At 71.9% G+C, this 460,005-nt stretch carries 367 protein-coding genes and 3 pseudogenes (1 of these 370 cut by a window edge); 152 read left to right on the forward strand and 218 right to left on the reverse strand.

Annotated elements, in window-relative coordinates; translation table 11 throughout:
- Positions 1-113 precede the first annotated feature (113 nt).
- Both ACIBF7_RS20275 and ACIBF7_RS20280 read right to left on the reverse strand, forming a co-directional pair.
- Complete coding sequence (locus tag ACIBF7_RS20275) at positions 114-5,312, reverse strand: ThuA domain-containing protein (protein WP_345482826.1); 5,199 nt, start codon at positions 5,310-5,312, stop codon at positions 114-116.
- Positions 5,313-5,524: 212 nt separating this feature from the next.
- On the reverse strand, positions 5,525-6,802 hold the full coding sequence (locus tag ACIBF7_RS20280; protein WP_271280270.1) for an ROK family transcriptional regulator: 1,278 nt from the start codon (positions 6,800-6,802) through the stop codon (positions 5,525-5,527).
- Positions 6,803-7,291: 489 nt separating this feature from the next.
- Here ACIBF7_RS20280 and ACIBF7_RS20285 point away from each other — a divergent pair, with 489 nt between their 5' ends.
- Complete coding sequence (locus ACIBF7_RS20285) at positions 7,292-7,711, forward strand: ROK family protein (protein ID WP_397197816.1); 420 nt, start codon at positions 7,292-7,294, stop codon at positions 7,709-7,711.
- 729 nt (positions 7,712-8,440) lie between these two features.
- Positions 8,441-9,448, forward strand: a complete 1,008-nt coding sequence (locus tag ACIBF7_RS20290) for a sugar phosphate isomerase/epimerase family protein (protein WP_397197817.1) — start codon at positions 8,441-8,443, stop codon at positions 9,446-9,448.
- Positions 9,449-9,758: 310 nt separating this feature from the next.
- Here ACIBF7_RS20290 and ACIBF7_RS20295 read toward each other — a convergent pair whose 3' ends face one another.
- From ACIBF7_RS20295 to ACIBF7_RS20330, 8 genes are all read right to left on the reverse strand, one after another.
- Positions 9,759-10,994, reverse strand: a complete 1,236-nt coding sequence (locus ACIBF7_RS20295; RefSeq protein WP_397197818.1) for an iron-containing alcohol dehydrogenase — start codon at positions 10,992-10,994, stop codon at positions 9,759-9,761.
- A gap of 1 nt (position 10,995) precedes the next feature.
- Positions 10,996-11,160: a hypothetical protein gene (locus ACIBF7_RS20300; RefSeq protein WP_397197819.1), complete on the reverse strand. Its 165-nt coding sequence runs from the start codon at positions 11,158-11,160 to the stop codon at positions 10,996-10,998.
- Positions 11,157-12,617: an NAD-dependent succinate-semialdehyde dehydrogenase gene (locus ACIBF7_RS20305; protein ID WP_397197820.1), complete on the reverse strand. Its 1,461-nt coding sequence runs from the start codon at positions 12,615-12,617 to the stop codon at positions 11,157-11,159. The genes ACIBF7_RS20300 and ACIBF7_RS20305 overlap by 4 nt, the downstream gene beginning before the upstream one ends.
- Positions 12,618-12,658: 41 nt before the next feature.
- Complete coding sequence (locus ACIBF7_RS20310) at positions 12,659-13,735, reverse strand: ABC transporter ATP-binding protein (protein ID WP_397197821.1); 1,077 nt, start codon at positions 13,733-13,735, stop codon at positions 12,659-12,661.
- Positions 13,735-14,802 (reverse strand): ABC transporter ATP-binding protein, encoded by a 1,068-nt coding sequence (locus ACIBF7_RS20315; RefSeq protein ID WP_148032967.1) that lies wholly within the window; start codon positions 14,800-14,802, stop codon positions 13,735-13,737. The genes ACIBF7_RS20310 and ACIBF7_RS20315 overlap by 1 nt, the downstream gene beginning before the upstream one ends.
- A complete protein-coding gene (locus ACIBF7_RS20320) occupies positions 14,802-15,713 on the reverse strand; it encodes a carbohydrate ABC transporter permease (protein WP_397197822.1) in 912 nt (303 codons plus the stop codon). Before ACIBF7_RS20320 ends, ACIBF7_RS20315 begins: the two co-directional genes overlap by 1 nt.
- Positions 15,713-16,558: a carbohydrate ABC transporter permease gene (locus tag ACIBF7_RS20325; RefSeq protein WP_271279975.1), complete on the reverse strand. Its 846-nt coding sequence runs from the start codon at positions 16,556-16,558 to the stop codon at positions 15,713-15,715. Before ACIBF7_RS20325 ends, ACIBF7_RS20320 begins: the two co-directional genes overlap by 1 nt.
- A 101-nt stretch (positions 16,559-16,659) precedes the next feature.
- Positions 16,660-18,078 carry an extracellular solute-binding protein gene (locus ACIBF7_RS20330; RefSeq protein ID WP_397197823.1) on the reverse strand — a complete coding sequence of 473 codons (1,419 nt, stop codon included), beginning with the start codon at positions 18,076-18,078 and terminating at the stop codon, positions 16,660-16,662.
- Between the two features lie 392 nt (positions 18,079-18,470).
- Here ACIBF7_RS20330 and ACIBF7_RS20335 point away from each other — a divergent pair, with 392 nt between their 5' ends.
- From ACIBF7_RS20335 to ACIBF7_RS20345, 3 genes are all read left to right on the forward strand, one after another.
- Complete coding sequence (locus ACIBF7_RS20335; protein WP_397197824.1) at positions 18,471-19,214, forward strand: GntR family transcriptional regulator; 744 nt, start codon at positions 18,471-18,473, stop codon at positions 19,212-19,214.
- Between the two features lie 83 nt (positions 19,215-19,297).
- A complete protein-coding gene (locus ACIBF7_RS20340; RefSeq protein ID WP_148032972.1) occupies positions 19,298-19,867 on the forward strand; it encodes a DJ-1/PfpI family protein in 570 nt (189 codons plus the stop codon).
- A 19-nt stretch (positions 19,868-19,886) separates the two neighbouring features.
- Positions 19,887-20,708: an alpha/beta fold hydrolase gene (locus ACIBF7_RS20345; protein ID WP_397197825.1), complete on the forward strand. Its 822-nt coding sequence runs from the start codon at positions 19,887-19,889 to the stop codon at positions 20,706-20,708.
- A 339-nt stretch (positions 20,709-21,047) separates the two neighbouring features.
- Here the strand turns inward: ACIBF7_RS20345 and ACIBF7_RS20350 are convergent, their stop codons facing one another.
- Complete coding sequence (locus ACIBF7_RS20350; protein ID WP_397197826.1) at positions 21,048-21,800, reverse strand: hypothetical protein; 753 nt, start codon at positions 21,798-21,800, stop codon at positions 21,048-21,050.
- Positions 21,801-22,657: 857 nt separating this feature from the next.
- Between ACIBF7_RS20350 and ACIBF7_RS20355 the strand changes: the two genes are divergently transcribed.
- The 3 genes from ACIBF7_RS20355 (at position 22,658) to ACIBF7_RS20365 (ending at position 28,310) form a co-directional block, all read left to right on the forward strand.
- Positions 22,658-24,070 (forward strand): RICIN domain-containing protein, encoded by a 1,413-nt coding sequence (locus tag ACIBF7_RS20355; RefSeq protein ID WP_397197827.1) that lies wholly within the window; start codon positions 22,658-22,660, stop codon positions 24,068-24,070.
- Positions 24,071-24,337: 267 nt separating this feature from the next.
- Positions 24,338-24,772 (forward strand): hypothetical protein, encoded by a 435-nt coding sequence (locus ACIBF7_RS20360; RefSeq protein WP_397197828.1) that lies wholly within the window; start codon positions 24,338-24,340, stop codon positions 24,770-24,772.
- 316 nt (positions 24,773-25,088) lie between these two features.
- On the forward strand, positions 25,089-28,310 hold the full coding sequence (locus ACIBF7_RS20365; RefSeq protein WP_397197829.1) for a glycosyl hydrolase family 95 catalytic domain-containing protein: 3,222 nt from the start codon (positions 25,089-25,091) through the stop codon (positions 28,308-28,310).
- A gap of 125 nt (positions 28,311-28,435) precedes the next feature.
- On the opposite strand, the gene ACIBF7_RS20370 is transcribed toward ACIBF7_RS20365, so the two are convergent.
- From ACIBF7_RS20370 to ACIBF7_RS20405, 8 genes are all read right to left on the reverse strand, one after another.
- Positions 28,436-28,798 carry a TetR family transcriptional regulator C-terminal domain-containing protein gene (locus ACIBF7_RS20370; protein WP_397198258.1) on the reverse strand — a complete coding sequence of 121 codons (363 nt, stop codon included), beginning with the start codon at positions 28,796-28,798 and terminating at the stop codon, positions 28,436-28,438.
- Between the two features lie 193 nt (positions 28,799-28,991).
- A complete protein-coding gene (locus ACIBF7_RS20375) occupies positions 28,992-29,186 on the reverse strand; it encodes a hypothetical protein (RefSeq protein WP_397197830.1) in 195 nt (64 codons plus the stop codon).
- An 82-nt stretch (positions 29,187-29,268) separates the two neighbouring features.
- Positions 29,269-31,551: a phosphodiester glycosidase family protein gene (locus ACIBF7_RS20380; RefSeq protein WP_397197831.1), complete on the reverse strand. Its 2,283-nt coding sequence runs from the start codon at positions 31,549-31,551 to the stop codon at positions 29,269-29,271.
- An 11-nt stretch (positions 31,552-31,562) separates the two neighbouring features.
- Entirely contained in the window at positions 31,563-32,369 is an 807-nt protein-coding gene (locus tag ACIBF7_RS20385) for a phosphatase (protein ID WP_271276863.1), read from the reverse strand.
- 4 nt (positions 32,370-32,373) lie between these two features.
- The gene (locus ACIBF7_RS20390; protein ID WP_271276864.1) at positions 32,374-33,495 is read right to left on the reverse strand and encodes an ABC transporter ATP-binding protein; all 1,122 of its coding nucleotides are present in this window, start codon (positions 33,493-33,495) and stop codon (positions 32,374-32,376) included.
- 20 nt (positions 33,496-33,515) lie between these two features.
- A complete protein-coding gene (locus ACIBF7_RS20395; RefSeq protein ID WP_271276865.1) occupies positions 33,516-35,219 on the reverse strand; it encodes an iron ABC transporter permease in 1,704 nt (567 codons plus the stop codon).
- Positions 35,219-36,253 (reverse strand): ABC transporter substrate-binding protein, encoded by a 1,035-nt coding sequence (locus tag ACIBF7_RS20400; protein WP_271276866.1) that lies wholly within the window; start codon positions 36,251-36,253, stop codon positions 35,219-35,221. The genes ACIBF7_RS20395 and ACIBF7_RS20400 overlap by 1 nt, the downstream gene beginning before the upstream one ends.
- Positions 36,254-36,370: 117 nt before the next feature.
- Positions 36,371-37,156: a GntR family transcriptional regulator gene (locus tag ACIBF7_RS20405; RefSeq protein WP_271276867.1), complete on the reverse strand. Its 786-nt coding sequence runs from the start codon at positions 37,154-37,156 to the stop codon at positions 36,371-36,373.
- Between the two features lie 308 nt (positions 37,157-37,464).
- Between ACIBF7_RS20405 and ACIBF7_RS20410 the strand changes: the two genes are divergently transcribed.
- Positions 37,465-38,646 carry an SGNH/GDSL hydrolase family protein gene (locus ACIBF7_RS20410; RefSeq protein ID WP_219550459.1) on the forward strand — a complete coding sequence of 394 codons (1,182 nt, stop codon included), beginning with the start codon at positions 37,465-37,467 and terminating at the stop codon, positions 38,644-38,646.
- A gap of 846 nt (positions 38,647-39,492) precedes the next feature.
- The gene (locus ACIBF7_RS20415) at positions 39,493-40,002 is read left to right on the forward strand and encodes a DUF1062 domain-containing protein (protein WP_261808704.1); all 510 of its coding nucleotides are present in this window, start codon (positions 39,493-39,495) and stop codon (positions 40,000-40,002) included.
- A 64-nt stretch (positions 40,003-40,066) separates the two neighbouring features.
- Here ACIBF7_RS20415 and ACIBF7_RS20420 read toward each other — a convergent pair whose 3' ends face one another.
- A complete protein-coding gene (locus ACIBF7_RS20420; protein WP_397197832.1) occupies positions 40,067-41,314 on the reverse strand; it encodes an MFS transporter in 1,248 nt (415 codons plus the stop codon).
- 61 nt (positions 41,315-41,375) lie between these two features.
- Here ACIBF7_RS20420 and ACIBF7_RS20425 point away from each other — a divergent pair, with 61 nt between their 5' ends.
- On the forward strand, positions 41,376-41,852 hold the full coding sequence (locus ACIBF7_RS20425; RefSeq protein ID WP_261808705.1) for a helix-turn-helix domain-containing protein: 477 nt from the start codon (positions 41,376-41,378) through the stop codon (positions 41,850-41,852).
- 80 nt (positions 41,853-41,932) lie between these two features.
- Here ACIBF7_RS20425 and ACIBF7_RS20430 read toward each other — a convergent pair whose 3' ends face one another.
- From ACIBF7_RS20430 to ACIBF7_RS20440, 3 genes are all read right to left on the reverse strand, one after another.
- Positions 41,933-42,853, reverse strand: coding sequence for an alpha/beta hydrolase (locus ACIBF7_RS20430; protein WP_397197833.1), 921 nt, complete (start codon positions 42,851-42,853; stop codon positions 41,933-41,935).
- Positions 42,850-43,548, reverse strand: a complete 699-nt coding sequence (locus ACIBF7_RS20435) for a TetR/AcrR family transcriptional regulator (RefSeq protein WP_219550467.1) — start codon at positions 43,546-43,548, stop codon at positions 42,850-42,852. Before ACIBF7_RS20435 ends, ACIBF7_RS20430 begins: the two co-directional genes overlap by 4 nt.
- A gap of 70 nt (positions 43,549-43,618) precedes the next feature.
- Positions 43,619-46,807 carry a BTAD domain-containing putative transcriptional regulator gene (locus ACIBF7_RS20440; protein ID WP_397197834.1) on the reverse strand — a complete coding sequence of 1,063 codons (3,189 nt, stop codon included), beginning with the start codon at positions 46,805-46,807 and terminating at the stop codon, positions 43,619-43,621.
- A gap of 142 nt (positions 46,808-46,949) precedes the next feature.
- On the opposite strand from ACIBF7_RS20440, the gene ACIBF7_RS20445 reads away from it, so the two are divergent.
- Genes ACIBF7_RS20445 through ACIBF7_RS20455 form a run of 3 tightly spaced genes read left to right on the forward strand, consistent with a single transcriptional unit; the run spans position 46,950 to position 49,954 of the window.
- A complete protein-coding gene (locus tag ACIBF7_RS20445; protein ID WP_271276872.1) occupies positions 46,950-47,543 on the forward strand; it encodes an NADPH-dependent FMN reductase in 594 nt (197 codons plus the stop codon).
- 36 nt (positions 47,544-47,579) lie between these two features.
- Positions 47,580-49,058: an MFS transporter gene (locus tag ACIBF7_RS20450; protein ID WP_397197835.1), complete on the forward strand. Its 1,479-nt coding sequence runs from the start codon at positions 47,580-47,582 to the stop codon at positions 49,056-49,058.
- Complete coding sequence (locus ACIBF7_RS20455) at positions 49,055-49,954, forward strand: NAD(P)-dependent oxidoreductase (protein ID WP_397197836.1); 900 nt, start codon at positions 49,055-49,057, stop codon at positions 49,952-49,954. Before ACIBF7_RS20450 ends, ACIBF7_RS20455 begins: the two co-directional genes overlap by 4 nt.
- A gap of 418 nt (positions 49,955-50,372) precedes the next feature.
- On the opposite strand, the gene ACIBF7_RS20460 is transcribed toward ACIBF7_RS20455, so the two are convergent.
- Positions 50,373-50,831 carry a MarR family winged helix-turn-helix transcriptional regulator gene (locus ACIBF7_RS20460; protein ID WP_261808707.1) on the reverse strand — a complete coding sequence of 153 codons (459 nt, stop codon included), beginning with the start codon at positions 50,829-50,831 and terminating at the stop codon, positions 50,373-50,375.
- A gap of 247 nt (positions 50,832-51,078) precedes the next feature.
- Here ACIBF7_RS20460 and ACIBF7_RS20465 point away from each other — a divergent pair, with 247 nt between their 5' ends.
- Positions 51,079-52,932 (forward strand): PHB depolymerase family esterase, encoded by a 1,854-nt coding sequence (locus ACIBF7_RS20465; RefSeq protein ID WP_397197837.1) that lies wholly within the window; start codon positions 51,079-51,081, stop codon positions 52,930-52,932.
- A gap of 120 nt (positions 52,933-53,052) precedes the next feature.
- On the opposite strand, the gene ACIBF7_RS20470 is transcribed toward ACIBF7_RS20465, so the two are convergent.
- A complete protein-coding gene (locus ACIBF7_RS20470) occupies positions 53,053-53,739 on the reverse strand; it encodes a CBM35 domain-containing protein (RefSeq protein WP_271276876.1) in 687 nt (228 codons plus the stop codon).
- 243 nt (positions 53,740-53,982) lie between these two features.
- Between ACIBF7_RS20470 and ACIBF7_RS20475 the strand changes: the two genes are divergently transcribed.
- Both ACIBF7_RS20475 and ACIBF7_RS20480 read left to right on the forward strand, forming a co-directional pair.
- Positions 53,983-54,432 carry a hypothetical protein gene (locus ACIBF7_RS20475; RefSeq protein ID WP_271276877.1) on the forward strand — a complete coding sequence of 150 codons (450 nt, stop codon included), beginning with the start codon at positions 53,983-53,985 and terminating at the stop codon, positions 54,430-54,432.
- A 5-nt stretch (positions 54,433-54,437) separates the two neighbouring features.
- Entirely contained in the window at positions 54,438-57,809 is a 3,372-nt protein-coding gene (locus ACIBF7_RS20480; protein WP_397197838.1) for a hypothetical protein, read from the forward strand.
- A gap of 155 nt (positions 57,810-57,964) precedes the next feature.
- On the opposite strand, the gene ACIBF7_RS20485 is transcribed toward ACIBF7_RS20480, so the two are convergent.
- From ACIBF7_RS20485 to ACIBF7_RS20500, 4 genes are all read right to left on the reverse strand, one after another.
- Positions 57,965-58,402 (reverse strand): hypothetical protein, encoded by a 438-nt coding sequence (locus ACIBF7_RS20485; RefSeq protein WP_271276879.1) that lies wholly within the window; start codon positions 58,400-58,402, stop codon positions 57,965-57,967.
- An 8-nt stretch (positions 58,403-58,410) separates the two neighbouring features.
- Positions 58,411-59,523 (reverse strand): C1 family peptidase, encoded by a 1,113-nt coding sequence (locus ACIBF7_RS20490; protein WP_271276880.1) that lies wholly within the window; start codon positions 59,521-59,523, stop codon positions 58,411-58,413.
- 89 nt (positions 59,524-59,612) lie between these two features.
- Positions 59,613-60,956, reverse strand: a complete 1,344-nt coding sequence (locus tag ACIBF7_RS20495) for an MFS transporter (protein ID WP_271276881.1) — start codon at positions 60,954-60,956, stop codon at positions 59,613-59,615.
- A gap of 333 nt (positions 60,957-61,289) precedes the next feature.
- Positions 61,290-61,592, reverse strand: a complete 303-nt coding sequence (locus ACIBF7_RS20500) for a hypothetical protein (RefSeq protein ID WP_148032998.1) — start codon at positions 61,590-61,592, stop codon at positions 61,290-61,292.
- 169 nt (positions 61,593-61,761) lie between these two features.
- Here ACIBF7_RS20500 and ACIBF7_RS20505 point away from each other — a divergent pair, with 169 nt between their 5' ends.
- Positions 61,762-64,578 carry a BTAD domain-containing putative transcriptional regulator gene (locus ACIBF7_RS20505; RefSeq protein WP_397197839.1) on the forward strand — a complete coding sequence of 939 codons (2,817 nt, stop codon included), beginning with the start codon at positions 61,762-61,764 and terminating at the stop codon, positions 64,576-64,578.
- A 42-nt stretch (positions 64,579-64,620) separates the two neighbouring features.
- On the opposite strand, the gene ACIBF7_RS20510 is transcribed toward ACIBF7_RS20505, so the two are convergent.
- From ACIBF7_RS20510 to ACIBF7_RS20535, 6 genes are all read right to left on the reverse strand, one after another.
- Entirely contained in the window at positions 64,621-65,652 is a 1,032-nt protein-coding gene (locus ACIBF7_RS20510) for a LacI family DNA-binding transcriptional regulator (RefSeq protein ID WP_148033000.1), read from the reverse strand.
- Between the two features lie 2 nt (positions 65,653-65,654).
- Complete coding sequence (locus ACIBF7_RS20515; RefSeq protein ID WP_397197840.1) at positions 65,655-67,214, reverse strand: glycoside hydrolase family 13 protein; 1,560 nt, start codon at positions 67,212-67,214, stop codon at positions 65,655-65,657.
- A gap of 49 nt (positions 67,215-67,263) precedes the next feature.
- Positions 67,264-68,127: a sugar ABC transporter permease gene (locus ACIBF7_RS20520; protein WP_271276884.1), complete on the reverse strand. Its 864-nt coding sequence runs from the start codon at positions 68,125-68,127 to the stop codon at positions 67,264-67,266.
- A complete protein-coding gene (locus tag ACIBF7_RS20525; protein ID WP_271276885.1) occupies positions 68,124-69,125 on the reverse strand; it encodes a carbohydrate ABC transporter permease in 1,002 nt (333 codons plus the stop codon). Before ACIBF7_RS20525 ends, ACIBF7_RS20520 begins: the two co-directional genes overlap by 4 nt.
- Before the next feature lie 2 nt (positions 69,126-69,127).
- Positions 69,128-70,420 carry an extracellular solute-binding protein gene (locus ACIBF7_RS20530; RefSeq protein WP_271276886.1) on the reverse strand — a complete coding sequence of 431 codons (1,293 nt, stop codon included), beginning with the start codon at positions 70,418-70,420 and terminating at the stop codon, positions 69,128-69,130.
- Between the two features lie 237 nt (positions 70,421-70,657).
- Complete coding sequence (locus ACIBF7_RS20535; protein ID WP_148033004.1) at positions 70,658-71,686, reverse strand: LacI family DNA-binding transcriptional regulator; 1,029 nt, start codon at positions 71,684-71,686, stop codon at positions 70,658-70,660.
- A gap of 343 nt (positions 71,687-72,029) precedes the next feature.
- Between ACIBF7_RS20535 and ACIBF7_RS20540 the strand changes: the two genes are divergently transcribed.
- On the forward strand, positions 72,030-73,721 hold the full coding sequence (locus ACIBF7_RS20540; protein ID WP_364235032.1) for a carbohydrate binding domain-containing protein: 1,692 nt from the start codon (positions 72,030-72,032) through the stop codon (positions 73,719-73,721).
- Positions 73,722-73,830: 109 nt separating this feature from the next.
- Here the strand turns inward: ACIBF7_RS20540 and ACIBF7_RS20545 are convergent, their stop codons facing one another.
- Both ACIBF7_RS20545 and ACIBF7_RS20550 read right to left on the reverse strand, forming a co-directional pair.
- On the reverse strand, positions 73,831-74,136 hold the full coding sequence (locus ACIBF7_RS20545) for a hypothetical protein (RefSeq protein ID WP_397197841.1): 306 nt from the start codon (positions 74,134-74,136) through the stop codon (positions 73,831-73,833).
- 374 nt (positions 74,137-74,510) lie between these two features.
- Positions 74,511-74,861: a helix-turn-helix transcriptional regulator gene (locus ACIBF7_RS20550; RefSeq protein WP_148033006.1), complete on the reverse strand. Its 351-nt coding sequence runs from the start codon at positions 74,859-74,861 to the stop codon at positions 74,511-74,513.
- Between the two features lie 374 nt (positions 74,862-75,235).
- Here ACIBF7_RS20550 and ACIBF7_RS20555 point away from each other — a divergent pair, with 374 nt between their 5' ends.
- The gene (locus ACIBF7_RS20555) at positions 75,236-76,051 is read left to right on the forward strand and encodes a type II CAAX prenyl endopeptidase Rce1 family protein (protein ID WP_261808711.1); all 816 of its coding nucleotides are present in this window, start codon (positions 75,236-75,238) and stop codon (positions 76,049-76,051) included.
- Positions 76,052-76,054: 3 nt separating this feature from the next.
- Here ACIBF7_RS20555 and ACIBF7_RS20560 read toward each other — a convergent pair whose 3' ends face one another.
- Entirely contained in the window at positions 76,055-76,450 is a 396-nt protein-coding gene (locus ACIBF7_RS20560) for a MerR family transcriptional regulator (protein WP_148033007.1), read from the reverse strand.
- A 48-nt stretch (positions 76,451-76,498) separates the two neighbouring features.
- On the opposite strand from ACIBF7_RS20560, the gene ACIBF7_RS20565 reads away from it, so the two are divergent.
- Positions 76,499-77,545, forward strand: a complete 1,047-nt coding sequence (locus ACIBF7_RS20565) for an aldo/keto reductase (RefSeq protein ID WP_364235025.1) — start codon at positions 76,499-76,501, stop codon at positions 77,543-77,545.
- Positions 77,546-77,595: 50 nt separating this feature from the next.
- Here the strand turns inward: ACIBF7_RS20565 and ACIBF7_RS20570 are convergent, their stop codons facing one another.
- Together ACIBF7_RS20570 and ACIBF7_RS20575 are read right to left on the reverse strand one after the other, a co-directional pair.
- Entirely contained in the window at positions 77,596-78,348 is a 753-nt protein-coding gene (locus ACIBF7_RS20570; RefSeq protein ID WP_148033009.1) for an SDR family oxidoreductase, read from the reverse strand.
- A 14-nt stretch (positions 78,349-78,362) separates the two neighbouring features.
- Positions 78,363-78,857, reverse strand: coding sequence for a carboxymuconolactone decarboxylase family protein (locus ACIBF7_RS20575; RefSeq protein WP_397197842.1), 495 nt, complete (start codon positions 78,855-78,857; stop codon positions 78,363-78,365).
- A gap of 175 nt (positions 78,858-79,032) precedes the next feature.
- Here ACIBF7_RS20575 and ACIBF7_RS20580 point away from each other — a divergent pair, with 175 nt between their 5' ends.
- Positions 79,033-79,968, forward strand: coding sequence for an RNA polymerase sigma-70 factor (locus tag ACIBF7_RS20580; RefSeq protein ID WP_148033011.1), 936 nt, complete (start codon positions 79,033-79,035; stop codon positions 79,966-79,968).
- Between the two features lie 14 nt (positions 79,969-79,982).
- On the opposite strand, the gene ACIBF7_RS20585 is transcribed toward ACIBF7_RS20580, so the two are convergent.
- From ACIBF7_RS20585 to ACIBF7_RS20610, 6 genes are read right to left on the reverse strand one after another with little or no spacing between them, the layout of a single operon-like run.
- Positions 79,983-81,137: a C45 family autoproteolytic acyltransferase/hydolase gene (locus tag ACIBF7_RS20585; RefSeq protein WP_397197843.1), complete on the reverse strand. Its 1,155-nt coding sequence runs from the start codon at positions 81,135-81,137 to the stop codon at positions 79,983-79,985.
- Positions 81,138-81,186: 49 nt separating this feature from the next.
- Positions 81,187-82,797, reverse strand: a complete 1,611-nt coding sequence (locus tag ACIBF7_RS20590; RefSeq protein WP_397197844.1) for an amidohydrolase — start codon at positions 82,795-82,797, stop codon at positions 81,187-81,189.
- The gene (locus ACIBF7_RS20595; RefSeq protein WP_397197845.1) at positions 82,773-83,627 is read right to left on the reverse strand and encodes a polysaccharide deacetylase family protein; all 855 of its coding nucleotides are present in this window, start codon (positions 83,625-83,627) and stop codon (positions 82,773-82,775) included. Before ACIBF7_RS20595 ends, ACIBF7_RS20590 begins: the two co-directional genes overlap by 25 nt.
- Complete coding sequence (locus ACIBF7_RS20600; protein ID WP_397197846.1) at positions 83,624-84,850, reverse strand: M20 family metallopeptidase; 1,227 nt, start codon at positions 84,848-84,850, stop codon at positions 83,624-83,626. The genes ACIBF7_RS20595 and ACIBF7_RS20600 overlap by 4 nt, the downstream gene beginning before the upstream one ends.
- Positions 84,847-86,280, reverse strand: coding sequence for a 4-hydroxyphenylacetate 3-hydroxylase N-terminal domain-containing protein (locus ACIBF7_RS20605; RefSeq protein WP_187281279.1), 1,434 nt, complete (start codon positions 86,278-86,280; stop codon positions 84,847-84,849). Before ACIBF7_RS20605 ends, ACIBF7_RS20600 begins: the two co-directional genes overlap by 4 nt.
- A 5-nt stretch (positions 86,281-86,285) precedes the next feature.
- On the reverse strand, positions 86,286-86,873 hold the full coding sequence (locus ACIBF7_RS20610) for a flavin reductase family protein (RefSeq protein WP_148033017.1): 588 nt from the start codon (positions 86,871-86,873) through the stop codon (positions 86,286-86,288).
- A gap of 100 nt (positions 86,874-86,973) precedes the next feature.
- On the opposite strand from ACIBF7_RS20610, the gene speB reads away from it, so the two are divergent.
- Positions 86,974-87,945: an agmatinase gene (gene speB / locus ACIBF7_RS20615; RefSeq protein ID WP_397197847.1), complete on the forward strand. Its 972-nt coding sequence runs from the start codon at positions 86,974-86,976 to the stop codon at positions 87,943-87,945.
- Here the strand turns inward: speB and ACIBF7_RS20620 are convergent.
- From ACIBF7_RS20620 to ACIBF7_RS20650, 7 genes are all read right to left on the reverse strand, one after another.
- Positions 87,920-89,548 (reverse strand): amidohydrolase, encoded by a 1,629-nt coding sequence (locus ACIBF7_RS20620; protein WP_397197848.1) that lies wholly within the window; start codon positions 89,546-89,548, stop codon positions 87,920-87,922. The genes speB and ACIBF7_RS20620 overlap by 26 nt on opposite strands.
- The gene (locus ACIBF7_RS20625) at positions 89,524-90,627 is read right to left on the reverse strand and encodes an ABC transporter ATP-binding protein (protein ID WP_148033020.1); all 1,104 of its coding nucleotides are present in this window, start codon (positions 90,625-90,627) and stop codon (positions 89,524-89,526) included. The genes ACIBF7_RS20620 and ACIBF7_RS20625 overlap by 25 nt, the downstream gene beginning before the upstream one ends.
- The gene (locus ACIBF7_RS20630; RefSeq protein ID WP_187281280.1) at positions 90,624-91,436 is read right to left on the reverse strand and encodes an ABC transporter permease; all 813 of its coding nucleotides are present in this window, start codon (positions 91,434-91,436) and stop codon (positions 90,624-90,626) included. Before ACIBF7_RS20630 ends, ACIBF7_RS20625 begins: the two co-directional genes overlap by 4 nt.
- Entirely contained in the window at positions 91,433-92,296 is an 864-nt protein-coding gene (locus ACIBF7_RS20635; RefSeq protein WP_148033021.1) for an ABC transporter permease, read from the reverse strand. Before ACIBF7_RS20635 ends, ACIBF7_RS20630 begins: the two co-directional genes overlap by 4 nt.
- A 118-nt stretch (positions 92,297-92,414) precedes the next feature.
- A complete protein-coding gene (locus ACIBF7_RS20640; protein ID WP_271280344.1) occupies positions 92,415-93,473 on the reverse strand; it encodes an extracellular solute-binding protein in 1,059 nt (352 codons plus the stop codon).
- Positions 93,474-93,559: 86 nt separating this feature from the next.
- Positions 93,560-94,531, reverse strand: a complete 972-nt coding sequence (locus tag ACIBF7_RS20645) for an L-2-amino-thiazoline-4-carboxylic acid hydrolase (protein ID WP_271280345.1) — start codon at positions 94,529-94,531, stop codon at positions 93,560-93,562.
- A 250-nt stretch (positions 94,532-94,781) separates the two neighbouring features.
- A complete protein-coding gene (locus ACIBF7_RS20650) occupies positions 94,782-96,299 on the reverse strand; it encodes a PucR family transcriptional regulator ligand-binding domain-containing protein (RefSeq protein ID WP_345482833.1) in 1,518 nt (505 codons plus the stop codon).
- 91 nt (positions 96,300-96,390) lie between these two features.
- Here ACIBF7_RS20650 and ACIBF7_RS20655 point away from each other — a divergent pair, with 91 nt between their 5' ends.
- Both ACIBF7_RS20655 and ACIBF7_RS20660 read left to right on the forward strand, forming a co-directional pair.
- Positions 96,391-98,016 carry an amidohydrolase gene (locus ACIBF7_RS20655; RefSeq protein WP_271280306.1) on the forward strand — a complete coding sequence of 542 codons (1,626 nt, stop codon included), beginning with the start codon at positions 96,391-96,393 and terminating at the stop codon, positions 98,014-98,016.
- Between the two features lie 44 nt (positions 98,017-98,060).
- Positions 98,061-99,086, forward strand: a complete 1,026-nt coding sequence (locus ACIBF7_RS20660) for a RidA family protein (RefSeq protein WP_397197849.1) — start codon at positions 98,061-98,063, stop codon at positions 99,084-99,086.
- Positions 99,087-99,100: 14 nt separating this feature from the next.
- Here the strand turns inward: ACIBF7_RS20660 and ACIBF7_RS20665 are convergent, their stop codons facing one another.
- Complete coding sequence (locus ACIBF7_RS20665; protein ID WP_187281282.1) at positions 99,101-99,673, reverse strand: helix-turn-helix domain-containing protein; 573 nt, start codon at positions 99,671-99,673, stop codon at positions 99,101-99,103.
- A 437-nt stretch (positions 99,674-100,110) separates the two neighbouring features.
- Here ACIBF7_RS20665 and ACIBF7_RS20670 point away from each other — a divergent pair, with 437 nt between their 5' ends.
- Both ACIBF7_RS20670 and ACIBF7_RS20675 read left to right on the forward strand, forming a co-directional pair.
- Positions 100,111-101,064 carry a TerC family protein gene (locus ACIBF7_RS20670; RefSeq protein WP_271280308.1) on the forward strand — a complete coding sequence of 318 codons (954 nt, stop codon included), beginning with the start codon at positions 100,111-100,113 and terminating at the stop codon, positions 101,062-101,064.
- Positions 101,065-101,140: 76 nt separating this feature from the next.
- Positions 101,141-101,515: a helix-turn-helix transcriptional regulator gene (locus tag ACIBF7_RS20675; protein WP_397197850.1), complete on the forward strand. Its 375-nt coding sequence runs from the start codon at positions 101,141-101,143 to the stop codon at positions 101,513-101,515.
- 55 nt (positions 101,516-101,570) lie between these two features.
- On the opposite strand, the gene ACIBF7_RS20680 is transcribed toward ACIBF7_RS20675, so the two are convergent.
- The 3 genes from ACIBF7_RS20680 to ACIBF7_RS20690 all read right to left on the reverse strand — a co-directional run bounded on the left by ACIBF7_RS20680 (position 101,571) and on the right by ACIBF7_RS20690 (position 104,457).
- Positions 101,571-101,924 carry a hypothetical protein gene (locus tag ACIBF7_RS20680; RefSeq protein WP_397197851.1) on the reverse strand — a complete coding sequence of 118 codons (354 nt, stop codon included), beginning with the start codon at positions 101,922-101,924 and terminating at the stop codon, positions 101,571-101,573.
- A gap of 119 nt (positions 101,925-102,043) precedes the next feature.
- Entirely contained in the window at positions 102,044-103,363 is a 1,320-nt protein-coding gene (locus tag ACIBF7_RS20685; RefSeq protein WP_397197852.1) for a DUF1254 domain-containing protein, read from the reverse strand.
- On the reverse strand, positions 103,360-104,457 hold the full coding sequence (locus tag ACIBF7_RS20690; protein ID WP_397197853.1) for a DUF1214 domain-containing protein: 1,098 nt from the start codon (positions 104,455-104,457) through the stop codon (positions 103,360-103,362). The genes ACIBF7_RS20685 and ACIBF7_RS20690 overlap by 4 nt, the downstream gene beginning before the upstream one ends.
- A 45-nt stretch (positions 104,458-104,502) precedes the next feature.
- Here ACIBF7_RS20690 and ACIBF7_RS20695 point away from each other — a divergent pair, with 45 nt between their 5' ends.
- The 4 genes from ACIBF7_RS20695 (at position 104,503) to ACIBF7_RS20710 (ending at position 109,167) form a co-directional block, all read left to right on the forward strand.
- Positions 104,503-105,156, forward strand: coding sequence for a TetR/AcrR family transcriptional regulator (locus ACIBF7_RS20695; protein WP_148033033.1), 654 nt, complete (start codon positions 104,503-104,505; stop codon positions 105,154-105,156).
- Positions 105,157-105,313: 157 nt separating this feature from the next.
- Positions 105,314-105,994: an esterase/lipase family protein gene (locus ACIBF7_RS20700; RefSeq protein ID WP_397197854.1), complete on the forward strand. Its 681-nt coding sequence runs from the start codon at positions 105,314-105,316 to the stop codon at positions 105,992-105,994.
- Positions 105,995-106,008: 14 nt separating this feature from the next.
- The gene (locus ACIBF7_RS20705) at positions 106,009-107,385 is read left to right on the forward strand and encodes an MFS transporter (protein ID WP_397197856.1); all 1,377 of its coding nucleotides are present in this window, start codon (positions 106,009-106,011) and stop codon (positions 107,383-107,385) included.
- 186 nt (positions 107,386-107,571) lie between these two features.
- Entirely contained in the window at positions 107,572-109,167 is a 1,596-nt protein-coding gene (locus ACIBF7_RS20710) for an ATP-binding protein (RefSeq protein WP_397197857.1), read from the forward strand.
- Between the two features lie 373 nt (positions 109,168-109,540).
- Here the strand turns inward: ACIBF7_RS20710 and ACIBF7_RS20715 are convergent, their stop codons facing one another.
- The 5 genes from ACIBF7_RS20715 to ACIBF7_RS20735 form a co-directional block, all read right to left on the reverse strand.
- Positions 109,541-110,098, reverse strand: coding sequence for a TetR/AcrR family transcriptional regulator (locus tag ACIBF7_RS20715; protein ID WP_397197858.1), 558 nt, complete (start codon positions 110,096-110,098; stop codon positions 109,541-109,543).
- Complete coding sequence (locus ACIBF7_RS20720) at positions 110,095-110,880, reverse strand: ABC transporter permease (protein ID WP_397197859.1); 786 nt, start codon at positions 110,878-110,880, stop codon at positions 110,095-110,097. Before ACIBF7_RS20720 ends, ACIBF7_RS20715 begins: the two co-directional genes overlap by 4 nt.
- A 27-nt stretch (positions 110,881-110,907) precedes the next feature.
- Positions 110,908-111,813 carry an ATP-binding cassette domain-containing protein gene (locus ACIBF7_RS20725; protein WP_397197860.1) on the reverse strand — a complete coding sequence of 302 codons (906 nt, stop codon included), beginning with the start codon at positions 111,811-111,813 and terminating at the stop codon, positions 110,908-110,910.
- A 118-nt stretch (positions 111,814-111,931) separates the two neighbouring features.
- Positions 111,932-112,669 carry a VOC family protein gene (locus ACIBF7_RS20730; protein WP_397197861.1) on the reverse strand — a complete coding sequence of 246 codons (738 nt, stop codon included), beginning with the start codon at positions 112,667-112,669 and terminating at the stop codon, positions 111,932-111,934.
- A 56-nt stretch (positions 112,670-112,725) separates the two neighbouring features.
- Positions 112,726-113,613 (reverse strand): alpha/beta fold hydrolase, encoded by an 888-nt coding sequence (locus ACIBF7_RS20735; RefSeq protein WP_397197862.1) that lies wholly within the window; start codon positions 113,611-113,613, stop codon positions 112,726-112,728.
- Between the two features lie 84 nt (positions 113,614-113,697).
- Here ACIBF7_RS20735 and ACIBF7_RS20740 point away from each other — a divergent pair, with 84 nt between their 5' ends.
- Positions 113,698-114,264 (forward strand): CGNR zinc finger domain-containing protein, encoded by a 567-nt coding sequence (locus tag ACIBF7_RS20740; protein ID WP_397197863.1) that lies wholly within the window; start codon positions 113,698-113,700, stop codon positions 114,262-114,264.
- A gap of 56 nt (positions 114,265-114,320) precedes the next feature.
- Here ACIBF7_RS20740 and ACIBF7_RS20745 read toward each other — a convergent pair whose 3' ends face one another.
- Positions 114,321-115,217 carry a hypothetical protein gene (locus ACIBF7_RS20745; RefSeq protein ID WP_271279581.1) on the reverse strand — a complete coding sequence of 299 codons (897 nt, stop codon included), beginning with the start codon at positions 115,215-115,217 and terminating at the stop codon, positions 114,321-114,323.
- 115 nt (positions 115,218-115,332) lie between these two features.
- A complete protein-coding gene (locus ACIBF7_RS20750) occupies positions 115,333-116,394 on the reverse strand; it encodes an ABC transporter substrate-binding protein (RefSeq protein WP_397197864.1) in 1,062 nt (353 codons plus the stop codon).
- 356 nt (positions 116,395-116,750) lie between these two features.
- Here ACIBF7_RS20750 and ACIBF7_RS20755 point away from each other — a divergent pair, with 356 nt between their 5' ends.
- The 7 genes from ACIBF7_RS20755 (at position 116,751) to ACIBF7_RS20785 (ending at position 127,280) form a co-directional block, all read left to right on the forward strand.
- A complete protein-coding gene (locus ACIBF7_RS20755; protein WP_397197865.1) occupies positions 116,751-118,658 on the forward strand; it encodes a hypothetical protein in 1,908 nt (635 codons plus the stop codon).
- Positions 118,651-120,594 carry a TOMM precursor leader peptide-binding protein gene (locus ACIBF7_RS20760; protein ID WP_397197866.1) on the forward strand — a complete coding sequence of 648 codons (1,944 nt, stop codon included), beginning with the start codon at positions 118,651-118,653 and terminating at the stop codon, positions 120,592-120,594. Before ACIBF7_RS20755 ends, ACIBF7_RS20760 begins: the two co-directional genes overlap by 8 nt.
- A 44-nt stretch (positions 120,595-120,638) precedes the next feature.
- On the forward strand, positions 120,639-122,252 hold the full coding sequence (locus tag ACIBF7_RS20765; RefSeq protein ID WP_397197867.1) for a SagB family peptide dehydrogenase: 1,614 nt from the start codon (positions 120,639-120,641) through the stop codon (positions 122,250-122,252).
- Between the two features lie 22 nt (positions 122,253-122,274).
- A complete protein-coding gene (locus ACIBF7_RS20770; RefSeq protein WP_148033045.1) occupies positions 122,275-122,454 on the forward strand; it encodes a hypothetical protein in 180 nt (59 codons plus the stop codon).
- Between the two features lie 128 nt (positions 122,455-122,582).
- Positions 122,583-125,165 carry a lantibiotic dehydratase gene (locus tag ACIBF7_RS20775; protein ID WP_397198259.1) on the forward strand — a complete coding sequence of 861 codons (2,583 nt, stop codon included), beginning with the start codon at positions 122,583-122,585 and terminating at the stop codon, positions 125,163-125,165.
- Positions 125,162-126,136 carry a thiopeptide-type bacteriocin biosynthesis protein gene (locus ACIBF7_RS20780; RefSeq protein ID WP_397197868.1) on the forward strand — a complete coding sequence of 325 codons (975 nt, stop codon included), beginning with the start codon at positions 125,162-125,164 and terminating at the stop codon, positions 126,134-126,136. The genes ACIBF7_RS20775 and ACIBF7_RS20780 overlap by 4 nt, the downstream gene beginning before the upstream one ends.
- Positions 126,137-126,140: 4 nt before the next feature.
- Positions 126,141-127,280, forward strand: coding sequence for a thiopeptide maturation pyridine synthase (locus ACIBF7_RS20785; RefSeq protein ID WP_397197869.1), 1,140 nt, complete (start codon positions 126,141-126,143; stop codon positions 127,278-127,280).
- 145 nt (positions 127,281-127,425) lie between these two features.
- Here ACIBF7_RS20785 and ACIBF7_RS20790 read toward each other — a convergent pair whose 3' ends face one another.
- The 5 genes from ACIBF7_RS20790 to ACIBF7_RS20810 form a co-directional block, all read right to left on the reverse strand.
- A complete protein-coding gene (locus ACIBF7_RS20790; protein WP_397197870.1) occupies positions 127,426-131,199 on the reverse strand; it encodes a type I polyketide synthase in 3,774 nt (1,257 codons plus the stop codon).
- 39 nt (positions 131,200-131,238) lie between these two features.
- Positions 131,239-132,282 (reverse strand): ketoacyl-ACP synthase III family protein, encoded by a 1,044-nt coding sequence (locus ACIBF7_RS20795; protein ID WP_219546225.1) that lies wholly within the window; start codon positions 132,280-132,282, stop codon positions 131,239-131,241.
- Positions 132,283-132,301: 19 nt separating this feature from the next.
- Positions 132,302-132,553 carry an acyl carrier protein gene (locus ACIBF7_RS20800; protein WP_148033051.1) on the reverse strand — a complete coding sequence of 84 codons (252 nt, stop codon included), beginning with the start codon at positions 132,551-132,553 and terminating at the stop codon, positions 132,302-132,304.
- Entirely contained in the window at positions 132,550-133,560 is a 1,011-nt protein-coding gene (locus ACIBF7_RS20805; RefSeq protein ID WP_261808714.1) for a ketoacyl-ACP synthase III family protein, read from the reverse strand. The genes ACIBF7_RS20800 and ACIBF7_RS20805 overlap by 4 nt, the downstream gene beginning before the upstream one ends.
- A gap of 385 nt (positions 133,561-133,945) precedes the next feature.
- Positions 133,946-135,268: a cellulose binding domain-containing protein gene (locus ACIBF7_RS20810; protein ID WP_187281285.1), complete on the reverse strand. Its 1,323-nt coding sequence runs from the start codon at positions 135,266-135,268 to the stop codon at positions 133,946-133,948.
- 462 nt (positions 135,269-135,730) lie between these two features.
- On the opposite strand from ACIBF7_RS20810, the gene ACIBF7_RS20815 reads away from it, so the two are divergent.
- Complete coding sequence (locus ACIBF7_RS20815; protein WP_397197871.1) at positions 135,731-135,949, forward strand: hypothetical protein; 219 nt, start codon at positions 135,731-135,733, stop codon at positions 135,947-135,949.
- An 87-nt stretch (positions 135,950-136,036) separates the two neighbouring features.
- On the opposite strand, the gene ACIBF7_RS20820 is transcribed toward ACIBF7_RS20815, so the two are convergent.
- From ACIBF7_RS20820 to ACIBF7_RS20845, 6 genes are read right to left on the reverse strand one after another with little or no spacing between them, the layout of a single operon-like run.
- Positions 136,037-137,257: a cytochrome P450 gene (locus ACIBF7_RS20820; protein WP_397197872.1), complete on the reverse strand. Its 1,221-nt coding sequence runs from the start codon at positions 137,255-137,257 to the stop codon at positions 136,037-136,039.
- Positions 137,161-138,486 (reverse strand): cytochrome P450, encoded by a 1,326-nt coding sequence (locus tag ACIBF7_RS20825; protein WP_187281286.1) that lies wholly within the window; start codon positions 138,484-138,486, stop codon positions 137,161-137,163. Before ACIBF7_RS20825 ends, ACIBF7_RS20820 begins: the two co-directional genes overlap by 97 nt.
- Positions 138,483-139,061, reverse strand: a complete 579-nt coding sequence (locus tag ACIBF7_RS20830; protein ID WP_148033055.1) for an ATP/GTP-binding protein — start codon at positions 139,059-139,061, stop codon at positions 138,483-138,485. Before ACIBF7_RS20830 ends, ACIBF7_RS20825 begins: the two co-directional genes overlap by 4 nt.
- Positions 139,042-139,392, reverse strand: a complete 351-nt coding sequence (locus ACIBF7_RS20835; protein ID WP_148033056.1) for a DUF742 domain-containing protein — start codon at positions 139,390-139,392, stop codon at positions 139,042-139,044. The genes ACIBF7_RS20830 and ACIBF7_RS20835 overlap by 20 nt, the downstream gene beginning before the upstream one ends.
- On the reverse strand, positions 139,389-139,796 hold the full coding sequence (locus ACIBF7_RS20840) for a roadblock/LC7 domain-containing protein (protein ID WP_219546228.1): 408 nt from the start codon (positions 139,794-139,796) through the stop codon (positions 139,389-139,391). Before ACIBF7_RS20840 ends, ACIBF7_RS20835 begins: the two co-directional genes overlap by 4 nt.
- A 55-nt stretch (positions 139,797-139,851) precedes the next feature.
- Positions 139,852-141,348: a hypothetical protein gene (locus tag ACIBF7_RS20845; protein WP_397197873.1), complete on the reverse strand. Its 1,497-nt coding sequence runs from the start codon at positions 141,346-141,348 to the stop codon at positions 139,852-139,854.
- 969 nt (positions 141,349-142,317) lie between these two features.
- Here ACIBF7_RS20845 and ACIBF7_RS20850 point away from each other — a divergent pair.
- Positions 142,318-142,734 (forward strand): hypothetical protein, encoded by a 417-nt coding sequence (locus tag ACIBF7_RS20850; RefSeq protein ID WP_271277329.1) that lies wholly within the window; start codon positions 142,318-142,320, stop codon positions 142,732-142,734.
- A gap of 165 nt (positions 142,735-142,899) precedes the next feature.
- Here the strand turns inward: ACIBF7_RS20850 and ACIBF7_RS20855 are convergent, their stop codons facing one another.
- The 3 genes from ACIBF7_RS20855 to ACIBF7_RS20865 all read right to left on the reverse strand — a co-directional run bounded on the left by ACIBF7_RS20855 (position 142,900) and on the right by ACIBF7_RS20865 (position 145,664).
- Positions 142,900-143,271, reverse strand: coding sequence for a helix-turn-helix domain-containing protein (locus ACIBF7_RS20855; protein ID WP_148033060.1), 372 nt, complete (start codon positions 143,269-143,271; stop codon positions 142,900-142,902).
- A gap of 592 nt (positions 143,272-143,863) precedes the next feature.
- The gene (locus tag ACIBF7_RS20860) at positions 143,864-145,105 is read right to left on the reverse strand and encodes an NAD(P)-binding domain-containing protein (RefSeq protein WP_148033061.1); all 1,242 of its coding nucleotides are present in this window, start codon (positions 145,103-145,105) and stop codon (positions 143,864-143,866) included.
- Between the two features lie 10 nt (positions 145,106-145,115).
- A complete protein-coding gene (locus ACIBF7_RS20865) occupies positions 145,116-145,664 on the reverse strand; it encodes an OsmC family protein (RefSeq protein WP_148033062.1) in 549 nt (182 codons plus the stop codon).
- Positions 145,665-145,744: 80 nt separating this feature from the next.
- On the opposite strand from ACIBF7_RS20865, the gene ACIBF7_RS20870 reads away from it, so the two are divergent.
- The 5 genes from ACIBF7_RS20870 to ACIBF7_RS20890 all read left to right on the forward strand — a co-directional run bounded on the left by ACIBF7_RS20870 (position 145,745) and on the right by ACIBF7_RS20890 (position 153,213).
- Positions 145,745-146,965, forward strand: coding sequence for a homoserine O-acetyltransferase (locus ACIBF7_RS20870; protein WP_397197874.1), 1,221 nt, complete (start codon positions 145,745-145,747; stop codon positions 146,963-146,965).
- Between the two features lie 19 nt (positions 146,966-146,984).
- Positions 146,985-148,322 (forward strand): O-acetylhomoserine aminocarboxypropyltransferase/cysteine synthase family protein, encoded by a 1,338-nt coding sequence (locus tag ACIBF7_RS20875; protein ID WP_148033064.1) that lies wholly within the window; start codon positions 146,985-146,987, stop codon positions 148,320-148,322.
- Positions 148,319-148,801 (forward strand): CoA-binding protein, encoded by a 483-nt coding sequence (locus ACIBF7_RS20880; RefSeq protein WP_397197875.1) that lies wholly within the window; start codon positions 148,319-148,321, stop codon positions 148,799-148,801. Before ACIBF7_RS20875 ends, ACIBF7_RS20880 begins: the two co-directional genes overlap by 4 nt.
- A gap of 303 nt (positions 148,802-149,104) precedes the next feature.
- The gene (locus ACIBF7_RS20885; RefSeq protein ID WP_397197876.1) at positions 149,105-150,490 is read left to right on the forward strand and encodes a glycoside hydrolase family 43 protein; all 1,386 of its coding nucleotides are present in this window, start codon (positions 149,105-149,107) and stop codon (positions 150,488-150,490) included.
- Positions 150,487-153,213, forward strand: coding sequence for a beta-L-arabinofuranosidase domain-containing protein (locus ACIBF7_RS20890; protein WP_397197877.1), 2,727 nt, complete (start codon positions 150,487-150,489; stop codon positions 153,211-153,213). The genes ACIBF7_RS20885 and ACIBF7_RS20890 overlap by 4 nt, the downstream gene beginning before the upstream one ends.
- Positions 153,214-153,216: 3 nt before the next feature.
- Here the strand turns inward: ACIBF7_RS20890 and ACIBF7_RS20895 are convergent, their stop codons facing one another.
- Both ACIBF7_RS20895 and ACIBF7_RS20900 read right to left on the reverse strand, forming a co-directional pair.
- Positions 153,217-153,495, reverse strand: a complete 279-nt coding sequence (locus ACIBF7_RS20895) for a hypothetical protein (protein WP_271277324.1) — start codon at positions 153,493-153,495, stop codon at positions 153,217-153,219.
- A gap of 20 nt (positions 153,496-153,515) precedes the next feature.
- Entirely contained in the window at positions 153,516-154,109 is a 594-nt protein-coding gene (locus ACIBF7_RS20900) for an SPFH domain-containing protein (protein ID WP_271277323.1), read from the reverse strand.
- Positions 154,110-154,431: 322 nt separating this feature from the next.
- On the opposite strand from ACIBF7_RS20900, the gene ACIBF7_RS20905 reads away from it, so the two are divergent.
- The gene (locus ACIBF7_RS20905; protein ID WP_271277322.1) at positions 154,432-155,505 is read left to right on the forward strand and encodes a glycosyltransferase family 2 protein; all 1,074 of its coding nucleotides are present in this window, start codon (positions 154,432-154,434) and stop codon (positions 155,503-155,505) included.
- Here the strand turns inward: ACIBF7_RS20905 and ACIBF7_RS20910 are convergent.
- Positions 155,469-155,591 (reverse strand): annotated as a pseudogene (locus tag ACIBF7_RS20910) (hypothetical protein); the annotation flags it as partial. The gene ACIBF7_RS20905 and the pseudogene ACIBF7_RS20910 overlap by 37 nt on opposite strands.
- An 85-nt stretch (positions 155,592-155,676) precedes the next feature.
- Between ACIBF7_RS20910 and ACIBF7_RS20915 the strand changes: the two are divergent.
- Positions 155,677-156,723 (forward strand): iron-containing redox enzyme family protein, encoded by a 1,047-nt coding sequence (locus ACIBF7_RS20915; RefSeq protein ID WP_271277321.1) that lies wholly within the window; start codon positions 155,677-155,679, stop codon positions 156,721-156,723.
- 105 nt (positions 156,724-156,828) lie between these two features.
- Positions 156,829-157,737, forward strand: a complete 909-nt coding sequence (locus ACIBF7_RS20920; protein ID WP_271277320.1) for a family 16 glycosylhydrolase — start codon at positions 156,829-156,831, stop codon at positions 157,735-157,737.
- 53 nt (positions 157,738-157,790) lie between these two features.
- On the opposite strand, the gene ACIBF7_RS20925 is transcribed toward ACIBF7_RS20920, so the two are convergent.
- Genes ACIBF7_RS20925 through ACIBF7_RS20935 form a run of 3 tightly spaced genes read right to left on the reverse strand, consistent with a single transcriptional unit; the run spans position 157,791 to position 164,484 of the window.
- On the reverse strand, positions 157,791-160,286 hold the full coding sequence (locus ACIBF7_RS20925) for an NACHT domain-containing protein (RefSeq protein WP_397197878.1): 2,496 nt from the start codon (positions 160,284-160,286) through the stop codon (positions 157,791-157,793).
- Positions 160,283-160,936 (reverse strand): hypothetical protein, encoded by a 654-nt coding sequence (locus tag ACIBF7_RS20930; protein ID WP_148033072.1) that lies wholly within the window; start codon positions 160,934-160,936, stop codon positions 160,283-160,285. The genes ACIBF7_RS20925 and ACIBF7_RS20930 overlap by 4 nt, the downstream gene beginning before the upstream one ends.
- Positions 160,937-160,971: 35 nt before the next feature.
- Entirely contained in the window at positions 160,972-164,484 is a 3,513-nt protein-coding gene (locus ACIBF7_RS20935; RefSeq protein WP_397198260.1) for a hypothetical protein, read from the reverse strand.
- 181 nt (positions 164,485-164,665) lie between these two features.
- Here ACIBF7_RS20935 and ACIBF7_RS20940 point away from each other — a divergent pair, with 181 nt between their 5' ends.
- The 10 genes from ACIBF7_RS20940 (at position 164,666) to ACIBF7_RS20985 (ending at position 176,075) form a co-directional block, all read left to right on the forward strand.
- Positions 164,666-165,898, forward strand: a complete 1,233-nt coding sequence (locus ACIBF7_RS20940; protein WP_397197879.1) for an NB-ARC domain-containing protein — start codon at positions 164,666-164,668, stop codon at positions 165,896-165,898.
- A gap of 144 nt (positions 165,899-166,042) precedes the next feature.
- Positions 166,043-166,930, forward strand: coding sequence for a cupin domain-containing protein (locus tag ACIBF7_RS20945; RefSeq protein ID WP_397197880.1), 888 nt, complete (start codon positions 166,043-166,045; stop codon positions 166,928-166,930).
- Positions 166,930-168,168 carry an amidohydrolase family protein gene (locus ACIBF7_RS20950; RefSeq protein ID WP_397197881.1) on the forward strand — a complete coding sequence of 413 codons (1,239 nt, stop codon included), beginning with the start codon at positions 166,930-166,932 and terminating at the stop codon, positions 168,166-168,168. The genes ACIBF7_RS20945 and ACIBF7_RS20950 overlap by 1 nt, the downstream gene beginning before the upstream one ends.
- The gene (locus tag ACIBF7_RS20955; RefSeq protein WP_364234931.1) at positions 168,165-169,286 is read left to right on the forward strand and encodes an L-2-amino-thiazoline-4-carboxylic acid hydrolase; all 1,122 of its coding nucleotides are present in this window, start codon (positions 168,165-168,167) and stop codon (positions 169,284-169,286) included. Before ACIBF7_RS20950 ends, ACIBF7_RS20955 begins: the two co-directional genes overlap by 4 nt.
- 46 nt (positions 169,287-169,332) lie before the next feature.
- Positions 169,333-170,619: a PucR family transcriptional regulator gene (locus ACIBF7_RS20960; protein WP_397197882.1), complete on the forward strand. Its 1,287-nt coding sequence runs from the start codon at positions 169,333-169,335 to the stop codon at positions 170,617-170,619.
- 224 nt (positions 170,620-170,843) lie between these two features.
- Positions 170,844-171,749, forward strand: coding sequence for a transporter substrate-binding domain-containing protein (locus ACIBF7_RS20965; protein WP_397197883.1), 906 nt, complete (start codon positions 170,844-170,846; stop codon positions 171,747-171,749).
- Positions 171,736-172,704 (forward strand): amino acid ABC transporter permease, encoded by a 969-nt coding sequence (locus ACIBF7_RS20970; protein ID WP_219546250.1) that lies wholly within the window; start codon positions 171,736-171,738, stop codon positions 172,702-172,704. The genes ACIBF7_RS20965 and ACIBF7_RS20970 overlap by 14 nt, the downstream gene beginning before the upstream one ends.
- The gene (locus ACIBF7_RS20975; RefSeq protein WP_219546251.1) at positions 172,701-173,465 is read left to right on the forward strand and encodes an amino acid ABC transporter ATP-binding protein; all 765 of its coding nucleotides are present in this window, start codon (positions 172,701-172,703) and stop codon (positions 173,463-173,465) included. Before ACIBF7_RS20970 ends, ACIBF7_RS20975 begins: the two co-directional genes overlap by 4 nt.
- Before the next feature lie 24 nt (positions 173,466-173,489).
- Complete coding sequence (locus tag ACIBF7_RS20980; RefSeq protein ID WP_397197884.1) at positions 173,490-174,533, forward strand: agmatinase family protein; 1,044 nt, start codon at positions 173,490-173,492, stop codon at positions 174,531-174,533.
- Positions 174,534-174,650: 117 nt separating this feature from the next.
- Positions 174,651-176,075, forward strand: a complete 1,425-nt coding sequence (locus ACIBF7_RS20985) for a S28 family serine protease (protein WP_271277315.1) — start codon at positions 174,651-174,653, stop codon at positions 176,073-176,075.
- A gap of 41 nt (positions 176,076-176,116) precedes the next feature.
- Here ACIBF7_RS20985 and ACIBF7_RS20990 read toward each other — a convergent pair whose 3' ends face one another.
- Both ACIBF7_RS20990 and ACIBF7_RS20995 read right to left on the reverse strand, forming a co-directional pair.
- On the reverse strand, positions 176,117-178,750 hold the full coding sequence (locus ACIBF7_RS20990; protein WP_345482840.1) for an FtsX-like permease family protein: 2,634 nt from the start codon (positions 178,748-178,750) through the stop codon (positions 176,117-176,119).
- On the reverse strand, positions 178,747-181,758 hold the full coding sequence (locus tag ACIBF7_RS20995; RefSeq protein WP_397197886.1) for an ABC transporter permease: 3,012 nt from the start codon (positions 181,756-181,758) through the stop codon (positions 178,747-178,749). The genes ACIBF7_RS20990 and ACIBF7_RS20995 overlap by 4 nt, the downstream gene beginning before the upstream one ends.
- Before the next feature lie 218 nt (positions 181,759-181,976).
- Here ACIBF7_RS20995 and ACIBF7_RS21000 point away from each other — a divergent pair, with 218 nt between their 5' ends.
- Complete coding sequence (locus ACIBF7_RS21000; RefSeq protein ID WP_271276375.1) at positions 181,977-182,588, forward strand: helix-turn-helix domain-containing protein; 612 nt, start codon at positions 181,977-181,979, stop codon at positions 182,586-182,588.
- A gap of 4 nt (positions 182,589-182,592) precedes the next feature.
- Here ACIBF7_RS21000 and ACIBF7_RS21005 read toward each other — a convergent pair whose 3' ends face one another.
- Positions 182,593-183,405, reverse strand: coding sequence for a tryptophan 2,3-dioxygenase family protein (locus tag ACIBF7_RS21005; protein WP_364234917.1), 813 nt, complete (start codon positions 183,403-183,405; stop codon positions 182,593-182,595).
- Between the two features lie 156 nt (positions 183,406-183,561).
- Between ACIBF7_RS21005 and ACIBF7_RS21010 the strand changes: the two genes are divergently transcribed.
- Positions 183,562-183,990: an Lrp/AsnC family transcriptional regulator gene (locus ACIBF7_RS21010; RefSeq protein ID WP_219546296.1), complete on the forward strand. Its 429-nt coding sequence runs from the start codon at positions 183,562-183,564 to the stop codon at positions 183,988-183,990.
- Here the strand turns inward: ACIBF7_RS21010 and ACIBF7_RS21015 are convergent.
- The 19 genes from ACIBF7_RS21015 to ACIBF7_RS21105 all read right to left on the reverse strand — a co-directional run bounded on the left by ACIBF7_RS21015 (position 183,974) and on the right by ACIBF7_RS21105 (position 206,425).
- Positions 183,974-185,098 carry an alpha/beta hydrolase gene (locus ACIBF7_RS21015; RefSeq protein WP_364234914.1) on the reverse strand — a complete coding sequence of 375 codons (1,125 nt, stop codon included), beginning with the start codon at positions 185,096-185,098 and terminating at the stop codon, positions 183,974-183,976. The genes ACIBF7_RS21010 and ACIBF7_RS21015 overlap by 17 nt on opposite strands.
- Before the next feature lie 121 nt (positions 185,099-185,219).
- Complete coding sequence (locus tag ACIBF7_RS21020) at positions 185,220-186,233, reverse strand: LLM class flavin-dependent oxidoreductase (protein ID WP_397197887.1); 1,014 nt, start codon at positions 186,231-186,233, stop codon at positions 185,220-185,222.
- Positions 186,230-186,556: a TIGR04076 family protein gene (locus ACIBF7_RS21025; protein ID WP_148033081.1), complete on the reverse strand. Its 327-nt coding sequence runs from the start codon at positions 186,554-186,556 to the stop codon at positions 186,230-186,232. Before ACIBF7_RS21025 ends, ACIBF7_RS21020 begins: the two co-directional genes overlap by 4 nt.
- Entirely contained in the window at positions 186,553-186,948 is a 396-nt protein-coding gene (locus ACIBF7_RS21030) for a nuclear transport factor 2 family protein (RefSeq protein ID WP_219546257.1), read from the reverse strand. Before ACIBF7_RS21030 ends, ACIBF7_RS21025 begins: the two co-directional genes overlap by 4 nt.
- Positions 186,945-188,192: an amidohydrolase family protein gene (locus ACIBF7_RS21035; RefSeq protein WP_271276379.1), complete on the reverse strand. Its 1,248-nt coding sequence runs from the start codon at positions 188,190-188,192 to the stop codon at positions 186,945-186,947. The genes ACIBF7_RS21030 and ACIBF7_RS21035 overlap by 4 nt, the downstream gene beginning before the upstream one ends.
- Positions 188,189-190,453, reverse strand: coding sequence for a hydantoinase B/oxoprolinase family protein (locus ACIBF7_RS21040; RefSeq protein WP_397197888.1), 2,265 nt, complete (start codon positions 190,451-190,453; stop codon positions 188,189-188,191). Before ACIBF7_RS21040 ends, ACIBF7_RS21035 begins: the two co-directional genes overlap by 4 nt.
- On the reverse strand, positions 190,446-192,143 hold the full coding sequence (locus ACIBF7_RS21045; protein ID WP_364234907.1) for a hydantoinase B/oxoprolinase family protein: 1,698 nt from the start codon (positions 192,141-192,143) through the stop codon (positions 190,446-190,448). Before ACIBF7_RS21045 ends, ACIBF7_RS21040 begins: the two co-directional genes overlap by 8 nt.
- A complete protein-coding gene (locus ACIBF7_RS21050; protein WP_397197889.1) occupies positions 192,140-194,191 on the reverse strand; it encodes a hydantoinase/oxoprolinase family protein in 2,052 nt (683 codons plus the stop codon). Before ACIBF7_RS21050 ends, ACIBF7_RS21045 begins: the two co-directional genes overlap by 4 nt.
- 8 nt (positions 194,192-194,199) lie before the next feature.
- Positions 194,200-196,128: an ABC transporter ATP-binding protein gene (locus tag ACIBF7_RS21055; protein ID WP_271276383.1), complete on the reverse strand. Its 1,929-nt coding sequence runs from the start codon at positions 196,126-196,128 to the stop codon at positions 194,200-194,202.
- The gene (locus tag ACIBF7_RS21060) at positions 196,125-196,991 is read right to left on the reverse strand and encodes an ABC transporter permease (protein ID WP_219546262.1); all 867 of its coding nucleotides are present in this window, start codon (positions 196,989-196,991) and stop codon (positions 196,125-196,127) included. Before ACIBF7_RS21060 ends, ACIBF7_RS21055 begins: the two co-directional genes overlap by 4 nt.
- Positions 196,991-198,001 (reverse strand): ABC transporter permease, encoded by a 1,011-nt coding sequence (locus ACIBF7_RS21065; RefSeq protein ID WP_364234897.1) that lies wholly within the window; start codon positions 197,999-198,001, stop codon positions 196,991-196,993. The genes ACIBF7_RS21060 and ACIBF7_RS21065 overlap by 1 nt, the downstream gene beginning before the upstream one ends.
- A gap of 2 nt (positions 198,002-198,003) precedes the next feature.
- Complete coding sequence (locus tag ACIBF7_RS21070) at positions 198,004-199,665, reverse strand: ABC transporter substrate-binding protein (RefSeq protein WP_397197890.1); 1,662 nt, start codon at positions 199,663-199,665, stop codon at positions 198,004-198,006.
- Positions 199,666-199,810: 145 nt separating this feature from the next.
- The gene (locus tag ACIBF7_RS21075; RefSeq protein ID WP_271276385.1) at positions 199,811-200,362 is read right to left on the reverse strand and encodes a gluconokinase; all 552 of its coding nucleotides are present in this window, start codon (positions 200,360-200,362) and stop codon (positions 199,811-199,813) included.
- Positions 200,352-201,581 carry a D-mannonate dehydratase ManD gene (gene manD / locus ACIBF7_RS21080; protein WP_271276386.1) on the reverse strand — a complete coding sequence of 410 codons (1,230 nt, stop codon included), beginning with the start codon at positions 201,579-201,581 and terminating at the stop codon, positions 200,352-200,354. Before manD ends, ACIBF7_RS21075 begins: the two co-directional genes overlap by 11 nt.
- 24 nt (positions 201,582-201,605) lie before the next feature.
- Positions 201,606-202,229, reverse strand: a complete 624-nt coding sequence (locus tag ACIBF7_RS21085) for a bifunctional 4-hydroxy-2-oxoglutarate aldolase/2-dehydro-3-deoxy-phosphogluconate aldolase (RefSeq protein ID WP_219546267.1) — start codon at positions 202,227-202,229, stop codon at positions 201,606-201,608.
- A 2-nt stretch (positions 202,230-202,231) separates the two neighbouring features.
- The gene (dgoD, locus tag ACIBF7_RS21090) at positions 202,232-203,380 is read right to left on the reverse strand and encodes a galactonate dehydratase (RefSeq protein ID WP_271276387.1); all 1,149 of its coding nucleotides are present in this window, start codon (positions 203,378-203,380) and stop codon (positions 202,232-202,234) included.
- Between the two features lie 4 nt (positions 203,381-203,384).
- Positions 203,385-204,200 carry a carbohydrate ABC transporter permease gene (locus tag ACIBF7_RS21095; RefSeq protein WP_148033094.1) on the reverse strand — a complete coding sequence of 272 codons (816 nt, stop codon included), beginning with the start codon at positions 204,198-204,200 and terminating at the stop codon, positions 203,385-203,387.
- Positions 204,197-205,129 (reverse strand): carbohydrate ABC transporter permease, encoded by a 933-nt coding sequence (locus tag ACIBF7_RS21100; RefSeq protein ID WP_219546269.1) that lies wholly within the window; start codon positions 205,127-205,129, stop codon positions 204,197-204,199. Before ACIBF7_RS21100 ends, ACIBF7_RS21095 begins: the two co-directional genes overlap by 4 nt.
- A 57-nt stretch (positions 205,130-205,186) precedes the next feature.
- On the reverse strand, positions 205,187-206,425 hold the full coding sequence (locus ACIBF7_RS21105) for an ABC transporter substrate-binding protein (protein ID WP_397197892.1): 1,239 nt from the start codon (positions 206,423-206,425) through the stop codon (positions 205,187-205,189).
- 184 nt (positions 206,426-206,609) lie between these two features.
- On the opposite strand from ACIBF7_RS21105, the gene ACIBF7_RS21110 reads away from it, so the two are divergent.
- Complete coding sequence (locus tag ACIBF7_RS21110) at positions 206,610-207,371, forward strand: FadR/GntR family transcriptional regulator (RefSeq protein ID WP_222709044.1); 762 nt, start codon at positions 206,610-206,612, stop codon at positions 207,369-207,371.
- Positions 207,372-207,426: 55 nt separating this feature from the next.
- On the forward strand, positions 207,427-208,047 hold the full coding sequence (locus ACIBF7_RS21115; protein ID WP_148033098.1) for an L-threonylcarbamoyladenylate synthase: 621 nt from the start codon (positions 207,427-207,429) through the stop codon (positions 208,045-208,047).
- A gap of 5 nt (positions 208,048-208,052) precedes the next feature.
- Here the strand turns inward: ACIBF7_RS21115 and ACIBF7_RS21120 are convergent, their stop codons facing one another.
- A complete protein-coding gene (locus ACIBF7_RS21120) occupies positions 208,053-208,514 on the reverse strand; it encodes an anthrone oxygenase family protein (protein WP_397197893.1) in 462 nt (153 codons plus the stop codon).
- An 80-nt stretch (positions 208,515-208,594) separates the two neighbouring features.
- On the opposite strand from ACIBF7_RS21120, the gene ACIBF7_RS21125 reads away from it, so the two are divergent.
- On the forward strand, positions 208,595-209,254 hold the full coding sequence (locus ACIBF7_RS21125) for a TetR/AcrR family transcriptional regulator (protein WP_397197894.1): 660 nt from the start codon (positions 208,595-208,597) through the stop codon (positions 209,252-209,254).
- A 226-nt stretch (positions 209,255-209,480) separates the two neighbouring features.
- On the forward strand, positions 209,481-210,932 hold the full coding sequence (locus ACIBF7_RS21130) for an MDR family MFS transporter (protein ID WP_364234871.1): 1,452 nt from the start codon (positions 209,481-209,483) through the stop codon (positions 210,930-210,932).
- Positions 210,933-210,962: 30 nt separating this feature from the next.
- Here ACIBF7_RS21130 and ACIBF7_RS21135 read toward each other — a convergent pair whose 3' ends face one another.
- Positions 210,963-211,778, reverse strand: coding sequence for a ChbG/HpnK family deacetylase (locus ACIBF7_RS21135; protein ID WP_364234868.1), 816 nt, complete (start codon positions 211,776-211,778; stop codon positions 210,963-210,965).
- 11 nt (positions 211,779-211,789) lie between these two features.
- The gene (locus ACIBF7_RS21140; RefSeq protein ID WP_364234866.1) at positions 211,790-213,544 is read right to left on the reverse strand and encodes an MFS transporter; all 1,755 of its coding nucleotides are present in this window, start codon (positions 213,542-213,544) and stop codon (positions 211,790-211,792) included.
- A gap of 271 nt (positions 213,545-213,815) precedes the next feature.
- Between ACIBF7_RS21140 and ACIBF7_RS21145 the strand changes: the two genes are divergently transcribed.
- Positions 213,816-215,009 carry an MFS transporter gene (locus ACIBF7_RS21145; protein WP_397197895.1) on the forward strand — a complete coding sequence of 398 codons (1,194 nt, stop codon included), beginning with the start codon at positions 213,816-213,818 and terminating at the stop codon, positions 215,007-215,009.
- Here the strand turns inward: ACIBF7_RS21145 and ACIBF7_RS21150 are convergent.
- The 3 genes from ACIBF7_RS21150 to ACIBF7_RS21160 form a co-directional block, all read right to left on the reverse strand.
- Complete coding sequence (locus tag ACIBF7_RS21150) at positions 214,997-217,222, reverse strand: cellulose binding domain-containing protein (protein ID WP_271276394.1); 2,226 nt, start codon at positions 217,220-217,222, stop codon at positions 214,997-214,999. The two genes, ACIBF7_RS21145 and ACIBF7_RS21150, sit on opposite strands and share 13 nt — an antisense overlap.
- A 172-nt stretch (positions 217,223-217,394) precedes the next feature.
- Positions 217,395-218,438: a LacI family DNA-binding transcriptional regulator gene (locus ACIBF7_RS21155; protein ID WP_148033105.1), complete on the reverse strand. Its 1,044-nt coding sequence runs from the start codon at positions 218,436-218,438 to the stop codon at positions 217,395-217,397.
- A gap of 24 nt (positions 218,439-218,462) precedes the next feature.
- Positions 218,463-219,758, reverse strand: coding sequence for an aspartate aminotransferase family protein (locus tag ACIBF7_RS21160; RefSeq protein WP_271276395.1), 1,296 nt, complete (start codon positions 219,756-219,758; stop codon positions 218,463-218,465).
- 177 nt (positions 219,759-219,935) lie between these two features.
- Between ACIBF7_RS21160 and ACIBF7_RS21165 the strand changes: the two genes are divergently transcribed.
- Complete coding sequence (locus tag ACIBF7_RS21165; RefSeq protein ID WP_271276396.1) at positions 219,936-221,636, forward strand: DUF4132 domain-containing protein; 1,701 nt, start codon at positions 219,936-219,938, stop codon at positions 221,634-221,636.
- Positions 221,637-221,643: 7 nt separating this feature from the next.
- Here the strand turns inward: ACIBF7_RS21165 and ACIBF7_RS21170 are convergent, their stop codons facing one another.
- From ACIBF7_RS21170 to ACIBF7_RS21235, 14 genes are all read right to left on the reverse strand, one after another.
- The gene (locus ACIBF7_RS21170) at positions 221,644-223,260 is read right to left on the reverse strand and encodes a dipeptide ABC transporter ATP-binding protein (protein WP_397197896.1); all 1,617 of its coding nucleotides are present in this window, start codon (positions 223,258-223,260) and stop codon (positions 221,644-221,646) included.
- A complete protein-coding gene (locus ACIBF7_RS21175) occupies positions 223,257-224,066 on the reverse strand; it encodes an ABC transporter permease (protein WP_397197897.1) in 810 nt (269 codons plus the stop codon). Before ACIBF7_RS21175 ends, ACIBF7_RS21170 begins: the two co-directional genes overlap by 4 nt.
- A gap of 321 nt (positions 224,067-224,387) precedes the next feature.
- The gene (locus tag ACIBF7_RS21180) at positions 224,388-225,293 is read right to left on the reverse strand and encodes an ABC transporter permease (RefSeq protein ID WP_397197898.1); all 906 of its coding nucleotides are present in this window, start codon (positions 225,291-225,293) and stop codon (positions 224,388-224,390) included.
- Complete coding sequence (locus ACIBF7_RS21185) at positions 225,290-226,885, reverse strand: ABC transporter substrate-binding protein (RefSeq protein ID WP_397197899.1); 1,596 nt, start codon at positions 226,883-226,885, stop codon at positions 225,290-225,292. Before ACIBF7_RS21185 ends, ACIBF7_RS21180 begins: the two co-directional genes overlap by 4 nt.
- Positions 226,882-227,973 (reverse strand): LLM class flavin-dependent oxidoreductase, encoded by a 1,092-nt coding sequence (locus tag ACIBF7_RS21190; protein ID WP_397197900.1) that lies wholly within the window; start codon positions 227,971-227,973, stop codon positions 226,882-226,884. Before ACIBF7_RS21190 ends, ACIBF7_RS21185 begins: the two co-directional genes overlap by 4 nt.
- Positions 227,970-229,004, reverse strand: coding sequence for an LLM class flavin-dependent oxidoreductase (locus ACIBF7_RS21195; protein WP_219546282.1), 1,035 nt, complete (start codon positions 229,002-229,004; stop codon positions 227,970-227,972). Before ACIBF7_RS21195 ends, ACIBF7_RS21190 begins: the two co-directional genes overlap by 4 nt.
- Positions 229,001-230,152, reverse strand: coding sequence for an LLM class flavin-dependent oxidoreductase (locus tag ACIBF7_RS21200; RefSeq protein ID WP_397197901.1), 1,152 nt, complete (start codon positions 230,150-230,152; stop codon positions 229,001-229,003). The genes ACIBF7_RS21195 and ACIBF7_RS21200 overlap by 4 nt, the downstream gene beginning before the upstream one ends.
- Entirely contained in the window at positions 230,149-231,468 is a 1,320-nt protein-coding gene (locus tag ACIBF7_RS21205; RefSeq protein WP_271276403.1) for an NtaA/DmoA family FMN-dependent monooxygenase, read from the reverse strand. Before ACIBF7_RS21205 ends, ACIBF7_RS21200 begins: the two co-directional genes overlap by 4 nt.
- Positions 231,465-232,376: a glutathione S-transferase C-terminal domain-containing protein gene (locus ACIBF7_RS21210; protein WP_397197902.1), complete on the reverse strand. Its 912-nt coding sequence runs from the start codon at positions 232,374-232,376 to the stop codon at positions 231,465-231,467. The genes ACIBF7_RS21205 and ACIBF7_RS21210 overlap by 4 nt, the downstream gene beginning before the upstream one ends.
- Positions 232,377-232,389: 13 nt before the next feature.
- A complete protein-coding gene (locus ACIBF7_RS21215) occupies positions 232,390-232,908 on the reverse strand; it encodes a flavin reductase family protein (protein WP_261808721.1) in 519 nt (172 codons plus the stop codon).
- 317 nt (positions 232,909-233,225) lie between these two features.
- On the reverse strand, positions 233,226-233,702 hold the full coding sequence (locus tag ACIBF7_RS21220) for a (2Fe-2S)-binding protein (RefSeq protein ID WP_148033116.1): 477 nt from the start codon (positions 233,700-233,702) through the stop codon (positions 233,226-233,228).
- A gap of 15 nt (positions 233,703-233,717) precedes the next feature.
- The gene (locus ACIBF7_RS21225) at positions 233,718-236,030 is read right to left on the reverse strand and encodes a molybdopterin cofactor-binding domain-containing protein (protein WP_397197903.1); all 2,313 of its coding nucleotides are present in this window, start codon (positions 236,028-236,030) and stop codon (positions 233,718-233,720) included.
- Complete coding sequence (locus ACIBF7_RS21230; RefSeq protein WP_271276407.1) at positions 236,030-237,250, reverse strand: oxygenase MpaB family protein; 1,221 nt, start codon at positions 237,248-237,250, stop codon at positions 236,030-236,032. Before ACIBF7_RS21230 ends, ACIBF7_RS21225 begins: the two co-directional genes overlap by 1 nt.
- A 40-nt stretch (positions 237,251-237,290) precedes the next feature.
- Positions 237,291-238,505, reverse strand: coding sequence for an oxygenase MpaB family protein (locus tag ACIBF7_RS21235; protein ID WP_397197904.1), 1,215 nt, complete (start codon positions 238,503-238,505; stop codon positions 237,291-237,293).
- Positions 238,506-238,696: 191 nt separating this feature from the next.
- On the opposite strand from ACIBF7_RS21235, the gene ACIBF7_RS21240 reads away from it, so the two are divergent.
- Positions 238,697-239,338 (forward strand): TetR/AcrR family transcriptional regulator, encoded by a 642-nt coding sequence (locus tag ACIBF7_RS21240; protein WP_397198261.1) that lies wholly within the window; start codon positions 238,697-238,699, stop codon positions 239,336-239,338.
- 37 nt (positions 239,339-239,375) lie between these two features.
- Here ACIBF7_RS21240 and ACIBF7_RS21245 read toward each other — a convergent pair whose 3' ends face one another.
- Genes ACIBF7_RS21245 through ACIBF7_RS21265 form a run of 5 tightly spaced genes read right to left on the reverse strand, consistent with a single transcriptional unit; the run spans position 239,376 to position 244,877 of the window.
- A complete protein-coding gene (locus ACIBF7_RS21245) occupies positions 239,376-240,425 on the reverse strand; it encodes an LLM class flavin-dependent oxidoreductase (protein WP_397197905.1) in 1,050 nt (349 codons plus the stop codon).
- The gene (locus tag ACIBF7_RS21250) at positions 240,422-241,897 is read right to left on the reverse strand and encodes an APC family permease (RefSeq protein ID WP_397197906.1); all 1,476 of its coding nucleotides are present in this window, start codon (positions 241,895-241,897) and stop codon (positions 240,422-240,424) included. The genes ACIBF7_RS21245 and ACIBF7_RS21250 overlap by 4 nt, the downstream gene beginning before the upstream one ends.
- Positions 241,881-242,135, reverse strand: coding sequence for a hypothetical protein (locus ACIBF7_RS21255; protein ID WP_148033122.1), 255 nt, complete (start codon positions 242,133-242,135; stop codon positions 241,881-241,883). The genes ACIBF7_RS21250 and ACIBF7_RS21255 overlap by 17 nt, the downstream gene beginning before the upstream one ends.
- The gene (locus ACIBF7_RS21260; protein WP_397197907.1) at positions 242,132-243,631 is read right to left on the reverse strand and encodes an FAD-binding oxidoreductase; all 1,500 of its coding nucleotides are present in this window, start codon (positions 243,629-243,631) and stop codon (positions 242,132-242,134) included. The genes ACIBF7_RS21255 and ACIBF7_RS21260 overlap by 4 nt, the downstream gene beginning before the upstream one ends.
- A gap of 40 nt (positions 243,632-243,671) precedes the next feature.
- Positions 243,672-244,877: a (Fe-S)-binding protein gene (locus ACIBF7_RS21265; RefSeq protein WP_397197908.1), complete on the reverse strand. Its 1,206-nt coding sequence runs from the start codon at positions 244,875-244,877 to the stop codon at positions 243,672-243,674.
- Positions 244,878-244,946: 69 nt separating this feature from the next.
- Between ACIBF7_RS21265 and ACIBF7_RS21270 the strand changes: the two genes are divergently transcribed.
- Together ACIBF7_RS21270 and ACIBF7_RS21275 are read left to right on the forward strand one after the other, a co-directional pair.
- Positions 244,947-245,687, forward strand: coding sequence for a FadR/GntR family transcriptional regulator (locus tag ACIBF7_RS21270; RefSeq protein WP_261808722.1), 741 nt, complete (start codon positions 244,947-244,949; stop codon positions 245,685-245,687).
- 10 nt (positions 245,688-245,697) lie between these two features.
- The gene (locus ACIBF7_RS21275) at positions 245,698-246,405 is read left to right on the forward strand and encodes a hypothetical protein (protein ID WP_397197909.1); all 708 of its coding nucleotides are present in this window, start codon (positions 245,698-245,700) and stop codon (positions 246,403-246,405) included.
- A gap of 77 nt (positions 246,406-246,482) precedes the next feature.
- Here the strand turns inward: ACIBF7_RS21275 and ACIBF7_RS21280 are convergent, their stop codons facing one another.
- Positions 246,483-252,713 carry an RHS repeat domain-containing protein gene (locus ACIBF7_RS21280; RefSeq protein ID WP_397197910.1) on the reverse strand — a complete coding sequence of 2,077 codons (6,231 nt, stop codon included), beginning with the start codon at positions 252,711-252,713 and terminating at the stop codon, positions 246,483-246,485.
- 35 nt (positions 252,714-252,748) lie between these two features.
- The gene (locus ACIBF7_RS21285) at positions 252,749-256,009 is read right to left on the reverse strand and encodes a LamG-like jellyroll fold domain-containing protein (protein ID WP_397197911.1); all 3,261 of its coding nucleotides are present in this window, start codon (positions 256,007-256,009) and stop codon (positions 252,749-252,751) included.
- Positions 256,010-256,489: 480 nt separating this feature from the next.
- Between ACIBF7_RS21285 and ACIBF7_RS21290 the strand changes: the two genes are divergently transcribed.
- Positions 256,490-257,731 (forward strand): pectate lyase, encoded by a 1,242-nt coding sequence (locus ACIBF7_RS21290; protein WP_261808723.1) that lies wholly within the window; start codon positions 256,490-256,492, stop codon positions 257,729-257,731.
- 173 nt (positions 257,732-257,904) lie between these two features.
- On the opposite strand, the gene ACIBF7_RS21295 is transcribed toward ACIBF7_RS21290, so the two are convergent.
- The 9 genes from ACIBF7_RS21295 to ACIBF7_RS21335 all read right to left on the reverse strand — a co-directional run bounded on the left by ACIBF7_RS21295 (position 257,905) and on the right by ACIBF7_RS21335 (position 269,922).
- Complete coding sequence (locus tag ACIBF7_RS21295; RefSeq protein ID WP_397197912.1) at positions 257,905-258,915, reverse strand: methyltransferase; 1,011 nt, start codon at positions 258,913-258,915, stop codon at positions 257,905-257,907.
- A 142-nt stretch (positions 258,916-259,057) separates the two neighbouring features.
- Positions 259,058-260,347 (reverse strand): MFS transporter, encoded by a 1,290-nt coding sequence (locus ACIBF7_RS21300; RefSeq protein ID WP_397197913.1) that lies wholly within the window; start codon positions 260,345-260,347, stop codon positions 259,058-259,060.
- Positions 260,344-264,888, reverse strand: a complete 4,545-nt coding sequence (locus ACIBF7_RS21305) for an amino acid adenylation domain-containing protein (RefSeq protein ID WP_364228805.1) — start codon at positions 264,886-264,888, stop codon at positions 260,344-260,346. The genes ACIBF7_RS21300 and ACIBF7_RS21305 overlap by 4 nt, the downstream gene beginning before the upstream one ends.
- A complete protein-coding gene (locus tag ACIBF7_RS21310; protein ID WP_219545323.1) occupies positions 264,885-265,535 on the reverse strand; it encodes a DUF6875 domain-containing protein in 651 nt (216 codons plus the stop codon). Before ACIBF7_RS21310 ends, ACIBF7_RS21305 begins: the two co-directional genes overlap by 4 nt.
- Positions 265,532-266,833 carry an FAD-dependent oxidoreductase gene (locus ACIBF7_RS21315; RefSeq protein ID WP_397197914.1) on the reverse strand — a complete coding sequence of 434 codons (1,302 nt, stop codon included), beginning with the start codon at positions 266,831-266,833 and terminating at the stop codon, positions 265,532-265,534. The genes ACIBF7_RS21310 and ACIBF7_RS21315 overlap by 4 nt, the downstream gene beginning before the upstream one ends.
- Positions 266,834-266,839: 6 nt before the next feature.
- A complete protein-coding gene (locus ACIBF7_RS21320; RefSeq protein ID WP_148033132.1) occupies positions 266,840-267,019 on the reverse strand; it encodes an MbtH family NRPS accessory protein in 180 nt (59 codons plus the stop codon).
- Positions 267,016-268,437 (reverse strand): amino acid adenylation domain-containing protein, encoded by a 1,422-nt coding sequence (locus ACIBF7_RS21325; protein WP_397197915.1) that lies wholly within the window; start codon positions 268,435-268,437, stop codon positions 267,016-267,018. The genes ACIBF7_RS21320 and ACIBF7_RS21325 overlap by 4 nt, the downstream gene beginning before the upstream one ends.
- 46 nt (positions 268,438-268,483) lie before the next feature.
- Positions 268,484-269,659 carry a glycosyltransferase gene (locus ACIBF7_RS21330; protein WP_397197916.1) on the reverse strand — a complete coding sequence of 392 codons (1,176 nt, stop codon included), beginning with the start codon at positions 269,657-269,659 and terminating at the stop codon, positions 268,484-268,486.
- Positions 269,656-269,922, reverse strand: a complete 267-nt coding sequence (locus ACIBF7_RS21335) for a phosphopantetheine-binding protein (protein ID WP_148033135.1) — start codon at positions 269,920-269,922, stop codon at positions 269,656-269,658. The genes ACIBF7_RS21330 and ACIBF7_RS21335 overlap by 4 nt, the downstream gene beginning before the upstream one ends.
- A 357-nt stretch (positions 269,923-270,279) precedes the next feature.
- Here ACIBF7_RS21335 and ACIBF7_RS21340 point away from each other — a divergent pair, with 357 nt between their 5' ends.
- Complete coding sequence (locus ACIBF7_RS21340; protein ID WP_397197917.1) at positions 270,280-271,221, forward strand: methionyl-tRNA formyltransferase; 942 nt, start codon at positions 270,280-270,282, stop codon at positions 271,219-271,221.
- On the opposite strand, the gene panD is transcribed toward ACIBF7_RS21340, so the two are convergent.
- The gene (panD, locus tag ACIBF7_RS21345; RefSeq protein ID WP_397197918.1) at positions 271,208-271,615 is read right to left on the reverse strand and encodes an aspartate 1-decarboxylase; all 408 of its coding nucleotides are present in this window, start codon (positions 271,613-271,615) and stop codon (positions 271,208-271,210) included. The genes ACIBF7_RS21340 and panD overlap by 14 nt on opposite strands.
- A 75-nt stretch (positions 271,616-271,690) precedes the next feature.
- Between panD and ACIBF7_RS21350 the strand changes: the two genes are divergently transcribed.
- Positions 271,691-272,686: an ABC transporter substrate-binding protein gene (locus ACIBF7_RS21350; protein WP_397197919.1), complete on the forward strand. Its 996-nt coding sequence runs from the start codon at positions 271,691-271,693 to the stop codon at positions 272,684-272,686.
- Here the strand turns inward: ACIBF7_RS21350 and ACIBF7_RS21355 are convergent.
- From ACIBF7_RS21355 to ACIBF7_RS21395, 9 genes are all read right to left on the reverse strand, one after another.
- Entirely contained in the window at positions 272,679-295,352 is a 22,674-nt protein-coding gene (locus ACIBF7_RS21355; RefSeq protein WP_397197920.1) for a non-ribosomal peptide synthase/polyketide synthase, read from the reverse strand. The two genes, ACIBF7_RS21350 and ACIBF7_RS21355, sit on opposite strands and share 8 nt — an antisense overlap.
- A 7-nt stretch (positions 295,353-295,359) precedes the next feature.
- On the reverse strand, positions 295,360-297,141 hold the full coding sequence (locus ACIBF7_RS21360) for an ABC transporter ATP-binding protein (protein ID WP_397197921.1): 1,782 nt from the start codon (positions 297,139-297,141) through the stop codon (positions 295,360-295,362).
- The gene (locus tag ACIBF7_RS21365) at positions 297,138-298,823 is read right to left on the reverse strand and encodes an ABC transporter ATP-binding protein (RefSeq protein WP_397197922.1); all 1,686 of its coding nucleotides are present in this window, start codon (positions 298,821-298,823) and stop codon (positions 297,138-297,140) included. Before ACIBF7_RS21365 ends, ACIBF7_RS21360 begins: the two co-directional genes overlap by 4 nt.
- 8 nt (positions 298,824-298,831) lie before the next feature.
- Positions 298,832-299,059: an MbtH family protein gene (locus tag ACIBF7_RS21370; RefSeq protein WP_148033141.1), complete on the reverse strand. Its 228-nt coding sequence runs from the start codon at positions 299,057-299,059 to the stop codon at positions 298,832-298,834.
- A complete protein-coding gene (locus ACIBF7_RS21375) occupies positions 299,034-299,852 on the reverse strand; it encodes an ABC transporter ATP-binding protein (protein WP_148033142.1) in 819 nt (272 codons plus the stop codon). The genes ACIBF7_RS21370 and ACIBF7_RS21375 overlap by 26 nt, the downstream gene beginning before the upstream one ends.
- Positions 299,849-300,904: a FecCD family ABC transporter permease gene (locus ACIBF7_RS21380; protein ID WP_397197923.1), complete on the reverse strand. Its 1,056-nt coding sequence runs from the start codon at positions 300,902-300,904 to the stop codon at positions 299,849-299,851. Before ACIBF7_RS21380 ends, ACIBF7_RS21375 begins: the two co-directional genes overlap by 4 nt.
- A complete protein-coding gene (locus ACIBF7_RS21385) occupies positions 300,901-301,956 on the reverse strand; it encodes a FecCD family ABC transporter permease (protein ID WP_397197924.1) in 1,056 nt (351 codons plus the stop codon). The genes ACIBF7_RS21380 and ACIBF7_RS21385 overlap by 4 nt, the downstream gene beginning before the upstream one ends.
- The gene (locus tag ACIBF7_RS21390) at positions 301,956-303,290 is read right to left on the reverse strand and encodes a lysine N(6)-hydroxylase/L-ornithine N(5)-oxygenase family protein (RefSeq protein WP_397197925.1); all 1,335 of its coding nucleotides are present in this window, start codon (positions 303,288-303,290) and stop codon (positions 301,956-301,958) included. The genes ACIBF7_RS21385 and ACIBF7_RS21390 overlap by 1 nt, the downstream gene beginning before the upstream one ends.
- A 78-nt stretch (positions 303,291-303,368) precedes the next feature.
- Positions 303,369-304,907: a hypothetical protein gene (locus ACIBF7_RS21395; RefSeq protein WP_397197927.1), complete on the reverse strand. Its 1,539-nt coding sequence runs from the start codon at positions 304,905-304,907 to the stop codon at positions 303,369-303,371.
- A 362-nt stretch (positions 304,908-305,269) separates the two neighbouring features.
- Here ACIBF7_RS21395 and ACIBF7_RS21400 point away from each other — a divergent pair, with 362 nt between their 5' ends.
- The 7 genes from ACIBF7_RS21400 to ACIBF7_RS21430 all read left to right on the forward strand — a co-directional run bounded on the left by ACIBF7_RS21400 (position 305,270) and on the right by ACIBF7_RS21430 (position 311,798).
- Positions 305,270-306,847, forward strand: a complete 1,578-nt coding sequence (locus ACIBF7_RS21400; RefSeq protein WP_397197928.1) for a gamma-glutamyltransferase — start codon at positions 305,270-305,272, stop codon at positions 306,845-306,847.
- A complete protein-coding gene (locus ACIBF7_RS21405; RefSeq protein WP_397197929.1) occupies positions 306,840-307,592 on the forward strand; it encodes a Rid family hydrolase in 753 nt (250 codons plus the stop codon). The genes ACIBF7_RS21400 and ACIBF7_RS21405 overlap by 8 nt, the downstream gene beginning before the upstream one ends.
- Positions 307,589-309,046 (forward strand): aldehyde dehydrogenase family protein, encoded by a 1,458-nt coding sequence (locus ACIBF7_RS21410; protein WP_397197930.1) that lies wholly within the window; start codon positions 307,589-307,591, stop codon positions 309,044-309,046. Before ACIBF7_RS21405 ends, ACIBF7_RS21410 begins: the two co-directional genes overlap by 4 nt.
- Positions 309,047-309,163: 117 nt before the next feature.
- A complete protein-coding gene (locus tag ACIBF7_RS21415; RefSeq protein ID WP_397197931.1) occupies positions 309,164-309,880 on the forward strand; it encodes a TenA family transcriptional regulator in 717 nt (238 codons plus the stop codon).
- Positions 309,877-310,221 (forward strand): Rieske (2Fe-2S) protein, encoded by a 345-nt coding sequence (locus ACIBF7_RS21420; protein WP_148033149.1) that lies wholly within the window; start codon positions 309,877-309,879, stop codon positions 310,219-310,221. Before ACIBF7_RS21415 ends, ACIBF7_RS21420 begins: the two co-directional genes overlap by 4 nt.
- The gene (locus ACIBF7_RS21425) at positions 310,218-311,426 is read left to right on the forward strand and encodes an NAD(P)/FAD-dependent oxidoreductase (RefSeq protein ID WP_271274983.1); all 1,209 of its coding nucleotides are present in this window, start codon (positions 310,218-310,220) and stop codon (positions 311,424-311,426) included. The genes ACIBF7_RS21420 and ACIBF7_RS21425 overlap by 4 nt, the downstream gene beginning before the upstream one ends.
- Positions 311,427-311,435: 9 nt before the next feature.
- Positions 311,436-311,798 (forward strand): Rieske 2Fe-2S domain-containing protein, encoded by a 363-nt coding sequence (locus tag ACIBF7_RS21430; RefSeq protein WP_219545305.1) that lies wholly within the window; start codon positions 311,436-311,438, stop codon positions 311,796-311,798.
- Between the two features lie 4 nt (positions 311,799-311,802).
- On the opposite strand, the gene ACIBF7_RS21435 is transcribed toward ACIBF7_RS21430, so the two are convergent.
- The gene (locus ACIBF7_RS21435) at positions 311,803-313,593 is read right to left on the reverse strand and encodes a helix-turn-helix domain-containing protein (protein WP_148033152.1); all 1,791 of its coding nucleotides are present in this window, start codon (positions 313,591-313,593) and stop codon (positions 311,803-311,805) included.
- A gap of 256 nt (positions 313,594-313,849) precedes the next feature.
- Here ACIBF7_RS21435 and ACIBF7_RS21440 point away from each other — a divergent pair, with 256 nt between their 5' ends.
- The gene (locus ACIBF7_RS21440; RefSeq protein WP_271274984.1) at positions 313,850-314,329 is read left to right on the forward strand and encodes a heme-binding protein; all 480 of its coding nucleotides are present in this window, start codon (positions 313,850-313,852) and stop codon (positions 314,327-314,329) included.
- A 90-nt stretch (positions 314,330-314,419) separates the two neighbouring features.
- Here ACIBF7_RS21440 and ACIBF7_RS21445 read toward each other — a convergent pair whose 3' ends face one another.
- Positions 314,420-315,046 carry a LamG domain-containing protein gene (locus ACIBF7_RS21445; protein ID WP_397198262.1) on the reverse strand — a complete coding sequence of 209 codons (627 nt, stop codon included), beginning with the start codon at positions 315,044-315,046 and terminating at the stop codon, positions 314,420-314,422.
- 105 nt (positions 315,047-315,151) lie between these two features.
- Positions 315,152-315,265, reverse strand: a pseudogene (locus ACIBF7_RS21450) (hypothetical protein); the annotation flags it as partial.
- Positions 315,266-315,375: 110 nt separating this feature from the next.
- Between ACIBF7_RS21450 and ACIBF7_RS21455 the strand changes: the two are divergent.
- The gene (locus ACIBF7_RS21455; protein ID WP_397197932.1) at positions 315,376-315,507 is read left to right on the forward strand and encodes a hypothetical protein; all 132 of its coding nucleotides are present in this window, start codon (positions 315,376-315,378) and stop codon (positions 315,505-315,507) included.
- A gap of 16 nt (positions 315,508-315,523) precedes the next feature.
- On the opposite strand, the gene ACIBF7_RS21460 is transcribed toward ACIBF7_RS21455, so the two are convergent.
- Positions 315,524-316,384 (reverse strand): hypothetical protein, encoded by an 861-nt coding sequence (locus ACIBF7_RS21460; RefSeq protein ID WP_397197933.1) that lies wholly within the window; start codon positions 316,382-316,384, stop codon positions 315,524-315,526.
- 281 nt (positions 316,385-316,665) lie between these two features.
- On the opposite strand from ACIBF7_RS21460, the gene ACIBF7_RS21465 reads away from it, so the two are divergent.
- The 8 genes from ACIBF7_RS21465 (at position 316,666) to ACIBF7_RS21500 (ending at position 325,593) form a co-directional block, all read left to right on the forward strand.
- Entirely contained in the window at positions 316,666-317,031 is a 366-nt protein-coding gene (locus ACIBF7_RS21465; protein WP_148034793.1) for a MerR family transcriptional regulator, read from the forward strand.
- A gap of 46 nt (positions 317,032-317,077) precedes the next feature.
- Positions 317,078-318,091: an NADPH:quinone oxidoreductase family protein gene (locus tag ACIBF7_RS21470; protein ID WP_271274987.1), complete on the forward strand. Its 1,014-nt coding sequence runs from the start codon at positions 317,078-317,080 to the stop codon at positions 318,089-318,091.
- A gap of 308 nt (positions 318,092-318,399) precedes the next feature.
- Positions 318,400-319,356, forward strand: coding sequence for a hypothetical protein (locus tag ACIBF7_RS21475; RefSeq protein WP_397197934.1), 957 nt, complete (start codon positions 318,400-318,402; stop codon positions 319,354-319,356).
- Between the two features lie 104 nt (positions 319,357-319,460).
- Positions 319,461-321,230, forward strand: a complete 1,770-nt coding sequence (locus tag ACIBF7_RS21480) for a serine protease (protein ID WP_397197935.1) — start codon at positions 319,461-319,463, stop codon at positions 321,228-321,230.
- Between the two features lie 165 nt (positions 321,231-321,395).
- Positions 321,396-322,010 carry a hypothetical protein gene (locus tag ACIBF7_RS21485; RefSeq protein WP_397197936.1) on the forward strand — a complete coding sequence of 205 codons (615 nt, stop codon included), beginning with the start codon at positions 321,396-321,398 and terminating at the stop codon, positions 322,008-322,010.
- 49 nt (positions 322,011-322,059) lie between these two features.
- A complete protein-coding gene (locus ACIBF7_RS21490) occupies positions 322,060-323,349 on the forward strand; it encodes an acyltransferase (RefSeq protein ID WP_397197937.1) in 1,290 nt (429 codons plus the stop codon).
- Positions 323,350-323,443: 94 nt separating this feature from the next.
- Positions 323,444-324,031, forward strand: a complete 588-nt coding sequence (locus tag ACIBF7_RS21495) for a hypothetical protein (protein WP_397197938.1) — start codon at positions 323,444-323,446, stop codon at positions 324,029-324,031.
- A gap of 122 nt (positions 324,032-324,153) precedes the next feature.
- Positions 324,154-325,593, forward strand: a complete 1,440-nt coding sequence (locus tag ACIBF7_RS21500; protein ID WP_364228765.1) for a flavin monoamine oxidase family protein — start codon at positions 324,154-324,156, stop codon at positions 325,591-325,593.
- Between the two features lie 44 nt (positions 325,594-325,637).
- Here ACIBF7_RS21500 and ACIBF7_RS21505 read toward each other — a convergent pair whose 3' ends face one another.
- The 4 genes from ACIBF7_RS21505 to ACIBF7_RS21520 form a co-directional block, all read right to left on the reverse strand.
- A complete protein-coding gene (locus tag ACIBF7_RS21505) occupies positions 325,638-325,880 on the reverse strand; it encodes a hypothetical protein (protein WP_364228763.1) in 243 nt (80 codons plus the stop codon).
- 61 nt (positions 325,881-325,941) lie between these two features.
- A complete protein-coding gene (locus ACIBF7_RS21510) occupies positions 325,942-327,975 on the reverse strand; it encodes a hypothetical protein (protein WP_397197939.1) in 2,034 nt (677 codons plus the stop codon).
- Between the two features lie 146 nt (positions 327,976-328,121).
- Positions 328,122-329,705, reverse strand: coding sequence for a peroxidase family protein (locus ACIBF7_RS21515; RefSeq protein WP_364228759.1), 1,584 nt, complete (start codon positions 329,703-329,705; stop codon positions 328,122-328,124).
- 2 nt (positions 329,706-329,707) lie between these two features.
- A complete protein-coding gene (locus tag ACIBF7_RS21520; RefSeq protein WP_397197940.1) occupies positions 329,708-330,979 on the reverse strand; it encodes a cytochrome P450 in 1,272 nt (423 codons plus the stop codon).
- A gap of 208 nt (positions 330,980-331,187) precedes the next feature.
- On the opposite strand from ACIBF7_RS21520, the gene ACIBF7_RS21525 reads away from it, so the two are divergent.
- Positions 331,188-332,126 carry an acyl-CoA desaturase gene (locus ACIBF7_RS21525; protein ID WP_397197941.1) on the forward strand — a complete coding sequence of 313 codons (939 nt, stop codon included), beginning with the start codon at positions 331,188-331,190 and terminating at the stop codon, positions 332,124-332,126.
- Between the two features lie 7 nt (positions 332,127-332,133).
- On the opposite strand, the gene ACIBF7_RS21530 is transcribed toward ACIBF7_RS21525, so the two are convergent.
- The 4 genes and pseudogenes from ACIBF7_RS21530 to ACIBF7_RS21545 all read right to left on the reverse strand — a co-directional run bounded on the left by ACIBF7_RS21530 (position 332,134) and on the right by ACIBF7_RS21545 (position 334,797).
- On the reverse strand, positions 332,134-332,343 hold the full coding sequence (locus tag ACIBF7_RS21530) for a hypothetical protein (RefSeq protein ID WP_271275002.1): 210 nt from the start codon (positions 332,341-332,343) through the stop codon (positions 332,134-332,136).
- A 76-nt stretch (positions 332,344-332,419) separates the two neighbouring features.
- Positions 332,420-333,199, reverse strand: a pseudogene (locus ACIBF7_RS21535) (MFS transporter); the annotation flags it as partial.
- A gap of 87 nt (positions 333,200-333,286) precedes the next feature.
- Positions 333,287-334,189 carry a polysaccharide deacetylase gene (locus ACIBF7_RS21540; RefSeq protein ID WP_271275005.1) on the reverse strand — a complete coding sequence of 301 codons (903 nt, stop codon included), beginning with the start codon at positions 334,187-334,189 and terminating at the stop codon, positions 333,287-333,289.
- Between the two features lie 98 nt (positions 334,190-334,287).
- On the reverse strand, positions 334,288-334,797 hold the full coding sequence (locus ACIBF7_RS21545) for a hypothetical protein (RefSeq protein ID WP_364228754.1): 510 nt from the start codon (positions 334,795-334,797) through the stop codon (positions 334,288-334,290).
- Between the two features lie 199 nt (positions 334,798-334,996).
- Here ACIBF7_RS21545 and ACIBF7_RS21550 point away from each other — a divergent pair, with 199 nt between their 5' ends.
- Together ACIBF7_RS21550 and ACIBF7_RS21555 are read left to right on the forward strand one after the other, a co-directional pair.
- Positions 334,997-337,150, forward strand: coding sequence for a glycoside hydrolase domain-containing protein (locus tag ACIBF7_RS21550; protein ID WP_397197942.1), 2,154 nt, complete (start codon positions 334,997-334,999; stop codon positions 337,148-337,150).
- Positions 337,151-337,161: 11 nt separating this feature from the next.
- Positions 337,162-337,791, forward strand: a complete 630-nt coding sequence (locus tag ACIBF7_RS21555; RefSeq protein WP_271275008.1) for a hypothetical protein — start codon at positions 337,162-337,164, stop codon at positions 337,789-337,791.
- Here ACIBF7_RS21555 and ACIBF7_RS21560 read toward each other — a convergent pair whose 3' ends face one another.
- From ACIBF7_RS21560 to ACIBF7_RS21570, 3 genes are all read right to left on the reverse strand, one after another.
- A complete protein-coding gene (locus ACIBF7_RS21560) occupies positions 337,792-338,637 on the reverse strand; it encodes a winged helix-turn-helix domain-containing protein (RefSeq protein WP_397197943.1) in 846 nt (281 codons plus the stop codon).
- A 400-nt stretch (positions 338,638-339,037) separates the two neighbouring features.
- Positions 339,038-339,493 carry a hypothetical protein gene (locus ACIBF7_RS21565; RefSeq protein WP_364228749.1) on the reverse strand — a complete coding sequence of 152 codons (456 nt, stop codon included), beginning with the start codon at positions 339,491-339,493 and terminating at the stop codon, positions 339,038-339,040.
- Positions 339,494-339,648: 155 nt separating this feature from the next.
- Positions 339,649-340,614, reverse strand: a complete 966-nt coding sequence (locus ACIBF7_RS21570) for an endonuclease/exonuclease/phosphatase family protein (RefSeq protein ID WP_397197944.1) — start codon at positions 340,612-340,614, stop codon at positions 339,649-339,651.
- Positions 340,615-340,878: 264 nt separating this feature from the next.
- On the opposite strand from ACIBF7_RS21570, the gene ACIBF7_RS21575 reads away from it, so the two are divergent.
- From ACIBF7_RS21575 to ACIBF7_RS21585, 3 genes are all read left to right on the forward strand, one after another.
- Positions 340,879-341,808, forward strand: a complete 930-nt coding sequence (locus ACIBF7_RS21575; RefSeq protein ID WP_364228745.1) for a winged helix-turn-helix domain-containing protein — start codon at positions 340,879-340,881, stop codon at positions 341,806-341,808.
- 91 nt (positions 341,809-341,899) lie between these two features.
- Positions 341,900-343,102: a CynX/NimT family MFS transporter gene (locus ACIBF7_RS21580; protein ID WP_397197945.1), complete on the forward strand. Its 1,203-nt coding sequence runs from the start codon at positions 341,900-341,902 to the stop codon at positions 343,100-343,102.
- Positions 343,099-343,536, forward strand: coding sequence for an NUDIX hydrolase (locus tag ACIBF7_RS21585; RefSeq protein ID WP_364228741.1), 438 nt, complete (start codon positions 343,099-343,101; stop codon positions 343,534-343,536). The genes ACIBF7_RS21580 and ACIBF7_RS21585 overlap by 4 nt, the downstream gene beginning before the upstream one ends.
- Before the next feature lie 8 nt (positions 343,537-343,544).
- Here the strand turns inward: ACIBF7_RS21585 and ACIBF7_RS21590 are convergent, their stop codons facing one another.
- From ACIBF7_RS21590 to ACIBF7_RS21600, 3 genes are all read right to left on the reverse strand, one after another.
- Positions 343,545-344,030 (reverse strand): hypothetical protein, encoded by a 486-nt coding sequence (locus ACIBF7_RS21590; protein WP_364228739.1) that lies wholly within the window; start codon positions 344,028-344,030, stop codon positions 343,545-343,547.
- Between the two features lie 211 nt (positions 344,031-344,241).
- Positions 344,242-344,451, reverse strand: a complete 210-nt coding sequence (locus tag ACIBF7_RS21595; RefSeq protein WP_364228737.1) for a DUF397 domain-containing protein — start codon at positions 344,449-344,451, stop codon at positions 344,242-344,244.
- Positions 344,439-345,254: a helix-turn-helix transcriptional regulator gene (locus ACIBF7_RS21600; protein WP_364228735.1), complete on the reverse strand. Its 816-nt coding sequence runs from the start codon at positions 345,252-345,254 to the stop codon at positions 344,439-344,441. Before ACIBF7_RS21600 ends, ACIBF7_RS21595 begins: the two co-directional genes overlap by 13 nt.
- 210 nt (positions 345,255-345,464) lie before the next feature.
- Between ACIBF7_RS21600 and ACIBF7_RS21605 the strand changes: the two genes are divergently transcribed.
- Together ACIBF7_RS21605 and ACIBF7_RS21610 are read left to right on the forward strand one after the other, a co-directional pair.
- Entirely contained in the window at positions 345,465-345,911 is a 447-nt protein-coding gene (locus ACIBF7_RS21605) for an ATP-binding protein (protein WP_364228733.1), read from the forward strand.
- Positions 345,908-346,258, forward strand: a complete 351-nt coding sequence (locus tag ACIBF7_RS21610) for a hypothetical protein (RefSeq protein ID WP_364228731.1) — start codon at positions 345,908-345,910, stop codon at positions 346,256-346,258. Before ACIBF7_RS21605 ends, ACIBF7_RS21610 begins: the two co-directional genes overlap by 4 nt.
- Here the strand turns inward: ACIBF7_RS21610 and ACIBF7_RS21615 are convergent.
- The 5 genes from ACIBF7_RS21615 to ACIBF7_RS21635 all read right to left on the reverse strand — a co-directional run bounded on the left by ACIBF7_RS21615 (position 346,232) and on the right by ACIBF7_RS21635 (position 350,798).
- Positions 346,232-347,206 carry a hypothetical protein gene (locus ACIBF7_RS21615; protein ID WP_364228729.1) on the reverse strand — a complete coding sequence of 325 codons (975 nt, stop codon included), beginning with the start codon at positions 347,204-347,206 and terminating at the stop codon, positions 346,232-346,234. The genes ACIBF7_RS21610 and ACIBF7_RS21615 overlap by 27 nt on opposite strands.
- 192 nt (positions 347,207-347,398) lie before the next feature.
- Positions 347,399-349,057, reverse strand: a complete 1,659-nt coding sequence (locus tag ACIBF7_RS21620) for a YDG/SRA domain-containing protein (protein WP_397197946.1) — start codon at positions 349,055-349,057, stop codon at positions 347,399-347,401.
- Positions 349,054-349,404, reverse strand: a complete 351-nt coding sequence (locus ACIBF7_RS21625) for a hypothetical protein (RefSeq protein ID WP_219545269.1) — start codon at positions 349,402-349,404, stop codon at positions 349,054-349,056. The genes ACIBF7_RS21620 and ACIBF7_RS21625 overlap by 4 nt, the downstream gene beginning before the upstream one ends.
- Positions 349,405-349,671: 267 nt before the next feature.
- Positions 349,672-350,244, reverse strand: a complete 573-nt coding sequence (locus tag ACIBF7_RS21630) for a hypothetical protein (protein WP_397197947.1) — start codon at positions 350,242-350,244, stop codon at positions 349,672-349,674.
- Positions 350,245-350,345: 101 nt separating this feature from the next.
- Positions 350,346-350,798, reverse strand: a complete 453-nt coding sequence (locus ACIBF7_RS21635; RefSeq protein ID WP_364228725.1) for a hypothetical protein — start codon at positions 350,796-350,798, stop codon at positions 350,346-350,348.
- Between the two features lie 223 nt (positions 350,799-351,021).
- Here ACIBF7_RS21635 and ACIBF7_RS21640 point away from each other — a divergent pair, with 223 nt between their 5' ends.
- From ACIBF7_RS21640 to ACIBF7_RS21655, 4 genes are all read left to right on the forward strand, one after another.
- Complete coding sequence (locus ACIBF7_RS21640; RefSeq protein ID WP_364228723.1) at positions 351,022-351,456, forward strand: hypothetical protein; 435 nt, start codon at positions 351,022-351,024, stop codon at positions 351,454-351,456.
- A gap of 109 nt (positions 351,457-351,565) precedes the next feature.
- Entirely contained in the window at positions 351,566-352,384 is an 819-nt protein-coding gene (locus tag ACIBF7_RS21645) for an ABC transporter ATP-binding protein (RefSeq protein ID WP_397197948.1), read from the forward strand.
- An 11-nt stretch (positions 352,385-352,395) separates the two neighbouring features.
- Positions 352,396-353,373, forward strand: a complete 978-nt coding sequence (locus tag ACIBF7_RS21650) for an ABC transporter substrate-binding protein (RefSeq protein WP_397197949.1) — start codon at positions 352,396-352,398, stop codon at positions 353,371-353,373.
- A complete protein-coding gene (locus tag ACIBF7_RS21655; protein ID WP_397197950.1) occupies positions 353,370-355,448 on the forward strand; it encodes an iron ABC transporter permease in 2,079 nt (692 codons plus the stop codon). The genes ACIBF7_RS21650 and ACIBF7_RS21655 overlap by 4 nt, the downstream gene beginning before the upstream one ends.
- On the opposite strand, the gene ACIBF7_RS21660 is transcribed toward ACIBF7_RS21655, so the two are convergent.
- Complete coding sequence (locus ACIBF7_RS21660) at positions 355,415-356,104, reverse strand: TetR/AcrR family transcriptional regulator (RefSeq protein ID WP_397197951.1); 690 nt, start codon at positions 356,102-356,104, stop codon at positions 355,415-355,417. The two genes, ACIBF7_RS21655 and ACIBF7_RS21660, sit on opposite strands and share 34 nt — an antisense overlap.
- An 89-nt stretch (positions 356,105-356,193) precedes the next feature.
- Here ACIBF7_RS21660 and ACIBF7_RS21665 point away from each other — a divergent pair, with 89 nt between their 5' ends.
- From ACIBF7_RS21665 to ACIBF7_RS21685, 5 genes are all read left to right on the forward strand, one after another.
- Complete coding sequence (locus tag ACIBF7_RS21665) at positions 356,194-357,486, forward strand: NAD(P)/FAD-dependent oxidoreductase (protein WP_397197952.1); 1,293 nt, start codon at positions 356,194-356,196, stop codon at positions 357,484-357,486.
- A 45-nt stretch (positions 357,487-357,531) separates the two neighbouring features.
- Positions 357,532-358,737 (forward strand): cytochrome P450, encoded by a 1,206-nt coding sequence (locus ACIBF7_RS21670; RefSeq protein ID WP_397197953.1) that lies wholly within the window; start codon positions 357,532-357,534, stop codon positions 358,735-358,737.
- 24 nt (positions 358,738-358,761) lie between these two features.
- Positions 358,762-358,959 (forward strand): ferredoxin, encoded by a 198-nt coding sequence (locus tag ACIBF7_RS21675; protein ID WP_271275032.1) that lies wholly within the window; start codon positions 358,762-358,764, stop codon positions 358,957-358,959.
- Positions 358,960-359,124: 165 nt separating this feature from the next.
- On the forward strand, positions 359,125-360,321 hold the full coding sequence (locus ACIBF7_RS21680) for a cytochrome P450 (RefSeq protein ID WP_397197954.1): 1,197 nt from the start codon (positions 359,125-359,127) through the stop codon (positions 360,319-360,321).
- 64 nt (positions 360,322-360,385) lie between these two features.
- Positions 360,386-361,570, forward strand: a complete 1,185-nt coding sequence (locus tag ACIBF7_RS21685; protein WP_397197955.1) for an ATP-binding protein — start codon at positions 360,386-360,388, stop codon at positions 361,568-361,570.
- 154 nt (positions 361,571-361,724) lie between these two features.
- Here ACIBF7_RS21685 and ACIBF7_RS21690 read toward each other — a convergent pair whose 3' ends face one another.
- The 6 genes from ACIBF7_RS21690 to ACIBF7_RS21715 form a co-directional block, all read right to left on the reverse strand.
- Positions 361,725-364,334 carry a hypothetical protein gene (locus ACIBF7_RS21690; RefSeq protein WP_397197956.1) on the reverse strand — a complete coding sequence of 870 codons (2,610 nt, stop codon included), beginning with the start codon at positions 364,332-364,334 and terminating at the stop codon, positions 361,725-361,727.
- Positions 364,335-364,398: 64 nt separating this feature from the next.
- On the reverse strand, positions 364,399-365,106 hold the full coding sequence (locus ACIBF7_RS21695) for a thermonuclease family protein (protein ID WP_397197957.1): 708 nt from the start codon (positions 365,104-365,106) through the stop codon (positions 364,399-364,401).
- Between the two features lie 112 nt (positions 365,107-365,218).
- Positions 365,219-366,826, reverse strand: coding sequence for a serine/threonine-protein kinase (locus ACIBF7_RS21700; RefSeq protein WP_397197958.1), 1,608 nt, complete (start codon positions 366,824-366,826; stop codon positions 365,219-365,221).
- Positions 366,827-366,905: 79 nt separating this feature from the next.
- A complete protein-coding gene (locus ACIBF7_RS21705) occupies positions 366,906-367,565 on the reverse strand; it encodes a GntR family transcriptional regulator (RefSeq protein ID WP_219545256.1) in 660 nt (219 codons plus the stop codon).
- A 28-nt stretch (positions 367,566-367,593) separates the two neighbouring features.
- Positions 367,594-368,781: a CaiB/BaiF CoA transferase family protein gene (locus ACIBF7_RS21710; RefSeq protein WP_397197959.1), complete on the reverse strand. Its 1,188-nt coding sequence runs from the start codon at positions 368,779-368,781 to the stop codon at positions 367,594-367,596.
- Positions 368,778-370,211, reverse strand: coding sequence for an aldehyde dehydrogenase family protein (locus ACIBF7_RS21715; protein WP_364228700.1), 1,434 nt, complete (start codon positions 370,209-370,211; stop codon positions 368,778-368,780). Before ACIBF7_RS21715 ends, ACIBF7_RS21710 begins: the two co-directional genes overlap by 4 nt.
- A gap of 68 nt (positions 370,212-370,279) precedes the next feature.
- Between ACIBF7_RS21715 and ACIBF7_RS21720 the strand changes: the two genes are divergently transcribed.
- Complete coding sequence (locus ACIBF7_RS21720; protein ID WP_397197960.1) at positions 370,280-371,443, forward strand: acyl-CoA dehydrogenase family protein; 1,164 nt, start codon at positions 370,280-370,282, stop codon at positions 371,441-371,443.
- Positions 371,444-371,449: 6 nt separating this feature from the next.
- On the opposite strand, the gene ACIBF7_RS21725 is transcribed toward ACIBF7_RS21720, so the two are convergent.
- Complete coding sequence (locus ACIBF7_RS21725) at positions 371,450-372,517, reverse strand: C45 family autoproteolytic acyltransferase/hydolase (RefSeq protein ID WP_397197961.1); 1,068 nt, start codon at positions 372,515-372,517, stop codon at positions 371,450-371,452.
- A 127-nt stretch (positions 372,518-372,644) separates the two neighbouring features.
- Between ACIBF7_RS21725 and ACIBF7_RS21730 the strand changes: the two genes are divergently transcribed.
- Positions 372,645-373,493, forward strand: a complete 849-nt coding sequence (locus tag ACIBF7_RS21730) for an aldo/keto reductase (protein ID WP_148033199.1) — start codon at positions 372,645-372,647, stop codon at positions 373,491-373,493.
- Positions 373,494-373,548: 55 nt separating this feature from the next.
- Entirely contained in the window at positions 373,549-374,889 is a 1,341-nt protein-coding gene (locus ACIBF7_RS21735; RefSeq protein ID WP_397197962.1) for a pentapeptide repeat-containing protein, read from the forward strand.
- Between the two features lie 52 nt (positions 374,890-374,941).
- Here ACIBF7_RS21735 and ACIBF7_RS21740 read toward each other — a convergent pair whose 3' ends face one another.
- Together ACIBF7_RS21740 and ACIBF7_RS21745 are read right to left on the reverse strand one after the other, a co-directional pair.
- On the reverse strand, positions 374,942-376,606 hold the full coding sequence (locus ACIBF7_RS21740; protein ID WP_397197963.1) for a tetratricopeptide repeat protein: 1,665 nt from the start codon (positions 376,604-376,606) through the stop codon (positions 374,942-374,944).
- A gap of 114 nt (positions 376,607-376,720) precedes the next feature.
- Complete coding sequence (locus tag ACIBF7_RS21745) at positions 376,721-376,909, reverse strand: hypothetical protein (protein WP_148033202.1); 189 nt, start codon at positions 376,907-376,909, stop codon at positions 376,721-376,723.
- A gap of 135 nt (positions 376,910-377,044) precedes the next feature.
- On the opposite strand from ACIBF7_RS21745, the gene fxsT reads away from it, so the two are divergent.
- On the forward strand, positions 377,045-379,549 hold the full coding sequence (gene fxsT / locus ACIBF7_RS21750; RefSeq protein WP_148033203.1) for an FxSxx-COOH system tetratricopeptide repeat protein: 2,505 nt from the start codon (positions 377,045-377,047) through the stop codon (positions 379,547-379,549).
- Between the two features lie 9 nt (positions 379,550-379,558).
- Here the strand turns inward: fxsT and ACIBF7_RS21755 are convergent, their stop codons facing one another.
- Both ACIBF7_RS21755 and ACIBF7_RS21760 read right to left on the reverse strand, forming a co-directional pair.
- Positions 379,559-380,827: an aKG-HExxH-type peptide beta-hydroxylase gene (locus ACIBF7_RS21755; RefSeq protein ID WP_397197964.1), complete on the reverse strand. Its 1,269-nt coding sequence runs from the start codon at positions 380,825-380,827 to the stop codon at positions 379,559-379,561.
- A gap of 180 nt (positions 380,828-381,007) precedes the next feature.
- Positions 381,008-382,144, reverse strand: coding sequence for an SGNH/GDSL hydrolase family protein (locus ACIBF7_RS21760; RefSeq protein WP_397197965.1), 1,137 nt, complete (start codon positions 382,142-382,144; stop codon positions 381,008-381,010).
- 150 nt (positions 382,145-382,294) lie between these two features.
- Here ACIBF7_RS21760 and ACIBF7_RS21765 point away from each other — a divergent pair, with 150 nt between their 5' ends.
- Positions 382,295-383,923, forward strand: coding sequence for an FAD-dependent oxidoreductase (locus ACIBF7_RS21765; RefSeq protein ID WP_397197966.1), 1,629 nt, complete (start codon positions 382,295-382,297; stop codon positions 383,921-383,923).
- A gap of 3 nt (positions 383,924-383,926) precedes the next feature.
- Here ACIBF7_RS21765 and ACIBF7_RS21770 read toward each other — a convergent pair whose 3' ends face one another.
- The gene (locus ACIBF7_RS21770) at positions 383,927-384,484 is read right to left on the reverse strand and encodes a TetR/AcrR family transcriptional regulator (protein ID WP_397197967.1); all 558 of its coding nucleotides are present in this window, start codon (positions 384,482-384,484) and stop codon (positions 383,927-383,929) included.
- Positions 384,485-384,549: 65 nt separating this feature from the next.
- Here ACIBF7_RS21770 and ACIBF7_RS21775 point away from each other — a divergent pair, with 65 nt between their 5' ends.
- Complete coding sequence (locus ACIBF7_RS21775) at positions 384,550-385,659, forward strand: SDR family NAD(P)-dependent oxidoreductase (protein ID WP_397197968.1); 1,110 nt, start codon at positions 384,550-384,552, stop codon at positions 385,657-385,659.
- On the opposite strand, the gene ACIBF7_RS21780 is transcribed toward ACIBF7_RS21775, so the two are convergent.
- The gene (locus ACIBF7_RS21780) at positions 385,660-386,652 is read right to left on the reverse strand and encodes a LacI family DNA-binding transcriptional regulator (protein WP_397197969.1); all 993 of its coding nucleotides are present in this window, start codon (positions 386,650-386,652) and stop codon (positions 385,660-385,662) included.
- Positions 386,653-386,863: 211 nt separating this feature from the next.
- On the opposite strand from ACIBF7_RS21780, the gene ACIBF7_RS21785 reads away from it, so the two are divergent.
- From ACIBF7_RS21785 to ACIBF7_RS21795, 3 genes are all read left to right on the forward strand, one after another.
- A complete protein-coding gene (locus ACIBF7_RS21785; protein ID WP_364228677.1) occupies positions 386,864-387,037 on the forward strand; it encodes a hypothetical protein in 174 nt (57 codons plus the stop codon).
- A gap of 70 nt (positions 387,038-387,107) precedes the next feature.
- Positions 387,108-388,154, forward strand: coding sequence for an NAD(P)-dependent alcohol dehydrogenase (locus ACIBF7_RS21790; RefSeq protein WP_364228675.1), 1,047 nt, complete (start codon positions 387,108-387,110; stop codon positions 388,152-388,154).
- Positions 388,155-388,257: 103 nt separating this feature from the next.
- Positions 388,258-389,424 (forward strand): cytochrome P450, encoded by a 1,167-nt coding sequence (locus ACIBF7_RS21795; protein WP_271277006.1) that lies wholly within the window; start codon positions 388,258-388,260, stop codon positions 389,422-389,424.
- On the opposite strand, the gene ACIBF7_RS21800 is transcribed toward ACIBF7_RS21795, so the two are convergent.
- Positions 389,411-391,873: a glycosyl hydrolase family 95 catalytic domain-containing protein gene (locus ACIBF7_RS21800; protein WP_397197970.1), complete on the reverse strand. Its 2,463-nt coding sequence runs from the start codon at positions 391,871-391,873 to the stop codon at positions 389,411-389,413. The two genes, ACIBF7_RS21795 and ACIBF7_RS21800, sit on opposite strands and share 14 nt — an antisense overlap.
- Before the next feature lie 52 nt (positions 391,874-391,925).
- Here ACIBF7_RS21800 and ACIBF7_RS21805 point away from each other — a divergent pair, with 52 nt between their 5' ends.
- Complete coding sequence (locus ACIBF7_RS21805) at positions 391,926-392,333, forward strand: PPOX class F420-dependent oxidoreductase (protein WP_397197972.1); 408 nt, start codon at positions 391,926-391,928, stop codon at positions 392,331-392,333.
- Positions 392,334-392,345: 12 nt separating this feature from the next.
- Here the strand turns inward: ACIBF7_RS21805 and ACIBF7_RS21810 are convergent, their stop codons facing one another.
- The 7 genes from ACIBF7_RS21810 to ACIBF7_RS21840 all read right to left on the reverse strand — a co-directional run bounded on the left by ACIBF7_RS21810 (position 392,346) and on the right by ACIBF7_RS21840 (position 398,670).
- A complete protein-coding gene (locus tag ACIBF7_RS21810; protein WP_397197973.1) occupies positions 392,346-393,725 on the reverse strand; it encodes a N,N-dimethylformamidase beta subunit family domain-containing protein in 1,380 nt (459 codons plus the stop codon).
- A 54-nt stretch (positions 393,726-393,779) separates the two neighbouring features.
- Positions 393,780-394,424, reverse strand: a complete 645-nt coding sequence (locus ACIBF7_RS21815) for a response regulator transcription factor (protein ID WP_148033211.1) — start codon at positions 394,422-394,424, stop codon at positions 393,780-393,782.
- Between the two features lie 4 nt (positions 394,425-394,428).
- Entirely contained in the window at positions 394,429-395,643 is a 1,215-nt protein-coding gene (locus tag ACIBF7_RS21820; protein WP_364228668.1) for a sensor histidine kinase, read from the reverse strand.
- The gene (locus ACIBF7_RS21825) at positions 395,637-396,362 is read right to left on the reverse strand and encodes an ABC transporter permease (protein WP_271276990.1); all 726 of its coding nucleotides are present in this window, start codon (positions 396,360-396,362) and stop codon (positions 395,637-395,639) included. Before ACIBF7_RS21825 ends, ACIBF7_RS21820 begins: the two co-directional genes overlap by 7 nt.
- The gene (locus ACIBF7_RS21830) at positions 396,359-397,078 is read right to left on the reverse strand and encodes an ABC transporter ATP-binding protein (protein ID WP_397197974.1); all 720 of its coding nucleotides are present in this window, start codon (positions 397,076-397,078) and stop codon (positions 396,359-396,361) included. The genes ACIBF7_RS21825 and ACIBF7_RS21830 overlap by 4 nt, the downstream gene beginning before the upstream one ends.
- A gap of 387 nt (positions 397,079-397,465) precedes the next feature.
- Positions 397,466-398,146: a response regulator transcription factor gene (locus ACIBF7_RS21835; RefSeq protein ID WP_222709051.1), complete on the reverse strand. Its 681-nt coding sequence runs from the start codon at positions 398,144-398,146 to the stop codon at positions 397,466-397,468.
- A complete protein-coding gene (locus ACIBF7_RS21840; protein WP_148033215.1) occupies positions 398,143-398,670 on the reverse strand; it encodes a sensor histidine kinase in 528 nt (175 codons plus the stop codon). Before ACIBF7_RS21840 ends, ACIBF7_RS21835 begins: the two co-directional genes overlap by 4 nt.
- Here ACIBF7_RS21840 and ACIBF7_RS21845 point away from each other — a divergent pair.
- On the forward strand, positions 398,648-398,848 hold the full coding sequence (locus tag ACIBF7_RS21845) for a hypothetical protein (RefSeq protein WP_148033216.1): 201 nt from the start codon (positions 398,648-398,650) through the stop codon (positions 398,846-398,848). The two genes, ACIBF7_RS21840 and ACIBF7_RS21845, sit on opposite strands and share 23 nt — an antisense overlap.
- A gap of 50 nt (positions 398,849-398,898) precedes the next feature.
- Here ACIBF7_RS21845 and ACIBF7_RS21850 read toward each other — a convergent pair whose 3' ends face one another.
- The 3 genes from ACIBF7_RS21850 to ACIBF7_RS21860 form a co-directional block, all read right to left on the reverse strand.
- The gene (locus ACIBF7_RS21850) at positions 398,899-399,468 is read right to left on the reverse strand and encodes a hypothetical protein (RefSeq protein ID WP_148033217.1); all 570 of its coding nucleotides are present in this window, start codon (positions 399,466-399,468) and stop codon (positions 398,899-398,901) included.
- 240 nt (positions 399,469-399,708) lie between these two features.
- Positions 399,709-400,227: a pyridoxamine 5'-phosphate oxidase family protein gene (locus ACIBF7_RS21855; RefSeq protein WP_148033218.1), complete on the reverse strand. Its 519-nt coding sequence runs from the start codon at positions 400,225-400,227 to the stop codon at positions 399,709-399,711.
- 37 nt (positions 400,228-400,264) lie between these two features.
- Entirely contained in the window at positions 400,265-400,918 is a 654-nt protein-coding gene (locus ACIBF7_RS21860; protein WP_148033219.1) for a DUF899 domain-containing protein, read from the reverse strand.
- A 95-nt stretch (positions 400,919-401,013) separates the two neighbouring features.
- Between ACIBF7_RS21860 and ACIBF7_RS21865 the strand changes: the two genes are divergently transcribed.
- Complete coding sequence (locus ACIBF7_RS21865) at positions 401,014-401,478, forward strand: helix-turn-helix domain-containing protein (protein WP_148033220.1); 465 nt, start codon at positions 401,014-401,016, stop codon at positions 401,476-401,478.
- A gap of 241 nt (positions 401,479-401,719) precedes the next feature.
- On the opposite strand, the gene ACIBF7_RS21870 is transcribed toward ACIBF7_RS21865, so the two are convergent.
- Positions 401,720-402,229: a hypothetical protein gene (locus ACIBF7_RS21870; protein WP_397197975.1), complete on the reverse strand. Its 510-nt coding sequence runs from the start codon at positions 402,227-402,229 to the stop codon at positions 401,720-401,722.
- A gap of 567 nt (positions 402,230-402,796) precedes the next feature.
- On the opposite strand from ACIBF7_RS21870, the gene ACIBF7_RS21875 reads away from it, so the two are divergent.
- From ACIBF7_RS21875 to ACIBF7_RS21895, 5 genes are read left to right on the forward strand one after another with little or no spacing between them, the layout of a single operon-like run.
- Complete coding sequence (locus tag ACIBF7_RS21875) at positions 402,797-404,041, forward strand: ABC transporter substrate-binding protein (protein WP_397197976.1); 1,245 nt, start codon at positions 402,797-402,799, stop codon at positions 404,039-404,041.
- The gene (locus ACIBF7_RS21880) at positions 404,038-404,790 is read left to right on the forward strand and encodes an ABC transporter ATP-binding protein (protein WP_397197977.1); all 753 of its coding nucleotides are present in this window, start codon (positions 404,038-404,040) and stop codon (positions 404,788-404,790) included. The genes ACIBF7_RS21875 and ACIBF7_RS21880 overlap by 4 nt, the downstream gene beginning before the upstream one ends.
- Positions 404,787-407,513, forward strand: a complete 2,727-nt coding sequence (locus tag ACIBF7_RS21885; protein ID WP_397197978.1) for an ATP-binding cassette domain-containing protein — start codon at positions 404,787-404,789, stop codon at positions 407,511-407,513. The genes ACIBF7_RS21880 and ACIBF7_RS21885 overlap by 4 nt, the downstream gene beginning before the upstream one ends.
- Positions 407,510-408,652: a serine hydrolase domain-containing protein gene (locus ACIBF7_RS21890; RefSeq protein ID WP_397197979.1), complete on the forward strand. Its 1,143-nt coding sequence runs from the start codon at positions 407,510-407,512 to the stop codon at positions 408,650-408,652. Before ACIBF7_RS21885 ends, ACIBF7_RS21890 begins: the two co-directional genes overlap by 4 nt.
- 12 nt (positions 408,653-408,664) lie before the next feature.
- Positions 408,665-409,696, forward strand: a complete 1,032-nt coding sequence (locus ACIBF7_RS21895) for an aldo/keto reductase (RefSeq protein ID WP_397198263.1) — start codon at positions 408,665-408,667, stop codon at positions 409,694-409,696.
- Between the two features lie 253 nt (positions 409,697-409,949).
- Here ACIBF7_RS21895 and ACIBF7_RS21900 read toward each other — a convergent pair whose 3' ends face one another.
- Entirely contained in the window at positions 409,950-411,167 is a 1,218-nt protein-coding gene (locus ACIBF7_RS21900; protein WP_397197980.1) for an MFS transporter, read from the reverse strand.
- 60 nt (positions 411,168-411,227) lie between these two features.
- On the opposite strand from ACIBF7_RS21900, the gene ACIBF7_RS21905 reads away from it, so the two are divergent.
- From ACIBF7_RS21905 to ACIBF7_RS21920, 4 genes are all read left to right on the forward strand, one after another.
- Positions 411,228-412,271, forward strand: coding sequence for a DUF5937 family protein (locus ACIBF7_RS21905; RefSeq protein ID WP_364228653.1), 1,044 nt, complete (start codon positions 411,228-411,230; stop codon positions 412,269-412,271).
- Between the two features lie 325 nt (positions 412,272-412,596).
- Positions 412,597-412,956, forward strand: a complete 360-nt coding sequence (locus ACIBF7_RS21910; RefSeq protein ID WP_397198264.1) for a nuclear transport factor 2 family protein — start codon at positions 412,597-412,599, stop codon at positions 412,954-412,956.
- A 196-nt stretch (positions 412,957-413,152) separates the two neighbouring features.
- Complete coding sequence (locus ACIBF7_RS21915; RefSeq protein WP_222709052.1) at positions 413,153-413,524, forward strand: hypothetical protein; 372 nt, start codon at positions 413,153-413,155, stop codon at positions 413,522-413,524.
- Positions 413,525-413,908: 384 nt separating this feature from the next.
- Positions 413,909-414,871 carry a TIGR01777 family oxidoreductase gene (locus ACIBF7_RS21920; protein WP_397197981.1) on the forward strand — a complete coding sequence of 321 codons (963 nt, stop codon included), beginning with the start codon at positions 413,909-413,911 and terminating at the stop codon, positions 414,869-414,871.
- 147 nt (positions 414,872-415,018) lie between these two features.
- Here the strand turns inward: ACIBF7_RS21920 and ACIBF7_RS21925 are convergent, their stop codons facing one another.
- Complete coding sequence (locus tag ACIBF7_RS21925) at positions 415,019-415,582, reverse strand: TetR/AcrR family transcriptional regulator (RefSeq protein ID WP_148033229.1); 564 nt, start codon at positions 415,580-415,582, stop codon at positions 415,019-415,021.
- 86 nt (positions 415,583-415,668) lie between these two features.
- Here ACIBF7_RS21925 and ACIBF7_RS21930 point away from each other — a divergent pair, with 86 nt between their 5' ends.
- The 5 genes from ACIBF7_RS21930 (at position 415,669) to ACIBF7_RS21950 (ending at position 419,762) form a co-directional block, all read left to right on the forward strand.
- The gene (locus tag ACIBF7_RS21930; RefSeq protein WP_397197982.1) at positions 415,669-416,610 is read left to right on the forward strand and encodes a TIGR03620 family F420-dependent LLM class oxidoreductase; all 942 of its coding nucleotides are present in this window, start codon (positions 415,669-415,671) and stop codon (positions 416,608-416,610) included.
- Positions 416,611-416,736: 126 nt separating this feature from the next.
- Positions 416,737-417,321, forward strand: a complete 585-nt coding sequence (locus ACIBF7_RS21935) for a DinB family protein (protein WP_397197983.1) — start codon at positions 416,737-416,739, stop codon at positions 417,319-417,321.
- A gap of 356 nt (positions 417,322-417,677) precedes the next feature.
- On the forward strand, positions 417,678-418,295 hold the full coding sequence (locus ACIBF7_RS21940) for a TetR family transcriptional regulator (RefSeq protein WP_397197984.1): 618 nt from the start codon (positions 417,678-417,680) through the stop codon (positions 418,293-418,295).
- Positions 418,292-418,492, forward strand: a complete 201-nt coding sequence (locus ACIBF7_RS21945) for a ferredoxin (RefSeq protein WP_148033233.1) — start codon at positions 418,292-418,294, stop codon at positions 418,490-418,492. Before ACIBF7_RS21940 ends, ACIBF7_RS21945 begins: the two co-directional genes overlap by 4 nt.
- Position 418,493: 1 nt before the next feature.
- A complete protein-coding gene (locus ACIBF7_RS21950; protein ID WP_219551206.1) occupies positions 418,494-419,762 on the forward strand; it encodes a cytochrome P450 in 1,269 nt (422 codons plus the stop codon).
- Positions 419,763-419,800: 38 nt separating this feature from the next.
- Here the strand turns inward: ACIBF7_RS21950 and ACIBF7_RS21955 are convergent, their stop codons facing one another.
- Positions 419,801-420,178 carry a peptidase inhibitor family I36 protein gene (locus tag ACIBF7_RS21955; protein WP_397197985.1) on the reverse strand — a complete coding sequence of 126 codons (378 nt, stop codon included), beginning with the start codon at positions 420,176-420,178 and terminating at the stop codon, positions 419,801-419,803.
- Positions 420,179-420,252: 74 nt separating this feature from the next.
- Entirely contained in the window at positions 420,253-420,738 is a 486-nt protein-coding gene (locus tag ACIBF7_RS21960) for a hypothetical protein (RefSeq protein WP_397197986.1), read from the reverse strand.
- A 567-nt stretch (positions 420,739-421,305) separates the two neighbouring features.
- On the opposite strand from ACIBF7_RS21960, the gene ACIBF7_RS21965 reads away from it, so the two are divergent.
- Positions 421,306-422,427, forward strand: a complete 1,122-nt coding sequence (locus ACIBF7_RS21965; RefSeq protein ID WP_219551200.1) for a cobalamin-independent methionine synthase II family protein — start codon at positions 421,306-421,308, stop codon at positions 422,425-422,427.
- Here ACIBF7_RS21965 and ACIBF7_RS21970 read toward each other — a convergent pair.
- Entirely contained in the window at positions 422,424-423,803 is a 1,380-nt protein-coding gene (locus ACIBF7_RS21970) for a pyridoxal phosphate-dependent decarboxylase family protein (protein WP_397197987.1), read from the reverse strand. The two genes, ACIBF7_RS21965 and ACIBF7_RS21970, sit on opposite strands and share 4 nt — an antisense overlap.
- A 112-nt stretch (positions 423,804-423,915) precedes the next feature.
- On the opposite strand from ACIBF7_RS21970, the gene ACIBF7_RS21975 reads away from it, so the two are divergent.
- The 3 genes from ACIBF7_RS21975 (at position 423,916) to ACIBF7_RS21985 (ending at position 426,407) form a co-directional block, all read left to right on the forward strand.
- Entirely contained in the window at positions 423,916-424,797 is an 882-nt protein-coding gene (locus ACIBF7_RS21975; protein ID WP_397197988.1) for a class I SAM-dependent methyltransferase, read from the forward strand.
- 54 nt (positions 424,798-424,851) lie between these two features.
- The gene (locus ACIBF7_RS21980) at positions 424,852-425,481 is read left to right on the forward strand and encodes a helix-turn-helix domain-containing protein (RefSeq protein ID WP_397197989.1); all 630 of its coding nucleotides are present in this window, start codon (positions 424,852-424,854) and stop codon (positions 425,479-425,481) included.
- Positions 425,482-425,552: 71 nt separating this feature from the next.
- Complete coding sequence (locus tag ACIBF7_RS21985; protein ID WP_397197990.1) at positions 425,553-426,407, forward strand: alpha/beta fold hydrolase; 855 nt, start codon at positions 425,553-425,555, stop codon at positions 426,405-426,407.
- A 164-nt stretch (positions 426,408-426,571) separates the two neighbouring features.
- Here ACIBF7_RS21985 and ACIBF7_RS21990 read toward each other — a convergent pair whose 3' ends face one another.
- Both ACIBF7_RS21990 and ACIBF7_RS21995 read right to left on the reverse strand, forming a co-directional pair.
- A complete protein-coding gene (locus ACIBF7_RS21990) occupies positions 426,572-427,855 on the reverse strand; it encodes a PHB depolymerase family esterase (protein ID WP_397197991.1) in 1,284 nt (427 codons plus the stop codon).
- Positions 427,856-427,991: 136 nt separating this feature from the next.
- Positions 427,992-429,467 carry a PucR family transcriptional regulator gene (locus ACIBF7_RS21995; protein ID WP_397197992.1) on the reverse strand — a complete coding sequence of 492 codons (1,476 nt, stop codon included), beginning with the start codon at positions 429,465-429,467 and terminating at the stop codon, positions 427,992-427,994.
- A gap of 125 nt (positions 429,468-429,592) precedes the next feature.
- Between ACIBF7_RS21995 and ACIBF7_RS22000 the strand changes: the two genes are divergently transcribed.
- Both ACIBF7_RS22000 and ACIBF7_RS22005 read left to right on the forward strand, forming a co-directional pair.
- Positions 429,593-430,867, forward strand: coding sequence for an MFS transporter (locus tag ACIBF7_RS22000; protein WP_261808734.1), 1,275 nt, complete (start codon positions 429,593-429,595; stop codon positions 430,865-430,867).
- Between the two features lie 18 nt (positions 430,868-430,885).
- Positions 430,886-432,514, forward strand: coding sequence for an amidohydrolase (locus ACIBF7_RS22005; RefSeq protein WP_148033242.1), 1,629 nt, complete (start codon positions 430,886-430,888; stop codon positions 432,512-432,514).
- Here the strand turns inward: ACIBF7_RS22005 and ACIBF7_RS22010 are convergent.
- Genes ACIBF7_RS22010 through ACIBF7_RS22020 form a run of 3 tightly spaced genes read right to left on the reverse strand, consistent with a single transcriptional unit; the run spans position 432,481 to position 435,412 of the window.
- Positions 432,481-433,170 (reverse strand): response regulator, encoded by a 690-nt coding sequence (locus ACIBF7_RS22010; RefSeq protein ID WP_148033243.1) that lies wholly within the window; start codon positions 433,168-433,170, stop codon positions 432,481-432,483. The two genes, ACIBF7_RS22005 and ACIBF7_RS22010, sit on opposite strands and share 34 nt — an antisense overlap.
- Positions 433,140-434,261 carry a hypothetical protein gene (locus ACIBF7_RS22015; protein WP_148033244.1) on the reverse strand — a complete coding sequence of 374 codons (1,122 nt, stop codon included), beginning with the start codon at positions 434,259-434,261 and terminating at the stop codon, positions 433,140-433,142. The genes ACIBF7_RS22010 and ACIBF7_RS22015 overlap by 31 nt, the downstream gene beginning before the upstream one ends.
- A complete protein-coding gene (locus ACIBF7_RS22020) occupies positions 434,258-435,412 on the reverse strand; it encodes a sensor histidine kinase (protein WP_187281296.1) in 1,155 nt (384 codons plus the stop codon). Before ACIBF7_RS22020 ends, ACIBF7_RS22015 begins: the two co-directional genes overlap by 4 nt.
- 237 nt (positions 435,413-435,649) lie before the next feature.
- Here ACIBF7_RS22020 and ACIBF7_RS22025 point away from each other — a divergent pair, with 237 nt between their 5' ends.
- Positions 435,650-436,360 carry a SpoIIE family protein phosphatase gene (locus tag ACIBF7_RS22025; protein WP_219551180.1) on the forward strand — a complete coding sequence of 237 codons (711 nt, stop codon included), beginning with the start codon at positions 435,650-435,652 and terminating at the stop codon, positions 436,358-436,360.
- Here the strand turns inward: ACIBF7_RS22025 and ACIBF7_RS22030 are convergent.
- Positions 436,350-436,763 (reverse strand): hypothetical protein, encoded by a 414-nt coding sequence (locus ACIBF7_RS22030; protein WP_397197993.1) that lies wholly within the window; start codon positions 436,761-436,763, stop codon positions 436,350-436,352. The two genes, ACIBF7_RS22025 and ACIBF7_RS22030, sit on opposite strands and share 11 nt — an antisense overlap.
- 48 nt (positions 436,764-436,811) lie before the next feature.
- On the reverse strand, positions 436,812-439,265 hold the full coding sequence (locus tag ACIBF7_RS22035) for an NPCBM/NEW2 domain-containing protein (RefSeq protein WP_148033246.1): 2,454 nt from the start codon (positions 439,263-439,265) through the stop codon (positions 436,812-436,814).
- A 202-nt stretch (positions 439,266-439,467) separates the two neighbouring features.
- Between ACIBF7_RS22035 and ACIBF7_RS22040 the strand changes: the two genes are divergently transcribed.
- From ACIBF7_RS22040 to ACIBF7_RS22060, 5 genes are all read left to right on the forward strand, one after another.
- Positions 439,468-440,781 carry an amidase gene (locus tag ACIBF7_RS22040; RefSeq protein ID WP_271279742.1) on the forward strand — a complete coding sequence of 438 codons (1,314 nt, stop codon included), beginning with the start codon at positions 439,468-439,470 and terminating at the stop codon, positions 440,779-440,781.
- Between the two features lie 107 nt (positions 440,782-440,888).
- Complete coding sequence (locus ACIBF7_RS22045) at positions 440,889-442,016, forward strand: serine hydrolase domain-containing protein (protein ID WP_397197994.1); 1,128 nt, start codon at positions 440,889-440,891, stop codon at positions 442,014-442,016.
- 26 nt (positions 442,017-442,042) lie between these two features.
- Entirely contained in the window at positions 442,043-442,375 is a 333-nt protein-coding gene (locus ACIBF7_RS22050; protein ID WP_148033249.1) for an SdpI family protein, read from the forward strand.
- Positions 442,376-442,491: 116 nt separating this feature from the next.
- On the forward strand, positions 442,492-444,405 hold the full coding sequence (locus ACIBF7_RS22055) for a protein kinase (RefSeq protein ID WP_397197996.1): 1,914 nt from the start codon (positions 442,492-442,494) through the stop codon (positions 444,403-444,405).
- Positions 444,384-446,291 (forward strand): protein kinase, encoded by a 1,908-nt coding sequence (locus ACIBF7_RS22060; protein WP_397197997.1) that lies wholly within the window; start codon positions 444,384-444,386, stop codon positions 446,289-446,291. The genes ACIBF7_RS22055 and ACIBF7_RS22060 overlap by 22 nt, the downstream gene beginning before the upstream one ends.
- On the opposite strand, the gene ACIBF7_RS22065 is transcribed toward ACIBF7_RS22060, so the two are convergent.
- The 3 genes from ACIBF7_RS22065 to ACIBF7_RS22075 are packed head-to-tail and all read right to left on the reverse strand — an operon-like array spanning position 446,278 to position 449,569.
- Positions 446,278-447,852, reverse strand: coding sequence for an FAD-dependent monooxygenase (locus ACIBF7_RS22065; RefSeq protein ID WP_397197998.1), 1,575 nt, complete (start codon positions 447,850-447,852; stop codon positions 446,278-446,280). The two genes, ACIBF7_RS22060 and ACIBF7_RS22065, sit on opposite strands and share 14 nt — an antisense overlap.
- Positions 447,849-448,697 (reverse strand): fumarylacetoacetate hydrolase family protein, encoded by an 849-nt coding sequence (locus tag ACIBF7_RS22070; RefSeq protein WP_397197999.1) that lies wholly within the window; start codon positions 448,695-448,697, stop codon positions 447,849-447,851. Before ACIBF7_RS22070 ends, ACIBF7_RS22065 begins: the two co-directional genes overlap by 4 nt.
- On the reverse strand, positions 448,694-449,569 hold the full coding sequence (locus ACIBF7_RS22075; protein ID WP_397198000.1) for a dioxygenase: 876 nt from the start codon (positions 449,567-449,569) through the stop codon (positions 448,694-448,696). The genes ACIBF7_RS22070 and ACIBF7_RS22075 overlap by 4 nt, the downstream gene beginning before the upstream one ends.
- A 104-nt stretch (positions 449,570-449,673) precedes the next feature.
- On the opposite strand from ACIBF7_RS22075, the gene ACIBF7_RS22080 reads away from it, so the two are divergent.
- The 7 genes from ACIBF7_RS22080 (at position 449,674) to ACIBF7_RS22110 (ending at position 458,702) form a co-directional block, all read left to right on the forward strand.
- Positions 449,674-450,453, forward strand: coding sequence for an IclR family transcriptional regulator (locus ACIBF7_RS22080; RefSeq protein ID WP_397198001.1), 780 nt, complete (start codon positions 449,674-449,676; stop codon positions 450,451-450,453).
- Positions 450,454-450,525: 72 nt separating this feature from the next.
- Positions 450,526-451,074 (forward strand): TetR/AcrR family transcriptional regulator, encoded by a 549-nt coding sequence (locus tag ACIBF7_RS22085; protein ID WP_271278686.1) that lies wholly within the window; start codon positions 450,526-450,528, stop codon positions 451,072-451,074.
- A gap of 165 nt (positions 451,075-451,239) precedes the next feature.
- Positions 451,240-452,418, forward strand: coding sequence for a glycosyltransferase family 4 protein (locus ACIBF7_RS22090; RefSeq protein WP_219552385.1), 1,179 nt, complete (start codon positions 451,240-451,242; stop codon positions 452,416-452,418).
- 314 nt (positions 452,419-452,732) lie between these two features.
- Positions 452,733-454,751: an elongation factor G gene (gene fusA / locus ACIBF7_RS22095; protein WP_397198002.1), complete on the forward strand. Its 2,019-nt coding sequence runs from the start codon at positions 452,733-452,735 to the stop codon at positions 454,749-454,751.
- A gap of 146 nt (positions 454,752-454,897) precedes the next feature.
- Positions 454,898-455,506, forward strand: coding sequence for a dihydrofolate reductase family protein (locus tag ACIBF7_RS22100; RefSeq protein ID WP_397198003.1), 609 nt, complete (start codon positions 454,898-454,900; stop codon positions 455,504-455,506).
- Positions 455,507-455,595: 89 nt separating this feature from the next.
- Entirely contained in the window at positions 455,596-457,005 is a 1,410-nt protein-coding gene (locus ACIBF7_RS22105) for a serine hydrolase domain-containing protein (RefSeq protein ID WP_397198004.1), read from the forward strand.
- 80 nt (positions 457,006-457,085) lie between these two features.
- Positions 457,086-458,702, forward strand: coding sequence for a membrane dipeptidase (locus ACIBF7_RS22110; RefSeq protein ID WP_271278691.1), 1,617 nt, complete (start codon positions 457,086-457,088; stop codon positions 458,700-458,702).
- 77 nt (positions 458,703-458,779) lie between these two features.
- Here ACIBF7_RS22110 and ACIBF7_RS22115 read toward each other — a convergent pair whose 3' ends face one another.
- Both ACIBF7_RS22115 and folP read right to left on the reverse strand, forming a co-directional pair.
- Positions 458,780-459,598, reverse strand: a complete 819-nt coding sequence (locus tag ACIBF7_RS22115; RefSeq protein ID WP_397198005.1) for a hypothetical protein — start codon at positions 459,596-459,598, stop codon at positions 458,780-458,782.
- Positions 459,595-460,005, reverse strand: partial view of a dihydropteroate synthase gene (folP, locus tag ACIBF7_RS22120; RefSeq protein ID WP_397198006.1) — the 3' end only. It continues 450 nt past the right edge of the window; only the last 411 of its 861 coding nucleotides appear in the window; its start codon lies off the right edge, out of view; it ends in the stop codon at positions 459,595-459,597. The genes ACIBF7_RS22115 and folP overlap by 4 nt, the downstream gene beginning before the upstream one ends.

A 460,005-nucleotide genomic window follows, 5' to 3' on the forward strand; every position in this document is an offset into this window, starting at 1 on the left:
GTCGTGGCCCCCCGGGGGGGGGGGGGGGGCGGGCGGCCCCTCGGGCCGGCCGGCCCCGGTTCTGCTGGGGGCGGTGACCACGGTCGCGCGGACAGTGGTCACCGCCGGTGCGGTCAGCGGCAGCTGAGCGCCGGGTAGTCGGCGTCGTACGACGAGGTGACCTGCTCGCCGCCGATCGTCGCGACTCCCTTCACGGTCACCGTGCCGGCGTCGATCTGCCCGGCCCGGCTGTTGAAGGACTGGTACGCCTGCTTGCCCGGGGTCACGTCGGCCACGGTCTTCGAGCCGAACGGGGTGGTCAGCGTCACCGTCACCGGCACGTCGGAGCCGTTGACGGCCGTGACCGCCACGTACGCCGAGGTGCCGATGCAGCGGGACGAGGCGGAGACCGTCAGGTCGACCTGCGGCGTGGACGCCGAGATCGTCAGTGTCAGCGTCTTGGCCTCCTCGACGTTGCCCGCCTTGTCGGCCGAGCGGTAGCGCAGCTCGTGCTGCCCGTCGCCGGTCACGGTGACCGGTCCGGTGTAGGCGGTCCAGTCGCCGTCGTCGAGCTGGTACTCGGTCCTGTCGACCCCGCTGCCGCCGTCCTCGTCGGTGGCCTGCAGCGTGACCGACACCGGGCCGGTGAACGTGCCGCCCGCCGGCTCCTCCGGATCGGTCGTCGCCGTCGTCACCGGCGCGGTCTTGTCCTCGGCCGCCGCCTTGGTGAGGCGGAAGTAGTCGAACGTGACCTTCTTCGACGCCGACTGGTTGGTGCCGATCGTGTACACGCCGACCTTGGCGCCGGTGGCCACCGCGCTGTTCTGCACCGCGGCGGACAGTTCGGTCCAGGTCTCGCCGTCGGCGGAGTAGGACCCGGAGTAGGTGTCGCCCTCCTTCTTGAGCCGCAGCCACCAGATGCCGGTGGTGAGGTTGTTCACCTGTGGCTGCGGGCTCTGCACGGTGCCGCCGACCTCGCTGCGCAGCTCGATGCTCCGCGCCACTGTCGACCCGGCCGCGTTGGTGGTGAGGAAGTCGAGCTTCACGTAGTCGTCGTCGCCGGTGTACACCATGAGGCCGCCCTGCTGGTACTGCTCGTTGAGTGCCGAGGCGTCCACCTTGGTCTCCAGCGTCCAGTCGCCGCTCGGGGCCGGCTGCAGGATGAGGTTCTCCGGGCCGGTGTTGTCGGTCCCGTAGATGTCACCTGTCGTGGTGTCGAGCTCCAGCTTGCCGTCGCTCACGCGCATCGCCGTGGCGTCGGGGCGCACGATCGCGGTCCAGCGGCAGGCGTCGAGCGCGGTGCCGTCGAACTCGTCGTTCGGGTCCGGCCCGGTCGCACTGTCGTCCGGCGTGATGTGGAACCAGTCGAAGGACGCGTCCACCACCGGGTGGTTGGCCCCCGCCAGCGAGATCAGGCCGATCTTCGGGTCGGTGATCCCGGCGAGCGGCTTGGTCTGCGGCATCGCGGTGAACGTGGTGCCGTCGGCGGAGTAGTGGGCGGTGATGTTCGTTCCGTCGCTGATGAACCGCACGTACACCGTGTCGGGGTAGGCGTCCCCGAGAGTGGCCGTATTGCTCTGCGACACCTCGTTGGGGCTGCCGTTCTCCTCCCGGATGAACTGGAAGATGCGGTCGGCGTGGTTCGGACCCGAGGTGGAGCGCGCCTGCAGCACCATCTTGGCGTAGTTGTCGTCGTCGCCGTAGATGATCAGACCCGCCTGCTGGTACGCGTCCCGCGCGTCCAGCGTGAGCTTGGCGGTGGCGGTCCAGGCGCCCGACGGCGCCGGCTGCACCACGATGTTCGGCGTGTTGCCACCCGTGCTGTAGATGTCGGTGGTCGAGGTCGGGATCACCAGTTTGCCGTCGGCGACCCTGAGGTCCTGGTTCTCCCTGATGACCGACCAGCGGTCCCGGTCGAGCTGGTCGCCCAGGAAGTCGTCGGAACGTCCGGTGAAGCACACCGCGGCCGGCGCGTCCACCTTGACCTGGACCTGCGCGGTGGCCGACGCGCCCTTGTCATCGGACACGGTCACCACGGCCGTGTAGGTGCCCGGCGCGGTGTAGGTGTGGCTCGCCTCGGCCGTGGTGGGCTCCGGCGCGCCGTTCACGCCGAAGTTCCACTTGTAGGCGATCGGGTCGCCTTCCGGGTCGGTGGCCGTCGCCTCGAAGTCGACCGTCAGCGGGGCGACGCCCGTCGCCGGTGTCGCCGTCGCGGTCACGACCGGACGCTGGTTGTCCGTGGCGCCCTTGCCGACGAAGTCCACCCAGTTGAAGTTCGCCAGGTAGGCGTCGTTCGCCGCGCTCGCCGGCTTACGCACGACGAAGTACAGCGGTCCGCTCTCCGCCGGCGCGCCGGTCACGTCGAGCGTGACGTCGGTGAACGTCTGCCAGCCGCCGGTGGGCGTCACCTCGGCCGAGCCGACCAGCGTGCCGGTCTCGGGGTCACCCGCCCTGACCTGGACGGTGCCGCCGGCGCCGCCCGAGGAGGCGCGTAACCGGAGCGCGGTGACGTTCGACAGGTTCACCGGGTCGAACGACCACCAGTCGCCGTCCTGGACGAACCCGATGTGCTGATTGCCGCCCTGCGGGTCGCTCGTGGTCTCGGCCTGGACACCCGCGGTGTCGGTGCCCACGCCGTCGGCCACCCGGCCGGTCTGCGTGAAGTGCTCGGCCTGCTTGCGCTTGGGCTGCAGGAGCGTCTCGCCCCGCCCGGTCAGGGGCTTGGCGCCGTTGGCCCCCTCGTCGGTGTAGCTGGCCTCGATCACGTAGAAGAGGTTGTCGTACTCGCCGTGGCCGGCCTGCTGGGTCTGCAGGGTGCCCTCACAGCCCGTGTGCTGGTCGAGCGGGTGGCCGTGGCTCTCGTGACCGAGGATCGCCTGGATCTGCACCTTGTCGCAGTCGATCGTGCCGTCCTCGGGGTCGGTGGCGGTCACCTTGAACTTCACCTGGTCACCGAACTCGAAGAAGGCGCCGTTCGGCGGGAGGTCCACCGTGACGGTGGGACGGGTGTTGCCCGCGCTGATCGCGACACTGGCGGTGGCGGTCTTGCCGCCGGGGGTCGTGACGGTCAGGACCACGTTGTAGTCGCCGCCCTCCTCGTAGGTGTAGGAGGGGTTGGGGTCAGTGGAGTCGGTGTCGCCGTCGCCGTCGAGGTCCCACGCGAACGTGAGCGGCTCGTCGTCCGGGTCCCGGCTGCCCTCGCTGGAGAACGTGACGGCCAGCGGCAGCGGCCCGTCCGTCTTGTCCGCCGTGGCACGGGCGATCGGCGGGCGGGTGCCCTTGATGTAATCGATCCGGTAGATGCCGGAGTCGGCGTTGTCGCCGCCGAAGCCGGAGCCCCACTCGATCATGTACAGCGCGCCGTCGGGGCCGAACTTCATGTCCATCGGCTTCTTGAACGACAGGGAGCCGAGGATGCGGTTCATCTCCACGAGCTCGGTGCCGCTCTCGTCGAGCTGGAACGACCACACCTGGTCGTTGTTCCACTCGCCGAACACGGCCTTGCCGTCCCAGTACGCCGGCCACTTCACGTCCGACTGCAGGTCCGGGTCGGCGCGGTAGACCGGGCCGCCCATCGGCGCGCCGCCCCTCAGCTCCGGGAAGTTCTGCGGGTCGGCCGCGTAGTGGTACCAGATCGTCGCGGGCACCATCGTGGGCAGGTCGGTGAGGCCGTCGTTGTTCGGGGAGTCGTTGACCGGCGCGGCGCAGTTGAACGGCGCCCCCGACTGCTGGGTGGCGAAGTCGTAGTCGATGTACGGGGTGTTGTCGCCGACGCAGTAGGGCCAGCCGTAGTTGCCCGGCTCGGAGACGATGTTCCACTCGACCGTGTTCTGCGGGCCCCGGGTGGCGCTCGCCGAACCGGCGTCGGGGCCGTACTCGCCGAGCATGATGTGGCCCGTCTTCGGGTCCAGGCCGATGCGGAACGGATTGCGGAAGCCCATGCCGTAGATCTCCGGCTTGGTGTTCTCCGTGCCCGGCGGGAAGAGGTTGCCGGACGGGATGGTGTAGGTGCCGTCGGGCTCGGGGTGGATCCGCAGCAGCTTGCCGCTGAGGCTGTTGGTGTTGCCCGAGGTGCGCTGGGCGTCCCAGCTTGCGCGGCCGGACCGCTCGTCGATCGGCGTGTAGCCGTCGGAGGCGAACGGGTTGGTGTTGTCGCCCGTGCCCAGCCACAGATCGCCGGTCCGGGGGTCCATGACCATGCCGCCGCCGTGGTGGCAGCACTCGGCCCGCTGGACCGGGACGTCGAGGATCCGCGTCTCGCTCTCCAGGTCCAGGGTGTCGCCGGTGACGGTGAACCTGCTCAGCCTGTCGACGTTCGTCCCGGTGGGCGAGTAGAACAGGTACATCCAGTGGTTGGTGTCGAAGTCGGGGTCGAGCGTGAGCCCGAGCAGGCCGCTCTCGTTGGCGGTGAAGACGTCCAGCCGCGCCGCCGTCACCGTGCCGCCGGACGGCTTGATGATCTTGACATCGCCGAGCCGGTCGATGTAGAAGACCCGGCCGTCCTCGGCGACGTCCACCATCATCGGGTTCGAGGTGTTGTCGTCGAGCGTGACCTTCTCGAAGCTGCTGCTCTGCGAGGCCGAGCAGTCGGCCCTGACCGCGCCGGCGGCGGTCTGGATGCCGCCGAGGAGCAGCTTCAGGAAGTTGGGCTCGCTGTAGTTCTCCTTGAGGTGGCCGAGCCCGGTGTACCAGGAACGGCCGCCGTCGTAGTCGTGGCACCAGGTGTTCGGGTGATCGGCGCCCATCGTGGCGCCGGTGTAGGACTTCTCGTCCATCGACGTCAGCACGTGCACCGTGCCGCGCGGGTTGGCCTGGTAGTCGTACCACTCGTCGGTACGGGTCCAGGTCGCCGGCAGGTCCTTCGTGGACGGGTGCGCCGGATCCTCGACCTTGACCGTGGCCTGCTGGATCGCCGGGTGCGACTTGAAGTACGCCCCGACCAGCTTGCCGTACCAGGCCCAGTCGTAGCCGCTGTCGGCGGCGGCGTGGACGCCGACGAAGCCACCGCCGTTCTGGATGTAGCGCTGGAAGGCGTCCTTCTGGTCCTGCGTGCCCAGCGGGTCACCGGTCGTGGACATGAAGACCACGGCCTGGTACTGGGCCAGGTTCTGGTCCGTGAACAGCGCGCTGTCCTCGGTGGTGTCGACCGCGAAGTTGTTCTCCTCGCCGAGTTTCTGCACGGCCGCGATGCCCTCGGGGATCGAGTCGTGCCGGAAGCCTGTCGTCTTCGAGAAGACGAGCACCTTGAACGCGGGCTCGGCCGCCGTGGCGGCCTCGGCGCTCACGGGCGCCGCGAGGAGGGTGACGAAGGGGGCGACGAGGGCCAAGGCCATCGTCGTCACGGTCCGGCGCCTCGGGCGTCGTCCGCGTGCTGGCAGGACCGCGTTGAGCAGCCTGGCCCACGTTCGATGACGTGGTGACATGGAAAACCCTTCCTGACCGGGGGGACGTCAGGCAAAGGCGCGCGCCGCCGCGCTGTTGCCACTTGGTGGGTAGCGGATGGTGCGGGGTGCTGGAGGGTGCCGTCTCCAGGCATGTGGGGCCGTCAGTGAGGTACCGGCCGGGGCGATGAATCCATGATCGTCGTCGGGTCGTCGATGATGTCGCTGACCACCATGCTGGCGGCGCCGCGAGAGGCGGCGCCGAAGCCGAGAGTGGAGGCGACGAACCGGCACTGGGCGGCGGGAGCGGCCACCACGAGCCGTTGCAGCTGATCCTGCGCATGCGGCAGCAGCCACTGCGCCAGCGAGGCGAAGTAGCCGCCGATGACGATCACGCGCGGGTTGAACAGGTTGGCCAGGATCGAGCCGCCGAGCCCGAGCCACTCGCCGACCTGCGCCACCGCCGTCGTCATTCGCCGGTCGCCGGAGGCCAGGCCCCTGGCGAGGTCGGCCACCCGTTCGCCGGGGTCGGGCATCGGCATGCCGGGCAGCCCGTAGGCCTGCTCGGGCATGGCCGCGCGGACGAGCGCGGCCAGGCCGACCTTGGTCTCCCAGCACCCGATGCGGCCGCAGCCGCACTGGGCGCCGTTCGGGTCCACCTGCAGATGCCCGACCTCGCCGGAGAATCCGTCCGCGCCGCGCAGGAGCTCGCCGCCCAGGATGATGCCGCCGCCGACCCCGACCTCTCCGGTGAGATACACCAGGTACGGAGTGCCGGCGGCGACGCCGGAGGTGTATTCGGCCAGCGCGGCGAGGTTCGCGTCGTTGTCCACCCGCACGGGCACGCGCAGCGGGCTCAGCAGGGAGCTCAGCTGGTCGGCCAGCGGCAGGTCGTGCCAGTAGAGGTTCGGCGCGAGCGTCACGACGCCGCGTACCACGTCCACGAGCCCGGGGACCGCCACCACGATGCCGGCGGGCGACGCTCCGGCCCGCCGCATGGCCTCCACGGCCTCCTTGGCCACGAGCCCGAGCCGGCGCACGGCGCTGTCCGGGCCGCTGCCCATGGCGTCGTGGACGACCCGGCGCTCGACCAGGATCCGGCCGCTGAGGTCGGTGCCGTGGACCGCGATGTAGTCGACGTTGATCTCCATGCCGAGGGCGCCGACGTGCGCGCCGTGCAGCGCGACCGCCCGTCTGGGGCGGCCGACCGCGCCGACGTGCTCGACGCCGACCTCGCGTACCAGACGCCGTTCGAGGAGCTCGGCCATGAGGTTGGACACGGTGGCCCGGTGCAGCCCGGTCGCCTCGGCGATGTGGGCGCGGGACAGGGACTTGTGGTCGCGCAGCTCGCGCAGCACCAGGGAGAGGTTGGCCCGGCGCAGCGCGGCGAGACCCGCCGGCGGAGCGCCGCCCGGAGCACGGTTGGGCGGCTTGTACGTCATGGGTACCACCCGCCCCTTTGTTTATCTTTGACATCAATTAATTGCAGTTGTAACACGCGGATGCAGGAATGTGCACCCCTCACATCCGTAACGAGTTGGCATCGCCGAAATCCCCGCATTTCAGCGACCACTCCGGTGCCAGTTATCGGAACGTTACACACATTGCAACCGGTTTCCCTCTTGTGTCATCAGAGGTCGGCCCCTTTAATTCGGCTAGCCATCCGCACTGATCGAGGAGGAGCGTGGACCACAACCTGGGCGATCGCCACGCGACCGACTCGGCGAGTCGCGACGGACCCGCGGGAGCCCCCGCGGACCAGGCCACCATGCGCCCCACCCCCGCCCTCGCGCCGCGTCATGTGAGCGCGAACAACCCGTGCTCCCTGCCGGCCGTCACCGTCGCGACCAGGCTGAACAAGGCCACCGTCACCAGCCCCGTCAACGAGACGGGGCCCTCAGCGCGCGGGCTCCGTCGGCCTCCCGGGTGTCGTGCTCGCCCTAGGCGGCTCCCTGGGCGTGGAGGTCAACGTCGACCACATCGCCGAGTACACCTCGGGCGTCGCGACGGGCATCCCCGACCTTGCCTGCCTCACCGCCGAGGTGGGCGTCGGTGGCGTCGTCATCTCCGGCGGCCGGCTCCTGGGCGGAGCGGACGGGTTCGCGGGGATCGGCCATGCCATGATCGATCCGTCCGGCGAACGGTGCCGCTGCGGCCGCCTCTGCTGCCGGGAGACCGAGGTCGGGCCGGCCGCGCTGGTGGGCACGGCCACCCCGGACCGCCCGTACGGCACCGGCCCGCAGGTCGTCCGCGACACGGAGGAGCGCCTGGCCGAGATCGAGCAGCGCCGAGCCGACGGAGATCCGCACGCCCTGACCCGCCCCCGTCCTCCGCACCTTCCGCCCGCCTGATCGCTGTTCCGCACCTTCCGCGTGCCGCGGCCACGGCGCATGCCGTCCGGCGGACGGACGCCGCCGTGTCCCTGCCCACCGTGCCTTTCCCATGCCTTTCCCATGCCTTTCCCATGCCTTTCCCGTGCCCTTCCGCCCCAGAACGTCCCGCCCGCCTGATCGGCCGCCAGAGCCGCAGCGGCACCGTCGACGCCGACCTCGGTGCCATCGCGGCGGTGCCAACCGGTGCCGTCAGGCGGGCGGGGCACGGCCCCACCGAACCGAGGAGGCCCTGTGCCGCGGTCAGCATCCGGCTCCTCGTCCCTGCTCGTGATGCGGGGAATCGTCAAGCAGTTCCCCGGCGTGCTCGACGCCTCCCCCGTACGGCCGGCCCCGCCGGCCGCGGCGATGCGTCACGGCATCGCCACCCGCCCTGGGCAGCCTGACCTCCGGCTTCGAGGCCGTGCACGACCTGTGGCCACGACCACCCCCTCGGCAGCGCCGAGCAAGGGTTCAGGCGGGTGCAGGTCACCGAGCCGGACCACCCGTACTCGGGCGCCCGGTGGCCGTCCGGCCACGGACTCGGGTACGAGCACGCCTTCGTCCACGAGACGAAGGACTTCCTGGAGACGATCGCCGCCGGCGCCGGCCCCTCCCCGTCCTTAGAGGACGGCCTGCGGGTGCGGCGCGTGCCGGCGGCCGTCGAGCAGAGTGCGGCTGAGGCAGCCGCTTCACGATGGTGGAGGATTCATGACGAGACCGATCACGTTGTTCACCGGGCAGTGGGCGGACCTGCCGTTCGAGGAGGTCTGCCGACTGGCTTCCGAATGGGGCTACGACGGCCTGGAGATCGCCTGCTGGGGCGACCACTTCGAGGTCGACAAGGCCGTCGCGGACGACTCCTACGTCGAACGCAGGAAGGAGACCCTGGCCAAGTACAACCTCGGCGTGTGGACGATCTCCAACCACCTCGTCGGCCAGGCCGTCTGCGACCACCCCATCGACGAGCGCCACAAGGGCATCCTGCCCGCCCGCATCTGGGGCGACGGCGAGCCGGAAGGCGTGCGGCAGCGCGCCGCCGAGGAGATGAAGAACACCGCCAGGGCCGCCCGCGCGCTCGGCGTCGACACCGTCGTCGGCTTCACCGGCTCGTCGATCTGGCACACGCTGGCGATGTTCCCACCGGTGCCCCCGTCCATGATCGAGGCGGGGTACGCCGACTTCGCCGACCGCTGGAACCCGATCCTCGACGTCTTCGACGAGGTCGGCGTGCGCTTCGCCCACGAGGTGCACCCCAGCGAGATCGCCTACGACTACCACACGACGGTGCGCACGCTGGAGGCCATCGGGCACCGGCCGGCCTTCGGCCTGAACTGGGACCCCTCACACATGGTGTGGCAGGACCTGGACCCGGCGAACTTCATCCTCGACTTCGCCGACCGCGTCTACCACGTGGACTGCAAGGACGCCCGCGTCGCCACCCGCGACGGACGGCGCGGCCGCCTGTCCTCCCACCTGGCCTGGGCCGACCCCAGGCGCGGCTGGGACTTCGTGTCCACCGGCCGGGGCGACGTGCCGTGGGAGGCGTGCTTCCGGGCGCTCAACCACATCGGCTATGACGGCCCGATCTCCATCGAGTGGGAGGACGCGGGCATGGACCGGCTGCACGGCGCGCCGGAATCCCTCGCCTACATCCGCTCGCTCAACGCCATCACCCCGCCGGCCGCCGCCTTCGACGCCGCCTTCTCCTCCGAGTGACGCCGTTACGCCGGGGCGACGGCCGCAGGTGGCCGCCGCCCCGGCGGAGATCCGCACGCTCTCCGTTCCCGTGCAGACGCTGCTCGACGCGCGAGTGGATGGCCGCAAGACCGGAATCTCCGCCGCCTTCGACCTCTGCGGCCGATTTTCGGGCATCCATACGTCATGAGCGAAATAGCACGGTGGCCATTATGGCTTTTGCGCCTTGGCCGGCCGGGTGGGCATGCGGCCGCGCGCCATGCCTGAGAATAGAGGGCTCCCGTTAAGGCATCGCTGACAATTCTCGATACTTCACATTAAAGGCCTGTCACTATTTATCCTCCGTAGTCAGGACGTGTCGGTTTCGGTCCCCGAGCCAGGCCGCTTCGAGGATCGCGGTCAGGCTGGCGGTGTCGGTCGGGCCTGGATGGTTCTGGATCAAGCGGGTGACACCACTGGCCATCTCCGCGAAGCGCGGGAGGTCAGCGCGTGCCACGCCGATGTCCGCCAAGGTGGCGGGGATGCCGATGTCGGCAAGGAGCCCGTCGAGCCAGGTGAGGAACGCATCTGCGGCCTCGGCGTCCGAGGCGTCGGTCACATCGAGCCCGCACACCTCGGCGAGGATGGCCAACCGGTCGCCGACGGCGTCCCTGGCCGCGTCCAGCGCGTAGGGCAGCAGCAGCCCGACGCCCAGGCCGTGCGGTGTGTGGGTGGCGGCGCCGATGGGGTACTGGAGGGCGTGCGGAGCCGCGTTGCCCGCGTGGGAGAACGCGAGCCCGGCCAGCATGGACCCGTAGGACATGTCCGCGCGCGCTTCCTTGTCGCCTCCGTCCCTGACGACATGGGGCAGGCTGCGGGCGATCCGCTCCGCGGCCAGGAGCGCGTAGTGATCGGTGATCGAGTTGCGGCCGAGGAAGACCTGCTCCACCGGGTCGCGTGGTCCGTGGGCCCGGGGCCGCGCGGTGTAGCTCTCCACCGCGTGGCAGAACGCGTCGATGCCGGAGTGGGCAGTGACGGTCGCCGGGCAGGTGTAGGTGAGCTCGGGGTCGACGATGGCGAAGTCGGGCACGATGTGGACGCTGGAGACCCCCACCTTCAGCTCGCGGTCAGGGTCGGTCAGCACCGAGACGGGCGTGAGCTCGGAGCCGGTGCCTGACGTCGTCGGGACCGCGACGAGAGGAATCGTCGGCCCGGGCACCTTCGACTCGCCGTAGAAGTCGCGCGGCGTCCCACCATGGCACCGGATGACGCCGACGATTTTGGCGAGGTCGATCACCGTGCCACCGCCGATGGCGAGGATGGCGTCGGCGTCCACCTCTGCGGCGACCGAGACGGCCAGGGCGACATCGGCGAGTGGCACGTCCGGACTCGCGTCGGCGAACACCTCGACGGCTTCGACCTTCTCCCGCACGGCGGCCACGATCTCGGCCACGCCCGGCTGCCCCAGAAGAACCCGGTCGGTCACGATGAGGACGCGCGAGCCACACTCGGCCACCACTCGCGGGATGTTCTGCGCGACCCCTTCGCCCACGATCAGCTGGCGTGGTGCGCGGACGGTCTCAAGCATGTCAGTGCCTCTCTGGAACGTCGGCGGTGATGTGCTGGACGGACGTCCAGATCACCTGCGAGACCGGGACGGCGATCGCCCCGTCCACCGCCGCGGCCGCGTCCGTGGCGCGCGCACCGGCGGAGCCGACGGCGTCCCCGGGCACCTGGAGCAGCGGGCCGGTCACGGTAGGTCGATCGCCGCGTAGGTGATGTCGAGGTATTCATGGATGCCCTCGTGCGACCCCTCCTTGCCGATCCCGGACTGCTTCACGCCTCCGAACGGAGCTGACGGGTCCGAGATCAGACCACGGTTGATACCGACCATCCCCGTCTCCAGCCCCTCGGTGAACCGGAGCGCCCGCTGGAGGTCGCGGGTGAAGACGTATCCGACGAGGCCGTGCTCGGTGTCGTTGGCCTTCGCCATCACCTCGTCGTCGGAGGTGAACGAGATGATCGGCGCCACTGGGCCGAAGATCTCCGTCGCCAGCATCCGCGCGTCCTCGGGCACGTCGACGAGGACCGTGGGCGGGTAGAAGTGGCCCGGCCCGTCCGGACGCTCGCCGCCCACCAAGACACGGGCGCCGCGATCGACCGCGTCGGCGACGAGCTTGTCGATCTTGGTGACCGACGCCTCGTCGATCAACGCCCCGACGTCCACGCCGTCGTCGAGACCGTGGCCCATCGAGAGCGCGCCCATCCGCTCGGCGAAGCGCGCCGCGAACTCCTCGCGTACGGGCTCCTCGACGTAGATGCGGTTGGCCGCGATGCACGATTCCCCGATGTTGCGCATCTTGGCCACCATGGCACCGTCGAGCGCGACGTCCAGGTCCGCGTCGGCACACACGATCAAGGCCGCGTTGCCGCCCAGCTCCATGGAGGTGCGCAGCACGTTGCCCGCCGCCTGCCGGAGGAGCACGCGCCCGACCTCGGTCGACCCGGTGAACGAGAGCTTGCGGGTCCGGCTGTCGGCCAGCAGTGCTGAGACCACCTCGCCGGCGCGCTTGGTCGTCACGACGTTGACGACGCCCGGGGGAACTCCGGCCTCCTCCATGATGCGGGCCAGGAACAGCATGGTGAGTGGCGTCTGGGCCGCCGGCTTGGTGATCGTCGTGCAGCCCGCAGCCAGCGCAGGAGCGATCTTGCGGGCGCCCATGGCCAACGGAAAGTTCCAGGGCGTCACGAAGACGCACGGTCCGACCGGCTTCGGCACGGTGAGGATGCGATATCCACCAGCGGGAGCGGTGTTGTAGCGCCCCTCGACGCGCACCGCCTCCTCGGCGAACCAACGGAAGAACTCGGCGCCGTAGGCCACCTCTCCCCGGGCCTCGGCGAGCGGCTTGCCCATCTCGAGCGTTATCAGCCGGGCGACCTCCTCGGATCGCTCGGTCAGTGCCCGGTACGTCGCGGTCAACAATTCTGACCGTTTTCGCGGCGGGGTCGCCGCCCACTCCGTCATCGCCTCGGCGGCCGCGTCCAGAGCGACGAGCCCGTCGGCGACGTCGGCGTCCGCCACCTCGGCGATGGTCTTGCCTGTGGCCGGATCCTCGACGACGAAGGTGGCTCCGCCGGCGGCGTCGCGCCAGGCGTCGCCGATCCGGAGCCGCCGGTGCTCGGGGGCCAGGACGTTCATCGGGTCACTCATTGCGTCGCCTCCTGTGATGTTCCTGGTGCTGTCCGGCGTGACTACCGCCCGGCTTCGGACAGCGCCAGCCCGGTGCCCGCGTCGAACAGGTGCGCGCGGTCCAGGTCGACCGTGACAAGCAGCCGCTCGCCCGGCGTACCGGTGACGGTGGCTCGTGCCTTGACCTTGAGGATCTCCGTCCCCACTCGGACGTCGACCACCGTCCGGTCACCGAGCGGCTCAAGGCCGTAGAGCTCACCTGACAACGACGCGTCCCCACGCTGCTCGACGGACAGGTCCTCCGCGCGCAGGCCCAGCAGCAGCGGACGACCGTCCTCAGCCGTGGTCCAGCGGGGCCGCGGCAGCGTCCAGCCTTCCGCCCCGACCAGACGATCTCCCTCGGCGTGGCAGGGGAGCAGGCTGATCGGCGGGCTCCCCACGAATCCCGCGACCCACTGATTGGCCGGACGCTCGTACACCTCGGCCGGCGTTCCGACCTGTTGCACCTTCCCCTCCTTGAGGACCGCGACCTGGTCGGCCATGGACAGGGCCTCGACCTGGTCGTTGGTCACGTAGACGAAGGTCGCTCCGAGGCTCCGGTGGATGCGGGCGAGCTCGGTGCGCATCTCGACGCGGAGCTTGAGATCGAGGTTCGTCAGCGGCTCGTCCATGAGAAACGCGCGTGGGCGGCGTACCAGCGCCCGGGCCAGGGCGACGCGCTGCATCTCGCCGCCCGACAACTGCGCCGGACGGCGCTGCAGCAGACGTTCGATGTGCAGCAGGCCCGAGATCCGCTCGACGGCGGTGGCGATCTCACTCGCCGAACAGCGGCGTGCCCGCAGCGGCGAAGCGATGTTCTCGTACGCCGTGTGTCGCGGGTAGAGGGCGTAGTTCTGGAAGACCATGGCCAGGTCGCGTGCGGCCGGGGTGTCACCGGTCGCGTCCCTCCCGTCCAGATGCACCGACCCGGCGTCCAGCTTCTCCAGGCCGGCGATCGCTCGCAGGGTCGTCGTCTTGCCTGCCCCGGAGGGGCCGAGCACGACGAAGAACGATCCGTCCGGCACGTCCAGCGTCACCCCGTCCAGGGCCTGGACCTTGCCGAAGGACTTGCGCAGCCCGTGCACTGCCACGGTTCCCATCAGGCCACCAGCTCTTCCGTGCTCACGTCGTAGACCGCCGGGGTCCCGCCGATGTGCCGCAGCCCGACCGGCGCGTCAGCGGCGAAACGGACAGTCGGTGGCATCCGAACCCGTACGTCGTGCCGGCCGCCGTGGTCGACCACGTAGATGATTTCGTCGCCGAGCCACTCCGCCGACACCAAGCGGGCCGGGACCGAACGTTCCGCCCCTGGTTCTGTGACTTCCAGCGCCTCCGGCCGGACGCCCGCGACCAGGCGACGGTCGCGCGGCAGGCCTGGCGGTGGCGTGAAGACCAGTCCGTCCTTGCTGCGCAGCTTCCCGTCGGCCACCTCCACCTCGATCAGGTTCATCGGCGGGGAACCGATGAACGCGGCGCAGAAGAGACTCGCCGGACGGTCGTAGACCTCCAGCGGCGTGCCGATCTGCTCGACGCGGCCCTTGTTGAGAATGGCGATTCTGTGACCGAGCGACATGGCCTCGACCTGGTCGTGGGTGACGTAGACCATCGTCGTCCCCAGCTCCCCCTGCAGGTGCTTGATCTCCGTGCGCATGTCCGCCCTCAGCTCCGCGTCCAGATTGGTGAGAGGTTCGTCCATGAGGAATGCGCGCGGCCGTCGCACCAGGGCGCGGGCAAGCGCGACGCGCTGCTGCTCCCCACCGGACAGCCGGCGCGGCCGCCGGTCCAGGAGCGGGCCGAGCCGCATCAGCCGGGCGGCCTCGTCGACCCGCTCGCGTACCTCCGCCTTGGGCAGTCCCTCGGCCCGCAGGGGGAACGCCAGGTTGTCGCGGGTTCTCAGATGCGGGTAGAGAGCGTAGAACTGGAACACCATGGCGATGTCGCGCTCGGCGGGCGGCAGGTCGTTGACCAGCGTGTCGCCGATGCGGATGTCGCCCGTCGTCTGCCTCTCCAGGCCGGCTATGGCCCGCAGCGTGGTCGTCTTGCCGCAACCCGAAGGACCGAGCATCACGAACAGCTCGCCGTCGCGGATGGACAGGTCCACGTGATCGACCGCGACCGTCCCGTCCGGGTAGCGCTTGTGCAGGGCTGTCACCTCGATGCCCGCCATCAGCGTCGCACCGCCCCGAGCGTCACACCGGCGACGAGGTGCTTGCGCACCAGGTAGGCGAAGACGAGCACCGGCAGGGCGAACACCACGGAGGCGGCGGCCACCAGACCCCAGTCCACGGTGGTGCCACCGATGAGGCCGGCGATGGCGGGTGGGGCCGTCCGCACGCTGTCGCTGGAGGTGAGGAAGATGGCGAACACGAACTCGTTCCACGAGAAGATGAGGGCGAAGACCGCCGTCGCGGCGATGCCGGGCAGGAGCAGGGGAAGGGTGAATCGCCAGAACGCCTGCAATCGGGTGTAGCCGTCGAGCATGGCGGCATCCTCGTACTCCGCGGGCACCTCGTCGACGAACCCCTTCATCATCCAGATCGTGAACGGGACGTTGAACGCGGCGTAGATGAGGATCAGGCCGAGCTTGGTGTCGATGAGCCCGACTTGGCGGTACATGAGGAAGATCGGGATCACGACCACCACGGGCGGCATGAAGCGGGTGGACAGGATGAAGAACAGCTGGTCCTTCTTGGCCTTCACGGCGAAGCGTGAGTAGGCCCAGGCCGCCGGGACCCCCAGCACGGTGGCCAGCGCCGTGGAGGCCCCGGCGACCACGACGGAGTTGAGGAACGCGACGGACAAGGTCGAGCGACCGCCGCCGGAGGCGACGAACACGTCCTTGAAATGGTCCAGGGTGACCTGGAAGCCGAAGAACTTGGCCGGGATGGCGTAGACGTCCCGGTTCTCCTTGATGGACGTCTCGATCATCCACAGCACCGGGAAGAGCATCACGACGGCCAGCACGGCCAGCAGCGCGACCTCCAGCACGGAGCGGCCCCGGCCGCCGAAGCGGCGCGCGAGGGGCGTGCGATCCCGGGCAGGACGCGTGGACACGGCCTCGTCGACGGAGACTGCCATCAGTCCTCCTTGAGCTTGTTCAAGTAGCGCAGGTAGAGCTGCGTGAGGACGATGACGACGAGGACCATCAGGATCCCGTACGCCGAGGCGGTTCCGGTGTTGAAGCCCAGGAACGCGACCTTGTAGACGTGGAACGACAACGTCTCGGTGGAGACCCCCGGACCTCCGCTGGTGAGGATGTAGACGAGGTCGAACAGCCGGAAGGCCTCGATGGCCCTGAACAGCACGGCGATGAGGAGCAGCGGCCACACCAGCGGAAGAGTGATGGTGCGGAACCGGAACCACTCGGACGCCCGATCGATCGAGGCGGCCTCGTACAAGTACTTGGGAACCGCGGTGAGGCCCGCGAGCGCGATGAGCATGATGAACGGCGTCCACTGCCAGGTGTCGACCAGGATCAGGGAGATCAGTGCCGTTCGCTGCCCGGTGAGCCACTCCACCTGCCCCAGGCCGAGCGAGCCGAGCATGCTGTTGATCACGCCGAACTGGGCGTCGAGCATGAATCGCCAGAACAGCCCGACCACGACCGGCGACAGCATCATCGGAACCAGGAACAGCGTGGTCAGCAGTCCCCGCCCGTGCGTGCGCCGTGAGATCAGGTAGGCGATGGCGAAACCGAGCACGGTCTGCAGGGTGACCGCGCCGACCACGTAGATCAACGTCGTCAAGGCCCTCAGGTGGACCTGCTCCGAAGCCAGGATGGCGGTGTAGTTGCCGAACCCGACGAAATCGGCCGGCCCCCCGCGGGTGGCCGAGTAGTCGGTGAAAGACAGGTACAACGCCCACAGCAACGGGAACACCGACATGGCGAGCAACAGCAGCAGCGCGGGCGAGGTGAAAGCCACAGCGAGCCCGCGGTCGCTCAGGCGGCGGGACCGGCCCGGTGCAGGCGGCGTCGCGGACGCCACCTGCCCGGGCTGGTCGCTCGTCAGGGGGGCGGAGTCACTCACAGTCCGCCGCCGCCCTTGCTGTCACTGGAGTCGAGCACGCTCTGCTGCTCCTTGGCGATGTCGTCGAGCGCCTCCTTCGGCGTCTTCGCACCGTTGAGAGCCGCGTTCACGTTGGTGTTCTCGATGTCGACGAGGCGCGCGTACTCGGGCACATTCCACATGTCCCGCATCCGCGGCACCGAGTCGGTGTACACCTGGTTGAACGGCGCGGCGTTGAGGAACTCGGGCGACTCCAGGGCGTCCGTACGCGACGGCACGCCACCGGCCGCGGCCCACTTCTTCTGGATGTCAGCCTGCTCGAACCACTTCATGAAGTTCAGGGCCTCCGCCTGGTTCGCCTCAGGGGAATAGGCCGACACGTGCATCCCCATGCCGCCGAGAGGCACCAGGTTCGTCTTCTGGCTCGGCAGGGCGGCGAAACCCAGCTTGCCGAGAATCTCCTCCCGCGTGGTGCCGAGCGTCGACTGCTTCGGGTCGAGCAGGCCGCCGCTCGCGGCGATCCAGTTGAACGCGATGCATGCCTTGCCCTGGGCGACCGCCGCGTTCACCTCGTCGATGAACCAGTTGCCGGAGCCCTTGGCGGTCAGCGGCTTCATCTTGTTGACCAGGACGTCCATCGCCTCATGGCCCGCGGCGTCGTTGAGGACTCCGTCGATCTTGCGCGTCTTGGGGTTCCAGAGGTTGCCGCCGTAGACGCCGTTGACCGTGTTGTAGGTGACGGCCGCGGCGTCGGAGCCGTTGGCCTGGTGGAAAGCCAGCCCGCTGACGCCGGGGTTGTCCGCCTGGCACTTCTCGGCGACTGAGATCATCTCGTCCCAGGTCTGCGGTGGCTTGTCGCCGATCAGGTCCTTACGGTAGATCATCGTCCAGGTGTCGCCGAGCAGCGGCAGTCCGTACAGGCTGGCGTTCTCGTCGCGCTTCCCGGTCTCCGCCTGGGGGAACTGGCCGTAGGCCGCCAGGAGGTACGGGTTGTAGGCCTCGACGTCGATGTTCTGCCGGACGAAGTCGGTGAGGTCCAGGATGTTGCCGTTCGTCACGGCCTCACCGATGTGTTGCGAGTCCAGGATCGGGATGTCGAAGTCGGTCTTGTGCGCGGCGAACTGGGTGAACATCGCGTCGTGCCAGTTCGCGTTCGGCACGGTCTTGACCTTGACGGTCACGTTCGGCCGCTCCTTGGCGTACTCCGCGTTCGCGAAGTCTTCCAGCGCGTGGGCGGGGGGCCAGTCGAACCAGATGAAGCTGAGGGTCAGCGGATCCTTGGTGAGCTCCGGGATGGTCGCCGGCGCCTTGGGGGCGCTGTCGTTCTGGCCGCCGCCGCAAGCCGCCACGGTCGTGGCCAGTAATATGGCCGCCGTCGCAAGCCCCACCTTCCGGCCGGGAACGGACAGTCGTCCTCTTCGCTTGGGATACCGCATCTTCTTGCCTGCTTTCTGGGCGGGGACTTCGGGAGCCTTGCTGCGTGCTTCGCCGACCGGTTGCTGGGTTGTCCAGGCGTGTCGCCGGCTGTCGCAGGGGCTGACCCGCAGGCCGGCGTCACGCGTACGGCGCGACGTGATGGGACTTTGAGCAGGCGAGAAGTCCTTCGGCCCTTGTGCGGCCCGGCGGCGAACCGAGCAGGACGTCGAGCATGCTCATGGAAGCTCCAACTGATCGAAGCGGAGCGATGGCGGACGGTTCCCCGATGAGTGACGGATGGCTGACATCCGTCACCTTTCCTATACGATCCGGTGGGGAGCGTCAACATCCCGCAGTATGGCGACCGATGTCAACATGGTCCCGAAGACGCAAGAAAGGACCTCACGTCACGATGGACGACGAAGCGGTGATCGCTGGGCGCCATGAGGCCATGCCGGGCGGAACGCCGCCGGGAAGATCTCGCGGCCGGCTTGCCGACGAGGTGTACGACGCGCTGCTCGGACAGATGATGTCGCTACGGATAGAGCCAGACTCCCGCGTCACGATCGACGTCCTGGCACGGGAGCTGGGGGTCTCACAGACGCCGATCCGAGACGCTCTGAACCGCATGGAGGCCGAGGGCCTGGTCGTGCGTGTGCCTCATGCCGGCTATCGCATTCCTCCCCAGATCACCCGTCACCGGTTCGAGGACATGCTGGAGGTCCGCCTGCTCCTCGAGCCGGCAGCGGCGCGCAGATCCGCCGAACGCGCATCCCCGCAGCAGGTGGCCGACATGCGACGCATGCTTGAGGACATGGCGGAGCTGGAGGGGGGCAAGGGTGCCATGGCCTACGGCGCCTTCGGGCTGCGCGACGCCGCTCTTCACGATCTCGTCGCCGCGAGCGCGGAGAACCAGGTCATCCGCGAAACGCTCGCTCGCCTGCACACACACGTGCACCTGTTCCGGCTTCACCGCGACGCCCAGGTCACTCACTTGGCCATGGCCGAGCATGAAGAAGTCGTGGCCGCGATCGCCGCGCGTGACCCCGACGCCGCCGCCTACGCCATGCGTCGGCACATCCTGCGGTCCGGCGAGCGGTTCCAGCGACTGTTCGACGAGGCGGAGGCCGCGGAAGGAATGGCGGAAGAGGCTTGACGGGCGGGCTGCGCCGGGGAATGCTAACTCAAATCCGATCGGATCGGATCCACCTCACCCGCCCAGGATGCGAGGAGAAGCAGGTGCCCAGAGCGCTGCTGCTGACCGGCGACGCCGCCGAGGAGCTCGACACCATGTATCCCTACTATCGTGTGCAGGAGGGCGGCTGGGACGTTGATGTCTCGTCACGGACGATGCGTGACGTTCAGCTGGTCATCCACGAGTTCGACCCCAACTCCGACGCCTACGTGGAGAAGAACGGCCGGAAGTTGCCGGTCGACGTGCCCTGGGCCGAGGTCGACGTCGAGCGCTATGACGCCCTCATCATCCCTGGGGGGCGCGCCCCCGAGTGGATCCGGGTCGACGCCGACGTCAGGCGCATCACCGAGCACTTCTTCGCGCGCAACCTCCCGATCGCGCTGGTGTGCCACGGCGCGCAGGTGCCGGCTGTGTACGGGCTGCTGAAGGGTCGCAAGACGGCGTGCTTCCCTCCCATCACCGGTGACATGGAGAACGCGGGCGCGACGGTCATCGACGCTCCCGACGTCGTGGACGGCAACCTCGTCTCCTGCCGGGGGTGGCCCGACATGCCGCAATTCGGCAGGGCGATGATGGAGGTCTTCTCGAAGTCCCTCAACTCCGCATCGGCATGAGCGCGCCTGGCCTGTCCCGGTGACGGCCCCGCGGACCGTCACCGTCGACGGCTCCCCCATCCACGTCCTGGAGAGCGGCACCGGGCCCGAGGTGCTGATGCTGCACGGCTCCGGACCCGGTACGACCGGATCCGGAGCCTGGGCGTCAACGGCACAGGCGCTGGGCACGTCCTGGCGACTGGTGGCTCCTGACCAGGCAGGGTTCGGCCGCACACCGATCCCGGCGGGCTCCAGGGGCGGGCTCCGGCTGTGGACGGAGCAGGCCGCGGGCCTGATGGATGCTCTCGGTGTCGAGCACTACGCCGTGGTGGGCCACTCCATGGGCGGTGCCGTGGCGCTGTCGTTGGCGGCCGCGCGTCCCCGGCAGGTCACCCATGTCGTGGCGGTCTCGACGATGGGCGCCCCCGGTGCGCCGCTGTCCGCCGAGCTCGACGCGATCTGGGCCGCCCCCGCCGGCCCGCTCGGGGCACGGGACATGTTGAGTCGCCTCGTCCTCGACCAAGCGCTCGTGACCGAGGCGGCCGTCGCTGCCCGCGCGGCCGCGATGCGAGCGGGGGCGGCCGCATTCGCGTCGTTGTTCCCTCCCCCCAGGGCACGCTGGGCCGACGACCTCGCCCTCTCGGAGCGAACGCTGGCAGGGATCCGCGCGCCCGTGCTGCTCGTCCACGGCGCCGAGGACCGAGTCACCCCACTCGGGACGGCAGCCCTGCCCCTGCTCGAACACCTGGCCGATGTCCGTCTGCACGTGTTCGGCAAATGCGGGCACGTGCCGGCGCTCGAACACCCGCACGGCTTCAGGCAACTCCTGTCGTGCTTCCTCGGCCGGGAACAAGGTCCCTGATCGCTGCGACAGGTCAGCAGCCCGTACTCAGGTGCCGTTGTCGCTGTCGAGCACCTCCGTCACGCGTGCGCGAACGCCGGCCGGCAACGGTCCGCCCCGCAAGGGGTAGAGCACATCGCCTGCCCGCCACCGCCGCATCCGAAGCCGTGGCGAAGGTCCCGCGGATGACCCGTCCCGGCGTCACGATCAATGCCCTTCGCCGGGTGAAGGCATCAGCATTCGGTACTGCCGGACACGCAAAACGCGCCCAGACGGCACAAACAACACTCAACGGCACTGTGTGACTTCAAAAGATCTTGCTTCTCATCCGATAGTCGGAATTTCGATCCTGCCGCACACTTATCCACGCTTGGCCTCCCGGACAGGGCTCATACGGGCGAAGGCGTCCGGCGTGACGATGGGGATGCCGTAGGCGCGTGCCTTGCGTGCTTTGCCGGACATCGAGTCGGGATCGGCGGCGACCAGCAACCGGACGCGTTTGGTGATGTTGCCGTGCGGGACGTAACCGGCCTGCCGCGCCCGCTCCTCCCAGGTCTCACGACCGCCTTCCATCTCGCCGGTGAACACGACGAGATCGCCGGGCTGGAGACGGAAACCGCCAGAAGCGGAAGGATGCCGGGGCGCGTCACCGGACGCCAGCGCGGCTTCCACCGCCGTCAGTCCGAGACCGAGCAGGGCGGCGACCAGGTCGAGTTCCCGGCGTTCCGAAGGTGTGACGATGCCGTCGGCCTTGGCCGCGTGAGCCAGCGCGCTCAGATACTCATGGTGCAAGCGGACGGCATCGGCCCGGCTGAGATCCAGCTGGGCGGCCAGGGCGATCAACGCGTCGGCTTCGGCAGCCGAGATGTAATGGTCGAGAAGCACCTGGTCGAGCAGGGCGAAGTAGGGGTCCGCGCGGACCGTGCCGGAGGCGCGCGGCAGCCTTTCCAGCAGCCGGGCGAGAAAATGAGTGTCGCGCTCGCCGGACACACCCCGCCGCACGGGGCCGGTGTCGGTACGCGGGACGGCCGGCCAGGTCAGCGCGGAGGCGGAGCCGAGGACATGAGCCCAGGGCGAGCCCGGGTGCGCGAGCCTGAGGTAGTGGCGCGTCACTGAGCGCGAGCTACACCCATCTTCGGTTACTGAGAACGACTCACTATGAGTGGTCATTCGGGGCGCAGCAGTTCAGGTTCCGCCGGCGTCAGCGGCGACTCGGGTGGTGGTCTTGCGGAAGCCGAGGGCCCTTGCAATGACCGGTGCGAAGGTTAGGCGGACGAGTTGGCGCAGTGCTGCTCGGAAGCGCTTCATGGCTACCCCCAAGGTCAGCAGTGCGATCGCTCTCGGATGGTGAGGAATCGGGACTGGACACGAGGAAAGATCCGATCAAAGGACTCGCCTCTTTTCGGCGTTGCAACCGCTGCACAGTCGAAAGCCTACGACACCGTCTTCCGTAATCCGATGACTTTCCCCTTTGTCTCACATCTTGAGAAAGTGGATCTTGTTCTGGATTCTGCCCGAAGCGGTCTTCTTCCAGATCGGAACCGGTTTGACGTTCCACTGTCGTCGTGAAGCGCATTGCCATAGATCGGATGTATGACCCCAGGCCCGACCGCTCACTGCGATGAAAGTTTCATGTGATATGGCGGCGAGTTGACGCAGTCATCCCAGGTCTAGGGCCCTGACGCTCATCAACAGTCTTGAGGTTCAGGGAGGGTTTCGTTGACCCCCGAGTCAAGGCCGTGTTTCGCTCCGGCGCAACACACAGGTGGATCAATCCAGCGCGTGTCACACCAGCGGCTCCGGCGGGACCACTCGCCAGGGTGGGCCCCGTCTGCACGAGGCTCCCTTGCACCCTCAGGAAGGAGAACGTCATGCTTGATCGCCTGCCGTCATCGGACGGCGCGCATACATGGCTCCCCGCCTCTGGCGAAGGAAGGCGAATTCCGGCACGATTTATCGCGGTCACCGCCGTGGCGTCAGCGGCGTTCATCGGCTTGACGGCCTTGCCGTCCCAGGCCGCCACACCAGTCGCCAACGGCGTGTACACCCTCGCGTCGGGCTCCAGCGGCAAGTGCGTGACGGTCAGCGGCGCCGGTACGGCCAACGCGACCGTGCTGACGCAGCTAGCCTGCGACGGCGCCGCCGATGAGCAGCAGTTCCGAGTGGTCTCCCAGAACGGGGCCTACGGCCTGGTCAACGTCAACAGCGGCAAGTGCGTCGACGTACCGAACTACTCCTCCGACAGCGGCGTCCAACTGTGGCAGTGGACCTGCGGAGCCAGCAGCAACCAGACCTGGACACTGACCGCCTCCAGCGTCGCCGACCGTTACCTGCTCAAGAGCAACTTCAACGGCTTGTGCGTCAGCAACAAGGACGGCTCCACCGCAGGCGGCAACCCCATCGTCCAGGAGCCCTGCTCCGATGTCGCCCGCATGCAGTGGCGCTTCAACACCACCACCGGCACCCCCACCCCGACCGTGCCCTACTCCAGCACCCCCGACGGCTTCGCCGGCACCGGGGGCATGGGTGACAGCACCACCACCGGCGGCGCCGGCGGCCAGACCGTCACCGTCACCACCCTGGCCGACCTGATCAAGTACGCCGGCTCGTCCAGCCCCTACATCATCAAGGTCGGCGCGCCGATCACGGTCACGCCGTACGGCACCGAGATCAAGGTCGCCTCGAACAAGACGATCGTCGGCGTCGGCAGGAACGGCCAGATCGTCAACGGCGGGTTCAACCTCAACAGCGTCCACAACGTGATCATCCGTAACCTGCAGATCCGCGACACCCGGATGACCGACGACGACCCCGACGACAAGCTCTACGACTACGACGGCATCCAGATGGACAATTCCCACCACATCTGGATTGACCACAACTACATCGCCCGCATGAACGACGGCCTGATCGACAGCCGCAGGGACACCACCTACCTGACCGTCTCCTGGAACGTCATCGCCGAGGGCAACAAGGCGTTCGGCATCGGCTGGACGCCCAACGTCACCTCACGCATCACGATCCACCACAACTGGATCCGCGACACCAAGGTGCGCAACCCCAGCACCGACAACGTCGCCTACGCCCACCTCTACAACAACTACATGCAGAACGTCACCGGCTACGGCAACTACTCACGCGGCGGCACCAAGATGGTGATCGAGAACACCTACTACGATCGCGTCAAAGACCCCTACTACCGCGACGACACCGCCCAGCTGAAGCAGACCGGCAGCATCTGCGTCAGCTGCACCGGCCAGCGGGAGACCGGCGGCTCGGCCTTCACCCCGACGAGCTTCTACTCCTACCGTCTCGACGCGGCCTCCGACGTGCCGAGCCTGCTGCGCACCTACGCCGGTCCCCAGGCGTCGATCGGGCTCTGAACTCCCGCTGGCGAGCGGCGGCGCGGGCTCACCGAATCATGTGACCCGACGTGTTCGATGGCAGCGGATCGACGTCGACGGGCCGCGACACTAGGCCGTCCGAGATCCGGAATGCCCCGGCACATGCCGTGCCGGGGCATTCGTCATCAGGTTGAGCGAGGACGTCCGGCCCCGGCTCTGCCGTAACCCCTCACCGGAGAATCCTCGCGAGTGCTTCCTCCCCCTCGATTCCCCCGTGCCCGCGCCGCTGCGGTGCCCGAAGGATTCGTGCAGGACTACGACGGCACCCTGCGCATCACCCCCGGCCGGCCCGGCGGCTGGGACGCCGACGGATCCGTCTCCATCGAGCACAAGGGCAAGGCGCACGTCCAGGTCCGCAACGCCACCCTGACCACCGTCGCGGTCGAGGCCGGCGCCACCGGCACCGTCACCGTCCGCATCCCCTGGCCCGGCCAGAATGTACCGTCGTCAACGGCGTCGGCACCGTCGTGCCGGCTGAAGAGATGGGCGCCTGCGGGCCGGGCCGAGCTCGTCGCCGTAGAGCTGGCGGGTGAAGGCGTCGGCCAGGCCCTCGGAGACGTGATCGCCAACCGTGACGGTCATCGGGTCCCGCCCAGCCGGTGCAGGGCACCGACGGCGTCGTGTTCGCCCGCCGGTTCGCCGCCGACCACCGGCAGGACTGGGCGCTGTATTCGGTCGTGACCGCCATCGTCGTCCTGGTCGTCCTCGGCACTTCCTGCTCTTCGCCAACTTCGGCGACGCGCCAGGCGGCATCGGGGAGACGTTGGACCAGATGCTACCGCGTCAGCATCCGTGATACATCGGATGTTAGCCCTTGCCAGTCGGGTGTTTCGCTGATATTTCCTAGGATCACGTTCCCCTGTGATCGGAGGAATCCGTGCCTCATCCCCCACGACGACTACGGTTCGGCCCGGCATTGGCGGCCGCGTTGACGCTCGCCGGCGCTCTCTCCGTACCCACAGCGGCAGGCGCCGCAGTTGCTCAGACACCCGATGACTTGACCCTCTGGTACGACAAGCCCGCCACCGACTGGGAGACCCAGGCGCTGCCCATCGGCAACGGGCCCCTGGGCGCCAAGGTGTTCGGCGGCGTCGCGACCGAGCAACTCCAGTTCAACGAGAAGACCCTGTGGACCGGCGGCCCTGGCGTCTCCGGCTACGATTTCGGCAACTGGAGAACACCGCGGCCGGGCGCCATCGCCGAGGTCCAGCAGCAGATCGACCGTGACGGCAAGATGGCGCCCAGCGCCGTGGCTGCCAAGCTGGGCCAGTCCAAAACCGGCTTCGGCGCGTACCAGACGTTCGGCGACCTGTTCCTCGACTTCGCCGGCGCCCCTGCGAACCCCGCCGAGTACCGCCGCGAGCTGAGCCTGCGCGAGGCCGTGGCCCGCGTCGGATACACCGCCGGCGGCGTGCGCCACGAGCGCGAGTACTTCGCCAGCAACCCCGGCAACGTCATCGTCGGCCGGATCTCGGCCGACCAAGGCGGCAAGGTGTCCTTCACCTTGCGGCACACCTCGCCGCGCAACGACAAGACCGTCGCGGCCTCCGGCGGCAGGCTCACCGTCCGGGGCCGGCTCGCCGACAACAAGATGACATTCGAGGCCCAGGTCCAGGTGATCGCGCAGGGCGGCACCCGTACCGACGCCGGGGACAAGATCACCGTCACCGGTGCCGACAGCGCCGTCTTCGTGCTGTCGGCCGGAACCGACTACGCCGGCACCTACCCGGCCTACCGGGGCGATGACCCGCACACCAAGGTCACCGCCGCGGTGGACGCCGCCGCCGCCAAGAGCTACGACCAGCTCAAGGCCGCGCACGTCGCCGACTACCGCAAGCTGTTCGACCGGGTGAAACTGGACCTCGGCGGCTCGACCCCGGCGATCCCCACCGACCGGCTGCGCAGGAACTACACCGGCGGCGCCTCGGCCGACGACCGGGCGTTGGAGGCGCTGTTCTTCGCCTACGGCCGCTACCTGCTGATCTCCTCCTCCCGGGAGAACGACGTGCTTCCGGCCAACCTGCAGGGCGTGTGGAACAACTCCACCAGCCCGCCCTGGTCGGCCGACTACCACGTCAACATCAACCTCCAGATGAACTACTGGCCCGCTGAGCAGACCAACCTGCACGAGACGACCAAGCCGTACGACCGCTACATCTCAGCCATGGTGGCGCCCGGCAGGGTGACCGCGCGGGACATGTACGGCGCGCGCGGCTGGGTGGTCAACAACGAGACCAACCCGTTCGGTTTCACCGGCGTGCACACCTACGCCAGTTCCTTCTGGTTCCCCGAGGCCGCGGCCTGGACCACCCAGCACCTGTACGACAGCTACCGCTTCACCGGCGACACGGCGTACCTGCGCGACACCGCCTACCCCGTGATCAAGGGGGCCGCCGAGTTCTGGCTCGACTTCCTGCACACCGATCCCCGTGACGGCAAGCTCGTGGTCTCCCCTAGTTACTCGCCCGAGCACGGTGACTTCTCGGCCGGCGCGTCGATGTCGCAGCAGATCGTCCGGGAAGTGTTCACCAACGCCCTCGCCGCGGCCAGGAAGCTGGGCGTGGACGAGGACTTCCAGGCAGAGGTGAGCGGCGCGCTGGCCAAGCTGGACCCCGGGCTGCGCGTCGGGTCCTGGGGGCAGCTTCAGGAGTGGAAGAGCGACTGGGACTCCGCGACCGACACCCACCGGCATGTCTCTCACCTGTACGCCCTGCACCCCGGCAACCAGATCACCCTCGGCAGCCCCGAGGCCGAGGCGGCGAAGGTCTCGCTGACCGCGCGCGGCGACGGCGGGACCGGCTGGTCCAAGGCGTGGAAGATCAACTTCTGGGCCCGGCTGCTGGACGGCGACCACGCCCACAAGATGCTCAGCGAGCAGTTGAAGGCGTCCACGCTGGACAACCTGTGGGACACTCACCCGCCGTTCCAGATCGACGGCAACTTCGGCGCCACCTCCGGCATGGCCGAGATGCTGGTGCAGAGCCAGCACGACGTGGTGCACGTGCTGCCCGCCCTGCCCTCGGCCTGGAAGAACGGTTCAGTGAGCGGCCTGCGCGCCCGCGGCGACATCACCGTGGACGCCGCCTGGAAGGACGGCGCGCCCGACACCGTCACCCTGCATCCCGGCAGGTCCGGCCCGATCAAGGTCAAGTCGCCGTTCATCTCCGGGCGATACCGCGTCTACGACGAGCGGGGCCACGAGATCGGCGCCCACCGCGACGGCGACACCCTGAGCTGGAACGCCGGCGCGGGCAGGACATACACGATCCAGAACGAAGCCGCCGTCGTCCTGCGCGCGCCCGGCACCGCCACGCCGGGCACGCCGTTCGAGGCGAAGGTCACGGTCACCGCGACCCGCCGCCGTGCGGTGCCGGCCGCCGACGTGACGCTCACCGTCCCGCGGGGCTGGACCGTCGTACCGGCCACCCGCCACCTGCCCGGTGCGGCGCCGGGAAAGACCCGCACCGCGACCTTTACCCTCACCCCGGGACCGGCCGACGGCGCCCGGCAGGCCGTGCTGGCCGCCACTGTCACCGGCGACTCCTGGTCGGGCGCGGCCAGTGCCGTGCTCGCCCTGGACCCCTGCGCCCCGGCCCCGGCCGGCTCGGTCCTGGTCGCCTGGGATCCGAAGGAGGGCGGCACGGTCAACGATTCCTCCGGCAACAGCCGTCACGCCGTCGTCACCGGCGGCGCCCCGGCCTACGACACGACCGCGCCCAGCGGCAGCGGACTGGTGCTGGACGGCAACACGTACCTGACGACCGGCGCGACCTCGCTCGGGCTGGTCCGGGAGGCGACGTTCGCGGCGGAGGTCAAGATCGGCGGCAGCGGCTACCGCCGGCTGTTCGACTCCCAGCCATCCGGCGACCCCGGCACCGACGGCGTCCTCATCGATGTCACCCCAGGCAACACGCTGCGCTTCATCGGCGCGGGCGCGAACGTCGGCCTGAACACGACCCTGCCTCACGGCCGCTGGATCGACCTGGTGGTCACCCTGGAGTCCACCGGCGCGATCACCGTGTACGTGGACGGCGAGCGCAAGGCGACCGGCCAGGCCACCTCCGACGGCATCACCGGCTGCACCGCCCGCCCGCTCCGCTTCGGCGCCGACCAGGGCGGCGGGCAGCGGCTGACCGGCGGCGTCGACCGGGCCACCGTACTTGCCCGCGCGCTGACTCCCGAGGAGGTGAAGACCTGGCGGGACCTGCCCGCCACGTAGGTCCGCACTATCGGAGGCGCTGCCAAGGGGCAGCGCCTCCGACGCTGTGGTTACACGCTTGCTGACGTTGGGGCGAGTCCAGTAAACGGTGTAACTCGATCTTGACGCGGGATGAGCAGCGCCAGTCAGGTCGCAGGTCCCGCGAGCATTTTGATCGTGAAGTCGATAGCCATGGCCAGCCGTTGGGCATCGTGTCCGGCGCGTTCGCGCACGCGTAGTCCAAGCACCGTCGTGAACAGCGACTCCACTGCGGCCTCGACGTCCAATGTGGTAGGCAGGTCGCCGTCGCGGATGCCGCGGCGTAGAAGCGACGCGAGGGTCTTCCGGGTGCCTTCGAACGCAGCCTCGGTCCTTTGCTGGACTGCGGGGTCGGTGGCGCCGAGCTCGGTGGCCGTGTTGACCACGAAGCAGCCACGACCGGCCTCATGGTTGACCATCCAGACTAGCCACTCCCGCAGGATCTGGAGGCTGGAGCCGGGGACGCTCAGTTGCTCTTCGGCTTGCGCGAGCGACCGAGGCTGCGTACTCCCGTCTGATTGGTCTGGTCCGAGTCAGATCGTCTTTCGGCTGCCGACACGCGTCACTCCTTGACATCGCCCGAGCTTCCCATTGAAGGGATGGAAGATTGCCAACGATCGGGTTGATCAGCCAGCATTGATCTTGTCGTCCTGATCGCGAGCGTCAAACCATCCCATTCGCGATGAACCGCTCGGCGCTGTCCCGACACGGTCCAGGCGGACCTCGCAGGATGTGGTAGGCCAGGACGCGGTCGCGGAAGTCGTCGAAGCGGGCGTCGTCCCGCCATACGGGCAGCAGGAATAGGCCGGCCAGCGGGACGATCGCCGCTGCGGACAAGCAGCCCCACACGATGCGCACCGGAATCTCCTCGGGGACTGTCTATCGCACCGATGGCAGGGCCGTCACCGGGCGCGGCACCAGAGGTGCCGCGCCCAGCCGGTCAGCCGGCGGCTACGGCGGTCAGTTCGTCCAGGACCAGGGTGCCGGTGTAGCGGGCGTCAGGGTTGATCTCGTTGAAGAAGATGCGGCGCAGGCTCACCGGGTACGCCATGGTGTCCGGCAGGTCGTACGTGATCTGCTGCCACCCGGGTTCGGTGATGAAGGCGGGTTCGATCGTGTGCAGGGTGCCGTTGCGGTCGACGACCTCCAGGCGGGTCCGCTGGTCGTGGCCTTCGGACTTCACCCACAGCTTGAACGCCGTCGGCCGGCCGGCCACCGGGAGGAGGTTGGCGGACGGCCAGATGCCGACGCCGCGCGTCGCGGTGCTCTGGGTGAAGTCGTAGTCCAGCTTCAGCCCGTTCCCGACGTGGCCGTCAGGGGTGGAGGAGGCGGTGCCGGTGGCGCGCAGGCTCCAGAAGTCCCAGTTCGAGGTGTCGTCGAAGGTGTCCACGACGTCCTGGGACGTCCCGACGCCGACGACCAGCTCGGTCCGCACGCCGCCGGCGGACACCGTGACGACGTGCTCGCCCTCGGCGGCCCGCGCGGTGACGGTGAACGCGCCGGTGCCGGCCGCGGTCACGTCCAGCGCCGCCTTGTCGTAGGTGAGGTGGACGTCGGCGGGGTCGATGGGGGCCGCGTACCCGGCGGAGTCCGAGCCGTTGACCTCGAAGGTTCCCTGGGCGCCCTTGTCCAGCAGGTTGATGCGGCGGGTGTCGGTCTCCAGGCGGGCCAACCGGCCCAGCACGGTGAGGTCGATGTCTCCGGCGGCCTTGCCGTGCTCGGCCGTCACGGTCGTCTCACCGGACGACAGCGCGCGGAAGACGCCGTCGCGGTCGACCCGCCCGATCCGGCTGTTCTTGACCCGCCACTGCGGCTTGATCTTGCGCGGCACGCCGGCGGGACCGTACGTCTCGTCGTACGCGGCGGCCGTCAGCCGGCGGGTCAGTCCGGGGAAGACCCGCTCGGTACGCCACGACGCGGCGGCCTCAGGCCCGGGGAACCGGTCGCGTTCCGTCGCCGTGCTCACCCAGAAGCCCTTGGCCTTGCCGCTGCCCTTGGGCAGGAACATGGCCAGCCCGGTCGGCACGGGACGGGTGCCCGCCGCGTCGGACGGCCGGTTGACGAGGTCGGCCTGCTTCTGACCGGGTTCGCGCACGACGAGCGTCGTCGAGCCGCCGCCGTCGAGGTTGAGCGCGCTGTGGGCGCCCAGATCGACCATCATCTCGGCCAGCTCGTTCAGCCCGATGCCGCGGGAGAACTCGGGCTGCCGGCCGTCCACTGCGACCAGCCACATCTTGGTCCCGTCGGCGGAGAATCCGACGGCGGTCCTGGGCTCCGGCGTGTTGTTCTCGGGCGGAAGTTCGAGCGGCTTGCCGTCCGCGACGATGAGCTGACGTCCGCTCACGGCCGCCTTGACCTTCATGTCGCCGGGAGCCCGTAGGGCATAGTCCACGGAGACCGGGTCGCCGACCCGCAGCGAGGACAGCGCGTCGGCACCGGCCTCGCGTCCCACCAGCACGAACGCGCCTTCGGCGATCGCGCCCTCGCGGGGAACGTCCACCACCTCGGCCACGACGCCGTCGCGCACGACCACCTCGATGGTCCGCGCGACGCCCCTGACCGGATGGCAGCGGCAGTACGTGCCCCAGACCGGGGTGAACATCCCGATCTGGTCCTTGAGCAGCTCGGCCTTGTTGAGCGCGTCCAGCGGGACGGTCCTGCCGGGCAGCTTGACGGTGCCCTCGAAGACGATCTCGCCGATGGCGCCGACCTGGTCCTCGGAGAACATCACCGCGGTCTGGTTCGTCTGGGTCGCCTTGGTGTTGGGCAGCGGCGACTGCAGCAGCTCGCCGTCCTGGACGGCCACGCCCCAAGGCGCGCCGGAGGCGGCGATGTCGAAGTAGTCGGCGTTCGTCGCCGCGATGGCGCCCGCTTCGCGCGCCATGTCGAGCAGCGGCCGCCGCGCGGCGACCTGGCCGGGGAACAGCCGCCCGATCTGCACGCCGGCCTTGAGGTCGACGGACATCTGGTACGTCTGCAGCCAGCCGGGCTCCCCGGTGGCGCCGTCGGGCCCGTACAGCTCGACCGTGCTCAGCTCGACACCGGGAGCGACCGGCCGGGTCTCGCGGTAGGTCTCGGTGCGGCCGTCGAGGACGCCCACGACGGCGGGCGCGGCGGCGGGCGCCGGCGTCCCCGCGTACGCCGGCCCGGTCAGGACCAGGGCGAGAGCCGCCGATAACAGGGCAGAGGGGACTTTCCATCGCATCAAACCGTGACGGGACATGACCATCCTCCTCAAACAGCGATACCGGTCGCGCGCCGGAGCATGTACGCGGTCACCGGCGCGAACTCGGCGGGCGTGAAGTTGTCCTCGATCGGCAGGACGTGCTCGTGCCGTCCCCTGGCGCGCGCCAGGAACAGGGCGATGTCGTTGGCGTCGGCGATCGACAGCGTGTGCAGGCCGGCCGCGATCGCCGCGCCCGCCATGCCGTGGTCGGCGATGACGAGATCGATCCGCACGCCGCCGGCGGCCACCGCGGCGATCATGGCCTCCATGTGGTCGGGCCGGTGGGTGTGCAGGATCGCCTCGTCGTGGAAGGCGCACGCGACCCCGCCGAAGAAGCGGATCCCCGTCTCGCCGGCGGCGTGGGCCCCGACGGCACGTTCGAGCCGGTGGTCGTCGAGGACGCGGACGATCTGGTTGCCCGCGTTCCGTAGCGCGCGCGCCAGGTCGGCGTAGTGGTCGAGCAGCCCGGTCGGGTGCCCGGTCGCCAGCAGCACCGTGCCGCCGCCGTCCCGCAGGAAGGGGGCGAGGGCGTCGGCGTGCGCCCTGATGCCGGCCAGCGTGTGCTCGGGCGCGATGTACCCGAGCTCGGGGTCGCCGTCCGTGATGCGGTCGCCGATGCCGGCCTCGACGACGGTCACGACCTCGTCGATGGACGCGGTACGCCAGTCCTCCAGGCCGAAGGTGTTGTCAGGGTCTCCTTCGAGCATCTTGTGCGCGTACGCCAGTGACTGCCGGCGGACGGTCCTGATGCCACCGGACAGGCTCCGCTCGACGAGCAGGTCGCGCAGGTCCGCCGCTTCGTGTGCGATGCCCATGCGGTCAGCTCGCCGCGACCGCTACGACGGGCCGGGCGGCGGCTGCCGGTGGGCGCCACGCGCCCTCGACCCTGGGGAACGCCCGCGCCGCTCCCTCGCCGATGCTCAGCCGGACGTTCGCCCCCGGCGACCAGCCGCTCTGGGCGGAGTGCACGATCACCACCGAGCCGCCGGCCTCGACGTAGGTGCGGACGACCGGGCCGAGGAACTGCACGTCGCGGACGACGCCGCGCAGCACCCCCGCACCGGGGGCGTCCTCCTCACTGAGCGACACGTCCTCAGGGCGTACGGACACATCGACGGGCGAGCCGGGCGAGACGGAGGACGACGTGCTCGCGGGCGTCGCGCGGAGCACCGCTCCGGCGACGTTCACCTCCCACGACTCGTCCGACCCGCCGGCGTACTCCCCCGCCAGCCAGTTCGTGATGCCGACGAAGTCGGCGACGTACCCGTTGGACGGGGCCAGGTAGATCTCGTGCCCGCTGCCGAGCTGTTCGAGCGAGCCGTCCTTCATGACGGCGATCCGGTCGCCCAGGGCCAGCGCCTCCTCCTGGTCGTGGGTGACGTAGACGATCGTCGTCCCGGTGTCGCGCTGGATCTCGCGCAGTTGGGTGCGCAGCTGGATGCGGGTCTTCGCGTCGAGGTTGGACAGCGGCTCGTCCATGAGCAGCACCGACGGCCGGATCGCCAGCGACCGGGCGACGGCGACGCGCTGCTGCTGCCCGCCCGAGAGCTCGTTCGGCCGCCGGCCGCCGAGTCCCGTGAGGCCGACCAGGTCGAGCGCCTCCTCGGTACGCCGGGCCCGCTCGTCCTTGGCCAGTTTCTGCGCCTTCAGCCCGAACTCGATGTTCTCCGCGACGGTGAGGTGCGGGAAGATCGCGTAGTCCTGGAACACCATGGACGTCGGCCGCGCGTCGGGGCCGTACCCTGACACGTCCACGCCGTCGATGAGCACGCTCCCGCTGTCCGGCTGGATGAACCCGGCGATCATCCGCAACGTGGTGCTCTTGCCGCACCCGCTGGAGCCGAGGAGGCAGAGGAACTCGCCGCGGCCGACGACGAGGTCGAGGTCGCGTACGGCCGGCACCCCGTCGAACGACTTGCACAACGACTTCAGTTCGATCATGGAATCTCCATCAGCAGGTGTCACAGGTCGTAGAGCCGCAGCCGGGAGCCGAGGGCGAGCTTCGCGACGGCGAGCCCGGCGAAGCTGACCACCATCAGGCCGGCCGCGACGCCGGTCGCGGCGCCCCACTGACCGAACTCGGCGAGGTTGACGATGGTGGGCGCGCCCAGGCCGATGCCCGGCGAGGTCAGGAAGATCACGGCACTCAGCGTGTTGATCGCGTGGAGGAACCCGAACACGAGCGACGTGGTGAACGCGCCGCCCAGCAGGGGGAACATGATCTGGACGATGACCCGGGCGCGCGAGGCGCCGAGGTCGGCGGCTGCCTCGTCGATCGACGGGCTGATCTGGTTGATGGTGGTCACCGCGGTGCGGTAGCCGACCGGGATGGCCCGCACGACCATGACCAGCACCAGGATGAGCGCGGTGCCGGTCAGGGCGATCGGCGGCTCGTTGAACGTGAGCAGCCACGAGATGCCGATCATCGTCCCGGGGATCGCCGACGGCAGCACCGCGAGCCCGTCCAGCACGCCCCGGCCGAAGACCCGCGTGCGGTGCACGACGTACGCGGCGACCAGCGTGCTGATCGTCGTGATGATCGCCGCCGTGGCGGAGAACAGCGCGGAGTTGCGGATGTCGTCACCGCGCAGGAGTGCCGTCTGCCAGTGGTCCAGTGTGAAGCTCCAGTCCGCGCCCCACGCCCGGGTGAACGAGCCGACCAGGATGCTCCCGTAGATGAGGATCATCAGGACGCTGACCAGGCCGAGGACGGTGAGGAGCCCGCGCCGCACCGCCGCGGGCAGCGGCGCGGGCGGCAGGCTCCCCGTCTTCCCCGACACGGTGATGGCGGAGCGCCGCGCGAGGACGCGGCGCTGGATCAGGAAGAGGATCAGCGTCGGTACGAACAGCAGCACGCACAGCACCGCCGCCATCCCGAAGTCCTGCCGGCCCACCGCCTGCACGTACGCCTCGACCGAGAGCACCTGGTACCCGGCACCGATGAGGACGGGGTTGCCGAAGTCGGTGATGACGAACATGCCGACGAGCAGCAGCGCGTTCAGGATCGTGGGGAACGCCAGCGGCAGCGTGACCCGGCGGAAGGTCTGGAACCACGTCCAGCCGAGATCCCGGCTGGCCCACTCCAGGGTGGAGCCGATGTTCTTCAGCGTCGGCAGCAGGGTCAGCGTGGCCATGGGGAAGAAGGCGAGCGTCTGGACGAGCCAGAGCCCGCCGAGGCCGAGGAGGCTGATGTCCAGGCCGAGCAGCTCGTGCGTGACCAGACCGCGCCGCCCGAACAGCAGCAGCACCGCCAGGCCGACGACGAACGGCGGCGAGATCAGCGGGAGCAGGGCCATCACCCGCAGCACGGCCCGGCCCCTGATGTCGGGCCGGCTGAGGGCGTAGGCGAACAGGAAGCCGACCACGGTGGCGCTCAGCGTCGAGGCCACGCCGATGACGACGGTGTTCTTCGCGGCCGTCGCCACACGCGGCTCGGCGAGCCTGCTCCAGGCCTCGCCGTCGGGCTCGAACAGCATGGCGACCGTCGGCACGAGGACGAGCAGGAGGAGCAGGCCGGCGACGTAGGCGACGAGCGTGCCCACCGTGATCCGATCGGCCAGCAGGCGTCTGCGGCTGCGCCGCTGCCAGTCCGGCCGGGACCCGGGGGCCCGCTCGGTCCGCTCTTCCGGTACGACGGTCTGCTGGGTCGTCGAGGGCACGGGCATCAGACCCCGTACCGCTTGGCGAACTCCTTGGACACCGCGTCGCGCATCTCGCCCGCGCGCACCGGGTCGTAGTCCACCAGGTCGAGCTCGGCGAGACCCTGCGCGCCGTCGGGCAGGTCCACGTCGCTGCGCACGGGGTAGGAGTGGACGAGGTCGACGATCATCTGGGACGCCTTCTCACCCTGGAGCCACTGGACGAACTTCTCGCCGCCCTGAGGGTTCGGCGACCCCTGGACGAGCGCGTTGCCGGAGATGACGACGCCGGTCGGCTTGGGGTAGACGAGCTCGATGGGGAACCCGGCCCCGCGCACGTTGAGCAGGTCATGAGCGAAGGAGACGCCTGCGGCATACTCGCCGGTGGCGACCAGCTGCGACGGCGCTCCCCCGCTGTCGGTGTACTGGCCGATCAGCTTGTGGAACTCGTCGAGGAACTTCCACGCACTCGCCTCGTCGCCGTTGCGGAAGATCTGCGTCGCCACGAACGTGTACCCGGTGCCGGACAGCGTCGGGTTCGGCATGACGAGCTGGCCCTTCAGGTCGGGGCGCAGCAGCTCGTCCCACGTCGTCGGGAGCGGGGCGCCGCCGGTCTCCTCCTTCCACCGGTCGGCGTTGACGCCGACGGTCATCAGGATGAGCTCGTTGGCGTGCCAGTAGCCCTCGGGGTCGACGAACCGCTTGTCGATGCCCTCGACCGTGGGCTTGAACGACCGGATCAGCTTCTCCTCGGCGAGCGGTCCGGCGTCCCCGCTGGCCAGGCCGATCACGTCGGCCGCGGGGCGGCCGGCCTCGGCCTTCAGCCGCGCCAGGAGCTCGCCGGCGCTCTGCCGCAGCACCTCGACCTCGATGCCCGACTCGGCCTTGAACGCCTCGGCCAGCCGCCGGGCGGGTTCCTCGGGCATCGGCGTGTACCAGGTCACCGTGCCGCCGGACGCGGATGCGGCGTCGTCGCCGCCGTCGGATCCGCAGGCCGACCCGAGCATGAGGAGTGCGAGAGAGAGCGCGCCTGCGGCGACTCGTAACAGGGACTTGTGCATGTGTGACCGCCTTCGGATCGATGCGCCCGCAGGAAGGGACGCAAGGTCACGATGCACAAAATGGTGTTATCGGTGACGCGAGATGTCAATATCTCTTGTAGACCAATTGACGGGTCGTCATTCCAAAGACGTCGCCTTGTGGGTCACTCCGCGAGGGTGTCCGAGGTCCTCCTCCAGGGTCGACGTGAGGTCCAGCTCCGATGTGATCATGTAGCGGTCGCCGCGGAACAACGTCTGGGTGAACTCGATCGGAACGCCGTCGGACGTGCGGGTCGCGGTCCTGAAGAGGAACGCGGGAGAGTACGGCGGCGCGTCCAGCACGGCCGACTCCTCCTGGCTGAGCACCGTCGGCTCGATGGTCTGCGTGCCCGCCGCCACCTTCAGGCCGTAGCGGTCGGAGAGCAACTCGTAGAGGGACTTCTCCTCCAGCTCCTCGGCGGGCAGGCCGGGCACCAGCGCGTCGGGGAGCGTCGTGGTGGCGAGCGCGATCGGGTCGCCGTCGGCCAGCCGCAGCCGGCGAATCGTCACGATCATGTCGGACGGCGCGATCTGCAGCCGCCAGCTCATGCGGACGCCGGCGTCGGAGCGCTCCACGCCGACGACGCGGGTGGAGGGCGTGATGCCGCGCCGGCGCAGCCCCATCGAGAACGACGACGCCGTCGGCGACTGGGTGATCGTGGGCCGCGCGACGTAGGTGCCGCTGCCCTGCTTGCGGATGAGATGACCGTCCCTGACCAGGTCGTCGACGGCGCGCCGCACCGTGAGCCGGGAGACGCCGCAGTCCTCTTCGAGCACTCGCTCGGGCGGGATCGGATCTCCCACGTTGAGGTCTTCGAGCAGGCTCATGATCCGCTCGCGGACCATGTTGTGCTTGCGCCCGCGACGAGCGTCCGCGTCGCTCACGTCCACCCCCTCCAACCCCTTCAAGGCGACACCCGCACTTCTCCCGCATGTTACGCCACAGCCATGGATTGGTATTGACGACTTGTATACCAACTCTTACAGTCACCGAAGAATCATGACCTTCCGGTGAACCAGGGCGGGGCGCGACGACGCCACCGCCACTCCTCCGTCCCACGGCTGGCCGCGACCGTCAGGCCGGGTCCGATCATCGTCGCATCAGGGCCGACGCATGACCACCCTGCCCAGACCCGCGCCTTCCCCCGACCGGCCTCAACCCTGAACAGCATCGTTCCGACAAGGGAGCACCGATGGGCAACCACATGGTCAATCGACGTCATCTCTTCGGGCTCGCGGGCGCCGGCGGCGCCGCCCTCGCGGTCCCCGGCCTGTTAGCGACGCCGGCGCACGCCGCCGCCCCGCAGCCGCCCGCCGCGTGGCCCACCGAGTTCGTCGAGGTGACGCCCAGCGTCGAGGGCGACATCGCCTGGTACGACGTCTCGCACTGGGGCGTCGAGGGCAAGGGCTGGTCCGACACGGCGGCCTACTACGACCGGCTCCCGGCCAAGGCCGAAGGCGTCGTGACCCCCGAGGTCTGGGTGCGCAGCCGCAACTCCTCGGGGCTTCTGACCCGGTTCGTCACCGACTCGACCATCTTCCGGGCCCGCTACCGGCTCAGCCTTGCCACCGTCGCGATGTACCACATGCCGGCCATCGGCCACAGCGGCGTGGACCTGTACGCGCGCACCCCCGCAGGACAAGACGCCTGGCTCGCCAACACGCACCCGGCGGCGCAGAACGTCGACCAGCAGATGGGCATCGCGGTCGACCCAGGAGAGCGCCTCTACACCGCCTACCTGCCGCTGTACAACAGCCCGCAGCGGCTGGAGATCGGCGTCCAGGCCGGCGCCAAGTTCCTCGGGGCCGCACCGCGCACCACCCCGCCCGCCGTCTTCTACGGCAGCTCGATCATGCAGGGCGGCGTGGCGTCCAGGCCCGGCATGTCCATCACCGCGCTTCTGGGCCGCCGCTTCGACGTCCCCACCGTCAACCTGGGCTTCTCCGGCAACGCGCGGATGGAGCCCGAGATCGCCGAGCTGCTCACCGAGCTCGACGCGTCCGTCTACGTGGTCGACAGCTCCCCCAACATGAACCCGCAGCAGATCGCGGAACGCGCCGAGCCCTTCGTCCGCATCCTGCGCGCGGCCCGCCCTGACACGCCCATCGTGCTCGTCGAGGACCGCCGGTACGGGGACGGCCAGTTCGTCGAGTTCCGCCGCACCCGCAACGCCCAGAACGCGGCCGCCCTGCGCACGGCCTACACGAACCTGCGCCGCTCCGGCGTCAGAGGTCTCTCCTACCTCTCGGCCGACAAGCTCCCCGGACCTGAGGAGCTGGTGGACGGCTCGCACCCGAGCGACCTCGGCATGGCGACGTACGCCGACGCGTACGAGAAGGTCCTGCGCCCGATCCTGAAGAGACGAGGCCACTGACCGCCGCTCTGCACTGCCCCGGGGCTCGCGGCACGTCCCGGGGCACGGCCCGGATTGGAGCACATGATGGACGTGATCATCACAGGCGGCGGGCCCACCGGCCTGATGCATCGCTCGGACGGCCTGGACCAGTACCAGGTGTAGAGGTTCTCCGCCGACGTGTACTCCTCGTCCAGCATTCACGTCGTCGAAAAGCTCTGGGCCAGTGCGTGGTGCCTGCACCGGCCAGCCGATCCCGCGGCCGAGGACTGGGTCGCCACCCACGCCTTGGCCCTCCTGGTCGCAGGCGGGAACGCCGAGGGCAATACCCGCTGCGGCGATGAGAGTGGGGCGATGGTGCGGACGAGCCGCGAACAGGGGAACCGACCCGCATGCGGCACCGTCTCGTAACGCATCGCGGGGTTCGGTCAAGTACAAGGTGTAAGCACCCTTGGACGAAGGGAACCCAGCTCTTGCGGCTCGACCAGGAGGGACCGGCGGACCCATTAGCTCGGACGCAGGGTTTCGAAGCCTTCTACCTGCGACACTGCCAGCGAGCACCGCCGGAAAACCGTTTGATCTTGCCTTCGCGTTTCCGTACGTTTCTTACGGCCCGTTGTCGTGAGGACAGAGGACGCACCGCGTGACCCCGCCTGCTCTTTAACCTGACACTTTTCTTCGCTCACCTTCAAGCCGACCCTCCCGTCGGCTCTGCCGGGCTGCCCGTGCGCGCCCGGTCATACGGCGTTCGAGGCCGCGCGCAATCGGCCTTGTGTCAGGTCTAGAGAGATCATGTCTTCACAACCTCATACTGTGCTGCCCTGGATCGTTCGTCGGGTCAGGCTGCCTCTGCTGTCCTTGCGGTGCGTGGACTGCCGGTCGGAGTCGGCCACCACCGGCGAGGGCAGGTTCCGTGTCAACGCCAACCGCAAACTGCTGGACGTGTGGCTGCTGGTCCGCTGCGTGTCCTGCGACCGGACGAGCAAGCTCACCGTGCACGAGCGAATGCCGGTCAGGTCCTTCGATCCGGTCGAGCTCGAGGGCTACTACGCCAACGACCCGAAGCTGGTGGCGGCCAGGCTGCTGGATCCGCTGCTGGCCCGCCGCAACCGCTTCACCCTGGATTGGACAGGGGCCTGGCGGCTGGACACCCCGTCGGCGTGGCTCGACGGGCCGTGGCCGTTCCAAGCGCAGGTCGTGTTCGAGGACCCGGTGCCAGTGCGCCCGGACAACCTCATCGCGCAGGGGCTCGGCCTCAGCAGGAACGAGGTGCTGCGCAGGGTCAAGTGCGACCTTCCGCTGCGCCGTCCAACGACTGCCGGATTCACCTTCACCGTGATGGCCTGGGACTACCGGGAAGGCAGCCGCGGCGCGTGACCGGACCTTCCGGCTCGTCCCCGCCCGCCGCTCATCGGATAAGTCCGTCGCGTACGGCTTGCGTTCACTCACCCGGTATCTCAGCACGGCCACGCCCACCAGGTGGGCATGCCGATACGGACGCACTTGGTCGTTGCGTCCGAGGTGGGGTGGTGAAACGTCGGGTCGAGGTGGCGACGAGGAGTCCGAGTGCGGCGTAGGCTGCGCCGAGCAGGCTGGCGGCCGGCCATCCCATGGCGCTGTAGGCCCAGGTGGTGGTGATCGCACCGAGCGCGGAGCCGAGGGAGTAGAAGGCCATGTAGGCGCCGATGACGCTGCTGCTCTGGTCGGGGCGGGCTGTGGTGAGCAGGTGCTGGCTGCTGACGTGAACGGCTTGCACGGCGAAGTCCAGGACGATGACGCCGACGATCAACAGCCACAGCGATGACCGAGCTTGAGCGATCAGCAGCCATGAGGCTGCGAGCAGGGCCAGCGACCAGCCGGTGACCGAGGGCGCCAGGCCCCGGTCGGCCCATCGGCCGGCCCGGGCCGCGCTCAGCGCCCCGGTGAGACCGGCGAGTCCGAACAATCCGATCTCGGTAGTGCCGAAGTGCCACGGCTCGTCGCCGAGCGGGAGCGCCAGTCCGCTCCACAGCGTGCCGAAGGAGGCGAACAGGAAGAACGCGACCAGTCCCCGGCTGAGGAAGAGCCGGTCGCCGACGACCAGACGACCCAGCGATGACAGCAGCTGCCCGTACCGGGCTCGGGGGCGGCGGATGTCGGCCTCAAGGGTGAATCGGGCGGCGAGCGCGAGCATCGCGCAAAGCCCGGCGATGACGAGGTAGACCGTGCGCCAGTCGGTCAGCTCGCCCAGTGTGCCCGCGACCACCCGTACTCCGAGTATCCCGATGACCACGCCCGAGGTGACCGCTCCGATGTTGCGGCCGCGCTCGCCGGCCGGTGAGACGGTGGCGACGTAGGCCACCGTGATCTGGACGACCACGGCGAACAGTCCGGCCAGGGCCAGGCCCGCGATCGCGATGCCACCGCTGGGCGCGGCGGAGGCCACCCCCGCACCTGCTGCTGTGAGCAGCAGGTGCACCGTGATGAGTCTGCGGCGGTCGAACAGGTCACCGAGCGGGACCAGCAGCACCAGCCCTGCGAGATAGCCGATCTGGCCGGCGGCGACCAGCCACCCCAGTGCTCCTTCCCCCAGCCCGAGGTCCTCGCCCGCGGCCTCGAGGACCGGCTGGATGCCGTAGATGGTCGACACCGCCGCCGCGCACACCAGCGCGAGCACGGTCCGCTGCCTTCCGGCCAATCCTGACGGCACGTCACCCTCCAATAGGTTTCGAAATGCAACCTATCCAAGGTAAGGGCATAATGGTTGCAGATTGAAACTCATCACGGAGGAGTCAGTGGACGTCACGCTCGCCGCAGGAGGCGCTTGGACCGACCCGGCCTGCCCGGTCGCGCGGACCGTCGACCTGATAGGCGACCGGTGGAGCCTGCTGATCATCCGCGACGCGATGGACGGGGCGACGACCTACACCGAGTTCCATCAGCGACTGGGGATCGCCCGCAACATCCTCGCCGACCGGCTCCGCAAACTCGTCGAGCACGGCATCCTCGACAAGAGCGCCGCCGCCTACGGCAGGCGGCACACATACCGGCTCACCGAAGCGGGGCAGGACCTCTTCACGGCCGTCGTCGCCCTGCGTCAATGGGGCGAGCGCCACGCCTTCGCCCCGGACGAGCCACACTCCGTTCTCGTCGACGACCGAGGGCGGGAGCTTCCCGAACTCCACCCGCTCGACCAAGACGGCGCGCCGCTCTCCGCCGAGGCGTCGCACGTCCGGAAAACCGCCTGAGCCCGGCCGCGCCAGAACCCGTCCCATCGGGCTCTGCAATCGACCGCGACCGAGGACACGGCCATCACCGACAGCGACGATCACTTGCCGGGAACGACTCGGTGGTTCCGCGCGTTCGGGCGCGTCGCAAGGGTGGTGATGAAGGTGGCGATCTCGACGGGGTTCTCTTCGGCCATGAAGTGACCGGATGCGGTCGGCTGGTAGGTCAGGTCCGGCGCCCAGGCCCGCCACAGCGATGCGGCGTCGAAGCCGAGCCGGGAGCCCCAGTCCTGAGAGATGACGCCGACCGGCATCGCGAGCTGCGCACCACGCTCACGGTCGGCTCGATCCATCTCGAGATCGATGCTCGCGGTGGCCCGGTAGTCGGCCACGATGGAGTCGACCGCGGCGACCGAGCTGTCGATGTAGTGGGCGCGCTCCTCATGGGTGAAAGTCGTGCCGCTGGGGTCCCAGGCGTCCAGGAAGGAGCCGAAGAACTCCGGAGCGACCGCGCGGATCATCTTCTCGGGAAGCCCGACAGGCTGAGCCATCAGGTACAGGTGCCAGGCGACCTTGGCGTCGACTCCCCGGAGAACGGCCCAGGTGTCGAGGGTGGGCAGGACGTCGAGGATTCCCAGGTAGTCCACGACGGCGGGGTGGTCCAAGCCTGCGCGGACGGCGACCAGCGCACCGCGGTCGTGCCCGACGAGCCCGAAGTGGTCCACGCCGAGGGCGGACGCGACCGTCACGATGTCCTGAGCCATCGTGCGCTTGGAGTACGTGGCGGGGTCACTCCCGTCCGGCTTGTCGCTGTCGCCGTATCCGCGCAGGTCAGGGACGATGACCCGGTGGTCGTCGGCGAGCCGCGCCGCGACGTGGCGCCACATGTAGTGGGTCTGCGGGAACCCGTGCAGGAGGACCACGGCCGGCCCGCTCCCGCCGACGGCGACGTTGAGGTTGACGCCGTCGGCGCCGGGGATGGTCCGGTAGTCGAAACCGCTGATCGTCAGTCGGGTGGTCATGCGTTCTCCTTCGCGTCAGGCGCGGCGGTCTCATGGGCGGTGAGGGCTGGGCGGCCGGAGAAGATCCCGGCGGGCAGGGGGGCACGCCCGGACGATGCCTTCAGGGCTGGGATGACGACGGTGTCGACGAGTGCGGACAGGTACTCCTCGTCGACCGCGAGGCCGTTGACCCGTCGCAGCAGGAGGGCGGCACCGACCACCTCCTCGAAGGCGAAAGGGTCCGCGCCGTCGGGCAGCTCGCCGCGTGCGATCGCGGTGTCGATGACCCGTCGCGGCAACCGAGCACCTGTTGGGCCGACGGCGTTCTCGATGGCCTCGCACAGGCCCGGGTCCTCCAGACCCGCCTGCAGAAGCAGCATCGCGGTCTGACTGTCCGCGGCGCGCATGGTCTGGTCCAGCCGCCGGCACAGGCTCAGCACGTCCCCGCGCAGGGTGCCCGTGTCGATCGGCTCACCGGCCTCGCGCTCCGCGGGCCCTGCCTTGACCGCGGCGATCACCATCTCCCGCTTGGACCCCCACCGTCGGTACAGGCTCGCCTTGGATGTCTGGCACCGCCGGGCGACCTCCTCGAAGGACACCCCCTGGTAACCGGACTCCCCCAGCACCTCCAGGACGACAGCGGTGATCCGCTGATCCAGAGCCGCGTCACGGGGACGGCCGCGCGCCGCCCCCTCACCATTATCTCGATACGTCACGTACCGTATCGTAATACATGTACGGCGGATGACTGCGCGTTCGGTGATACCGAAGGCACGGACAGGCTTGTCAGGCCGTGGCGTGACCTTCGGCGAAGGCCGTGGCGAAGGCGTCGTCGCCGAGTGCGGCTCGTGCCGTGGCCGTGATGCGGTCGACGTCCCCGTGCTCCTCGGGTGGCAGGGGTGCGCCCGCGGACCGGCGCAGGGCGGCGGCTTCGCCGAGGAGTCGTGCCGCTTCCGCATGGGCGCCCGTCAGGGCCGCCGTGCCGGCCAAGCCTTCCAGGGCGAGCGCGATCGCCCTGGGGTCGCCGGTGTCCTGTGCGACGGCGAGGGCCTCCCGGTGGAGTTCCTCCGCCGCGGCGGCGTCTCCTCTCTGCTCGGCGGTGAAGCCGAGCTCGGCCAGCCCGAGCGCGATGCCCGGCGCGTACCGCACCTCGCGTTCCCAGGCGAGGACGTCGCGCATGTGGGCCTCGGCGTCGTCGAGGCGGCCCGCTCGGCGGGCGGTGAGGGCCAGGCCGGTGCGGGCGAAGGTCTCGCCTGTGCGGTAACCGTGCTCGGCGGCGAGGGCCCTGGCTCGCTCGTGGCACCGGTCGGACGCGGCGTGGTCGCCGGCCAGCAGGGCGATCCGGCCGAGCCCGGACTGGAGCAGCGAGACCTGCAGCCACAGCCCGAGTTCCTCGGCCAGCCGGAGTCCGGTGCGGCCGAGATCGGCGGACCTGCGATGGTCGCCCTTGATCTCCGCGAGCCTGCCGAGCAGGTCGATGGCCCGTACCTGCCCCCACCGGTCCCCCAGCTCCTCGAATATCGCCAGGCTCTCGTTCCCGGCTCGTTCGAGCGTGCCGAGGTCGCTGCGGACGAGCGCGTGGTTGGCCACGGTGGCCAGGGCCGCGGCGGTGCCCCAGCGGTCGCCGAGCCGCTGGAGCACGGGGAGCGCCCGGTTGACCAGGTCCTGGCTGAGTGCCAGGTCGCCGGCTCCGAGCAGCACGTCGCTGAGGAACCACTCCGCTCTGGCGCGTTCGCCGGGGTCGGCGATGGTCTCCGCAGGCGTACGGAAGTCCGTCGTACGCTCGCCCAGCAGATCCAGCCCGGTCTGCCAGGCCTCGGCCCGTGCTCTCGTCGCGGCGGGGGCCGCCCCCCGGATGGCCAGCGCCATCGTGAACGCGCGCCGGCCCTCACCGATCCTCCCGCGCAGGAACCAGTACCAGGCCAGCGCGTTGACCAGGCGCAGTGCGAGGCCGGCGTCCTGCCGCCGGACGGCCTCCTCCAGCGCCGCGCGCAGGTTGCCGTGTTCCGCGTCCAGGCGCCGAAGCCAGCGCCGCTGGTCAGGGCCATGCAGCCGCGGCTCCGCGCGCTCGGCCAGTTCGGTGTGGAAGATCAGGTGCCGGAGGCGGATCCGTTCGGTCTCACCGGCCTCCTCCAGACGGTCCAGCGCGTAGGCCGCGACCGATTCCAGCAGCCGGTAGCGGCTGCTGCCCGCTCCACCGGCCCTGACCACCATCGAACGGTCGACGAGGCGGGCCAGCAGGTCGAGGACGTCCTCCGGCGCCACGTCGCCGCCGTCCGCGCAGATCACCTCGGCCGCCTCCAGCGCGCAGCCCTCCGTGTGTACGGCGAGGCGCCGCAGGACAAGGCGTTCCGGCTCGGACAGCAGCTCCCAGCTCCAGTCGATCATCGCGCGCAGGGTCCGCTGCCGCGCCGGGGCGCCGCGGTGCCCGGAGGAGAGCAGCCGGAACCGGTCGTCGAGCCGTTCGGCCAGGTCGTGGACGTCCAGTGCGCGCAGGCGGGTGGCCGCCAGCTCCAGGGCCAGCGGGACGCCGTCCAGCCGGCGGCAGATCGCCGCGACCACCCGGGCGTTGGTGTGGTCGATCACGAACCCGGGAACGGCGGCCGCCGCGCGCGCCTCGAACAACCGGACGGCGCTGAACCTGCGGAGGGTCGCCACCCCGGTCTCGGCCGGGGAGAGGGGCGCCTCCAGCGGCGGGACCGGCCAGACGGACTCCCCGGCGAGCCCCAGGGGCTCCTGACTGGTGGCGAGGATCCGCACCTCCGGCGCGGCCCGCAGCAGCCGCTCGCTCAACGCGGCGACCTCGTCGATCACGTGCTCGCAGTTGTCCAGGACGAGCAGCGTCCGGCGGGTACGCAGCGCGTCGGCGAGCCGTTCCGCCGGATCCGAGGGAGCGCCGGAACGCGGCATGCCGGGGGCGGTGTCGTCGCGGATGTCGAGCACGGCGATGACCTTCTCCACGAGCCGATCGGTCCTGGGCGCCCCGGCCGTCCTGTCGAGGCCGGCCAGCTCGACGAGCCACACGCCGTCAGGGTGATCCCCGGCGACGCCAGCGGCGGTCTCCAAAGCCATCCGCGTCTTGCCGACACCGCCCGGGCCGGTGAGCGTGACCAGCCTGGCCGACTTCAGCAGCGCCTGGACCTGGGCCAGCGCCTCCTCACGCCCGACCAGCTCGCTGATCTGCGCGGGCAGGTTCGTCCGCGGCGCCGCCTCTGGCGCGGTGGCCAGGGCAGGGTCCTGCTCGAGGATCCGGCGGTGAAGTCCGGCGATCTCCGGCCCTGGGTCCAGGCCCAGTTCCTCACGCAGCCGCGTCAGCAGGTCGGCGTAGGTCTCCAGGGCGTCGCTCTGCCGGCCGGTGCCGTACAGGGCGCGCATGTACGCGGCGCGGAGGCGTTCGCGCAGCGGATGGCGTTCGACCAGGTCGCCCAGTTCGCCCGCCAGGGCGCCCAGCTCACCGATCTCCAGGCGCGCCTCCGCCCGTTCCTCCAGGGCGGTGAGCCGCTGCTCTTCCAGGAGCGCCATCGGCAGCCGCGCGAACTCCTCGTCGGCGAAGTCGGCGTAGGCCGGCCCGCGCCACAGCTCCAGCGCCTCGGTCAGCAGGCCCGCCCGTGACCGCGGGCTGGGCGCCTCGCGCGCCCGCGCCAGCAGCCCGGTGAACCGCATCGCGTCGACGGCCTCCGCATCGATCCCAAGCCGGTACCCCACGGTCTCCTCGAAGGACACCAGGTTCCTGGCGCCCGGCTCGGCCTCGTCCAGGGCGCGGCGCAGCTGCGAGACCTTGACCTGGAGTGCCCCGGACGGATTGCGCGGCGGCGCGTCACCCCACAGGTCGTCGATCAGCCGGTCCACCGGCACCGGCCGCCCCTCATGCCCGAGGAGCACGGCCAGCAGCGCGCGGACCTTCGCCCCGCGCACCACCACCGGGGCGCCGTCCGCCGTCCATACCCCCAGCGGCCCGAGCACCCCGAATCGCATGTCGTCACACTATCTGGCGCTTTCCCCGGCCCCGCTTACCGCGGCCCGCCGCCGGCGAGAAGCGCGCGGTAAGAGCCGGAAAAGCGCCGGTCGCCATGCTCGTCCCACCGAGCCGCACAGGAAGTTTCGAAGGGAGAGAGCGATGACCGCGACCGCACCGCTGAACGTCGCCATCATCACCGGCAGCATCCGGGACCGCCGGTTCGGTCCCACGGTGGCCGAATGGTTCGCCGGGGAGGCCCGCCGGCACCCCGCCCTCCGTCTCGACATCATCGACCTCGCCGATGTCGCCCTGCCCGCCGTACTCGCCGCTGACGACACGGGGCCTTCCGAGGCGCCAGAACCGGTACGGAAGCTCGGAGCACGGCTGGACCGGGCCGACGCGTTCGTGATCGTCACGCCGGAGTACAACCGCAGCTTCCCCGCCTCGCTCAAGACGGCCATCGACTGGTACGTCGACGAATGGCAGGCCAAACCGGTCGGCTTCGTCTCCTACGGCGGAGCCTCCGGAGGTCTGCGCGCCGTCGAGCACCTCAGGCAGGTCTTCGCCGAGCTCCACGCCGTCACCGTCCGCAACACGGTGAGCTTCCACTCCTGCCGGGACAAGTTCGACGACCACGGCCGCCCGATCGACGAGGTCGGCTGCCGCGCGGCGGCGGAGAGCCTGATCGACCAGCTGACCTGGTGGGCCCGCACCCTTCGTGACGCCCGTGCGGAACGCCCCTACGTGGCGTGACAGAAGCCTTGCCCCGAACCTTCTGAGGAGATCGCGATGCCATCGCCACAAAGAATGACCACCAGCGCCAGGTCGCGCTGGATCCTCGCTCTGCTGGCCTTCTCCAGCCTGATCACGTCGCTCGACTTCACCATCGTGTACGTGGCGCTGCCCGACATCGCCCGCGAGGTCGGGCTGTCCGGTCACGCCGTCCAATGGGTGGTCAGCGCCTACGCCATCTTCTTCGGCGGCTTCCTGCTGCTGGGCGGCCGCTCGTCCGACCTGCTCGGCCGCCGCCGCATGTTCGTCCTGGGCATGCTCCTGTTCGGCGGTGCCTCGCTCCTGGGTGGCCTGGCGACCTCACCCGCGACACTGATCGCGGCGCGGGCGCTCCAGGGAATCGGCGGCGCCTTCCTGTTCCCGGCCACGCTCTCGCTGGTCACCACCAGGTTCACCGAAGGCCGCGAGCGCGTACGCGCCCTGGCCGTGTGGGCCATGGCAGGCGCTGGCGGGCTGAGCCTGGGCGCCCTGCTCGGCGGTGTGCTGACCCACGCGTTCGGCTGGGAGGCGGTGTTCCTGGTGAACGTGCCGCTGGTCGTGGCGGGCACCGTGGGCGCGTTCGCCCTGCTCGACGTGGACGGCCCGCGCCAACGGGGACGCGGCTTCGACATCCCGGGCGCCCTGACCGGAACGGCCGGGCTGACCCTGCTCGTCTTCGCCATCGCCCAGGGCCCGGAGATCGGCTGGAACACGACCTCCGTCCTCGCCTCCGCCGTCCTCGCCGTGGCGCTGCTGACCGCGTTCGTCGTCATCGAGGCCCGCACCAGGCACCCGCTGATGCCGCTGCGGCTGTTCGCCAACCCCAACGTCCGCGCCGGCCTGCTGGTGATCCTCACCTTCGGCATCACCATGCAGAACCTGGTCTACTTCCTCACCCTGTACGTCCAGGACGTGCTCGGCTACTCGGCACTGCAGGCAGGGCTGGTCTTCCTGGGCCTCTCCGTGGTGATCGGCATCGCCAACTTCGTCGCGGAACGACTGATCAACCGCATCGGCGCCCGAGCCACCTTGATCATCGCCCTGCTGCTCGGCTCCGCCGGCGGCGCGCTGATGGCCGCGGGCATGCGCGCCGACGGCTCGTACTGGACGATCCTCGCCGGCCTGATCGTGTACGGCATGGGCATGGGAACGATCTACCCGACCATGTTCGGCGTCTCGGGCACCGGCGTGGCCGACAACGACCAGGGCGCCGCAGGGGGCATGGCCAACACCGCCCTCCAGGTCGGCACCGGCGTGGGCCTGGCCATCCTGGTCAGCGTCTCCGCCTCCGGGCTCACCGGGCTGACCGGCGAGGCGCTGCGCGCCGCCACCTCCGACGGCCTGCGCGACGCGGTCTACCTCGCGGCCGCACTCACCCTCGCAGGCATCCTCGCCGCCCTGACCATCACCCGCCGCACCACCCCGGCCACCCCGTCACCGACCTTGGCCGAACCACCGAACGCACCCCACGCTTCGACACGAAGGGCGTCATCATGACGACGACCAGGAACCCGACCGCCGCGACCAGCCAGGTCACCGTACTGGGGCTCGGTGAGATGGGGTCGGCGATCGCCAGGACCTTCGTCGACCGCGGCCATCGCACGACGGTCTGGAACCGGACCGCGAGCAGGAGCACCCCGTTGGTGGAGAGCGGCGCCACGGCCGCCGCCACGGCCGCCGAGGCGGTGGCGGCGAGCCCGCTGGTCATCGTCTGCCTGCTCGACAACACGGCGGTCGAGGAGGTGCTGGCGTCCGTGGGGCCGGCGGTCGCGGGCAAGGTGCTGGTGAACGTGACCAGTGGCTCCGCAGGCCAGGCCCGGGCGAACGAGCGCTGGGCGCGTGAACACGGCGCCGAGTACATCGACGGCAAGATCATGGGGGATCCGCCCTACGTGGGAACCCCCAACGTCATGCTCCTCTTCAGCGGTTCCCGCCCCACCTTCGACGCTCACGAGCCGACGCTGCGGGAACTGGGCGGCATCGCCTACCACGGTGAGGACGCCGGCCTGGCAGCCGTGGAGTTCATGGCCCAGGTCGCGGTGGGCTACGAACTGCTCATCGGCTATCTGCACGTGCTCCGCCTGGTCCAGGCGGAAGGGGTCGACGTGGTGGAGTTCACCGAGCGCGTCGCCGGTTCTGTGGCCATGTACCCGTCGTTGCTGACCTCGATGGGCAAGGCCGTCAAGAGCGGCGAGTACGCACCGGATCTCGGTCCGCTCAACGTCCAGGCGGCGCTGATGGACGACCTGATCAACCACCGCGAATCCCTCGGCGTGGAAGCCGTCCGGATGAAGGAGGTCAAGGAACTGATGGACCGCAGGATCGCCGGCGGCCACGGCGACCAAGGCTTCTCCAGCCTGTTCGAGCTGCTGGGCCGGCCCAGCCGAGCCTAGACCGCGTACCCATCACACGTGGGCGTAGCTCTGGCGTGGCGGGTCTGTGGATCGCCAGACTCGCCGGGTTCGAGCTACGCCCAAGCACGATGCTGGACCCGGTTTGGTGGACACCTCCTCTGGGGATCCCTGGTTTCCGAATAAAGAAGTCTGCTGTGCGGAACAACCATCCACCAGAGTGTGACGGTCCGTCCGGGTGGGTGACGGCCGAGGTCACGGTCCAGACAGCGAGAAGGCCGGCCCCTGACCTGCTGCGATGTGGTGGGCGATACTGGCCCTCCCCTTTGGGGGACTGTGGAGAGACCGGCAGTCTCGGACACCCGCCGCGATGATCAGCGTGAAATGCTCACTGACCCGATCCGGCTTCAGCTCTGAGCCGTCTTCCCAGGTGAAGGCTTCTGCGAGCGAAGGACTGAGGTCAGGGTCGCGTGTCCGAGTGGAGGGCTCGGGCGCACAGGGTGAGCGTTTCCGCGAGTGTCGTGCGGTCCGGGTCGTCGATCTCGGCGAGCATGACGGCTTCGATGCTGTCGAGGGAGCGGTCGCATCGCCGGAGGGTGCTCAGGCCCTTCGGGGTGAGGCGGGTGCGCAGAGCGCGGCCGCCGTCGGGATGCGGGTCGCGGCGGATCAGGCCGCGTTGTTCGAGATCGCGGATGACCAGGTTCATCGCCTGCGGGGTGACGAAGGCGATGCGGGCCAGGTCGGCCGAGGACGGGGCGTCGCGCAGGCGCAGCTCGCTGAGCGCCATGTATCCGGTGGTCGTCATGCCGTGCCGGGCGAGCGCATCGTCCAGGCAGGCGCGGATGCGGCGTTCCAGCCGGAACACGAGGTAGCTCACACGGGGCGGCGGCGCGTCCGCGGGGACACCCGGATCGGTCACCAGGAGACGATATCGCGCCCCTGTCAGTACGGGCCCCGATGTAAGTTTCTCACCCCGTTATCAAGGTCCTTGATAGCAAGTTACTTGATAACCATGGGAAACGGCTCTGCGCCAGGTGAACCGGCGGGGACGCCCAGCGGGCGTGCATTGACGGTGGATCGTGGCCCTTCTATTTTCCAGCGAACCGACGTCATTACGCGGCGGACCGATCCGCGGCGCGCCGCGGACATGGAGAGGAGGAGCGCGAATGAGACGCTTGACCACGGTGCTGGCTGGTGCCTGCGCCACGGCGCTCTTTGCCGTCATGACCGTGGTACTCGGATCGCCGGCCGTCGCCGCCACCCTGGTGGAGGTGACCAGTTTCGGCAGCAACCCGGGCAACATGCGGATGCACGTCTATGTGCCGGACTCGCGCCCGGCCTCGCCGGCGATCGTGGTGGCGATGCACGGCTGCGGCGGGTCCGGTCCCGGCTTCTACCAGGGCAGTGAGTTCGCCTCGCTGGCGGATCGATACGGCTTCGTCGTCATCTACCCGACCGCCACCCAGTCGGCGGGGTTCGGCAACTGCTTCGACACCTGGTCGGACGCGGCCAAGCGGCGCGGCGGCGGCAGCGACCCGGTCTCGATCCTCTCGATGATCGACTATGTCGAGCGGACCCACCAGGGAGACCCTAACCGGGTCTACGCCACGGGAAGCTCGTCCGGCGGCATGATGACCCAGCACATGCTCGCCGTCTACCCGGACGTGTTCAAGGCAGGGGCCTCCTTCATGGGCGTGCCCTTCAACTGCTTCGCCGGCGCCTCCGACTACCCGCCGGGAAGCAGCAGGTGCACCGGCGGGAGCATGGACCGAACCCCCCAGCAGTGGGGTGACGCGGTCCGCCAGGCGTACCCGGGATATACCGGCCCCCGCCCGCGCATGCAGCTGTGGCACGGCACCAGCGACACCCTCGTGCCCTACTCGCTGCTGCGGGAGTCGATCGAGCAGTGGACCAACGTGTTCGGGCTGAGCCAGACCCCGACCAGCACCGACGCCCCTCAGGCAAACTGGAACCGCAGCCGGTACGCCGATCCGTCCGGCACCGTGCAGGTGGAGGCGTACAGCATCCAGGGCGCCGGGCACGCTCTACCGCAGAGCGGCATGGCCCGCTACGCCGTCGAGTTCTTCGGCTTGACCACCAGCCAGACCGACACCACGCCGCCGACCACGCCAGGCACCCCGGTCGCGTCCAACGTGACCGCCTCCAGCGCCACGCTGACCTGGACCGCGTCCACCGACCAGGGCGGCTCCGGCCTGGCCGGCTACAACGTCTACCGGGAGCAGGGCGCCACCGACCCGCAGCTCGGCCAGTCCGCCACCACGTCGATCACCCTGACCGGGCTGAGCGCCAGCACCCAGTACCAGGTGTACGTACGGGCGCGCGACGGCGCGGGCAACCTGTCGGGCAACTCCGCGACGGTCACCTTCACCACGGCCGCCACCGGAGGCGACACCACGCCGCCGACCGCCCCGGCCGGGCTCACCGCCTCGGGCACCACCACGACCGGCACCAGCCTGACCTGGACGGCCTCCACCGACGACACCGGTGTGACCGGCTATGAGATCCTGCGCGCTCCCGGCGCGTCGGGCGGCACGTTCGCCCAGGCCGGCACCTCGGCCACGACCTCGTTCACCGACACGGGCCTGACCGCGGGCACCACCTACCGCTACCAGGTCCGGGCGCGCGATGCCGCCGGCAACGTCTCACCGGTCTCCAACACCGTCCAGATCACCACGCAGGGAGGCACGACGGGTGCCTGCTCGGCCACCCCGACCGTGCAGTCCCAGTGGGGGAACGGGTATGTGATCCAGCCGCTGACCATCACCAACACCAGCACCTCGACGATCAACGGCTGGACGGTCACCTTCACCCTGCCGGCCGGGCACACCCTGACCGGCTCGTGGAACGGCACCGTCACCACCAGCGGCCAGACCGTCACGGTCAGAAGTGTCAGCCACAACGGCACGCTCGCGCCGGGAGCCGGCACCACCAGCTTCGGCTTCCAAGCGAGCAGGCCCAACGGCGACACCGCCCTGCCGTCCGGCTACACCTGCGCCTGACCGTCAGCGCGCTTCCCTGATCACGGCTCCGTCAGGTGGGACCGGGCCGTGATCAAGGGATCCGCGCCGGCGGCGGCGGAAGCACCGCACGACCTCTCAGAACGCGCCGAACCGGCCGCATCAGGAGATCTCGACGTAGTCCAGTTCGGCCGCGAACAGTCCGTCGTCGTGCTGGAATCGCAGCGTGTTCCATTTGTGGTCCAGCTTCAGCCTGACCGGCGCGTCCGACCAGGACGTCCAGGTGTCACTACCCGGATAATGCAGGACGACCTTGTACGAGCCATTCACCGTCAGATACTGACGCGCGTTGCCATCGGCGGCGCTGTACCGCACGTTCACCGTATAGGTGTCGGCCCTGGGCGCGTACACCTTGATTTCGACCCAGCTGTCCGGGTGGTTCAAATAGCCCATAGAAGCGTTGTTCGACGCGCCGTCGATATTGTAAAGGCGCCTGGCATTGTGGTAAGTGCCGTCCTCGGCCTCGTAACGGACCGGCCTCTCTGATACGACGGCCAGGACGATCAGGGTGGTCACCACGACGGCCGGCACGGCCGCGATCAGCAGGATCGTACGAGGTCGCGGGCCACGGGCGTGGGCGGGCTCCGGTGTCCCCGAGATGGACGCGTCGTCGTCGGCGGGCCGGCTTCGCAGTTGCGCGCGCAACCCCAGCATCGAGACGACCAGCCCGGCCGCGCCCGTGAACATCCCGATCACGCTGGCCCGTCGATTCAGCCCCTCCAGCACATCCCCTGGCAGACGGAGCGGGTCGACGAGGAACCAGACCAGAAGCGAGACCACCAGCACCACGATCGCGGTGTTCCGCACCGCCCGCCATACCCACGTACCTGGCGCTCGCTTCTGCCCTCTCGCCGCATTCGACATGGCTCCAGGGTGGCACCTTGATCGCCTCAGACGAAGGCCGGTACGGGAATTATGACGATCTCGGAATCTTCGTCGTTCGTGAGGCGTTTCCCGCCGTGCGCCGTCAGTATTGATCTGACTTTCGGTGGATTGGCGTGCAACGGATATGCGCGAGGAAGGGAGGAGCCGATGCTGACCGAATCCCTGGTGGCGTTGGCCGCCAGCGGTGGGGCGGCTCTGGTGGGAGCCATGGCCACCGATGCCTGGCAGGCGACCCGCAGCGGTGTGGCCCGGCTGTTCAGCCGCCAGGGGCCCGAGCGTCAGGCCGCCGTCGAAGCTCAGCTCGACGGCAACGTCGTCCTGGTGGAGCGGGCCGGCGATCCCGGCCAGGCGCGGCAGACGCTGGTGCCGGTCTGGGAGATGGCGCTGGCCCAGTTGCTGGAGGAGCACCCCGAGGTCGAGGCCGAGCTGCGAGAGCTCGTCGCGCGCGTACGTGAGGCTCTGCCCGACGCGCAGCGGGTGCAGCACCAGTACAACATCGCCCGCGACAACTCCCGGCAGTTCTCCGTGATAGACGGCGACATCAACTACTACGCCTCCCCCGCGCAGCCGGACCGCGGCGCCGACAGCCCCATGTGACCGGCATGGACGGCATGTTCGGCCAGCTGGGGCGTACCGTTCACCAGGAGGTACGGGTCGAGAGCGGCTTCGCCTACGGGGTGATCGGCGCGGATCTGCACGTCTTCGGCGACGGCAGACCTCTGTACCTGCTCAAGGAGACGAGCGGACGGGCGCAGCTGAGAGTCGCGCTGGACGCTCTCGGGCTCCCGGCCCAGCCGAGCCAGCTTCTCAACGCCCGCCACGCCGTGGTGGACTTCACCGGGCGCGACGGCGAAGTCGAGGAGCTGACCACGTGGCGCGACAGCGGTGACAGTCACGCGGTCCGCTGGCTGCACGCCCCCGGCGGCCAGGGCAAGACCCGCCTCGCCGCCCACCTCGCCGCGGCGGCGGTCGGCGACGGCTGGAAGGTGATCGTCGCCGAGCACGCGCCGGCTCAGGTGGTCGACGCCGAGGACCAGACCGGCCACGACCTGCGCCTCGGGACCGCCCGCGGGATCCTCATGCTGGTCGACTACGCCGACCGCTGGCCCCTGGCCCACCTGACGTGGCTGTTCAGCAACAAGATCCTCGACCAGGACGTACCGGTACGAGTGCTGCTCCTCGCCCGCAACGAGCACATCTGGCCCGCCCTGCGCCATGCCCTCACCCAGGCAGGCTGGCCACCCGGGGCCTGCGCCGCCCGGTCCTTGGGCCCCCTGCCGAGCACGAGGGACGCCCGCCGCGACATGTTCAGGGCCGCCCGCGACTGCTTCGCCCGCTGCTACGGGCTGACGCGGGCATCGGTGATCGGCGTGCCGGACTGGCTGGAACGTGAGGAGTTCGGCCTCACCCTGGCGGTGCACATGGCCGCGCTGGTCGCCGTCGACCGCCACGTCCGTGACACGCCCCGGCCCGCGCCCGGTGAGAGCATGCTGGCGCTGACCGCCTACCTGCTGGGGCGCGAGAGCCATCACTGGCACACGCTGCACGGCACCGCCGATCCCCTGACGGGCGCGCGCACCACGTTCGGCACCGACCCGATCCGGATGCGACGGGCCGTGTTCACCGCCGTGCTCACCGGTCCCCTGGGCTTCCGGGACGCCATGGCGGCGCTGGACGCCGTCGGCGTCGGCGGTGACACCGACCGGGTGCTCACCGACCACACCTTCTGCTACCCGCCCGCCGATCCCCGTACGGTGCTGGAGCCCCTCTACCCCGACCGGCTCGCCGAGGACTTCCTGGCCCTGTGCCTGCCCGGCCACGACCTGCCCGAGCACCAGCCGGAGGCGTGGGCGGCCACCGCCCCCGAGACGCTGCTCGCCTCACCGTCCGGCGACGGGACGCTGCCGCCGTACGCCGCGCGGACGATCACGTTCCTCACCGCAGCCTGCGAACGCTGGCCCCATCTGATCCCCACGCTGGAAACGCTGGAGCGTCTCCTCCCCGAGGACCCGGACGACGCGGCCGGTGACCTCGCCGTCGCGGCGGCCGACCTCACCGAGCGCCTCGCCGGGCACCGGCTGCCGACGCTCACCGATCCCGCCGCCCGCGCGGAGCTGTACGACGTCCTGGGCCGGTGGCTCTACCAGGCCCACCAGGAGGAGAAGGCGGCCGCCGCGCTGACCGAGGCCACCCGGCTGTACCGGCCGCTGGCCGCCGCCGATCCCCGGACGTTCGAGCCCAAGCTCGCCGCGGCGGCGTTCTACCTCGCCATGGACCTGGCGCTCGGGGGCGCCATACCTCAGCCGGACGACCTGGCGGCGGTGGCCTACTTCTCCGCCGGCGGTGACGCGCTGCGGCCCGCCCTGGCCCGCCCGGACGAGGCGCTGGCGGCGTTCCGCGAGGCCGTCGAGATCTTCCGCCGGCTCGCCCGCGACGATCCCGCCGAACACCAGGAACGCCTGGCCGCCGTGATCTGTGTGGCCGCGCTCTGCGGGCCGTACCTGGGAGCGCCGGAGGAGTCGCTGGCCCTCGCGCGCGAGGGCGTCGACCTCGTCCGCCGGCTGGCACGCGACCAGGAGAACCTGGGCAAGGACTACTCGGACGACGTCGCGGCGGCGCTGATGGCCCTCGCGGGCAACCTGGTGGCCTCGGAACCGGAGCAGGCCGCGGCGCTCGCCCACGAGGCCATGGAGATCCTGCGCCGGCTCGCCCGCGACAACCCCGCCGAGCCCGCCCACGAGGACAGCCTCTACGGGATGCTGGCCTTCCAGACCGCGGTGCTGCTGCGGCTGGGCCGCGCCGAACCGGCCGTCGCCGTGCTCGACGAGGCCGTACGGATCCGTCGCCGCCTCGACCGGCGGAAGGATTCGGACGGCCGCGACGCCTGGCAGGACACGTTCGCCGGGGCGCTCGGCCTGGTGTGGGTGCAAGGGACCGAGGACGACGTGGAGACCGGCCTGGAAACGGCCGCGCGGGTGCTCCGCCACGAGGCGCGGGCCAACCCCACCGCCGACGGGGTGGCGCTCTATCACACCTTCCTCTCGCTCGACCTCCTGCTGCGCCGGCTGGAACGATGGGACCTCGTCCTGGCCGGGCAGCGCGACGCCATCGACTTCCTCGGGCACTGGGACGACGCGACCGATCTGCTCGGCATGCTGGCCGCCCACGGCACCGTCCTCGCGATGCTGGGGCGATGGGACGAGACCCTGGACGTGATCGGCGCGATCGCCCGGGAACTCCTGCGGGAGGGCACCGCCGCCGAGCTGGAGTACGCCATTCACGGAGGGCTGACGGCGATGACCACGGGCAGCGTGGGCCGGTCGCCGGACGAGCAGCCCGCCGGCGCCTACGAGCGCGAGTCGCGGGACGAGAACGTCGCCATGCTGAACGAGATAGCGGCGGCCTACCGGCGGCGTTCCCACGGCGACACCCAGGAGCGTGACCAAGGCCTGGCCGTCACGCTCAAGACGCTGGCCGAAGCACTGTGGATCAAGGACGAACCGTGGGAGTCCCTGGCCGCCGGCGACGAGGCCGTCCAGATCCGCCGCCGGCTGGCCCGCGGCGGTTCCGCCGAGCACCGAGGTCACCTCGCGCTCGCGCTGAAACGCCACGCACACAGGCTGGGACGTGTCGGACGCCACGAAGAGGCGGCCGCCGCGGCGGGAGAGGCCGCCCACCTCTACGACCTCCTCGCCCGGGACGACCCCGGCGCGGACCGGCTCGCCCTCGCCGCGACCCTGCACCTCCTGGCGTCCAACCTGCAGTGGTCCAGCCCGGCCGAGGCTCTGGAACCTGCGCGACGGGCCACCGGGATCCTGGAGCGGCTCGCCCGCGACGAACCCGCCACGCACGAACCCAACCTCGTGATCATGCTGGACACGCTCGCCGAGATCCTCGACCGCCTGGGCCGCGGAGAAGAGGCACGGACCACGGTCAGCCAGGCGGCCGGAATACGCGCACGTACCCGGACCTGAGACACGCGTCGATGGGATTCAGGCGCGTCGGAGGCGTTCGAGGTGGGGCAGTTCCCCGGGGCGCACGTGGGCGGTGCCGCACCCTCCCAGGATTCCCACCCGAGCCGGTGCGGCACCGTGCCTGCCGAAAGTCCGCGCCGTTTCCGGAAACGCCGTCACCACAGGTAGATCTCGTGGACCAGGCCGTCCGGCTCCTCCCGATAGGTGATCGGGGACCCGGTCTGCCTGGCCTGCGTGGCGAGCGTCAGCAGCGCCGTGAACGCCCCGTCGCCGCCGTTGTAGATCTTCTTCCAGACGCCCTGCACCAGGATCCAGGCGTTGCGGGTCTGGGCGATCGACCAGGTGGCGGTGACGGTGGCGCCGGAGATCCACCCACCGGCTCCGCCGTCCTCCGAGACGATCTCCTCGGCCACTTCCGGGGAGACGGTCAGCGTCGGCCGCATCTCGCCGTCCGGTAGGTGCGCGAACCGGGCGACCATCTCGTCACCGGCCGGCTTGGCGGAGCCCTGGCCATCGGCGGCGACCGGCCACACGGACGGCGGGATCAGCACCGGCCGGGAAACGGTGATCTCGTCGTACTCCTTCGTCGTCATCTCTCCCCCTACCACGCGTAGATCTGGTGGACGGTTCCGCCGTCCTCGTACAGGCCGACGGGCGTGCCGAGCGCCTTGGAGGCCGCCAGTTCGAGCAGCATCGCCTCGCCGGTGGTCGCGTCGGCGCCGTCGAGCTTGAGCCAGCCGCGGACACTGCCGTAGGCCCACACGTTGCCGTCGGCCTCGTTGCTCCACAGGCCCAGGATCCGCTGGTCGGGCAGCCAGCCGCGCAGTGTCACCCCGGAGACGGAGCAGGTCTGGTAGGTCTCGACACGGCACTGACCGTAGGCGATCTTGAAGAAGCCCTGGTCGCCCCAGTGACGACCCCAGCTGTTCTTGGCGATCCAGCATCCGGCGGCATCGTCGTACCCGACCAGGCTGACGCAGTGACCGCCGGCGTACGCGCCGGTGACGTGCCGATAGACGCCGCCGCCGTAGCTGAAGAAGTCCTGGTAGACGTCCAGGCACGCGGAGACGGCGCCGTACGCGGCGATGTGCTCCTTCATGGCCGCGGCGTCGCCGCTGATGTCCTGGAACCGCGCGACCTTCGCCATGCGGTTGGGCCAGTCGGCGTTCAGCCGGGAGCAGTCCTGGTCCCCGGCCACGTAGGGGAAGCAGTCGTCGAACGCGACCCCCGCGTCGCGGCAGTAGGGCAGGGCCTGCGCCGGCCACCAGCCCGCCACGCAGCTCGCTCCATCCTGGCCGCCGTGGCAGTAGAACAGGTGGGCCTCGGAGAGGTCCACTGTGAGGCCCGCCGTCCGGTTGGTGAAGCGGACGACGTGCTCCATCGTCGAGATCACCGCGAAGGCGACGCACGACCCGCAGTCCCCCTGGTCCTTGACCCGTGTGGTGTAGTCGGCACCGCCGTGGTCGCGCAGGTCGAAGGCGGCCGGGGCCCCCACCGACTCCGCGCCGGCCGCGTGGGCCGCCGCGGTCCGCTCGTCGAGGTCGTCGTCGAGCTCGGCGACGCTCACGCCCGGCGTCGGCGGAACCCCGAGGCGCAGGACCCTGCTCTCTTCGGTGAGCCCCGTCATGGACGTGTACGCCATGCTCCATGGCTGCTCGGCCTGTTCCAGCTCCGTCTGGAGCCGGCCCAGGTCGAGCGGACTGTTCACTGGCATGTCCCCTCCTAGGTCGCGTGGCTCCAAGCGTCGCCGTGCCGGACCCCTGGCGCCCCGGGGGATGGCCTAGGGGCTTCCCCAGTCAGGGCTCACCTGAGAGAGATCCGCCAGGCGACGAACCCGGCCGCGGCGAGCCCGGCGAGGGCCAGAAGGCTACTGGTGAGGAACGGGTCGATGCCGTCCAAGGCGGGAGCGAACCCGATGCCGACGTACACGGTGACCCCGGTAGCACCGCCCAGCTGGTCGGCGGCTCGCTGGACGCCGGAGGCGATGCCGGCGTCGTCTTCGGTAACGCCGGTCACCGCCACGTACTGCAGTCCGACGATCCCGAACCCTATCCCGGCGGCGACGAGCATCATGGCCGGAATCATCGCCGGACCGGCGGCCCCGAGACGGGAGACCAGCGCGATGGCGGCCATCGCCAGCATGGTGCAGCCGATCCCGGCCAGGACGCAGACGCGGGCGCCCCACCGTCCGAACAGCCGGGGAATCAGCAGCGAGGCCGCGATCAGGGACACCGCCAGGGGCAGCATCGTCAGGCCGGCCTGGAGCGGGCCGGCGCCCAGCCGATCCTGCAGGTAGTAGGTGAACAGCAGGAACGAGGTGGACAGCGCCGCGCTCAGCAGAGCGGTGGCGAGGTTGGCGAGGAAGCGCGGCCGGTTGCGGAAGAACCGCGGCGGCACGAGCGGTCGCCGTGCGCGGCGCTCGACCCTGACGAACAGCGCCCCGGCCACCACCGCGCCGGCCAGCGCCACCGGCGGCAGCCACGGCAGCGTGCCGTCCGCCCCTCCTGCCTCGACGACCCCGAGGGTGAACAGCAGCGGAGCCGCGACCAGCAGGAGCGCACCGGGGAGGTCCAGCGGAGCGCGCTCGGCAGCCCGTCCGCCCGGCACGAGGAGGACGACCGTGGCGAGCACGACCAGGATGAAGGGTACGGACACCAGGAAGATCCACCGCCAGCCGAGCAGCTCGGTGATGATCCCGGAGGCCACGAACCCGACGACGAGGCCGCAGCTCGCCACGGCCGCCCACACGCTCAGCGCCCGCGACCTGCGCGGTCCCTCGGGGAACATGAGCACGATCACCGCCATGGATGCCGGAAGCGCGACCGCTTCACCGGCGCCCTGCAGCAGCCGGGCTGTCACCAGCAGGGCGAAGGACGGCGCGAGCCCGGCCAGCACGGACGCGGCGCCGAAGAGCGTCGTGCCGAGCAGGAGGATGCGGCGCCTGCCGAGCACGTCGCCCAGCCGGCCGCCGAGCATCAGCAGCCCGCCGCCGGTGATGGTGTAGCCGACCACGACCCAGGTCAGCGCGTGATCGTCGACGCTGAAGTCGGCGCCGATCGAGGGCAGCGCGACATTGACCACGGTCATGTCAAGCGCGATGAAGAACTGCAGCGTGGCCATGCCGCACAGCACCAGCCACGCACGCACCGGGGACGATCCGTCCCGGAGCGAAAGGAGAATGCCTGAAAGCATCGAGTGCTCCGTTGCCCAGAAGAGGTTCCGGGCAGCACGAACGTGCCGCTCCGGTTGGACCACGAAGCGACAGGACGTTCAGCGGATAGTGAGAAGAACGCCCCGCCGCTAGCGGAGCGTCCTTGTCACCGCGGCACAGACGGCCGCGCACGAAGCGCCAGACATGTCACCGATGCTAGCGGAGCCGACGGCAGATTGATCACTCTGCCGGACCTGGCAGCCGCCCCGGCACCGCACCCTGTGTCCCGTCGGTCCCACGATGCCTTGATCGGGGATGACGATCGGCCCTCAGCGGAAGCGCCAGTAGCCGCTCGCCGGCTCTTCGCTGGTCGTGCACTTGGCCACGGACCTCACGGTGTTGGGGCGCCTCCACTGTCCGTACCGGGTCGTGTAGTTGCTGGAGCCGATCCTGTAACACCTGACCACGGCCTGGAACTCCCCGTCCCCCTTGCCGCAGAACACTTCGTAGGTGAACGTCGTGTACGTGTCGGAACAGTTGGAGGGAGCCGCGTGTGCGGCCCCCGCCGACGCGACCACTGTGCCGGCCGCCAGCAATGCGCCGACCGCGGCCACCTGCAGCGTCTTCGTCACCTTTTTCATTGCACTCCTCACACCGTGACAGGACTCGGCTGGAACGCCGTTGATCTACGGCACAGCGTAGGCAGGAGGGGCTATCCATCCGCTTGTCGGCGGCTATTACCCGCTTGCGGCACCTCGGCAGTGTGCCTACGCTCGCCATCAGCGATCAGGGGGGCCGCAGGTGCTGTTCGGCATTCTTGGACCGGTTGAGATCATCACGGACAGCGGGCCGGTATCCGCCGCCCAGCCCAGGCACCGGGCTTTCCTGGCCTATCTGTTGCTGCACGCCAACCGGGTGGTGACGCCCGACCAGGTGATCGAGGCCATCTGGGGGGGCGCGGAGCCTGCGTCCGCGCGGACGCAGGTCCACGTGGCGATCTCGGGACTGCGCAAGGCGCTGCGTGAGCGCGGGCTGGACGACGTCGTCGTCACCTGCCCCGGCGGCTACCGCCTGGAGCTGGCGTACGGTGCGCTGGACGCCGACGTCTTCGCCGGCCGCGTCAAGGCGGGCCGCAGGCTGCTCGAACGCGGCGCGCACGAGGAGGCGGCCCGCGAACTGGACGCGGCAGCCGGGCTGTGGCGAGGGCAGGCGCTGGCGGACATCACCGCGGCGTACGCGGACGCGGCCCGCCACCGGCTGCATGAGCAGCGGCTGAGCGCTCTGGAGTCGCTCGCGGATGCCCGGCTGGCGCTCGGCGATCACGACGCGCTGATCCCCAAGCTGAGCGGCCTCGTCGAGGCACACCCGCTGCGCGAGCCGATGGTGTGCCGGCTGATGCTGGCGCAGTACCGTGCGGGCCTTCGCTCTCAGGCGCTGGAGACCGCCAGGCGGATGCGCGGTCTGCTCGCCGAGGAGGAAGGGCTCGACCCCGGAGAGGCGTTCGTCCGGCTTGAGCAGGCCATCCTCACCGCGGACCAATCCCTGAGCCTCGCTCCGGCGACCTGGGTGCGGCCCGCCCAGCTCCCCTATGACGTCCACCGCTTCACGGGAAGGGTCCGAGAGCTGGAGACGCTGACCGCGATGGCGTGCGCGGCCGACCCGCCTCCCGCGGTGCTGGTGGTCGGCACGGCCGGGGTGGGCAAGAGCGCGCTGGCTGTGCACTGGGCGCACGGACATCGCGACCGGTTTCCCGACGGGCAGCTCTACGTGAACCTGCGCGGCTTCGATCCCGGCCGTGATCCCTTGGAACCCCTTGAGGTGCTGCACAGGTTCCTGCGCTCTGTCGGAGTCGACGCGGTCCCCGACGAGGTGGACGAGGCGGCGGCGCTGCTGCGCTCGCGGCTCTCCCGGCAACGTGTGCTGATCCTGCTGGACAACGCGCGCGACGCCGAACAGATCCGGCCGTTGCTACCCGGTTCGGCGAGCTGCGTCGTCCTGGTGACCAGCCGTAACCAGTTGCGCGGCCTGATCGCCAACGAGGGGGCGCGGCTGCTGCGGCTCGATCCGCTCACCGCGATCGAGGCGGACGAGCTGCTGCGCGGGGCCATCACGAGCTCGACGGCCGATGACGCGCAGGCCATCCGCGAGCTGGCGCGGCGGTGCGCGTATCTGCCGCTGGCCCTGCGGCTGGCCGCGGCGCAGCTCATCTGCCGTCCTCATCTGACGATCGTGGAGTACACCAGGCGCCTCTCGACCGATGACGCGCTGGAGGTGCTCGACATCCAAGGTGGCCTGAAGGGGCCGGTCGACTCCGCGTTCGAGCTGTCCTACCGCGCGCTCGGGGACGTCGCGCGGCGGTTGTTCCGGCTGTTGAGCCTGGCTCCCGGCCAGGACTTCGCGCCGGAGGCGGCCGCGGCGCTGCTCGGCGTCGCCCTCGCCGGGGCACGGCGTCCCCTGGAGGAGCTGTCCACGGCGCACATGATCGATGAGCATCGGGCGGGCCGCTACACGATGCACGATCTGCTGCGCAGCTATGCCATCCGGATGCTGGCCAGTGACGAACCGGACGAAGGACGGACCGAGGCGGCCCTGCGGTTGGTCGACTTCTACGCCGACGCGGTCTTCGCCGCCTATCCCCTGTTGCAGCCGCGCCGGCCTCCGGGCGAGCGTCAGCTGACACACCCGCCGGTGGAGCGGCTGCGGTTCGCCGATCGGGCCGAGGCTCTGGCCTGGCACGACGCGGAGCGCGAGAGCTTCGTGGGTGTCGTCGAGCTCGCCGCCCGGCACGGCCGGCATCACCGCGCCTGGCGGCTCACCTCCGACCTGCTGGCGTACTTCATCATCCGGCGACGCTGGCGGGAGTGGTCGGCGGCACTGCGGATCGGCCACGCGTCCGCGACGCGGTGCGGCGACCTGGAGGGCATGACGTACATGAGCAACTCGTCGGGCATCGTCTGCAAGCAGACCGGGCGCTACGCCGAGGCCGTCGAGCACTACCTGCGGGCGATCGACCTGGCGACCGCGGCGGGCAGTGACCGCATGGTCGGCTCGGCCCACGCCAACCTCGGCGGGCTGTACATCACCCAGGGCCGTCCGGAGGAAGGGATGCGGCATCTGCGGATCGCGCTGGCCGTGCCCGAGTACGGACAGGTGCCGCAGTACGCCGCGGCGGGACACGTCAACCTGGGCTGTGCCCTCATCGAGCTGGGCAGCCTGCCGGAGGCGGACGAGGCGCTGCGGCGGGCGCTCGGATACGCGATCGCCTGCGATGACGTGCAACAGATCTGCTTCTCCCTGCACAACCTCACCGAGATCGCGTTACGCAGAGGAGACCGGGAGGCGGCCAGGCGGCACGCCGAGACCCAGTTGACCCACGCCGAGGAGCTCGGCGACCCGCTGCGCACGGCGGCGGCACTCGACCTGCTGGCCTCCACCGTGCTCCTGGAGGACCTGCCGGCCGCCCGGGCGCACTGGCGGGCGGCGCTGGCGATCTATCGCGACCTCGGCCATCGTCAGAGCGCGGTGCTCAGCGAGTGGCTGGCCACGATAGAAGAGGATCTGGACGATCTCGCCCGCGCCAACGAGGAGTACCGCCGTCGTTGCCGCAGGCTCGTCTGAGCCGCGGAACGCCGAGCCCGTGTCGGCCGCGCGGAGCCTCCGTCATCGGATGATCTTCGGGCCCGAGCCGGTGGAGGCGCGGACGATGAGTTCGGGCCGGAAGATCAGCTCCTGGTGGCGGGACGGCGCCCCGGCGACCAGCTCCAGGAGCGTGTCGACCGCGGCCGCGGCGATGACCTGTACCGGCTGGCGCACCGTGGTCAGGGGCGGGTCGGTGTAGGGGATGAGCACCGAGTCGTCGTATCCGACCACGGACACCGCGCCGGGGACGTCCAGCCCTCTGTCGCGGCACGCCCTGATGGCGCCGATCGCCATGAGGTCGCTCGCGCAGACGATCCCGGTGCAGCCGCGATCCAGGAGCTGGGCCGCCGCGGCCTGCCCGCCCTCCACGGAGAAGAGGGAGTGGGCGATCAGCGCGCCGGGGTCCTCGCCGGGGCACAGGTCGGCCATGGCCTGCCGGTAGCCGTCGATCTTCCTGATCACGGGGACGAACCTGGCCTGGCCCACGGCCAGCCCGATCCGCTCGTGTCCGAGGGCGTGCAGGTGCTGAACCGCGAGCCGGGCGGCGAGGCGGTCGTCGGTGGACAGGAACGGCGCTTCGACGTCCGCGGCGTACCCGTTCAGCAGGACCATCGGCACCTTCTGCGTCACCAGCCGGATGTAGCGGTCGGCCCGCGCGGTGGTGTCCGCGTGCAGCCCCGACACGAAGATCATGGCGCTGACGCCGCATTCGAGCAGCAGCTCGGTGAACTCGTCCTCGGGCGCGCCGCCGGGCAGCTGCGTGCACAGTACGGGCGTGTAGCCGTGCTGGGTGAGCGCCTTCTCGATCGCCTGGCCGAAGGCGGGGAAGATCGGGTTGTCCAGCTCGGGTGTCACCACGCCCACCAGGCCGCGGCTGCGTTGCCTGATGCGCGGTGGCCTCTCGTAACCGATGAGGTCGAGCGCGGTCAGCACGGAGTGCCGGGTCGGCTTCGAGACTCCCGGCCGGCCGTTCAGCACCCGGCTGACCGTCGCCTCGCTCACCCCCGCGAGCGCGGCGATGTCGGTCAGCCGGGGCATCCCGTTCGCGGGCATCCCTACCACAGGGGCCGCCCCCACCAGGCGGCCGAGTCGGGCGGGAGCGTACCGCCTGCCAGGGGCGCGCTGGCCAGCAGCAGGTCGCCCGAGACCGGCAGCTCCACCTCGTGGTCGTTGAGGTTGACCGCGCAGGTGAAGCCGTCGCCGCGGGTGAAGACGAGCGTCCCGTACGGCGAGTCGAGCCAGGTGAGCGCGCCGTCGCCGAGCTCGGGGCGTGCGCGGCGCAGCCGCAGCGCCTGCCGGTACAGCTCCAGCGTCGAGCCGGGGTCGTCCCGCTGCGCTTCCACGCTCAGCTCCGCCCACGTGCCGGGAATCGGGAGCCACGGGTCGTTCCAGCCGGTCTCGCGGGTCCAGGGAATGGGCACCCGGCAGCCGTCGCGGCCGCTGTCGGGGTCGCGCAGCCGCTGCGGGTCCCGCAGGACCTCTTCCGGCAGGTCGAGCACCTCGGGCAGGCCCAGCTCCTCGCCCTGGTAGACGTACGCGGAGCCGGGCAGGGCGAGCGTCAGCAGCGCGGCGGCGCGCGCCCTGGCCAGGCTGCCGTAGCGGGTGACGGGCCGCTTGACGTCATGGTTGGACAGCACCCAGGTGGACGGCGCGCCGACCGAGCCGGCCGTGGCCAGCGACTCGTCGATGACCTCGCGCAGCGCCCCGGCCTGCCACGGGGTGTTGAGGAAGTGGAAGTTGAACGCCTGGTGCAGCTCGTCCGACCGGACGTAGCGGGCCAGCCGTTCGGCCGTGGGCGCCCACGCCTCGGCCACGCCGATGCGCTCCCCCGGGTACGAGTCGAGGACGCGCCGCCACGACCGGTGGATCTCGTGCACGCCGTCCTGGTCGAAGTACGGCACCACGTCGGCGCCGATCATGCGGACCTGGCCGGTCCGGCCGACGTCGGGCAGCCCCGGCGCCTTGACCATGCCGTGCGCGACGTCCACCCGGAACCCGTCCACGCCCAGGTCGAGCCAGAAGCGCAGCACGCCGGCGAACTCCGCGTGCACCTCCGGGTGCTCCCAGTTCAGGTCGGGCTGCTCGGGGGCGAACAGGTGCAGATACCACTGACCGTCGGCCACCCTGGTCCAGGCGGGGCCGCCGAAGATGGATTCCCAGTCGTTCGGCGGCAGCTCGCCGTGTGCGCCGCGGCCGTCGCGGAAGATGTAGCGCTCCCGGTCCGGACCGCCCTTGAGGGCACGGGCGAACCAAGGGTGCCGGTCGGAGGTGTGGTTGGGCACCACGTCGACGATGACGCGCAGGCCGAGGGCATGCGCGTCGGCGATCATCGCCCGCGCGTCGGTGAGCGTGCCGAACAGCGGGTCCACGTCGCGGTAGTCGGCGACGTCGTAGCCGAAGTCGGCCATCGGCGAGGGGTAGAACGGCGTCAGCCAGACGGCGTCCACGCCCAGTTCCGCCAGGTAGGGCAGGCGCCGGCGCACGCCCGGCAGGTCGCCGACGCCGTCGGCGTTCCCGTCGGCGAAGCTGCGCACGTAGACCTGGTAGATCACCGCGTCCCGCCACCAGCGGGTGGCGGTCACCGGCTGCGCGGCGCCCTCGGCGAGTTCGGTCATCTGTTTCCCCGATCAGTCAGAGTCGGAAGGCCGGTGCGACGAGGCCGGCTCACGACTTCGTCGCGCCGCTGGTCAGCCCGGCGACCAGATGGCGCTGGACGACGAGGAAGACCGCCGCGGCGGGCACCGCGATCAGCACGGCGGAGGCGGTGAGCAGTCCCCAGTCGGACCAGTGCTGGCCGACGAACTGCTGCAGGCCCACGGCGAGCGTGCGCTTCTCCTCCTGGGACATGAACACGGTGGCGTACGCGACCTCGCCCCATGCGGTCATGAAGCAGTAGAACGCGGTGACGGCCAGGCTGGGCCGGGCCAGCGGCAGCACCACCCGCCAGAACGCGCCGAAGGGCGTGAGCCCGTCGATCAGCCCGGCCTGGTCGATCTCGCGCGGGATGGAGTCGAAGTAGCTCTTCATCATCCAGGCGCAGAACGGCACCGCGATCGTCATGTAGGCGATGATCAGCCCGGGGATCTGGTTCAGCAGTCCGAGCGCGGCCATCAGGTTGTACAGCGGGACGATGAGGATGGCGACGGGGAACATCTGGGTGATCAGCAGCATCCACATGATCCCGCGCCGGCCGGGGAAGGCATGGCGGCTGAGCGCGTACCCGGTGGTCGAGGCGAGGAAGACGCCGAGGACGGTGGTGAGGCCCGCCGCCAGCACCGAGTTGACCAGCCACGTCAGGAACTCGGTCTCGCCGAGCACCCGCGCGTAGTTGGTCAGCGACGGCTGGTTGAAGATCTCCAGCTCGGCGGACAGCCATCCGTCGCGGGGCTTCAGCGACGTCAGCACCAGCCAGACGACGGGGAACAGCGAGACGGCACAGGCCGCGACGAGGGTCACGTGCAGCAGCACCGACGCGGCCGGGCTGCGCCCGGCGGCGCCCGGCGCGACCGGGCGGGTGTTCGCGGTCACCAGACCTCCCCTTGTCTGCGCAGCGCGCGGCGGTAAACGGTGGCGAGTACGACGAGCAGGACCAGGATGATCACGCCCCAGGCCGCCGAGCCGGAGTAGTTGCGCACCCCGGTGAACGCCTCCCTGAAGGCGTAGGTGACGAGGATCTCCGTCTCGCTGCCGGGACCGCCCCGCGTTATCAGGAAGATCACGGGGAACATGTTGAACGTCCAGATGGTGCCCAGCAGCACGACCGTCGCCGAGACCGACCGGAGCATGGGCAGCGTGATGTGACGGAAGCGCTGGAAGGGTGTCGCGCCGTCGACCGCGGCGGCCTCGTACAGCTCGGACGGGATCGACTGCAGGCCGCCCAGCAAAGCCACCATCATGAACGGCACGCCGACCCAGACGTTGACCGCGATCACCGCGAGCTTGGCCGTGACCGGGTCGTCCAGCCAGCCGACCGCGCCGAGCCCGGCCGCCCTGAGCATCGCGTTGATCACGCCGAAGTCGCTGTTGAACAGGTAGCGCCAGATGAAGGCGGCCACGAACCCGGGGATCGCCCACGGCAGGATCAGCAGCACCCGGTAGAGCGAGCGGAACCGCAGCCGGCGGTGCAGCAGCATGGCCAGGCCCAGGCCGATGCCGTAGTGCAGGACGACGCAGGACACCGTCCAGATCGCCGTCCAGGTGAGCTTCTCCCAGAACAGGCCGCTGGAGAGGATGCCGACGTAGTTGTCCAGGCCGACGAACTCGTAGGTGGCCGGGATGACGTTGACGCCGATCGTCCGGCCGACGTTGGCCTCCGTGGCGTCCGTCAGGGACAGGTAGACGCCGCGCAGCAGCGGCCAGCCGATCAGCACGGTGACGACGATCATCACCGGGGCGACCATCGCCCAGGCGTACCAGTGCCGGGACAGGGCCCGCCGCAGCGGGCCTTGGTCGCGGCCGGCCCGGCGGCGGCCGCGGTCGGCGCTGTCCCTGGTCGTGCTCCTCGCACGTCCAGTCGAAACGGCCACGGTCAGCTCCAGGCCTTCATGATCGTCTGGAACTTCTCCTCGGCCTTGGTCAGCGTCTCCTCGGGCGTGGCGCCGCCGACCAGTTCCTGGTAGCTCTCCAGCAGCGGCTGGAAGAGCTGGCCGCCTTCGGGGATCCACGGGCGCGGCACCGCGGTCTCCATGATCGGCTTGAAGATCGACACGTCGGTGTTGGCCTTCACCCTCGGGTCCTCGAAGCTGGAGGTGCGGGCGGGCAGCAGGCCCAGTTCGGCGGAGACGGTGGCGAGCGAGGAGGACGAGCTCATGAAGCGCAGGAACTCGTACGACGCCTCGATGTTCTTGGATCCGGCGTAGATCGCGAGGTTCCAGCCGCCGGTGGGGGCGCCCGCCTTGGCGGAGCCTGCGGGCACCGGGGCGATGCCGAGGTTCTCCTTGTCCGCGAACTCCTTGCCCTGGTAGACCTCCGACAGCGACCAGGGGCCGTTGTAGATCATCGCGGTCTTGCCGTCCTTGAGCGCGGTCATCGCGTTGGCGTAGCTGTCCTGCAGCGCGGGCTTGGCCGCCGCACCCGAGGTGATGAGGTCCTGCAGGGTGGCCATGGCCTTGACGTTCTGCGGGGAGTTGACGACGACCTGCTTGTTCGGCACGTCGAGGAGGTCGCCGCCCTCGCCGTAGATGAAGGGCAGCAGGAAGTAACCGTCCACGTTGAGCGCCAGGCCGTTGGCGCCGGTCTTGGACTTGACGTCCTGGGCCGCCTGCTTGAGCTCGGGTACGGTCGCGGGCGGCTTGTCGTGGCCGGCCTCCTTCAGCAGCCGCTTGTTGTACAGCAGGGCGAGCGTGTCGGTCACCTGCGGGACCGCCCACGTCTTGCCGTTGTACTTGGTGCTGCTCAGCGGGCCGGGGAGGTAGTCGGCCTCGTCGTCGACGGCGCGGGTGCCGTCGAGCGGCTGGAGGTAGCCGAGTTCGGCGAACTGGGACGTCCAGGCGACCTCGGAGCGGATCACGTCGGGGGCGCCGGTGCCGGCCTGGGCCGCTGTCTGGAACTGGTTCTGCGCCTGGTCGGAGGGGACGTTGACGTACTTGATCTTGATTTTGGGGTACTTGGCCTCGAACTCCTTGATCAGCTTCTGGAATGTCGGGCCCTCGCTGTCCGGGCGGACGGTGTCCCACCACGTGATCTCGCCGCTGATCTGGCTCGGGTCGGCGGGGGCCGAGCCGGTCGGCGCGGCGGAGGATGTGCCGTCGCCGCCGCCGCACGCGCCGACCGCGAGCGCGAGCGCCGCGACCATCGTCACGGCCGAAAGGGCTTGCCGCATCTCTGTCTCCTCGTAGGAAGCCGAAGGGGGACACGCCGCGGGAGACCTCGCCCGCCGGGGTCCTCGGAAGTGAGGTGGACGTTACGCGCCTGCAAGCTTCATTGAAAGACTTTGCAAATAAGGATCACTTTTTCGTTATCTTTGCAAGGAGGCAGCCAGCCGTCACTCTGGGTGACGACACCTGGACAGCAGGTCTCCTGATCCGAGCACCTGCCGGAGGAGGGTCTGCCGCGGGAGTCAGGAGGTGGGGACGACGGGCGTGCGGATGGGGGCCGTCGAGCGGCGGACGACCAGCTCGGGGCGGTGCAGCAGCTCGCCGCGGGGCGCGGGCACGCCGCCGATCTCGTCGAGCAGGCTGCTCACCGCGTTCAGCGCCATCTCGCGCACCGGCTGCCGGATCGTCGTGAGCGGCGGGTCGAGGTAGGCCGTCATCGGCGTGTCGTCGAAGCCGACCACCGACACTTCCTCCGGCACGCTCAGGCCCAGGTTGCGGGCGCCCCTGATCGCGCCGATGGCCATGATGTCGCTGCCGCAGCAGATGGCCGTGCAGCCGCGCTCGAGCAGTTGCTGGGCCGCGGACTGGCCGCCCTCCACGGTGTAGAGCGTGTTGACGACCAGGTCGGAGACGTCGGTGACGCCGGCGTAGTTGGCCATGGCACGGCGGTAGCCCTCCGTCTTACGCATGGTGGGCACGAAACGCTCCTGGCCGATCGCCAGGCCGATGCGCCGGTGACCGAGGGAGACCAGGTGGGCGACGGCCATGTCGAGCGCGGCGACGTCGTCGTTGGAGATGAAGTGAGCCTGGATGTCGGGGCGGTAGCCGTTGATCAGCACCATGGGCAGGCCCAGCTCGGTCAGATGCACGTAACGCGCGGCGTTGGAGCGGGAGTCGGCGTGCAGCCCGTTGACGAAGATGATGCCCGCGACACCGCGCTCCAGCAGCAGAGCGGTGTAGTCGTCCTCGGTGACGCCGCCCGGCGTCTGCGTGCACAGCACGGCGGTGTAGCCGGACAGCACCAGGGCGCTCTCGATGACCTGCGCGAACGCCGGAAAGATCGGATTGCTGAGCTCGGGGAGGATCAGGCCGATCAGGCCGGTGTGGATCTGCCGGAGCTTGGCCGGGCGCTCGTAGCCGAGCACGTCGAGCGCGGTGAGGACGGCTTGCCTGGTGCCGGGCGCCACGCCCGGCTTGTCGTTGAGCACCCGGCTCACGGTGGCCTCACTCACGCCCGCTTGGGCGGCGATGTCGGCGAGGCGCATGGTCATGGCAGCCAATTTACCGTTCTCCGTCTCCTCCCAGGACCGGGGCTGCGGGAGCTTCGGCCAGCAATGTGTTGCAAGCTCTTGCAGACACTTCGCCGTAGTGGTGGGTCACTCTTGAAAAGTCTGCAAACTATTGCAAGGTCCTTGGCCGCCGAGTAACTTCCAGGCAACACCGAGGAAACCCGAACGCGGAGGTTCTGATGGTGCCTCTCCCCCATGGGCGTGCCAGAGCACCGCCGGGCCCACCGGTCCGCCACAAAGCAGCCCTCAAAGCAAGACGGGCCGGGTGTTGGCCCACCCAGCCCGTTGACGGGAACCCCATCCTCACGTTTCTGGAGATCCCCGCATGAAACTCTACAAAGCAATCGTCGCCACCGCATTAGCGGCGGCGAGCAGCATCGCCGTGCCCGTACTGGGCCAAGCCCCCGCCCATGCCGCCTCCGGCGTCGGCGTCATCGCCAACCTGTGGAGCTGGAACTGGAACTCGGTGGCCAGGGAGTGCACGGAGGTGCTGGGCCCGGCCGGGTACGGCGCGGTGCAGGTCTCACCGCCGCACGACTCGATGACCAAGGGCGGCACGGTCTGGTGGGACATCTACCAGCCCGCCCGCTACGAGCTGACCAGCAAGTTCGGTGACGAGGCCGCGTTCAGGCGCATGGTCGCCGCCTGCAACGGCGCCGGCGTGAAGGTCCAGGTGGACGCGGTCATCAACCACATGACCGGCCAGGGCGCCACCAGCTACGGCGGCTACGGCTTCAGCAAGTACAACTACCCGGGGCTCTACTCCTCCCAGGACTTCCACCAGCCCACCTGCCAGATCAACCAGGGCGACTACCGCAACGACGCCTGGCGCGTCCAGAACTGCGAGCTGGTGAGCCTGTCGGATCTGAACACCGGGTCCGAGTACGTCCGAGGCAAGATCGCGGACTACCTGAACAAGCTGACCTCGCTCGGCGTGTCCGGCTTCCGCATCGACGCCGCCAAGCACATCCACCCCGGTGACCTGTCCGCGATCAAGTCCAGGCTCGTCGGATCGCCCTACATCCACCAGGAGGTCATCCAAGGCGACCAGGAGGCCGTCCAGCCGAGCCACTACACCGGCGTCGGCGACGTCGACGAGTTCGTGTACGGCCGCAAGCTGCGGGAACAGTTCACCGGCCAGATCAAGAACCTGCGGACCTTCGGCGAGAGCTGGGGTCTGTCGGTGCCCGGAGACAAGGCCGTGGTGTTCGTCGACAACCACGACACCGAGCGGGGCGGCTCCACGCTCACCTACAAGAACGGCGACACGTACAAGCTGGCCAACCTCTTCATGCTGGCCTGGCCGTTCGGCACTCCCCAGGTGTACGCCTCGTACACCTGGAACAACAGCGAGGCCGGGCCGCCCTCGGCCAACGGCGGCCACGCCACCGACGTCAACTGCTCCAACGGCCAGTGGACCTGTTTCAACCGGCAGGTCGCCGGCATGGTGGGCTTCCACAACGCCGTCAAGGGCACCGGCGTCGCCAACTGGACCGACAACGGGAACAACCTGATCGCCTTCAGCCGCGGCGACAAGGGCTGGGTCGCCATCAACAACGAGGGCGGTTCCATCACCCGGACCTTCACCACCGGCCTGCCCGCCGGGACGTATCCGAACGTGGCGGGCGGCGGCACGGTGACGGTCGACTCCGGCGGCAGGGCGACGGTCACCGTGCCCGGCAAGAGCGCGGTCGCCGTCCACACCGGCTCGGCCCCTCAGCCGGGTGAAAAGGAAGCCACCGTCTACTACAAGACGAGCTGGTCCACGGCCAACATCCACTACAGCGTCAACGGCACCTGGACCACCGCCCCAGGCGTACCCATGGAAACAGCCTGCGCGGGCTGGAAGAAGAAGACCATCAACCTCGCCAACGCCACCACCCTCAAGGCCGCGTTCAACAACGGCGCCGGAACCTGGGACAACAACAACGGCAACGACTACACCCTCGCCACCGGCACCTCCACCGTCAAGGACGGCGTCGTGACCCCCAACGCCGCCGACCCCTGCGGAAGCTGATTCCCCCGCCTGTTCCGCGAAGGGTGTGGCGGGGGCTCCAGACGAGGCTGCCCCCGCCACACCAGGGTCTGACCCGGTCAGAAGGCCGACGCGCCGACCGGCCGTCAGGTCACTCGACCATGATCTGATGGAGGGCCTTGGCCGCCCAGTAGGTGACCTCGCCGAGGTCCGGCGGCGTGTCCTCGAACGTGAACGTGCCGTCCTTCTGTGTCGTCACGCCGGCGATCGGCTCTTTCGTCCCGTGGACCAGGCGCCGGGTCACCGCGAGCGGCTTGAGCCCGAGCGCCTTGCCGTCGGTACGGGTGAGCCGCCCCTCGACGGTGACCGGCGAGCAGGACGTCGAGCCGGAGCGGGCGCGAGCCGACGGCGGCTGAACCGGCGGCATCTGTTCGGCCGGAAGTGAGCGTACTGTCACCTTTCGGATGCATGAAGTGATGACCCCGTCTTGGGATTCCTGTGACGGGAGCATCACTTTCTGTGCACTCTGGCGGAATGCAACTACTGGTGTGGTTCGCCATCGTCATGGCCGTCGTCTACCTGGGGTCCTGCTACTTCCACCCCTATATGAAGTGTCCGCGCTGCAATCGCTCAAAAGAGTCGCATTCGACCACTTTCAAGGGGGCTTTCGGTAAATGCCGGGCGTGCGGCGGGGCCGGGCATTCGGTGAGGTTCGGGGCGAAAATCCTCGGCCGGAAGTGACTGTTCCGGAGTCCGGCCAACATCGTCTCCAATCCGCGGCGGTGGCGGGCCTCGCCTGCCACCGTTCCGCCGCGGAGTCCGGGATCGCGGCTACCGGGGAGGGTCGGGCGCCAGGCTCCCGTCGGGGGCGATGTGATCGAAGATCTGGCGGATCAGGGTGACCACATGGGGGTCCTCCACCGCGTACAGCGTCCGGCGGCCGTCCCGGCGTGCGGTGATGAGGCCGGCCAGGCGGAGCTTGGCCAGGTGCTGGGAGACCGTGGCGATGCCGATGCCCACGTGCGTGGCCAGCGTGCTGACGTCGTAGGAGCCGTGGGTGATCAGCCACATCAGGTGCAGCCGGACCGGGCTGGCCATCAGGGCGAACGTCTCGGCCGCCGCCCTCAGCTGCGCGGGGGTCGGGTGCTCGGCGCCGGGTGAACCCGGTGTGGAGGTCGGCATGGCCTCTCCATTGTCCCGCGCCGACGGCCTGCCTCCACGTTTCGATACTTGCGCGATTTCCGAAACGTATGGAAGAGTGAAGCCGCTCCGAAGGGGAGTAGCCCGCGACGCCCGCACGTCGACACGCTGAGAACCTCGCGTTCTCCGGCGGCGGGGACCGGTCACCGGCCGGTGGGCGAGACCTTCGGCCACGCAGTCATGCCTGGCCGAGTCTCCCCGTGGGTCCCGGCCGGGTCGTCCACCGCCCGGGAAGGACTCCTCCACTTGGCTCCCACCAAGCCGCCCCCGCCGTCGAACTGCGGCACGGACAGCACCATGAAGACCTCGACGTCGCGGCTGCCGGCCGACGCCCGCTCCCCCAAGGCGAGCAGTTGGTGACCGACCCGGCCCTCCCCCTGGCGCGGGCACGGGCCTTCGCCGACGACCCCCTGAGAAACGGAGACGTCTTCGTGCTGTCCGACCTTCTGTCCTACGGCGTACGGATCCTGCCCGGACTGCTGCTGATCGGCGCGTGCTTCGCGCTGGCGCGCGCCGAGCGGGACCCGCTCCTGCGCATCATGACCCTCGTCCTCGGCTTCGTGCTGATCAGGGATGCGATGACACCGCTCGGGTTCTGGCGGCTCGGCGTCGCGGGAGGGGCGCCCTGGCTGCGCTTCACCGACGAGGCGGGCATCCTGCTGCTGTTCGCCGTGGGTACGGTGGTGCTGACCGCCGCCGTGCTGACCCTGGATGGCGAGCTGCGCTCGCTGGTGCGGTGGGGCCGGTTCACCCCGGCCGCGCTCGCGCTGGGGATCGGCGGCGGCGTCCTGGCCGCCGCTCCGGTGCTGCTGCTGTCCTTGGCGACACCGCCGGCGGATCGGGGCGGCGCGGTCGCGGTCACGCTGCTGCCGGTGCTGCTGCTGTTCAGCCTGGCGGGCAACCTCGCCGAGGAGGTGCTGTTCCGCGGGTTCCTGCAGGGCCGGCTGGAGCAGCACACCGACGGCGTCCGGGCGGCGCTGCTGTCGGCCCTGCTGTTCGCCGCCTGCCACGTCTTCCTGGCCTCGACCGTAACCGACGTCGGCTGGCCGCTGCTGGCCTTCACCCTGTACGAGGGGCTGATCTGCGCCTTCCTGCGGCTGCGGTCAGGCGTGACCGCAGCCGCCCTCGCCCACGGAACCGGGATCTTCCTGCTGGCCGGCGCGCTGGTCTGAGCCTCAGGGCGCGCAGTCGGGGACGGTGTCCCGCAAGCCCAGCCGGCCCTCGTAGATGGCCACCTTGTGGGTTATCAGCTTGAGTGACTCGTCGAGTTCGTGGAGCTGGGCGAGCACCCGTTCCCGATGTCCGCGCAGCACCTCCAGCCGTTCCGCCTCGTTGCCCTGGCCCGCTCTGACGAGCTCGGTGTAGCGCCGGATGTCGGTCAGGGGCATGCCGGAGGCCCGCAGCCGGACGCACACGCCCAGCCAGTCGACGTCACCCTCGTCGTAGACCCGGTGGCCCGCGGTTCCCCGCCGTACCGGCTGGGCCAGCAGCCCCTCTCGCTCGTAGAACCGGAGGGTGTGCACGCTGAGCCCGGTGCGTTCGGCGACCTGGCCGATGCTCAAACCCGACATGCGGCCAGTTTGACCTAGAGTCGGCTCTAGCTTCTACGGTTCCGACGTATGAGATATCGCATCCTCGGCGGCACCGGCATAGAGGTCAGCACCCACTGCCTCGGCACCATGATGTTCGGCTCGGCCGGCAACCCCGACCACGATGACAGCATCCGCATCATCCACGCCGCCCTCGACCAGGGGATCAACTTTATCGACACCGCCGACATGTACTCGGCGGGCGAGTCCGAGGAGATCGTGGGCAAGGCGCTGCAGGGCCGGCGGGACGACGTGGTGCTGTCGACCAAGGTGCACTTCCCGATGGGGGAAGGGCCCAACCGGAGCGGCAACTCGCGGCGCTGGATCATGCGCGCGGTCGAGGCGAGTCTCAAGCGGCTGCGCACCGACTGGATCGACCTGTACCAGATCCACCGCCCCGACCACCGGACCGACATCGAGGAGACCCTCTCCGCGCTGACCGATCTCGTACGGCAGGGCAAGATCCGCGCCTTCGGCAGCTCGGCCTTCCCGGCGCACGAGACGGTCGAGGCCTACCATGTGGCCCGGCAGCGCGGCCTGTACCGGTTCCGCACCGAGCAGCCGCCGTACAACATCCTGGCCCGCGGCATCGAGGGCGACGTCCTGCCCACGGCGCAGCGGCTCGGTATGGGCGTGCTCACCTACAGCCCGCTGGGCTGGGGGTTCCTGACCGGCCGTTACCGCAAGGGACAGGTCGACCTGTCGCAGGGCCGCGCGGCGCGCGCGCCGGAACGGTTCGACCCGTCCATCCCGGTCAACGCGGCCAAGCTGGAGGTCGTCGAGGAGCTGGTGAAACTGGCGGACGAGCTCGGCCGCACCCTGCCGGAGCTGGCCGTCGCCTTCGTCGTGTCACACCCGGCGGTCACCTCGGTCATCCTCGGCCCGCGCACGATGGAGCAACTGGAGGGCTTGCTGAAGGGCGCCTCGCTGGTGCTCGACGACACCGTGCTCGACCGGATCGACGAGCTCGTGCCGCCCGGCACCGACGTCTACCCTCCTGTCGCTCTCTGGAGTCCCGCGCCCCTGACCGACCCCGCGCTGCGCCGCCGCCCGCCCGGCGACCGCTCCGCGAGCTGAGCCTCCGGTCCCGGGGGAAGCCGGGACCGGGTCACAAGGTCGAGGTCGGCTCAGGGCTGGATGTCGAGCCACTCCTGGAAGGTGGGCCCGGCCAGTTTGGCGTGCGGGCCGGGCAGGAAGGCGCCGTCGGCGGCGAGCCCGGCATCGGGCATGCCGGACCCGTCGACGCCGACGACCTGGACGCCCCGGCGGGCGCCGAGGAGCCGGGCCGCCTCCGCCATGGTCTCCTTGCGGGGTCCGGCGATCTCGGGGATCGGTGTTCCCGGGGCGTCGGGGGCGGTGGCCAGGTCGGCCAGTTCCTCGGCCACGGTGCGGCAGGCGACGAGCTGGGTGGGCAGGGCCGGGATGTGGGCGACGTCGCCCTCCTGCCAGTCCAGCAACTGGCCGATGAACTCGTGGAACTGCGCGGCCCGCAGGATGCGGACGGGGAGCGGGCCGGACAGCAGCAGTTCCTCGTGCGCCTTCTTGGCGGCGAGGAAACCGGCGGTGGCCTGGTCGGCGCCGATGATGGACGCCATGGCGATCCGGGCTACGGCGGCCTGCTGACCGTACTCGTGGAGATTACGGGCCGAGGTGCGGAAGAACTCCGTCGCCGCCTCCTGCTCGGAGGCGTGCCACGAGGCGACGTCGATGATGACGTCCACCCCGGTGAGCGCCTCGGCCAGGCCCTGACCGGTGATGACGTCCACGCCGGTGGCGCGGGACATCGGCACGACCTGGTGCCCCCGTTCCGTGAGGACGTCGACGACGTGGCGGCCCAGCCGCCCGGTCGCCCCTGCCACCGCGAACGTGGTGATGCTCATGCTGGGCGCCTCTCTTACTCGCTGTAGTTCTGGCCGGGGGGCATGCCGGGGATCGGCTTGGCGATGAGGGCGGCGGGGGTGAAGAAGCCGAGGTGGGCGATCGCCATGATGAGCGACCACATCGCCTTGTCGTCGTAGTGCGCCGACGCCCTGGCGTACAGCTCGTCGGGGACGCGCTCACCGGACGGGTTCGGGGTGAGGACCGCCTCCACGAGCTCCAGAGCGACCCGTTCGGCGTCGGTGAAGCAGGTGGCGTCGTGCCAGGTGGCCATGGCGGTGATGCGCTCCTCCGGTTCCCCGATCCTGCGCAGGTTGCCGGTCTCTCTGGTGGTGAAGTACGTGCTGCCGAGGATCTGCCCGGCGCGAAGGTGCAGCAGGTGGATGGTGGTCTGCGGGATCGCGCTGTTCCGGAGGGCCTTGTGCAGACCTTCGCCGACTTCCGCCAGCTCGGGGAGGAAGGGCAGAGGGCTGGGCATGCGCGACCGCCGGCCGGTCGTGGGCGTGGACATGGGGAAGACTTCCCTTCTCGTCGTGGTGCCGTACGGATCACGAGACGCCGGCGCCCTGATCCCCGTAACAGCGCGGCTCTGTGAGGTAGGACACCTGCCGTGGCTGTTACGCAGCGACGGGGAGCGACGTCTTGTGCGTGTGGCAGTGCTGAGAACGACCGGGCAGGAGCCGGACATGAGCGAGCGCGAAGGAAGGGCGGACCCGGCCGGGCCGCTCGATCGGGCCGGCCGCGTGGACTCCGCCACCGAGGCGTTCGTCGCCCATCGCAACCTGCTGTTCACCGTCGTCTACGAGATGCTCGGCTCGGCCGCGGACGCCGAGGACGTCCTGCAGGAGAGCTGGCTGCGATGGGTGGACGTCGATCTCGGCACCGTGCGGGAGCAGCGTGCCTACCTGGTGCGGATCGTCACCCGGCAGGCGCTGGACCGGCTGCGTGCGCTCGGTCGGCGCAAGGAGTCCTACGTCGGGCCGTGGCTGCCCGAGCCGTTGCTCACCTCGCCCGACGTGGCCGAGGACGTCGAGCTCGCCGAGAGCGTCTCGATGGCGATGCTGCTGGTGCTGGAGACGCTTCAGCCGACCGAGCGGGCGGTGTTCGTGCTGCGCGAGGTGTTCGAACTGGACTACGACGAGATCGCCGAAGCCGTCGGCAAGAGCCCGAACGCGGTCCGCCAGATCGCCTACCGGGCGCGGGCGCACGTCGCGGCCCGCCGGCCCCGCGGCATCGCCTCCCCGGCCGAGACCCGAGCCGCGCTCCAGGCCTTCAAGCGAGCGGTCGAGACCGGCGAGTTGCAGAGCCTGCTCGACGTCCTCGCGCCGGACGTCGTCGCCCTGAGCGACGGCGGCGGAGTCAGGCATGCCCTGCCGCGGCCGGTTGTGGGGATCGGCAACGTGGCTCGCCTGCTGGCCGCCGGCTGGTGGAAACGCGACGCGGAGAGGTCGGTCGAGCTGGTTCAGATCAATGGCGGGCCCGGGCTGCTCGTACGGGTCGACGGCGAGATCGACGGGGTGGTGGCAGTGCGCGTGGAGAACGGCTACGTCACCGGCGCCTACCACGTGCGTAATCCCGAGAAGCTGTCGCGTGTGGAGCGGGAGACCGCCGTGACCCGCTGAGCGACTCCATGGACCTATGGCGTGAGCAGCGGCGACGGCTTGTCGAGGAGGCCGTCGAAGGTGAGCGGGCGGTGCGGGTGCCGGCAGGGGTTGCCGTCGCTGAGCCAGACGGTCCGCTCGTCCAGGTCCATGATCACGGACGTGACGGTCGCCCACCGCTCGTCCGCGCCGGCTCGTACGTCCGGGTGGGAGCAGACGGAGTACGGATAGTCGGCGTGGTCGCTGAGGGCTTCGCGCAGCGAGCCGACGGTGGCCGGCCGGTCGGCCTCGGAGATGGCGGCCTGGACGCGCTGGAGACGGACCAGGCTGTCGGCCATCGCGTAGAGGGAGACGTCCGTCACCTCACGGAGCGGTGACAGGAAGTGGTTGGTGTGGACGAGGGCGCCGTCGGCCGGCAGCAGGGGATACACCTGACTGTGGTCGCCGGGGGCGGTCTCCAGGTTGATCGCGGTGCCGTCCCGGTGGGCCAGCAGGTAGTTGGCGGAGGAGGAACGCCAGTGGCGCTGGACCACGTTGGCCGCGTCGGTCAGCGTGTGGCAGTCGGCCAGCGCGCGCAGCACCACGTGGTACGGCAGGCCCGGCTCGCCGCGGTCGGCCGAGGTGACCAGCGCGTTGGTGGCGATGGCGAGCCCCGAGGAGTTCATGCTCGTCTTGGCCAGCAGCCCGGCCTCCACGACGGTGACGTAGTTGGGGGCGTCGTCCTGCTCCACCTCCAGGACGACCACCGTGTCGAAGCCGTGCACGAGCCAGTCCCAGTTCTGCCCGGCCAGGGTGTGGCGGCCGGCCGTACGGCTGGGCAGGAGCGCGAAGGAGCTGCACTCGCGGGCGTGCGCGGCCCGCAGCGACGCGGCCTGGCGGGCGGTGGCGGCCCACATCACCTCGGTGCGCGCGTTCATGGTGAGGACGTCGGCGAAGGAGAGCCGGGCGCCGTCGGCGATGCCGCGCATCTCCTCCGCGTACGCGGGGAACACCGCCGCGATCGCGGCCTCCAGCGGCGCGGCGGCCGCGACCGCCTGCTCCCAGCTCAGGCCCGCCGACCGCGCGAAGGCCGTCTCGTAGCCGGCTCTGCTGCGGTGGACGCGGTCGCGGGCGGCGTCTCCGTAGAGACGGCCGCGCTCGTACGGGCCGCCGCTCACCCGGATGCGGGGGTATCGCGGTGTTTCGGGCATTATGCGCTCCATGTCGGTGAGGTGGGTCAGGGCTTCGGGGGCGCGCCCGTCACCCGGCGCCCGTCACCCAGCGGCCGGCGATCATCGTGGCGTTCGGCGTGGTCGTCGCGAGCTCGGCCGGGCGCAGGTCGCTCAGGTCCGTGGTGAAGTGGACCAGGTCGGCGTACTTGCCGGGGGTGATCGAACCGATGACCCCGTCCAGGCCCAGGGCCTCGGCGGCGAGCAGCGTGTGCATCCGCAGCGCGTCGCCGAAGCCGAGCCGCTCGTCGGCGCCGATCACGGTGCCCGACTCCGTCTGCCGTCCCATGGCCGAGGCGATGGTCCGGATGGGCCGGTAGTTGGAGACGAAGGCGTCGCTGGACAGCACGGTCAGGATCTGCCGGTCCAGCTCGGAGCGCAGGGGCTGCAGCCGGTGCGTGCGGTCGCCGAGGGTGGCGAGCAGTTCGTCGCCGCTCTCAGTGAGGAAGTTCGGCTGGTTGACCGGGATGACGCCCAGGTCGGCGATGCGTCCCAGCTGTTCCGGGGTCGGCCCGCCGCAGTGCTCGACGCGGTGCCGCCCGGTGCCGCGGCCGGCCTCGATGGCCTGGAGGGCGTACTCGATGCCCAGGTCGCCCTGGGCGTGGATGCCGACCTGCCAGCCCCTGGCCATCGCGTCGGCCACCAGCTCGCGGAGTTGCCCGGGCTGCCAGAACAGCTGTCCCCGGGTCAGCGCGTCGTTCGAGTAGCCGCCGCTGAACAGGGCTGTGCCGCTGGTGAGCGCGCCGTCGGAGTAGAACTTCATGGCGCCGATGCGGAACCAGTCGTCGCCGATCCCGCTGGACAGCCCCGCCTCGCTCAGCGCCGGGAGGTTGCTCGACAACGGCATGGCCACGACGCGCACCCCGAGCCGGCCGGCGCGCCGCGCCCGCAGGTACGTGCTCATCTCGCGCCTGGTCACCTGCGGATCGCAGACGGTCGTGATGCCGGCCGCCTGGTAGGCGCGGACGCCCACTTCCAGCGCGTGGTCGAGGTCCTCGGGGGTGGCGTCGAAGTGGAAGTTGGGGCCGTGGCAGGCGATGTCGACGGCCCGGGGGAAGACGAGATCGAGGGCGGCGTCGACGCAGTAGCCGCGGGCGCGCCCCGTCTCGTCCCTGTCGAAGTAGCCTCCCGTGGGATCGGTCCCGGTCGCGCCGCCGGCCATCGCGAGGGCGACCGAGTTGACCACCGCGCTGTGCCCGGACTTGTGGAAGACGATCACGGGGTGGTTCGGGCTGACCGCGTCCAGGTCCGCGGCCGTGGGCAGGCGGCCCTCCGGATACTTGGCGACGTCCATGCCGGAGCCGCGCACCCACGTCCCGGCCGGCTGGGCGAGGGCCGCCTCCCCCACCGCGCGGGCCAGGTCCGCGATGGAACGGACCGCCGGGTAGCCGGCGTCCACCCCGGACATGGTCTCCCCGGTGGCGAGCAGGTGGTTGTGCGGGTCGACGAAGCCCGGGGTCAGGCAGCCGCCGCCCAGGTCGACGACCTCGTACGAGGCGCCGGGCAGCGCCGCGCGCACCGCCTCCAGCGTGCCGACCGCCGCGATGCGCGAGCCGCGGACGGCCACCGTGTCGGCGGTCCCTGCCGCCACCTCCGGCGACACCACCGAGGCGCCGGTCAGCAGCACCGTCTCGTCATCCATTTGGTCACCTCCTGGTCGAGCAGATGGGCGGCCAGTTCGCCCATCGTGGGGAGCCACACCTCGCCGAGCCCCTCCGCGGTCTCGATCAGCCGCGTCAGCAGCGCCACCCGGGACGGCCGGCCCACGAGCTGCGGGTGGAGCACCATGGTCGTCACGCCGCCGAGCGCGTGGATGGCCCGCAGCTCGTCGGTCCAGATGCGGGCGATCTGGTCGTTGGCGAGGAACTGCCGGTAGTTCGGCGGGCTGTTGGCGAACAGCAGGTGGGGGCCGTCGTCGAGAGCCCAGTGCGTCGGTATCTCGGCGACCGGGCCGTGCTCGCCGCGCACGACGTACGGGCGGACGGCGTCCATGAAGTTGGACGAGAACGTGCAGCCGATCTCGGCGAGGACGTCGCGGGTGTGCTCGGTGACGTCGTACAGCGGCGCCCGGTAGCCGCGCACGGGCGTGCCGCTCACCTGCTCCAGCGTGTCCTTCACGGTACGCAGCAGCGCCGCCTCGGCCGGGCGGGAGCGGTCCGGCAGCGGGTTGTGGTCGGTGCCGTGCATGGCGATCTCGTGCCCCTCGGCGACGATCTTCCCGATCGCCCCGGGCGCGTCCGCCGCGACGTCGGAGGGCACGAAGAACGTGGTGCGGATCCCGTGCTCGGCGAGCAGCCCGAGCACGAGGTCCAGCCCTTGGCCGAGGTCGTAGTCGCCCGAGGAGAGCACCGCCGGCCGGGCGGCGTTCCCCGGGTCCTTGGAGGTCCACATGGTGTGGGCGTCCAGGTCGAAGGTCAGGCACAGCGCGCTGCGCTGGCCGGGCGGGTACGCGGGCGAGCTCCGCTCGGTCATGACTCTCCAGAGAGGTACTGGCGTGCGGAATCGCACAGGATGTCCACGAGCGCTTCCAGCTCGGCGAGCCGGACGTGCTCGTCGTCGGTGCCCATCGTGGCCGGGTCGGGCCCGATCACGCAGGCGGGCACGCCCGCGTGGCGCCACAGCCGGGCGTCGGTGCAGCCGATCCCGGTGGAGGGGACGGGCCGGTGGCCGGTGCGCCGGGTGACGGCCTCGGTCACGGCGGTGACGATGTCCGCGTCCTCGCCGGTGGAGTTGGCCGGTCCGCGGCCGAGGACCTCGACCCGGGCGCCGGCCTCACGGGCCAGCTCCTCGACGCGGCCGAGCAGGTCCTGCGGGTCGACCGTCTCGGGCACGCGCAGGTCGACGCTGAGCCGGCAGTCGGCCGGGCGCATGTTGACCGCCAGGCCGCCGCGGACGGTGCCCAGGTTGAGCGAGACCTCCCGGACGATGCGGGCGGCGCCGTCGCCCAGCAGCCGGTCCATCGCCTCGTCGCGGGCGCCCGGCGGCGGGTGCGCGGCCGCGAGCCCGCGGTTGACCTCGGCGACGAGGCCGGCCACCCGCCGGGCGAATCCGGCAGCGCGCAGGATCGCGCCCTCCCCGGCACCTGGGTACGCGGCGTGCATGCTCTGGCCGGGCACGTGCACCATGAGCCAGAGGTAGCCGCGTTCGGCCACCCGCACCAGGCCGAGAGACGACGGCTCGGTGCTGACCAGCGCGTCGCCGAGCAGGTCGGGCCGGCGCCTGAGCAGGCCGCGCGCGCCCAGCGGGCCGAAGGTCTCCTCGTCGCACACCAGGACCAGGGAGAGCCGTCCCGGCAGGTCGCCGGCGCTCTCCCGCAGCCGGCGGGCGGCCACGAGGAACGCCGCGACCCCGCCTTTCATGTCGACCGCTCCCCTGCCGTGCACCCGGTCCGCGACCCGCCGGGGGCGGGACGGCGGGCCGGAGGCGGGGAACGTGTCGAGGTGCCCGTTCCACACCAGGTGCCGGCCGTCCGGGCCGGTGGTCCCGAGCACGTCCACGACGATGTTGCGACGGCGCGCGGCCGGCCGGTCCAGCCGGTGCGGCAGGCCGGCGCGGTCGCAGTACGCGGTCACGACCCCGGCGACGTCGCGCACGTCGCCGGGCGGGTTCGGGCTGGGCGCGGCCAGCAGGTCGAGGACGAGCGTGCCGAGCTCGTCCCTGAGGGCCGCGCCCGCCGCCGTCGGCGGTGCGGTCATCGGGCCGCGCTGATGTCGACGCCCAGGTGGTCGAGCACGAAGTCCCGCCACGGCCTGCGGTACGGGGAAGCGTAGATCCGGGCCCGCATGGCGGCCGGGGGCGTGGCGTTGACGTTCTCGAACAGGGCGACGCGCATGGCGTTCGCGCCGCAGGTCAGGTCCCAGACGAAGTTGAACACCCGGTTCTTGGCCTCGGCGCTGACGCCCGTGCCGGGGAGGAACTCCGTGAGCATCTCCCCCACCGAGCCGTCGGCGAACTGCCGCTCGGAGAAGCGGCTGATCAGGCCCTGGCCGGAGATCTCCCGCAGCAGCTGCAGCATCCGCGGGTAGTTCTCGACGGAGTGCAGGCGCCCCGCGGTGACGTACCGCTCGGCCGGGACCAGGACGCCGTTGGCGTAGGCGGCGGTGTCCTCGGCGGCGAGCACGTGGGCGCGCAGCCCGGTGGCGTAGGCGCTGATCTCGGAGACGGCGTCGCGCACCTGCGGGATGTTCTCCGTGCCCAGCACCTCGACGATCGCCTGGGCGGCGCCCGCGAGGATCTCGGACTTGTAGGACAGCCGGGCCAGGATGTGCCAGAGCGCGAGGGCGCCCAGCTCGTGGTACAGGCCCAGCATCTCCTCATTGCGGAAGGAGAACACGTGCTCACTGGGCACGAAGACCCGGTCGAAGACGAGCAGGGAGTCGGGCTCCTCGCCGCGCACGTCCAGCGGGTGCTCGTCGGTGGTGCCCGGCATGATCACCGGTTCCCTGGCCACCATCGTGAGGCCCGGCGCGTTGAGCGGCACGTAGCAGAACAGGTTCGCGTCGGGGTCGGCGCCCGGGGTCAGCAGCGTGACGACGGTGCCGACGTGGGAGTGGACGGCCCCGGAGGCGCACGGCTTGGCCCCGTACAGGACCAGCCCGTCCTTGCGCTCCTCGACGCAGCGGAGCCGGCCGGGTTTCTGCGCGGTCGGCACCGACCGGTCCGACTGGACGTCGGCCACGATGTCGGCGCTCATCGCGTTGTTGGCCCGGCCCCAGTCGATGAACGCGTCGATGTTGCGCGCCCACTCCTCGCTGCTGGGGGCGATGCGGTCGGCGACCGAGAGCAGGCCCAGCGCGTTGAACGAGCCGTAGTCCGGCGGCCGGCCGAACACCCCGAAGGTGTGGTAGGTGGACAGCCGGGCGAGCTCGCGCCGGGCGACCAGGTCGTCCTTGGTCCGGGGCACCTGCCAGGCGCGGCTGGCCGGCTTCCCGGTCTCCTCGTCCTGGTACGTGGCGATCTCGGCCGTCCCCGGCCGGTGCTGCATGTCGTAGAGGGCGGCGACGGTGTCCACGGCGTCCCTGAACTGCGGGTGCGTGGTGACGTCGGACACCCGTGAGCCGTCGGAGGCCAGCACGACGCGGCCGTCGCGCAGGCTCGCCCGGTACTCGTCACCGGTCTTGAGCATGGTCATCAACCTTCGATGGGGTCGTCGGGGAGACGGTAGAAGTCACGGTCGTAGTAGAGGAGCGGCGGGAGGGCGGCGTCGCCCTCGCGGACCCGCTCCACCCGGGCGAAGAGCACGTCGTGGTCGCCCACGGTCACGACCTGCGAGATGGCGCAGTCGAAGTGGGCGAGCGCGCCGTGCACCGACGGCGCCGGCGGGACGGCGGCGCCGTCGTGCGGATCCCAGCGCCGGTTCGGCGCCGGATGGGGGATGCCGGTCTCCCCCAGTCCCTCGGCCTCCGGGGAGAAGGACTCCAGGAACTTGGGGGCGCCGGGCGCGGCGGCCGCGCGGGCGACGTGGACCTGGCCGGCCGACAGCACCGAGACGCCCACGCGGCCGTGCAGCCGCGCGGCCCGCATGACCGCCGTGTGCGAGAACAGGCAGATCGACACGATCGGCGGGTCGAGGGTCACCGACGAGAAGCTCGACGCGGTGACGCCCCAAGGGCGGCCGGACACGAACGAGGTCACGACCACGACGGTGGCGGGAACCCGGCGCAGCACGCTGCGGACGGAGTCGCGGAGACCCGTTTCTGCAGTGTGACTGAAACTCATGCAGTGATACTACAGATCGCGTATCCTGAGCGCAATGTCCCCGGCCACCGCAGCGCGGCCGGGACCGGAAGCAGTGCTCTCCCTGAACGGAAAGAACGGAATGGAAACCAACCGCCCCGTCGGGCCGGTGTCCGGCACCGAGGTCCCGCGCTACGCCGGGCCCGCCACCTTCGCCCGCCTGCCCCGTACCGACCAGGTCGGCAAGGCCGACCTCGCCGTCATCGGCGCGCCGTTCGACAGCGGCGTCAGCTACCGTCCGGGGGCGCGGTTCGGCCCCTCCCACATCCGTCAGTCCTCCCGGCTGCTGCGGCCCTACAACCCCGCTTTGGACCGTTCCCCGTTCGGGGTCGTGCAGGTCGCCGACGCCGGTGACATGGTCATCAACCCGTTCGACATCACGGAGGCCGTCGGGCAGATCCAGGAGCAGGCCGGGGCGCTGACCGGCGCCGGCACGCGGCTGGTGACCCTCGGCGGTGACCACACGGTCGCGCTGCCGCTGCTGCGCGACCTGCACCGCCACCACGGCGAGCTGGCGGTGCTGCACTTCGACGCGCATCTGGACACCTGGGACACCTACTTCGGCGCGCCGGTCACCCACGGCACGCCGTTCCGGCGGGCGTCCGAGGAAGGGCTGCTGGACCCCGAGGGGTGCCTGCACGTCGGCATCCGGGGGTCCGTGTACGCCAAGGAGGACCTCACCGACGACGCCCGGCTCGGGTTCCAGCAGCTGACCAGCCGCCAGTTCGCCCACGAGCGGCTCGACACGCTGATCGAGGTCATGCTGCGGCGGCTCGGCGACCGTCCGGTCTACGTCTCGGTGGACATCGACGTGCTCGATCCGGCGCACGCGCCCGGGACCGGGACCCCGGAGGCCGGCGGCCTGTCCAGCCGGGAGCTGCTGGAGCTGCTGCGCGCCCTCGACGGGCGCAACGTGGTGGGCGCGGACGTCGTCGAGGTGGCGCCGGCCTACGACCACGCGGAGCTGACCGGTGTCGCGGCCAGCCATGTCACGTACGAGCTGCTGACCGTGATGGCCGGCGGCCACGTCAGCGACACCACTCCGGCCCGCTGACCTCGACGTCGTGGCCGGCGTACACGGGTGCGCCGGCCACGAACGTGGCCGCGACCGGCGCGCCGAGCTGGGCTTCGAGCCCTTCCTGCCGCCGGGGGTCGGCGTCGAGCACCGCGAAGTCCGCCGGGGCGCCCGGCCGCAGCGTGCCGGCCGGGCCGGACCCGGGGCGCACCGACGCCGACCCCCGCGTGTACAGGCGCAGCGCCTGTACCGGAGTGAGTCGCTCCTGTTCACCGAGCACCTCCCCCTCCCTGGACCGTCGCGTCACGCAGCTCCACATGCCCTGCCAGGGGTCGGGGCCCGCGCACGGGTAGTCCGACGAACCGCCCACCGGGACACCGGCGTCGACGAGCGTCCGGTGCCGGATGAGCCGTCCCATTCCGACTCGCCCGTAGGTGTCCGCGAGCCGCTCTCCGTGCTCATGGACGTACGAGCCGAACGGCACGACGCCCCAGCCCTGGCGCCTGATCACCGGCACCTGGTCGTCGCGGACGACGCTGCCGTGCTCGATCCGCCCGCGCAGCCCGGTCCGCTCCGACGCGCGCAGCAGCACGTCGATCGCCGCGTCGCCGTTGGCGTGCACGGCGAGGAGCAGGCCGAGGGAATCGGCCAGCCGCAGCTCCCGCGCGACGTCGTCGGCGGTGCGCAGCTGTTGCGGGTCACCGTCCGGCACGGGCTCGCTCAGCAGGCACGTCCCGCCGTTGAGCGCGCCGTCCACGAACGACTTCAGCCCGATCAGGCGCAGCCGGGGCCCGCCGCGCTCGGCCAGCCCGCGCGCCAGGTCCGGATCGCCGACGGGCGCCAGCGCCGAGTAGCGCGGCGAGGCGCCCTCGGCCTGGATCCGTTCGAGCAGGTCCCATCCGGTCTCGCCGCACAGCGCCTCGGTCAGCGCCGTGACGCCGCGGCTCACGTAGTCCCGCTGGATCCGCCGCAGCGCCGCGAGGCGGTCCTCGAAACCGGCCAGGGCGACCCGGCCGGGGTGGCGGGCGAGGGCCGGCTCCATGATGTCGAACATCGCCTGCTCGAAGACGCGGCCGGTGGCCAGACCGTCGGACCCGGTCTCCACCCAGCCGTTCGCCGGCACCGCCGCCTCGATCACCGCGCCGGTGTCGTCGGCGAAGCCCATGCGGGCCAGGCCGGCCGTGTTGGCGTAGCCCCAGTGGCCGTTGGCGTGCACCACGACCAGCGGGTCCGCCGGGCACAAGCGGTCGAGCAGGCGCCGGTCCACCGCGGCGCCGCCGCACCGCTCCTCCAGCCAGCCCACGAGTTTCACCCAGCCGTTGCTGCGGCCCGCCCGGCCCACCGCGGCGGCCACCCGGAGTGGATCGCGCTGGTCCCGCGGTGACAGGCTGACGTGGCACAGCTCGTCGGCGGCGATGGTGGGATGGCAGTGCGCGTCCTCCAGGCCGGGGATGACCCAGCGGCGGCCCAGGTCGACCACGTCGGCGTCCGGCCACGCGCCGGACAGCTCGCCGAACGGGCCGACCGCCGCGACCCTGCCGCCCGCCACGGCGAGCGCGTCCGCGGGGCGGCCCGCCCAGCCGGCCTCCGGCAGGACGGCGCGAGCCCGGAACAGGCTTACCCGCCCGTCGGTATCAGCCATGCGTTGCTCGCAGAGAACCGCAGGCCGACCGTGTCCCCCACCCCGGGGATCCCGGTCATCTCACCGCCGGTCCGCACGGTCACGTCGCGGCCGGTCTCCGTCGTGACGATCACCCGCTGCTCGGAGCCCAGGTAGACGACCTCGCGCACGGTGGCCCGGCAGGCCGCTTCCGCGTCGTCGGCGGGGAGGACCTTGACGTCCTCCGGCCGGAACATCACGCAGTGCTCGTCCCCGGACGGGGCTTGCTTGCCGCCCGGCCAGTCCGGCAGCGGGATCCGGCACTCCGGGGTCGCCAGGGCGGTGGCGCCGTCCTGCTCGACGAGCTTCCCCTTGATCAGGTTGCTGTCGCCTAGGAACTCCGCGACGAACCGCGTCGCGGGCCGGCGGTAGAGCTCGTCGGGCGTGCCGACCTGCTCGATCCGGCCCTGGTCGAAGACGACCACGCGGTCCGAGAGCGCCATCGCCTCCTCCTGGTCATGGGTGACGAACAGGAACGTGATCCCGACCTCGCGGTGGACGCGCTTGATCTCCAGCTGGAGCCGCTGGCGCAGCTTCTTGTCGAGGGCGCTCAGGGGCTCGTCCATCAGCAGGATCGGCGGGTCGAAGACGAGCGCCCTGGTCAGCGCGACGCGCTGCTGCTGGCCGCCGGACAGCTCCCGGGGACGGCGCTTCTCGAAGCCGGTGAGGTTCACCATCTCCAGGGCCGCGCGCACCCGCTCGCGGATCTGGTCCTTCGGGTATTTCCGTTCGACCAGCGGGAACGCGACGTTGTCCCAGACGGACATGTGCGGGAACAACGCGTAGTTCTGGAAGACCATGCCGAGGTTGCGCTGGTGCGGGGGCAGGTCGGCGATGTTCCGGCCGTGCAGGACGATCTCCCCCGCCGTCGGCGAGATGAAGCCGGCGATCATGTTCAGGGTCGTGGTCTTGCCCGAGCCGCTGGGACCGAGGAAGGTCACGAACTCGCCGCGGCGGATCTGGAGATCGACGCCGCTGACGGCCGCCGTGTCGGTGCCGGGGTACTGCTTGGAGACACCGCGCAGCTCCAGGGCCAGGTCGGTGTCCACTGCAACGGTCATCGCTTTGACCTTCCGTCGGAGCTGCTGGAGAAGAGGAACTTCGTCGAGACGAGGATGAGCACGGTGCTGACCAGGAGGATCAGGGTCGAGGCCGCGGCGATGGTCGGGTTGATGTCCCGCGTCACGCTGGAGTACATCTCGACCGGGAGCGTCCGCAGGCCGGGGCTGACGATGAAGAGCGAGACGACCACCTCGTCGAACGAGGTGACGAACGCGAACAGCCCGCCGGCCAGCATGCCCGGGGCGATCAGCGGCAGCGTCACGCGCAGGAACACCCGGTGCGGGCGGGCGCCCAGCACCTGGGCGGCGCGCTCCAGCTGGCCGTCCACCACCCGCAGCGCGCTGCCCACCGTGATCATCACGTACGGGACCGCGAGGACGCAGTGCGCGGCGACGAAGCCGGGCACCGTGCCGATCAGCCCCCAGCGCAGGAACATCGCGTAGACCCCGATGCCCAGCACCACGATCGGGACGACCAGCGGGGCGATCCCCACCATCTCCAGCAGTCCGCGGCCCCGGAACCGCCCGCGGACCACGGCGAACGCGCCGAGCGTCCCGATCACCACGGAGATGACCATCACCAGGACGGCGATCAGGAGGGACGACCGGAGCGCGTCGATCCAGACCGGGTTCTGGAAGAACTCCTGGTACCAGCGGAGCGAGTAGCCGGACGGCGGGAAGGTCAGCGTGCGCTCGGAGGCGAAGCTCATCGGGATGACGACGAGCGGCGGCGCCGTCATCCAGATGGCCACGATGGCGGCCATGAGGTAGAGCCAGCGCGGCCGGCTCCTGGTCTCCGTGCTGGTCATTTCTTGTCCACCGTTCCGCCGAAGGCCTGCTGGACGTTGACGACCCGGCTCATGAGGCCGACGAAGACGAGGGTCAGCACGGCGAGCACCACGGCCATGGCGCCGCCGCTGGCCCAGTCGAGCCGCTCGGTGACCTGCCGGACGATCAACTGGGACATCATCGAGTTCTGCGGCGAGCCGAGGATCACCGGCGTGATGTAGAAGCCGAGCGCGAGGATGAAGACGAGGACGCTGCCGGCGAACAGCCCCGGCAGGCTCTGCGGGAAGTACACCCGCCAGAAGGCCCGGAAGGGCGTCGCCCCCATCGACTGGGCGGCCAGCAGGTCGGAACGCTCGATCTTCTGGAGGTTGTTGTAGAGCGGCAGCACCATGAAGGGCAGCAGGATCTGCGCCATGCCGATGACCACGCCCGTGGTGTTGCGGATCAGGTCCACCTGCCCGAGCCCGATCGCGGCCAGGACCGCCTTGAACGGTCCGGTGTCCTGCAGGAGCACCAGCCACGCGTACGTACGCACCATGAGGCTGGTCCAGAACGGCAGCAGCACCAGCACGAGCAGCGCCCGGCGCAGCCGCGGGCCGGCCAGGGTCATGAGGTACGCGTACGGATACGCGAACAGGAGGCACGCCACGGTGCAGATGACCGCGACGAAGAACGTGCGGAACAGGATCGTGCGGTAGGCGGGCGTGCCGAGGAAGTCCCCGTAGCTCTGCAACGTCAGCGCGCCGTCCGCGTCGAGGAACGAGCGCCGGACCAGTTCGAGGACCGGGATGGCGAAGAATGCGACGAGCAGGACGAGCAGGGGGATCGCCAGGTGGATCCCCCGTAGTCGCCGGGCCGTCTGCTGGGCGAGCTTCAGCATGCCGTGGTTCCCGCTCCTGTCGTGCTTCGGTCGGCCATGGGACATCGGATGGGCCGATGACGCGGGTGCCGCCTCCGGACGGCGCCCGCGTGCATCGAGGTGGTGGTGGACGCTCCGGTCAGCCGGACGCCCACTTCGTCCAGTCGGCGCTCACCTTGTCGAAGTTGTCCGCCCACCACTGCTGGTCCATGTAGCGGCCCTGCTCACCCTGGCCGTTCTCGGTCGGGGAGAACTTCCGCGCGGTCTCGTCGAGCTCCGGCTTGGCGTCGGAGTTGACGACCCCGTAGGTGTACTTCTCGACGAACGCCTTCTGGCCGGCGGCCGACGTCATCTCGTTGATCAGGCTGACGCCCTGGTCGACGTTCTTCGAGCCCTTCACGATCGCGAGGGAGTCGACGAGCATCAGGTTGTCCTTCCACACCGGCTCGTACGTGGCGCCCGCGCGGACGGCGTCGAGCGCGCGGCCGCTCCAGGCGATCGACATCACGACCTCCTGGCTCTGCAACTGCTGCACCTGCTGCGCGCCGGTGTCGTAGAAGGCGATGTCGCCGCGGATCGCGTCGAGCTTCTTCATCGCCCTGGCCGTGTCGAGGGGGTACAGGCCGTCGAGGGCGACGCCGTCGGCGAGCAGCGCGGCTTCCAGCGCGCCGCCGGGGGCGTAGTTCCACACGCCGCGCTTGCCCGGATACTTCGCCGTGTCGAAGAAGTCCGCCCACGAGGTCGGCGGGTTGTCACCGAACTTCGCGGAGTCGTACACCAGGACGTAGGACAGGATGTCGAACGGGATGCCGCAGTCGGTGACCGCCTCGGCGGGCAGCTTGGACGTGTCGACCTTGTCCTTGATCTTCTCCAGCATGGTGCCGCACTGCGAGATCGCCCAGAAGGGCTCCAGCGTGATCACGTCCCACTGGGTGTTGCCGGAGTCCACCTGCGCCTTCAGTTTGGCGTAGTCCGTCGGACCGTCCGAGAGGGTGCGGACGCCGTTCTTCTCACCCCACGGCTTGACGATGAGGCTCTCCTGCGTCTCCTGGTAGCCACCGCCCCAGGACACGAAGGTGAGCTGCTTGTCGCCGCCACCTGCGCTTGAACCGTCTCCTCCGCCGCCGCACGCTGCCAGGAGCAGCGCCAGCACCGACGTGGCGGCTGCCACCGTGACGGGCCTTCTCGACCAACCCATGATTCTTCCTACTGTTCGTTTGGCGATGGAACGATCCAGGGGCGCGCGGTCACGCGTCCCTGGGACGTTGAGGGGTGGAACGCCGCTCAGGCGGGGACGGGTCCCGGGATGGAGAAACGGAACTCGCAGGTCGCGTCACCGCGCGACATCAACTCGCCCCACTTCACCTCGATGTCCTCGCGGTAGGCCTTGAACTGGGAGACGTGGAACTCGTAGTCGTAGATCTCCCCGTACCGGAGGCCGTCGAGGTCGTGCCAGGGCTGGACGAACGGGCAGAAGGTGCAGTCCTGCGACCATTCGACGGGGGTCAGGGTGCCCTCGTCGCGGTACTGCCAGACGTCCTCGTTGCCGCCGGAGTCGTACAGCTCCATCATGTTCACCAGGTCGAGGGTGAGACCCTTGCTCAGGTGGTCCAGGCGCATGGCGGCGCCGCGCTCGGCGCCGAAGGCGCGCACGGCCTCGCGGAACATCAGGTCACCGTCGGCGCCGAAGGCCTGCTCGGCCTCGCGGCCGAGGTACACGAGCAGCGCGCCGCGGTTCTCGGTGGTCGCCCTGAGCAGGGCGAGGCCATCCTCGCCGGTCAGCGGGACGCCGGGGAGCGTCCCCTCACCCGAGGGCGGCGCCTGTCCCGCCTCCAGGACGAGCGAGTCGCCCTGCCATCCGGCCTCGACGTCGTCCGGCAGGTCGGCGGCGCGCATGAGGGCCGACACCAGCGCCCGGTAGTGGATCAGCGCGAACGCCGGCACCCCGGAGGCCCGGTAGTGCAGGAGCTCCGGCGTGCCGTGCAGCTCCAGCCGGAGCCCTGCCTCGCCGACGCGCAGCTCACCCCACTTCTCGGCGTTGACGGACAGCAGTTCGGCCGTCCCCCAGGCCCGCACGATGCCCGGCAGGCCGTCGCCGCCGCGGCCGGCGGCGGCCTCCGCGCGCCAGTCGTAGTAGCCGCGCAGGGCGCGCTCGACGGTGGCGAGACCGGCCTCCTGCCGCGCCCTGGTGTACGCGAGCCCGGCGTGCCGGATGATCCGTGCCTCGTGCGTCATGGTCGTGACCAGGGGCGTCATCAGGTCACTTGATTCATGGGACATTTCGTACCTCCTGTCGGACACTGCTCCGGCAGACGTCGACGATCGGCGGATGGGGGGGCAGGGACCGCTCGGTGGCACTGGTTTGCCCTAGAGCGTGACTGCAAGAGGCTGCAGTGGTGCTGCAGAGTGGGTACAAACATAGGTAGCGATGTCGGAAAAGGTCAACCAAAACCTTGGCGAACGTCTGAGCCTTTTACCTGAGCGCAACAAAGCGCCCCTGACCCGCTCAGGCCGCGGGGTCCTCCGGCGACCGCCGGGATCTCAGGGCGAGATAGAAGTCGACCTTGTCCGCCATCCGGCGCAGGTCGCGCCCCGTGACCTGCTCGATCGTCACCAGGCGGTACCGCAACGTGTTGACGTGGATCCCGAGGGCCTCGGCGCTCGCCTGGTAGGCGCCGTTGCGGTCGAGGAACTCCCTGAGCGTCGCCACCAGCTGGGACCCGTGCCGGGAGTCGTACTCCACCAGCGGGCCCAGCACCAGGTCCTCGAACCCGCCGACGATCTCCTCGTCCAGCGCGAGCAGGACCTCGTGGGTGCCGAGGCGCTCGTACCTGGCGACCCGCTCGCGCCCGGCGCCGGTGGCGGCGAGCCGGGCGGCGCGCCGGGCCGCGGTCACGGCGCGCGGCAGGTCGGACTCCCCGTCGCGGGCCAGCGTCCAGCCGGCGTGGACCTCCCGGCCGAGCTGGCGTTCCACACATTTCAGCAGGCACGCCACGGTCTGGTCGCCGACCGCCGCGCCCGGCCGCAGGATCAGGACGCTTTCGCGTACGTCCGGGATGACCTCGACCTCGTCGGCCCCGCAGTCCCGCGCCGCCGGGGGCACGGCGTCGAGCAGGCTGTCCGCGACCGGTCCTGGGACGGCGGGGTAGGCGAGCACCGCCACGGCCGGAGCGGGACCCGCCAGCGGCGGGCCTGCCGGGCGGCCGCTCTCGGCCAGGGCGAGCTGCTCGCGCCGGCGTGACGCGGCGTGGCCGCGCCGCTCCCGCACCCGGACCAGCTCGCCGCGCAGGTAGGGCAGCGCGTTGTCCAGCACGCGGCGCTCGGCCGCCGTCATGGCGGCGACGGGCCGCGCGTAGCCGAGGAAGCACCGGGCCGGCGCGACCTCGTCCACCCGCATGACGGTGACCGCCGTCGAGTCGGCGAGCGTGGCCTGGACGGGGAAGGCGACGGCCTGGCTGCCTCGCTGGCAGGTCACCGCGGCGGCGCCGGGCGGCGCGGCCGGGCTCGCCCAGACCACCTCGGGGCCGTCCGCCACCCAGACGTCGCCCGCGAGCTGCGCCGCGAGGACGCGGACCAGCTCGGGCATGCCCCCGCCGGAGACCGCGGCGGCCAGCGCCTCGTGGTGCCGCACCAGCCGGCGCAGGTCGTGGCGCTCGGCGTTCGCGGCGGCGTGGAAGGCGCGCGCGACCTCGATGAACGGCACCTCGTGCGGCACCCGGACCAGCGGGAGGCCGATGGACCTGCACGCGTCCAGCACGTCGGCGGGGACGTCCGCGCCGGGGGCCTCGACGCCGTAGCCGAGGGCCGCGGCGCCCGAGCGGTGGAGCGCCCGGACGAAGCGCTCGGCGTCGCCCTCGGCCTGCCGCCACAGCCCGATCGTCAGGATCAGCTCGCCGCCGCCGAGGTAGCCGCTCGGGTCGGCCATGTCCGTGGAGTGCACCCAGCTCACGGGGACCGGCCGGCTGGGGCGCAGCACGAACCGCAGGCCGAGGTCCTCCGTGGTCACGAGTTCGTGCAGGTACACGCCGGTACTGTAGCAATCTCCAGGTTCCTGCCCCGGCGTCCGGAGGATCCGACGATTGCCGACCTGCGCGCCGGTTCGGGAAGACTGCAGCATGGCCGTCAACGACATGCCGGTGCGGCTGCTGCGCTGCGAACGGATCCGCACCATGGCTCCGACCGGCGCTCCCCAGGTGGTGGACGCGCTCGCGGTCGCCGGTGACCGCGTCGTCGCCGCCGGGCCCCTGGCTGGGCTGCGCGAGCGGTTCCCCGAGGCGCCGGAGACCGACCTGGGCGGCGGCTGCGCGCTGCCGGGGTTCGTCGACGCGCACCTGCACCTGACGATGGCGGCGCGCGACTCCGTCGGCGCCGACGTCTCCGCGGACGTGACCCCGTCCGCGGATCGGCTGGCGGAGCGCCTGCGGGCCGCCGCCGCGACACTGCCGGCGGGTGCGTGGCTGCGAGCCGGCCGGTACGACCACGTACGGACCACCGGCGGGCGGGTCGTCGACCGGCACGACCTGGACCGTTGGGTGCCCGACCGGCCGGTCCTCGTCACCCATGTGGGCGCCCACTGGGGCGTGGTCAACTCCGCGGCGCTGGCCGCCGCCGGGCTCACCGACGATTCCCCCGATCCGCGCGGCGGCTCGCTCGGCCGGGACGGGGCCGGCCGGTTGACCGGGGTGCTGTACGAGCAGGCGCTGTTCGACCTGGCCTACCCGTCCCTTGCTCGCCGCCCGCCCGTGATCCCGCCGCCGGGCGAGGACGAGCTGCTCGCCGGGCTGGACACCGCTTCGGCCAGGTTCCTGTCGGCGGGGATCACCTCGATCGGGGACGCCATGGTCGGCCCGGACGAGCTGCGGCTGCTGCAGACCGCCCGGGCCCGCGACCGGCTCCGGCAGCGGGTCACCGCCCTGGTGACGTACCCGCACGCGGACCACCTGATCGCCGCCGGGATCCAGGACGGGTTCGGGGACGACTGGCTGCGCCTGGGCGGCATCAAGGCGTTCGTCGACGGCGCGGTGGCCGGGCTCACCTGCTGGCTGTCGGAGCCGTTCCGCGGCACGGACGACCACGGCATGCCGGTGGTGACCCCGGAGGAGCTGACGGACCTCGCGGTGCGCGTGCACTCCGCCGGGCTGCGCCTGGCCGTGCACGCCAACGGCGACCGCGCCATCGCGCTCCTGCTGGACGCGGTCGAGCACGCCCGCGGGCGGCGGCCGGACATCACGACCCGCCATCGCATCGAGCACTGCTCCGTCCTCGACGAGGCGATCGTGGCGCGGATCGCGGCGCTGGACCTGATCCCTGTCCCGTTCGCCGGCTACGTCACCTTCCATGGCGACGCGCTCGTGGACGCCTACGGCGAGGAACGTCTCGGGCGGATGTTCGCCCACCGCCGCATGCTGGACGCCGGCATCACCGTCGCCGGGTCGTCCGACTACCCGTGCGGGCCGTACGAGCCGCTGTTCGGCGTGAAGAGCTGCGTCACCCGGCGCACCCGCGCGGGCCGCGTGCTCGGCGCTCACCAGCGCATCAGCACGGGCGAGGCGCTCGCCCTGTTCGGCACCGGCGCCGCGGCCGCCGCCGGGGAGGAGGGGCACAAGGGCCGGCTCGCCCCCGGTTACCTCGCCGACCTGGTCGTCCTGGCCGCGGACCCGTTCGAGGTCCCGCCCGACGAGCTGGACCAGATACCCGTCACGCAGACCTGGGTCGGAGGCGTCCCGGCGTGGACCTCCTGAACCTGCTGGAAACCCGTCCCACCTCACCGATGGCGAGTCCCGATATGCCTTCTCCCACTCCCGTCCTGCGCTTCCTCGACGCCGGTCCCGGCGGCACGGCCGCGGCGACCCTCGCCGGGCAGGGCGTCCGCCCTGAAGAACTGCTCGCCGTCGAGGTGTTCTACGACCACGCGCGGCTCAGCGCCGAGCAGGCACGGGAGTCGGTGCGGGAGCTGAACCCTGACGGCGACCTTCCGGTGTCGGCGATCCCGGCCTCCGTCGGGGTGCTCGGCGGGGACCTGACCCGGGTGCAGGCCACGGCCCTGCCCTCCGGCGTGGCCGCTGCCCGCGAGGCGGGCGGACGGTACGCGGCCGGCGGCCCGGCGGTCGCGACCCGGCTGATCACGGCGCCGGAGGCCGGGGACATCGTCGAGCAGTCCCACGCCATCCTGCGGACCATCCAGGACCTCCTCGCCGAGCAGGGCCTGGGCACCGACGACGTGGTGAAGTTCAACATCTTCTACCAGGGCGAGGGGACCCAGGAGGACTGGGCCGTCGCCGCGCGCGTCCGCGCCGGGTACTTCACCGAACCCGGGCCTGCGACGACGGGGATCCCGGTGCCCCGGTTCGACGAGCCCGGCGTGCTGATCGCCATGCAGGTGCTGGCGCTGCGGGGCGCCCGTCCGGCCCGCCGGCACTCCTGGCCGGAGGGTCACTGGGACTGGCCGTTCCATCTGCCGTACAAGCACGGGAACCGCTCGGGCGGCCTGGCCTTCGTCGGCGGGCAGGTGCCCCTCGACGAGCGGGCCCGCTCACTGGACGTCGGCGACTTCCCCGCGCAGGTGCGCCGGTCGCTCGACTACATCGCGCGGGTGCTGGACGAACTCGACGTGCCCCGGTCCGCGGTCCGGCGGCTCACCGCCTTCGTGGCCGCCGACGCCGGCAGCGGGCCGGGCAAGCTGGCCGCTCTCCAGGCCGAGGTCGGCGCATTCTTCGGCGACTCCTCCCCCGCTCTCGTGCCGGTGCCCCTCCCGGTGCTCGCCTACCCCGGCATGGACGTCGAGATCGAGGTGCAGGCCCTGGTCGGCTGAGACGGCGGCGCCGCTCAGAACGCCGGAGGGGTCATGGAGATGATCAGCCGCGTGTCGTCCTCCAGCCCCCGGAACTGGTGGGGCAGGCGGGCGACATAGGAGAGCGAGTCGCCCTCGCTCAGCGTCAGCTCCTCGGCGCCGACCTTGATGACGGCCGACCCGCGCCTGACGATCAGGCATTCCTCGCCCGCGTGGGACAGGGCGTGGTTGAACCTGCCCGTCTCCGCGCTCAGGTGCATCTCGATCATCTGCAGGTTGCGCAGCTGCCCTGACGAGAGCAGCTCGTAGGACACCCCGCCGCTGTCGGGCGGGCGGATGACGTTGCGGGAGCCCTCCCGGATCAGGGCCGGCCGGTCGGCCGGGGAACCGAACAGGTCGAACATCGCGATGTTGAGCACCTGGGTGATGCTGTGCAGCGTGGCCAGCGACGGGGTCACCTTCCCGCGCTCGACCTGGCTGAGCAGGCTCGGGCTGATCCCGCACTCCGCGGACACCACGTCCAGGGACAGGTTCCTGGACGCTCTGGCCTCGCGCAGGCGCCGGCCTATCTCCGCGACGTCCAGTGGCTCCGCAATCTCGTTTGACATCCGTATCTCCTCCAGACGGGCCGTCGGCGAAGGGGGCGGCCCGAGCGCGACAACCGCAAGGATACCGGTCCTTACAGTGCGACTGCAGGGTCTGCAGTACATCGGTCCTTCGCACCTGCCCGGCAAGAGCGACCCGGCAGCGCGCAACCCGTGATCACGAGAAGAGGATATTCGGCGGAAGGCTCGCCCGCGGCCATCTCGGCACCCGCCCGCCACCGGAGTACGGACTCCGCGAGACGGGCTTGACACACGTCTTTTGTGTCGTGAATACTAGTTCCTAAATCGAGGGGGAGTACCCGACGATCGACGCATCGCCGTCAGGACGGACCCGGTGGATCCGGGGCCCGGTGGTGCGGTCGCCCGCCGAGGCGACCTGGGGAGACCGTCGACCAGCCGACGCCGCCCGCGCGCGGGCGGCCGGGTCGAGGGGGTCCTCTATGTCCGTCGCCTGGTGGGCGTGGGTCGCGGTGATGCTGGTGGTCGCGGCGATGCTGGCCGTCGATCTGTTCCTGCACCGCGACAACCACGTCATCGGCTTTCGCGAGGCTGCCGTCTGGTCCGGCGTCTGGATCGCCGCCGGCGTGCTGTTCGGGGCGATCCTGTGGTGGTGGCAGGGCGGGGAGGTGGCGGGCACCTACTTCGCCGGCTACCTGATCGAGAAGGCGCTGTCGATCGACAACGTGTTCGTCTTCGCGCTGATCTTCACCGCCTTCGCGGTTCCCGCCACGCTCCAGCACAAGGTGCTGTTCTGGGGGGTCATCGGAGCGCTGGTCTTCCGGCTCGCGTTCATCTTCGTCGGCGTGGAACTGCTGGAGACGTTCTTCTGGACCGCGTACGTGTTCGGCGCGTTCCTCGTCTACACCGGCTACAAGATGGCCTTCCGGCACGGCGAGCAGACCCCGCCCGACCGCAACCCGGTGGTGCGTCTGGTGCGCCGGGTGATCCCCACCGACCCCCGCTACCACGGTGGCCGCTTCTTCGTCCGCACCGGTGGCCGGCGGGTGGCCACGCTGCTGCTCGTGGTGCTCATCGCCGTCGAGGCGACCGACCTGGTCTTCGCGATCGACTCCGTCGCCGCGATCCTGGCGATCACCACCAGCACCTTCATCGTCTGGACCGCCAACGCGTTCGCGATTCTCGGGCTGCGCAGCCTGTACTTCTGCCTGGCCGGGCTGCTCCGCCGGTTCGTCCACCTGCACTACGGCCTGGCCGTGCTGCTGGCCTTCGCCGGCGTCAAGCTGATCCTCTCGGAGACCCCGGTCGGCAAACTGCCGATCCCGCTGACGCTGGGCGTCATCGTCGTCGCCATCGCCGTCTCGATCGTCTGGAGCTTGATCGCCACCCGTGCCTCCGGCGCCGCCACCGACGGCCGGATGGCACGGGAGGGGTGACCCGCTCTCCCCGCCTGACTCGCGATTCATCACTTTCGATTCATGACAACGAAATCGTGCTCGTAAAATGGTGGACGTGCCGGACTGGACCTTCCTGACCAACCACGCCCACGTGCTGTTGTGCATCGCCCGCGACCCCGGCGTGCGCATCCGCGATGTGGCCGCCCGCGTCCAGATCACCGAGCGCGCCGCGCAACGCATCCTGGCCGACCTCACCGCCGCGGGATACCTCACCGCCAGCCGGGAAGGCCGCCGCAACCGCTACCGGCTCAACCCCACCCTGCCGCTGCGGCACCCTCTCGAACAGGACCATCAGATCGGCGAGATCCTCGCGGTGTTCCAACCTGCTCTCCCTTACACCGCCCCCTCCAGAAGCGAGGCGACGTCGGCCGGCGCCGGCCGAGAAGGCGTGACGGCAGCCGTTCCGGAAGAGCTCGCCCGAGGTGGCTGACCAGGTCGGCCAGGATGGCGACGCGGGGTTCCGCCTGCGGGGAGCAGCGGGAGGATCAGACGGCCCGCCACCCCGTGCACTGGTTGTTCGTCCCCGAAGGCCGCCAGCAGAACCTGACGTCGGTGGGGTTGGACCTCAGGGTGTGGGGGTAACACACACCGCTGTAAATGGGCGCGTCATATCGGATGAGGGTGCCGCCGCTGTACCGCACCGTGCCCCAGACGTCCGAATCGGGCCAGCTTCCGAGCACCCGGCAGACGTTCAGCCTCGTGTGGTTGGAGTTGATCTCCGCGAAGCCCCAGTCGTTCCCCACTCTGAACGAGTGCGCCTCCGCGGGCGCGGTCATGGCCAGGGCCGTCGCGGCCGCGGCGATGGCTACTTGCCCGACCCGCAGGATCTTCGTACGCATGGTTGTCCCCTTCTTCCGACTGCGCGGCTTCTGGTGGCCCGAGAACGGGCTCACTGAAGCCTCGCCTCCAGGAAGGGACAGGACGAGGGCAGCGACAGGACATTCCGCCAGGATCAGCGTCACGTACCGGGCGGGAGCACGGTCACGGGCGGGTACGCGTACGCGCCGTCGAGGACCGGCCGGCGGGGCAGGTAGAGACGCAGGATCAGGTTGAACCGACCGGCCGGGACCGGCAGCCAGTTGCTCTCGGAGCCCGCCGGCGGTTCGTGGCACAGGTGCAGGTCGAGTGAGCCGTCCGCGCCGGTGACGAGGCCCGGGTCGTCGCCGCTGATGGAGTAGCGGCCGGACTCGTTGGGGACGAGGAACATGTCCGGGCCGTACGCGGTCAGGGACCAGAAGGCGTCGACCGGGGGCAGGCCGCCCCCGGGGAAGCGGATGCGGTAGCGCTTGGAGCCGTCCAGGGGCAGGCCGTCCGCGCTGGTCGAGGTCCGCGGGTAGATCGCCTCCTCCGCCGGGACGGGGCCCCAGAAGTATCTGGCGACCGTCGCCCGTTCGCGGAGCCCGCCGCGGGTGTCCTGCGTGCCGAGGCCGAGGTTGGTGGTCCAGCCGTTGACGGTGCGGGGGGCGGTGGCGGGTGGCTCCAGCTCGCGCATGCCCGCCGCGACGGCTGCGGCGAGGACCGCTCTGCCAGACTCGTCCAGTTCGGCGCCGGGGCGCCGGCCGGCGGCGACGCCGAGGGCCGCCACGGCGTCGAGCGCCCGGCGCTGCTCGGCGGTGACGGGCGGGTTGGCCGGCAGCGCGGCGCAGAGCTCGTCGAAGAAGCCGATGCCGTCGCGTCCGGTGTCGTGCGCGCGGCCGGCGGGGGGCGGCAGCGTCGTGCCGCCGGCGGTTCCGGCGCGGGCGCGCAGCTCGATCCTGGCGGCGAGGGCGCCGGCCTCGGCGGCGTCGGCGGCGTCGAGGGCGCGGATCCGGCAGAGGAGGAAGGCGTGACCGGTGGGGCACGGTATCGGTTCGAGGCCGTCGGGGATCGGGCCGGAGTGGCCGGGGGGAAGGATGGCCCAGGAGCCGCCCCGGCCGCCGGTGGTCCGCGTCCCGAGCAGCCCGAAGCCGCCCATCCAGGCGTCGAGGAGCTGCACGCTGTGGTAGCGGTCGCGGATGTCGGGGAGGGTCAGCGTCAGAGGACCCGCCCGCAGGTCCAGGACGGCGAGCGCGTAGACGGTGTCCAGGTTCGGCGCGACGATGGCCCGGCTGCCGGGGCCCGACAGCCGCCGTGAGGCCCACATGGTGTTGACGCCCAGCCGCTGCGCCATGCCCTGCATGATGCGCGCGGTGGCCACCAGGGGGAAGCCCGCGAGGAAGGCGTTCTTGGCCGCCGTGACGCGGGGATCCGCGACCTCGGGGACCGGTGCCGCGTCGTCGTGCCAGACGGGTGAGCTCATGTCGGTCCTCCAGGGCCGGTGCGTCGTGTGGGGTGCGGGACCACCCGTGCTTCGGGGATCACCACGTCGTCGGTGAGCAGCCATCGGAACAGCACCCAGCCGCGCGGGTGTCCGGCGGTGTCGAGCCAGTTGGGCTCGCCCGGGTCGGCGTGGGCGACGACGACGCGCAGGGTCCCGTCGGGCGCGAGCGTGGCGCTGCGGGCGTTGAGCGCGGTGGAGCGGCTGCGATGGTCGAGCGACTGGCCCCACCGGTTGGCGAGATGGACGCCCCAGTAGCGGCATCGCGGCGGCCGGGCCTCGACGACCAGGGCCTGGTCCGGTTCGAGGGAGTACCAGCAGATGACATAGCCGGCGTCGGGTGTCCCGTACAGGCCGTGGCCCCGGTGTTCGACGAACCGGTTGGGCGTGGCCTCGGCCTGCTCGGCGCGCTGCCGTGCCACGCGCGTCGCGGCCGTGACGAACGCGGTGGCGGACCGGGTGGAGGCGACGAAGCGGGCGTCGTCGAACACCGGATCCGGCCCCGGATCGTCGAGCGCCTCGATCGTGAACCGCGCGGGCCTGTCGCGGGCGCGGTCGAGGAAGTACTGGCGGGCGATGACCGTGTGCGCTCCCGGCGCGAGCGGGATCCAGGTGCCCGGCCGCGCGTCAGGGGAGAGCGTGATCTCGAACGAGCCGTCGGGGCCGAAGGCGATCCGCTCGTCGTTGAGGTTGGTCACGCGGGTCGGCCGGCCGTCGCCGGCGTTCGCGCCGTAGACGCAGAAGGCGAGGTACGGCACGGTGCCGCGGTCTCCTCGGATGCGGTACGAGCGCCGGCTGGAGATGAGCGCAATGTCGTACTCGGTGTCGGGGTTGTCGAAGAACAGCTTGCGCACCGGAGTGACGCCCGGCAGGAACAGCGGGCGGCCGGAGTCGCGGGTGCCGGCCCGGTCGACCTGGTCGGCCAGGACGTGGAGCACATAGCGGAAGCCTTCCGCGACGTCGACGCCCGCGTCCGGCCCGGCCAGGCCGGCCACGGTCTCCCCCGCCTCGTCCAGCGCGCGCACGAACCGCCTCCAGGCCTCCAGGGCGTCCGCCATGCGTTCGATCTCCTCCATGAGTAATGGATCTCATTAATATCTGCCGGAGGATAGTATGGCGAAGTGTCCAGATCAAGTACCCGTGACGCCCTGCTCCGGCAGGGCGCGCTGCTGTTCGCCCGGCACGGGGTCGCCGACGTGACCACCCGTCAGCTGCACGAGGCCATCGGGGCGCGTAACGAGTCGGCGCTGCATTACCACTTCGGCGGCAAGGACGGCCTGGTGGAGGCCATCCTGCGCGGGCATCTGGAGGCCGTCGAGGCGCGCCGCGCGCCGCTGGTCGCCGCCGTCGCCGCCGACGACCTGACCGCGGACCCGCGGGCCCTGGTCCACGCGCTCGCCGCCCCCATGGACGAGGACCTCGGCACCGAGCTGGGCCGGGCCCACCTGCGCATCGTGGCCAGGCTGAGCTATCCCTCGCTCGCCTACCGGCGGCCGTTCCGGATCGTGGACGCGCCGGCGGGGCTCGCGGTCGTGCGATGGCTGCACGCGACGCTCGAACCGCTCCCCCGCCCCCTCCGGCTGGAGCGGCTCGCCATGCTGCGGTCCCAGCTCATCAGCCTGTTCGGCCTGCGCGCCCAGCTCCTCGACGAGTCGGCTCCCGGCGAGCCGCCGGTGACGGGGGAGCTGTTCTTCGGCAATCTGCTCGACATGCTCGTCGCCGGACTGACCGCCCCGGCCTCGACGGAGACGCTCGCGGCGATCCCCGCGGAATAGTTAAGGGTCACCATTAGACGGCCGGAGCATAGAGGGCGGACGGCGACCCGGTCAAGCATTCGGCGTCCGCCGGAGAAAGCAATTTAATTGTTGCCATTAACTTCCCTGTCGCGCACAATCAGGTGGCATTCGTCGGACTCCCCGAGGAGGTCGCCCCATGAACGCCATGGCTCGCGCCGGGACCGCCCTGACAGCGGCGCTGCTGACGTGTCTGGCCGCGCTGATCCCCGGCACCCCGCCCGCGCGGGCGGACACCGGGCCGATCCTGTTCGTGCACGGCTACGGCGGCGACGGCAGCCGCTGGAGCACGATGATCGACCGCTTCGAGGCGGACGGGTGGCCCGCCGACCGCCTGTTCACCGTCGACTACGACAGCACCAAGTCCAACGTCGACATCGCCGCCGACATCCGGGCCAGGGTCGACGCCATCCGATCTTCCACGGGCGCGGCGAAGGTGACGATCGTCGCGATGTCGATGGGCTCGCTGAACAGCCGCCACTACCTCAAGTTCCTCGGCGGCACGGCGGCCGTCAGGACCTGGGTCTCCCTGGCGGGCCCCAACCACGGCACGACCGCGACCCGCCTCTGCTCGGAGGAGCGGCTCACCTGCCAGGAGATGCGGATCGGCTCGCCGTTCCTGACCGAGCTCAACAGCGGTGACGAGACCCCGGGCGACGTCGCGTACGGCACGTTCTGGTCCGACTGCGACACGGTGGTCAACCCCGACTCCAGCGTGTCCCTCGCCGGGGCCGTCAACACGTACGCCGGATGCCTGTCGCACGCCGCGTTCCTGACCGACGCCTCCGTCTACGCGAAGGTGCGCGACTTTGTGTCCTGACCGGCCGGTGTGTCATGCGTGACGACGTCCGCCCCGTGCCGCGGCGCCGCTGGGGGGCGCCCCCTCCCGGCGGCATCCGCGCCGGTGACCCGGCCCCCTACGGCTGGGCGCCGCTCGTCATCCTGTTCCTGGTCGGCCTGGTGGACCGGGTCGAGGCCGGCCTGCTCAGCGGCCTCCTCCCGCTGATCCAGGCCGAGTGGGGCATCGGCGACACCGTCGCCGGCGCGATCCCGACCGGCTCGGCGATCGCGGCGGCGGCGGTCGCCATCCCCGCTGGATACCTCGCCGACCGTTTCAGCCGGACCCGCGTCATCACCGTCATGGTCTTCCTCTGGGCCGTGGCCACCACGGGCAGCGGCCTCGCCCCGGGATTCGCCGTCTTCTTCCTTACCCGCATGGCCCTGGCCGCGGCCGAGCACGTCGACAACCCGGCGACCGGCAGCCTGCTGGCCGACTACTACCCGCCGATCAGCCGGGCCAGGGCGTTCGGCTGGACGCGGATGTCGGCGCACCTGGGCGGGATCGGCACGGTGCTGGGCGCGGTGCTGGGGCAGGCGTTCGGCTGGCGGGCGGCGTTCCTGCTGATGGCGATCCCCGGCCTGCTGACCGCCCTGATCTGCCTGCGGCTCCGCGAGCCGGCCCGCGGCCTCCTCGACCAGGTCACCGCCGGGGCCGCCGCACCCCGCGCGGACGGCGCCGGGTCGCGCCGGGCGACGCCGCCGCGGCTCGGGCGGCAGGTGCGGGACGTGCTCGCCGTACGCACGCTGGTCATCGTCACCGTCGGCCTGGCCACGCTGGGCATGGGCGTCGCCGGGCTCTTCTACTGGATGCCCACGCTGATCGGCCGCACCTTCGCCCTGTCCCCCGGGCAGGCCGGAGCGCTGGGCGGCCTGGTCACCGTCTTCGGAGTGGTCACCGGCACCCTCGTCGGGGCGTGGCTGGGCCGCCGCGCGCACGTCACCCGCAAGGGCGGGCGGCTGCTCGTCGGCGGCTGCGGCGTCGTCGCCGGCGCGGTCGTCATGGCCGTCGCGCTGCTCGCCGCCCCCCGAGCCTTGGTCCCGTTCGCGCTGCTGACGGCCGCCGCGGTCATCCTGATGTCGATGGCCACCCCCAACCTGACCGCGTCACTCGCCGACGTGATCGGAGCCTCCTCCCGAGGCATCGCCTTCGCCCTCGCCCAGCTCGTCGCCGGGGCCGCCGTCGCCGTCGGACCGCTGATCGTGGGCATCCTCTCCGACCGGACCGGCTCCCTCACCAGCGCCCTGCTCGTCATGACCCTGCCCGTACTGGCCGGAGGGCTGCTCACCGTGACGGCGCGCGGCCCGTACGAGCGCGACGCCGCCCGCGTCCTGACCTCCGCCCACGACACGCCACCGACCAGCGGGGCCTGACGAGGAGCACGGACGCGGGCCGGCTGCCGTCGCGGCCCGCTCCGAACGATGGGGTGTCGATCCGGCGCCGGTTGGCGAGATCGTCTGATTCGTCTGCAAGGGGCGGCAGGCCCCCATGAACGAGTCGCCGGCGTCAGAGAGGGCTTGTCCCCGGTGCGACACCCAAGAAGGTGGCAGGCTGTGACCATGCGAACGCGCGGAGCGAAATACTTCAACACCACCGGCCCCTGCGACCCGCGGCTCCACTACATGCTGCCCCCCATACCCCGGCTTCCCGAAGCGCGGACGCTCATCGAGATGGACCGCTACTTCGTCCTGCACGCCCCCCGGCAGACCGGGAAAACCACCGTCCTGGACGCTCTGGCCTCCGGCCTGACCGCCGAAGGCGGCACCGCCGCCCTCATGTTCTCCTGCGAACGTGCCAAGGCGGCGGGCGACGACTACGGCGCCGCCGAGTCGCTTCTGCTGGATTCCCTCCGCGAGTCCGCCGAGCTGTCGGGCTGGCCGGAGAAGCTGCTACCGCCACCTTCCCGGCCGCGGGTCACGCCCGGTAGCCGGTTCGGTGCGGCGCTGCGGGAGTGGTGCCGACGCTGCCCGCGCCGGGTCGTGCTGTTCCTCGACGAGATCGACGCCTTGCAGGGCAACAGCCTGGTCAGCGTCCTCGGCCAGCTCCGCGACGGGCACAACAAGCGATCGAAGGGCTATCCGTTCCCCGCGTCGGTGGTGCTGTGCGGGTTGCGCGACCTGCGTGACTACAAGGTAGCCGCCGGCGGCGCCCCTGAGCGGTTCAATGCGGCCAGCCCGTTCAACATCCTCGCCGACTCACTGCGCCTGGGCGACTTCACCGCCGACGACATCGCCGAACTGTACGACCAACACACCCAGGCGACCGGCCAGGAGTTCACCAAGGACGCGGTGGACCGCGCCTTCGAGCTCACCCAGGGACAACCCTGGCTGGTCAACGCCCTCGCCTACGAGATCACCTTCCAGATGAGAGTGACCGGCACCATCACCTGCGAGCGAATCGAGGAGGCCAAGGAGCGGCTCATCCGCAAGCGCGCCACCCACCTGGACTCCTTGGCGGCTCGGCTGTACGAGCCCCGGGTCAAGCGGGTGATGGAGCCGATCGTGGCCGGCGGCCCCTACACCGACCGCGGCAACTCCGAGGACCTGTCCTACGCCCGCGATCTGGGCCTGATCACCCAGCAACCGCCGCCCCAGGTGGCCAACCCGATCTACCGGGAGGTCATCCTGCGCGTGCTGGGCGACCTCACGGAGCAGAACGTCCACGCCGATCCGCACAGCTTCGTGCTCCCCGACGGCCGGTTCGACCTGCCGCGCCTGCTGGAGGAGTTCGTCGTGTTCTGGCGCGAGCACGGCGAAGTCCTCATCCAGCAGGAGGGCTACCACGAGGCGGCGTGCCAGATCATCCTCATGGCCTTCCTGCACCGCCTCGTCAACGGCGGCGGCCACCTCGACCGCGAATACGCCGCCGGCCGCAAACGCATGGACGTCTACATCCGCTGGCCGTACACCGGCCCCGGCGGCGAACGGCTGACGCAGCGCGAGGCCATGGAACTGAAGGTGTGGCGACCCGGCGCGGACGACCCAGAGCCTGCGGGCCTGGCCCAGCTCGACCGCTACCTCGACCGCCTGACCCTCACCACCGGCGTCCTGGTCATCTTCGACCGCCGCCCCCAAGCCCCGCCCTGGAAGGAGCGCGGCAGCTTCCACCAGGCGACCACACCGTCCGGCCGCCAGGTCACTCTCCTGCGGGTGTGAGGGTGTCCCGGGGCGGTGAACGTCCTGTCATGCAGCCCCGACGGCGGCCGGGGAGGACTACGGCGAGTCCCCGACATGCTCGGGCGCGGTCACCATGGCCATGAACCAGTCGAGCGCCGCGACGACCACGTCGAACACGGCGACGTTCGCCAACTGGGTGTTCTTGATGGGGGGAGAACTGGTAGGTGTTGCCGATCAGACTGTCGGAATGTATTGGCGCTGATGAAGAGGGACCAGTAATCGTTGGTCGCCCTGAATGAGCTTGCGAAGGGTGGTTTCGTTCGCTTTCATGCCGTCCCGTTCATGGCGCGAGCAATCTGTATCGGCTGACGCCCTTCGCCGCCGCCTGTCGTGGCCACGCTCGCGAGACGGCTTACCGGACTCTGGCGCCGTTCAGGAACAGTTCGACGATGCGGGAGGCTCGGTCCGGGGTCTCCATGAGGTCGGTCGCCCGGGCGAGGTGCAAGAACGCGTTCATCAGGAACCCCGGATCGCCGGTCACCTCGCCCGCTGCGACGGCGCCGGCGAACAGGGCGACGACCGGGTCGAGGAGCCGGGCGACGTACAGGCTGGAGACGGCGGCCCTGGTCTCGTCGGACACGTGGTCCAGCGCCTCGTAGACGCGCTGCTCGAACGAGACGGAGTGCGCGTGGTCAGCCGAGGCCGCCACGAGGGCGGCGAGCTTGTCGCTCAGGGTGCCTTCGGTCGCGATCGCCGTGGTGATGCGCTCGTGCGCCTCCTCGATGAACCTCGTGGCGACCGCGACGTACACCTCTTCCTTGCCGTCCGGGAAGTGGTGGTAGATCGAGGGCCGGCGGATGGAGACCGCGCGGCCGACGTCGAGCAGCGACGCGCCGAGGTAACCGGAGGTCGCCAACTGCCTCGCGAAGGCGTCCATGATCTGCGTCCGGGTGTCGGAGGCAGGGCTCATCGGTTTCTCCGTGCGTGGTTGGAGGCGAGTGCGCAGGCGGCCGTCCCGGCGGCAACCAGCGTAGCGAGGACGGTGAGCGCGACAGGCAACGCCGTGAGCGCACTGCCGCTCTCCAGCTGGCGGGCCGTGTCGATCACATAACTCAGGGGGTTGACCGTCGCCACGGTTCGCATCCAGGGCGAGAGCTCGTCGACGGGGGCGAAGAACCCGGTGAAGAACGAGAGCCCGAACACCGCCAGCGGGACGAGGCCGGTGCCGGCGGAGGATCCGGTCCGGATGGCGACGGCGATGCTCAGCAGGGCGATCCCGAGACTGAGAGTGATCAGGACCAGGATCATGCCGCCGAGGCCGGCCCAGTCACCCGGCCGGAACCCGATGAGCGCCGCACCGGCGACAGTCACCGTCGCCTGAATGGCGACTCCCACGAGTGCGGCGACGACCATGCCGGAAAGGAACGGGCCGGTGCTGCCGTGAGCGAGACGCAGCCGGTCGAGGTACCCGCTGGTGATGTCGCTGAGAAGGAGCTTCCCTGCGGCACCCGCACTGGTCGCGGCTCCCGTGAGCAGGATCAGCGGGAGCAGGAACGCGATGAAGCTGCCGCCGGGAAGGTAGCCGCCGCCGACGGCGCCGAGTTGCCCGGCGTAGACGACGAGGAAGAAGAGCGATTGCGCGAGCGGTGCGATCAGCAGTGCCGGAGAACGCAGGATCATCCGGGTGGACCGGCCGATCGCCGCGAGAGTCACCGGCAGCGCACGGGAGACGGATACAGCGGTGGTCGCCATGGGGAGATCTTTCAGGTCGAGGTTCGGTCAGCGGGCGGCCAGAGCGACGAACACGTCGTCGAGCGAGGGCTCGGAAAGCCGGAGTTCTTCGATGGCCCAGCCGAACTCGCTCACGTTCTCGAGCGCGGCCTTCAGGGCGTCGGGCGCGTCGCTCAGCGCGAGGCGCACCACGCCGGCGTCCTCCGGGTCAGGCCGGAAGGGTGCGGTGGACGAGCGCACCAGCGAACGGGCGGCGTCCTCGCCGGCCAGCCCGAGGATGAGGGTGCGTTCTCCGACTCGCTGTTTGAGCGCGGCCGGGGTGTCGTGCGCCGCGACCTCGCCCTGGCGCAGCACCACGATGTCGGTGGCGAGCACGTCCGCTTCGTGGAGGTCCTGCGTCGAGACGATGAGGGTTCGCCCGTCGTCGTTCAGGCGCTTCAACTCATTCCAGAAGTCCAGCCTGCTCATGGGGTCAAGCCCGGTCGTCGGCTCGTCGAGGATCACGATCCGAGGTTGCGCGACGAGCGCCACAGCGAGATCGACCTTGCGGCGGGTGCCACCAGAGAGTTGGGCGGTCCTGGTCTTGCGGTGTTCGTCCAGGCCGAAGAGTTCGAGCAGTTCGTTCCGGCGGCGCACCCTGTCCGTCCGGCTCATACCGAGCGCGGCACCCTGGAAGTCGAGCACTTCGACAGGGGTGGCGAGCGGATCGAGCGCATTGGACTGCGGGGTGAGGCCGATGAGCCGGCGCGCCTCTCGCGCCTGGGTCACCGCGTCGAACCCCTCGATGCACACCTTCCCGGTGGTGGGGGTGCGCAGCGTCGCGAGGATTTCGAGCAGCGTGGACTTGCCGGCGCCGTTGTGTCCAAGCACGACCGTTCGGCTGCCGCGCTCGATGCTCATCGACACACCGGCGAGGGCGGCCCGGTCATCGTAGGTCTTGGTCAGATCGGTCACGTGGACGGCGCATGATGGAATCACCCTCCTAGCCTACCTACATGTAGGTAGGCTAGGCTCCAGGATCGTCCCGGTGCGCCGGGCCCAGCCGACAATGGCCGCGGACGCGCGTTCCGCGTCAGCCCCGGCCGAGGACGCAGAACTCGTTGCCCTCCGGGTCGGCCAGGACCTTCCACGGGACGTCGCCCTGGCCGACGTCGGCGGCGGTGGCGCCCAGGGTCTTGAGCCGGGCCACCTCCGCCTCCTGGTCTTCGACGGGGTGCGGCAGCAGGTCGAGGTGGATGCGGTTGCGCCCGGTCTTCGCGCCGGGCGTCCGGAGGAACTCCAGGTACGGGCCGACGCCCTTGGCGGAGCGCAGCCGGGCGTGGTCGTCGGTCACCTCGTGCAGGGTCCAGTCCAGCGCCTCGTCCCAGAAGCGAGCCATGGCGCGCGGGTCCTCGCAGTCCACCACCACCGCGGCGATCGGCCCGGTGTCCCGGTAGATCTCCCGGGGCTCCAGCACGCAGAACACATTGCCCTCCGGGTCGGCCAGGACTGTCCACGGGACGTCGCCCTGGCCCACGTCGGCGGGCGTCGCGCCGAGCTCCTGCAGGCGCGCGACCAGCTCGGCCTGGTGGGCGGCGGAGGTGGTGGCGAGGTCGAGGTGTACGCGGTACCTCACCGTCTCGGGGTCCGGGACGGTGACGAGGTCGACGTAGAAGGCGTCGGGGTCCGGCCAGGCGAAGCCCTCGGGTTCGAGGTTGGTCACGCCGGGCGCCTCGCTGGAGACGTTCCAGCCGAGCGCCTCGGCCCAGAACCGGCCGAGCGCCGCGTCGTCCCGGGCCTTGAAGTTCACCTGGATGAGTCGCAGCGCCATGCCGCCGATCATAGTGGGGCGTCGCGAGCCGGCCACTGGAAGCGTGGTGCCGGCGGTCAACGCGGCCCTCGGTCCCACACCCGCTCCAGGAAGCCGGCGACGAGCGGGGCGATCTCCGGCAGGCGGTCCTCAAGGGCGAAGTGGCCGGTGTCGAGGACGTGGAGTTCCGCGCCGGGCAGGTCGCGCAGGTAGGCGCGGGCGCCGGGCTCGGGGAAGAACGGGTCGTTCGCGCCCCAGGTGATGAGGGTGGGCGGGGTGTGCGTGCGCAGCCACTCCTGCCAGGCGGGGTACCGCTCGACGTTGGTGTGGTAGTCGAAGGCGAGCGCGACCTGGGCCTCCTTGCGGCCGGGCAGGTCGAGGAAGTGCTGGTCGAGGGTCCAGCCGTCGGGGGCGACGAGTTCGGGGTCGGCGACGCCGGTCTCGTACTGGCCGCGGGTGCCGGGCAGGGTGAGCAGGTCGCGGACGGTGTCCTCGGCGCCGGGCCGGTCAGGGCGCAGCGCGATGAAGTCGCGGGCTCCGGCGGACAGGCCCTCCTCGTAGACGTTGCCGTTCTGCACGACGAGGCCCGCGATCCACTCGGGGTGCCGCTCGGCGAGCCGGAAGCCGACGGGTGCGCCGAAGTCGAAGACGTACATCACGAAGCGGGTCAGGCCGAGCTTCCGGACGAAGCCCTCGGTGATGTCGGCGAGCCGGTCGAAGGAGTAGGTGAAGCCGGCCGGGGCCTCGGTGTGCCCGAAGCCGGGGTAGTCGGGGGCGATCAGCCGGTAACGGGCGCCCAGCACGTCGATGAGGCGGCGGAACTGGTGCGAGGCCGACGGGAAGCCGTGCAGGAGCAGCAGGACGGGCGCGTCGGCCCGCTCGGGCAGCGACTCGCGGTAGAAGACGCGGACGCCGTCGACGTCGAGGTGGCGGTGGACGGTGCGGGCGAGCGCGGGGAACGTCATGGCTAATGCCTTTCATCGCAGAAGACGCATTAGTTATAGCGATCAGCGATCTAACGTGTCAAAGCACGGAGATAGCATTAGGGCATGAGTGAGCTCGGCCCTCTGACCGGTGAACCCCTCGCCCTGGACCTGGTCAACACCCGCCCGGCCACCGGCGACCTGCTGACCACGCCCGGCGACCTGCGCGTCTGGCTGGGCCTGCAGGCGGACCGGTTCGCCGAGGCGCGGGAGCTCCTCGCCGCCGAGTTCACCGCCGCCGACCTGGCCGCCGTACGCGAACTCCGCGAGCACATCGCGCGCGCCCTGGAGCACGTGCGTGCCGGCCACCGGCCACCGGCCGCCGACCTCGAAGCCGCCAACCGGGCCCAGCGTGCCGCGCCCGCCATCAGCGAGCTGACCTGGAACGGCGAGACCGTCACGGCCACCCACCGCCGCACCGGCACCCCCGGCGCGCGCCTGACGACGTGGCTCGCCGAGGGCGCGGCCGGCCTGCTGGCGGACCCGGCGGTCGCCACGGTCCGCCAGTGCGACGCCGCCGACTGCGTCATGCTGTTCCTGCCCGCCCACCCGCGTCGCCGCTGGTGCTCGGCGGCCCGCTGCGGCAACCGCGTCCGCGTCGCCCGCCACTACCGGCGCCGCAAGCACACGTGAGCCTGCCGGCGGCCATGGGAGAACCTCGGGCCACCGGCAGGCTCGTCAGCTGTCGCTCAGCCGGGCGGTATCCGGCCGTCCTTGGCGACGGGGACGCCGAGCTGGACCGCGGCGGTGAGCGTCGCCTTCTCCTCGGGAAGGCGGGCGAGCACCGGGTTGAGGTGCCGCAGGGTCAGGTCGACGGGCGCCATGTCACGCGCCGTGATGTCGTACTTCTCCAGGTCGATCCATCTGACGAGATCCATGACCTCGGGCGGGATGTTGTCCCCGCCCTTGTACACCGGCACGCAGAGCTGGCGCGAGTAGCCCACCCGTACGTCGGCCGGCGGGATCTTGCCGACGAGCACGGGGTTGAGCTGCCGGAGCGCCAGCGGCCTGTTCATCGGGACGTTCGGGGTGGCGCCATAGCAGAGGAGGTCGATGTGCCTGACGACCCGGAGCACCTCCGCCGGTGGCAGCACGCCGTTCTTGGCGACCGGGACGCACAGCTGCTCCGGCCGGTTCAGCAGGACCTGCTTGCGGGGCAGGTCACTCAGGACACGGTTGAGATGGCTGAGCACGAGCGACTTGTCCATCGAGGACCCGGTGACCCGGTAACACGACAGGTCGACGTACCGGACGAAGTCGAGCACGCCGTCCGGCGGGATCACGTCGTTCTTGGCGACCGGGACGCAGAGCTGGTCGCGCGCGCCGAGGGAGACCTGCTCGATGGGCAGGCCGACGAGCACCGGGTTGATGTGCCGCAGCGCCAGCCCGACGGCCGGCGGCTGGTAGGGGCTGGTCTTGAAGCACTCGAGGTCGAGGTTCGAGACCAGCTGCGCGGGGGTGGGCAGCGCCAGGGCGCCGGCGGGCGGGGCGACGAGGAAGACCATCGCGATGAGTCCGACGGTCGCCGATAAGAGGCGCCGCACCGTGCCCGTGCGGCGCCGATCGCGGGTGGCCGATCCGTCCATGCTTCTCCTCGGGGTACGGGGACAGGCCTGACACCCTCGACTATCCGTTGGGCCCGGAGACTCGACAACCTCCATGACCGGTCTTTGCCAGCCGTGTTGCCACGCTCGGCGGTCTTCAGCCGGTGCGCAGGATCCGGAAGCGATCGGGTTCGGCGGGGTCTCGGTCGGCGACCTGGATCGGGGGCCAGGCCCACTGCCAGACGCTGATGCCCGGGGTGCGGGAGAACCGGATCTCCCCGCGGGTGCCTTCGACCGCGACGCTGGACCAGGATCCGCCCGTGCGCAGCACCTCGGCGAGGACGGTGACCGTGTCGTAGCCCTCGAAGGCGACGAAGGAGGGCGCCTCGGCCAGCCGTTCACGCAGGGCCGTCCCGACGCGCGCGCCGAGTGGGCCGAGGCGTTCGGGCAGGTAGCGCAGGAACGGGATCGCGGCGCCGTCGCCGCCCAGCGACGCGGCCCAGCCGGCGAACTCCGGCTGCCCGGCCGGAGCGCCGATCATGATCTCGGCGAGGCGCCGGTCGCGGCGGACGGCCTTGACGATCGACACCGCGGGCTCCGGGGAACCGGCGAGAAGAAGGAGGGCTGTCGCACCACTGCCGGCGAGTTCGTCGCACACGGCCGCGCGCGCGTCGAGCTCGACGACGGTGCCTCCGTGCTCGGCGAGGTGGTCCCGCAGGATGCGGGTCCCGGAGGCCCAGTAGACACTCGGCTCGGCCGCCACGGCGACGCGGCGGTGGCCCCCGCTGAGGAGGAAGTCCGCGTAGATGCGCCAGCCGCGGGACTGCGCCGGGGCCAGGCGCGCGACCCGGTCCGTCGGCTGCTCGGTGAGCGCGTCGAGAACCGCTGACGAGCAGAGGTACGGCACGCCGAGTGCGTCGGCCTGGGCGGCGGCGGCGCGGGCGACGACGCTGTGGTACTCCCCCGCCACGGCGGCCACGCCCAGGCGGGCCAGCTCTTCCACGGCCGCCTCCGCCCTGTGTGGATCAGCGGCGGTGTCTCGTACCAGCAGTTCGAGCGGCCTTCCCGCGATCCCGCCGGCGTCGTTGACCTCGCGGGCGGCCAGTTCGAGTCCGGCGAGCAGGTGCCGGCCCGCCTCGGTCCAGCCGGGCCGGGTCAGCGGGGCGAGCGCGCCGATCCGGACGGGTGATCCGTCAGTCCGCTCCGATGGCTCATGCATACGTCGGCATCTCCCGAGTCCGGTCGCGCTCTGCCCTGATCGCAGAGCGACGCGCCGAGAGTAACCGAGCCGGGAACGGCCGGCTCAGGCACCCCGGTATGACCTGTCCAGGGCGGACGACGCTGATCCGTCAAGGGACGGGATGCCTCGCGGAACGCGGTGCGCTCCATGCCGACGAAATGGCGAGAAACGCGGGCTCCCATCACTGAATGTGAGCATTCCGTTATGAATATGCGAGAATCCCGTGATTATAGCCACGATGGGCGCTGCATGATAGGGCCGATTTCGGGTTTACATATAGGACGTCAGTTCGTAGCATTTCGCTCATGGGAGCGCTCCCAAACACTGATGCGGCGATGAGACCACGACTACGCGACGACGTCCGGTTCGTCGAATGCCCCGACGGGGCCTACGTGCACAGTGACTACGGTGCGTGCACGCTACGCGGACGGCACGCGTACGCCTGGCTCGGCAGGCTGGCGCCCGCGCTGACCGGCCGGCACACCCTGGACGAGCTCACGTCGAACCTCTCCGCCGACAAGCAGGCCATGGTCGAGAGCCTCGTGGGCCGGCTCGCCGAACACCGGTTCGTGGTGGATGACCGGCAGGCGCGGCCACACGGACTGACCGACGCGGAGCTGCGGGCGTACGCGGAAGAGATCGCCTTCATCGGTTACGCCCTGGATTCGCCGGAGGCGCGATTCGAGCGGATCCGCAGCGCCCGCCTGGTGCTGGCCGGGGCGGGCCCGCTGCTGGAGGCGCTGGTGGAGGCGTGTGTCGGTTCAGGGTGGCGGTACGTCGCCGTGATCTGTCCCGACGCCACGGCGGCCGGCCGGGCAGCCGAGGCCGTCCGGCGCGATCCCCGCCAGGAGATCCGGACGCTCTCTCCCGCCGGCGACGCGCTCGTCCGGGCCGTCACCGGGGACGCCGACGTCGTGCTCCAGGTCAGCGCGGACCTCGACGACCTGGTGGCGACGGCCCGCCTGGCCGAGGCGGGCGACGTCGTGCTGGGCCAGGCTCTCGCCGGTCCTGCGGAGGTCTGGCTCAGCAGGGTGGGACGGCCCTCGGTGACCGCCGCGGAGTCCGGTTGGCACCGGCTGGCCGCGCTGCCCGCCGCGGCCCCGGCGTCGTCGAACGAGGACTGGCTGACAGGACCGGTGCCGAAGGTCGTCGCCGCCATGCTGGCGCTCGCCTGCTTCTCCCAGGTGACCGGGCTCGACACGGACCGGGAGCGCCTGCTCACCCGGGTCGACCTGCGCAATCTCGACACGCTCCCGCACCGGTTCCTGGCCCGTCCACGTGCGGGCACCCGTCCTGGCGGAGGCCCGGAGGCGATCGGGGACCGGGCCGCGGTGCTGGCGCGGGCCACGCCGATCGAGGCGGAGAGCCTGCTCGGCCGCACCCCCGAGCTGGTCGACTCGCGCCTGGGCCTCCTCGGCATGCTGGACGAGCAGGCGCTGGCCCAGTCCCCGCTGGCGGTGTGCGGGGCGACCGTCTCGGACCCGTTCGGGGCGCTGCCCGGCTGGGCGCCGCCTCCGCAGGTGTTCGGCTGGGGACCGGACCAGCGGACGGCCCGGCTCCGCTGCCTGCTCGCCGCACTCGCCACGTACGGTCTGCTCACCGTCGACCCGAGTGCCGACCCGGAAGCGACGATATGGGGCATGGAACTGCCGGAGGGCCGGCCTCTTCCCGTGCCCGTATCCGATCTCCGGCTCACCGGTTTCGGCACGCCGTGCCCTCCGGTGGGCACCGGTGCCGGGCTGAGCTGGCCGGAGGCGCTGGCCGCCGGTCTGCGAGCCCGGTGCGAGCACCTGCTGGCGGGCACTCTGGAGGCGGACGGGAGGGGCGCGCCGGTGGGTCCCACGGAAGATCCGGTCGCGGAGGCGTTGCTGCGCCAGCTCGTCCTGGCTGGTGAAACGCCGGAGGTGAGCGATCACACGGCCGTTCTCGGCGTGCCCGCGATCTCCCTCACCGTCCCCGGCCAGGACCCGATCGTGTCCGTCGCCGCCACCGCCCCGGCGGCGCTGCGCGACGGCCTGGAGCGGCTGCTGCTCCGCTGGCAGTCGCGGACCGCCGGGCAGCCCGCGTACGCCGAGGCCCGTCCCTTCTGGCCGCCGGACGGCGACCCCTCCGAGGCCGTACGGAGGATGGCCCGGGGGCTGCGCCGCCTGGGCAAGACGCCGGTGGCGGTGCCACTCGACGGCGACCCCGAGGCCGCCCGGCTGCTCCCCTTCGTCACCCACGTCGCGCTGCTCGATGACTGAGGCCGCCGTCACCGCGTACGCGGACCCGGTGACCGTTCTGGGTGAGGGCCGCCTGTACGCGGCCATCCGCACGGCCCTCGCCTCGGCCACCGGTCCCGTGATCGTGGTCGCGAGCGACGCCGACGACGCGCGGCCGTACCCGGGAGTGGCGCGACGCGCGGCCGAGAGCGGCGCGTCGTGGCTGCCGGTGCGCGTGGAGGCGGGCTGGGCGCTGGTGGGCCCGGCCGCGCGCCCGCCCCTGCCCGGCTGCCCGACCTGTGTGGAACGGAGACGCGCGGGCAACCGGCCGGACGCGGTGGCTCGCGACAGGCTGCGCGCCCGGTGGGGCGCGGACCTCGGCTCCCGGCCCAGCGCGCTGCTCACACCGCTCGTCACGCGCGCCGTCGCCGCGCTGGTCGCCGACGAGGTGCGCCGGCTGCGGCGTGACCCCGGTTCCGCGCGGACCGCCGGCGCGCTGCTGAAGGTCCGCCTGCCGAACGCCGAAGTACGCCACCACCCGTTCCTTCCCGACCCGTTCTGCCCCGACTGCGGCGTGCGGCCCGACGACGGACCGCACGCGGCTCGGTACGTCCCCCGTCCCGCGCCCAAGCCGGACCCCGCGACCTTCCGGGTCAGCGGCATCGGCCACCGGGCGGCGGAGTGGGAACAGCGGTTCGTCGACCCGGAGACCGGCATCGTGCAGGCTCTGGTCGCGCAGGAGCGCGGCGGCGGCCCGCTCGCGGTGGCGCGGCTCAGCCCGGCTCGCACCGAGCACGAGAGCCACCACGGCTACGGCCGCAGCGGCGACTTCGCGTCCGCGCGGGCCACCGCCGTCGCCGAGGCGCTGGAACGGATCGCCGGCATCGCCCCGCGCGGCCGGCGGACCGTCGTGCGCGCCGCCTACGACGACATCGCCGGCGACGCGCTCGACCCCCGCACGCTGGGCCTCTACCCGGACGACTGGTACGACCGGCCCGGCTTCCTGTTCACCCGCTTCCGTCCGGATCGGCCCACCTCGTGGGTGTGGGCGTACTCGTTCGCACGGGACGCGCCGGTGCTGGTGCCGGAGAGCTACGCCTTCTTCGGCCCCCGCCCGGCGGACGACCTCGGATTCGCCTACGAGTGCTCCAACGGCTGTGCCCTGGGCGGCCACCCGGCCGAGGCGATCCTGTACGGCCTGCTGGAGGTGGCCGAGCGGGACGCGGCCCTGGCCACCTGGTATGCCCGGATGCCCATTCCGCGGGTGGACCTCGGCTCGGCCTCCGACCGCCGCATCCCGATGCTCGCCCAGCGGGTACGCGACCGGCTCGGCTACGACGTGCACGCGTTCGCCGCGCTGATGGAGCAGCGGGTGCCGGTGTTCTGGGTGATGGCCGTCGACGCGCTGGACCGGCCGGACCGGCCGCGCGTGCTGTGCGGCTCCGCCTCCCACCTGGTGCCGCAGCGGGCGCTCCGCCGGGCGCTGGAGGACCTGGGCCCGATGCTGGCAGGCCACATCGACCGCTACGACCCGGCGTCGTCGGCCCGGCTGGCGGCCGACCCCGAGGAGGTGCGGCTGCTGGAGCACCATCCCCTGGCCTACGCCCACCCGGACGCGTTCGACCGGCTGGGCTTCCTGCCGCTGGACGGGCCCACGCTGACCGTCGCCGAGGTGACGGCCCGTGCGGGGTGGCCCGCGCACGACGACCTCCGCGCGGACGTGGCCGAGCTGGCGGCACGCTTCCTGGCCGGCGGCCTCGACGTGATCGCCGTCGACATCACCTCGCCCGAGGCGAAGGCGTGCGGCATGTCCGCCGCGAAGGTGATCGTGCCGGGTACGGCGCCCATGACGTTCGGTCACCGCTACCGGCGCGTCCACGGCCTGCCGCGGTTGCTGAGCCTGCCGCGGCTCCTCGGTCACCGGGACCGCGACCTGGGGTCCGAAGAGCTGAATCCCTATCCTCATCCGTTCCCCTGACCCCGGTCACCACCGGCACGACGAAGGAAGCGAGGCGAACCCGTATGCACCCGACCACGGCGGCGAGCGAGGCCGGCGCGGCCACCCGCCGCTACCTGGCCGCGATGCGGAACCGGGGCCAGCTGTCCATCGACTGGGGCGGCGCGCCGACCAGGCACAAGCGCTACCCGGACGCCGTACGGACGCGGCTCCCCTGGGAGTCCGGCGACGGCTCGGCCCTCGGCCGGATCGGCGAGCTGCTGCGGGACCTGCTCGGCATGACCAGGCTCGTCTGGTGCCATCAGCTCGACGACGGCGGCGAACCCGCGGGGCGGCCGCCCATGCTCCTCACCGGCCGGCCGGCGCCGTCGGGCGGAGGGTTGTACGCGATCGAGGCGTACGTGGCCGCGGGCGAGCCGCGCCCGCAGGGCCTGCCGGCCGCCCTGTACCACTACGACCCGGTGCACCACGTGCTGGAGCGCGTGCGCGGCGGCGACCACACCGGGGCACTGGCCGGCCTGCTCGCGGACGGTCCAGCGGCGGACGTGGCGATCGTCCTGTCCGCGGTGTTCTGGCGGTCGATGTTCAAGTACGGCGACTTCGGCTACCGCCTGATCTGCCAGGAGACCGGCGTGCTCGTCGCCCAGGCGCTGGCCGCCGGCGGGCGGCTGGGGCTGCCGTGCCGGGCCTGGCTGCGGTTCCCGGACGGTGAGGTGGACCGGCTCCTCGGGCTCGACGGCGCCCGGGAGGCCGCGCTGGCCGTGCTCACGCTGACCCTGCCACCCGGCGGTGCGGGGCGCCCGGACGCCTCCCCGTCCGCCCACGAGCTGATCGAGCGCCCGGTGGCCGGCGAGAGCACGCCGCTGCCCAAGCCCATGCCCGACGGCCTCGCCGCGGCCCTGCACCGAGCCTGCTCCGCCGCCTCCCCCACGGGCTCGCCGGAGCCGGCGGAGGCGCTGCGGCCACGGCCGCCGGCGCGGGCGGGCCGGGCCTTCCCGGCTCCTGAGCCCGCGACCGGGATCCGCGCCGGCCCGGGAGCGTCTCGCCGCACGTCCCCGCTGGCCGGCTACCGGCCGGTGGCCCTCAGGGGCGCGGCCCTCGGCGCCGTGCTGGCCGCGGCGGGCGAGGGCTACCCGGCCGACCTGCCGGGCGCCGAGACAGGGCCGGCCGCGACCGCGCTGTGCCTGCTGGCCTTGCGGGTGGAGGGCCTGCCGCGGGGCGCCTACTGGTACGACCCGGCCCGGCGGACGCTCCACGAGCTGGCCGGCGCCGAGCGGGTGGACGAGGTGGCCACGGGGCGGCTGCTGGCCAACACCCGGGTGGCGCTGCGCGGGGCCGCCGCCGCGCTGGTCCCCGCGGGCGACCCGGTCGCGGGCGCGCGCCTGTTCGGGGACCGCTGGTATCGCATGCAACAGATGGAGGCGGGCCTGGTCGTCCAGCGGGCCACGCTGGCCGCCACCGCGCTGGGCCTGGCCGCGCGCATCCACTCCGACGGCGCCAACGAGACCACCGACGAGGTGCTCGGCCTCGCCGGAACCCCCTTGCGGAGCCTGTCCTTCCTGCTGCTGGGCACTCCCCCGACCGGCGGGCCCCTGGTGGCCCGCCCCATGCCGGCCGTTGTGCACGAGGAGGTGATGCCCCGCTCCGACGAGAGCCTGACCCGTACAGATCACCTTTGATCGGAATCAGAAGGAGAAGCACATGTCCGCTGAGAACCTCAAGCTCGACCTGCGCGGCCTGGACGTCGACTCCATTGAGGTCGTGTCGGCCGACTCCCTCGTGGTGGAGGGCCACGGCGCCATCGAGACCGGCGCCTCCTCCGCCTTGGGCTACTGCTCGTCCTACCTGACGGCCACCAGCTGCTGGGCTCCGGAGGCGTGACGCCGGAGGCGTCGGCCCGCCGGTGACCCCCGGGTCACCGGTATGACGAGCAGGGCCGAGGGCGCCCGTGCCGTGGGCGCCCTCGGCCCCTGGCGAACCCTCACGAGGAGCGCGTTCGATTGACCGATGTGACGCACACCGTCCCCGTCACCGGGGACGGCGACCTGGCAAGGCTCGCTGATCCCGATTATGCCGTCTCGCCCGTCCTCGCTGTCCGCGTCGCGGCGCTGCCGGTGGCCGGGCTGGACCGGATGCGCTGCACCCGGACGTGGCGGCTGGTGGACGAGCTGGTGAACGTCTCCGCCTGGTTGCGGCGGGAGGGCGCGGACCTGTCCGATCCGCTGCACGACGTGATCGGCGGCACCGCGCCCGGTCCGGCCCGGTCCGGGCTGGTGGCGCTACGGCGCGCGGTGTTCTCCGGACGCCGCCTGAGCGGCGGGGCCGCGACCGCCGACGCGCTGGCGGCCCTCCCCGCCGACCTGACCGCCCGCGTCGGCGCGTGGACCGCCCTGCGGCGCCGCGCGGACGAGTTGCGCGCGGCGCTGCCCGCCGCCCTGGCAGAGGAGTCGCGGGAGAAGACGGCGCTGCTCCGCGAGGCGGTGTCCGACGCCGGTTTCCGGCACGGCCTGGCCCAGGGCAGCCCGGTGCTGGCCGGACGCCTCGACGCCTGGCTCGCCGGCCCCGCCGACCGCCGGCCGGAACGGCAGGAGCTGCTGCGGCTGGCCCGCTATCTCGCCCGGGCGACCGTCAAGACCAGCCCGTACGCCACGTTCACGCTCAGCGGCCTGGGCCGGTGGGAGGCGGACGGCCCCGCGCCGGCGACCGGCGGCGAACCCGCCTGGCACCTGGTGGTCGAGCTGGATCGGGCGGTCCTGCGCCCGCTGTGGGCGGCGCTCACCCGGCACCGGCGCGTACGGGAGCGCGCCCGGCTCCGCGTCAACCCGACCGCGGCCGACGACGGCGACCGGATCTGGTTCCTCGGAGCCGGTCACGGCGAGCCGCTGTCCGCGGTGCCGTCGAGCCCGGCGGTGCGGGAGGCCCTCGACTGGGTGCGCGGGCACCCTTGCCCCACCCTGGCCGCCGCCCCCGGGATCGAGCCGCTGGCCGACGCGGGGCTGCTGGAGTTCGTCGCGCCGTACGACGAGCAAGGCCACGACCCGGTGGGCCGGCTGGCGTCGTGGCTGGCGGAGGACGGCCCGGCGCCGTACACGCGAGCTGTCGGCCGGGTCGCGGCGGCCCTGCGCGACGGCGTCACCCGGCCCGGCGACGAGAAGGCGTCCGCGGTCGTACGGGAAGCGCTGCGGGAAGTGCTGCCGCCGGGGCCGTCGCTGCCGGACAAGAACCTGCTCTGGCACAGCGCCGTCATCCCCGGCGTCGCGGGACGGCTGAGCGCGCCGGCCTGGCGCGACGTGTGCGACGACCTCGACGCGCTGCGCGGGCTGCTCGGCCTGTTCGACCCCGACCTGCCCGTCAAGATCGCCGCCGCCGCGTACTTCCTGGACCGGCACGGCCCCGGCGGCCGGATCCCCGCACTGACGTTCTACCGCGAGATACACCAGGAGGCGCCGGGCGGGAGCGGAGCGCTGCTGCGCGGCATGCTGCGCGACCCGGTGGCGGGCACGCGGGAGGTGCCGGACGCCGAGCCGCCGCCCGGCTTGGTACAGCTCACCGGACTGCGGCGGAGCTTCTGGGAACAGACCGGCGCGCGGGAGCCGGGGCCGGTGGTCGACCTCACGGCCGCCCGCCTGGCCGAGATGGCCGGCGACTGGCCGAGTTTCGTCCGGCCCCCCGGGTCGATCTGCTGCTACCTGCAGGCCGTGCCGGGACCGGGCGCCCTGCGCGCGGTCGTCAACTCCATCTCCGCCGGGTACGGGCGCGGCCTGTCGCGGCTGCACCGGCTGGTCGTCCTCGCCGGCGGTGAGGCGCCGCCCGCCGGCGAACTCCGCGCCGCGCAGGGCGACGTCCTGGTGGCCGAGTGCCGCGGACTCGTCGGCGGCGGCCTCAACGCCCGTCCGGCCGCGGCCGACCTCGCCCTCGACCACCCGTTCACCGCCCCGGACGCGCACCTCCCGCGCGTCTCGCCGGCGGAGCTCACCGTCGGCTACGACCCCGGATGCGACAGGCTGACCCTGTTCGACGGCGCGGGCCGCGCGGTCCGGCCGGTCCACCTGGGCATGACCGCCCAGTACTGGCTGCCGCCGTGGTTGCAGTTCCTGGTGCGGACGTTCGGGGAGCCGTCCACGGCGATGGTGCCCGGCTGGGTGTTCCGCACCCGGAGCGAGGTGCCGGGCGAGGGCGAGGTGGAACGGTGGCCGCGGATGGACCTCGGGCGGGTGACGTTCGCCCGGGCGGTGTGGCGGCTCCGGGCAGGCGCCTTCCCGGTGCCGGCCAAGGGCGAGGGCGAGGCCTCGTACCTCCCCAGGCTCGCCGAGTGGCTGGCGCTGCACGAGGTGCCCCGCCGGTTCTTCGCCCGGGTGGTGGACCTGCGCGACGGCCTGCTGGTGGGGCTGCTGAGCAAGGACCGCAAGCCGATGTACGTGGACGTCACCGACATGCTGCTGCTGACCGGGTTCCTGCGCGCGCTGCGCGACCCCGGCGCGCTGCTGGTGATCGAGGAGGCCCTGCCCGACCCCTCCCAAGCGCCCCGCTACGGCCCCGGCCGCCGGGTCACCGAGTACGTCGTCCAGCTCTCCGCGCGGCCGGGCCGATGACGGACGCCGGCAGCCGCTGGATCGGCGCGCACCTGTTCCATTCCGGCGACCTCGACCCGCTGATCAACGACGTGGTGGACCCGGTGACGCGGGAACTGGCAGCGGACGGCACCGTGCGCCGCGCGTTCTTCCTGCGCTACTGGGAGGGCGGTCAGCACGTGCGGCTGCGGCTGGAGGTGCCGGACCCGGCGCGGGCGTCGCGCGTCCATGACCTGGTGCGCGAGCGGGCGGCGGCGCACTTCGCCGCCCACCCGTCGCCGCCGGTCGACGCGGCGGCCTACCGCGCGTTCGCGGCCGCCATGGCCGCGGGCGAGCGGCGCACGTCCTACGACGAGCGGCTGCGTCCCGCCGGCTCGGTGGCGTTCATCGGCTACCGGCCGGAATACGAGGCGTACGGGGACGCCGCCTGCGTCGCCGCCGCCGAACGGCACTTCGCGGAGTCGAGCCGGCTCGCCCTGGACGTGCTGCGCGCCGGTACGGAGATGGCCCGGCGCGCGGCGATCGGGCTGGCCGCGCTGACCGTCGCGGCCGCCGCGTGCGAGCCGGACCTGCCCGCCGCCGCCCACCGCCTCGCCACCGCCGCCCGCCAGGCGCGAGAGACGGGCGGGGAGTCCGTGGGCGAGGAGGATTGGCGGCGCCGCGAAGGCGCCCTCCTCGCCCAGACGCGCAGGCTGTGGGACGCGCCCGGCTCCGGTGGCGACCTGCTGGCCTCGTGGGCGGCGTCGCTGCGCGCGCTCCGCGACGACCTCGGCGCCCTGCACGCCGCCGGCCGGTGCGCGCCGCAGGACTCGGGCTCGCCGCACGCGCTGCTCGCCCTGGCCGCGCCGCCGGAACGGCGCACGGTGTCGCTGATCCTGATGCGCTGCGTCCACCTGTTCCACAACCGGCTGGGGCTGCGTGCCGGGACCGAGCGCCACGTGTCGTACCTGGCGGTCCGCGCCCTCGCCGGACTCGCCGACTCCCGGAGGTGACCCCTTGACCGCGTCCGACGCTCCCACCTGGCACTGCGTGCACGTCTACTACCACGCGGCGGACAAGGACGGCCTGCTGCTGGATGCCGTGCGGCCGCTGTTCGACGGGCTTCGCGGTCAGATCGAGGCGGCGTACGTGCTGCGCCACTGGCGGCAGGGCCCGCACCTGCGGATCAACGTCAAGGCGGCGCCGGCCGTCTGGGAGGGGGTCGTGCGCCCGCGGGTGGACGAGGTCATCGGAGCCTACCTGCGCGAACACCCCTCGACGGCCGCGCTCGACCCGGCCGCGAGCCTGGCCAGGCACCGCCTGCTCGCCATGCGGGAGCAGGAGCACGGGCCGCTCACGCCGTGGCCGCCGGACAACTCCATCCACGACGCGCCGTACGACTCCCGCCGGCACGTGCTCGGCAGCGACGAGGCGGTGGGCCTGCTCACCGCGTTCTACGCCGATGCCACCCCGCTGCTGTTCGGCATGCTGGAGCACGTGCGTGCCGGCCGTGACAGCAGGACCGGGCTCGCGCTGAGCCTCATGCTGACCGTCGCGCACACTTCGCAGCACATCACGCGGAGCTACCTGTCGTACCGGATGCACGCGGAGGGCTTCATCACGTGGGCGGCCGACCCCGAAGGCGTCCGCGCCGCTTTCGAGCAGGGCTTCCGGGAACGGCGGGCCGCGCTCACCGAGCGGGTGCGGGACGTCGTCGCCGCCCTGGACGACCCCGCCGCGCCGCCCGTGGCGTTCGTACGCGAGTGGGCGGCGCTGCTGGAGGACTACCGGCGACGGGCCGGAACGCTGCTGGACAGCGGCCGGCTGGTCCAGCCGACGTTCGAGCCGGGCGAGGCGCTCAGGGCGCGGCCCGGTGACCCGCCCGCTCCCCACTACGAGCCGAACGAGCTGCAACGCCTGATCTACGAGAACCCGGCCTACCACGCGGCGGTCTTCACCGACCCGCGCTTCCTGCGCTACCGGGTGCTGCTCAACTACACGTACCTGCACCTGACCCGGCTCGGGCTCACGCCGCTCGACCGGTTCAGGGCCTGCCACCTGCTGGCCGACGCGGTGGAGGACGTCTACGGCCTGTCGGGACTGGACGCCCTGCGCCGGTTCGCCGGGTCGGGTGAGCCCACGGAACCGTCACGCTGACGAGCACAGGCCGGCCGGGGGCGCCCGCCCGACGGCGCAGCCCGGCACCTCCTCGTCCGAGGTGCCGGGCTCGATGGACAGGGCCGGACTCAGAGCTTGACGAATCCCGACGGCTCGCCCTCCGGCGCACGGTGAGGCGGCGGTCTCACCCCCCGATCGCGGGCATGCTCTCGGGAGCGGTCTCCGCCGCCGGGACCGGAGTCGCGAGCAGCTCCACCAGGTGGTCCGCGATCGCGGAGATGGTGGGCTGCTGCCACAGCAGGGTCGCGGGGAGACGGCGGCCGAAGCGCTTCTCCAGGCGTCGCCTGACCATGACGGTCATCACCGAGTCCAGCCCCTGCTCGACGAGGGGACGCCGGATCGCCAGGTCCTCGGGGGCCGTTCTCATCACGGCCGCGATCTCCGCGCGGATCTCGGGCAGGACGCGCTCGCGCAGGTCCTCGGGCGCAAGGCCGGCGAACGACTCCGCCGGTCCCCGGAGATCCTCGTCGGCCGGGGCGGGCGCGTCGATCACCGGATAGCGGAGTCCCGTGAGGTGTCCCACCACCCGGCCGTCCACGTCGGCCAGGAGCGCCCGGACGGTGTCGTCGGCGGCCGGGTCCACGGCCGCGTGGACGATCACCGTCGAGGGCGGCGTGCCGGTCAGCACCACCTCGTCGATGTGCACGACCATGCGCAGCACCGGGTCGCCGGGGAACACGCAGGGCGCCACGGACATCACCGCGTCCAGCGCCGGCGCCCAGCTTCCCGGCTCCCCGGTGCGTACCGTGGCCCGCAGCACGCCGTCTCCGGCCAGCAGCGTCCCGATCGTCCAGCCGAAGCCCGTCGAGGGCACGCCGACGGCGGCCAGCCGCCGGTGCACGAACCCGGGGTCGATCGGGGTGAGAGCGCCGGCGTCCGGCAGCACGTCGGGTTTCACCTGGCCGGGGGCGGCGACGTCGGCGGTGACGTGCACCAGCCAGGCGGGTTCGGGCTCGCCCGGGCCCGCCGGCGTGCGGGCCGCGAGCCGTACCGCCGGGGGCTCGTGCACGACCTGGACCTGCCTGCGCTCCGCGGTCATCAGCGGATGCGTCATCTCCACGTCGGTGAGCGTGACGTCCTCGTCCTCGGCCGCGTGCAGGAACGTGTTGACCAGCACGGCGGCGGGCACGATCTCGACCCCGTTGAGCGCGTGGCTGCCCGGGTAGGGCCGGTTGGCGTCCTCCAGGCTGGTCCGCCACATCCGGGTCCGGCTGCCCGCGAGGCTGGTCGCGGCGCCGAGCAGGGTGTGGGAGCGCACGTCGTGCCCTCGGTTGCCGTCGTCGGCGTACGCCTCGCGCCAGTGGCGGCGGTGCTGCCAGGCGTACGGCGGCAGGTCGGCCAGGCCGCCGCTCGGCTGGATCCGGCTCCAGTCCACGTCGACGCCGTGACAGTGAGCCGTGCCCACCGCGACGAGGAAGGTCGCCGCCTCCGGCTGGTTGCGGCGCAGCGACGTGCCGACGAACACGTCCTCGAACCCGTTCTCCGAGAGCGTCTCGGTGACGGAGTGCGCGACCACGGGGTGGGGCGAGATCTCCAGGAACACGCGGTAGCCGTCCTGCGCCGCGGCCGTCGTCGCCGCGGCCAGCCGCACGGGGTCGCGGAGGTTCGCCGCCCAGTACGCGCCGTCCAGGATCGGCGTCGACCGGGGGTCCGCCAGCGCGGTCGTGTACATGGGGATGCGGGGCGCCCCGAACGAGAGATCGGCCGTGGCGGCGGCCAGTTCGACGGCCAGGGGCTCCATGTGCGGGCTGTGGAAGGCGACGTCCGACGCCACCCGCCGCACCACGATGCCCTCGGCCGGCCACTCGTTCACCACCTCCTCGACGGCGGCGACGTCGCCGGACAGCACGGTGGAGCCGGGCGCCGACGCGATCGCGGCCACCAGGTCGGTCCGGCCGGCCAGCCGATCGGCCGCCTCCTCGAAGGACAGGCCGACCATCACCATGGCGCCCTTGCCCTCGGCCCGGCGCAGCAGCCGGGAGCGGCGGCAGATCAGGCGGGCGCCGTCGGCGACGGACATCGCGCCGGCCGTCACCGCCGCCGCGATCTCGCCGACGGAGTGGCCGATGACGGCCTCCGGCGCGACCCCGTACGCGTTCCAGAGCCTGGCGAGGCCCAGCTGCATCACGAAGATCATGGTCTGGACGCGGTCGATGGTGTCGAGTTCGCCGTCGGCCAGGACCTGCCGGGGAGAGAAGCCGATCTCCTCGGCGAAGATCGGCTCCACCTCGTCGACCAGGGACGCGAACTCCGGCACGGCGAGCAGCTCCCGCCCCATCCCGCGCCACTGGCAGCCCTGCCCGGAGAAGACCCAGAGCGGCCCGGGGCCGAGCTCGGGCAGCACGTCCCCGGTGAGTACGGCCTCGGCCGGCACGTCCTCCGCGAGCCTGCGCAGACCGGCCGCCAGCTCGTCCGCGCCCGCCCCGACCACGACGGCGCGGCGGGCCAGATGGGTTCGCCGGAGCGCCAGCGTGTGGCCCGCCGACGCCAGGTCGAACCCGCTGTCCAGGTGATCGGCGAGCCTGCCCGCGTACTGCCGCAGCGCCTGCTCCGACGCGGCCGACAGGGGGAAGAGCCGCTCCCCCGTCACCTCGTCCCCGGGCGTCTCCTGGGCGGGAGGCGCCTGCTCCAGCACGATGTGCGCGACCGTGCCGCCGTAGCCGAAGCTGGAGACGCCCGCCCGGCGCGGGTGGTCGCGCTCCGGCCAGGCCGACCGCCCGGTCACCACGCGCAGGCCCGAGTCCTCCCACGGGATGGCCTCGTTCAGGGTGGTGAGCACGCTCGGGGGGATCTCGCCGCGGTCGAGGGCGAGGACCGCCTTGATGACGCCGGCGATGCCGGCGGCGCCTTCGAGGTGACCGATGTTGGACTTGACCGAGCCGATGAGGCACGGGTCGCCGGGGGGCCGCGGCGTGCCGTACACGGAGGAGAGCGCCCCCGCCTCCAGCGGGTCGCCGAGCCGGGTCCCGGTGCCGTGGGCCTCGATGTAGTCGACGGTGGACGGCGCGACGCCCGCCTGCCGGCAGGCCTTGACCATCACGTGTTCCTGGGCCTCCCCGCACGGCGCCATGATGCCGTTGGTGTGCCCGTCCTGGTTCACGGCGCTGCCGATGACGAGCGCGAGGATCCGGTCGCCGTCGCGCTGGGCGTCGGACAGCCGCTTGAGCACGACCACGCCGCAGCCCTCGCCGCGTCCGTAGCCGTCGGCCGACGCGTCGAACGACTTGGACCGCCCGTCGGGGGCCAGCGCTCCGGCGGTGCCGAGCGTGAGGGTCTGGCCCGGAGTGACCAGCAGGTTGACGCCGCCGGCGAGGGCGACGTCGCTCTCGCCGAGCCGCAGGCTCTGCGCGGCCAGGTGGAGCGCGACCAGCGACGCCGAGCAGGCGGTGTCGACCGCCATGCTGGGCCCGCGCAGGTCGAGCGAGTAGGAGATGCGGTTGGCGACGGCGCAGGTGGCGGCGCCGATGCCGGTCCACGCCTCGATCTGGGGCAGGTCCTCCAGCAGACGGCCGCCGTAGTCGGCGGTGCAGACGCCGACGAACACCCCGGCGTCGGTGCCGGCCAGCCGGTGCGGCGGCAGGCCGGCGTGCTCCAGGGCCTCCCACGCGGTCTCCATCAGGATCCGCTGCTGGGGGTCCATCAGCTCGGCCTCGCGGGGCGACAGGCCGAAGAACTCCGCGTCGAAGCCCTCGATGTCGCTCAGGAAACTGCCGTGGCGCACGGCGTCGCGCAGCGCGGCGGCGTCTTCCGGACTCCGGTTCTCATACCGGCGCCAGCGTTCGGCCGGCAGCGGCCCGGTCGTGTTCCGGCCGGAGCACAGCAGGTCCCAGAACTCGTCCGGTGAGCGGGCGTCGCCGGGAAGGCGGCAGCCGATCCCGACCACCGCCACTGGTTCCACCCGCGGACTGTCGACCATCTGCGTTGGTTTCCCTTCGGTTCATACCCATGGAGGAGTGTCGATGATCTTGATGACGGCGCCGGAGACGGTCACTCCAGGCCCGGTGCCGAGCATCAGCATGTGGTCGCCGGGGCGCAGCTGCCCGGTCGTCAGCAGGTGGTCGAGGGAGAGGATCTGGTCGCTGGCCCCGCAGTGGCCGATGGTGCGGCCGTAGTCCCAGGTCGAGCGGGACATCGGCAGGTCGAGCATGGCCATGCAGCGCTGTTCGACGATCTCTTCGGAGTAGTTCATGAACGCCACCCGGGCGAGATCGCGGGCCTCGATCCCGCTCTCGGCCAGCGCGCGCTCGACGATCTCCATCAACGCCCGCTGGATCTTGAACAGCGCCGAGGTGGCCTCGCCCTTGGGCATGACCTGGTGCCGGAACTGCTCATTCCTGGTCGCGAAGCTCATCCGGCGCCCGACCGTGACGCCCGGCGGGAACAGGGGTTCGCTGCCCCGGTGCAGTTCCTCGGCCTCGGCCACCGTCGTCGTGCAGACCGACGTCAGCCGCGCGAAGCCCGTCTCCTTGGTGAGCACGAGCGCGCTGGCCGCGTCGCCGCCGATGTAGCCGGGGCCCATCCGCCACCGGTCCATCAGCGGGGTGCCGTAGTTGTCGGCGGCGACCAGCAGGGCGGCCTGCCGCCCGGGGGCGGCGTCCAGGTGGCCGGCCGCGAGTTCCAGGGCGATGAACATCCCGTTGCAGCCCTGCCGGACCTCGGTGGCCAGGACGTCCCCGCCGACGAGGTGACGTTGCAGGTAGGAGTGCGGGGGCCAGCCGTCCGGCCCCTGGTGCCAGGTCGAGGCGTACAGGAGGAGGTCCAGATCGGCCTGCGCCCGCCCGCTGCGCTTGAGCGCGCTCCGCGCCGCGTGCAGGGCCATCTCCGGGGCCGGCACGTCACCGGCCACCGCCGCCCCGGCCAGGTTGTGCAGCTCGGCCTCCTCGGCTGGATACCAGCCCTTGGCGACGGCTTTCGCGACGCTGACGACGGTGCGGGGCACGAAGGCTCCCACTCCGCTGATGTACGTGTCCGCCAACTTCATGACTCTGCCCTCGTCCCGGCTAGACGGATTCGAGCTCTCGGACCATCGCCACGATGGTCACGACGTCCCGGAAGTTGTCGGGGTCGAGCTTCGCCGCGGGGATCGCGACGCCGAGGTCCCTGCGGAGGAAGTTCAGCAGCCGCGCCGTCCGCAGGGAGTCCAGGAGGCCCGACACGAGGAGCGGGGTCGTCTCGTCGACCTTGATGTCGTCGCCGTCCAGGACGAGGTTCTCCTGGACGAAGGCGACCAGTCTCTGCGTGAGCTCGGTCATGCGCGTGCCCCTTGCGTGACGGGAGAGGTGGACAGGACCCTGAACGCCGCCGCGGCGACGGACGTCCCGGAGCCGAACCCGACCATGAGCAGGTGGTCGCCGGCCACCAGCCCGCCGGTCGCGATCAGGTGCTCGAAGGCGATGAACTGGTCCACCGCGCCGCAGTGGCCCACGCGCCTGCCGTAGTCCCAGGTCGTCTGGTCCTCGTCGATGCCCAGCCAGGACATCTGCCCGTCCAGGTCCTCGCGGCGGCCGTGCGGGAAGGCGACCCGCGTGATGTCGGAGAGCCCGATCCCGGCCTCGTCCAGGGTCTGTTCGACCTGCTGCATCATCGTCTTCTGGATCGTCAGGTGGATCCCGGTCCCCTGCGCCTTGAGCAGCCGCTGGCGGAACTCCTCGTGGCGGTCACCGAAGCTCAGCCCCCTGCCGACGGTGGCGTCCGGGGGGAACAGGGGGTAGGCGCCGTCGTTGACCGCGTCGGCCTCGGGTATCACCGTCGCGTTCACCGACAGGAGCTCGGCCATGCCGTACTCCTTGCCGAGGACGAGCGCGGCCGCGGCGTCGCCGATCAGCGCCCCGGGCGTCATCCGCCAGCGGTCCACCAGCGGGGTGCCGTGGTTGTCCGAGGAGACGACCATGGCGGTCCGCCGGTCCTCGTCGGCCCGCAGGTAGCTCGCCGCCAGCTCCAGCGAGCTGATCATCCCCACGCAGCCGCTCCGGATCTCGAACGCCGGAACGTTCCCGCCGAGGAGGTGCTTCTGCAGGTAGTGCTGAGGTTGCCAGCCGTTCGGGCCCTGGTGCCAGACCGACGGGTAGAGCAGGAGGTCGAGCTCGCGCGGGGAGGACTCACCCCAGCGGTCGTACGCGTCCAGGACCGCGAGCCGCGCCATCTCGGGCGCGGGCATGTCGCCGGCCACCGCCGCGCCGATCTGCCGAAATCTCTCGGCCTCCTCCTCCGGATACCAGCCCTCGCGAACCGCCTGCTCGACGCTCACACTGTCAGGCACATAAACGCCGAGGCTCCTGACGAACATGTTGGATGTACGCACACGTCCCCTAACTCGTCGACGATCCCGGGCAACGGTCCTCGGGCAGCGTGAGGCGGCTTATCCGATTTATTTCGGGCCCGGGATATCAATCGGCTCCCGACCGGCGGGTGAATACAACGGAATGGTCCGGCGAGCCGTCAGCAAGGATAGGGGCCGATCATCGGATAAGGCAATATGCCCGCGAGCGGCCCGGCCGCGACATTCCGTGATCGGGTTCCGACGGAACGTGTCGCATTTCGGAAATGCTTCTTTCCGCTTCACGCCGCCATTTCCGCGAATGTGACGGCCGCGAATCCGGCGCCGGACCCGGCGCTATTCACGCTCGGGCCCGGCGCGCGTCGTCTCAGGCGGGCACCTTCGTGCAGACGATGTCGTTGAGTTTGAACTGGGCCGGAACGGGGTTCGTCCCGGTGGCGGTCGCCGAGAAGCCGAAGCTCTGGCTGGAGCCGGGGCCGATGTAGGAGTTGTGGCCGGCGTCGCGGGCGGTCACCTGGGCGCCGGTCTGGGTCACCGTGGCGTTCCAGGCGTTCGTGATCTGCTGGTTGCCCGACCAGGCCCACGTCACGGTCCAGTCGTCGACGGGGGTCGTGCCGGTGTTCCTGATGGTCACGGTGCCGTTGAAGGCGCCGTTCCAGGCGCCGGTGGCGTAGGCGACCTCACAGGAGGTGCCCAGCTTGAGCCCGCCGCGCAGGAAGGTCGCGAAGTTGGCCCAGGTGGGGTTCAGCGTGCCGGTGCCCACGGTCTCGGAGCAGTCGGTGGTGGTGTAGACGGTCTGGTTGCCGTACTGGGCGGGGTCCATGATCTGGGACATCATGTGGTCCGCGGCGGGCACCGAGACGAAGGTGGCGTCGCCGCACTGAGCCTTGATCCTGTTGTAGAGCAGGACGCTCTGCCCGTGCGGCACCAGGAAGTCGGCCTGGCCGTGCAGGAACATCAGCGGCGGGTCGTTGGCGTCGACGTAGGTCATCGGGTTGGCCTGGGCCACCTTGGCCGGGCAGGTCTGGATCGGGCAGCCGACCAGGAGGGATTCCGGGGAGGCCGGGGAGTCGTGGTCGAGCCCGCCGGTCGGCAGGTTCTGCGCGTTCATCTGCAGGAAGTCGGTCGGGCTGTAGAAGGCGAGTCCCACCTGCACGGCGCTGGAGACGCCGGTCGTGCCGACGGTGCCCTCCAGCGCCGCCACCCCGCCGGACAGGGTGGCCATCTCCGTCAGCCAGCCGCCCGAGGAGTCGCCCATGATCGCGAAGCGGTTCGGGTCGATCTGGTACGTCGCGGCGTTCGCACGCAGCCAGCGGATGGCCGCCTTGATGTCGTGCACCTGGGCCGGGAAGATCGCCTGTGCGCTGTTCCGGACGCTGACGCCGGCCACGGCGAAGCCCAGGGGGTTGAAGATCGCCGCGATCGCGTCCGTGCCGGCCTTGCCGTCGTCGCTCGTCCACGCCGAGCCGGTGTGCCAGATCAGCAGCGGCCGGGGCGTGATGCCGGTGGACGGCAGGTACAGGTCCAGCAGATGGCCCTTGCTGCCGGCCGGTTGTGCGGGCGCGTAGGCGATGTCGGTGACCACCTGCGCGGCGTGGGCCGGCGGCGCCGAGGCCACCGACACACCGACGGCGGCCAGCACGGTCATCGCCATGCCGACGATCATGGCCGTGCGGATTCGAGCTTGCATGGTGCGACTCCGGTTGGTCGGATGATCGCCGCTTCCCCGGTCCCCGGCCATAGCGCCTGCTAGAACCCTGCTAGAACAATGTCCTGCTCGAGTGTCGCGGCTCACATCGATATGGGCGGGGAGACGATATGACACGTAAGTGACGCTGGTCAAAGTTTTCCGCACTTCATCCAGACCGGACTGAAAAAGCGGCATAAATCGTACTTTGTGGATCACAGGGCTCGAAGGCCGACCAGATCATCCATGGCGTGCACAGGCGGTCGGATAAGCACCCACGGGGCCTTGACAAGCCACTCGGCAAGCGACACCGGCCTTACCGGCAGTAAACACCCGCGCAACCTCGGGTTAACGCCGTGAAAGTTTCATCCTCTTGCCCCGGCCGATTCGACGTGACAATCTTTCCAACGCCGGGTTGGTGATAATGTCCACCGTGATGATCACCCCCCAGTCGCAGGAGGACGAATGCGAAAGGCACGCGCTGTTCTCGTCTCGGCCGTCATGGTCCTCGGAGTGTCGCTGACGATCGGCGCCGCCCCGGCGCACGCCGAAAGGCTGGCCGGCGTCTTCAGGGACTACTCGGAGTGCCAGCGGATCGGCAGCCACGGCATAACCCAGGGCTGGTGGGACGACTATTCATGCGAGTGGGAAGGCCGTTACCGCTACTACTTCCTCTACGCGTGACACCGTGAGCCGCGCGCACCCCCGGGGCTGAGGGGCCGGACCGGGGGGCGCGTGTGTCTCACCGTTCTTCGTGCAGGCCGGTGCCGGTCAGCGGTGCAGCAGGAGCGGCAGGCGGGCCCAGCCGTGCGCGATGAAGGACGGCACGTGGGGCAGCTCGCTCTCGTCCACGGCCAGCCGGAGGTCCGGGAAGCGGGCGAACAACGCGGGCAGGGCGGTGAGCGCCTCCTGCCGGGCGAGCGGAGCCCCGATGCAGCGGTGCACGCCGATGCCGAAGGCCAGGTGCTCGTCGCGTTCCTTGGTCGGGTCGAACCGGTCGGCGTCCGGGCCGTGCTGGTCGGGGTCGTGCCCGGCCGCCAGGTAGCTGGTGATGATCGCGTCGCCCGCCTCGATCCGTACGCCGCCGATCTCGATCGGCTCGATGGCGAAGCGCAGCGGCAGGTTGGCGATCGACGGCGTCCAGCGCAGCGTCTCCTCGACCACCGCGTCCCAGGAGACCTCTCCCGACAGGACCCGCTGCAGGTGGTCCGGATGGGTGAGCAGGGCGTGCACCGCGTTGCCGATCAGGTTGACGGTGGTCTCGTGCCCGGCCGCGATGAGGAGCAGCAGGGTGTCGCGCAGCTCGTCGTCGGTGAGCGAGTCGCCGCTGTCGCGGACGTTGATCAGCTCGGTGGTCAGGTCGTCGCCCGGGTGCTCGCGCTTGTGGGCGACCAGGGCGGGCAGCGCGGTGCCGATCCGTACGGCCGTGGCAGCCGCCTGCTCCGGGGTGGCGGTGGTGTCCATGATGGCCTCCATCACCTGGGCCATCTCCTCCCGCATGCCCTCGGGGACGCCGAACAGCTCGCAGATCACCCGCATCGGCAGCGGGTGGGCGTAGGCGGCGCGGAGGTCGACGGCCTGGCCCCGGGGCTGCGCGGCCATGGCGTCCAGCAGTTCCGCGACGATGTCCTCGACGATCGGCTGCATGGCCTTGGTACGGCGCGCGGTGAAGCTCGGGGCGATCAGCTTGCGCAGCCGCCGGTGCTCCTCGCCGTAGGCGCTGAGCATGTTGGACACGCCGATCCAGGTCATGATCCAGGTCCAGCCCGGCTCGGCGAGCGCCTGGGGCAGCAGCCGCCAGTGCCGCTTGTCCTTGCTCACCAGCGGATCGAGGATGAGCTGCTTGAGCAGGTCGTGCCGGGTCACCGCCCAGGCCGGGATGCCTCCCGCGAGCTCTACGAGGACCAGGGGGCCGAGGTCGCGTAGTCGGCGGACCTCGCCGGGGAGGTCGGAGCCGAAGGGATCGAGGACGACGGGGGCCGCATTGCCCACGGGGATTCTCCTGGCTGGTCGGGACGGATCGGGGTGAAGCGCACCGGCAGGTGCGCCAGCGCGCGATGGAACGGGCCGGGCCGCCACGACAGCTCGTCGCGGGGCACGGTCAGTTCGAGGTCGCACAGGTGAGAGGTCAGGCGTTCGATCGCGGTCATCGCGATGAGCACGGCCGGGTCGCTGGCCGGGCAGCGGTGCGACCCGGCGCCGAAGCCCAGGTAGGCGCCGCCGTCGGAGCGCAGTTCCTCGGGGATGCCGGTGGGCTCGGTGTTGGCCGCGGCGTAGGAGACGAGGACCAGCTCGGCCGGCTGGATCCAGGTGCCGTGGAAGTGCACGGGCTGGAGCGTGAAGTACGGGCCGTAGTTCGCCATGGCGGGCTCGGCGCGCAGGGCTTCCATGAGGGCGTCGTACGTGCTGAGCGCGCCGTTGGTGAGCGAGCTGTAGTAGCGGTCGTCGCTGACCATCCGGGAGATCGTGTTGGAGATCAGGTTGGCCATGGGGTCGTAGGTGGCGGCCGTCACCAGCACGAGGGTCTCCGCCAGCTCGTCGGTCCGCAGCATGGCCGGATGGTCCATGAACCAGGAGGTCAGGTCGTCGCCCCGCTGGGCGTGCTTGGCCTGGATCAGCTCGCCGATGTAGCGGCTGAACGCCTCGCTGCCCCGCGCGCCCGTCTCGCCGTCGGCCTCCATCATGTCCGACAGGGCCTGGACCAGGCCTTCACTGTCGGAGTCGGGCCGCCCGAAGAGCAGGTTGAAGACGCGGGCCGGGATGAGCCGGGCGAAGTCGGCGACCAGGTCGGCCTCGCCCTTCGTGGCGAACCGGCCGATGAGCGAGTCCGACACCTCGGTCACCAGCTGGCGCAGCTTGTGCGGCTGGATCTGCTGGAAGCAGTCGGCGATCACCTTGCGGTATCGGGCGTGCTCGGCGCCGTCGGAGAACAGCGCGTTCGGCCGGTAGCCGAGCATCGCGATCACCCCGCCGGTCTCCGGGGTCTCGGGGAGCCGCGCCTGCCAGGCGCCGGAGTTCTTGCTCCAGAAGCCGCCGGCGTTGGTCAGCACGTCCAGGGCTGCCCGGTACCCGATCACCAGGTGGGCCTCGACGCCCGGGGCGATCTCCACGGGCGCGACCGCGCCGTGCCGCGCGCGCAGCTCCGCATAGACGGCCTGCGGGTCTCTGGCGTACTCGGGCCCGTACAGGCGCCCGGCGTCGGGCATGTAGCGCAGGGTCATGACAACACCAGCTCTCTGACGTGCTCCACCAGCGCGATCAGCGAGGCGCGGGCGGAGGCGGGGTCGCGGGCGTCGCACACCATCAGCGGCGTGCGCGGGTCCAGGTCGAGCGCCTGGCGCACGGACTCCAGCGGGTAGTCCGGCGAGTCGGGGAAGTGGTTGACGGCCACGGCGTAGCGGATGCCGGCGTTCTCCACCAGGTCGAGCACGGCGAAGCTCTCGTCGATGCGGCGGGTGTCGGCCAGCACCAGGACTCCCAGCGCGCCGCGTACCAGCTCGTCCCACAGGACCTGGAAGCGGGTCTGTCCCGGCGCCCCGAACAGGTAGAGCACGACGCCCGGCAGGGTGAGGCGGCCGAAGTCGATCGCGGTGGTCGTGGTCGTCTTCTCGTTCACGCCGGTGAGGTCGTCGACCAGCGTGCCCGCCTGGGTGAGCACCTCTTCGGTGTTGAGGGGCTTGATCTCCGAGAGCGCGCCCACGATGGTCGTCTTGCCCACCCCGAACGGCCCTGCGATGACCAGCTTGACCGGGATGTGCTCGGCGCTGACGCGACTGTCAGAGAGCGCGGAGGCCATTGAGTACCAACTCCAAGATCTCGATGTCGGGCAGGTCGGTGGCCGGCGGATCGCGGGTCAGCAGCGTTCCGCCGCCGACCAGCCCGGCGACCAGCAACCGCACCACGCAGTAGGGCAGGCCCAGGTGCGCGGCGCACTCGTACACCGACAACGGCCCGTCCCGCAGCAGGGCCAGCAGATGCGAACCCGGAGGGTCCAGCCCGTTGGTGGCGGCGTCGGGCGCGATGTAGACCAGGGTCGTCCGCTGGACGCTGATGTGCTCGGGCACGGTCAGTCTCGCGGCGGCCATGTAGTCCGGGACGACCCGCCGCCGTTGTCGTCCTGAGGTCATGTCCGCACGCCCTGCACCCTGGCCGCGCTGGCCTCGTCGAGAGCCTTGATCAGCTTCTGCACCTGCAGCTGCACCTCGTAGGCCAGCGCGCCGACGTTGACCGCGCCGGTGGCGGCGACGACGATGGCCGCGCGGTCGCCGGCCGGGGCGATGTAGTAGTAGCCGCTGTCGGCCGAGATGACGATGTCCACCACCCCGCCTTCGGAGCCGCCGCTGAGGCCGTCGCACAGGGCGCGGGCGGCCCCCAGCACGGAGCTCGTCATGGCGGCGGCGCGCTCGCCGGTCTCGGTCGTCACGTCGGCCGAACCGCCGAGGATCAGCCCGTCACGGCTCAGCACCACGCCTCGCGTGACCCCGGGCAGCGCCATCAGGGGCGACAGGACCCAGGACACGTCGAGGGACAACGCGCGTCCCTTGGTCGGAACACGGCCAGAAGCGCTGTGAGCGTCCATGGAACGGTCAATTCCCTTCGGTGATGTCGTGCTGCTGGGTCGGGAGCGCTTCGCGGCGGCCCGCTTCGGCTCCGATCTGGAAGTCCCCCCACCGCTTCTGGGCCGCCTCCGGGGTGGTGAGCACCTTGCCGTCGGAGCCCTGGGAACCGCCCGCGCCGGGCCGGGGGCCGGACGCGGGGCGCGGCGGCGACTGGCGGCGACGCTGCGGCAGCGGCGCCAGGTCCTCTCCCGTCTGTTGCCGCGTCTCCGCCGCGGGCTCGGTCCGCGCGAACGAGGCGACGGGCGCCGGCGCCACGGGCTCCGGCCGGGAGGCGGGGGCCGCGGCGCGGACCGGCTCGGGCGCCAGCACCGACGGCCGGCTGTCCTCCGGCATCTCCACCAGCAGGGCGGTGGGGATGTTCAGCACGGCCTGCACGCCGCCGAAGGCGCTCTTCTTGACCGTGACCTGCAGGCCGTAGTGCGCGACCTGGCGGCCGATGGCGGCCCAGCCGGTGTGGGGCGGGTTGCCCAGGTCGACCAGGCGGGCCGGCTGGGTGCCGCTCAGCAGGCGGGTGGCGCGGGCGTACTGCTCCTCGTTGAGTCCGACACCGGCGTCGTCGATGACGATGGCGGCGCCGTTGTTGGTCTCGTGCACGGCGATGGTCACCTTGAGCGTGCCGTAGGAGTGGTGGACCGCGTTGGCCAGCAGCTCGGCGGTGATGAACAGGATCGACTCCGCGGCGCGGGCGGCGACCCCGATCCGGCGGCGCAGGTGGTTGGCGGGGCCCTCGATGCGCTGCTCGAAGTTCTCCACCCGGGAGATGGCGCCCACCATCAGGTCCACCAGGTAGGTGTCGTCACGCGACAGGCCGGGCGTGGCGCCGCACGCGATGCCGGTCACCTGCACGCGGCGGATGATCAGTTCGTTGAACATGTCGAGTCCCAGCACCTCGCGCAGGAGCGCGGTGTGCTCGTCGCCGCTGTAGCGCTGTTGCACACCGGCGAGCAGGTCCTGGGCGCGCAGCGCCTGGGTCTGCACGCGGGACATCGCGCCCCTGATGACCGCCTGGGCCGCTTCGTCGATGCGCTCGCCCTCCTCTCTGACGCCGCGGGTGAACGCGTCGAGGAGGGCGCGGTGCTGCCTGTCGACGTCCGTGCCGGCGAGCGCCTGGTGCTGCACGCCGGGCACGATCACGTGCGGGGTGCGCAGGTGGGACAGCAGGGCGGGGACGCGCTTGGTGATCAGGTGCTCGGTCTCGGCGCGGACGAGCTCCTGCTGGGCGCGGGCCTCGCGCAGCAGCTCCGCGCTCTCCTGGGCCTGGCGCTCCGCGTGGGCCAGCCGCTGCTCGGTGGCGCTGGTCTCGCGCGTCCGGTGTTCGTGTTCCTGGCGGGCCTGGGCGAGCTGCCCGCGGGCCTGGGCGAGATCGCGGCGTACGCGCACATGGTGGAGGAGGACGCCCACGAGGGCCAGGGCGAGCACCAGGGCGATGATCGCTGCGGGAACGCTGAAGGAGTCTGGCGGCATGACAAGTCCTGGGGTCGAGGAGAGCCGGCGGAAAGATGTCGACCGCCGAAGAGTTTGCTAGCGGCGCGTGGGGTTCTCGCGCGGCGTCCGGCCTGGACCGCGTCGGCGTTGACCGAGCCCTTCCGCGACGTGGGCACGGCTGCGTGCCCGGTGCGGCTCTGCCTGAGGCAGGGCGGGGCCAAGCGACATGTGCATCCTCAGTCTCAGTCGAACGACGGCCAACAGGGAAACCAGTATTCCCGCTTGGTCACGATAGTCAACCGTGTGTAAGGTCTTCAGTGCATTCCGTCGCGCAAATTGTCCCGATTTGTTCCGAATTGCGGTGGCGTCGGGACTAATGGGCGCAGGGCAGGTCGCCGACCCCATGGAACCGGACCCCTCCCCCGTCCCCTCCGGCCGGCACCGCCTGACGCGGGCCGTCCGGGTGGTCCGCGGCAGCCGGCTTCACCCTCCAGGCCGGGGAGATCGCCTTCGTCGGCCTGTTCGCCGAGGAGATCGGGCCTTCAGGCGAGCAGCTCGACCGCGCCGAGGCGGGCTGAGCGGGGACTCGGCCGGTCGAGGCCCTCCGCCAGAGGGAACGCGATCCCCTTTTCTCACCCGTACGATCACCATAAATGGATAAAGAAGTCCCATGGGGAAGATGTTCCGCTTCGACCCGGGCAACGCCCATTTTGAACACCTTTGGAGAAATGCGGGCGAGAAGCGAAGGTTCTGAACAGAAGAACCGAATAGGGTGTTTTTAGGTACACGCCTGAGCTGCCCGAATCGCTGAATCACCGGGAGACGGCGTCCGGACGAATTCGGCGCACAGGCGGGGCCGCGCAAGCGGGCCACCTCGCAAGCTCTGCCGTGCGAAGGGAGCCGGCAATGACCAATCCACGCTACGCACGACCGCAGGAGACGTCCCGAGGTCAGGTGCCTCCACAAGCCCGTCAGGAAACGCCGCAACAGGCGCCTGCCCGGCCCACGATGGAGGCGCCCCAGCCGACCGGCTGGGTCGGCTGGGTGGCACTCGCCGGCATCGGGATGATGATCCTGGGATGCTTCCAGGCCTTCATGGGTCTGGTGGGGATCTTCAACACCGACTTCTACGTCGTCACCGCCAACAATCTGGCGATCCCCGTCAACTACACGGCCTGGGGATGGTTCCACCTGGCCATGGGTGTGATCGTCTTCCTCGCCGGCGCCGCGATCATGACGGGCAAGACCTGGGGGCGAGTGGTCGGCATCACCCTCGCCGCCCTCCAGGCGCTCGTCAACTTCGCCTGGCTGCCCGCGTACCCGGTCTGGTCGACGATCGTCATCGCCTTCGACGTCCTCGTCATCTACGCGCTGGCCGTCCACGGGAGGGAGATGAAGGCGTTCGACCGCGGCGCTGTCCCATAGGGCGCTGATCGAGGAATCGGCGCTGCTTCGGCGGCGCCGATTTCTCGCCGCCCGTCGTCGGGCAACGGTCCAGCGCGAGCCAGGATGCCACGTCGGTTCCCCTCGGGAGGGATGGCCTGGTCAGCGCGGTCGGAGACCAGGCCGCAGGGTGGCGAAGCCGCCGCGTCAGTCTCCGGTCTTGCGCTCGCGTTCGTACGCGGCGTTGATGCGCAGCGCCTCGGCGAGCTGGTCTTCCAGGACGATGATCCGGCAGGCGGCTTCCACGGGGGTGCCCTGGTCGACGAGTTCCCTGGCACGGGCCGCGAGGCGCAGCTGGTAGCGGGAGTAGCGGCGGTGGCCTCCGCTGGAGCGTCTCGGCTCGATCAGCTTGGCGGTGCCGAGGGCCCGCAGGAACGTGGGGGTGACACCGAGCATCTCGGCTGCCGCACCCATGCTGTAGGCGGGGTAGTCCTCATCCTCGAACCGGTCGTCGGCCTCGTGTGTGACGCTGCCCGCGGTGCCGCCCGGGCGGGCGCCGGGTGTGTGGGTTTGATCCATAGATGCCTTTCATCATGCGAACAAGGGCCCCGGCGCCTGTATGCGCCGGGGCCCGAAGAGGTTCAACACCATCTACCGGCCATTCGGCCGGCCTACTGTATTCCGCATCCGCCCTGACGTGCGGCGGTGATGCGGGGATCGCGAATGCGTGACCGTAGACCACCTTCCAATCTTGTGGAACTGCGGCACCCGTCCGGCGGGACTCAGCCGGCGACGGGCGATCCTTCGATGGCGTTCAACACTCCCTTCCTCAACTTGCCGGACTGACTGTCCACTTCCACTTCGGCAGCGCGTCCACGATCAGGACCCCTTACCACTGCGTTGGCCCATCACGTCCGACCTTCTGCCTTCACCTACTCAAACCTCGTCACGGGCAGTTCGTCGTGTTGCGGTAACTCTTCTGCTGCCCGGCGGATCCGTTCCTTTCGATGACAGGAACTCTAACGCGTACGCCCTCGGATGTCTACTACGGCGAACATAGATTTTCGGTTCCAGGCCTCCGCCCCGGCCGGATACCTGGAAAGGGCGTCGGACGCCGTGCGGGCTGATGCGACGGAGCCGGCGAGGCCGGGGTCCTCGCCGGAAGCGGGGCTCAGCTACGTACGGCCAGGTCCTGGGCGAGGTGGCCGATGACGTCGCGGGCGTCGTCCTCGATGCCGTTGATGAAGGTGGATCTGCGCCGCCGCAGCATGGGCAGGCCCAGCGCGTACAGTCCCGGGCTGTCGACCACGCCGCCGTCGTGGCGCAGCCGGCCCTTCTCGTCGACCACGGGCACGTCCAGCCAGCCGTAATCGGGCCGGAAACCCGTCGCCCACACGATCGTGCGGATCTCACCGCTGTTCAGATCGAGCTGCAGGCGCGCCGACTCGGGCACCCGGGTCGGCTCGAAGCTCTCGGGCGGGCCGACCTCGGCCTCGCGGCCGGACGTGCGCGCCCACGCGTCGAAGCCGTCGAGCAGGCGCCTCATCTTGAGGTCCGCGAGCGAGAACACGTTGCGCAGGCCGCCGGAGAACAGCGCGCGGCCGTCGCGCACGGCCGCCCAGCGGCCCACCAGCTCGACGCCCATCGCGGTGAGCGCGTTGAGGTCGAGCGTCGCGCGTTCGGGGGTGCCGACGAGCTGGGGCGAGGGCAGCCGCCTGGCCCGCGTGAGATCGTCGACCTCGTCGTAGCGCTGGTCCCACACGCCGGAGGCGTCCATCCACCACAGCACGTCGCGCCCGCGGTAGGTGCGGGGCAGCCGCACGTGCTCGCCCACCGAGAGGATCACCGGCCGGCCCGACCTGCGCAGCTCGGCGGCCAGTTGCACGCCGGTGGCCGACGCGCCCACGACGAGCACGCCGCCGTCGGGGAGCTGACCTGGTTCGCGGTAGCCGAACGGCGTCAGCTGCCGCACGGAGGACGGCACCGCCTCGCTGAACTTGGGCACCACCGGCTGGTTGCAGGCGCCGCTGGCGATGACGACCGCCCGGCAGCCGATCTCGCCGTGGTCCGTCGTCACGTCGTATCCGCCGTCGGTCCGCCGGACGGACGTGACGTTGGTGCTCGTTCGTACGGGAGCGCCCGAGAGCACGGCGAAACGCTCGATGAACTCGGTCACCTCCCCCATGGTCATGTAGCCGTCGGGGTCCGGGCCCTCGTAGCCGAGACCGGGCAGGCGGCTCTGCCAGTTGGGGGTGAGCAGGCGGAAGGAGTCCCAGCGCTCGCGCCGCCAGGAGTTCGCCACCTCGCCGCGCTCCAGCACGACATGATCGATCGAACGGTCGCCGAGGAAGCGGCTCGCCGCGAGGCCCGCGTGCCCCGCCCCGATGACGACCGTTGTGACACGCTCGCTGATGACTCGGCCCTCAGGCGACTTCGACGGTGACGTCTGTCGGGTTGGTGATGGCGTCGAACACGGCCGAGCGCTTCTGCGACTGGGCCACCAGCGCCTCGATGTCCTGCTTCGAGGCGTCCGCGTCGATGTTGAAGGTCACCTTGATGTCGGTGAAGCCGTTGCGGACGTCGGCGTCGGCGCCGAGGATCCCGCGGATGTCGTGCTTGCCTTCGAGCGTCGCCTCGACCGAGCGCAGCTGGATGCCGCGGTTCTGCGCGACGGACGCGACACCCGCCGTCAGGCAGCTGGCCAGGCCGACGAGGAGGTACTCGATCGGCGTGATGCCGTTGTCCTCGGCCGCGAAGACGTCAGGGTGGTCGGCGTCGAACACCGCTTCGTTCTTGTGGGTCTGCTCCTGCCCCAGACCGAAGAACTCCTTGACGGTGGTGGTGCTGTGGACGCCGTTCTGCCACTTGGAGGACGCCCGCCAGACGAACTGCGCGGCCTCCGGCGCGGTCTTCAGCACCTCGCGCGCGTCCAGCAGCGCCTGCACGTTCACTCCGTTGGCGACAGTCGTCATGTCCCGCACCCTTCGGCTACTTCCTGTACTTCCAGTAGGTATTTGACCATACACCCACGGTGGCGGCTACCATAGCTCCCATGTCACAGCCAGCCTCGACGCTCGCGGCCGGCATGGCCGGCACGGCCGGCACCGTGGAAACCCAGTATCTCGACCTGCCGCGGCCTGTCCCCCTCGACTGCGGCAGAGATCTGCACCCGGTGCGCGTAGCGTATGAGACCTACGGAGTCCTCTCGCCCCAGCGCGACAACGTCATCCTCGTGTGCCACGCGCTCAGCGGCGACGCCCACGCCGCCGGCCTGGCCAAGGTGCCGTCCGAGGAGAGCACCCGCGACGGGTTCGGGGCCGCCGACCGCGACGGCGCCGCCGGCAAGGGGCTCGGCTGGTGGGACGGGATGATCGGCCCCGGCAAGGCCTTCGACACCGACCGCTTCTTCGTCATCTGCACCAACCTGCTCGGCGGCTGCGGCGGCACGACGGGCCCGTCGTCCATCGACCCGGCGACGGGCAGGCCGTACGGGGCGGACTTCCCCGTGATCACGGTGGCGGACATGGTGCGGACCCAGCGCGCGTTCCTGGACGTCCTGGGCATCGAGCGGCTCGCGGCGGTGGCCGGGGGCTCGCTCGGCGGGATGCAGGCCATGGAGTGGGCGGTCATGTACCCCGACCAGGTCGACGCCGTCGTGGCGATCGCCAGCACGCACGCGCTCCACCCGCAGGGCATGGCCTGGAACGCGATCGCGCGTGACTCGATCATGCGTGACCCCGCCTGGCAGGGCGGCCACTACTACGGCACGGGCCGGGCGCCCGACGGCGGCATGGGCGTGGCCAGGATGGTCGGCCACATCACCTACCTGTCCGCGCCGGCGCTCGACGACAAGTTCGGCCGGCGGCTGCAGTTCGCCGACGACCTCCGCTACACGATCATCGAGCCGGAGTTCGAGGTGGAGAGCTACCTGCGCCACCAGGCCGGCTCGTTCGTCAAGCGCTTCGACGCCAACACCTACCTCTACATCTCGCGCGCGCTGACGTACTTCGACCTCGCGCGGCAGCACGGCGGCGGATCGCTGACGCGGGCGCTCGAAGGCGTCGCCGCGCGGACGCTGCTGATCGCCTTCAGCTCCGACTGGCTCTACCCGCCGCAGGCGTCGGAGGAGGTCGCGCGGGCGCTGCGCGACCTCGGCAAGCCGGTCGAGTTCGAGGTGATCGAGGCACCGTACGGCCACGACTGCTTCCTGCTCGAAGAAGCGCGCCAGACTCCCATGATCCGCCGGTTCCTGGCTCAGGGCGGGACCGGATGACGTCGAAGAAGAGGCCTTCGTGACCGACCAGTTTTCCCGTGCCGAACAAGCCCGCGAGTTCGGGTTCGAGACCCGGCAGCTGCACGCCGGGCAGCGGCCGGACCCGAACACCGGCGCCCGCGCGGTGCCGATCTTCCAGACGACCAGCTACGTCTTCGAAGATCCCGAGTCCGCGGCGGCGTACTTCAACCTGCAGGAGTACGGCAACACCTACTCGCGCATCATGAACCCCACCGTCGCGGTGTTCGAGGAGCGGGTGGCGAACCTGGAGGGCGGCTGCGGCGCGGTGGCGTTCGCCAGCGGGATCGCCGCGCAGGCGGCCGCGCTCTTCACGCTGCTGGAGCCGGGCGACCACGTCGTCTCGTCCTCGGCGCTGTACGGCGGGACGGTCAACCAGTTCAAGCACCTGCTGCGCAAGATGAACGTGGAGCTGACCTGGGTCGATCCGGACGATCCCGACGCGTGGCGCCAGGCGGTGCGCCCGAACACGAAGGCGTTCTTCGGCGAGACGATCGGCAACCCCGCCGGCAACGTGCTGGACATCGAGACCGTGGCGGCCATCGCGCACGAGCACGGGCTTCCGCTGATCGTGGACAACACGTTCGCGACGCCTTACCTGTGCCGCCCGATCCAGTGGGGCGCCGACATCGTGATCCACTCGGCGACCAAGTTCATCGGCGGCCACGGCACGAGCATCGGCGGCGTGGTCGTCGAGTCCGGCGCGTTCGACTGGTCCAACGGGCGGTTCCCGGTGGTGGCGGACCCGTCTCCGGCCTACCACGGCCTGCGTTTCCACGAGACGTTCGGCACGTACGGCTATCTGATGAAGCTGCGCGCGGAGACCCTGCGCGACCTCGGGGCGGCGCTCTCGCCGTTCAACGCCTTCCTGTTCCTGCAAGGGCTGGAGACCCTGTCGCTGCGGATGGACCGCCACGTCGAGAACGCGCGGGCGGTCGCGGCGTTCCTGGAGTCGCACGAGTTGGTCTCCAACGTGAGCTATGCCGGCCTGCCTGGCAGCAGATACCGGCCGCTGGTGGAGAAGTACCTCCCGCGCGGCGCCGGCGCGGTGTTCTCCTTCGACTGCGCGGGCGGCCGGGAGGGCGGGCAGAGCCTGATCGGCGGGCTGACGCTCTGGTCGCACCTGGCGAACGTCGGCGACGCGAAGAGCCTGGTCATCCACCCCGCGAGCACGACGCACCGCCAGCTCGGCGACGCCGAGCTGCGGGCGGCCGGCGTCGGGCCGGGCACGGTGCGGCTGTCGGTCGGCACCGAGTCCGTCGAGGACCTGATCTGGGATCTGGAGCAGGGGTTCGCCCGCGTCGCCAAGGCGATCGGGGAGAAGGAGGAGACGGCATGACCGAGCTCGGGCGTTACCAGGACCCGCTGACGATCCAGCGCGTGCTCCACGCCACCAGGTCGATCGCGATCGTGGGCCTGTCCGGCAACGAGCTGCGGGCCAGCTACTTCGTCGGCTACTACCTCAAGCGGCACGGCTACCAGGTGATCCCGGTGAACCCCCGGGAGAAGGAGATCCTCGGGGAGACCTGCTACCCGAGCCTGCGCGACGTTCCCGTCCCGGTCGACCTGGTGAACGTCTTCCGCGCGCCGGACGCGCTGCCCGCCATCGCCGAGGAGGCCGTGGCGATCGGCGCCGGCGCCCTGTGGTGCCAGTTCGGCGTGATCAACGAAGAGGGCGCGCGGATCGCCGAGGACGGCGGCGTGACCGTGATCATGGACCGCTGCATCAAGGTCGAGCACGCGCGCTACGTGGGCCGGATGCACTGGCTCGGCTTCAACACCCAGCGCATCACGTCCGTCCGCGCCGGGCTCCAGTAGTCACGCGCTCCGCCGGGTCGTCCCGTCGCCAACGCGACGGGCTCGGCGCGTCGGCCGCCGGTGAAAGTTTCACGTCGCGGGCGGTACGGCGCGGTCCGCTTCACCGGGAAACTCCAGATGCGGGCGCTTCGGGGGCAGGTCTGCACCGCCGGTACGGATCGCCCCCGTTGACGTGAGGGCGGGGTGTCGGATGTACTCCGCGACGACGCACCCACCGGAGCAGGCCATGTGGTTCGGCGGAAAGAAATGGTAGCGCTAACACGCGCTGTGGCCGCCCGCTCCGACCTAGCCAAGGAGCCCTGGATGTCCCTGAGCCGCAGGCAGTTCGGCAAGGCCGCCCTGGCGTCGGCCGCGCTGGCGGCCACCGGTGTGGCCGGTTTTCCCCGCGCGGCGCAGGCGGCCGGCACCGCCTACGTGTTCGCGTACTTCACCGAGTCCCCCAACCAGTCGGCCGCCGACTACGGCCTGCACCTCGCGGTCAGCCGGGACGGCCTGAACTGGGCGCCGCTCAACCAGAACAACCCCGTCGCGACTCCGACAGCCGGGCAGCAGGGCCTGCGCGACCCCCAGATTTACCGCAAGCTCGACGGCGCCTTCGTGGTGATCGCCACCGACCTGAAGGGCCTCGACTTCGGCACGACCAGCCAGTATCTGCACGTCTGGGACTCGGCCGACCTGACCGCCTTCACCGGCTACCGGCGGCTGCGCATGCACACCACCAGCGGCCACACCTGGGCGCCCACGGTCTTCCGCGACGCCTCGCGGGGCCAGTACGGCATCGTCTACTCGTTCAACACCGGCGGCCGGGACATCCTGGCGGTCAACTACACCAGCGACTTCCAGTCGGTCAGCGCCCAGCAGCCGTTCTTCAGCCCCGCCTTCAACGTGCTCGACGGGGACATCGTCGTCGACGGCGGCACGACGTACCTCTACTACAAGAACCTCAACGACGGGAACCTCTACGGCGCCCGCTCGGCCACGGGACAGCCGAACAGCTTCACCACGTACACCGGCGGCCTGCGGATGGGCAACGCGATCGAGGCGCCGCTGCTGCAGAAGACCGACGAAGGCGGCTGGCGGCTGTGGGGCGACTCCTTCAGCCCGGTCAACAACGACTACTACCTGTGGTCGTCGTCGAACATCGGCGCCGGCGCGTGGACGGCGGCCAGTCAGCGGGACTACACCCCGCCGCTGAACTCCAAGCACGGCTCGATCGCCTCGATCACCGACGCCGAGTACAACGCGATGGTCGCGCGGTGGGGGCTGCCGAACTGGGTGCGGCTGAAGTCGTACAACTTCCCCGACTATTTCGTCCGGCACGCCGACCGGGTGGGGCGCATCGACCCCTACCCGTTCGACCCGCACCAGGATCAGTTGTGGCGGATGGTGCCGGGGCTGGCCGATCCGGCCGGGGTCTCGTTCCAGTCGGTGAACGTGCCGGGCGACTACCTGCGGCACAGCAACTACGCGGTCCGGCTCGACCCCGACGACGGCTCGTCCGTGTTCCGCGCCGACGCCACCTTCCACCGCGTGGCCGGGCTGGCGGACGGCGGCTGGTCGTCGTTCCGGTCGCACAACTTCCCGACCCACCACCTGCGGCACCAGGGGTACGTGCTGCGCATCGACCCGGTCAGCTCCTCGTCGAGCGCCACCGACCGCCAGGACGCGACCTTCCGGGTGGTGTCATGAGCGAGATCAGCCGCCGCAGGCTCTTCCAGGCCACGGGTGCCGCCGTCGCGCTCTCGGCCGCCGGCCAGGTGGCCGGCGCCTCCCCCGCGTCCGCGGCCGCGCTGCCGTGGGCCAGATCCGACATCGGCGTCTCGGCCCACGCCTTCGACCTCGGCCAGGTCCGGCTGACCTCCGGGCGCTGGCTGGACAACCAGAACCGCACCCTGAACTACCTGCGCTTCGTCGACGTCGACCGGCTGCTGTACGTCTTCCGGGCCAACCACCGTCTGCCGACCGGCGGCGCCGCGGCCAACGGGGGCTGGGACGCGCCCGGTTTCCCGTTCCGGTCGCACATGCAGGGCCACTTCCTGACGGCGTGGGCGCAGGCCTACGCCGTGCTCGGCGACACCACCTGCCGGGACAAGGCCGTCCACATGGTCACCGAGCTGGCCCGGTGCCAGGCCAACAACGCCGCCGCCGGGTTCACGGCCGGTTATCTGTCGGGCTTCCCCGAGTCCGACATCACCGCTGTGGAGAACCGCACGCTGACCAACGGCAACGTCCCGTACTACTGCATTCACAAGACGCTGGCCGGGCTGCTGGACGTGTGGCGGCTGATCGGCGACACCCGGGCCAGGACCGTGCTGCTCGCCCTGGCGGGATGGGTGGACACCCGCACCTCGCGGCTCGGCGCGAGCCAGCTGCAGGCCATGCTCGGCACCGAGTTCGGCGGCATGAACGCGGTGCTGACCGACCTGTACCAGATGACCGGCGACTCCCGGTGGCTGACCACGGCCCAGCGGTTCGACCACGCGGCCGTGTTCAACCCGCTGGCCGCGGGCCAGGACCAGCTCAACGGGCTGCACGCCAACACGCAGGTGCCCAAGTGGATCGGGGCGGCTCGCGAGTACAAGGCGACCGGCACCACCCGCTACCGCGACATCGCCGCGAACGCCTGGTCGATCACCGTCGGCGCGCACACGTACGCGAACGGCTCCAACAGCCAGGCCGAGCACTTCCGCGCCCCGAACGCGATCGCCGCCCACCTGACCAGGGACACCGGCGAGGCGTGCAACACCTACAACATGCTGAAGCTGACCCGGGAGCTGTGGCTGCTGTCGCCGACCCGGGCCGACTACTTCGACTACTACGAGAACGCCCTGCTCAACCATCTGATCGGGCAGCAGAACCCGGCCGACGCGCGCGGGCACGTCACGTACTTCACCCCGCTGAACCCCGGCGGGCGCCGGGGCGTCGGCCCGGCCTGGGGCGGCGGCACCTGGAGCACGGACTACGACTCCTTCTGGTGCTGCCAGGGCACCGGCATCGAGACCAACACCAAGCTGATGGACTCGATCTACTTCTACGACGGCACCACGCTGTTCGTGAACCTGTTCGCGCCCTCCACTCTCGACTGGAGCCAGCGCGGCATCACGGTCACCCAGACGACCTCGTACCCGGTCGGCGACACCACGTCGCTGCGGGTCACCGGCGAGGTCGGCGGGACGTGGACGATGCGCGTCCGCATCCCGGCCTGGACCCAGGACGCGACCATCAGCGTCAACGGGGTGCGGCAGAACATCCCTGTCACCCCGGGCAGCTACGCCGGCCTCACCCGGTCGTGGGCGCCGGGCGACACCGTGACCGTGCGGCTGCCCATGCGGGTGGTCATGAAGGCCGCCAACGACAACCCCGGCCTGCAGGCCGTCACCTACGGCCCGGTCGTGCTGTCGGGCGACTACGGCAACACCGGCCTGTCGTCCGCCCCGGTCCTGGTCCCCTCGTCGATCACCCGTACGAGCACCTCGTCCCTGGCCTTCACGGCGACGGCCGGCGGGGCGACGGTGCGGCTGAGGCCGTTCCACGACGCGCACGGCCACAACTACGTCGTCTACTGGAACACCGGCGGTCAGGGCGGCACCGGCTCCGGCTTCCGGCTGCTCAACGCGGCCAGCGGGCTGGTCCTCGGCATCCAGGACATGTCCACCGCCGACGGCGCCCCGGCGCTCCAGTGGACCGACAACGGCACCGCCGACCACGACTGGGTCCCGATCGTCGACGGCGACGCCCTGCGGTTCCGCAACGCGCACAGCGGCAAGGTGCTCGGGGTCGAGAACATGTCGGCCGCCGACAACGCCCGGGTGGTCCAGTGGGACGACAACGGCACCGCCGACCACCGCTGGACGGTCACCGACACCGGCGACGGCTCGGTCAAGATCCGCAACGTCCACAGCGGCAAGCTGCTCGGCGTGCAGAACGGCTCGACGGCCAACGGCGCCCCGGTGGTCCAGGACTCCGACAACGGCGGCGCGGACAACCGGTGGCGGTTCGTGCCGAGCGGCGCCCGGCGCGTCCAGAACGTGGCCACCGGGATGGTGCTCGGCGTCACCGGCATGTCCACGGCCGACGGCGCGCTCGTCGTCCAGTGGGGCGACACCGGCACCGCCGACCACCTGTGGACGGCGGTCGTCGACACGGGCGGCTACCTGCGGCTGCGCAACGGCCACAGCCAGAAGGTGCTGGGCGTGGAGGACATGGGCACCGCCTCCGGGTCGCGCGTCCTGCAGTGGGCCGACAACGGCACGGCCGACCACCGCTGGCGGCTGCGCCCCGGGCCGGGGGCCGCCTTCCGCATCCAGTGCGCCAACGGCGGCCGGGTCCTCGGCCTCGCCGGGACGTCCCAGGGCGCGCAGGTCGTGCTCGCCGACGAGGGAGCGGGCAACACCCTCTGGAGGTTCCTCTGAGGGCTACGCGGCGGCGGCCAGGCGGCGTTCCACGGCGGCCAGGCGGCGTTCGACCTCGGTCAGCCGGTCTGCCGTGGGGCGGCCGCGCAGCAGGTCGGCGAGCTGGTCGGCCTCCTGCTGTTCGAGCTCCACGGTGTGCGCGGGCGTGTCGGGGTCCGCTTCGTCGTAGAGCAGGAGGGTGCGTCCGGCGGGAGTGACGATGACGGCGAGGTGGTCTCCCCGCCGGGTGTCGGTGTGATGGACGGTCCCGATGCCGGGGATGGTGTTGCTCGTGATCTTCATGGGTCTCCTTCCCTGTGACGTCATGCGGGCAGGCTCTCCTGCCGCCGGTCGCCCCTGCCCCACGCGATCAGATCGGCGCTGAGCGGGACCTGGATGTCGGTGATGTCGAGCAGCGTGACGCGGATGCCCCACTGCCGGGTCGTCTCGCTGACCTGGCCGGCCAGGTCGGCGCCCGCGCCGGCGACCAGGGCGGGGAGTTCGGCCAGGTCGCGCCGGGCGATCTCGCGCCGCAGCACGTTCTCGGCGACGATCGTGGTGGCCGTCAGCGGGCCTTCCACCGCCGTCGCGAAGCGGACCGGGTCCTCGACGGCCGCCATGACGCCGGCCCGCACCCGCACGCTCACGCCGTCGCGGGTGACGGCCTCCTTGCCGAACACGTCCAGCCCCGCCGTGCGCAGCGACACTCGTACGTCGCGCTCCAGGATCGGCCAGACGACCACGAGCCCCGGCCCTCGGACCCCCGTCACGCGGCCCAGCCTGCGCACCACCAGCCGCTCGTCCTCGCCGACGACGCGCACCACCCGGGCGATAAGCGCGGCGAGGAGCAGGAGGCCCAGCAGGAGCCACACGGCCGGCGCCTGCCACGTGACCGTCTGACCGTCCAGCGCGAACATGCCCTCATCCCCTGTCGACCTGGCTCGTCGTCGGCGCGAACCTCGTCACTTGGAGGAAATTCGAGCAATCGGGTCCGCTCACTTACCAGTTTGGCCCAGGAACAGGAATCCGGCTATCGGGGCCGGCACCCATTTCGCGGGGGAAAGACTATGTAGATTTCCGAATTCCACGGTGTAGCCGCACGTGGGGGCCGGGATTCAAGAGCCGGTCAACTGGTGAGCATTCTAACCTCGATTTATTCCCGGCACGCATCGGCCGTCGTTTCCTGAGGGCCTTCCCGGGTACGGTGCGACCGGCATGAGGGATGGAAGACGGCGCCTGATGGATTACGTGCTCCCGCTGCGCTGGGAGGACGACTCCGGCCTTGAGGAACTGACCGCCTACCTGCGCGCCCTGAGCCGCCGCCTACGGGTCGTCGTGGTCGACGGTTCTCCCGGGCCGCTGTTCGAGCGCCATGCCGCCGCCTGGCGCGGCCTCGTGACGCACGTCCGTCCGGACACCGATCTGCTCCGCGCCAACGGCAAGGTCGGCGGCGTGCTGACCGGCATGCGGCTGGCCCGCGCCGAGCACGTGATCATCGCCGACGACGACGTGCGCTACGACGAGTGGGCCCTGGCCAGGATGGATCGCCTGCTGGACGAGGCCGAGCTGGTCCGGCCGCAGAACTACTTCGCGCGACTGCCCTGGCACGCCCGCTGGGACACCGCCCGCACCCTGCTCAACCGCGGTCTGGGCGCCGACTATCCCGGCACGTTCGGGGTGCGCCGCTCGTTCTTCGCCCGGATGGGCGGCTACGACGGTGACGTGCTGTTCGAGAATCTCGAACTCATCCGTACCGTACGCGCGCACGGCGGCCGGGAGCTGCGCCCGCTTGATCTCTACGTCCGGCGCCTGCCGCCCGACGCCGCCCGCTTCTGGAGCCAGCGCGTCCGGCAGGCGTACGACGACCTGGCGCAGCCCGGCCGCATGGCGCTGTTCCTGTCCGTGCTGCCGGGGCTGGCCTTCTGCCTGCTGCGCCACCGGTATGTCCTGCCCGTGGCGGGCGCCGTACTGGCCGTGGGGGTGGCGGAGGCGGGGCGGCGCAGGGCGGGCGGGCGGCGCGTCTTCCCGGGCACGTCGGCGCTGTTCGCCCCGGTCTGGATCGTGGAGCGGGCGACGTGCGCCTGGCTCGCGGTCGGGGCCGCCGTGTGCGGCGGCGTGCCGTACGCCGGGCGCAGGCTCCGCCGGGCGGCCCATTCCGTACGGTGGCTGCGTCAGGCCGGGGCCTCGCGCTCGCTGGGCGCCCGGAAGCCGGCCACCTTGTGCGAGCCGTCGCAGAACGGCTTGACCGACGAGAAGCCGCACCGGCACAGCGCGACCGTCGCCCGCCCCGCCGGGATCGGCACGCCGTCCTGAGTCACCAGCTCGAACGGCCCCCGGATCAGCAGGGGCCCGTCCTCGCAAGGCGTCACCGTCACCACGTCATCTCCCTGATGCGACATCCCACCCCTCTTCCCGGCGGAACAGCGGGGACACCCGGGTTTCGCGCGTCGGTCCCCGGGCAGTTCCGGGCGAGAAGGGGGACTCGTGACAGCGGTTGATGCCAGGAGGGCCAGGAGGGAAGGTCGCGGCGCCACCGGGCGGGAGCCGGCCACGAGGCTGCCCGCTCCGCGCGGGCCGGTCACCGCGACGCTCTTCGACCGCCTGACCCGTCCGCCGGACGACAGCCCGATCCCGCTGGACGTCACCGGCGCCGAGCTGGGCGACGACGACTTCCAGCTCGCCCTGTTCGCCTGCTACGAGCTGCACTACCAGGGCTTCGACGACGTGGACGAGCGCTGGGAGTGGGCGCCGCCGCTGCTGGCCGCGCGCATGGAGCTGGAGCGGCGCTTCGAGGAGACGCTCGCGGCGGCCGTGCCCCGGCCGCCGCTCGACGGGCCGGTCGAGGTACGCCGGGCGCTCAGGGAGCTGACCGCCGACGACGACGGCCCCTCCCTGTCCGCCTTCCTGTCCCGCCGGGCCGGCCTGGAGCAGTTCCGCGAGTTCGTCATCCACCGGTCGATCTACCACCTCAAGGAGGCGGACCCGCACACCTGGGCGATCCCCCGCCTCCGTGGCCGGCCGAAGGCCGCGCTGGTGGAGATCCAGGCCGACGAGTACGGCGGCGGCCGGGCCGAGCGCATGCACTCCGAGCTGTTCCGCGCCACCATGCGCGGCCTCGGCCTGGACGACTCCTACGGCGCCTACCTCGGCCGCGTGCCGGGCATCACGCTGGCCATCTCCAACGCCATGTCCCTGTTCGGCCTGCACCGGCGGCTGCGCGGCGCCCTGATCGGGCATCTCGCCGCGCTGGAGATGACCTCCTCCCTGCCCAACCGCCGCTACGCCATCGGGCTGCGCAGGCTCGGCGGCGACGACACCGCCGCACTCTTCTACGACGAGCACGTGCAGGCCGACGCCGTGCACGAGCAGATCGCCTGCCACGACCTGTGCGAGAACTTCGCCGCCGAACACCCGTGGCTGGCCGGGGACGTCCTGTACGGGGCGGCGTGCGCGCTGCGGCTGGAACGCCTGTGGGCCGAGTACATCCTCGGCCGCTGGGACGCGGGGCTGACGTCGTTGCGGCATCCCTGACGGGGGCTCGCCGATCTTCGTCACGTGAGGCATACTGTTGCCGCCCTAACAGTGATCATTGACTCATGTGCGGGCATCCTGTGGCGGAACCGGCAAAGGAAACAGATGTCTGATCATGGCGTCGACCGGCGTAGATTTCTGACCGTCTCCGGCCTGGCCCTGGGGGTGGCGGCCTTGCCCACCGGCGCGACGGCCGCGACCCCGTCCCCTTCTCCCGCCCGTGCCGAGACGTGGGAGAACATCATCGAGAAGTCGTCCTTCGACAGCTGGACGGCCTTCGACCGGGAGTGGAACCGCCTCTATCCCTGGGGAGGCGACGACGACACCCACAACGGCGCCGCCCGGATGCACGCCGACCAAATCTCACTCTCCGGGGGCGTGCTGACCCTGAAGGCGACCCGGCTGGCCACGGCCGACGGGACCAGCCCGCACAAGCCGTACGCCCCGCTGTGGTACCGCTCCGGCGCCATCCACGCCAAGGAACAGATCATCGTCAACGACCAGTTCCCCGAGTACGACATCGAGGGCGAGTTCAGCGCCCAGACCGGGCCGGGCATCTGGCCGGCGTTCTGGACGACCGGGGAATGGCCGGCGTGGCCGCCGGAGACCGACATCCTGGAGTACGTGGGCGACTCCACCAACCTCTTCAACACCTGGAACAAGACCTCCAGCGGCGATGAGGGCGAGGAGGCCGGCGACGACTACTTCGTCACGCGGGAGCGGGTGCCCGTCGCGGACCCGGCCGCCTGGCACAAGTACCGGGTCTGGATGTACAAAGACGGCGACGACGTCGGGCTGGACTACTACCTCGACGGCTCCTGGGTGGCCACCCACAAGGGCGAGAACTGGGCCGGCGTCCCGCAGTACCTCATCATCAACCTGCAGATGGGCTCGTACGCGTCCGGCCTGGACGGGCCCGGCGACCCCGGCTGGAACCAGCAGCTGCCGGGCCCCACCGGCGACACCCACCTCCGTGCCCGCAACGTCTGGGTGGGCCGCACCCGCGCCTGGTGACAGGCCGCCGTTCCGGAACTCCCCGCGTGTCGGATCTTCGCCCCGTTCCGGCGTCATCTGTCGCCGGGAGTCAGGAAGTCCTGGAGCTCGCGGTGCCGGAACTGGTACGTGGCGCCGCTGACGCGCAGCAGGTTGGCCTCGCAGGCCCAGTCGAGAAAGGCCCACAGCCGCAGCGGCAGCAGGCCACGCGCGGCCGCGACGGCCAGGCCGATCATGGTGCGGGCCCAGGCGATCGCGCCGAAGGCCAGGCCGAAGGTCACGCCGCCGACGAGTGCGCACAGCAGCGACTCGGCGACGTCGTGGTTCATGAGGAACACCAGGAAGGCCGCGACGCCGCCGATGAGGCCGAAGGCCAGCCCGATGACCGCGTTGCGGTGCAGGGCCTCTCGCGGGTGGGCCAGCTCCGCGTCCTTGCTCCAGCCCCCGGTGGCGATCGTGAAGACGACCCCGAGCGCGAAGGCGAGGACGAAGGCGGCGGCCACCCCCGCGGCCAGCGGCAGCGGACCGGCGCCGGCCAGCCGCAGCGGCGGCAGGCCGGTGAGCGCGCCGCACAGCCCGAAGCCCAGCAGGGTGAGGGGTTCGGCGCGGATCGCCTCCGGCACGGTCATACGCTCGGCTCCCGGACGACCGGCCGCCGTCAGCCCGATCACGGCGCCCAGCACCAGTCCCCCCGTGCCCCCGGCGACGACCGCGAAGCCTGGACCGAAGGCCCTTCCCCCGGTCAGCGCGAGCCCGGTCAGCCCTCCGAGCACGCCGACGGGCACTCCCGCCAGTGCGCCCACCAGACCGCCGGTGACCCGGCGCCGTCGCGGCACCCCCGTCCGCCCACCGGCGGCGGCCGGCCACGGCGCCAGCGACAGCACGGTGGCGATGCCCACCCAGCCCGCCATCAGCGCCAGAGTGAGCGACTGATCCGGCAGCTCACCGGCCGCCGAGCCCGTCCAGAACGCCAGCATCGCGATCACCGCGAACACCACACACCCCAGACTGTGCAGCACCCGCACCCGCCGCCGCCCCCCGATCGGCCACAACAGATGAGGCACAAGATCGATCGCCGTCAACCCAGGCGACATCCGCCCCACCCCAGCAGCGCGACCCGCCTGCCCACGCGGGTGGAGGCCGAGGGGCCCGTCCGCCTCCGCACCGCGACCCGCTTGCTCGCGCAGGTGGGCGGCCAGGCGGACGAGCCATGCTCGGACCTGGTCAGGGCGGTAGGGGGTGCCGTGGGGGGTGCGGGGTGCCAGGTGGGTGGCCGCAGGCACGTACGCGTCCAGGAGCCTTCCGGCGATCAGTGCCGCTCCGGCGGCGGGGTCGGCGTCCGGGTCGGCGTGGAGCAGGTCGTCGGGGTCGCCGCCGGACTCCACGGCGGTCACGGTCAGCAGCAGCCGCCACGGCGTGGCGAGCGCGGCGTGCACGGCCTCGCCCGCCGGCCCCGACAGCGCCGCGTGGACGGCGTCGCGGTGCGGGGCGAAGGGGTGACCGTCCGGCCAGCGGGCGCGCAGGTAGGTGCCGATCTGCTCGGTGTTGAGGTGTCTCAGCCTGATCAGGGCGGCGTTGTCCAGCCCTGCCCCGGCCGCGCGCAGCTCGGCGTGGCGGTCGGCGCGGCAGGTCACGACGACCGCGCCCGGCCGCCGCCCGGAGAGGTCGCTGTAGCGGTTGAGCTCGGCGATCAGCCCGATCGCCCGGCGCGGCGGGCCCGACGACGGCTCCGGGTCCAGCTCGTCCAGCCCGTCCACCACCGGCAGCACCAGGCGGTCGCGCACCAGCCGGTGCGCGTCCCTGGCCGCGACCCCGAACTGCTGCGCGAGCTGCTCGGCCAGCCAGGATTCGAACGGCCTGCCCAGGGTCCACCGGGCCGCGTTCAGGCGCACCGGCACCGGCCGGTCCCGGCCGGGTCGTCCCCCCAGCAGGGGTTCCAGCAGTTGCAGCACCAGCTCGACGGCGAGCACCGTCTTGCCCGCCCCCGACTCCCCCACGACCAGCAGGCGCCGCGGGCGCAGGCCGCCGAAGAACCGGCCGATCGCGTGCAGGTCGTGCGCCGCCCCGCCGCCCGAGGCGTCGTCAGGGCCGAAGGGAAGCGGCGCGAGACTGTAGCCGCCGAGCAGCCCTTTGCGTGCCCGGTCCTCCTCCCGGAGCACGCGCCGGGCCAGCAGCCGGACGGCGGGATCGGGCAGGGGGACGTCGGCGGGGGGCGGCTCGGGTGCGGGGGCGGCCGGTTCGGCCAGGGCCGCCCTGGCCGCCCGCCAGCGTTCGAGCTCGGCGGGGATCAGCTCGGGCGGATGGTCGCAGTAGTGGAAGCAGGCGGTGACGAAGGCCCGGACGAAGTCCCACCGGGGCAGCCTGTCGGTCTGCCGCAGGACGTGCGAGGTCGTGCTCTTCGGCAGGGCGTCGACCTTGGTCCCGTCGGCGGTCGACGTCTGACCGCCGAGGACGCGCAGCCTGCTCAGGGACGGCTCGCCCGCCCACTGCCTGAGCAGGGCCAGCGAGCGTACGAAGTCCGCCGTGCCGGCGGTGCCGGGGCCCGGCGGGCGGGGACGCTCCGCGGTCATCCGTCCCCCGTCCGGACCAGCGACCACGCGAAGCTCGCGCGGCCGCGCCGCGGCCACCGGCCGGCCACGCACCGGCCCTCCAGCGTCTGGACGTGGCGGCACTCCATCAAGAAGTTGCGCGCCTCGTCGGCCTCGACGAGCTCGCGGCCGACGGCGATGGGCACGAACCCGTGGCGGGGGATGTAGACCCATCGGCCCCGGTCCCAGTCGTAGGGGTCGAACCAGCGGTGGCGCACCGTACCCGACACGCGCACCTCCGGCCCGTCCCTGGTCAGGACGAACGACCCGTGCGAGCGCAGCAGGCTCATCCTGCTGACGTAGAACAGCTCCGTGCCGATGAAGGCGTTGATCCGCGCGTCCCAGTGGTCGTGCGACCAGCTCGACCCGCCGTCGGGCAGCAGCCCCGCCTCCCGGGTGAGCTGCCGCTCGAACCGGCGCTGGTTCCTGCGCTCGGCCTTCTCGATCACCCGGAACGAGCGCAGCCACCGCGACGACATCGTCCTGGACGCGCCAGCGCCGTCCATGAAGTGCTCCAGGAAGTCGGACGCGATCGGGTGGACGTCGCGGCCGCCGTCGATGATCGAGCGGAACAGCGCCACCAGCTCGGGGACGGGCCGGTCCGTCCGCCGCCGCAGTCCTCGCAGGAACATGCGCGCTCTCCCCCCGAGAGGGCCCGGCTCCGGGGTCATGGACACGTCCGGCGGTACTCTTCCTCCTGCACGTGGTTCTCCCATTCCTCGCGGGTGAGGGCGCGGCCCGCGTTGGCGCACGCCGCGGCCACCAGGTCGGCGGGGGTGCGGACGTTCCAGAGCCGCGCGGCGCCGTCGCCGCCCACCGTGGCGACGGACGCCCCGTCAGGGCCGTAGGCGACGTCGGTCACGCCGCCGGTGTGGCCGGTCATCGGCGCTCCGAGCCTCCGGTGGATCCGCAGGTCCCAGAGCTGCACGCCGCCGCCCGCCGAGCCGGTGGCGAGGATCCGGCCGTCGGGGCTGAACGCGAGCGCGCCGGTCGCCCCGTCCTCGTTGATCAGGGCGATGCCCGCCGGGCGGCGGCGTCCGACGTCCCACAGCCGGACCGCGTCGTCGGCGGCCGTGTAGGCGAGCGTCCGGCCGTCGGGGCTGAACGCCAGGTCGTTGACCAGCCCGCCGGCGGCGGCGGGCGGCGAGCCGGGGATCTCGCGGCGGGTGGCCACGTCGAAGAGCCGCACCCGCTCGTCGAAGCCCGCGCTGGCCAGGGTCGCGCCGTCCGGGCTGATCGCCATCCCGGTGACGACGTCGGTGTGGCCGGGGACGCGCAGGCGCGGCCCGGTCTCCCCGCGGCGCGCGAGGTCCCAGAACGCGATGTCCTGGCCGACCTGGACGGCGGCGAACCTGCCGTCGGGGCTGAGCTCGGCCACGCCGTCGAGGGCCTGGTCGTGGGCGAGCTCGCGGCGGCCCGCGACGTCCCAGAGCCGCAGGCCGTCCACGCCGGAGGTCAGGAGCGTGCGGCCGTCGGGGGTGAACTCGATCGTGGCCACGGAACGGCGGGTGCCCGTCGGCCTCATCGGCGGGCCCGCGGGCCGCTGGGTGGCGGTGTCCCACAGCTGGATCGCGGGATCCTTCTCGCCGGCCGCCCCGGCGGCGAGCGTGCGGCCGTCGGGGCTCAGCGCGACGGCCGAGCGCGCGGGCACGTGGGTCCCGATCTGCTGGCGGATCCGCGGGTCCGCCAGGCGCACCACGCCGTCCTGGCCGGCCGCGGCGAGCAGCGTCCCGTCCGGGCTGAACGCCACGCATTCGAGGACGCCGACGTTGTCGGCGAGCGTGAGGAGCCGCCGGCGGGCCGCGGTGTCCCACAGGACGGTGCGGCCGCTGCCTCCCGCGGTGGCGATCCTGGTGCCGTCCGGGCTGAAGGCGATCGCGGTGAACCCGGCGAGGTGGTCCTTGAGCTCGCCCGTACGCTCGCGCGAGGCCAGGTCCCACAGGAGGGCGGTCCTTCCCTGGCTGACGGTGGCGAGGGTGGCGCCGTCCGGGCTGAGCGCGACGTCGAGGACGGTGTCGGCCTGCCGGGCGACGGGTTCGCCCCGCGGGCGGGAGGTGACGGGGTCCCAGAGCCGTACGGCCCTGCCTCTCGCGACCGCCATGACCGTGCCGTCCCGGCTGAAGGTCACCTCGCGGACGATGTTCGCCAGCTCCGGCCCGTGGTCGGGGCGGCCCATCGGAGGGCCGTGCGGGCGGTGCGTCGCGGCGTCCCACTGCCGGACGACGCCTCGGAAGTCGCCGGTCACGAGGGTCTTCCCGTCGGGACGGTACGCCAGCGCCGACACGACCGCTTCGTGCTCCAGCGGCCGGCCCAGCTCGCGGCGGGTGGCCACGTCGTAGAACCGGACGCGGCCCGCGCACGCGGTGGCCAGCGTGCGGCCGTCGGGGCTGAAGGCCAGGCGGACGTCCGAGCAGTCGTACTTCGGCCGGGTGATGGGCGCGCCGAGCTGCCGGCGCGACGCGGTGTCCCAGAGCCGCGCGGTGCCGTCGTCGCTCCCCGTCGCGATGGCGGAGCCGTCGGGGCTGAACGCCAGCGCCATGACGCCGCGCGCGTGCCCGGTGAGCGTCCCCCTGCCGGTGCGGGTCGCCGCGTACAGGACGCGGTTGCGCGCCTCGTCGGTCGGGGCGATGTCCCACGCGGCCACGGCCAGCAGTGAGGAGAGCGTGGCGTCTCCGGTGACCTCGCTCTGCGCGGCGAGCTGGCGAGAGATCGCCACCGCGCGCTGCCGTACGGCCTCGTCGGCCGCGGCGACGGCGGCGCCGGCCGCGCAGAGGGCGAGCACCGACAGCGCCGACAGACCGCCCATGACGAGACGGCGGCGGCGGGTCACGCGCCGCGCCTCCCGCACGGAGGCCGTGACGAAGCTCTCCGCGGTGGGTCCCGGCGGGGGGAAGCTGCCGGGGTCGCGGTCCCAGCGGGGCCGGCTGTCCTGCACGGCCAGCAGCCGGGGGCCCCGGTAGAGGAAGGCGGGGTCGCGGTGGTTCTCGGCCCACTGCCCGGCGGCGTCCAGGAGCCGGTCGTACACCTCCTGCGCGGCGAGGTCGGGTTCGAGCCACTGCCGCAGGGTGGGCCAGGCCGTGAGGAGCGCGTCGTGGGCGATCTCGACGGAGTCCTCGTGCAGGGTGAGCAGGCGGCGGCCGGCGAACGCGGACAGCAGCGCCGCGACCCGCTCCCCTGGGCGCGCGGACGCGGCGGCGTGCAGCTCGGCCAGCGTCGCCGCGCGCCGCGCCGGCCGGCCGCCGGGGGTGATCACCATCATCCGCCGGAAGATCCTGAGCGCGGCCTTGCGGTCCTCCGGTGGCAGCTCGCCGAGCGCCTCGTCGGCCGTACGCCGTACGGAGTCGCGGACCCGGCCGGACTCCTCGTAGCCGCGGACGGTCAGGGTGCGGCCCTCGCGTCGCTCCCAGGTGTTGCGCAGCGCCTGGGAGAGCAGGGGCAGGGCCGCGGCCCCGTAGCGATCGCCCGCTGACGGCCCGGCGCGCAGCTCGGCCAGGATGATCTCCACCAGGCCGGGTTCGAGCTCCAGGCCCGCCGCGGCGGCGGGGCCGGTGATGGCCAGCCGGAGGTCCGGCTCCGTCATCGGCTCGACGATCACCTGGCCGTCCTGGATGGCCTCGGCGAGGTGCGGGTAGGCGGCGCAGCGTTCCCAGTAGTCCGCGCGCACCCCGACGATCACCGCGGTGCCTCCGGGGCGGGCCGCCATGGCGTGCAGGGCGCCGACGAACGCCTGGCGCTCCCGCTCGTCGGTCACCAGGGTGAACAGCTCCTCGAACTGGTCGACCACCAGGACGAGCCGGCCGGGCGGCCGCGGGTCGTCACGCAGTGTCCGCTCGATCTCCTCCGGGTGCCCGCCGAACGCCCGCGCCCAGGCTTCGGCGAGCGCGCGGAACGGCCGCGCGGTCGGCGTGACGAGCAGGCGCGGCCAGTCGTGCGATCCGGCGAGCGCCGGCATCAGCCCCGCCCTCAGCAGCGACGACTTGCCCACGCCCGAGGCGCCGGAGACCAGCAGGACGGTGCCGTGGTCCGTCAGCCGCCTTCGCAGCCGGTCGAGGAGGTCGCGGGTCGCCCTCGTACGGCCGAAGAACAGCTCGGCCCTCCCGCTCTCGAAGGGCGCCAGACCCTGGTAGGGGCATAGATCGTGCGCATGGCCGTGATCCTCCCGCTCGCCCATGGCGCTCATTCTGGTCACTCGCCGCCGCTCCCATCAATCGCATTCGAACGGGGATCCGGGATGGCCCGGCCCGTCCGATTCCGTCCGATGTCGTCTCACCAGTGGCCTGAACAGCGTGGACGCGGTTTCGATGGTCCTCTCTGTCCGCACCGGCAGGGCTGACGAAATCGAACCGGGGGGTGTCGGAACCGTGGGGGATCCCTGTGCCGGGATGTCCTTGGGGGCGTTGCTGCGCGGGTGGCGGGAGCGCGCGCTGCTGACCCAGGAGCAACTCGCCGAACGGGCCTGTCTCAACGTCAGAACCGTGCGCCGCATGGAGAGCGGCGCCCTCCTGCGGCCGCGCGTCACGTCGATGCTGCTGCTGGCGGAGGCGCTGGAGCTGAACGGCGCGGACCGGGCGACGCTGAACGCCGCCGCCCACGGCCGGCCCGGCCCGGCGGTGGCGGGGCCGCCTCCGGTGACCGTGCCCCGGCAGCTGCCCGCCGACGTCGCCGCGCTGGCCGGCCGGGATCGGGAGCTGGCCGTCGTGGAGGGCCACCGCAGCGCGCACACGGTGCCGGTCGTCTGCGTCAACGGGATGGCGGGCATCGGCAAGACGGCGCTGGCCGTGCACGCCGCGCACCGGCTCGCGCCGCTGTACCCCGACGGCCAGCTCTTCGTGGACCTGCGCGGCCACGCCCCGAAGGCGCCCGTCGAGCCGGGCACGGCCCTCGCCCGCGTGCTCCGCACCCTCGGCGTCCCGGACGAGCACATCCCCTGGCACCCTGACGACCGCGCCGCGCTCTACCGCAGCGTGCTCGCCGGACGCAGGGTCCTGATCGTCCTGGACGACGCCGCCGACGAGCACCAGCTCCTCCCGCTGCTGCCCGCGGGGCCGGGATGCCTGGTGATCGTCACCAGCCGCCGCCGCCTGACCTGTCACGGCGACGCCCGCGGCCTGTCGCTGGACGTCCTGCCGGTCACCGCCGGGATCGCGCTGTTCACCCGGCTGGCCGGCCTGGACCGCCGCGCCCCGTCGGACGTCCTGGCGGAGGTCGTGCGGCGCTGCGGGCTGCTCCCCCTGGCCATCCGCATCGCCGCCGCCCGGCTCAGGGCGCGCCCCGCCTGGGGGGTGCGGCATCTGCTCGACCGGCTGGCCTGCGACCGGCTGGCCGAGCTGGCGGACGGCCCGCACAGCGTCGCCGCCGCCCTGGACCGGTCGTACGATCGGCTGCCGGACGAGCAGCGGCGGGTGTACCGGCTGCTGGGCTCGGGCGGCCGCGCGGGCTTCGGCGCCGACACGGCCGCCGCGCTGCTGGACACGAGCATGCCGCGGGCGCGGCGGCTGCTGGACCAGCTGATGGACGCCCACCTCCTCCAGGAGACGTCGCCCTGCTGGTACCGGATGCACGACCTGGTGCACGACCACGCCGCGGCGCTGTGAGCGGCCGTCGGCGCGCTCGACAGATGTTGTGCCCCGCGCCGGATGCACACGACGAATACCCGGTCCCCCCGCTCCCGCCCCCGGCCTAGCATCGTCGGCGAAAACGGGTCTTGTGCCCGATAACTGTCGCACTGGGAGCTTTTGTTGCCCGCTTCGATGCACTTCCCGCGGTCTGTCGCCTCGGTCTCCGGGGACAACCTCCACCAACTGCCCGAGTTCCGCGACACGCGGGTGCTCGGCCTGCTGCCCGACACCCTCGGGGCCGACGCGGACATCACCTTCGGCGAAGTCACGATCGCGCCCGGCCAGGTCGTGCCCACGCACAGCAACGGGCACGCCGAGGCGATCTTCATCGTCGAGGGGACGCTGCGGCTCTGGCGTCCGGGCGGCTCGGTGGAGCTGTCTGCTGCGGGCGCCGCCTATTTCCCGCCCGGGGAGGCGCACTCCATCGCCAACATCGGCAGTGAGCCCGCGCGGTTCCTGGTCGCCTACGCCACCGGCGGCCACGACAAGACCGTGACCTCGCGGCTGCTGCCCGACACGGCGCTGGAATCGGGCGTGAACCCGAACACCGCCCCGTCCACGGGCCTGTTCGACCGGTGGGCGGTCGCCGAGGACATGGTCTCGTGGGTCCCCGTCGAGCCGTCGAAGGGGATGCGGCTGCGCTGCCGCTACCTGCTCGAACCGGCGAACGGCACCAAGGAGTTCGTGATCGGCACGGCGGGCGTCGACCCGCACCTGCACTACACGATCCACCGGCACGCCCCGGCGGAGATCTACCACGTGCTCGAAGGCACCGCGACGATCTACGTGGGCGACGACGGCTACGAGGTGGCGCCGGGTGACACGGTGTACGTGCCGGCGTGGGCGCCGCACGGCATCGACACCGGCGACTCCGAGCTGCGCATGTACTGGTTCTACACGCTCGACGCGTGCGACGGCGCCTGGGCGTGGGAGCCGCTGGAGCCGGTCTACTCCACGCCGCCGCGCCGTCCGCTGGAGACGGGCCCGCGCCGGGGGTTCCACGTCTGATGGCCGGCATCCTCTTCGCCGGCGGCCGGGTCTTCGACGGCACGGGCGCGGCTCCCGAGCGGGCGGACGTGCTCGTCGAGGACGGCGTCATCGTCGCGGTCGGTACCGGCCTGGCCGCCCGCGACGACGTCCGGGTGGTCGACGCGACCGGGAAGATCGTCCTCCCCGGCCTGATCGACACGCACGTCCACCTGACGCTCTCCGACATCAACCTGGTGAACCGCGTCTCCGACCCGTTCTCGCTGCACTTCTTCAAGACGGTGGTCAACTGCCGCAAGACGCTCGAAACCGGCATCACGACCGTGCGGGACGCGGCGGGCGCCGACCTGGGACTGAAGCAGGCGCTGGCGCGCGGCCTGATCGAGGGCCCGCGCACCCTGATCGCGGTGAACATGATCAGCCAGACGGGCGGGCACAACGACGGCCACCTGAGCTGCGGCGTGAACCTGGCCCTCTTCCCCGAGCATCCGGGTGTGCCGTCGGGCATCGCCGACGGCCCTGACGAGATGCGCAAGACGGTGCGCACGATGCTGCGCGCCGGCGCGGACGTGATCAAGGTCGCCACCACGGGCGGCGTGCTGTCGCCCGCGGACGATCCGCGCCACGCCCACTTCCGCCCGGACGAGCTCGCCGTGCTGGTGGCCGAGGCGGACGCGGCGCACGTCCACGTGATGGCGCACGCCCAGGGCGTGGAAGGCATCAAGAACGCCGTAAAGGCCGGAGTCCGGTCCATCGAGCACGGCATCTTCCTCGACGACGAGGCCATCGAGCTGATGCTGGCGCGAGGCACCTGGCTGGTGCCCACCCTGATCGCGCCCATGTCGGTCATCGAGGCGGCCGAGCGCGGCGAACTGCACGAGCCCGCCGTGCTCGACAAGGCGCTGGAGGTAGCCTCCGTACACCGTGAGGCCGTCACCAGGGCCATCGGTGCGGGCGTCAACATCGCGCTCGGCACCGACACCGGAATCGGCCCGCACGGCGACAACCTGCGCGAGCTTCAGCTGCTCGCGGAGTGCGGCCTGCCCCCGTACGCGGTCTGGGCGGCGGCCACCTCGCGAGCCGCGGAGCTGCTCGGCCTCGCGGACCGGATCGGCCGCGTCGCGCCGGGACTGACGGCGGACCTGGTGCTGCTTGAGGGCGAACTGACCGATCTGTCGGACCTGCGGGGCCGGGTGGCCGAGACGTGGCAGTCCGGCCGACGCGTGTACGAGCGAGGAGAGGACGGCACACTCCGATGACCGCCGACGACATCACGGGGTCCGGCACGCACGACCAGGGAGCGTCGTCTCTGGCGTCGCTGCGGTCCTTCCAGGACTACCACTGGCTGATGCTGAAGGTGTTCCACGAGGCCGTGGAGAGCAGGCACGGGACGCGGGGCCTGGCGGCGATCGCCCGGGGAGTGCGTCAGGAGGGCGTCTACCGCGGCACGGCCATGCGCGACCAGCCCGCCTCGTTCGTCACCGGCCGCGACCCGGTCGCGCTGCTCGAACACTGGGACAGCGGCGAATGGGAGCTGGCCGCCGCCGAGGGCGAGCTCTCGGTCGCCACCGACGGGCCGGCCGTCGTGCTGACCCTGCCGGAGGCCCCCGGCCGCGCGTACCTGACCGAGCTGATCGGCGAGACCGCGGCGCTGTCCGCCCTGGGGCTCTACTGGCCCGAGCTGACGGCGGGCATCACGGCGGGCTACGGCGCCGGGGTGGTCCTGGAAGCCGACGACGCCGCCGCGCGGCCCTGGCGCCTGCGCGTCACGGGCGCCGGCCCGGTGCGGCGCGCGCCGCGCCTCGGCGCCCTGGCGGCGGACCCGGTCCGGCTGATCGAGGTGAACCGGCGCACCACCGGCCTGCTCGCCGCCATGCAGATGTACGTGTCGCGCGAGCTGGTGAGGGCCTACGACGCCTCCGGTGAGGAGACGATCCGGCAGGCGGCGTACCGTTTCGGCGCCGACAGGGGCGGCGTCATCCGGGACCGCATGCTCGCCCTCGGCAAGCCGCTGACCATGGCCAACTTCGGGAGCACCGACGGCCTGCAGGAGCGCGACCCGAGCGAGGCGGTCTTCGTCTTCAAGGAGCGCCAGCACATCAGCGACGGTGCCTACTACCTCGACTGCACCTACTGCCCCCTGGCGGAGGTCTGGTCGTCGGAGGGCGAGGAGGGGCTGCGGCTCGGCTACCTGTTCGACTCCTCCAACCACCGGGGGCTGTTCCAGGGGTACAACCCGGAGACCGAGGTGCGCTGGACGTCGGTCAAGTCGCGCGGTGACCAGGTCTGCAGGTTCCGCTTCACCGTTCCCGCCCTGCTCACCGAGGACGATCCCACACCGGAGGAGTTCGACCGGATGGACCATATATCGCTTTAACGGCTTTTTGTCCAAATCACGGGGTTATGCCCCTTACGATGACGGCATGATTGCCGAGTTGCAGCGCATCGCCGACCGGTTGGGGGCAGCCCTCGACCGGCCGGTGGCGATCGACGACATGCAACTCCGGCAGTACGTCTACACCTACCACCCCAGCGGCAACGACCCGGCCCGCGAACAGGCCATCCTGCGCCGTCACGCCGGCCCCGACATCCTGCGCTGGACCGCCGTGCACCGGGCCCAGGAACGCAGGGGCGCCTTCCTGCTGCCCGCCAACCCCGCCATCGGGATGACCTGCCCGCGCTGGGGCGCGGTCGCGCGGGCCGGCGGCAAGGCCGTGGCGTACATCTGGGTGCAGGTCGACGATCCCGAGCTGTCGGAGCAGCGGCGACGGCGGATCGAGGCCGCCGCCGAGAGCGTCGCCGAGGTGTTCCAGCGCCAGCGGCACATCGACGAGCTGCGCAGCCTCAGCGAGCGGGAGAGCCTGATCCGGTTGCTGTCCGACGACGCCGAGGCCCGGGTCCGCGCGGTCGAGCGCATCGCCGACGCGGACATCTTCCGGCACGAGTGGCCGGCCGCCGTGGCGGTGTTCCTGCCCGTCTCCGGCACCGGGGCGGGGCTGGGCGAGGCGGAGCGGTCGAGCCTGTCGGCGGCTCTCGAATCGGTGCGGATGGCCCTTCCCTCACGGCAGACCCTGAGCCTGGTACGCCAGAATCACGGTCTGCTGGTGATGGCCAGGCCGGACGACGGGGCGGTGCCGAGGCACACGCTGGACCAGAGGTTCGCCGAGACGGCCCGGGAGAAGATCGAGCTGGCCCTGCCGGCAGACGGTTCGTTCATCGTCTGGGCGGGCGTGGGCTGCGCCTACCCACAGCTCACGGAGCTGGTCTCCTCCTACCGGGAGGCGCTGCGCGGCGCCCAGGTGGCCGCCTCGCTGGGCAGCATGGCCAGGACCGTGCACCACACCGGTCTCGGGGTGTACTCGCGCATCGCGCAGCTCGTGAACGACCAGCCGGAGGAGGTCGTCCTCCATCCCGGGATCCGCCTGCTGATCGACCGGGAGAGCACGGGAGCCCCGCTGGCCGAGACGCTGGAGGTCTTCCTCGACAACGCGGGCGACGTGGCGCGCTCCGCCCAGCGGCTGCACCTGCACCGCGCCTCGCTCTACGGACGGCTGCGCCGCATCGAGGAGATCACCGGCCTGGACCTGGGGAACGGCAACGACCGCCTGGTCGCCCATCTGGAGCTGAAGCTGGCGCGGCTCATGCGGTTGCGCACGCCGTACGGCACGGACACGACCGGCACCGGCATCTCCGCGTTAGGCGACGCGTAGCCGAGCGGCCGGGTGAGCCCCGGCCCCGACACGGCCGGTCTCGTTGACAAATGTCGTTCCCCACGCTCCGACGTGCAACATCTGTCGGCAGTCAGCGGAATGTCACTCTGCGAGGATTCCGGCAATCCCACCCGTGCTTGGAGGTTCGATGACTGCTCCCAACCGGATCCCGCCCCGGCGGGTGCTCCGCGCTCCACTGACGTGTTCCAGGTAGGGGGCGGACGATGAACAGGACGATGAGGCTGCTCGGCCTCGCGCTGAGCGTGACGCTCGCGCTGACCGCGTGCGGGAGCGGCTCCGGCGACGCGGCCGACGGCGGCGAGACCACGACCAAGCCCGCCGGGACCTGGGCCAGCGCCGATCCCGCGCTGGCCGAGGAGCTCAAGGCGGCCGGGTTCACCGGCGAGATCAAGGGCGCGACCGACCTCACGATCGGCATGCCGTGGGCGGTGGAGGAGAACGGCAAGCCGACCGGGCTCGACATCGACCTGGCCGAGGCCCTGGGCGACGTGCTGGGCACCAGGATCGACCTGCAGAACACCAGCTTCGACAGCCTGATCCCGGGGTTGGCGGCGGGCCGCTACGACGTGACGATCTCCGCGATGCTGGACAACAAGAAGCGTCAGGAGCAGGTGGACTTCGTCGACTTCATCATCGACTCCTCCGGCTTCGTCGTCCCGGCCGACAGCGACATCGACGACCTGACGCTGGAGACCAGCTGCGGCCGGACCATCGGCGTGGTGCGGGGCAGCGCCGAGGAGATGTACCTGTCCGAGCAGAGCACCAAGTGCGAGCAGGAAGGCAAGCCCGCCGTCAAGCTGCAGGTGTTCCAGCAGCTCCAGCAGGGCATGCTGGCCGTCACCAGTGGCCGCATCGAGGCGCTGTGCGGCGACAGCCTGCAGAACTCCTACCTCCAGGCCCAGCCCGACTCCAAGATCAAGCCGGTCGGCGAGCCGATCAACGAGGCGCCGGTGGGCATGGCACTGCCGAAGGGCAGCAAGCTCGTGCCGGTCCTGCAGAAGGCCCTGCAGAAGCTCGTCGACGACGGCGCCTACGTCAAGATCCTGGAGAAGTACGGCGTCGCGGACGGCGCGCTGACCAAGATCACTGTGAACGATGCCCGCAGCTGACCGTACCGCCATCCTGGACGGCGGCGAGGGCGGAGACCCGCGGGGACACGGCGACGACGTGCGCGCCGTGCCCCTGCGGCATCCCGGCCGCTGGGTCGCCGCGGCCGTCGTGCTCGTGGTGGCGGTGGCGGTCGTCTCCTCCCTCGTCACCAACGAGCGGTTCCAGTGGGACGTCGTCGGGCAGTACTTCTTCTCCTCGGCGATCCTGTCCGGCCTGTGGACCACGCTCTGGCTGACCGCGGTGTCCATGTCGATCGCGGTGGTCCTCGGCATCGTCATCGCGCTGATGCGGCTGTCGCCCAACCCGGTGCTGAAGGCCGGCGCGAACTTCTACACGTGGTTCTTCCGCGGCACCCCGCTGCTCGTCCAGCTGATCTTCCTGTTCAACATCTCGGCGCTCTACCCCGTGCTGACCGTCGGCCTGCCGTTCGGCCCCCAGTTCTTCGAGATCCCGGCCAACGACATCCTCACCCCGGCGCTGGTGGCCATCATCGGGCTGTCGCTCAACGAGGCCGCGTACATGGCCGAGATCGTCCGCGGCGGCATCAACTCCGTCGACCACGGCCAGACCGAGGCCGCGCAGGCGCTCGGACTGCGCCGGTCGGTCATCATGCGGCGCGTCGTGCTGCCCCAGGCCATCCGCGTCATCCTGCCGCCCACCGGCAACGAGACGATCTCGATGCTGAAGTACACCTCGCTGATCAGCGTGATCGCGATGCCGGAGCTGCTCTACTCGGCGCAGGTCATCTACTCGCGGACGTACGAGACGATCCCGCTGCTGATGGTGGCCAGCCTCTGGTACCTCATCGTGACCAGCGTGCTCACGCTCGGCCAGACCTACCTGGAGCGCAGGACGTCGCGTGACCGGCGGACCCCCGAGACCTTCCTCGGCGGCGTGCTGCGCCGCCTCCGGCCGCACGACACGCGGGTAGCCGCGGGGAGGGCACACCCATGACGACACCCGCGGTCCGCATCCGCGGCGTCCGCAAGTCCTTCGGCAGGCTGGAGGTGCTGCGCGGCATCAACCTGGACGTGTACCCCGGCGAGGTCGTCTGCCTGATCGGGCCGTCCGGCTCGGGCAAGTCCACGCTGCTGCGCTGCGTCAACCACCTGGAGAAGGTGGACGGCGGCCGGATCGAGGTGGAGGGCGAGCTCGTCGGCTACCGCCGCAAGGGCGACAAGGTCTACGAGCTGAAGGACCGCGAGATCTGCCGCAAGCGTGAGCAGATCGGCATGGTCTTCCAGCAGTTCAACCTCTTCCCCCACATGACCGTCCTCGGCAACGTCGTCGAGGCGCCGGTACGGCTCGGCAAGGCCCGTCAGCGGGAGGCCGAGCAGGCCGGTCGCGAGCTGCTGGCCAAGGTCGGCCTCGCGGAGAAGGAGTCGGCGTACCCGAGGCAGCTCTCCGGAGGCCAGCAGCAGCGGGTGGCGATCGCCCGCGCGCTGGCCATGCGCCCGCGGCTGATGCTCTTCGACGAGCCGACGTCGGCGCTGGACCCGGAGCTGGTGGGCGACGTGCTGTCGGTGATGGGCGGGCTGGCCCGCGACGGCATGACCATGATCGTGGTCACCCACGAGATGGGGTTCGCCCGCGAGGTCGCCGACCGGGTGGTGTTCATGGACCAGGGGCGGCTCGTCGAACAGGGCCACCCTTCCGAGATCTTGGAACGCCCGAGCCACGAACGGACCCAGGCCTTCCTGCGCCGGGTCCTCTAGCTCGGATCGAGTGAGGAGACAGTGATGACCGCACGCGAGGCGTGGCTGCGCGCGCACGAGGTGACGCACCTCAAGGAGCCCGGCATCGTGCTCAACGGCAAGTTCGAGGACCGTTTCGAGCCCAGGGTGTGGAACTGGCTGCGCCCCTGGGACTTCGACTCGTCCTTCGACGTCGGCCTCGTGGGCGTGGGCCTGTCGACGACGTCGATCCTGCCGACGAGCTGTTTCGCCGCGCCTGACGCGCTGCGCCTGTCCACGCCGTCCTTCACCACCTACAGTCCCGACTTCGACGTGGATCTGGCCAGCATGACAGCCCGCGATCTGGGCGACATCGCCGTGCCGGTGCTGGACCAGTACGAAGGGCTGCAGCGGATCGAGGACACCATGTCCGCCCTCTGGCGGGCCAGCGGTGACTCGTTCCTGGTGCTGATCGGCGGGGACCACGCCATCACGGCGCCGGCCGCCCGCGCCTTCGCCCGCACGCACCCCGGGCAGAAGCTCGGCCTCATCCACTTCGACGCGCACAACGACGTACGGGTCATGGACCACGGCCCGACCAACGGCACGCCGATCCGCCAGCTCCTCGAATCCGGTCTCCCCTTCTCCGGGAAGAACCTGGTGCAGGTCGGCATCCACGGCTTCATGAACGCCAGCTACTACAAGCGGTGGGTGGAGGGGCACGGCGGCACCATCATCACCGGCCGCCAGGTCCGCCGGGCGGGCATCGACGCCGTGATCGAGCAGATGGTGCAGGTCGCCGGCGACGGCACCGACGCGATCTACGTCACCGTGGACGTCGACGTGCTGGAGCTCGGCTACGCGACCGGCACCGGCGCGGCCACCCCGGAGGGCCTGCACCCGGTCGACCTGTACGAGGCGCTGTACGCGCTGGGCCAGCACCCGAAGGTGGCCGCGATCGACTTCGTGGAGCACGATCCGGCGCGGGACGTGTCCACGATGACGGGCCGGACCATGACCGGCGGGCTGCTCAGCTTCCTCGCCGGCCTCTTCCTGCGCCGCAACGACGGCTGGCGCGGTTACGACCCGACCCCCATCACCGACGACTGACCGTATACGCCTCCGGCTCGGCCGGCCGCGTGGGGCCGCTGGGCCGGAGGGTCGCCTTGGAACCGGCAGATCGGTATAAGTGAGACGTCCTGCTCCTCGACGCAAACCAGGAGAAGCATGTCCCCGCGCCCCCGTCTGCTTTCGGCCGCACTCGCCCTCGCGTTAGTCACCACCGGCGCACTCGCCCAGCCGGCTTCGGCCGCCGCCGCGACCGCGAGCGCCGCTTCCGCCGCCACCGTCGCCGATCCCCTGCTGGACAAGCTCGCCGCGATCCCCGGCCTGACCGTCGTCTCCGAGTCCCGGCCGAGCGGTTTCCGCTTCTTCGTCCTCACCCTCACCCAGCCGGTGGACCACCGCCGTCCGGGCAAGGGCACGTACCAGCAGCGTCTCACCCTGCTGCACCGGTCCGACGACGCGCCCGTGGTGCTCTACACCGGCGGCTACGGCCTGGCCGTCAACCCGTCGGCCTCGCAGACCGAGCCGACCCGGCTGCTGGGCGCCAACCAGGTCTCGGTCGAGCACCGGTTCTTCCGCAGCTCCCGGCCGGACCCCGCCGACTGGGGCAAGCTCGACATCTGGCAGCAGGCGAGCGACGAGCACCGCATCGTCCAGGCGCTCAAGACCGTCTACGGCGGCAAGTGGATCCAGACCGGCGCCAGCAAGGGCGGCATGACCTCGGTCTACCACCGCCGCTTCTACCCGGACGACGTGGACGGCGTGGTCGCCTACGTGGCGCCGAACGACCGGGTCAACCCCGCCGACCGCGCCTATGACGAGTTCTTCGAGAACGTGGGCGACGCCGCCTGCCGCACCTCGCTGGAGAACGTGCAGAAGGAGGCGCTCAAGCGGCGCGCCAGGCTGGTGCCGAGGTTCGAGGCCGAGGCCGCGCGGAACGGCTACACCTTCACCCAGTCGCTCGGCAGCGCCGACCGGTCGTTCGAGATGACCGTGCTCGACGCGGTGTGGGCCTTCTGGCAGTACTCGAACGAGAGCGACTGCGCGGACGTGCCGCCCGGCACGGCGACCGACGACGAGATCTACGACTGGATCGACACCGTCGCCGGCTTCTCCTTCTACACCGACCAGGGCATCGGCTACTACGTCCCCTACTACTACCAGGCCGCCACCCAGCTCGGCTGGCCCACGCTCAAGTTCGGGCACCTGCGCGGCCTGACCCGTTACCCCGGGCTCTACCAGCCCAACTCGGTCATTCCCGCCGAGCTGCGGTCCCGCCACGACCCGCGCCCGATGCTGGACGTCGACCACTGGGTGCGCAAGCAGTCCAGCCGGATGATGTTCGTCTACGGGGAGAACGACCCGTGGAGCGCGGAGCGGTTCACGCCCAGCCGCCATGACTCGTACCTGTATGTCGCCCCCGGCGCCAACCACGGCGCGAACATCGCCCGCCTGCCCGACGCCGAGCGGCAGGCGGCCACGGACACGCTGCTCCGCTGGGCCGGGGTGACCGGCGCCCAGGCTGCCCAGCGCGGTGTGTCGTCCATCCCCGACGACGACATGCTCCCCGACCGCCGCACCTTCTGACCCGCCGCCGGGGCGAGGCCTGGCCGCGCCCCGGCCCGGGTTCAGGACCGGAGGACGGCGCCGAGGTCGCGGCGGCGGACGGCGGCGCCGTGCGCGTACGCGCCGAGCAGGGTGCAGACGGCCAGCCCGGCGGCCAGCGCCACGGGCGTGAGGAGTCCCGGCGCGTAGTCGCCGACGGGCAGGCCGCCGGCGTACGAGGACAGGTCCACGCCCGGCCCGAGCGCGACCGGCAGCCCCAGGCCGAGAGCGAGGCCCGCGGGCGCCGTGACGAGGACCAGGGGCAGCAGCTCCAGCACGGTCAGCCGCCGGGCCTGCCTCTCGGTCAGCCCGAGCGTGCGCAGCAGCGACATCGCCCTGGCCCGGTCGGGCGCCCCGGCGACCAGGGACAGGACGATCGCGGCCAGCGCGTACGCCCCCAGCGCCACCGTCACCACGAGCAGCGTCGAGCGGACCGTGCCGGTGAGGGGATCGGCCCGGATGGCGGCCAGCGCCTGTTCCTGGGTCTCCACGGTGGCCGAAGGGACGAGCCGCGCCAGCTCGGCGGGCGAGACGTCGCCCCTGATCAGCAGGGTGTTCGCGGCGGGCCACGGCAGCACCTCCCGCGGCACCAGCAGGAACGGCCCGCCGGGACGGAACCCCGGAAGGGAGTCGATCACGCCCTGGGTGGTCAGCTTCGCCGGGGACAGCCACATGATCTCGAAGGTGCCCCGCTCACCCAGGCCGGGTGAAAGCAGCGCGGACGTGCTCCCCTCCAGCGTGGGCAGGGTGATGGGCGCGTCGCCGATGACCCGCCGCCACTCCGGCAGGTCCACCGCGATGGCCACGGGCCGTTCCCCGGTGGGCCGGATCTGCGCCCGGCCCGTCAGCGCGAGCGCCACCTGCTCGACGCCGGGAGCCCGGCGTACCCGCTCGATAGCGGCGGGCGGGATGTCCTCGTCCGACGTCAGCTTGATCGGCGCGCCCACCCGCTGCCAGGACGCGACCCGCTGCGTGGTGGCGATCCCGTCCGAGATCACCGCCGCGAACACCGACACGCTCAGCGCGGGCAGCAGGACCAGCACCGGCAGCACGCCGGCGGACCGCGCCCTGGCCGCCAGGGTCAGCCCCAGGAACGGCACGGCCGCCCGTCCCCGCGCGGCCAGCCGGACGAGCAGCCGCAGCGGGTACGGGTAACAGCGCATGGTGATCAGCGCGGCGGCGAGCGTCAGCGCGACCGGGATCAGCAGCAGGAACGGATCGCGCTCCGCGGAGCCGGACAGCCCGCGGGCCCGCAGCAGGTAGGCCCCCGCCAGCGCGAGCACGACGACCAGGGCCTCCAGCGTCAGCCGCCGCGCGGACGGCCGGACGGCGGCCACGTCGTCGCGGCGCTCGGGCAGCGGCGTGCGGTGGGCCACCACCAGCCGCGCCCCGGCGAAGGCCACGGCGGTGACGACCACGACCGCCGGTCCGAGGTGGGCGACCGGCGGCGCGGGCCCCGGCACGAGGAAGGACAGCCCGTACCCGGCCAGGGCCGCCGGGCCCACCGCGAACGCGGCCATCGCGGACCCCGCCCCCGCCACCTGCCACAGCGACCCGCCGCGCGCCCGCACCAGGGCCAGCGCGGGCGCCATCCGGTCGGTCAGCAGCCGCACGCCCAGCGCGATCACGCCGAGCGCGACCGCGAGCAGCCCGCCGAGCACCAGGTACATGACGGTCCGCGCGGCGGACAGCCCGGCCTGGAACTCGTCGAGCACCTGGGGCAGCCCGGTGATCAGGCGGTAGCTGGTGGTGCCCGACCTCTCGACCGCCAGCCGCTGCCGGAACCCGGCGACCGCCGCGCCGGCCTCCGGCACGTCCAGCGCGCTCGCGGCCCGCCCGTCGACGGGGAGGACCCAGCGGTAGACGAGGTTGCGTGTCCTGCTGTTGAGCGCGGTGAGCCCTTCGTCGGAGATCAGCGCCGTGGTGTGGAACTCCTCCGGGCCTTCCAGCGGCACGACGTGGGTGACGTGCAGGATGTCGGGGTCGTGGTTCCAGGAGCGGTCGCCGGGGTCCTTCGCCCTGAAGACGCCGACGATCCGCACCGCGGCGTGGGCGTTTTCGCCGATCACTCTGGTCTGGCCGATCCGCAGGCCCATGACGCGGGCGGCCTCGTCCACGACGCCCACCTCGATCAGCGGGATGGTCACGCCCCCGTGGCCGGTCGTGGACGGCTCGCCGGGCTCGCGGCCCTGGATCCAGTCCACCCGCCGTCCGGCGTCGGACAGCCAGCCGAGGTTGACGAAGGTGCCGCGGGTCCCGGTGACGGGCGTGCGGACGGTCTTGGCGCTCACGTGGCCGTCCGGCCTGATCAGGGGGCGCAGCGCCGCCGGGAGGAGTCCGCGCCAGTGGCGGTCGCCGGCCTCGAACCGCGCGCGCTCGTGCAGGTCTCCGTCGAGGGTGACCGGCTGCCCGCTGACCGTCAGGTCGGTCTGGACGGCGTCGGCGGTGGCCAGCGACCGGCGCAGCGCCTCGTCGAACGACGCCTGCGTCAGCCTGGGCAGCCCGGCGACGAGCAGGCAGGCGACCGCCGTCAGCACGGCGAGCAGCGCCGTCGTGCCGGGGTGCGTCCGTACGCCGAGCACGGCGAGCCGCCCCGTCGCGCCGCCGTGCGTCCGGAAGCCGAGCACGGCGAGCCGCCCCTTCACGCGGGCCCTCATCGCTCCTCCAGCGTCTGCCCGCGCCGCAGATGCCGCGCCAGCCCGGCCACGATCAACAGCAGCACCCCCGCCACCAGCGCCAGCATCGCGGCCGTGGCCGCCCACGGGACCTGGAACAGCACGCCGGGCGTGACCGCCGACGCCTGCCCGGTCAGCACGATGTGCGGCACCACCAGGTTCCCGACGACCACGGCGAGCGCGGTGCCGGACACCAGCGACAGCCCGACGACGAACGCCTGCTCCGTCACCAGCATCCCGAAGATCTGCCGGGAGCCGGCGCCGAGCGCCCGCAGGACGGCGAACTCGGCCCTCCGCTCCCGGGCCGCGACCACGGCGTTCACCAGGAACCCGAGCAGCGCGAACCCCAGCGCGGCGCCGAACCCGAGGGCCAGTGCCCCGCGCAGCCCGCTGGCCAGCGGGTCGTCCCGCAGCTTCGCGGCCAGCTCCCCCCGGTCGACGACGGTCACGTCCCACTGGGGGTTCTCGCGCAGGATCGCGCGGGCCGGTGCTGTGTCGGAGGCGGCGAGCCACCATTCGGTCACGGGCCTGGGCGGCTGCGCCGCGGCCAGCTCCCGCGCCTGCAGCGTCTCCCAGTCGGCGAGCACGGCCTGCTGACCGGGGGCGCTCGTCGGCATGCTCTCCACGACGCCGGCCACCTCCACCCGCAGGACCCGGCCGGCGAAGGTGGCCGGCCCGGTCTGGCCGACGCCCAGGCCGAGCGAGGCGGCCAGGCCGGGGGTGAGCACCACGGGCAGCGGTCCCGGCTCCCGCGACGGGCCGAAGGCGACGGCGCCGGAGGGCACCGGCACGTCCCGTCCGTCCGCGCTCAGCCCGGTCAGCCGCAGAGCGGTCCGCCCGTCCGTGACGAGGCCGCGCATCGACAGCGGGTACGTGATCGCGCCGGAACGTCCGGCCAGCGGGGTCAGATCGAGCTCGACCCGGTTCCCGCCCGGCCGCAGCCCGCCGAGCGGCAGGTCGTGCCACGCGCCCAGCGCGTCGGACAGCACCAGCCGCGCCGGCACGGCGGCGCCCGCCTCGACCCGCACGGTGAGGGCGCGCGGCCGGCCGGGCAGGTCCAGCTTGCCGGCGCGGTCCCCGGGGAGTGCCCGGGACAGCTGCGCGACCGTACGCGCCGACAGGTCGGGACGCAGGCCGAACAGCTCACCGAGCCGGGCGGCGTCGAGCCCGAGCAGCAGCGCGCTCTCGCCGCCCACCTCGGCCTGCCCGCGGAAGGCCGGGGAGGCCGCGGTGACGCCGGGCAGCGTGGTGAAGGCGGTGCCCCGGCCGAGCGGTCCCAGCTCGGGCCCGGCGGCCGGTCCGGACAGGCGCAGGCCCGCCCCCGCCCGGTGGACCGCCTGGTCGAGCTGTGAGGTCTGCCAGGTGGAGGTGGTGGCCATGGACAGGATGCCGATGGCGATCGCCATCGTGAGCAGCAGCGCGGGTCCCGCGTACCTGAGCGGCCGCCTGCCGACCTGCCAGGCCCCCAGCGCGGGGGCGAGCGTGGGCCTGCGCGACATCAGCCGCCCGGCCAGCCGCGACACGCGCGGCACCAGCCGCAGCCCCAGCATGCCGCCCGCGAGCAGGGCCAGCGCCGGACCGGAGACGATCAGCGGGTCGACGCCGAGGCCGCCCGCCGCCGTCCCGGTGACCGGCGCGCCATAGTGCTGGAGCTGCCAGATCGCCAGCCCGGCCACGGCCAGCAGCGCCAGGTCCGCGCCCGCCCTCTCGATCAGCCCGCGCACGCCGCGGCCGCGCGCCGTCTGCTCCTCCACGTACGTGCGCCGCGCGCCGGCGAGGGCAGGCAGGGCCAGCAGCACGGCCGCGGCCAGGGCCACGCAGAACGCGACGAGGAACGCGCCCGGATCGGCCGCCGGCGTCAGGCGCACCCCCGAGGCCTCGATCCACGGCAGCCGGTGGACCAGCGCGAGCAGCGGCGGCCCGAGCCACGGCGCGGCGATCGCGCACGGGACCGCCACCAACAGCGCCTCGCCTCCCGCCAGCGCGGCCAGGCGCGCCGTGCCCGCGCCGCGCGAGCGCAGCAGCGCCGTCTCCATGCGGCGGTGGTCGGCGAGCAGCCGCCCGGTGAGCATCGTCGTGTACGCGGCCAGCACCAGCAGTTGCAGCACCGGGACCAGCATGGTGGAGCGGGTCACCAGGGACGCGGTGGCGAGCTGGGTGAGGATGCCGGGCAGCCGGCCGGCGGTCAGGCAGTTCACGCAGCCCGCCGCCGTCAGCCGCTCGCGCACCTGGCCGAGCGCCTCCGCCAGCGGGCGCAGGCGGTCGAGCGTGAGCGTGCCGAGGTCCGGCTCCGCGGTCCAGACGGCCCTGACGTTGGTGGCGAAGCGCGCGGTGAACGTCTCCCGCGCCACCATCAGCGGCCCGTAGGTGGTGTAGTCCCCGTGCTCCACACCCCTGCGCAGCAGTTCCTCGCCCGCCCAGCGCTCGTCGGCGGGGTCGTGGAGCTGGAAGACGCCGACGACGCGGACCGTGACGGGGCGGTGGTCGAGCCGCCCCTCCGTGACGAACTCCCGGCCGGCGCCGAACCCGGGGGCCGAGGCCGCGGGCAGCGGGATCGCCGCCTCGACGACCGGCCCGCCGGTGCGCGGCCACCTGCCGGAGACCAGCCTGGCGTGCCGGTCGAGCCCGTCGTGGCTGCCGAACCTGAGCAGCTCGGGCGCCTTCTCGCCGTCCTGTCCCGGCATGACGTACGAGTCGGAGCGGAGGCTGACGGTGAGGGCCGGGGGTGTGCCGTGGACTCCGGTGAGCACGTCGCGCACGGCCCGGTCGTACCTGGGGAGGGTCTCGGCGGTGACCAGCGAGCTGATCGTGGTGGTGGTCTCGCGGTACGAGGCCGTCTCCATCGCCCGGCGGACACCGGCGTCCCCGATGGAGGAGACGTACATCGTCAGCGCCACCAGCGTGGTGGTCGCCAGCAGGATCGACCCGAAGGCGGCCAGGAGGAGCAGCGGCTCGCTGAACGCCCTTCTGACGACCAGCGGCCCCCGCATCCTTCCCCCTTCACCCCGTTCAGTGAACCTTCGGGGCATGGTGGTGGCGAAGCAAGGGTGAACTCTCCAACGGTGACGCACCTGATACGCCGGTGTGATACCGAAACCGTGACACGACTCCGCATGACCATCGGGTTCGCCGGAAAAGGTTGGCCCAGGCGCCTTCCGTGAAATATGTTCATGCTGCTGAACAACCCCCTTTTACCTGGAGGTCACCGGTGACGTCGGGAGGCCGGTCCGCGGACGAGCCCCGTCAGGAGCTCGTGGGCGCGCGGATGCGCCAGTTCCGCAAGGAACGCGGGATGACACTGCGCGGCCTGTCGGCCGGTTCCGGCCTGTCGATCGGGTTCCTCTCCCAGGTGGAGCGCGGGATCTCCACCATCGGGCTGGTCGCGCTGAACAGCGTCGCGGCGGCGCTGGACCGGGGCGTCGCCGAGTTCTTCGACGACTCCCCCGGCCACCAGCCCGGACGGGACGCCGAGCGGCTGCCGGAGCATTTCACCCTCACCCGGGCCCAGACGGCGGCGACCGAGTACGTGTCGGGGGCCCAGACGTACCGGATGCTGTCCTCGCGCGGGCCCAGCCTGGTGCTGGAGCCGCTGCTGGTGCACATCGCGCCGGGCGGGCGGCGGGAGCCGGCGTACGGGCACTCCGGGGAGGAGTTCGCCTACGTGCTGAGCGGGGAGTTGCTGTACGAGGTGGACGGGGTGGAGCACCGGCTCCACCCCGGCGACAGCGTCCACCTGCGCTCGACGGTGCCGCACAGCATGTACAACGACACCGACGAGGTGACGACGGTGGTGTCCGTCGTGACGCCCAGGCTGTTCTAGACGCTCAGATCAGGGTCCTGGCCGACCACAGCTCCGGGAAGATCTCGCGGCGCAGCGACCGCTCCAGCCAGCTCGCGCCGCTCGACCCTCCGGTGCCCGTCTTCGCGCCCATCGCGCGGCGGACCACCATGAGGTGGAGGGTGCGCCACCGCATGAACCCCTCGGCGACGTCGGTCAGCGCCTCGGCGAGCTCCCAGAGGTGGTCGCCGGCGCCGCGCTCGGCGTACACACGGGCCCAGGCCTGCTCGACCAGGGGCTCGGGCTGGTACGGCTGAGCCGGGTCGCGCGCCAGGGTGGTGGCGGGGATCTCGTAGCCGAGCCGGGCCAGCACGGACAGGGCGACGTCGTACAGGCTGGGCGCGCGCAGCGCCGCCAGCAGCTCGCCGTGGGCCTCGGGATTGCCGCGGTGCACCCGCGCCAGGGACTCGGACTTGTCGCCGAGCAGGAACTCGACCTCGCGGTAGAGCGCCGACTGGAACCCGGAGCCCTCGCCGAGCGCCGGCCGGAAGGCGTTGAACTGGCGCGGCGTGAGGCGGTTCAGCGGGCGCCAGGCGGTGTTGACCACCTCCAGGTAGGCCGCCGCGCGGGCGATGGCGGCGGTCGCCGGGGGCAGGTCGGGGGTGCCGAGCAGGCGGGCGGCCAGACGCAGTTCGGTGCGCACCAGGCCGAAGTAGAGCTCCATCACCTGAGTGGTCACCAGGAAGGCGGGCTCCTCGGGCGCGTCGGTGCGCGCGCCCGGCAGCGCGCGCAGGGTGTCCGTGCCGACGTACTCGTCGTACGGCGTGGCTTGCGCGAAGCTCAGATTGGGGGTCACCATCGCTTCCTCCTCGTTCACCTCAATGTTCACCGAAGACGAACTGTGATGAAATGGCATGTCGAAGGCGTTGGGACGGGGAGACTTTCCGTTCTCAAAGCAGGACCGCGGGTTCGCCTTCACCGCTGCCGAGAGTGATGGGTGGGTGCCGTGGACGCGATGGACTGGGCGATCCTTACCGAGCTGCAGGCCGACGCCCGGCTCTCTTTCAGCGAGCTGTCCCGGCGGGTGCACCTGTCCTCCCCCGCCGTGGCCGAGCGGGTGCGGCGGCTGGAGGAGACCGGGGTGATCGAGGGCTACCACGCGCACGTCGACCTGGGGCGGGCCGGGCGTACGGTGCGGGCGCTCATCAGGATGTCCTGTTACGGGGCGCGCTGCGTGCTGCGCCACGAGGAGGCGCTGGAGCAGCCGGAGATCGTGCAGGTGTACCGGGTCACCGGTGACACGTGCTGCCTGCTGGTGGTCGCGCTGGCGTCGATGGCGGACTTCGAAGGGCTGATCGACCGGCTGGCTCAGTACGGGCGGCCGTCGAGCACGATGGTGCTGTCCAGCCCCGTGCGGTGGCGGCCGGTCACGGAGCTGCCCTGAGCCTCGCGGCGATCAGCTCGGCGGTGGCGTCCCAGATGGGGGCGGCCGGGTCGATCACGTCGAAGTGGTCGCCGGGGCGTTCCAGGTAGGTGACGTCGTCGTCCGTCCCCGCGGCGGCGTACCGGCGGTTGAAGTCCACCAGGTCCGGGTCGTCCTGGGCGCCCTGCACGACGAGCTGCGGGCCGCCCAGCGGGAGACGGGCCAGCGGGCTGGATCTGGCGTACTCCTCCGGGATCTCGGTGCTGCGGCCGCCCAGCGCCATGGCGGTCGCGCCGCCGCTGAGGTCGCGCAGGTCGCATTCCACCAGGTCAAGCAGCCCGGCGAGGGAGACGGCCAGCGCGGGGGCCGGGCGTCCCGACTGCCACAGGTCGGCGGCCAGGCGCAGCGCGAGCTGACCGCCGGCGGAGTGGCCGATCACGGCGACGCGGGCGGGGTCGAGGTCCGAACGGTCACCGAGCGGCCGGTCGGGGTCCGGCAGGGTGCTGAGCGCCGTGTAAGCGGCGGCGACGTCGGACACGGTCGCGGCCCAGCCGTGCCTGTCCGGGCGGCGGTACTCCACGTTCCACGCGGCGAATCCGCGGGCGGCCAGGTCGGCGGCGAGGGCGTCCATGAGGTCGGCGGCCCAGATGGACCGGTAGAAGCCGCCGTGCAGCAGCATCGCCACGGGGGCGGGCCGCGTCCCCGGCAGGTGGAGCTCGCCGTACTGGTCGGGGTGCGGGCCGTAGGGGACGCGGCGGGGCCGGGCCGCCGCGCGGTGCACGACGTGCCGGATGGCCCAGGTCAGGCCCTGTGCGCCGCGCCCGTACAGGTGGGTGGCGCCGCCGGCCGGGTGCGGGCCGGTCACCCCCAGGTCCAGCCAGACCAGCCGCGACGCGTACGGCCTGGGCGGATCCATCAGGCCGCGCACCTCAGGATCGGCGCCGGGCAGCGCGACCACCAGTCCGTCCGCTCCGGCGGCGTCCAGGGCGACCTGGAAGGACGGCGTGTCCGGCGGCGAGACCACCCGCCCGGCGACCCCGAGCGCCGCGAACTCGCGCCCGGCCAGCTCCCCGAGCAGCCCGAGATCCGCGACGAGCCCGGGGGCGGTGAGCACGGTAACAGTCGTCATGACGTCGCGGACCTCCCCATCGTGACAGCCGTCATCGCGCCGCCACGCCCGGCGTCGGCACGGCCTCGTGGTGGTCTGATCGTGTCGCCGCGCCCGGCGTCGGCACGACCCCGTGGTGGTCTCATCGCGTCGCGGGCCTCAGCATGGGGACGACCTCCGCCCCGATCAGGGAGACGCCCTGATCGTCGGTGAGGCCGTGCGGGGTGCCGAACTCGACGCGGTGGACGCCCGCGTCGATCAGGCGCTGTGCCTGGGCTGCCACCTGGTCGGGTGTGCCGGAGAACGCGAACAGGTCCAGCAGGTCGTCCGGGATGAGCCCGGCCGCCTCGTCGTGGCGTCCCGCCGCGGTCTCGGTCTTGACCCGTGCCAGCAGGTCGGCGGGGACGTTCGCGGTGGGGTCCAGGTCGGCCACGACGGCGAGGTACATCGCCACCTCACGCCGGGCTTTCGCGCGCGCGGCGGCGCCGTCGGCGGCCACGACGGTGACCGCGCCGAGCACGATGCCGACGTCGTCGGCGGACCGCCCGGCCTGTTCGGCCCCCGGACGCAACCGCTCCCTGATCACCGGCACCATCGCCGGGTTGGCGCTGCCGCCCACCTTGATCTCGTCGGCGAGACGTCCCGCGAGCGCCGCGCCGCGAGCGCCCCAGGCGCCGATCAGCAGCGGCGGGCGGGGACGCTGTACGGGGTAGCGCAGCGCGGTGCCGGGCGCCAGCGTGAACACCTCGCCGGAGAAGCCGGAGGTGTCGCCGCCGAGCAGCCGGTACACGACCTCGGCGCACTCGGCCAGCGCGGTCAGCGGGCGCGGCTGCGCCAGCCCCACCTCGCCCAGCCAGGTGCCGCGGGCCAGGCCCAGGTAGGCCCGCCCGCCGGAGGCCAGGTCGAGCGCGGCGAGCTGACCCGCGATCTCGTACGGGGCCATCGAGTAGGGGTTGAGGCAGGCCGTGCCCAGGCGCACCCGGGAGGTGGCGGCGGCCATCTCCAGCAGCGGGAAGATGGGCGGCTGGTACATCAGGTCGCCGAACACCGACACCACGTCGATGCCGTGCTCCTCGGCGATGCGGGCCAGCCGGGCGTAGTCGCCCGGGCGCTTGTCGCTCTGCAGGCCGATGCCGATCTCGTAGCCGCGGCTCATGTGAGGTCCGCCGAGTTCATCGGGCGGCGCCGGACGCGCTCCAGCCGCATGGTGAGCCGCTCCTCCGGGTCCGGGCAGCAGAACAGGGTGTCGCGTTCCAGCCAGTCCCCCGGGCCGAGGTCGCGCTGTTTGGCGGCCAGGAAGGGCAGGACGGCGGCCAGGGCCCAGACGCAGAAGTGGCGGCCGTCGGGGATCCGCAGGTGGGCGCTGTTCTCCAGCTCGAAGTAGTCGCCGACGGCCATGCCGCAGACCGAGCGGCCCTCGATCGTGTCGACGGTGACCCGCAGGTCGTAGAGCTCCATGTCGGTGTCGCCGGTGGTCATGCTCCCTCACTCAGCAGCTCGGCGTGATGGTGGGCGATCAGCCAGCGGCCGCGCGTGTGCCGGAGCACGTCGGTGACCCTGGTGTGCTGGGCGGGGGCGCCGTGCGGCTCGGCCACCAGGACGTACCGGGCCACGCCCACCTCTCCCCAGACGTCGATGCGCTTGTCGCGGGCGGTCAGCGTGTCCATGACCGGCCGGCGGCCGGCGCCGTCCCGGGCGTCGCGGTAGGCGTCCAGCTCGGCGCGGGTGCGCAGGGGGCCCGGCAGGTGGGTCTCCCAGGTGGTCACGTCGGGGTGCAGGTGGCCGTCGAAGCGGGCGCGGTCGCCGGCGACGAACGCGGCGTACATGTCGTCGATGGCGGCGGCGATGTCCGCCGCGGCGTCCAGGGTCACGGTGTCTTCCTTCCAGAGGTCGGGGGGCCGGTCCGCACGACGCGGCCGCCCTTCATCACCCAGTGGACGCCCCGGTACGCGGACGCCGCGGCCAGGGGGTTCTCGTCCATCGCGATCAGGTCGGCGTACCGGCCGGGTTCCACGGTGCCGATGTCGGCCTCGGCGCGGAGCCAGCGGGCGGGGCCCAGGGTGGCGGCGTGGAGCGCGCGGGCCGGGCCGATCACCTCGGCCATGTGCTCCAGCTCGCGCACGGTCGCGTTGGTGCCCTCGAACGACCAGAACGGCGGCATGTCGCTGCCTAGCAGCACCTCCACCCCGGCGGCCACCGCGGTGGCGAAGCTGTCCAGGTGGGCGGGGCCGGCGCCGAGCGAGCGGCACTGCATCCACTCCGGCACGCCCAGCTCGTCGAAGAACCCCTTGCACCGGGTGACCAGCAGGGTGGGCACCAGCGCGGTGCCGCGGGCGGCCATCCGGGCGGCCACCTCGGGGGTGAGCTGGTAGCCGTGCTCCACGCAGTCCAGGCCGAGCTCCACGGCCTGGGCGATCACGGCGGCGGGGCCGGCGTGCGCGGTGACCCTGCGGCCCCAGGCGTGCGCGGTCTCGATCACCGCCGCCATCTCGTCGGCGAACAGCTGGGGCGTGTCGATCGACTCGTGCTGTCCCGCGATGCCGCCGGAGATCATCACCTTGATGAGGTCGGCGCCTGCCTTGAGCTGGGCGCGGGTGCCGCGCCTGAAGCCGTCGACGCCGTCGCACTCCAGGGTGTCGGTGCCCTCGTGGCCGTGCCCGCCGGTGCAGACCAGGGCGCGCCCGGCGGTGAACATGCGGGGTCCGGGCACCCGGCCGGCCTCGATCGCGCGCCGGAGCGCGAAGTCGGCGTGGTCCTTCTCGGCCACGCACCGCACGGTGGTGACGCCGCAGTCGAGGGTGCGGCGGGCGCCGTCGGCCATGTAGAGGGCCAGCTCGTGCGGGTTCAGGTCCTTGACCTGGTCACCGCCGGCGCCGGGGAGGGACAGGGACAGGTGGGTGTGCATGTTGACCAGGCCGGGCGTGACGTACGCGCCGCCGAGGTCGACGCGGTCCACGTCCGTCCGGTCCGCCACCTCGGCCAGGATCTCCTGCCGGGTGCCCACGGCCGCGATGCGGTCGTCCCGTACGAGGATCCCGGCGTCCTCGACAGGGCTCGCCCCGTCGGCCACCCGGCCGTCGGCCACGGTGCAGCCGGTGATCACGACCGTGTTCATCGCATCTCCTTGAGCATGGAGCCCTCCGCCATCGGGGGTGGGGAAGGCTTGAGCATGGAGCCCTCTGCCGTCGGGCGTGGGGAGGGCTTGAGCATGGAGCCCCCTGCCGTCGGGCGTGGGGAGGGCTTGAGCATGGAGCCCTCAACCGTCGGGGGTGAGGAGGGCTTGAGCATGGAGCCCCCCGCCGTCGGGGGCGGGGAGGGCTTGAGCGTGGAGCCGCCCGCAGTCGGGGGTGGGGAGGGAACGGGGAGCGGCGCCGCTACGCCGTAGACGTCGCGGGCGGCTTCCGCTGAGACGTAGCCCTCGGCGACGTCTCGGTGGACCGCCTCGGGATCGCGATCGCGCGGGTCGCCGTGGCCGCCGCCGCCCGCTGTCAGCAGCGTCACGCGGTCTCCTGGCTGGACCGTGACCCGTTTGGTGCTGACCCGCGCCTCACGGTCGGTGCCGGGGAACACGATCACCTGGTTCGGGTCCGGCTCCAGCCCGCCCATCAGGGCCCATGGCCGCGACCGCGTCTTCTTGATCACCGACAGGAACTCGCCCGGCGTGGTGAAACGGATGTCGCGCCGCAGGCCCACGCCACCCCGGTGACGGCCCGCGCCGCCCGAGTCCGTACGCATCTCCAGGCGTTCGAAGAACATCCCGGTACGCGCCTCCAGCACCTCGACCGGCGTGTTGCGGGCCTGTGTCTGGGCCAGGTGGTTGGCGGGGCCGATGCCGTCGTGGTCCGGGGTGCCGCCCCAGCCGACGGCGTCGTTGTTGCTGACGGCGAACATCCGGCCGGTGTCGGGATGCGTACCGACCATCATGAAGCCGGGCACGTCACCCCCGGACGAGGCCGGCAACCGCTCCGGCATGCCCTGCGCCAGCGCCTTGTAGATCAGCTCCAGCGCGACCGTGCCCGTCCACTGGGTGAACGTGGCCGCGGGATAGGTGGCGTGGAACAGGGTGCCTGGCTCGGCACGTACCTCCAGCGGCGCGAAGTGGCCCGCGTTGGTCTCCTCCCACGGGGTGGTGATGGCCTTGAACGCGACCCGGCAGGTGGCGATGGTGGCGCCCAGGGGGAGGTTCACCGGCCCGGGCGTCATCGCGGCCGAGCCGTCGAAGTCGACGGTGAAGCGTCCGTCGGCGATCGTGACCGTGACCCGCATCTTGACCGGGTCCTCGGTGATGCCGTCGTCATCCAGCCAGTCCTCGGCCGTCCACGTGCCCTGAGGCAGCGCGGCGACGGCGTCGGCGGCCGAACGGGCAGCGGCCTCGACGGCCCTGTCCACGGCGGCGGTCACCAGGGGCGTGCCGTAGCGGGCGTGCACGTCGGCGAGGCGGCGTTCGCCGGTGCGCAGGGCGGCCACCTGGGCGTGCAGGTCACCGATGACCAGGTCCGGCATCCGCGAGTTGAACCGGATCAGCTCATGGATCTCCCGCACAAGCTCACCCCGGGAGAACACCTTCGTACCCGGAAAAATCAACCCTTCCTGATGCATGTCCGTCGAATCCAGGACATAGCCCGGGTCCTTGGCGCCCAGATCCATCCAGTGCGCCCGCACGCACACGAAGCCCAGCAGCCCGGGGTCCCCGTACACCGGGGCGAACAGGGTCGCGTCGTAGGAGTGGGCCGCGTTCCAGTACGGGTAGTTCAGCAGCACCACGTCACCGGGCAGCAGGTTCTCCCGCCCCACGTACTCCACGCCCTTGCGGATGGAGTAGTCGTTCGCGCCGAGGAACCGGCTCAGCCCGGTGGCCTCGGCGACCAGCCTCAGGTCCGGGTCGTAGACCGAGATCCCGTAGTCGCGCACCTCGTAGATGACGGGGTTGAACGAGGTCCGCTCCAGGGTGGCCCGCATCTCCTCGGCCACCGCGACCAGATGACAGCGCACGACCTCCGCCGTCGCCCCGTCCAGCGCGATGCCAGAAACCCCGGCACCAGACCGCGCAGGCCCGGACACCCCGCCGTCCGACCGCGCGGATCCGGGCGTCGCGGGGTCCGGCCATGCGTGGCCGGACGCCGCGAGATCCGGCCGCGCATGGCCGGGCGTCGTGAGGTCCGGCCGCGTGGGATCCGACACCCCGGCATCCGGCCGCGCAGGACCGAGCGTCGCGGGGTCCGGCCGCGCATGGCCGGGCGTCGTGAGGTCCGGCCGCGTGGGATCCGACACCCCGGCGTCCGGCCGCGCAGGACCGAGCGTCGCGGGGTCCGGCCGCGCGGGGCCAGGCGTCGCGGGATTCGGCCGTGCGGGGCTGGGCGTGGTGGGGTCAGCCATCGTCCACGCCGTAGATTTCGCGGGCGGCTTCCGCTGAGACGTAGCCCTCGGCGACGTCTCGGCGGACCGCCTCGGGATCGCGATCGCGGGGGTCGCCGTGGCCGCCGCCGCCCGCTGTCAGCAGCGTCACGCGGTCCCCCGGCTCGACCTTGACCCGTTTGGTGCTCACCCGGGCCTCACGATCCGTGCCGGGGAACACGATCACCTGGTTCGGGTCCGGCTCCAGCCCGCCCTCCAGCGCCCACGGACGCGAACGCGTCTTCTTGATCACCGACAGGAACTCGCCCGGCGTGGTGAAGCGGATCTCGCGCCGCAGGCCCACTCCGCCCCGGTGACGGCCCGCGCCGCCCGAGTCCGTACGCATCTCCAGGCGTTCGAAGAACATCCCGGTACGCGCCTCCAGCACCTCGATCGGGGTGCTCCGCCCGGCGCTGCCGGAGACGTGGGTCGCGGCGTTCATGCCGTCGTGGTCCGGCGTGGCGCCCCAGCCGACCAGGTCGTTGTTGCTGACGGCGAACATCTGACCCGTGTCGGGATGCGTACCGACCATCATGAAACCGGGCACGTCACCCCCGGACGACGCGGGCACCCGGTCCGGCATGCCCTGCGCCAGCGCCTTGAGGATGAGCTCCACCGCCACGATGCCGGTCCAGAGCGTGAACGTGGGCTGCGGGTAGACGGCGTGGAACAGCGTCCCCGGCTCGGCGCGGACCTCCAGGGGCACCGTCGTGCCGTGGTTGGACGGCTCGTCGGGCGAGGTCAGCGACTTGAGTATGACCTTGCAGAGCGCGACCGTGGCGCCGAACGGCATGTTGATCGGGCCCGGCGTGGCCGGGGCGGAGCCGTCGAAGTCGACCGTGAAGCGCCCGTCGGCGATCGTGACCGTGACCCGCATCTTGACCGGGTCCTCGGTGATGCCGTCGTCGTCGACCCAGTCCTCGGCCGTCCACGTGCCCTGGGGCAGCGCCGCGAGGGCGGCGCGGGTGCGGGCCTCGCCGTCCTCGACCATGCGCTGGACGGCCGCGTCCACGGTGGGGCGGCCGAACTTGTCCAGGATCTCCAGCAGGCGGCGCTCGCCGGTGCGCAGAGCGGCCACCTGGGCGTGCAGGTCGCCGATGACCAGATCCGGCATCCGCGAGTTGAACCGGATCAGCTCATGGATCTCCCGGACAGGCTCACCCCGGGAGAACACCTTCGTACCCGGAAAAATCAACCCTTCCTGGTGCATGTCCGTCGAATCCAGGACATAGCCCGGATCCTTGGCGCCCAGATCCATCCAGTGCGCCCGCACGCACAGGAACCCGACCAGCGTGCCGTCGGCCTCCGGGTCCGCGGGATCCGGCTGGAACACCGGGGCGAACAGGGTCGCGTCGTAGGAGTGGGCCGCGTTCCAGTACGGGTAGTTGAGCAGCACGATGTCGCCGCGGTGCAGGTTCTCCCTGCCCACGTACTCCACGCCCTTGGCCAGCGAGAAGTCGTTCGCCCCGAGGAAGAACGTCAGCCCGGTGGCCTCGGCCACCAGCCGCAGGTCCGCGTCGTACATGGACAGCCCGAAGTCGTGCACCTCGTAGATCACCGGGTTGAACGAGGTGCGGATCAGGGTGGCCCGCATCTCCTCGGCCGCGGCCAGCAGGTAGCTGCGGACCACCTCGGCCGTCGCGCCGTCCAGCCGCACGTTCGCCTCGCTCATGCCCGAGCCTCCGGAGTGAGAGTGACCAGCAGATGACCGAAGGGGTCCACCTGGACGCGCTGCCCGGAGTGCACGACCGTGGTGGAGGTGCCCTCGTCGATCAGGGCGGGACCCTCCAGTGCGTCGCCCGGCTCCAGCTTGGCCCGGTCGTACACGGCGAACTCCGTCACCGCCCGCGTCCCGAAGTCGTAGGCGTCCCGCCGGCCGGTGCGGGCGCGGCCGGGGTCGCCGTCGCCGGGGGCGTGCCGGGGCAGCTCCGGCTTCTCGATGCGCCCGATGCCGCGCACCCGCAGGTTCAGGATCTGCAGCTGGTTGTCCATGACGTGCCCGTACCGGGCGTGGTGCAGCTCCTCGAACGCGGCCCGTACCACGTCGGGGCGCAGGTCGCGGCCGACGGGGACCGTCAGCGAGTGCTCCTGGCCGAGATAGCGCACCTCCATGGCGCGTTCCAGCACGGCCTGCCCGGCGGGGATGCCCTGCGCGGCGAGCGAGGCCGCCGCCTCGGTCGCGGCCTCGGCGAACACCGACTCCAGCGCGGCCAGGTCGGCGTCCTCCAGGGTGACCATGACGGTACGCGACACGTCGTCCACGATGTCGGCCGCCAGCATGCCCCACGCGGAGAACCCGGACGGCGCGAACGGGACGATCACCTCGGGGATGCCCATCTCGCGGGCGAGGAGCGGCGCCAGCAGCGGCCCGGCGCCGCCGAACGCCAGCAGCGAGAAGACCCGGGGATCATGGCCCCGCTCGACCGTGATCTGCCGGACCGCGCCGACCGTCCTGGCCAGCAGCACGTCGAAGATCCCGGCCGCGGCGGCCTCGACGCCGAGCCCGAGCGGCTCGGCGATCTGCTCGCGCAGCGCGTCCCTGGCCGCCTCGTCGTGCAGGCGCATGTCGCCGCCGAGGAAGCGGTCCGGGTCGACGTAGCCGAGGGTCACGGCGGCGTCGGTGACCGTGGGCCGGGTGCCGCCGCGGCCGTAGCAGACCGGGCCGGGGTCGGCGCCGGCGCTCTGCGGGCCGACCTTGAGCAGGCCGCGGTCCAGGTGGGCGACCGAGCCGCCGCCCGCGCCGATGGTGCGGATGTCGTAGGCGGGGATGAGCAGCGGGAAGTGCTCCAGCTTCGCCTCATAAGCCGCCACCGCCGCGCCCCGCTCGATCACGCAGGTGTCCAGCGACGTGCCGCCGATGTCGAAGGTCAGCAGGTTGTCGCGGCCGAGCGCGGCGGCGACGTGCGCGGCTCCGACGATGCCGCCGGCCGGGCCGGACAGCACGGTGTGCATGGGCGAGGTCTTGGCCACCCCCGAGGTCATCGAACCGCCGCCGGACCGCATGATCAGGAACCGGCCGTCGAAGCCGTCCTCGGCCAGGCCCGCCTCCAGGCGGTCGACGTAACGCTCGAAGATGGGGCGGATGTAGGCGTCCAGGACGGTGGTGCTGGTCCGCTCGTACTCGCGGTACTCGCGCACGATGTCCGTCGACACCGACACGGTGACCTGCGGGTACGCCTCGCGGATGAGCCGCGCGGCCTGCTTCTCGTGCTCGGGGTTGAGGTAGGAGTGCAGGAAGCAGACCGCGATCGTCCGGACCCCCTGCTCCTCCACCAGGATCCGGGCGGCCTCCCGCACGTCGTCCGGGTCCAGGTCCTCCACGACGCGGCCCTTGTAGTCGAGCCGCCCCCGCACCCCGATCGTGGCGGCGCGCCGGACCAGGCTCTCCGGGCGCTGGTACTGGAAGTCGTACATGTGGTCCGAGGGCACGTTGCCCCGGCCCAGCAGGAAGACGTCGCGGAAGCCCTCGTTGGCGATGATCCCGGTGGTCTCGCCGCGCCGCTCCAGCACCGCGTTCAGCCCGAGCGTGGTGCCGTGGATGAACAGCTCCACCTCGCGCAGGTCGGTGCCGAGCAGTTCGACGACGGTGAGCACGCCCTCCCAGGGGCGGGCCGGGGTCGTCGGCGCCTTGCGGAAGCGGACCGCGTGGGTGCGCGTGTCCAGCTCCATGGCGTCGACGAAGGTGCCGCCGATGTCGACGGCCAGCCTGATCGCGGGCATGGGATGTGTCACCTCTCTGGTCCTTCGAGATCGGGAAGCGCGCCGGCGCGGCGGCAGGCCACGCGGGCGCGGCCCAGGGTCCGCAGCTCCTGCTCCTCGGTGCGGCAGGCGTCCTCCGCGAACGGGCAGCGCGGCGCGAGCGCGCAGCCGCCGCCCGCGGCGGCCTCCTCCGGGTCCTTGGTCAGGCGCACCCGGCCGGTCTCCTCCTCGCCGTCCAGCGAGGGCACGGCGGCCAGGAGCGCCATCGTGTACGGATGCCGCGGCCGGGCGAAGACCTCCTCGACCGGGCCCTCCTCGACGATCCGGCCCAGGTAGAGCACCACGACCCGGTCGCAGAAGCCGCGCACGGTGGCCAGGTCGTGCGAGATGAACACCGAGCCGCGGCCCCGCTCGGCCGTCACCTCGCCGATCACCTTCAGGATCTGCGCCTGTACGGTCACGTCCAGCGCGGACGTGGGCTCGTCGAAGACGATCAGGTCGGGCTCACCGGCCAGCGCCCTGGCGATGCCGACGCGCTGCGCCTGGCCGCCGGACAGCTCGTGCGGGCGGCGCTCGGCGTACGTCCCGTCCAGGCCCATGCGCTCCAGCACCGCCGCGACCCGCCGGGCCCGTTCGGGCGCCTTGACCCCGGCGGCGCGCAGGGGCTCGGCCACCGCGTCGGCGACGGTGCGGCGCGGGCTGAGCGAGCCGATCGGGTCCTGGAACACGAGCTGGGCGCGGCAGCGCAGGGCGCGCAGCTCCCGCCCGCGCAGACGTGACGGCTCCTGCCCGGCCAGCGTGACCACTCCCCGCGACGGGGTGATCATGCCGAGCATGAGCCGGGCCAGCGTGCTCTTCCCACTCCCGCTCTCGCCGACCACGCCCACGGTCTCCCCCGCCCGCACAGTCAGACTGACCCCACGCAGCGCATGGTGCCCCCCCGCCCCGAACCGGCTCCCGTACACCACATGCGCATCCTCAACCCGCACAACCTCATCACCGGAACCGGCGGAAGGGACGGATTCGCCGGACTCGCCGGACTCGGCAGACACCCCCGCACCTACGGGCCGCGCACGGTCGGCGGGATCGGCGCAGTCGGCGGAACCTGCGGCCTGCCCGGCCTGCCCGGCCTCCCCGGCCTCCCTGGCCTCCCCGGATTCCCCGGACTCGGCGGGGTGGGGGGTTGGGGTGGGGAGGGTGGGGACGGCCGCGAGGAGGGTGCGGGTGTAGGGGGCGGCTGGGGTGGTCAGGATGGCGGTGGTGGGGCCGTGTTCGACGATCGCGCCCGCGTTCAGGACGACGAGGCGGTCGCAGATGCGCGCGATGGACGCGAGGTCGTGGGAGATGAGGAGCACGCCGCGGCCCTCCTCGTCGGCCGCCTCGCGGAACCGGAGCAGGATCTCGCGGGTGAGGGTGACGTCCAGGCCGGTGGTGGGCTCGTCGGCGATGAGCAGCCCGGGGGCGCAGCCGGTGGCGAGGGAGATCATGACGCGCTGCGCCTGGCCGCCGGAGAGCTCGTGCGGGTAGCTGCCGAACCGCCGGGCCGCCGCGCGGATGCCGACGCTCTCGAACAGGTCCACCGCCGCCGAGCGCGCCTGGGAGGCGTCCATGCCCTGGTGGGTCACCAGGCGGTCGGTGAGCTGGCGGCCGATGACGCGGGTCGGGCTGAGCGCGCCGCGCGGGTTCTGGAAGCAGATCGCCGCGCCCGCGCCGCGGTGCGCCGCCAGCGCCGCGGCGTCCATCGTCAGCACGTCCCGATCCTCGAAGAGGACCTGGCCGGTGGCGCGGGCGCCGTCCGGCAGGAGCCCCACGACCGATCTGGCGATCATGCTCTTGCCGCCGCCGCTCTCCCCCACCAGCCCGACGACCTCGCCGCGCGCGACCGTGAGGTCCACGCCGGCGAGTGCCTGTACGGAACCGATGGCGACCTTCAGGTCCCGGATGTCGAGCAGGGTCATCGGGTGACCCCCGCGCGTTCCTGCAGCCCTTCGCCGAGGAGGCTGAACCCGAGGACGCTGACCAGCAGGAGCAGGCCGGGCGGCACCGAGGTCCACCAGCGCCCGGCGACCACGTCCGCCGAGCCGAGACTGATCATGGCCCCCCACTCCGCCGTCGGCACGGTGACGCCGAGACCCAGGAAGGACAGCCCCGCCAGGGTGAGCATGGCCCAGCCGCAGTTCAGCGGCGCGATGACGCGTACCGGGGTGAGGCTGTTGGGCAGCACGTGCCGCCAGAGGGTGCCCAGGCCGGACGATCCCGACGTCCTGGACGCCTCCACGAACGGCAGTTCCCGCACCGTGCGCACCTCGGCCCGGACGAGACGGGCGTACGCGGGCGCGTTGACCAGGGCGATCACCAGGATCAGCTCGGGCACGCCGCCCCCGAGCAGGGCGGCGACCGCCAGCGCCAGGATGAACGCCGGGAACGCCTGGAACACGTCCAGGATCCGCATCAGCACGTCGTCGACCAGCCCGCCGCGGTACCCGGCGACGATCCCGAGCAGCGTGCCGAGCACCACGGCCAGGGCGACCGACGCGACGGCGACGCCCAGGTCCAGGCGGCCCGCATGCAGCACCCGGCTGAGGATGTCCATGCCGTTGACGTCGGTCCCCAGCGGGTGCGCCCCGCCGGGCGGGGCCAGCGAGGCCGCCGCGTCGATCTCCTCGGGTCCCCAGCGGACCAGCAGCGGCCCGATCAGCACGGCGAGCACGACCAGCCCAAGGATCACCGACCCGGTCCGGATCAGCGTGGTGGCGAAGCCGCGGTCCGCGGCGGCGGCGCGCGGCGGGCCGGCCTCCCCCGCCGTGGTCAGGTCGGCCATCAGATCCTCACTCTCGGGTCGAGGACGGCGTGCACCACGTCCGCGATCAGGAAGATCAGCGTGTAGCACAGCGCGATCACCACGACCGACGCCTGCACCACCGGGTAGTCCCGGAACAGCAGCCCGCGCAGCGCCCACTGCCCGAAGCCCTGCCAGGAGAAGACGTACTCCACCAGCACCGTCGACCCGATCGCGAACCCGAACACCAGCGCCGCCAGCGCGGGCAGCCGCACCAGGGCGGCGCGGGCGAGATAGCCGCGCAGCAGCGTGCGCTCCGGCAGGCCGTGCGCGGCGGCCGCCCGGTAGGCCTCCGAGCCCAGCACCTCCAGCGCCGAGGCGCGCACGCTGCGCATCAGCGGCGCCACGATGACGACGACCATGGTCGCCACCGGCAGCACCAGGTGGCCGGCGGCCGACGCGAACGCCGGGCCGTTGCCGGTGAGCACCGCGTCCAGCAGGTCCGCGCCGGTGATCAGCGACAGGTTCGTGTCCGGGTCGACCCGGCCGCTGGGCGCCGGCACCCAGCCGAGGCCGCTGTACACGACCAGGATGAGCACCAGGCCGAGCCAGAACTCCGGCAGCGAGTTGCCCACCAGGGCCAGCACCCGCAGCGTGTGGTCACCGGCGCGGCCCGCGCGGCGCGCGGACCAGATGCCGAGCACGGTGGCCAGCACCGTCGCGATCGTCACGGCGATCACGACGAGCTCCAGCGTGGGCCCGAGGCGGACGGCCATCTCGCCCATCACCGACTGGCCGCTCTGGATGGACAGGCCCAGGTCACCGGTGAACAGCCCGCCCAGGTAGTCCACGAACTGCTGCCACATCGGCTGGTCCAGCCCGTAACGGGCACGCGCCGCCGCCGCGTCGGCCTCCGTGGCGTTGGGGCCGAGGATCGTCCGGATCGGATCGCCGGGCAGCACGCGGACCAGCACGAACGTCACCACGACGACGCCGAGGAGGACGGGCACGGCCTGCAGCAGGCGCCGTGCGGTGAATCGGGCGATCCGCACAGTTATGCCTTGGTCAGGTAACGCAGGCGGGCCAGGCCGTCCATCGGCTGGACCCAGCCGGCGACCTCCTCGCGCACCGGGAGGGTGAAGTTCGGCTGGCAGATGATCGCCCACGGCACGTCGGCCGCGAGGATCTCCTGCACCCGGGCCCACAGCTTGAGCCGCTCGGCCTCCTCCACCGTGGTGTGCGACTGCTCGAAGATCTTCTCGATCTCGTCGTTGACGTAGTTGGAGTAGTTCAGGTTGGCGCCCTTGGTGAAGCTGGTGCCGAGCATGTACTCGACGTCGTTGACCCACAGCTGCCCGGCGGTGAGCTGCAGCGGGATGCTCTTCTTCTCGCGGCGCTCGCCGAGGGTCGCCGGGTCCAGCGGGGCGAGCTTCAGCTCGATGCCGGCCTTCTTGGCCTCGCTCTGCACCAGCACGGCGATCTGCTGCTGCTCGGCGTTGTCGGCCTCGAAGACGAGCTCGGAGCTGATCGACGGCTTGCCTGCCTCGGCCAGCAGGGCCTTCGCCTTGTCCAGGTCGTAGGCGTAGGGGTAGCCGGTCTCGGCGTAACCCGGCATGTCCAGCGGCACCAGGCTCTTGGCCGGGCGGGCGTCGCCGCCGTACACGTTGCTGATGATCTGCTCGTACGGAACCGCGCAGGCCAGCGCCTGGCGCACCTTGACGTCGTCGAACGGCGCGGTGGCGACCGACATCTGGATGGCCACCTGGTTGTTGCTCGGCGCGGAGATCACCTTGATGCCCTGGGCGTCCTTCAGGTCGGCGACGTCGCGGCGGCTCATCCCGAGGGCGATGTCCACGTCGCCCGCCTCCAGCTGCAGGCGCTGGGTGGCGGCGGCCGAGACCACGGTGAGGCGGATGGTGCTCAGCTTGGCCGGGTCCTCGCCGGGGTAGCCGGTGTTGGCGCTGAGCTCGATCTCCTGGCCCTGGACCGCCTTGGAGACCTCGAAGTAGCCGCCGGTCGGCGGGTTCTTGGCGAACCACTCCTTGGCCCAGGGGTCGGCGTCGGTGGCGTGCTTCTTGGCCTCGGCGGAGTCGAAGACGTACAGGGAGATGGCCTGGATCTGCCGGGTGAGCGCGCTGGGGAACGCCTGGTGGAACTCCACCGTGTAGTCGTCGACCACCTTGACCTGGTCGGCCTCGGTGAGCCCGATCAGCCGGTAGACGCCCGCGACGTTGGCCTTGGCGGCGAACGCCCGGTCCTTGGACCACTTGACGTCGGCCGCGGTCATCTCGTTGCCGCTGGCGAACTTGACGCCCTTGCGCAGCTTCAGCGTCCAGACCTTGTTGTCGGCGTCCGGCTCGAACGACTCGGCGAAGGTGGGGGCGATGCTCTCGGTGTCGAGGATCTGCGCCCCGCCGACGTCCTTCACGCCGTAGTCGATCATGTAGGGGAAGACGTTCTTGAACAGCATGAGCGCGGTGAGGTCGAACCCCACGAAGTCCTGGTCCCAGCTGCTGACGTAGCCGCCCACCGCGATGCGCAGCGCGCCGCCCTCCCCGCCGGACGCGGCCCCCGACGGCTGCGGCTGCTCGCCCCCCTTGGTCCCGGCGGCGCACCCGGCGGCGAGCAGCAGCGCCACGCCGCCGCCGAGCCGCAGCGCCGACCTGCGCGACATCGGCAGCGAGCCGGCGGCGACCGCACGTGAGAATCCGGCCATGGGGGTCCTCCTGGGGGACACGGAAGAGACGACGTGTTCAGTCAGGCCTTCCGTTCACTGAACGCTCCCGCGTGCCAGTTCACCGGTCAGAGTCCTGTCTATCTCTGACGTTGTACCGGTAACCGGGCATTAAGGACAAGGACGTTCAGATAATTTCACCAGAGGGAAACATCCGGCCGGGCAGGCCGAGACGGGTGAGCGCCGCCGCCACCAGCTCGTCCGGTGACAGCGCCACGTCCAGCACCATCCCGGACTCGTCCGGATCGAGGTGCTCCAGGATCTGCTGCTGCGAGTCGAGCAGGCTGGCCGCCATGTAGTGGCCGGTGCGGCGGGTCATCCGGTCCCTGATCAGCTCCGGGGCCCCGTCGAGGTGGACGAACTCCACGTCCGGCGGGCCCTGCCGCAGGACGTCGCGGTAGGCGCGCTTGAGCGCCGAGCACGCCAGGACGGTGGAGACGCCTTCGGCGTGCCGGTCGGCCATCCAGGAGGCCAGGTCGCGCAGCCACGGCCAGCGGTCCGCGTCGTCCAGCGGGACGCCGGCGCGCATCCGGGCCACGTTCGCCTCCGAGTGGAACTCGTCCGCCTCGGCGAACCGCAGCCCGGTCGCCTCGCTGATGCCGCGGGCCACGGTCGTCTTGCCCGCGCCCGACACGCCCATGACCACGATGTGCCGGGTGGGCGGACGGTCACCAGTCATGGACGGTGCCGTCCTTGAGCCGGTTGAACGGCAGGTAGGCCGCCTGGTACGGGAAGCGCGCCGCCGCCTCCTCGTCGAGCTCCACGCCGATCCCCGGCAGCTCGCCGGGATGCAGGTAGCCGTTGGTGAAGCTGAACGACTGCCGGAACACCTCGTCGGTGGCCGCGCCGTGCCGCATGTACTCCTGGATGCCGAAGTTGTGGATCGCCAGGTCCAGGTGGAGTGCGGCGGCCATGCCGACCGGCGAGATGTCGGTCGGGCCGTGGATGCCGGACTTGATCTGGTACTGGGCGGCGTAGTCGAGGAGCTTGCGCATGGCGGTGATCCCGCCGGTGTGGGTGACGGCGGAGCGGACGTAGTCGATGAGCTGCTCGCGGATCAGGGTCTGGTAGTCCCACACGGTGTTGAAGACCTCGCCGATGGCCAGCGGGATGGTGGTGTGCTGCCGGACCAGGCGCAGCGCCTCCTGGTTCTCCGCCGGGGTGCAGTCTTCCAGCCAGAACAGGTCGTACGGTTCGAGGTCCTTGCCGAGCCTGGCCGCCTGGATGGGGGTCATCCGGTGGTGCCCGTCGTGCAGCAGCGGCAGCTCGGGGCCGAACTCGTTCCGCACCGCCTCGAAGACGCCGGGCAGGTGGCGCAGGTAGGCGCGGGTGTCCCAGTCCTCCTCGGCGGGCAGCGGGGTGCGCTGGGCCGGCTCGTAGTCGTACCGCTTGCCGTCGATGCTCGGCTGGGCGGCGACGCCGTACACCGCGTCGACCCCCGGCACGGAGGTCTGCACCCGGATCGACCGGTACCCCAGCTCCAGGTGCAGGCGGATCGAGTCGAACAGCTCCGGCAGGTCGCGGCCCGAGGCGTGCCCGTACGCCATGATCCCGTTCCGGGAGGCTCCGCCGAGCAGCTGGTAGAGCGGCATCCCGGCGGCCTTGGCCTTGATGTCCCAGAGCGCCACGTCCACGGCGGCGATGGCGGCCATGGTGACGGGGCCGCGCCGCCAGTACGCCGAGCGGTAGAGGAACTGCCAGGTGTCCTCGATGCGGTGCGGGTCCCGGCCGATCAGCAGGGGGGCGACGTGGTCGGCCAGGTACGACGCGACCGCCAGCTCCCGCCCGTTGAGTGTGCCGTCGCCCAGCCCGGTGATCCCGTCATCCGTCGTGATCTTGAGGGTGACGAAGTTGCGGTCGGGGCTGGTGACGATGACGTCCGCTGCGGTGATCTTCACGTGGATGCCTTTCTCAACGAGGGGTCACGACGTCGCGGCCAGGAAGGCGCGGGCCCGCTCGCGCAGGGCGTCCAGGTCGCCGCCGGACGCCGCGTCGCCGACCAGCGGCCCCCCGACGCCGGCCGCGATCGCGCCGGCGGCGAGGAAGCCGGGCAGCTCGGCCAGGCCGACGCCGCCCACCGCGACGAACGGGAGGTGCGGGAACGGGTCGCGCAGCGCCTTCAGGTAGGCCGGGCCGCCCAGCGAGGCGGGGAAGAGCTTGACCGCGGCGGCGCCCATCCGCGTCGCGGTGTACGCCTCGGTCGGGGTGAGCGCTCCGGCGGCGACCGGGAGCCCTCGCCTGGCCGCCGCGCCGATGGAGTCGACGACGGCCGGGGTGACGACGAACTGCGCGCCGGCGGCGGCCACGTCGGCGACGTCCGCCTCGGTGAGCACGGTGCCGGCGCCGACCAGCGTGCCGGCCGGCGCGGCGGCCCGGATGGCCGCGATGGCGTCGAGCGCGCCGGGGGTGGTCAGGGCCACCTCCAGCACGCGGACGCCCTCGTCGAGCAGCGCGGTCCCGGCGGCGACGGCGGCCGCCCCGCCGGAGCCGCGGATGATCGCCAGCAGCCGGGTGGCGGCCAGGGTGGCGGTGAAGTCGGATGTCATGGTCACCATTCCGCGTAGGAGCCGTCCCGGTGCCGCCAGACGGGGCTGCGCCAGGCGTGTGCCCGCTTGCCGGCCGAGCGCACGGCCTGCTCGTCGACCTCGATGCCCAGGCCGGGCCCGGTGAGCCGCTCGACGTACCCGTCGATGAAGGTCAGCGGGGTCTTGTCCACGCAGTAGTCCAGCATGTCGGCGCCCAGGTTGTAGTGGATGCCGAGGCTCTGCTCCTGGATCAGGTAGTTGGGCGTGGCGAAGCCGACCTGCAGGCAGGCCGCGAGGGCGATCGGGCCGAGCGGGCAGTGCGGGGCGAGCTGCACGTCGTACACCTCGGCGAGCGCGGCGATCTTGCGCACCTCGGTGATGCCGCCGGCGTGCGAGAGGTCCGGCTGGGCGACCGCGATGCCGGCCTGGAGGACGGGCAGGAACTCCTGCCTGCTGTAGAGCCGCTCCCCCGTCGAGACGGGGATGGTGGTCGAGCGGACGAACTCGCCGATGAGGTGCGAGTTCTCCGGTACGACCGGCTCCTCCAGGAACAGCGGCCGGTACGGCTCCAGCAGCGGCGCCACCCGGCGGGCGCTGGCGAGGGTGAACCGCCCGTGCAGGTCGACGGCGACGTCACGGTGGTCGCCGAGCACCTCGCGGGCGGCGGCCACCCGGGCGACCACGCCGTTCAGCTCGGCGACCGACGCGACCGGGCTCATCCTGCCCGAGGCGTTCATCTTCACCGCGGTGAGCCCGGCCTCGACCTGGGCGGCGACGTGGTCGCGGACCTCGCCCGGCTCGTCGCCGCCGACCCAGCCGTACACCCGGATCCGGTCCCGTACCGGCCCGCCGAGCAGCTGGTGCACCGGGGCGCCGAAGTGCTTGCCGGCGATGTCCCAGAGCGCCTGGTCGAGGCCCGCCACGGCGCTGGCCAGGATCGGGCCGCCGCGGTAGAACGAGCCCTTGGTCAGCACCTGCCAGTGGTCCTCGATCCGCAGCGCGTCCTTGCCGATCAGCAGCTCCGCGAGCTGGTCCACGGCGGCCCTGACGGTCTCGGAACGCCCCTCGCAGGTGGCCTCGCCCCAGCCGACGATCCCGGAGCCGGTCTCCACCCGGACGAACAGCCAGCGGGGGGCGACGAGGAAGGTCTCGACGCGCGCGATGGTCGTCATCGGCTCAGCCCTTCGTCGCGCCGGCGGTGAGGCCGGAGACCACGTACTTCTGCACGAACAGGGCGATCACCATGATCGGCAGGGTGACCACGGTGGTCGCGGCCATCAGGCCGCCCCAGTCGATGCTGGCGTACCCGACGAAGTCGAAGATCGCGACGGGCAGCGTCTTGGTGTCGGCGTCGGAGAGCACGAGCGCGAACATGAAGTTGTTCCAGGAGAAGATGAAGGACAGGATCCCGGCGGTCGCGATGCCCGGCACCGACAGCGGCAGCGTGATGCGGCGGAACGCGCCGATGTGGGTCAGCCCGTCGACCAGCGCCGCCTCCTCCAGCTCCGTGGGCAGGCTGTCGAAGTAGCCCATCATGATGTAGACCACCAGCGGCAGCGACACGAACATGTGGCTGATGATCAGCACCTCGTAGCCGCCGACCATCCGCAGGTTGGAGAAGACGTAGTACCAGGGCACCAGGAGCGAGACGCCGGGGATGATCCGGGCCATCAGCACCACCAGCGCGGACTTGCGCATGTTGAACCGGCTCATCGAGTAGGCGGCCGGCAGCCCGAGGATCAGCGACGCCACCGTGGCGGCGAACGCCACCCAGAGGCTGTTGACGATGAACGTGACGTAGTTCGCCTGCTGGAGCACCTTGCCGAAGTTGTCCAGGGTGGGCGAGAACACCAGGGCCTTGCCCGGGTCGTAGATGTCGACGTTGGTCTTGAACGCCGCGGCGACCATCCAGACCAGCGGCGCCACCAGGGCGAGCACCACGACGGTGAGCGCCGCCACCCGGAACACCCGGTACGCGAGACTGGGCCTCATCGCCGCGCCTCCTTGCGCCGGGCGGTCAGGGCCCACATCGCCCCGATGATGATCAGGAAGAACAGGATGAGGACGGTGGAGGAGACCCCGTACTCGTTGTAGTCGAAGCTGAGCCCGTAGGCGTACACGTTCAGGGTCTCCACCTCGTGGAACGAGCCGCCCCCGCGGCCCTTGGTGGCGTAGAGGATGTCGAAGGTCTTCAGCGCGTCGATGCCGCGCAGCAGGATCGCCACGGTCACCGTGGGCATCAGCAGCGGCAGGGTGACGTGCCGGAACCGCTGCCAGGTGCTGGCGCCGTCGATCCTGGCCGCCTCCTGCGGCTCCTCCGACAGCGAGGTGAGCCCGGCGAGCAGGATAAGCACCACCATCGGCGTCCACTGCCACACGTCGATGAAGATCGTGGTGGGCAGGGCGGTGTGCTCGCCGGCGAGCCACGGCTGCGGCCCGATGCCGATCCAGCCGAGCACCTGGTTGGCCATGCCGATGTTCGGGTCGAAGATGAGCCGCCACATCATGCCGACCGCGACCGGGGTGGCGACGAGCGGCAGCAGGATCGCGACCCGCACCCACTTCTGCCCCTTGAACGGCCGCCAGAGCAGCAGCGCGATCGCCATCCCGAGGACCATCTCGAACAGCAGCGCGACGCCGGTGAACGTGGCGGTCCGGCCGACGGCGGGCCAGAACCTGGTGGTGTCGGAGAGCACGTCGAGGTAGTTCTGGAAGCCGACGAACTCGCTCTCGGCGCGGACCGATCCCTCGGCGTCGGTGAGGCTGAGGTACCCGGTCCAGGCCAGGGGGAACACGAGCAGCGCGGCGACGAAGGTCATCGCGGGCGCGGCGAACAGCCACTTGCGGTGGTCGTTGACCCAGCGCACCCAGCCGGGCGTGCCGGTGGCGCCGCTCGGCGCCTTGCTGGTGATCGTTGCCATGAGGTCTCCAGGGGTGGGCGGGCGGCGGGCGCTCGGCCCGCCGCCCGCGCGTGCCGCTTACTCGGCCTCGTCGTCCAGGAACTGCTGGAAGGCGGTGTGGGCCGTGTCGGCCGAAGCCGCGGCGTCCTTGCCGGTGATCGCGTCGACGATCGGCTGGCCGACGATCTCGCGGGCCTCGGCGACCTTCACCACCAGCGGCCGGTCATGGCCGACGCCGTTCTCGGTGCTGGCCGCGATGGCCTCGGCCAGGTCCTCGGGGAAGGTCGAGACGCCCTCGGGGTCGGCCCAGACCGAGGTGCGGGCGCCCGGCACGCCGGACTTCTGCTGGGCGAGCGTCTGCTCCTTGCCCGTGGCCCACTCGATGAACTTCCAGGCGTTCTCGGTGTTCTCGGAGGCGTCGTTGATGCCCAGCGCCCACGACGGGATGTTGTACGGCTTCGAGCCCGCCGGGCCGGCCGGGAACGGCGCGAAGCCCACCTGGTCCGACACCTTGGACTTGTCCGCGTCGGTGGCGTTCTTGTAGAGCGAGTTCGCCTCGGTGTAGAAGGCGGCCTTGCCCTGGGTGAAGATCGCCATCGCCTCGGGCCAGCCCATGTCGGTGCTGACGTTCGCGGGGCCGTAGTCCTTGATCAGCTCGCCGTAGTAGGCGTACGCCTGCTTGGCCGCGTCGGTGCCGACCGCCGACTTGCCGCTCTCGTCGACGAAGTCGCCGCCGAAGCTGTAGAGGAAGCTGGAGAACTGGGTGACCGCCGCGGACTTGCCCGTACGGGCGACGAAGCCGGCGACGTCAGGCTCCGACTCCTTGATCTTGGCGGCGGCGGCCTTCAGCTCGTCCAGGGTCTTCGGCGGGGCGCTCAGGCCGGCCTTCTCCAGCAGGTCCTTGCGGTAGTAGAGGACCTCCTGCTCGGTGATGATCGGGATGCCGACCGGCTTGCTCTCGTACGTGGTGGACTGCACCGGGCCGGGCTGGAAGTCGCTGAAGTCCCAGCTCTCGGACTTCACCCGCTCCGTGAGGTCGGCCAGGTACTTGTTCCTGGCGAAGAGCTTGCCCTCCTGCAGGGGCCGGTACATCATCACGTCGATGTCGGCCGAGCCGGCGTTGAGCTTGACGTTGTACTGGTCGGAGAGCTGGTCCTCGCCGAGCTGGGTGATCTCCACCTTGAGCCCGGTCTGCTTCTCGAACTCGGGCAGTGCCTGCTTGACGTTCTCCGTCCACACGTGGTTGGCCAGGGTGACCCGGACCGTGTCGGACGCACCGCCGCCGCCGTCGCCTCCGCCGCAGGCGGTCAGGCTCATGGCGACAACCACGGCCAGAGAAGTACCGGTTATCGATCGACGTCGCACGTCATCTCGCCTTTCTGGCATGGCCGCCGCCCCCCTGAAGGGCGCCACACTCGTCTAACATCTGACTAATGCCGGGATGTTAGGGCAAAAAAGCTGATTTATTCAAGGCTTGGCGTCAACTGATATGCTTTCAGCCGTGAACCAGTCCTCCCCAGGGGGCGCACCCACTCAGCGATCCCTTGCCGAGGCTGGGCTGCACGCACGAGTCCTCGACCATCTCGGCACCGCCATCTGCAACGGCGACGTGGCCGCCGGTTCCGTCCTGAGCATCGAAGACCTGGTCGACCGCTACCAGGTCTCCCGCTCGGTCATCCGCGAGGTGCTGCGGGTGCTCGCCTCCATGGGGCTCATCGAGACCCGGCGCCGGGTCGGCATCATGATCCAGGCCGCCGGCGCGTGGAGCGTCTTCGACCCGCAGGTGATCCGCTGGCGGCTCGCCTCCGGCGGGCGGATGGCGCAGATGCGCTCGATCACCGAGCTGCGGACCGCGATCGAGCCGCACGCCGCCTGGCTGGCCGCCGAGCGGATCGGCGACGACGAGGCGAGCGAGCTGGTCGGGCTCGCGGCCAAGATGTGGGCCGCGGGGAAGGCCGGCGACGAGTCACGCTTCCTCAGCCTGGACATCGACTTCCACCGCCGGGTGCTGGCCGCCTCGGGCAACGAGATGTTCGCCAAACTGCAACTGATCGTCGCCGAGGTGCTGGCCGGACGTCACCACTACCACCTGATGCCCCACTACCCCCACGAGCAGGCGCTGCAGCTCCACATCGACGTGGCCCAGGCGCTCCAGCGGCGCGACGGCGAGCGGGCCAGGCAGGCCATGGTCGACATCATGGAGCAGGGGTTCGCCGAGATGCGGTCGATGTGGGAGCGGACGGCCGAGCCCGGCGGCGTGTGACCCCGTACGGGGACCGCGTGTCGTGTCACCCCGTGACCGCTCCTAAGATCCAAGGGTGGCGAAGTACCTGGACGTACACCCGGACAACCCCCAGCCCCGACTGATCAACCAGGTGGTGGATCTGCTGCACGCGGACGGGCTGATCGCGTACCCGACCGACTCGTGCTACGCCCTGGGCTGCCGGATCGGCAACAAGGACGGCATCGACCGGATCAGGGAGATCCGCGGCCTCGGCGACGAGCACCACTTCACGCTGGTGTGCCGGGACTTCGCCCAGTTCGGTCAGTTCGTGCACGTGAACAAGGCCGTGTTCCGCCTGGTCAAGGCGGCGACTCCCGGCGGTTACACGTTCATCCTGCCCGCCACCAAGGAGGTGCCGCGGCGGCTGCTGCACCCCAGGAAGAAGACGGTCGGCGTGCGGATCCCCGACCACGTCGTCACCCAGGCCCTGCTGGCCGAGCTGGGCGAGCCGCTGCTGTCGAGCACGCTGCTGCTGCCCGACGAGACCGAGCCCCTGACGCAGGGCTGGGAGATCAAGGAGAGGCTCGACCACGCGGTCGACGCCGTCATCGACTCCGGCGAGTGCGGCGCCACCCCGACGACCGTCGTCGACTTCTCGCAGGGCGAGCCCGAGATCCTCCGTCACGGCACGGGGCCCGCGGACCTGTTCGAATAGCACCTTCAGTCGGCGGTCCGGGCGACGATCAGGCACGCGAACGCCGCGAGGGCGAGCCCGGTCCGTACGAGGTGCAGGTTGAGCCACCGCTGACGGATCTCGTCCCAGCCGGCGGGCAGCGCGTCGGGGTCCCAGGCGTTCGCGGCCTGGTTGAGGGGTTCCATCCCGGCGACGGTGAGGGCGACCGTGAGGACGACCAGGATCAGGGCGGCCGCGCTCAGGCCGAAGACGAGCCATCCGCGCTGCCATGACAGGACCGTGACGACGAGCAGGGCCGCGACGCTGATCAGCAGGAGCGGCGGCATGCGCTGGCCGTAGTCGGCGTTGAGCGCCTGCCAGTATCGGACGTACGCGGGCCCCGGGATCCGGCCGACGGACGGGGCGAGCACCACGAAGAGGACTCCGCCCGCGTACACGCCGACCAGTAACAGGGCCACCATCCTGGACGCGCTGAGAGCCAGGGACATCAGCATGCCTTCCTTTTGGCTGGATCAGCACTTTTTCATTAGAGATGAATCCAGTCAATAGATCTGGAAGCATGATGGCGATGACTGAGCCGAGGAAGCGCCGCTCGTACTCCAGCAGCCTGCGCCGCGAGCACGCGCGGGCGACCCGGCTGCGGATCGCGACGGCGGCGCGGGAGCTGATGGTCGGCAAGGGGTACGCCGACACCACGATGGCGCAGGTCGCGCGCGACGCCGGCGTGGCCGTCCAGACGCTCTACACGTCCTGCCCCGGCGGCAAGCCCGCGCTGGCGAAGCTGGTCTACGACATCACGCTGGCCGGGGACGCCCTGGCCGTGCCGCAGAGCGACCGGCCCGGGGTCCGGGCGATCATCGAGGAGCGCGACCCGGCACGCAAGCTGGCCCGGTACGCCGCGATGGCCACCTCGATCCTCCGGCGCGTCACCCCCGTGCACCGCGTGCTGCGCGCGGCGGCCGCCGCGGCCCCGTCCGACACCGGGCTGCGCGACGTGCTGGCGGGGATCGAGCGGGAAAGGCTGACCGGAAGCCGCGGACCGGCCGAGCATCTGCACGCCCTCGGCGCGCTGCGCCCGGACCTCGACCCCGGCAGGGCGGCCGCGCAGATCTACGTGCTCACCTCGACGGAGAACTTCGAGAAGCTGACCGAGGTGTGCGGGTGGAGCGAGGCCGAGTACGAGGAATGGCTCGCCACCGTGCTCGCGGCGGCCCTCCTCGCCCCCTGACCCCTACGGCGACTCCTTGACGAAGCCTCTTCCCTATCTGGAGTGCATAGTTTTCTCGGCGGAAAATCGGGTGACATTTCCTGGCGGGTGGCGGAAGGCTGGGCGTCGTCGATGAGTTTTGTCAGTGGCGTCCGTCAGTCTGTACATGACCACGACTTCCAGTGAGTCACAGTGCCGGGATGCCGGCCATGACCATGTCTCGCCTGACTATCCCGATCGAGGTACCGTGTCCAGCCGACTGCTCGACCCACCTGCCAAGCCCGTGGCCACCACCCCGGGCCGCACACCGGCCGTGATCCGGTTGCTGGTGCTCGCCACGTTCGTGGTCATCCTCAACGAGACGATCATGATCAACGCGATCCCCCAGCTGATGGCCGCGCTGCACATCACCGAGCAGACCGCGCAGTGGCTCTCGACCGCCTTCATGCTGACCATGGCGGCGGTGATCCCGATCACCGGCTGGTTCCTGCAGCGCGTCACCACCCGCGCCGCCTACTCGACCGCGATGGGCCTGTTCCTGGCCGGCACGGCGCTGGCCGTCGTCGCGCCGTCGTTCGAGGTGCTGCTGGCCGCCCGCATCATCCAGGCGTCCGGCACCGCCGTGATGATGCCCCTGCTGATGACCACGCTGATGCGGGTGGTGCCCCAGGAGGACCGGGGCCGGGTGATGGGCAACGTCACCCTGGCCATGTCGGTCGCGCCCGCGATGGGCCCGACGGTCTCGGGGGTGATCCTCCAGTTCGGGTCCTGGCGTCTGCTGTTCGCCGTGGTGCTGCCCATCGCCGCCCTGATCGCGTGGGGCGGCCTGAAGAGGCTGGAGAACGTCGGCACTCCCCAGCTCGGCAGCGTCGACTGGTTCAGCGTGGCAGCCGCCGCGACCGGCTTCGGCGGCCTGGTCTACGGGCTCAGCCGGTTCGAGGGCGGTGACGTCCGGGTGGCCGCCGCCATCGTGGCGGCCGGGCTGGCGACCATCGCCGTCTTCGTCTTCCGCCAGCTGTCGCTGCAGAAGCGCGGCGTGCCGCTGCTCGACCTGCGCACCCTGCGCCACCGCACCTACACGATCGCGCTGATCATGATGGCGGTGTCCTTCATGGCCATGCTCGGCTCGATGATCCTGCTGCCGCTCTACCTGCAGAGCGTCCGCGGGCTCAGCGCCCTGGAGACCGGGCTGCTGGTGATGCCGGGCGGCCTCGCCATGGGCCTGCTCGGCCCGGCCGTCGGCCGCCTGTTCGACAAGTACGGCGGCCGGGTGCTGGTCATCCCCGGCGCGATCGGCATCATGCTCACGCTCGCCGGCTTCACCCAGGTCTCGATGACCATGCCCTACTGGCAGATCCTCGGCCTGCACACGCTGCTGTCGGTCTGCCTGGCAGCGACGTTCACCCCGGTGTTCACCCTCGGGCTCGGCGCGGTCCCGCCGCGGCTCTACTCCCACGGCAGCTCGATCCTGAGCACGCTGCAGCAGGTCGCCGCGGCCTTCGGCACCGCGCTCGTGATCACCGTGATGAGCACGCGCTCCGAAGCGCTGGCGGCGGCGGGGGTCACCGAGGTGCTCGCCGACCTCGGCGGCATGCGGCTGGCCTTCGTGATCGGCGCGGCGCTGTCCGTGGTCGTGGTCGTCACCGCCCTGCTCCTCCCGGCCCGCGCCGCCTCCTCCGGCGAGGTGGACGCCGCGTAGGGCTCGATCGTCCGTACGGGGAAGCCCGCGTCAGGGCCACCAGCCCGCGACCACCTCGACGTCCTCGCGCCGGAGGGCGTCGTGCCAGACCGGGTCGCGCAGCAGCCGGGCCTCCCAGGACCGCACGACGCCGTCCGGTCCCTCGACCGCGTCCTCGCGTGACGGGTGCAGGAACAGCTCGCTCGTGCCCTCGGGGAGGGCTGCGAGCCGGCGGAGGTAGTCGTCCCGGAGTCGCTCGTACGCGCCGAGTTCAGATGCGGTGCTCCGGTTGGTCGCGATCGTCTCGGGGATGGCCACGCCGAGCGCGACGGCGTGCGCGACGGCGCGCTCGTGGAGGGCCGCGAGCGGCGGCGGGAGCGGCCCGCCGAAGTACGGCGCCGGGTCGCGGGGCAGCCTGAAGGCGAGGCCGTGGCGCGCGCACCACTCCAGCGCCTCGGCGAGCCACGACCTGCCGTGCAGGCCGTAGAGGGTGCCGGCGTGGGAGTCGGCGGCCACGGGGGTGAAACCCCGCTCCCGCATCCACCGCAGCTGCGCGTCCGCCTCCCCGATGACATCCTCGGCCTCCCCGCGAGCGCCCAGAGCCATCGGATCCTCGCTGAGCGTCCCGTCCGGTTCGACCAGGCTGGCCGCGCCGTCGAGCGGCCGCCACCGGGGGACGCCGCGCTCGCTCGTGAGCGTGACGTGCACCCGAGGCAGTACGCCGAGCTTCCGTACTTGTCCGGCCGCCTCCTCCGCGACCGGCGAGACGCAGATGAGCGTCGTCGCGCTGACATGCCCCTCGGCGAGCAGCGACACGATCACCTCGGTCGTCCCGCTCTCCCGCCCGAGGTCATCAGCCGTGATCACGACCCGGCGCCTCACCGCGGCCCCTCCACAGCCTCGTCCGCGACCCCGGATGACGGCTCCGCCACAGGCTTGACGGACGCCCCGCCCCCAGAACCGGGAGGCGGCTCCGCCGCCGCGCCGGGGGGTGGCCCATCCACCGAACCGGATGGCGGCCCGGCCACCGAACCGGTGGGTGGCTCCGCCGCCGAACCTGGAGGCGGCCCGGCCACCGAGCCGGATGTCCCGCCCACAGAACCGGAAGGCGGCTCCGCCGCCGAACCGAGGGGCGGCCCATCCACCGAACCGGATGGCGGCCCGGCCACCGAACCGGTGGGTGGCTCCCCCGCCGAACCTGGAGGCGGCCCGGCCACCGAGCCGGATGTCCCGCCCACAGAAGCGGAAGGCGGCTCCGCCGCCGAACCGTGTGGTGGCTCCGCGGCCGAGCCGGGGGATGGTTCGGAGGCTTCCGGGGGTGTTTCGAGGGGGACCGTGACGAAGCGGGCCGCGATCGCGCCGATCGTCGTCAGGATGAACGGGTAGACGCACAGGTACACGCGGAACGCGAGGCCGGGGTCGGCGCCGGGGTCGTCGCCGGAGTTGTAGCCGAAGAAGACGCCGAGCGAGGTGAGCGAGAGCCCGGTCACGATCCCGTTGAGCCGGCCGAAGAAGCCGAACGCCGACAGGAAGAGCCCTTCGCGGTGTTCCCCGTTGCGCGCCGCGTCGGCGTCCAGCACCCGCGCCACGATGAGGTCGTTCGTCGCGAGCATCCCCGACCACCCGGCCCCGACCAGCACCCCGGCGGCGATCGCGGTGACCAGGTCGGTGGCGAGGAACAGGGCGGCGAAGCTGGCCGCGAGGACCGCGAAGGCGACCCGCCAGGCCCACAGGGCGCCGCGGCGCGCGACGACGCGCGTCCACACCACGAGGCCGCCAGCCGAGACGAGGATGACGATGCCCTGCAGGTAGAGCGCGTTGCCGACCGGGAGCCCCAGCGAGTAGCGGACGTACAGCTGGATGCCCGAGAGCACGAGCGCCATGGCGATCCCGTAGCAGGCGCCGGTGAGCCCGACCGTCCAGAACATCCGGTTGCGCACGATCGACCACACGCTGCGCAGCAGCGGCGGCCGCTCGCGGGTGGAGTAGCGGGGGTTCTCGCGGGCGCCGAGCGCCATGAACACGATCACGACGAGCGCGATCACGCCGTAGATGATCGCGGTGGTCTGGAAGCCCTGGGTGGTCTCCTCGGTGCCGAACACCTGCGTGGTGAGCAACGGGGTGACCGCGAGCGAGATGACCAGCGCCACGAGCTGGAAGCCCTGGCGCAGCCCGTTGGCGACGGCGCGGTCACGCTCGCGCGGGTAGAGCTCGGGGAGCAGCGCTCCGTAGTTGGCGTTGAGCATCGAGTCGAAGGCCTCGCAGAGGATCGCGAACACCGCGAACCAGAGCAGGAGGCCGATGCCGTCCAGCGAGGCCGGTGCGGAGAAGAAGCCGATCATGCAGGCCGCGAGCATCGGCGCGCCGACGAGCAGCCACGGCCGGCGCCGGCCGAACCGGCTCCGGGTGCGGTCGGAGAGGTGGCCGAGCACGGGGTTGTCGATCGCGTCGATGATCGCGTAGATCACCATGACCACGCCGTAGGCGCGCACGTCGAGCCCGAGGATGTCGACGTAGAAGAGGATCATCGATCCCTTGATCATGTTGATCGGGATCGATGTGCCGAACATCCCGATGGCGTAGCGCCACGCGGGCGTCCGCGCCGGAGCGGGGGCCGTACCGGGCCGGGACAAGCGATCACCTTCCCTGCTGATGCGACGCCCCACCGGATGCAACGCTCGATGGCTGCTCACACGTGTTCGACAACTCGCATAAGAAGATGCAGACAAGTGCCGTACGGCGTCAATAGCTGGGATCTTGCCGCGCACATCCGGCCCGGCACGACAAGATCGGATCGGGGCAGAATGTACATCAACGTCCCCATTAACATGCTTCTGTACGCTCGGTGGGCGCGGAAGCCCCAGACCTGCCGGACTGTCCGCACCCCCACGGAGATCTCCCCGCATGGACCTCGCCACGCGCCGGCGCCGGCACGCCCTCTTCCTGTTCTTCTTCCTCCCCGGGATCGCGCTGTCGTCATGGGTGACCCGCACCCCCGACCTCCGCGACCGGCTGGAGGCGTCCACCGCCCAGATGGGCCTGGTGCTGTTCGGCCTGTCGCTCGGCTCGATGATCGGGATCCTGTGCTCCGGCCGCTTCGTCTCCCGTTACGGGACCCGGCCGGTCATCGGCGCGGGCACCGGGCTGATCGTCGCGAGCACGGCGGTCATCGCGGCGGGCGCCCTGACGTCGTCCGCGCTCCTGGTCACGGCGGGCCTGTTCGCGTTCGGCGCGGGCATGGGAGCGGGCGAGGTCGCCATCAACGTCGACGGCGCCGACGTCGAACGCATCAGCGGCACGACGACGATGCCCACCATGCACGGCTGCTTCAGCCTGGGCACCGTCATCGGCGCCTGCGCGGGCATCGCGGCCACGGCCGCCCGCCTCCCGGTCCACTGGCACCTGGCCGCGGTCACCGTGATCACCGCCGCGATCCTCTGGTACGCCATCCGCGCCATCCCCGCGGGCACCGGGAGGAGCCTGCCGGACGAGACCCGCACCGGCCGGTCGAAGCCGCAGGTTTGGAAGGACGGCAGGCTCCTCCTGATCGGCGCGATCGTGCTGGCGATGGCCCTGGCCGAGGGTGCCGCCAACGACTGGCTGCCGCTGCTCATGGTGGACGGGCACGGCTTCAGCGCCGCGTCCGGCTCCCTGGTCTACACCGGGTTCGCCGCCGCCATGACCGTCGGCCGCTTCTGCGGCGCCTTCTTCCTGGACCGCTACGGGCGCGCCGCCGTCATGCGCGCCAGCGCCGTGTTCGGGGCGCTGGGCCTCCTCGTGGTGATCTTCTCGGACCACGCCGTCCTGGCGGGGACGGCGGTGCTGCTCTGGGGCCTCGGCGCGTCGCTGGGCTTCCCCGTCGCGCTGTCGGCCGCGGGAGAGTCGGGACCGGACGAGACCGCGCGCGTCAGCCTGGTGGCCACGATCGGCTACATCGCCTTCCTCGTGGGCCCGCCCGCGCTCGGCTTCCTCGGCGACCACTGGGGTCTGCGCGCGGCCATGCTGGTGGTGCTCGCCTTCGTCGTCTCCGCCGTCTTCCTGGCGCCCGCCGTCGGCGCCCGCTCTCCCGCGGCCTCCGCCGGCGATCAGCGCAGGTAGACGTCGGGCTGGGGTGGGGTGCCCATGCCGTCGCCGATGAAGAAGCTCGGGTGCGGCGGCTGGTTGTAGGCGGTGTTCTGCCAGGCCAGGGCCACCCGGTACTGCGGGTCGTGCAGCAGGGTGTGGATCTTGGTGGTGGTCGCGTGGGGCGTGGAGTAGATCCGCAGGGCGCGGTCGTCGGTGGTGGGCCAGATGACCTCTTCACGCCAGTCGCCCAGGATGTCGCCCGACAGTGACGGGGTCGCCTTGGTGCCGTTGTTGCTGTGCACCCCGGAGGCGGTCAGCAGGCGGGTCTCGCCGCCGGTGCCGTACTTGTCGATCCGGGTCTGGTCCAGCAGCTCGCGCACCGGGTCGCCGTCCCACCATGACAGGAAGTTGGCCGAGGACGGCTGGCGGCCGACCACCGTGCCGGAGGTGTTGCGCAGCCCGTTCTGTCCCGCGCCCGCGGCCCAGGACTCGGCGCCTGAGCTGCCGGCGTAGACGTCTCCGGCCACGCCGCGGCCCGGTCCCTCCCCGTCGGACCCGGAGCCGGTGCCGGTCTGCCACAGCACCTGGCCGTTGCGGGCGTCGACCATGTACAGGCCCGGCCGACTCGCCGACTCGGAGATCTTCACGTACTCCTGGCCCGCCCTGGCGGGGTTGAGGTCGCCCAGGTGGGCGGCGTCGCCGTGGCCCCATCCGACGTTCCAGAGGCCGCGGCCGTTGTCGTCGATGGCGGCCGCGCCGTACACGATCTCGTCGCGTCCGTCGCCGTCCACGTCGCCGATGGTCAGCGCGTGGTTGCCCTGGCCGGCGTACGAGCCGTTGCCGGAGGCGTTGGAGTCGAACGTCCAGCGCTTGACGAGCGCGCCGGCGCGGAAATCCCAGGCGGCGATCACGCTGCGGGTGTAGTAGCCGCGGGCCATGATCAGGCTGGGCCGCCGGCCGTCCAGGTAGGCGGTGCCGGCCAGGAACCGGTCCACCCGGTTGCCGTAGTTGTCGCCCCAGGAGGAGACGGTGCCGCGGGGCGGGTCGTAGTTCACCGTGGACATGGCGGCGCCGGTCTGGCCGTTGAACATGGTCAGATACTCGGGGCCGGACAGGATGTAGCCGCTGGAGTTGCGGTGGTCGGCGCTCGCGACGCCGATGACGGTGCCGCGGCCGTCCACGGTGCCGTCTGCGGTCTTCATCGCGACCTCGGCCCTGCCGTCGCCGTCGTAGTCGTAGACCTGGAACTGCGTGTAGTGCGCGCCGGCGCGGATGTTGCGGCCCAGGTTGATCCGCCACAGGCGGGTGCCGTCCAGCTTGATGCCGTCGATGTAGACGGGGTCGGTCACGCCGGACTGGGAGTTGTCCTTGGAGTTGTTCGCCTCCCACTTCAGCACCAGGTCCAGGCGGCCGTCGCCGTCCAGGTCGCCCACGCTGGCGTCGTTGGCGTGGTGGCCGCCGCTGGGCGGCGAGATGGGCACGTCGAGATAGCCGCTCGCGAACCGGAGCGCGGGCTCCGAGGCCGGGCCCTCGGTCCCGCCGGTGACCGGGCGCACCGTGTAGGAGGCGTCGCTCGCCGCGCCGGAGTCCAGGTAGTTGGTGGAGTTCGTGACGGTCGCGACGCGCGTGCCGCCCCGGTAGACGTTGAAGGACGTCGCGCGCGCCTCGTTGCCCAGCAGCCGCCAGGAGACCAGGTTGCCGCTGCCGGAGCGGACGCTGATCAGGCCGCGGTCGAGGTCCTCGGCCTGCTTGTTCCCCTCGGGCACAGGCGTCTGCGTGACGGTCGGGGTCACCGTGGGGGTCACGGTGGGGGTCGGCTCGCCGGGGTCGCCGGTGCAGGTGACGCCGTTGAGCGCGAACGAGGCGGGAGCGGGGTTGCTGGAGCCGTTCCAGGAGGCGTTGAAGCCGAACGTCGCGCTGCCGCCCTGCGGGATCGCGGCGTTGTGGCCGGCGTCCACGGCCCTGACGGCGGAGCCGTTCTGCGTGGCGGTGGCGTTCCACGCCTGGCTGACCTGCTGCCCGGCGGTGAACGACCAGTCGAGGCGCCAGCCGTCGACCGCCTCGCCCACGTTCCGGATGGTCACGTTGGCGGTGAACCCGCCGGGCCACTGGGCGGCCACGGCGTAGTCGACCTCGCACGCCACCGCCGCGGCGTGCGAGGGGAGGGCGACGGCACCCGCGACCACCAGGCAGACCGTGCTGCCGAGCGCCGCGACGAGGTGCGTGGGACGGGATAAACGTTTCATTGAGCGTCCAATCAGAAGGGAGGTTTCGATGGACCGCTGAGCGCCTACACCGTAGAAATCCCCTGCTCAGAGTTCAATCGTGGCCGGGCTCTCCTGACGGGCCGGGTTGTTACCTTTCAGGTCAGAGCGGCGGGCCGGGCGCGGAAGCATGAAACTTTCGGGATCGGCGCGCTCAGCGGCGGGGCGCCGCCGTCGACTCGCGGACGACCAGCCGCGGCCGGTAGACGAGCTTCTGGTGCCGGTGACCCGGCCGGGCCTCGTCCAGGAGCAGCTCCGCCGCGACCCGGCCCAGCTCGCGCTTCGGCTGCCACACCGTGGTCAGCGGCGGGGCGAGCTGCGCGGCGAACGCCACGTCGTCGTACCCGACCACGGACATCTCCTGCGGCACCGCGATCCCCCGTTCGCGCAGGCCGCCGATCACCCCGAGGGCCGCCGCGTCGTTGAGGCAGAGGATCGCGGTGGGCGGGTCGGCGGCGCTCAGCACGTCCTCCAGCGCCGCCGCTGCGGTCACCGTGATGTCGGGCGACGGCACCCGGACGTCCAGCACGCCCCTGCCCGGGTCCAGGCCGGCCCGCTCGAACGCCCTGCGCACCCCGGCGTGGCGCTCGGCGGTCTGCTGCACCTCGATCGACGCGCCCAGCAGGGCGATCCGCCGGTGCCCCAGCTCGATCAGGTGGGTGGCGACCTGCTCGCCGCCCCACTGGTTGTCGATCGACACCGAGCACAGCCGGCCGTCGGACCTGTGGTCCAGCAGCACCACCGGGACGCCGCGCCCGGCCAGGGTGACCAGCGGGTCCAGGTCGGTCTCGACCGGCGTGATGAGCACCCCGCGCACGCCCTGCTTCTCCAGCTCCTGGAGGTAGTGCTGCTCCCGCCCCGGCTGCAGGTCGGTGCTGCAGGTCATGAGCATGCAGCCGTCCTGGAGCAGCCTGTCCTCGACGCCGCGGCACACCTCGGTGAAGAACGGGCCGGCGATGTCGAGGGTCACCGCGCCGACCAGCGGGCTGGGCGCGCCCCGTAACCGCCTGGCGGCGTCGTTCGGCAGGTAGCCGACGCGCTCCATGGCCGCGTGCACGCGCCGGCGCGTCTCCTCGGCCACGAGCTCGGGGTTGTTCAGCACGTTGCTCACGGTCGTCGGGGAGACGCCCGCCTCTTTCGCGACCTGCCGCATGCCGGCGCGGCGCGGCGCGGAAGCGGCCGAAGCGTCCCGGATCACCGCAGCACCATATCCGGGGTCATCTCACCCGGCCACGGCCTTGAGCGACGCTTCGAGGATGTCGACGCCGGTGTGCAGCTCGTCGTCGGTGATCGTGAGCGGCGGGGCGATGCGGAAGATGCCTCCCATGCCGGGCAGCTGGACGATGTTCATGTGCAGGCCCCGTTCGAGGCAGGCCGAGGTGACGGCGTTGCCCAGCGCGTCGGCGGGCGCCTTGCTCCGCTTGTCCTCCACCAGCTCGATGCCCTGGAGCAGGCCACGGCCGCGGACGTCGCCGACGACCTCGTACCTGTCGCGGAGATCGAGCAGCCGGTCGGCGAGCCGGTCGCCGAGCCGTGCGGCGCGCTCGACGAGGGCGTCACGCTCGATGACGTCCAGCACCGTCAGCGCGACGGAGGCGGCCAGCGGGTCGGAGACGTGCGTGGTGTAGAAGAGGAAGCCCCGGTCGTGGCAGACCTGCTCGATCTCGGCGGTGGTGACGACGGCCGCCACGGGCAGCCCGGCTCCGAGGGTCTTCGACAGCGTCAGGATGTCGGGGGCGACCCCGTCGCGCTCGAACGCGTACATGGCGCCGGTGCGGCCGAGGCCGGTCTGCGCCTCGTCGAGGATCAGCAGCATGCCGCGCTCGTCGCACAGCTCCCTGAGGCGGCGCAGGTAGCCGGGCGGCAGGTCGATGATCCCGCCCGACGACAGGATGGGCTCGACGAGACAGGCGGCGAGGCTCCCAGCCGACTGCTGGTCGACCAAGGCGAAGCCGTAGGCGAGCTCCGCCTCCCAGTCGTGCGACCCGTCGGAGGACCGGAACGGCGACCGGTAGGCGTTCGGCGCGGGCAGCGCGAGGTTGCCCGGCGTCGGCGGGCCGTAGCCGCGCCGCCCGGCCGAGAAGGTCGCCGAGGCCGCGCCCTGGGTCATGCCGTGCCACGAGCGGTCGAAGGAGACGATCTCGTAGCGGCCGGTGGCGAGCTTGGCCATCTTGATCGCGGCCTCGTTCGCCTCCGCCCCCGTGGTGAGCAGCAGCATCTTGCCCAGCGCCGGAGGCAGGGTCGCGGTGAGCCTGGCGGCGAGGTCCACGACCGGGGCGCTGAGCATGCCGCTGTAGAGGTGGCCGAGCGACGCGACCGCGGACGAGACGGTGGCCACGATGTCGGGGTGCGCGTGGCCGAGGATGGCGCTCATCTGCCCCGAGGTGAAGTCGAGGATCGGCCTGCCCTGGCGGTCGAAGACATGCGCGCCGGAGGCCCGTTCGATGACCCGCGGGGTGAAAGTGCCTCCGTAGCGGACCAGGAGGCGGTCCGCCTCCTCCCAGAACGTCGTGTCCATCGCCAGTCCTCTCCGGCCGCGCCGAGACGCCGCGTGCCTCGCCCGTGGCCATCTTCGATCAACGGCGGGAGCCGTCACAAGCCCGCGCGCAGCCGCCCGCCCGCGGCGGTCTCATTCTGTCGCCCGCTGCTGCTAGATCTTGCACCGCCGAACCCGCCTCCGACAGGGACGATCCGCATGCACCTCTCCCCCCTCGCGCAGCGCCTTCTCAACCTGCTCACCGGCACCGCGAACGACCCCACCCACTGGCCGGACGCCTCCCGGCTGAGCGTCGGGTTCGTCGGGCTGGGCGGCTCGCCGATCCCGGACGGCGACGGCATCCCGTTGTCGGTCCGGTACGCGCTCGGCGAGCCTACCCGGCAGGTGCTGGTCGCGCCGGCCCGCGAGCTGGTCGGGCGCCTCCTGGAGGACGGGCGGCGGTCGGACGACCCCGTCATGGTCGTGGTGGCGGCGGGGCTGGCCGGCATGGACGCCGAGGTGCGCGCCCGGTTCGCCGGGGAGCGCGGGCCGATCGCGGTCGCGGAGCTGGACGTGCTGCTCGGCTGGGACGTGGAGCGGCGGTCGCTGTTCTGGGAGGCGGTGCGGCCGGACGTGCCGCCGCCGCCCGGCCTGGCCGCCTGGCTCGGCGGCCTGCCCGGCTACCCGGAGTTCGCCCGGACGGCTCTGGAGACGGCCGCGGCTCGCGTCGCGGCGATCCAGGCCGACGAGATCCCGTACGAGGCGGAGAAGGCGTTCGGCAGCGGGGAGAAGGCGGCCATCGGCCGGGCCGTGCGGCTGGCCCTCATGCGGGACGAGCCCTGGCTGCCCGGGTTGCTCGACACGCTGGTGCGCGGGGTCGCGGTGGCGCCCACCGGGGCCGGGACGCTGCCTTCCCAGGCGGTGCTCTTCGAGATCGCCCGCGCGGCCGAGGAGCACCCGACCCCCGAGGTGGTCTCCGCGCTCCGCGCCGCGGGCCGGGCCACCCGGCACGCCGGGGTGCCCAGGCAGCTCGCCCGCATGCTCAAGCGCGTCGAGCCCGCCCTGGCCGACCGGCTGGAGGTGGCGTTCCGGCTGCCCGACGGGCCGGTGCGGCAGACCGTCGGCGAGCACACGGCGGTGATCTCGGCCGACGACGAGGTCGAGCTGTCATGGTGGCACGGCGACCGGAAGCTGAAGACGGTTCCCGTGGCGGTCACGCGGGAGCACCCCGAGGAGGTCGGGCGGCTGCGCGAGCTGGTCAAGCGGACCCGGCAGCAGCGGGCCACCCTGGTCAGGGCGCTGGAAGCCGGGTGCGCCGGCACGTCGGCTCCGCCGTACCGGCTGCTGGAGGGGCATCCGATCACGGACCGGCTCATCTGGGAGTTCGAGGTCTCGCCCGGCGTGTGGCGCGCCGAGCTGGGGCTGACCGTGCCGGACGTGCCGGTGCGGCTGTGGCATCCGGCCCGCGCGCGGGCCGAGGAGGTGCGCGCCTGGCGGGAGGTGGTACGGGGCGAGGAGCTGCGCCAGCCGTTCAAGCAGGCCTTCCGCGAGGTCTACCTGCTCACGCCGGCGGAGGAGGCGAGCGGCGTCTCCTCCCACCGGTTCGCCGAGCAGGTGGTGCGCTACCGCAGGCTCCGCGCGCTGTTCGAGGAGCGGGGCTGGACGTCCGCCTTCCTGGGGGCGTGGGACGGCGCCGAGCTCGACGGCGACGCCCGGCGTGTGATGGCGGGCGGACGGTGGCGGGCGAGGCTGAGCCACCACCTGTACGACGAGGACCACGCGATCACGGGAGAGGTCGGCTTCGACCGTCTCGTGGAGGGCGGGTGGCGCGCCGCGCCGCTGACGGACGTGCCGGCGCCGGTGTTCAGCGAGGCCATGCGCGACGTCGACCTGTTCGTGGCCGCCTCCTCCGGCCGATGACCCGCCGTCACCCGGCGGCTCCATGCTTGATCGACGCGGCTCGGTCGGGGGACGGCGCCGGCCGGGGCACGGAGGCCACCAAGGCGCGCGTGTAGGGATCGCGCGGCCGCGCGAACACCTCCGTGACGTCGCCCTCCTCCACGACCCGGCCGTCCTTCATGACCAGCACGCGATCGGCCACGTGATGGACCACACCCAGGTCGTGGGAGATGAACACCATCGCGGTGCCGTACTCGGCCTGGATGTCGGCGAGCAGGTCGAGCACCTGCGCCTGGATCGAGACGTCGAGCGCGGAGACCGGCTCGTCGCAGACCAGCACGTCGGGGCGGGGGCCGAGGGCGCGGGCGATGGCAACGCGCTGGCGCTGGCCGCCGGACAGCTCCCTGGGGTGGCGGGCGGCCGTCCCGGGCGGCAGGCCGACGCGGGCCAGCAGGTCGAGGACGCGCTCGCGGCGTCCGGCCCGGGGCAGGCGGAGCGGCTCGGCGATCAGGCGGCCGACGGTGTGGCGCGGGTCGAAGGAGTCGAGCGGGTTCTGGGAGACGAGCTGGATGCGGGGGCGCAGCGGGCGGCGGGCGCGTTCGGGCCGGCGGCTCCACGGCTGCCCGTGCAGGGTGACCTGGCCGGCGCCGGGTTCGAGCAGGCCGAGTACGAGCCGGGCGAGCGTGGTCTTGCCCGACCCGGACTCCCCCACGACGCCGAGCGTCTCGCCGGCGTGCAGGGTGAAGAAGACGTCGTGGACGACGCGGCGGGAGCCGTACGAGCGGGCGAGCCCGGTCCCGGCGAGGACCCGGGCGGACAGGTCAGGAGTGGCACGGGCGCGCGGGGCGCCGGTGGTGAGGCGGGTGCCGCGGGAGGCCGCGGACGGGACGGCGGCCAGCAGCGCCCGGGTGTAGTCGTGGGCGGGCGCGGACAGCACGTCGCGGGCGGGCCCCTCCTCCACGATCCGGCCGTCCTTCATGACCAGGATGCGGTCGGCGATCGAGGCGACCACGGCCAGATCGTGGCTGATCAGCAGCAGCGCGGTCCCGGCGGCCCGGCGCTCGGCGAGCAGCCGCAGGATCTGGGCCTGGACGGTGACGTCGAGCGCCGTGGTCGGCTCGTCGGCGATGATCAGCGGCGGGTCGGCGGCGATGGCGGAGGCGATCAGGGCCCGCTGCCGCAGCCCGCCGGAGAGCTGGTGGGGATACTGACCGGCGCGGGTCGCGGGCTCGGGGACGCCCACCGCGTCCAGCAGTTCCAGCACCCGGTCCGCGCGGCGGGCCCGGGGCACGACGTCGTGGACGGCGAGCACCTCGGCGATCTCGGCGCCCACCGTGCGCAGCGGGTCCAGCGAGACCAGCGCGTCCTGCAGGACGAGTCCGGCGAACCCGCCGCGCAGCCGCCGCCAGTCGGCCGGGGTGAAGGCGAGGGCGTCCCCGCCGGACACCCGGAACGCCCCGGCCCGCACCTCCGAGCCGGGTCCGGCGAGGCCGAGCAGGGTGCGGGCGGTGACGCTCTTGCCGGAGCCGGACTCGCCGACGATCGCCACGCACTCGCCGGGCGCCACCGACAGCGAGATGCCGCGCACGACCTCGGCGCCGCCGAAGCTCACCCGCAGGTCCTCCACGGTCACCAGCGAGGTCATGGTGTCCTCCCCTCGAAACGGCGTTGCAGGCGGCGTCCGACGACGGTCAGGCAGACGACGGTCAGCGTGATCGCGAGGCCCGGGAAGAACGCCTCCCACCAGGCGACCCGCAGGTAGTTGCGGGCTTCGGAGAGCATCGCGCCCCACTCGGCGGCGGGCGGCTGCGGTCCCATGCCGAGGAAGCTGAGCCCGGAACCGGCGATCACGGCCTGTCCGAGTCCGATGGTGGCCAGGACGGGGATCGGGCCGAGCACGTTCGGCAGCACGTGCCCCGCGGTGATCGCCAGGCGGGAGCGGCCGAAGGTGACGGCCTGCTCGACGTAGCCGGAGCGGCGGACGACGAAGGTCTGGGCGCGGACCACGCGGGCGTAGCTGGGGATCTGGGCGACGGCGATCGCGAAGATCACGTTCATCGTCCCCGGGCCGGTGATCGCCACGATGAGCAGGGCGAGCAGCAGTTCGGGCAGGGTGGACAGCACGTCGAACGAGCGGGCCAGCGCCTCGTCCAGCCACTTCGGCGACAGCCCGGCGGCCAGGCCGAGCAGCACGCCGGAGGTGACGGCCAGGACGGTGGCGGCCACGCCGATGCTGATGGAGTGGCGGGCCCCGTACACGACCCTGGCCAGCACGTCGCGGCCGAGGTGGTCGCTGCCGAACCAGTGGGCGCCGCCGGGCGGGGCGAGCGCGTCCATCGGGTCGGCGGCCAGGGGGTCGGCGGCCGTCAGCAGACCGGGCGCGGCGACAGCGAGGGCCAGCAGCACGAGAAGAGCACCCGGTACGAGCCACCCCAGGACGTTCCCGCGCACAGCAGGACGAAAGAGGCGGCGCAGCCCCACAGACCCGAACCGCCCACCACGCCCCCGGCCCTCACGCGAGGACCGGCCGACGCGGCGCGAATTCTCGGGAGCGGGTTCGACGGCGCGCCGCGAATCTTCGGAAGCGGGCCGATGGGAAGGCTCGACAGCGCCGCGCAGGTCCTCGGGAGCGGGCTGATGGGAGGAGCCGACAGCGCCGCCCGGAACTTCGGAAGCGGGCCGATGGGAGGACTCGACGGCGCGGCGCGGGTCGTCGGGAGAGGGGGCGTCGGCGGGGCGGGCGGTGCCGCGGGAGGTCGGGGACATCGGCGGTCAGCCCCTGATCCGCGGGTCGATGACGCGGTAGGCCAGGTCGAGCAGCGTGCTGACCGTGACGTACACGACGGCCGACAGCAGCACGACGGCCATCACGACGGGCATGTCCTGACCGGTCACGGCCTGCATGGCGACCTGGCCGAGCCCGGGCCGGCCGAACAGCACCTCGGTGATCACCGCGCCGCCCAGCAGCGCGCCGGTGAACCAGCCGGCCAGCGTCACGGCCGGGATGAGCGCGTGCCGCAGGGCGTGCCGGGCGACCAGGGCGCGTTCGGTGAGCCCGCGCGCCCTGGCCGTCACCGCGAACGGCTGCTCCAGCGCCCGCTCCAGCCCGCCCCGGAGCACCTGGCCGAGCACGCCCGCGACGGGCAGGCCGAGCGCCAGCGCGGGCAGCACCAGCGCCGCCGGCCCGTCCGCCCCGGACACGGGGAACCAGCCGAGCGTGAACGAGAAGACCGACAGCAGCACGATCCCGATGAGGAACGGCGGCACGGACACCGACACCAGCTCGGCGGCCGAGGCGACGGCACGCGGCCACCGCCCCCTGCCCGCCGTGCCGATCGCGATGAGGCCGGCCAGCACCACGCCGGTGGCCGCCGCGGCGAGCGTGAGCTGCGCGGTCGGCCCGATCTGGCCGGCCAGGATCTCGCCGACGCCGCGCTGCTGCTGGTACGAGCGGCCGAGGTCGCCGTGCAGCAGGCGCCACAGGTAGGACAGGTACTGCACGATCTCGGGCCGGTCGAGCCCCCATTCCGCGACGATCCCGGCCCGGATCTCCGGGGTGTCGGGGCCGTCGCCGACCAGGATGTCGACGGTGTCTCCCGGGGCGAGCAGCAGCGCGGCGTACGATGCGGTGGCGGCGGCCCAGAGCACCGCCAGCCCGGCGCCCAGCCGTCTGATCATGTGCCGATCCGCACGTCGTACGCGCTCGCCGGGGTGCCGGAGGCGGGATCGAAGCCGAGCCCCTGGACGTTCTTGCTCGCGGCGATCTGGTCGGCGGGCACGTAGAGCGGGAACACGACGGCGTGGTCCGCCACGACCGCCCGCTGCGCCCTGGCGTAGAGCTCCTTGCGTTCGGCCTGGCCGGAGCTTGCGGAGGCGGCGGCGAGCCACTTGTCCAGGTCGGGGTCGGCGAAGCGGGTGCGGTTGATGGCGGCACCTTCCGGCAGGATGAGGTTGAGCGCGGCGCCCGCGTCGGAGTCGCCGCGGGAGTTGCCGAACACCTCGTAGGCGTCGTCGTCCATGGCCTGCTGCGCGCTGCCCTGGTCGAGGATCTTGACCTGGAAGTCGATGCCGGCGTTCTGCTTGACCTGGGCCTGGATGGCCTGGGCGAGGATGTCGCGGCGGTCCCGGACGAACGGCGCCGAGGCGACCTCGCGCACGGTGAGCCGCTCGCCGTCCTTGACCCGGAACCCCTCGGCGTCGCGCTCCTTCCACCCTGCGGCGTCGAGCAGGGCGTTGGCCCTGGCCACGTCGCCGCCGTAGGTGTTCTCCAGGGACGGGTCGTAGAAGGGGCTCTCGCTGCCGACGATGCTCCACGCCCTGGTGGCGGTGCCCTGGTAGACGGATCTCAGCACCGCGTCCAGGTCCACGGCCTCGCGGAACGCCTCCCGTACGCGCCGGTCGTCGAAGGGGGCGTGGGAGGTGTTGAAGTAGTAGGAGTAGGCGGTGCCGGAGTTGAGCGCCGTCCGCAGGGTCAGCTCCGGGTCCTTCTCGATGAGGGCGACCTCGGTCGCGGGGACGCCCTCGATGACCTGCACCTGGCCCGAGGTGAGCGCGCCGACGCGGACCGCGGCCTCGGGCAGGAACCGGTAGGTGATCTCCGAAAGGTGGGCGGGGCCCTGGTGGGCCGCTCCGGCGGGGGGCCAGGCGTAGGCGGGGTTGCGCCGGTAGTGGATCTCCTGGCCCTGGACGTACCGTTCGAGGATGAACGGCCCGGTGCCGACCAGGTCCGGCCCGCCGAACTTGAGGTCCTCGGCGCCCTTCAGCGACTTCGGCGAGACCTGCCCCGCGAGGGGTGAGGCGAGGAAGTCGAGGAAGAGCGCGTCCGGCTCCTTGAGGGTGATCCTGAGCCGGTGCGGCGACACGACCTCGGCCTCGTCGAAGGACCTGAGCTGGATCGCGGCCACCGACGGGTTGTAGCCGGGCACGAGGAACTGGTCGAGGTTGGCCTTGACGGCGGCGGCGTCGAACGCCGTGCCGTCGTGGAAGGTGACGTCGTCGCGCAGGTCGAGGGTGTAGGTCAGCCCGTCGTCCGACACCGTCCACGCCGTGGCGAGCCAGGGCCCGAAGGAGCCGTCGGCGGCTTTCGACAGCAGCGCGTCGAACTGGTTGAACACCAGCAGCCTGGCCTTGTTCTGGGCCCACAGCTGCGGGTTCAGGGTGATCGGCTGCGTCTCGACGGCCCAGGTCAGCGAGGTGGTCCGCGCGGTCTGGACGGGTTGCGCGCCGCACGCGGCGAGGGTCAGCAGCAGGGCGGGGAGGATGCGCTTCACGGGCGGTTCCAGGCTTCGGCGAGCAGCTCGTACGAGCGCGCGCGGTCTTCGTGGTCGTGGGTGATGGTCGTGATGAGCAGTTCGTCGGCCCCGGTCACCCGCCGGAGCACGCGCAGCCCTTCGGCCACCTCGGCGGGCGGGCCGACGAACCGGGTGTCGAGGCGGTCCTTGACGAGGTCGCGGTCGGCGTCGGTCCAGACGTGCGCGTCGGCCTCCGCCGCCGTGGGGTACGGGATCGCGCCGTCGCCCGTCCGGATGCTGCGGACCCACAGGTCGTACCCCTTGGCCAGCTCGCGGGCCCGCGCCCGGCTCTCCGCGACGACCGCGTCCGCCGAGACGATCACGTACGGCTCGCCCAGCGCCTCCGACGGCTTGAACGCCTTCCGGTAGGCCTCGACGGCCTCCAGCACGCTGGACGGGCTGACGTGGTAGTTCGCCGCGAAGGGCAGCCCGCGTTCCCCGGCGACCTGGGCGCTCTGCCCGCCGCTGCTGCCGAGGATCCACACCCGCAGGTCCGCGCCCTCGCCGGGCACGGCGCGCGCCTCGTGCGTGCCGTCGAGCAGGGCGAGCACGTCGTCGATCTGGTCGGCGAAGTCGGGCGTCCGCGCGCCCGGCTGCTGGAGGGCGGCGATCTGGCGGGCGAGCCTGGGCTGCCTGGCGAGCGCCGACCAGTCGAAGGGCGGCGGGATCAGCAGCCCGTCCACGACCCGTACCGCCTGCTTCTCGGCGACCGGGTCCGTGGCGAGTTCGGCGCGGCGCTGCCCGGAGCGCCCGATCCCCAGGTCGATCCGGCCCGGGTGGAGCGCGTCGACGATCCCGAACTGCTCGACCACCGACAGCGGCGTCTGGTGACCGAGCTGCACGGCGCCCGATCCGACCCGGATCGTGGAGGTGGCCGCGGCCACGAGCGCGATCAGCACGGCCGGCGCCGAACTGGCGACGCCGGGCGCGAAGTGGTGCTCGGCCAGCCAGTAGCGGCGGTAGCCGTACTCCTCGGCCCGGCGGGCGAGGTCGAGGGTGTTGCGCAGGGCGTCGCCCGCCGTGCCTCCCGACACGATCGGGGCGAGGTCGAGGATGGACAGCGTCACGTGGCACCTCCGGGGAACGGCCTGCTGGGGATCTCCGCCCGCAGCACGGGCGCGATCTCGGCCTGGAACAGCTCCAGCGCGTCCCGGTGCTGCCCGGGCGTGAGCCCGTCGGCGTCGGCGTGCAGGTGCATGACCTCGTGGCCGAACCGCTTGTGGTAGCGCAGCACCTTGTCGACGATCTGCTGCGGGCTGCCGACCAGGATCGAGCCGCGCTCGATGGCGTCCTCCAGGGTCGGGAAGACCACCGGCAGGCCGAGCTTCCGCTGGAACGCCACCCGGGCGTCGTAGACGGGCCGGTAGGCGGCGACGGCCTCCTGCGAGGACCGGGCCGCGTAGTAGCCCGCCGTCCCCGCGCCGACCAGCGCGCCGGCCGGGTCGTGCCCGTAGTGCTCCCAGCGTTCCCGGTAGTGGTCGATCAGCTCGGCGTAGGGGCCGATGGGGTGGGTGACGTTGGCGGAGAACAGCGGGTCGCCGTGGCGGGCGGCCAGATCCACCGACTCCTGGCTGGTGGCGCTGCCGTGCCAGACGCGGATCGGCCGCTGCAGCGGCCGCGGCCAGGTCTCCGCCTCGGTCAGCGGCGGCCGGAACCGGCCTTCCCAGGTGACCTTGTCCTCCCGCCAGAGGCGGCGGAAGAGCTCGTACGACTCCCGGTTGCGTTCCCACTGGTCCTCGGCCGTGACGTGGAACAGCTGGGCCTGCGCCGCGCCGTTGCCCTTGCCGATGATCAGCTCCAGCCGGCCCTCCGACAGGTGGTCGAGCGTCGCGTAGTCCTCGTACGCGCGGACCGGGTCCAGCAGGCTCAGCGTGGTGACGGCGGTGAACAGCCGGATCCGGGTCGTCCTGGCGGCGATGTGGCCGAGCACCACCGGCGGCGAGGAGGAGATGAAGGGGCGCTCGTGCCGCTCCCCCACACCGAAGCCGTCGAAGCCGAGCTCCTCGGCCAGCACCGCGTTCTCGACGACCTCGCGGAAGCGCTCGGTGGGCGATCGGTCATCGTTATGGACGATCAACGTGATAGCCAGAAATTTCATGACACCTCCGCATAGCGGCTGGCCGGGCGCGGCAGGCCGAGCAGCCCGCGCAGCGTGGTGGCCTCGTAGGCGCGGCGGAACACCCCGTGCCCGCGCAGTTCGGCCGTCAGCCCGCGGGTGATCCGCTCCAGGTCGTACGGCAGCACGCCGGGCCGCAGCCGGAACCCCTGGATCCCGGCCCGCCGCCACTCCAGCAGCACGTCGGCCAGCTCGCGCACGGTCCCGGTGAAGATCGCGGCGTCGGAGGCGAGCTCGGCCCCGTCCAGCTCGTCGAGCCGCGCCTTGCGCCGCGCCGCGTCCTCGCCGAGGAAGACGACCAGGTCGGCGAAGATCTTGATCTCGCCCGACAGCGCCCGGACCTCCTCGACGACGGCGCGGGCCTGCTCGTCGGAGTGCGGGGTGACGTACACGACGTCGGCGCTGCCGGCCGCGAACTCGTACGGCAGCCGCGCGTGGGCGAGCGCGGTCACCACCGGCTGACCCTGCGGCGGCCGGGGCGTGATCGACGGCCCCTTGACCGAGAAGAACCGCCCGGCGAAGTTCGCGTAGTGCAGCTTGTCCCGGTCGATGAACCTGCCTGTGGCCACGTCGCGGATCTCGGCGTCGTCCTCCCAGCTGTCCCAGAGCCGCCGCGCGACCTCGACGGCGTCGGCGGCCTCGGCGAACAGGTCGCGCACGTGCGGGTCGGCGGCGAGGTCGCGGGCCCCCGGGTCGAGCGGCGGGAACCGCCTGCGGCCGAAGTGCCGCGCCTCCGAGGCGCGCGCGGAGATCTGCGCGCGCCAGCCGGCCCGCCCGCCGCTGACGTGGTCGAGCGTGGCGATGCCGACGGCCACGTGGAACGGTTCGGTGTGCGTGGTGGTGGCCGTCGGCACCAGCCCGATCCGGCTGGTGAGCGGCGCGAGGCGGGCCGCGAGCAGCACCGCGTCGAACCTCCCCCGGACCTGGTCGGTGCGTTCGTCGGGGCCGTCGGGCAGGGTCGACTGCGGGCCCAGGGCGTCCTCGATGGTGACGAAGTCGAGCAGCCCGCGCTCGGCCTCGGTCACGAGGGCCGCCCAGTGGCGGGCGGAGAAGACGTCCGCGGACGTCTCGCGCCAGGCGGCGGGGTGCCAGCCCGCGCCGTCCAGCGCCACGGCCAGGTGCAGCGTCATGTCAGCTCCAGGTGGTCGCGGAGGGTGGCCCCGGTGTAGTCGGTACGGAAGACGCCGCGCTCCCGCAGCAGCGGCACCACGCGGTCGACGAACTCGTCCAGGCCTCCGGGTGTGAGGTGCGGGACGAGGATGAACCCGTCTGCGGCGTCGGCCTGCACGTGCTCGTCGATCTGCCGGGCCACGCTCCCGGGGGTGCCGACGAACGTCTGCCGCCCGGTCACCTCGATGACCAGCTCCCGGATCGACAGGCCCTTCTCCCCGGCCAGCGCCCGCCACTTGGCGGCGACGGCGGCGCGGTCCTTGATCGGCACCCGGCCCTGGGAAACGCCTTCCGCCGGGTCCGGCTCGATGTCGGGCAGCGGGCCTTCGGGGTCGTACGCGGACATGTCGCGGCCCCACACCTGCTCCAGGAACGCGATCGCGGTCCGCGGCCCGACCTGCTGCCGGCGGATGGCGGCGGCGTTCTCGGCGGCCTCCTCGTCCGTGTCGCCGAGCGCGAACGTCACGCCCGGCATGATCTTGAGCTGGTGCGGCTCACGGCCGTACCGGGCCAGGCGGCGCTTGACGTCGGCGTAGAAGCGCCTGCCGTCCTCCAGCCTGCCGTGCGGGGTGAAGATCACGTCGGCGTGGGCGGCGGCGAACTCGCGTCCCTCGTCCGAGTCCCCCGCCTGGATGACGACGGGGTGTCCCTGCGGGCTGCGGGGCAGCGTGAACCGGCCCTCGACGGAGAAGTGCGCGCCCCGGTGCCCGACGTCGCCGATGGCTCCCGGGCGGACGAACGTGCCCGTCTCCCGGTCGGCGGCGACCGCGTCCGGCCGCCAGGAGTCCCACAGCTCCCGTGACAGCCGCACGAACTCCGCCGCCCGCTCGTACCGGTCGGCCCGGTCGAGGTAGCCGCCGCGGCGGAAGTTCTCGCCGGTGAACGCGTCGGAGGTGGTCACCACGTTCCAGGCGGCCCGGCCGTCGCTCAGGTGGTCGAGCGTGGACAGACGCCGGGCCAGCTCGTACGGCTCGTTGAAGGTGGTGTTGACGGTCCCGGCCAGGCCGAGCCGGTCGGTGACCGCGGCCAGGGCGCTGAGCACGGTGAGCGACTCCGGCCGGCCGACCACGTCGAGGTCGTGCACGCGGCCCTTGAGCTCGCGCAGCCGCAGCCCTTCGGCCAGGAAGAGGAAGTCGAGCTTGCCGCGCTCGGCCGTCCTGGCGAGGTGGACGAACGAGGCGAAGTCGATCTGGCTGCCGGAGCGGGGGTCGGTCCAGACCGTGGTGTTGTTCACGCCGGGGAAGTGGGCCGCCAGGTGGACCCGCTTGCGGGTCATCGGTCCCGCCCGTGCGGCGCGTACCAGCTCTGGGGCAGGCCCTCGGTCGTCTCGCGGAAGGCCGGCAGCCGGTAGAGGTCGCGGGCGTACGGCCACAGATGCTCGAAGCCGGACAGCCCCCGCTCGCTGATCAGGTGGCCGGGGTTGTGCTCGGCGTCGAACCTGGCCAGCGTCACCCAGAGCCGCACGTCGGCCTCGGTGATCGTGTCGCCGGCCAGGAACCGCTGCCCGGCCAGGCGCTCGTCCAGCCGCTCCAGCGCCGAGACGACCACCCGCCGCTCCCGCTCGCGGTCGTCCTCGGTGGCCGCGCGGGCCACCCGGGCGACGCCCGTGTTGACGTCGTGGTAGATCCAGGCGTTCAGCTTGTTGATCTCCGGGCGGAGCGCGTCCGGGTAGAGGTCGATCGGCGTGCCGGCCCACTGCTCGAACTGGGTGGCCAGGTCGATCGTGATGTCGGGGAAGTGGTTGCTGACGATCGTGCCGGTGTGCCGGTCCCAGAGCACGGGGACCGAGACGTGGCCGCCGTAGCCCTTCTCGGTGGCGTCGTACGCCTCCTCCAGCAGGGTGAAGCCGTTGACCGGGTCGGCGCCGCGGCGCTCCCTGAACGCCCAGCCGCGGCCGTCGCGCTCGTCGTCCACGTACGACAGCGAGATCACCTCCTCCAGGCCCTTGAGCTTGCGGACGATCGCGGCGCGGTGGGCGTACGGGCAGACCCAGGAGACGTAGAGGTGGTAGCGGCCGGGCTCGGCGCGGTGGCCGCTGGAGCCGTCGGCGGTGATCCGGCCCTGGAACGGGTAGACGGGGCGGTTCCAGTCGGGCGACAGGTGCAGGCGGCCCGGCCCGTAGTGGCCGTACGCGACGAGGTCGACGGGGCTCGCGTAGGCGCCCGTCCGGGTGGGTGTGGACACGGGATCTCCGGGTTCAGGAGTCGGGGTGGGCCAGGAAGCGGCCGAAGCGGCCCTGGTGGTAGAGGAGCGGGCGGCCCTGCCGGTGGACGTCGGCCTCGGCGACCAGGCCGACCACCAGCACGTGGTCGCCGACCTGCGCCGTCTCGTAGGGCAGGCAGATCAGGTGCGCGGAGACGTCCTGCAGCAGCGGCGCGCCCAGCGGCCCCGGCCGCCAGCGGGTGGGCTCGGCGAAGCGGTCGACGCTCTTCCTGGCGAACCGGGCCGCCAGCTCGGACTGGTCGCTGGCCAGGATGTTGACCGCGAAGTGGTCGGCGGCGCCGAGCCTGGGCCAGGTGGTGGAGGAGCGGTCCACGTAGAAGGAGACGAGGGGCGGTTCGAGGCTGACGGAGGAGAAGGAGGTGGCGGTGAGACCGACGGGGACGCCGTCGCTCTGGGCGGTGATGACCACGACGCCGCTGGCGTGCACGGCCAGCGCCCGCCTGAACCGGGCGGCTTCGACGGCGTGGCCGTCGGTCAGGGATGAAACGGTCACGGGAGTTCCTCACAGGAGAAAGGCATGCTCGCGCGGCGCCCCGGTGACGGTCCGGGGTCGCGGAGAAGGGGAAGTCGTCGACGAGGGCGCGGGCGGCTTCGGCCGCGCCGGGAGCACGGAGGTGGCGGCTACGGATGCGTGATCAACGACACTGCGCGCTGGCGACGTGGCAGAAATCCACGTGGGAGCGCCTAGTCAGGAGGAGACCCTGCCTCATGGGAACGACGTTAGGCCGCAGTCCCGGCAAAGTCAATATTTCCTACTAGCTTTTAGGGTTTTAGGCACGCGAAAGGCCGTGCCCCTCCCGGGGCACGGCCTCACATGTCCTCGGCGCCGGCTCTGATGGCTTCGCGGATGCGGGGATAGGTGCCGCAGCGGCAGATGTTGCGCAGGCCGTCGAGGTCGGCGTCCGTGATCGAGCGGCCTTCGGCGGCGACGCGGCGGACCAGCGCCACGGCGGCCATGATCTGGCCCGGCTGGCAGTAGCCGCACTGGGCGACGTCGTGGTCGAGCCAGGCCTGCTGCATGGGGTGCAGGTCCCGGCCGACCGTGGCCGCCAGCCCTTCGATGGTCGTGACCTCGTCGGTCGGCTGGAGATCCTGGACGGGGATCGCGCAGGGGTTGACGGCCTTGCCGTTGAGGTGGCTGGTGCAGGCTTTGCAGACGTTGATCCCGCAGCCGTACTTCGGCCCGGTGATGCCGAGGATGTCGCGCAGGACCCACAGCAGGCGGACGTCGCCGGCGACGTCGACGGTGACCTGCTCGCCGTTGACGCGGAACGTGTGCTCGGGCACTCAGATCTCCTTGGTTCAGCGGGCGTGGTCCAGGCCGTCGGTCGGCGACGGCGGGATCGGCGGGACGGTGGGTTTGGGGGTGAAGGAGAGCGTCCCGTGGTTGATCGGGAAGCTGGTGGGCATCGTGCCGGTGGCGCGGCCGTACGCGCAGGCGACCGCGGCCATCGACGCGGCGACGCCCAGCTCCCCCGCGCCGCCGGGCTGGTCGGACGTGCTGGGCATGACGATGACCTGGAGTTCCGGCGGGGTGTTCCACTGGCGGGTGTAGAAGTAGTTGTCCCAGCTCGCCTCCAGGAAGTGGCCGTCGCGCAGGTGGAGGCTGGAGGTCAGGGCCAGCGCGATGCCGTCCATGACGCAGCCCATCATCTGGGCCTCCAGGCCGCGGGGGTTGACGGCCAGGCCGACGTCCACGGCGAAGACGACCTTGGTGACGCGCGGCCCGGCCACGCCGTCGCGGATGGGCCGGTCGACCGTCGCGGGCCGGCAGTCGATCTCCACCAGCGCGGCGCTGACCGACTTGTACTCGGCGTGGAACGCGATGCCCTGGGCGGTGCCGGGTGCCATGGACCGGCCCCAGTTCCCGGCCTCCGCCACCTTCGCCAGCACCGCCCTGGACCGGTCGTCCTGGAGGAAGTCGCGCCGGAACCGGTAGGGGTCCTTGCCCATCCTCGCCGCGAGCTGGTCGACGATGAGCTCGCGGGCGCAGGTGACGTCGGGCGAGTAGACGTTGCGCATGCTGCCGGTGTTGAAGCCCTTGTCCGTCTCGCTGAGCAGCCGGCTGACGGCCCCGAACCGGTAGGACGTCGCCTGGCTGAGATGGAAGAACGTCTGGGCGAAGCCGATGTCGCCCACCGGAAGCCTCGCGGCCAGGGCGGTGATGATCTCACCGAGCCCGTGACCGAGGTCCGTGGAGACGCTGGTGTGCCGCTGCTTGTAGCTGAGCACGGTGTCGCCGAGGTAGGCGACGCGGACCCGCGAGGTGGCCATCGGGTGGGTGCGCCCCTGGCGGGAGTCGTCGGCGCGGTGCCACATGAGCTTGACCGGTTTGCCGATCTTCTGTGACATCTCGGCGGCTTCGAGCGCGGCGTCGAAGAACAGCTTGCGCCCGAAGGAGCCGCCGCCCTCGGTGACGTGCACGGTGACCTTGCCGGTGGGCAGCCCGAGCTTGGCGGCGATGGCCTGCTGGGCGACGATCGGCGATTTCAGCGCCGACCAGATCTCGGCCCGCCCGGCCCGCACGTCGGCGATCGCGCAGTTGGGTTCGAGCGCGCTGTTGCTGCGGAAGTAGAAGGTGAACTTGCCTTCGACGACGGGGGTCGGCGGCCTGAGCCCCATCGGCAGTTCCGCCGCTTCGAGCTGCCGCAGCACGCTGGCGTCGGACTTCCCCTCCGCGGTGCCCGGTCTCCAGGAGACCTGCAGGGCGCGTACGGCGTCGACGCACTGCCCGAAGGTCTCGGCACGGACCGCGACCCCGGTGGAGATCGTCACCACGTCGGTGACGCCGGGCATGGCGCGGACCTGCGCGAGGTTCGCCACCGAGCCGACCTTGCCGTTGATGGTCGGCGGGCGGCACACCATCGCCGGCTTGGCGTCAGGGACGTCGAGGTCCATCGCGAACTTCTTGCGCCCGGTGACCGCGTCCAGGGCGTCGACGCGGTTGTGCGGCCTGCCGATGACGGTGAAGCTCTCCCGCGGCGCGAGCTCCACGGACACCCGCTCGGTCCGCGTGCTCGCGGCCTTCGAGGCGAGCGCGCCGATGCCGACGCTCCGGCCGGCGCGGTCCTTGACCACCCCGTCCTCGATCGTCAGGTTGCCCGCGTCGGTGCCGAGTTCGGCCGCCGCGGCGGTCAGCAGGCGCTGCCGGGCGACGGCGGCGGCGACCCGGATCGGGGTATAGGTGGCGATGGTCGTGTTCGAGCCGCCGGTGAGCTGGTTGAACACCAGCTCGGGGCGGGCGTCGGCCAGCGTGACGCGCACCCGGTCCAGCGGCACGGACAGCTCCTCGGCGATCAGCATGGCCGTCGAGGTGGTGATGCCCTGGCCGACCTCGGCCCGCGGCAGCGCGAACGCCACCGTGCCGTCCTGCCGCACCTCGACCGAGATCAGGTTCGAGGTGGGCAGCGCCGCCGCCGTCATGAGGTCGTTGAGGTCGACCAGCTCGGTCAGTTCGGGCGCGGCCGGTGCCCCGGCCCCGGCCGGGGCACTGGCTCCGGCCGGCGCCGGGGCGAGCTCGGCGGCGGCCACCAGGGTCGGGGCCGCCAGCACGTACCCGAGGAAGCGCCGCCGCCCGATGGCCGAGCCCGGCCCGTCGTCCTGCGGTCCGGTCATCAGGTGCCGGGCCGGTTGGTCGTGGGGATCTCGATCTTGGTCTCCTTGCCCTTGGTGAGGAAGAACATGATGTACTGCCGGACCGCCTCGTCGATGACCCAGGCGATCTGCGGCACCAGCGGCAGCGGGATGAGCCCTTCACGGAACCTGACCAGCTTCGGCCAGGCCGAGCTGATCAGCGGGTCCCACACCGGCTCACGCTCGATGCCGTCCCAGTCGGCCACCTGGTCGCCGACCAGGTAACGGGCGAGCGCGTTGCAGAGCGGCCGGCTGATGCTGCCGGGGCTGGTCTGCTCGGCGAGCTGGTCCAGCAGGATGTCGGTCAGCGCCACGCCCTCGGGGGTCGGCCCCATGTTGCGAGGCAGGACCTGGTCCGACTGCGCGTAGGCCTCGTCCCAGCTGGAGGGGATGTACTCGTCCTTGATGCCGAGCATGTGCGCGGTCACCTGCCACACGTGCAGGTACGCCGCGGAGTCGGCGGAGCTGATCGGCACCTTCCATTCGAGCATCTTGCGCATGGCGAAGGTCGGCAGGGTGTGCCAGGTGACCAGCATGTCCTCCTGGCTGATCGGGATGCCGTAGGGCCAGTGGGGCACCTGCCGCAGCAGGTGCCGCACCGCGGCGTGCACCAGCCGGGTCTTCACCGCCTCGACCACGCACGAGCCGTCCGGCCGGTAGGCGTTCAGCGACCCGACGGCGAATCCCAGGATGCTCGTCTTGGCCACGCGGTCCTCCATGTCCGCGCCGCCCTTGGAGTAGTAGACCGCGCGGGCCTCCTTGGGGATGGCGGTGCTCAGCATGCCGCCGCCCACGCCGTTGAGCAGGTTGAGGTACAGCCCTCTGGACTTGTTGAAGTCGGCCGCGGTCTCCAGCTTGCCGCGGTCCGCCCACGACGGCAGCCGGCGGGCCCGCTCCATGAAGTCCCGCAGATCCGCCGGCAGGCCGTCGGGCAACGGCTGGTCGTTCCGGTTCCAGTCCCACAGCAGGCGGTTGACCTCGGGCACGTCACCCCGGTCGATCAGCGAGGCGACCAGCGCGTCGGCCTCCTCGTCCCACACCCATCGCGGGTCCGTGCCGGCGCCGGAGCCCGCGACCGAGCCGCGCGCCGACCAGGTCCAGGGCGTCTGGCTCGCCTCCGCCGGAGGGGTGAGCCCCAGGGCGCCGAGCGCTCCCAGCGTTCCGCCCGAGATCAGGATCTTGCGCCTGCTCAACTCCGCCATTGCCCGTACTCCTCTCCGTGTGCCGAATCAAAGGGGTCGATCAGGACGGCCGGTTGGTTTCCGGGATCTCGATCCTGATCGGCTGCGCTTCGGACAGGAAGAGCAGGGTCGCCTTGCGCAGGAACTCGTCGAAGAGCCAGTACGTCTCCGGCGCCAGCGGGAGGTTGAGCAGACCTTCGCGGATGGCGATGAACGGCCGCCAGGACAGCCGGAGCAGCGAGTCCCAGACGGGCTCCCTCGGGATCTTCAGCCAGCCGGCTATCTGGTCGCCGAGCACGTAGCGGGTGAACGCGCCGAGGATCGGCTTGGACAGGATGGCGCCGTCGACCTCGGCGCCGAGGTTGAGCAGGATGTCGGCCAGCTTGATGCCCTCGGGGGTCGGCGCCAGGATCGGGGTCAGAACCTGCTCCGCCTGGGAGTTGGCCTGCGCCCACGACGCGGGGATGTACTCGTCCCTGATGCCGAGCATGTGCGCGGTGAGCTGCCACGAGTGCAGGAAGGCCGTGGACTCGGAGCTGGGGATCGGCACCCTCCAGTCGAGCATCTTCTGCATGACGGTCGTGCCCAGGCTGTGCCAGGTGACCATCATGTCCGCCTGGCTGATCGGGATCTCCTCGTCGGCGACCGGGGGCCAGTACGGGGACTGCGGCAGCAGGTGCCGCACCGCGGCGTGCACCAGCCGGGTCTTGACGCAGGTCACGATCATCTCGCCGTCGGGATCGAAGGCGTTGCGCGTCATGATGTCGTAACCGAGCTTGGCGGTCTTGGTGATGCGGTCCTTCATGTCCGCGCCGCCCTGCGAGTAGTAGACGGCGCGGGCCTCCCGGGGGATGACCGTGCTCATCATGCCGCTGGCCATGCCGTACAGGACGCCGAGGTAGAGTCCCCGCTTCTCGGTGAACCTGAACGAGGTGGCCAGCTTGCCGTGGTCGGTCCACGGCGGAAGCCGCCGGGCGTCCTCCATGAAGGCCCGCAGGTCCGCCGGGAGCCCGTCGGGCAGCGGCTGGCCGTTCTTGGTCCAGTTGCGTAAGAGCCGGTTGACCAGGGGCACGTCGCCCCGGTCGAGCAGCGAGGCGACCAGCGGGTCCGCTTCCGCGTCCCACACCCATCGCGGGTCGGCGCCGACGCCCGTGCCCGCCACCGAGCCCTTGGGCGACCAGGTCCACGCGTACGCCGGGGTCGTGACGCTCAGCGCGCCGAGCGCGCCGAGCGCGCCGCCCGCCTTCAGCACGTTGCGTCTGCTGGGTTTGTCCATGCCGTCGTTCCTCCTCTTCTCGCCGGGAGCGGGATGACACCCGTTGATACGATGAAACAGAGAACGCGTCTGTGTATCATCATCATGAGAGCACAACGTGATGCCCATCACAAGACCGCGGCCACCGTTGTGGGGGAACGAGTCAGAACCGTGTTCGTGAGGTGATCGTGGAATCCGCCCTGTCCGCGCTAATGCCGCCGTCGGACTCCGAGTCGTTGCTGGAACGTGCCTACATCGACGCGGTGGAGCAGGTGGACGACACCGACCCGACCCGGGCGCGCATCCTCGACGCGGCGTACGAGCAGTTCTGCCGCACAGGCATCCGGCGCTCCACGATGGAGGACGTCGCCCGCCGGGCGAAGGTCTCCCGCGTCACCGTCTACCGGCGGTTCGCCACGAAGGACACGCTGGTCGAGCATGTCGTGCGCCGGGAGTTCCGGCGCTACTTCGACCAGTTCCTGATCGACATCGAGCAGGCACGCACCGCCGCCGACCGGGTCGTCCTGGGCTTCGTCAGCTCGATGCGCGCGATCCGTGGCAACCCGCTGATCGGCGGCCTGATCGAGGCCGAGCCTGAGCTGCTCGTGCCGTCCATGATCAGCGACGGGGGCCGGACCCTCGCCACCGTGCGGCAGTTCGTCGCGGGCCAGCTCCGCCGCGAGCAGCGCGCGGGCCACGTGCCGGACGACCTGGACGCCGACCTGGTGGCCGAGCTCATGGTCCGGGTCTCCGCCTCCTTCCTGTCGACCCCGAGCCACATCGTCGACCTTGACGACGACGAGCAGCTGGCCGCCGTCGCGCGGCAGTTCCTGGTGCCCATGCTGCGCACCTGAGAGGGGCACGGCGCGGTCCGCCGCGCCCCTCCCCCGGTCAGGCGAACGCGGGCATGATCTGGTCGTGGATCAGCCTGAGCTGGGTGTCCACGTCCGCCACCTCGGGCAGCTCCCGCCCCATGAACTGCTTGACCAGCGTCGCGTCGGTGATGGCCAGGATCATGTGGTTGACGCCGGCCGGCTCGATCTCGCGTTTGATCTTGGCCACGCACTCCTCCGGGGTGCCGGCGATGGACAGCCGCTCCCCCACCTCGGGCGTGGTCAGCTCGATCGCCCTGGCCAGGTCGCCGGCGCCGAGCGCGTCGACGATCGGCTTCATGGCGCCCGGTTCGACGCCGTTGCGTTCGAGCTGCTCGGCGGGCATGGAGGAGGCGTAGAGGCCGACCATGCTGCGGGCGGCCTCCTTCGCCACGGCCGAGTCCGGGCCGGTGGCGAAGACGACCCAGGCGCCGATGTCCATCGCGGCGGCGTCCTTGCCCGCCTTCTCGGCCCCGGCCGTGAAGTGCTCCACGAGGTAGTCGTAGGCCTCACGGCTGTAGCTCAGCGCATGGTGCACGCCGTCGGAGTGCTCGCCGGCCGCACGGAAGGAGCGCGGCCCGCGCATCGCGCCGAGCTTGACCGGCACGCGTTCCTGCACCGGGCGGGCGAAGGTGAACAGGCCGTCGTACTTGAAGAACTCGCCGTCGTAGGTGATCGCGCCGTCGTCCAGCAGCGTGCGCACCACGTGCGCCGCCTCCTTCACGCGCGACAGCGGCTTGGTGACCGTCCAGTCGATGCCGTACTGAGCGAGCAGCCCGAAGTTGCCGCTGGACAGCACCACCTCGGCGCGCCCGTCGCTGAGCTCGTCGAGCGTGGCCGCCGCCTGCGCGATCAGGGACGGCTCGCGCAGCACCACCGAGGAGACGCTGGGCCCGAACCGGATGCGGGAGGTCTGCTGCGCGGCGGCGGCGAACAGCAGCCACAGATCCTTGTGCCAGGTCTCGTCGGCCGCGTAGCAGGCATGGAAGCCGAGCTCGTCGGCCAGGCGGATGGACGCCAGCGAGTCGCGCAGCGGGTAGTCGGGCAGCATGACGTAACTGAACTTCATCGTCGGACCTCCTGGGGGATGGCGTCGCCGGAAGGGGCGTCGCCCTTGTCGTACGGTCTGGCGACCAGCAGGTAGACCAGCCCGGCGGCGACCACGACCAGCCCGGACAGAGCCACCAGGTAGTTGTCGTACCAGGGCGCGTCGGGCGTCCTCGGCCAGGTCATGTTGAGGATGGCGAGCACCCCGTAGACCAGCGCGGCCACGTTGACGGCGAGCCCCGCCCGGCCGAGCGTGAACGGGCCGGCCGGGCGCCAGCCGCGCACCCTGGCCCGCAGCGCCGCCAGCACCACCATCTGGAAGCCCAGGTAGATGCCGAGCACCGCGAACGAGATGATCTTGATGAGGGCGTCCTCCGACACGATCGAGCCCAGCACGATCACCGCGGGCACGGCGGCGGCGACCAGCATGGCGTTCGGCGGGATGTGCCTGACCGGGGAGAACTTCCTGAACACGCGGCTGAACGCGATCATGTCGTCCCTGGCGTAGGAGTACAGCAGCCGGCTCGCGGCCGCCTGCAGGCTGAGCGCGCACGACAGGAACGACAGCAGCACCACGCCGAGCACGACCTTCAGGCCCACGGGGCCGAACGCGGCGGTCAGCACGTTCGTCACCGGGTCGGCGTCGGCGCCGGAGATGACGGCGGCGAAGTCGGGCACCGCGAGCAGCAGCGCCAGGCAGACGAACGTCGCGGCGGCGCCGCCCACGTAGATGGTCATGCGCATGGCCTTGGGGATGCGCCGGGTCGGGTCGGGCACCTCCTCGGCCACGTCACCGCACGCCTCGAACCCGTAATACTGAAAAATCCCGATAAGCCCGGCAGCCAGGAACGCCACGAAATATCCGGACTCCGAACCCGCGCCGAACGTGTCGAACAGCACCTCCAGCCCGTGGTGCCGCTGGGTCAGCAGCAGCCACAGCCCCACGGCCAGCGCCCCGACCAGCTCGGCGGCGAACCCGATGATCGCCGCCATCGCCAGAGCCCTGGTCCCGCCCAGGTTGATGACCAGCGCCACGCCCAGGATCACCAGCGCGCAGAGGATCGTGTTCCAGGTGCTGACCTCGATCCCCAGGAGGGCGGACAGGTACGGCCCCGCCCCGTACGCCACGCTCGCGATCGTCACCAGCAGCGCGACCAGGTACACCCAGCCCGTCATCCAGGCCCACCGCCGCCCCCACAGCCGCCTGGCCCAGGGGTAGATGCCGCCGGTCAGCGGGTACTGCGAGACGATCTCGCCGAAGACGAGCGCCACCAGGAACTGCCCGGCGCCCACGATGACCAGGCTCCAGATCATCGGCGGGCCGCCGATGGCCAGCGACGAGGCGAACAGCGTGTAGATGCCGACCACGGGAGACAGGTACGTGAAGCCGAGGGAGAAGTTGGCCCACAGGCTCATGTTCCTGCGGAACTCGGAGGTGTAGCCGAGGCCGGCCAGTTCGGCGTCGTCGCGCGGGGCGTCATTCGTCGAGGTCATGGAGGAGCTCCTCGCCAGAGATCACCTTGTCCGCGAAGTGCCGGTGCATCCACGCCAGGTGGTCGGCCCGGGACCGGACCAGGCGCAACGTGTCCCAGTTGGGGAAGGTCTGCTGGGTCACGTGGTCGGTCATGAGGCCGGGCTCGACCTCGAAGACGTGCTCGAACCGGGTGATCGCGACGTCGGTCACCCGCTGGGCCGGCGGATGCGACATCTCCTCCTGATGGCGATATTTCATGATTGCTCCGCGTACGCCTGGTCGAGCAGGTACTTGCCGGGGTTCATGATGTTGTTCGGGTCGATGGCCCGTTTGATGTCGAGCATCACGTCGAAGCCGCCGCCGAGCTCCTCCGGCATCAGGTCCACCTCGCCCTCGCGGCAGGAGCCGTGGCAGGCGCTGATCGAGCCGCCGTGCGCCAGCGCCACCGCGGCGAGGTCGCGCTTGGCCCGGACCCAGGCGGCCCAGGCGGCGTCGTCGAGCCGCTGCTCCCAGATGCCGATGTCGATCTCGGTGAGGTAGTCGGCGCCGGTCGAGCCGTTGGTGTAGGCGAACATGCCCCAGTCGTCGAACACGTCGCTCTCCCGCCGGAGCCGGTCGGCGATCTCGTGCCAGGCCAGCCTGACCGAGGGCAGGTTCGTGTAGTTGATCGAGGCGTCCTCGCAGTGCCAGCTCATCGGCACGACCTGGCCCGAGCGGGTGCGGCCGTGCAGCGGCGTGGCGTACCTGTCGTGCCTGGCCGCCCAGTCGCCCTCGGAGATCTCGTCGCCGAGGTAGCGGGCGCCGAGATCACGGGCGATGCGCAGCAGCCTCCTGCCGCCGGCCCTGACCTCGTCCTCGTAGCCGTACATCGCGGCGCACACCAGCGCCCGCACCGACGACGGCTGCGGGATGTAGGCCTCGTCGTCGCGCCGCAGGTAGGCGACCTTCCACTCGTCGAACAGCACCGCGCCGGCGAACGTGGCCACGCCCGCCCGCGCCAGCGCGCCGACCGCGCGGTAGGCGCTGTCGTAGTCCTCGAACGCCCAGAACGGCGAGAACTCCGCCTCCGGTTTCGGGAACAGCTTGAGCGTCGCCTCGGAGGCGATGCCGAGCGTGCCCTGGTGCCCCATGAACAGGTGCTTGAGCTGGTAGCCGCTGGAGCTCTTGGTGATCTTCCGCCCGATGCCGTCGCCGACGTGGATGACCTTGCCGGTCGGCAGCACGTGGTCGAAGCTGAGCACCAGGTCGCGGGAGTGGCCGTAGCGGGAGCCGATCAGCGACCAGCCGCTGGTGCCGATCCGGCCGCCGACGAGCGAGCACGGGTAGGACGCCGGGTCGTCCGGATAGATCAGCCCGTGCCGGGCGAGGACCTCGTTCAGCTTCAGCGCGTTGATGCCGGTCCCGACCGTGCAGGTGCGGTTGTCGAGGTCGATCTCCTTGATCTGGTTGATCCGCTTGACGTCCACCACGATGCCGCCGCGCAGCGGCACCGCGCCGTCGGTCAGGCCGGTGCCGCCGTCGCGCGGCACGACCGGGATCCGCAGGCTGTTCGCCAGCCTGAGCACCTCCGCGACCTCCTCGGTGGAGCCCGGCAGCACCACCAGGTCGGGCATCCGCTCCGCCCACCGGTGCACCGGGAACGGCGCCGGCACCCGCGCCCGGTTGAGCCGGTCGGCCTTGCCGGTCAGCACGTGCTCCGGGCCGAGGATCCGCCGGAGCTCGTCCAGCACGGGATCACCGATCAGGACCGTCATGACGCCACCTCCGCCACCGGACCGCCGGGCAGCACGCCGCTCATGGCGCCACCCCCAGCGACTCGGCCAGCAGCTCGTGCAGGTCCACGACGTCGATCGACCGCGCCCGGCCGGCCTCCGACAACGGCCGCTCCGACCACGGGCAGGCGCTGACCAGCGTGTCCACGCCCAGCTCGGCGGCCTTCCCGACCCGCTGCTCGCTGATCTTCGCGGTCAGCTCGGGCTTCTCCACGGGCAGCCCGCCGCCCCCGCCCGAGCAGTACGACCACTGCGTCACCCGGTCCACGTCCTCGAACGTGAGCCCGGGAATGGCCCGCAGGATCTCCCGCGGCTCCCGCCAGACGCCCTTGCGCTTGTTGAGCCGGCACGGGTCGTGGTAGGTCACCGTGCGCTCGACCGGGACGTGCGGCGTCAGCCTGCCCTCCCTGATCAGCTCCGCCAGCAGCTCCACGACCAGCACGATCTCGATGTCGTACGCGTCGCCGAAGTATCTCGGATAGTCCTCGGTGAACGTGATGTAGTCGTGCGGGTCGAGCACCAGCACCCGGCGCACCCCCGCCGCCCGCCAGTCGTCCAGGTTGTGCTGGGCGAACCGGCGCGCCTGCTCCTCGTACCCCATCTCGGCGGCCGGGCCGCCGCAGCACCACTGCTCGTTCATCAGCCCGAACTCGTAGCCGGCCAGATTCAGGATCCGGGCCACCGAGCGCGGCACCGACGTGCGGTAGAAGGCCGCCTCGCAGTCGACGAAGAGGATGGTCTCCCCGCCGATCCTGAGGTCGAGCCCTTCGGCCCAGTCGCGCACCCGCTCCTGGTCGACGGGGGTGCCGTCGAGCACCGGCTCGTGCCGGCGCTCGTCGGTGAGCAGGTTCCAGCGCTGCCAGCCCGGCTGGTGCACGCCCTGCTCGACGGCCAGCCCGCGCACGGCCTTGACCAGGTCGACCGTACGGGTGCGGAAACGGTAGAAGTCGCCGGTGAACAGGGAGTTGGGGCAGCGCAGCTCGCACGCGCCGCATCCGGTGCAGTTGACGTAGTCGGCCGCGACGTCCGCGACCTCGAGCTCGCCTTTCTCCATCGCCACGACGTTGGCGTGGAAGGCGGTGGGACTCCAGGACTCGTTCCGCGTGACCTGCATGACGGGGCAGACCTCGCGGCAGAACTTGTGGCCTGAGGAGAAGCAGTTGTAAGCGCTGTTGCGCCACTCCTCTGCGAACCTCTTCTCGGGGAACCTCTTCTCGGGATCCGGCATCTGGCCTCCCTCGGTGGGTTGCGCTTAAAACTATGAGTTCATATTTCAAAAGGCAATATGCTGGAGCGTGTGAGCCAGCTCCCCAAGGCGGCGGTGTTCGCCCCGGTCGACGACGGGTCCGGCCGGGTGGAGGTCGTGGTGCGCCGGCTGGCCGAGGCGATCGCGCTCGGCCTGATCGCCGACGGCGACCAGCTCCCCGCCGAGCTGGAGCTGGCCGGCGCGCTCAACGTCTCCACCGTGACCCTGCGCGCGGCCCTCGCCGCGCTGCGCGAGCGCGGCCTGGTCGAGACCCGCAGGGGGCGCGGCGGCGGCACGTTCGTGCTCGCGCCCGCCGACCCGTCCACGGCCCGGCTCCGCCGCCGCCTGCGCGAGCTGAGCACGTCGGAGCTGCGCGAGATCGGCGACTACCGCTCCGCGATCGCCGGCACCGCCGCCCGGCTGGCCGCCCTGCGCGCCTCCGCCGACAACGTCACACGCCTGCGCCAGGTGCTCGCCCGCCTCGACGCCGCCGCCTCCGTGGGCGAGCGCCGCCGCGCCGACGGCCGCTTCCACATCGAGGTCGCCGCCGCCGCCCAGTCCGTACGGCTGACGCGCGCCGAGATCGACATCCAGGCCGAGGTGGGCGAGCTGCTCTGGCTCCCGTACGGGGAGGCCGTCGGCCCGCGTGACGTGGTGCGCAGCCACACGCAGGTGATCGACGCCATCGAGGCCCGCGATCCGGACCGGGCCAGGTCCATCACCGAGGAACACATCGACAAGGGGATAGAGCGTCTGATGGAGTTCCATTGGCGGCTCGTCGCATCCGGGTGAGGAGGCAACGATGAGCGTTCGGCACGTCGATCAGGTGACGGACCGGGTCCATACCATCGTCGCGGACATCTTCCGCTCGCTGGATCGCATCCTGGCGGGCGTCGTGGCGTGCTATCGCGCCTCCGGCTCGTTCACCTCCGCCGACCTGGCCGCGGTCCGGCCGGAGATCTTCGCCTGCCTGGGCGGGCGGCGGGAGGTGCTGGCGGGGGCGGGCGTCATCGTCGCGCCGGGCGTGCTGGCCGACCGCCGCCGCTGGCTGGAGTGGTGGCAGGCGCCGCCCGAGCAGGATCCGATCTTCCTCGACGTGGACCTCGACCCGGAGAGCCTCGACTTCTACGACTACACCGCCGCCGAGTGGTTCGCCGTGCCCGAGCGCACCCGCCGCCGTCACATCGTGGGCCCGTACGTCGACTTCGGCGGCACCGACACGTACATGCTGACCTTCACCACGCCCGCCGAGGTGGACGGGCGCTTCCTCGGGGTGGTGGGCGCCGACGTGCGGGCGGCCAGGTTCGAGGCGCTGCTGCTCGGCGTGCTGGCGGCCAGTCCCACGCAGATCACGCTGGTGAACGGCGAGGGCAGGGTGGTGGTGACCAACTCGCCGCGGTTACCCGCGGGCTCCCTGCTCCTGGACCCGGTGCCGGACCGGCATCCGCTGCCCGAGCTGCCGTGGAGCATCGTCACCTCCACCAGGGACCGCGCGGCCAGCCCTCGGTAGGGCCGGGCGGCCGCCACCCTCACGGTGACGGCCGCCCGGACCGCCCTGCCGGTGCCGGACTGGCAGGGCGGCGTCGCTCAGTACTTCGACTTGATGAATCCCTTGATGAAACCTCCTACGAACGCCCCCGCCCGTCCCACCGGGGAAAGGGTTTCGCCGTACTTCGGCACGGCCCCAGCGGCATAGCCCCAGGTGGTGCTGAAGTTGCTCTGATATTCGAGCCCGGTTTCCAGCCCCGATCTCACCCGGGGGTGCCGAATGGCGGCCCGCTGGACGAAGCCTTGCCTGTTCGCCGCCCCGGCCTGGGTCGCGGGCGGCGACTGCCGTGGCCTCACCGATGCGCGCTGCGCCTTCGGCGGCGACTGTCGCTGGGCCGCCCGATGGCTGGTCGGGCGGTTGGCGGGCCGTTGCCGCCGGGTGGTCCTGCTCGGGGACTTGCTCGCGCGCCTGCTCCGCTGCTTGGCCGCGATCTGTCTGCGCTTGGCCGCGATCTGCTGCCTGCGCTTCGCCGCCGCGGCCCTGCGCCTCGCCGCCGCCTCCGCCGCCCGCTTCCTCATGTCGGCGGCCCGCTTCCTGGCGAGCGCGGCCCTTCTCCTGGCCTCGGCCTTCATTCTCCGTGCTCTGGCCGCGGCCTCCGCCTTCTTCTTGGCCAGTGCCGCCTTGCGCTTGGCCGCTTCGGCGGCCGCGCGCCTCTTGGCCGCTGCCGCGAGCGCACGCTTCCTGGCCAGCCAGGCCGCGTACCGCGCGGCCGCCGCCGCGGCCGCCCTTCTGGCGGCGAGCATGGCCGCGATCCGTATCGCCACCGCCGCGGCCGCGAACCAGAACAACTGGCCGTCGGGGTCGCTCATGGTGACCGGGCTGTTGTTGGCGTAGGCGTAGGCGTTGAGCTGCTGCGGTTCCTCCGGGTCGATGATCGGGTCCACGGAGAGGAAGCGGCCGTTCCTGGGGTCGTACTCGCGCGCGCCGAGGTGGACGAGGCCGATGGTCTCGTCCCGGGTGCCGCCGACGAACCCGCGCTGACCCGGCCACCAGGAGGGCGGTGAGCCGCGGTCCTCGCCGAACGGCGTCATCCTCCTGATCGCGAGCTCCCCGGTCCGGGCGTTCACGGCCGCCTGGGCGGTGCCCTGGTGGTCGTCGGCCAGGAAGTACACCTGGTTGTCCGGCGTGCGCACCGCGATGGGCTGGCCGCCGATGGTGTAGTAGCGGGTCTGCTCGACGGCGTCCTTCGCGTAGTCGAAGCGCAGCTCCATGTCGTCGATGTAGAGGATGGCGTCGGTCGGGGTCTTGCGCAGCAGGCGGTCACCGTCCGCGTCGTACACGAACGAGGTGACCTTGCCCGCCTCGGTCACCGACTCCAGGTTGCCCTCGGCGTCCCAGACCAGGGTCTGGTCGGAGTTTCCGACCTTGCGCCTGGTGGTGTTGCCGGCCGCGTCGTAGGTGAACAGGTCCTGCCCGACGGACTGCAGCGCGTGCGGCCGGCTGCCGCCCGCCGCCGGGTAGGTGGAGGTGAGCACGGTGTCGGGCGCGCCGCCCCAGCCGTGCCTGGTCTCCTTGATCCGGTTGCCGGTGACGTCGTAGGCGTAGCTGAACGCGTACGGGGCCACGCCGCCGATCGTGGCGGCCTGCGGGCTTCCGGTGGCGCAGCCGTCCGTGGCCGTCCACGCCGAGGTCAGGCGGCGCAGGTGGTCGTGCTTGAAGCACTGGGTGTCCTGCCCGCCGGCCCGGTCCTCGATCTTGGTGATGTTGCCGGCCGGGTCGTAGCCGTAGCGGAGGTCGAGGTCGGTGGCGGGGGCGCCGGCCCGGTCCAGCCGGATGCCGGTCGTCCTGCGGGTGCCCTCGTCGTGGGTGTAGGTCAGCCAGGTCTTCCCGGCCCCCTCGCCCAGCTCGTACTGCAGGGTCTCGCCCATCTTCGAGTAGCGGGCCGCGCTCACGTACGGCGACAGACCGGCGACCCGGGTCGGCTGGGCGAGCTCGTCGTAGGTGTAGACGACGGACTCGTCCGCCAGCCCGCCGGCGGCGGGGAAGCTGACGGACTGGACCTGGTCGTCGAGCGTGTAGCGGGTGTTGAGCACGTACGAGCCGGCCAGCTTCCCCTCGCGCCCGGGGATGGTGACGGTCTGGCGTAACGTGCGGTAGTCCGCGTCGATCGCGTTGATCTCGGCCTTGTACGCCTGCCCGCCCACGTAGCGGATGGCGGCGTTCAGCTCGCCCTTGGCCAGCGCGTCGTACTTCCACTCGGCCAGCAGCGTGCCGGTGGCCGAGCCCTCGCGCAGCTGCGTCCTGCGGCCCAGCGCGTCGTAGCCGTGCCACAGGGTCCTGCCGCGGGCATCGGTGGTGGTCACCACCTCGTCGGCGTCGTTGTACGTGGTGGTCGTGACGCCCTTGTCCGGGTCCTCCGTCCTGATCTCCCTGCCACGCAGGTCGTAGTGGTGACGCCACACGTTGCCGGCCGCGTCGGTCACCGTGGACAGCCGGCTGGCGGAGTCGTAGGTGTACTTGGTGGACTCGTACGCGCCCGTCGGGGTCGCGCCCTTGTACTCGCGCAGCTCGATGAGCCGGTCCTCGGCGTCCCCGATCCGGGTGGTCGCGGTGCCGCCCGGCGGCGGCGTCAGGTGGACGCGGTCGCCCTCCACCTGGGCGCTCACCCGGAACTTCTCCACGCCCTTCGCCTTGAGGACCTGGGTGTCGAGCTCGCCTGCGCCGTCGTAGAGTGACACGACCTGGTTGGGCACGTCGGCGTCGGCCACCGCGATCAGGCTCGTGGACGGCGTGCCGACGGCGAAGTAGCCGGTGTTGGCCTTGTGCTCCTCGCCCTGCGAGTTGTAGAGGGTGTCGGTGATCGTCCGGCCGTCCCGCAGCGCGGGGTCGCTCGCCTGGTCGTCGCGGGGCGCGGGCTCCTGGGTCTGGCGCTCGCGCAGCAGGCCGTCGTACAGCTCGTGACTGGTGGTGTAGCCGCCGTCGGCGCGCAGCGTCTTGGTGGTCACGACGCTGGGGCCGTCCTTGCGGGTCAGGTAGGTGTACTCGGTGCTCGGCGACTGCCCCGCCGCCTTGCTGCGGTCGGGCTGCCACACCTTGGTCAGCCGGCCCAGCGGGTCGTACTCCAGGTCGACGCGGCGGTTGTTGGCGTCGACCTCGGCGACCGGCTCGCCCCAGGCCGGTTCCAGCTGGGTGCGCTCGGTGTGGCCGAGCGCGTTGGTCTCGGTGGTCTCCGTCACGGGGGCGCCCGAGGCGGGGCTGTAGGCGGTGACGGACCTGGTGCCGACCGGGTCGGTCTCGCTGGTCTCCCGGCCGTAGGCGTCATAGGTGTGCGCGCTGCCGGTGATCGTCCGGCCGTCGGCGGAGACGAGCTCCTGGACGGAGGTCACGTCGCCCTTGGTGGGCGGCTGGCCGTTCGCCTTCCCGTCGTACTGGATGCGCTCGTCCGAGAGCACCTCGCCGGCGGCCAGGGTCGCGACCGGAGTGTCGCAGCCGGCCGAGACCGTCTCGATCCGGCTCGTGTAGTCGAGCATCCAGGAGGTGTCGTTCCTGGCGTAGCTGTACCGGACGCACTCGTCGTCGTCGGCGGCGGCCAGGTCGCCCTTCTCGTGCACCCGCAGGAGCAGGCCCGTCTCGTCGTACGAGCGAGCCTCGCCGGTGCGCCGCCACCGGCCGCCCTGGAGCGCGGTGCGGGTGACCATGGAGGCGGGCTGGATCACGTGCGCGGCCTTGGTGACGCCGTCATGGGTGGACTCCGCGGTCTTGACCGACCAGGGCTCCTCCAGGGTCGCGGTCAGGATCGCGCCGCCGTCGCCGTCGAAGAGGATCTCCTCGCGCTCGAAGCCGGCCAGCTGGTCCAGGTCGTCCAGCTTGCCGCCTTCGGAGTCCTCGACCTGCTCGCTGCGCCGGGAGCCGTCCGACCGCTTGTCGCCGTGCAGGCCGCGGAAGTACCGGTACTCCTTGAGCGTCCGCTCCGTGTCCTGCCCGTCGCCCTCCCTCACGCGTACGCGGCCGTACCCCCGCCAGTCGGACCACGTCCGGTGCGCGGGCTTGACCAGGATGTTCTCGGCGTAGCGCCAGCCTGCGCCGTCCAGGTACTCGTAGCCGGTGACCACGTCGGGCGAGCCCGCGACCCGGTCGACCTCGACCGTCTGGGTGACCAGGTACTTGTGGAACCAGTCGGTGACCTCGGACTCGTCCGGGGGCGCCCAGCGCTGCGGGAAGCAGCGTCTGGCGTTCCGGTCCGCGACCGGCGTGTCACCGGGGGCGCAGTCGGCGGGCGAGTAGTTGATGCGCAGTTCGCCGCCGGACTCGTTGCCGATCGCCTGCACCCGCCACTTGATCAGCGGGGGGCGCCCTTCGAGCGCGTCCACCCGGTTGGGCAGCTGCTTGCCCGCGAACGTGATCGGAGGCAGCGTGAGCAGGCCGCCCACGTGACCGGACTGCTGGATCGAGGCCAGCCACAGCGCGGGGCTCATGCCGTCCCCGGAGGCGGGGAAGGAGTGCGTCAGCTCCCACGAGTCCACCGTGCAGTACTGCGCGCCCGCGCATCTGGCGCTGTCGGTGTTGAGGATCTGGGTGGTGACCTTCGCCAGCCGCTTGCGGGAGAAGAACGTCGGCGCCAGCCGGTCGGTGCACTTCACGTCGGCGTCACAGATCTGGTCGAACGGCACGTCCGGCCAGTGCTTCGCGGTGTCCTTCTTCAGCTCGCCGGGGGCGCACGTGACGGCGCCGGAGGGGATGCAGCGCTCGGCGTTCTCGAACACCACGCGGGCGGCCGGAGCCCTGGTGAACAGCTCGTCCTTCAGGTATCCGTAGTCGATGCGGGCGAGCGGGGCGGCGCGCACGTACCGGGTGCCGAGCTCCGGCTTCATGCTGCGGCCGTAGTGGTTCGTCTCATGCTCGTACCAGTACGTGGTGGCGTTGCCGTGGGTGTCGGCCACGTAGTCGAGGTTCCACCGGTAGGCCTGGTGGCACCAGGCGTTGGCGGGGGTGCTCGAATGGCACGGCTCGCCGCTGTTGTTGCCGAACACCGGTACGGTCTGCACCGACTTCGTCTCGGGGTTGCCGGTGGTCTCGGCCCAGCGGGGGAGGCGGTTCATGCCGAAGGTGTACTGGGTGCCGTCGGGGCTCGTCATCCGCCAGTACTCGCCGTTGTCGTCACCGTTGGTGGCGCCGACGAGCGCTTCGATCCTGGTCCCGTCGTCGCGCTTGGGCCGCCACTGCCCGCTCACAGCGTCCTTGACGAGCTCCATGGCCGTGCCGTCGAGGGACATGGTGGCGTTGTCCTGGTCCCAGCACAGGTCGCCGGTCTTCTTGCCGTCGAGCATGCACGCCTTGTAGCGGCGCTCGATGTAGCCGCCCGGGTTCAGCTCGAAACCCTCACCGGCCCAGGACGCCTGGTTGTTGGTGGAGGCGGTGCGGCCGTCCACGCTCTGCGAGGAGTAGGCCAGCGCCAGGTCCGGCTCGTCGCCGCCCAGGGCGGGCGGGGTGCGCAGCTCGTACCCCCAGGTGAAGTCGCCGGACTGGGCGCCCACGCTCCACGTGGCCGTGGGTGACAGGGACGTGGCGGCGTGGTCGCCGGACGGTCCGGAGGGGGCCGCGGTGAGCGCGTACAGGCCGTCGGTCCCGACCTCGGCGGTGACCGTGCCCTTGGCCGCGTCGTTCTCGCTCTTCACCGGCAGCGACGGGGCGCAGCCGGTGGCGGCGGCGTCGAGCGCGCACTCCTCCAGCTTCACCACGCGCAGGCGGGAGCCGTAGTCGCCGCCGTAGGCGTGCCGGAAGCCTGAGTAGTCGATCTCCAGGCGGGTCGTGGCCGCCGTCTTGACCCCCGCTCCGGGCTTGAGCCGCAGGGCCAGGCCGGGCAGGCCGGTGTCCAGCAGTTCGACGCTCACCGGGGCCTGGGCGGCGGCGGTCTTCGCGGTTCCCGACGCCAGCCTGACGGGGAAGTCCTCCACCTGGACGGCGGCGGAACCGCCCAGCACGGCGCTGCGCGTGCGGGGCCAGCGGACCTCCGGGGGCTTCTGCCACGCCCGCTCGGCGGCGGGGTCGGCCATGGGCGGTCTGACAGGGACGTCAGTGCCCTTGACGGGCGCTTCCCGCTGCACGGCCGGGTCCTGGCGGGGAGCCGCCTGGGCCGGTGTGGCCTGCACCAGCTGCACCACGAGCAAGATCGTGAGAGCGGGGGCCAGCTTGCGGGGCCAGCGGGCTTCGGGCTTGTTCTCTCCCTCGAAGCGGTTCCATGAGCTGTCGGGGATGTCGGGCTGCCGAGGGGCCTGCTGGAGGCCGTTCCATCGGGATTCGGGTAACTCTAACTCGCCTGGAACATCCATGAGCGTCTCTCCAGTGGGGGGTTCTGGATGGTGTCCTACTGCGCGGCCAGTTGGGCGATCTGCTCGACGCTGAGCACCCCGTCGTAGAGGCGGATGTCGTCGATCGTCCCCGGCCAGTAACCGGTGAAGGCTCCGGCGGTCTTGGTACGGCCCAGTTGCAGCGGCCTTGAGGCGTTCCATTGGCTGAGATGGTCGGTGTGAGTGGTCGACAGGCGGCCGTCGACGTAGACGCGGAGCTGGCCGGCGAGCGGGTCGTACACACCCGCGACGTGCGTCCACACCATCGGCACCGGCACGGCGTCGGAGCGGGTGCGCACGAGGGCGGCGGTGTCGGTGTCCGCGCCGGCCATGCCGAGCATCCACCGGCCCCGCTCCCCGTCGTAGCCGAGCTGGAAACCGGCGGCCCGGTCGCCCGGCTGGGCGACGAGCGCGGCGTCCCCGGCGGGGAGGTAGTCCAGCTGCGTCCAGCCGGCGACGGTGAACCCCGTCCTGGTGTTCACGGCGGGGCCGGCCGTCTGGGCGTGGCCGGTGACTCCGTCGAGGGCGAGCCCGCCGCCGAGCCAGCCGCCGGTCCACGACGCGCCGCCAGTCAGCGTGGCAGGCGTCGACCGGCCTGAGGAATCAGCCGCGGACAGGCCCGTGGTCTCGTCCATCTTCCAGTGGCCGACGAGCGTGGTGGCGCTGTGGATCAGGTCGGCGACCTCTCCGGCGAAGACGGCCCGGCCGTAGACACGGACCTCGTCGACGTCGCCGGGCCAGAACTCCGCGGCGCCGCCTGCCTGGCCGCGGCCGATGGTGAGACTGCCCGTGGCGGCCCACGACCGCGCCGCGACGGTCGACTCCAGCCTGCCGTTGACGTAGAGGGAGACCCGCCCGGCCGCGGCGTCGTACACCCCGGTCAGGTGGGTCCACTCGCCGAGCCTCGGCGGTGCCGCGGAGAGCGCGCGCACGGCCGGGGCGCCGGCGGTGTCCGAGCCGGCGACGGCCAGCGCCCAGCGGTCGTCGGGCTTCGAGTACTGCAGGGCGAACGCTCCCGTGCCCGTGCCTTCCTGGGTGAGCGCGGTGGCCGTGGCGCCGGTGCCGGTCAGACGGACCCAGGCGGCGACGGCGAAGTTGCGGCTGGTGTCCACGACCGGGCCCTGGGTCTGCGCGTACGAGCTCGCGAGGCGCAGGGCGGCGCCGTTCCTGCCGGAGGTCCATGTGGCCCCGTGCAGCGTCACGGGATGGGAGTCCGCGGCGTCGGCGGCGAGGGTGCCCTGGCCTTCGTCCAGTTTCCAGTGGGCCGCCGGATCGGCGCCGGGGTTGACGTTGAAGATGTAGGCGCGGATCGGGCCGAGCCCGCCGGCGTGGTCCTTGCTGCGCACCGAGAGGATGTTGGGGCCGTCGTGGCGCGGGGTGAGCCGGATCGTGGCGGTGCCGTTCTGCCCGGCGGCGACCTCCGCGCCGGGCGTGGTGTCGAGCCCGTAGAGGTAGCCGGCGACGTCGGCGACGCCGTTGGGCGCGAAGGTGAACGTGCCCGCCAGGCCGACACCGTCGCTCCAGGCGTTCTCCCCGTACTCGGCCGAGGTCACCACGGGCTCCCTGGCCGGTGCCGTGGAATCCACCCTGATCTCGCACCAGGGGCTCCACGCGCTGCCGACGATGCCGTCCTCCGCGAGCACGCGCCAGCGGACCACCGAACCGTCGGCGTACGCGCCCTGCGGCACGAGCGCGGAGAACGCGTTGCCCGTCGAGCCCATGGGCGTGACGTACTCGCCCAGTTTGGTGACCCCGTCGGCCGCGTACCACTCGAACCGGCCCCGGACGGAGTTGTCGGCGTCCCTCAGCTTGGCCCAGAGTCTCGGCGTGGCGGTGCTGCTGACGGGCCGCCCGTCACCGGAGACGCAGGCGCCGCCGGGGTCCGACCACACGTCGACGATCCCGGGCGTGGCGGGCAGCGAGTTGTACTCGATGACCAGGACCGGGTTGTTCCTGAACTTCTTCCAGGCGTACACGTCGGACTCGCTGGTGGCCCGCAGACCGATGGTGGCGTAGGTCCAGCCTTCGGACGCGGCCCGGACGACCCACGGCGTGGCGTTGAACTCGACCCCGCCGGGCTTGCAGGCCGTGCCCCAGCCCTTGGCCACGTTTACCGTGGCCAGCTTGGTGGACCAGTACGGCTGTTTGCTCCAGGTGGTGCTCTTGCTGATCGCGCCGGTCCCCCAGGCTTCGACCTTGCGGGCCTGGCAGGAGTACGACCACGTCTCGTACGTGCGCAGGGTCGCGTTGATGATCTGCTTGCCGTGGACTGTCGGGCCGACGGTGAACTGGAAGAACGAGCGGTTGGTCTGCGAAGTGCTGATCTTCCCCACCCGGGCGATGTCGCTGGCGTTGAGGTAGTTGCTGCCGGCATGGTTCTTCCAGACCGCCGTCCACGAGCCACGCGCGGCCGAGAAGTAGGGGTCCAGGTAGACGGGGAACGTCGTCTCGGGGCCGGTCAGCAATTTCTTGTCCGGTTTGAGGAGCAGTTTCCCGCCGGCGAGCTCGACGCCCATGGTGGCCTCGCGAGCGTCCGGGGAGCGTCCCTCCCTGAGCGCCCGCGGGCTGGTGACGCCCTCCGAGTCCCACATCTTGGGGGTGGGCGCGATGAAGATCGTGCCGCCGTTGCGGTCGACGGCCTCCAGGTTGCCGGCCTCGTCCGTCTTCAGCGACAGGCTCTCGGCCGACAACGGGTAGGCCAGCTCGGTCAGGCCTGCCGCGGCGGCCCGCGACTTGACCACCAGGATGTGGGAGAAACCGTCCACGTCGGCGGTGACCTGGAGGTCCACGCCCGGCATGACCTCGGAGTAGGTGGCGGTGTCGCCGTTCAGCACCGGCTTGGGCAGGGCGCCGTGCCAGCCGAGCTCCATCGACTTGCCGCCCCGGGCCAGGCGGGCGAGAGGGGCCGTGCCGCCGCCGGAGAACGTCATGTCGACTGCCGTGGCGACCGGTTCGACCGTCCCGTCGGGGCGCGTGCGGAGCGTCGTGTCGACGGGCACCCAGCCGTCCCCCTCGCGCACGCGCACCGGGCGGACGTGCTGCTCCAGGAGGAAGGTCCCGCCGGGCTGGGCGAAGACCTGGGCGGTCTCGCTGCGCAGCGACTCGACCTCGACCCGCTTCCCGGTGCGCTGGGCGCGCGCCAGCGCGGCGGGCTCCGGCTCGACCGCCGACCCGCGGTCGACGGCCTGTACACGGCCGGCCCCCGCATCTTCCGGCGGGGGGACTACCAGGATCGCGGTGATCAACGCCGTCGTGATCAGGCCATGCACTGCACGCATAGGTTCCTCGCCCGTCGGTGAGCAGCAGTTGTCGCCCGGTAAACGATTACCTGACGTAGCCCCGATCTCGTGTGTCGATCGGATTGTCATCCCCTGTCAGGGGCGCGTCCATAGTCTCGCCACTCTCTATTTAAAAAATTTTCATGGATCATTCTCGTCCGAAAATATCCTTCAAGGCGTCCGGAAAATTATCGAGGCACGTGGCAACCGGTTGCAGAGACAGCTGGAATATGGCGGATAAAGGCGAGTGCTCTCGCAGCAACCGCTTGCACGAGCATCGATGAAAGTTTCATCGTCCGCACGCTTGCCACCGCCCTCCCCCAGGGCGGCTGACCAGCCAAGACGGTAGGCGGACCAGGCGGCTCGCCCGGCTGGGCCTTCCCGGCCTCGGCCGCCTGTGCTTCACTGCGAAGCACTGACGGGAAAGCGCTTACCCATCCACCCGCTCGCCGTGCTCCCCCTACCGAACTGGAGTTCTCCGTGCGCGAAAAAAGAAGATTGGCGCTATCGCTGGCCGCCGCTCTCGTGACGAGCAGCGGGCTGGTGGCAGTGATGGCGGGCGCCGCCTCGGCGGCCCCGTCCAACGGCTCCTACACGCTGGTCAACGCGGGCAGCGGGCTGTGCGCCGCCGTGCCGGGCGCGAGCACCGGCGACGGCGTGCAGCTCACCCAGGCCACCTGCACCGGCGCCGCCGGACAGGTCTTCACCCTCAGCGGCGGCCAGCTCAAGGCGGCGCACAGCGGCAGGTGCCTCGGCGTCAAGGACGCCTCCACCAGCGCGGGCAAGGCCGTCCAGCAGGAGACGTGCACCTCCGCCGCCTCCCAGAGCTGGCAGTTCACCACCTCGGGCAGCAACTACCGGATCGTCAACGCCAACAGCGCCAAGTGCCTCAACGTCAAGGACAACTCCACCTCCTCCGGCGCCGCGCTCCAGCAGAACAGCTGCGACTCGGTCGCCACCAAGCAGTGGACGCTGCGGCCCGCGAACGGGGGCGGCAACCCTGACCCTGACCCGACGCCGACCATCACCCCCACCAGCGGCGGCGGCGACGGCAGCGGCGCCTGGCCGTCCGACACCGGCAGCGTGCACCAGACCACGACCCGCAACGCCGGCACGTTCTTCGACGGCGGCATGAAGCGCTACTACGGCATCGGCGACGGCGGCCAGAGCGAGAGCCAGGACCCCATGTTCGTGGTGGCCAACGGCGGCACCATCCAGAACGTCATCATCGACGCGCCGGCCGGTGACGGCATCCACTGCGAAGGCTCCTGCACGATCAGGAACGTGTGGTGGAACGACGTCGGCGAGGACGCCGCCACCTTCCGCAGCTCCAGCAGCTCGGCCGCCTACCTGGTGGACGGCGGCGGCGCCAAGTCCGCCTCCGACAAGGTCTTCCAGCACAACGGCGCCGGCACCCTGACCATCCGCAACTTCCAGGTGCACAGCGCCGGCAAGCTCTACCGGGCCTGCGGCAACTGCTCCACCTCCTACCAGCGGCACGTGGTCATGGACGGCATCACCGCCCGTTCCACCAAGGTGCTGGCCGGCATCAACACCAACTGGGGCGACACGGCCAGGTTCAGCCGGATCACCGTGTACGGCAGCGCCACGATCTGCGAGAAGTACCGCGGCGTGCCCAAGGGCAGCGAGCCCACCAAGATCGGCGAAGGCGCCGACGGCGTCAACTGCCTGTACTCCTCGTCCGACATCACCTACCGGTAGCCCGCACGCGCCGGGCTTGAGGATGACCAGTCCATCCGGAGCACCGGAGTGTCGTGGAAGCACTTGACCGCGTCGACCATCTCGGCCCTGAGCTGGTCGGCGCGGTCCCGCGCGTCGCGGCGGCCCGGTTGTCGCTCATCCCCAACGACGACGTGACGGCGAGCCCCGGGCGCTTACGTGGTCGCGATCACGAGGGCGTGCGACGGCGAGCGGGTGAGCTCCGTCCAGGGACCGGGGGCGCATCCCGCCGCCGCCAGCCACCCGCGGATCGTCTCCAACGGGTGCAGGGCGCCGCCTTGCGTGTGCCACAGGTTGAGCGAGAACCCGGCGGCGAAGGCCAGGTCGGCGGCGGTGCCCAAGGGCTCGGGCATGCTCTCCAGGACGACCAGCAGCCCTCCCGCCCGCAGCGTGCCCGCCGCCCTGGCGACGAGCTCGGCCGCGTCCCGCGCGGCGAACCCGTGCAGCACGTTGAAGAGCACGGTCACGTCCTGCTCACCGGGCAGATCGGCGGTGAGCAGGTCGCCGGCCCGCCAGGTCAGGCTCCCGTCGGAGCCGTCCGTGACGGCGCCGTCGACGATCGTGCCCGACAACCCGGGGTGGGCCCGGCAGAACGCCGCGGCGTACGCCCCGTGGCCGCCGCCCAGGTCGAGCAGGCCCTTGGCGCCCTCCGGCATTGGCACCAGCGAGACGACCTCGTCCGCCAGCCACTCGGCGAGCCCGCGTTGCAGGTCGTGGAAGGCGGCGGACAGGTCGGGGCGGCCTGCGAGCCAGTCGTAGAAGCCCCCCGCGGGGGTCCCCGAGCGCACCGCGCCGGCGAGCCCGGCCCACCGCTCCTCGACGATGGCCTGCCACAGGCCGAGGATCCGACCGTAGTCGGTGGGCGAGCCGGAGCAGAGCCACGCCGCGGTGGCGGGCGTGTTGGCGTGCCGGCCCTCGTGGCGGCGCACGTATCCGGTGGTACGGAGGACGCCGAGCAACTGGTCGAGCCCCGTCGGGTCGGCGCCGACGGCGGCCGCGAGCTCGTCCGTCGTCGACGGCCCGGCCGCGAGCGCGTCGAACACGCCCAGCGAGCGCGCGGCCCCGACGGCGTGGCAGGCCATCAAGCCGATCAGGTCCAGCATCGGCGCCGGGGCGTCACCCCTGCGGAAGGCGTCCACCTCGTCGGGCGGCAGGTCGACCGGCATGCGATTCCTCTCAGGCGATTCTCGGCGGCTCCCGGGAACGGCGGCTCTCGGGAACGGCGGCTCTCGGGAACGGCGGCTCTCGGGTCCGGGCGGCTCCCGGGAAACCGGCGACTCCCGGGGTCCGGGCGGCTCCCGGGGTTTCTCAGGCGACGGGGACCGGGACGGGCCGGCGGTCCAGGCGGCGCAGGGCGGGGAGCGTGGCCAGGACGCCGGCCAGGGTCAGCAGGAGCAGCCCGTCGAGGAGCAGCACGAGGGCGATCCCGCGTCCCTCGCCGACGCCGACGATCAGACCCGCGCTGCCGGCGAGGGCCCCGCCGGGCAGCAGCGCCGGGTTCAGCAGGTGTTCGGCCACGGGCGCGGCCAGCAGGTAACCGACGGGGACGGCGGCCGAGCCGAGCGTGTGCACGGTGCCCATGGCCCGTCCCAGCAGGGCCGGATCGACGCGGCTCTGCAGCACGGCGTGCGCGCAGCCGTTCACCACGGGCAGCGTGAACAGGAACCCGGCGGCGGCCACCCCCACCAGCAGCGGCGACGGGCTCACCGTGTGCAGCACGAGGAAGACGCCGCCGAGCGCCATGAACGCCGTCATCCCGCCGATCTTCCGGCGGGGCCCGCCCCAGGCTCCCATGACGAGGCCGCCCGCGAGCATGCCCGCGCCTCCGGCGAACATCAGCACGCCCAGCACCCCGGGCCCGGCGAACGACAGGATCAGCGGCTGCACCAGCACCCCCGCGACGGCGAAGGTGAAGTTGAAGCCGGTCAGCGCGGCCACCAGCGCGGTCAGTCCCGTCCTGGACCGCAGGTGGCGCCACCCGGCCCCGAGGTCCTCCAGCACGGCGGGTCGCTCGGCGGCCACGTTGGGCCGCAGCACCGCGGCGGGCAGCCGGATCAGCAGCAGGGCCAGCATCGCCACGCCGAAGGTGCTCAGGTCGATCGCCACCACCCCGGCCATGCCCACGGTGGCCAGGAGCGTGGCCCCGAGGACGGGCGCGGCGATCTGGATGCCGCTGGACAGGTGCATGAGCCCGTTGGCGCGGCCCAGGTGACGTTCGGGGATCAGCAGCGGCGTCATGGCCTGGTAGGCGGTCAGGTGGAAGACGCCGCACGCGCCGCTGACGGCTCCGGCCAGGGCGACGTGCCACACGGCCAGCCCGTCCGCCCAGATCAGGAAGCCGACGGCGGCCGTGGACACGGCCGCCAGGCAGTCGGTGAGGATCATCACCTTGCGCCGGTCGAACCGGTCGACGACCAGCCCGGCGAACGGCCCGATGAGGATGCCCGGGAGCATGCCGCTGAGCACGACCAGCGCGAACTCCGTCGGCGAGCCGGTGGTCTGGTACACCCAGACGCCCAGGACGAAGGTGGTGAGGCTGGAGCCGACGGACGACAGCAGCGACGCCGTCCAGATGAGCGCGAACCTGACGATGTTCATGCGTGCACCACCTCGGCCAGGCGGCCGGCGTAGCGCCTGATGAGCGCGCCGTCGGCGGGCGGGCACGCGAGCCCGGCGCGGGCCAGGGCCCGCTCAGTGCGCCCGCAGTCGAAGACGGGCCGCCGGAACTGCGGGTCCGCCGCGGACAGCACCGGCGCGAACGGCGCGAACGGGCTGTCCGCGCCCAGGCCGGCGGCTTCGCGCCGCCAGGTGTCCCACGGTACGCAGTCCGCGCCGAGCGCCTCGGCGATCTCCCGGTAGGAGATCGTCGCGCCGTTGAAGTAGTGGAAGTCGCCGGCCGTCGCGGGGTCGGTGATCAGGTGGGCCATGCCCGCGGCGACATGGTCCACCGGTGCCAGGTCCTCCTCTATCGGCAGGTCGGGCACCATGCGCAGGCGGACGCACGTGGCCAGCAGGCGGCTGAAGTAGTCGCCCGGGTTGCCCAGGCCGGTCGCGCTGTGCCCGCTGACCCGCGCGGGCCGGTGCACCACGACCGGCAGCCCTTCGTCCCTGGCCCGGCGCGCCAGCCGGTCGGCCACCCACTTGCTCTGGTCGTAGCCCGTCTCCAGGCCGGCCGGGTCGTCGGGGGCGGTCGCCTCGGTCACCACCCGGCCCCGGTGGGCCAGGCCCAGGAAGACGCCGAGGGTGGAGACGACGTGCAGGCGGGCGCCGCCGAGCCCGGCCAGCCGCAGGGCCTCGACCGTGCCGCCGACGTTGACCGGCAGCATGCGGTGGAAGCTCTCGTAGAAGTTCACCTGACCGCCGTTGTGGCAGATCACCTCCACCTCGCGGGCCAGCTCGCCGAACCGCTCCCGGTCCAGGCCGAACCGGGACGAGCCCAGATCGCCCGGCAGCCCGCGCAGCCTGCCCGGCGGGGCGTCGAGCCCGTACGCCCGCAGGTTGGCCAGCACCCGTTCCCCGGCCCGGTGCTCGTCGCCGGCCCTGACCAGGCAGATGATCTCGGCATCGGTGCGGGCCATGAGTTCGCCGATGAGGTGGGCGCCGAGGAACCCGGTGGCGCCGGTCAGCAGGATGGCCGAGCCGCACCGTACCGGAGACGGGAGCGTGGGCCGCACGGCGAGGTCGGGCGGCAGGACGGCGAGCGGTTCGAGGTCGAGATGCTCCCGGTCGGCGCCGCGCTCCACGGCGGCGGCGAGCTCGGCCAGGTCGGCCGTCTCCAGGACCGCGCGCAGGGACACGTCGGCGCCGAGCTCGCGCCTGATCTCGGCCACCACCCGGCCGGCGAGCAACGAGTGCCCGCCCACCTCGAAGAAGTTGTCCGACCTGCGCACGTCGGGCACGCCGATGACCCGCTGCCACACCGCGGCCAGCGCCGACTCGGTGGCGGTCGCGGGCGCCTCGCCCGCCGGTCCTGGCGGGGGCGGCAGGGCCGCCTGGTCCACCTTCCCGTGCGTGGTGCGCGCGATGGCAGCGACGGGCACGAAGGCCCCGGGCACCAGGTATCCGGGCAGCCGTTCGCGCAGGAACTCGCGGAGCGCGCCCGGCGTCAGGTCCGGCGTGCGGGTCGCCGCGTAGGCGACGAGGCGGTCCCCCGAGACGACGACCGCGCTGTCGGTGACGTCCGGATGTTCCATGATGGCGTGCTCGACCTCGGCCGGTTCGATCCGGTGGCCACGGATCTTCACCTGGCGGTCGCGGCGGCCCAGGAACTCGAGCGCGCCGTCCGGCCGTACCCGCGCCAGGTCGCCCGTACGGTACAGGCGCGCCCCGGCGGGGCCGTCGGGGTCGGGCACGAAGGCCGCCGCGGTCAGCGCCGGCTCGCCCGCGTACCCGTCGGCCAGGCCGGCTCCGCCCAGGTGCAGCTCGCCCACCCCGCCGGTCGGCACCGCGCGCCCCGACCGGTCCAGGACGCGGGCGCGCACGTGCGGCAGCGGCGCGCCGATCGGCACCCGGCCCAGGTCGCCGAGCTCGTCCGTGCCGCCGATCCGGTGCACGGTGACGCAGACGGTGGCCTCGGTGGGGCCGTAGTGGTTGAACAGGGCGCACCTGCCGCGTGTCACCCGCTGCCAGGTGCGCGCGTCCTCGACCGGGACCTGCTCGCCGCCGACCATCATGATCTCGACCGGCCAGCTCTCGGGTACGCCCGATTCGGCCAGGTCGGTGACCCAGCGCCGCCACAATGCCACGGGCGCGTCGACGGCGGTCACGCCGTTCTCGCCGCAGAACCGTACGAGCTCCGCGCCGTCCAGCCGGGCGGGCTCCGGATGGACGACCAGGGTGCCGCCGGTGGTGAGCACCGGGAACAGGTCTCCCACGGAGGCGTCGAAGGTGAGCGGCGGCAGCATCAGCACCCGGTGCTCCGGGCCGAAGCCGTGCACGTCGGCGAACGAGCGGGTGAACTCCGCGACGGCGCCGTGCGACACCACCACCCCCTTGGGCGCCCCCGTCGACCCGGACGTGAAGATCACATACGCCGGATCCCCCGGCCGCACGGCAGCACGCACCGGGTCTGCGGAGCCGGGACGTACCTCGCCCGTGATCCGCCCCTCAAGACGTCCCGGACCGACCCGACGCGTCCGGCCTGTCACGAACTCGCCGCTCGGTCCTGTCTGGTCGGTGACCGGCAGTTTCGCTCCCGGGAATTCGTTCAGCTCGGCGAGCCTGCCGGACGGCGCGATCACCGCGACAGCCTGTGCCCGCCGCAGCAGGTGCGTGACACGGGCGGGCGGGTGGCCGGGGTCGAGCGGCAGGTACGCGGCACCGGCGAGCAGCACACCGAGGACGGCGGCGATCCCGTCCGGCCCCGCCGGGAGCGACACCCCGACGACCGGACGCGCGTCAGGGTCTCCGCTGAGCGGCCCCAACCGCGCCGCCACCTCCCGCGCCCGCGCGACCAGCCCGCCGTACGTCAACCGCTCCCCCGCGGCCATGACCGCGACCCGATCCGGACCCCGCTCAGCCTGACGCACAACCAGCTCCGCCACCCCGGCCCAGCCCTCGGCCGGCACCTCGGAGGATGCGACACTCCCCGCCACAGAGAACCCAGCGGCCGGAACGGAGGATCCGGCCGCAGACGCCCCACCCTCCGGAACGGGGTGCGCGGACTCTTCGGAACCTTCGCCCGCCACCCCGGATGACCCGCCCCCCAGAACGGGGTGCCCCGCCCGGGACAGCCGCGGGATGACGGTCTGCACCCCGGACGGCACCGGGGCGGCCCCGGTCGGACCGTCCTCCCCGGAAACCAGCCCCGGGACCGGAGCGGCGGAGGCGGCCCCGGTCGCTTCGGTTGGGGTGGTGGTGAAGGGGATGTGGCTCAGGGGGAGGGAAGGGTCGCCGGTGAGGGCTTCGAGGGCGGTGGTGAGGTGGTGCGCCAGGGTCGCCGCCGTGTCGGCGTCGAAGAGGTCGGCCGCGTAGTCCAGGTACAGCTCGATGTCGTCGCCCACGGTGACGAACAGGGTGAGGTCGAAGCGGGCCTCGGGCGCGGGCAGTTCCCAGTGTTCGACGAGGAGGTCACCCGCGGTCCTGGGCCGGCCGTCCAGGTGGTCCATGACGAGCATGACCTGGAAGAGCGGGTTGTGGCTGAGGTCGCGGCGGCCTCCGGCGAGTTCAACCACCTCGTCGAACGGCGTGCCGCCGTGGGCGAGCGCCTCGGCCACGGTCCGCCTGCACTGCCGCAGCAGGTCCGTCACGGCCGGGTCGCCGCCGAGGTCGAGCCGCAGCGCGACGGTGTTGGCGAACATGCCGACCGTCCCGCCGTCCCGCCCGGTACGGCCGTCCATCGGGCAGCCGACCACGATGTCGTCCTGGTCGGCGCACCGGCCGAGGGTGACCCCCAGGGCCGCCAGGACCATGGCGAACACCGTCGTCCTGGTCCTGCGCGCGCCGTCCACCAGGCCGGCGCGCAGGTGCTCGGGCAGGGTCCAGCGATGCTGCGCGCCGCGCCCGCTCGGTACGGCGGGACGGGGCCGGTCGGTGGGCAGGCCCAGCAGGGAGGGCGCGCCGGCCAGCCGGGTACGCCAGTAGTCGCGCGCCGCCTGGGCCCGCTCCCGGCTGCCCCCGCGGAGCCGGGCGACGTACTCCGAGAACGGGACGGCGGGCTCGGCGGGCTCGAAGGTCCCCGCCAGCATCCCGTACAGCTCGGTGAAGAGGACCTGCAGCGAGCGCCCGTCGCAGATCGTGTGGTGCAGGCACAGGACGAGCACGTGGTCGTCCTGTGCGAGCCGGAGGAGCAGCGCCCGCATGAGCGGCGCCCGGCCGAGCGCGAACGGCCGGGCCACGAACGAGTCGCACGCCGCGTGCGCCGCGACCTCGTCCGGGACCTCCACGACCTCCAGGTCCACCTCGGACGCGTCGCTCACGATCTGGATCGGGCGCCCGTCCCCGGTGTCGGCCAGCCCGGTGCGCAGCGCCTCGTGCCTGGCGGCCAGGCGGTTCAGCACCCGGCCCAGGTGTCCGGCGTCCAGGGGCCCGCGTAACCGGTGCCCGCCCCAGACGTGGTAGCCGGACGGGTCGTGGCCGGCCTGGTGCAGGAACCAGAGCCGTTCCTGGGCGGGCGTCAGGGGGAAGCTCGTGCCGGTCATGACTTGGCCACCAGGTCCCGCAGGTGCCCGGGCACCTGCTCGCCGAACAGATCCCGGTAGGCGGCCAGATGCGCCTCCTCGGAGATCAGGAACGGCAGGTCGGTCGGCACCATGTGCCTGATCACCAGCATCGGCACCGGGCTGCGCAGCGGGCGGAAGCCGGGGTTCCACAGCCCCGCCTTGTCCGGCGGCCCGTCGTGGAACTCCCCGATCATCAGGCCGTGCCCCACGTAGGCGTCCTTGAGCGCGCACTGCGCGGCGTCGATCACCTCCCGCGCGTCACGCATGCCGGGCAGCAGGACGAGGATGGTCGTCGACTGCGCGGCGGGCATCCTGCGGGGGGCGAGGTCGAGGAACCAGTCGCGGTAGGGCGCCAGCAGCGCGCTCAACGACTCGACGGTGTGGCCGCCGCCCGGCTGGACGGCCAGGCGGAAGGCGCCGCGGTCCAGCGACGCCTGCGCGTACGGGCACACCGGCCCGAGCCGGCCGAGCTCCGGGTGCGGCCGGCACAGGTAGGCGCGCGCCCATTCGACGACGGCCCGCAGGTCGGCCCGGTGCTCGCCGATCAGGGGGTGCGCGGCGGGGTCCGCCTCCACGTCGGCCGGGTCGAACAGCACGAGGGATGCGTCGTGCGGATGTGTGATCATCGAGAGGTCCTCCCGTGGCGGCGCGCGAGCACGGCGAGCAGGCCTGCGACGGCCGCGCCCGCCCCTGTCACGGTCAGCGCGGCGGCCACCCGGTCCTGGCGGCGAGCGCGCCGCAGCGCCTCGCCGTAGGGCACGGTGGTGTGCGAGACGAGCGTGTAGAGCGGCACCCAGGTGCCGGGGAACGCCTTGTGCAGCAGCAGGTCGAGGCGCTTCCTGGCCAGCCGCAGCGGGGAGCGCATGCCGTCGCGGAGCTCCAGGAAGTTCTGCGCGGACAGCTCGGCCAGCACGTCGGTGTGCGGCTTGCGGGACCGCTCGTAGGCGGCGAAGGCGGCCTGCCGGTCGCGCGGGTGCCGGGCCAGCATCCGGTCGAGCTCCAGGCAGTCCTCGAACGAGGCGTTCATGCCCTGGCCGTAGAAGGGGTAGACGGCGTGCGCCGCGTCGCCGACGAGGACCATCGTGTCCCGGTGGTGCCAGGGCGCGGTGCGTACGGTCGTGAGGTGCCCCATCGGCGCGGCGGACGCCTGCTCGTCGAGGTCGGGCACCAGCTCCGCCAGGTGCGGGAAGGCGTCGGACGCCCGGTCCGGCGGCTCGTCGCGCGGCAGGAAGAGCGTGCAGGTCAGGCTGTTGTCGACGTTGGGGTGGGCGACCCCCAGACCGCGCTCGCCCGGCCAGATGTGCAGCGCCTCCAGCGGTACGGCGGGCGTGCCGTCGGGCCTGGCCCGGATCGTGATCTCCTTGTAGCCCCATTCGAGGTACTCGCGGCTGAAGCCGGCCGGCAGGCCGCGCTGCATCTCGGTCCTGACGAGCGAGGAGGCGCCGTCGGCGCCGACCACGAAGCCGGCCGTCAGCTTGCTACCGTCCTCCATGGTGACGGCGGCGGCGTCCCGGTCGACGGCCACGCACCTGGTGCCGAAGCGCAGCCGCACGCCGGGCTGCTTCTCCGCGTGCTCGACCAGCAGGCAGACCAGCGCGTCCCGCCTGATGGAGTGCAGGATCTGCGACGGGTCCTTGCCGTACGGGTAGAAGGACGACCGTCCGCCGGCGGTGTGCACCATGCGCCCGCGCATCGGCACGGACAGCCGTCGCGCCTCCTGCCACAGGCCCACCTCGCGCAGCGCCGCGATGGCCCGCGCCGACATGCCCAGGTTGATGGATCGGCCGCTGTCGTGGCGGGCCGAGCGCGGGTCGGGGCGGCCTTCGACCAGGTCGACCCGGTACCCGCGCCGTGCGATCATGCTCGCCAGCAGGGGTCCGGCCAGGCCCGCGCCGACGATGACGGCGTCAGGGTTGGAGTCCATGCCGCCTCACCCCCCGCCGCGCACGCTGAGGGGACGCATGTCGGTCCACACGGTCTCGATGTGCGCCAGGCATTCCTCACGGGTGCCGGCGAAGCCCGTGGCCCGCCAGCCGGGAGGCAACTCCCGTCCCGCGGCCCAGACGGAGTACTGCTCCTCGTGGTTGACGACCACCAGAACATCGCTCATATCTTCTCCTCAAGAGCGCGCCGATCGATCTTTCCGTTGGGGGTGAGCGGCACGGAGTCCAGGGGGATCACCCTGGTCGGCACCATGTACGCGGGCAGGATCGCGGCCAGCCGGCGGCGCAGGTCAGGGCAGTCACCGACGACGAACGCCACCAGGGCGTCGCCGGACACGGCCGCCACGGACTGCCGCACGCCGGGCAGGCCGTCCATGGCGGCCTCCACCTCGCCGAGCTCCACCCGGTAGCCGCGTACCTTCACCTGGGTGTCGGCCCGGCGCAGGTACTCCAGTCCCGCGCCGGTGCGCCGCACCACGTCGCCGGTCAGGTACAGCCTGCTGCCCGGCTCGCCGTAGGGGTCGGGGACGAATCGGTCGGCGGTCAGGGCCGGCCGGCCGAGATAGCCGTCGGCCACGCAGACGCCGCCGATGGCGAGCTCGCCCTGGCCGACCTCGTCGAGCCCGTCGTCCACGACGTGGACGGTGGCGCCGGGGAGCGGGTCGCCGATCGAGACCGTCCCCGGCTCGATCGGCACCTCCCAGGAGGTGGCCCAGACGGCGGCCTCGGTCGGGCCGTACATGTTGACGAGCCGTCCGACCCGGGAACGCAGGTCGCCGGCCAGGGCCGCGGGCAGCGCCTCACCGCCGACGAGCGCGGTCAGCCGGGGGCCGCGGAACCCGGCGTAGAGCAGGACCCGCCAGCCCGAGGGGGTGGCCTGCATGTGGGTCACGCCCTCGCGCTCGATCAGCGCGGCGAGCCGTTTGCCGAGGAGGGCGGTCCTGGGGTCGACGAGGACCAGCCGTCCTCCGGTGACGAGCGGCAGGTAGAGCTCGGGCACGGACATGTCGAAGGTGAGGGAGGCGGCCGAGAGCCAGACGTCGCCGGCCGTCGAGCCCACCAGTTCGCGCATGCCGGCGAGCAGGTTGGCCAGCGCCCGGTGCGGCACCACCACCCCCTTGGGCGTGCCGGTCGAGCCCGAGGTGTAGATCACGTACGCCGGGGACGAGGGGTCCGGGGGCGCGGCGGGGACCGGCGCGGCCGGGGGGTGCTCCCGGTCCAAGCGGAGCACCGGCACCGCGGTCGTGACCGGCTCGCCCTCGGTCAGCAGCAGGTCCGCGCGCGAGTCCGCCAGGACGAGTTCGACGCGGGCCGCCGGGTGCGCGGGGTCGAGCGGCAGGTAGGCCGCGCCGGTCCGCAGGACGGCGAGCATCGCCGTCACGCAGGCCGCCGACTTGGCCGCGCATATCCCCACGAGCTTGCCGGGGCGGGCTCCGGCGGCGGCGAGCCTGGCGGCCAGCCGGTCCACGGCCTCGTCCAGCGCGGCGTAGGTGAGGCGCTCGTCGCCGGCGACGAGCGCGATCCGGTCCGGGGTGCTCGCCGCCTGGCGCCCGAACGATTCGACAAGGGTTGGGAGCGCTCCCAAAACAGGCATGGTCAACTCCGGTTCGACATGGTCAGCTCCGGTGGGATCAGACGTGCAGCAGTTCTTCGACGGCCTCGGCGGCCGCCCGCAGCCCCGGCCGCGCCGCCCCCGCGTACGGGGCCACCCGCTCACGGTGACCGTCGGCGGCCAGCGCCTCGTTCAGCAGGGGGACGATCTCCTCCGTCGTCCACCGCCGCTCGGGCAGCCAGGACCCGAGCCCGAGCCTGGCCAGGCGCATGCCGTTGTCGGAACGGTCGAAACCGTGCGCCAGCAGGACCTGCGGGACCCCCGCGGCCACCGCCCTGACCACGGTGCCGATGCCGCCGTGGTGCAGCACCGCCCTGGCACGGCCCATGACCTGGTGGAAGGGCAGGTGCGGGAACCAGGAGACGTCCTGGGGCAGGTCGGCGGGCACCAGGTCCCGATGCCTGGCCACGACCAGGGCGGGCACGCCCGCGGCCGCGCACGCCGCGACGGCGGCGGCGTAGAACCGCTCGTGGATCATGCGGCCGGTGCCGCCCGTCACGATCACCGCGCCGCGGTCGAGCAGGCGCTCGGCCTCGGGCGGGACCGGGTCGGTGAAGGTGTCGTCGCCGTACGGCGCCCCCGTCAGCCGGACCCGCGACGGCGCGGCGACCCCCGCCCGGTCGAACCACTCCGGCCACAGCCCCAGGTGGAGCCGGGCCGAGGTGAACCAGGACGTCCAGTCGCCGACAGGCCCCAGCCCGAGCGTCGCCCGCACCGCGTCGAGCCGGTCGCTCATGGTCTCCCGGTACATGTGCACGGCGGGGCGTTCTGACATGTACTGCACCGGCGTCACGGCCACCCACGCGGTGGGCACGTCCAGCACCTCGCCGGCGAAGAGCGTCGAGATCGCCGTGGTGTGGCGCCCCACGAACACCGTCTCCCCCGGCACGTGACGGGCCTTGAGCACCTCGCACTCGAACCGGATCTGGTCGAACAGCCCGATGGCGTCGTAGAAGCGCCGCCACCGGTCCATCCCGGCGCCGAGCAGCATCGGCGTGTCCGAGAGGTATCGCTCGTACTCGCGCTCGGTGTCGATGGGCGTGAACTCCAGGCCCTCGCGCCGGGCCACCGCCTCGAAGGGGGCGTGCGTGAGGATCTCCACCCGGTGCCCGCGTTCCCGGAGGATCCGTCCAAGACCCACGAACGGCAGGACGTCGCCGTGCGTGCCGTGGGTGACCATGATGACGGTGGTCAAGGGGACTCCCCGGCCGCGGCCTGGGCCCGCGACCCCTCCTCGATGGCCCGCGCCGCCTCCGCGACCGTCAACCCGTCGACGAAGAGCACCTCGACCGGCAACTCGATCCGGAACTCACTCTCCACCATGGCCAGGAACTGGACCATCGCCAGCGACTGGCCGCCCAGTTCGAAGAAATCCTGGTCCGCGGACGCGACCTCGACCCCGAGGATCTCGGACCACAACCGCATGACCTCGTTTTCGAGCACGCCGAGCACAGCCATGACGCATTCTCCTCGTAGCGCGGAAACGACACCCGTCACCAAGGGAACCGTGCGCCACGAAACGGGCGCTCCTCGCCGGTGATGGGGTTCAGCAAGGGGCAGCCACGCGCCCCACTCGCAAGATCGTTGGGATCGCTCCCAAACGGAACGCTAGGCTCGCGTCAGCACGCGAGTCAACCTTTTCACCGCCATCTGCGCTTCTGTTAGGACGACGGTTGGGAGCGCTCCCAACCGCATAGTCCTCCCACCAGGAAGGCGTCGGAAACTCCGAGCAGGGCTCGGAAAACTGCCCTCCTTGACCGACCTTATTTAGGTTAGGCTCACCTAATCAGGGATTCTCCCCACCAGGAGGCGCAGATGCGGGTCGCGATGTTCGGCTACCAGACCTGGGGACACCGCACGTTGCAGGCACTGCTGGGATCCGGCCACGACGTGGCGCTCGTCGTGACCCACCCCAAGAGCGAACACGCCTACGAGAAGATCTGGGACGACTCCGTCGCCGGCCTGGCCGCCGAGCACGGCGTGCCCGTGCTGCTGCGCGCCCGGCCCGACGACGAGCTCGTCACCGCGCTCAAGGAGGCCGAGCCGGACATCATCGTCGCCAACAACTGGCGCACCTGGATCCCGCCGGAGATCTTCCGGCTGCCCCGCCACGGCACGCTGAACGTGCACGACTCGCTGCTGCCCGCCTACGCGGGCTTCTCCCCGCTCATCTGGGCCCTGATCAACGGCGAGGAGGAGGTGGGCGTCACCGCCCACCTGATGGACGAGGAGCTGGACGCCGGCGACATCCTCCTGCAGCGCGCGGTCCCCGTCGGACCGTCCGACACGGCCACCGACCTGTTCCACCGGACCGTCGCGCTGATCGAGCCGATCGTGCGGGACGCGCTCACGCTGATCGACACCGGCCGGGCCGTCCCGGTCCCGCAGGACCGGTCCAGGGCGAGCTTCTTCCACAAACGCTCGCCGGAGGACAGCCGCATCGACTGGACCTGGCCGGCCGAGGACATCGAGCGGCTGGTGCGCGCCCAGTCGGACCCGTATCCGAACGCCTTCACCTTCTACCGGGGCGAGCGCGTACGGGTGCTGAAGGCGTCGGTGTCGGAGGGCGTCTACGGAGGGACTCCCGGGCGGGTCTTCATCCGCGAGGGCGACGGCGTGGTCATCGTCGCCGGCGCCGACGCCCGCCGGGGGCGCAGCCGGGGGCTGGTGATCGAGCGGGTCCGCACCGACGAGGGCGCGGACCTGCCCGCCACCGACGTCTTCCGCACCATGGGCGGCTACCTCACCGGCCGGTGACCTGCCCGGCCGCTCCGGGCACCGGGGCGGCCGGGTCCGCGCCGAGCGCGACGATCCGGTTGCGCCCGTCGACGTGCACCACGGACGGGACGTACGAGCCGAGCTCGTCTTCCGTCACCTGCCGGTAGGACATGACGATGACGAGGTCGCCCGGCGACACCAGATGGGCGGCCGCCCCGTTGACGCCGATGACGCCGGAACCGGGGGCGCCCTCGATGGCGTAGGTGACCAGCCGTGCCCCGTTGTCGATGTCGACGACGTGCACCTGCTCGCCCTCGACGAGCCCGGCCGCGTCCATGAGGACCTTGTCGATCGTGAGGGAGCCGACGTAGTGCAGGTCGGCCTGGGTCACGGTGGCCCGATGGATCTTCCCGCCGAGCAGGGTGCGCTGCATCTCCAGCCTCCGATGATCAAAGTTAGGTAATGCTATCCTAAGTTGATTGCAGCCCTCCGGCCAGAAGGAATCCCCATGATCAGTTCCCGTGCGGTTCCGCGAGCCTTCTTATCCCTCTTCCTGGCGGCCTCGCTGGTCTCCTGCGCGGCCCCGGAGCCCGCCGCCCCGAGTGCCTCCGCGCCGGCGGACACCGCGTTCCCGGTCACTATCGAGCACAAGTTCGGCAGCACCACGATCGAGACCAGGCCCGCCCGGGTCGTCACCGTCGGCTGGAACGACCAGGACTTCGCGCTCGCGCTGGGCGTGGTCCCGGTCAGCACCCGCGCGTGGTTCGACGCGTACGCGACCTTCCCGTGGGTCAAGAAGGCGCTGGGCGGCCAGGAGCTGTCCACGTTCTCGGCGGAGCTCAACTTCGAGGCGATCATCAAACAGCGCCCCGACGTGATCATCGCGATCTACGAGACGATCAACAAGGAGACGTACGAGAAGCTCTCGCAGATCGCGCCCACCGTGATCCAGTCGGACGCCTACGCCGACGAGCAGACCCCCTGGGACGTCCAGACGATCACCACGGGCAAGGCGCTGGGCAAGGCCGCCGAGGCTCAGGCCCTGGTCGACAAGGTCAACGCGAGAATCACTGAGGCGAAGCGGGCGCACCCCGAGTTCGCCGGCAAGGTCCTGGTGGTCGACTTCGGGCCGGAGAACGGGCAGCACTGGCTGATCCCGGCCCGCGACCCGCGCCGCGCGCTGTTCGACGCGCTCGGCTTCGCCGCGCAGAGCGAGGCCAACGAGATCAGCGAGGAGCGGCTGGACCTGATCGACCGCGACGTGCTGTTCGTCAACGGCTCGACGAAGGAGAAGATGCTGGCCTCGCCGGTCTTCTCCCGGCTGAAGGTGGTCGAGAGCGACCGCACGATCTACACGGACTTCTCCACCCCGCTCGGCGGCGCGCTCTCCTACAGCGGGCCGGACGCGCTGCTGTACGCGCTCGACGTGCTCGTGCCGCAGCTCGCGAACGCCGCCGACATGGACCCCTCCACCCCGGTCAAGGACCTGTCCGCCATCACATGAGGCGGGCCAGCAGCGGGCCGACGATCTCCAGCGCGCGGGCGTCCAGCAGTTCGGAGTGGCGGCACTCCACGGCGACCGCGCGCAGCTCGCCCGCCACGTGGGGGCGCCACCGGCCGGAGGCCCTCCCGGTGAGGCCCGGCTCCGGCACGGTGGCGTCGACGAAGAGCACGTCGCCGGGGAACACGTCGTACCGGGCCCGCGCCATCATGCGGTCGCTGTCCAGGTAGCTCTCCACGACGCGCCCGATCTGCTCGTCCGCCAGGACCGCGACGCCGTCGCCGAGGCCGCGCAGGAACGCGATGGCGTCGGCGACCGACATGCGCCCGTCCGGCACCCGGTAACCCATCTCGGCCAGCAGCGCGGCGACGTCGTCCGCCCCTCCGGGCACCTCCAGCGGCGTGTCCAGCATGCCGAGCAGGCCGATCTCACGACCCTCCGCGGCCAGCAGCACCGCGGCCTTGTGGGCCACCGCGCCGCCGAACGACCAGCCGAGCAGGCTGACGGGGCCTTCCGGGGCGGTGCGTCCGATCAGGCCGGCGTACTCGGCGGCCAGCTCGTCCATGGTCTCGGGCAGGGCGGTGTCGCGGCTCAGGCGGGGCGACTGCAGCCCGTACAGCGGGACGTCCTCCGGCAGGTGGCGCTTGAGCGCGGCGAACTGCCAGGCGAGCCCGCTCGCGGGCGGGAAGCAGAACAGGGGCGGCCGCGATCCGCCCGGCCGCAGGACGAGCAGTTCGGCCATCGCGTCGCCGGCGGGGGCGCCGCCGGCGATCCGCCGGGCCAGGGCGGCGGCGGTGGGGGCGGTGAACAGGTCCGCGACCGGGATCTCGGCGCCCAGCTCCGCGCGCAGGGCGGCGGCCAGCCTGACGAGCAGGAGCGAGTGGCCGCCCAGGGCGAAGAAGTCGTCGTCCACGCCGACCCGTCCGACCCCCAGCACCTCGGCCATGACGGCGCAGACGGCCGCCTCGGCACGGGTGCGCGGCGCGACGCCGGCGGCCGTGGGCGCGAAGTCCACGTCGGGCAGCGCGGCCCGGTCCACCTTGCCGTTGGGGGTGCGCGGCAGCTCGTCGAGCACGACGACGGCGGCGGGGACCATGGAGGACGGCAGCCGCTCCGCGAGGTGGTCGCGGAGCCCGGGGGCCGGCGCGGTGACGTAGGCGACGGTCCGGTCCCGGCGGGCGGCGACCGCGACCGCCGCCACGCCGGGGCAGGTGGCGGCGACCGCCTCGATCTCGCCGAGCTCGACGCGGAAGCCCCGCACCTTGACCTGGTGGTCGGCGCGCCCCAGGAACTCCAGCTCCCCGTCGGCGCTCCACCTGGCGAGGTCACCGGTGCGGTACATGCGCCCGCCGGTGAAGGGGTCGGCGACGAACCTGGCCGCGGTGAGCCCCGGGCGGCGCAGGTAGCCGCGCGTGACCTGGGCGCCGCCGAGATACAGCTCCCCCGCGACGCCGGGAGCCACCGGGCGCAGCGCCGCGTCCAGCACGTACGCGGCCGTGCCCGGCAGCGGGCGGCCGAGCGAGGGACGCTCGCCCCGGCGGACGGCCGCGGCCGTGGCCCAGACGGTCACCTCGGTGGGGCCGTACAGGTTGGTCACGCTCGCGGCCCGCTCGGCCAGGTGCTCCGCCAGGGCGGGGGGCAGCGCCTCGCCGCCGGCCAGCACGCGCACCCCGCCGAGCTCGGCGTCGGCGGGCAGCGCCGACCACAGCGACGGGGTGGCCTGCGTGATCGTGACCCGCTCGTCCCGCATCAGCCCTGCGAGCAGCCGCGGGTCCCTCACCTGCGCGTCCGAGGCGATGACCACGCAGCCTCCGGTACGCAGCGGCCCCATCAGTTCGAGGACCGAGATGTCGAAGGAGAGCGTGGTCACGGCGAGCAGCCGGTCGCCCGGCCCGGTCACGGGCAGCGCGCCGAGGAAGCACTCCAGGTCTCCCCGGGTCACCACCACGCCCTTGGGGCGCCCGGTGGAACCGGAGGTGTAGATGACGTACGCCGCCGTCCGCGGATCCCACTGCGCGCTCTCCCGGGCGGGGGCCGGGGGGCCGTCGAGCGTGATGCCGCCGGGGAAGAGGTCGCGGGTGCGGTCGTCCACGACGATCGCGGCCGGTCGCGCGTCCTCGACCATGAAGCGCAGCCGCTCGGCCGGGAACGCGGGGTCGAGCGGCAGGTAGGCGGCGCCCGCCTTGGCCACGCCGAGCACGGCCACCAGCAGCTCCGCCGACCGCGGCAGGGCGATCCCGACCAGGTCCTCCGGCCCGAGCTCCGCGAGCCTGGCGGCGAAGGCGTCGGAGGCGGCGTCCAGCTCGGCGTAGCTCATCGTCCGGCCCTCGAACACGCAGGCGTCCGCCTCCGGAGTCGCCCTCGCCAGCGCCGAGAACCGGGCGTGCCACGGCGCTCCGCCGATCGGGGCCGGGCCGCCGGTCTGCCAGTCGGCCAGGTCGGTCCGGTCGCGTTCCGACAGGACGTCCAGGGTCTCGATCGGCTGCTCCGGGCGTGCGGCGACCTCGGCGAGCAGCACCAGGAGGCGGTCGGCCAGCCGTCGCGCGGTCGCCGGGTGGAAGCGGTCCGCGTCGTACTCCAGGACCATCTCGAACGGCTCGCCGTCGACGAAGGTGAGGTTCAGGTCCACCTTCGGGTCGGCGGCGACCGGGGGCGCCTCCCCCACCGGCAGGCCGAGCACGGTGTCACGCCCGGCCGGGCGGTGCAGGTAGCCGAGCATCACCTGGAACAGCGGGTTGCGGCCCTGCGCCCGAGCCGGGTTGACCGCCTCGACCACCTGCTGGAAGGGCAGGCTCGCGTGCTCGAACGCGGCCAGGTCCGTCTCGCGCACCCGCCGCAGCAGCTCGGCGAAGGTGGGCGAGCCGGACAGGTCCGTACGGAGTACGACGGTGTTGACGAAGAACCCGACGAGGTCGTGCAGGGCGGGGTCGGCGCGGCCGGAGGCGGGGGTGCCGATGGGGATGTCCGTACCGGCGCCGAGACGGCTGAGCAGGGTGGCGAGCGCCGCGTGGAGCACCATGAACATGCTCGCCGACTCGGCGTGCCCCAGCTCCCGCAGCGACGCGGCCAGCTCCGGCGGGATCGTGGCGGTCGCCTGCCCGGCGGGGCGCCCGGTCCGTACCCGTTGCGAACGCTCGGCGGGCAGGGCGATCTCGGCGGGCAGGCCGCGCAGCCGCCGCTCCCAGTAGGCGCGGTCGTCGTCGTGCCGGTCGTCGAGCGACAGCCAGAGGGCGTAGTCGGCGTACTGCACCGGCAGCGGCTCCCAGTCGGGGGCCCGGCCCGCCAGCCGGGCGGCGTAGGCGGCGCCGAGGTCGCGCAGCAGCGGGCCGTCGGACCACTCGTCCATCGCGATGTGGTGCAGCACCAGCGCCAGCACGGTGTGGCCGGTGTCGTGCTCCTCGACGAGGGTGGCCCGCAGCGGCGGCCCGGCGGCCAGATCGAAGGGACGGGCGAGCGCCTCGGCCAGCACCGGGCCCGCGTCCGGGCATCGTACGACGTCCAGGTCGATCCGGGGTGCGGCGAGCACCCGCTGCGCGGGCCCGGCGTCGATGACCGTGCGCAGCACCTCGTGCCTGGCCGCCACGTCGCCGAGCGCGGCGCGCAGGGCGGCGGCGTCCACCGCGCCGCGCAGCCGGACGAGCAGCGGGTAGGTGTAGGCGGTCGAGCCGGGGTCGAGCTGCTGGAGCAGCCAGAGCCGCTCCTGCGCGGGCGACAGCGGCACCCGGTCGGGGCGGGGCCGCGGGGTGAGCGGGGGCCGCCCGGACGGCGCCGCGCCGCTCGTGAGGCGGGCGGCGAGCCGGGCGGGGGTGCGCGCGTCGAACAGGTCGCGCAGCGTGAGGTCCGCGTCCGTGGCGGCGCGCACGAGCCCGAGCAGCCGGATGGCCAGCAGGGAGTGCCCGCCCAGGTCGAAGAAGTCGTCGTCGGGCCCGACGTCGCCGGTGTCGAGCGCCCGGCCGAACAGCGTGCACAGCAGCCGCTCCCGCTCGTCGGCGGGCGGTCGCGAACGCGACGCCGGCGCGCTGGGCGGGGGCAGCGCGGCGGTGTCGAGCTTGCCGTTCACGGTCAGCGGCAGCGCGTCCACCACCGCGTACGCCGCCGGCACCATGTAGCCGGGCAGCACCTCCTTGAGCCCGGCGTGCACGGCGGCGGCCAGCTCGGCGCCCGCGGGGCCGTCGGGGACGAGGTAGGCCACCAGGCGCCTGGCGCCGGAGCCGTCGGGGACGGCGAGGACGGCGCTCCGGCGCACCCCGGGCCTAGCGGTGACGGCGGCCTCGACCTCGCCCGGCTCCACCCGGTACCCGCGGATCTTGACCTGGTCGTCGGTGCGGCCGAGGAAGTCGAGGTTGCCGTCCTCCCGGACGCGGACGAGGTCGCCGGTGCGGTACATGCGCCCGCCCGGGACGGACGGGTCGGCGACGAACCGCCCGGCGGTCAGCCCGGCGCGGCCGAGGTAGCCGCGCGCCAGGCCCGCCCCCGCGATGTAGAGCTCGCCGACGGGGGCCGGGCGCAGGAAGGCGTCCAGCACGTGACAGCGGGTGTTCCAGATCGGCCGTCCGACCGTGGTGGTGGCGCTCTCGCCGGTGCCCGCGCCGAGCGTGTTGATCGTGTACTCGGTCGGCCCGTAGAGGTTGTAGCCGCTCACGCCCTCGGCGTCGCGCAGCTCCGACCACAGGGACTGGGGCACCGCCTCGCCGCCGAGCAGCACCAGCGGCGGGCGGTGCGGGCCGTCGAGCAGGCCCTGGTCGAGCAGGTGCCGGGCGTAGGTGGGCGTCACGTTCACCACGTCGACGCGGTGGCGGTGGCAGTAGGCGACGAGCGCGGTGGCGTCCCTGCGCAGCTCCTCGTCGCAGATGTGCACGTGGTGGCCCTCGACCAGCCAGAGCAGCTCCTCCCACGACATGTCGAAGGAGAAGGAGACGGTGTGCGCGATGGTGAGGATCCGCCCGCCGGTCGCGGCGACGGCCGGCGTGAAGATCGCCTCCCGGTGGTTGAGCTGCATGTTGGTCAGCCCCCGGTACGGCGTGACCACGCCTTTGGGACGGCCGGTGGAGCCGGAGGTGTAGATGACGTACGCGGGATGGTCCAGGTGACCCGGCCCGCGCGCGACGGTGACCGGATCGGCGGGTCCCGACACGTCCTCCAGGCACAGCCGCGCCACCGGATGGGAGGCGAGCCTGGGCTCCACCGCCCGCGTGGTCACCAGCAGCACCGGACGGGCGTCGGCCAGCATCGCCAGCAGCCGGTCGCCGGGGTTGTCGAGTTCGAGCGGCAGGTAGGCCGCCCCGGTGCGGAGCACCGCGAACAGCGCGGCGACCATGTCGGCCGACCGGGGCACGGCGAGCGCGACGATCTTCTCGGGTCCCGCTCCCCCGGCCAGCAGCGAGCGCGCGATCTGGTTCACCCGGGCGTCCAGCTCGGCGTAGGTGAGGGTCCGCGTGCCCGAGGTGAGCGCGGCCCGCTCCGGGGTGCGTCGCGCCTGGGCCGCCAGAAGGTCCGCGATCGTGTCCTCGCCGATGGGCCGCACGGCCCCGGCGGGCACGGCGCTCTCCCCCGGCAGCAGCAGCGGCACGTCGGCCACGGTCGCCGCCGGGTCGTCCACGAGGCGGAGCAGCACCCGCTCCAGCCGGGCCAGCAGCGCCTCCGCCCGCTCCCGCGCCACCACGTCGGCCCGGTACTCCAGCCGCACGGACAGCCGCGCGCCCGGGGTGGCCACCCAGGTCAGCGGGAAGTGCGTGGCGTCCACGCTGGACACGCCCACGATGCCGTGCGCCTCCTCCAGATCGGTGAACGTGTCGTCGCCGAGGAAGTTCTGCAGCACGTACAGGCTGTCGAACAGCTGGTCGCGGCCCGCCGCGCGCTGGATGTCGCCGAGCCCCAGATACTCGTGCGGCATCAGCGCGACGCGGTCGGCCTGGACCCGCCGCATGACGTCCAGCACGCTCTCGTCCGGGGCGAGCCGGACCGCCGTGGGCACCGTGTTGAGGAACACGCCGATCGCCGACTCGACGCCCTCCAGCTCGGTCGGCCGCCCGGCGACGGTCGTGCCGAAGATGGCGTCGCGGCGGCCGGACGCGTGGGCCAGCACCAGGCCGAGCGCGGTGGTGAGCAGCGCGTTGAGCGTCACCCCTGACCGGCGGGCCTGGCGGGTGACGCGCCGCGTCTGTTCCTCGGTGAGCCGGAACGCCAGGCTGGTCGCGGGCACCGGCGCGGTCCCCGCCGCCGCGGGGAACAGGATGGTGGGCTCCAGGCCCGCGAGCGCCTCCGCCCAGGCCCGCGCCGCCGCGTCGCCGTCCTGGCGGGCCAGCCAGGCGAGGTAGCCGGTGTAGACCGCCCCGCCCTCGGGGAGGACGCCGCGCTCGCCGCCGGACTCGTACAGCGCGAACAGCTCGCGCAGCACCAGCTCCCGCGACCAGCCGTCGAACAGGAGCAGGTGGTACGTGAGCAGCAGGCGGTCACGGCCGGGCAGGTGGACCACGGTCAACCGGCAGAGCGGCGGCGCGGCCGGGTCGAAGGGCCGCCGCCGGTCCTCCTCCATCACCTCCGGCAGCCGGGAACCGTCCGCCGACAGGTCGATCTCCCCGACGGCGGAGTCCAGCCCGCTCCCGACCACGGCGACCGGCCGGTGCCCGCCGTCCGCGACGAACCCGAGACGCAGCGTCGCGTGCCGGTCGAGGAGCGCCGCGTAGGCCCGGCGCAGACGCCCGAGGTCGAGCCGCCCGGCGAAGTCGAACGCGTTCTGCGCCACGTACACGTCGGCGTCCCCGGCGTAACGCGCCTGGAAGAACAGCCCTTCCTGCAACGGGGACAGCGCCCACGTCCGCGGCCCGTCCCCCGGCGCCGTCGCGGTCCCGGCATCTGTCCGAGGCTCCCGGGTGGCCGCGGTCAGTGCTCGCGGCTCGGCCTTCTCCAGGATGAGGTCGCGGAGCGCGGCGGCCCAGTCGTCGGCGAGCGCCCGCACGTCGTCCGCGCCCAGTCCTCCTTCCGCGTACGTGAGGACGGCGCGCAGCTCCGGCCCGTCGGGCGTGTCGTGGCAGGCGACGTTGATCTCCAGCAGGTACGGGGTGCCCAGGTCAGGGTCGGGGGCCACGCGCAGCGCGGCGGTCTCCGGCGCCGTGTCCCAATCCCCCTCCCCTCCGACGGGGAATCTGCCGAGGTAGTTGAAGAGCAGCTGGGGCGTGCCGAGCCGGGCGAGCGGGGCCGCGGTCCGCGGGTTGCAGTAGCGCAGCAGCCCGAACCCGAGCCCGCCGTCCGGGGCAGCCCGCACGGCTCGCCGTACCTCGGCGGGACCGGCCGAGCCGCCCGGCAGCCGTACGGGCGCGATGGCGGTGAACCAGCCGACCGTACGGGAGAGGTCGGCGTCGCCCTCGCGGCCGTGCCTTTCCAGGTCGATCACCAGCGGCGCCCCGGCGTCCCCGCCCCTCGCCGCCCGCCAGCGCGCGACGCCCGTGCGCAGCGCGGCGACCAGCGCCTCGGTGACGTCCACGCCCAGCCTGCCCGGGACGGTGGTGAGCAGCGGCCCGGTCACGTCGCCGGGCACGCGGAGAACGTGGTCCCGGGTGGCGCCCACCGTCAGTCCTGCGGTTGTGGCCGACGGGTCGAGCTCGCCGCCCGGTCGCAGCGTGGCCGCCCAGTGCTCGAACTCGGCCAGCCTGGCGGCCTGGGCGGCGTTCTCGGCCAGCGACCGCGCGTGGGCGCGCAGGGAGGTGCCGACCGGGTCGAGCACGGGCCGCTCCCCCGCCGAGACGGCGTCCCAGCCCTGCCTCAGGTCCTCGACGAGGATCCGCCAGGACACCCCGTCGACCACCAGATGGTGGGCGACGATCAGCAGCCTGCCCTGCCGGTCCGGCCCCCTGTCGAACCACACCGCCTCGACCATCCGCCCGCCGTCGGGGTCGAGCCGGTCGGCGGCGGCGTCGGACTCGGCTGCGATCGCGGCGCTCAGGCCGTCGTCGCCGAGCCCCGTCGCGTCCACCGCGAGCACGCCGGGATCCGGCGTGTCACCGGCCGCTCGCGCCTCCAGCGACCACAGCAGCGGCGACGGCCTGCTCAGCCGCGACCGCAGCGCGTCATGCCGGTCGACCAGTGCCCGGACGAGCGCGGCGACCTGCTCACGGGTCATCCCCGCCGGGGTGCGGAGCAGCTCGGCCTGGTTCAGCCGCGAGATCCTCCCGCCCAGCTCGGCCAGCCGGTGCACGATCGGCATCAGCATGATCTCGCCGACGCCGTCTCCCTCTTCGGCGTCCGCCACCGGCTCGACCGGCCGCGGAGCGACCGCGGCAGCGAGGGCCGCCGGGGTCCTGTGCACGAACACGTCCTGCGGTGACAGCCGCAGCCCTCGGCGCCTGGCGAGGTTCACGAGCTGGATGGCGATGATGCTGTCGCCGCCTAGGTGGAAGAAGTCGTCGTCGCCCCCGGCCGAGGCGAGCTGGAGAACCTCCGCGAAGAGCCCTCGCAGCAGCTCCACCGGCCCCTCTTCGGAGGCTGTCACGAGAGCCTCGGCAGACGCGGCCGCGACCGCGGCGTCACCGGAACCTCCGGCCGGAACGGGAACGGTGAGGGGGATGGCGGCCAGGGCGTCGCGGTCGAGCTTGCCGTTGACCGTGAGCGGCAGCGCGTCGAGGGGGACGAACGCGGCCGGGACGGCGTAGGAAGGCAGCAGCCTGGCCAGGTGCTCCCTGGCCTCCTTCATGTCCACCCGCGCTCCCTGACGCGCGACCACGTACGCGACCAGGCGCCGGCGGCCCGGCCGGTCCTCTCGGACGACCACGGCGGCGTCGGCGATGCCGTCGATCGTCAGCAGGGCGGACTCGACCTCGCCGAGCTCGATCCGGTAGCCGCGGATCTTCACCTGCCGGTCGGCGCGGCCGAGATGGACGAGGTCCCCGCCGGGGGTGCGGCGGGCGAGGTCGCCGCTGCGGTACAGCCGCCCGCCCGGGGTGAACGGGTCGGCGACGAAGCGGGCGGCGGTCAGCGCCGGGCGGTCGAGGTACCCGCGGGCCAGCTGGTCACCCGCGACGTACACCTCGCCCGCGGCCCCCGGCGGGACCGGGCGCAGGTGGCGGTCGAGCACGTGCACGCGGAGGCCGGGCAGCGGCCCGCCGATGACGCTCGCGGTGTCGTCCGACGTCAGGGCGTGGAACGTGACGTGCACGCACGTCTCGGTGATCCCGTACATGTTGACCAGGGCCGTGGCGGGATGGCGCCGCCGCCACGGGGCCAGGCGGCCCGGGTCCAGCGCCTCGCCGCCGAAGATCACGTACCGGAGCGCGAGCTCGCCCCGCGCCGCCTCGATCAGCGGGTAGAACGCGGACGGGGTCTGGTTGAGCACGGTCACCCGCTCGCGCTCCAGCAGGCCCAGAAAACGCCGCGGGTCGCGGGCCACCTCCTGGTCGACGACCACCAGCCGCCCGCCGTGCAGCAGCGCCCCCCACAGCTCCCACACCGAGAAGTCGAACGCGACCGAGTGGAACATCGTCCACACGTCCGAGGCGTCGAAGTCGAAGAGCTCACCGGCCGCCCCGAACAGCGACAGCACGTTGCGATGCGTCACCGCCACCCCCTTGGGCCGCCCCGTCGACCCGGAGGTGTAGATGACGTACGCCGCACTGTCCGCGGCAACCGACCCCGCCGCGTTCTCACCTGGATCATCCAGATGAGACCGGTATTGGGCAGGTCCGTCCAGACTCGCACCGGCACCTGACCCGTACGGGGGCGGCTCGTTCAGCAGGACGACCGGTACGGTCGGCTCGGGCAGGCGGGCCAGGGTCGCGGGATCGGTCAGCAGGCACACCGGGGCCGCGTCGTCCATGATGAACCTCAGCCGGGCAGCGGGGGCGTCGATGTCCAGCGGCACGTAACAGCCGCGGGCCTTGACGACGGCGAGCAGCGCGACGACGAGATCGGCCGAGCGCGGCAGCGCCACGGCCACCCTCGACTCGGGCCCCACTCCCCTGGCGACCAGTGTCCTGGCCAGCCTGGTGGCGGCCTCGTCCAGCTCGGCGTGGGTGAGCGAGGTGTCGCGCCAGGTCACGGCCGTGGCGGTGGCCTCCGGCCGAGCGGCGGCGTACGCGTCCGCCAGCGTCGCCGCCCCGAGGAACGCCGTACGGGATGCCGCCGCACCCGCTCGGCCCGGCGACGTGCCGAGCGACGGCAGGTCCAGCTGGGAGACGGGCGTGCCGGGGGCGTGGACCAGTTGGCCGAGGACCCGGACGACCAGGTCGAGCAGCCGCCCGGCCCTCTCCTCGCCGACCAGCGCGACGTCGTACTTGATCTCCAGGGTGAGCCGCTCGCCGGGGAAGGCCACCAGGGAGACCGGGTAGTGCGGCGAGTCGGTGCCGGTGAAGCCGCGGAACGTGAGCCCGGAGCGCTCGCCGGCGGGCACGGCGGGGAAGTTCTCGACCACGACCATGGTGTCGAACAGCTCGCGGACCCCGGTGAGACGGGCCAGCTCGGCGAGCCCGACGTGCTGCGCGTCGAGCAGGTCGCCCTGCCGCGCGTGCAGCCGGTCGAGGACGTCGCCCAGCGTGGCGCCGGGGTCCCAGGACATCGGCACGGGAATGGTGTTGATCAGCAGGCCGACGATCGTCTCGACGCCGGGCAGGCTGCCGCCGCGCCCTGACACCGTGGAGCCGAAGACCACGTCCGCGCGCCCGAGCAGCCCGCCCAGCACCAGCCCCCACGCCGCGTGCACGAACGTGCTCAGCGTCACCCCCCGCTCGCGGGCCGCCGCGACGACCTCGCCGACGGGCAGGTCCCGGTGCACGCCGTCGTGCCTGGACACCGCGTACGCGCCGTCGTACAGGCGGGCCGGGGAGACGCCGGCCAGCGCGGCGGCCCACACGTCGTGGGCGGCAGCCCGGTCGAGCCCGGCCACCGCCTCCACGTGGTCGCGGAACGTCACCGCCGGCGCGGGCAGCGCGCGCCCGCGCTCGTACGACTCGACGATGTCGCCGAACACCAGCGGGTACGACCAGCCGTCGGCGACGATGTGGTGCATGGTCTCCACGAGCCGGTGGTCGGCGTCGCCGAGCGAGACCAGCGCGTAGCGCACCAGCGGCGCGGTGGCCAGGTCGAACGGCTCGGCCAGCTCGGCGGCGGTCAGCTCGGCCAGCCGGGCGCGGGCCTCCTCGGCGGGCAGGCCGCTCAGGTCGGCCTCGCGCCACGGCACCTCGACGGTTTCGGCGATCACCTGGACCACCCGCCCGTCGGCCAGTTCGCGGAAGCTCGCGCGCAGGGCGTCGTGGCGGTGCACGGTCGCGGTCACCGCGCGGCGCAGCGCCGCCCGGTCCACGGGCCCGGACAGCTCGGCGACCTGCTGCACCACGTACGTGTCCGTGTGGCCGGCGCCGAACGACGCGTGGAAGTACATGCCCTGCTGAAGCGGCAGCAGCGGGAGGATGTCACGCGCGCCCGCGAACCGGTCCACGTCCCGCTGCGTCAGCTTGACCAGGGGGAAGTCCGACGGGGTGTGCCCGGCCAGTTCGGCGCAGCGGGTCAGCGCCGTCAGCGCGGCCGTCCAGAGCTCCGCCAGCTCGGCGACGTCCTCGGCGCGCATGACGCCGGTCGGCCAGGAGAGCGTGGCCGTGAACGTGGTCCCGTCCGGCCCGTCCTGGGCCAGGGCGTTGATCTCCAGCCCCATCGCGGGGTTGTCCGGGTGCACGCCCTCGCGCAGCGTGCTCCCGCCGGCGGCGAACCGGCCCAGGTAGTTGAAGAGGATCTGCGGCGGCCGCGGCAGGTCCAGGCCGTCGAGGTGGCGCAGGACCCCGTGCCCGAGACCGTTGCGCGGCACCGCGCGCAGCTGCTCCTTGACCGCCTTGGCCGCGCCGGCCAGCCCGAGGCCGGCCGCCATGACCTCGTCCCAGCTCAGCGGCCCGGGATCCAGCCGCACGGGGTGGATGGCGGTGAACCAGCCCACGGTCCGTGACAGGTCCGCGCCGCCGGCGAGCTCGCCGTCGCGGCCGTGGCCTTCCAGGCTGAGGAGTACGGCGGAGCCGCCGCCGCGCCCGTGCGTGCGCCGCCACCGGGCGAGGGCCACGGCGAAGCCGGTCAGCAGCACGTCGTTGACGCCGCCGTGCATCGCGGCGGGCACGGCGGACAGCAGGGCCGCGCTCGTGTCCGGGGGCAGCGCCACCGTCAGCGACCTGACGGTGGCGGCCGTGTCGACGGCGGGGTCCAGCGGGCGGGCGCCCAGCGGCGGGTCGTCGGTGGCGAGGACGTCGCGCCAGTGGCCTGCCTCGTCGCGGAAGCTCGCCCGGGTGTCCTGGATCTTCTCCGCCCAGGCGCGGAAGGAGGTGGGGACGGGGGCCAGGGCGGGTTCGCGGCCCGCCCGCACGTCCGTCCAGGCGCGCGCGAGGTCCTCGGCGATCACCCGCCAGGAGACGCCGTCGACGACCAGATGGTGGATGACCAGCAGCAACCGTCCGGGTCGCGGGCCGCCGTCGAACCAGACCGCCTGGACCATGATCCCGCGCTCCGGGTCGAGCCGCCCGGCCGCCTCCTCTTCAGCCTGCGGGTCCGCGTTCATGCAGAGGGTGGAGGCGTCGAACTCCGCGGGCGGGGGCACCGACAGCGTCCATGTGTCGTCGTGGCGGTCGAGCCTGGCCCGGAGCAGGTCGTGGTGGAGGCAGAGGGCGCGTACCGCCCGTTCCACCTGTTCCCGGTCGAGCCCTGCCGGGGCAGGAAGGACCATGGACTGGTAGAAGCGCTCCAGCGGGGTGCGGGCGAGCATCGTCTCGGCCAGCATCGGGGTGAGCGGGATCGTCCCGGCGCCGGGGTCGTGCGCGGCCTCGGGGGCCGCCTGCGGCAGGGCGGCGGCGAGCGCGCGCACGGTGCGGCGGCGGAAGATGTCGCGCGGGGTGAGGTCCAGCCCGGCCGCGCGGGCGCGACCGGCCACCGCGATGGAGGAGATGCTGTCACCGCCGACGGCGAAGAAGTCGTCGTCGATCCCCACCTCCGGCAGGCCGAGCACCTCGGCGTACACGCCGCACAGCGTCCGCTCCGCGGCGCCGCGCGGCTCCCGCCGTGCCCCGCCTCCCGGCGCCACGGGCTCGGGAAGCGCGGCGACGTCGAGCTTGCCGTTCACGGTGAGCGGCAACTCGGGCGTGATCCCGTACAGCGCGGGGACCATGTAGCCGGGCAACCGCTCAGCCAGCGCCGCCCGCAACCGCGCCGCGAACTCGGCCCCGCCCGAGCGGGCGGCGGCCGGTTCATCACCCGCCGAACCAACCGACCCAGTGGCGGCGGTAGAGGTCGGGACCACGTAGGCGACCAGTTTCCTGAGGCCGGGCGCGCGGGGGTCGGGGCGGGCCACGACGGCGGCCTGCCGTACCTGGGGGAGCGCCGACAGGGCGGATTCGACCTCGCCGAGCTCGACCCGGTAGCCGCGGATCTTCACCTGGTCGTCGACGCGGCCGAGGAAGTCGAGGTTGCCGTCGTCACGCCGGCGGACGAGGTCTCCGGTGCGGTACATGCGCCCGCCGGACAGGAAGGGGTCGGCCACGAAGCGCCCGGCCGTCAGACCGGGCGCGTGCAGGTAGCCGTGGGCGAGCCCGGCGCCCGTGACGTACAGCTCGCCGACCACGCCCGCGGGCACCGGCCGGAGCCACCGGTCCAGCACGTACGCGCGGGTGTTCCAGATGGGGCGGCCCACGGTCGGGGTGGCGCTGTCGCGGGTGCCCGCGCCGAGCGCGTTGATCGTGTACTCGGTCGGCCCGTACAGGTTGTAGCCCTCGGGCCCGCCCGGCCGCCTCAGCCGGTCCCAGACGGCGTCGCCGACGGCCTCGCCGCCGAGCAGCACCAGGCAGGGCGCGTGGCCGCCGTCCAGCAGGCCCTCCTCGAACAGCAGGTGGGCGTAGGTCGGGGTCACGTTGACGACGTCGATCCGGTGGTCCCGGCAGTACGCGACGAGCGCGGTGGCGTCCCTGCGCAGCTCCTCGTCGCAGATGTGCACCTCGTGGCCCTCGACCAGCCACAGCAGCTCTTCCCACGACATGTCGAACGAGAACGACACGGTGTGCGCGATGCGCAGCCGGTCCCGCCCGGTGCGGCGCGCGGCCGGGCCGAAGATCTCGGCCCGGTGGTTGAGCTGCATGTTGGTCAGACCCCGGTACGGGGTGACCACGCCCTTGGGCCGCCCGGTGGACCCCGAGGTGTAGATGACGTACGCGGGCAGGTCACCCGGCACCTCCACGTCCAGCGGCTCCGCCGGGAACTCGGCGAGCCGGTCCGGGACGACGCACCGCCCGCCCAGCCGCCGCTGGTGCCCGGCCAGGTCGCCATCGGGGTCGGCGCAGACCAGCAGGACGGGACGCGCGTCGTCGAGCATGACGGCCAGCCGTTCGACGGGATGGTCCAGCTCCAGCGGCAGGTAGGCGGCGCCGGTGCGCAGGACGGCGAAGAGCGAGACGACCATCTCGACGCCGCGCGGCAGGCCGAGCGCGACGATCTCGCCGGGCCCCGCGCCCTGCGACCGCAGCAGCCTGGCGCACTGGTTGATCCGGCCGTCCAGCTCGGCGTACGTCAGCGAGCGCGCGCCGAAGACCAGCGCCACCTCGCCGGGGCAGGCGCGGGCCCGCTCGGCCAGCAGTCCGGCGATCGTCGCCGTGCCGATCGGATGCTCGGCCGCCGCCCACTGCCCGGCCAGTTCGGCGCGCTCCTCGTCCAGCATCAGGTCGAGCGCGCCGACCGGCGCCGACAGGCCGCCCGCGAGGTGCTCCAGCAGCCGGGTGAAGCGGCGCACCATCCGCCGGGCGTCGCGTTCGCGCACCACGTCCGGCCGGTATTCGAGCTTGATCCGCAGGTTGGCGCCGGGGGTGAGCACCCAGGTGAACGGGTAGTGGGTGGTGTCGGTGTACTCCACGCCGACGATGCCGTGCTCGCGCTCCAGCTCGGTGAACGTGCTGTCGTTCAGGAAGTTCTGCAGCACGTACAGGGTGTCGAACAGCTGCTCCTGGCCGCAGGCGCGATGGATGTCGCCGAGCCCGAGGTGTTCGTGCGGCGCCAGCTCGACGCGGTCGTCCTGCGCCCGGCGGGCCAGCTCGATCACGGTGGCGGACGGCGTGGCCGACACCCTGGCCGGGACCGTGTTGAGGAACAGGCCGACCACGTTCTCGATCCCGGGCAGCTCGGTGGGCCTCCCGGCGACGGTCGTGCCGAACACCACGTCGGTGCGACCGGCCTCGTACCCGATCAGGATGCCGAGCGCGGCGGTCAGGAGCGCGTTGAGCGTGACGCCGCCGCGGCCGGCCTGCTCGCCGAGCCGGGTGGTGACCTCGGCGGGCAGCGCGGCGACGATCCGCTCCGACACCACCGGCTCGCGGCCGATGGCCTCCGGCGCCAGGATGGTCGGCTCCCGGACGCCCGCGAGAGCCGCGCCCCAGGCCGCGGCGGCGGCGTCACGGTCCCGGCCGCCGACCCAGGCGAGGTAGTCGGCGAACGTGCTCTCCGCGGGCGGGAGCGCGCCGCGTGCGCCACGCGAGTCGTACAGCGCGAACAGCTCCCGCAGCACCAGCTCCCGCGACCACCCGTCCCACAGCAGGAAGTGGGACGTGAGCAGCAGCCGGTCCCGCCCGCCCGGCAACCGCACCACGGTCAGCCTGACCAGAGGCGGACGCGCCAGATCGAACGGCTCCTCCCGGTCCGCCCGCGTCACCGCCTCGATCACGGCACCCAGCCCGGGCACCTCCCCACCAGCGAGCCCTTCGCCGCGCACGGCACCCAACCCGTCCGCCTTCGCCCCAGCGAGTTCCTCGTCGCGGACGGCGGCATGGACGGCCGGATCGGCGCCCGTACCAGCGGCACCGGCCGCCCGGACCTCAGCCGGTCTCGCGGCGGCTTCGGTCAGATCGATCACCCGCACCTCGGCGGGCACCGTGGCGGCGATGCGCTGGGATGCGCCGTCGGCGGCGAAGGAGGCGCGCAAGGTGGGGTGGCGGCGCAGCAGGGCCGCGAACGCCGCCGTCATGGCCGGCACGTCGACGCGGCGGTCGAGGTCGAAGACGTTCTGGGCGATGTAGGTGCTGCCGCTGTCGGCGAACGTCGCCTGGTAGTAGACGCCCTGCTGGAGCGGTGACAGCGGCCAGACCTCGCCCTCAAGGGTCTCCGCCGCATCCTGTCCGGTCCCCGTCACGGAGGCGGCGATGGCGGCGGGCGTGCGCAGGCGGAAGACGTCATCGGTGGTGACCTCGATCCCGTCCCCGGCGAGCAGGCTGACGAGGCGGATGGCGAGGATGCTGTCGCCGCCGGCGGTGAAGAAGTCGTCGTGGACGCCGAGGTCGTCGATGCCCAGCAGGCCGGCGACGCGGGCGAGGACCGCCGCCTCCCCCGCCGTCCGCGGCTTCCCGCCGCCGGTGGTGACCTCGGGGTCGGGCAGCGCACGGCGGTCCCGCTTGCCATTGGGCAGCGTGGGGAGCCGGTCCAGTACGGTCACCGTCGCAGGGAGCAGGTAGGCGGGCAGCTCCGCGCCCAGCAGGCCCCGGAGCGCCCGCGGGTCGAGCCGCTCTCCCGGCGCGGCCACCACGTACGCGTGCAGGGCCCGTCCCCGCACCGCCACCGCCGCGTCGGCCACGCCCGCGCGGCGCATCAGCGCGGCCTCCAGCTCGCCCGGCTCGACCCGGTAGCCGTTGATCTTCACCTGGTCGTCGGCCCTGCCCAGGAACTCGACCTGCCCGTCAGGCGTCCACCGGCCGAGGTCACCAGTGCGGTAGAGGCGGGCGCCGCTGCCGAACGGGTCGGCGACGAACCGGCCCGCCGTCACCCCGGCCCGGTTCAGGTAGCCGAGGGCCAGCTGGACTCCGCCGACGTAGATCTCCCCGGGCACGCCGGGCGGCACCGGATGGAGGGTGGAGTCGAGCAGGTAGAGACGCGTTCCCGGCACCGGCCTGCCCAGTGTCACCGGCGCCTCGGGGCCGGCCTCGCCCTGGAGCACGTCTCCCGCGACCTCGGAGGAGCCGTAGGAGTTGACGATCCGCGCGTTCGGCGAGGCTTTCCTGAGCGACCGCACGCAGGCCCGGTCGAGCGGCTCGCCGCTGCAGATCCAGCGGGTGAGCGCGGCCAGCGGCTCGGGCGCGGTGTCGGCGAGCGCCGCCGCCAGGCTGGGCACGGCGAGGAGCTGGGTCGCCCCCGACCGTTCGACGAGCCCGGCCAGCGCCGCCCCGTCGGTCGCCTCCCGGTCGCCCGCGATGACCGTGGTGGCGCCGGCGACCAGGCCGCCGAGCAGCTCGGTCGTACCGTCGATGAAGCTCAGCGAGCTCTTCGCCAGGCGCACCCGCGCGTCCCACGCCTCCGCCGCCCACCCGAGCCGGTTGGCGAGCGCGCCATGCGTGCCCACGACCGCCTTGGGCCGCCCGGTCGAGCCGGAGGTATAGACGACGGACACCACGTCCAACGGCCCGACGACGGTTGACCCAGCGAGCGGTCCGGCGGGCGGTCCGGCGGCTGCTGCTCGGATGGTGAAGGAGGGCAGGTCGTGCGGGGGCAGGGTCCTGGCGCTCACCTCGTCCGTGAGAACGCAGACCGGGCGGGCGTCGGCGAGCATGAACTCGATCCGGGCGGCCGGGTAGCCGGGGTCGACGGGCAGGTACGCGGCCCCGGCCCGCATCACGGCGAGCAGGGCCACCGCCATGTCCGCCGAGCGGCTGGCGGCCACCGCGACGATGTCACCGCGCCGTACCCCGGCAGCAACCAGTGTCCCGCACACCCGATCGGCACGGTCGCGCAGCTCGGCGTAGGTGAACATGTCACCGGCACAGACGACGGCGGTGCGCGCGGGATGCTCAGCGGCCTGACGCTCGAACAGGCCGATCACTGTGCCATCACCGCTCCCCCGAACTCCCGCGACCTGGCGATCGAACACTTCATTCACAGCGGCGCCACCACCCGCCGGGGTTCCCGCGTCCTGGCGGTAGAACGCGTCGTTCACGTCGGCGCCACCAACCGCCGGGGCTCCGGTGCCGAAAGCCGTCAGTTGCGCGTACTGCTCCTCGGAGACCAGCTCCACCTGGCCGCATGTCCGGGTGGCGTCGTCGGCGACGGCGGCGAGCAGCTTCTCGTACTGACCGATGAGCAGGGCAGCCGACGTGCCGGAGACCAGCCGCCGGTCGTGGGTCAGCGTGAGCGCGATCCGGGTCCCTGGCTTGGCCAGCAGCGTCACCGGATAGTGGGGCGCCTCGATCGTGTCGACCCCGGCGATCCGAAGCTCACCCTCCCCGGCCGGGGACTCCGGGTAGTTCTCGACGACCACCAGCGTGTCGAACAGCTCGGTCACGCCCAGCCTGCGGTGCAGCGCCGCCAGCGGAACGTGCTCGTGCTCCATCACCTCCCGCTGAGCGCGGGCGAATCGGCTCAACGCGTCGCCCAGCGTGTCCGACGGATGCCACCGCAACCTCGCCGGCACCGTGTTGATCAGCAGCCCGGCCATCGCGTCGATGCCCGGCACCTCTCCGGACGCCCGTCCGGAAACGGTCGATCCGAACGTCACATCGTCCCGGCCGGTCAGACGTCCGAGCAGGACCCCCCACGTAGCGGCGAGCACCGACCCCACCGTGAGCCCGTTCTCCCGCGCCCACCCCCGCAGCCGCTCCCCCACCTCATCCGGCAACTCCCGCACCACACGCCCGAACCCACCGGCTGGACTGTCGGCGGGGCTGGTGAGGGCTTCGGCGAGCCGGGTCGGCTCGTGGACTCCTGCCAGGGCGGCGGTCCACGCCTCGATCGCCGGTCCGGGGTCGCGCGTCGCGAGCATCTTCAAGAAGTCGCGGTAGGGCGGCGGTGCGGGCAGGTCCCTGTCCTCGTACAGGGCGAGCAGGTCGCGCAGGATCAGGGGCACCGACCAGCCGTCGGCCAGGATGTGGTGCACGGTGTGGACGAGCGCGTGCCGCCGAGGGCCGAGCTTGAGCAGCGCGAAGCGCATGGCGGGAGGCCGGGCGAGGTCGAACGGCGCCGACCGCTCCGCCCTGGCCGCCGCCTCGACGGCGGGCCGCGGGTGGTCGAGGTGGCTCAGGTCCTCGGTACGCCACGGCACCGTCTGACGGCCCGCGATCACGGCCACGACGTGCCCGTCACCCGTGGTGCGGAAGGCCGCGCCCAGGTTCGGGTACCGTCCGACCAGCCGGTCGGCGACCAGGCGCAGGCGCTCGCCGTCGAGCGGGCCGTCGAGTTCGATGATCTGCTGGACGACGTACGGGTCGCGTCCGGGGTCGAAGGTGGCGTGGAAGTAGAGCCCGGTCTGCAACGGCGACAGCGGAAGCACGTCCTCCAGGCCCGGCGACTCGGCCTCGATGGCGGCCACGTCCTCCTGGTCCAGCGGTACGAGCGGGAAGTCGGACGGCGTGTGCCCGGTGACCGTGTCGCTGGTGGCGATGGCGGTGAGGGCCCGCGTCCACATCGCGGCCAGCTCCCGCACGCGCCCGGCGTCCAGCACACCCGCCGGCCAGCTGAACCTGGTCGTCAGGACCGGCCCACCGGCCCCGTCCACGGCAACGGAGTTGATCTCCAGCACCCGCGGCAGCGGCATCCGCGGATCGCGCCGCTCCCCCACGACCTCGCCCTCCCCCACAGGCGCCCAGTCACCGACCACCCCGGCCACCCGCCCGGCGTCCGGGTCGGCGTCGGGGGTCGCGTCCAAGCCGCCGTCGAGGATCACGTCCGAGCCGACGCCGGAGGTCGCGTTCAGGTCGATGCCGGGAATCGCATCCAAACCAGCGCCGGAAGACGTGCCCAGGCCACCCTCGGAAGTCGCGTCCGGGCCACTGTCGGGGGTCGCGTCGAAGCGGCCGAGGTAGTGGACGAGCACCTGTGGGGTGACCGCCAGGTCGGGGCGGGGCCGGTCCCCCAGGTATCGGAGCGCGCCGTAGCCGAGCCCGCGGTTCGGCACGCGGCGGAGCTGTTCCTTGACCGCTTTCACCGCCTCGCCCGGCGTGCCGGAGCCGGGGTCGATCAGCGCGGGGTACAGGGTGGTGAACCAGCCGAAGGTACGGGAGAGGTCCACGTCCCCGACGGCCTCCTCCTCCCGTCCGTGTCCTTCCAGTTCCAGCAGCACGGCCGGACCGGCACCACGCCATCGGCCCAGCGCGAGCGCCGCCGCCGTGACGAGCACGTCGTTCACCCCGCCGTGCACGGCGGCGGGGACCGCGCCGAGCAGCCGCCCGGCGATCTCGGCCGGGATCTCGACCGTGAGGGACTCCTCCGTGGCGACCACGTCGCGGCGCGGGTCCAGCGGCCGGTCGCCGATCATCGGGTCGGGCGCCGAGCAGACGCCCCGCCAGTGGTCCTCTTCGGCGGCGAAGTCCCGGGCCCGGAGCAGCGTCGCCCACTGCCGGAACGACGTGGGCACCGGTGGCAGCTCGACGGGACGCCCCGCCCGCACCGCCTCCCACGCCTGGCTCAGGTCCTCCAGGAGCACGCGGAGCGACACGCCGTCCACGACCACGTGATGGATCACGATGGTCAGCCGCCCCTGCGCGTGCGCCCCGGCGTCCAGCCACACCAGGTCGATCATCCGTCCACGGCCCGGGTCAAGCCGTTCCGCCGCCACGGCGGCCTGCCGCTCCAGCTCCGCCTCCGTCACGACCCGAGTGATCACCTCCGCGGCCCGCGGCCACCCAGGAGCCCCCACCACCAGCGACCACCGCACCTCACCACGACCATCCCGACCACCACCGGACGGCCCCCCGCGCTCCCCCAACCCCCCAGAGACGGGACCACCGTCACCACCGACCGCCCCCACACCCCCGGACACGACCTGATCACCGACGGCGACCGTTCGGGCGCGGAGCATGTCGTGGGTTTCCAGCACGGCGTCGACCAGGGTTTCGAGCTGGCCGCCCGTGAGCCCCGGGGGCGTGCGGACGGTGATCGACTGGACGAAGCCGTCCATCGAGGGGCCGACGTCCTGGAGCCACGACGTGATCGGAGTGGCGGGGACCGCGCCGACCCCGTTCACTCCAGGCACCGCGACGACGTCCACAGAGGTGACCACGGCCGCGAGCGCGGCGGGCGTGGGATGGGCGAACAGGTCACGGGCGCGTACCTCAAGGCCCGCGCGCCGCGCCTGCCTGACCACGCCGATCGCGACGATGCTGTCACCACCCAGCGCGAAGAAGTCGTCGTCCGCCCCCACCTCGGCCACGCCCAGCACCCGCGCGAAGATCTCGCAGAGCGCGCGCTCGCGCGGGGTGCGTGGCGAGCGCGTGCGGGCGCGCACGGCGGGCTCCGGCAGCGCCTGCCGGTCCACCTTGCCGTTGGCGGTGAGGGGGAAGCGGTCCAGGACGACGTACGACTCCGGCACCATGTACGCGGGCAGGCGGCCGGCGCACCAGTCGCGCAGCGCAGCGGCCGGGACGGGCTCGTCGGCCCGGACGTACCCGACGAGCCGCCGGCCGGTGGCGTCCATGACGACCACGGCCTGCCGCACCTGGGGGTGGGCGGCGAGGGCGGCCTCGACCTCCTCCAGCTCCAGCCGCATGCCGCGGATCTTCACCTGGTGGTCGGCGCGGCCGACGAACTCCAGCGACCCGTCGGGCGCCCATCTGGCCAGGTCGCCGGTCCGGTACATCCGGGAGCCGTCGGCGGCGAACGGGTCGGCGACGAACCGGGAGCCCGTCAGCGACGGCGCCTTGACGTAGCCGCGGCCGAGCAGGAACCCGGCGGCGTACAGCTCTCCCACGGCCCCCTCGGGTGCCCGCTCCAGACGCTCGTCGAGCACGTACAGCCGGGTGTGCGGATTGGGGCGGCCGATCGAGGTCGCGATGCGCTCGGCGGTGTCGCGGTAGATGACGTGGGAGACGCCGATGGTCGCCTCGGCCGGCCCGTACCCGTGGTAGAGCGTCGTGGAGAGCTGGCCGCGGAAGCGCTCGAACAGCTCCGGGGTGAGCACCTCGCCGCCGCACCAGACGTGCTTCAGCCCGGACAGCAGCGAGGTGCCGCGCGCCATCTCCAGCAGCACGTCCAGCATCGACGACACGAGGTAGACGAACGTGACGCCCTCGCGGGCGATCAGGTCCAGCAGGTACTGGGGGTCGCGCTCGCCGCCGGGTTCCGCGACCACCACGTACCCGCCGGAGACGAGCGGCAGCAGGATCTCGTTGACGGAGATGTCGAACGACAGCGGCGCCTTGAACAGCGACGCGTCGCCGGGCCCGAACCCGAGGATCTCCTCCATCTGCCAGAGCAGGCGGTGGCTGATCGCCTCGTGGCGGATCATGGCGCCCTTGGGCGTGCCGGTGGAGCCGGAGGTGAACATCACGTAGGCGAGCCGGCCGCCCTGGATGGACACGGCCGGCGGCTCGGCGGGCTCGTCGCCGTACCGCCAGGAGGAGAGATCGACCTCGCGCGCGTCCAGCACGTGGACGGCCCCCGCCTCGGCGCGCACCTGCCGCTGCCGCGCCTGCGGCCAGGACGGGTCGACGGGCACGAACGCGCCGCCGGCGACCATGACGGCCAGCACGCAGACCACCATCTCGGCGGAGCGGGGAGTCGAGACGGCGACGACGTCCTCGGGCCGTAACCCGCGCGCTTGCAGGTGCCGCGCGAGCTGGAAGACGTACGTGCCCAGCTCCGCGTACGTCAGCCGCACGTCGGGGGCGACCACGGCCGGCGCCCCGGGGGTCCGGCGCACCTGGTCGATGAAAAGGTCGGCGATGGTGGTGATCCTGGCGGGACGGTTCGCTTCCATGGCTGCCCTAACGTGATGACGACGTGGGGGTGCGCGCCTCCCAGGCACGCCAGAGCTCCGCGTACCGGCCGCCTGCGGCGACGAGCTCCCGGTGCCCGCCCTCTTCGACGATCCGGCCGTGCTCCAGGACGACCACCCGGTCGGCGGAGGCGGCCTGGGTCAGGCGGTGGGCGACGATCAGGGTGGTGCGTCCGCGGGTGGCCGCGGCGGCGGACTCCTCCAGCTTGCGGGCGCCGAGGCTGCCGGCCTCGGCGGTGGCCTCGTCGAGGATGGCGATCGGGGGGTCGGCGAGGATCAGGCGGGCGAGGGCGAGCTGCTGGACCTGGGCGGTGGTGAGCTCGTGCCCGCCCTCGCCGACCACCGTGCCGAGGCCGTCGGGCAGGTCCGTCGCCCAGTCCAGGGCGCCGACGGCGGCGAGCGCGGCGGCGGCCTCCTCCGGCGAGGCGTCCGGCCGCGCCAGGCGCAGGTCCTCGATGAGCGGTCCGGCGAAGACATGCACCTCCTGGGTGATGATCGCGACATGCTCGCGCAGGCTCCCGGGCGGGAGCGCCGCTCCTCCGACGCGTACGGAGCCGCTGCCGGGGGTGAGGATGCCCGCGGCGATCGCCGCGATGGTGGACTTGCCCGCGCCCGTCGATCCGACCAGCGCGACCCGCGAGCCGGCCGGCAGGCTGATGGAGACGCCGTGCAGCACCTCGGGGGCGCCGTCGTAACGGAAGTGCACGTCTGCCAGCTCAAGGGACGCGTCGACCGGCTCGCCCGTCCCGTCGCGGGGCTCCTCCGCGGGGGCGAGGTCGATGACGCCGACGAGCCTGGCCAGGCTCGCCGCCGCCGCCTGCACCTCGTCGAAGGTGAACAGCAGCATGCCGATGGGGTTGAACAGGCGGTGGAACAGGACCGCCGCCGCCGCGCTCTCGCCGACGGTCACGTGCCCCTGGCGGACGAGGAGGAAGCCGGTGACGAGGATCGCGGCCAGGCCGAAGAACTCCGAGCGGTTGACGCGTCCGACGAACCGGGTGAACAGCGTGAAGACCGACACCGAGATGTCGCGCACCTCGTGCGAGGCGTTCCCGATGCCGTGCAGGCGCCGCTGCTCCAGCCGGTAGGCGTGCACGGTGCGGACGCCCTGCATGCTCTCCACCAGCAGTTGCGAGTTGTCCGCCACCGCGCGCCGCTCCTCGGCGTACTTCGGCGCGGCGCGTGGCAGATACCAGCGCAGCGCCATCACGTACAGCGGGATGGCGACCGCGCCAGCGAGCCCGAGCCGCCAGTCGAGCCCGGCCATCGCGGCGACGCTCACCACGACCAGCAGGAACGCGGAGATCATCGTGGGCACCACGTTGGAGGCGGCCTTGCCGATCGCGGCCGTGTCGGTGCTGACCCGTGACAGCAGGTCGCCCTTGCCGACCCGTTCCAGGGTGGTGACGGGCAGGGAGAGCGCGCGGGCCACCGTGCTTTCCCGCAGGTCGGCGAGCAGCTGCTCGCACAATCGGCTGATCAGGTACGTGCCGGGCCCGGCGGCGAGGCCGCCGACGAGCGCCCCCACGAGGATCACCGCGGCGACGGGGACGATCGCCGAGCCGGGAGCCCGCTCCGTGACGAGGTCGACGAGCCTGCCCAGCGCGTACACAGGCACCACCGACGCGGCGGCGCCCACGGCGCCCACCAGCACTGCGAGCGCCCCGGCCCGCCACCGCCCGCGCAGTTCCTCCCGCAGCCACGCCCATGTCCTGCGCGCGTCCGCGACGGGCAGCCGCTCCGGGCCCGTCGCCTGGTCGGAGGCCGTCATCTCAGCACCGCCCGGTTGTAGTCGTCGTCCGTCACGGCCAGGTCGGCGTGTGTTCCCTCGGCGGCGACCCGGCCGCCGTCGAGGACCACGACCCGGTCCGTCATGGCGAGCAGCGCCGGACTGCTCGTCACCACCACGGTGGTGAGCTCCCCGGTGCCGCGCAGCGCGCGCAGGCCCCGGGCGATCTCGTGCTCGGTCACCGCGTCGACGGCGGTGGTGGGGTCGTGCATCACGAGGATCGGCGGGCGGGCCATCAGCGCGCGGGCGAGCGCGAGCCGCTGCCGCTGCCCGCCGGAGAGGCTGGCGCCGCGCTCGGCGACCAGGTGGGCGAGGCCGTCGGGATGGGCGGAGACGACCTGGCCGGCCGCGGACGCCTCCAGCGCGGCCTCGTCCAGCGGCCCGCCCGCGGTGACGTTCTCCTCGACGGTCCCGGTGAACAGGTCGGTGAGGTGGGGTTCCACCAGCATCACCCGGCGGGCGTCAGCGGGCGCGAGCCGCGACAGGTGCGCGCCGCCGACGAGCACGCCGCCTTCGTACTCCTCCGGCGCCACCTGTCCAGAGAGGATCTTGACGAGCGCCTCCCCGTCGGCGGCCCGGTGGGGCACCACGCCGACGAACTCGCCCGGCCGCACCCGCAGGTCGACCCCGTCCAGCGGGCCGTACCTGAGCGTCCGCAGCTCCAGGCCGGACGGACCCGGGACCTCCTCCGTACCCTCGGGGAGCAGCGGCTCGGCGTCCAGGACGCCGGCGACGCGGTCGGCGGAGGCCCTGGCCTCGGCCACCCAGCCGGGGACGACCGCGAGCAGGCCGATGGGCTCCATCAGGAACTGCGCGAGACCGATGACGGTGATGAGCTCGCCGACGGTGATCCGCCCGTTGAGCGCGAACCACCCGGCCAGGATCGCGACGCCGCACGCCAGCAGCGCGCCGCTGGACATGGAGGCGGACAGGTAGCCGCCCTGGGTGCGGGCCGCGCGCAGCGCCGCCCGCAGGGAGCGCCTGCTGACCTCGTCGTAGCGGCGGGCCGCCGCGCCCTCGGCGCCGATGCCGCGCAGCGGGCGCACCCCGCTGACCACGTTGGCCGCCAGGGACGTGGCCTCGCCGGCGAGCTCCTGCTGCTCGGCCACCCGCCTGGTGATCAGCGGGGTGGCGGCCTGGAGGGCGACGAGCACGACGGGCGTGCCGATCAGCACGGCCAGCCCGAGCTGGACGTCGATCACGAGCAGCGCGACGGCGCTCACCGCGGTCGCGGTCACCGCTCCGGCGACGCGCGGCACGTAGTCGAGCAGGTAGGAGGTGTTGTCGGTGTCGTTGACGGCCACGGTGAGCAGGTCGCCGGCCCGCCGGTCTGTCCTGATCCCGCGCGGGTGCAGGATCTTCGAGGCGACCTCGACGCGCAGGGTGTGCGCCTCGTCGGCGATGGCGATCATCAGCTGGCGGGCGCCGAAGCGGTAGCACATGGTCAGCGCGGTGAACAGCGCGGCCATGGCCGCCACCCACAGCAGGAGCGCGCCGCCGTCGCCCGGCCCGATGGCCTGGTCGACGATGACCCCGATGAGGATCGGCACCAGCGACTCGCACACCTGGTGCAGGCTGATCAGGCCGGTGCCGGCGCCCAGCCGGCGCCGGTTGCGGGTCACCGCGCGCCAGAGGACGCGGCGCCCGGTGACGGGGCGGGTCATGGGTCGGGTCACTGCTCGGCGGCCATGCTCTCGCGCAGGCTCCTCGGCCGCAGGTCCGTCCAGTGCTCCTCGACGTAGTCGACGCATTCCTGGCGTCTGCTCCGGCCTTCCCCGCCGAAGACGACGCGCCAGCCCTGTGGCACCTCCTTGAACGTGGGCCAGAGGGAGTGCTGCTCCTCGTCGTTGATCAGCACGTAGAAGGTGCCGTCCTCATCGTCGAAGGGGTTGTCGGACATCGTTTCTCCTGTTCGCGTGGTGGGAGCGGGGGATGACGAGCGGGGTGTGGGTCTCCGGGTCGTCGATGATCCTGCAGGGCAGCCCGAACACATCCTCGATCAGCTCGGCGGTGACGATCGCCTTGGGGTCGCCCTGGGCCACGACGGCGCCCGCCTTCATCGCGACGATGTGGTCGGCGTACCGGCAGGCCTGGTTGAGGTCGTGCAGGACGGCCACCATGGTGTTGCGCTGCTCCCGGTTCAGCCGGAGGCAGAGGTCGAGCAGCTCGATCTGGTGGGCGATGTCGAGGAAGGTGGTCGGCTCGTCCAGCAGCATGATGGGGGTCTCCTGGGCGAGCACCATCGCCACCCAGACCCGCTGACGCTGGCCGCCGGAGAGCGTGTCGACGAGCCGTCCCGACAGGTCGGTGACGCCGGTGGCCGCCATCGCGTTCACCACGGCGGCCTCGTCCCGCTCCGACCACTGCCGCAGCAGCCTCTGGTGCGGGTGGCGGCCGCGCGCCACCAGGTCGGCCACGGTGATGCCGTCCGGGGCGATCGACGTCTGCGGCAGCAGGCCGAGCCGCCGGGCGACCTCCTTGGCCGGGTAGGAATGGATGTCCTCGCCGTCGAGCACGACCTGCCCGGCGGACGGCCTGAGCAGCCGGGCCAGCGCCCGCAGCAGGGTGGACTTGCCGCAGGCGTTCGGCCCGACGATCACGGTGAGCCGGCCGTCCGGTATCTCCAGGTCGAGGTGCTCGCTGATCGGCCGCTGGTCGTAGCCGAGCGTGAGGTCCCTGGCGCTCAGTCTCACGGTGCCGCCTTCCGCATCGGCCTGGCCAGGAGCCAGGCGAAGTAGAGCCCGCCGAGCGACACCGTCACCACGCCCACGGGCAGCTGGGTGGGCGCGAACAGCCGCTGGCCGAGCCAGTCGCTCGTGGTCAGCAGCAGCGCGCCCATCACGGCCGACGGCGCCAGGGCGACGCCCGCCGTACGGGTGAGCAGCCGGGCCAGTTGCGGGGCGGCGAGCGCGACAAACGAGATCGGCCCCGCGGCGGCGGTGGCCACGGCGGTCAGCGCGACGCCGACGACGAGGTAGAGCAGCCGGGTCCGTTCGGTGCGCACGCCGAGAGCGGCGGCGGACTCCTCGCCCATGGCCAGCAGCGACAGGCGCGGCCCGAGAGCCAGCAGGCCCGCGGCGAGCAGCGCGACCGCGACGGCCACGGCCGGGACCTGCTCCCACGTGACCGTGTTGAGGCTGCCCTGCCCCCAGATGGCGGCGGCGACGGCGAGCTGCAGCTGGACCTTGATGACGAACCACTGGTTCACCGAGGCGAGGATCGCGCTGATCGCGATGCCCACGACGATGAGCCGGAACCCGTGGACGCCGTGCCGGTAGGCCAGCAGGTAGACCACCGCGGCCGCCAGAAGTCCCCCGGCCAGCGCGCCGGCCGCGGTCTGGTGGTAGTCGCGGCCCACCAGCAGCATCGTGACCAGCACCCCGGTGTAGGCGCCGGTGTTGAAGCCGATCACGTCCGGGCTGCCGAGCGGGTTGCGCAGCAGCGACTGGAAGACGGCGCCGCTCAGCCCGAGCGCCGCGCCGACGAGCAGGGCCAGCAGCACGCGCGGCAGCCGCCACTCGACGACCACCAGCCGCGTCGCGCCGGAGCCCTGCCCGGCCAGCGCCCCGATCACCTCGCCAGGCGGCACCTCGAACTCGCCGGTGCCCAGCCCGAGCACGGCGACCGCCAGGGCGGCCAGGCCGAGCCCGGCGCAGACGAGCGCGGTACGCGCGCCGAACCGGACCGACAGCGGGCCGGGTCCGCGCGCGACGACGACCCGGTGGCCGAAGTCCACCCCGTTCACAGGCCGCTCACCGCTCTCCGCCTGATCAGCCAGATCAGGACCGGCGCGCCCAGGAACGCGGTGACGATGCCCGCCTGCAACTCGGCCGGACGGATCAGCATCCGCCCGGCGATGTCCGCGCAGAGCAGCAGGATCGGCGCGCAGATCATCGTGTACGCGAGGATCCAGCGCTGGTCGGGCCCGACGATCCGGCGCACGGCATGCGGCACCATCAGGCCCACGAAGCCGATCGGCCCCACGGCCGCGGTCGCCGCCCCGGTCAGCAGCGTCACCGAGAGCACCGACAGCACGCGCGTCCTGACGACCCCTGCGCCGAGCGTGCGGGCGAGGTCGTCGCCCAGCGCGACGGCGTTCAGCGAGCGGGCCGCGGCCAGCGCCAGGCCGAGGCCGAGCACGACGAACGGGGCGACGGCCACGGCGATCTGCGCCGGCCGTCCGGCGAGCGTGCCGACGTCCCAGAAGCGCAGGTAGTCGAAGGCCCTCGGCTTGACCAGCCGGATCCCGGCCGAGGCGCCCGACATGACCGCGCCGAGCGCGACGCCCGCCAGCGTCAGCCGGAGCGGCGTCGCGCCGCCGCGCCCGATCGAGCCGAGCGCGTAGACGAGGACCGTGGCGAAGGCCACCCCGGCGAACGCGAACCACACGTACGACCAGATGCCGGTGAGCCCCAGCACGCCGATCGCGAACACCACGAAGAGCGCCGCGCCGGCGTTCATCCCGAGGATCTGCGTGTCGGCCAGCGGGTTGCGGGTCACGGCCTGGAGCACCGCCCCGGAGACGCCGAGCGCGGCCCCCGCCAGCAGGCCGAGCAGCGTCCTCGGCACGCGCAGCTCGCGGACGATCACGTGTTCTTCCGTGCCGGCGAAGTGCGCGAACGCGTCCCAGACCGTGCCGAGGGCGATGGTCCTGGTGCCGGCGGCGACGCTGAGGACGCACGTGGCGGCCAGCGCCGCCACGAGCAGGAGCAGGACGCCGCTCCGGCCGGCGCCGCCCGCGGCGAGGCCGGCCGGCCGTTGCGCGGAGACGCCCGGCCGGCCCTCGGCGACGACCACTAGGTCGCCGCCCTGGCCCGCGGCGTGCGGTGGGCGAGCAGCGAGTCGCGGATCTCCCCGGCCCGGATCGCGGTGGTGGACAGGAGCGTCGAGGTGAGGCCGTGGGTGTGCTCGCCCGCCCCCTGGAGGTAGATGCCGGCCGGCACGTTCGGGGGCGTCAGTACGCGGTAGTCGCGGCCGATCCTGACCTCGTCCTCCTCGTCGCGGAGGCAGAGCTTGGCGGCCCGGCCGAGCACGGCGCCGATGTCCTGGGGCCGGTAGCCGGTGGCGTGGACGAGCAGGTCGGCCTCGATCACCTCGCGGGCGCCGGTGGGCAGGAACTCCACCTCGACGCGGAGCCGGTCGTCCAGCGCGCGCACCTCGCGGATGCGCGAGGCGCGTAGCAGGCGCAGCCGCTCGCTGCCCCGGACCTTCTCCCGGTAGACGGTCCGGTAGAGGGACTCGATGAGGTCCATGTCCACCACCGAGTAGTTCGTGCTCCGGTGGTAGTCGAGCAGGGACTGCTTGACCTGGGGCGGGGCGCCGAAGTAAGTGTCGACGGCGGCGGGGTCGAAGATCTGGTTGGCGAAGGGGCTGTCGTCGGCGGGGGTGTAGCCGTACTTGGCGAAGACGGCGCAGATCTCCGCCTGGTCGAAGGTGCGGTGCAGGTAGTCGGCCGTCTCGGCGGCGCTCTGGCCCGCCCCGAGCACCAGGGCCCTGCGCACCCGGGTCCCGGCTTCCTGGAGCGCGGTCACGCGGGGCAGCAGTTCGCTGTTGTGCCACACCCGGTCGGAGACGACGGTCCCCGGCGGCAGGTGCGGCTCCAGGCCGGTGGCGACGCAGAGGTTGCGCGCGCGGCGGATGAAGGTGCGCTCCGGACGCTCCGGATCGCGGACGATCACGTCGAACGCGTGGACCTCACCGCCCTCCCCGGTCACCGGCTCGACGGACACCACCTCCGCCGAGTACTCGACCAGGTCGCGCATCCGCGCGGCGGCCCACTCGAAGTACGCGTGGAACTCGATGCGTAACGGGAAGAGCGTCTTGTGGTTGAGAAAGTCCACCAGCCTGCCGCTCTGCTTGAGGAAGCAGAGGAAGCTGAAGTCGCTGGCCGGGTCGCGCATGGTGACCAGGTCTTTCAAGAAGGACACCTGCATGGTCGCGTCGTCGAGGAGCATCCCCCTGTGCCAGCCGAAGTCGTGCTGCTTCTCCAGGAATCCGACGCGGAGCCGCTCGCTCTCCGGGACCCGCGCGTTGTGCTCGGCCAGCGCGATCGCCAGCGCGAGGTTGGATGGGCCGAAGCCGATTCCCAGGATGTCGTAGGTGCCGTCCGGTCCGCTCAGCAGTGTCTCCACCGAGGCATCGCCTCCCTCTGCCGGACATGCTAGATAAGGTTAGCCTAACCTTGCAAGAACCGGAGAGGGAGGCGGCCATCAGAAGATCAGCACGGCCACCAGCGTGGAGGCCAGCAGTCCCAGCATCACCGGCAGGAACGCCTTCCGGGCCAGGTCCAGCACCGAGACGCGGGCGAAGCCCGCGACCGCGATGAGCGAGGACCAGGCGATGAGCACGCCGCCGCCGGCCCAGATGGCTCCCATCTGACCGACGGCCGCCAGGGTGGCCGGGTCGACGCCCGCGGCGGGGCCCAGCGCCCCCGACAGCGAGCCGGTCAGCGGCAGGCCGGAGAACCCGGAACCGTCGAGACCGGTGATCATGCCGATGACGAGCAGGGCGAAGGCCATGAAGAAGGCGTTGGACGGGATCGCGCCCTGCGCGGCGCTCACCAGTTCGAACAGGAAGCTCGGCGCCTCGGCGCCCTCCTCCAGGCCCATGATCCGACCGGCGAAGTCGCCGTTGCCGATGAAGAAGAAGCCGGCGATCGGCAGCACGATGCCCATCGCCTTCATCGAGAACACCAGGCCGTCCACGACGTGCTCGGCGCACGCCTCCAGGCTGCCCCGGGCGTCCTTGGTGATCGAGGCGGCCAGCAGCAGGAGCGCGACCACGCCCCCGACGAGGGCGGCGGCGTCCGAGCCCACCGTCTCGGGGACGAGGCCGGTGAACTTGCCGAGCAGCATGTAGCCGACCACGGCGAGCAGGACGAGCGGCACGATGACGGCGAAGGCCCTGGAACGCCCAGCCCCGGCGCCCTCCCCGGAAGGGCCGCCGTGGCCCGGCCCGCCGTCCTGGGGGGCGGGCGCGACGGCCACCGTGGCGCCGGCCGCGGTCATCTCCACCGGCCCGGCGGCCGTGTGCGCCACCGGCACGCTGCTCCCGGCGGGCTGGGGAACCCCGCTCTGGGCGCCGGTCTCCTGGACGGTCTCGGCGGCGCTCGTGGAGAGCGCCTCCCACGCCTGTAAATGGGTCATGCTCGGCCGCAGGATGTGCCTGCGGTTCATGACGTAGACGAGGACCAGCGCGACGCCGCCGGTGATGAGCGACAGCACCATGGCGCGGTCGGCCACCACGCTCGCCTCGACTCCGGCGGCGGTGGCCGACAGGCCGGGGGCGACCTGCATGACGTAGTCGCTCGACAGCGCCATCCCCTGTCCCGCGATGGCCATGGCCAGGGCGGACTGCAGGGGCGGCAGCCCTGCCCTGATGGCCGCGGGCAGCAGGATCGCGCCGATGAGCGGCACGGCGGGGGTGGGCCAGAAGAACAGGCTGATGACGTAGGTCACCGCCGCCATCACCCAGAAGGCGGTGTGCCCGTTGCGCATGACCACCCGGAAGGGCTCGACCATGCGCCGGTCGGCGCCCAGCGACTTCAGCGCGCCGAGCAGCGCGGTCACCAGGGCGATGATGAGGAAGATGTTGAACAGTTCGGCGGCGGCCGTGAGGCTGGCGCCGAAGACGGACCGGAACCCGGAGACGAGGTCTCCCGTGTATGCCCAGGCGGTGAGGAAAGTGGCGGCGACGGCGGGGATGACGATGTTCTTGCGGGCGACCATCACGCCGATGATCACTGCCATTCCCGCCAGGTAAATCCAGTGAGCGGCACCCAGTTCCATGGCACCTCCCTTTCGGTACGGCATGGCGTACCAAAGCTGCGAACTGTTGCACAGAATGTCCTGGGTCGGCCCGAGGCGAACAATGAGGAAACTGCACATTAAGCGCCCGGCTGTTTGTGCAGCGTGCCGATGCGACGGCAGCCCGGAACCGGCTCACACCCGCGTCGCCGCGCCGGAGGTCGCTTCCCTAGATGTGCAGGACGCCCAAGTTCCGCACGCCGAATCCAACACTTCCTCCATATCCGGACATTGTGGACAGGCAGACACTGTGGTTCGTGCGTTCAGAACGACAGGACTGGCAGGACCCTCCACGGGGACCGGCGGTGTCGGCAGGAGGGATGGTGGCCTCCAGCCATCCCGCCGTCAGCCTCAGCGGGGTGCGCGTGCTCCAGGACGGCGGCAACGCCGTGGACGCGGCCCTCGCGATGGCCGCCATGAGCTGGCTGGCGCTGCCGGGTCAGTGCGGCGTGGGCGGGGACGCCTTCGCCCTGCTGCGGCGCCCGGACGGCGCGGTGGTCTCCTTCTCCGGCAGCGGATACGGCCCCGACGGGGGCGCCGCGGACTTCTACCGGGCGCGCGGGCTGACCGCCGTCCCCATGGAGGGGCCGCTGGCGGTGGCCGCGCCCGGCGCGGTGGCGGCGCTGGCCGCGCTGCACGGCGCCGGCGCCACCAGGAGCCTGACCGAGCTCTGGGCCCCCGCGATCGCCGCCGCGCAGGGCGGGCTGCGCTGCACCGCCAAGACCAGGGCCGACATCCTGGAGCACCGTGACGCCCTGGCCGCCGATCCCGGGACCGCGGCGGTGTTCCTGCCCGGCGGCGCCGTGCCGGCCGTGGGCGCCCCGATCGTCCAGGCGGAGCTGGCCGCCACGCTGCGCCGCCTCGCCGGCGACCCCGGTGACCTCTACACGGGAGAGCTGGCGGAGCGGGCCGTGTCCGCGCTGGCCACCGCCGGCGCCCCGTTCTCCGGGATGGAGTGGGCCGAGACGGGGAAGGTCGTGCCCGGTCCGGCCCTGACCGGGCGCTACCGGGGCATGGACGTCCACCAGACCCCGCCGCCCTCCCCCGGGTGGATGGTGCTCCAGCAGGCGGGGATGTGCGACGGCACGCTGGCGGAGCTGCCCTGGCTGTCGGCCGAGGCGGTGCACTGGGCGGCGGGCGCGGCGCGGCTCGCGTTCGCCGACCGGCTGGCCCGCTGCGGCGACGGCGACGACGGATGGCGGGAGCTGTTGACACCTCGGGAGATCGCCGCCCGCCGGGCGCTGCTCGCCGCCGGGCGGCTGCCCCACCCGGTTGCCCCGGCGGTGCCTGCGGCGGGCGACACCACCTCGGTGGTGGCCGTGGACGGCGACGGGCGCGCGGTGAGCCTGATCCACTCGCTCGCCTTCACGTTCGGCGCCCGGGTCACGGTGCCCGGCACCGGCGTGGTGCTGAACAACCGGCTGGGCCGGGGGGCGTACCTCCTGGACGGGCACCCCAACGAGGTGGCCCCCCGCCGCCGCCCGCTGCACACGCTGAACGCCTGGCTGGTCACCGACGACGCGGGCCGGCTGCGGCACGCGGGGAACACGCCCGGCGGCGACGGCCAGGTGCAGTGGAACACGCAACTGCTGTCGCACCTCCTCGACCACGGGGCGGACCCCGCGCGGGCGGTGGGCGCCCCCCGGTTCACCGTGCACCCCGGCAGCGACGCCGACACCCTGGGCAGCCCGTACGAGCTGCGGTGCGAGACCCGGCTGGGGCGGCGGACGCTTGCCCGGCTCGCCGAGCTGGGGCACGAGGTCCGGACGCAGGGCGCGTGGGGGGCGGGCGGCAGCGCCCTGGTGATCTCGATCGACGAGGAGTCCGGCGCGCTGCTCGGCGCGGCGGATCCGCGACAGGACGGAGTGGCTCTCGGTGTCTGAGACCGACAGGAGAACGGGCGGAGCGATCCCGGAGGAGCTCCCCGAGGTGCCGTGCCCGCGCGGGGCGTACGCGGCCGCCGTGAGCCAGCCGCACCCGCTGTGTCTGGGACGCGGGTACGTGCCCTGCTCGGCGCTGGTGGTGAGCGCCGGGATGACGCCCAGGCGCGACGGCACGCTCACCGTGACCGGCCTGGTCGGCGGCGAGGTCGATACGGCCGCGGCCGCCGAGGCGGCCGGGCTGGCCGCGCGCAACGCCCTGGCCGCGGTGGCGGACGCGGCGGGCGGGCTCGACCGGCTGCACGGGCTGCTCCGGCTGAGCGTCTTCATCGCCTGCGTGGACGGGTTCACGGAGCTGTCCGCGGTGGCGGACGGCGCGTCCGCCGCGCTGGCCCGTACGGCACCGGCACTCGGCACCCCCGCCCGCACAGCGGTAGGCGTACGGGCCCTACCAGGCGGCGCCCCCGTGGAGATCGAACTCACCGCAGCAGCCCAACACCTCCCGACCACGCAGAACGCCGCACCCGACACCCCCATCACGGAGGACACCGCGCCCGCCGCCCCGATCCCGCGAGACGCCGCACCCGACACCTTCATCGCGCAAGACACCGCACCCGCTGCCCCAATCACGCAGCACACCGCACCCGACACCCCCACCGCGCAAGACACCGCACCCACCGCCCTCATCCCGCAAAACGCCACACCCGACGCGCTCTCCCGGCGTGTGCCCGAGGAGGCGTGCCGGTGAGCGCGCACGAGGGTCGCAACCTGATCGGGGGCCGGTGGGTGCCCGCGCTCTCGGGTGAGACGTTCACCCGAAGGAACCCGGCGGACGTCGACGACGTGGTGGGCGCGTTCCCCGAGTCGTCCGCCGCCGACGTGGACGCCGCCGTGGAGGCGGTGGCCGGGGGCGCGGCGGAGTGGGCCGCCACGCCGGCCGAGACCCGGGCGAGGGTCCTGGAGAAGGCCGCCGACCTGCTGGAGGCCCGGGCCGCCGAACTGGCCGCGGAGATCGTACGGGAGGAAGGCAAGACCCTGGCCGAGGCGTCGGTGGAGACCCGCCGGACGCCGATGAACCTGCGCTTCCACGCCGCCGAGGCGGTGCGGATGAGCGGGCAGACCTACGCCGCCCCCGGCAGCGCCCTGGTCTACACCTGGCGGGAGCCGGTCGGCGTGGTCGGCGCGATCACGCCGTGGAACTTCCCGCTCAACATCCCGTCCAGGAAGCTCGGTCCCGCGCTCGCCGCAGGGAACGGCGTGGTGTTCAAGCCCTCGCCGCTCACCCCGCTGACGGCGCAGCGGCTGGTGGAGGCGCTGCTCGCGGCCGGGCTGCCGGCGCGCGCGCTGGCGCTGGTGCACGGCGGCCCCGAGCCGGGCGCGGCGCTGGCCGGCGACCCCAGGGTGGGAGCGGTGACGTTCACCGGATCCACCGCGACCGGCCGCGCCGTGCACGCCGCCGCCGGCCCGTCCCGCCGGGTCCAGCTGGAGATGGGCGGCAAGAACCCGGTGGTCGTGCTGCCCGACGCGGATCTCGACCGGGCCGCCCAGATCATCGCGACCGGGGCGTTCGGGCTCAGCGGCCAGGCGTGCACCGGCACCAGCCGGGTGATCGCGCTCGGCGAGGTGTACGAGCCGCTGCTGGAGCGGGTGGCGAAGCTGGCCGGGGAACGCACCGTCGGCGACGGCCGGGCGCCGGGCGTGGACATGGGCCCGCTCGCCGCGGACTTCCAGCTCGCCAAGGTGCTCGACCACGTGCGCGCCGGCCAGGAGGAGGGCGCGGAGCTCGTCACCGGGGGCCGCAGGCTCACCGGTGACGGCCTGGAGCGCGGGTTCTTCGTGTCCCCGGCGGTGTTCGCGGGGGTGCGGCCGGACACGCGGCTGGCCCGCGAGGAGATCTTCGGGCCGGTCCTGGCGTTCCAGCGGGCCGCGGACTTCGAAGAGGCCCTGGCGCTGGCCGACGCCACCGAGTACGGCCTGGCCTCCGGCATCGTCACCCGGGACCTCGGCCGGGCCCTGGACTTCGCCCGGCGCAGCCGTACCGGGCTGGTGAAGGTCAACCAGCCGACCACCGGCATGGCGATGAACGTGCCCTTCGGCGGGCTCAAGGAGTCCGGGACGCAGACCTTCAAGGAGCAGGCCGGGCCCACGATGATGCTCTTCTACACACAGGAGAAAAGCGTTTATCTGTCCGCGCTCGAATGAGCCGTGCAACGTGCACACGAAATCGGCGGTTCCCTGTGCCGGTTGACCGTACGAAACGAACCGCGGAATTCCTACTGTGAGACGAGAAAAGCCGTCTCGGGGAAAGGGAGACCGGAAATGCCGGAACTGCTGTCGCGGGATGATTTCCGCTCGGCCCTGGAGAACGCGATCAAGGGCCGGCAGGCCTCGAAAGCGAACTTCAGCGTCGCCTGGGCGGAGGGCAAGCTCAAGCGGGAGCATTTCGCCCGCTGGGCCGAGAACCACTACCACTATGTCGGCCCGTTCGCCGACTACCTCGCCTGCGTCTACGCCAACACCCCCGACCAGTACACCGGCGCCAAGGACTTCACCCTGCAGAACATGTACGAGGAGGAGCTGGCCGACATCCGGCACACCGACCTGCTCATCAAGTTCGCGGAGGCGTGCGGCACCACCCGGGAGCGGGTGGAGGACCCGGACAACGCGAACCCGATCACCCGCGGCCTGCAGTCGTGGTGCTACGCGGTCGCCATGCGCGAGCACTTCGTGGTGGCCACCGCCGCGCTGGTCGTCGGCCTGGAGTCGCAGGTGCCGAACATCTACCGCAAGCAGATCGTCCCCCTGCGCGAGGTCTACGGCTTCAGCGAGGACGAGATCGAGTTCTTCGACCTGCACATCACCTCCGACGAGGTGCACGGCGAGCGCGGCTACCAGATCGTGCTCGACCACGCCGACACGCCGGAGCTGCAGCAGCGGTGCCTGCGGATGTGCCGGTGGGGCGCCGAGATGCGCTACTCGTACACGCAGGGCCTGTACGACCACTACGTCCGGCCGGACCTCGTGGCCGCGGAGTGAGCACGCCGGCCGAGTGGGTGGAGGTCGCCTCGCTCCGCGAGCTGGAGCGGCGCAACCGCAAGCTGGTCACGGTGGGCGCCGAGCAGATCGCGCTCTTCCTGGTGGACGGCGAGGTGTACGCGCTGGCCGACACCTGCGTGCACAAGCGGCGTTCGCTCAGCAAGGGCACGCTGCTGCACGGCAGGGTGATCTGCCCGGGCCACCAGTGGTCGTTCGACCCGCGCACCGGTGAGGCCGACGGGCAGGACCGGTGCCAGCCGGTGCACGCCGTACGGGTGGACGACGGCGTGGTCTACGTGGACCCGCGGCCGCGGGCGCTGACGGCGGAGGAGAGCCGATGATCCGGTCGGTGCTGGTGGCCGGGGCCGGGCAGACGGCCGCCGTGGCGGCCCGGACGCTGCGGCGGCTGGGCTTCGATGGCCGTGTCACGCTCGTCGGCGCCGAGCCGGAACCGCCCTACCAGCGCCCGCCGCTGTCGAAGGAGTACCTGGCGGGCGAGGAGGACCGGGCAGGGCTGGACCTGCTGACCGCGCGATGGTGCGCGGCCAACGAGGTGGAGCTGCTGCTGGGCACCGCGGTGACCGCCGTGCGCGGCGCGGACCGCGCCGTGGAGCTCGCCGACGGCTCCACGGCCGCGGCCGACGCGCTGCTGATCGCCACCGGGGGGCGGCCGCGCGCGCTGCCGGGGGTGGCCGGCGACCGGGTACGGTACCTGCGCACCGTGGCCGACGCCGACCGGCTCCGCGCCGACCTGCGGCCCGGGGCCCGCGTCGTGGTGGTCGGAGCCGGGTTCATCGGCTCCGAGGTGGCCTCCACGGCGCGGGCCAGGGGCGCGGCGGTGACCGTGATCGAGCGCCTGGACCACCCGCTCGGGCAGGTGCTCGGCGAGGAGATGGGCGACGTGTGCGCCGCGCTGCTCCGGGCCGGCGGGGTGACGCTGCGCACCGGGGAGAGCGTCGTGGAGTACGCCGAGACGCCGGACGTCGCCGCCGTGCGGACCAGCGCCGGCCGGATCGTCGAGGGCGACGTGGTGGTGGTGGGCGTCGGCATGGTGCCCAACGTCGAGCCGCTCGCCGGCTCGGGCATCGACCTGGACGACGGGGTCCTGACCGACGAGTACTGCCGGACGAACGTGCCGGGCGTCTACGCCGCCGGCGACGTCGCCCGCGCCTTCCATCCCCTGGCCGGCAGGCCGGTGCGGGTGGAGCACTTCGACAACGCCAGCGGCCAGGGCGCCGCGGCGGCCAGGAACATCCTCGGCCGCGACGTCCCGTACACAGCCCCCCACTGGTTCTGGTCGGAGCAGTTCGGCCGCGATCTGCAGTACGCGGGACACGCCGAGGGCTGGGACGAGCTGGTCGTGCGCGGCTCGGCCGAGGAGTTCGACTTCGTCGCCTTCTACCTGCGCAAGGGCGTGCTCAAGGCCGCCTTCGGGATGGACCGGGGCGCCGAGGTGTCCGCGGCCCGGCAGCTCATGGCGGCCGGGGCCGCACCCGACCCCGCCGCGCTCCGCGACGAGGACACCGACCTGATCGACCTGCTCTGAGGAGAGACCATGGAATACCGGCGCGTCGCACGGTCCGGGCAGGTGCCCGACGGGCTCGTACGCAGATTCTTCGTGGACGAGGTGGAGGTCGCCGTGGCGCGCTGGGACGGCCGGGTCCACGCCATGTCCAACTACTGCACCCACCTGGACTGCCTGCTCTCCTCCGGCCGGGCCACCGAGGAGGGGCTGCTCTGCTCCTGCCACGGCAGCGTCTTCGACTACGAGTCAGGCGAGCCGATCCTGCCGCCCGCGACGCGTCCCATCAGGGTGTATCCGGTGCGCGAGGAGAACGGCGAGATCTTCGTCCTGCTTCCCGACGACGCCAAGGAGCAGGACGGGCCCAGGCGCCGGCGGCAGGCCGCCCAGGGCTGAGCCGTCAGAGGGCCTCGACGGAGTCGACGGGCGGCGACAACTCGTCGGAGAGCGCGCCGGTGACCGCCGCGAGAGTGTCGATGTGGTGCGCGAGCCAGACCATGAACTGGGCGTCGGCCGACCGGATGTCCATCCGCAGCGCCCTGGAGGCCCGGTCCAGCTTGTACAGCATGGTGTTGCGGTGCAGCTTCAGCGTCCGGGCGGCCGCGTTCAGGTTGCCCGCGGACCTGATGTAGGCGAGCACCACCTGCTCCAGGTCACCGGTCTGGCTGTGCACGCGGCGCAGCGCGTCCAGGATCTCCCTGGCGAACGCCCGCCCCTCGACGCTGGCCGCCACGTCCTTCAGCGCGGCGTGGACGCGCAGGTCGTCGTACCCGCACACGGGGGCGGCACCGGTGTGCCGGGCCAGCCCCATCGCCACCCGCGCCTCGTAGTAGCTGGCCGCCACCCCCGCCGCGCCCCGGCCCGCGCGCCCGTGGGTGAGCCGCAGGTCGTCCCCCAGGTGGGGGCGGAGAGCCCGGTGCAGCTGCCCGGCGAACTGCGCCACGGACGCCTGCCCGGCCAGCGCGTCCCCGGTGACCTGCCGGATGACCACGATGAAGGGGCCGATCGCGGCGGCCAGCGTCCGCTGGGTGTCGGAGGGCTCGACCACCTGGACCATGCGGGTCACGGCCCCCGCCCGGCGCTGGTCGCGCCGGCCGGCCGGCAGCAGGGCGCCCGCCGTCAGCACGTGCACCGCGTAGCGGCCCTCCGGGTCGAAGCCGTGGTGGCGGGCGCGGGCCTCCAGCTCGTGCGGGTCGGCGAAGCGGCCGTGCACGAGCGACTCGACGAAGTCGCCCCTGGCCTGCTCCTCGGCGGCCCGCACCGAACGCTGGCGTAACATCTCCGAGCCGGTCAGGGTGGCCCCGTGCTCGGCGATGACCCGGTGCTGGGCCAGGTCGTGGGCGTCCGGCGGCCAGACGTTCTCCACGAGCACCAGCCTGCCGTACAGGTCGCCGCCCACCACGATGGGCGCGATCAGGACACGGACCGGGTCGTCCAGCTCGCCTTCGCGCAGGTTGAGCTCCGTCAGCGTCCGGGCGCAGTCGTCGCTCTCCCGCAGGTCGGGCAGGCGTTCGGCGATGAGGTCGGCGATCCTGGCCGGTTCGGCGGCCAGACCGGCGGCGCCCGGCTCGAAGCCCGCGCAGACGAGGGTCTCGCCGTCGGCGTCCATGACCAGGACCGGGCAGCGGGCGAGCCCGGCGACCGCCCGCGCCATGGCCGGGATTCCCGACCCCCTGGCCAGCACCTCGGCCAGCGTGCGGTGCACCCGCGAGCCGTACTCCAGCACATGAGAGGTCTGGGCCAGGGCTTTCTGCCCCACCAGGCGGCTCACCGCACGGTAGTCGGCCTCCGCCGGAAGCACCAGCAGCGGGATGCGGGCCTCCTCGGCCGCCCGCGCGGCCCTGGTCAGGTCCGGGACGCGGCCCTCGGGAGACGGCCAGACCAGCAGCGCGACGGCGTCCCTGCGGGCGAGGTCGGCGACCAGCGCGCACGCCTCGTCCGGCTCGGCCAGCGCGTCCGCGGGCAGGTGGACGACCATGCCGGAGAGGTCCGGCGAGGACACCGGCCCGGCCTCCCCCAGCTCGGACAGCGGCAGGCACCAGGACGCGCTCCGGCTCAGCCCGGCCGTGCCCGCGATGACCCGGCCGCGCAGCAGAGGTTCGGCCAGAAGCGCTCGCAGGGAGATCTGCCCACTGGGGTCACGGTCCTGGGCATCGATCAGGTCGACACTGCTGGGGGACGTCTGTGCCATGTGCCCAAATCCTGTCTCGCCGGTTCGGCAGTGTGTACGTAGCCGTGGGCCACCGGCCCTCGGAGACTGACGGTGTCAACGGAGTCGCCGCGAGTCACGGGTGAGGAGGGAGGACGGATTTCCCTCATTTTCCATTTCGGGGGAACGGAAGGCAATAGCCCGATGTCAGGGACCGCGGGTCGCCGGTAAATGGCGTCGCGCCGCTTTCTCTTGTCAGACGGCCGGAATATTCATGCGGGCAGGAGCTGAAAAGGCAATGCACACGGTTTTCCGCCTCACCCTTGAGGACGCCCTCGTCATGCTGGAGGCCGCCGAACAGGAGGCCCGCCGCATCGGCGTCAAACAGACCATCTGCGTCGCCGACGACGGGGCCCATCCGATCGCCCTCCACCGGATGACCGGCGCCCGCCTCACCGGAGTGGAGATCGCGATCGCCAAGGCCTTCACCGCGGCCGGCCACCAGCGCGACACCCACCTCTTCAACGAACCCCCGAACGGCCCCGCCCTGCCCGGCAACGAGGCCTTCGGCATCAGCCACATGCACCCCGGCAGGTTCGCCGTCTTCGTCGGCGGCTTCCCCATCGTGCACGAGGGCCAGGTGGTCGGCGCCGTGGGCGTGAGCGGCGGCAACGGCGAGCAGGACAAGGCGGTGGGCGCCGCGGCACTGCGCGCTTTCCGGGAGAAGGTGGCGGCTTCGGCCCCGAATGACGGCGAACCGCCGCACGCCCCGGCTTGACCGGACCGGCGCCAAAAGGCACGCCCGGTTCTTTCTTACGCCGATTACAGATCCATTCTGTTTACCGATGATTCGCCATCTCACCCAAAGTCAGAAAGGAGAGTCCGACGGGAGTTCCGTGTAGCCCGCGAGCGTCTGGATCTGCTCCTGGGTGAGCACCCCGGAGAAGGCCCACACGTCGTCGATCACGCCGGACCAGTGCTCGCCCCAGGCACCCGCGGTCTTCGTACGGCCCAGTTGGAGCGGGCCGGTGGCGTCGAAGCCGATCGTGTGCCAGCGAGCCGAAACCCGTTCCTCGGTCTCCTCAAGCCAGCCGTTGACATACAGACGCAGGACGTCCGCGAAGGAGTCGTACACGATGGCCACATGGTCCCAGTCGAGCTGGCTCTGATAGGCGGAGTGCTCCGCCCGCTGAGCCACCGCGCCTGACGCGTCGGAGCCCGGCATCTCGACCTGCCAGCCGCCGGCGCCATCCGCGGCGGAAGGGTCATACCGCACGGTGAAGCCGCTGTTGGTGCTGCCGGCCTGAGAGAAGACGGCCGATCGGGCGGTGGGCCTGCCCGCGGCGGTCACCCAGCCGGCGACGGCGAAGCTGCGGCTGGTCGACACCACGGGCCCGGTCGTGGCGGCGTGGTCGCCGGCGCCGTCCAGCACCAGGGCGCCCATCGGGGAGCCCAGCCAGCCGGCCGCCTGATCCACGTGAGCGTCACCCCCCATGGTGAGGTGGCGGCCGTGGCCGGTGCCGTCCTGCCCGTCGGTGTTGAGCGTCCAGCGGCCGGAGAGCACGGGGTGACGGGTGAACAGGTCTGCGGCCTCCTCCGCACTGACCAGGCGGTCGTAGACCTGTACATCGTCGATCTCCCCGGGGAAGAAGTCCACTGCGGCGCCGTTGTGCTTCGCGCGGCCGATGGCCATCGGGCCGGTGGCGTTCCAGGTGACGGCCCTGGACGGCGTCGGCGTCGGTCAGGCTGAACGACCAGCGGTTCTCGTCCTTGACGTACTGCAGGTAGAAGCCGCTGACCACGTCGCCGTCCTGGTTGACGACGGTGGCGAAGCCGTCGGTGTGGGCGAGCCTGACCCAGGCGCCCACCGCGTACGTCCTGGAGGTGTCGACGACCGATGCGGACGTCTCGGCATGGCCCGTCGAGCCGTCACCGCGCATCGCGGTCCCCACCTGACCGTCCACCCCCAGCGTCACGCCGCCGGCAGCGTCGTAGTCGAATGTCTCGGTGCGGGGGCTCGCGCCACCGGTCTGGGAGACCGAGCGGAGCTGGTGCCCCTGCCCAGCGGGCGCGTTGGCGTAGGACCTGACGGTGTCGGTCTCGCCGCCGATGCCGACCGGACTTCCCGGGTGCGGGTTCCGGTCGCGTCGTAGGAGTAGCTGTGCCAGTAGGGCGCCGGCCCGCCGACGGCGGAGACCGCCGGGACCGCCGAGCAGCCGGGCGTGGCCTGGCTCCACGCCTGAATGAGGCGCTGGAGGTGGTCGTAGTCGAAACACTGCGTATCAGTGCCCGACCGGGACACGTCCGAGATCGAGGTGAAAGACCCGGCCTGGTCGTAGGTGTAGGTAGCGTTGCGGTCCGCGCCGGTCATGCCTTCGCGCTCGGCTCGGGCGGTGGCCAGCCGGCCCGAACCGTACTCGTAGGTGAAGGTCTGCCACACCTTCTTGCCGCCGGTGGTCAGCTCGTACTGCAGAGGGTCGCCGATCGCGGAGTACACGGTCGCACCGACATAGGTGCCGAGACTGCCGGTGAGGCGGGTGGCTCGGGCCAGCTCGTCATAGGTGGTGGTCACGCTCTCGGCGGGCAGACCGCCTGCCGCCGGGAAGCCCTGGGTGCGGACCGTGCCGTCCGGGTTGTAGGCGGTGGTGAAGGTGTAACTTCCGGCCAGGGCTCCTTCCGTCTCCGGGATGACGACGGTGTATCTGACGGCACGGCCCTGGTGGTCGTAGGCGTCGATCCGCTCGGTGTAGGGGTGGCCGTCCGTGTAGCGTCGACCTCGGTCGGCAGGCCGGTCACGGTGTCGTGGGCGGTGTCGGTGCGGGTCTGCCGCCACCCGCCGCCGTCCATGGCGGTCCAGGTGCGGGTGGTGGCGACGCCGGTCAGGACCGCGGCGGAGGTGCCCCAGGAGCGGGTGCGGGAGGCGGTCTCGTGCTGCCAGGGGGTGTTGACGGTCTTGGTGTGGACGGTCCGGTCACCACCTGCGCGCGCGTCGACAACCCTAATGCCGCATCAGGCGACGTTCGCCCTGTTGTGACGTGCGCTGATCCCGGCGCGGTGCACTTCGTCGTGGTGATCGCTGGAAGACCGCGGTGCTCCTGGGTGTTGTCTCCGAGTGTGAAGATCAGCGAAGCCTCCAGGGTCAGCGGTGTGAGTGTGAGATCGCTGCGGCACTACGAGGATGAGGGCTTGATCGTCCCTGGCCGATTCAGCAATGGGTTCCGCGACTACTGCCAGTCCACGATCGACCGGGTGCTCATCATCCGCTCGCTGCTGGAGTCCGGGCTGCCCGTACGGTTGATCAGGGAAGCCCTGCCCCGCCTCACCGACGGACCCGATGCCGGCACCGGCGTGGTGTGCGCGGAGTTCCTGCACGAGGTGCAGAGCTATCGCGATCGGCTCGCCGCGCGCATCGCGATTCTCAGCGATCAGCAGGCGGCACTCGACGCCTACCTTCGAGAAGCCTGCCGCACTGATCTCTGACAGCTACTTGACCCTGACGTAAGTGTGAGGCTCCTACCTTCGGCGCATGGAGATCAACGAGCAGCACACCGCTGAGCAGTGGGTACGAGCGCTGGTCCAGCGGTCGCACCGGGGACCGGAGGATCTGACCCTCACGGCCGATCATCGCCGCCCCACCCCAGGGCCCGGCGAGTACCTGATCCGCGTGGGCGCCGCCGGGGTCAACTTCGCTGACGTCATGCAGACCCGTGGAACTTACGGAGGAGGCCCGCAGGCGCCCTATGTGGCGGGTTTCGAGGCCGCCGGGGAGATCGTGGGTGTTGGCCCGAACGTTGAGAGGCCACTGCGGCTCGGCACCCGCGTCGTCGGAGCCGGCCCCGGCGCATTCTCGCAGTACATGACGATGCCGACTGCGGGTGTGCTGCCCGTGCCTTCCGGCTGGAGCGATGCCGAAGCCCTCGGCCTGGTGCTGAACTGGGCTACCGCCTTGGCGGCACTGAAGCCGTTGGGCGAGATCAAGACGGGTGAGGTGGTGCTCGTTCATGCCGCGGCCGGAGGCGTGGGGCAGGCCGCCGTTCGTCTCGCCCGCCACTACGGTGCACGCGTGATCGCCACGGCCTCACCAGCGAAGCACAACACCGTCGAAGCGCTCGGCGCCGACGAGATCCTCGACAGCCGGCGTCCCGATCTGGCTGAGGCGATCACCCGCCTGACCGGCGGGGTCGACCTGGTCCTGGAATCGGTGGGACAGGCCACGTTCAAAACCAGCCTGTCGGTCACCAAACCCTTCACCGGACGCGTCATCGTGTTCGGCGCCGCTTCCGGCGACGCCACCCTGACCACGCACGACCTGGTCTTCACCCACCAGGTTCAAGTCAAGGGCCTGCACATCGGTGCGCTGGCGACCGCGGTCCCGTCGATCTATCAGTCGTTGCTCGTCGAGATCGACGCTCTCATCGCCCACGGTGTGTACACGCCCGGCACCCCCCAGGTTCACCCCCTGGCTGCGGGGGCGACGGTGCTGCGGGAACTCGAAGCCGGCCGGACCCGCGGCAAACACGCCCTCGATCCGTGGCGCTAGTCGTGCCGCGTCCGGCAACCTCCGCCCTGTTCACGACCTCGCGGAGCCGTTCGTCGGCGGCATGCTTGCTCCGCCAGATGATGTACCGGCGGAACATGCCGCCCTGCTCCTTATGGCCGGCGCTGCCGATGACGGAGGGAAAGGCGCATAGGGAGAATGGTTTCAGCCTTTCCCCGTGAGTGAGGATCCCGTTGTTCGCGAGACGGCTCGATTGAGGTAGTACGCACGAAAGCGGCGGCCCGGTTCACTTCCATGCCATTAACCGGCGTAGTCCGATTAACTGCGAAAAGTCATCTCACAATGGGGCAATGACCGACCCTCGACAGCCTCATCCGGACGACCCCTGGGCCTCCCGGCCACAGCGGCCACCGATGCGACACGGGCGGCAGCCGTCCCCCGATCACGCGTTCCCCCGGTCCGACTTCGGACAGTGGGACGACACCGGTCAGACCCGGGGAACCGGCCACCGGAACCACGGCCCGCAGGACCAGTTCGACCCTCGGGCCTGGCAGGACGGGTTCGGCATGAACCTGCCTCCGTATGACCCGCCGCCCAGGCGCAACACCGGCCTGATCGTCGCGCTTTCCGTCGGCCTGGCCGTGGTCCTGGTGGGCGGGGGCGTGGCCGGTGCGGCCTACTACGTCAACGCCTCCGGCTCCGCGCCCGCCGCCCAGCCGAGCACCGCGCCCTCGTTCCCCACGACGGCGCCCTGGCAGTCGGGCGAGCCGTCCGAGGAGCCCTCGCAGGAGCCGACCGCCGAGCCCGAACCGACAGCCGCGCCGGACGAGTCGGGGACGCGATTCGCGCACACCGAGTTCCAGGACTGGCGGTTCGAGTTCCAGGGCGTGCGTTACTCGGCCAAGAAAGTCGACGGCTGGACGTACGACACGTGCGACCCGGTGGACGCCCGGGGTGTGCTGGCCGGGAACAAGTGTCAGCGCGCCATTCAGATCGCCTACACGGCCTACCGCGGACATGTGAAAGCGGTGCAGGTCATGATGGAGTTCCCGACGGCCTCCGTCGCCAGGGCCACGGCCAAGAAGCTGCAGAAACAGGCGGGCAATTCGGTGAACACCCGCAGGGACATGACGCATGCCGATTTCGCCTACGGGATGATCCGTACGAACCCGTCGCAGAATTACGTGGTCGCCACGGTCGTCACCGCCGACAGGTCGGCCAAGGCCAAGGCCGAGGATTTCCACCTCTATCTGCACGCCTACGCGGCCAGCCGGCTCCTGCTGCGCGACGTGACCGTCACCACGTGACCCTCGGCGGCACTGTCGCCAAGTCATCCACAAGTCATCCACAAGTCATCCACAAGATCGATTCGTCACCATGTGCGGTTGTGCGTGGAAATCACAGCAGTAAGTTGCGAAAGATCGCCGCAGCCGCGGTGGTCGCGATGGCGGTCGCGCTGCCCGCCCTACCGGCGGTCGCCGACGACGGCGCCGACGAGCGTCCCGACGTGCCCGTCGGCACCTGGCTGGCCGCCCGCACCCAGCCGGCGGTGCAGCTGATCAGCCTCACCTACACCGGCACGGTCGCCGTGCCGTCGAGCGCGCTCAACCAGGCCGCGTTCAACCAGCTCACCGTGCAGGCCACCGACGCCGTGACGTCCGGCAAGATCTCCGCGGACGAGCGCAGCATCGCCAAGTGGATGTTCCAGCGGATCGCCGGCAACGTGGACGCCTACCTCACCGTGAGCTCGCCGGAGCGCACCGTCGAAGCCGAGGTCGGCGGCCTGTGCACCGGCTGGTGGGTGACCCCCGACGGTTACATGGTCACCGGCGCGCACTGCGTCCAGGTCGGCGACACCGAGCTCGCGCAGATGTTCGCGCAGCAGGCGCTGGCCACGTTCAACAAGGAAGACGCCCAGGGGATCGTCAGCGGCCTGCAGGGCATCGAGACGGACGAGGAGATCCTCAAGCTCGCGCAGCAGATCTTCGTCACGTTCAACAGCACCCACATGAAGATCCGCGGCCTGCAGCAGAGCCTGACGGTTCTGCAGAGCCTGCCCGGCGGCGGCGTGGACAAGACCGCCAAGGCCGTACCGGCCGAGCTGGTCTCCGTGGGCGAGAACTACCCCGGCAAGGACTTCGCGCTGCTCAAGGTCAACGGCCAGCAGAACATGCCGACCGTGCCGCTCGGCGACGACGGCGACGTGCGCACCGGCGACACGCTCTACATCAGCGGCTTCCCCGGACTGGTCACCAACACGGCGTTCTTCAGCCTGGAGTCGAGGCTGGAGCCGGCGCTGACCGAGGGCCCGTACAACGCCACGCGCGCCACGCAGACCGGCGTGCCGTACATCCAGACCCAGGCGCCCTCCTACCACGGCAACTCCGGCGGCCCCGTCTTCAGCAAGGACGGCAAGGTCATCGGCATGCTGATCGCCGGCACCGTGAGCGAGGGCGGCGAGGCCTCGGAGAGCGAGAGCTTCGTGCTGCCGGTGAGCATCGTCAAGGAGAAGCTCGGCGAGAAGAACATCAAGGCGGCCCAGGCCACCACGACCACCCGGTACAACGAGGCGCTGAACGACTACTTCCGTCACTACTACGAGGACGCGCTGCCGAAGTTCCGCGAGGTCCAGGCGCTGTTCCCGAACCACCCGTACGTGGCCAAGTACATCAGCGACACCCAGCAGGCGATCTCCGCGGGCAAGGACCAGTCGCCCCGGCCGATGCTGATGTGGGTGCTGATCGGTGCAGGTGTGCTGGTCGCCCTGGTGGTCGCGCTGATCCTGGTCAAGGTCCTGCGCGGCCGCCGGCGTCCCCCGCCGTCCTTCCCTCCGCACCCGCCGGGCGGCGGCTACGCCCAGCCGTCGCCGTACCCGATGCAGCAGCTCCCCGCCGCCCCGCATCACCAGGCGCAGAGCCCGTACGGCTCAGGCCCGCAGCACAACAACGTCCCGTACGGCGCGGACCAGTACGGCGGCCACCAGGGCGGCCAGCACGGCCAGTACGGCGGCGGTCCCTACGGCGCCCACCAGCCGGGCGGTCAGCACAGCGGCCCGCACGGCGCCGGCCCGTACGGGCATCCCGCGCCCCCGCAGGGCCGGCCCCAGCCGCCCTACGAGGACCGGACCCGCGACGTCCGTTTCGGCCAGTTCGCACCCCCACCTGACGACAGGCCCTCCTGACATCCACCGGCCCGGCCAAGGCGTTCGCCCGCCCTGGCCGGGCCGTCGGCTCACCGTGATACACGTGCCGGCCGGATGTGGCCTGTCAATCCTGGACGGCACCGCGGCGTTGACCTCCTTCCCTCCGGTGAAACATTGGGGTTCTCGCATCGGCAAGGAGGCCTGATGTCCACCTCGACCCCGCATTCGCACGACCCGCTCGACCAGGTCGTCGTCCAGGCGCTGACGGACGTGCACGCCCAGCACCAGGGCCTGTTCACCCAGGTCCTGGTCATGGTCGACAGCGACGTCTCGTTCGACGACGCGAACAGCTACCGGACGGCGGTCAAGGCGGCCGGCTCCGGAGGGGAGGAGCGTTACTCCCTGACCTCCGCGAGCAAGGGCGCGCACCCCCGGCCGTCCGGGATCAGCGCGGACGAGGCACGCCTGTCCAGCCGTGACAGCGAAGTCGCCGCGCTGCAGGACGCCTACGACTGGATCGAGGGACAGGGCACGCAACTCCAGAATGTCCGCACCATCCACGTCCTCGTGGTGAGCAACATCGGCCCCTGCGACGCGTGCAAGAAACGCCTGGAGTACTTCTGCGACGACGTCGTCCGGCTGTTCGACAAGCACGTCGAGGTCATGGTCGACAGCGTCTACGACACGGCCGCGGCGGGCACGACGATGAACCGGTCGGGGTTCGACTCCACGTACGGCTACTCCGGGGCGACCGCCTGCACCACCGCGTCCGGCAAAAAATTCTGGCGGCTCCGGCAGGAGTTCCGCCCCAAGTCCTGAGACCCGCCGCCGGTGTGACGGCCGTGCCCGCCCGGGTAAGCAGATGCCTATGGGACGGCTGCGGCAGCTGGCCGGGAACACCCCGGCGCATCGGGATCGAGTGGTCGACCTGCTGCGCGCCGTCGCGATCATCGCCGTGGTGACGGGTCACTGGCTGGCCGTGTACGTGACGTACGACGGCGGCCTGCGGGGCGGCAGCGTGCTGGACGTCGTTCCGTGGACGCGCCGGCTGACCTGGCTGTTCCAGGTGATGCCGGTCTTCTTCCTGGTCGGCGGGGTCGCCGGCGCGGCCTCCCTCACCTCCCACCGGAAGCGCGGCGGCACCGCCGTGAGCTGGATCCTTGGCCGTACGGACCGGCTCGTCCGGCCCACCACCGCGTTCCTCGGCGTGCTCGCGGTCTGCGCCCTGGCCGCGCGGGCGCTGGGGGTCGATGCGGAGCTGGTCGGCACCGGGGTCTGGCTGGCGGCGATCCCGCTCTGGTTTCTCGTGGCGTACCTGGCCGTGGTGGTCCTCACCCCGCTGATGCACGCCCTGCACCGCAGGTACGGGCTCGCCGTGCCGATCCTGCTGACCGTGCTCGTCGGTGTGGGTGACCTGGCGCGGATGACCTCGGTCCTCGGCTTCGTGGCGTACGCCAGCTTCCTGCTCGCTTGGCTGGCCGTCTACCAGCTCGGATTCTCCTGGCAGGACGGGCGCCTGCCGTCCGGGTGGCGCGTCGGGCCGCCGCTCGCCCTGGGCGGGTTCACCGCCCTCGTGGTGATGACGGTGGCCGGGCCGTATCCGATCAGCATGGTGGGGATTCCGGGAGAGGAGATCCAGAACACCTCCCCGCCCACCCTCGCGCTGCTGGCGCTGGCCGCCACGCAGGCGGGCCTGGCCCTGTGGCTGCGCGATCCGGCCAACCGGTGGCTGCGCCGTCCGCGCCCCTGGATGGCGGTCGTGGCGGTCAACTCCGTGATCATGACGGTGTTCCTGTGGCACATGACGGCCGCGGTGATCGGCGTGGTGGCGCTGTATCCGACGGGGGTGCTGCCGGACCCGCCGGCCGGCTCCTCGTCCTGGTTCGTCCTGCGGGTGCCCTGGCTCCTCGCGCTGTCCCTGGTCCTGGCCGGCCTGGTGGCGGTGTTCGGGCCGATCGAGCGGCGCGCCGGTCCACGGCCCGATCCGCACAGTTCGCCGATCGTGTCGGCCGTCGCCGGGATGGCGGGCGTGCTGGCCGGTCTGCTCGTCGCCGCGGTGGCGGGCCCCGGCGACCACGGCCCCACCGGTCTGTCGACCCCGGCCCTCGTCGCCTACTTCGCCGGGGCGACCGTCCTCCGCCATGCCCGCCGAACCTAAAGCGCAGGTCAAGGCAGGTGCAGCGCTTAACTCAGCCTTAAGCAGCCACATGCACTCTTGGGGTAACACCTGCACATCGGGGAGGAAACCTCACATGACCACTGAGCCGGAAACCGCGGCGAACCAGCCGTCCAAGCGCCGCTTCCCGCGTACCCTGCTGCTCGCCGCCACCGCCGCGCTCGTCGTCGCCACCGGCGCCGGCGTCGCCACCGCGGCGGCCACACCCCCGTCGGGCACCCCCGCCCCCGCCCCCACGGCCACCGAGTCCCCGTCGACCGGCCCGTCCGACAAGCCTTCCAAGAAGGAGGACCGCCGGCACTGGGACGGCCCCAAGATCAACCTCCACGGCGAGTTCGTGGTGCGGGAAGGCGAGGGCGAGTACGTCACCGTCGCCACCCAGCGCGGCGAGGTCACGGCCGTCGACCAGGACTCGCTCACCGTCAAGAGCGAGGACGGCTACTCCAGGGAGTACGCGGTCGGCGCCGACACCCGGATCAACCGCGACGCCACCATCGACACGGTGAAGACCGGGCAGAAGGTCTCCGTCCTGGCGAAGGTGGACGGCGAGACGGCCACCGCCGTCGCGATCCGGGCCAAGTCCGAGGGCGAGGGGAAGGGGAAGGACCGGCGCCACATGGACGGGCCGCACGAGCACCGTCACGGCAAGCCGGAGTCTTCCTGACCACTGCCGACTGTCAAGCCGGGCGCCCGGCTTGACAGAGGCATTGACCTCAGGTAGTCACTTCATTACCTTGTGTAGCCGTCAGGGAAGGGCGTGGCACCCTGGAAGCGAACCCGCCGGGCGTGCCCCGCCCGCGTCACGATCTCCGCGTCCCGGCCGAGCTGGTCGCGACGGCCGGGCGCGGGCTGGGCGCCGGTGGCCGGCCGCGCAAGCGCGTGCTGGTCATCGGCGCCGGGATGGCCGGGCTGGTCGCCGCCTACGAGCTGATGCGCCAGGGCCACGAGCCCGTGGTCCTGGAGGCCCAGCAGCGGGCCGGCGGGCGGGTGCTGACCCTGCGCGACTTCGCCCCCGGTCTGTACGCGGAAGCGGGGGCGATGCGCATACCCCGCGTGCACGATCTCACCCTCGCCTACTGCGAACGGTTCGGGCTGCCCCTGCGCCCCTTCGTCATGAACAACCCCCGGACGCTCGCGTACATCCAGGGTGTCCGGACGACCATCGGCGAGCTGGGGCGCAACCCGCAGCTCGTCGACTTCGGCCTGGCCGAGCACGAGCGCGGCCGCACCTACGAGGATCTGTGGCGCACCGCCACCCAGGAGATCCACGACCTTTACGCGCTGGAGGGCGAGAAGGCGCTCGACCGCATCTGCGCCGAGTACGACCGCTACTCCATCCGCGGCTTCCTGCGCGAGCGTGGGTTCTCCGAGGGGGCGATCGAGCTCTACGGCGTGATGAGCTTCCGCGAGTCCAACCTCAACGCGGCCGTCATCGAGCAGTTCCGCGAGATCGTCGGGCGGGCGTTCGAGGACATGCAGGAGATCGTGGGCGGCGCCGACCGGCTGCCCGTCGCGTTCTACCGCGAGCTGAGGCGCCACATCCGGTTCGGCCACGAGGTGACGGCCATCGAGCAGGACGACCACTCGGTGACCCTGCACGTCCGTACGGGCTCGGGCCGCACGTCGATCACCGGCGACCACGCCATCTGCGCCATCCCGTTCTCCGTGCTGCGCGACGTCGAGACCAGGCCCGCCTTCTCCCGCCGCAAGCAGCGCGCCATCCGCGAGCTCAACTACAACGCCTCCACCAAGATCCTGCTGCAGGTGCGGCGGGCGTTCTGGGAGCGGACCGACGGCATCGTCGGCGGCACCACGGTCACCGACCTGCCGATCCGGCGCATCTGCTACCCCTCGCATCCCGCCGACGGCGACGAGCGGGCGGTCCTGCTGGCGGCCTACACCTGGGGGCAGGACGCGCTGCGCTGGGGCGCGATGCCCGCCCAGAAACGCATCGAGCAGGCGCTCGAAGACGTCGCCAAGATCCACCCGGAGATCTACGACCACTTCGAGTTCGGCGTCTCCCACGCCTGGTACAACGACCCGTACGCGGCCGGAGCGTTCGCCCTCTTCGAGCCCCACCAGCAGACGGCCCTGCACGACGCCATCATCGCCCCCGAGGGCCGCGTCCACTTCGCCGGCGAACACTGCTCGCTCTGGCACGCCTGGATCGAAGGCGCACTCGAATCAGGACTCAGCGCCGCCCGCGCCGTCCACGAAGCGAACTGACCCACCCCGAGCGAGTCCGTCCCGTACGAGGCAGCCGTGCCGCGTCAAGGGCGGGCCCGGGCGGCGTAGCGGTGCAGGTGGGTCGCGGCCTCGTCGAGGTCGGTGACGGCGGCGGCGCAGGCGGCGACGTGGGCGTTCACCGAGGCTCGCAGCCACGGCGGCGCGACGCCGGCCGCCTCCAGCCGCGCCCCGATCTCGCGCAGGCGCTCGGCGCAGGCGGCGAGCGCGCGGGCGTCCGAGCGCAACACCTCGGCGTGCGTGGCGAGCCCTGCGTGTTCGACCGGCATTTCTCCTCCATCAGCGGATCACCAGCAGGACGGCGACACTTCTCCGGCAACAGGCGGGCGGTCACGGGGAGTGCAGGGGGACGGCGGCGTCTCTGAGGGTTTGGCGGGCGGGCGAGGACAAGGACAACAGAGGGCTGGCGCCGTCGAGCCCGAGGGCGCGTACCCGCTCGGCCAGGGGATGCGCCGAGCCCGGTTCGGCCGTCAGCCGCAGCAAGGGCAGGGGGTGGAGACGTCCAGGGCCGCGGACCCGTACGCATGAGCGCAGCGTGCCGGCACCGGTCCCGGCCGTGTAGCCGACCAGGTCGCGGTCGCCGACGGGCAGGAAGGGGCCGAGTCTCCCGGAGAGGGTGAAGGCGTCGCCGACGGTGACCCGCGCCCGCCCCGCGGCGAGCCGCACATCGACGGGCTCCAGATGCGTCTCACCACCCCACAGCCGCGGCGCGACGGCACGGACGGCCTCGGTGTCGACGGCCGACCCGACGAGCAGGCTGCCCGAACGCCGCCGCCCCGCGCTCCGCAGCAGGTCGGGCCAGAGCGAGGGCGACCGCCACGGGCCGGGCACGACGACGCCGAGGTGCGCCTCCCGGTAGCCGCCGAAGCTGGTGTCCCGGTTCCAGGCCGCGTGCACGGCGACCAGGGCGCGGCCCGCGACGAGCAGGGGCCCGAACCCGGTCCCCTCCAGCACCCCGGCCACCGCCTCCCGGTCGGCGGCGAACAGCGCGGTGAGCGCGCTGCCGCGACGGCACCTGATCGGCAGCTCGACCGACCCGTCCAGCGAGTAGGTCGGCACGGTCAGGAACGGGAAACCCGCCGGATCGGGCGCGCGGTCGAACAGCTGGTACGCCTGGGACCGCACGACCCGCCCCCGGTAGGGCGCGAGCCGGTCGTCGATGTGGTCGCGGGCCTCGGGCAGGTCGCGGGCTAGGTTGTCGATGTAGTGCTCCAGCCGGTGGCAGAGCGGGAACAGGTGGGTGGAGTCGTAGTAGTCGACGACGTACCAGCCGGGGTTCAGGTCGAAGCAGTTGCCCGCGCCCTGTCCGTCGAGGGTGGGGATGATGTCGTGCTGGTTGGTGACGCTGGCCACCCAGGTGCGCGGGTCGGCGGGCCGTTTGAAGTCGACGGGCGATCCGACGGCGATGACGTGGGTGACGGTGAACCTGGCGCAGAAGCCGGAGTCCTGCGCCAGGTTCATGATCGCCGCACCGCCGGCGCTGTGCCCGACGAGCGCCACCTCGGCGCCCTCGGGCAGCCCGTAGTCGGCGACGGCCCTGGCCAGGGCGCGGCTGTAGGGGCTGCTGTCGAGCACGGCGCTGCTGAACGCGCCGAGCAGGTCCTGGGGCGAGTCGCCGTCGAGCAGCCCAGCCATGCCCGGCACCTGGACGACGTGCCGGACCACCCCGTCAGGGCCCTGGACGCTCTGGACGAGGATCCGCCCGGTGGGGCCGATGACGCTGATGTTGCCCAGGAACCCGAGCAGTGATCCCCGGTCGCCGAGCCGGGCGGACTCGGCGTCGCTCAGGTCGGTGCGGCGGGCGGCGCCCTCCCCGGTGTCGAGGACGGCGATGGCCCGGTTGCTGATGCCGGTGATCGGGTCGGCGGTGGCGCGGCCCCGGCCGGTCGCGATGAGCCAGGCGGTGGCGTCGTTCAGCGGGTTCTCGTCCAGGAGCGCCCGCAGCGCGAGGACCTCCCCGAAGACGGGGGCGAGCCCGCTGAGCCCGCGCACCACGCCGCGGTCCTTCAGCAGGGCGCGCAGGGCGCGGACGGCTTCCAGGTCGCGGTCGGCCGCGGCCGCGTCGACGAGCCGGGCGATCATCGGGTCTTCGGCCAGCTCGGGGTGGTCGACCGCGACGGCGGCGATGCGCAGCCGCAGCGACGTGGCCAGCACGCGTACGACCAGGCTCTCGGCCCCGGCCATGGCGCCCGCCTTGGCGGCCAGGGTGACCAGCGGCCCGCCGGTGAGCGCGTACCCGAGACCGCGGCGGCCGGTGGTGGCCCGCAGCAGCGCACGGCAGGCGGACCGGCCCTCGGCGGGGGCGCGCGGCAGGCCACGCAGCAGCTCGCCGTCGGTGAGCGCGGCCGTCGCGTGACCCGCCACCTCCCGAAGGGTGACCGCGACATCGACCACCTCCCGGGCAGCGGCACGCAGCAACGCGGCGGCCGAATCAGACGAACCGACCGGGGACGCCTCGGAGGGACTGGACGGGACAGACGGGGACGGGTCGGGTGGGATGGGTGGGCAGGTCATGTGAAGGCCTGCCGGGTCATGCTGACGAAGCGGGGGGTCGGGTCTTCGGGGGTGTTGCGGCGTACCACGTCGGCGAGGGTGCGGGTGGCCGTGATGATCCGCACGCCGGTCGGGGAGAAGGTGGCGGCGTTGAACACGCGCGGCGCCAGCAGCGGGTTGGTGAGCGCCTGGGAGAAGGCGTCGATGGCGATGATCTTGGTGAGCAGCGGCGGCAGGATCGCGTCCGGGGACCCGGGTTCCTCCGCGAAGAGTCCCACGTACAGGTCGAGGTCGTCGACGCCGCGGTAGAGGTCGCGCAGCGCGCCGGAGACCCGCGCGTCGCCGGAGACGTGCTCGAACCGGCGCACCCGGGGGAAGCGGCAGTGTCGCCGGTAGTCGTTGTACGAGGCCAGCCCGAGCACGCGCGAGTCGGCGATGCTCGCCGCGTCGACCTCCCGCAGCAGCGGGTCGGTGTTGAACAGCCCGATGCGGCCGGCCCGCTGGCGTGAGGCGTCCTCGAAGAGCCGGCCGAGCCCGGGGCCGGGGATCAGCGTGCCGCCGATCATGGTCTGGGCCAGGGGCAGGTCGTGCCCGCCCACGGACAGGTGGGACGGGATGAGGCTGTGCCAGCGGTAGACGAGGTTGAACTCCACCGAGGCCCAGTTCTCCCGGTGCCAGGGGGCGTGCGCCAGCAGCGCCGACAGCTTCGGGTCCAGGGTGAACCGGAAGTGGTAGGGGGTGATGTGGTTGATGTACTCCTCGACCACGAGTTTGATCAGCAGCACGATGAGGATGTTGCGGGCCGTCTGGAACAACCGCTCGTCGTCCCAGCGCGGATGGTTCTTGGCGAGCAGCCGGGCCACCCGGTTGTGCTCGCGCAGGAACAACACCGTGAGCATGGTGAAGCCGAGCTGGATGTTGCCCCGGTCGCTGCCGGTGGCGAAGAGCGTGTCGCGCTGCTCGTCGCTGAGCTCGTCGAAGCGGATGACGCGCAGCGGGGCGAACTCGGGCTTGATCTTGCCGTTCTCGCACAGGAAGGGCGGGAACTCCCCGCCGTCGAGCAACTGGCTCTTCAGCAGCCCGCCGTCGAAGGTGCGCAGCGCGGCGGTCGCCCGCTCGTCGAGGCCGTAGACCTGGTTGAGGTCGATGTGGTGGTTGGAGCTGTTCTTGCGCGGGTCGCGCGGGATGTTCACGTCGCCGCGCAGGAAGCCGTCGGTGAACCATTGGGCGAAGTACGCGAACAGCACCGTGGAGCGCGGGCAGTGGATCATGGACTCGCCGCGGGTGAACAGCTCGGCGGCCCGCTCGGGGGTCGGCCGCCTGTCGTCGGCCACGGTGATCGGGGGCAGGTGGCGCCCGCTGTAGGTGCGGTCGGTCAGCGAGGCCCAGGAGGTGTAGCCGGCCATGGTGCTCAGCGGCTCCGGCCGCGGCGGCATCTCGCGGATCGCCTGGTCGATCAGGGTCGCGTTGACCCTGCGCCGCACCGGATCGACCCGCTGCAGGAGGTCCCAGAACGGCCGGCCGCTGGTCAGGGCCAGGAACCTGAGCCGGTTGACGAGCCCGTCCGAGGCGACGCCGCGCGCTGTCGTGCTGCCCGCCATCGTCAGCCCTCCCGCTCGGTGCCGAGCCCGACGACGAAGCGGTCGGGGAAGACGCCGAGGGCGCGCTCGACAGCACCTTCCGGCGGGGGCAGCAGGCGGACGCCGGGACGCAGCAGCAGACGCCGTACGGTCTCGCTCACGACGACCCTGGCCGGATGGACGCCCAGGCAGGCGTGATGACCGTGGCCGAAGAACAGGTGGTGGTGCGCCGGGCGGTCGAGGCGGAACTCGCCCGGCTCCGGCACCACGTCGGCGTCGAACATGGCCGAGGCGGGCGCCGCGAGCACGAACGTGCCCGCCGGGATCGGCGTGGCGCGCGGCGTGCCCGCCGCCAGCACGTGATCGCGCTCGCACAGCCTCGGCAGCAGCTTGAAGAACGGGTTGAACCGCAGCGCCTCCCAGACGTAACGGTCGAACCGCTCGGGGTCCCCCGCCGCCTCGACGGCCTCCGCCAGCACCTCCGGACGCATCAGCAGCTGCTCGACCGCCTCCGTCATGGCTCCGGGCGCGCTCTCCACGAAGCCCAGCGGCAGCCCGGCCATGTTGATCAGGATGCGGTCGTCGGGCACCTGCGAGGAGCGGACGAGCCGGGCGAAGATGTCGTCGGGCGGATCGGGCGCCGCCCGGTATTCGGCGAGCCGCTCGCGCAGGTAGGCGATCATCTCCGTGCCGGCTCGTACGGACGCGGCCTGGATCTCCGGATCGCCGTGGAAGTTGGCGAAGCCGTCGGTGACGACGGCGCGCGTCCACCGCGACAGGGTCTGCGGGTCGGGGCCGGGGAAGCCGAAGTATTGGGCGCACACCCCCAGGGCGACGGGCCTGAACAGCCCGCCGACCGTCTCGACGCGCCCGCCGGGCGAGGCGGCGTCGAGCAGCTCGTCGGCGAGGTTCCCGGCGAGCTCGCGCACCCCGGCCACGTCGCCCGGGTCGAGCATGACCTGCATCAGGCCCTTCTCCCGCCAGTTCATCGCGGTGGCGTCCCTGCCGAGCATGAACGGCCCGCCCAGGGCGGCGTCGAGCCGCGGGCCGAAGGCCCGGACCGAGAAGATCTCCTCGCGGGAGAGCACCTCGGTGACGTCGGCGTGGCGGGTCACGACCGTGAAGGCGGGCGTGACGAGGATGGGACGCCGCTCGCGCAGCTCGGCGAACAGGCCGCGCCAGTCGCTCCGGATCCACTCTCTGACCAGCCCGAACGCGGACATCGGAGCGCTGGCGAGCGCCTCGTCGTACCTCTCCAGATAGCCGCCCGTGGTCGTCTGGCCGACAGCACCCATTCCGTGGACCTTTCCGCATGGTTCCGGAGCGATCATCAATGATCACGTTGTGCAACCACAATCTAGGGAGACCCTCTGCGTTTCTTCATGGCTACGGAGCGCATTGTTCTGCCTCCTGAAAGTAATCGAGTCGTCACTGTCAGGTCATAGCCGCACTCCAGGACCCCCGCCGTTGAATGGGGAGCCGGGGTCACCACAGGGAGGAAGCTTGACGTCAGCCATTCCACGCCGGAGCGCGGCGGAGACGGTGGCGGTCACCACGAGCCGCCGCACCGCCTATCTGGTCGTCCTGGTCGTGCTGCCCGTGCTGCTCCTCGCGCTCGCGGTGCCGGCCGCCTGGGGCTGGGGCATCGGCCCGCGCGACCTGGTCATCGCCGCCGTGATGTACGCGGTGAGCATCTTCGGCATCGCCGTCGGCTACCACCGGCTGTTCACCCACCGCGCCTTCCGCGGCAACCGGGCGCTCAGGGTCGCGCTCATGCTGGCGGGCGGCATGGCCGTCGAAGGGCCGGTCACGCTGTGGGCGGCCGAGCACCGCAGGCACCACAAGTACGCCGACCGCGAGGGCGACCCGCACTCCCCGTGGCGCTACGGCGAGAGCGGCCTGGGCCTGCTGCGCGGCATGCTGCACGCGCACGTCGGCTGGTTCTACACCGCCCGGCGCCGCTCCAGCACCCGCCACTGGGTGCCCGACCTGCTGTCCGACCCGGACGTGCGGCGCTTCGACGCCGCCTATCCGGCCGTCGTGGCCCTCTCGTTCGCGCTGCCCGCCGCCGCCGGAGGGCTGTGGTCGATGTCGTGGGCGGGCGCCTGGACCGCCTTCTTCTGGGGCGGGCTCGTCCGTTACGCGGTCGTCCACCACGTCACCTGGTCGGTGAACTCGGTCGCCCACACCTTCGGCGACCGCCCGTTCCGCACCCGCGACCGGTCGTCCAACGTGTGGTGGGTGGCGCTGCTGACGTTCGGCGAAGGCTGGCACAACTGGCACCACGCGGAGCCCGCCTGCGCCCGCCACGGCGTGCTCAAGGGCCAGCTCGACCCGAGCGCGCGGCTGATCCGCTGGTTCGAGCGGGCGGGCTGGGCGCACGGCGTGCGCTGGCCCGACCCCGCCCGCCTCTCCGCCCACCGCACCGACCGCCTGCCCTGACCCGCGGTCACGCCTCCGTCTTCACGGGTACGGGCGAGCCCGCGTCCAGGCGGAAGGCGCCCACGGCCAGCCCGCCGGCGGCGAGCACCGCCGCGGCCAGCAGGTAGAGCCCGCCCGGCCCCCACCCGGCGTCCAGCAGCCGGCCGGCGACCAGAGGTGACAGGATCGCGCCGACGCGGCCGACGCCGATGCCCCAGCCGACGCCGGTGGCCCGCATCTCCGGCGGGTAGATCGAGGGGCGTCCAGCTCGCCACGAAGTAGAAGCCGGACATGCTCGTGAAGAAGCCGGCCCAGGTGAGCAGCGTGTTACGACGCCGCGCGGGCGACAGGAGCTGCCGCAGCCCGGGCGCGGGCCCGGCGGGCGCGTCCGGCTCGGGCATCGACCGCAGCGGCGGCTGCCGCATCGCGGTCAGCAGCGCGTTGAGCCTGTCGAGCGCGCCGGGCGAGCGCCGCGTGAGCAGGAAGTCGAGCGACTCGGGCAGCCTCCGGAGCACGGCGGCGACGAGCAGCGCGGTGGCGACCCCGCCGAAGGCGAACACCGAGCGCCACCCCGACGCGTTCTGCAGCACCACGGCGATGACGCCGCCCACCGTGCCGCCGACGGCGTAACCGGTGGTGTTCAGGCTGACGGCCAGGCCGCGCCAGCGCCGGTTGGCGTACTCGGCGGCGATGACGTTGCTGCCGGCGATGACGCCGCCGATGCCGACCCCGGTGACCAGCCGCAGCAGCCCGAGCTGGACGGCGCTCCCGGCCAGGGCCGACAGCAGCATCCCGGACGACGACACCGCCAGGCAGGCGAGGATCAGCGGCCGCCGCCCCGTCCGGTCGGCGACCGGCGCGAGGAACAGCGACCCCAGCGCCATCCCGACCAGCCCGGCGCTCAGCAGCAGGCCCAGCTCGGTCCCCGACAGCCGCCACTCGGCGGAGACCGCCGCGGCGGTGAACGACATGACGAGCACGTCGAACCCGTCGACGACGTTCAGCAGGACGCACACGGCGATCGCCGACCACTGCGATCGGGACATCGGGGCGTCGTCGATGCGGGCGCGCAGACGTGCGGGCGATGGGGTCATCCCGGCTCAGCCGTGGGTGAAGCCGTCGCGGAGGGCGTTCACCGGCGGCTCAGGGGTCCAGCTCATGCCTGCCAGTATGGCCCCGGCTCAGTGGACGTCGGCCGGTCGCGCCCGCTCCTTGAACGGGTAGCGGGCCCGGAAGTCCTTCTCCGCCTCGGCGAACGACATGAACTTCACTCCCTTGTGACCCCGCATGTGGTGGATCAGCCGTTCCAGCATCAGCAGCACCTGCGGCCGGCCGCTCACGTCCGGGTGCAGGGTGATGGGGAAGACCGCGTAGTCGAGCTCCCGGTAGACCCAGTCGAACTGGTCGCGCCACTGCTGTTCGAGATCGCGCGGGTTCACGAAGCCGTGGCTGTTCGGCGAGTTCTTGATGAACATCATGGGCGGCAGGTCGTCCAGATACCAGTTCGCGGAGAACTCGACCAGATCCACCTCCTCGCCGTGGACCAGCGGCTTCATCCAGGTCGAGGCGTCCTTGTCGTAGTCGATCCGCGTCCACTCCTCGCCGCGGCGGGCGTAGAAGGGCTGGAAGTCCCGGTACGACTGCGAATGGTCGTAGCTGAACCCGTACTTGAGCAGCAGGTCGATGGTGCGCGCCGACATCTCCCACCACGGCGCGACGTACCCGCTCGGCCGGACGCCGAACTCCTTGTCGAGCAGCTCGACGCTGCGCGCCAGCACGTCCTCCTCCTGCTGGGCGGACATCGCGACCGGGTTCTCGTGCATGTAGCCGTGCGCGCCGACGTCATGCCCGGCTTCGACGATCATGTGCGTCTGCCTCGGGAACGACTCCGCCGAATGCCCCGGTACGAACCAGCTCGTCCTGATGCCTTCCCGGGCGAACAACCGCAGCAGCCGCGGCGTCCCCACCTCGGCCGCGAAGACACCCCGCTGGATGTCGTTCGGGGATTCCTGGCCCCCGTACGAGCCGATCCAGCCGGCGACCGCGTCCACGTCTATGCCGAAACACACGTTGATGGCTTTCATGCCACGCACGTACCCGGAGCATCGCCGTGTACCGGTCATGAACAGGTGAACTACTGCACGGTGCGGTCCGGCGGCCGGACCGCACCCGCGGCGACGTCTCAGTACCAGCTCGTGCAGGTCCACGCGCTCTCGGGGATGGTGGACGGAGCGGAAGCCGTGATGTAGCCGGAGTGGCAGGCACGGAAGTTGTCATCGTTCGCGTTGCCCACCATGGACGTGTATCCGACACCGCCGTTGCAGGGGACCGACGACTGTATCCGGTAGTAGGTGTGCGTGGTGTACCAGCCGTAGGTGGTCCACTGCCGGCGCTGCACGCGCAGATGCGCGAACCCCTGGATGAGGTCGCAGTCGTCGCGCACGATACGCCCCCAGAACGCGCGGCAACCGGCGCCGTCCCGCAGTTGCAGGGTGTATCTCCCGCTGTGGAGGAAGAGCTCGCGCGGAGTGCCCGTGGCCGAGCAGCCCTCCGTGTTGGGGTTCTTCCCGTTGCAGGACGTGCCGGAGCAGGCGAGCGCCGTGGAAGCGCTCTCCGCCGCCGCCGGCGACACTCCGGCGACGGTCGCCGCGACGACCGCGGTGGCCGCGAACAAGGCCAGGCGTTTGAACATGTGCACTCCTTCTTCGATTCGGGATCAACGGAATTAGCGCACGGTCCCGAACCGGCGGACAAAGCTTTTGCGTCGTGCCGGAAAACCGCTGGCCGCCGCCGGCAGCGCGGTCGTAATCGGCGGCTGAACGCGGCTTTTGCGTTGACGCGGAAAGAGCTGGACCCGCCCGGCGCGCATCGGTCACGCTGCCCTCGTGTCGGTGACCATCAATGCACGCAGCACCTGGGCCGGTTACGTGACGGACGTCACGGACGCGCAGAAAGCCCAGGCATTCGCCGCTCCGGTGCCTTCTTCCGGAGCCTGGGAGCCCTCGACCGGAGGCGTCTTCCTTCATCACCGGGGCAACCGCTCCTTCTCCCCCGGTTCCGAGGAAGACTGCAAGAAAGACGTGGCCGAGGTCTTCGCCCATGACGTGACCGGCGACTACGCCGATATCCAGTACAACTTCTTCGTCTGCCCGCACGGCATCGTCTACGAGGGCCGGGGCTACGAGCGGGGCGAGGCCAACTTCGGCGCCTACATCACCGTCGACGGCGTCAGCCTGGGCCGCAACACGGCCTTCTACTCCATCTGCGGGCTGCTGAGGTCGTGGGACCAGCCGACCGACGCCATGCTGCGGAGCATCAGGGACCTCATCGCCCATCTGCGCGGCGAGGCCCCGGCCAGTCGGCGGGCCGGTCGGCGCATCCTTCCTCACTCGGCCGGCTACGACACCGAATGCCCGGGCAATCTGACCCCGTACGCGACGAACGGCTCCCCCATCGACCCGGCGGTGTCATGGGACGAGGGCACGCTCATGGACATGAACGTGTTCGCCGCGCAGAAGTGGGTGAACACCAGGTACGACGGCGTGGCCCCGGGCTACGTCAGGGTCCTGGAGACGGGACGCACTGGATGGGCCACGGTGCTCTCGCTCACGCAGGCGCTCCAGCACGAGCTGGGCATCTCCCCGACGGTGCAGAGTTTCGGCCCGGCCACGATGCGGGCCGTGCAGGACCACCCGCTGCGCCCGGACACCGAGACGAATCCGAGCATCATCACCATCTACAACTACGCCCTGTGGTGCAAGGGTTACTACGCGACCGATCCGCCCTATATCTGGGACACCCGATCGCGCGACTCCTTCCAGGCGCTCATCGGGCACATGGGCCTGACCGGCGTCGTCATCACCAACGCGCTGTGGGCACGCATCGCCCGGGCGCTGCTCACCATGGACCAGTTCCGCCTCGTCCCGGGCGGAGACGCCGCCACCCAGGCGATCCAGCAACACCTCAACAAGCGTTACGTGGCCCAGCGGGCGATCCCGGCGATGAATCTCGTGCCGTGCGACGGCTTCTACTCCCGTGAGGTGCAGAAGGGCCTGATGATGGCCATTCAGTACGAGCTGGGGATCGGGCTTAACGACATCAACGGCTACTTCGGGCCGGGCACGCAGTCGGGGCTCAGGACGAGGGGGGCGGGGACGCTCACCGGCGATTTCCGCCTGCTGTTCCGCGCCGCCTGCTTCTTCAACTCACCCACCTACGACAACGGGCGGCAGGTCCCGTACTCCTCCCAGGACATCTACACGGACACGCAGACCGCCACGCACACGAGCTGGCTGCGGACGTTCCAGAGCTTTTCCCAGATTCCCGTCACGGGGACCAACGACTACACGACGTGGGCGCAGCTCCTCATCTCCGCGGGCGACACCGATCGCGAAGCCACCGGCTGCGACTGCATCACCGAGATCACGCTTGAGCGCGGCCGGCTGCTCATGCAGAACGGCTACCGGATCGTCGGCCGTTATCTCGACGAGCACCTCCCCCCGAGCGACCCGGATTATCTCGGGAAGGCGCTCAAGCCCGGCGAACTGCAGAACATCTTCGCGGCGGGGCTGAGAATGTTCCCCATTTTCCAGTACAACGGGACCCAGCTGGCCAACTTCACCTACGACAAGGGCTACGACCAGGGCAGGAAAGCCGACGAGAAGGCCCGCGCGTTCGGCCTGCCACCGGGCGCCTGCATTTATTTCGCGGTCGACTACGACGCGCTGGACACCGAGATCACCAGCAATGTCGTGCCCTATTTCCGCGGGGTCAGGACGGCGCTGGAGCAACTCGGCGGCCGTTACCAGTTCGGGGTCTACGGCTCCCGCAACGTCTGCAGCCGCGTGTCCGCCGAGGCCGGCGCGCGCTGGTCCTTCGTCTCCGGGATGTCGTGGGGGTTCTCCGGGAACCTCGGCTACCCGTTGCCCGACAACTGGTCGCTCAACCAGATCCGCGAGTACGCGTTCCAGCCCGGGTGGGGCCTGGACCGTAACGTGTGGCGCCAGGGCGGCGACCCGGGAGTTTCCTCCGTCGTCTCGCCATGAGGAGCGTTCACGTGATCACACGCCGCCGTTTCATCGCCGCCGGCGCCCTGGTGATGGCCGTACCCGTCCCCGTTCCCGGGAAAGCGGGCGAGTCGTTCACCGGCCGGCCCCACGACCACGGCGCGATCAGGACGTACGCGATCGAAGGCTCGCTCGCGACCGTGGCCCTGCGTGCCGGGGACGTCGCGACCGTGCTGCTCCACGTCGCCCGCCGATGGCACTACGAGATCGCCGCCGTGGACAGCGGAGAAGGCGGAGGCGTCTTCGGCTACAGGGCCGGCCAGGTCGTGGAGGCCCCGTTCGAGTCCGCCTACCTGTCGGGGACCGCCATCGCCATCCACCCGGCCGCCTATCCGCTGCGCGGCTCGGAGCGGCTCTGGCCTCACCAGGAGCTGATCGTACGAGACATCCTCGCCGACTGCGCGGGCACGGTGCGCTGGGGAGGTGACCTGACCCCGGTGAAGGCGTCGCACTTCCAGATCGACGTGGCGCCGGGCAGCAGGAAGCTGGCACGGGTCGCCGCGGAGCTCCGCACCGATCGGAGCGCGCCCGCCGTCCCCCTGGCGGGCGCGGCGGTCGATCCGGCGACACCCGCCCGGCGCGTCAGGGCCCGTGCGCTTCAGCGTACGCAAGGAGGCTGATCACAGCGGCCTGCCTTCGAGCAGGGCCTCCCCGAGAGGGGTGATCGCGTGCAGGACGGAAGATCCGTCACGTACCGTCAGAATCAGCCCGGCCTCGCGCAGGACCGTCGCCTGACGGCTGGCCGAGGCGGGGGAGATCCGCAGGGTCCGGGCGAGCTCGCCGGTGGTGGGGGCGCTCGTGGCGACGGCGAGCAGGGCGGCCGCGCGGGTCCTGCCCAGCAACGGCTCGACGCCCCTCCGCACCACCGTGGACCAGTGGTGCTGGTGGTCGATCGGGTAGATGAGGACGGGTGGGAGCTCCGGATCGGCCAGCGTGACGGAGGTGCGCTGGCAGAAGTACGACGGCACCAGCCTCAGCCCGCGCCCGCCCAGGTGGAGCACGGCGTCGATGTCGTACGCCACCTCGAGCACCGGGGGGCGCCACCGCATGAGCGTGCCCATCCCGGCCAGCAGTCCTTCGGTGCCGTGTTCCAGCATGTCGCGGGCCCGTTGGGCGCGGTCGGCGGCGACCGCCAGGTGGATGAGCTGGTGGCTCGGGGCGATGGCCGCGTCGTGGTAGGAACGGATGGCGGCGCTCACCCGGGTCAGCGTCTCCACGTCACCGTCGGCCAGGCTGCCGACCCAGCCGGGCAGGCGCCGATGCTGCGCCAGCCGCTCGAACTCCTCACGTAATCGGGCACGCGGCGTGGACATGATCGCGTCCAGGCCGCCGGCGAGACCGCTCTTCGACTCGTGCGGCGTGAGGAAGTCGGGCCAGTACGGACCCAGCGGCGCGAGCACGTCCAGCAGGCGGGCGCCCGTCTTGACGCGCGCCATCCGCTCCGGGTCGGCCCGGAGGTCCCCCATCCAGGAACGATAAACCGGGCGAAGGCTTCGCTCCCTCAGCCGGAAGTGGCTCAGCACCACCACCTCCCACAAGGGATCGGGAGCGGCGGCGAGCGTGGTCCGCACTAAATCATCCGCCGTAAAATGAATACGCAAAGTCCCCATCGGGAACCCCCCGTAGAGATGCGATGGCGTGCGCGGGCACCATCCTACGCGGGGCTTTTCCCAAGGGGGCGGGGGGTATATCCCCGCCGATCAATCGCGCGTCACGCGAGTGCCTTCCTGATCAACGCCGCGTCCCGGCGACGTGGACGCGCGGAATCACCAGCACCTGGCCGGGCGGCGGTCATCATCGCCACCCGGCCACGGCCGGTGATGATCTCGCAGCGGACGCGGACGTCTGGTCCCGCACCCGGTTATGTCACTGCCCGGCCTGGACGACTTCGCCCGCGTCGCCGCTGAAGGTCGCCGCCGCGCTGTGGCAGTCGGCGTGGTTGATCGGCACCGCCCGCACGTCGAAGCCGGGGTGGACGCTGTTGAACACGAAGTACGCGGGGCCCTCGCCGGTGATCGTCACGGGCCCCAGACCACCTCCCGCTTGCCAGGCGCGGACCCTCAGGCAGTAGTTGTCCCCGAAGTAGACGGCGGCCGTGTACCGCCACCCCGAATACCGCCCGGCCGGAATCAGGGCGTCGTAACAACCCTGCCGATAAACACAGGCGTTCGTTATCCAGGTCTGGACGGCGCCGACGGCGATCGTGCTGGTGTTGTGAACCCCGTTGTCCGTCGGCGAGGCCGCCGTCGCCGCCGAGGGCGCCCCACCAGCCAGAAGACCGGCCGTCAGGGCGATCGCGGCAGCCCAGGTCGTTTTCCTCATTTTCCTCTCCTGCCTTGTGATTTCCCGCTGAATTTCCCTGCGATGAACAAACGGCCGTCGCGAGAAAAATAGCGTTTTCGCTCCGATCACAGACAGGTCAGCAGCCGGACATTCCGAGGACATACCTGGGATCCGCCGTCAGACGCCGAACGGGGTCACGGCTTGGTCAGGCGGATCAGCATGCCGTCGTGGTCGGTGTAGGTCAGCCCGTACAGGCTTCGGCTGACGAAGGTGAAGTCGTTGCTGAAGATGACGTGCTGCACGTCTCCGTCGCCCTTGCGGGTGTTGCCGCTGGGTACGCAGTTCTGCGCGTTCTCCGGGTCGGAGGTGTCGTACTCCAGGTTGAAGTCACCGCCGACGACCGTCTTGCCGGAGATGCCTTCCTGCGACCTGATGTAGGGCACGGCGCTGAACATCAGGGCCTGGCACTGGGTCAGCGCGATCGGCTCGCTGTTCGCGCTCAGGTGGGTGGCGCAGGACAGGTGGTCGCCCACCGCGTAGGCGCAGGCGAAGGTGCGCACCTCGTTGCCGCTGTCCTGGGTCGTGTACTCGCCGACCCAGCCGTTGGCCCCCTGCCACAGGGCGGCGGGGACCCGGCCGAGGACGGCGTTGCCGTAGGTGCCGCCGTTCGTGCAGGTGATCGGGTTGCCCGTCGGCTTGTCGAGCGCCGGGTAGAAGACGGAGTAGGTCCAGTCGTTCGGCCAGGCCTCGGCGAGCGACGGCTGGAGGTAGTTGGGCAGGTCGACGGAGCAGATCTCGTTCAGCGTCACCAGGTCGGGGGCGAGGTAGTAGATCAGGTCGCCGCCCTCGTAGATCGACTGGCCGCCGGCGTAGCATCCGGCCTTGCCGCTGTTGCACAGGTTGAGCTGGAGCTCGTAGAACGACCGCGCGGCCTGCGTCCTGGCGGGCCGGTCCGGGCGGGCGGCGAGCGCCGACCTGGCCTGGCCCCCGCGGGCCTTCGCCGTCAGCGCCGCGGCCTCGGCGCCCATCGGCGCGACGCTCCGTACGGACAGGGGCTTGACCTGGACGGGCTCGGCGTGAGCGGGGCCGGCGAAGCCGGGCGAGGTCATGACGAGGGCGAGCGCGGACACGGCGGTCAACAGACGACGGGCGATCTTCACGGGCGCTTCCTCCATCGATGATCAACGGATCAGGACGCCCTCCATCGTGACCCCGGAGGATGAGGGTCGAAAGAGCCTTTGCGCTCTACCGCAAAAACGACAAAAGCCTCAAACCTGCTTGACTGGAGATTCTCACCATGGTGTCGTGCCGGATGACAGGCGCTGTCAAACACCGGGGACGGAATGGGGACTCTGCGGATCCTTTTCACTGCTGAAGACCTGACGCGCGTCACTCTCGCCGACGAACCCGACCCCCTGTGGGAAATGATCCTCACGCGGTTCCGCTTCCGTGACCGGGTGCGATCGCCGGCCTTCCGGCCCTGGTTCGAGGAGCTGCACGCCGACCCGGCCCGATCCTCCCGGATGCGGCGCGGAGCCCGCCTGCTCGACGTGCTGGTTCCGGCCGGGCCCTACTTCCCCGACTTCCTCACCCCGTACGAAGGACTTCTCGGACTGGACAGCGGCCTGGCCGCGCTGCTCCGCACCCCCGCCCGGCGACTGGCCGCCGAGCTGCGCCTGCTCGCCCGCCACCGGCCCCTGCCCGGGTGGGTACGCCCCATCGCCCAGGGCAACGGGCCCATGCTCCAGGAGATGGGAGCCGCGCTGCGCGACTACTACGAGGCGGCCGTCGCCCCCTTCAGGGAACTCTCCGGCTCCGCCATCGCCGCCGACCGCGCCTGCCGGGCCCGCGGCCTGCTCCGGGGAGGGGTCGAGGGGCTGTTCGCCGGGTTCGCGCCGCTCATGAGCTGGACGCCGCCCGTCCTGGAGACCGAGTACGTCGTCGACCGGGACCTGGTGCTCGGCGGGCGCGGCCTGCGGCTGGTGCCGTCGTACTTCTGCCAGCGGACGCCCATGACGCTGGCCGACCCCGAGCTGCCACCCGTGCTGATCTACCCGATCGAGCAACGGCACCGGTGGCGTCCGGCAGCCGAGCGCCGCGCCGACCTCGACGCGCTGATGGGCGCGAACCGCTCGGCCGTGCTGCACGCGCTCGACCACAGCGCCACGACCACGCAGCTCGCCCGCATGCTGCGGATCTCACCCACGGCGGCCAGCCGGCACGCGACGGTGCTGCGAGAGGCGGGACTGATCGACACCCGCCGCGACGGCACCGCGGTCCTGCACACGCTCACTCCCCTGGGCACGGCGCTCCTGGAAGGCACCACCGGCGGTGCTCAGCCGTCCGCGCGGTGAAGATCCGGGTGGCGGCAAAAGGGTTGAACCGGGCACCCGACAGAGCCATGATCGAGCCTGGACGTGCCCGCGACGACACACAAGGAGCCCGATGGACTCTCCCTCGATGCCGGACACGTCCGAGCCGGCCGGGGAGTCCGCACGACGCACCCCGTGGCTGACGATCGCCGTCATCTACCTCGGCGGGGTCGTCGCGGCGATGAGCTTCGGCAAGTTCTCCCCGGTCGGGCCGGAGGTGGCGGCCGAGCTGGGGCTGTCACTGTCGCAGCTGGGCTGGGTGATCTCGGCCGTCGTCGGCGTCGGCGCCGCCGCCGGTCTGCCCGCCGGCTACCTCGTACGCCGCATCGGCGCGGAGCGTTCGCTGGTCGCGGGCCTCGCCCTGACCGCGGCGGCGAGCGCGGCGAGCGTGGCCGCGCCCGATTTCGGCTGGTTGCTGACCGCCCGGGTCGCCGAGGGCATCGGATATCTCCTGATCATCATCACCTGCCCTGCCCTGGTCGTCCGCCTGGCCACCGGACGCGACCGGGGCACGGCCCTGTCGATCTGGGCCACGTTCGTCCCGATGGGTCTCGGGGCGAGCACGCTCGCGGGTGGCGCGCTGGCTTCCGCTCTGGGCTGGCGCGGCTGGATCGCGCTGGTCGCCGGTCTGACGCTGGCGATGGCGCTGGTCCTCTGGGCGCGCCTGCCGCGGGGTCCCGGACGGCAGGCGGCCGGCCCGCGCCCCCGGGCCGGGGCGCTGTGGTGGCCGCTGGTGCTCGCCACGGCCTTCTGCCTGGCCATCCTGGTGACCCTCCCGGTGATCGTCCTCCTGCCCACGCTCCTCATCGAGCAGCAGGGCTACTCGGCCGCCGCCGCGGGCGCCCTGACCTCGGTGATCTCCGTGCTCAGCGCACTCGGCGGGCTGGCCGTGGGAGTGCTGCTCCGCCGGGGCATCCCGGTCGGCACCCTGGCGCTGACCGGGTTGCTCACCCTCCCGGCCGCCTGGCTCCTGTTCGGCGACCACGGCTCGGCGTCAGCCGCGCTGGCGGGCGCGGCGATCGTCTCCATCGAGAACGGCTTCCTGGGCGCCCTCGGCTTCGCCGCCCTGCCGCTGGTGCTGGAGCGCCTCGACCACGCGGACGTCGGCAACGGCGTGGTCGCCCAGGCGGGCAGCCTCGGATCACTGCTCGGCCCGCCGCTGTTCGGCCTGGTGGCGACCGGACTGGGCTTCGGGGCACTCGTCCCGGCCATCGCCGTCGGCATCCTGGCCGCCGTCGGATTGCTGCTGCTGGTCGGCAGGCGGGCATCGAGATGATCATCGTACGAGTCACCGGCATCCTCATCGAGGACGACCGGATCCTCCTGCTGGATCAGGACACCGACACCCGTTCCTGGACACTGCCCGGCGGGCGGGTCGAGGCAGGCGAACCGCTCGCCGACGCGCTGGTACGGGAGATGCGCGAGGAGACCGGGCTGGACGTGGAGGTGGGCCGGCTGCTGTACGTGTGCGACAACTTTCCGGGCGGCGGCCTCCACGTCATCCACATGACGTTCGAGGTCACCCGTGTGGGCGGCACCCTGGGGGTCGTCACCGAGGGCGTCGACACCAACCGAATCCGGGGCGTGCGTTTCGTGCCCCTGGCCGAGCTGCCGGGGCTCGGGTTCGGCTCCCGGTTCGTCGAGTTGGCCCAGGCCGGATGGCCGGGGGCGGGGTCGTACATGGGCGACAAGGCCAACATCGGGCTGTGACGCCGCAGTCAGGTGAGAAGGGACTCAAGCATCCAGAACTGCAGCTTGAAGATATCCACCTGGTAAATGTCGCGCGGAAAGTCCGGCTCCTGATCGTTTTCCAGTCTCCTGTGCTGGATCCGTACGGCCCAGGTAGCGTCTCGCTGCCCCAGGTCGAACACGTCCCCCCTTGACCATGCCTCATAAAAATCGTGGATCTGGAGCTGCCCCGACCGAAGGTAGATCTCGCCGGCCCACATGCGATTCCACATCGGTTGCGTCATGGAAGGTTCGTCAGTCCATAGTTCGAGCCGGATGCAAGCGTCTATGTCCGTGTGCTTGTCGAAGACCACCGCATTGCGTCCCACTCGCGCCCAGCCATCTAACCCGGACGGCGACCACTCCTCATCCCAAGGAGCATGATCCTCGCCGGCGAGGACGGTGGGGTCGACCACCATGGGGCCATTCCAAGCGCTTCTGATATCCACCACCACGTGCTTGATGAGCTCCGCCATGACGCCTATCCCTTCGTCCGTGGGCGATCACGCGATTCAAGCAGGCAGAGGTGACACTGCTGTCTCGACGGACCGTGGACCGGACCGAAGGTGAAGCATCCGCTGAGTGCACCCTCGACGCGTAGGCAGCCCGACCGGACATCCGGTAGCAGGCTGCCATGCGTACCCCTCCGGGAGTGGTCCCAGTCGAGCGTCCGGAAGCCGCCGTAGGTCAGGCCAGGTCGAACTCGCCGTCCTGGACACCGCCCACGAACGCCTTCCACTCGCCTGGCGTGAAGATCAGCGCCGGGCCGTGGGGGTTCTTGCTGTCGCGTACGGCGACGACACCGGGAAGGTTCGTCGCCACTTCAACGCACTGCCCGTTGTCGCCGCTGGCAGTCGCTTTGCGCCATTCCGCATTCTCAAGGTTCACGGGGTCCATTTCCTTACCGCATCCTCTATGACCTGCAGTGACATTGATTGAGGGTAGGCATCCGCTCTGATGGTGTCATACCTCACTTTGACCCGAACAACGGATTCGTGATCGCCCGTGACCAGACCCGACAGCACGGAATCGGCTGACACGACTTCTGCGCCGTCGCGTAGTCGTGCCAGCGTGAACGCGCTCATCATGCCAGCCGCGCACCCAGCCGCGGTAGGCACGACTTGGATAGTGATTCGTGAATTCTGTACGTGTTCCAGAAGACAGCCGAGCTGTTCAGCGAGAACCTTCGGGCCGCCTATTGGGCGGTGCAGTGCGCTTTCATCGATGATTGCCAGGAAAACAGGCGGGTTCGGGGCATTGAAGATCTCCATGCGTCGCATCCGGACCTGAACCCGTTCCTCGACCTGCTCGGTCGGGATCGTGGTGCCGAAGATGGCCCGCGCGTACTCGGGTGTCTGGAGCAGGCCAGGGATCACGAGCGGGTCCCACGACTGAAGGATGGCGGCTTGCGGTTCGATCTCCTCTACCCAGCGAGCAAACCAGCCGAGGGTCGGCGAATGCGATATTTGTGTGAATAGGTCCATGAAGTGACCGTCGAGCTGGAAGACCCGATCAAGCGCCTCCGCGAATTCCACCGTGGGAGCCCGCCGCCCTCGCTCGATATGGCTGATCAGGGAGGTATGACATCGAACCTTGTTGCTCAGCGCGGTCTGGGATATGCCCGCTTCCCTGCGGCGGCGCATCAGGTCGGCGGCGAAGCGCGCACGAGGCGACATCTGGTCACTGATGCCATTGTCCATGCTGCTCCTCCATAGACAGGTCGCTGACGCGTTGCGCAGTCTTTACTTTCTGTGACAGTACAACTACAGCAATGCGACGCGCAACATGGCACTTGTGTCTACTTCCGTCGCCGGATAAGGCCAGGTACAGCCCCTGCGGAACGCTCCCGAAGCTCATGCTGAGACTCCACGCAGTCGTACTAGACGCACTGCTTGTCACGGGAGGTCGGCATGAGCGTGAACCTGTTGGCGACCCGGCAGAACTACACGGAGCTGCCGGTCCACCCAATCGCGGTGTCCCTCGCTCGTAGACATGTGGCGTGCGTGCTGGCGGACTGGGGGCGCGGCGCCCTCATCGACGACGCCCAACTCGTGATCAGCGAGTTGGTCACGAACGGCATCAAAGCCTCGGATCCCAGCGAGGAAGAGATTGAGGCGTACGGGATGCTCGCTGGGTCCTATCGGAGGGTTCGCATAGGACTCCACCGGGCGGCCGATGGAGTCGTCCTAGAGGTCTGGGACTGCTGCCGCCGTCCTCCGCAACTGTGCCGTCCGGACGCGGGGGCAGTCGGCGGCCGAGGGCTGCTCGTGATCGACACTGTAGCGATCACCTGGGGGTATCGGTGGCCGAAGACAGGCGGAAAGATCGTCTGGGCCATGCTGGGCGAGGCGTCATGATCAACCCGGAGGACTGGACCTGCCCTCAGCTCGCCCCGCATCCCCCAGGCCGCATCGGTCTGCCGATGATGCCGCTCGACTGGACGGCCGAGCGGCCGTATCGGTCGCGAGTCTTGGGCTACACCTGCTCGTGCCGGACGATCGTGTACGAGCTGCTCGCCTCCGGCGGGATGTACGTGATTCGCCGCACGCATCAAACCAATCCCCCGCGAGTCGCCTACGCTGGCCCTTGGGCGCGCAGCATGGCAGAGCTGATATGGAACTCGATCCTCACGGGAGAGGCGAGATTATCCGATACGGAAGACACTCAGCGCAGCGCGCTAATGAAGTGGAACACCGACAAATGAGCTACCGTCCCAGTAGACTAGCGCGATACCCTGCTTAGCCAGCAACGCTTGAAGATCGCCGTTAGGCTCATCAGGCAAGAGAACCGCAAGTCGCGGGTCATCGGGCTTAATGTGCCGCCGATAGTCGTAAAGTTGCCCAATAGCCATCCGTACGGCTTCCCGAGTGGATGAACCCTTCAGCTCGTACAACACATGCGTTTGGGCGTCATACAGGTCGGTGAGTAGTGTCCCGGTGAGCCCTTTTATCCTTATCTGAAATCGCTTGAGGACTCGACCATGAGTTGCCATAAAGGCTTGAAACTGCTCGGAGATTTCGGCTTCACGCCGCTCAGCAATAGTCCTAGGCGCGGCAGATCGTGAGCTCCTCGTCTTATTATTAATCTCAGGTTCGACAATTTTGCTAGCGGTTACGCTTGCCGGCACAAGCGTCGCCACAGTCGTGGCCACCGGCGGAACGACATCGTCTTCGACTTTTTCATACTCATCAGCAATAGGCCGCAAGCGGAAAACGATAACGCGCCGCATCATGCCTTTACTATTAGGCACTTGCCGCACTACATATGGCTTGACCTCGTCCAATTCAAAACGCCCCAGGTAACGATGGCGCTTAGTGCCGGTCCCGGGAACTACGCCGACAGCCTTGAAAACTTGCAGAGCTCGCCCATCATCAAAATGATGCAAGACTGCACGATTTCCCCTGCCATGCTGCCCTTCGAAAGTCTGATCACTTTCGCCGTGACCGGTATATTCAAATACCAGGCCCCGCTCATCTACTTCAGCTAGCCAACCATCGTAATAGCCACGTAGTTCACCCACTTTAGGATCGGAGTAGAGGAGGACGTTGGGGGTTGTTCCCGAGGGACAGATCCCACCTTGAGGACTTCCTCCGAATATGGGCGCAAGCTGCCCACGTGTCCGAATCTCGCCCGGCTTGAGCTGGTTCGCCATGAGCGGAGCCTAGGACGACCATGCGAAGAATATTCATCTTTCGAGTCTCAGCCTGGTAACTGACTCGGACGGCAAGCGGCCTCAGATCGGAGGCAACCACGACTCCAGGCCGCAGACACAACTGCTACGTCGACGTCCAGACCTTGACAGCGTGTACTCCGGCAGCTCAAACCGAGTCCGGGCTCTGCGCAGCTAACTGAGTTCGTCCGAGATCCGTCGGTGGCCAAGCGTGTGGTGCTGACGGTGGTACTGAAGGTGGTCGCGGTCGATGTCGTGCTTCAGCGTCAGCTTGCCGATCGGTTCGCCATCCGTCTGATCAATCACGCTGAAGTCATCTTCAATGGTGATCGCCCCATACTTAAACAGGTCTCGATGGTTGGGGCAGAGGCACAGCAGGTTGGCCTTAACGTCGGGCCCCAGGTGAGGTTGCTCTAGCCCTCGGATGTGCACCGTGGTGGCAAACCGCAGGCCGCCTGGCACTTCGAGCACCACGCCACACACCTGACAGGCATGGTCGTACATCTGCTTGAGTTCGGTCGCCAGCAATCTGTCTGCGTAGATACCGGGGGCAACCTCTTCCCGCCGCCCTGGGGGAAGCTTGCGGCTCAGGTGGCGTGCTGAGGGCTTGTGGGAAGAGCCGTCATTTATCTGTTCAAGCCGGAACTGGAGCACAGTAGGCCCGTCGGTGCCGCGCTTGGTCCAGTAGTCAGCAACGGTGAAGAGTCCGTCGTAGCTGTAACCGGCCGCCGGCGAGAACTCCGGACTGCCACCAGACCCACGAATAACCCTAACTGGGAGGGCAGTCATGATGCTCTTGATGAGGGCAGCGTTACCCGGATCGTCGGCCGACTGATCCTTGACCTGCACACCGGTATTAGGATCACGCCCTCCATGACCGGTGTAGATGATCACATCCCCGTAGTCTTCGTCATCCTTGTATCCACCCGACACCACGATGGACTCCGCGCCACCCCGCTCAGCTGTGCCACAGATGCCCGCCTGTAGCGGCCGGTGCACACCTGCTTCATGTAGGGCACGGCGGTTGTGGAAAAGGGTGCCTGAGTGGATGCCGTCGATAGGGCCATAGAACTCTTTGAGGACGAAGCGCTTCTGATTCTTATGGGCACGGTTGCGTACGAGCGCGATGTGAGCTGCAAAGTTAGTCTCCCGCTTCTGTGGTACGGGCAGACCCTTATCTCGCAGCGACTCCTGCGCATGCTTGAAAACCGTGTCCAGGTCCAGCAACTCTGGCTGCTCGGGGATCCCTTCCCGGATGAGGTGGATCAGCTCGCCAGTAAAGGCCGTATAGTCGTCCAGACCGCCGAGCGCAGTCTTGTTCTCGGTCGTCGCTGTCATCATGTACGAGCCCGTGATGCGGGTGCTGTTAGCCACCCGTTCTACAGGGTCCTCGCCACCCATCAACCCAAGCGCAAGTCCGCTGTAGCAGCAGTCGAGGATGATGATTTTACGCCGCGCCAAACTCGCCCGAAGCTCGTTTCGTACGGTGTCGTAGGCCACCGCGCTGTACATACGATCCCGGTGCGAGTCGACCAGAGTGAGGTAGAGATCGCTCTCCACAGAATGCATCAACCCGTGGCCAGCGAAGTATACAATAAGAGTGTCCTTAGCCTCTTTTCCAGCGTCGTACAGCGGGTCCATCATCGCTTCTACCGACGCGGGGTTATGGACGACTGTGCAATGCTCTGCTGGTAGGCCCCACAGGTCAGAGCGCTGGAGCAACCCACCCAAGGTCTTGAGGTTGTTGGCGACGGCAGGGAGAGGGCTGAGATGGGTGTACTCGCTTGTGCCAATCAACACAGCACGCGACGTCAAAGGGTCAGGGAGGTTCAATCGTGATCCTCCATCGCTTTGAGAATCTGGACAATGAGCGCCGACTCTGCCTCAGACACGACGACGGTTGTCCCTCCGCGTTCAATCGTGACCTTTGGAAGGTGACGCCGCGTACCGCGCCACCGCGATAGTGTCTCGATGAATGCCGGCCATTGCAAGCCGCTGGTCACAGCTAGGGCGATGAGGTCGAGTACGTCACCCATCTCGCCAGGCTTTGGATCCTTCGACTTCAGGCTCACGTCCATATAGTCAAGAGCTTCGATATCCCTCATCAGCCAGTCGTAGAGCGACCGAAGCTCTTGTTCGGCGAAATCTCCATCCATGCGAAGGTTGACCGTTTCAGTCACCACGTCACCGCCAATCTGCTAACGAATCTGCGTGGGGGATGCTACCGCCAATCGCCCCACGCGGGCTTCCAAATGAGGAAGAAACGGGCACCTCGCGCGGTTCCCCCGACTACCATTCGCTGGCCGTCAATTTGGCGCGCACGAAATAGAAGAAAGGGCTGATCCATAACGGTGCCGCATCGAGGCCTTTGTGGGGCGAGCGAGGGTTGATCGTGGTCCCGTTCTCGCCATGGCGCTTCATCTCTCAGGAGCGGCCCGCTCGCGTGGTCACCCGCCCGGCCCGACCTCATTGTTCGGAGCCCCGTCCCCGGTGGTAGGCAGGTCTCCGCGCTCAACCGGACTACGCCATGGTGACGGCGATGCGGTCACGGCTGCTTGACGGGCACCGGCTATCGCGTTCTTCAACGTCTCCCGGTTCACGTCGGTGACCTTCCCAGCCAGGAGGAGAAAGGCATCACCCTTGACGGCGACGTACTCATGCCGCCCGGCCGCCTCCCGATACCAGCCGCCCTCATCAGGCGTGCACCGCACAGGAGCATCGACCGGCTCGGCGTCGGTGACCGGCCGCTCGCGGCAGACCGCGTCGTCGAAGGCGCCGCGATCGACGCGCAGTTGCACCTGCCTGCCGTCCGGTGAGACGTAGAAGGCCCCGAACCCTTCCTCACCCACCGCGCCGACGGACTGCTCCTGGAGCTCGTACCCGGGGAGATCCACGACGTAGATCAGCTCCGGATCGGTGCCCTGGCCGAGAGCCTGGTCGATGGCGGCCTGGCTGAGCACGCCTTGCGCACCGCAGGCCGACACGGCGAGGAGCGCGACCATCAACGGAGCCTTCTTCATGACGCTCCCCCCAAGTGCGGACACGTACGGGTGAACATACTGCGCCTGACGATCCCACGGCGGCAGCGGATTCAGAGGGAGCGGAGTCTTGGCGTGATGACCTAGGGGTCTTCCAGGGGCCGCTGGTCCGGGGTGATGAAGACGTAGCCGCGGTTCGGCGGAACGCATTCATCAGGCAGGTTGAGGTGGTCGAAGCCGTCGGTGGTGTGGGGAGCGTACGAGTCCCCGTACAGACGCTCGCCTTCGAGGATCGTGCCGGCGTGGGGCACCTCGACGCCGCGCTTCCCCTGCCGCATCACCGGCTTGCTGCCGGCGGGCCACACCGGGGCCGCGACTTCCCCTTCGTAGCCGCTCTCCAAGGTCATGGTGAGGCACTTGCTCCTGGCGTCGTAGCCGAGGATTCCGGGGATGCTCATCTCAAGGCTGATGTCCCTCGGCGTGTTGACGATGATCTGCGGATCCCGGCCGACAAGCGTGATCTCGTCCGGGCCTCCGCCGCAGGCCGTGACGGCCAGCGCGATGGCGGCGCGTAACGCCATGGTGGGTCGTGGCATGGAAGCCTCCTCGTACGGTCCTCGCCGCCGCGATCGGTCAGCGAGGAGTACGGGTTCGATGAGTGCCCAGGTTCATCCCACGGAGGCCGTGATGGTGCCGGTATGCCGAGCCGGTCTCGTCCGATGCGGTGTCCGGAGGCTGGTACGCGTGGACATACTGCCTCTATACCGCCGGTCCCTAGGGTCTTCGACGACAGCGAGTCGAACACCATGAAGGGGCAACATGCGACTGGCACGTATAACCGTGGCCGCTGCCGTGGCGGGGGTCACCCTGTTGAGCACCACGCCCGCGTCGGCGGCGAGCTACTGGAGCTCGTCGGCGCCGAAGTACGCGACGAAGGTGGGGACCCTGAAGACGAAGTCGGTCCGTATCGGCAACGGGGGCAGCTTCACGATCCAGCTTCGCTCGGGCAAGTGGGGGTCGTACAGCTATCTCTGGGCTCGCGCGCCCAAGGACTCCGACGCGGACAGCCACCGCATCATCCTGCAGGTCTACAACCCCAAGACGGGGAAGTGGGACAGCCAGGGCACAGGGATCAAGAACACGACCTACTCCCCCGCGCACCGGGCCATCGCCGGCCGCCTCTACAAGGCGTGCGCGAAGGCGTCCATCCTCGGCGGGAGCCCGGCCACGTGCACCGGCTCCTGGCTCGTGTGACCCTCTGAACGAGGTCAGAGTGACGCCCCCCGGCCTGCCGGGGGGCGTTTTCGATTCCCGGCGGCCCCCGCCGTAGCGCGATCAGCAAGGTTAGCCTAACCTTATTCCCATGACCGAGGAGATCTCTCTCCGCGGGGCGGAGCTGTGCCTCAGCTATCACGGCGCCACCGTGGTGCACGACGGCCGGATCGCCCTGCGGCCGGGCCTGGTGACCGCGCTGGTGGGCCCCAACGGCAGCGGCAAGTCCACGCTGCTGCGCGCGCTCGCCCGGCTGCACCGGCCCGACAGCGGCGCGGTGACGCTCGGCGACGGCGCCGACGCGCTGGGGCTGTCGGCGCGCGACTTCGCCTGCCGGGTGACGCTGCTGGCGCAGAGCCGGCCCACGCCCGGCGGGGTGCGGGTGTCGGACGTCGTCGGGTACGGGCGGCACCCGTACCGGAAGCGCTGGAAGGCGGCGGATCCTGACGGGGCCGCGGCTGTGGCGCGGGCGATGGAGCTGACCGGCGTGACGGCGATGGCCGAGCGGCCGGTCGACGAGCTGTCCGGCGGCGAGCTGCAGCGCGTCTGGCTGGCCACCTGCCTGGCGCAGGACACCGGCGTCCTGCTGCTGGACGAGCCCACCACGTTCCTCGACCTCCGCTATCAGGTGGAGCTGCTGGAGCTGATGCGCGACCTGGCCGACGAGCACGGCGTGGCGATCGGGGTCGTGCTGCACGACCTCAACCAGGCCGCCGAGATCGCCGACCACGTCGTCCTGCTCCATCAGGGGCGGGTCCGCGCCGACGGGCCGCCCGCGCAGGTCCTCACCGAGGACCTGCTCAGTGACACGTACGGGATCCGCATCGAGGTCAGCCATGACCCGGTGAGCGGGACCGTGACCACCCGGCCGATCGGCCGGCACAGCAAGAGCGTCATCGCAACGACATGACAGGAACCACCATGCGCAGTGCCCTGACGGCCATCGCGGCCATCGCCCTTCTCGCCGCCTGCGGCACGACCGAAGCACCCGTACCCGAGCAGGCGGCGTCGGCGAGCGCGGAGCCGTCGGCGGCCCCCGTGACCGTGACCGACAGCCGGGGCAAGGAGGTCAAGCTCGACCAGCCGGCGACCCGGGTCGTGAGCCTGGAGTGGGCCGAGACCGAGATCCTGGCCAGTCTGGGCGTCATGCCGGTGGGCGCGGCCGACGTGAAGGGGTTCGCCGTCTGGAACACCGCCGTCAAGCTCGACCCCTCGGTGCAGGACGTCGGCATGCGGCAGGAGCCCAGCGTCGACTCGATCAGCGCGCTCGACCCCGACCTGGTCGTCATGGAGTCCGACGACGTGGAGCTGGCCGCGCAGCTGGAGAAGTTCGTGCCGGTGCTGGTGGCCAAGGGCAGCGACGCCACGCGCAACCTGGAGCGGATGCGCGAGGACGTCACCATGATCGCGACGGCGGTCGGCAAGTCCGACGAGGGCGCCAAGCTGCTGAGCGACTTCGACGCGGCGCTGGCCGGCGGCAAGGCGAAGATCGAGGCCGCGGGCGGCGCCGGCAAGCCGTTCGTGATGGCCGACGGGTGGAAGCAGGGCAGCTCGATCTCGATCCGCCTGTTCGGCAAGGGCTCGCTGGTGTCCGAGATCGGCGGTCAGCTCGGGCTGGAGAACGCCTGGAAGGGCGAGGTCGACAAGCAGTGGGGCCTGGGCACCACCGACGTCGAGGGCCTGACCGTGCTCAAGGACCCCGAGACCCGCTTCTTCTACAACGCCTCCGACGGCGAGGACGTCTTCGCCGACGGGCTGGCCAAGAACGCCATCTGGAAGTCGCTGCCGTTCGTGGAGAAGCAGCAGGTCACCCGGATGCCCGACGGCATCTGGACGTTCGGCGGGCCGCTCTCCGCCCAGCAGTACGCCGACGCGCTGGTCAAGGCGTTCACCGGTTGAGCACCGAAGTCCTGACCCCGTCGGTGCCCGACACGCCGCTGCGGCGGCTGGGCACCGCCGGGGTCTTTCTCCTGACCTTGGCGGCCGTCGTCCTGGTGGCCGCCGTGCACGTGACGCAGGGCACCTCCTCGGTCGGCGCGCTCGACCTGCTGGCGCTGCCGTTCGGCGGCAGCGACGAGGCGGCCCGGGTGCTACTGGCCTCGCGGCTGCCGCGGCTGCTGGCCGGGGTCTGCGTGGGCGTCGCGCTGGGCGTGGCGGGCGCGCTGCTGCAGGCGATCGCGCGCAACGCGATGGCCTCGCCGGACACGCTGGCCGTCAGCGCGGGCGCCTACCTGGCGGTGGTCGCGGGGAGCGTGGCCGGGCTGGCGCTGCCGGTGCCGGTCTCCGGCGTGCTGGCGCTGATCGGCGGTCTGGCCGCCGCCGCGCTGGTGCTGGCGCTGTCGTCGGGCGGGCGTACGGGGACGACGCGGCTGATCCTGGCCGGGTCGGCCACCGCGCTGGCGCTCAGCTCGCTGACGAACCTGCTCATGATCCTGTTCGAGCAGGAGACGACCGGGCTGTTCGCGTGGGGCAGCGGCTCGCTCGTCCAGACCGACCTGGTCGCGGTCACGCAGCTCGGGCCGGTGATCGCGGTGGCGCTGGTCGCGGCGGTGCTGGCCGGGCCGCGGCTGGACATCCTCGGCCTGGGCGACGACACCGCCACCGTGCTCGGGGTGAACGTGCCGCGGCTGCGCCTGTGGCTGACCATGCTGGCGGTGCTGCTGGCGGCGGCGGCGGTGACGATCGCGGGGCCGATCGGGTTCGTCGGGCTGTGCGCGCCGGTGATCGTGCGGCTGCTCCCCCGGTCGATCCCGGGCCTGCACAGGAGCCGGACGATGCTGCCGCTGGCGGGGCTGGTCGGCGTGCTGGTCGTGCTGGGGTCCGACATCGCGCTGCGGGCCGTGCTGGGCGCGCAGGCGGGGGTGGAGGTGCCGCCGGGCGTGGTGACGACCGTGTTCGGCGCGGCGGTGATGATCTGGCTGGCGCGTCGCTACCGTGACGCGGGGCCGACCCGGCGGCCGCCGGAGGCGCGCACGGGCGCGTCGCGGTCGCGGGGGGCCTTCCTGGCCGTGGTCGCGACCGGTGTGGTGCTCCTGGTGGGGGCGCTGGTGCTGGGGCTGCTCGGTGGTGACCGGTGGCTGCTGACCGGCGACGTGGTCAACTGGCTGCAGGGGCGCAGCGGGCGGGCGCTGACGTTCGTGCTCGACCAGCGGTGGCCCCGGGTCGCGGCCGCCGCGCTGGCCGGGGTCGCGCTGGCGGTGGCGGGGGCCGCGGTGCAGGCCGTGTGCCGCAACCCGCTGGCCGAGCCCGGCGTGCTGGGCGTGACGGCCGGGGCGGGGGTCGGCGCGATCACGCTGCTCACCGTGGTGCCGATGGCCGGGATCTGGACGATGTCGGCGGCGGCGGGCGCGGGCGCGCTGATCGCCTTCACCGTGGTCTACGGGCTGTCGTGGCGTGGCGGGCTGAGCTCGGACCGGCTGGTGCTGATCGGGGTGGGCGTGCAGTACGCGTGCACGTCGATCATCGTCCTGATCATCGTGCTGTCCGACCCGTGGAACACGGCCAAGGCGCTGACCTGGCTTTCCGGCTCCACGTACGGGCGCGTACCGGCGCAGCTCATCCCGGTGGCGCTGGCCCTCGCGGTCACGGTGCCGCTGCTGGCCTGGCTGCGCCGGGACCTCGACCTGCTGTCGCTGGACGAGGACACGCCGCGGGTCCTGGGCGTGCCGCTGGAGCCGGTGCGGCTGACCGCGCTCGCCTGCGCGGTGCTGCTCACGTCCACGGCCGTGTCGGCGGTGGGGGTCGTCGGCTTCGTCGGGCTGGTCGCCCCGCACGCGGCGCGCGCCCTGGTCGGGGCGCACCACAACCGGGTGCTGCCGGTCGCCGCGCTGCTCGGCGCGCTGCTGGTCAGCCTGGCCGACACGCTCGGCCGTACGGTGATCGCGCCGGCGCAGGTGCCGGCCGGACTGGTGACGGCGTTGATCGGCACGCCGTACTTCGTCTACCTGCTGTGGCGGGCCCGGCCCTCCACCTGACCGGCGCCCTCCGGGACGTACAGCGGCTGGAGGGCGCCGACCAGCGGCCAGGTCAGGGCGGCCATGTCGGCGGGGGTGCGGTGGCAGCCGCGCTGGAGCCAGTCGGTGGCCACGCCGATGAGCGCCCCGGCGGTGAAGGCCGCGGCGACCTCCACGCGGTCGTCGGCCCAGCCGTCGGCACGCGGCTCGGCGCGGTCTTGAGTGCGGTCTTCACCCGGTGGCGCGGGCGGGTGGAGGTGCCTCTGGATGGCCGTGATGATGCGGCGGCGGATGTGGTCGCAGACGCGGGCGCTGCCCTGGGGGCCGAGCAGGGCGCGGTAGAGGCCGGCGTGCTCGGCGAGGCTGGTGAAGAACTCCTCCAGTGACCGGATCGCCTCCGGCCCGGGGTCGGCCGTGCCGGGGTGCGGGCTGGGCAGGGACTCGATCAGGGTGTCGATCATCGCGGTGCAGGCGGCCTCGGCCAGCTCGTGCACATCCCGGTAATGGTCGTAGAAGGTCGAGCGGCTCACTCCGGCGCGCACGGCCACGTCGGCGACGGTGACGCGGGGCAGGTCGCGCTCCGCGACGAGCTGGATCAGCGCACGGGCGAGGGCGGCCTGGGTCCGGCGCACGCGCCGGTCGCCGGAGGCGCTGCTCAGGGGTATTGCCACGCCCATCACTTTACAAGGTGCACGATTTCCTACACGTGTAGGGTAACGTCGAAGCAGGACGAGCGGAAGGATCGCCATATGCGGACGTGTGTCCCGTGACCACCCCCCGGAGCATCCTGATCGTCGGCGCGTCGGCCGCCGGGCTGAGCACGGCGGAGGCCCTGCGGCGGCTCGGCTACGGAGGGCGGCTGACGCTGCTGGACGCCGAGGCCCGGCTCCCCTACGACCGGCCGCCGCTGTCGAAGCAGGTCCTGGCCGGCGAGTGGGAGCCGTCCCGGGCCCAGCTGCGTGACGTGGCCAAGCTGGAGGCGCTGGACGCCGAGCTGATCCTGGGCGAGCCCGCCGCCGCGTTCGACGCGGAGGCGCGGGCCGTCACCGACGGGTCCGGGCGTGCGCATCGCGCGGACGCCGTGGTGATCGCCACCGGCCTGGCCACCGCCGCGTTGCCCGGCCAGGATGGGCTCTCGGGCGTGCACGTGCTGCGCGGCATGGACGACGCCGTCGCCCTGCGCGCGCACCTGGCGGAAGGCCCTCGGCTGGTGGTCGTGGGCGAAGGGGTGCTGGGGGCCGAGGTCGCCGCCACCGCCCGCGGCCTGGGCCTGGACGTCACCCTCGCCGGGATGGGGCACACCCTGCTCGGCGAGCAGGTCGGCGCCGAGGTCGGCGGCATGCTCACCCGGCTGCACGCCGAACGCGGCGTCCGCCTGCGACTCGGCGCCGAGGTCACCGGCTTCGCGAGCGACAAACCAGCGACCAGCGGGCCGGTGAACGACAAGCTGGCAACTGGCGGGCCGGTACGTGGCAGGCCGGCGGACGGCGGGCCGACAACCAGCGGGCCGATGGACGGCGGGCCGACGACCGGCGGGCCGGTGGACGGCGGGCGGGTCAGCGGGGTGCGGCTGACAACTGGGGAGTTGCTGCCCGCAGAGGCGGTCGTGGTGGCCGTCGGGTGCCGGCCCGCCACCGGCTGGCTGGAGGGCAGTGGGCTGGTGCTGGGTGACGGGGTGGCGTGCGACGCGCGGTGCCGCGCCGCCGACGGGGTCTACGCCGTGGGCGACGTGGCCTCCTTCTGGCACGAAGGGCTCCACAGGAGGCTGCGGCTGGAGAACCGGACCAACGCCACCGAGCAGGCCCAGGTCGTCGCGGCCAACCTGCTCGGCGCCGATCGCCCGTACGTGCCGATCCCGTACTTCTGGACCGACCAGTACGACGTCAAGATCCAGACGCACGGGCTGCCGTCGCCGGAGGCCGAGCTGAGCGTCGCCGAAGGCGACCCGTCGGAGCGCCGCTTCGCCGCCCTCTACCGCGAGGGCGGGCGGGTCACGGGGGTGCTCGGCTGGAACATGGCCAAGCAGGCGCGTCTGCTGAGGCAGCGCGCGCTCGCCTGACGACCGGCTCGTCCTGATGAATCATCCGTACGGAGGAGATGACGAATGAAGCAGGACCTGAGCTACCCCATCCCCAGCGAGGCGGCGCTGGAGCCGCCCGCCGAGTGGGCCGAGCTGCGCGGCGAGTGCCCGGTGGCCCACGTGAAGCTGCCCAGCGGCGACCAGGCGACGTTGCTGACCAGGTACGCGGACGTCAAGCAGGTGCTCGCCGACCCGCGCTTCACCCGCCTGCTCACCGCGCCCGACGCGGCCCGGCTGTCGGCCACCGACGACGGCGGGCTGTTCAACAGCGAGATGGCGCAGATCATCCCCGACGGCGGCGAGGAGCACCTGCACTGGCGGCGCCTGGTCGGCCGGTGGTTCACCGCCAAGCGGATGGCCGCCCTGCGGCCGTCGATGGCGGCGATGGCCGAGGAGCTCATCGACGACATGGTGAAGCACGGCGCGCCCGGCGACCTGCGGGCCGCGCTGGGGTTCCCGCTGCCGGTGTACGTGATCTGCGACATCCTGGGCGTGCCCGCGGAGGACCGGGAGCGGTTCGCGTACTGGTCCGACACGCTGCTCAACCTGACCCGCTACGACAAGGCCGAGATCGACGCCGCCCAGGGCGAGTTCTTCCAGTACATGTCCGACCATCTCGCGGCGAAGCGGGCCGAGCCGGGCGACGACGTGCTGAGCGAGCTGCTCGCGGCGGGCGGCCCTGAGGAGGGCGGGCTGACCGATCTCCAGGTGCTGGTCACCGGGATGGGGCTGCTGGTCGCCGGGCACGAGACCACCGCCAACATGATCGGCAAGATGGTCGCCATGCTGCTGGACGACCGGACGCGGTGGGAGCGGCTGCTGGCCGACCCGTCGCTGATCCGTACCGCGGTGGAGGAGACGCTGCGGATGGACGCCAACTCCGGCTTCGGCCTGCCGCGCTACCTGCGCGACGAGACCGAGGTCAGCGGCGTCCACCTGCCCAAGGGCACCACCGTGGTGTGCAGCATGGCGGCGGCCAACCGCGACGAGAGCGCCTTCGACGCCGCCGGTGAGATGGACCTGGGCCGCACGCCGAACCCGCACCTGGCGTTCGGCGCCGGCGCGCACTCCTGCCTGGGCCAGGCGCTGGCCCGCACCGAGCTGCAGGTCGTGCTGCAGGTGCTGCTGCGCAAGCTGCCGTCGCTGGAGCTGGCCGTGCCCGCGGCGGAGCTGGAGCGGGTGGAAGGGCTGGCCGTCGGCGGCCTGCGCACGGTCCCGGTCCGCTGGTGATCCGAGAATCGAGAGGGGAATCCCATGAAGGTCGTCGTCGACGAGGACAGCTGCTGCGGCGCCGGTCAGTGCGTGCTGCTCGCGCCGGAGGTGTTCGACCAGCGTGACGAGGACGGCATCGTCGTCCTGCTGGACGCCGAGCCGGGCGAGGAGCGGCACGCCGCGGTGCGCGAGGCCGCGGCCGTGTGCCCGGGGGCCGCGATCGAGGTCGAGGAGGGCTAGGAAGGGCTACAAACTATTGACGTTGGCACAGTGATCTGTAGAGTGCGGTCACCGGCACGGCTCCCCCCACCGACTCGGACGGCCGCACCACGCCCTGCTGGGCGTCGGCTGACCCGTGTTCGGGGTAGACCCTGGGTGGTGAGTCGTCGTCCGAGGGAGATCGACGTGAGTGAGCCACCCGCTTACCCGTTCCGCAATCCCAGCGCGCTGGAGCCGCCGCCGGAGTGGGCCGAGCTGCGGCGGAGCTGCCCGGTGGCGCCCATCAGGCTGGCGAGCGGTGACCGGGCGCTGCTGCTGACCCGGTACGACGACGTCAGGCAGGTCCTGTCCGACCCGCGCTTCACCCGGCAGCTCGACGCGCCCGACGCCGCCCGGGCCACCGCCCAGGAGTCCGGGGGCGTGTTCGGCTCGCTCGGCCGCTCCATGACCGGTGACGAGCACCGGGCCTGGCGGCAGTTCGTCGGCCGGGCGTTCACCGCCAGGCGGGTGACCGCGATGCGGCCCAGGATCGAGGCCATGGCCGGGCACCTGGTCGAGGAGATGGCCGCGCGGGGGCAGCCGGCCGACCTCGTCTCGGGCGTCGGGTTCCCGCTGCCGGTCTGGGCGATCTGCGACCTGCTCGGCGTGCCCGACACCGACCGCGACCGGTTCTCGTACTGGTCCGACACCTTGCTCAGCATGACCCGGTACGGCGCCGCCGAGATCGACGCCGCCCAGGCCGAGTTCGACGCCTATCTCGTCGCGCTCGTCCAGGCCAAGCGGGCGGGGCCGGGCGACGACCTGATCAGCGAGCTGCTCGCGATGGTCGAAGGGCTGGACGGCCGCCTGACCGAGCGGCTCATGCTGAGCACGGCCAAGGGCCTGCTGGTCGCCGGGCACGAGACCACCGCCAACATGATCGGCAAGATGGCGTCGATGCTGCTGGCCGACCGCTCCCGCTGGGAGGCGCTGCTGGCCGACCCGTCGCTGATCCCGCCGGCCGTGGAGGAGGTCCTGCGCTTCGACGCCAACCCGGGCTTCGGGATGCCGCGCTACCTCAGCGAGGAGGTCGAGGTCGCGGGCGAGACCCTGCCGAAGGGCACCACCGTGGTGTGCAGCCTGGCCGCGGCCAACCGCGACGAGCGGCGCTTCGAACAGGCCGGCGAGCTGCGGCTGGACCGCGCGCCGAACGCGCACGTCACCTTCGGCGTCGGCCCGCACTCCTGCCTGGGCCAGGCGCTGGCCCGCGTCGAGCTGCAGACCGTGCTCCAGGTGCTGCTGGAGCGGCTGCCGTCGCTGGCGCTGGCCGTGCCGCCCGGAGAGCTGGAGCGCCGCGAGGGCCTGATCGTCGGCGGGCTGGAGCGGGTGCCGGTCCGCTGGTGATGGTTGCCCTGTTTTCGCACCTCAACGGCCTTTTCGGGGTAGGAGGGGTCGAGGGGGATGTGCGATGGGGGCCAAGCTCGACTACGCGGCGGTGTTCGACGCGATTCCGACGCCGTGCACGGTGGTGACGCCGGATCTGGTCATCGTGGCCGTCAACGACGCCTGCCTGAGGGCGACCCGCCGCACCCGGGAGGAGGTCGTCGGGCGGTCCATCCTGACCGCGTTCGCCAGCCCTCCGGGGTTCGTGGAAGCCCTGCGCACCTCGCTGGAGCAGGTGACGAGCACGGGAGAAGTGGACGTCATCCCCCTGGTCCGGCACGACGTCGAGGCCGAGCGGCGGGGCGAGCTGGAGGAGCACCACTGGAACCTGGTGCACGTGCCGGTCTTCGACCGGGACAGGCGGCTGAGCTGGATCATGTGCTGGGCCGAGGACATCACGCCCCTGCTGGGGGCCGCGCCGGACGCCCACGACGACGGCGACGAGCTGGAGCCGCACATCCACCGCCGCGCCCGCGACCTGGTGGAGCTCAGCTCCCGGCTGAAACAGGCGTACCGGCAGGAGCAGCAGACCGTGTCGGCGCTGCACGAGGCCATCGAGCACCAGCAGCGGTTCCTGTTCGACGCCACCCACGACCTGCGCAACCCGATCACCGGGCTGATGACCGAGCTGGAGGTCGCGCTCACCGAGTCGGACGCCCGCATGCACCCGACCCTGCGCAAACTGCACCGGGACGTCGAGCGGCTCGACGCCATCGTCGGCGACCTGCTGGCCCTGGCCCGCCTCTACACGGCGACGCCGCCCGCGACCGACCGCGTCGACCTGGGCCGGCTGGTCGTGCAGGAGCTGGAGGAGCACCCGCCGAGCGGCGAGGTGATCACCCGGCTCGACCCGGGCGTGGTGGTCCGGGCCTCGCGGGTCCGGCTGGCCAGGGTCCTGTCCAACCTGGTCGCCAACGCCGAGCGGCACACCACGAGCAAGATCGAGATCGTCGTGACCGCCGACCCGCCGTCCGCCTTCCTGGAGGTCATCGACGACGGTCCCGGCATCCCGCCGGCGGATCGCGAGAAGGTGTTCCACCGCATGTACCGCCGCGCCGACGCGCGCGCGAAGGACCCGCGCGGGTCCGGCTTCGGCCTGGCGATCGGCCGCGAGATCGCCCAGGCCTACGGCGGCGACCTCTACGTCGCCGACCACCCCGGCGGCGCCCGCCTGGTGCTACGCCTCCCCCTGGCCCAGGCCCAGAGCTGAGCCGATCAGATCACCTCGCCTCCCCCCGGCCCAGGCCCGGGGCTGAGCCGATCAGATCACTGCCCTGGTGCTCAACCTCCTCCTGGCCTAGACCCAGGAGTGAGCCGATCAGGTCACCTCGCCTCCCGCTGGCACAGGCCCGGGGCTGAGCCGATCATCCGCCGAGTTGGGCGTGCAGGGCGCGGGCGGTCCGTACGAAGCGGCTCGCCCCCTTGCGCGCCGCCGCCTCCTCGGCGGCGGGGAGCGGGCCGCGCGCCCCCGCCCGGCGGGCGGCGTCGATCGCGAACGAGAGCGCCTGGGTGTGTGAGGCGTGCGGCCGCTCGTCCGGCCCCGGCAGATAGACCGCCAGCAGCCCGGTCATGATCTGCCACACCTCCCGGTGGGCGCCCCGTTCGGCGCACTCCTCCAGGATCGCGCGCACGTCGCTCATTCTGGCCACGTCCCTGCGCAGGCACAGCCCGAGCTGCCGGCCGCACTCCACGGCGGGCAGGAGCCCGGCGGCGGCGGCGCTCAGCAGCAGGTCCCGGCCACGCTCGGCCACCTGGGCGGCGATCAGCAGCGCGGTCGCCTCGCCCACCGGCCCGTCCTGGGAGAACAGCGCGGCCACGTAGCGGTGGAAGTAGCCGGGCCGCTCCCAGATGTTGAGCAGGTGCGGCAGAAGGTGCATGGCCACCGCCTCCCGGTCCGAGGGCAGCGTCAGCCGCCAGGACTCCATGTAGCGGCCGTGGTCCTCGAACGTCCAGGGGCGCGGATCGGACAGCAGCGTGTCGACCAGGGCCAGCCCGGTCGGCTCGACCCGGATGCGCGGGCGCAGCCGCGGGCTGTGCTCACCCCGCTGCCGGTCGTGCGTGTAGTCACCGTTGGCGTGGGACCAGTCCACGCGCAGCTCCGGCTCCGGGCGGGCGGCCAGCCGGCGCGCCAGCGTCGCGCCCGCTTCCGAGGTGAGCTTCCCGGCGCGGTGGATCACCTCCGGGTCCACCTCGCGCGGCAGCCGCAGGAGCGCCTGCCCCAGGTCGGCGGGAAGGGCCTCGGCACCGGCCCGTTCGTACCCTTCGACACGGGCCACCAGCTCGGCGGGGTCGAGGTGGCCGGAGGTCAGGGTGGGGGTGGCCAGCAGGTACGGCGGCAGCGTGCCGGCCTTCAGCGCCGCGTGGATCTCGGCGCAGCGCATCAGCATGGCGTAGTGGGGTGCCGAGACGTGACCCGGGGCCGGCAGCCGGTCGAAGCCGGTGTCCGTGTCGCACTCGGCGGCGTGGCCGGCGCGAGGGCGCACCGGGGGTTCCGCCCCGGGGTCGGCGGCCTCGCGCAGCAGCGCCTCGGTCCACTCGGCCAAGTGGCACCAGTGGGGCCGCTCGTAGATCCGGCCCTGGCCGGGGCGGGGCCGCTTGGACGGGTCTCGGACGAAGCCGTCGAGCCACCGTTCGAAGACGATGCCGTCGTCGACCTTGTCGTAGGCGGCGGTCAGGTCGCCGAGCGGCGGCGGGAACGGCTCACGGGCCGGCGGCTCGAACGGCGGCAGCGGCACGGGCTCGAAGTCGTCGGCCGGCTCCGGCTCGGCCGCCACCGCGCCGTACGCCTCCGGCAGCCACGCCGCCAGCTCAGCGGGCAGGACGCCCGCAGCCTCGCGCACGGCCTCGGCCCCGGCGGGTGTGAACCGCGCCGCGTGCTTGACGGCCAGGCGCACCGCCCGCTCGCGTACCTCGTACGACTCGCACAGGAACGCCGAGGCGAGCGCGGGGGCGAGGTCGTCGAGGTCGCCGGCCGCGTCTCGGGCGGCCCGGTCGAGCAGGGTCAGGCCGGCGCGCACGAACTTGCCCTCGGGGCGGAACAGCAGCGCCGCCACCGCCTCGCCGAGATCCGCGCCGCTCAGCCCGCCGGCGCCGCGGAGCTGCCGCAGCGCCAGCTCCGCCACCGCGCCCGGCGAGGCGGGCAGCAGCCGCAGGTAGTCGGGGACGCGCCGCTCGCTCGGCGCGGGGGCCAACATCTCGTGCAGACGGGCGAAGAACCGCAGGTCGGTGGCGTCACCGCCGCGCAGGAACCGGCTCAAGCAGCCGTCGACCAGCGGCTCAGGGTCGAGCCGGCCGGCCGCGACCGCGTCGCGCAGCGCGCCGAGCCAGGTGCGGCGGCTGGAATCCCAGGAGGGCGGGTCGACGTTGTCCTCGCGCAGCGCCCGGCCCACGCCCTCGGCCTCGAACAACCGGGGCACGAGGTGGCCGGCCAGCGGGTCGTGCTCCAGGTCCGGCGGCTGGGACACCCAGGCGACCGTGAGGGGGTCGTGGTCGGGCGGCACGGCGCCGGAGCGGCGCAGCAGCTCCAGGGCCAGCGGCACGCTGTCGTCGCGAGCCTGGGCGCGGCTGCCGCGCAGCCGCAGAGCCAGCCGCGCGGCGAGATCGGCCTGCCAGCGCGGCGGCCGTGCGGCGATCACCCGCAGCAGCGGCCCGGAGTCGAGCGGGCGCCGCCAGCGGGTGAAGTCGCGGCGGTAGAGCCAGGTCGCGACAGCCGCCGCACCGCCGAGCACACCCGCGCCGGCGACCCGCATGGGCTCGATCCATTCCTCGCCGTCGGTCCACACGCCCCGGCGCCGGTCGCGTTCGGTCACCGCCTTCCTGGCGACGCCGATGTGGCCGGGCAGCCCGTCGGCCACCTCGCGGCGCCCGGCCTCGTCGAGGGACAGCACGGCGTCCGCGACCAGGGCGGGGTCGCCGGTGGTGATGGCCCTGCGCACGCGGGGCCACGCCCCGTCGCCGGGGAGGTGTGTCGTCATGCCGCACACCGTAGAGATCGTCTCCGACAGAACCCGGTGGCCCCGGGTCGGCTCGCCCGCGGGGTCAGCGCTCGCAGACGAGGCCGTCGCCGTCGCGGTCCTGGTACCAGGCGTACTCGGGGTCGCGGCCACGCTGGTACGGGCCGTAGCCGGCGGCGTTCGCGTCGCCGCAGGTGCGGAAGCGCGGGTCGGTGCCGGGCTTCGGGGTCTTCGTCGGCTTCGGGGTCTTGGTGGCCTTGGGGGCCGGCGTGGACGTGGGCGCGGCGCCCTTGTCGCACTTGCCCGACCAGATGCGCAGCCGCTGCTTCTGGGCCTTGCGCTGCTCGGCGCGCATGATTTTGATGTAGCGGTCGTTCGGCTTGTACAGCACCGCCTTGCCGTAGCCGTAGCGGACCAGGTTGCGGTTGACGTGCACGCCCTTGGCGTTCCACACGTAGTAGAGCCAGCGGCCGTACCGGTCCTTCGGGTCCCTGTCCCGTACGAGGTAGGCGGTCTTGCCGAGCGGCAGCAGCGCGGCGGTCCGGTCGGTCGCCGTCTGGAACCAGCACTGGCCCCGTTCGGGGGTGTCGACCTCCAGGAGCCGGACCCGGATCTTCTTCCCCTTGCGCATGACGTCGATCGTGTCCCCGTCGACGATCTTGACCACCTTCGTGGCGATGGCGCCCTTGGGCAGGCCTGACGGCCGGTCGGCGGCGGTCGCCGGTGCGGCGACGCCCACGGACAGGATCGCGGCCACGGCGGTGACGGCCCCGGCCAGGGAACGGATGTGCATCGATGCGTCTCCCGTGAACAGCAGGACTGAACGGGATATAGACGCATATGGAAAGCGGAGGGTGTACAGAAATGTGCGCTTGACTCACATTGACCTGGCCGGTCAGCGGTCGCTACCCCGGGATCACGAGGGCGATCAGCGAGATCAGCGCGATCGGTCCCATCACGGCCGCCGACATCACGGTCGCGCGGTGACCGGGCAGCAGTCGGGCGAGGATCCGCGAGGCGGCCCGCCGCACCGCGCCCGCGCCCGGCAGCACGAACAGGCCCAGTGTGAACGCGCCCGCGGCCAGGGAGTCCACGTGGCCGGCGCTCAGCGGGCCGGCCCAGTGCAGGAAGACCGCGGCGGCCATGCCGAACGCCAGCGCCAGGAGCGTGTGGCCGAGCGCCACGAGCGCGGCCCTGACCAGCGGCTGCCGGTGCTCGTCGAGGAAGTGGTCGCCGGCGCGCAGCGCCAGCGCGAGCGCCGCCATCGCCAGGCCCACGGCGACCGGCATGATGACGGTCATCGACACCAGCGTCACGAGGATGAGCACGCCGACGAAGTCGCTGCCGGCCAGGAACCTCCGGAGCTCGAACGGCTGAGACGGGGACGGCGACGGGGACGGGCGGCGCTCCGCAGACCGGAGACGCGGCCATTTCCGCGGGCCGCCCTCCTCCGGCGCGCTCGCCGCGTACTCGACAGGCGGCAGCAGGTCGGACACGGTCTTCCCGTACGGACCGATGCCCGCCCGGGCGGCGGGGCCGGACGAGGAGACGGGGCCGGACGAGGCGAGGGGCCCGGGCGAGGAGGCAGGGCCGGACGAGGAGACGGGGCCCGACGAAGAGGCGAGCCTGGCAGTGGAGGCGGGGACCGCCGAGGCCGCAGAGGAGTGGCCCGGCGCGGAGGCGGGGTCCATGACTCGGGTGCGGTCCGTGCCGCCCGACGGATCGAGCGCCTCGGCCATCCGCAGCAGCTCCCCCGCGCGGGGCCGGGCCACCGGGTCGATCTCCAGCGCCCGGCTCAGCCAGCCGCGCAGCCAGGCCGGGGCCCGGTCGAGCTGCGCCCGCCCTTCCATCGTGTTGTAGCAGACCGCCTCGAACGTCCCCGTCCCGAACGGCGGCAGCCCCGTGGCGGCGAAGAACACCGTCGAGGCCAGCGCGTGCACGTCGGCCGCCTGGGTGATCTGCGTGCCGCGGATGATCTCCGGGGCCAGGTAGCCGGGCGTGCCGACGAACATGCCCGTCCGCGTCAGCCTGACCGCGTCCACCAGGTGCGCGATGCCGAAGTCGATGACCAGCGGCTCGCCGCCGGACAGCATGACGTTGGAGGGCTTGAGGTCGCGGTGGATCACGCCGGCCGCGTGGATGTCGACCAGCGCCCGGCACAGCCCGAGGGCGAGCCTGATGACCTCGCGGGCCTCCAGCGGCCCCTGGGTCAGCACGGTCTCTTCCAGCGTGCGGCCGGGGACGAACCGGGTCACCACGAACGGCTGCCCGCTCGTGAGCTCCGCGCCGACCACCTCGGCGACGTACCGGCTGCGCACCCGCCGCATCGCGTCGACCTCGCGGAAGAGCCGGTCGCGGGCCTTGAGATCGGCGGCCACGTGCGGGTGCAGCACCTTGATCGCGACCTTGTGGCCCGCCCCGTCGAGGCCGAGGTGCACGACGCCCATGCCGCCCTCGCCGATCTTCTCGATCACCCGGTACGGGCCGAGTTGCTCCTGCGCCTGCGTGCTCATTGACCGACGTCATCCTCCGTGTCGAGCTGTCCGAGATGCACAGTAAGCGAAGAACGGTGCGCGCGCGTCCCTTCGCAGGTCAGGACAGCAGGGACTCCAGCTCGGCGACCGCGTGCGCGCGGTGGACCGTCAGGGTGGCCACGGCCTCGTCGGCGTCGCGGCGGCGGAGCGCGTCGAGGGTGGCGCGGTGCTCCTTGACGACCCGCTCGCGGTTGGCCGGGCCGCCGTAGTACATCGACCGGTAGGCGTCGGTGGTGTCCCACAACGTCCTGATCAGGCGGGACAGCCGGGGCATGCCCGCGCAGTCGAACAGCGTCATGTGGAAGAGCCGGTTGGCGGTGGCCATGGCGAGCACGTCGCCCGCGTCGGCGGCCCGCTCGACGTCGTCCTGCGCGGCCCGCAGCCGGTCGAGGTCGGCGTCGGCGAGCCGGGCCACCGCGCGGCGCACGGCCTCCTCCTCCAGCAGCTCGCGGATGCGGTAGACCTCGCGCAGGTCGTCGAGCGAGAGCGTCTCGACCGAGTAGCCCCGGTGGGCCTCGTAGCGGACCAGGCCCTCGCCCTGGAGCGTCTTCAGCGCCTCGCGCAGCGGGACGCGGCTGACCTGGAGCTCCTCGGCCAGCGCGTCCTGCCTGATCGGGGCGCCGGGTCGCAGGCGGCCGGTGGTGATGGCACGGCGCAGCTCGCCCAGCACGAACTGCTGGGCCGTCGGCGGCCTGCGCCGCGCCTCATCCGCACTCATCCCCCCAGGCTAATGGGAAACCTGCTCATCAGCCTGCCGCCCCATGGTCGTCCTCGGCTTCAGGCCGCAGCGGCAGTCCATTTAGCAGGTTTCCCATTAGTATCCCACGAACCCAATCCCCGTCCTGTCCGAGCGCCGGGGGCGGCAGGCGGTAGGCGGGCGGGGTGGCGCCGAGGCGGATGGGGTTGGCGACCTGGCCCACGCCGTCGATCTCCACCTTGGGCTCCAGGCCGAGTTCGCCGGCGAGGGCGAACGCGGCGGCCAGGTCGTTGATCGGCCCGCACGGCACCCCGGCGGCGGTCAGCAGCTCGAACCACTCGTCGGCGGTGCGCGCCGCGAGCGCCTTGTTCAGCTCGTCCACGAGCCGGTCGCGGGCGGCGACCCGGCCGGCGTTGGTGGCGTATCCGGCGTCCCCGGCGAGGTCGGGCCGCTCCAGCACCTCACAGAGCGCCACGAACTGCCGGTCGTTCCCGGCCGCGATGACGATCGGCCGGTCGGCGGCCTGGAACACCTCGTACGGGACGACGCTCGGATGCCGGTTGCCCATGGCCCGCGGCACGACCCCGGCGGCGGCGTACGCGGAGGAGTGGTTGGCCAGCGCCGACAGCACCGAGGACAGCAGCGAGACCTCGACGTGCTGGCCCTCGCCGGTGCGGTCGCGGTGGCGCAGGGCCGCGAGGATGCCGAGCGCGGCGTGCAGGCCGGTGATCACGTCGACCACGGCCACGCCCGCCTTCGTGCCCTCGCCGCCGGGCTCGCCGGTGACGCTCATCAGCCCGCCGACGGCCTGCGCGATCAGGTCGTAGCCGGGCAGCGCGGCCCCCTCGCCCGACCCGAACCCGGTGACCGAGCAGGAGACCAGCCCGGGGTTGAGCGCCCGCAGCGTCTCGTGGCCGAGGCCGAGCCGCTCCATGGTGCCCGGCTTGAAGTTGTCCACGACCACGTCGGCGCGGGCCGCCAGCGCCCGCGCGACCTCCAGGTCCGCCTCGTCGCGCAGGTCGAGCGCGATCGACCGCTTGTTGCGGTTGACCGCGAGATAGTACGTGGCCTCGCCGCCGGGGGCGTAGGGCGGGCCCCAGTGGCGGGTGTCGTCGCCCGCGCCGGGCCGTTCCACCTTGACCACCTCGGCCCCGAGGTCGGCGAGCAGCATGGTGGCGTACGGCCCGGCCAGCACCCGGCTGAAGTCGGCGACGAGCAGCCCGTCCAGCGCGGTCATGCCGGCGCTCCCAGGTAGACCGTCACCGTCCGGGTGTAGAACTCCCTGGCCGCCCGGCCCTGCTCCTTGGGCCCGAAGCCGCTCTGCTTGGCCCCGCCGAACGGCACGTGCGGGAAGGTGCCCGCCGACTCGGAGTTGACGTGCAGGACGCCGACCTCCAGCCGGTCGACGGCCGACAGCGCGACGCCGAGGTCCCTGGTGAAGACGGCGGCGGACAGGCCGTGGTCGCTGAGATCGGCCAGCGCGAGCGCCTCCTCGGCGCCGGACGCCCGCACCGCGCCGACGACCGGCCCGAACAGCTCGGTGCGCCAGAAGTCGACCCCGGTGCCCGGCAGGCCGAGCACGGTCGGCGGCGTGAACCAGCCGTCGCGGTCCAGCGGCTCGCCGCCGGCCAGCGGCTCGGCGCCCTCGGCCACGGCGCGCGCCACGCCGGCCGTCACCCGGTCGCGGGCGGCCGAGCTGACCAGGGGGCCCATCTCGACGCCCGGTTCGAGCGGGTCGCCGACGACGAGGCGCCCGGCGCGGTCGGCGACCCGTTCGAGCAGCTCGTCGGCGACCTGGTCGGCCACGATGAGCCGCGAGGTGGCCGTGCACTTCTGGCCGGTGGACCGGAACGCGCCCAGGCACACCTGCTCGGCGGCGTGGTCGAGGTCGGCGTCGGCGAGCACGATCGAGGCGTTCTTGCCGCCCATCTCGGTCTGCACGGGCTTGCCCAGCTCGCCGCAGCGGGCGATGACGGCGCGGCCGACCGCGGTGGAGCCGGTGAACGACACCGCGTCCACGCCGGGGTGGTCCACGATGGCCGAGCCGGCGTCGCCCTCGCCGTGGACGAGGTTGAGCACGCCGCCGGGCAGCCCGGCGTCGGTCAGCGCCCGCGCCAGCCGGTAGGCCAGCAGCGGCACCAGCGAGGACGGCTTCCACACGACGGTGTTGCCGTAGCTGAGCGCGGGGGCGATCTTCCAGGCCGGGATGGCGATCGGGAAGTTGAACGGGGTGATCATCCCGGCGACGCCGATCGGCTTGCGGACGACGAGCACGTTCTCGCCCGGCCGCGGGGAGGCGTAGACCTCGCCGCTCTCCCGGTCGGCCTCGCCCGCGTAGTAGCGCAGGATGCGGGCCGCGCCCCGTACCTCGGCGACGGCCTCGGGCAGCGTCTTGCCCTCCTCGCGGGCCAGCTCGGCGCCCCACGCGTCGGCGCTGTCGTCGATGAGGCCGGCGGCGGCGGTGAGCACGGCGGCGCGGGCGTGGTGCGGGGTGGCGGCCCAGCCGGGCGCGGCCTCGCGGGCGGCGGCCACCGCCCGCTCCACCTCGGCGGGCAAGGCGAACCGCCCGCGCGCCACCACTTCGGCGGGCCTGGCGGGGTTGGCGGAGGCGAACTCCGCGCCGTCCCCCTCGACCCAGCGGCCGCCGATGAGATTCAGAACGTCCATAGGCAAAGCACCCTAACTGTGGCATATTGGATTTTCAATATTGGATCCAAAATACGGAGGCTCGGAGGATGATCTCCCCCACCGCCCTGTTCGCCCTCGACACGCTGCTGACCGAGGAGGAGCGCGAGATCAGGAACACGGTCAGGCGCGTGTGCGACCGGGAGATCCGGCCGCACGTCGCGGACTGGTTCGAGGCCGGGGAGCTGCCCGTCAGGGAGGTGGCCCGCACGCTCGGCGGGACCGGCGTCCTCGGCATGCACCTCGACGGCTACGGCTGCGCGGGCATGGGCGCGGTCTCGTACGGGCTGGCTTGTCTGGAGCTGGAGGGCGCCGACTCCGGGTTGCGCAGCCTGGTGTCGGTGCAGGGCTCGCTGGCCATGTACGCGATCTGGAAGTACGGCAGCGAGGAGCAGAAGCAGCGGTGGCTGCCCGGCATGGCGGCCGGCGAGCTCATCGGCTGCTTCGGCCTCACCGAGCCGGACTTCGGCTCCGACCCGGCGCGGATGCGCACCAACGCCAAGCGCGACGGCGGCGACTGGGTGCTGAACGGCACCAAGCTGTGGATCACCAACGGATCGGTCGCCGACGTGGCGGTCGTCTGGGCTCAGACGGACGACGGCATCCGCGGCTTCCTGGTCCCGGCGGGCACGCCCGGCTTCACGGTCAACGACGTCAAGCACAAGATCTCGCTGCGCGCCAGCGTGACCAGCGAGCTGGTGCTCGACGGCGTCCGGCTGCCCGCCGACGCGATGCTCCCCGAGGCCAGAGGGCTGCGCGGGCCGCTCGGCTGCCTGAACGAGGCGCGCTTCGGGATCATCTTCGGCTCGATGGGCGCGGCGCTCGACTGCCTGGAGACGGCGATCGGGTACGCGGCCGAGCGCGAGGTGTTCGCCAGGCCGCTCTCGTCGTTCCAGCTCACCCAGGAGAAGCTCGCCGACATGGCGCTGGAGCTGGGGAAGGGTCTGCTCCTCGCGGTGCATCTCGGGCGGCTGAAGGAGGCCGGCACGCTGACCCCCGAGCAGGTGAGCGCCGGCAAGCTGAACAACGTCCGCGAGGCCATCGACATCGCCAGGAAGTGCCGCACGCTGCTCGGCGCGAGCGGCGTCACCCTGGAGTATCCGGTGATCAGGCACTCGGTGAACCTGGAGTCGGTGCTGACCTACGAGGGCACCTCGGAGATCCACACGCTGGTGCTGGGCAAGGCGCTCACCGGGATCGCCGCGTTCGCCTGACAACCGTCAGAAGACCTGCCAGGTCGTCCCGGTGACCTGGCAGGGCCCGCCCTGGTGCACCAGCAGCCGCCCGGCGGTCACGTCCAGCCCGATGGTCGCGAGCGTCTCCCACCGCTCGCCGAGCGGCAGCGCCGGGTCCGGGTGGGCGCACACGGGCGCCCCGCCGGGCGCGTGGCTCAGCATGGCCAGCGCCCGCCCGGTGACGTCCTCGCCGCCCAGCTCCGCGGCGTGGTCGCGCAGATGACGCAGACGGGCGTACGTGCCGGGCTCCTCGGCGCCGAGCCGTTCCCCCTCCGCCAGCGCGGGGTCGAGGAAGTGGTTGCAGTGCAGCAGCACCCCGCCGGGGCCGGGCGGCACCACGGCCACGCCCGCCGGGGAGATCTCGATCGCCCCGGCCCCGCCGGCGGTCACGGCCGTGATGACGGTCGAGGCCGAGACCGTGGCGGAGCGGGCGAGGTCGGCGGCCTCCTCGACGGTGGCGGCCTCGTCCAGGATGCGGCGGGCGATCAGGTGGACGGGCACGCCGGGATCGGCCCCGTCGGCGCCGTGGCGCAGGATGTTGAAGTGGACGCCCAGGCCCGCCGTGTTCACCCCGATCTTGGCCAGCGCCCCCGCCTCGGTGAACGTGCGCACGCCGTGCCCGGGGCGGGCCTCGTACGCCCACAGCACGGGCGCGTCGCGCAGGTGGCCGAGCCAGTCCCAGGTCTGCACCGTGCGCGGGGGCAGGCCGTCGCCGGGCAGCACGACCGAGGTCGAGCACTCCCCCCGGCCGGCCACGTCGAGCGCGGCCAGGATCTCGGTGCGGGCGTTGACCACGGCGACCTGCCACGGCTCCAGCCCCGCGCCGGCCGCGACGCCGGCGATCTCGTCGGCCAGGTGGGGCGCCCAGCCGGCGGCGCGCTCCAGCGCCCGCTCGCCCCAGGCGCGCACCTGCTCGTCGGTGGCCCCGGCGGCCGCGAACAGGGCGTTGTAGCCGGCGAGGTTGGCGGCGACGGCGCCGCGCAGGCGGGCGCCGAGCTCCGCGCCACGGGCGCGCGGCTCGGTCTCGGTGGAGGTGAAGGAGGGAAAGGTCATGACCGGTCTGTCGCGCCCTGGCTCGGCTTGCACATGTCTGTACCGTACGCACCCGCGCACGGAAGGCCACCACCCGGGGCCACCCCCCGGTTGACCTGGAGCGCGCTCCAGGCGACAAGCTGGTCCCATGCAGACACGTACCATCGGAAACCGCCGGGTGAGCGCCATCGGGCTCGGCGCGATGCCCATGTCGGTGGCCGGGCACATGCCCGACGAGGACCAGTCGGTCCGCACGCTGCTCGCCGCGCTGGACGCCGGGCTGACGCTGATCGACACGGCCGACGCCTACACGCCCTCGCACGACGATCCCGGCCACAACGAGCGGCTGGTCGCCCGCGCCCTGTCGCTGTGGTCCGGCGACGCCGGCGACGTGCTGGTGGCGACCAAGGGCGGCCACGTGCGCACGCCCGGCGGCGGCTGGGACGTCGACGGCCGCCCCGAGTACCTCAAGCGGGCCTGCGACCGGTCGCTGAAGGCCCTGGGCGTGGAGAGCATCGGGCTCTACCAGCACCACCGGCCCGACCCGAAGGTCCCGTACGAGGACACGATCGGCGCGCTGAAGGACCTGCACGACGCCGGCAAGATCGAGCTGGCCGGGATCTCGAACGCGAACCCGGAGCAGATCAGGCTCGCCCACGCCATCCTGGGCGACCGCCTGGCGAGCGTGCAGAACCAGTACTCGCCGCGCTTCCGCTCCAGCGAGCCGGAGATCGACGTGTGCGCCGAGCTCGGCCTCGCCTTCCTGCCCTGGTCGCCGCTCGGCGGCATCGGCCGCACCGGCGAGCTGCGCGACGCCTTCGCGGAGATCGGAGAGGCACGCGGCGTCTCCCCGCAGCGGGTCTGCCTCGCCTGGGAGCTGGCCCGCAGCCCGGTCGTCATCCCGATCCCCGGCGCGAGCCGTCCGGAGTCCATCCGCGACTCCGCCGCCGCCGCGACGCTGGAGCTGACCGCGGAGGAACTGGCCCGCCTGGGCTGAACCCGCGGCGGCCGGTTCCCGCGCTGCGCGGGGGCGAGCATCTACCGTACAGATCGTGGACAATCGGAAGCGCGCCGTATGGGGTGGCATCGCGATCGTGCTCGGGTGCTCGGCCGTCATCGCCGTGTCGGTGTTCCTGTTCTGGCCGCTCACCGACATGATCGCCGAGCATGACGTGCAGGGCGTCGCGGAGGCGGACCGGGCCAAGGAGTTACGCCTGGCCAGAGACGCGGCCAGGGGCCGGATCATCCAGGTCGTGCTCGGCCTTCTGGCCGTCGGCGGCTTCGTCTACACCGCCCGCAACTTCACCCTGGCCCGGCAGCAGAGCGAGCTCAACCGGCGCACCCTGGAACTGGCCACCCTGCAGGCCCGGGAGCAGACGGAGACCACCAGGCGGACGCTCGAACAGAGCGAGAGCGCGCAGATGACCGATCGGTTCATGCGCGCGATCGACCAGCTCGGCAGCGACGCCGTCGACATCCGCCTCGGTGGCATCCACTCACTGGAGCGCATCGCCCAGGACTCCGCCCGTGACCACCCGGCCGTCATGGAGGCGCTGGCGGCCTTCGTCCGGCGCGCCTCACAGGCGTGTTCCGGCGAGCCGCCCCTGGACCTGCAGGCGGCGGTGACGGTGCTGGTGCGCAGGAAAGCCGACGCCGACAGGGGGCCTGTGAAGCTGTCCGGCGCGCGGCTCGACCGTCTGGATCTCGCGGACGCGAACCTGGCGGGGGCCGATCTGACCGGCGTCACCCTCACCGGAGCCGACCTCCGGCGAGCCGATCTGGCGGGCGCGGACCTGGCCGGCGCCGACCTGGGCGGGGCCCGGCTCGGCGGAGCGCGCCTCGACGGGGCGAAGCTGGCGCGCGCGTCGCTGCGTACGGCCGACCTCACCGATGCCGGGCTGCCGCACGCCGAGCTCGTGGACGCCGACCTGGGCGGCGCTCGCCTGCGCCGGGCCCGCTGCGCGCAGGCCGTCGCCCGCGGGGCGTGCCTGGCGGCCGCGGATCTGTCGGGGGCCGACCTGACCGGCGCCGATTTCTCTGGGGCCGACCTCAGCGGCGCGGTCATGGAGGACGCCGATCTGACGGGCGCCGTGCTGGCGCGGGCGGCGCTGCCCGGGGCCCGCGCCGACGGGGCCGTCATGTCGGGGGCCGTGCTCAGTGACGCCGTCGCCAGCGACGCCTCCCTGTGCCGGGCGGACCTGACCGGGTGCCGGCTCACCGACGCCAACCTCTCGGGAGCCCGGCTCGCCGGCGCCCGGCTGGACGGGGTGGACCTGACCGTGGTGAAGCTCGTCGGGCTGGACCTCACCGGCGCCCTGGCGTCCGACGGAGCGCGGCTGCCGTCCGGCTGGCGGCGCGAGGCGGACGGCAGACTGATCCGCCGCCTCGCCTGACGCCGCCTCTCCTGACCCGGCGTCGCCTGACGCCGCCTCGCCTGACGCCGCTTCAGGCCGGGCGGCCGCTCATCTCGGCCATGAGGCGGCCGTGCAGGATGCGCGCCTCGTCGTCCTCGGCCGCGGTCATCACCGAGCGCAGGATGGCGACGGCCGCGGCCCGCTGGCCGGCCTCCGCCAGCGCCCGCGCCAGCTCGATCCTGATGAACGGGTCCGCCGGCAGCCGCCCGGCGGCGGCGCGCAGCAGCCCCTGAGCCGCCGCGACGTCGCCGCGCGCGAGCGAGAGCCGGCCGATGGCCGCGAGCATCACCCCCACGGCCGCCTCGTCCTGCTGGGTCTCCAGCAGGACGAGCACCCGCCGGTATGCCTCCTGGGCCTGCTCCAGGTCGCGGCGGGCGAAGGCGATGTTGCCCAGGACGGTGTGCGCGTCGATCTGCACGCGGATGTCATGGGCCGCCGCGGAGGCGGCCAGGCGCGCCTGCCGCTCGGCCCTGGCCGGGTCGCCGTCCGCCAGGGCGTCGGCGGCGGCGCGCAGCCGGTCGGCGGGCCGGGTGACCGGAGGGGTGAGCGAGCCGGCCCGATGGGCCAGTTGTCCGAGAGGTTCGAGCAGGCGCCGGTCGGCCACCTGGTAAGCCGGCCCGTCGCCGGCCCGCAGCACCCGCAGGACGCCGCGGCCGCTCAGCGCCCTGAGCACCGCGTTCGGCAGCCCGGCCGTCTCGGCCGGGCCCTGCGGCTGGACCTGCGCCTCGCCGGTGGGCGCCACGAACCGCGTGGCGGCCCAGGAGCACAGGCGGACCGGGTCGCGCTCGAAGGCCGCCGCCACCTCGCCGATGGCCGTCCACAGCGCATCCCGGAGTGCTTCGTCCACGCTGACCGGCCAGTCACCGGACAGCGAACTCTCACCTTCCGGCCATGTCCGCCACATCCACCGGCACACGGCCTGCAGATGCAGCGGATTGACGGCCGGGGCGCGCTCCCGTGCGCGCTGGGTCCCGGAGTCGTCGACGATCCGTACGGTGAGAAGCTCTTCCACCAGAGCCTCGGCCACGGCGGGGGGCACGGCGCGGCCGGTGGCCTCCCGCACGGGCTGCCCGATCGCCTCGGCCGCCGCCCGGGGCGGCAGCCCGCCGAGCCCGAACAGGGCGACGTCGGGGAAGCCGTCGCCGGCCTCGTCGAGCAGCGCGTCGAGCCGGTCGTCGCGGACGCACAGCAGCAGGTGGACGTTGCGGGCGGCGGCCAGCGCGGCGAGGAGCTCGCGCCGCTCGTCGTCGTGGTCGCCGAGGTACATGTCCTCGATCTGGTCGACGGCGACGAGCAGGGGCTTCGGCCCGCGTTCGGCGAGGCGCAGGATGCGCCGGATTCCGGTCGGCGGCAGGGAGGTTTCGGGCACCCAGGTGCGCAGCAGGGTGCGCACGAGCGAGTTGGGCGACGGGACCGCGGCCTCCGGGAAAATCGGCCCACCCGAAACTCGACCCACCGGCAGGACATTCGCCCCGAGTCTCCACAAATAGGGCATAACTCCACCATGGAGAAGTGAAGTTTTTCCTATACCTGCTGGTCCGTACAGAATTGTCAAGTTTCTGCTGCGCCACAGTTCGGAGACGCGCGCCGACTCCTGGTCGCGCCCCGTGAACAGCAACTCTTCGGCCGGCCGGTAAGGACGCATGCCAGGAAACGGACATAGTTCGCTAAATGCCGTGACGCTATTCGCGGCCATGGTCAGCGCCTTGCGAGGAGGGACACTGCAGCAACGATAGAGGACCCCATCGGCATGGCGCGCACATCCAGGTGATCGCCTCGCCCGCGAGGCGCGCCCGCCGTCTTCCGCGTCTCACGGTGACTCATCCCCAGGCCGGGGAGGGTCGCCTCCGAAGAGGGGCTCCGCGGGATCGGCGTCCGCCGCGAGGATGCGCGCCACCATCTGATTGAGACAAGAAGGGTCAAGTGCATCGGTATTGGACAAACTGGCATCGGTCAGATCGATGATTTCGGTCTCGACGTCGCGCGAAAATTGCGCCATCGCGGCCCTTTCCCCTTCCGTTCGACCCGTCGAACATCATCACCGACGACCGCAGCCGTGGCTACTCTCTTCCCTGCTCAAAAACCTTGGCTTTCATGTCTACGATGGCCGTGTGCTGAGTTTTATGGAGCGGTCATGACCGAGATGCGGCGCAGACCTCAGGTGTGGGGCCGGATTCCTCCCCGCAACAAGGACTTCACCGGCCGCGAGGATCTTCTTGAGCGGCTACGCCAGGGCGTCAGCGGCAGCGTCACGGCGGTGCTGCCGACCGCGCTCCACGGGCTCGGTGGGGTAGGGAAGACGCAAATCGCCGCAGAATATGCGCATAGGTATAAATCGGACTATGACCTCGTCTGGTGGGTGCCGTCCGACCAGCCGATGCTGATCGCCTCCTCGATCGCCCGGCTCGCGCCCCACCTCGACCTGCCCAAGGCCAACGAGATCGGCGTCGCCGAGTCGGCCGAGGCGGTCGTCGAGGCGCTGCGCAGAGGCGAGCCCTACGACCGGTGGCTGCTCATCTTCGACAACGCCCACGCGCCGGAGTCGATCATGCAGTACGTCCCCGACGGGCCCGGGGGCATCCTGATCACCTCGCGCAACTTCGCCTGGGACGGCGTCGTCAGCACCCTCACCGTCGACGTGTTCTCCCGCGAGGAGAGCCGGCGGTTCCTGGACCGGCGCGTGCCCGGCATCGGCGGCACCGAGGCGGACGCGCTGGCCGAGGCGCTCGGCGACCTGCCGCTCGCGCTCGACCAGGCGGGCGCCATGCAGTCCGAGACGGGCATGCCGGTGCGCGAATACCTGACGCTGCTGCGCGACCAGACCGGCAAGCTGCTCGCCGAGGGCAGGCCGATGGAGTACGACGTCCCGCTGACGGCGACGTGGGCCCTGTCGGTGACCACCCTGCGCGAGGAGCAGCCGGACGCGGTGGAGTTGCTCCACCTGCTGGCCTTCTTCGGCTCCGACCCGATCCCGCGAGACGTCTTCAGCACCAGCCGCGGCACCGTCGAACCCCCGCTGTCCGGCATTCTCGACGACCCGCTCAGGTTCAGCAGGGGCGTGGGAGCGCTGGGCCGCTACGCGCTCGTGCAGATCGACAGGGAGAACCAGACCCTGCTGGTGCACCGCCTGGTGCAGGCGCTGCTCAGGGAGGACGTCAGCGAGAGCGAGCGCGACCGGTTCAGGCTGAACGTCCAGCGGCTCCTGGCGGCGGCGGTGCCCGGCCCGCCTGACGACACCGCCACCTGGCCGACCTTCGCGCGGCTGATGCCCCATCTGGAGCCGTCGGAGATCGCCCGGTCCGCCGATCCGGCCGTCCGGCGGCCGATGCACGACATGGTCCGCTACCTCTACCAGTCGGGAAACGCCCCTGGAGCGCTCTCCCTGGCCAAGGCGTGCCTGGAGGCGTGGGAGGCCGACCCCTCGTCCGACGCGCGCGACCTGTGCACGATGAAGCGGCACCTGAGTGTCTCGCTCCGCTTCGTGGGCGAGTACGAAGAGGCCTTCAGGGTGGGCTCGCAGGCGCTCCAGGACGCCGAGACCGCCCTCGGCGCCGACGACGAGGAGACGCTGCGGCTGACCAACAACCACTGCACGGACCTGCGCGCCATGGGGCGCTTCTCGGAGTCGTTCGCGCTCGCCACCTCCGCCGCGCAGCGCCACCGCGACGTGTTCGGCGACGACAACGAACGCACCCTCAGGATGCACACCAGCCTGGCCCTCGACCTGACGCTCACCAGCCAATACGAAGAGGCCGAGCGCCTGCTCAAGCATGTCTACGGCGCGCTGCGCGACCTCTACGGCACGCCCAACCACCCGACCGCCCAGATCGTCATGAACAACCTCGTACGCGTCATCAGGCTCCGCGGCGACTACGCCGAGGCGCGCGAGCTCGGCGAGGACGTCTACGCGGTGGGCGTGAGCACCCTGGGCGCCGACCACCCGACGACGCTGCGGGCCGCCAGCGACCTCGCCGTGGCCATGCGCAAGGCGGAGTCGGGCAGCCCCGAGGTCCTGCACTACGCCGAGGACCTGGTCCATCGCTACCGGCGTCTCATGGGCGACCGCCATCCCGACAAGCTCGCCGCCGAGATGGCCCTCGTCAACGCCTACCGTGAGGCCCGGCGGATCGACGAGGCCATGCCGATCGCCGAGCTGACCACGCTGGCCTACGCGCACGTCTACGGCACCGACCATCCCTACGCCCACGGCTGCCGGGGCAACCTGGCGCTGCTGATGCGGCTGGCGGGCGAGCATGCCAAGGCCCACGACCTGCACGAGTTCATCGTCACCCGGCTGAGCGAGCTGCTCGGCCCCACCCACCACTACACGCTGACCGCCGTGCTCGGCCTGGCCGGCGACCGCGCGGCGCTGGGCAAGCTGGACCGGGCCGTGGACACCGGAGAGCGGGCGCTCGACGAACTGCGGCGGTTGCTCGGCCCGGACCACCCGATGACGCTGGGCTGCATGGCCAACCTCGCGCTCGACCTGTCGGACCTGGGCAGGGCCGACGACGCGCGAGCCATGCGCGCCGAGGCGCTGGAGGGGATCCGGCGGCGCCTGGGCGACGGGCACCCCGCGCACCAGGCGGTCGTGAACGGCGGACGACTCGACTTCGACTTCGACCCGCCGCCGATCTAGCGGACGGGGTCAGACCCGCGCCTCGCCGCCGGCCCGGCCGAAGTCCCGCCGGTGCCGGTCGGCGGCCTGGCGCGCGAGCTCGGCGGCGCGGGCGGGCACCTCCTCGTCGTCGAAGGCGCGGAGGGTCGCCATCATGCCTTCCATGAACCGGCGCCCGACCGGGGTCAGCGCCGAACTGTCGTAGATCACCCGCGCGGTCGAGGCGGCGGCCGCGCGCCAGCGGGCGAACTCGGCGTGCGCGGTGAGGCTGTCGTCCACCTGCCGCTGCCGCCGCCAGAAGCCCGCGACGCCGAGATGGGCGTACGTGCCGTGCAGCAGACCGCTGATCGGCCGCGGGTCGTGACGCCACGGCGCGTAGTAGCGCGCGCCGGGATCCACCGCGATCAGGTCGACCAGATGGAGAAGCATGGTGAGCTTGGCGTGCTGCACCTCGTGCACCAGTGTCGCGGCGAGGTTCGGCGCGCTTGAGGGACGGGCCAGCGCGACGCAGCCGAAGGTCGTGCGCGACGTGCCGCTGGCGGGCCATCCCCCTCCTGCGATCGGCGCCATGACCGAGATCATCGTGCCGATCTCGTCGGCGGACCGCGCGTGGCCCGCCCGCAGGATCTCCCACGCCTCCTGGAGCACCTCGCGCCAGGCGGCGACCTCGGCCGCGGTGAGCCGCCCGGCCAGCCGGCCCTCCCGCGGAAACCGGTAGGGGTCGAGGTCGTCCAGCACGAGATGGAGGTCGCCCAGCGGGTGGCGCGCGGTGAGGCGCCGCAGCCCGAGCCATCCTCCGCCGTCGCGGGCGGGGTCGGCGGGGATCTCGACCCGGGACCGGGCGGAGGTGATCGCGCCGCCCTCGGGGGTGATCTCGATCGAGCACTCGGCGCCGCCGATCGACGCGCGGCCCAGCGAGGGGAACATGAGCTCGCCCGGGCGCGCGGTCACGCGGATCTCGAAGGGCACCCGCGCCCGGAGCGCCGCGACGGCCGCCAGAACGGCCGGCCGGCTGGGCTGCGGAATGTGGTCGCGGTCGCGTAAGGCGCGTGATGCGGCCAGCGCCCACGCGCCGACGGCGGGGTAACGCAGAAGGCGATCGACCTGCCGGGGAGCCGTCTCGTGCATGCGGGCCAGCGCTTCGAAAGCGTCGCCGATCGCCTCGGCGCCGGCCACTGCCTTGACGAGCACGAGATTGCGGTCGCGGGCCGCGTCGGCCAGAAACCGGCCGGCCGCGGCACCCCCGTGACCGGCGGCGAGGGCCTCGAACATGTGGTGCGGAATCACGAGACGATTCACGAATATCTGCCCCGTTCGATCGTGCGCGTGGAAAAAGGATCGCCCCGGAAACTGTCCGTGGACAACTATGCCATGGGAAAGAGCGCCATTCATGAGGCGGCCGCCGGAAATCGGAACCACGCCTAACAATGATCTCAACAGTCACGACTGTGGCGGGAAAAGCGCGCGCGGATCCGGGTCTCAGGCCAGCAGGCTCGCGGGCACGGCGTGGGCCAGGGTCCGGTAACCCGCCGGGGAGAGGTGCAGGTGGTCGCCGGCGTCGCAGGCCCGGAGCAGCCTGCGCGGGTGGGCCGGGTCGCGCACCGCCCGGTCGAAGTCGATCACCGCGTCGAACACGTCACCGGTGCGGATCCACGCGTTGACCGCCTGCCTGGCGGCCTCGCGGCGGCCCCGCGAATCGTCGTAGGGATGGCCGCCCAGAGGCGTGAGCGTGGCGCCGTACACGAGGATGTCGTGCGCGTGCGCGCGCACGGCGATCTGCTCGTAGGCGGCGACCAGGTCGGCGGCGACGCTCTCCTGGGCGTCGACGTCGGCGGTCCCGAGGTCGTTGACCCCCTCGAACACGATCAGCCACCTGACCCCGCCCAGCGCGAGCACGTCGCGGTCCAGCCGGGCCAGCGCGCTCGGGCCGAGTCCGTCGTTGAGCACCCGGTTGCCCCCGGCTGCCTGGTTGGCGATCGCGAAGCCGCCCAGCCGGTCGAAGAGCTGGTCGGGCCAGCGGTCGTTGTGGTCGGTCGTCGACCCTCTGCCGTCGGTGAGCGAGTCGCCGAGGAGGGCGAGCAGCGGCGCCGGCGCCTCCGCCTCGACGCCGCTCAGGAAGTACCAGTGCTCCACCGGCGTCGCGCCGGCCAGGTCCGCGCTCCCGGTCTGGTCGCCTCCGGCCAGGTGGGAGGTGGTACGGGAGCCGGGATGCGAGGTGACGTCCTCCGGCGCCCGGCCGTCGGCGAGGTGGAGGCTCACCGTCAGCACCGCGCCCGCGACCAGGGGGAGGTCCACCGGGTCGGACACCACCTGCGCACCGGCGGGCACCACCGCCGAGGGCCGGCCGTGGAACGTCACCGCCCGGATCGTCTCCGGCACGACCGCGCTCTCCCCTGCCCGCCCGCCCGCGGGCAGCGCGACCGTGACCCGGGTGAGGGGCAGCGGCGTCCCGCCGAACGCGTTGGAGAACCGCAGCCGCAGCCGCTCGCCGCCGATCGACACCCGCACGGTCTGCCGCAGGGTGCTGCGGGCCATGACCGGGCCGCGCCCGGCGTACGGGGCGGGCGGCAAGTTCTCCGGTTCGGTGAGCTGCGGCGCCGACGTCCACGTGTGCACCCAGCGCCCCACGCGCTCCCCCGAAAGTTTCGCCCGCCGAATGATGATTTTTCAGCCTACGGCAGGCGTTTGACTCCACGCTCGGCGATCACGCAGACTGGCCCATACCGGACAGTATTGTCCGGTATTGCGGATCCGGAGGAGAGCTGGATGAGCGACCAGTGGGACTACCTCGTGGACGTCCTCGTCGCGGGCACGGGCGCGGCCGGGCTGACCGCCGCCGTCACCGCCGCCGACCAGGGCCTGGACGTGCTGGTGGTGGAGAGCACCGCGAAGTGGGGCGGCACCACGTCCATTTCCGGGGGCGGGCTGTGGATGCCGGCGAACCCGCTGATGATCCGGGACGGCGTCCGGGACTCCACCAAGGAGGCCCTGGAGTACATGGACGACGTCATCGGGGACGCGGGACCGGCCTCGTCGCCGGAGCGCAGGATGGCGTTCCTCCGCACCGGCCCCGAGGTCGTGCGGTTCCTCGGCCGTAAGGGGGTCCGCTGGCGCAGGTCGCCCGACTACCCCGACTACTACCCGGACCGGCCTGGCGGCAAGGTGGGCCGCTCGCTGGAGGTCGCCGCCTTCGACACCAGGCTGCTCGGCGACTGGTACGCCTCCTCACGCGCCCGGGACGGCGTCCCGCTCCCCCTCATGACGGACGACGTGTGGCTGCTGACGCGCGCCTGGTCCACCGTCAGCGGGTTCGTGCGCGGCGCGCGGTTCGTGTTCCGGTCGCTCGGCGCGTACGCGAGCGGTAAGCGGCCGGTCGGCCTCGGCGGCGCGCTGGTGTGCTCGCTCATGCACATCGTCCGTACGCAGCAGACGCCGGTCTGGCTCTCGGCCCCGGTCGTCGAGCTGGTCGTGGAGGACGGCGAGGTGACCGGCGCCGTCGTCGAGAAGGACGGCCGGCGGCGCAGGGTGCGCGCCCGGCGCGGCGTGGTGCTGGGCGGCGGCGGCTTCGCGCGGAACCGGGAGTGGCGGGAGAAGCACCACGGCCTGCCCGGCTACTCCTCGGCGCCGGAGGGCGACCTGGGCACCGCCATCGACGCGGGCGCGCGGGCGGGCGGCGCGCTGGCGCTCATGGACGACGCCTGGTGGGGCGCGAGCGTGCTCGGCACCGGGGGCGACGCCCACTTCATGGTCGCCGAGCGGTCCATGCCCTTCGGGCTCATGGTGGACGCGCGCGGTGACCGCTTCGCCAACGAGTCGGAGTCGTACGTCGACCTCGGGCACCACATGCTCCGGCACGACGTGCCTGGACCGATGTGGCTGATCACCGAGGCCCGGCACGCGCGGCGCTACCTGAACACCTCCCTGCTCGGCCACAAGAAGGAGTGGACGCGGGCCGGCATCCTCTTCGAAGCCGCGTCGCTGGAGACGCTGGCCAGGAAGATCGACGTGGCGCCGGAGCGGCTGCTCGCGACCGTCGAGCGGTTCAACGGCTTCGCCCGCACCGGCGTGGACGAGGACTTCGGGCGCGGCCGGACCGTCTACGACAACTACTACGGCGACCCCCGGGTCAGGCCGAACCCGAACCTGGGGCCGCTGGAGAAGGGGCCGTTCCGGGCCGTCCGGGTGCATCCCGGCGACCTGGGCACCAAGGGCGGGCTGCTCACCGACGAGCACGCGCGCGTGCTGCGCGAGGACGGCTCGGTCGTCACGGGCCTGTACGCGGCGGGCAACACGACGGCGTCGGTCATGGGGCGCACGTATCCGGGACCCGGCTCGACCATCGGGCCTGCCGTCGTCTTCGGCTATCTCGCGTCGCGGCACGCCGCCACACGGTGACGCTCAGGGCTCGACGCCCCGGCGCAGCAGGGCCCACATCCGCTCGGCCGTCGCGGGCCGCTCCGGCGCCGGGACCTTGGAGAGCAGCAGGGCGAGCATGCCGACGGCCAGGATCAGGTCGCCGGCCGTCACGCCGTCGCGGATCCGGCCGGCCTCCCGCGCCGCCGGGAGCCGGGCCGCCAGCAGCTCGGCGACGCGCTCGCGCAGCTCCAGGATGCGCTCGTCGGGCTGCGGCGGCACGGTCACCATGGCGACGAACGCGGTGGAGGCGATGGCCTGCTCGGTGATCAGGGCGAGCAGGTCGTCGAGCGTGGCGCCGGGGCGGGCGGCGAGCGCTTCGAGCTCGGCGACGCTGTCTTCGAACACGGCCAGCGCGAGGCTGACCCGGTCGGGGAAGTGGCGGTAGAGACTGCCCTGCCCGACGCCGGCCGCGCGGGCGACCATGCTCAGCGGCGCGTCGTAGCCGGCCCCGGCGAAGACCTCGCGGGCCGCCGCGATGAGCGCCGCGCGGTTCTCCGCCGCGGCGCTCGGTCCACGATTCGGTCGACGCTCGGCAGGCATGGCGGCTATCGTAGCAACCGGACACCATTGTCCGGTCTGGCCCGCCCAGCGAGAGGACGACCTCTGTGACCAGCTTCGACGACCGCGTCGCCCTCGTCACCGGCGCGGGCTCAGGAATCGGCAGGGCCATGGCCCTGGCCTTCGCCGCCGCCGGAGGCCGCGTCGTCGTCTGCGACATCGACGAGGACCGCGCCGCCCGGACGGCCGCGGAGATCCACGCCGCGAGCGGCGCCCCCTCGAAAACCGGCGACCACCCGTCCGGAAAGACCGGCGCACCGGACGCGACACCCGACAACGGGGCGAACGGCGAGGCGGTCGGTGGGGCGGTCGCCGGGCCGAACGGCGGGGTCGGCGAGCCGAACGGCGGGGTCGGCGAGCCGAACGGCGGGGCGGTCAGCGGGCCGGTCGGCGGGCCGAACGGTGGAGCGGTCGGCGGGCCGAACGGTGGAGCGGTCGGCGGGCCGAACCGTGGAGCGGTCGGCGGGCCGAACCGTGGAGCGGTCGGCGGGCCGAACGGTGGAGCGGTCGGCGGGCCGGACGGTGGAGCGGTCGGCGGGGCGAACGGCGGGGGCGGCGGTGGGGTCGCGGTGGCGGTGGCGGCCGATGTTGGTGACGAGAGGGCGGTCGCCGCGCTCGTGGAGAGCGCGATCAGCGCGTACGGGCGGATCGACGCGCTCTTCAACAATGCCGGGATCATCGACGACATGGCGCTGCCCGCCGACATCTCACCGGAGCTGTGGGACCGGGTGCTGCGGGTCAACCTGACCGGCACCTTCCTGGTCACCCGCGCGGTGCTGCCGCACATGCTGCGCGCGGGCCGCGGCGCGATCGTCAACACCGCGTCGGAGGCCGGCGTGCGCGGCGGCGCGGCGGGGGCCGCCTACACCGCGTCCAAGCACGGCGTCGTCGGCATGACCCGCAGCGTGGCCTGGGCGTACGCCAAGGACGGCATCCGCTGCAACGCCATCCTGCCCGGCGCCACCCTGACCGGCATCGCCGACGGCGCCACCTTCGACCCGACCGGCGCCGCCCGCCTGAGCCCCGTGCTCGCGCTCGGCGACCAGCTCGCCCGGCCGGAGCAGATGGCCGACGCCGCGCTCTTCCTCGCCTCGGACGCGGCCTCGTTCGTCAACGGCGCGATCGTGCCGGTGGACGGCGGCTGGTCCGCCGGCTGATCAGGCGCCCGGCGACGTCAGCTCGGCGGGGACGAGCCGCACCACGAACGGCTCCGCCCGGGCCCGCGCGGATTCGATCCGGCGCACCAGCTGCCGGACCGCCATCTCGCCGAGCCGGTCCGGCGCGCTCTCGACGTACGCGTACGGCAGCGCGAAGGTCTCGGCGAACTCCGCGGAGTAGCGCCCGACGACCGACAGGCCCTCCAGCCCGCGCGCCCGCGTGACGGAGGGCAGCGCGGCGGCGGCCGCCTCGTTGTCGAGCAGCAGCCCGGTCGCCCCGGGACGGGCGTCGAGCAGGGCGCCGAGCATCCGCTCCGCGGCGGGCCTGCGCGACTCCCCGTACACCACGTGCAGCCGGACGCCCAGCCGGCGTGCCCGCTCCAGCGCGGCGTCGCGCAGCCGCCACACGTAGGCGCCGCCGCGCTCGACCACGTGCTCCGGCTGCGAGACCAGGATCAGCTCGCGGTGCCCGAGGCCGTGCAGACGGTCGACCATGACCCGTCCGGCCTGCTCGAAGTCCAGGTCGAACACGTCCACGCCGGAACAGTCGCCGGGCAGCCCGACCAGCGCGCCGGGCTGCGGCGCGGCCCGCAGGACCGGGAGCCGGGGGTCGTCGTGCGCGACGTTCAGCAGCACCACGCCGTCGACCATCCGCGACTCGGTGATCCGCCGCAGCGCCCCGGCCCCGTCGGGCTCGGTGACCAGCAGGGTGTCGTAGCCGAGGTCGCGGGCGGTGTCGGTGACGCCGAGGATGTACTGCGTCATCGCGGGCGCGAACTCGTCGGCGTGGAACCGGGCGAGCAGGCCGAGCACCATCGTCTGGGAGGTGGCGAGCGCGCGGGCGCCGGCGTTGGGCGTGTAGCCGAGCGCCTCGGCGGCCTCCAGCACCCGCCTGCGCGCCCCTTCGGAGATGGACCGCTTGCCGGACAGGGCGTAGGAGGCCGTGCTGCGGCTGACTCCGGCCGCGGCCGCCACGTCACCGATCGTCGCCATTCTCGTCTCCATAATCGAACCGGTTCGATTCTCTGCCGACCCATTGACGCGCAGCGCGCGGCTACGTAATCTACGCGAAACTTCCGTCGCCCGGCGAACGATTCCCGACTTGAGATGTCAGCGCTCACACAAATAAGGACCCCTGTGCCGGCCCTCATGAGGGCCGGGTTACTCCCGGAGCTTCCACGCGAACAACTTCTGGGAGCTGACGGTGCCGGTGGAGCTGAGGAAGGGGACGAACACGGTGCGGTTCGCGGCGCAGGAGCTGCCGAACTTCGACGGCGAGACGTACGCGTCGGACACCTTCCCCGGGGTCCTGCTGCGCTCCCGCCACGCCCCGATCATCGACAAGATCACCATCGCCCCGTACAGCGAACGCCGCTGACGCTTTCGATGGCATACGGGTGAGATGCCCGGCTCTGTCATGGGTACGACAGGGCCGGGAGGTGGCGTGGATGCGCGCGTTGCGGTTGCCGGCCTGGAAGTCCGAGCCCGAACTGGTGGAGGTGCCCGATCCCGTGCCGGGGCCGGGGCAGGTGGTGGTCAAGGTGGGCGGAGCCGGCGCCTGCCACTCCGACCTGCACCTGATGCGCGACTTCACGGGCGGCCTGCCCTGGGAGCCGCCCTTCACTCTCGGCCACGAGAACGCGGGCTGGGTGCACGCGGTCGGCGCGGGCGTCACCGGCGTGGAGCCGGGACTGCCGGTGGCCGTCTACGGGCCGTGGGGCTGCGGGGTCTGCGACCGCTGCCGGCTCGGCGTCGAGAACTACTGCGAGAACCCGGCGGGCGCGCCGGTGCCCGGGGGCGGCGGCGGGCTCGGGCTCGACGGCGGCATGGCCGACCTGTTGCTCGTGCCCGACGCCCGGCTCCTGGTGCCGCTGCCCGACGGGCTCGACCCGGTGGCGGCGGCCCCGCTGACCGACGCCGCGCTGACGCCGTACCACGCGGTGCGCCGGTCGTGGGCGAAGCTGCCGCCGGGCAGCACGGCCGTGGTGATCGGGGTCGGCGGCCTCGGCCACATGGCGGTGCAGATCCTCAAGGCGACGACGGCCGCCCGGGTGATCGCCGTCGACACCCGCGAGCAGGCCCGCGCCAGCGCGCTGCGGCACGGCGCCGACCAGGCGGTCGCGCCGGGTGAGCGGGCGGCGGCGGAGATCCGCGAGGCCACCGGCGGCCGGGGCGCGGACGTGGTCGTCGACTGCGTGGGCGCGCAGGAGACGCTGGCCCTGGCGGGCGCGGTCGCGCGGATGCTCGGTGATGTGACCATCGTCGGCATCGCCGGGGGCGCGCTGCCGGTGACGTTCGGCTCGCCGCCGTACGAGGTGTCGGTGCAGTCGACGTACTGGGGCACCAGGCCGGAGCTGATCGAGGTGCTGGACCTCGCGGCCCGCGGGCTGATCACCGCGGAGGTGACCACGTTCCCGCTGGAGCGGGCCGTGGAGGCGTATCACCGGCTGGAGAACGGCGAGATCTCCGGCCGCGCCGTCATCACCCCCGCCTGAGCGTCACGGCCGGCCGCCGCCGTGGGTGAGATGACCCTTGCTCACGATCCCGGTGCGGTGATATCCGTGTGCTCAGACGCCGAGACAGGAGCCGAGTCAGGTGATGGACGACGCCCGCAAGATCAGGCGCACCGACGCCTCCGGGACCTGCCCGGTCACCCGGGCCGCCGACGGCACCTGGCAGGTGCGCGGATACGCCGAGGCGCGGGCCGTGCTGCGCGCCGACGCCACCGTGCAGGCCGGGCTGGGCGTCGAGACGGTGGACAAGGCCCCGGCCGGGATCCGCCGGCCCGTCCTCTACCGCGACGGCCCCGAACACCGCGAGCACCGGCGGCAGACCGCGCGCTACTTCACGCCGCGTCGCGTGGACGAGCACTACCGCGAGCTGATCGCGGACATGGCCGACCGCGCGCTCGCCCGGTTGCGTACGGACGGCTCGGCGCAGTTGTCCGACCTGAGCTTCGGCATGGCGATCGGCGTGGCCAGCGCGGTCATCGGCCTCACCGAGAGCAGGCCGGGCATCCGCCGCAGGCTGGAGCGCTTCTTCCCGGAGAAGTTCGGCAGGCCCGGCTTCACCAGCCTGAGCGGGATCTACTGGATGGGACGGCAGATCTACAGCTGGGGCAGCATCTACCTGGCCGACGTCCGCCCCGCGGTCCGGCCGCGCCGCCGGGAGCCGCGCGACGACCTCATCTCCCACCTGATCGCCGAAGGGTGCACCGACGCCGAGATCCTCGGCGAGTGCCTGACGTTCGCCGCGGCGGGGATGGTGACGACGCGGGAGTTCATCTGCGTCGCCGCGTGGCAGTTGTTCACCGACGAGGCGCTGCTCGACCGGTACCTCAAGGCCGAGGAGCCGGAGCGGCTGGCCGTGCTGCACGAGCTGCTGCGGCTCGACCCCGCGGTGGCGCGGCTGCGGCGGCGCACCACGGCGGACCTCGAACTCCCCGGGCAGGTCACCGTTCCCGCGGGCGAGGTGGTCGAGCTGCTCGTCGACGAGGTGAACGCGGACCCCCGGGCGGTGGGCTCCCAGCCTCTGTCCGCGTGCCCAGGCCGGGCCCTCGACGCGGGCGCCGGGCCGGCGGTGCTCTCCTTCGGCGACGGCCCGCACCGGTGTCCCGGCGCGGGCATCGCCATCCTGGAGACCGACATGTTCCTCACCCGGCTCTTCGCGCTGCCGGGCATCCGGATGGCGACGGCGCCCAGGGTCGGCTTCAAGGACGAGATCGGCGGCTACGAGATCCGCGGCCTCACCGTCACCACCGGCTGATCACATAACTCCGCCCCGCGACGCCCTCCCAGGTGAGGGTGTCCCCGGCGCGGCGCGGCGCGATCCCCCGATCGTCGCGGAGCCGGCGCGACGCGGCCTCCCCACCTCCGTGGTCGCGGAGCCGGCGCGGCGCGGCCTTTCCCTCTCCGTCGTCGTGGAGGTGGCAGTGGTTCGCGATGGATGTCCTGACGGTGAGGGGGCCGGTGCGGCCCGGGCGCAGGGTAATGGTCTCGGCGACGCCGTCACGCCACGAGACGTCCACGGTCACGTCGCCCCGGGCGCGCAGCCCCGACACCGAGCCGTCCTTCCACACGGCGGGCAGCGCGGGCAGCACGTGCACCTCGCCGCGGTGGCTCTGCACCAGCATCTCGGCGATGCCGGCGGTCGCGCCGAAGTTGCCGTCGATCTGGAACGGCGGATGGGTGTCCCACAGGTTGTCCAGCGTCGAGGTCCTCAGCTGCTGGGCGAGCATGCGGTGGGCACGGTCGCCGTCCAGCAGCCGCGCCCAGAAGCTGATCTTCCAGGCCTTGCTCCAGCCGGTGCCGCCGTCGCCGCGCGCCTCCAGCGACACTGCCGCCGCCTCCGCCTCCGGCGTGCCGGCCGCGATCCGGTCGCCGGGGTGCAGCGCGTACAGGTGGGAGACGTGCCGGTGGGTGTCGGTCCTGGAGTCCAGGTCCTCCTTCCACTCCTGCAACTGCCCCCAGGACCCGATCCGGATCCCCGGGTCGAGCCTGCCGAGCGCCGCCTCCGCCGCCGCCCGGAACTCCTCGTCCACGCCGAGCGCCGCCGCCGCGGCCAGCGCGCTTTCGAGCACCTCCCGTACGATCTGCTGCGACATCGCGGCGCCGGCGGAGAAGTCGCCGTGCTCGGGTGAGTAGCTGGGCGAGACGACGAGCAGGCCGTCGTGCGGGTCGGTGTGCAGGAAGTCCAGCCAGAACTCGGCCGCCCCCTTGATCACCGGATAGGCGGTCTCCCGCAGATACTCCAGGTCCCCGGTGAACCGGTAGCCGTCGTAGAGGTGCCGCGTCGTCCACGCCGCCGCCTCGGGGAACCAGAAGGCGGTCGGCCAGTCGTGCACGCCGGTGAAGCCGAACGGGTTCGTCTCGTTGCCCACCACCCAGCCGCGGGCGCCGTACATATCCCTCGCCGTCCTGCGCCCCGGCTCCACCAGGGCCCGGACGAACCTGTCGTACGGGACGGCCGTCTCGTGCAGGTTGGCCGGTTCCGCGGGCCAGTAGTTCATCTGCAGGTTGATGTTGACGTGGTAGTCGCCCGACCAGGGCGGGCTGGTCGACGCGTTCCACACGCCCTGCAGGTTCGCGGGCAGGATGTCGTTCTCCCGCGAGCACGCGATCAGCAGATAGCGGCCGTAGGCGAACATCAGCGCCTCCACCGCGCGCTCGTCCGGACCGTCGCCGCCCGTGTAACCCCGCAACAACCGGGCAGTGGGCACCGGCCCCCCGAACCCGGACCGCACCGGACCTGCGGGCCCCCTTCCGGGACCACCCCGTTCCAGACCAGCGGACCCGTCGGTCTCACCCTTTCCGGGACCGCTCTCCGGCGCGGACTGCCCGAGGTCGAGCCGCACCCGGTCGAACAGCGCGCGGTGGTCGGCCACGTGGGCGGCCCTGAGCGCGTCGTAGCCCAGCGCGGCGGCCGCGTCCACGGCGGCGGTTACCCGGGCGTGCGGGTCCTCGCCCCGGTAGCGCGGGTAGGTGTCGGCGTAGTCGGTCCCCGCCGACAGGACGAAGACCGCGCTGTCGGCCCCGGTGACCGTGATCGTCTCCCCCGTGTCCGTACGGGTGCCGCCCGCGACGATGACCTGGACCTGGGCCTCGAAGACCAGCCCGTTGTCCGCGAGCCGTCCCCGGACGGTGAGCCGGCCGCCCTCGGCGGTGACGGTCTTGTCGTCCCGGGGCGAGGTGTGGCGCAGCGTGAACGAGACCGCGCCACCCCGGTCGGCGGAGATGCGCCCGGCGATCACGTTGCCGGGGTTGGCGGCGAAGTACTCGCGGGTGTGCGTGACGCCCCCGGCGGTGTAGCGCACCCGCGCCACGGCCTCACTCAGGCTGAGCTCACGGCGGTAACCTCCGGCGCCGCCGGGCGCGCCGAAGTCCAGGTGGAGGTCGCCGAACGTCTGGTACGCCCCGAACCCGGTCTTGGGCTGCCCCAGCACGGCCGCCACGTCCTCCGCCGGCACCCTGCCCTCCCGGTCGATCCGCCGCCGGACCTCCGCCACGGCGTCCGGACGCGGTGTCCTCCAGTCGCCGAAGTCGTAGCCGTCGTGGCCGGGACCCCCGGTCCACAGCGTCTTCTCGTTGAACTGGATCCGCTCGGTGGCCACGCCACCGAAGACCATGGCGCCCAGCGGCCCGTTGCCGATGGGCAGTGCCTGGGTCTCCCAGTCGACGGCGGGCTCCTCGTACCAGAGCGTCAGTTCGTCGGGCATGGCGGCCATTGTCCCGCGATCTCACTGGATATGGCCCTCTATGCTGCCGATCATGAGCATCTCTCTCAGCGACGCTGCCCGGAGCATCCTCAGCGCCCCCAACCTCGGCGTTCTCGCCACCCTCAACCCCGATGGCAGTCCGCAGACCTCGGTCGTCTGGGTCGGCACCGACGGCGACGACGTGGTCATCTCCTCCCAGGCCGGCAGGCGCAAGGTGGTGAACCTGGAGCGGGACCCACGGGTCAGCCTCAGCGTGTTCGACCTTGCGGACCCCGACAGGTACGTCGAGGTCCGAGGGGTCGCGACGGTCACCGAGGACGAGGGAAGGCGGCTGGCGGTGCGGCTGGCGGAGGAGTACGAGGGCGAAGGAGCCGGCGAGGAGTACCTCCGGCTGCCGCCGGAAAAGGTGCGCGTGACGATCCGCATCACGCCGGAGCGGGTGGTGGGGAACGCGGCGTGACGCGCCGGCGTCTCACGCCCGGCCGGAGCACCCGGACGACGGGTTCGAGCAGTCCCCCGCCGGCCCCTTGGCGAACCTGGTCAGCAGGTTGAGCGTGGCGCGGCGGGTGAAGGCGGAGGCCGCCCGGGTCACGCCGTGGCCGCAGGCCGCGCCCTTCATGCCGCACACCCAGCGCATCGTGCCGGAGGCGAACACCCCGGCGCCGCTGGGAGCGACGTAGTAGGTGGTGTGGCTCACCGTGGCCCGGCCGCCGCAGTCGACGGGCGACTCGGCCAGCACCTCGATGTCGTCCGGTGAGCCTGGCGACACCTTGTCGGTCTCCACGCCGGCCAGCCCGGGGAAGCTCCTGCCCCGAGTCCCCTCGAAGATCCAGTGGCCCGGCCTGCTCACCCGGTAGGTCGCCTCGGCCGGGAAGCAGTCGTACATCTGCCCGACCAGCCCGCTCTCAGGCTCCGACCGCCGCCAGAGCGGGCACCGGGTCTCCTTGTCGCACATGACCGTCCTGCCGTGCAGCCCGATCCGCCAGTAGACGGCGTTGGCCCCGAGGAAGGCCAGGTTCGCGCCCGCGTCACGGGCCTGCGTGACGACCTTCCGCATCGTCGGCGACCAGTACTCGTCGTGCCCCAGCGACACCACGGCCCGCGCGCCGCCCAACGCCCCGGGCCGCAGGTCGAGGCTGGTCAGATAGGCCAGCGGCACCCCGCTCTGCTCGGCCAGCCGGATGGCGTTCCACTCGAAGTCCAGGAAGAGCCGGGCACCCGAGCCGTCGTAGGGACGATCGAAGGTGACCTTGCGTGACCGGTCGTCGAATCCGCCGGGGCCGCTGTAGAGGCTGCGTCCTCCCCACAGGTTGTACGCCTGCCAGGTGGTCACGGCGTTGACGATCACGACCCGGCCCTCGGCCGAGGCCGACCGCACGGTGATCGGCACGTAGCGCTGGCCGCCCGTCGAGGCGTCCAGCCGCACCAAATAGGCGCCCTCGGCCCAGCCGGTGGTGTCGACGGTGAGCGAGGGCTTCCAGTGAGCGGCGGTCACCATGCCCTCGACGGTCCGCGGCGGCGGCTGCCGGGTCCCGGCGACCGGCGTGGAACGCCAGACCCTCACCGGCCGGGCGCCCATCCGGAACGCCGACGCGGTGAAGCGCGGCGCGGTCGTGGAGACGAGCAGCCGGAACCGCTCCCCCGGCAGCACGCTGACCCGGTCGGCGTACCCCTCGATCTCGTGCTCGCCGCCGCGTTCGGTGATGCGCCACGGCGCGGGCGGCGCCTGCGCGGGCGCGGCGCGTTCGGAGGCTCCGGCGGACACCGAGGCGGGTCCGGGGGCGACCGGCGCGGTGGCGGCGCAGCCGGCGGTGAGCAGGACCAGGACGGCGAGGACATGACGCACGGTCACCCATGCTCACGCCCGCCCCCGGGCGGGCGCCCGCCTTTGGCGAAGTACTTACCCTCAGCCGTCGGCGGCCGGTCTGAGCAGGCCGATCTCGTACGCCGCCGCCACCGCCGCCGCCCGGTCCTTCACCTGGAGCTTGGCGAAGACGTGGAGCAGATGCGTCTTGACCGTCGCCTCGGTGATGAAGAGCTTCCCGGCGATGTCGCGATTGGTCGCGCCCCGGGCGATCAGCTTGAGCACCTCGAGTTCGCGGCGGCTCAGCGTGCGCGGCGCCTCCGGCGCGCGGTCCTTCGCCGTCAGCACACCGGCCACCGTCGGAGACAGCACGGTTTCGCCGCGGGAGGCCGCCAGCACGGCACGGCGCAGGTCGGCGCGGGGCGTGTCCTTGAGGAGATAGCCGGTGGCGCCCTGCTCGATCGCCGGCAGGACGTCGGCGTCATCGTCGAACGTGGTCAGGACCAGCACGTGGATGCCGGGCGTCTGCTCGCGGAGCCGGCGGATGACCTCCACGCCGCTCATCCTCGGCATGCGCAGGTCCAGGAGCACGACGTCGGGATCCGTACGCAGGGCCACCGCGAGGGCCTCGGGACCGTCGGCCGCCTCGCCGACGACCTCGAAGCCGGCGTCGGCGGCGAAGATGCCGCGCAGGCCGTCGCGGACGATCGGGTGGTCGTCCACGATGATCAAACGGATCGGCGGCATGGCCTCACGGTCCCGGGTCGGGGTCGGCGGGGATGGCCGGGACGGTGGCGGAGACGCCGGTGCCCTGGCCGGGGGCGGACTCGATCGCGAAGCTCCCGGCCAGGCGGGTGACGCGCTGGCGCATCGCGACGAGGCCGAAGCCCTCGCCGTGGGACGCGGCCGCCGGGGCGAAGCCGGCGCCGTCGTCGCGGACGTCCAGCGCCACCACGTCGTCCATGTACGAGAGCGTGAGGCCGACCCGCCCGGCCGAGGCGTGCTTGGCCACGTTGGCCAGCGCCTCCTGCGCCACCCGCAGCAGGGCCGTCTCCACCTCCGCGTGCAGCGGCCGGGGGTCGCCGGTGATCGACACGGCGGCGGGCACGCCGGTGTTCCGCGACCAGGTCGCCGCGAGCCTCTCCAGAACGGTCGCCAGCTCGCCCTCGTGCTGGAGCGACGCCGGGCGCAGCGCCTGCACCGAGCGGCGGGCCTCGGTCAGGCTCTCCCTGGCCATGGCCTGAACCGTGTCCAGGCGGGCACGGGCCGGAGGCGGCACGTCCCCGACGGCCTCCAGCTGGGTGAGGATGGCGGTCAGGCCCTGCGCGACGGTGTCGTGGATCTCCCGGGCCATCCGCTGCCGCTCCTCCAGCACGCCGGCCTCGCGGGCCCGGGTCAGCAGCTGGGCCTGGAGGTTCGCGTTGTCGTCGGCGAGCGCGACCAGTTTGGCGCTCGTCTCCCGCAACTCCGCGATCATCACCTTGCGCTGGTCGTTCTGGTCGGAGATGGCCTTGATGACCAGGCCGACGGTGGAGGCGGCCAGCACCCCGACGACGAAGGAGCCGAGCAGCTCGACCGGGGTGCGCCCGAGCTGCGGGCGGGCGGCGATCAGCACGCCGACCGTCACGGCCACCCCGCCGTACGCCCACAACCCCGGCAGCAGGGCGAAACACTGGACGAACGCCCCCAGTCCCGTCACCGTGAACACGTTGTCGATCCTGACCAGGACCCCGATGACGGCGAGCAGGACGGCGAAGTAGGCGATCAGCACCACGGGGCGGGCGATCCAGCCAGGGTGGGAGGTCACCATCAGCCAGTGCCAGGCCACCGCGAACAGCGCCAGGACCAGCACCTCCAGCCGCCACTCCCGCAGCAGGGCGAAGAGCGCGGGAAGCAGGACCAGCAGGTACGGCAGCGCGGCCTGGACCCGGTCCCAGCGCGTCAGGCCCGGGTCGGTCGTCACCATCGGAACGTCCTGAGGGCGAGGCCGCCCGCGACGATCGAGATCGCGACCATGACGCCCAGCGTAAGCGGTGAGGTGGCGCCGCCCGCCCAGCCGTCGCGGACCGCCTGGACCGCCGGAGCCATGGGGAGGAGATCGCCGATCGCGCGCATCGAGCCGGACATGGTCTCCCGGGGGATCATGGCGCCGGACAGGAACACCATCGGGAAGAACACGGCCAGCCCGATCACGGTCGCGGCGCGGCCGGTGGGGACGAGCGCGCCGAGGAGGAGCCCTATGGAGCCCAGGCTGAGCGCGCCCAGCAGCCACGCCACCAGGACGCCCACGACGTTCGCCGGCGCGGTCAGCCCGAACGCGACCAGGCCGATGACGATCAGCAGCGCCGAGCCGAGCACCGCCAGCAGCATGTGCGCCGCCCACTGTGCCCCGAACAGCATGGCGCGGGAGGCGGGGGTCGCGCGCAGCCGCTTCAGGACCCGGCGCTCCCGGTAGTGGGCCAGCGTGGCGGGGAGCACGACCAGCGCGGCCAGGCCGATGACGAACACGGTCAGCATCGGCACGGTGGCGTCGATCAGCGGCGTCCCGCCCCGCAAGGGCTTGTTGCCGCCGCGCAGCTTGACCCAGAGCATGATCGCTGGGAAGACGAGCGCGAAGAAGGCCGACATCGGGTCACGGACGATCAGCTTGAGCTCGACGGCGACGACGTTCGCGAGGCCTTTCATGCCATTTCCCTTTCGGTCAGGGCGAAGTACGCGTTCTCCAGGGAGTCGGCTCCCGCCTTGGCGATCAGCTCCCGCGGGCTGCCCTCGGCGACGACGCGGCCGCGGTCGACGATGGCGAGGCGGTCGCACAGCGCTTCCGCCTCGTCCATGAAGTGGGTGACCAGCACGACGGTGACGCCGCGCCCGCGCATCTCGCGGATGAGGCCCCACGTGGTGCGGCGGGCGGCGGGGTCCAGGCCGGTGGTGAGCTCGTCGAGGAAGACGACCTCGGGGTTGCCGACCAGGGCCAGCGCGATGAACAGGCGCTGCTTCCAGCCGCCGGACAGGTTCCCGAAGCGGGCCCGTCTCCGGTCCGCGAGCCCCCATTCGTCCATGACCGCCCGCCAGTCGGCCGGCTTGTCGTAGAAGGAGGCGTACATCCTCAACGCCTCGCCTACCTTGATGGCGTCGGGGAGGGCCGCCTCCTGCAACTGGGCGCCGATGCGCTGGAGGAGCGCGCGACGGTCGTCGTACGGGTCCAGGCCGAGCACGCGCAGGGTGCCGCCGTCCGGCCGGCGCAGCCCGGAGGCGCACTCCACGAGCGTGGTCTTGCCCGCGCCGTTGGGGCCGGCGATGCCGAAGATCTCGCCGCGCCGCACGGTCAGGGTGACGCCGTCGACCGCCTTGCCCGCCTTGTAGCTCTTGCTCAGCTCGTTGATCTCGATGATCGCTGTCATGCTTCGAGCCTCGCCGCCGGGCGCCGCCGCCGACATCCACCGATCGGTTGATGGGGGTCAGCCGTACCGGTCGTGGGCCGGCGGGCGTACGTGACGCCCCCGTTCGGCCCGCTCCTTGACGGACCGCAGCCGCGCCCGGCGTCAACTGCCGTCGGCGGCGATCGGGTTCAGGCCGGTGACGGGGACGCCGTGCTGTACCGCCGGCTCCAGGCCCCGTTCAGGCGGCGGTCGGTGTGAACGAGCCACTCGCTCAGCGCCGCCACGACGGACTGCGTCGTGTTGTTCCAGGAAGCCCGTGGTGTGCCCCTGGGGAGGGGTGGTATCCGGCGCACTCGCGGAAGCCCGCGCGGGCGGCTTCACGGAAGCCGGTGCGGGAGGGCCGGATGGTCATCGGCGGGCGACGAGCCCGCTCTCGTAGGCGGCGACGACAAGCTGGGCTCGGTCGCGGGCCTGCAGTTTGGCCAGGAGGCGGCCGATGTGGGTCTTGACCGTGCCGACCGTGAGGTGAAGGTGCCCGGCGATCTCGGAGTTGGACATCCCCCTGCCGACGAGGGTGAGCACCTCACGCTCGCGCCGGGTGAGGTCGCTGAGACCGCTCACGACCGGGGCGGGCTGGGAGTCGCGCAGGAACTCGGCTATGAGCCGGCGGGTCACGGTGGGCGCGAGCAACGCCTCGCCGGAGGCGACGACCCGGATGGCGGCCAGGAGGTCGGTCGCCGAGGCGCTCTTGAGGAGGAATCCGCTGGCTCCCGCTCTGAGGGACGCGTACACGTACTCGTCCTGGTCGAACGTGGTGAGGATCAGCACGCGGATCCCGGCGCCGGCGGGGTCGGAGCAGATGCGCCTGGTCGCCTCGATGCCGTCCAGGTCCGGCATCCTGACGTCCATGAGGACGACGTCCGGTCGCCGCAGCCGGGCCAGGCGCACGGCTTCGGCGCCGGTGCCGGCCTCGCCCACGGTGGTCAGCCCCGGTGTGGCGTCGATGAGGACCTTCAGGCTGTCGCGTACGAGGAGCTGGTCCTCGGCGAGCAGGATGCGGATCGGCGGAGCGGGGACGTCGCCGCTCACGTCATGGTGCCGTTCTCGCAGGGCAGGCGAGCCGTGACGCGAAAGCCCCGGTCCGGCCGGAATCCGGCGCTGAACGAGCCTCCGTACAGCTTGACCCGTTCGCGCATGCCGATCAGGCCGTGCCCGCCGCCGGCCGCGCGCGGCGGGCGGCCGTGGCGGGGGCCGTCGTCGACGACCTCGATGGCGGCTGCCCGCTCGTCGATGTCCACGGTGACCGAGCAGCGCGTGGGCCCCGCGTGGGTGACGACGTTGGTCAGCGCCTGCTGCACGATCCGGTAGACCGACACGGCGAGCGCGGGTGAGAGCCGGGCCTCCTCGCGGACGGTCAGGTCGACCTCGACCCCGGCCGCGCGGGCGTGGGCGGCCAGCTCGGGCAGATCCGCTATGCCGGGAACGGGCACGGGGCCCTCCGCGAGGTCGCCGTCGGACCGCAGGAGACCGAGCACCCGGTGGATCTCGGCGAGCGTGCCCCGGCTGGGCCGCTCGATCGCCCTCGGCCTGATGTCGGCGCTGGCGCTCGGCACGCTCAAGGGCACCGAGCCGCAGTCGTTCATCGCCGTGGGCGGCCTGTGCCTCGCGTTCATCCCCCTGGGCGTCTCGCTGCTGCGCGACGGCCCCCCGCCGACCAGGCGCGCCGTGGTCTGGATCGTCGTCCTCGTCACCGTACACGTCCTCATGTCGGCTTACGGGCCGAGAGGATGACGAATGGGCCCCCCGGCGGACATCAATCTTCCTTGCCCGGCGCCGCCGCCCTACGGCTCGTAATGGATGTGCATCGAGGAGATCCGGTCGTTCCAGGCGTCGCCGACGTAGTCCACCTTGGTCCAGTTGTGCCAGTACCTCTTCGCGCCCTGGTACGAGTTGTGCTCCCACACGTTGAGGTAGTTGCAGCGGGAATGGCCCTGCCGCCAGGAGGAGATCCTGTCGTTCCACATGACACCGAGGTCGCGGATGCCGTACCCGGCGGTGTCGCAGGGGCCGGAGTAGCCCCACCAGCGGTACCTCGGAAGGCCCTGGTTGATGTTGTCGGCGGCCTCCAGGAGCAGCGTCGCCTCCGCGGCGGTCCGCGTCCCGCCGAGGGCGGCCTGGTCCGCCTTCTCGATGGTGTCCGCGCACACCTCCTTGACCACCCGGGAGAACGTCTCTCCCGGTTTGATCGGCTCCAGCAGGACGGAGCAGGAGCGGGTGGGGGCGGGGCTCTCGGTGGACGCCGCCGCCGCCGGGGCGGCGGCGACGCCGCAGGCCACCAGGGCCAGCGCGGCGATGGAGCGGCTGTGCCTGCGGGCCGTGGCGATCGTCGGCGGTTTCGGGCGAGTACGCATGTCATTCTCCTTCTGCTGGCGTGGAGCGCCCCCGTCAAGGGGGGACCACGGACGGCCTGCGCGAAGACCTTCGTCCGAGTCGGCGGAGAGGGCCCGGGGCCGGTTGGCAGCGGCGTGACGCCGCACTCCTCACCCTCCATCGCCGAAGATCGCACGGCCAGGGCGGCAGCCGGGCATGTGGCGGACATCTCGCCACCAGGACAAGCGGCGGCCTGTCCCCTCACGTGGTGGAGGACCGCGTCAGAAGCGCCAGCGGGTGGCGGTCCGGCCGTCGGCGCCGTAGCCGTAGGCGCGATCGGGGGTGATCCGGTAGAGACCGTACTCCGGTGAGCCGGGCAGGCTGTCGTCGTGGACGCGGCCGTCGCGCGGGGAGAGTCGCCACTGATACTTCGCCACGAACGCGTCGGCCACCTCCCGCTGCCGGTCGGGGTCGAGGACAGGGGCGGCGACGCCCTCGATCACGAGGTCGAGGTCCGCCCCGGCGACGGTGAGGACGCAGTGACCGTTGTGAGCCAGGTTCCGGCCTTTGCGCGAGCCGGGGCGGGTGGTGAAACACGGGGCTCCGTCGGCCCAGACCGGCATCAAAGGCATGGCATGAGGGCGCCCGTCGGGCCGTACCGTCGACAGCCACGCTTTCGGCGTCTCACCCACGCACGCCTGCGCGTGGGTCCACGGTCGCACGGAGGCGGGGTCGGTGCTCATCGGTGTCGCGTCGGCCTCGCTGAACAGGAGCTCGGCGCGGGGATTCGGGTAGGACATGGCAGTGGTTTCCCTTTCGGATGGATCGCGGGACGGTTCAGGAGCCGTACTCGTCGTGCAGCCGCCACCAGTGGTAGGGCGGGCTCTGCGGCCGGCCTTCGGGCGAGTCTTCCCACGTCTCCTGCCGTCCGTACGGGGTCAGGTCGAGGAAGGTCCAGTTGCTGCCGAGTCGTTCGACGCCTCGTCCGGTGGTGACGTACGTGCGATAGACGTCCGCGCCGTCGCGCAGGAAGACGTTCACCGCGAACCCGTCGCCCGCGTCCATGTCCCGGTTGAAGGCGCCGTCCGGCGCCGCGTACCACGGGATGGTCCAGCCCATGCGCCGCTTGGACGGCATGATCTCGGCCAGCGGTCCGGTGGAGACCAGCGCCATGGAGACGTCACGGGCGTGCAGGTGCGCCAGGTGGCCAACGTTGTCGGTGAACATCGCGCAGCCCGAGCAGAGTTCGTGGGCTCCGTGCCACATGAAGGAGTACACGATGAGCTGGCTGCGCCCGTCGAAGAGGTCCGGCAGCCCTCTCGTGCCGTCCGGGCCGTCGAACCGGTACTCGCGGTCCACCCTGACCATCGGCAGCCGTCTCCGTTCGGCGGCCAGGGCGTCCTGCGCCCGGGTGAGGTGCTTCTCCTTGACCAGCAGGGCGTCCCGGGCGCTGCGCCACTCCTGCTCCGAGACGATCGGGGGTTGGGTCATCAGCTGCTCCTTTGTTGCTTCCCTAAGGAAAGTGACGGGGCAGACCCTACCGGAGTCGATTCCCTAAGGGAAGCCAGTCGGCTAGGCTGGACCTCATGCAGCGCACCCGGTTCGGCGACATGACCTGCTCCATCGCCCGCACTCTGGACATCATCGGCGAGCCGTGGTCTCCGCTGATCCTGCGCGACGTCTATGTCGGCATCGAGCGCTTCGATGATCTCCAGCGCGACCTCGGCATCTCCAGCAAAGTGCTCAGCGGCCGGCTGAAGTGGCTGGTCGAAAGCGGTGTGCTGGAACGCCGGGAATATTCACAGCGTCCCGTCCGGCACGAGTACACCCTCACCGAGAAGGGCCGGGAGCTGTGCGACCTGCTGCTGGTGATGGCGCGCTGGGGCGACCGCTGGACGTCCGGAGACTCGGGTCCGCCCACGCTGTACCGTCACCACGCCTGCGGCCGGACCAGCCATGTGGAACTGCGCTGCTCGGCCTGCGGGCAGCCGATGCGCGCGACGGACGTCGACATGCTGCCCGGCCCCGGAGCCGAAGAAGGCAGCGCTTGACCGAAGCACGTCCACGACCGGGAACGACTCTCCTCGTCTAGGTACCGCGGGCGTCCGACACCTCCCGGGCAGCGAGGAACTCATCCAGCAGTGAAGAGGACCTCGATGACCCTGCCCTCCTCTTCACGGGTCAGCCCCCACTGCTCCCACCCGCCGGGGAGAGCGATATGGCGCACCTGCCCATGCCAGCCGTGGTTGCAGTCCCGGCCCCGCCGCGCCACCAGCCACTCCCGCCAGCCGCTCAGACCGAGACCTCCATGACGCAGCGCGTGCTGGTCATAACCGTCCAGGAGAGCAGGTCGCCGCAGCGTTCGCGGGCGGCGGGTCCGGCGGTGAGGGCGAGTTGGTCGCGCAGGTGGCAGAACTCGTGGAAGGTCCACCAGAGGTGGACGTCGGTGCCGGTGGGGAGCATCTCCGGGGTGCCGAAATAGATCGCCAGGCGGAACAGCAGCTCATAGAGGTCCCAGAACGCCTTTATGGGTTCGATGGGGCCATCGCGTGGGCGGCGTATCCGCGCCAGGAGGTCCTGCTGGATGCGCAGCGATCTCTCGCTTCCGACCGGCTGGCAGGGGAGCTGGGCGAGTTGCTGTCGGCAGTTGCGGGCGCCGACGATGCGCCAGAGCGGGTCGGGCCCGGCCAGGCAGCGGGGGCAGACGGCGGCGGTCTCCAGGCGCCAGGGCCAGGGCCGGGTGCTGGTGTTGCCGGTCCAGCTGTAGGTGATGAACTGACCGCCCTGACCGAACAGCGCCATCCGCATCATGGCGCGGGCGCGCAGCTTGGCAGCCGGCGTACAGCGAGTCGTTCGCGTCGTGGGTGTATCGGATGGCCCTGCGGCTTCGACCGTGCGCTTCCAGTTGTCGCGACCGACTGTCGCCTTCAAGGCCGCGAGACACTTATCTGGACGCAGCGACGATGACAGTGCGGCCTGCTCCCGACCTGGGCACTGTCATTTCGATGGGTGTCTGCCACTGACACTGAGCCGTCGGCGTGAAGCGTGATGGCGCAATGCCCACCGTTGTCGCACTCGGCCTCGTCAGCGACGTAGGCGAGCGGTGTCGGCTGTGGCGCGCCCCGTCCGGCAGGGTGCCGGTGAAGCCGCGTCCTGACATGACCCACCATCGGAAGTCTCCCCTCCGAACCACAGGAGCGGAAGAGCGCACCTGGTCGCGGCCCCTGTCGCGAGGCCGTGCCCGGCACGGGGGTTCTGTTACCGATCCCGCTGCCGCGGTCGGTAATGCCAGCAGTAACAGAGCGCGATCACGCTGCCCCCTATTCGCGTCGGGGGACGAGTTCATGACCAGCTGATGGGATCGCCGTAATGACCAACAGAACTTCCCTCGCCGGCCGTCGTCGGCGGCTCGCAGCCGTCGCCGCGGCGGCTTCATTGACATTGACCGCGGCGTGCTCGTCCTCGGACGACGTCGCCCCCGACGCGGCGCCCGCCGCTGCCGCTTCCTCCGAGGCGGCCCCGCTCAAGCTCGTCGGCATCCTGACCGTGTCCGCGCCGTCTGTCGGGTTCCCGGACCAGGCAGCGGCGATCGAGGCCGCCGTGTCCGCGGCGAACGACAGCGGCGGCATCGCCGGCCGCAAGGTCGAGCTGACGGTCTGCAACGACCAGGCCGACCCCAACGTGAGCGCGAAGTGCGCCCAGGATGCGGTCGCCCAGGGCGCCATCGCCGTGATCGGCGGCCTGTCGGTCGGCGGCAGCGGCATGGTGCCGGTGCTCGAACAGGCCGGTATCCCGCTGCTCAGCCACCCGATCAACCCGCTCGAGTTCACCAGCCAGGCTTCCTGGCCGATCCCCGGCGGCACGCCGGTGTCATTCAGCGGGGCCGCGATCGGGCTGGTCAAGACCTACGGCTGCAAGAAGGTGGACGCGATCACGCAGTCGCTGCCGTCCTCGATCGCCTCGGCCGACTTCGCCGACGCCGGGCTGAAGTCGCTCGGCATGAAGCTGAACGCGAAGATCGCGGTGCCGACCACCAACGCCGACTACGGAGCCCCGGTCGCCCAGGTCGTGTCGAACGGCGCGGACTGCGTGGTGATCGCGCTCCCGCCGGGCGAGGCCGGCAAGGCGATCACAGCCCTGGGCGCCGGCGCGCCGGGCGTGAAGGCCGGGCTCGCCGCCGCGTCACTCACCCAGGCGCTCATCGACCAGGTGGGCAAGCCCGCCGAGGGCGTGCTGCTGTCCGACTCGTTCCTGCCGGTGAACAGTGACGAGGCCGGCATGGTCGCCTTCCGCGACGCCATGAAGAAGTACCAGCCGGACGCGAAGCCGACGTCGGCGGGCGTGGTCGTGTGGTCCGCGCTGGCCGTGGTGAAGGCGGCCGCCGAATCCATCCAGGGCCCGATCGACGGCAAGGCGATGCAGCAGGCGCTCGGCACACTCGACGCCGTCGAGACGGGTGTCGGACCGGCCATCGACCTCACCACGCCGATCGGCATCAAGGACTTCAGCCGGATCCTGAACACCAACGTCGTCACGTACACGGTCAAGGACGGCACCTACGGCCCGGCCGCCGAGCCGTTCAGCGTGCTCGACGCCGTCAAGGCGAACGGGTGACCCAGACCGGGGACCGGACAGTGGCGGAGCCGATCCTCGAGGCGGCCGACCTCGAGGTCGGCTACGGCCACCTCCCCGTACTGAAAGGGCTGTCGGTCGCGGTCCGTCCCGGCGAGATCGTCGCGCTGCTGGGCGCGAACGGAGCCGGCAAGACCACGACCCTCATGGCCCTGTCCGGAGTCCTGACACCGATCTCCGGCTCGGTCCGGCTCGACGGCCGGCCCGCGCCGGAGGGGCTGCATCGCAGGGCCGACGCCGGCGTGGCGCTGATCTGCGAGGACCGCTCGGTCTTCATGGGCCTCACCTGCCGGGAGAACCTCCGGCTCGGCCGCGGCGGCGTCCAGGAGAGCCTGGCTCTGATGCCCGAACTGGAGCCGCTGCTGGACCGGAAGGTGGGGCTGATGTCGGGCGGCGAGCAGCAGATGCTCACCCTGGCCCGCGCGCTGGCCGGCTCGCCGAAGGTGCTGCTCGCCGACGAGCTGACCCTCGGCCTCGCCCCGCTCATCGTGGCCCGGCTGCTCACCAGTCTGCGCGCCGCCGCCGACCGGGGCGTCGGCGTGCTCATCGTCGAGGAGCGGGTCCAGCGCGCTCTCCAGATCGCCGATCGCGTCTGCGTGCTGCGCCGGGGAGAGATCGTGATCGAGGGTACGGCGGCCGAGATGGGATCGCGGCTGGCCGAGATCGAGGCCAGCTATCTGTCGGCCGCGGCCGACGAACCCGGCGCCACGATCGGAGGCCACGGGTCATGAACGGCGCCATCCAGCTCGCGCTGGTCGGGATGTCGTCGGGATCTCTCCTGGCGTTGACCGCGCTCGGCATCGTGATCGCCTATCGCGGGTCCGGGATCATCAACTTCTCCCACGGCATCGTCGGGACCGTGGCGGCGTTCGCCTACTGGGAGCTCAACGCGGGCCAGGGGCTCTCGCCCGTGCTCGCGGTGCCCGGCGCGCTGCTCGCCGCCGCGCTGTGCGGCTACCTGACCTACCGGCTCGCGATCCAGCGCATGGCGCGCATGTCGACACTGAGCCGCACCAGCGTCTCGCTGATCGTGCTCGTCATCGTGCAGTCGGCGCTGACCTTGAGGTACGGCGCGGACGAACGCATCGTCCAGCCCATCTTCCCCACCGATCCGGTGTCGCTGTTCGGGATCCACCTGGGCAAGGACCGGATCATCACCTTCTTCATCGCCACCGTGCTCGTCACCCTGCTCACCGCCTGCTACGGCCGCACCCGGTTCGGGCTGGCCACCGCGGCGCAGGTGGAGAACCCGATCGCGTCGGCGGCGCTGGGCATCTCCCCGGTCCGGATCGCCACCAGCAACTGGGTGATCGGCTCGGTGTTCGCCGGCGTCGCCGGGGTCCTGCTCGCCCCGATCGTCGGGGTGCAGATCGTCACGCTGACCCACCTGATCGTCCCGGCGCTCGCCGCCGCGCTGATCGGCGGGCTGCGCTCGTTCCCGCTCACGTACCTGGGCGCCCTGCTCATCGGGGTGACGCAGGCCGAGGTGACCCGCTACGTTGCCACGCCCGGCTGGGCGGACGCGGTGCCGTTCCTGCTGATCGTGCTCGTGATGGTGTGGCGCGGCACGGGCGGCGGGATCCGTACGGCCATCGTCGAGCGGCGGCCGAAGGTCGGCGACGGCCACATCCGGCCGTTCATCCTCCTCACGCTCGTCGGCGGCTCGATCCTGCTGCTCACGCTGGTGTTCGACCTCTCGTACGTGACGGCGATGACGATCACCTGCACGTACGGGATCATCCTGCTGTCCAGCGTCGTCATCACCGGTTACACCGGGCAGTTGTCGCTCAGCCAGTTCAGTTTCGCCGGCATCGGCGCGGTCATCACCGGACTGCTGCTGACCCGTACCGGAATGCCGTTCCTGCCGGCGATCGCGCTCAGCCTGGTCGCGACGTTCGTCGTCGGCGCGCTGCTCGGCGTGCCGCTGCTGCGCACCCGCGGGGTGAACTTCGCGGTGGCGACGCTCGGCTCCGCCGTGGCGATCCAGGGCGTGCTGTTGCAGAACCCGACGTACTCGGGCGCCTACACGCCCCTGCCGGGGCCGCTGACGGTGTTCGGCTGGCAGGTGGACTCGCTCGTCCATCCCGAGCGGTGGGCGATCGTGTGCCTGATCGCGTTCGTCCTCGCCGGTCTCGTGGTCGCCAACGTGCGGCGCGGGCGCGTCGGACGCCGCATGATCGCGGTACGCACCAACGAGCGGGCGGCCGAGTCCGTCGGGCTGAACCCGTGGCGGGTCCGCCTCTACGCGTTCGCCCTCTCGGCGGCCATCGCCGCGCTGGGCGGGATCCTCGTGGTGTTCCGGCAGCCGACCATGGTGTTCGAGCGGGGCTTCGCGGCCTTCGACTCGATCCTGGGGATCTCCCAGGTCGTCCTGGGCGGCATCGGTTACATCGCCGGCCCGCTCCTCGGCGTGCTCGGGCATCCCGGCGGTTTCGTCTCCACGCTGCTCGACTCGGACAGCGCGACGACGCCGCTGTGGATCGCGCTCGTGGGCGGCATCCTGTCCATCTGGTACTTGCAGGCGCGGCCAGACGGGGCCGCGGAGGGCCTCGGGCGGCATATCCACCTGCCCCGCCGGTCCCGTCCGGCGCCGGTGACCGCCACGACCGCGGCCCCGCCCGGCCGCGTGCCGGAACGGACGCTGCGGGGCCAGGGGCTGACGGTCGCCTTCGGCGGGGTGGTCGCGGTCGACGACGCCTCGCTGGACGTCGGGCCGGGCGAGATCGTCGGCCTCATCGGGCCGAACGGCGCGGGCAAGACGACCCTGATCGACGCGGTCACCGGCGCGACCAGACCGAAGGCCGGCACGGTCACGCTCGGAGACAAGCCGATCGGGTCCATGAGGATGCACCGCCGGGTCAGGGAGGGGATCGGCCGGTCGTTCCAGAGCCTCGAACTCTTCGACGACATGACCGTGGCCGACAACCTCAAGGCGTCGGTCGACGCGCGGTCCGGCAGCGCCTACCTGACCGACCTGGTCTGGCCGCGCCCGACGGCCTTCACCGCGGGGGCGCTCGCCGCCGTCGAGCTGTTCGAGCTCGGTCCCGACCTCGACCGGCTGCCCACAGAGCTGCCGTACGGCCGGCGCCGGCTGGTCGGCATCGCCCGCGCGGTGGCCGCCGAGCCGTCCATCCTCTGCCTCGACGAGCCGGCGGCCGGGCTGAGCTCGACCGAGTCGGCCGAGCTGGGCGTGCTGCTGCGGCGGCTCGCCGACGAGCGCGGCATGGGAGTGCTGGTCGTCGAGCACGACATGGAGCTGGTCATGCGGGTGTGCGACCGGGTGATCGTGATGGAACGCGGGCGGATCATCGCCGACGGGACACCGGGCGACGTGCGCCGTGACCCCCGGGTCATCGCGGCGTACCTCGGCGACGAGCCGACGGAAGCGGAACCTCGGGAACCCGTCGTAGCACGGAACGAGACGGCCCGCGAGAGAGAGGAAGTCGAGCAATGAGGTCCGACGATCGGATCGAGAAGGCGCTCGCCCGCGCCGTCGAGCTGGGCGAGGTCGGCGTGCAGGTCGCCGCCTACCTCGGTGACGAGCTCATCGTCGACGCGTGGACCGGCGTCGCCGACCCGGGCGACCGCCGGCCGGTCGACGGCGACACCCTGTTCCCCGTCTTCTCGGTGAGCAAGGCGTTGCTCGCGACGGCGATCCAGCTCCAGTGCGAACGAGGGCTGGTGGACATGGACGAGCCGGTCGCGACGTACTGGCCGGAGTACGGGCAGCGCGGCAAGGAGCGCATCACCGTCGGTCACGTGCTCACGCACCGGGCCGGCGTCCCGCACATGCCGCCGGACCTGGACGCCGCCGGACTGGCGGACTGGGACGCCATCACCTCCTGGCTCGCGGGCGTCGAACCGCTGCACCCGCCGGGCGAACGCTCCATGTACCACTCGATGAGTTTCGGGCACATCCTCGGCGAGGTCGTCCGCCGCACCGACCCGGAGCACCGCCCGTACGACCGGTTCCTGCGCGAGGAGCTGTGCCTGCCGATCGGCGCCGATGACGTCTGGGACGTGCTCCCGGCGGAGCACGAGCATCGGGTCGCCCGGCTGACCTGGGGGCCGAACCCGCCGAAGCGGGCGCCGATGACCGGGGTGCCGCTGCTGTCGATGCCCCCGGAGATCCGTCCGGACGCCGACCGCTGGAACGACCCCCGGTTCCGGTCGTCGTCGGTCCCGGCGGCGGGCGCGGTGATGACGGCCCGCGCCGGTGCGCGGTTCTTCAGCCTGCTCGCCAACCGCGGTGAGCTCGGCGGCCGCCGGTACCTCTCGGCCGGCCGCCTGCTCGCCCTGACCCGGCCGCGGCCGGGCGCCGGCGAGTTCGACGAGGTCTACCAGGGCACGACCTGGATCGGCACCGGCGGCTTCTGGCTGGGCGGCGAGTCTCCGCCCGCCGACCCGCTGCTCGGCCGGTCGGTTCAGGTGCTCGCGCACGCCGGGATAGGCGGGTCGATGGGCTGGGCCGACCTCGCGAGCGGCCTGGCCGTCGTCATCACCCACAACCGGATGTTCCTGGGTGCCGCGCCGGGCGCCGAACCGTTCGTCCCCCTGGCCGACGCCGTGCGCGCGGTCGCGGGCGTGGAGTAGGGAGTGACCGCCATGGAGTACCGGCCGTTCGGGCGGACCGGCGTACGGGTGAGCGCCCTGGGCCTCGGGTGCTGGATGTTCGGTGACCGGGCCGACGAGGCCGAGTCGGCCCGGATCATCGACAGGGCGCTCGACTTCGGCGTCAACTTCTTCGACACGGCGAACAACTACGGCGGAGCACCCGGGCGCAGTGAGTCGATCGTGGGGGCCAGCCTGGCCAGGTCGTCCCGGCGCGACCGGGTGGTGATCAACACCAAGGCGTACATGCCGGTCGACCCCGACGACCCCAACGGGCGGGGCGTGAGCCGCCGTCATCTGATCCGCCAGTGCGAGGAGAGCCTGCGGCGGCTGCGGACGGACCACGTCGACGTGTTCACGCTGCACCGGTTCGACCCCGGCACGCCGGTCGACGAGCCGTTGCGCGCCCTGGACGACCTGGTGCGCGCGGGCAAGGTCCGTTACCTGGGAGTGAGCACGTCCGCCGCGTGGGAGGTCGTCGAGTCGCTGTGGGTGGCCAAGGAGTTCGGGCTCAACCGGATCGTGGCCGAGACGCCGCCGTACAACATCCTCGACCGGCGGGTCGAGCGTGAGCTGCTGCCGATGGCCGCGACGTTCGGGCTCGCGGTGAACCCGTGGGCGCCGCTCGGCGGAGGGGTGCTCACGGGACAGTACCGGCGCGGCGAGCCGCCGCCCGAGGGCAGCAGGTACGGCGCGGGCGGCGTGCTCGCCGGGTTCGCCGGTGACCGGTTCAGCGACGCCGTGTTCGACGTGCTCGACGTGCTGGAGGAGATCGCGGCGCGGCAAGGCATGACCGTCGCCCAGCTGGCCTACTCCTGGGTGGCACGGCAGCCCGGCGTGACGAGCGCGCTGTGCGGGCCGGAGCGGCTGGCCGACCTCGACTCGTGCGCGGATTCCCTGGCGATCGAGTGGACCGCCGAGGATCTGGCCGCGATCGACGCGGTCGCGCCGCCCGGTGACAAGGTCGCCGGTTGGTACGAAGCGCTCGGCGGCCCGCGCTTCCGGCCACACCCGGACAGAGTCTGACCGGACCCCAGAGCCGCTCGTCAGAGGGCCCGCCGGACCGCCCGTGCCCCGCTCCGGGGCACGGGCGCACGCCGGTCGATGACGGACTATCGGTTCGGCGACAACTGTCTGGACGCGGCGAAGATGACAGGAGGACCTGCTTACGACCTGGGCACTGGCACTTCGATGGTGTCGCATTACCAGTGCTCGCGTCATCGAAGCCGGCAGTATCCGGCCGAAGACCAAGTGTCATGGCTTGGGTGGGCGGCCTGCATCAGACCTCGTGGCGGAGTGGGCTGAACCAGATCGGTATCCAGCTAAGCGCCATGATCGCTGCGCCCGTCCACATTGCCGTCCCGATGCCCCAGACCTCGCCAAGAAGGCCCGCCAGCAGACCACCGACGCCGACCGCACCGATAAGGATCAGGCGCATGGTGGCGTTCATCCGGCCGAGCATCGGGTCGGGTGTAACCTTCTGCCTGAAGCTGACGAGCAGCACGTTATTCATCCCTGTCCGGAAGCACAAGATGCTCCATGCGGCCGCCGAGATCCAGACGCTCCAGCCGACGAACGGCACCAGAAGCGCGAACGGCGCAGTGGTCATGCCGACGATCCACACGGCACGCCCGCGGCCGAACCGCCGGCCGATCAGGTGAGCCGTCGAGGAACCGGCCAGCACACCGAGCCCGCCGATGGCAAGGTAAGCCCCGAGCACCCAGGCGGGATGCCCGAGCTCGTTGACGAGTAGCACGGGCAGCAGCGTCGAGCAGAGCGGGAAGGCGAGGTTCGTCATGCCGCCTTGTGTCGCGATGGCGATGAGGACCCGGTTGCCGAAGAGGAATCGCACCCCCTCGCCGATCTGCCGTCCGAGTCGCTCGCCGGGTACGGGGGCGGGCGCGGGTTCGGGCTTACTGATCCGGCGTAGCCACACGGCCGACCACAGGTAGGTGAGCGCGTCGAGCAGGATCGCCACCGGCGCGCCCGCGAGAGCCACCAACACTCCGGCGGAGCTTCTGCCGCCCACATCCATCGCCGCGTTCGTACCGACGAGCACTGAGTTCGCGGCGGTGAGCCGGTCGCGGCCGACCAGGTGCGGGAGCGTGCTCTGCGAGGCGACGTCGAAGAAGAGCGTGCCAATTCCCGTCGCGATGGCGACGCCGTACAGCTGGGTCATCGTGAGAGCGTCCAGCCACCACGTGACCGTTACCGACACCAGAAGCACGGCGCGAACCAGGTCCGTCGCGATCATCACCGGGCGGCGCCTGACCCGGTCCACCCATGCTCCGGCGGGCAAGCCGAGCACGAGCACGGTGATGGTGGTGAGGGCGCTGAGCAGTCCCACTTCACCGGGCCCCGCGTTGAGGGCGATCACCGCGAGCAGGGGCATCGCCACGTAGCCGACCTGGGTGCCGAACTGGCTGACCGCCGACGCCAGGTAGAAATTTCTGAAGGAGGGGTCATGCAGGAGCGGAGGCTCGGCAACAGTTGTCATACCACCTAGATGATGGAATCGTCAGTCCGAGCGCTATTGATTAAGCAGAGGACGAATCGGTTGGGCCTTGAGCTGACGTTCACCGCACAGGATGCGGCCAATGTCCGTTTCGCGGCTTCTCCTCTGTGGGAGGTCGTCGCCAGCGTGCGGGTGGTGAAGGATCCGGCCGCGCATGCCGTACTGAAGCCCTGGGCCGAACGGGTGCGGCGGCGGCTCGCCGATGTCGACTGGCGGTTGCTGTCCGACCTGGTGCCGGTGCCGACGATCTCGATCGTCGGCTTCGTCTGCCCGCCGCCCTCAACCTCCGTGCCCGACCTGGAGGTCGAGCTGGCCGGGATGGCGGCGATGGCGCCCCTGGTTCAGGAGGGTCTCGACGTCTGGGACGGTCCGCGCACCCGAGCACTCCAAGAGCTCTACGCCGACCCCGTGGGCGGCCTCGAACGGCTGGCCGAGGAGATCCGCAGCTACTGGGAAGCGGCCATCGCGCCCTACTGGCCGCGCGTACGGGCCCTGCTCGAAGGCGATGTGCTCTACCGCGCCAGGTTGCTGGCCGAGGGCGGCCTGCGGCGCATGCTCAGCGACCTTGACCCCGCCGTGACGTGGGAGGGAGAGACACTGCGCCTGCCCAAGACGGTCTGCGAAGGTGTGCGCCCGCTAGGCGGCCTGGGACTGTTGCTTGTGCCATCGGTGTTCACCTGGCCGCGTGTCTTCTCCATCACGACCCCGCCCTGGCAGCCCACGATCCGCTACCCCCCGCGCGGCGTCGCGACGCTCTGGGAGCACCGCGAGAGCGACCCGCCACAGGCGCTGGCCGCCGTGCTCGGCCGGACCCGCACCCGACTGCTGGCCGAACTCGACCAGCCCGCCTCGACCAGGGAACTGGCCGCCCGCCTCGACCTGTCGGAACCAGGCGCGAACCAGCACCTCACCGCTCTCCGCAGGGCCGGATTGGCCAGCGCGCACCGCACGGGGAGATATGTGCTCTATGCCCGTACGGCCGTCGCCGAGACGCTACTCGCCGGCGACGCGAGTCCCATACCGAGCGGTCACGAGTACGAACGGGCGGGAATCGCCGAAGTCCTCGACCCACCCCGCGCCCACTGACGACCAGGCCCCGAACCTGCTGCGATACACGTGCCTACTGACATCTCTGGTGCCGTACTGACATCTGCAAGGCCGTCAGACAACTGTCTGGAAGCAGCGAATCGAAGGTTTGATGCCCCGGCCGTGCAAGCCGGGGCATCTCGGCTCCAGCGGCTGGCCGGGAGCGGGTGTCCCGCGAGCCGTGTGGCGAGGGTGAAGTCCTGCCGGGGTTCGAACCCGACACCCGCTCACCGACGATCGGAGTCCCTGGATCGGACTGCGAAGATCAGCCGAGCGTGAACGTCCCGGCGCGGATACGGCGCCGGCTGGGAGGGTGGGCCTCATGATGGAGGACTTGCGGGACGCCGAGCGCCGGCTTCAGGCCGCGCAGCTCGCTGGAGATGTCGAGGCGCTGGATCGGCTGCTGGATGATCGGCTGATCTTCACCTTCGGTGCGAACGTCGCGACCAAGGCGGACGACCTGGAGCTGCACCGCACTCGGACGCAGGTGATGACGAAGGTGGCCGAGGAGGAGTTGACCGTGCTCGCCGATGGGCGCACCGGGGTGACGTGGTTTCTCGGCACCGTCGAAGGGACCGTCTCCGGTGCGCCGTTCGCGGCCAGGATGCGCTACACCCGTACGTGGCTGTACGACGAGACGCACGGCTGGCGAATCATCGCCGTGCACGCCGGCACGACCGATTGACATCACCGACACGTTGTCCGACGACCGGCCAGCCGGATGGTCGCCGGCGAGGTTCGACCGCCCCGGGGGCGGGCCGACGCTGGAAACCAGGCCATCCCGGCAAGATCAAGGACTAGATCTTGGTATCCCGGCTCCGGCCCGTGCACGAAAGGATCAAAGCAAGAGGTCCATGCGACCGACGGTAGATCATGAGGGCATGGTCAAGAACCTCTCCCTGCTCCTGGCTGGACTTCTCGCCGGTGTCGCGATCATGCTTGCCGGTCAGTGGCCGAGGGCGGAGGTGGTGTACCGGAGCGAGCAGCCCTCCACCGTGACGTACGAGGACGACTCGGCGCACCACCTGGGCCTGATCCGCAGGGACACGCTGTTCGGGGACGCGACACACCTGCTGGTCGTCGGCCGCGACCCCGGCTTCGGATACGGCCACTGGGTGAACGTCCACACGTCCGTCATCGACGCCGGCAAGGAGATCGCGGAGACGGCGTGGACGCCGGAGGGGGTACGGGTACGCTTCATGAGCGGGCACGAGTTGTTCGTCCCGGCTCGATACTTCCTCCACGGCCGCTGAGCGGGTCAGGACAGCGTCGGCGGCTCGGCGGGGCCGGCGTCCGGCAGCGGCTCCACCTGCGGCAGGCGGGCGACCATCGTCCACGGCGGGCGTCCGTTCCACTCAACTCCGATGGCCCGCTGTCATGTCCACTTCCAGATGGCGGACGGACTGTCATCTTCAAGGCCGCCAGAAAACGCTGTCTGGACGCGGCGATGGTGTCTGCTGCAGCCTGACCGAAGCGTGGACGAGCCGACCAGGCGGCGCTCACGATGGGGCACGTGGTGATGTGAGACCCCGGTGTGTCACAGGCAACGGTGGTTCCCCGGGTCGCGGCAATGAGCCCCATTGAACGTGTTCAGCCAGCCGCGCTAGGCTCGTCCCACTCACCTTGGGGGAAGCCGGATGAAAGTCGTGACATCCGGGGGGACCGGGCAAGTAGGCACCATTCTCAGTCGTGCGCTGACCGCCGCAGGCCATGACGTGGTGATCCTGACCAGGCGGCCCGTGCGCGATCGCGACGTCCGGTGGGATGCCGAGACCCTTGGCCCATGGGCGAAGGAACTCGACGGCAGCGACGTCGTGATCAACCTGGCTGGACGCAGTGTCAACTGTCGCTACACACCGGACAATCTGCGGGCGATGATGGATTCGCGGGTGCATTCCGCCCGGGTGATGGGTGAGGCGGTCGCGGCCGCCTCACGGCCTCCCCAAGTCTGGTTGCAGATGAGCACCGCCACCATTTACGCCCACCGCTTCGACGCCCCCAACGATGAGGTGACCGGCGTGCTCGGCGGCACCGAACCGGGCGTGCCAGGCTACTGGGCTTACAGCGTTGAGATCGCGAAAGCGTGGGAGCGCGCGCAGAAGCAAGCCGAGACCCCGCACACGCGCAAGGTCAGCATGCGCGCTGCCATGGTGATGAGCCCCGATCGTGGCGGCGTCTTCGACGTCTTGCTGCGGCTCGTGCGCCTCGGACTTGGCGGCCCGGTCGCCGGCGGCGCGCAGTACGTGTCCTGGATCCATGACCGCGACTTCGTCCGCGCCGTCGAGTTCCTGATCGACCGGGACGACCTCGCCGGGCCGGTGAACCTCGCCGCTCCCGTTCCTTTGCCGCAACGCACGTTCATGCGCGTGCTGCGCGCCGCGCGGGGCGTCCCGGTAGGCCTGCCCGCAACAAAGTGGATGGCCGAACTCGGCGCGTTCGCACTGCGCTCGGACACTGAACTCCTCTTGAAGAGCCGCCGCGTCGTTCCCGGCCGCCTACTCGAAGCGGGCTTCGCCTTCGACTACCCGCAGTGGCCTGAGGCCGCCGACGACCTCGTGCGCCGCCTGCGCGGCGGGCCTGGATCCACATCCACCATGTGAGCCTTCGGCTTCTCCAGCGACTTCGTGACCGCCGACCGCCGGGCCAGGGCGTCATCATCTCCCGAGCCGAACCGGGGCTTGGCGCTGAGCCGCTGTAACCGTCACCAGGCGCGCCGCTGCACCCGGCGGCCTCGTCGATGATGCGATTCAGCGTGGACGCAGGCCCTCGAAGAGCAGGTCGAGGAGGCGTTCGGCGGTGTCTGGCGGGGCGGTCGTCTCGTTGACCCAGGCGACGGCCGTAGCCATCTCGATGAGTTCGGAGCCGGTCAGGTCGGTTCGTGCCTGGCTGCGGGCTTGTGCGTGGCGCAGCAACTCGGTGGCGGCCTGTTCGACGGCCAGGCAGCGGGCGCCCAGCGGGCCCTCCCCCGTGCGCGTTGCCCGCGCGTAACTGGTGGCGATCCCGCGGTACCGGGTGATGTGCCGCACGAGGGCGGAGACCCACTCACGCAGGATGTCTCGCGATTCCGGCTCGTCGAGCAGTTCGATGGCCAGCGCGGCGAGGCCGTCCAGGCTTTGACCGACGATTTCGGCCGTCAGCGCTTCCTTGTCGGGAAAGTGGCGCCACAGCGTGCCCGGTCCCACACCCGCGCGGCGGGCGATGTCGTTCATCGCGGCCGTGTCGACGCCGACCTCGTCGAAGAGCGCAGTCGCCGCCTCGATCAGACGAGCTCGGTTGCGGCGCGCGTCGCTGCGTCGGGGGCTTCCGGTCATCACGTCGTTCCCTCTCCCGGTTGTAACGGAGTGGCGCTCCGGTATTATTCGGAGCGATACTCCGGATTCTAGCGAGGAGCTCGTTCATGAAGTCGACGCTGCCGTTCATCGGCGCAGTGGGACTGTGGGTGCCCGGCATGGACCTACGGTCACCGACTGCGGCCGCCGAGGTCGCCGCCGAGGTCGAGACTCTCGGCTACCGCGCACTGTGGCTGAGCGAAGGGCTGGTCCGTGACCCGTTCATGGAGGCGTCCACACTGCTGAAGGCCACCCGTTCACTGATCGTGGGAACGGGCATCGCGGTGATCTGGGGGCGCCACCCCCGAGTGATCAGGTCGCAGTCGCGGGCGCTGCTCGACGCTCATCCCGGCCGGTTCGTGCTGGGACTCGGCACGTCCCACGCCCGGCTGGTCGAGGGCGTGCTGGGCCTGCGCTACGAGCGGCCTCTGACGAAGCTGCGCGAACACCTCGACCACTTGGACGAGCCCGATCCCCTACTCGAACTGGCCGCGGTCGACAGCGGTCCGGCGCCCCAGGCACCCCGGGTGCTCGCCGCGCTGGGCCCCCGGGCCCTCGAACTGGCGCGGGACCGGTCTGCCGGCGCGTTCTCCTACCTGGTCACGCCGGAACACACAGCCCATGCCCGCGCGGTGCTGGGGCCGGACCGTGCCCTGATCGTCGAACAAGCCGTGGTGACCGGAGTGAGCGCCGGCGAGGCGCGGGCCAGGGCGCGCGCCCACATCGCCGGCTACCTTCCCGGCGCACCGTACCGGGCGAGCTGGCAGCGGCTCGGGTTCGACGACGCCGACTTCGCCGATGGCGGAAGCGATCGCCTGGTCAACGCGCTGGTGGCGATCGGCGACGATGAGATCATGGCGCGGGTCAGCGCTCACCTGGCAGCAGGTGCCGACCATGTGTGCCTTCAGGCGCTGCCCACCGATCCGGTCACCCTCCCACTCGACCAGTGGCGTCGGCTCGCACACCTCACGTGGCGCTCGGCCGGTTCCGCCGCCGTCCCGATCAACTGAGAGGCACTCCCACAGGCGGTGCTTCGACGCGTGTCCGCGATGTGGCCGTGAGCGATGGTTGACGGAGCCGACGCCAGGCAGCTCGCAACCTGAGCCCACCGGCGCAGCCTGACAGAATCGTGAGCCATGATCGACGATTTCGCGAAAGACAATCTGCACGGGAGACTGCGGCGGGACCGCGAGGCGTTGCTCTGGAAACTCGACGGCTTGTCCGAATACGACGCCCGCCGACCTCTGACAGCGACCGGGACCAACCTCCTCGGCCTGGTCAAACACGTGGCCAGCGTCGAGGCCCGGTACTTCGGCGAGGTCTTCGACCGCCCATCCCCGGAACCCCTGCCTCGGTGGCAGGACTCCGACGGCAGCGACCTGTGGGCGACCGAGGACGAGACCCGCGATCAGATCATCGGGTTCTATCGGCGCACGTGGGAACACTCGGACGCGACGATCAACGAGCTTCCCCTCGACGCCCCCGGCCACGTGCCGTGGTGGCCGGAGCCTTATCCCAACACGAACCTGTTCGCCGTCATGGTCCATGTCCTCGGCGAGTCCAACCGGCATGCCGGGCACGCCGACATCCTGCGCGAAGGCCTCGACGGCCGGACCGGGATGCGCCCCGAACACGAGAAGCAGATCGACGAGGAAGCCCGTGCGGCCTACCGCGCGAAGATCGAGCAGGTCGCCAGGGCGGCCGCACCAATGAAGGCTTAACCACAATCGCGCCACCGTGGCCCCGCCAAGGGTGGGAGCCACGGTTCATCTCCGCCCCCCACCAGCAAGATCATTTAAACGCCAGAACTCTCATTCCCCCAACTATCGTTCACAGCCCATGCGATCAGAAGCATGCTCGGTGTCAGCGCGGTGCCGTCGCGAAGAGAAGGCGGTTGGCACTGGTGTAGCCGTGTTCGCGTTCGGGCCATGCGATGCGGGAGGACATCTCCGGTGGGCCTGTTGCCAGGTCCTCTGACACCCCGTGCCTGTCTGCCATCTGCGAGCGCGTCAGACAACAAGGAACCAGCGAGCGGGCACCCGTTGACGAATCAAATGAACGGTCTTTTAATTCGTGCATGGGGCGTATCGCCGGTGTCACCGCCGCCGAGACCCGTGAGCGGCTGCTCCGGGCGGCCGCTGAGGTGTTCGCGGAGCGCGGGTACGACGGGACCCGGGTGGCCGACATCGCCGCCGCGGCGGGGGTGAGCAACGGCGCGCTCTACGCCCACTTCGGCTCCAAGGCGGAGCTGCTGGTGGCGGCGCTGCGGGCGCACGCGAGCCGGATGCTGGCCGACCTGCTCGCCGACGATCCGGACCGGTCGGCGACCGAGCTGCTGCTGGCCATCGGGCGCCGGCTGCCCCGCCGCCGCGACGCCCCCGGCTACCTTCTCGTGGAGGCGCTGGTCGCCGCGCGCCGCGACCCGGACGTGGCCACGCCCACGCGCGACTACGTCGGCGAGCGCGCCGACTGGATCGCCGGGCTGGTGCGCGTCGCCCAGGGTGACGGCGAGCTCGACCCGGCGCTGTCGCCGGAGGCTCTGGCCCACTTCTGTTTCCTGCTCGCGATCGGCAGCGCGCTCGTCCCGCCGGACCTGCACGCGGTGGACGAGGCGGAGTGGGCCGCGCTGCTCGCCCGCGTCGTCCACGGCCTCACGCCCGCCGAAGACACCATAAAAAGGGATTCGACACCGTGAAAGTTCAGATCAACCCCGAGCGCTGCCAAGGCCACGGCCGCTGTTACGACATCGCGCCCGGTCTGTTCGGCGAGGACGACGAGGGTTACGGGACGGTCATCGGCGACGGCGTCGTGCCGCCGGGCGAGGAACGTACGGCCCGTCTGGCGGTCTCCAACTGCCCGGAGAACGCGATCACCGTATCGGAGGAGGCTTGACATGAGCGTCGACGACCGCTTCACCCGGGACTTTCGCGAGGAGGAGGACGAGGCCCTCGGCACCCGCAGCGAGATCATCACCGGTCCCGTCGAGGACTGGGCGACGGACTTCTCGCACCTGGAGCCGGAGTGGGCGGCGGACCCGTACCCGATCCTGGACGACCTGCGGCAGCGCTGCCCGATCGCGCACACCGGCCGGTTCGGCGGCGGCTGGCTGCCGACCCGGTACGAGGACGTGGCGGCCGTCGCGTACGACACCGAGCGTTTCTCGTCGCGGTCGATCGTCATGAGCAACTTCCGGCCGCCGCGAGAGCTCGCGCCGGTGGGCGGCACCCCGCCGATCTCCTCCGACCCGCCGTTCCACCACGACGCGCGCAAGCTGCTGCTGCCCGCGTTCACCAAGACCGCGGTGTCGAGGCGGGAGGCGGCGGCGCGGGCGTACTGCCACTCGCTCATCGACGCGTTCGAGGGCCGTGACGTGGTGGACGCCGCCGCCGACTACGCGCAGCACATCCCGATCCGGGTCATCTCGGACATGCTGGGCTTCCCGCCGGAGGACGGGCCGCGGTTCCGGGTGTTCATCGAGAACGTGCTCGAAGGCGTCAACCTGCCGCCGGAAGAGCGCATGGCCAACTTCCAGGAGCTCTTCGACTACCTGTACGCGCAGATCCACGATCACCTGGACAACCCGCGCGACGACCTGACCACGTACCTGATCGACGCCGAGCTGTACGGGCAGAAGCTCCAGCCGGAGCACGTGTCCGGCACCATGGCGCTGCTGCTCATCGCCGGCATCGACACCACGTGGAGCGCGATCGGCGCGTCGCTGTGGCACCTGGCGAAGACCCCCGCCGACCGTGAGCGGCTGGTGGCCGAGCCGGGGCTGCTGCCGACGGCGATGGAGGAGTTCCTGCGGGCGTACGCGCCGGTCACGATGGCCCGGCTGGTCAAGGAGGACATGACCTGGCAGGGCGTGGACATGAAGGCCGACGACTGGATCCTGCTGTCGTTCCCGTCGGCGAACCGTGATCCGGAGCAGTTCGACCGGGCGGGCGAGGTCGTCATCGACCGGGAGGTCAACCGGCACGCGGCGTTCGGTCTCGGGATCCACCGCTGCGTGGGCTCCCACCTGGCCCGGATGGAGCTGCGGGTGGCCCTGGAGGTGTGGCTGGAGCGGATCCCGTCCTTCTCGCTGGCCGACCCTGAGGCGGTGCGGTGGGCCTCGGGCCAGGTGCGCGGGCCGCGCTCGCTGCCGGTCCGCATCGGCTGAGGGCCGGTGCCCCCGCGGGGCACCGGCCGGGTCAGGACTCAGTCGATGACGACATAGCGGAACGAGCTGTACTGGTTGTCCCATACGGCGTCGTGCGGCCGGCTGTGCCCGAAATTCTCGATCCGGTGCGCGTGGCCACGCCAGTAGGAATCGGTGTAGAACATCGCGGCGTTGCGGTTGGTCGCCACGCTGATGGAGGAGATCCGGTCGTTGACGTTGGTGCCGTTGAGGAACTTGTTGTTGGAGAAGTCGTTGTCGGCGGTGGTGAACCCGGCGACAGTCCCGGTCCCGCCCCGCCCTTCGTAGACGCAGACGGCGTCGGTGCAGGCGGCCGCCGCGGCCGGGGTGGCGGTCGTGACCACGGCCGCCGCGCCGAGCATGGCCAGGGCTGCGACAGAACGCGTGACACGCTTCATCGGTGGTGATGCCTTTCTTTCTGGTGGGCCCGGAACGGGAGAGCCCCGGTCCTGGAGCATGAGGGCGCGAGGCGTCAGCGCTGCCGCGCGATCGCCCGGGAGGCGGCCACCAAGGAGGTGATCGCCTTCTTCCCTTCCCGCAGTTCGTCCAGGTGCCGGGCTATCGCCTGCTGCTGGTAGGCGGCTTCGACGGCCGCCCAGGTGCGGACGACATCCGTCTGCCGCTTGCACCGGACGTCCGCGACGGCGGTCGCGATCTCCCGGGGAGTCGGCCGGTCGGTTCTGAACGCGACGTCGTTGTTCGCCGCCCGCGGCGTGGGATAGTCATGGCCGAGCCGGGCCATGTACGACGACCAGGCCGCGAAGACGCCGGTCACGCGGCTGTCGCTCAGCGAGCGCTCCCAGCTCCACCCCTTCAGGTCGGTGACGCGCCGCATCGCTTCGGCGGCGGGCACGGGGATCAGCCGGTCGTGCGCCTCCGCCTCGCACCCTCCGGGAGGGACGGCGGCGCCGGGACGTCCGGTGCCGTTGGCCGCGGCGAGGTAGCCCGGGTCGGGCACCCGCTGCGGCCCGGCCCGCGGCGCCTCCGACGGGTGGTAGCCGCGAGTCCTGGCGAGTCGTTCGTCCTCCAGCAGGTAGCGCTCGTGGTTGCGGTCGATCCCCGTGGCGGGGGCGCCGTGAAGCCGAGCCTCGCCATACAGCCGCGGAAGAGCTCGGTCCGGGCCCGCAGGACGACGGCCTCCTCCTCAGGGGAGGCGTGATAGGCGTCGAGCGGGAGCACCAGTGGCCGCTGGTCGAGACGGAGGCCCGGGTCCAGGGGCGGCTCCGGCTCCGCCGCGCACGCGGCCAGGGACAGCAGGCATGCCGCCGCGGCGAGCGGTACGAAGCGGTCACGGATGGTTCTGGTTCCCCCGTCGTCCGAAGCCACGTTTCAGCTCCCCCTCAAGCCCCCGAGTGGATCTCCCCCGATCCACAGCTTGTGCCAGGAGGTGAAGATGAGGCCACACCATTGCGTCCTGACGAAAAGGCGCAGATGAGGACGCGATCTCGTGGGAACGGGTGGACGATCCGGGGCGGCGGGCGGAAAGTGGTTGCGGACGCTCCACCTGACGAACCGGGAGGAACGCATGCCCACCACCCATCACGCCGAGCACGTCGGCAGCCTTCTGCGGCCGCCCGAGCTGCTGCGGGCCCGTGAGGCGCACCGGCGCGGCGAGCTGAGCGAGGAGACCCTCGCGAAGCTGACGGAGGACGCGGCGCTGGCCGCGATCGACCTGCAGCGCGAGGCCGGGATCGAGGTCTTCACCGACGGCGAGATGCGCCGGGCGACCTGGATGGCCGGCCTGCTGGAGTCGCTCGGCGGGGTGGTGCCGGCCGAGGTGACGAACTCGGCCTGGTTCAGAGGCGACGGTCAGCCGGTGCCGCCCGACGAGACCTCCTTCGACATGGTCGCCGCGAACGCCCGGCTCACCCAGAAGAAGCACCTCACCGCCGCCGAGGCCGACTTCCTGGGGCGGCACGCGCCCGGCCCCTTCAAGATCACCATGATGAGCTCGTCCATGGGGAACCTCCTGTGGCGGCCGGAGATCAGCGCGGACGCGTACCCCGACCCGGGCGCGATGATGCGCGACCTGGTCGCGTTGCGGATCGAGGAGATCAGGAAGCTGATCGGGCTCGGCGTGCGGTGGATCCAGCTCGACTCGCTGGGCTACAACTTCGTGATCGACCCCGGGTTCCGCATGCGGATGTTCGGCGCCGCCGCCCCTCCCCCGGAGGTGCTGCTGGACGCCACGATCGCGGTGGACGCCGAGCTGGTCCGCGCCACCAAGGCGATCAACCCGGACGTCACGGTCGGCATGCACATCTGCCGCGGCAACAACCGCAGCGCCTGGATGTCCAGCGGCGGCTACGAGCCGGTCGCCGAGCGGCTGTTCGGCGAGGTCCCGGTGGACCGGTTCCTGCTGGAGTACGACACCGAACGGGCCGGCGGCTTCGAGCCGCTGCGGTTCGTGCCCCGGGGGACCACGGTGGTGCTCGGGCTCGTCTCGTCCAAGGTGCCGGTCCTGGAGTCACCCGACGAGCTGCGCCGCCGCATCGACGAGGCCGCCGCGTTCGTGCCGCCGGAGGATCTGGCGATCAGCCCGCAGTGCGGGTTCGCCTCCACCTCCAGGGGCAACCTGCTCACCGTCGACGACCAGCGGCGCAAGCTGGAGCTGGTCGCGCGGACGGCCCGGCTGGTGTGGGGTTAGCCGGCCACCCGTGCCAGCGCCTCGGCCACCCGTTCGACGTCGGCCTCGGTCGTACGCCAGTTGGAGAAGGCGGCGCGCAGGGCGGGCACGCCCGCGTACACGGTGGGGGTGACGAACGCCTCGCCGGACGCGGCGACCGCCCGCGCCACCTCGTCGGCGCGGGACGGGTCCGCGGCGACGGTGAAGCAGACGACGTTGAGCCGTACCGGGGCGAGCAGCCGGTAGGCGGGCATGGCGGCCAGCCGCTCGCCGAGCCGGGCGGCGAGCGCGACGTCACGCCGGACGATCTCCGCGTGGCCCTCGCGCCCGTAGGCGGCGAGCGTGAACCAGGCCGCCAGCGCCCGCAGCCGCCGCGAGTTCTCCGGGGTCAGGTGGACGAAGTCGGGGTCGTCGCCGACAGCGCCGAGGTAGGCGGCGGAGTTCTGGAAGACCCGCGCCTGGAGGTCGCGGCGGCGGGTGAGCTGGACGGCGCTGTCGTACGGGACGTTCAGCCATTTGTGCAGGTCGACGCAGATCGAGTCGGCCTCGCCGAGCCCGTCGACCAGGTGGGCGTGCTCAGGTGAGAGGGCGGCGAAGGCGCCGAAGGCGGCGTCCACGTGCAGCCAGAACGGGTGCCGCTCGCGCAGCGCGGCGATGGCCCGCAGGTCGTCGTAGTCGACGGTGTTGACCGTGCCGGCGTTCGCCACCACGATCGCCGGCTCCCCGTCCAGCTCGCGCAGCGCCTCGGCGAGCCGGTCCACGTCGACCGCCTCCCTGCCGGGCAGCGGCTCGACCCGCCGCAGCGCCGAGCGGCCGAGGCCGAGCACGGACAGCGCCTTGCCGATGCTGGAGTGCGGGCTGCCGGACAGCACCCGCACCGGGCCGAGCGCGGCGAGCCCCTGCTCCGCGACCGAGACGCCGCGCCGCTCGCCGATCCACTCGCGGGCGACGGCCAGTCCGGTGACGTTGGACATGGTGGCGCCGCTGACGAACGCGCCCTCGTACGCGACCGGCAGGCCGAGCAGCTCGCGCAGCCACGAGACCGTCTCACGCTCCAGGCCGGCGGCGGCCGAGTCGAGGTCGCCCACCACGTTCTGGTCCAGCGCACCGGTCAGCCAGTCGCCCGCGAGCGCGGCGGGGGTGCTGCCGCCGGTGACGAACCCCAGGTAGCGGGGGCCCGCGCTGGCCGAGAAGCCGGGCTCCCAGCGCCGCGCGAACGCTTCCAGCGCACCGCGCGCCCCCTCGCCGCGCTCCGGCAGCGCCACCGGCTCGCGCCGCCCGGGTGGCGGCGCCACCGGCCGCTCCGCCAGCCCTTCCAGTAGGCGTACGGCGTGCTCCTGGGTTTCCTTGAGCAGGTCGGGCAGCTGTACGAGATCGTCGTCGAGTCGCGGGTCCATGGCCCCAGCGTAGGGACGGGGCCGCCGGGAGTATCCGGCCAATCACCGGCAAGTGGCCCGGAAAGGATAATCCGTGGCGGTCTCCGGAGGCTGGGGCCTAGCGTGGCGGGCGATGATTCACGAGAGTCCCCTGGGATACCTGCTCGGCATCGAGGGCATGGCGCTGCTGCGGGCCTTCACCGGCGCGCACGGGCGCGAGTTCACCGAGGCGCGCATCGCCGAGATCCGGAAATTTCTGGATGACCCGCGGTTGGCCGACGCCGCCGTGGACGTCGCTCGCGTGGACCCCGTCGCGGGCTACCGCATCTGGTCGGCCACCTACGACGGCCCCAACGCGGCCTTCGACCTCGACGAGCCGATCCTCCACGAGATCCTCGGCGCGATCCCGGCGGGCGATGCCCTGGACGCGGCGTGCGGCACCGGCAGGCTCACGGCCCTGCTCGCCGGGTACGGCCACCGCGTGCGGGGCGTGGACAGTTCGCCCGAGATGCTGGCGCTGGCACGGAAGAAGGCGCCCGGCCGCGCGTTCCTGGACGGTGACCTGGACCGGCTACCGGTGGCCGACGACGCCGTCGACCTGGTCACCTGCTCGCTCGCGCTGACGCACGTGCCCGCGCTCGGGCCGGTGCTGGCCGAGTTCGCCCGGGTGCTGCGGCCGGGCGGGCACGTGGTGCTCTCCGACATCCATCCGGACAGCGTGGCGCGCGGCGTGGTCCCGCCCGTGCGCCTGCCGGACGGCAGCCCCGGCCGCGTGACCACGTACCGGCACGGCATCGGCGACTACCTGCGCGCCGCCCTGGCCGCCGGCCTGCGCCCGCGCCGCTGCGAGGAGCTGACTCCGGAGCCGGACGACGGCCCGCCGCCCGCCCCTGCCGAGGCGCTCGGCCCGTGGGACGTGTGGCCGTGGGTGCTGACCGACCTGGCCCCGGAGGCGGCCAGGGCCGCGAGCGCCGGCCTGTCCTCGATGGTCATCTGGCACTTCCAGGCGGACTGACGACCCTCCTGGCCCGGCGGGGTCCGCTAGCGTTACCGCCGTTGACGTCGAGTCATGGTGGTGACGGTGATGGCGGCGGAGAAGAAGACTCCCGAGGGCGCGGCGGCGCCGCGGCGACGCCGCGATGCCGCCGCGACGCGGCAGGCGCTGCTGGAGGCGGCCCGCCGGCGGTTCGCCGGTGACCGCTACGAGGCGGTCAGCGTCAGGGACGTCGCCGCGGACGCCGGCGTCAACGTCGCCCTGGTGTACCGCTACTTCGGGTCCAAGGCGGGGCTGTTCGCCATGGCCGCGGCGGACTCGGCCATGTTCGGGCAGCTGGACGTGCCGGCCGAGGAACTGCCGGACCGGATGGCCGAGCTGTACGGGTCCGGTTCGGAGAGCCCGCTCGCCCTGGACGACCTGCTCACGGTCTGGCGGCTCCTCGGGGAGACCCCTGGTCAGGTGGAGCTGCCCGAGGAAGTGCGGGACTACGCCGAGAACACCGTCGTCGGGCCGTTCACCACGGTCGCGGCGGGTGACGACCCGCGGCTGCGCGCGGAGCTGGCCGCCGCGCTGCTCGCCGGGATCCGGGTGATGCGGTGGGCGTCCCCGGAGGGACGGCTGGCCACCGCGCCGCCCGAGCAGGTGGTCGAGTACGTCCGCCAGGGAGTGCGGGCGCTGCTGCACGGTGACACCACCAAGTAAACGTGTTTACTTATTGAAGAGGCCCGGGCTAAAGTAAACCTGTTTACTTCGCCTGAACGCCGGAGCCTGCCATGAGCACACAGCGCACGCACCACGTCACCACCACCGACGGCGTCACCATCGGCGGGACCGTGCACGGCCGGGGGCGGCCGCTCGTGTTCCTGCACGGAGCCATCGGCGACGGCGACCTCGACTGGGGCCGGCTGGTGGGACACCTCACCGGCCGGTTCACCTGCCATCTGCCGAGCATGCGCGGCCGCGGCCTCAGCGGCGACCACCCCGACCTCAGCCCGGGCAGGCAGGTCGACGACGTCCTCGCCTACCTCGACAGCTTGGGCGAACCGGCCGGACTGGTGGGCTGGTCCGCCGGCGCCAACCTGGCGCTCGGCGCGGCGGCGCGGTCCGGCACGCCGCGATCCGACACGGCGGCGCGATCCGGCGCGGTGGACGCGGTGGCCCTCCTGGAGCCTCCGATGCGGGGTCTGATGGACGAGCGGGAGCTAGCCGTCATCGTCGGCGCCATCGCCCGCATGGGCGAGTTGGCCGCCGGAGGCGACGTGACGGCCGCGATCCGGGCGTTCGCCGGCGGGCCCTTCGGCGACGAGGAACTCGCCGTCGCCGAGGAGGCCGGCTACTTCGAGGCCGCAGGCCGATACGTCCCGCACCTGCTCAGCCTCCTCGGGCAGGTGGAGTCGTCCGGAGGTCCCACCGTCGAGGACCCGGCCGTGCTGGGCGCGGTCTCCGCTCCCGTGCTGGTCCTGTACGGGTCCGGCACCATGGCCTTCTACCGCGCGGGCGCACGGCATGTGGCCGGTCACGTCCGCGACGGCCGGATGCGCGAGATCCCCGGCGCCGGGCACGCCGCCCCGCTGACCCATCCAGAAGCGCTCGCCGAGGCGATCACCCGGTTCTTCGGAGCCGGGTAGCGGCACACCGCCGGGCCCTCGATCGCCCGCTGCACCGGCGGTCGAGGGCCCGGACGGCTCCCGGAGATCGCGCCTGCCGCCTGTCCGGCCGGCGCGCGGGTCACCCCCGGTGGTGATCCGCGCGCCGCCTCGCCGGGCGGTCATCCTCCTGGCGTCCCGGGGACTCACTGGACCGCGCAGGCGGCCCCGTTCAGGGTGAAGGCGGAGGGTTTCGCGGTGTTGCCGGTGTGGGTGGCCTGGAAGCCGAAGGTGACCGTGGCGTTGGGGGCGATGGTGCCGTTGTAGGGCGCGTTGGTGGCCGTGACCTGGCCGCTCGACGGCGTGATCGTGGTGTTCCAGGCGCCGGTGATCGTCTGGCCGGCGGGCAGGGTGAAGGCCAGCGACCAGGCGGTGACGGGCGAGGTGCCCCTGTTGGTGATGGAGACGGCGGTCGTGAAGCCGGTGTTCCAGGTGTTCATGGTGTAGCCGACCTGGCAGGGTCCCGAGACGGTGGGCGTGATGGTGGGTGTGGAGGTGGGGCCGCCGCCGGAGTCGAGGCCGAAGAAGCGGATGGTCTCGGCGGCCATCCCGCCTCTGGGCAGGTCGTGCCCGGCGCCCTGGAGGCTGATCGCCTCGACCGGGGCCGTGCCGCCCGTGCCGCCGTAGCGGGTGCGGGTGTAGCCGGCCTGCGGCGTGTCGGTGGAGGACGGCGTCTGGCTCAGGCCGTGGACGTTCGTCCACTGCTTGATCTGCTCCTGGAAGTTGGGGTAGCGCAGCGTGCTGTCCTCGGTGCCGTGCCAGATCTGCATGCGCGGCCGGGGGCCCGCGTAGCCGGGGTAGGCGGCGCGGACGAGGTCGCCCCACTGCTGCGGCGTCCTGACGATCTGCCCGTTGGCGCACTGGCTGTTCCAGCTCGACCCGTCGGTGGTGGCGAAGCAGCCGAACGGGACGCCCATGTAGGCGGCGCCGGCCTTGAACACGTCGGGATAGTCGCCGAGCAGCACGTTGGTCATCATCGCGCCGGAGGAGACGCCGGTGACGAAGGTGCGGTCCGGGTCGCCGCCGTGGCGCTGGTGGACGTACCGGACCATGGACATGATGCCGACGGGGTCGCTGCCGCCGTCGCGCCGCAGCGCCTGCGGCGAGGAGACGTCGAAGCAGGCCCCGCTCCTGGTGGCCGACGGGTAGACGACGATGAACTTGTGCCGGTCGGCCAGCGAGGCGAACTCGGTGCCGGAGTGCAGGGCGGGGCCCGAGCCGGTGCAGTAGTGCACGGCCAGCAGCACCGGCGGCCGCGACCCCACGCCGTCGGGCACGTACAGGTGCATCCGCAGGTTGGTGGGGTTGGTCCCGAATCCGGTGACCTCCACCAGCTGGGCCGACGAGGCCGGGGCGGCGAGGACCAGGCCGAGGACGGCCAGGAGGGCGGTGGCGACCGCGGCTCCGGCTATACGGTGACGTGCTCTCATCCGCGCCTCTCCCATCGGGGGGTCGAAACATTTCGATGGTGAGCCGAAATTTTTTGTCGAGCAACCGGTGGCGCGCCCGCCCTCAGCAGGTCAGCCCTCTGACATGCGCAGACGATCTAGCAACGGCGAGAAACTTTCATGGCCGGCCCGGCGGGACCAGGTCGGCGAGCGACAGCGCCAGCCAGATCTGCAGCCGGTGGTCCGGATCGGACAGCGGGCGGCCGGAGACGCGCTCGGCGGCGGCGAGCCGGCGGCGCAGCGTGTTGCGGTGCACGCCCAGGCGGCGGGCGGCGGTCTCCAGGTTCTCCCCCGACTCCAGGTAGGCGCGCACGGACGCGATCAGGTCACCGCCGTGCCGCTCCTCGTGCTCGCGCAGCGGGCGGAGCACCGCGGCGGCGAAGCGGCCGGCGGCGTCCGGCACGATCGCCTCCCGCAACAACGCCCACGGCTCCAGGTCGTCGACGTGGGTGTAGCCGCCGAGAGCGGCGAGCCCCGCCGCGTGCCGGACGGCGGCGGGCAGCTCGTCCAGGCGGTGCGCCCGGCAGCCGCCGCCCGCGGCGCCGAGCAGGCCGCACAGGTCGCCGCCGCGCCGCCGCCCGTCCTCGGGCAGCACGAACAGCGTGCCCTCGGGCCGGGCGCAGACGAAGGCGTGGGAGCCGGCCGCCACCTCTTCGAGCGCCTCGACGGCCGTCTCAAGGGCGATCTCCTCCCGTACCAGCACGACCTCGTACGGGGGCGGCGCGACCTGGCACAGCTCGCCGAGCGCGGGTGCGGGCAGCACCCCGTCGAGCGCGGCCGACAGCAGCCGGCCGCGCTGGACGTGCTCCCTGACCCGGCCGGCCCGCACGCCGAGGAGTTCCAGGGCGAGCAGGCAGGCGGCCTGGTTGGCCAGCATCCGCACGTGCCAGTCCAGCGGCGAGGCGGTGCACACGGCCAGCCAGCCGATCGGCGGCCCGGCGAAGCCGAGGCTCTGCACCTGGACGGCCTGGATGCCGTCGTCGAGCACGCCGGCGCTGCGCGGGGCCGCGCGGCCGGCCGCCTCCACGGCGCGGGCGTGCCACGGCCGCTCCCCCTCCGGGCTGGCGGCGGCGGGCTCGGCGTGCGGGCCGAGCAGCAGCGCCTCGCCGCCGGCGTGCTCGGCCAGCGCGCGCAGGATGCCCGTCGTGCCCGAGGTCAGCGCGGCCCTGGCCGTCGCCTCCTGGGCGGCGACGACCTTCCGCTCGCCGCGCACCCGCTCGTCGGCGTGCCAGCGGGCGACCGCCTCGGTCACGGCGACGAACGGGGTGAGGATCTCCAGGACCGGCAGCCCGCACGAATCGGCCGCGTCCCGGACGTCGCGTGGCACCTCCGCCATCGCCTCGTCCAGCGCGAAGGCGAGCGCCGCGCAGCCCGCGACGGACAGCCGTTCGACGTACGCGCGCCGCCCCTCGGCGTCGCCGGGCAGGCCAAGCCCGATGGTCAGGACCAGCTCGCCGCCGCGCAGCCACGGCACCGGGTCGGCCAGCTCCGACACGTGCGCCCAGCGGACCTCCCGGCCCAGCCCCGCCCGTCCGGCGAGCAGGCGCATGCTCATCCCGGGCAGCGTCATCGCCTGGGCGACGGTCAGGGCCATGACGCATCCTCTGCAAGGTGCATACCGCACTCTAATTCATCGCCAACGGTGCGATTTGCCCCGGGGGCCGGTGCTGTGACCTGCGCATATCGTCATCGCACCCCCTGATGACCCCGGAGGACCCCATGAAACGCGCCAACAGAGCGGCCGGCGCCGCCTTCGTCGGGACCACGATCGAGTGGTACGACTTCTACATCTACGCCACAGCGGCCGCGCTGGTCTTCGGGGATCTCTTCTTCCCGAACGCGTCGAGCCCCACGGTCGCCCTGATGGCGTCGTTCGCCACCTACGCCGTCGGGTTCTTCGCCCGGCCGCTCGGCGGCATCGTGTTCGGACACTTCGGCGACCGCGTGGGCCGCAAGTCGGCGCTGGTGGTGACGCTGGTCATGATGGGCGCCGCCACCTTCGCGGTCGGCGTGCTGCCCACGTACGAGAGCATCGGCGCGCTCGCGCCGCTGCTGCTGGTGGTGCTCCGCTTCGTGCAGGGGCTGGCCGTCGGCGGCGAGTGGGGCGGGGCCGTGCTGATGGCGGTCGAGCACGCGCCGGAGGGCCGCAAGACGTTCTTCGGCGGGTTCGCCCAGCTCGGCAACCCGGCCGGCGCGCTGCTCGCGACCGGCGCGTTCAGCCTCATCACGCTGCTCGGCGACGACGTGCTGCACACGTGGGGCTGGCGGGTGCCGTTCATCGTCTCGGCCGTGCTGGTGTTCGTGGGCCTGTTCATCCGGCTCCGCGTCGAGGAGTCGCCCGTCTTCCAGAAGGTGGAGAAGGCCGCGACGCCGATCAAGGAAGTGTTCCGCCTCTCGTGGCGGTCGGTCCTGCTCGGCATCGGCACGCTGCCGGTCGCCATCGGCGGCTACTACATCCTCACCACCTTCCTGCTGGCGTACGCGACAGGCGAGTCGGTCGGCGCGTCCGAGCAGCTCATTCTCAGCGGTCTGAGCTTCGCCGCGTTCGTCGAGCTGGTGGCCACGCTGGCCATCGCCTGGGTGGGCGACCGGCTGGGCAGCCGCAAGGTCGTGGTCTTCTTCCTGGTGATCACCGCCGCGCTGGCCGTGCCGCAGTTCGCGGTGCTCGGCTCGCAGAACGCGTTCCTGATCTTCGCGATGCTGGGCCTGATGAGGCTGGCCACCTCGGGGACGTACGGGCCGATGGCGGCCATCCTGTCCGAGATGTTCCCGCCGCAGGTGCGCTACACCGGCATCTCGCTGGCCTACCAGGGCGCGGGCGCGATCTTCGGCGGCCTGTCCCCGATCGTCGCGACCGCCTTCGTGGGCGCGGCAGGCGGCGCGGCCTGGCCGGCCGTGGCGATGCTGGTCGGCATGTGCGCGCTGAGCGCGATCTGCCTGGCCGTGGCGCCCCGCTACCGCGACCCCGCCCCGGCCGCCCCGGCCACCCACTGATCCCGTAAGGAGAGTCGCGTGTCCACCATCGTCATCACCGGCGGCAAGGTCATCACCATGGACCCGGCGAACCCCGCCGCGGAGGCCGTGGCCGTGCGCGACGGCCGCGTCCTGGCCGTCGGGCGGGAGCCCGAGGTGCTGGCCGCGGCCGGGCCGGGCGCGGAGGTCGTGCTCGCGGGCGGGCGCAGCGTGCTGCCCGGGTTCGTCGACCCGCACAACCACCTGCTGTCCACGGCGGAGTCGCTGGTGGCGGTGGACGCCCGCTATCCGGGAGTGGGCAGCGCGCGGGACCTGGTGGCCAGGATCGCCGCCGAGGCGGCCAGGACCCCGGCCGGCCAGTGGATCCGCGCGTACGGCATGGACGACGCGAAGTTCCCCGGCGGCCGGCCCACCCGGCGGCAGCTCGACGAGGCCACCACCGACCACCCGGTGATCGTCTACCACGTCTCCGGGCACCAGGCCGTGGTGAACTCCGCGGCGCTGGCCTGGCGCGGCATCGGCGAGGACGTGGCCGACCCGGCGGGCGGCGCGTTCGTCAGGGACGAGGGCGGCCGGCTGACCGGGATGGTGCTGGACTCCGCCATGGAGCTGCTGCTGCCCGTGGCCGTCGACATCGGCTGCCACGGCCCGAACTTCCACGTCGACCTGCCGCGCGAGCAGCTGCGCTCCTGGCTGGAGATGTCCGCCGAACCGTACCTGAAGGCCGGCGTCACCACCGTGTGCGACCCGCAGGTGTCGCGCCGCGAGCTGGAGATCTACCGGTCCGCCTGGGACGCGGGCACCCTGCCGGTGCGCACGGTGGTCATGCCGCTGTCGCACATGCTCGACGAGCTGACCTCGATCGGCCTGGCGGGCCCGTTCGGCGACGACCGGCTGCGGTTCGGCGCGATGAAGTTCTACTGCGACGGCACGCTCCTGGGCGGCACCGCGATGTTCGACGAGCCGTACGGGGACGACTTCACCGGCACGCTCTACCACCGGCCGGAGGAGCTCGTCGACCTGGTGCGACGGGCCGCGTCGGCGGGCTGGCAGGTCGGCGTGCACACCCAGGGCGACCGGGCGATGGGCTACACGCTCGACGCGCTCAAGGCAGCGGTCGCGGTGTCCGGCGACGACGCCAGGCCGCGGATCGAGCACTGCGGCCACCCCACGCCGGCGCAGGTGCGCGAGTTCGCCTCACTCGGCGTCATCCCGGTCAACCAGCCGAACTTCCTGTACGACAGCGGCACCGACTTCGTGCGCCGGCTCGGCGACAGGAGGGCCCACCGGCTGCAGCCGATGCGCGAGGAGCTGGACGCGGGGCTGCGCCCGGTGCTGTCGAGCGACTCGTTCGTCTCCTCGCTGCGGCCCATGGAGACGGTGTCCAACGCGGTGCGGCGGCGGACCCGCGAGGGCGGGCCGATCGGCGCCGAGCAGGCCGTCACGCTGGAGGAGGCGCTGCGGGCGCACACCGTCGACGCGGCGTACGCGCTGCGCATGGAGGACGTGATCGGCTCGCTCGCCCCCGGCAAGCTGGCCGACGTGGTGGTGCTCGACGCGGACGTCCGGTCGCTGCCGGCCGACGAGCTGTCCGGCGTGGACGCGTGGCTGACCATGCTCGGCGGCCGGATCGCCTACCGGTCGGGACGGGCGGCCAGCGAGGTGTAGACGTCCACCTCCCCCGGGCTGATCAGGCCGTCCTGGATGGCGCAGATGAGCAGCTTCTCCTTGGTGGGGGCGGGCCGGCCGGCCGCCGCGTACTTGACCCTGGCCCGGTCGATGTACTGGCGCACGGTGCGCTCCTTGATGCCCATCCGGGCCGCCACGGACGCCTTGGACATGGACTGGAACCAGTAGAGGAGGGCCAGCCGCTCCTGGTCGGAGAGCTGGGGCCGGTGCGGGCTCTCGTCGGTGGCGATCGCCTGCGCCATCGGCGGGGTGACGCTGGGCCGGTCGGCGGCCACCTCCAGGATGGTCTCGACGCACGACTCGCGGGTGGCCCGCCCCTTGCCGATGAACGCGGAGGCGCCCGCGTCCAGCACGGCGCGGACCGTCTCCGGCTCCTCGTGCTCGGAGAAGACGATGATCCGCTGCCCGCCCTCGCACAGGTCGCCGATCCGGTCGACGATCATGGTGCCGTTGAGGTTGAGATCGAGCAGCAGCACGTCGGCGTGGACGCCGCGGACCGACTCGATGGTGGGCCCCTGGGCGACGAGCGTCACCGGGCCCGGCTGCCCGAACCAGGACCGGACGCCGTCGACCACCACCTGGTGGTCCTCGACCAGGGCGACCGTCACGGGGCCTGCCAGATGCTGTTGACCCATACCTCCCCTCCCTGCCGCTGGTAGGTGATGACGACCCCGCTCGCCTCGCGCACCGGCGCCGGGCTGACGGGCAGGTCGTCGTTGTCGGCCACGACGGCCACGCTCACCATGGTCGACATGGCGGACACGGTGACCCTGGCCCGCGACCTGGCCCCGTCCAGCGCCTGGAGCGGCACTCTGAGCAGGTCCTCGCGTACGCGGTCGGCCAGGTCGGGCAGCGTGCCGCCGAACGGCGGGACCGTCACCAGCACCTTGCGCCGCTCGGCGGCGTCGATGCGCTCGCGCAGCGCGGTGACGAGCGCGTCGGGCACGTCCTCGCGCTCGGTGATGAGGCGGCGCAGCCGCAGGGCGCCGGCCGTGCACTCCTCGCGGACCCGCGCGTCGCCGGGGTCGGCGCCGTCGGCGAGCCGCTCCAGCAGGTCCTCGGCCACGTCGCGGATGGCGGCGTATCGGCGCAGCCGGTCGGCGTGGATGCGCTGGGCGGACATCCGCCAGGCGTCGTCGGCGGCGAGCCGCCGCGCCAGCAGCGCCGCGTCCTCGGCGCTGGCGCGCAGCGCGTGGCAGCCGACGCTGTAGCCGAGCTGCAGGGTGATGCTGCCGGCCACGACCACCAGATACTTGGCGACCGAGACGCGGTCGAACGTGCCGGTGACGGCCATCGCGGCGAGCATGAGCCCGGCGTTCGCCGCCAGGAACGCGATGAGCTCGGCCCGCCAGCGCGGCCGGTTCCACAGCAGCATGACGCCGACCCAGCCGACCGAGCCCCACCCCCAGTCGATGGTGCCGAGCAGGTCGCGCGGGTGGCAGGCGAGCATGACCGCGACGTCCACGGCCAGCGTCGCGGCCACGAGCAGGCCCGTCCCCGCGGTGGACGGCTCGGCGCCGCGTAACAGGGCCACGGCGGCGACGGCCCCGACGGCGGTGTAGACCACCCAGGCGACGGCCGCGAGCACGGGCCAGCGGAAGTCGTGCCAGCCGGTGACCGTGACCGTCAGGTCGTAGCCGACGTGCCAGACGCCGGCGATGACCACGGCGCCGATCGCCGTGTAGCGGGCGTAGCGCCGCGCGACCTGCTCGATGTCGCCGGTCATGGCCGCCACCACAGGGTGACCCGGGTGCCGTCGCCGCCGGAGGTGATGTCGGCGCCGCCGTTGGGCAGGGCGCGCATGGTGTCGAGGATGGAGCCGCGCACGCCGAACCGGTCGGGCGGCAGCCGGTCGTGGTCGAAGCCGCGGCCGTGGTCGGCGACCTCCACGCGGATCTCGCCGCCGCTCCTGCGCGAGGTCAGCTCGGCCTCGCGCACGCCGGCGTGGCGCGCCACGTTGGACAGGGCCTCGGCGACGGCGCGGGCGAAGCTCTCGGCCACCTCGCCCGGCACGGTCTCGTGGGTGAGCCGCCTGCGCACCCGCAGCCCGGTGGCGCGCCCGGCCACCTCGTCGAGCAGCGCGTCCAGGGCGATGGGCACGCCTTCCCTGCCGGGGGTGTCGCGCAGCCGGTCGAGCGCGGACAGGTCGTGGGACGCCTGTTCGCGCAGCGTGGCCGAGGGCCCGTCGTAGGTTCCCAGCCCGACCATGGTGAGGGTGTGCAGGGACGTCTCGTGCACGCTGCCGACCTGCTTCAGCTCGTCCTCGCGGCGCAGCCGCTCGACCATGAGCGCGACGTCGGCCCTGGCGCTCTCCCGCAGGAAGCCGTCGGCGGAGGCGGCGGAGCGGCGCAGCAGCGTCATCAGCACCGCGATGGCCAGCACCTGGACGAGGTGGATGCCGAGCGAGACGGTCACGTCCTGCCCCGGGTCGGCGAGCCGCATCCCGGCCAGGTACGCCACCGCGACGACCAGGCCGGTGGGCACGGCCGCCGCGGGCCGCCAGACGACGGCGGGCACGATGATCGTCATCGTGACCAGCCCCGCGACCCAGCTCGCGCCGCCGGCCAGCGCCTCCCCTGCCACCAGGTGACGCTGCGCCAGGCAGAGCGCCACGGTGATCGCCACGTCGCCGGCCACGAGCCAGGCGGGCAGCCGCGTGCCGCGCCACATCCGCCACAGGAACAGGGCGGTCCAGCCGAGCTCCACCGCCAGGGCGGGCGCCAGCCAGGCCGCGGAGACGGGCGGGGCGGCCCCGAGCGCCGCGGCGACGGCCGCGACCAGGCCGACGACACCGCGCGCGCCGGCAGCGGTGCGCGCGGCGGTGCGCTCCAGCTGCCTGGCCGCCGAGTCGTAGCGCGTGGAACCGAGGTGAGCCATCGCCCGTCCGCCCGCGACGAGATCACAAGTCGGCACTCACGATAACGCACCGGGCGCGGGCGGGCCGGGTGCGCGGTCATGGATCGCATGGCAGCCTTCCTCGGGCCTGTCTCACCTTCGAACCTTCCACCGTCCGCGCCCTCTGCGGCATGACGGCTGATCGACCGTCATGCCACCCCGGGCGGGGCGGCGTGTACTGATCCGTGTCGCGATCACTGCGGCCGAGGGGGGACCTCAATGACGCTCATCTCGATCTCGATCCTGATCTCCTGCCTGTCGGTGATGGCGGTCCGTGGCAGGCGGGGGCCGTGGCCACCGGGCATTCCGGTGGCACGGCCGCGGCTGTCGGCAGCGGGCGGCACGTACGAGGGCTCGAACGGCCGTCCGTCCGACGTCTACGTGATCCAGGAGCGGCTGATCGCGGTGGCGGACGGAGGGGGGCGAGGCCGGCGCGGTCACACGGCGGCCGCGCTGGCCCTGGGCGCGGTGGTCGCGGCACGACCGCAGACGGCCGGTACGGAAGAGGAGGATCTGGGCGGCTGCGCGCGGGCGGCCCGCGACGAGCTCGCCCTGGCGGAGCGGGCCACCGGCCTGGACCTGATCGTGCTCGACGCGGGCGAGCGCCCGCGCCTGCGCTACGCCCACGTCGGCGGCGGCGCGATCTGGTACTGCGCGAAGGGCGGGCGGCCGCGGCGGCTGACGAGGCCCGGGGACGGCCCGGTGGGGACGGCCGAACCCGAGGTCGGCAGCGTGCCGCTCCACCAGGGCGATCGCATCGTGGTGGTCACCGACGGCGTGGTCACGGCGCTCGGGGCGGAGCGGATGACCGCCCTGTTCGCCGACGGCCGGTCCCCGGCGTCCTGCCTGGATCAGCTGTACGACGAGATGTCGGTGGTGGAGCCGGAGGAGGACGCCACGGTGCTCGTCGCCGACTTCGTCACCGCGTGACGCGTTCCTTGCCCTGGTAGAGGCCGTACACGAAGCGGGCCCGGTAGGTCGCGCCGTCGTGCCGGAAGTCGGCCGCCCAGTGGTGCGGGGCGCCGCCGGGCCCGGTCAGCACCTCGAACTCCAGCTCCGGCCACGACGGCAGCACCCAGCACGCCACCTCGCACGTCAGGCTGCCGACCGGCCGCTCGCCCTCATGGGCCGGCGGGCCGAGCGCCGACCGCAGCGCCGTCAGCCCTTTCGGCGCCCGCGCGGCGTGCGCCAGCCTGGTCCAGTGCGCGTGCGCGGCCCGCAGCTCGGCCCGGGTCGCGCCCAGGTCGCGCAGCGCCCGCTCCACCCGCGGGGCGTTGACGTCGCGCATCCGGTGCATCAGCGTGAGCTCGAACTCGCGTACTCCGTATCTCATCTGCTTCCGATCGGCGCGGGACGACACCGCATCGTCGCACAGCGCGCCCTACTCGGCGCGGACGTCGTCGATGTGCACGTCGCCGCCGGTGTTGAGGAACACCCAGACGGCGCGGACGTCGGCCAGGTCGAGGGTGACGCCGAGCGGGCACGCGATCTGGTCGAACCGCTCGGTGACGGTCCTGCTGGAGTGCGGGCCGATCCAGCCCCACCGGCCGCCCTGGCACCACGACATGTCCTCGCCGACCTGGATGGCGATCTCGCCGACGGTGCCGACCTCGCCGGCCCGCACGTCGAACCTGAGCATGCTCGTGCCGGTGAGGTCGAGCGGCTCGTCCAGCGGCCTGCCGAACCAGTTGCCGGCGACCGGGGTGGACACCTTGAGCCCGCTGGTCCCGTGGGTGTGGAAGAGGGGTGACCGGGCGACGGTTCCGCCGTCGCCGGGGTTGGCGATGGTGAAGCCGTCGGTGCCGGTCTCGAAGGAGAACAGGGTGCGCGAGACCGGCAGCACCGGGCTGTCGTCGGGGACGTCGCCGCAGGTGAGCACCGGTGACGCCCAGTCGGCGTGGACCGCAGCCGCGCCGGACTCGGCGGTCAGGCGCAGCCAGTCGGCGCCGGTGAGGTCCGCGGTGAGCGTGGCGGGCGCCTGGCCGGAGGTCATGGGGCCGCTGGTCGCGGCGGTGCGCGCGTCGGCGTGGACGGTGAACGTGGCGGGGGCGCCGGCCGCCGCCTCGTCGTCGACGCCCACGTCGGTGACCAGGCGGGAGCAGCGGCCGCCGAGGTAGTAGCTGATCTCGCTGCCGGTGGTGGTGCCGAGCCCGCGCTGGTACACGCGGCCGCCGATGGTGATGAGGTTGCCGTCGTCCTCCAGCGGCCCGCCGTTGCTCTGGTCGGCCTCGACGGGTCCGGTGGCGTTGACGGTGCTGACCGGGGCGACGGTGCTGAGGTGGCGGCGGCCGTCCCCGGGGGCGGTCACGACCACGGCGACGATCTCGCTGGACGTGCCGGCGGAGCGGCGGCCCCACCGGTAGGCGGCGGTGATCTCGATCGGGTGGCGGCCGGCTGCCGCGGTCGCGGGGACGCCGATCCGCCAGGCGGTCTCCAGGGCGGCGTCCGTCCGGAGCCGGGCGCTGCCGGACGGGCCGGTCGCGGTGGCGGTCCAGCCCTCGGGCGTCCGCACGGTGACCTTGACGTCGCGGACGTCTCCGGCGCCGCGGTTGGTGACCGCCGTGGTCAGCGTGCCGCCGTCGGCGGGGACGACGGTGCCGAGGGCGGCGCCGGCGACGACGGACGGCGGCACGTCGCCGGGGCCGCGCAGCGGGCTCACCCGGTAGACGACGGTGCCGTGCGCGGGGACGGCGGCGGAGATGGTGGACCGGGCCTGGAGGGTCCGCCCGGTCCACAGGTCGCGCAGGCGGTACGCCCCGGCCCGGCGCAGCCCGGTGTCGGCGGCGGCGACGCCGACCGTGGCGAGCGTGTCGGTGGAGTTGTAGAGGGCGATCGCCCGGTCGCCGCCGGCCAGCGGCTTGTCGAGGACCATGAGCCCGTTCTCGTCGGAGACGACCGCGCCCTGGACGCCCAGCCGGTCCTGGTCGACGGCGATGATCTCGCGGTTGCCGAGGATCTCCAGGGTCTCGGCGGAGGCGGCCCGCAGGTCGGTGCCGATGATCAGCGGGGCGGCCATCATCGCCCACATGCTCATGTGGGTGCGGTACTCGGTGGCCGTCATGCCGCCGTTGCCGATCTCCAGCATGTCGGGGTCGTTCCAGTGTCCCGGTCCCGCGTACGGGGCGAGGGGGGCGTTCTGGCGGATGATGGAGCGGACGCTGGACCAGTCGTCGCTGATGTCGCCGGTGGTGCGCCACAGCTGCCCGACGCCCTCGGCCCAGGTCCACGGCTGGGAGGTGCCCCACTCGCAGATGGAGTAGACGATCGGCCGCCCGGTTCGGGCGAGCGCGTCGCGCATCGCCGTGTAGCGGCGGATGTAGTCCTCCTGCGAGCCGTCGGACTGGTTGTTGCAGTTGTCGTACTTGAGGTAGTCGACACCCCAGCCGGCCCACGTGCGGGCGTCGATCTCCTCGTGGCCGAGGCTGCCCGGATAACCGGCGCACGTCCTGGTGCCGGCGTCGCCGTAGATGCCCAGTTTGAGGCCCTTGGCGTGGACGTAGTCCGCGACGCCGTCGATCCCGCCGGGGAACTTGTCAGGGTCGGGGACGAGCCTGCCGTCGGGTCCGCGCTCGCGCAGGGACCAGCAGTCGTCGATGTTGACGTATTCGTACCCCAGGTCTCTGAGCCCGCTGGAGACCAGGACGTCGGCCGTCTCCTTGATCAGGGTCTCGCTGACCTCGCAGCCGAACGCGTTCCAGTTGTTGAACCCCATCGGCGGGGTGGCGGCGAGGGCGGGCCCCGCGGTCGGCGGCGCGGGGGCCGCGGCCTGGACCGGCGCCGCGACGAGCGTCGCTCCGGCGACGAGCAGGGCGGTGACGAGGGCGGTGAGCCGCATGGACGCCTCCGGCTGATGGCGGGGTACGCGATCGGGGACGCTACCTACGCTGATCCACACCGTCAACGCTTTTCTTAACTGGTTCACCGAACCGACTGAAAGTTTCGCCAGCCCAACACAACTAAGGTCATGTCGTGAACCCTGAATCGGTTAACCACCCGCACATTTGGGGCGCGTGGCGTGAGCATGTAGAAGTGACTGCATGACGACGTCTTCCGGGCCTTTCGCCGGCCGCACCATCGACGACCTCGGCCGCGACCTGCGGGCGGGCCGCACGACGGCCGAGGAGCTGACGCGGGAGGCGCTCGACGCCATCACCAGGCTCGATCCCGTACTGAACGCCTTCGTGAGCGTCGACCAGGACGGCGCGCTGGCGGCGGCCAGGGAGGCCGACGCCGAGCTGGCCGGTGGGGCCGACCGGGGCCCGCTGCACGGGCTGCCGGTGGGGGTCAAGGACCTGCTCCTGGTGGCGGGCATGCCCGCCACCATGGGCTCGCGGCACTTCGCGGGGTACGTCCCCGACACCGACGCGGCGTGCGTGACCCGGCTGCGCGAGGCCGGGGCGGTGATCGTGGGCAAGACCACGACCCAGGAGTTCGCGTACGGGCCGACCGGCGACTGCTCGGCCAACGGCGCGTCCCGCAACCCGTGGGACCCCGCGCGCATGTCGGGCGGCTCCAGCGGCGGCAGCGGCGCAGCCGTGGCCGCGGGGCTGGTGCCGCTGGCGATCGGCACCGACACCGGCGGCTCGGTGCGCATCCCCGCGGCGCTGTGCGGGGTGGCCGGTCTCAAGCCCGCGTACGGCGCGATCCCGGCTGACGGCGCCTTCCCGCTGTCGCCCAGCCTGGACCACGTGGGCGTGCTCGCCCGCACCGCCGGCGAGTGCTTCCTCGCCTACCGTCTCCTCAGCGGCCGGGACGCCGTCGAGAGCGGCTCCGTCACGCCACGCGTCGCCTGGCTCGACCCCTCCGACCTGCACCCCTGCGACCCCGAGGTGGTGCGGGTCGCCGCCGGGGCTGCGGGCGCGAAGGAGCGGGTCGCGCTCCCGCCGGGGGCCGCCGAGGCGTTCATGGACGTGTACGTCACGATCGGCGGCGCCGAGGCGGCCGAGGTGCACGCCGAGCGGGTGGCGGAGGCGCCTGAGCTGTTCCAGCCCGAGGTGCTCGACCGGCTCAGGGGCGCGATGCGGGTGCCGGGCTGGAAGTACGTCCGCGCGACGGCGGAGCGGCGGCGGCTCGCCGGGGTGGCCGAGAAGCTGTTCGAGGACCACGACGTGCTCGCGCTGCCGACCGTGCCGCTCACCGCCCCGCCGCTGGGCCTGCGGGAGACGGTGCTCGACGGCCGGCCGGTCGGCGTCCGCGCCGCGCTGCTGGCCCTGACCTCCCCGTGGAACGTGCTCGGTTTCCCGGCGCTGTCCGTGCCGGCGGGCCTGGCCGGCGGGCTGCCTGTCGGGTTGCAGCTCGTCTGCCGGCCGGGCGACGAGCACCTGCTCGCCGCCGCCGTTCCCACGACGTAGTGCAGGCTGTACCAGCGGTCTCCAGCGGGCTGGATCGATCTTGAGGGGGCGCGCCGACAGGCTGGGTGGTGTTCGAGAACGAGCCATCCGAGCAGAGGGAGCCACCCATGTCGCAGCACCCCGCACGCATCCTGGCGGCGTCGGCACTCGCCACGCTGGCCGGGCTGGGCCTGACCGCCCCGGTCGCGCACGCCGCCCCCGCCGACCCCGTGCAGAAGCGCCTGGACACGCTCGTCCAGGAGTCGTCGTTCCCCGGCGCGATCGCGGCCGTGCGCGGGCGCGACGGACGGACCCGCACCTACACGTCCGGCGTGGCCGACCTGAAGACCGAGGCGAAGATGCCGGCGGACGGGCGGGTGCGGATCGCCAGCAACACCAAGATGTTCACCGCCGTGGTCGCGCTCCAGCTGGCCGGTGAGGGCAAGCTGGACCTGGACGCGCCCATCGAGAAGTATCTGCCCGGGGTGGTCCGGGGCAAGGGCGTCGACGGGCGGAAGATCACCACCCGCCGGCTGCTCCAGCACACGAGCGGCCTGCGCGACTACGACGACGTCCTCATCGGCGACTTCTTCTCCGTGCTGGAGCGCCACTTCGAGCCGCGCGAGCTGGTGGACACGGCGCTGGCGCGCCGGGACTCCCCCGCCAAGGGCTGGGACTACAGCAACACCAACTACATCCTGGCCGGGCTTCTCGTGCAGAAGGTCACCGGCCGGCCGATCGGCGAGGAGATCACCAGGCGCGTCATCAAGCCGCTGGGCCTGCGCGACACGTACTGGCCCGGCGTCGGCGAGCGGGACATCCGCGGCCCGCACCCCAAGGGCTACCTCGCGCTGAAGCCCGGCGACCCGTACCGGGACGTCACCCGGCTGGACCCGTCGATGGCGTGGGCGGCGGGCGCGCTCGTGGCCACCCCGAAGGATCTCAACACGTTCATGACCGCGCTCATGGACGGCGAGCTGCTCAGGCCCGCGCAGCTCAAGCAGATGAAGAAGACCGTCGCCGCGCCCGAGTTCGACACCGTGGGCGGCGCCCGGTACGGGCTGGGCATCGCCACCTTCAAGCTGAGCTGCGGCGGTTTCGCCTGGTCCCACGGCGGTTCCGCCCCCGGCTACGCCACGGGCAACGGCGTCACCGAGGACGGCCGCGCCGCCACCGTCGCGGTCACCTCCCTGCCGTCCGACCTGCCCGCCGTCAAGAACCTGGAAGCCGCCCTGGACACCGCCCTCTGCGCGTGACAGCCTCGATCCGAGGAGGGGCGATCATGACGGCGGGCGAGCAGATCATCGTCGCGGTCCTCTTCGGCGGGGCGGCGTTCCTCGCGCTCGCCCTGGGCCTGCTGGGCGCGTCCCGGCGGCTGCCGCGCAACCCTCTCTTCGGGGTCCGTACGAGGACGTCCATGGCGAGCGACGAGGCCTGGCGGCGGATACACGTCAGATTCGCCCCTTTCTCGTACGCGGTCGCCGTCCTCTGGGCGGTCACCGCGGCCACCCCCTTCGTCACCGGCTGGAACGAGCCGCTGGTGGTCGCCGGGATCGTGCTCGGGCTGGTCGTCCTGCTGGTGGGGGCGGTGCGGGCGCACCGGGATCCGGGGTAGCGCTCCCGCGCGGATCCGGGCGCACAATGGGTGTCAAGGGCATGTCAATCCGCCCGGTGAACACTCATAATCGGTGATCTACGCGGCAGCCTCACCTGCCGGGAGGAGAAACCGGGATGCCCGAGTTCTTACCGCTACGCGAGGAAGACCCGACCCACGTGGGCCCGTACCGGCTGATCGGCCGGCTCGGCAGGGGCGTGTACGCGGCCGAGGGCGCGGAGGCCGGCCGGCCCGTGGTGGTGAAGCTGCTGGGCCCGCAGGTCGACCAGGAGCGGTTCCTGCGGCTGGTCGAGTCGATCCGCGAGGTGTCCGCCTTCTGCTCGGCCCAGGTGCTCGATTCGGGCACGGCGGGCGGCCGCCCTTACGTGGTGAGCGAGTACATCGACGGGCCGACGCTGGCGGCGGTGACGGCGGGCGGGACGCGGCTGCGGGAGGCGGCGCTGCACCGGCTCGCGGTCGGCACGGTGACCGCGCTGGTGGCGATCCACCAGGCGGGGGCGGTCCACGGAGACGTGCGGCCGGAGAACGTGGTGCTCGGTCCCGACGGCCCCCGGCTGATCAACGTGGGCGTGGCGGGGGCGATGGCGGCCTCCGCCGAGACGACGACCCGGCAGGTGGAGACGCCCGCGTTCGCGGCGCCCGAGCGGCTCGACGGGGCGGAGCCGGGGCCGGCGGCGGACATGTTCTCGTGGGCCGCGACCTTGGTGTCGGCGGCCACGGGGCGCTCCCCGTTCGACGGCGGGTCGATGGCGGGCACGGTCAACCGGATCGTCGGCGAGCCGCCCGACCTGCCCGATCTCGGGGACCTGCGGGGCGTCGTCGAGGGGTGCCTGGACAAGGACCCGGCGCTCCGGCCCTCCTCCAGCGACGTGCTGCTGCGGCTGGTCGGCGAGACGCGGTTCCTGACCGGCAAGCTGCTCCCGCAGGCCGGCTGGAGGGACGAGCCGCCCGCGCGGCGCGGGCGGGGGCCGCTGGTCGCGGTGGCGGCGTTCGCCGCCGGGGCGCTGCTGTCGGGCGCCGCCGTGTACACGCTGGCGCCCCCGTGGGTGACCACCTCGGCGGCTTCGTCCCCCTCGCCCGGCGCGGTCATCACCTCCGGCGCGCCGATCACCCCCAGCGTGACCACGGCGCCGGTCGCCAGCGTCCCCCCGAAGGCGGACAAGGACGTCGAGCTGCCCGACATCGGCGCCACGCTGCACGAGCACCCGGACGACGTCGCGCGCCTGACGGCCTACCTCCAGGTGAGCCGGCCCTTCAAGACGTTCGTCAGGGACGCGTCCGGCCGGTTCGAGGAGGTCGGCCTGGCCGAGGAGCCCCGGGTGTCGCCGGACGGCCGGTGGGTGGCGCTCAACCCGTGGCTCAAGTACCAGAACTCCGACATGGACCACGTCCGGTTCCGCGACCTGTCGACCGGCGAGACCTTCACCGTCCAGACCGTGAAGAAGCCCGAGTCGACGCAGGTGCCGGCATGGTCGCGCGACGGCCGCCGGCTGCTTCTGTCGATCAGGACGGAGGACGCGAAGCTGTTCTCGGGCTTCGTCGTCGTCGACGTGGCCGCGCGCACCTCCACGGTGGTCAACACCCAGTACAAGGACGCGATCTCGCTGCCGTTCACGTTCCTCCCGGACGGGACGATCGCCCGCGGCTACTCGGGTGAGAAGTCGCAGGGCATCGAGACGTACGACATGTCGGGCAAGGTGACGACCACCAAGCACTGGGTGGGCATGCCGCGCGACCGCGACTGGTACTCGCCCGACGGCAGGCAGTTCTTCACCGTCTGCCCGAAGAGCGGGGACGTGTGCGTCTGGGACGCGGTGACCGGCGCCCGCAAGGCCACGGTGGAGGGCCTGGACGACGACGTCCGGCTGATCGGCTGGTTCAACGATGATCACCTGCTGATCGAGGATCCCGGCAAGAAGAAGGGCCGCCTCCAGGTGAAGGTCGTGGACTTCCTCGGGAGGACGAAGCGCGTGCTCGCGGACGTGGACGAGCGCGGCAGCAACCGCCAGTGGGCGGCGATCCGGCGGTGACCGTGGAGCCGAGGCCGCTGCTGACGGAGGACCCCGCGCGGGTGGGGTCGTACCGCGTCGCGGGCCGGCTGGGCGAGGGCGGGCAGGGCGTCGTCTACCTGGGCGAGTCGGCCGCCGGCGAGCGGGTGGCGATCAAGCTGCTGGCGCACGCGCTGGACGAGGAGGCCAGGGCCGACTTCGCCAAGGAGGTCGAGCTGGCGCGGCGGGTCAAGGCGTTCTGCACGGCGAGCGTGCTGGCCAGCGGCGAGCTCGACGGCGTCCCGTACGTGATCAGCGAGTTCGTCGACGGGCCGTCGCTCGCCCGGGTGCTCGCCGAGCGGGGGCCGCTGGGCGGGGCCGAGCTGCGCCGGCTGGCGATCGGCAGCGTGACCGCGCTGGCGGCCATCCACCAGGCGGGGGTGGTGCACCGCGACTTCAAGCCGGGCAACGTCCTGCTCGGGCGGGACGGGCCGCGGGTGATCGACTTCGGCATCTCCAGGACGTTCGACGCCGCGGAACCGGACGGCGACCACCTGACGGGGACACCGCCGTTCATGGCTCCCGAGCAGTTCGGGCGCGGCGCGGGCGCGCCCGCGGACCTGTTCGCGTGGGCGGCCACGGTGGTGTGCGCGGCGACCGGCTCGCCGCCGTTCGGCTCCGGCGACGTGCCCGCGCTGGTGAACCGGATCCTGCGCGCCGAGCCGGACCTGGGCGATCTCCCCGGCGACCTGCGCGAGGTGGTGAGCAGTTGCCTGGCCAAGGACCCGGCGGCCCGGCCGACCGCGCGCACCGCGCTGCTGCGGCTGCTCGGTCACCGGGTGGAGCCGCAGCGCCTGCTCGCCGAGGGCACCAGGAGCGCGGCCCCGGAGCCCGCCCCGCGCGGGCCGCGGCGGCGGGTGCTCGTCGCGGGCGCCGCCGCCGTGGTGCTGGCGGGCGCGGCGACGGCCGTCGTGCTCGGTCTCCGGAGCACGCCTGACGGCCCGATCCCGCCGGCGCCGCAGCGCGTCTCCTCCGGTTCGATGAGCACCGGCTCCACCACCACCTCGACGCTCCCCGGCACCGGGGTCGAGCTGCACGAGAACCCCGCCGACCCGATCTGGGCCAGCTCCTACTACGGCGGCTTCGCGGAGGCGGACTTCCCCGCCTACGTCCGCGATCCCCGTAGCGGGACCTTCCAGCGGTTCGGCAGCTTCCAGATCCCGGTCGTGTCCCCCGGCGGCCGGTACGTGGCCGCGCTCCCGGTCTCCAACCTCGACGTGACCGACCACAACACGCTGCGGCTGGTGGACCGCGGCACCGGCGAGGACGTCACGCTGCGGACCGCCGGCAAGCCAGGTCTCACGCTGGACCCGGCCTGGACCGCCGACGGCGGCCGCCTGCTCCTGACGCTCAGGGCGGGCCCGGACGAGCAGCGCACCGTCGGCTTCGTCGTCGTCGACCCGGCAGCCAAGAGCGTCCAGACCCGCCGCACGGACTTCGGCGGCGAGGCCGGCTACGGGTGGGGGCCGGACGGCTCGACGCTCGTCACCCAGGGCGGCGACGGCGCCATCCGGTATGTCGGGCTCGACGGCCGGGTGCTGCGCACGTTCACCGGCAAGGGCGCGCTGATCCGGGGCGGCGTCGCCGGCACCACGGCCGGCCGGGTGTTCACCACCACCTGCCGGGAGGGGTCGCGCGACGTCTGCCTGTGGGACGCGGCCACCGGCGAGCGGAAGGCGGTGATCCCGCCGGCGAAGGGCATGGTGTTCAACGGCTGGCTGGACCGGAGCCACTTCCTGGCGACCGTCATCGGCCGCGAGAAGGGCCGGCTGGTGCTCGGCGGGATGGACGGCGAGGCCGTACGGGTCCTCGCCGAGGGCCCGGCCGACCAGCTGAACCAGATCAGCGTCTGGTTCACTCCCCGCTGAACCCGAGCACCGTCCGCAGGATCGCCGCCGGGTCGCCGCCGCCGCCCCGCCAGGCCACGTGCTGGTCGGGCCGGACCAGGACGAGCGGCGCGCCGTACCTGTCGAGCAGCCCTTCGCCCGTCAGGTCCACCACCGTGAACGGCACCCCGAGGGCCCGCGCCGCCTCCTCGAAGGCGGGGCCGGGCTCCGGTGTCAGGCGCAGCAGCGTGAGCCCCTCGCCCAGCGTGTCGTACAGGGAACGGCCGCCGGGCAGCCAGGCGTGCGGCAGCCGCGCGCCCGGCCGGCCGGAGCCGTGGTAGTCCTGCGGGGTGTGCGGCGGGACGGGCGAGCCGTCGTCGGCCACGATCGGCGAGCCCGCGTAGTGGTAGCCGAGCACGAGCCCCTCGCTGTAGAACTCGCCGGCCTTGACCCGCAGCGCGGCGGCCGTCTCGGCGCGGGCGCGGGCGGCCTCCGGGCCCGGGCCGGTGAGCGGCCGGTCGGCGAAGGTCGGCGCGAGCAGCTTCTCCTGGGCGGAGCTGTCGGCGACGGTCTGGACGGCCACCGGGCGGCGCTCGGCCTCGTAGCTGTCGAGCAGGCCGGGTCCGCCCCAGCCCTGGAGCACGGCGGCGAGCTTCCAGGCGACGTTGACCGCGTCGCCGACGCAGGTGTTGAACCCGTGGCCGCCCCACGGCGGGTTGAGGTGGGCGGCGTCGCCGACCAGGAAGACCCGGCCGGCGCGGTAGCGGTCGGCGAGCAGCATCCGGGCCACCCACGGGTCGGTGCTGACGACGCTGATCGGCAGGTCGGCGCCGATGAGCACGCGCACCAGCCGCTCGGGGTCCGGGGCGGAGGTGCGCACGTCGACGCCCACCATGATCGCCCACCACTTGTCGTCCAGGTCCATCCGGCCCATCAGGCCGGACACCTCCGGATGGATCACCCAGTACTGCACGGCCGGGTCGAGCGGGATCTTCTGCGCCAGGCCGGGCGCCCGGAACACCACGCTCAGGTTGGGCCGCTCGCCGGACGAGCCCTCGTACGACGCGCCGATCGCCTCGCGGCTGACCCCGGCGGCGCCGTCGCAGCCCAGTAAGTAGTCGGCTTCGAGCGTGGAGCCGTCGGAGAGCCGGGCCCGGACCCGGTCGCCGTCCTGGTCGATCGCGGTGACGGCGACCCCGGTCAGCAGCGTGACGGCGGGCAGCTCGGCCACCGCCTCGCGCAGCAGCCGCTCGACGATCGGCTGCGGCACCTGCTGGCCGGGCTCCGCCCACCGCTCGTCGCGCTCGGGGTAGAGGCCGAAGGCGTGGGGGAAGCGGGTGAGCTCGACGCCGAGCAGGTTCGTACAGAACAGGACGTCCTGCGACCAGGAGACGGGCAGCGGCGCGGCGGCGCGCAACCGGTCGGCGAGCCCCCATCGGCGCAGGTGCTCCATGGTGCGCATGCTGGTGGTCTTGGCGCGCGGCCGGTCCTGGTCGATCGTGGTGCGCGGCTCGACCACGGTGACGGTGACGCCGCGGCGGCCGAGCTCGACGGCCGCGGCCAGCCCGGCGGGGCCGCCGCCCGCGACGAGGACCCGGCTCACGCGCCCCTCCTGCCGGACGGGCCGGTGACCGGGGTCCGGATCACGCCCAGCCGGTCGACCTCCACCTCGACCACGTCGCCGGGTGTCAGCAGCCGGGGCGGCGTGCGGACGTAGCCGACGCCTTCCGGGGTGCCGGTGGCGATGACGTCGCCGGGGTGGAGTGTCAGCGTGGCGCTGATGCGGGACAGGAGTGCGGGCACGGTGAAGATCATGTCACTGGTGTCGCCGTCCTGCATCACCTCGCCGTTGACCCGGGTGACCACGCGCCATCCGTCGGCGGGGCTCCCGGTCTCGTCGGCGGTGACGATCGGGCCGATCGGGCCGCTGCGGTCGGCGTTCTTGCCGAGCGTCCACTGGCTGGTGAGCTTCTGGGCGGTGCGGGCGGTGATGTCGTTGAACGCGGCGTACCCGAGGACGCCCGCCCCCGCCTCGCTCTCGCCGGCGTCGGCCAGCCGCGCGCCGACGACGGCGGCGACCTCGCCCTCCCAGTCCAGCCCCGGCTCTCCGGCGGGCACCGGCACGGCCGTGCCGGTCACCGAGAGCGAGGCCGTCCACCGGCCGAACACGGTCGGGTGCGCGGGCGGCTCGAAGCCGCCCTCCGCCGCGTGCGCGCGGTAGTTGAGCCCCACGCACAGCACCCGCGCCGACGGCGGCACGGGCGGGGCGAGCTCCACCTCCGCCAGCGGCACCCCGCCGGGCCCCGCCTGGCGGGCCCGGTCCAGCCAGTACGGGACGTCGCTGTAGAAGTCGGTCACCTCGGCGAGGGGCGTGACGGTGCTGTCCGCCAGGACGCCGACCGTGACGTGCCGTCTGTTGTCGCGCGCGGCCATGCCGACGAGCTTCACCGCGGGTCTCCTTCCTCGACCAGCCTGATGTCGAACTCCGCCGCCAGGAACGGGCCGTCCATGCCGAAGCGCGCGTCGGCGGACGGCAGGAAGTCCGTGACGAGCGCGTCCTTGACCGCGAACGCGGCGTCGGAGCCGAGGTAGGGGTCGCCGGCGACGAAGATGTGGGTGGTGAGCGGCCGGTGCCCGGCCGCCTGGACCTTGATGTGCACGTGCGCGGGCCGCATGGGATGGCGGCCGACCGCCCGCAGCAGCTCGCCGACGGGGCCGTCGGTCGGCACCGGGTAGCTGCTCGGCTTCACCGTGCGGAACCAGTACGCGCCGTCGTCGCCGGTGGTGAGCAGGGCGCGCAGGTTCCCGTCGGGCTGCTCGGCGTCCTGGCTGTCGTACAGGCCGGTGTCGTTCGACTGCCAGACGTCGAGCACCGCGCCGGGGAGGGGGTTGCCGTCGCAGTCGGTGACGCGGCCGTGCACGACGGCGGGCTCGCCGCGGTGCCGCTCGGGCCCCTCGGCGATCCAGGCGCCCATGGGGCGGGGCGGCGCGGGCGAGTGGAAGGGGCCCTCGACCGAGCTGGGGGTCATGGTGGGCGGGCCGGTGTGGTTCACCTCGTCGACGGCCGAGGTGACGCCCAGCATGTCGGACAGCAGGATGAACTCGTTGCGGGTCTCGGTGCAGGTCTGCCCGACGCGGACCAGGAAGTCGACGGCACGCAGCCATTCGGCCTCGGTGGGCCTGGTCTCGCGGACGAACGCGTGCAGGTGGGTGACCAGGCCGCCGACCAGCTCGCGCACCCGCGGGTCCGCGCCGCCGACGGAGGCGAGCACCTGTGCGAGCAGGGCGTCGAGCCGGTCGGATCCGGGGTTCGCGGTCATCGTCGCCTCCACATCTGTCTTGATCGGCAAACCCTAGGGCGTGGCCCCGGCGCGCACCAGGGAGGATTTCACTCAATGGCATGCGTCACTGGCACACTGCACGGGTGACGAACGCTCCACGCGGACGCCGGCCGCCGCACGGCGCCCCCGTGATCGACCGGGCCTTCGCGCTGCTCGGCGCCTTCTCCGCGACCCGCCGGGCGATGACGCTGGCCGAGCTGAGCCGGGCCACCGGCACGCCGCCGAGCACGGCGCTGCGGCTGGCCCGCCGCCTGCTCCACTGGGGCGCGCTGGAACGCGACGGCGGCGGCCGGTACGTGATCGGGCTGCGGCTGTGGGAGCTCGCCTCGCTCGCGCCGCGCGGGCACGGGCTGCGCGAGGCCGCGCTGCCGTACATGGAGGATCTGTACGAGGCCACGCACCAGCACGTGCTGCTGGCGGTGCGCGACGGGCACGAGGCCCTGCTGGTGGAGCGGCTGTCGGCCAGGGACGCCGTCGACGTGCTCTACCGGGTCGGCGGGCGGCTGCCGCTCCACTCGACCGGCGTCGGCCTGGTGCTGCTGGCGCACGCCGAGCCCGAGCTCCAGGACCGGGTGCTGGCGGAGCCGCTGGTGCACGAGCCCGAGGGGCTGCCCGTCTCACCGGCCGCGCTGCGGCGGACGCTGGCGCGGGTGCGCCAGACGGGGCTGGCGGTGGCCGAGCGGTCGGAGCCGGGGCCGCTCCTCACCGTCGCCGCGCCCGTCCGCGGCGCCGACGACGGGGTGGTGGCGGCGCTGTCGGTGGTGGTCCCCGCCTCCGGCGCCGAGCCACGCGCCCTCGCCCCCGCCTTGCGCGCCACCGCCCGCGCCCTCTCCCGCAGCCTCGGCTCCCCTCGCGCCTCCTGAATGCCATGGCACGTACGGGACATTTCGCCGCAAGCCCCAGGACATTACTGTCCGGTGGCTACCGTTGCTGCCGTGGCGCACGTACGGAAAGCCAACAGAGGGCCCAGCGCGGCGGCGGAGAACCGCGCGGCGCTCGTCACCGCGGCCCGGGAGCTGTTCGCGACCGCCGGGTTCGGCGCTCCGCTGAGCGCGGTCGCGCGGCGGGCAGGTGTGGGGCAGGGCAGCCTCTACCGCCACTTCCCCGACCGGGCGAGCCTGGCCCTGGCGGTGTTCGACGGAAACGTGACCGAACTGGAATCGCTCGCCGCCGAACGGACGACCACGCTCGACGACCTGTTCGCGCGGATCATCGAGCAGACCGTCGCCTCGGTGGCGTTCCTCGACCTGGTCACCTCGGCCGACGAGCGCATGGCCGCGGTGCGCACCCGGGTGGCCCGGCTGCTGGCCGGCAAGCTCGACCAGGCGCGGCGCGAAGGGACCGTGCGCCCCGACGTCACGGCCGACGACCTGCTGCTGGTCATCGCCATGCTGGCCGGGGTGCTGTCCAGCGCTTCGGCGGAGGCCCGGCCGGCCGCAGCCGAGCGGTCCTGGGCCCTGCTGCGCCGCTCGATCCGCCCCTGACGCCCGTTCCGTTGATCATTGTCCTCCGGATCGCCAGTACCCTGGCTGAGCGGGTCCATGGGCCGTTGCCAGTGAACTCCCAGCTAGAGGCATTAGCCTCGTTCCGCATGAAACGGGTGGCCCCGGGACGCCATCCGGCTGAGACATGCCTCGGAGACGCAAGAGATGAAGATCCGGTACATGCTGTTGCACGCCTACGGCATGGGCGGGACCATCCGCACCGTGGTCAACCAGGCGAACGCCATGGCGGCCGCGGGTCACGACGTGGAGATCGTCAGCGCGGTCCGCCGGCGGACCAAGCCGCAGTTCGCCATCGATCCGCGGGTGAAGGTGTGGGCCCTGGTCGACCAGCGGACGGCGGTCGAGACCGACTCCCTGGCCCGCAAGGTGTGGCGCCGGGCGCGGGGCAAGATCGTGCCCGCGGGCGAGTTCGCCGCCGGCTACTTCACCGAGCGCGTGGAGCGCGCGGTCATCGACTACGTCAGCCCGCTGAGCGACGGCATCCTGGTGACCACCCGCCCGGCGCTGAACCTCATCGCCGCCCGCCGGGCCACGTCCGGCGTGATCCGGGTGGCCCAGGACCACATGAACCTGGGCTCGTACCGGAAGCCCGTGCGGGAGCAGATCAGCCGCCACTACAGCCGCTTCGACGCGGTCGTGGTGCTGACCGAGACCAGCCGCGCCGAATACCGCGAGGCGCTCCCCGGCTGCCCGGTCATCCGCATCCCCAACGGGATCCCGATGGCGGGGCGCGTGCACTCCGACCACACCGCACCGGTGGTGATCGCGGTGGGCCGGCTGGTCAAGCAGAAGGGCTTCGACTACCTCATCAAGGCGTTCGCGTCGATCGCGGACGAGCGCCCCGAGTGGGAGCTGAAGGTCTTCGGCACCGGCCCGTCCGAGGAGAAGCTGCGCGAGCGCATCGAGGAGGCGGGCCTGACCGGCCGGTTCAAGCTGATGGGCCGCACCGAGACGATCCACGACGAGATGGCCGCGGCGTCGATCTACGCGCTCAGCTCGCGCATCGAAGGCCTGCCGATGGCGATGATCGAGGCGATGGGCCACGCGCTGCCGGTGGTGGCCTTCGACTGCCCGACCGGCCCGGCGGACGTGCTGACGCACGACGTGGACGGGGTGCTGGTGCCGCCGCGCGACCCGGAGGCGCTGGGCGCCGCGCTGTCTCGCCTGATGGGCGACATCGACACCCGCCGGCGGCTGGGCGCCGCCGCGGCGAGGACCGCCCAGAGCTACTCGCCCGAGGTCGTCATGCCGCTGTGGGAGGACCTGTTCACCGCGCTGCACAACGGCGAGCGCCTCGACGACCCCCGCTGGACGTCACGCTGACCGGAAAAACCGGTTCCGCGTCACCCTCGCGATCATTAGACTCGCCGCCGTACCGCGCGCCGCAGTGGCGCGCTCCGACGTGTGAGGGGAGCCCGCCGTGCGCCACCACAGCACCGCGGCGGCCGCCGTCCCCCCGTCGCGGTACGAGGTGATCCTGGTGTCTCCGGCGGCCCGGTGCCGGCTGCGCGCCCGCCACCGGACGCCGTGACGAACCCCTGATCCTCCCGGGGCGGGGCCCTGCTCTGCCCTGCCCCTTTTCTCGTCCGGCACATCGCGCCGTCCTGTTCTCCATCCCGCAAGAAGGGTCATGGACCGTGCGCCGTCACACCACTCGATCGCCTGCCGTCGTCCGCAACCTGGGCATCCTCGCCCACGTCGACGCCGGCAAGACCACCCTGACCGAACGCGTCCTGTACGCCACCGGCGCCACCTACAAGCGCGGCGAGGTGCACGACGGGACGACCGTCACCGACTTCGACGCCCAGGAGCGCGACCGCGGCATCACGATCTTCGCCGCGGCCGTGAGCTGCGAGTGGGCCGGACACCGGATCAACCTCATCGACACTCCCGGACACGTCGACTTCTCCGACGAGGTGGAGCGCTCGCTGCGGGTGCTCGACGGCGCCGTCGCCGTGTTCGACGGGGTCGCGGGCGTCGAGCCGCAGAGCGAGTCGGTGTGGCGGCGGGCCGACCGCCACGGCGTGCCGCGCGTCGCCTTCGTCAACAAGCTGGACCGGGCGGGCGCCGACCTGGACACGGCCGTCGCCTCGATCCGCGACCGGCTGCGGGTGACGCCGCTGGTCGCGCAGCTGCCGATCGGCCGCGAGCACGATTTCACCGGCGTCGTCGACCTGCCGCGCATGCGGGCCCTGACCTGGGATCGGGACGTGCTCAGGGAAGGCCCGGTGCCGGACGACCTGCTGGACGAGGCGCGGCGGCGCCGCAGACTGCTGGAGGAGGCCGTGGCCGAGCTGCACCCGGGCGCGCTGGAGGAGTTCTGCGCAGGACCGGAGATCTCCGCCGGCACGCTCCAGGCGGCGCTGCGCGACCTCACCCGCTCCGGTGACGGCGTCGTGGTGCTGTGCGGGTCCGCGTACCGGAACCGGGGCGTCGAGCCGCTGCTGGACGCCGTCGTCGCGTACCTGCCCTCGCCGCTGGACGTGCCGCCGGTGCGCGGCACGCACGCCGGCGCGGAGCAGGAGCGCGCCGCCGACCCCGAGGCGCCGCTCGCGGCGCTGGCCTTCAAGGTCAGCTCCACCGCGACCGGCCGGCTGACGTTCCTGCGGCTGTACGCGGGGACGCTGCGCAAGGGTGACACGGTGCTGGACGCGGGCGCGGATCGCACCGAACGGGTCGCCCGCATCCTGCGGGTGCAGGCCGACCGGCACACCGAGGTGGACCGGGCGGTCGCCGGGGACATCGTCGCGGTGGCCGGGCCGAAGGCGGCGCGTCCCGGCGCGACGCTGTGCGCGCGGGAGGCGCCGCTGCTGCTCGAACCGCCGTCGGCGACCGAGCCCGTGGTGTCCGTGGCCGTCGAGCCGCGCCGGAGCACCGACGCCGGGCGGCTGACGTCGGCGCTGGCGCGGCTGACGGACGAGGACCCGTCCCTGTCCGTACGGACCGATCCCGAGACCGGGCAGACGCTGCTGTCCGGCCTGGGCGAGCTGCACCTGGAGGTGGCGGTGGAGAAGGTGCGCCGCGAGCACGGGATGGCGGTCGCCGTGGGCCGGCCCCGGGTGGCGCTGCGCGAGACGGTCGTGCGCGGCGTGTCCGGACTCCTCTACCGACATGTCAAGCAGGACGGCGGGGCCGGGCAGTTCGCGCACGTGGTGCTCGACGTGGAGCCGGGCACCGGGTTCGCGTTCGAGTCGGCGGTGACCGGCGGCCGGGTGCCGCGCGAGTACGTGCGCGCGGTGGCGGCGGGCTGCCGCGACGCGCTGGCCGAGGGCCCGCTCGGCGGGCACCCGGTGACCGGCCTGCGCGTCACGCTGACCGACGGCGCCACGCACGTGAAGGACTCCTCCGAGACGGCCTTCCGCGCGGCGGGCCGGCTGGGCCTGCGCGAGGCGCTGCGGTCCTGCGTGATGGCGCTGCTGGAGCCGGTGGTCGAGGTCACGGTGACGGTGCCTGAGGAGGCCGCGGGCGGCGTGCTGGGCGACCTGGCCGCCCGGCGCGGCCGGATCAGCGGCACGGCGGCGAAGGCCGGCACGGTGGTGGCCACCGCCACGGTGCCGCTGGCCGAGGTGTTCGGCTACGCCACCCATCTGCGCAGCCGTACGCAGGGCCGGGGCACGTTCACCACCCGTGCCGCGGGCTACGCCCGGATGCCGTGACGGCCGGGGCCGGTCCCTCCTTTTGGGGGGACCGGCCTTTCGCTGAAGGAAACCTGAAGCATCCCGTAAGAGGGCATCGGCAGCCTTGGGGACATGAACACGGCGGGCCCGGAGAAAGGGCCCGTATCGGGAAGAAGGAGTACGAGATGACGAGCAGGCTGGTGGTTTCCGCCTTCGTTTCGCTGGACGGTGTCATGCAGGCTCCCGGCGGGCCCGGCGAGGACGACGACAACGGCTTCAAGCACGGCGGCTGGCTGGCCCCGCACGTGGACGAGGGGTTCAACCGCATCATGGGCGACCAGCTCGACCGCGCGGACGGCATGCTGCTGGGCCGCAGGTCGTACGACATCCTCTCCTCGTACTGGCCGCACGTGTCCGACGAGGACGGCGGCGCCGAGATCAACAGCATGCGCAAGTACGTCGCCACCAGGTCGCCGATGACGGCCGAGTGGCGCAACACCGAGGTGCTGGCGGGCGAGGCCGCGCAGACGGTCGCCGACCTGAAGCGGCGCACCGACGGCGAGATCATCACCCAGGGCAGCAGCGACCTCATCCGCACGCTGCAGAGGGCCGAGCTGGTCGACGAGTACCGCCTGATGGTCTTCCCCGTCGTCCTCGGGGAGGGCAAGCGGATGTTCGCCGAGGGCACCCTCCCGGCCGGGCTCAAGCTCACCGGCTGCACCACCACCGACGCGGGCGTCGTCTACATGACCTACGCGTGGACGGGCGACCCCGTGTACAGCTCCGTCGCCTAGCCCGGGCGGGACTCCTCACCTTCGTCAGGGGTGTCACTGGACGTTCGGCGGATCCGGCAGGGGTAACGGGCTTCGTACGGTGCTTGCCCATGAAGTCCTTTCTGGCCGGTTTCTCCCTGCTCCTGGCCCTCACCCCCGCCGCCCTCGACGGAGACGCCCGCGTGCCGGGCGAGCTCACGGCCGCCGCCGTCGACGCCTACGCCCGGCAGGCGATGGAGTCGACGGGCGTGCCCGGCATGTCGCTGGTGGTGACCAGGGACGGCGAGGTCGTGCACGCGGCCGGGTACGGGCACGACTCCCGCGGCGCCCCGATCACCGCCGGCACCCCGATGCGGGTGGCCTCGGTCAGCAAGTCGTTCACCGCGGCGGCGGTCATGACGCTCGTCGAGCGGGGCGAGATCCGGCTCGACGAGCCGGTCGCCGCGCAGCTTCCCGGGTTCCGCATGGCCGACCCGCGGGCGGCCGGGATCACCGTGCGGCAGCTGCTCAACCAGACCTCCGGCCTGTCCGACACCTCGGTGGACGTCACGGATCTGGGCGACGCCGCCTCGCTCGCGGACTACACCTCGCGGCTGGCCGACGACCGGCTCGCGGCCGCCCCCGGCACCCGCTGGGAGTACTGCAACGTCAACTACAACCTGGCCGCCAGGCTGGTCGAGACCGCGAGCGGCCGCCGCTTCGGCGACTACCTGCGCGAGCGGATCTTCACCCCGCTGGGCATGACGTCCAGCGCGGTCAGCGACGAGGTCGTCAGACCGGCCGACGGCCGTAACTCGATCTTCGGCCTCTGGCTGCCCCGTCCCGAGCTGGACGGGTTCCTGGACGAGAGCGGCAGCGGCGGCGTCATCACCACCGCCGCCGACATGGGCAGGTGGCTGAGGCTCCACACGGGCGACGGCCGCCCCCTGGTGCAGCGGCAGAGCCTGGAGACCATGCACGCCCCCTCCGGGATCCACGAGTACGGGATGGGCTGGAGCCCCGACCGCGAGTCCGGCCTGCTCGTGCACTCGGGCAACCTGTTCACCTACAACGCCGTCCAGGCGATCTCCCCCGGGACGGGGTACGGGTTCGCGGTCATGACGGACAGCGCCGGGCTGACGGACGAGACCTACGCGGTCATGACGGGCCTCGTGGCCATGAGCGAGGGCCGGGCGCCCGAGGTGCCCGGAGGCGACCGGCAGCTGTTCGAGGCGGTGCTGGCCGCGGTCACGCTGCTGGCGGCGGGCCTCGGGATCACGGGCGCGCTCCGGGCGCGGCGCTGGGCCGCCGAGCGGGCGGGCAGGCCGCGGTGGCGGATCGCGGTGCGCCTGGTCCCGGCGCTGCTGCCGGTCGCGCTGCTGGCCGCCTATCCGGACCTGGTCTCGACCCTCATGAACGGGCGGACCGTCACCTGGGCCCAGGTCACGTACTACGCCGCCCCGCTGTCGATCGCGCTGCTGGCGGCCGCGGCCGCCGGGGTGCTGGTGACGATCACGCGGCTGGTCCGGCTCGCGAGTTGATGAGAGCAGCTCATGTTTGGGCCTTGCCGGGTCCTTGAGGGCGGCGGATGCTGAGTGCACCCCCCACTTGTGAGGTGTCCGTGAAGAGCCTCCGATCCCTCGTCCGCATCACCTCCGGCCTCGTCCTCCTGGCCGGCTCGCTGATCGCGCAGAGTTCCGCGCCGGCGACCGCCACCTCCGCCACCACCCCGGCCACCGCTTCGGCCGCCGCCGACGTGCGCGGCCTCGTCGACGCCCACAGCCACCTGTTCTCGTACGAGGCGTTCGGCGGCATGCTGATGTGCGGCAAGCCGTTCGATCCCGACGGCATCGCCAAGGCGCTGCGCGACTGCCCCGACCACCTGCCGAACGGCGAGCTGGCCTGGTTCGAGAACTTCACCCGCACCGGCTCGCCCACCGGCACCCACGACCCGGTGGGCTGGCCGACGTTCCGCGACTGGCCCGCGCACGACTCGCTGACCCACCAGCAGGCGTACTACACCTGGGTGGAGCGGGCCTGGCGCGGCGGGCTGCGGGTGATGGTCAACCACCTGGTCGCCAACCGCCAGCTGTGCGCCATCTACCCGCTGCGACGCCACGGCTGCGACGAGATGGACTCCATCAGGCTCCAGGCCCAGCGCGCCCGCGAACTGCAGGCCCACATCGACGCCGAGCACGGCGGGCCGGGCCGGGGCTGGTTCCGGATCGTCCGCGACCCCGCCGAGGCGCGGCAGGTCGTCCAGGCGGGCAAGCTGGCCGTGGTGCTCGGCGTGGAGACCTCCGAGCCGTTCGGCTGCCGGCAGGTCCTCGGCATCTCCGCGTGCACGCGGGCGCAGATCGACCGCGGCCTCGACGAGATGTACGAGCTGGGCGTGCGCAGCATGTTCGCCTGTCACAAGTACGACAACGCGCTGTGCGGGGTGCGGTTCGACTCGGGCACCCAGGGCGCGATCGTGAACATCGGCAACCTGCTCGGCACCGGCAGGTTCTGGCAGGCGCGCACCTGCACCACCGCCGAGCACGACAACACCATCGAGCCCGCGGGCGTGCTGCCCGGTCAGATCGCCCGCCTGCTGCCGCCGGGCGTCTCGCTGCCCATCTATCCCGCGGCCCCGCACTGCAACACGCGCGGCCTGACCTCGCTCGGCCAGTACATGATCGAGGGCATGATGCGGCGCGGCATGATGATCGAGGTCGACCACATGAGCGTCAAGGCCGCCGACAGCGCTCTCGACCTGCTCGAAGCCGCCGGTTACCCGGGCGTCATCTCCTCCCACAGCTGGACCGACCCGCACTACCTGGACCGCATCTACGCCCTCGGCGGCATGGTCACCCAGTACGGCCACGACGCCGAGCACTTCGTGGACGAGTGGCGGCGCACCGAGCCTCTCCGGCAGGCCCACCAGGTGCCGGGTTACGGGTACGGGCTGGACGCCAACGGCATGGGCCGCCTCCCCGCGCCCCGGGCCGGCAACGCGTCGAACCCGGTCACGTACCCCTTCACCTCCCTCGACGGCGTCACCCTCGACCGCCAGCGCACCGGCGAGCGGGTCTGGGACGTCAACCAGGACGGCGTCGCGAACTACGGCCTGGTGCCCGACTGGATCGAGGACATGCGGATCATCGCCGGCCCGGAGATCGTCCAGGACCTGGCCGCCGGCGCCGAGTCCTACCTCCGCACCTGGGCCTCAGCCACCCAGCACGCAAGCCTCCGCTGACACCCTCCGCCCACCCCGTCCTTCCGGGGTGGGCACTCCTCGGCTCGCGTCCAAGCCCGGGTGAGACTAGGTCCGCGTCAGGTCCAGGTGACGACCCAGTAGGCGACGCCGAACGGGTCCTCCTCGTGCAGGACCTGGGCCTGCCATGGCCGGTCCTCGCAGGCGGCGGCCATGACCTGCCAGGCGGCCCGCCCGGCGACCAGGGCGCGCTCGCAGGCGGCGGGATCCAGGCGCAGCAGCGCGCCGGCGTCGGCCGCCGTGAGCGCGGCCCCGATCCGGGCGTCGAGCTCGATCGCGGACGGGTCGAGATGACCGGGAGCCTTCTCACTCCGCCGAGCGCTGCCGTCGGCGACGACCAGCAGCCCGGCCGGACGCCCGCCCTCCCTCAGCTCACGGCCGAGCTCAAGGCAACGGTCACGCGACTCATGACGACCCACCCCCCGCAAGGTCCACGGCACCGGACACCCTCCCAGCAGGGACCGCCCGACGGCGAGCGACACGGGAAGAAGATCCTCCACCGTCTCCCCCGCGCCGTCTCTCCCCCCGAGCCCAGCCGACCCCTGCACGCTCTCGCCACCCGGCCCGGACACCTCTGAGTAAGCACCCTCGGGCAGCACCTCGTCGCCCCGCCGCTCGTCGGGCGCGGACCGGCGGTCATGATGCGGCCGTCGCCAGCCCGGTGCCACGCGTTGTTCGGGGCCGGGGGCGTCGGGCGGGAACGGGCGGGTGGCGGGCGCGCCGCCCACCACGACGATCTCCTCCGCCCCCTGGTCGAGCAGCGCGGTGACGGCCGCGGCCATCGCCTCGCGCGTCTTCGCGACCTCCCGCACGGGCCCGCCGGTGACGCCGGGCAGCAGCAGCGGCGCGCCGGGAACGGTCGCCGCCGCGACGATCATGCCAGCCCCCGTACGGTGCGCGCGGGCGGGCGGACGCCGCGCGTCACCGCGACCATGTCGAGCACCTGCCGCGTCTCGGGCACGTTGTGCGCCCGGAACACCAGCGCCCCCTGCCAGGCGCACAGCGCGGTCACGGCGAGCGTGCCCATCAGCCGCTCCCCCACGGGCAGGTCGAGCGACTCGCCCACGAAATCCTTGTTGGACAGTGACACCAGCACCGGCCAGCCGGTGGCCACCAGCTCGTCGACGCGCCGGGTCACCTCCAGGCTGTGCCAGGTGTTCTTGCCGAAGTCGTGAGCCGGGTCGATGATCAGACGCTCGCGCGGCACCCCGGCCGCCATCGCCCGCTCGGCCAGCGCGACGGTCCGCTCGATCACGTCGGCCACCACGTCGTCGTACTCCACCCG

Source organism: Nonomuraea sp. NPDC050478 (assembly GCF_044458265.1).
Lineage (GTDB): Bacteria > Actinomycetota > Actinomycetes > Streptosporangiales > Streptosporangiaceae > Nonomuraea > Nonomuraea ferruginea.

What these genes read in the sequence shown, in the direction of transcription:
- ACIBF7_RS20275 (WP_345482826.1), bottom strand. Translation starts at nt 5,312, where the DNA reads ATGGCCTTGGCCCTCGTCGCCCCCTTCGTCACCCTCCTCGCGGCGCCC.
- ACIBF7_RS20280 (WP_271280270.1), bottom strand. Translation starts at nt 6,802, where the DNA reads ATGACGTACAAGCCGCCCAACCGTGCTCCGGGCGGCGCTCCGCCGGCG.
- ACIBF7_RS20290 (WP_397197817.1), top strand. Translation starts at nt 8,441, where the DNA reads ATGACGAGACCGATCACGTTGTTCACCGGGCAGTGGGCGGACCTGCCG.
- ACIBF7_RS20295 (WP_397197818.1), bottom strand. Translation starts at nt 10,994, where the DNA reads ATGCTTGAGACCGTCCGCGCACCACGCCAGCTGATCGTGGGCGAAGGG.
- ACIBF7_RS20305 (WP_397197820.1), bottom strand. Translation starts at nt 12,617, where the DNA reads ATGAGTGACCCGATGAACGTCCTGGCCCCCGAGCACCGGCGGCTCCGG.
- ACIBF7_RS20310 (WP_397197821.1), bottom strand. Translation starts at nt 13,735, where the DNA reads ATGGGAACCGTGGCAGTGCACGGGCTGCGCAAGTCCTTCGGCAAGGTC.
- ACIBF7_RS20315 (WP_148032967.1), bottom strand. Translation starts at nt 14,802, where the DNA reads ATGGCGGGCATCGAGGTGACAGCCCTGCACAAGCGCTACCCGGACGGG.
- ACIBF7_RS20320 (WP_397197822.1), bottom strand. Translation starts at nt 15,713, where the DNA reads ATGGCAGTCTCCGTCGACGAGGCCGTGTCCACGCGTCCTGCCCGGGAT.
- ACIBF7_RS20330 (WP_397197823.1), bottom strand. Translation starts at nt 18,078, where the DNA reads ATGCGGTATCCCAAGCGAAGAGGACGACTGTCCGTTCCCGGCCGGAAG.
- ACIBF7_RS20335 (WP_397197824.1), top strand. Translation starts at nt 18,471, where the DNA reads ATGGACGACGAAGCGGTGATCGCTGGGCGCCATGAGGCCATGCCGGGC.
- ACIBF7_RS20380 (WP_397197831.1), bottom strand. Translation starts at nt 31,551, where the DNA reads ATGTCCCGTCACGGTTTGATGCGATGGAAAGTCCCCTCTGCCCTGTTA.
- ACIBF7_RS20385 (WP_271276863.1), bottom strand. Translation starts at nt 32,369, where the DNA reads ATGGGCATCGCACACGAAGCGGCGGACCTGCGCGACCTGCTCGTCGAG.
- ACIBF7_RS20390 (WP_271276864.1), bottom strand. Translation starts at nt 33,495, where the DNA reads ATGATCGAACTGAAGTCGTTGTGCAAGTCGTTCGACGGGGTGCCGGCC.
- ACIBF7_RS20395 (WP_271276865.1), bottom strand. Translation starts at nt 35,219, where the DNA reads ATGCCCGTGCCCTCGACGACCCAGCAGACCGTCGTACCGGAAGAGCGG.
- ACIBF7_RS20400 (WP_271276866.1), bottom strand. Translation starts at nt 36,253, where the DNA reads ATGCACAAGTCCCTGTTACGAGTCGCCGCAGGCGCGCTCTCTCTCGCA.
- ACIBF7_RS20410 (WP_219550459.1), top strand. Translation starts at nt 37,465, where the DNA reads ATGGGCAACCACATGGTCAATCGACGTCATCTCTTCGGGCTCGCGGGC.
- ACIBF7_RS20430 (WP_397197833.1), bottom strand. Translation starts at nt 42,853, where the DNA reads ATGACCACCCGACTGACGATCAGCGGTTTCGACTACCGGACCATCCCC.
- ACIBF7_RS20440 (WP_397197834.1), bottom strand. Translation starts at nt 46,807, where the DNA reads ATGCGATTCGGGGTGCTCGGGCCGCTGGGGGTATGGACGGCGGACGGC.
- ACIBF7_RS20445 (WP_271276872.1), top strand. Translation starts at nt 46,950, where the DNA reads ATGACCGCGACCGCACCGCTGAACGTCGCCATCATCACCGGCAGCATC.
- ACIBF7_RS20450 (WP_397197835.1), top strand. Translation starts at nt 47,580, where the DNA reads ATGCCATCGCCACAAAGAATGACCACCAGCGCCAGGTCGCGCTGGATC.
- ACIBF7_RS20455 (WP_397197836.1), top strand. Translation starts at nt 49,055, where the DNA reads ATGACGACGACCAGGAACCCGACCGCCGCGACCAGCCAGGTCACCGTA.
- ACIBF7_RS20465 (WP_397197837.1), top strand. Translation starts at nt 51,079, where the DNA reads ATGAGACGCTTGACCACGGTGCTGGCTGGTGCCTGCGCCACGGCGCTC.
- ACIBF7_RS20475 (WP_271276877.1), top strand. Translation starts at nt 53,983, where the DNA reads ATGCTGACCGAATCCCTGGTGGCGTTGGCCGCCAGCGGTGGGGCGGCT.
- ACIBF7_RS20480 (WP_397197838.1), top strand. Translation starts at nt 54,438, where the DNA reads ATGGACGGCATGTTCGGCCAGCTGGGGCGTACCGTTCACCAGGAGGTA.
- ACIBF7_RS20485 (WP_271276879.1), bottom strand. Translation starts at nt 58,402, where the DNA reads ATGACGACGAAGGAGTACGACGAGATCACCGTTTCCCGGCCGGTGCTG.
- ACIBF7_RS20490 (WP_271276880.1), bottom strand. Translation starts at nt 59,523, where the DNA reads ATGCCAGTGAACAGTCCGCTCGACCTGGGCCGGCTCCAGACGGAGCTG.
- ACIBF7_RS20510 (WP_148033000.1), bottom strand. Translation starts at nt 65,652, where the DNA reads ATGCCCGCGAACGGGATGCCCCGGCTGACCGACATCGCCGCGCTCGCG.
- ACIBF7_RS20515 (WP_397197840.1), bottom strand. Translation starts at nt 67,214, where the DNA reads ATGACCGAACTCGCCGAGGGCGCCGCGCAGCCGGTGACCGCCACCCGC.
- ACIBF7_RS20530 (WP_271276886.1), bottom strand. Translation starts at nt 70,420, where the DNA reads ATGCGGCAAGCCCTTTCGGCCGTGACGATGGTCGCGGCGCTCGCGCTC.
- ACIBF7_RS20535 (WP_148033004.1), bottom strand. Translation starts at nt 71,686, where the DNA reads ATGACCATGCGCCTCGCCGACATCGCCGCCCAAGCGGGCGTGAGTGAG.
- ACIBF7_RS20540 (WP_364235032.1), top strand. Translation starts at nt 72,030, where the DNA reads ATGAAACTCTACAAAGCAATCGTCGCCACCGCATTAGCGGCGGCGAGC.
- ACIBF7_RS20550 (WP_148033006.1), bottom strand. Translation starts at nt 74,861, where the DNA reads ATGCCGACCTCCACACCGGGTTCACCCGGCGCCGAGCACCCGACCCCC.
- ACIBF7_RS20560 (WP_148033007.1), bottom strand. Translation starts at nt 76,450, where the DNA reads ATGTCGGGTTTGAGCATCGGCCAGGTCGCCGAACGCACCGGGCTCAGC.
- ACIBF7_RS20565 (WP_364235025.1), top strand. Translation starts at nt 76,499, where the DNA reads ATGAGATATCGCATCCTCGGCGGCACCGGCATAGAGGTCAGCACCCAC.
- ACIBF7_RS20570 (WP_148033009.1), bottom strand. Translation starts at nt 78,348, where the DNA reads ATGAGCATCACCACGTTCGCGGTGGCAGGGGCGACCGGGCGGCTGGGC.
- ACIBF7_RS20575 (WP_397197842.1), bottom strand. Translation starts at nt 78,857, where the DNA reads ATGTCCACGCCCACGACCGGCCGGCGGTCGCGCATGCCCAGCCCTCTG.
- ACIBF7_RS20580 (WP_148033011.1), top strand. Translation starts at nt 79,033, where the DNA reads ATGAGCGAGCGCGAAGGAAGGGCGGACCCGGCCGGGCCGCTCGATCGG.
- ACIBF7_RS20585 (WP_397197843.1), bottom strand. Translation starts at nt 81,137, where the DNA reads ATGCCCGAAACACCGCGATACCCCCGCATCCGGGTGAGCGGCGGCCCG.
- ACIBF7_RS20590 (WP_397197844.1), bottom strand. Translation starts at nt 82,797, where the DNA reads ATGGATGACGAGACGGTGCTGCTGACCGGCGCCTCGGTGGTGTCGCCG.
- ACIBF7_RS20595 (WP_397197845.1), bottom strand. Translation starts at nt 83,627, where the DNA reads ATGACCGAGCGGAGCTCGCCCGCGTACCCGCCCGGCCAGCGCAGCGCG.
- ACIBF7_RS20600 (WP_397197846.1), bottom strand. Translation starts at nt 84,850, where the DNA reads ATGACCGCACCGCCGACGGCGGCGGGCGCGGCCCTCAGGGACGAGCTC.
- ACIBF7_RS20605 (WP_187281279.1), bottom strand. Translation starts at nt 86,280, where the DNA reads ATGCTCAAGACCGGTGACGAGTACCGGGCGAGCCTGCGCGACGGCCGC.
- ACIBF7_RS20610 (WP_148033017.1), bottom strand. Translation starts at nt 86,873, where the DNA reads ATGAGTTTCAGTCACACTGCAGAAACGGGTCTCCGCGACTCCGTCCGC.
- speB (WP_397197847.1), top strand. Translation starts at nt 86,974, where the DNA reads ATGGAAACCAACCGCCCCGTCGGGCCGGTGTCCGGCACCGAGGTCCCG.
- ACIBF7_RS20620 (WP_397197848.1), bottom strand. Translation starts at nt 89,548, where the DNA reads ATGGCTGATACCGACGGGCGGGTAAGCCTGTTCCGGGCTCGCGCCGTC.
- ACIBF7_RS20625 (WP_148033020.1), bottom strand. Translation starts at nt 90,627, where the DNA reads ATGACCGTTGCAGTGGACACCGACCTGGCCCTGGAGCTGCGCGGTGTC.
- ACIBF7_RS20630 (WP_187281280.1), bottom strand. Translation starts at nt 91,436, where the DNA reads ATGACCAGCACGGAGACCAGGAGCCGGCCGCGCTGGCTCTACCTCATG.
- ACIBF7_RS20635 (WP_148033021.1), bottom strand. Translation starts at nt 92,296, where the DNA reads ATGCTGAAGCTCGCCCAGCAGACGGCCCGGCGACTACGGGGGATCCAC.
- ACIBF7_RS20640 (WP_271280344.1), bottom strand. Translation starts at nt 93,473, where the DNA reads ATGGGTTGGTCGAGAAGGCCCGTCACGGTGGCAGCCGCCACGTCGGTG.
- ACIBF7_RS20645 (WP_271280345.1), bottom strand. Translation starts at nt 94,531, where the DNA reads ATGACGCCCCTGGTCACGACCATGACGCACGAGGCACGGATCATCCGG.
- ACIBF7_RS20655 (WP_271280306.1), top strand. Translation starts at nt 96,391, where the DNA reads ATGGCCGTCAACGACATGCCGGTGCGGCTGCTGCGCTGCGAACGGATC.
- ACIBF7_RS20660 (WP_397197849.1), top strand. Translation starts at nt 98,061, where the DNA reads ATGCCTTCTCCCACTCCCGTCCTGCGCTTCCTCGACGCCGGTCCCGGC.
- ACIBF7_RS20665 (WP_187281282.1), bottom strand. Translation starts at nt 99,673, where the DNA reads ATGTCAAACGAGATTGCGGAGCCACTGGACGTCGCGGAGATAGGCCGG.
- ACIBF7_RS20670 (WP_271280308.1), top strand. Translation starts at nt 100,111, where the DNA reads ATGTCCGTCGCCTGGTGGGCGTGGGTCGCGGTGATGCTGGTGGTCGCG.
- ACIBF7_RS20680 (WP_397197851.1), bottom strand. Translation starts at nt 101,924, where the DNA reads ATGCGTACGAAGATCCTGCGGGTCGGGCAAGTAGCCATCGCCGCGGCC.
- ACIBF7_RS20685 (WP_397197852.1), bottom strand. Translation starts at nt 103,363, where the DNA reads ATGAGCTCACCCGTCTGGCACGACGACGCGGCACCGGTCCCCGAGGTC.
- ACIBF7_RS20690 (WP_397197853.1), bottom strand. Translation starts at nt 104,457, where the DNA reads ATGGAGGAGATCGAACGCATGGCGGACGCCCTGGAGGCCTGGAGGCGG.
- ACIBF7_RS20700 (WP_397197854.1), top strand. Translation starts at nt 105,314, where the DNA reads ATGAACGCCATGGCTCGCGCCGGGACCGCCCTGACAGCGGCGCTGCTG.
- ACIBF7_RS20705 (WP_397197856.1), top strand. Translation starts at nt 106,009, where the DNA reads ATGCGTGACGACGTCCGCCCCGTGCCGCGGCGCCGCTGGGGGGCGCCC.
- ACIBF7_RS20710 (WP_397197857.1), top strand. Translation starts at nt 107,572, where the DNA reads ATGCGAACGCGCGGAGCGAAATACTTCAACACCACCGGCCCCTGCGAC.
- ACIBF7_RS20715 (WP_397197858.1), bottom strand. Translation starts at nt 110,098, where the DNA reads ATGAGCCCTGCCTCCGACACCCGGACGCAGATCATGGACGCCTTCGCG.
- ACIBF7_RS20720 (WP_397197859.1), bottom strand. Translation starts at nt 110,880, where the DNA reads ATGGCGACCACCGCTGTATCCGTCTCCCGTGCGCTGCCGGTGACTCTC.
- ACIBF7_RS20730 (WP_397197861.1), bottom strand. Translation starts at nt 112,669, where the DNA reads ATGGCGCTGCGACTCATCCAGGTGAACTTCAAGGCCCGGGACGACGCG.
- ACIBF7_RS20735 (WP_397197862.1), bottom strand. Translation starts at nt 113,613, where the DNA reads ATGACGTTCCCCGCGCTCGCCCGCACCGTCCACCGCCACCTCGACGTC.
- ACIBF7_RS20740 (WP_397197863.1), top strand. Translation starts at nt 113,698, where the DNA reads ATGAGTGAGCTCGGCCCTCTGACCGGTGAACCCCTCGCCCTGGACCTG.
- ACIBF7_RS20745 (WP_271279581.1), bottom strand. Translation starts at nt 115,217, where the DNA reads ATGGACGGATCGGCCACCCGCGATCGGCGCCGCACGGGCACGGTGCGG.
- ACIBF7_RS20750 (WP_397197864.1), bottom strand. Translation starts at nt 116,394, where the DNA reads ATGCATGAGCCATCGGAGCGGACTGACGGATCACCCGTCCGGATCGGC.
- ACIBF7_RS20755 (WP_397197865.1), top strand. Translation starts at nt 116,751, where the DNA reads ATGAGACCACGACTACGCGACGACGTCCGGTTCGTCGAATGCCCCGAC.
- ACIBF7_RS20760 (WP_397197866.1), top strand. Translation starts at nt 118,651, where the DNA reads ATGACTGAGGCCGCCGTCACCGCGTACGCGGACCCGGTGACCGTTCTG.
- ACIBF7_RS20765 (WP_397197867.1), top strand. Translation starts at nt 120,639, where the DNA reads ATGCACCCGACCACGGCGGCGAGCGAGGCCGGCGCGGCCACCCGCCGC.
- ACIBF7_RS20770 (WP_148033045.1), top strand. Translation starts at nt 122,275, where the DNA reads ATGTCCGCTGAGAACCTCAAGCTCGACCTGCGCGGCCTGGACGTCGAC.
- ACIBF7_RS20780 (WP_397197868.1), top strand. Translation starts at nt 125,162, where the DNA reads ATGACGGACGCCGGCAGCCGCTGGATCGGCGCGCACCTGTTCCATTCC.
- ACIBF7_RS20795 (WP_219546225.1), bottom strand. Translation starts at nt 132,282, where the DNA reads ATGAAGTTGGCGGACACGTACATCAGCGGAGTGGGAGCCTTCGTGCCC.
- ACIBF7_RS20800 (WP_148033051.1), bottom strand. Translation starts at nt 132,553, where the DNA reads ATGACCGAGCTCACGCAGAGACTGGTCGCCTTCGTCCAGGAGAACCTC.
- ACIBF7_RS20810 (WP_187281285.1), bottom strand. Translation starts at nt 135,268, where the DNA reads ATGCAAGCTCGAATCCGCACGGCCATGATCGTCGGCATGGCGATGACC.
- ACIBF7_RS20815 (WP_397197871.1), top strand. Translation starts at nt 135,731, where the DNA reads ATGCGAAAGGCACGCGCTGTTCTCGTCTCGGCCGTCATGGTCCTCGGA.
- ACIBF7_RS20825 (WP_187281286.1), bottom strand. Translation starts at nt 138,486, where the DNA reads ATGACCCTGCGCTACATGCCCGACGCCGGGCGCCTGTACGGGCCCGAG.
- ACIBF7_RS20830 (WP_148033055.1), bottom strand. Translation starts at nt 139,061, where the DNA reads ATGGCCTCCGCGCTCTCTGACAGTCGCGTCAGCGCCGAGCACATCCCG.
- ACIBF7_RS20835 (WP_148033056.1), bottom strand. Translation starts at nt 139,392, where the DNA reads ATGACCTCAGGACGACAACGGCGGCGGGTCGTCCCGGACTACATGGCC.
- ACIBF7_RS20845 (WP_397197873.1), bottom strand. Translation starts at nt 141,348, where the DNA reads ATGCCGCCAGACTCCTTCAGCGTTCCCGCAGCGATCATCGCCCTGGTG.
- ACIBF7_RS20850 (WP_271277329.1), top strand. Translation starts at nt 142,318, where the DNA reads ATGGAGGCGCCCCAGCCGACCGGCTGGGTCGGCTGGGTGGCACTCGCC.
- ACIBF7_RS20855 (WP_148033060.1), bottom strand. Translation starts at nt 143,271, where the DNA reads ATGGATCAAACCCACACACCCGGCGCCCGCCCGGGCGGCACCGCGGGC.
- ACIBF7_RS20865 (WP_148033062.1), bottom strand. Translation starts at nt 145,664, where the DNA reads ATGACGACTGTCGCCAACGGAGTGAACGTGCAGGCGCTGCTGGACGCG.
- ACIBF7_RS20870 (WP_397197874.1), top strand. Translation starts at nt 145,745, where the DNA reads ATGTCACAGCCAGCCTCGACGCTCGCGGCCGGCATGGCCGGCACGGCC.
- ACIBF7_RS20880 (WP_397197875.1), top strand. Translation starts at nt 148,319, where the DNA reads ATGACCGAGCTCGGGCGTTACCAGGACCCGCTGACGATCCAGCGCGTG.
- ACIBF7_RS20885 (WP_397197876.1), top strand. Translation starts at nt 149,105, where the DNA reads ATGTCCCTGAGCCGCAGGCAGTTCGGCAAGGCCGCCCTGGCGTCGGCC.
- ACIBF7_RS20890 (WP_397197877.1), top strand. Translation starts at nt 150,487, where the DNA reads ATGAGCGAGATCAGCCGCCGCAGGCTCTTCCAGGCCACGGGTGCCGCC.
- ACIBF7_RS20895 (WP_271277324.1), bottom strand. Translation starts at nt 153,495, where the DNA reads ATGAAGATCACGAGCAACACCATCCCCGGCATCGGGACCGTCCATCAC.
- ACIBF7_RS20900 (WP_271277323.1), bottom strand. Translation starts at nt 154,109, where the DNA reads ATGTTCGCGCTGGACGGTCAGACGGTCACGTGGCAGGCGCCGGCCGTG.
- ACIBF7_RS20905 (WP_271277322.1), top strand. Translation starts at nt 154,432, where the DNA reads ATGGATTACGTGCTCCCGCTGCGCTGGGAGGACGACTCCGGCCTTGAG.
- ACIBF7_RS20920 (WP_271277320.1), top strand. Translation starts at nt 156,829, where the DNA reads ATGTCTGATCATGGCGTCGACCGGCGTAGATTTCTGACCGTCTCCGGC.
- ACIBF7_RS20925 (WP_397197878.1), bottom strand. Translation starts at nt 160,286, where the DNA reads ATGACCGCGGAGCGTCCCCGCCCGCCGGGCCCCGGCACCGCCGGCACG.
- ACIBF7_RS20930 (WP_148033072.1), bottom strand. Translation starts at nt 160,936, where the DNA reads ATGTTCCTGCGAGGACTGCGGCGGCGGACGGACCGGCCCGTCCCCGAG.
- ACIBF7_RS20935 (WP_397198260.1), bottom strand. Translation starts at nt 164,484, where the DNA reads ATGAGCGCCATGGGCGAGCGGGAGGATCACGGCCATGCGCACGATCTA.
- ACIBF7_RS20950 (WP_397197881.1), top strand. Translation starts at nt 166,930, where the DNA reads ATGGCCGGCATCCTCTTCGCCGGCGGCCGGGTCTTCGACGGCACGGGC.
- ACIBF7_RS20955 (WP_364234931.1), top strand. Translation starts at nt 168,165, where the DNA reads ATGACCGCCGACGACATCACGGGGTCCGGCACGCACGACCAGGGAGCG.
- ACIBF7_RS20960 (WP_397197882.1), top strand. Translation starts at nt 169,333, where the DNA reads ATGATTGCCGAGTTGCAGCGCATCGCCGACCGGTTGGGGGCAGCCCTC.
- ACIBF7_RS20965 (WP_397197883.1), top strand. Translation starts at nt 170,844, where the DNA reads ATGAACAGGACGATGAGGCTGCTCGGCCTCGCGCTGAGCGTGACGCTC.
- ACIBF7_RS20970 (WP_219546250.1), top strand. Translation starts at nt 171,736, where the DNA reads ATGCCCGCAGCTGACCGTACCGCCATCCTGGACGGCGGCGAGGGCGGA.
- ACIBF7_RS20975 (WP_219546251.1), top strand. Translation starts at nt 172,701, where the DNA reads ATGACGACACCCGCGGTCCGCATCCGCGGCGTCCGCAAGTCCTTCGGC.
- ACIBF7_RS20980 (WP_397197884.1), top strand. Translation starts at nt 173,490, where the DNA reads ATGACCGCACGCGAGGCGTGGCTGCGCGCGCACGAGGTGACGCACCTC.
- ACIBF7_RS20985 (WP_271277315.1), top strand. Translation starts at nt 174,651, where the DNA reads ATGTCCCCGCGCCCCCGTCTGCTTTCGGCCGCACTCGCCCTCGCGTTA.
- ACIBF7_RS20990 (WP_345482840.1), bottom strand. Translation starts at nt 178,750, where the DNA reads ATGAGGGCCCGCGTGAAGGGGCGGCTCGCCGTGCTCGGCTTCCGGACG.
- ACIBF7_RS20995 (WP_397197886.1), bottom strand. Translation starts at nt 181,758, where the DNA reads ATGCGGGGGCCGCTGGTCGTCAGAAGGGCGTTCAGCGAGCCGCTGCTC.
- ACIBF7_RS21005 (WP_364234917.1), bottom strand. Translation starts at nt 183,405, where the DNA reads ATGGTGACCCCCAATCTGAGCTTCGCGCAAGCCACGCCGTACGACGAG.
- ACIBF7_RS21010 (WP_219546296.1), top strand. Translation starts at nt 183,562, where the DNA reads ATGGACTGGGCGATCCTTACCGAGCTGCAGGCCGACGCCCGGCTCTCT.
- ACIBF7_RS21015 (WP_364234914.1), bottom strand. Translation starts at nt 185,098, where the DNA reads ATGACGACTGTTACCGTGCTCACCGCCCCCGGGCTCGTCGCGGATCTC.
- ACIBF7_RS21020 (WP_397197887.1), bottom strand. Translation starts at nt 186,233, where the DNA reads ATGAGCCGCGGCTACGAGATCGGCATCGGCCTGCAGAGCGACAAGCGC.
- ACIBF7_RS21025 (WP_148033081.1), bottom strand. Translation starts at nt 186,556, where the DNA reads ATGACCACCGGCGACACCGACATGGAGCTCTACGACCTGCGGGTCACC.
- ACIBF7_RS21035 (WP_271276379.1), bottom strand. Translation starts at nt 188,192, where the DNA reads ATGAACACGGTCGTGATCACCGGCTGCACCGTGGCCGACGGCCGGGTG.
- ACIBF7_RS21040 (WP_397197888.1), bottom strand. Translation starts at nt 190,453, where the DNA reads ATGGCTGACCCCACCACGCCCAGCCCCGCACGGCCGAATCCCGCGACG.
- ACIBF7_RS21045 (WP_364234907.1), bottom strand. Translation starts at nt 192,143, where the DNA reads ATGAGCGAGGCGAACGTGCGGCTGGACGGCGCGACGGCCGAGGTGGTC.
- ACIBF7_RS21050 (WP_397197889.1), bottom strand. Translation starts at nt 194,191, where the DNA reads ATGCCCGCGATCAGGCTGGCCGTCGACATCGGCGGCACCTTCGTCGAC.
- ACIBF7_RS21055 (WP_271276383.1), bottom strand. Translation starts at nt 196,128, where the DNA reads ATGACCCTGCTCGACATCCGGGACCTGAAGGTCGCCATCGGTTCCGTA.
- ACIBF7_RS21060 (WP_219546262.1), bottom strand. Translation starts at nt 196,991, where the DNA reads ATGGCCGACCTGACCACGGCGGGGGAGGCCGGCCCGCCGCGCGCCGCC.
- ACIBF7_RS21070 (WP_397197890.1), bottom strand. Translation starts at nt 199,665, where the DNA reads ATGGCCGGATTCTCACGTGCGGTCGCCGCCGGCTCGCTGCCGATGTCG.
- ACIBF7_RS21075 (WP_271276385.1), bottom strand. Translation starts at nt 200,362, where the DNA reads ATGACTGGTGACCGTCCGCCCACCCGGCACATCGTGGTCATGGGCGTG.
- ACIBF7_RS21085 (WP_219546267.1), bottom strand. Translation starts at nt 202,229, where the DNA reads ATGACATCCGACTTCACCGCCACCCTGGCCGCCACCCGGCTGCTGGCG.
- dgoD (WP_271276387.1), bottom strand. Translation starts at nt 203,380, where the DNA reads ATGACGACCATCGCGCGCGTCGAGACCTTCCTCGTCGCCCCCCGCTGG.
- ACIBF7_RS21095 (WP_148033094.1), bottom strand. Translation starts at nt 204,200, where the DNA reads ATGAGGCCCAGTCTCGCGTACCGGGTGTTCCGGGTGGCGGCGCTCACC.
- ACIBF7_RS21100 (WP_219546269.1), bottom strand. Translation starts at nt 205,129, where the DNA reads ATGGCAACGATCACCAGCAAGGCGCCGAGCGGCGCCACCGGCACGCCC.
- ACIBF7_RS21105 (WP_397197892.1), bottom strand. Translation starts at nt 206,425, where the DNA reads ATGAGCCTGACCGCCTGCGGCGGAGGCGACGGCGGCGGCGGTGCGTCC.
- ACIBF7_RS21120 (WP_397197893.1), bottom strand. Translation starts at nt 208,514, where the DNA reads ATGTCCCTGGCTCTCAGCGCGTCCAGGATGGTGGCCCTGTTACTGGTC.
- ACIBF7_RS21125 (WP_397197894.1), top strand. Translation starts at nt 208,595, where the DNA reads ATGACTGAGCCGAGGAAGCGCCGCTCGTACTCCAGCAGCCTGCGCCGC.
- ACIBF7_RS21145 (WP_397197895.1), top strand. Translation starts at nt 213,816, where the DNA reads ATGGACCTCGCCACGCGCCGGCGCCGGCACGCCCTCTTCCTGTTCTTC.
- ACIBF7_RS21150 (WP_271276394.1), bottom strand. Translation starts at nt 217,222, where the DNA reads ATGAAACGTTTATCCCGTCCCACGCACCTCGTCGCGGCGCTCGGCAGC.
- ACIBF7_RS21160 (WP_271276395.1), bottom strand. Translation starts at nt 219,758, where the DNA reads ATGGACACGACGTTCTGGGAGGAGGCGGACCGCCTCCTGGTCCGCTAC.
- ACIBF7_RS21165 (WP_271276396.1), top strand. Translation starts at nt 219,936, where the DNA reads ATGCACCTCTCCCCCCTCGCGCAGCGCCTTCTCAACCTGCTCACCGGC.
- ACIBF7_RS21170 (WP_397197896.1), bottom strand. Translation starts at nt 223,260, where the DNA reads ATGACCTCGCTGGTGACCGTGGAGGACCTGCGGGTGAGCTTCGGCGGC.
- ACIBF7_RS21180 (WP_397197898.1), bottom strand. Translation starts at nt 225,293, where the DNA reads ATGATCAGACGGCTGGGCGCCGGGCTGGCGGTGCTCTGGGCCGCCGCC.
- ACIBF7_RS21195 (WP_219546282.1), bottom strand. Translation starts at nt 229,004, where the DNA reads ATGAAATTTCTGGCTATCACGTTGATCGTCCATAACGATGACCGATCG.
- ACIBF7_RS21200 (WP_397197901.1), bottom strand. Translation starts at nt 230,152, where the DNA reads ATGACGCTGCACCTGGCCGTGGCGCTGGACGGCGCGGGCTGGCACCCC.
- ACIBF7_RS21205 (WP_271276403.1), bottom strand. Translation starts at nt 231,468, where the DNA reads ATGACCCGCAAGCGGGTCCACCTGGCGGCCCACTTCCCCGGCGTGAAC.
- ACIBF7_RS21225 (WP_397197903.1), bottom strand. Translation starts at nt 236,030, where the DNA reads ATGACCGGACCGCAGGACGACGGGCCGGGCTCGGCCATCGGGCGGCGG.
- ACIBF7_RS21230 (WP_271276407.1), bottom strand. Translation starts at nt 237,250, where the DNA reads ATGGCGGAGTTGAGCAGGCGCAAGATCCTGATCTCGGGCGGAACGCTG.
- ACIBF7_RS21235 (WP_397197904.1), bottom strand. Translation starts at nt 238,505, where the DNA reads ATGGACAAACCCAGCAGACGCAACGTGCTGAAGGCGGGCGGCGCGCTC.
- ACIBF7_RS21240 (WP_397198261.1), top strand. Translation starts at nt 238,697, where the DNA reads ATGCCGCCGTCGGACTCCGAGTCGTTGCTGGAACGTGCCTACATCGAC.
- ACIBF7_RS21245 (WP_397197905.1), bottom strand. Translation starts at nt 240,425, where the DNA reads ATGAAGTTCAGTTACGTCATGCTGCCCGACTACCCGCTGCGCGACTCG.
- ACIBF7_RS21250 (WP_397197906.1), bottom strand. Translation starts at nt 241,897, where the DNA reads ATGACCTCGACGAATGACGCCCCGCGCGACGACGCCGAACTGGCCGGC.
- ACIBF7_RS21255 (WP_148033122.1), bottom strand. Translation starts at nt 242,135, where the DNA reads ATGAAATATCGCCATCAGGAGGAGATGTCGCATCCGCCGGCCCAGCGG.
- ACIBF7_RS21260 (WP_397197907.1), bottom strand. Translation starts at nt 243,631, where the DNA reads ATGACGGTCCTGATCGGTGATCCCGTGCTGGACGAGCTCCGGCGGATC.
- ACIBF7_RS21265 (WP_397197908.1), bottom strand. Translation starts at nt 244,877, where the DNA reads ATGCCGGATCCCGAGAAGAGGTTCCCCGAGAAGAGGTTCGCAGAGGAG.
- ACIBF7_RS21275 (WP_397197909.1), top strand. Translation starts at nt 245,698, where the DNA reads ATGAGCGTTCGGCACGTCGATCAGGTGACGGACCGGGTCCATACCATC.
- ACIBF7_RS21280 (WP_397197910.1), bottom strand. Translation starts at nt 252,713, where the DNA reads ATGGATGTTCCAGGCGAGTTAGAGTTACCCGAATCCCGATGGAACGGC.
- ACIBF7_RS21285 (WP_397197911.1), bottom strand. Translation starts at nt 256,009, where the DNA reads ATGCGTGCAGTGCATGGCCTGATCACGACGGCGTTGATCACCGCGATC.
- ACIBF7_RS21295 (WP_397197912.1), bottom strand. Translation starts at nt 258,915, where the DNA reads ATGCCGGTCGACCTGCCGCCCGACGAGGTGGACGCCTTCCGCAGGGGT.
- ACIBF7_RS21300 (WP_397197913.1), bottom strand. Translation starts at nt 260,347, where the DNA reads ATGAACATCGTCAGGTTCGCGCTCATCTGGACGGCGTCGCTGCTGTCG.
- ACIBF7_RS21305 (WP_364228805.1), bottom strand. Translation starts at nt 264,888, where the DNA reads ATGACCGGCACGAGCTTCCCCCTGACGCCCGCCCAGGAACGGCTCTGG.
- ACIBF7_RS21310 (WP_219545323.1), bottom strand. Translation starts at nt 265,535, where the DNA reads ATGATCACACATCCGCACGACGCATCCCTCGTGCTGTTCGACCCGGCC.
- ACIBF7_RS21315 (WP_397197914.1), bottom strand. Translation starts at nt 266,833, where the DNA reads ATGGACTCCAACCCTGACGCCGTCATCGTCGGCGCGGGCCTGGCCGGA.
- ACIBF7_RS21320 (WP_148033132.1), bottom strand. Translation starts at nt 267,019, where the DNA reads ATGAGCGATGTTCTGGTGGTCGTCAACCACGAGGAGCAGTACTCCGTC.
- ACIBF7_RS21335 (WP_148033135.1), bottom strand. Translation starts at nt 269,922, where the DNA reads ATGGCTGTGCTCGGCGTGCTCGAAAACGAGGTCATGCGGTTGTGGTCC.
- ACIBF7_RS21340 (WP_397197917.1), top strand. Translation starts at nt 270,280, where the DNA reads ATGCGGGTCGCGATGTTCGGCTACCAGACCTGGGGACACCGCACGTTG.
- panD (WP_397197918.1), bottom strand. Translation starts at nt 271,615, where the DNA reads ATGCAGCGCACCCTGCTCGGCGGGAAGATCCATCGGGCCACCGTGACC.
- ACIBF7_RS21350 (WP_397197919.1), top strand. Translation starts at nt 271,691, where the DNA reads ATGATCAGTTCCCGTGCGGTTCCGCGAGCCTTCTTATCCCTCTTCCTG.
- ACIBF7_RS21355 (WP_397197920.1), bottom strand. Translation starts at nt 295,352, where the DNA reads ATGGAAGCGAACCGTCCCGCCAGGATCACCACCATCGCCGACCTTTTC.
- ACIBF7_RS21360 (WP_397197921.1), bottom strand. Translation starts at nt 297,141, where the DNA reads ATGACGGCCTCCGACCAGGCGACGGGCCCGGAGCGGCTGCCCGTCGCG.
- ACIBF7_RS21365 (WP_397197922.1), bottom strand. Translation starts at nt 298,823, where the DNA reads ATGACCCGCCCCGTCACCGGGCGCCGCGTCCTCTGGCGCGCGGTGACC.
- ACIBF7_RS21370 (WP_148033141.1), bottom strand. Translation starts at nt 299,059, where the DNA reads ATGTCCGACAACCCCTTCGACGATGAGGACGGCACCTTCTACGTGCTG.
- ACIBF7_RS21395 (WP_397197927.1), bottom strand. Translation starts at nt 304,907, where the DNA reads ATGGCAGTGATCATCGGCGTGATGGTCGCCCGCAAGAACATCGTCATC.
- ACIBF7_RS21415 (WP_397197931.1), top strand. Translation starts at nt 309,164, where the DNA reads ATGCCGGAACTGCTGTCGCGGGATGATTTCCGCTCGGCCCTGGAGAAC.
- ACIBF7_RS21425 (WP_271274983.1), top strand. Translation starts at nt 310,218, where the DNA reads ATGATCCGGTCGGTGCTGGTGGCCGGGGCCGGGCAGACGGCCGCCGTG.
- ACIBF7_RS21430 (WP_219545305.1), top strand. Translation starts at nt 311,436, where the DNA reads ATGGAATACCGGCGCGTCGCACGGTCCGGGCAGGTGCCCGACGGGCTC.
- ACIBF7_RS21435 (WP_148033152.1), bottom strand. Translation starts at nt 313,593, where the DNA reads ATGGCACAGACGTCCCCCAGCAGTGTCGACCTGATCGATGCCCAGGAC.
- ACIBF7_RS21440 (WP_271274984.1), top strand. Translation starts at nt 313,850, where the DNA reads ATGCACACGGTTTTCCGCCTCACCCTTGAGGACGCCCTCGTCATGCTG.
- ACIBF7_RS21445 (WP_397198262.1), bottom strand. Translation starts at nt 315,046, where the DNA reads ATGGGGGGTGACGCTCACGTGGATCAGGCGGCCGGCTGGCTGGGCTCC.
- ACIBF7_RS21470 (WP_271274987.1), top strand. Translation starts at nt 317,078, where the DNA reads ATGGAGATCAACGAGCAGCACACCGCTGAGCAGTGGGTACGAGCGCTG.
- ACIBF7_RS21475 (WP_397197934.1), top strand. Translation starts at nt 318,400, where the DNA reads ATGACCGACCCTCGACAGCCTCATCCGGACGACCCCTGGGCCTCCCGG.
- ACIBF7_RS21485 (WP_397197936.1), top strand. Translation starts at nt 321,396, where the DNA reads ATGTCCACCTCGACCCCGCATTCGCACGACCCGCTCGACCAGGTCGTC.
- ACIBF7_RS21490 (WP_397197937.1), top strand. Translation starts at nt 322,060, where the DNA reads ATGGGACGGCTGCGGCAGCTGGCCGGGAACACCCCGGCGCATCGGGAT.
- ACIBF7_RS21495 (WP_397197938.1), top strand. Translation starts at nt 323,444, where the DNA reads ATGACCACTGAGCCGGAAACCGCGGCGAACCAGCCGTCCAAGCGCCGC.
- ACIBF7_RS21505 (WP_364228763.1), bottom strand. Translation starts at nt 325,880, where the DNA reads ATGCCGGTCGAACACGCAGGGCTCGCCACGCACGCCGAGGTGTTGCGC.
- ACIBF7_RS21515 (WP_364228759.1), bottom strand. Translation starts at nt 329,705, where the DNA reads ATGGCGGGCAGCACGACAGCGCGCGGCGTCGCCTCGGACGGGCTCGTC.
- ACIBF7_RS21520 (WP_397197940.1), bottom strand. Translation starts at nt 330,979, where the DNA reads ATGGGTGCTGTCGGCCAGACGACCACGGGCGGCTATCTGGAGAGGTAC.
- ACIBF7_RS21530 (WP_271275002.1), bottom strand. Translation starts at nt 332,343, where the DNA reads ATGCGGGCCACCGGCGTCGGCTGGGGCATCGGCGTCGGCCGCGTCGGC.
- ACIBF7_RS21540 (WP_271275005.1), bottom strand. Translation starts at nt 334,189, where the DNA reads ATGAAAGCCATCAACGTGTGTTTCGGCATAGACGTGGACGCGGTCGCC.
- ACIBF7_RS21545 (WP_364228754.1), bottom strand. Translation starts at nt 334,797, where the DNA reads ATGTTCAAACGCCTGGCCTTGTTCGCGGCCACCGCGGTCGTCGCGGCG.
- ACIBF7_RS21560 (WP_397197943.1), bottom strand. Translation starts at nt 338,637, where the DNA reads ATGGGGGACCTCCGGGCCGACCCGGAGCGGATGGCGCGCGTCAAGACG.
- ACIBF7_RS21565 (WP_364228749.1), bottom strand. Translation starts at nt 339,493, where the DNA reads ATGAGGAAAACGACCTGGGCTGCCGCGATCGCCCTGACGGCCGGTCTT.
- ACIBF7_RS21575 (WP_364228745.1), top strand. Translation starts at nt 340,879, where the DNA reads ATGATCCTCACGCGGTTCCGCTTCCGTGACCGGGTGCGATCGCCGGCC.
- ACIBF7_RS21580 (WP_397197945.1), top strand. Translation starts at nt 341,900, where the DNA reads ATGGACTCTCCCTCGATGCCGGACACGTCCGAGCCGGCCGGGGAGTCC.
- ACIBF7_RS21585 (WP_364228741.1), top strand. Translation starts at nt 343,099, where the DNA reads ATGATCATCGTACGAGTCACCGGCATCCTCATCGAGGACGACCGGATC.
- ACIBF7_RS21590 (WP_364228739.1), bottom strand. Translation starts at nt 344,030, where the DNA reads ATGGCGGAGCTCATCAAGCACGTGGTGGTGGATATCAGAAGCGCTTGG.
- ACIBF7_RS21595 (WP_364228737.1), bottom strand. Translation starts at nt 344,451, where the DNA reads ATGGACCCCGTGAACCTTGAGAATGCGGAATGGCGCAAAGCGACTGCC.
- ACIBF7_RS21600 (WP_364228735.1), bottom strand. Translation starts at nt 345,254, where the DNA reads ATGGACAATGGCATCAGTGACCAGATGTCGCCTCGTGCGCGCTTCGCC.
- ACIBF7_RS21605 (WP_364228733.1), top strand. Translation starts at nt 345,465, where the DNA reads ATGAGCGTGAACCTGTTGGCGACCCGGCAGAACTACACGGAGCTGCCG.
- ACIBF7_RS21610 (WP_364228731.1), top strand. Translation starts at nt 345,908, where the DNA reads ATGATCAACCCGGAGGACTGGACCTGCCCTCAGCTCGCCCCGCATCCC.
- ACIBF7_RS21615 (WP_364228729.1), bottom strand. Translation starts at nt 347,206, where the DNA reads ATGGCGAACCAGCTCAAGCCGGGCGAGATTCGGACACGTGGGCAGCTT.
- ACIBF7_RS21630 (WP_397197947.1), bottom strand. Translation starts at nt 350,244, where the DNA reads ATGAAGAAGGCTCCGTTGATGGTCGCGCTCCTCGCCGTGTCGGCCTGC.
- ACIBF7_RS21635 (WP_364228725.1), bottom strand. Translation starts at nt 350,798, where the DNA reads ATGCCACGACCCACCATGGCGTTACGCGCCGCCATCGCGCTGGCCGTC.
- ACIBF7_RS21640 (WP_364228723.1), top strand. Translation starts at nt 351,022, where the DNA reads ATGCGACTGGCACGTATAACCGTGGCCGCTGCCGTGGCGGGGGTCACC.
- ACIBF7_RS21645 (WP_397197948.1), top strand. Translation starts at nt 351,566, where the DNA reads ATGACCGAGGAGATCTCTCTCCGCGGGGCGGAGCTGTGCCTCAGCTAT.
- ACIBF7_RS21650 (WP_397197949.1), top strand. Translation starts at nt 352,396, where the DNA reads ATGCGCAGTGCCCTGACGGCCATCGCGGCCATCGCCCTTCTCGCCGCC.
- ACIBF7_RS21660 (WP_397197951.1), bottom strand. Translation starts at nt 356,104, where the DNA reads ATGGGCGTGGCAATACCCCTGAGCAGCGCCTCCGGCGACCGGCGCGTG.
- ACIBF7_RS21670 (WP_397197953.1), top strand. Translation starts at nt 357,532, where the DNA reads ATGAAGCAGGACCTGAGCTACCCCATCCCCAGCGAGGCGGCGCTGGAG.
- ACIBF7_RS21675 (WP_271275032.1), top strand. Translation starts at nt 358,762, where the DNA reads ATGAAGGTCGTCGTCGACGAGGACAGCTGCTGCGGCGCCGGTCAGTGC.
- ACIBF7_RS21685 (WP_397197955.1), top strand. Translation starts at nt 360,386, where the DNA reads ATGGGGGCCAAGCTCGACTACGCGGCGGTGTTCGACGCGATTCCGACG.
- ACIBF7_RS21690 (WP_397197956.1), bottom strand. Translation starts at nt 364,334, where the DNA reads ATGACGACACACCTCCCCGGCGACGGGGCGTGGCCCCGCGTGCGCAGG.
- ACIBF7_RS21695 (WP_397197957.1), bottom strand. Translation starts at nt 365,106, where the DNA reads ATGCACATCCGTTCCCTGGCCGGGGCCGTCACCGCCGTGGCCGCGATC.
- ACIBF7_RS21700 (WP_397197958.1), bottom strand. Translation starts at nt 366,826, where the DNA reads ATGAGCACGCAGGCGCAGGAGCAACTCGGCCCGTACCGGGTGATCGAG.
- ACIBF7_RS21705 (WP_219545256.1), bottom strand. Translation starts at nt 367,565, where the DNA reads ATGAGTGCGGATGAGGCGCGGCGCAGGCCGCCGACGGCCCAGCAGTTC.
- ACIBF7_RS21710 (WP_397197959.1), bottom strand. Translation starts at nt 368,781, where the DNA reads ATGACCGCGCTGGACGGGCTGCTCGTCGCCGACTTCAGCCGGGTGCTG.
- ACIBF7_RS21715 (WP_364228700.1), bottom strand. Translation starts at nt 370,211, where the DNA reads ATGGACGTTCTGAATCTCATCGGCGGCCGCTGGGTCGAGGGGGACGGC.
- ACIBF7_RS21720 (WP_397197960.1), top strand. Translation starts at nt 370,280, where the DNA reads ATGATCTCCCCCACCGCCCTGTTCGCCCTCGACACGCTGCTGACCGAG.
- ACIBF7_RS21725 (WP_397197961.1), bottom strand. Translation starts at nt 372,517, where the DNA reads ATGACCTTTCCCTCCTTCACCTCCACCGAGACCGAGCCGCGCGCCCGT.
- ACIBF7_RS21730 (WP_148033199.1), top strand. Translation starts at nt 372,645, where the DNA reads ATGCAGACACGTACCATCGGAAACCGCCGGGTGAGCGCCATCGGGCTC.
- ACIBF7_RS21740 (WP_397197963.1), bottom strand. Translation starts at nt 376,606, where the DNA reads ATGGCCGCGAATAGCGTCACGGCATTTAGCGAACTATGTCCGTTTCCT.
- ACIBF7_RS21745 (WP_148033202.1), bottom strand. Translation starts at nt 376,909, where the DNA reads ATGGCGCAATTTTCGCGCGACGTCGAGACCGAAATCATCGATCTGACC.
- fxsT (WP_148033203.1), top strand. Translation starts at nt 377,045, where the DNA reads ATGACCGAGATGCGGCGCAGACCTCAGGTGTGGGGCCGGATTCCTCCC.
- ACIBF7_RS21765 (WP_397197966.1), top strand. Translation starts at nt 382,295, where the DNA reads ATGAGCGACCAGTGGGACTACCTCGTGGACGTCCTCGTCGCGGGCACG.
- ACIBF7_RS21770 (WP_397197967.1), bottom strand. Translation starts at nt 384,484, where the DNA reads ATGCCTGCCGAGCGTCGACCGAATCGTGGACCGAGCGCCGCGGCGGAG.
- ACIBF7_RS21780 (WP_397197969.1), bottom strand. Translation starts at nt 386,652, where the DNA reads ATGGCGACGATCGGTGACGTGGCGGCCGCGGCCGGAGTCAGCCGCAGC.
- ACIBF7_RS21790 (WP_364228675.1), top strand. Translation starts at nt 387,108, where the DNA reads ATGCGCGCGTTGCGGTTGCCGGCCTGGAAGTCCGAGCCCGAACTGGTG.
- ACIBF7_RS21795 (WP_271277006.1), top strand. Translation starts at nt 388,258, where the DNA reads ATGGACGACGCCCGCAAGATCAGGCGCACCGACGCCTCCGGGACCTGC.
- ACIBF7_RS21800 (WP_397197970.1), bottom strand. Translation starts at nt 391,873, where the DNA reads ATGCCCGACGAACTGACGCTCTGGTACGAGGAGCCCGCCGTCGACTGG.
- ACIBF7_RS21805 (WP_397197972.1), top strand. Translation starts at nt 391,926, where the DNA reads ATGAGCATCTCTCTCAGCGACGCTGCCCGGAGCATCCTCAGCGCCCCC.
- ACIBF7_RS21815 (WP_148033211.1), bottom strand. Translation starts at nt 394,424, where the DNA reads ATGCCGCCGATCCGTTTGATCATCGTGGACGACCACCCGATCGTCCGC.
- ACIBF7_RS21820 (WP_364228668.1), bottom strand. Translation starts at nt 395,643, where the DNA reads ATGGTGACGACCGACCCGGGCCTGACGCGCTGGGACCGGGTCCAGGCC.
- ACIBF7_RS21825 (WP_271276990.1), bottom strand. Translation starts at nt 396,362, where the DNA reads ATGAAAGGCCTCGCGAACGTCGTCGCCGTCGAGCTCAAGCTGATCGTC.
- ACIBF7_RS21830 (WP_397197974.1), bottom strand. Translation starts at nt 397,078, where the DNA reads ATGACAGCGATCATCGAGATCAACGAGCTGAGCAAGAGCTACAAGGCG.
- ACIBF7_RS21845 (WP_148033216.1), top strand. Translation starts at nt 398,648, where the DNA reads ATGTCGGCGCTGGCGCTCGGCACGCTCAAGGGCACCGAGCCGCAGTCG.
- ACIBF7_RS21850 (WP_148033217.1), bottom strand. Translation starts at nt 399,468, where the DNA reads ATGCGTACTCGCCCGAAACCGCCGACGATCGCCACGGCCCGCAGGCAC.
- ACIBF7_RS21855 (WP_148033218.1), bottom strand. Translation starts at nt 400,227, where the DNA reads ATGTCCTACCCGAATCCCCGCGCCGAGCTCCTGTTCAGCGAGGCCGAC.
- ACIBF7_RS21860 (WP_148033219.1), bottom strand. Translation starts at nt 400,918, where the DNA reads ATGACCCAACCCCCGATCGTCTCGGAGCAGGAGTGGCGCAGCGCCCGG.
- ACIBF7_RS21865 (WP_148033220.1), top strand. Translation starts at nt 401,014, where the DNA reads ATGCAGCGCACCCGGTTCGGCGACATGACCTGCTCCATCGCCCGCACT.
- ACIBF7_RS21870 (WP_397197975.1), bottom strand. Translation starts at nt 402,229, where the DNA reads ATGGCGCTGTTCGGTCAGGGCGGTCAGTTCATCACCTACAGCTGGACC.
- ACIBF7_RS21875 (WP_397197976.1), top strand. Translation starts at nt 402,797, where the DNA reads ATGACCAACAGAACTTCCCTCGCCGGCCGTCGTCGGCGGCTCGCAGCC.
- ACIBF7_RS21885 (WP_397197978.1), top strand. Translation starts at nt 404,787, where the DNA reads ATGAACGGCGCCATCCAGCTCGCGCTGGTCGGGATGTCGTCGGGATCT.
- ACIBF7_RS21890 (WP_397197979.1), top strand. Translation starts at nt 407,510, where the DNA reads ATGAGGTCCGACGATCGGATCGAGAAGGCGCTCGCCCGCGCCGTCGAG.
- ACIBF7_RS21895 (WP_397198263.1), top strand. Translation starts at nt 408,665, where the DNA reads ATGGAGTACCGGCCGTTCGGGCGGACCGGCGTACGGGTGAGCGCCCTG.
- ACIBF7_RS21900 (WP_397197980.1), bottom strand. Translation starts at nt 411,167, where the DNA reads ATGACAACTGTTGCCGAGCCTCCGCTCCTGCATGACCCCTCCTTCAGA.
- ACIBF7_RS21910 (WP_397198264.1), top strand. Translation starts at nt 412,597, where the DNA reads ATGGAGGACTTGCGGGACGCCGAGCGCCGGCTTCAGGCCGCGCAGCTC.
- ACIBF7_RS21915 (WP_222709052.1), top strand. Translation starts at nt 413,153, where the DNA reads ATGGTCAAGAACCTCTCCCTGCTCCTGGCTGGACTTCTCGCCGGTGTC.
- ACIBF7_RS21920 (WP_397197981.1), top strand. Translation starts at nt 413,909, where the DNA reads ATGAAAGTCGTGACATCCGGGGGGACCGGGCAAGTAGGCACCATTCTC.
- ACIBF7_RS21925 (WP_148033229.1), bottom strand. Translation starts at nt 415,582, where the DNA reads ATGACCGGAAGCCCCCGACGCAGCGACGCGCGCCGCAACCGAGCTCGT.
- ACIBF7_RS21930 (WP_397197982.1), top strand. Translation starts at nt 415,669, where the DNA reads ATGAAGTCGACGCTGCCGTTCATCGGCGCAGTGGGACTGTGGGTGCCC.
- ACIBF7_RS21935 (WP_397197983.1), top strand. Translation starts at nt 416,737, where the DNA reads ATGATCGACGATTTCGCGAAAGACAATCTGCACGGGAGACTGCGGCGG.
- ACIBF7_RS21940 (WP_397197984.1), top strand. Translation starts at nt 417,678, where the DNA reads ATGGGGCGTATCGCCGGTGTCACCGCCGCCGAGACCCGTGAGCGGCTG.
- ACIBF7_RS21950 (WP_219551206.1), top strand. Translation starts at nt 418,494, where the DNA reads ATGAGCGTCGACGACCGCTTCACCCGGGACTTTCGCGAGGAGGAGGAC.
- ACIBF7_RS21955 (WP_397197985.1), bottom strand. Translation starts at nt 420,178, where the DNA reads ATGAAGCGTGTCACGCGTTCTGTCGCAGCCCTGGCCATGCTCGGCGCG.
- ACIBF7_RS21965 (WP_219551200.1), top strand. Translation starts at nt 421,306, where the DNA reads ATGCCCACCACCCATCACGCCGAGCACGTCGGCAGCCTTCTGCGGCCG.
- ACIBF7_RS21970 (WP_397197987.1), bottom strand. Translation starts at nt 423,803, where the DNA reads ATGGACCCGCGACTCGACGACGATCTCGTACAGCTGCCCGACCTGCTC.
- ACIBF7_RS21975 (WP_397197988.1), top strand. Translation starts at nt 423,916, where the DNA reads ATGATTCACGAGAGTCCCCTGGGATACCTGCTCGGCATCGAGGGCATG.
- ACIBF7_RS21980 (WP_397197989.1), top strand. Translation starts at nt 424,852, where the DNA reads ATGGTGGTGACGGTGATGGCGGCGGAGAAGAAGACTCCCGAGGGCGCG.
- ACIBF7_RS21985 (WP_397197990.1), top strand. Translation starts at nt 425,553, where the DNA reads ATGAGCACACAGCGCACGCACCACGTCACCACCACCGACGGCGTCACC.
- ACIBF7_RS21990 (WP_397197991.1), bottom strand. Translation starts at nt 427,855, where the DNA reads ATGAGAGCACGTCACCGTATAGCCGGAGCCGCGGTCGCCACCGCCCTC.
- ACIBF7_RS21995 (WP_397197992.1), bottom strand. Translation starts at nt 429,467, where the DNA reads ATGGCCCTGACCGTCGCCCAGGCGATGACGCTGCCCGGGATGAGCATG.
- ACIBF7_RS22000 (WP_261808734.1), top strand. Translation starts at nt 429,593, where the DNA reads ATGAAACGCGCCAACAGAGCGGCCGGCGCCGCCTTCGTCGGGACCACG.
- ACIBF7_RS22010 (WP_148033243.1), bottom strand. Translation starts at nt 433,170, where the DNA reads ATGGGTCAACAGCATCTGGCAGGCCCCGTGACGGTCGCCCTGGTCGAG.
- ACIBF7_RS22015 (WP_148033244.1), bottom strand. Translation starts at nt 434,261, where the DNA reads ATGACCGGCGACATCGAGCAGGTCGCGCGGCGCTACGCCCGCTACACG.
- ACIBF7_RS22020 (WP_187281296.1), bottom strand. Translation starts at nt 435,412, where the DNA reads ATGGCTCACCTCGGTTCCACGCGCTACGACTCGGCGGCCAGGCAGCTG.
- ACIBF7_RS22025 (WP_219551180.1), top strand. Translation starts at nt 435,650, where the DNA reads ATGACGCTCATCTCGATCTCGATCCTGATCTCCTGCCTGTCGGTGATG.
- ACIBF7_RS22030 (WP_397197993.1), bottom strand. Translation starts at nt 436,763, where the DNA reads ATGAGATACGGAGTACGCGAGTTCGAGCTCACGCTGATGCACCGGATG.
- ACIBF7_RS22035 (WP_148033246.1), bottom strand. Translation starts at nt 439,265, where the DNA reads ATGCGGCTCACCGCCCTCGTCACCGCCCTGCTCGTCGCCGGAGCGACG.
- ACIBF7_RS22040 (WP_271279742.1), top strand. Translation starts at nt 439,468, where the DNA reads ATGACGACGTCTTCCGGGCCTTTCGCCGGCCGCACCATCGACGACCTC.
- ACIBF7_RS22045 (WP_397197994.1), top strand. Translation starts at nt 440,889, where the DNA reads ATGTCGCAGCACCCCGCACGCATCCTGGCGGCGTCGGCACTCGCCACG.
- ACIBF7_RS22050 (WP_148033249.1), top strand. Translation starts at nt 442,043, where the DNA reads ATGACGGCGGGCGAGCAGATCATCGTCGCGGTCCTCTTCGGCGGGGCG.
- ACIBF7_RS22055 (WP_397197996.1), top strand. Translation starts at nt 442,492, where the DNA reads ATGCCCGAGTTCTTACCGCTACGCGAGGAAGACCCGACCCACGTGGGC.
- ACIBF7_RS22075 (WP_397198000.1), bottom strand. Translation starts at nt 449,569, where the DNA reads ATGACCGCGAACCCCGGATCCGACCGGCTCGACGCCCTGCTCGCACAG.
- ACIBF7_RS22090 (WP_219552385.1), top strand. Translation starts at nt 451,240, where the DNA reads ATGAAGATCCGGTACATGCTGTTGCACGCCTACGGCATGGGCGGGACC.
- ACIBF7_RS22100 (WP_397198003.1), top strand. Translation starts at nt 454,898, where the DNA reads ATGACGAGCAGGCTGGTGGTTTCCGCCTTCGTTTCGCTGGACGGTGTC.
- ACIBF7_RS22105 (WP_397198004.1), top strand. Translation starts at nt 455,596, where the DNA reads ATGAAGTCCTTTCTGGCCGGTTTCTCCCTGCTCCTGGCCCTCACCCCC.
- ACIBF7_RS22115 (WP_397198005.1), bottom strand. Translation starts at nt 459,598, where the DNA reads ATGATCGTCGCGGCGGCGACCGTTCCCGGCGCGCCGCTGCTGCTGCCC.